Here is a 448887-nt window from a genome sequence, read left to right as displayed (position 1 = left end):
TCCAGTCGAGGATGGCCCACAGCTCGGCGAGGTTGTTCTCGACCGGCGTGCCGGTCAGGGCCAGTCTCGCCTCCGCGGGGATGGTGCGGATGGCCTGCGCCGTGCGGGCGTGTGGGTTCTTGATGTTCTGTGCCTCGTCGGCGACGACCAGGCCCCAACCGGGCTGGTGCTCGGACAGCTCGATCGCGTCGGAGCGCATCGTGGCGTACGTCGTCACGAGGAATCCGTCGTCGACACCGTCGAGCCGGCGCTTGGGCCCGTGGTAGCGGCGGACGTTGACGCCCGGGGCGAACCGCTTGATCTCGCGCTCCCAGTTGCCGAGCACCGAGGCCGGGCACACCACGAGCGTCGGCGCCGTCGAGGTGGCGGTGCGCTGCAGGTGCAGGGCGATCAGCATGACGGTCTTGCCGAGGCCCATGTCGTCGGCGAGGATGCCGCCGAGGCTCAGGTCGACGAGCTGCGTCATCCACCGCAGGCCCTGCAGCTGGTAGTCGCGCAGCGTGCCCTCGAGCCCGTCGGGCTGCACCGCCGGGGCGATGTCGCGGTCCTGCACCGCGAGCCGCCTGCGGACGTCCTCGAGCCAGCCGACCGTGTCGACCTCGGTCATCCGGCCGTCGACCTCGAGCTCGCCGGTGACCGCGGCGCGCAGCGCCTCCAGTGGCGAGATCTCGCGCGTACGCTGCTCGAGCACGCGCTGCAGGCGGCTCTTGTCGACGAACACCCAGCGGTCTCGCAGCCGCAGCAGGCCGGTCTGCGACTGCGCGAGCTGGTCGAGCTCGGCCGCCGACAGCACGTCGTCGCCGAGCGCGACCTGCCAGTCGAACGAGAACAGCTGACCCTGCGTGAACGCCGACGGCCGGTCGGAACGAGGCGTGTCGTCGCGGCGCACGACGGCGGACGTCGAGAGCTCGCGGATCAGCTCGGGTGGCCAGCGGACCTCGATGCGGTTGGCCATCAGGGTCGGCGCGAGCGAGCGGTCGCCGAGGCGCGCCAGCTCGTCGGGGCTGACGGTCGCGGCACCGCGGGCGTGGGCGTCGCGCAGACGGCCGGCGGGGGACCACCACGCCTCGAGCCGCCGCAGCATCGCCGCCGTCGGCTCCTTGGCGTCCTGGCCGAGCGGGTGCGACGTGGTGCCGCCGAACATGTCGCCGGCGTCGAACGCCGCCCACGACCCCGAGCGCGGCTGCACCCTCAGGCGTACGACGGCGGCCTGCTCGGGGGTCGGCTGCTCGAGGAACGAGATCATCAGGGTCCACGAGAACGTGGTCTCGCGCTGGCGCGGCTGCGCGGCCTGCGGCGAGACGTACGGCTGGCGCTGCGGCGTCGAGGCGGCAGCCGGGGCGTCGACCGCGAGGGCCTTGAGGAACGCGTTGATCGTCGCCTGGCCACGGCCGGCGTTGCTGTCGATCGCGCTCGCCGCGTTCTGCAGCTGGTTGAGCTCCGTGGAGTCCGGGGAGCCCAGTGCACCCCGCGCCATGATGCGGAGCGCGAGGATCGCCGGCGTCGCCCACGCGCGGACGGACGGGTCGGCCGACATGACCCGGATGCCCTGGCTCAGCGCGCCGATCGACTCGTTGGCGGTGGCGGCGTGATCGCCGTCGGGGGCGTGGAACACGAAGCGCGAATCAGCCGGATCCTCGCCTGCGACGAACTCCACGGGGAAGCGCAGAAGTCGGCGCAGATCCGTGGACGTGGGCATCCCTCCATTGTCGCTCACCGCTCCAACTCACGGTCATCGGGTCCGGGACGCCGGGCGGTTGAACCGCGGCCGAACGGGGCAGACAAGGAGCCACCGAACCACGTGATGAGGCAGCCGTGATCCTCCGCAACAAGATCGCCGCCCAGGCCGGCCTGCTCCTCGACGACGAGGTCGCGCCGGGCTCGATCGCCGAGCGCCGGGACCGCCTCACCGAGCCGCACGTCCGCGACCTCGAGGACTGGGTGCAGGACCTCACGTCCCGGACCGGCGAGGCGATCCCGTCGTTCGACCCACGGTCGGGCGGTGTCCGGTCGAGCGTGCTGGTGCTGCGGGAGGAGCCGCGCTGCCTGGCCGGCGAGAAGTCCGGCTTCGTCAGCATCGACAACAACGACCTGGCGGCGCAGCACACCTCGATCGCCCACGGCAGCGGCGGCCTCGACTACGGCCAGACGGTGCACTGGAACGTCGTCCCGTGGTGGGTCCAGAACCCCGAGACGACACCGGTGGGTGGCCGGCGCACGCTGCTGGCCCAGGCCCGCCGCGCCCGCCAGGACCTGCTCGACGTGCTGGATCTGCTGCCCGGCATCCGCGTCGTGGTGCTGCTGGGCAAGCAGACCGAGCGGGCGTGGAGCGTCGTGGACCCGGGGGGCTACGACGTGGTGACCGCGCCGCATCCCAGCCCGCTCGCATGGCACCAGATGTCGGTGTCGGGGGTCCGCAACAGCGCCCTGACGATCAACGCGTTCTCACGCGCCGCCGCCACGATCGCCGACTGAGGCTCAGCGCCGCAAGATGCTCGCGTCGAGCAGCTTGAAGTTGGTGTTGACCCGAGGCTCGCCATCGTCGCCCGGCTCGACCGGCGTGTTGTCGCCGTCCTGCACCACGAGCAGGCCGTGCGGGTAGCCCGGCAGGGGCGTGCTGACGGTGTCGGCGCCGTCGCAGTCCTGCGAGCCGTCGGCGGTGGCGCCGTCGACGACAGCGAAGTGCCTCAGTGGCCGGTTGGTCTGCCGGTCGTACGTGTAGAACGTGTCGTCGCCCTGGCTCGACACGAGCAGCGTGCCGCTGCGCCGACCGGTCTCGTAGATCGTGAGGCCCTCGGTGTCGGCCGCGATGCGCCCGCCGAAGCCGGGATCGGCGCCCGACGGCACGCACTCCTCGGTCTGCTCGTCGTACGTCGCGGGGACGCCGAACTCCTTCGTGCGCTCGACCGCGCGCGGCCCGCCGTGGAACGCTCCGCGCTTGACCTTCACCCGCCACAGCCCGATGTCCTCCTGAGCGGCGTACAGCGTGCCGGCGGCCTCGTCCACCACCACGCCCTCGAGCTGCGGCCCCTCACCGGGCTCCTCGCACGGTGACCATGTCGTCCCGTTGGGCAGCGTGAACGACGAGGGGAGCTCGAGCGTGTCGACCTTCGTGTAGGTGACCCGTCCATCGACGGCGCGCAGCTTGAACAGCCCGACGTCGGTGCGGTGCCGTCGGGTGCCCACGACGTATGTCGTGCCGCGCTCCTGGAACGTCGTCAGGCCGTAGATCGTCTCCTGGTCGTTGACCTGCGCCTGGTCCTTCGAGAACGCCAGGGGTGCCTGCTCCGACGTCACGTCGCTGAGCCGTCCGGTGCGGCGGTCGATGACGTACGAGCGGATGGTGTCGCGCCCGCGGTCACTGGTGACGGCGAGGTCGACGGTGCGCCCGCCGACCCTGAAGCCGTGCACGATGTCGACGTTGTTGAAGCGGCCCGCCTCGTCGTCGGGTCTCGGCGCGTCCGGCGCGGCGATGCTCTGGAGGAGCGCGCCCTTGAGGCTGTAGACGTTGAGGCCGGCGTTCTTGGCGGTCCCGATGATGACGCTGCGCGCCTTGTCGGTGCGGTTGACCCAGATCGCGGGATCGTCGGCGTCGCCGTTGTTGCCGGCGTCGTCGTCGTACACGCCGGGCGTCTCGGCCTTGGCGGTCACGGTGACGAGCTGGTCCGCGGGTCGAGGGTGCGCCGACGCCTCCGAGACGACCAGCGACGGGACGGCGAACAGGGCGATGGCCGCGAGGGCGGGCTTGGGTGAGGTCACGGCCGTGACGCTAGGCAGCGGTTCTGGACACCGGGTGGCGTCGAGGTGTGCGGCAGGCGAACTCGGGGCGTCTGACATCGTGGGTGGCATGAGGTTCACGGCGTCGCTCGCGGTCGCGTCGGTGCTCGTGCTCGCTGCCTGCACGGGTGAGCTGCCCGAGGGAGAACCGAACCCGGCGATCCGCACCGCCACGTTGCCGACACTGACGCCGCCGCCGACCACCTTCCCGGGCGAGACGTGGCAGCGCGAGCGGCAGGGCGACTGGACCGAGCTCGACGCCACCCTCGAACGTACGGGCTCGACGTGCGTCGCCGTGGTCAAGGACGGCGAGCTCGTCCACGACGCCTACTGGAACGGCGGGAGCGAGCGGGGTCGGCACCGGGTCTACTCGATCACCAAGTCGCTGACCTCTCTGCTCGTCGGCATGGCTGCCGACGCCGGCGCCCTGGCGCTCGACGACCCGGCGTCCGAGTGGGTCGACGAGTGGCAGACCGGCCCCGCGGCCGAGATCACCGTCGCAGACCTGCTCTCGATGACCTCCGGGCGCCGCTGGGACGAGGTCTCCGACCGTCGCATGATCCGTGCCGCGACGGACAAGACCGCGCACGCGGTCGGCATGGCGCAGGACAGCGCCCCCGGCAAGCGATGGGTCTACGACAACTCGGCCGTGCAGACGCTGGAGTCCGTGCTCGACGACGTCACCAGCAACGACGACGTCGCGGACATCGCCCGCGCCCGCCTGCTCGAGCCGCTCGGCATGCGCGACACCGCGTGGGCGCGCGACGCGTCCGGCAACGCGCTCACGTTCTCGGGCGTCGAGTCGACCTGCCTCGACCTGGCCCGCGTCGGTCACCTCATGCTCAACCGCGGCGCCTGGGACGGCGAGCAGCTCGTGTCGCCGGGGTTCGTCGAGCAGGCCACCCGGCCCTCCAGCGAGCTCAACGCGGCGTACGGCCTGCTGTGGTGGGTCAACGGCAAGGGCCGGGTCGTCGAGGTCCTGCGGCAGGCCGGCTACGACACCGACAAGCCGCCGCACGAGGGCCGGCTCGCGCCCGGCGTGCCCGACGACGCGTTCTGGGCGTACGGCTACGGGGACCAGTACGTCGCGGTCGTGCCCTCCGAGGGGGTCGTCGCCGTGCGCCTGGGCGCCAGGCCCGCGACCCCGGACGCGCTGACGTTCGACGGGTTCACGCGCGGGGTCCTGCAGGGACTGGGGGCCGGGTGACCGAGCACGCGTACGACAGGGCGGACCGCGAGGCGGTCTATCGCGTCATCGCCGAGCGGCGCGACATGCGGCACTTCGCCGGCGGCACGGTCGACGAGGAGGTGCTGGCCCGCCTGCTGTCCGCGGCACACCAGGCACCGAGCGTCGGGCTCATGCAGCCGTGGCGAGTCGTGCGGGTCACCGACCCCGCGCTGCGCCGAGCGCTCCACGACCACGTCGAGGTCGAGCGGCGGCACACGGCCGAGGCGATGGGCGAGCGGGCCGACGAGTTCATGCGGCTCAAGGTGCAGGGCATCCTCGACTGCGCCGAGGTGCTGGTCGTGGCGCTGGGCGACGGCCGGGAGCGGCACGTGTTCGGCCGGCGCACGATGCCGCACATGGACCTGGCGTCGGTGTCGTGCGCGATCCAGAACCTCTGGCTGGCCGCGCGTGCCGAGGGTCTCGGCATGGGGTGGGTGTCGCTGTTCGTGCCCGAGGAGGTCGCCGACCTGATCGGCGCGCCCGAGGGAGCTGAGCCCGTCGCCATCGTGTGCCTCGGGCCTGTCGACGCGTTCTATCCCCGCCCCATGCTCGAGCAGGAGAGCTGGGCGACCGTACGCCCGCTCGACGAGCTGTTGGCCGACAACGTCTGGCCCGGCTGACTCGGCGCGCGCCGGTTGGGCCGATCGGCGAGGATCGAGGCATGGCCGACGACCTCGAGCAGCGCATCCTGGCGATGCTGCACGCCCGGGCCGCGACCTCGACGATCTGCCCCTCCGACGTGGCCCGGGAGGCGTCACCCGAGGACTGGAGACCGTTGATGGACCCGGTCCGCGACGCTGCGCGCCGGCTCGTGGCCGCGGGTCGGGTGGAGATCACCCAGCACGGCGAGGTCGTCGACCTCGACCAGGCGAAGGGACCGATCCGCATCCGGTTGCCGCGGCGGACCTGAGTGTCCGACCCCGGTGCTTGGGTCGAGACATGGACCCAGACGAACCCGGATGGCAGCTGATCGACGACTTCTTCGCGGCCGAGGCGTCGGGCCGGGCCGAGCCGACCGTACGCCGCTACGGCCGGGTCCGCGACCGCCTCACGCACTACCTCGACACGGCCGAGATGAGCCCGTGGCTCGGCACCGCGCCGGCGACCTTGCTCTCGGCAGAGCGGGAGTTCCACGACCGGGGCGCCTTCTGGCACCTCTTGGGTCCTGACGAGCTCGTGTGCGTGCTGCCCGGCTTCCTGCTCGAGCCGTGGCTGCCTGAGACGCTCGGCGAGGCGCGCACCCAGATCAGCCTGGTGTCGCGACTGCTCAGTCATGTGAGTCGTCAGCGGCTGCTCGACCTGGCTGCCGTGCAGTGTGCCCTTTGGGACGCCGAGGCAGCGGTCAGGCAGGCACGGTCCGATCTCGAGGCGCGTTCGGCGGCCCGCGAGCCCGATGACTGGTCCCAGGAGATGCCGCAACGGTTCCGGCAGGAACCAGGACCTCAGTGGTGATGATATAGTTGAAGCATCAACTACAGGAGGCTTGCAGGATGGCGACCTACTCGATCTCGGACCTGGACAACCGGCTCCGGCCGAGCCCGCTGATGCCGGTGCTCTTCGTCGGCCACGGCAACCCCATGCATGCGATCTCCGACAATGCCTACACACAGACGTGGGCCTCGGTCGGCCAGGGGCTGCCAGAGGCGCAGGCGATCGTCGTCGTGAGCGCGCACTGGCTGACGCCCGGGCAGACGCACATCACCGATGCCCCCAAGAACAAGATCATCTACGACTTCGGCGGCTTCCCCGAGGAGCTCTCCCGCGTCCAGTACGACAGCGTCGGTGACCAGGACGTCGCCCGGCTGCTCGCCCGGCAGCTCGTCGAGTACGAAGCCGAGCTCGACAAGCAGTGGGGTCTCGACCACGGCACGTGGAGCGTGCTCAGGCACCTCGCCCCGGCCCCCGACGTACCGGTCCTGCAGATCAGCATCGACTACGCGATGCCGCTGCCCGAGCTCTACCGGCTCTACGGCCGCCTGCGCGCGATGCGCCGACGCGGCGTCGTCTTCATCGGCAGCGGCAACATCGTGCACGCCCTCGGCCGGGTCAAGTGGGACGGCGGGGCGGCCTGGGACTGGGCCGAGCAGTTCGACGCCGACACCGCTGACGCGCTCCGCAACCGCGAGATCGGCAAGCTCGTCGACCCCTACGCCACGTGGGCCGAGGCACGCATCGCCGTCCCGACCGACGACCACTACCGTCCGATGGTCGCCGCGCTGAGCCTGCTCGAGGACGGCGAGGACATCGAGTTCTTCAACGACACGATCGACATGGGCTCGATCGGCATGAGGTCGTTCATCTCCGTCTGACGGACCGCGGCCGTATGCTGCTGGCACTCAAGGAGCGCCATGACTGCAGTCACCATCACCCACATCGGCGGCCCGACCGCGTTGATCGAGGTCGGCGGATGGCGGATCCTCACCGATCCGACGTTCGACCCGCCCGGCCGGCGGTACTTCTTCGGCTGGGGCACGATGTCGAGCAAGCTCGCCGGCCCATCGGTCGCACCCGACGACCTCGGACCGATCGACGCCGTGCTGATCAGCCACCATCACCACGCCGACAACCTCGATCCCACCGGTGTCTCGATGCTGCCGGGCCTGGGCACGGTGCTGACCACCCGGAAGGCCGCCGCAAAGCTCGGAGGCGGCGCGGTCGGCCTCGCGCCTTGGGACACCTGGACGTTGGAGGCGGAGGGCAAGGAGACGATCACCGTGACCGCGACGCCGTGCCAGCACGGACCCGTCGCCCTCAACCCGATCACCGGGCCGGTCACCGGCTTCGCTTTGGAGTGGGCCGGCCAGCAGCACGGCGCGCTCTGGATGACAGGTGACACGGTCCTCTACCGCGGGCTGCGCGACGTCGCGGCCAGGCTCGACATCGGCACGATTCTCATGCATCTCGGCTCGGTGAGGTTCCGCTATCTCACCGGCTGGTTCCGCTACACGATGGACGCCCGGCAGGGCGCCGAGCTCCTCGACATCGTCAAGCCGTCAGCGGTGGTCCCCGTGCACTACGAGGGCTGGTCCCACTTCCAGCAGGGGCGCGGCGAGGCCGAGCGGGTGCTGGCGGCCTCGCCCTACGCCGACCGCGTCACGTGGGTCGATCCGGGCGCCTCGACCACGATCGAGGCGTGACACCGGCTCAGGCCTGACGGGCCTCGGGCTCGTCCGCCTCCTGTGCGGCGACCTGGCGACGCACGTCGTCCATGTCGAGGTCCTTGACCGCGGTGATGATCTGCTCGAGACCGGCGGCCGGCAGGGCACCGGGCTGCGAGAAGACCAGGATGCCGTCACGGAACGCCATCAGGGTCGGGATCGAGGTGATCTGGGCGGCGGCAGCGAGCTCGCGCTGGTCCTCGGTGTCGATCTTGCCGAAGACGACGTCGGAGTGCTGCTCGCTCGCGGCCTCGAAGACCGGGCCGAACTGCTTGCACGGTCCGCACCACTCTGCCCACCAGTCGACGAGGGTGATGCCCTCAGCGCCGATGACGTCGTCGATCGTGTCCTTGGTCAGGGTGACGGTGCTCATGACTGCCTCTCATAGGAAAACTCCGTACGCACGGTTCAACGGTACGAGGGTGGTGGGCATTCCCGGCCTGACGTGATCGGCCGTCAGGGCACTTCCTCGGCGGGCGGCGTCGTGGGTGCCGTGGTCGTCGGGGCTGGGTCCGGCTCCTCGTCCTGGTCGGCATCCCCCTCGTCGCTGCCGGTGCCGGAGTCCTGGTTGCCCTTCGTGTCCTTGTCGCCCTTGTCCTTCTTCTTGCCCTCGCCCTTCTCGCCGTCCGTCTCGGGCACGGGGATCCCGTTGGCGACGGTCAGCGTCACGGTGGAGCCGTTCTTGGCGGTACGGCTCGGGTCGACCTCGATGACGGTCCCGGCGAGCTCGTTCGACGGGGCGTAGACGGCAGTGGCGTCGAGCCCGAGCTTCTTCAGCACGGCCTCCGCCTCGTCGTACGTCGAGCCGACCAGCTTGTCGACCGGCAGGGCGACGCGCCCGGTGGCGACCGACAGCGTGACGACGCTGCCCTCGTCGGCCTCGGTGCCCGCCGCAGGCGTCTGTCGCACGACCTCCCCGGCCTTGGCCTTGACGACGTTGACCTTGCGGACCTCCACCTCGAGGCCTGCCTTCTCGAGCTGGGCCGTCGCGGCGCTCTGCGACTTCCCGTCGACGTCCGGCACGGCGACGGCCTTGGCGCCACCGCCGAGCATCATCCAGGCGAGGCCGGCTGCGACGAGGGCCACGAAGGCCGAGCTGAGCAGCACCATGCGCCGCGGGGACCGACGCTCGGAGTGCTCGGCGGCGACCGCGCTGCCGGCCGCGGCGGAGTCCACGTGGGTCAGCTGGGTCGCCTGGGTCGCCTGGGTGGCTGGGACTGCCTGGGTGGGCTGGGTGTCAGGGTCTGTCGGCACGCTCGCGCCCACCGTGACCGGCCGCTCGACGATGCCGGGAAGCGTGTCGCCCGGCACGGCACCGGCCGTCGGCATGGTCGGCTCGCCAGACATCACCGGCGCATGCCCTGGGGGCGCGGGCACCGACGTCGCGAGCTCCGCCGCCTGCTGCGCCACGACGGTGCCCGAGGCGGGCCGGTCGACCGGCTCCTTGGCCAGCATCCCGGTGACCAGTGCTGCCGCAGCGGCCGGCACGGTCTCCGGCAGGGGCGCGGCCTGGTCCTGCAGGTGGGCGAGGGCGGTGGCGATGTCGCTGTCGCGATGGAACGGCAGGTTGCCGGTCAGGCAGGTGTAGGCGACGATGCCGAGCGAGTAGAGGTCAGAGGCAGCCGTCGCCCCTCGGCCGGCCGCCTGCTCCGGGCTGAGGTAGTCCGCGGTGCCGATCAGGGCTCCGGTCTGGGTGAGGGGTTCCCCGCCCGCCGCGTGGGCGATGCCGAAGTCGACGAGCATCACCCGGTTGTCCGGCGTCACCAGGATGTTGCCCGGCTTGAGGTCTCGGTGGACGATGCCGGCCTCGTGGGCGACCTGCAGCGCCGCGGCGATCTCGGCGACGATCGCCATCGTCTCGCCGGCCGACAGTGAGCCGCGCTCGGCCAGTAAAGCGGACAGCGGCGCGCCCTCGATCAGCGGCATCACCAGGTAGGGGACGGGCTTGCCGTCCTCCTCGTCCTCGCCGTAGTCGAAGACGTCGACGATGCCGGGGTGGTGCAGCTTGCCGGCGAGCTGCGCCTCGATCCTGAGCCGGGCCCGGACGTTCTCGTCGTCGGCCAGGTGCGGCCGGATGATCTTGAGCGCGACGGAGCGGTCGAGGACCTCGTCATGGGCCTGCCACACCTCGCCCATGCCGCCACCACCGATGAGCTTGTCGAGGCGGTATCGACCGCCGAGCAGGGGAGGGGGCACCTGTACAGATTAGGCGTCAACGCCGCAGTTCTCACCTCGAGGGCGGCTGACTGACTGTCGCTCTCAGGCACCGACCGGCATGATCGATCCATGGAGCGTCGAACTCTGCTGACCGGGATCGCTGCGATCGGCGCCGCCACCCTGGTCGGGTGCGGCGGCGACGACGAGAAGCCGTCGCCCACGCGCACGCCGTCGACCACCCCCACGAGCCCGCCGACGTCGGGCGTGCCCGCCCGGGTGGACCCGCGCATCGCGTCGACCGTTGCCACCGGCCTCAACGTGCCGTGGGACATCGTCTTCCTCGAGAACGGCGATGCGCTGGTGTCGCAGCGCGACGAGGGATCCATCGTGCGCATCACCACGGCCGGCAAGGTCAGCAAGGTCGGGGACGTCGACGGGGCCTCCGGCGTCGCCGGGGGAGAGGGCGGTCTCCTCGGGCTGGCCCTGGCCCCTGACGACGAGTCGACGCTGTTCGCGTTCGTCACGACGGGCTCGGACGACCGGGTCGTCCGCCTGACCCTCGACGGCTCCACGATCCGCGACCAGGAGCCCATCCTCACCGACATCGCGATCGGCTCCCGCCACCACGGCGGCCGACTGCTGTTCGACCGCGAGGGCAACCTGTTCGTCTCCACCGGTGACGCCGGGGACGGTGACCTCGCCCAGGACCGCGACTCGCTCAACGGCAAGGTCCTGCGCATCACCCGGGACGGCAAGGCGGCCCCGGGCAATCCCTTCGGCAACCGAACCTGGTCCTACGGCCACCGCAACATCGAGGGGCTGGCGTACGACGCCGACGGCCGGCTGTGGGCCACGGAGTTCGGCCAGGACTCGGCCGACGAGCTCAACCTGATCGAGCGCGGCGGCAATTACGGCTGGCCTGGCGTCGAGGGTCGGTCGGACGACCGCGATCTCGTCAACCCGAAGGTCACCTGGGGCACGGACGAGTGCTCGCCCGCCGGCGTGGCCATCGCGCGGTCGACGGCGTTCGTCGCGGCGCTGCAGGGCGAGTGCCTGTTCGCCGTGCGGCTCGACGGCGAGAAGGTGGGCAAGCCCAAGGCCTACTTCGGCGGCGACCACGGTCGGATCCGCACCGTGGTGGCTGCTCCCGACGGCGCGCTGTGGGTCGCGACGAGCAACACCGACGGCCGGGGTGACCTCCGCGACGGCGACGACCGGATCTTCCGCGTGACCCTCTGAAACTACCGAGGGGTAAGGGTTCCGCCACGGCCAAACATGAGGATAACCTCATGTCAACGGCAGTGAACAGAGGAGCACCCATGGACGAGTCCGCATTCGACATCGACACGAAGCAGGTCGCCGAGACCTCGGCACGGTTCCCTGCGCACCGGCTGGCCCCGCGCCATGCGAAGCCCTACACCGACGTCACCTACCTCGAGGACTCCCCGAGCGCCGAGTTCGGCCGGCACGCGTGGGACGAGGCCGGACACCTCTGATCGACGCATGACATGAGAAAGCCCCCGGAGCGATGCTCCGGGGGCTTTCTTCGACTTACAAGGGGCGGATGTTCGCGGCCTGCAGGCCCTTCTGGCCCTGCTCCACGTCGAACTCGACCTTTTGGTTCTCGTTCAGCGAGCGGTAGCCGCTCGACTGGATCGCGCTGAAGTGCGCGAAGACGTCTTCGCTGCCGTCGTCAGGGGCGATGAAGCCGAAGCCCTTGTCAGCGTTGAACCACTTGACGGTTCCTGTTGCCATGTCCTACTCCTCTTGGCGAGCTCACCCACGACCTTCGCGAGTGACTGTCGCGACGTACATCCAACCTTCGAGAAGAACTAGACACCCCGAGAGGAACTCATTCATTCTTACGGCCCAACGTCGTGCAACTGGCGACAAGCCTAGGGCACAGCCGACCCCCAAGGGAAAGACTTCCGGGTGGTGAATCGCAAAAAACTCACCACCCGGAAGCCCGATCACAGCTTGCCGAACACCTGCGCGACCCACCAGACACCGTTCTTGTCCTGGACGGCACCAACGCCGATCAGGCGCTTGTTGGAGCTGAGCAGGTTGGCCCGGTGTCCCGAGGACTTCATCCACGCACCGACGACCCTCCAGCCGCTGGAGTAGCCGTACGCGATGTTCTCCGACACGCTCGAGAGATTGCACGCGTCGAGCACCGTCCTCAGGTTCTGGTGCTTGAGCGTGCGCTGGCTGGCCATCCACGCGGCCTGCCGCTCGGCGTACTTGTCGACGCACCACTGCGCCCTGACGGCCGTCTTGTCGTAGTCGGCTCGCTTGATGTTGGTCCACCTGATGACGTCAGCCTCGTACGTCGTCGACGTCATCGCCGCCGAGGACGGGGTGAACGTCAGGACCAGCATCACCATCAATGCTCCCGCAAAAGCGCGCGGGTTCAGTATTTTTTTCATGGGTTCTCCCTCCCACGACCACCATAAAACACACGGGGACCAACGTGGGAGAACTCTTTTCCCCGTAGCTCGAAGGGACTAGTCCCTATAGTCACGACGAGCCAATGTCAAGACTGCCGTTCTTCCTGAAAAAAACCTAAGTTGACTCCGTTGTGCCGCGCACGCCTCACGAGGGCGTGCGCACAGCAGGCCGGGCAAACCGCCCGGCTGCTCATCGAAATGGGAAATCAGGGGGAACAGTGAAGCGTGTGACATCAGGCCTCGTCGGCCTCGCGCTCGCGGCAACCTTCGGAGCGACCTACACCGCTCCGAGCTCCGCATCAGCAGTACCACCCGTCGCCGACAGCGACCGGGCCACCAGCCAGCAGGACGAGCTGCCGAGCCCCTTGGAGGACAAGCGACGCGCCCTGCGCGAGTCGGGCCTCACCGGGGTCCTCAACGGCGACCTCGACGCTGTCCAGAAGAACGGCAGCACCGTCGTCAAGGTCGGCAAGGGCACGAGCCCGGCCGAGGCCGCGCGCAGGGGCAACAAGAAGTTCCGCAAGGACTCCAAGGCGCGGGCTGCGAAGCAGCAGGACCAGTACGTCGAGCTGTCCCAGGAACGCGCCGACAAGATCTTCGTGATCCTTGCGGAGTTCGGCAACGAGCGTCACCCCGACTACCCGGACGTCGACACGGATCCCGACACCCCCGGTCCGACGACGTTCGAGGGACCCCTGCACAACAAGATCCCCGAGCCCGACCGCACCAAGGACAACTCGACGGTCTGGCAGGCGGACTACAACCGCCAGCACTACCAGGACCTCTACTTCAAGAAGACCGCCGACTCGGTCAAGACCTACTACGAGAAGCAGTCGTCGGGCCGCTACACGGTCGACGGCACCGTCTCGGACTGGGTCAAGGTGCCCTTCAACGAGGCCCGCTACGGTCGCGAGGACTCCGGCACCTGGTACCTCATCCAGGATGCGGTCACGGCGTGGATCGCTGAGCAGAAGGCCGCCGGTCAGACCGACGCGCAGATCAAGACCGCGCTGCAGGCGTACGACCAGTACGACCGCTACGACTACGACGGCGACGGCAACTTCAACGAGTCCGACGGCTACATCGACCACTTCCAGATCGTGCACGCCGGCGGCGACGAGGCCGACGGTGACCCGCAGCAGGGTGAGGACGCCATCTGGTCGCACCGCTGGAACGCGTTCTTGACCGATGCCGGCATCACCGGCCCGTCGTACAACCGCCTCGGCGGCACCGAGGTCGGCAACACCGGCATCTGGATCTCGGACTACACGATCCAGCCCGAGAACGGCGGACTGTCGGTGTTCGTCCACGAGTACGGCCACGACCTCGGTCTGCCGGACGCGTACGCGACCGAGGGTGGCGGCGACAACTCCAACGAGTACTGGACGCTGATGGCTCAGAGCCGGCTGAACGCCAAGGGCGAGCCCCTCGGCACCCGGCCGGGTGACCTCGGCGCCTGGGAGAAGCTGCAGCTGGGTTGGCTCGACTACGAGGCGCTGAGCACGCACCAGAAGAAGACGCTCGAGCTCGGTCCGCAGGAGTACAACACTAAGAAGGCGCAGGGCGCCGTCGTGGTGCTGCCCAAGAAGACCGTCATCACCGACAACGGGGCTCCGGCCTCCGGCTCGAAGCAGTTCTTCTCGGGGTCCGGTGACGACCTGGCCAACACCATGACGACCGACGTCGACCTGACCGGCAAGTCTGGCGGGGTATTGACGGCCAAGGTTCGCTACTCGATCGAGAAGGGCTACGACTACGCGTACGTCCAGGCCTCGACCGACGGCGGAGCCAACTGGAAGGCCCTCGACGGCACCGTCGCTGGCAAGCCGATCGCCGATGACACCTCGGGCAACCCGGGCATCGACGGCGAGCAGGCGACATGGGCCGACCTCAACGTGCCGCTCGGCGCGTACGACGGCCAGAAGATCAAGCTGCGCATCCTCTACAAGACCGATGGTGGTCTGGCGAAGAAGGGCCTGTTCGTCGACGACGTGGCCGTCAAGGCCGGTGCCGAGACGCTGCTGACCGACGGTGCAGAAGACGGCGGGACCGCGTGGACGTTCGACGGGTTCTCGATCGTGGGAGCCACCACGTCGAGCCTCGCCGACAACTACTACGTCCTGGGCCACCGCTCCTACGTCAGCTTCGACAAGTACCTGCTGACCGGTCCGTACAACTTCGGCTTCACGAACACGAGGCCGGACTGGGTCGAGCACTACAAGTACGGTCACGGCCTGTTGATCTCGTACTGGGACACGTCGATGAAGGACAACAACACGACGCTGCACCCCGGCTCGGGTCGCAACCTGCCGATCGACGCCAACCCGGAGCCGATCATCAACATCGCGACGGGTGCACCGTGGCGGCCGCGCATCCAGGTCTACGACGCGCCGTTCTCGCTGCACAAGGCCGACTCGATGACGCTGCACACCAACGGGGTGCCCAGCTACATCCGCGGCCAGTCGGCGAAGCCGTTGTTCGACGACACCAAGAAGTACTGGTACGCCGAGCTGCCGAGCCATGGCGTCAAGCTGCCGGCTGCCGGTGTGAAGGTGCGAGTACTCGAGGAGCGGGGGACCTCGATGAAGGTCAGGTTCAACTGACCTAGGACCCGAGCCCCGGGTGTGCGGCGCCTCGTGCGCTGCACACCCGGGTTTCGGCTTTCAGGACCCGGGTGTCGGTCGCTAGGCGGCGTGCAGCTCCGTCACGGTGTAGAGCGCGGGGAGCGCTGCCTCGAGGGCAGCCAGGTCGTCGGTCGACAGGCCGGCAAGGCGGTCCCGGATGACGGCGTCCTGCACGGCGCGCCGCCGCTCCAGAGCCTCGCGGCCAGCCGGGGTGATGTCGATCAGGACCACCCGGCCGTCGCGCGCGTCGGACCTGCGGACGACCAGGCCGGAGGCCTCGAGCCGCTGCACCAGCCCGGTCATGGCCGGCTGCGTGACCGCCTCGCGCTCGGCAAGGGTCGTGATGCGCATGGCGCCCTCGCCGGCCAACCACGAGAGCGTCGAGGCAGCCGGACGGCTCAGGGAGTCCGTGCGGGTCGCCCGCTGGAGCGCTGCTGCGAGCTCGCGAAGGGTGCCGGCCAGGTGGTCGAGGTCAGGTTGCGCCATGCAACCAAGAATATGACGCAGTTATGCAACATTCAACTTCTGGTCGTGGTGTACGCCACGGCGCCCGCCAGCACGACAGCCGCGCCGGCGGCGACCGAGCCGAGCGGCAGGCTTGCCGCGAGGACGGCGCACCCGGCGAGTCCGACCGCGGACACGAGGCGCCACGACAGGACAGAGCTCAGCGTCCAGGCCGAGGCGTTGGCGATGGCGTAGTAGACGAGCACGCAGAACGACGAGAAGGCGACACTCGTGACCAGGTCGCCGAAGCCGACCAGCGTGCCGACCACGACCCCGACGGCCAGCTCGGCGACGTGCGGGACCCGGGTGCGCTCGTGGACCGCGCTCAGGTGACGGGGCAGGTGCCCGTCGCGCGCCATGGCGAGCACCGTGCGCGACACCCCGAGCATCAGCGACAGCAGCGCCCCTCCCGCGGCGAGCGCGGCGGCGACCAGCACCAGCGGGACGAGACCCTGGGCGCCCGCGTCCTCGAGGCCGGTGACGAAGGGACGCGGTGAGGACGAGAGGGCCGCGGCTCCGAGCACGTGCAGGAGGGCGAGAGCAGCAGCCACGTAGAGGCCGAGCACCAGGACGAACGTCACGGCGATCGCGCGGGGGATCGTCCGAGCAGGGTCACGCACCTCCTCGCCCAGCGTGGCCAGCCGGGCATAGCCGGCGAACGCGAAGAACAGCAGCCCTGCGGCCTCGAGCACGCCGCCGGGCGTCGTCCGAGGGGCCGGGCCGGACGTGCCGGGGGCGGAGGACATGACGGCGGCCGCCACGATCACGATCGCCACGACCGCGACGACGAGCGGCAGGCTCACCGCCGCTGACCGCTCGACGCCGGCCAGGTTGACCGCGGTGACGACCGCGACCGCGGCGAGTGCGCCTGTCCGGGCGTGATCGGGCCAGAGGTAGGTGCCCAGCGCGAACGCCATGGCGGCGCACGACGCCACCTTGCCTGCGATGAACGACCACCCGGCCAGGTGACCCCAGAACGGCCCGAGGCGCTCGCGCCCGTAGACGTACGTGCCGCCGGCGACGGGGTGCCGGCGTGCGAGGCGGGCCGACGAGACGGCATTGCATGCCGCCACGACCGCAGCCAGGGCGAGGGCCCCGAGCAGGCCGTTGCCGGCTGCCGAGACGGCGGGCGGGAAGACGACGAACAGACCGGCACCGACCATGGCGCTCATCCCGATCGCGACCGACCCGACCAGGCCCAGCCGTCGATCGAGGGTGCCGGTCATGTCAGAGGTCGTAGTCGATGACCAGGGGAGCGTGGTCGGACCAGCGCTCGGCCCAGCTCGGCGCCCGGTCGACGACGGCCTCACGTGCAGTGGCGGCGAGCTCGGGCGTGGCGATCTGGTAGTCGATGCGCCAGCCGGTGTCCTTGTCGAAGGCCTGGCCGCGCATGGACCACCATGTGTAGGGCCCGTCGACGTCGCCGGCGAGCGCACGGTGCACGTCGACCCAGCCCAGCTCGCCGAAGTAGCGGTCGAAGTAGGCACGCTCCTCCGGCAGGAAGCCGGCCTTCTTGACGTTGCCCTTCCAGTTGCGGATGTCGCGCTCGGTGTGGCCCACGTTGAGGTCGCCGGTGACGACGCCGTGGTTGCCTGACTCGCGGATCTCGGCGAGGCGTACGGCCATCTGCTCGAGGAAGCGGTACTTGTCGTCCTGGCGCGGTGTGCCGGCCTCGCCGGAGTGGACGTAGGCCGACACAGTCGTCAGGATCGACCCGTCCGGCAGCGGGACGTCGGCCTCGATCCAGCGGCCGGAGTCGTGGAAGTAGTCGTCGCCGTTGCCCACCCGGTGGTCCTTGGGCTCGGCCCGGCTGAGCACGGCCACGCCGGCGCGTCCCTTGGCGGCAGCCTCGGCATGGACGACGTGATAGCCCGAGTCGGCGACGATCTCGTGCACGATCGCGTCAGGGGCTCGAACCTCCTGCAGCGTCACGATGTCGGCGCCGCGCGCGGCGAGCCAGTCGCCGAAGCCGAGGGTCTGGCCCCGCGTCTTGTTGTGGGCGGCACGGATGCCGTTGACGTTGACCGTGGCGATACGAAGCACGCGGATCACCCTAGTCGGGGCGGCTGACGGAAGCCTGCGTGCGGTCAGCTGGCGGCGACCAGCCCGGCGACCACGGCGACCAGCGGGGCGACGCCCTGGATCGCGGCGGCGCGGGCGTACGGCTTTCCGCCGCTGGACACCAGCACCGCGGCCGCCGCGACCATGCTGCCGCAGGCGAACACGATCAGTGTCCAACCCATGGTGTCGCGGTCGCCGGTGAGCGCGACGAGCCCGATCCCGACGAACGTGCCGATCGCGAGGAAGAGGTTGTAGAACCCTTGGTTGAACGCCAGGGAGGCGGTCGTGTCGGCGTCGGCCTGCGAGGCGACACCGAAGGTCTTCCACGTCTTGGGCTTGCGCCAGTCGAGGGACTCCAGCTTGAAGAACAGCACGTGCAGCAAGGCGGCGATGCCGGCGAAGGTCAGGGCTAGGGCGGTCATGTCCTGGAGCGTAGCGGTGCCGGCGGGCCGAGCGGCCCCTAGAACTCCTCGTGGGTGCGGGGGTCGCCGCCGATGCGCCGGCCCGTGTCGAGGGCGGCGATCCGGTCGAGGTCGTCCTGGTCGAGCTCGAAGTCGAAGATGTCGAGGTTGCTGCGGAACCGCTCGGGCGTCGCCGACTTGGGGATCGGGGCCGCGCCGATCTGCGTGTGCCACCGCAGCACGACCTGAGCGGGCGACTTGCCGTGCCGCGCGCCGATCTCGGAGAGGTCGGGGTGGTCGAGCAGGTCGCTGCCGCGCCCGATCGGCGTCCAGCTCTGCGTGACGATGTCGTAGCCCTCGTCGGCGGCGCGCTGATCGGCCTGCGGGAAGTAGGGATGCAGCTCGACCTGGTTGACGGCGGGCGTCACGCCGGTCTCGGCGATGAGCCTGCTGAGGTGCTCGGGCAGGAAGTTGGAGACGCCGATCGACCGGGTCAGGCCTTCGTCGCGGAGCTCGATCATCGCCTGCCACGTCTCGACGTACTGGTCGATGCGCGGCAACGGCCAGTGGATCAGGTAGAGGTCCACGTGGTCGAGCCCGAGCCGCTCGAGCGAGGCGGTCAGCTCGATGCGCGGTCCCTGCGAGCCGTGCGCGTGGCCGGGCAGCTTGGTCGTGACGAAGAGCTCGTCGCGCGAGACCGGAGAGTCCGCGATCCCGCGGCCCACCTCGGTCTCGTTCTCGTAGCGGGTCGCGGTGTCGAGAAGTCGGTAACCCGTGTCGATCGCCTCGACAAAGATCTGCGGATCCTTGATCGAGTAGGTCCCGAAGCCGAGGACCGGCATCTGGCGACCGTCGTTGAGCTCGAGCAGCGGTGCGGTGTCCATGCTCCCAACCTACGCCGGGGGTCAGGCGGTCTGCTGGGCGGCGGCGCGTCCCGCTGCCCGGCCGCTGAAGATGCATCCGCCGAGGAACGTGCCTTCGAGCGAGTTGTAGCCATGCACACCGCCGCCGCCGAATCCGGCGACCTCTCCGGCGGCGTACAGACCCTCGAGCGGTGCGCCGTCGGCGCCGATGACCTGCGAGTCGAGGTCGGTCTCGAGCCCGCCGAGCGACTTGCGGGTCAGCACGTGCAGGCGTACGGCGATCAGTGGGCCCTTGGCCGGGTCGAGGATCTTGTGCGGCGCCGCGACACGGATGAGCCTGTCGCCGCGATAGCTGCGCGCCTGCTTGAGCGCGGCGATCTGCAAATCCTTGGTGAACGCGTTGTCGAGCTCGCGGTCACGGTCGGCGACCTGACGACGTACGTGCTCGACATCGACGGGGGCGTCGGGGGTCAACGCGTTCATGCCGGCGACGAGCTCCTCGAGCGTGTCCGCCACGACGAAGTCCTCACCCTGGGACTTGAACGCCTCGACCGGTCCGGTGGCACCCTTGGCGAGCCGCTGCTTGAGCAGCTCCCGGACGCTCTTGCCGGTGAGGTCGGGATTCTGCTCCTGGCCGGAGAGGGCGAACTCCTTCTCGATGATCGCCTGGGTCAGCACGAACCACGAGTGGTCGTGGCCGCTCTGGCGGAGCAGCTTGAGCGTGCCGAGGGTGTCGAAGCCGGGCAGGCCCGGGATCGGCAGGCGCTGCCCGGAGCCGTCGAGCCAGATCGACGACGGCCCGGGCAGGATGCGGATGCCGTGCTGGGGCCAGATCGGGTCCCAGTTCTTGATGCCCTCGACGTAGTGCCACATGCGGTCGCGGTTGATGTGGCTCGCGCCGGCCTTCTCCGCGATGCCGAGCATCCGGCCGTCGACGTGCGCCGGCACGCCGGAGATCATGTGCTGCGGGGGAGTGCCGAGCCGATCAGGCCAGTTGGCCCGCACCAGGTCGTGGTTGCCGCCGATGCCACCGGACGTGACGATGACGGCCTGCGCGGTCAGCTCGAAGTCGCCGACGGGCGTACGCGAGGTGGGGGCCGCACGCTCGGCGTCGGTCGGCTCCAGGATCTGCCCGCGTACGCCGGTGACCGCTCCGCCGGTGACGATCAGCTCGTCGACCTGGTGGCGGAACGCGAACCGGACGAGCCCCCGGTCGTGGCCGGCTCGCACGAGCTTCTCGAACGGCTCGATGATCCCGGGCCCGGTGCCCCAGGTGATGTGGAAGCGAGGGACGGAGTTGCCGTGCCCGCTGGCCAGGCCGCCACCGCGCTCGGCCCATCCGACGACCGGGAAGACGCTGTGGCCCCGCTCCTTGAGCCAGGCCTGCTTCTCACCGGCTGCGAAGTTGACGTACGCCTCGGCCCACTGCCGCGGCCAGTGGTCCTCGTCGCGGTCGAACTGGGCGCTGCCGGCCCAGTCCTGCAGGGCGAGCTCGACCGAGTCCTTGATGCCCATGCGGCGCTGCTGGGGCGAGTCGACGAAGAACAGGCCGCCGAACGACCAGAAGGCCTGTCCACCGATGCCCTGCTCGCCCTCCTGGTCCACCAGGACGACCGTGCGACCGGCTTCGACGAGCTCTGCGGTGGCGACGAGGCCCGCGAGGCCCGCACCGACGACGATGACATCAGCATCCATGACGCAGATTGTGTCCTACGGACGATGGCGCCCTGCGCCGTGCTCGCGGGGACGCCGCGTCTCAACACCGTGAATGTCTGTCGCGCACGGGCGATTTGGGTCTAGATTCATCCCTGACAAACTCATCGTTGGGAGAAATAACCTCATGGCCGTTGACTTCAAGTCTCTGGGCAAGTTCGAGCAAGGGGCACTGATCGCTGGTCTCATCGCCATCATCGTGTCGTTCATCAGCAAGTACGTCGTGGTGTCCATCGACGGGGGCAAGGACATCCCCGGGGTGAGCTTCTCGAACGGGATCAGCGCGTGGCACAGCTACGCGACCCTCGGGATGCTCCTGATCGTGGCCGCCACGGTCATCGTCGGTGTGAAGGCGTTCGCGAAGGAGAACCTTCCGGACGGTGTCCCCTGGAACCTCGTGGCACTCGTGGCCGCGGGCCTCGGCACGTTGCTGGTCATCCTGCGCGCCTTCTTCAACGGCGTCGAGACCGGCGGAATCTCCGGAGTCGACGTCGGCCCCGGCTGGTCGGGATACCTGCTGTTCGTCGCGGGGATCGCGCTGACGGTCTTCACGTTCCTCTCCTTCAAGGAGTCGGGCGAGAAGCTGCCGGAAGTGAACAAGAACAACAACACGCCGCCGGCTCCGCCTGCTGCGTGACGCACTGAGTCAGCCGTACGAACGAAGGGCCCGGCCTCGGCCGGGCCTTTCGCATGTCACGGGACGACGCGTCCGTGCGTGAGGGCCCGGTAGGCGTAGACCTGGGCCAGCAGCCCGATCGGGACCGAGGCGACGAGGCCGACGAGGCAGGCCATCGAGCCGACGCTCGTGATGACCACGACGACCAGCGCCGTCAGCAGAGAGATCCCGAGGTGGGCGCGCACCAAGGAGAAGCTCGCCTTGATAGCCGCCCAGGTCTTGAGGTCCTGGTCGAGCAGGAACGGCAGCGTGAAGAACGCGAATGCACTGAACGCCAAGCCCGGGAGGTAGCACAGGACCATCCCGACCAGGGTGCACAGCAGCAGTACGAACGAGGTGAGCATGATCCGCCCCGCCCGCCGGGTGGACACCAGCATCCGCATGGTCGGGGTCTCCCCGTCGGCGATCATGAGCGCGGCGCGGACCAGGTTGGCGTGCACCACCGACAACGGGATCTTCAGGAGCAGGAGCCCCGCGTAAAGCAGGCCGATGCGCTGGAACAGGTCCAGCATCGCGGCGTTACTCGTGGTCTCTCCCTCGACGCCGTTGAGCCAGACCGGGAGGAACAGCGCGAGATATCCGGCGTAGAACCCGATGCCGACCAGCACGGCTGGCAGCATCCCCACCACCAGGACCTGCCAGTGCTGGCCGAACTTCTGAAAGGCCCAGTTCAGGGCCCCACCGACCTGGAACGGAGCTGACGGTGGGGGTGGCGACCAGCGAGGCGGGCCCTGGGGTGGTTCGGTCATGCGGAGACCGTAGCGGTCGGGCTGTCACCTTCGCAGCGATCTGCTCAGGGACCCGCCGACGGGATCAGGACGTGAACGGGGGGCGGTCGTCGAGGCGTACGGACTGGCGTCCGGCCCAGCGCCACAGTCGGGCGGTGAAGTCTCGGTCCTCGTCGGTGACGAAGTTGCCCATGACCCGCAGCGCGAACGTCATGAGGCGGTGCGACCGCATGCCCACGGGGCCGGCGGTCGGCAGCAGGCGCGGGACGGTGATGAGGCCGGCGAGGCGACGGGCGATCGAGAACGCCTCACCGTAGTGCGTGGTCAGCAGGGCTGGCCAGGCGTCCTGCAGGTCGGTGTGCGTCCGCATGAGCTCGGCGCCCACCCGGCCGGTCTCGAGGCCGTAGTCGATGCCCTCGCCGTTGAGCGGGTTGACGCATCCGGCGGCGTCGCCGACCAGGATCCAGTTGGGCCCGGCGACACCCGACACCGCGCCGCCCATCGGCAGCAGCGCGCTCGTCGGCAGGCGCAGCTCGCCGCTGAGGTCCCACTCCTCGCGTCGCAGGGTCGCGTAGTACTCCATCAGCGGGCGGATCTGCAGCTCCGCGGGGCGCTTGGCCGTCGCCAGCGCGCCGACGCCCAGGTTCACCTCTCCGTCACTGAGCGGGAAGATCCAGCCGTAGCCCGGGAGCAGCTCGTCGTCCTCGCCGCGCAGCTCGAGGTGCGAGGAGATCCACGGGTCGTCGCTGCGACCGGACTTCACGTACGACCGACCGGCCACACCGTAGGCAGTGTCGCGGTGCCACTCGCGACCGAGCACGCGGCCCAGCGGCGACCGTACGCCGTCGGCGACGACGAGACGGTTGCAGTGAATCGTGTGCGGGGTGCGCTCCTTGCCGATCTGGAACGTCACCGAGGTGACCCGGCCGGACGCATCGCGCTCGGCGTCGACCGCGCGGGCACCCTCGAGCGGTGTTGCACCGGCCTCGAGCGCGACACGGAAGATCTTGTCGTCGAGCTCGGTGCGGGGGACCGCTGAGCCCCAGTCCGGCAGTGATCCGCCCGGCCACGGCAGCAGCAGCTCCTGGCCGAAGCCGGCGGCGCGAAGACCGCGGTTGGTGCCGTGTCCGCGTACCCACTCCTCGAGGCCGAGCCGCTGCAGCTCGGCGATCGCCCGTGGCGTGAGCCCGTCGCCGCAGGTCTTGTCACGTGGGAAGGTGGCGGCGTCGGCCAGCACGGTGTCCATGCCGAAGCGCGACGTCCAGGCGGCGGCGGCCGAGCCGGCCGGCCCGGCGCCGACGACGAGCACGTCGGTTCGGGTCGGCAGCTCGGCGGTCATGACGCAATTCTCCCAGAGCCGGCCACATGATTGGATGTCACCCATGCCTTCGCAGGAAACCGCTGCTCAGCCCGACCGCGAGATCCATTACGCGTCCCGCGGCTCGTCGCACTACGACGTCATCCTCGCGGTGTTCTGCGTCGTGCTCGTGGTGTCCAACCTCGCGGCAACCAAGGCCACGGAGTTCGGGTCCGGCGACCTGTCGCTCGGGCCGGTCCAGATCTGGCCCGTCATCTCCGACGGAGGAGCCGTGCTGTTCCCGCTGGCGTACATCCTGGGTGACGTCATGTCGGAGGTCTACGGCTTCAAGGCGGCGCGACGGGCGATCCTCGTGGGCTTCGGCACGGCGATCATGACCTTCGCGACGTTCCTGGTCGTGATGGCGCTGCCGGGCGCGAGCTTCTACGAGAACCAGGAGGCGTTCGAGAGCGTCGTCTGGTCGGGCCTGCAGATCGTGGCGGCGTCGATGATCGCCTACCTGACCGGCCAGTTCCTCAACTCCTGGGTGCTGGTACGCATGAAGGCCCGCAGCGCCGAGCCCGGCCTGTTCCGCCGGCTGGCCGGGTCGACTGGTGTCGGCGAGGCCGCGGACACGCTGATCTTCTGCGCGATCGCCGCATCGGCGATCGGGATCACGACGGGCGGCCAGTTCGTCAACTACGTCGTCGTCGGCTTCGTCTTCAAGTGCGCCGTCGAGCTCCTGGTCATGCCGGTGACGATGCTCGCCATCCGGGCGCTCAAGAACCGCGAGCCGTCGTACTGGGCCTGACGGGGTGAACCTTCACGCGTAGAAGCGAGCCAGGAAGTCGGCCTTGAACTCGGCGAACGTACCGGCCTCGATGTGCGTGCGCATGTCGTCGACGAGCCGGACGGTGAACCGCTCGTTGTGAATCGTCGCGAGCGTCCCCGCGTTGTACTCCTTGGTCTTGAACAGGTGGTGCAGGTACGCCTTGGAGTAGTGCGCGCACGTGTAGCAGTCGCACTCCGGGTCGATCGGATCGAAGTCGCGCCGTGAGGCTGCGACGTTGAGGTTGTAGCGGCCGGTCATCGCGTAGACCCGCGACGACCGGGCGACCCGCGACGGCGAGACGCAGTCGAACGTGTCGCAGCCGTTCTCGACCGCGGTGAACAGGTCGTCGGGCTCGCTGATGCCCAGCAGGTGCCGCGGCTTGTCGTCGGGCAGCTCCTCGTTGACCCAGCGGACGATTGTGCCGAGGTTCTCCTTCTCGATGGCCCCGCCGACACCGAACCCGTCGAAGCCCGCACCGTCGTGCTCCAGCTCGACGAGCCCACGGGCCGCCGTACGGCGCAGGTCCTCGTGCTGAGCGCCCTGCACGACGCCGAACAGCGCCTGCCGCGGCTTGTCCGCTCGCTCGGCCGAGAGCCGCCGGTGCTCCACGAGGCACCGCTGCGCCCACGCCTGCGTACGGACGATCGACTCCTCCTGGTAGCCCCGGGAGTTCATCAGCGTCGTCAGCTCGTCGAAGGCGAACATGATGTCGGCGCCGAGCTGGTGCTGGATCTGCATCGACACCTCGGGGGTGAACCGGTGCATCGAGCCGTCGAGGTGGCTCTTGAACGTCACGCCGTCGTCGTCGACGGTCGCCAGGCGGTCCTTGCCCTCGGCGATGACGTCGTCGGCCTCGACCCCCTTGGCGTCCATCGACAGGGTCTTCTGGAAGCCGGCGCCCAGCGAGAGCACCTGGAATCCACCGGAGTCGGTGAACGTCGGTCCGGACCAGTTCATGAACCGGCCGAGGCCGCCAGCCTCGTCGATGATGTCGGCGCCCGGCTGGAGGTAGAGGTGGTACGCGTTGGCGAGCAGGGCCTGTGCGCCCAGGTCGGCCATCGTCTCCGGCAGCACCGCCTTGACGGTGGCGCGGGTGCCGACCGGGATGAAGGCGGGGGTGCGGATCTCGCCGTGCGGGGTCGCGATCGTCCCCGTGCGCCCGAGGGCGCCTTGCAGCTGCTTGCCGACGGTGAACACACCGTCAGTCAATCAGGTCAGCAGCCCGGTCATCCGCACTGCACCGGCCAGCGCCGCGAGCGTGAGCAGCAGGAAGGCGGCGTTCCAGACCGGAGCGGGCAGGAACGTCAGGCGGGCCAGGACGTCCGCGTCGGTCGTCCGCGTGCGCACCCTGCGGCGGTGCGCCCACAGGTCGACCGTCGTCCGTGGAGCAGCGACGAGCAGGAACCACGCGAACGTCAGGGCCGCGAAGTTCTGCACGCGCTCGGGGGCCTGCCAGATGAGCAGCCCGACGGCGGCGCCGCTGATCCCCACGACGACCAGGCCGAACCAGTTGCGGATGTACAGCAGCATGACCGCCAGCGTGGCCAGCCCCGCGTAGAGCGCCCACGCGGTGTGGCCGGCGTCGACGAGCAGCACCGAGCCGAGCCCGAGAGCAGCCGGCGCGAGGTAGCCGGCGGCGGCCGTGGCGATCATGCCGGCACCCCGGGGCTTCCCGCTGGAGACGGTCAGCCCCGAGGTGTCGCTGTGCAGGCGGATGCCGTTGAGCCGGCGTCCCGTGAGCACCGCGACGACGGCGTGCCCAGCCTCGTGCACCAGCGTCACGACGTGCCGGGTCGTCGACCACACGAACGGTATGACGACGAGCGCGGCGGCCGTCGCGACGGCGGCCTGCTGGGTGTCCAGGACGCTCAGCCGGTCTGCCGGTCGACGAGCTCGACGCGGGTGGCGTCGCGCTCCGATGCGCCCATCGCGGCAGCCACGCGGTGGTGCACGGCGCCCTCGCGGTGGCGGCTCTGACGGTCGAGCGTCAGGCCGAGTGCCGTCTGGGCCCACATGCTCGTGGGCTCGAGCTCGACGAGGCGTCGGAACGCCTCCTCGGCCGGCACCAGCTGCGCCGCCGCGAAGTGGGCACGGCCCAGCAGCTCCCATCCGGCGGAGCACTCGGGCTCGGCCTCGACGACCTTGCGGAGCACCCTGGCGGCATCCCGCGGCAAGCGCGAGTCGAGCAGCTCCTCGCCGTAGCGGTAGGCGTCGAACAGCTCGAGCGACGCGATCTTCTCGTCGCTGATGTTGGGGGTCATGTAGATGGTCATGAGGCCTCCTTCCAGGGCGTCGGCCGGGTCAACGCCGCCACGGCGGGGTTCATTCCGCCGGCTCGGTCGACTGGGTCGGGGTCGGGGTGGGGACCGTCGCGGACGGGCTCGGCGTCGGCGTGGCGCTCGTCGGGGCGGGTGTCGGCGGGACCGACGGCGTCGGGGTGGACGTGGGCTCCGAGGTCGGGTCCGCCGGCTCCGGCGCGTCGTCTCCGCTGCCTCCGCCGCTGAAGGTGTCGCCGATCGTCGTGCCCTGCGCGCCGCCCAGCGTGCGGTCCGCCAGCAGCTCGTACGTCGTGATGGCCGCCAGCGCGAGACCGAGGACGACCGCGGTCGTCACGATGATGGTCTTCCAGTGCAGCCGCGACGGTGACTCGTCGGGGACCAGCTCCGCACGTTCCACCGGAGCGTCCTCGGCGGCTTGGTCGAGCGTCTCGGCGATCTCGCCGTCCTCGTTCACGCGGCGCTGGATGACCGTGCCGGTGGCGGTGGTGACCAGCAGGGTGCGCCCCTTGTCGAGCGTACGGGCGTAGAACGCCGACGTGATCGTGACGACCGCGCTGCCGACGGCGGCGCCGACGAGCGTGCCTGCGACCCCCAGCGACGAGGCGATCCAGGCAGCCGTGACGGCGGCGAGCACGCTCCCGGCGAGCTGGAGCCAGGAGACCTCACCGAGGAATCCGCGACGTCGAGACATACCGGCCAGACTAAAGGGCCGATCCGAATGTCTCCGCTGCCAGCAACTCGACCTCGTCGAGCCAGGCCCGTCGCTGCTCGTCGCTCGAGTCGACCACCGGCCGCAGCACCCTGCGGGTGACGCGCGGGCCACCCAGGTAGGGCGCGACACAGCGTCCCCAGATCGACGCGAGCGGGTCCCTGTAGAGGTCGCGCTCGCGCTCGTCGGTCGTGTCCGACGTGTTGACGACGAACAGCTCGGCCACGGGCGCGAGGGGCTCGGGATGGCCGGTGGCCTCCTGCAGCCGATAGGCAACGCCGGGCACCACGACGCGGTCGATCCACCCGGTGAGGATCGCGGGCGGCATGCCCCACCAGTTGGGGTGCACGACCACGAGGCCCTCGGCGAGGCGCAGCTCCTCGCGGTGCAGGGCGACGACGGGGTCGTTCTCACGGGCGAGGATCGACTCGATCGTCTCGCCAGTCGTGCGCGACTCCTCGGCGGTGAGGACGGGGTCGAACAGCTCGGCGTACAGGTCGTGCGACCGGACCTCGTGGCCGAGCTCGAGCAGCCGTTCACCGATGCGCTCGGCCAGGGCGTGGCAGTAGCTCGCGCCACGCGGGTGGGCCAGCAGGAGCATCACGGTCGCCATGGTTGACGATTCTGGCAGCCCCGGGGGTCGTCGGTGGCCGAACAGGCGTGTCGTCGGCCTGCCTGCACGAATGTGTCGGTCCCGGTTGCGAGACTGACCACATGGATCTCGTCATCGTGCTTCTCCTCGGACTCGCCCTCGGCCTCGTCGGCGGCTGGCTGTTCGGCCGTGCCGGTGCCGGCGCTGCCGCCACGGCAACGACCGTCGATCCCGAGGTGCTCGAGGCCAGGCACGCTGCCGTGGTCTCCCAGGTCAGGCACGACGAGGCCGTCGTGCGCGCCGAGATCGAGCAACAGCTCGCGGCGGCCCAGGCGTCGGTCGAGGGCCTGCGGGAGCAGCTCGTGCAGGCGCAGGACCAGCACCGCCAGACGATCGAGGCACATCGCCAGGAGACCCGCCAGCGCGAGGCCGCCACGCAGACCGAGAGCAAGGTGCTCCAGAAGCTCGCACCGGTCGCCGCCCAGCTCAAGGACATGCAGCAGAAGGTGCTCGACCTCGAGAAGCAGCGCAGCGAGCAGCACGGCGACCTTGCGGCGCAGATCCGCGCCACGCGGCAGAGTGCCGAGCAGTCCAAGATGGCCGCCGAGACGCTGTCGGCCGCCCTGCGCAACAACTCGGTGCGCGGCGCCTACGGCGAGCTCCAGCTCAAGACACTGGTCGAGTCGGCCGGTCTGCTCAACCGCATCGACTACTCCGTGCAGGAGTCGATCTCGGCCGACTCCGGAGCCCGTCGTCCCGACATGGTCATCAAGCTGCCCGGCCGCAAGCAGGTGGCGATCGACTCCAAGGTCCCCTTCAGCGCCTTCATCGACTCGTTCCGCGAGGACATCAGCGAGTCCGAGCGCAAGACGCTCCAGGCGCAGCACGCCAAGCAGGTGCGTGGACACGTCGACGCCCTGGCCGGCAAGGAGTACTGGACGGGTCTGCCGGTCAGCCCCGAGTACACGATCGCCTTCATCCCGAGCGAGGCTATCCTCAACACCGCCCTCGACGCCGATCCGACCCTGCTGGAGTACGCGTTCAGCCGCGGCATCGTCCTGGCGACCCCGGTCAACCTCTGGGCGACACTCAAGACCGTCGCGCTGACGTGGAAGCAGGAGGACCTCGCCGAGAACGCCCAGGAGCTGGTCGACCTCGGCCGCGAGCTCTACAAGCGCCTCGGCAAGCTGTCCGAGCACGTCTCCAAGCTCGGCCGGTCGATCGAGACGACGGTCCGGTCCTACAACGACTTCGCCGGCTCGCTCGAAGGTCGCGTGCTGGTGACGGCCCGCCGGTTGGACGGCATCGACGAGGCCAGGCTCCTGGGCGAGGTCAAGCAGATCGAGGGTGACACGCGCCGCCTCACCGCCAGCGAGTTCACCGTGCTGGACGAGACCGGCATCGCACGACCGGAGATCGACTTCGAGCAGGTCGGCCTGCCCGGTGTCGACGAGGACGAGCACCGCACCGCCTGATCACGGTTCAGCCCTCGCGTGTCTCGGGAGAGTGGACGGCCCGGAAGCTGGCCACCGCAATAACGCCGACCCACACGTAGCCGGGCCACAGGGCGAGGCGCTCGGTCGCGCCGAGCCCGCCCGAGCCGTCACCGGCGAGCAGCGCCGCGAAGCCGAGGACACCTGCGGCTGACAGCACACCGACGGCGAGGGTGCCACGAGCGAGGGCGGGCCGCGTCGCTCGCAGGCTCAGCCCTGTGAGCACGAGCGCCACGGGCTGGGCGAGGAAGACCGGCAGGGCGACGAGCCCGTGGAGTCCGCCCTGCTCGTTGACGGGCACGAGTCCGACACCGACGGACCCGAGGCCCGAGACGCACCAGGCCACGACGGCCGCGCGTCCCACGGGCCCGCGAAGGAGCCGCGAGCCCAGCAGCAGTGCCCCGACGGCGAGCGTCAGGCCGAACCACACAAAGCCGGTGTTCATCGTGGCGTGCCACGGTGAGCACAGCAGGTCGCCGCGGATCGTCCGGCACGACGTGTTGCCGAGATCGCTGATGGTGGAGTCGGCGAACGTGTAGTCCCGCGAGGCCCGCAGGCCGACGACGACCTCGAGGACGACGTAGAGCGGTTGCAGCGTCCAGGCCGCCCGGCCCAGGGCCGTCCGCCTTGCCGGTGATCCTAGGATCGCAGCGCCTGCTCGAGGTCCCCGATGAGGTCGCCGATGTCCTCGATGCCCACGGACAGGCGTACGAGGTCGTCCGGCACCTCGAGCAGCGAGCCGACGGTCGAGGCGTGGGTCATGGCGCCGGGGTGCTCGATCAGGGACTCGATGCCGCCGAGGCTCTCGGCCAGGGTGAAGAGCTCGGTGCGAGCACAGAAGTCGAGCGCCGCCTGCTTGCCACCGGCGATGCGCACCGAGATCATGCCGCCGAACCGTCGCATCTGCCGTGCTGCGACCTCGTGGCCCGGGTGCTCCGGGAGGCCGGGATAGAGGATCGATGCGATGGCGGGATGACCCTGGAGGAACTCGACGATCGCCTCGGCGTTGTCGCAGTGCTTGTCCATGCGCACCGCCAGCGTCTTGGCGCCGCGCATCGTCAGGTAGGCGTCGAACGGCCCCGGCACGCCCCCGGCACCGTTCTGCAGGAACGCGAAGGCGGCGTCGAGCTCGTCGTCGTTGGTCACGAGGGCTCCGCCGACGACGTCGGAGTGCCCGCCGAGATATTTCGTGGTCGAATGAAGGACCACGTCGGCGCCGAGCTGCAGCGGCTGCTGCAGGTAGGGCGAGGCGAAGGTGTTGTCGACGACGAGCTTGGCGCCCGCCGCGTGGGCGATCTCGCTGATCGCGGCGATGTCGCCGACGTTCAGCAGGGGATTGGTGGGGGTCTCGATCCACACGGCCTTGGTCTCGGACCTGATCGCCGCGCGGATGGCGTCGAGATCGTTGACCGCGCCGACCGTGTAGGTGATGCCCCACTGGCTGAAGACCTTGTCGATCAGCCGGAACGTGCCGCCATAGGCGTCGTCGGGGATCACCAGGTGATCGCCGGGCCTCAGCAGCGAGCGGATCGCACAGTCGGTCGCCGCCATGCCGGAGCTGAACGCCCGGCCGTGGGCCCCGCCCTCCAGCGCGGCGAGGTTGGCCTCGAGTGCCGTGCGTGTGGGGTTGCCGGTGCGCGCGTACTCATAACCGCTGCGCATGCCACCGACGCCGTCCTGGGCGAACGTCGAGGAGGCGTAGATCGGCACGTTGACGGCGCCGTTCTCGGCATTGGGCTCATAGCCGGCGTGGATCGCGCGGGTCGCGAAACCCTGCCACGCCCCTTCGTCCTGGCTGCTCTTCTTTTCGCTCATACGTGCACCCCGAGCAGGTCGTGGCGGGTCAGGACGCCGAGCGGCTTGCCGTCCTCGACAACCATCACGGCGTCGCTGTTGCTGAGCGCCTTGAGGACGGTGTCGAGGTCCTCCTGGCCGCCGATGAGCGGGAAGGCGGGCTCCATGTGCTCCGACACGGCGTCGGTGAGGTGCGCGCGGCCCTCGAAGACGGCACTGAGCAGCGCGCGTTCACTGACGCTGCCGGCCACCTCGCCGATCACGACCGGGGGCTCGGCCCCGACGACGGGCATCTGCGAGACGTTGTACTCGCGCAGGATCTCGATCGCGTCGCGGATGGTCTCCGACGGGTGCGTGTGCACCAGGTCAGGCATGCCGCCGGACTTGTTGCGCAGCAGCTCGCCGACCTTGACGTGATGCTTGTGCCCGTCGAGCGGCTCGCTGAGGAAGCCGTAGGACGACATCCACTCGTCGTTGAAGATCTTGGCGAGGTAGCCGCGTCCGCCGTCGGGCAGCAGCACGACGACGAGGGCGTCCGATCCGGCCTGCTCTGCGACGCGTAGGGCCGCGACCGTGGCCATGCCGCAGGAACCACCCACGAGCAGGCCCTCCTCGCGGGCGAGGCGGCGGGTCATCTCGAACGAGTCGGCGTCCGACACGGCGATGATCTCATCGGGGACCGCCGGGTCGTACGCGCTGGGCCAGAAGTCCTCGCCGACGCCCTCGACGAGGTAGGGGCGGCCGGTTCCACCGGAGTAGACCGAGCCCTCGGGGTCGGCGCCGATGACCTTGACCGTGCCGCCGGACACCTCCTTGAGGTAGCGCCCGACGCCGGTGATCGTTCCGCCGGTGCCGACGCCGGCGACGAAGTGCGTCACCTTGCCGTCGGTGTCGGCCCAGATCTCCGGGCCGGTGGTCTCGTAGTGGCTCTCGGGGCCGGCGGGGTTGGAGTACTGGTCGGGCTTCCAGGCGCCTTCGGTCTCGCGGACCAGTCGGTCGGAGACGTTGTAATAGCTGTCTGGGTGCTCGGGCGGGACGGCGGTCGGGCAGACCACGACCTCGGCGCCGTAGGCGCGCATCGCGTTGCGCTTCTCCTCGCCGACCTTGTCAGGGCACACGAAGATGCACTTGTAGCCGCGCTGCTGGGCGACCAGGGCGAGTCCGATTCCGGTGTTGCCGGACGTCGGCTCGACGATGGTGCCGCCGGGCTTGAGCGCCCCGGAGGCCTCGGCCGCGTCGACCATCTTGACCGCGATGCGGTCCTTGGCGCTGCCGCCGGGGTTGAGGTACTCGATCTTGGCGGCCACGGTCGCGGATCCCGCGGAGGTGACCGAGTTGAGACGGACCAGCGGGGTGTTGCCGATCAGCTCAACGATGTGGTTTGCAATGGGCATGTCGCCATTCTTGCACTCGCGCGTTCGCCGGGACCGGCACGCCGTCAGGGCCTCGTGAGGACCGGTGCGGCCTCGCGGACATCGAGCTCTGCGGAAGGTCCGGACGCCTGCAGGGTCTGGCCGATGGTCTGCCACGCGCCGCCGTCGACGCGGTAGCGAACGCGGTACGTCACGTCCACGCGCGGGTTCACGTCGTCCGCCGGTTTCCGGTAGCGATGGGTCACGTCCATCGCGGGGTAGGGCCGCCCGGGCTTGCTGCTCGTCGACACGGTCCCATCGTCGTGGACCCACGTGTAGCGGACAGGGGAGGCGACGACGTCGACATCGAAGCCGAGCAGCGTGATGCTGCGCTCGAACGGCTGCGGGTTGGTGTAGAAGATCGTCTCGATGTTGACGAGGGTCTCCTCGCCCGGCTGGATCTGGACCGTCAGGCTCGGCAGCCCCAGCTCCCGCACGGCCCTGACGACATCCCCCTCAGTGAGCTCCGCCTCGTCCTCGTCCGCTGGTTGCTCGAACGTTTCCGGATAGCACTGCACCTCGTTGCCAGCGTCGAGCTGGCAATAAGCATCGGCTGGCTTCGGGTCAGTTGTCTTGATGTTGCCGCCCTGAGTCGGAGGCGACTGCTTTCCGGGTGAGTGGCGGCCCGCTTCGAGTACCAGCCTCGCGTCCTTCGGTTTTGGCTCGACCTTCGCATCCGCGTGGGCCGGGGCGCCGAGGCCTACGGCGAGGGCGACGGCGACCAGGAATCCGAACGCGCGCATCACGAGTCCGCCTGGAGCTCTAGCGTGGCGAGCCGCCAACCAGTTGAAGTCCGGTTCGCAATGAACGTCAGATCCGAGTCCTCCGCATTTCCGGGCTCCGGCGTTTCCGCAGACGTCCGTCGGTACGTACCCGGCGGAGAAGTGACGGTTCCGAAGAGCGTGCTTGAGTCGCCAGCGCGCCTGAGTTGCAGATCGCTCAGCCGCCAGTCGGAATCTCGGAAGTAGCCGCCGGCCGCGTAGGTGTCGCGGTAGAGCTTGATGTACCGCTGGCAGCCTTTGCAGTTTGGTGACGACAAGCTCGACAGCTCTTCGACGTCTCCGGTGCTTGCGGCGTAGTTGAAGACGTCGATGTAGTGCTTGACGAAGGCTGCGGCACCTTCGGGGGTGTCCTCCTCGGCCTGCGCCGGCATGGTCGGCGGAGCGGACGTGGGTGCGGCTGAGGTGGCGGTGCGCTTCGGTTCCCTGGGCTCAGGGTCAGAGGAGCACGCGCCCAGGGTCAGCAGGGCCGCCAGGACAGTTCCCCCGAATCGCATAGCCGTGAAACTACCGAAACACCCGCCGTTCTGTCAGCCCCCCGAACGCCCGCTGTGGACAACGGGATGTGGGTCGTGAGAACGGTAATCCAGGGCCCTCAGAAGTGATGACGCCAGGCACCGCACAGCAGGGAGCTCAGGGGCGGAGCGGGCGGCCCTGCGAGTCGTTGGGGTCGCCCGTCAGCATGAGGATCCCGTCGATGAACGACCACAGGCTGCCGATGCCACAGGTGAGGATCGTGACGAGCAGCTGCGCCACCCCGGTGCCGGTGTCACCGATGTAGAACCGGCCGATGCCGAAGGGCAGCAGGATGTTGAGCAGTCCGGCGATGAGCTTCTGCTTGTCCGAGTACGGCACGCCCGTCACCGGATGCACGCCCCACGGAGCACCCGCGTGCGCACCGTAGGCGGCGCCGGGCGGCGGCGAATAGCCACCCGGAGGCGGCTGATAGCCGGGCGGCGGGCCGTAGCCGGGCGGCGGCGGAGGCAGGTGCCCCGGAGGAGGCGGAGGGGGCTGTGCGGCCCGACCGTAGTCGGGCTGGCCACCCTCGAGCGGAACGGTCGGCTCGTTGTGGTCCGGCTGCTCCGGCGGTGTCGACGTCATGCGTCCACCCTAGGGCGCCCTCCCGGCCGGCTAGACCACCGCGCCCGACGCCGACCGGCCGTCGTCGATCTTCGCGTACGGGTCGATGACCTTCTTCTGCGGCGCCGACGGATCGTACGGCCACCGCTCCTCCAGCACGATCGCCAGCGCCGAGGCGGTGAAGATCGTCGAGAGGATGCCGACCGACAGCCCGAGCAGCAGGGCGATCGCGAAGTCGGTCAGCGAGTCGCCACCCAGCACCGCGAGCGCGGCGAGGATGAACATCGCGCCGAGGCCCGTGTTGATGGTGCGGGGGATCGTCTGCAGGATCGCCTCGTTGACGACCTCCCGCAGTGGTCGCTTGCGGTTTTCCCGGGTGTGCTCGCGGATGCGGTCGAACACGACGATCGTGTCGTTGACGGCAAGACCGATGATCGACAGCACCGCGGCGAGGAACACGCCGTCGATCGGCTTGCCCCACCAGGCGAACACGCCGACGACGGTCAGCACGACCGACATCATCGACAGCACGGCTGCCGCAGCGTACGTCCAACGGAACCGCCAGGCCAGGTAGATCATCTGGGCGGCGATCGCGATCGCGAAGGCGATGAGGGCCTTGTCGCGCAGCTCCTTGCCGAGGCTCGGGCCGATGAGCTCGTCGCGCTCCTTCTCGGTCGTCCCGGCCACGGAGGCGATCGCGTCCTGGATCTCGACGGCCTCGTCGTTGGACACCTCCTCGACCCGGACCGTGATGTTCTCGCCGCCGCCGTCACCCGACGACGACTGCACGACGGCCTTGGGGAAGCCGACGTCGCTGACGGCCTCGCGGGCGTCCTCGACGTCGACCTGCTTCGCGGTCGAGAACTCCAGCAGGCGGCCGCCGGTGAACTCGACGCCCAGGTTGAGCCCGCGCAGCGCGATGCCGCCGATCGACAGGACCGCGACCACGAGCGTGATGACGATCCACGTGCCGCTGCGCTTCATGAGGTCCGGGCCGCTCTCGGTCAGCCACGTGCGGATGCGCCCGGTCCCGCCGACACCGCTCAACCCGGGGCGCTTGCGGACGAACGAGCGACGCATCGCCCACTCGGTGAGCACGCGGGCGATGACCAGCGCCGAGACCATCGAGGCGATGACGCCGATCGACAGGGTCACGCCGAAGCCCTTGACGGGTCCCGACGCGAAGAAGAACAGCAGGGCCGCCGCGAGGAGGGTCGTGACGTTGGAGTCGACGATCGCCGACCAGGCCTTATTGAAGCCCGTGTTGAGCGCGGGGGAGAGGCCGGCGCTCGTACGTTCGGCGTACTCCTCGCGCGCGCGTTCGAACACGAGGACGTTGGCATCGATCGCGAGTCCGATCGCCAGCACGAAGCCGGCCAGACCCGGCAGTGTCAAGGTCGCACCGAGCCACACCAGCAGGCCGTAGGAGATGAGCGCGTACGTGCCGAGGGCGATCGTCGCGAGGAGGCCCACGAGCCGGTAGATGAACACGATGAACAGGCCGGTGAGCGCGATGCCGATGATCGCCGCCTCGACCGAGGCCTTGATGGCGACGTCGCCGAGCGTCGCGCCGACGGTGCGCTGCTCGATGGTCTCGACCTCGACCGGCAGGGCGCCGCCCTTGATCAGCACGCCGAGATCCTTGGCCTCGGCCTGGCTGAAGTCGCCGGTGATGCTGGTGCGGGACCCGCCGCCGGAGGAGCAGAGCTCGGGCACGACGCCGGGTGAGGAGATGACCTTCTTGTCGAGCACGATCGCGACGCGGTTGCCGGCCGCGGGGTTGGCGCACGCGTCGGACACGAGCTGCTTCCAGCCGCCGCTGCCCTTGCCGTTGAACTGGACGTCGACGGTCCACTGGCCGAGGCCCTGCTGGTCGGACTGGGCCGCTGCGTCCTTGACGCCGTCGCCGGTCAGCAGCGCCTTGCCGACGATCAGCGGGGCACCGCTCTCGTCCTGCAGCAGCTGCTCGCCCTTGGCCGCCTTCTCGTCGGGGGTGGTGGGCACCCGCAGCACCTCGTGGAACGACAGCTGGGCGGTCTGACCGATGACCTCGGCGGCCTCGCGCGGGTCCTGCACGCCGGGCAGCTCGATGATGATGCGCTTCTCGCCGGAGCGGGCGAGGGTGGGCTCGGCGACGCCGAGGGCGTCGACGCGACCGCGCAGGACGCTCAGGGCCCGGTCGGTGGACTCGGCATCGGCCTTGACCCGGCCGGTGTCCTGGGTCTCGAGGACGATCTGGGTGCCGCCCTTGAGATCGAGGCCGAGCTTGGCCGAGCTGGTGAGCGCGAGGGCGAGGGAGCCGGCGATGACGGCGAAGGCGGCAGCAGCACGCCAGAGAGGTGCACGGGAGGACATGGATCAGCTTTCGAGAACACACCGAGAAGGGCGTGGGTCGGACGGGCGGGCGGCGTGACTCAGAGAGCTGGTGGCGCGCGTCCGGTGGGAGTGACTCGGTCGCGCCCGGTGCGGACGACGACGGTCTCGGAAGTCGTGACGGCGACCGAAGGGTGTACGTCCGGCGCCTCGCTCGGCGGCGTCGAGACGAGCTCGAGCTGCAGCGGGTCCTGGAGGTGGTGGGCTGGAAGAGCCGCCTGCGGGACTCGCGTCGCCTTGGCGGCGGCTCCGGCATGGCTCGCGCCGGAAATGGTGAGCCGCTGGGTCTGAGTGCGGGTCGACCCGCCGACGGTGACGAGGAGGACGGCGACCAGTGCCGCCGTCAGGGCAGCGGCGGTCCTGCGCGCTGCCGTCCTCGAGAACATCTGGCGAGTGTACGTGAGACGAGACGGTGGCCGAGCGCGTCCACCCGCTGCCTAGGCTGGATGCATGACGACCTCTCACCGTTCACTCGGATCCAGCGACATCACCGTCTCGGCCGTGGGCATCGGCTGCAACGCGTTCGGCACCCGCATCGACGCCGACCGGACCCGGGCCGTCGTCGACGCCGCGTTCGAGCACGGCATCACGTTCTTCGACACCGCCGACACGTATGGCACCGGGCAGAGCGAGCAGCTCCTCGGCGAGGCGCTCAAGGGGCGCCGCGACGAGGTCGTCATCGCCACGAAGTTCGGCATGGACATGCAGGGCGTCAACGGTGACGACGGTGGCCGGCGCGGCACCGCGGCGTACGTCCGCACGGCCGCGGAGGCGAGCCTGAAGCGGCTCGACTCCGACCACATCGACCTCTACCAGCTGCACACCCCGGATCCGTCGACGCCGATCGAGGAGACCCTCGGTGCGATGACCGAGCTGCTCCAGGAGGGCAAGGTGCGTGCCATCGGCAGCTCCAACCTCCAGGCCTGGCAGGTCGTCGACGCCGACTGGGTCTCGAGGACCACGGGGCTGGAGGCGTTCGTGACGGCCCAGAACGAGTACTCGCTCTACAACCGCACCGCCGAGACCGAGCTCGTGCCGGCCTGCCTCGAGCTGGGAGTCGGCGTGCTGCCGTACTTCCCGCTGGCGTATGGGTTGCTGACCGGCAAGTACCGCCGCGGTGAGGACGCCCCGGCCGGCACGCGCCTGTCGGTCCAGACCCATCGTCTTGCGAACGCCGACTGGGACCGCATCGAGGCGCTGGAGTCGTTCGCGTCGGCGCGCGGCATCTCGATCCTCGACCTGGCCATCGGCGGCCTGGCCGCTCAGCCGGCGGTGTCCAGCGTCATCGCCGGTGCCACCGGGCCGGAGCAGGTCGCCGCGAACGCTGCAGCGGGGGCATGGACGCCGGCAGCGGAGGACCTCGACGAGCTGGCGGCCATCGGCCGGGCCACGCAGTCGTACACGACGTTTGCGCCGCAGCGCTGATCGGCAAGAGGGTCGCGCCGGGCTGGGAAGCGCCTCACGGCGCGTGGCCGCTCGAAGCGGCTAATTTTGGGACCCGGGGCTACCACAGCCCGACGCGACAACCAGCCTAACCGAGCACGGGCGCAACTCAAGGACTGCACGCGGCCGGTGTGACGAAGTTCAATGCAGGCGTGACGAGCGCTCGAGCTCTGCTGCGTGGCGCAGGTGCACGGCGGTGTCGACGAGCTTCGCGGCGCTCTGCGGATCGCCGCTCTCGAGCTGCGCTCGACCGACCCCGACGATGTGCGCGAAGGCAGCCGCGCGGTCCAAGGTGACGTCGAAGTCGTCCCCCACGATGCCGCGGACCACGGTGTCCACGAGTGCGATGACCTCCTCGGGACCAGGCGGGTCGACGACGCCGGCGAGCACCTCGTGCACCGGTGCGTACGCCTTGCCGGCGGCGAACTCGCGTGCGGCCTGCTCGGGCTGCCGGTAGACCCAGGTGCGCAGCAGGTAGAGCCGCCAGAGCGATCCCGCGAGGCTGTCGGCCGCGGCGTGCGACCAGAGGTCCGCGATGACGCCGAGCCCCTCTTCGTCGGCGAGGTGCAGCACCCGGTCGACGAGGCCTTGGTCGGTGTCGGTGCGCGGGCCGCGGACCAGCAGGTTGGCGATGCGGTGGCCGGCGGCGGCCATCTCGGCAGGGTCGGCTCCGTCCGCCTGGGCCTCGAACAGTGCGGACCCGGGCAGCGACGGTCGCTTGAACTCGTTCATGCCGCGTTTCTCACTCGCTGACGCTCGTTCATGCCAGCCGGGCCCCTGCAGTCATGCGACAACGGTAACCGCGGGAGCCCAAGATCAGGCGCTGTGGACGATCTTGTCGTCGACCCGGGCGGGAGTCTTGGGCTTGCGGGCGTAGAGCGGCAGGATCACCAGGAGGTAGGCCGCCCAGCAGATCGCCTGCAGCCACGACGGGTCGGGCTGGAAGTTGACGGTGCCCTTGAGCAGCGTGCCGTACCAGCTGTCCGACGGGATGGTCGACGCGATGTTGAAGACCTGGTTGCCGAGGTTCGCGATGCTGCCGACGTCCCCGGTCAGGCGTGGCAGGAACCCGGCCTCCTGCAGGTCGTACACGCCGTACGCCAGCACGCCCGCGGCGACGATGATCAGCAGGAAGCCCGTGACCGTGAAGAACTTGCCGAGGTTGACCCGGATGGCTCCGCGGTAGATGCCGATGCCCAGGACGACCGCGATGAGGATGCCCAGCGTCGCCCCGATGAAGGGCCGTGGGGTGCTGGCGGTCTCGATCGTGCTCCACATGATGGCGGCGGTCTCGAGACCCTCGCGGCCGACCGTGAGGAACGCGACGAGGGCGATGGCGCCGCTCCCCAGTGCGACGGCGGAGGCCATCTCGCCCTCCAGCTCCCTCTTGAGGCCCCGCGCGGTGCGCCGCATCCAGAAGATCATCCAGGTCACGAGGGCAGCGGCGAGGATCGACATCGTGCCGCCCACGGCCTCCTGGGTCTTGAACGACAGCTGCTCGAACACGATCGTGATGAACGTGAACACCGCGATCACGACGGCGAGCGCGGTCGCCACGCCCGCCCAGACGTAGCGGATCTCGTGGCGCCGATCGGTCTTGACCAGGTAGGCGACGAGGATGCTGACGATGAGGCTGGCTTCGAGCCCCTCGCGGAGACCGATCAGGAGCATGGCGAACACACCGCTGATCGTAACTTAGGTCGTGCTTACCTCACGCACGCGAATCCTAAGAACCCGGTCACACGCCCTCAGGTCGGAGCGCTGCCGTCAGGGGTTCGACGATGAGCCCGATCTGCCAGGCACGCGCACCATCGGCGGTCAGTGCCTCGGTGACGGTGTCGACCGTGATCGGGTTGGGCGGCTCCCAGGCGAGGTTGCGCACGAGCTGCGGGCTGATGAGGTTCTCGGTCGGCAGGTCGTGCTTCTCGGCGAGCTCGACGACGACCTCACGGCTGCGGGCGAGGCGGTCGGCGGCGTCGGGGTTCTTGTCGGCCCACGCCCGTGGGGGCGGCGGGCCGTCCGTACGCTGACCGGTCGTCGGCAGCTCGGACTCGTCGAGAGACAGACCGCGCTCGACCGCGTCGTGCCACGCGCTGAGGAAGCGGCGCGGACCCCGGTTGCGCATGATGCGCATCGACTTGAGGGCGTTCTCGTCCTGGGGTGGGTTGACGGCGATCTCGAGGATCGACGTGTCGGGCAGGATGCGACCCGGCGTCGTGTCGCGAGCCTCGGCGATCGCGTCGCGAGTCTCCCAGATCTCGCGCACCAGCCCGAGCGCCCGGCGGCCCCGCGCCTTGTGGATGCCGGAGGTCCTCCGCCAGGGCTCCTTGCGCTCGGGCGGGCCTTGGAACGACAGCAGGGCCTCGAACTCCTCGGCGGCCCACTCGCGCTTGCCGGTCTTCTGCAGGTCGGCGTCGATCAGGTTGCGGAGCTCGATCAGCACCTCGACGTCGAGGGCGGCGTAGACGAGCCACGGCTCGGGCAGGGGACGGGTCGACCAGTCCGCCGCGGAGAACTCCTTGGCGAGGCTGAGGCCGAGGTAGTGCTCGACCAGCGCGGCCAGACCGACCCGGGGCAGGTTGAGCAGCCGGCCGGCGAGCTCGGTGTCGAACAGCGACTCGGGATAGAGACCGACCTCAGCGAGGCACATCAGGTCCTGGGTCGCCGCGTGCAGGATCCACTCGTTGCCGTCGAACGCGGTGTCGAGCGGCACCAGGCTGTCGAACGCGATGGGGTCGATCAGGTGCGTCCCCGAGCCCTCGCGGCGTACCTGCACGAGATAGGCGCGCTGGGAGTAGCGGTAGCCCGAGGCGCGCTCGGCGTCGAGCGCGATGGGGCCGGTGCCGGCCGCGATGCGCTCGCAGGTGTCGCGGAGCAGCTCGGGGGTGTCGACGACGGGCGGCAACGGGTCGCGGAGCTCGAGGCGCGGCGCCTGCGGGATGACCGGTTCCGGCGTCTCGTCGTCGATGGCGTCGGTCGGGGTCTCGGGGGCGGGGTGGTCGGGAGAGGTCAACGGACACCACGCCTGCGGGGGAGGGGGATCACGCCGGGCGCGAGCGGGGGCAGCCCGGCGATCGCGCACAGGAGGTTGGACCACGCAGCAGCGTGGGAGTCCATGCCGGGGGTCGGGGCCTCGACGAGGGGCGTCCAGGAGGCACGAACCTCGATCTGGGCGTCCGAGCCGTCGGCCTCCATCTCGCCGAAGCCCTCCGAGCGCACGACCGTGACGCTGCCGCTGCCGGCGGTGTAGCCGCTGCCGTACGCCTCGAGGGCCTCGGTCAGCCAGCTCCAGCCGACGCTGGGCAGGACGGGATCGGCGGCCATGTCGGCCTCGATGTCTGCGCGCGCGAAGGTCACACAACGGAAGGTACCGCCCCAAGCGTCGTTGCCGGCCGGGTCGTGCAGCAGGATGAAGCGCCCGGTCGCCAGCTCGTCGTCGCCGACCAGGACGTCACCGCTGATGGCGAAGGCGTGCGGGGCGATGCGTTGCGGCGCGGGCATCTCGTCGACCACGACCTCAGGTCGTAGGACGGCTTGCCGGATCAGCTCCACCGCAGCGGTGAACTGCGCGGGGGTGCGGTCGATGTCGCTTCGGGCTCCCACACTGTGATCGTAGGCGCGTACGGCTCAGGGTGGGCCTCGACACTCCGCACGGCCCCGGTCGGTGCCCACCTGAGACAATGGCGGGGTGCCCACGACGATGACCGACAGCGCGTTCCTCCAGGCCTGCCGAGGCGAGCAGCCGTCCCACACGCCGGTGTGGTTCATGCGCCAGGCCGGTCGTTCGCTCCCCGAGTACCTTGCCCTGCGTGAGGGCACGACGATGCTCGACTCGTGCTTCCGCACCGACATGGTCGTCGAGATCACGATGCAGCCCGTCCGCCGCTACGGCGTCGACGCGGCGATCTTCTTCTCCGACATCGTCGTGCCGCTCAAGGCCATCGGTGTCGACCTGGACATCGTCCCCGGCACCGGCCCCGTGATCGCCGACCCGCTCCGGACCGCGTCCCAGCTCTCCCAGTTCCGCGACCTCGAGCCCGACGACGTCACCCCGATCACCGACGCGGTCACCGCGTTGGTCGGCGAGCTCGGCTCCACGCCGCTGATCGGGTTCGCGGGAGCACCGTTCACGCTCGCGTCCTACCTCGTCGAGGGTGGCCCGTCGCGCGACCATCGGCTGACCAAGCAGCTGATGTACTCCGAGCCCGACCTGTGGCGCGGGCTGCTCGACCGGGTCGCAGCGATCGCCGGCCAGTTCCTGCGCCTGCAGGTCGAGGCCGGGGCCTCCGCGATCCAGCTGTTCGACTCGTGGGCCGGCGCGCTGTCGCTCGCGGACTACGAGACGTACGTCAAGCCGCACTCGGCCGCCGTGCTGGCGTCCGTCGCCGACCTCGGCGTGCCGCGCATCCACTTCGGCGTCGGCACCGGCGAGCTGCTGCACTCCATGGGGGATGCCGGCGCGGACGTCGTGGGTGTCGACTGGCGGGTCCCGCTCGACGAGGCCGTGCGTCGCGTCGGTCCGGGGAAGGCGGTCCAGGGCAACCTCGACCCCACCGCTGTGTTCGCACCGACCGAGTTCGTGCACGCCCGGGCCGCGGAGATCATCGACGCCGGCCAGGCGGCCGAGGGCCACGTGTTCAACCTGGGCCACGGCGTCCTGCCGGCCACCGACCCGGACGCCCTGGCACGGCTCGTCGACTTCGTCCACGGCTACCAGCCGACCCAGCACTGACATGCGGGTCGCGGTCGTCGGGGGCGGCATGTCCGGCCTCGCCGCAGCGTACGAGCTGGCGTCCGGCGGTGCCGCCGTCGTCGTCCTCGAGGGCTCGGACCGCATCGGTGGCAAGCTCAAGCTCGGCTCGGTCGGTGACCTCACCCTCGACCTCGGTGCGGAGTCGATCCTGGCCCGCAGACCCGAGGGTCTCGACCTGGTGCACGCCGTCGGCCTCGACGACCGCGTGGTCCACCCGAGGACGATCTCGGCGTCGATCTGGACCCACGGTGCGCTGCGGCCGATGCCGCCGACGGTCATGGGCGTGCCCGCCGACGTCGACGCGCTGAGGGCCTCGGGGATCGCGGAGGTCGACCCGCGCGTCGTGCCGGTGCCTGACGACGACGTCTCGGTCGCCGAGTTCGTGACCGACCGCCTCGGCCGCGACGTGCTCGACCGGCTCGTCGAGCCGCTGCTCGGCGGGGTCTATGCCGGCCACACCGATGCGCTCTCACTGCACGCCACGACGCCGCAGGTCGCCGCGCTGGGACCGGACCTGCTCGCCGGTGCGGCGAGCGCGCGGTCCGCCGCCGAATCGACCGGACCGGTCTTCGCGGGCCTGGTGGGGGGAGTGGGCCAGCTTCCGGCGGCGGTCGCGGCGACTCCGGGGATCGACGTACGCCTGGAGTCGACGGTCCGTGCCGTCACGCGCACGGCGGACGGATGGCGGTTGTCGGTCGGACCGACCACGGACGTGGAGCACCTGGACGTCGACGCCGTCGTCGTCGCCGCGCCGGCTCCGGCCGCCGCGCGGCTCATCGCCGAGGATGCGCCCGAGGCGGCCTTCGCCCTCGCCGCGATCGACTACGCCAGCATGGCCATCGTCACCTACGTCCTCGACGAGCCGCCTGCGTTCGAGGGCTCCGGATTCCTGGTCCCGCCGGTCGACGGCACGTTCATCAAGGCCGCCACAGTCTCGTCCAGCAAGTGGGGGTGGGTCGCGGACAGCGGCCGTACGGTCGTCCGTGCCTCCGTCGGACGCGCCGGCGAGGCCACGCTGCTGCAGCACGACGACGGTGACATCGCCGCTCGCGCGCTCGCCGACCTGCGTACGGCGTTCGGCGGCCTCCCCGAGCCGCTCGACTGGGCCGTGCAGCGCTGGGGCGGGGGGCTGCCGCAGTACGACGTCGGGCACCTCGACCGGGTCGAGATCGTCGAGCGCTCCGTCGCGGCGGTGCCGGACCTGGAGGTGTGCGGCGCGGCCTATCGCGGCGTCGGCATCCCCGCGGTCATCGCCTCGGGTCGGGCGGCTGCCCGGCGCATCCTCGACGCTGGGACAATCGAGTCATGAGCGAGCGGATAGAGACTGAGCACCCTAGAAGCAAGGGCAAGCTGGCCAAGGAGATCAACGACACGATCCGCTACACGATGTGGTCGGTGTTCCGTCTCGACCGCCCCCTCGGCGACGCACCCCGCACGGCCTTCGCCGCCGAGGTCGAGCAGCTGATCGACACGCTTGCCGCCGACGACGTCGTGGTGCGGGGGACGTACGACGTCAGCGGGCTGCGCGCGGATGCCGACCTGATGATCTGGTGGCACGCGCCGACGAGCGATGCCCTCCAGGCCGCCTACAACGCGTTCCGCCGGACCGAGCTGGGCTCGCACATGACCCCGGTGTGGTCGCAGATGGCGCTGCACCGTCCCGCGGAGTTCAACCGTTCGCACATCCCGGCCTTCATGGCCGACGAGGAGACGCACCCCTACGTCTGCGTCTATCCGTTCGTCCGCTCCTACGAGTGGTACCTCCTGCCCGAGGAGGAGCGTCGCGACATGCTGCGAGAGCACGGCATGCAGGCTCGGGACTACCCGGACGTGCGCGCCAACACGGTCGCGTCGTTCGCGCTGGGCGACTACGAGTGGATCCTGGCGTTCGAGGCCGATGAGCTGCACCGCATCGTCGACCTCATGCGCGAGCTCCGCGCCAGCCGCGCCCGCCGCCACGTGCGCGAGGAGATCCCGTTCTACACGGGCCGCGCCCACACCGTCACCGAGCTCACCGAGCGCTGGCCCTAGGGCGACTCCGGCGCCTCGTACACGCAGAACTGGTTGCCGTCGGGGTCGGACAGCACGTTCCAGCGGTGGCCCTGCAGCTCCTGCCGCTCGACCAGCGTGGCCCCGGCCGCCACGAGCCGCTCGGTCTCCGCCTCGCGGTCAGGCGCCGAGAGGTCGAGGTGCAGCCGGTTCTTGCCCGGCGTCGGGTCCGTGACCTTCTGGAAGGCCAGCTTGGGGGTCGGGCCGGGCATGCCGACGATGACGTACCAGCCGTCGTGCTCCTGCTCGATCGTCCCGCCGACCTGGTCGGCCCACCAGCGTGCGAGCCGCAGGGCGTCGGTCGTGTCCGCCGTGATCATGCCGAGCGTGAGAGTCATGGCTTCACGCTATCGAGGCGTCAGGCGTCGGGTTGCAGCTGCAGGGCCACGCCGTTGATGCAGAAGCGCTGGTCGGTCGGGGTCGGGAAGCCCTCGCCCTCGAACACATGGCCCAGGTGCGACCCGCAACGCGAGCAGCGGACCTCGATGCGTACGCCGCCGAAGAGCGAACGGTCCTCGATGTACTGCACCCGGTCCTCGGCCAGCGGGGCGTAGAAGGCCGGCCAGCCGCAGTGTGCGTCGAACTTGGTCTCGCTGCGGAACAGCTCGGCACCGCACGCGCGGCAGGCGTAGACCCCGACGGTCGGATCCGTCTCGTAGGACGAGCTGAAGGGACGCTCGGTGCCCTGCTTGCGCAGCACCTGGTACTCCTCGGGGCTGAGCTCGGCCTTCCACTCTTCCTCGGTCTTCTCCACGTCGTACGTCATGGGACCCAGCCTACGACGGGGGTCCCGATCAGCGTTGGGCGTCGAACGGGACGTGCTCGAGCAGGTGGACGCTGGGGACGTCGAGCTTGCGCTGCGCGCGTGCGGTCCAGTCGATGCGCAGGAACTCCTGCACGACGTGCGGCTCGGTCAGGATGATCGCCTCGGACGAACCGGTGTCCTTGACGAGCTGGACGAGGGCGTCGATCGGGTCGTCCTCGGTGAGGACCGCGGTGACCTGCTGGCCTCGGGCGCGGATCAGGTCGGCGCTGGCGTCCAGCTCCGACTGCCCGGCCCTGACCATCTCCTCCTGCGCGTCCTCGATGGCGTCGGGCTCCGAGATCGGCACGATCTGGCCCGAGCCCAGCGCGCTCATCGAGGAGGTCAGGACCTGGTTCGAGCTCTCGACCGGCAGCAGGAGGTGGTAGCGGACGGTGTCCTCGAGCCCCTCGTGCAACGCGATGATCTGCGCCGCGTCGAGGTCGTTGAGCTGGCGTTCGATGAGGAGTGCGACGTCATACATGGGAATCATCCTACGGCCGGGGCCGCGACCGGCACGTCACCCGTCGCCGGCCAGGCCGTGCTCGTGGGCGAACACCACGATCTGCACGCGGTCGCGCAGGTCGAGCTTGCGCAGGATGGCCCCCACATGGGTCTTGACGGTCGACTCGCTGGCGAAGACCTCCTGCCCGACCTCGGCGTTGCTCAGGCCGCGGGCGACCGCGCCGAGGACCTCGCGCTCCTTGGTCGTGAGCCCGGCGTATCCCGGTGGGACCGGCTTGCGGCTGCGGAACGTTCCTTCGAGGAGCGACGTGAGGTCGTCAGGGGCGAGGACGGCGTTGCCAGCGTGAACCGTGCGGATCGCGTCACGCAGCATGACCGGCGTGGCGTCCTTGAGCAGGAAGCCGCTCGCTCCGTGCCGGATCGCGGTCGCCGCACGGTCGTCGAGGTTGAACGTCGTCAGCACGACGACCCGCACCGGCGACGTACGACGGGCGACGCGGTCCGGCGAGAAGATCAGGCGGGTCGCCTCGACCCCGTCGAGCTCGGGCATCCGGATGTCCATCAGCACGACGTCGGGCTGCAGCTCGTCGACGAGCCGCACGCCCTCCCGGCCGTCCGCCGCGTCGCCGACGACCTCCATGTCGGGCTGCGCCCCGACGATGACGGAGACCCCGGCGCGGAACAGCTCCTGGTCGTCCACGAGCAGGACGCGGATGGGATCGGTCACGCTCTGCTCGCCGTCGTGCGGAAGGGCACCCATGCGGTGGTCGTGAACGTCATGCCGTGCTGGTCGTCGTGCCTCCGGCGTACGTCGAGGTGGCCGCCGACCGACTCGACCCGGCGCCGCATGCCGGCGATGCCGCTCCCGGGCGCCGTGGGTTCGGGCGCAGCGGGGTCGACCGGCCAGTCCGGGTCGGACGAGTCGTCGACCAGGTTACGGACCTCGATCCGCAGCTCGCCCTCCCAGTGGCGCTCGATCCAGACCGGTTCCCCGCGCCGCCCGTGCTTGAGCGCGTTGGTCAGCATCTCCTGGAGGACGCGATAGGCGACGACGTCCAGCTCGGGCGGCAGCGGCCTCGGCTCGCCGACGACCGAGGAGCGCAGGTCGTTGCCGGCGATCCAAAGGCTGTCGACGAGGCCGTCGAGCCCGGCGGTCGTCGTCCCGAGCTCGTCGCCGCCGGACAGCACCGTGCGTACGTCCTGGAGGGACTGTCGCGCCGAGACGGCGACGTTCTGCAGCGTCTGCCGGATCCGGTCGGTGTCGTCCTCGGGCAGGAACTGCGCCGACTCGGCTTGCGCCAGGATGACCGCCAAGGAGTGGCCGACCACGTCGTGCACGTCGTGCGCCAGCCGAGCCTGCTCCGCACGGAGGTCGGCAATCTCCTGGGCCTGCGCCCGTCCGGCCTCGGCCTCCTCGCGGAGCATCTCGGCGACATCGCGATCGGCACGGGACACCTCGGTCTGCGCCCGACTGCGCACCAGCAGGCCGAGGAGCCAAGGCACGGCCAGCACCGCGAGACCGAACATCGCCATGGTGGCCGGACCGACCGAGCCATCGGTGTAGATCGTCCGGACAGGGTTGTACAGGCGGGCGAGGAAACCGGACCCGACCTCGCGCACGACGATGAGAGCCGCGACGGTGCCGATCGGGATGGACAGCCCGCTGAGCCAGACCACCAGAGGGCTGCCATAGCGCGCGGTGCCGAAGGCGACGAACGCGACGGCCAGCTCGATGATCATCAAGCGGGACCCGGTCAGCACCTGCAGGATGCAGGTCGCCCACACGACGGCCAGCGCGGCGCCAGGCACCCGTCGGGACAGGCCGGCCGCCAGGCTGAAGCCAAGGATCACGACCCAGGCGTCGAGCGTGACCTCACCGAGGAACTGGAAGCCCGAGGTCTGCTCGGCGAAGCCGACGAACGCCACGGCGCCGCCGAGGGTGGCGTCGGGCCACCACTCACGCCGCGCCTCCGGGGTCCCGAAGACCGATGACGAGGCCGTCATCGTGGTCCGGTGCGATGCCGTGGGATGGGAGTGCCTCCGTGCGGGTGGTGCGGCCAGTGCTGGTCCCATGAAATCACGGTGCGTCCTCCAGCAGTCGTGGTCGTGGGCGCAGGGTCATCGGGCCCGTGCCGTGCCCAGTGCGGCCGCGACGAGCTCGGCGAGCAGGTCGGCGTACGGCAGGCCGATCGCCGCGAACATCCTCGGCACCTGCGACTCGGCCGTCATGCCCGGCATCGTGTTGACCTCGTTGAGCACCGGGCCGTCCGGGGTGAGGAAGAAGTCGAACCGGGCCACGCCGGCGCACCCCAGCGCGTCGAACAGCGCCAGGGCCGCGTCCGAGAGCGCCTTGAGGTCGGGCTCCTCGAGCTGCGCCGGCAGGCGGAAGTCCGCGCTGCCGTCGTACTTCGTGTCCGCGTCGAACAGGGCATCCCGGGGCACCACGATCTCCAACGCAGGCCCGACGAGACGGGAGCCGTCGGGGCGCTCGAGGACGGCGATGTCCACCTCGCGTCCCGTCACCAGCTCCTCGACGAGCGCTCTGTCGTCGAGCGCGAGCGCGGTCTCGATGGCCGCGTCCAGGTCGGCTGCGGTGCGCACGAGCGTCACCCCGTGGCTCGAGCCCGCGGCGACCGGCTTGACGACGACAGGGTCCTCGAACGACAGCCGCCGCGCGTCGGTCGCCGTCACGAGGTCGCCATGGGCCGTACGGATGCCGAGCTCCTGCGCGACCAGCTTGGTCGCCCACTTGTCCATCGCCAGGGCTCCTCCCCGCACGCCACTGCCGACGTACGGGACGCCGGCCAAGTCGCACAGCGCGGCCAGCGTGCCGTCCTCGCCCTTCGGCCCGTGCACGACCGGCAGCGCGACGTCACAGGTCGCGATCTGTTCCACGGCCGCCGCGAGGCTCCGGGCCGACGAGGTGCCCAGGGGACCGGTCGCGTCCTGCCAGGTCCCGTCCCGCCCGATCGTCAGCGTCACGACGTCGTGCTCGCTCGGATCGAGCGCGGCGGCGACCGATGCCGCCGACGCCAGGGACACCGCGTGCTCGGAGCTCTGCCCGCCGCCGATCACCGCGACGCGCACGCGGCTCACGTGAGGCTCCGCAGGTGGGACGTCGTGGCGGGGTGGATGGTCCGTGCGAGCCGGGCGCCGAAGCCCGTCACGATCTCGTGCGGGAGCGTCCCGGACCACGTGGCCCAGTCGGCCGTCGTGGGCTCGCCGCGAGCACCAGGACCCAGGACGATCACCGGGTCGTCGGGCCGCACCTGCAGCCCGGTCACGTCGACGACGAGCTGGTCCATCGAGATCCGGCCGACGACGGGCCGGCGCCGGCAGGCGACCAGCACCTCGGCTCGTCCGGAGGCGGCGCGCGGCATGCCGTCCGCGTACCCGACCGGCACGAGCGCGAGAGCGGACGGCCGGCTCGTCACGAACGTGCGCCCGTAGCCCACTGGCGTCCCGGCCGGGACCTGCCGGACGCTGACGACCGGAGCGGTCACGGTCATCGCTCCGCTCAACGGCGTCGTGCCGGTCGGGTCGATGCCGACGAGGCCGGCACCGACCCGGCAGAGATCGTGGTGGCTCCGGGGGGCGGTCAGCGTGGCGGCAGTCGCCGCGAGATGACGAGTGACGGGTCGCAGGCCGCAGGCGCGCGCGATGCGGTTGAACCGACCGAACGCGCGCCGTCCTGCGACGTTCGCCGGGTCGGCCGGATCGTCCGCCGAGCCGAGGTGTCCCATGAGCCCGACGACCCGCACGCGACCACGGGTCTGTGCCTCGCGGGCGAGCACGCACAACCGCAGCCAGTCCTCCGGAGCCGCGCCGTCGCGAGCCATCCCGGTGTCGGCGTGCAGGTGGATGTCGGCGACCGCCCCCGAGAGGCGTGCCGCGGCCGCGACGGCCGCGAGGTGCTCCGGGCCGGGGACGGCGACCTGGACGTCACGCCGGATCGCCGTCGTGTAGTCGGCGTCGGGGGTGTTGAGCCAGCTCAGTACCGGCGCCACCAAACCGGCGTCCCGCAGCTCGAGCGCCTCGTCGAGCGACGTGACGCCCAGCGAGGTCGCGCCGTTGGCCAACGCCGTACGGGCGACCGGGACGGCCCCGTGGCCGAACCCGTCGGCCTTCACCACGGCCATGAGCGCGCCGTTCGCGCGCCCCGCGAGCAGGCGGGTGTTGGCGGCGACCGCCTCCAGGTCGATCTTCAGCAGGGGAGTGCGGGGACGCCGGCGATGCGCGTGAGCGAGCTGGGCGCTCATGCCGCCGCCTCCTGGGTGAGCGGTCCGTAGCGAGCATGTGACGCGTGGGTGAGGTATGCCCAGTAGCGGTCGCCGAAGCTCCAGTGCCACCACTCCGTGGGGTAGTTGACCAGCCCGACGCTCTCGAGCGTCGAGACGAGGAGCGCACGATGTGCCTGCGCCAGAGCGTCGAGACCCGGGGCTGCGGTGAAGCACGCGCCGTCGCTGTCCTCCGGGGTTGCGTCCAGGGCCGTGCCCATCCAGAGCTCCTCGCCGGCGGTGTCGACGAGCGTCAGGTCGGCTGCGGCGCCGGCGACGTGGGGCGCGTTCGCAATGGGCGCGACGTACCGGCTGACCAGGCGGGCAAGCTCTTCGGCCCGCAACCGGGGTTGTTCGACACGCAGCCGGCGTGAGTAGTCGTCGATGATGGATTGCTGCGCGGCCACCGTGCGGCAGCCTTCGACCACACGGAGCCGGATGCCCCGCGGCAGCAGGTCGTCGGCCGCGCGCAGGCGCATGGCCAGACCCCGACGAGCCAGCCGTGCGGCGCCGACGGCGGTCGGCGCCAGGTCGGCGAGGTCGACCAGAGGGTCACCGAGGTCATGGACCGGGATCGCGGCGACGCGAGGGTCGTCGATGAGGATCGTCACGCTTCGACGCTATGGATCGGCGGCGGCCCCGACCTCCACCTGAGGTACCGAGCCGCGGTCCTCGGGTACCAGGTGTCCCGACTCGGGACCGAGCCGCGTCGCAGATAACGGGGCATACTGCGGGACATGGCACACCTCCTCGGTCCGGCGCTGACCGTCTCGTCCCCGGTCGACCTCTCGGCGTACGACTCACGCGCCACGACCGGCTTCGACGGCAAGAAGGCCGACGCCAAGGCGCAGCTGTTCGCGATGGGCGAGGAGCTCAGCACCCTGCAGGAGATGCTCTTCGCGGGAGGTCGCTCGGAGACCACCGCAACCCGCGTGCTGGTCGTGCTGCAGGGCATGGACACCTCCGGCAAGGGCGGCATCATCCGCCACGTCGCCGGCTTGGTCGACCCGCAGGGTCTGTCCATCACCTCGTTCAAGAAGCCCACGCCGGAGGAGCTCGAGCACGACTTCCTGTGGCGGGTGGAGAGCCGGCTGCCCGAGCCCGGCATGATCGGGGTCTTCGACCGCTCGCACTACGAGGACGTGCTGATCGGTCGCGTGCGCCAGCTGGCGCCGGCCGAGGAGATCGAGCGGCGCTACGCCGCGATCAACGACTTCGAGCGCAGCTTCACCGAGTCCGGCGGCGTCCTCATCAAGTGCTTCCTCCACATCACCGCCGACGACCAGGAGGAGCGGCTGCTGGCGCGGCTGGACGATCCAACGAAGCACTGGAAGTACAACCCGGGCGACCTCGACGAGCGGATGCTCTGGGACGACTACCAACGCGCGTACGCGCTGGTGCTCGACCGCTGCTCCACCGAGCACGCACCGTGGCACCTCGTGCCCAGCGGGCGCAAGTGGTACCGCAACTGGGCGGTGGCGGCCCTGCTGCTCGAACAGCTCCGGGCGCTCGAGCTGGAGTGGCCGCCGGCCGACTTCGACGCCGACACCGAGAAGGCCCGACTAGCGGGAATGTGAACCCGTTCCTCGAGCGTGCCGAGAAGGATCTCTGCGACACGCCCGAGGATCAGGCAGTGACTCAGGCGAACAGCGCCTCGAACGGCACGAGGTCGACGGCACCGACGGCGTAGCGGGCCAGGATGACCCGGGCCACCTCGATGTCGACACCCAGCGGCTCTGCCACGGCGACCGCGCCGGCCTCGATGGCCAGCTCGGCCACGCGGTCGGGCAGGACGCCCGGCGCGAGGAACAGCTGGCCGACCGCGATGTGACGCCGGCCGTCGGCACGGTGCGTGCGCACGGCCTCGCCGGCCGCAGGCGGGACGCTCGAGGCGAACGCCGCAATCGTGGGGAGCTTGTGGTGCGCCCCCCACGCGCGGGCTGCGCGCGAGATCGCCGCGTTGGCGATCGGGTCGGACGAGCCGGCACCGGCCAGCACGAGCGCGTCGAGCTCACGGACCCGGTTCTTGGACAGCGCCTCGCGCAGCCGCTTGTCGAGCACGTGGAAGAACGCGTTCTCGATGCCGAGGACCTTGGTGGCCTCGATCTTGATGCCCGGGTGACGACCCAGGGCGGCCTTGATGACCTGCGGCACGTCGACGTTCGCGTGGAACGCCTCGGTCAGCAGCAAGGGCACGACGACGATCTCCTGGAAGCCCTCGGCGACGAGCTGGTCGACGACCCGGTCGAAGTCGGGTTCGGCGAGGTCGAGGAACGCCGGCTCCACCCGGAGGTCGGGACGCATGCACGCCACCAACTCCGTAAGGGCTGTGATGGTCTGGGCAGAACGCGGGTCGCGGCTGCCGTGCGCAAGAGCAATGAGTGCTGGTGCGGTCATGATGCATCCTCCTTCCGAGGTGGTGCTGTGTGGGCTGGTGCGGGTGGCTGGTGGTTGGTCAGGTGGCTGGGGGAGAGCTGGCCGATGAAGCCGAGGCGGAACGCCCGGAGACACGATCGGCACTCCCACTCGCCGTGGGTGTCACCGTGCGGGCGCAGGTCCTCGTCGGCGCAGTAGGGGCAGTGGAAAGGAACAGCGCGGGCGGTCAACGGAGCACCTCCTCGTCGGCGCGGGCCACCCAGCGTGCGAACGACTCGGCGTCTCCGCGCTGCTCGAGGTAGGTCCGGGAGAGCTTCTCGATGTAGTCGGGGAGGTGGTCGCCGGCCACCTTGTGGGCGCGCAGCTTGCGGCCGAAGCCGGCCTCCAGCCCCAGCGCACCACCGAGGTGCACCTGGAAGCCCTCGACCTGGTTGCCGTCCTCGTCGAGCACGAGCATGCCCTTGAGGCCGATGTCGGCGGTCTGGATGCGGGCGCACGAGTTGGGGCACCCGTTGACGTTGACGGTGATCGGGGTGTCGAGCTCGGGCACGCGCTGCTCGAGCTCGCCGATCAGGTCGGCGGCGCGATCCTTGGTGTTGACGATCGCGAGCTTGCAGTACTCGATGCCGGTGCAGGCCATCGTGTTGCGGCGCCACTGCGACGGGCGAGCAACCAGGCCGATCTCGGCCAGTGCGGCGACGAGCGACTCGACCTTGTCCTCGTCGACGTCGAGCACCAGCAGCTTTTGCATCGGGGTCGTCCGCACGCGGTCGCTGCCGTGCGCCTCGACGATGTCGGCGAGCTGGTGCAGCAGCGTCCCGGAGATGCGGCCGACCGTCGGGGCAGCGCCCACGAAGTACTTGCCGTCCTTCTGCCGGAAGATGCCCACGTGGTCGGCGGGGGTCTCAGGGGCCTCAGGCGCCTCGAGGTCGATCAGCGTACGTCCGAGGTACTCGGTCTCGAGCACCTCACGGAACTTCTCGACGCCCCAGTCGGCGATCAGGAACTTGAGCCGGGCGCGGGTGCGCAGGCGGCGGTAGCCGTAGTCGCGGAAGACGCTCGTGACGGCCTTCCACACCTCGGGGACCTCGTCGAGCGGCACCCACGCGCCGACCCGCTGAGCGAGCATCGGGTTGGTCGACAGTCCACCGCCGACCCAGAGGTCGAAGCCGGGTCCGTGCTCGGGATGCACCGCACCCGCGAACGCGATGTCGTTGATCTGGGGCACGACGTCGTGTCCCGGGTGGCCGCTGATCGCGGTCTTGTACTTGCGGGGGAGGTTCGAGAACTCCTTGTCACCGATGAACTGGCTCTCGATCGCATCGACCGCAGGGGTCCCGTCGATGATCTCGTCCTCGGACACGCCGGCGACGGGACTGCCGAGAATGACGCGCGGGCAGTCGCCGCAGGCTTCCTGCGTCGACAGCCCGACAGCCTCGAGGCGGTCCCAGATCGTCGGGACGTCGCGGATGTCGATCCAGTGGTACTGCACGTTCTGGCGGTCCGTGAGGTCAGCGGTGTCGCGACCGTACTGGACCGAGAGGTCGGCGATCGTGCGCAGCTGCTCGAGGTTGAGCTGGCCGCCATCGATGCGTACGCGGAGCATGAAGTACTCGTCGTCGAGCTCTTCGGGCTCGAGCGTCGCGGTCTTGCCGCCGTCGATCCCGGGCTTGCGCTGCGTGTAGAGGCCCCACCAGCGGAACCGTCCGCGCATGTCGCCGGGGTCGATCGAGTCGAAGCCTCGCACGGAGTAGATGTTCTGGATGCGGGCCCGCACGTTGAGTGGGTTGTCGTCCTTCTTGGACTGCTCGTTGGCGTTCAGCGGCTCGCGGTAGCCCAGAGCCCACTGGCCCTCGCCGCGCTTGGGGCGCGGCCGACGGCCTGAGGTGTCGGTGCCGGGTGCTGAAGCCATGAACGTTCCTTGGAGGCAGGGCACACGGCGATCAGGACAGTTGCGTCACGATGGTGGTCGCCGCACGCCTGGATTGATCGAAATCAGTGCAGAGGTCGCGCGTGGATCAGCGACACATCATGTTGCGCGCGCGACCGAGGTCGACGTGAAGTCGTCCCACGAGCCAGAGGGTCTGCGCAGCAAGCATGGAAACAGTGTGGTGGCGCGCATCTGCCCGCGACAAGCACGCGTCTCGTCATGTGGGACGGCTATCCATATTGCGAGACGGCGCGCAGAGATCACGCGGGAAAGCGCCAGCCGGTGTGGGCTGGGTCACTCGTGTGGGACGAGGAGCGCGACGGCGTACGCCCCGGCGATCGATGCCACCAGGGCCGATCCGGCCGCCACCAACGCGACGTCCCACGGGACGAGCTCGGCCGTCGCCAGGCCGATCATCGCTGCCGGCTGGAACGCTGCGAGGAGGCCAAGTGGCAGCACGGCACCGGCCACTACGGCCGGCACAGCGGCCAACGCCTCGGGTCCGCTGCCGTCGATGGCGAGGGTCGTCCACGCGCCGATGACTCCGACGAGCGCCGCGCCGACAGCGGCGACGAGAAGGCCCGGTTGGGTGAAGACCACGGTGTCGCCGAGCCGGTCGTCGAGGCTGAGAGCGGCGAGCCCGCCCAGAACCGCTCCCACGGTGTGGGCCGCCAGGGCGGGCAGGATCGTCGCCCACGGCCGCCGTCCGACGACCGCGAGCACCAGGACCGAGGCCGGGTTGGCGAGGCCGAGGGTGCCGCGCTCGTCGGTGGCGTGCAGCTGGGCGTACCAGGTGACCAGCACGGCGACAGCGGCCACGGCGGCCACGGCGAGGGTCGCGTCGGCGGCACGCAGGGCCATCGCCGAGACGAGCGTGAGCAGGGCAGACAGCAGCGCGCCCATCGACAGAAGGCGCATTCAGCTCTCCAGGTAGGGGGTGGTGCGGGCGACGATGCCCGCCAGGTCGATGCCGCGGGGCAGGGTGCCGAACGTGCCACCCCAGTCGCCCGCGAGGCGCGAGGCGCAGAACGCATCGGCGACGTCGGGGTCGCCATGCTTGATCAGGACCGTGGCCTGCAGGGCCACGGCCATCCGCCCGGCGATCCGGCGGGCCCGGACCTCGACGTCGCTCAGGTCGGCCAGCTCGGTCAGCACCTCGTCCACGACGGTGTCGAGCCGGGCGTCCTCACCGCGGACGGAGCCGACCTCGGTGATCCACGCGTCGAGGCTCTCGGGCTCGCGGCCGAGCGCGCGGAGGACGTCGAGCGCGTTGACGTTGCCGCTGCCCTCCCAGATCGAGTTGAGCGGCGACTCGCGGAAGAGCAACGGCATGCCGGACTCCTCGACGTAGCCGTTGCCGCCGAGGCACTCCAAGGCCTCGGCGATCATGAAGGGGGTGCGCTTGCAGACCCAGAACTTCTCGAGGGCCAGACCGATGCGGCGCAGCGCCTGCTCGTGCGGGTCGTTGAGGTGATCGACGGCGCTGGCCAGCCGCAGGGCGACCAAGGTGGCCGCCTCGCTCTCGACCGCCAGGTCCGCCAGGACGTTGGTCATGGCGGGCTGGTCGGCCAGCGTCGCGCCGAACGCGGCCCGGTGGGACGTGTGCCAGGCGGCCTCGGCGAGTGCCTTGCGCATGATGCCCGCCGAGCCGAGGATGCAGTCCATCCGTGTCGCCGAGACCATCTCGATGATGGTGCGGATGCCGCGTCCCTCGTCACCGAGCCGCACCGCGTACGTGTCGTTGAACTCGAGCTCGCTCGAGGCGTTCGACCGGTTGCCGAGCTTGTCCTTGAGTCGCACGATCGACAGCGAGTTGCGGCTGCCGTCGGGGCGGACGCGCGGGACGACGAAGCAGGTCATGCCCTCGGGTGCCTGCGCCAGCACGAGGAACACGTCGTTCATCGGTGCTGACGTGAACCACTTGTGCCCGGTGACGAGGTACTCACCGTGGGTCTCGGTGGGCCTCGCGATCGTGGTGTTGGTGCGCAGGTCGGATCCGCCCTGCTTCTCGGTCATGCCCATCCCGGCCAGCAGGCCGGCCTTGTCCTCCGGCGGACGGAGCCCGAAGTCGTACGTCCGGGAGGCGAGCCCGGTGATCCACTGCTTGGCGAGGGCGTCGTCGGCGCGCAGGGCCGGCACGACGGCGTACGTCATGGTGATCGGGCACATGTGGCCCTGCTCGGCCTGTCCCCAGGTGAAGAATCCGGCGGCACGCTTGAGGTGTGCCACAGGGCTCTGCGAGACCCACGGCTCGGCGGTCAGGCCGAAGCCGACCCCTTGGGTCATCAGCCAGTGCCAGGACGGGTGGAACTCGATCTCGTCGACTCGGTTGCCGTAGCGGTCGGCGGTGCGGAGCACGGGCTCATGCTCGTTGGCGAGGTGCCAGTGCTCCCGAGCCTCGGCGGACCCGGCCAGCCGGCCCAGCGGCACGAGCGCATCGACGATCTCGTCCTTGCTGTCGCCGCCGAACGCCGCGACCCCGTCCATCAGGGCCGCGTCGGCGGTCGCGACGTTGTACCCGACCAACGGCGTCGCCTGGTTCGAAGGTGCACGCTGCAGCGGATCCATGTCGCTACGGTAGAGCCATGGCGGTGGAACCGGTAGACCGACCGGGCATCCCCGAAGCGGCCAGGACGCTCGTCGCGCGCACCGTCGGCAGCTGCTTCCGCTATCGCGTCACGGGGCTTGCCGCCGAGGCTGCGTTCTTCGCGATCCTGTCGCTGCCGCCATTGGTGTTCGGCCTGGCCGGCACGATCGGGTTCATCGCGGAGCGCTTCGAGGTCGCCAAGGTCGAGGTGCTCAAGGACCGCGTCATCGACCTGGCCTCGCAGGCCCTGACGCCTGGCACCGTCGAGGAGGTCATCACCCCGACGCTCGACGACGTGCTGGGCGGTGGCCGCATCGACGTGATCTCGATCGGCTTCGTGCTGGCCCTCTGGTCGGGCTCACGGGCTCTCAACGTCTTCATCGACACGATCTCGATCATCTACGGCCTCGGGGGGCACCGGGGGATCGTCAAGACCCGCGCTCTGTCGTTCGCGCTCTACGTCGTCGCCCTGCTCGTCGGCATCATCCTCGTGCCGCTCGTGCTGGCCGGTCCCCAGGTGGCCGCGGACGCGCTGTCGGACCGCTGGTCCTTCCTGCGGTACGTCTACTGGCCGGCCGTCCTGGTCCTGTCGGTCGGGTTCCTGACGACGCTCTACCACCTCGCCGTGCCGGTCCGGAAGCGCTGGCGGCACGGCCTGCCCGGCGCCGTGTTCACCCTGCTGCTGTGGATCTTCGGCAGCTACTTCGTCCGCTGGGCTCTCGGGTTCTCGACCGGTGGCACCTCGATCTACGGGCCGCTGGCCGCGCCCATCGCGGTGCTGCTGTGGCTCTACGTGCTGTCGATCGCGGTGCTCATCGGCGCGGCGATCAACGCTGCCGTCGAGGAAGGGCTCGAGGAGATGGGCTGGTGGGGCCACCGCCGTCCCGTCACCGCCGACCCGACCCGCGCGCCCGATGTGTGACGGTGTGTACGTCGAACCGCGGGTGACCGGGGCATTCCATCACAGATCGCGGGGGAGGTGGCCGTCAGAGCTTGCCGAGCGGGTTGATCGCAGCCCAGGCGATGATCGCCGGGACGATGACCCAGACCAGCACCAGCATGATCGTGGCGATCGTCGCGAACAGCTTGGCATGGTCGCGCGGCGGGTTGCCCGCGTCGCCGATGACCTCCCAGAGGGCCTGGAACGACGCGTCGAGGGCGATGCGCGTCCGGCTCCGAGCGATGCCCGCAGCCCTGAGGACGCACCAGAACATGCCGAGGCCGATCACGAAGAACACGCCGGCGAACGTGTACTGCGCCCACGCATCCCCGGTGAGGCTGTTCTTGACGATCGAGAGCAGCCCGGACAGAGCCGCGCCGCCCACGAGGAACGCCGGGAGCGGCAACGAGGACTTGTCGAGGTCGGCGCGGATCGCGTCAACCTGGATGCGGGCGGTCGCGAGCAGCTGGTAGTCGTCGGAACCGACGGCGCTGTTGGCCTCGCGCAAGGCGTACAGCTGGCGCAGGTCCCTCACCAGGCGCTTCTGATGGCTGCGGACGATGGCCGTGATGAGCAGCTGGACGACCTTGTCGGCCAGCGGCTTGACGAACCGAGGAACGCGGAGCGCGGACGGTCGCCGGGCGCCGTTGCGGTCGAAGACCTCGAGAGCACGCATGGCGCGCCGGTGGGCCTCGTCGAAGCGGGCCGGGTGCTTGAGCGGGTGGCGGCTGCTGAGCTCCTTGAGCATCTGGTCCTCGATGACGCCGGAGCTGCCGAACGCCTCGAGGCCTGCTTTGGCCTCGGCCTCGTCGTGCTCACGGAACAGGCGCAACGAGTCAAGCCGTGAGCTCAGCTGGTCCAGCAGCAGGCTGTCCTGCTCCCGCACCGGCTCGTCGATCGCCATAGGCGAACACTAGGTCCCCCGTGGCCCCGCTGTCCTCGATATGCCTCGCGTTCCGGTCGTGAGGCCGAGCCCTCTCAGCGTTGCGGCGGGTCGTTGCGCTTGCTCTCGGCGGCTGCCTTGAAGATCGTGAGCACCCTCGACAGGGCAGCGGCGATGATGGCGATCGGAAGGACTGCGTAGGCCCAGCCCTTCGACAAGGTCCCCTGGTCGACGAGCACCAGGACGACGATGACCGCTGCCACCGTCACGAAGATCGTCAGCATCGCGATCCACCACGAGCCGCGGGTGGTGCCCAGGTCCTGCGAGGAATCGTTCACGGCGTCGACGTACCCCCGTCGGCGGGACTCACACGCATACGGGTCAGACGTCGTCCGGCTCGTCTGCGCCGGACGACGGCGGCTCGCCGCTCCATCCCATCTGCTGCAGCCGCTTCTCGAGCTTTCCGCCTGCGCTGGCGGTCATCCGCTTGGAGAGGGCCTTGTCACCGGCCGGCGTCTCCTGCTCGACGAACTTTCCATTCCCGGGCATGTGCTCAACCTCCTCATCTCCGTCAGGGCACAGAGGTTTCGGAGCCGAGGCTAGAGCGGCTTGGTGTGTCTTGGCAAGACGTTCGGTGGGCGCGATCAGTGCAGGTCACGGAGGGTTCGCGTGCTCGTGGGTGGGTACGTCCCGGTTCCGACGATCAGGAGGCATCTGCCATGACCGAAGCCCCAACCCCCGCCGACCCGAACTCCACGCCGGAGGATCCCGACGCAGCTCCCGCACCCAACCCGGGTGAGGACCCGGGCGGCGCGGTCAACCCGGCTCCCGGCCCCGACTCGGGCCAGGGCGACCCCGTCGACCCGGTGCAGAACGGCGCACCGGCCACCGGCCCGGAGGCCCCGCAGCCGCCGACCAGTTGAGCCGCACGTCCCCACACCATCGCCCCCGTTCTGCTGCAGAGCGGGGGCGATGGCGTGCGGTAGCGTGCGAGGACCCATCGGAGGGAGCCTGTCGTGGACGTCCTGCACACCGCCATCGCGATCGCCCTGGTCATCGCACTGATCATCTGGTTGAAGGTCGATCCGGTGCTCTCGCTGGTCACCGCCTCGCTCTACCTCGGCCTGGCTTCGGGGGTCGGCTTCGACGACACCATCAAGGCCATCACGGTGGGCTTCGGCGAGATCATGACCGAGGTGGGTCTGCTCATCGGTTTCGGGGTGCTGATCGGGGCGTTGCTGCACGGCACTGGTGCGTTCCGCAAGCTCGTACGCCTGCTGGTGCACCGCGTCGGAGGCGGGCGCCTGCCGTACGCCATGACCGTGCTGCTCTCAACGGTGATGCCGTCGATCTACGTCGACGTCCAGGTCGTGCTGGCGTCGCCCGTGGCCCGATCCTCGGCACCGTTCATCGGCGGCCGGGGCCTTCCCCTGATGGCCTCTGCGCTGGGCGCCGGGATCTTCTGCGGCTATGTCTTCGTGATCCCGGGCCTCGCCGCGATCTCCATCGCCGGCCTTCTCGACGTCAAGCTGGGCACCTGGTTGCTCTATGGCTTGGTGATCGGGCCCGTCACCGCGGTCCTCAGCACGCTCGCGATGCGTCAGGTGCTGCGCTCCTCGTACTGGAAGCCCGAGAGCGATGAGGAGGTCGACGAGGCGCTGATCGCCGAGGAGTCCGACGGCGGGGAGGCGCAGGAGCACGACAGCTCTCTCCCGCTGGTGGTGCTGATGCTGCCGATCCTGGTGCCGCTGGTCATGATCGCGTTCGGCGCCTTCGCCGACGTCCTCGAGTTCAGCACGCCGTTCATCGCCTTCATCGGCAACGCGAACGTCGCGCTGTTCGTCGGGCTGGTCGGTGCCTACCTCCTGTCGCGTCGGTCGGCAGGCGTCGAGCGCACCGACAAGGCCATGGCGGCGGGGTTCCACACGACCGGCGAGATCCTGCTGATCACGGGCGTGGGTGGCTCGCTCGGCGCGGTCATCAAGGCCACCGGGCTGGACGGCACCCTCGCCGACCTGTTCTCCGCCGACGCCGGCGCACCGGTGATCCTCAGCATTCTGCTGGCCTGGTTCGTGGCAGCCGTGCTGCACCTGGCCATCGGCTCGGTGTCGGTCGCGGCGATCACCGCCGCGGGCATCATCGCCCCGATCCTCGACTCGATCGCGGTGGCCCCGGTCGCCATCGGCCTCGCGATCGCTTCAGGTGCGATGTTCGCGCTCCAGGTCAACAGCAACTTCTTCTGGATGTTCAAGGGCCTGCTCGGGTTGTCGACGCAGGGATCGCTCAAGACCCTCACCGTGGTGACCTCGATCGCCTCGCTGGTGTCGCTGCCGATCGTGGCCGCCGTCGCCCTGGTCGTACCGGCCTGACCTGGCCGCTTCTCGGCTCGGGTCAGCTGCGGGCTGCTTGCACCACGGCGGCGATCGTGACGACGGCCCAGACGGCAGCGATCGCGAAGGCCCAGCTCGCGCCGTCGCTGATCCTCAGCCCGGCGAGCACCACGACGCCCGCGACGACAGACGCCTGGACCGACCGGTTCGTGACGATCTTCATCTGATTCCTTCCGTGAGGACATGTGCCGCGTTCCGCGATTCAATCAGAACAGCCCGGAAGTGAACCGGACCTGGAACGAAGAAACCCCCGGCGGGCCGGGGGTTCTCTTGGTGTGGGCGATACAGGACTTGAACCTGTGACCTCTTCCGTGTCAGGGAAGCGCGCTACCAGACTGCGCCAATCGCCCGTGCGTATTCAGTTGTCGGATTGAGGTGGGTACGGGATTTGAACCCGTGTAAACGGATTTGCAGTCCGTTGCCTCGCCTCTCGGCCAACCCACCGCTGGATGGGTATGGTGACCCTTCTCCGAGCGGACAACGAGATTCGAACTCGCGACCCTCACCTTGGCAAGGTGATGCTCTACCACTGAGCTATGTCCGCACTGCCTCAAATTGAGGCGACACGAGACTTTAGCCGATCGGCGGGCGTGATCCCAAACCGGGGTCGGCGTAGCGTTGCGGCATGAGGACATGGCTGAACGGGCAGGTGCTGCAATCGCCGGACGAACCCTCGATCAGTGCCCTTGACCACGGGATCGTCGTGGGCGACGGGGTGTTCGAGACCATCAAGATCGAGGGCGGGAAGCCGTTCGCGCTGACCCGTCATCTCGATCGTCTGGTGCGCTCAGCGGAGGGCCTGGGCATCGGCAAGCCGGACGTCGGCGCCATTCGTGAGGGGGTCGCCGCGACGATGGACGGGCAGGACCTCCCGTTCGGCCGCATCCGTGTGACGGTGACGTCCGGGCCGGGCCCGCTGGGCTCTCCGCGGGGGAACGCAGGGCTGACCCAGGTGGTCATCACGGAGCCGTGCGAGCGACCGCCGTCGATCAGCGCCATCGCCACGGTGCCGTGGCCCAGGAACGAGCGCGGTGCCCTCGCGGGCCTCAAGACGACGTCGTACGCCGAGAACGCGCTGATGGTCGAGCACGCCCTCGCGCGGAGCGCCTCGGAGGCCGTCATGCCCAACACGGCGGGCCTGCTGTGCGAGGGCACGGGCTCCAACGTCTTCTACGTGATCGGCGAGCAGCTGATCACCCCGACGCTGGAGGCCGGACCCCTTGCGGGCGTCACGCGTGCTTTGGTGCTCGAGTGGTGCGCCGGCGAGATCGACGTCATCGAGCGCGACGCTCCGATCGAGGTGCTCCAGACGGCGGACGAGGTGATCCTCGTCGGCACGACGCGCGACGTGCAGGCCATCTCACGCGTGGACGACCGTGAGGTCCTGGCACCGGGTCCGGTCACGCGCCGGGCACAGGAGATCTGGGCCCGCGAGGCGGCCAAGGACATCGACCCGTGACCAGCCTCGTTCGATCGTGGCGTGGTCGATGGGTTAAGGTTTCTGACGCACGCGGGCGATTGGCGCAGTGGTAGCGCGCTTCGTTCACACCGAAGAGGTCACTGGTTCGAACCCAGTATCGCCCACCCGTGAGAAACACCCTCTGATCAGCAGTAATGCGGTCGGAGGGTGTTCTCACGTTGTCGGTTGCGCGCCGCACAAGCACCAGCGAACCCCCAGCAGCGGGCAGGTTTCGTCATATCAGAGGGATTTTGGGTCTACATTCCTTGGTGGGTGGGAGCCCGATCTGAGGGGCCCGCCGTGCGAAAGACCTTGAGCAGTTCCCGCCCGTCCTGGAGGGCTCCGGTTGCCTTGGTGGGAGCCTTGGCTGCGGCGGCAGCGTCGTCGGTCGGTGTGTCGCCGGCCGCCGCCGCTCTTGGTTCGGAGTGCAGCCAGAACGGGGTGAACTTCACGTGCACGTACACCTCGAACGGGACCTTCGTGGTTCCTGCCGGAGCGTCGACGTTGCGGGTCGTGGCAGTTGGGGGCAACGGTTCTGACGGGTACCCCGACGGCTCCGCCGGCGGCAAGGGAGCAAAGCTGACCAGCGAGCTGACTGTCGGGACCAACGGTGTGGTGTCGGCGGGGCAGACCCTGCCGATCGTCATAGGAGAGCACGCTGTCGGCCGCAATGGTGGGCTGAACGGGGGTGGCGACGGTGGCCGTGGGGACGGGCTCGGGGCATCGGCTTTCGGCGGCGGCGGTGGCGGCGCTACAGAGGTGCGGACGATCTCGGGATCCGACGCTCGACTCGTTGTCGCTGGCGGCGGTGGCGGTGGCGGGAACACTGCCGCGTACTTCGGGATCCCTGGTGGTCCTGGTGGCTCGGCTCATGTGTCGGGCGACGGGTTCCACGGTGGCGATGGCAGCCCGGTCGGTGTGCAGGGCGGGCAAGGTGGAACCGGGTCGGTAGGCGGTCCGGGTGGCCTCGGTCTTGACCTCTTCCCCGTTGGAGGTAACGGAGGCAACGGAGGCGTCACTGGTCTCGGTGGCGACGGTGCCGACGGCGAGCCAGCGGAAGGTGACGTCTTCGTCGGCGGTGGCGGTGGTGGAGGTGGAGCTGGCTATGTGGGCGGCGGTGGCGTAGGCGCCGGCGCCTACGGCGTCACCCCTGGCGCCGGGGGTGGTGGAGCGGCAGGTGGGAGCTTCACTGCCGGCAGCTTCGTGTCCGCGGAGGCATCTGATGGAACTCCTCGGGTGGTCATCTCCTACGTCGACCCCTCCGCGCAGTTCACCATCTTCGTCAAGACACTCACAGGCAAGACCATCACGTTGACGGTGACGTCCACTGACACCGTGGCGAGCGTGAAGCAGCAGATCCAGGATCGCGAGGGAATCCCGGTCGAGAGCCAGAAGCTGACCTTCGCGGGCAATGAACTTTCAGACGACGATGCCGCGCTGTCCGACCACAACATTCAAAAGGACTCAACGCTGAACCTGGCGCTGGCGACTAGTGACTTCGCCGTGGCGCCGAAGGTCACGCTGAGCACCACTGCGCCGAAGGTCGGGACGATCGTGAAGGCCACCGTGTCCGGTACGGAGCCGGCGGCGGACTCGTACACCTACCGCTGGTACAAGATCGATGGTGGAGTGAAGACCGCGATCGCGGGAGCGACCGGTCCTACGTACACCGTGAGCTTCAATGCGCTGAACCACAAGCTGCAGGTCAAGGTCACCGCGATCAAGACGAACTTCGTGCCCAAGGCGGTGTTGTCGTCGCAGACCGCGCGGGTCAACTACATCGCCCTCGACAAGGCGTCGCTGGCCCGGGGGCAGTTGCTGAGGGTGACGGCCAAGCGGTTGCGAGCCGGCCAGACGTATCGCATCTTTGTCGACGGTGAGCGTGCGTACACCGGCAAGGCGTCCCGCACAGGCAACGCGGCCCGGACCATCACGATCCCGAAGACCGCTGCGCGCGGCACTGCTCAGGTCTGGGTCAGCGGGTACACCAAGGCCGGCGTGCGGGATTTCCTCGTCAGAACCACCGTCGTCATCAAGTAGGAGGAAAGCACGGCCAGGGCCAGCAGCGGCACCAATGATGGCAACCTGTCGCCGTTCAACGCTCCCCGGGTCCCTCGCTTAGTGGACCATCCGTTCAGCACGATGAGCCGTCTTTTTGCATAATTGAGTCATGGTGAAGGACCTGTCGGGAGACCAGTTTGCGGCCATCGCCCGCTCTTTGAGCTCAGAGCTCGGTGCAGACGCGACGTTCGAGCGGGCCACGGCGACGGCGCTGCAGATCGTCGAGGGGTGCGACTATGCCGGGATCGCTCTCGTCGAGAAGCGCGGAGACGTCAGCACGTTGACGGCGACGGACGACAAGGTCGTCAGGCGCCTGCACGAGCTGCAGGTCGAGACTGGCCAGGGCCCCGACGTCGACAGCATCGCGGACCAGGACTCGGTGTACGCGTCCGATCTGCGCACCGACGAGCGATGGCCGGAGTGGACCGCCTTGGTGCTCACCGAGACGGACGTGCGCAGCGTGTTGTCGCTGCGGCTGTTCGCGGGGCCGGGACGCCAGCTGGGGACCATGAACCTCTACTCACGATCGACCGATGCGTTTCCGATCGACGAGCGCGTGTCCGCCCACGCGCTCGCGGCGCACGTGGCCGTGGCGATGAATGCCGCAGAGGGGCGTCAGTCGATGGAGTCGGCCTTGCTCAATCGGACCGTCATCGGTCAGGCCGAGGGCATGCTGATGCAGAAGTTCAACCTCAGCCCGGACGCGGCATTCTTCTCACTGGTCCGGCTGTCGCAGAGGAGCCAGACCAAGCTGCACCTGGTCGCGGCCGACATCGTGCACCACGGCATCAAGCCCGGCCTGCTCGACTGAGCCCTCGGGCGCTCGCTCAAGCGCCCTCGGCGCCGGTCGATGCGTGGGGTTCGCCGACCGGCTTGCTCTCAGCACTGCCACGTTGCCTCAGATAGATCGCCAGCACGGCCATGGAGCCGACGGCGAGGAACTCTGACTGCCAGTTCTGCAGCGTACGAGCCCAGAAATCGGGGTTCAACAGGTATGACCCCCAGGAGATGGGATCGAGCCGGTCCTGGAGCCGGGTCTCGTTGAACGCCGCCCAGCCGGCGATCGACTGGGCCAGCCACGACACGAGGAAGATCGTGCCCATCACGAGCGTCAGGGACCAGGAGAAGATCGACGTGCGGACGCCGCCGGCTCTGGCCCACGTAGGGGAGTCGTCCTGGGTGTGCCGGCCGAGCTTCTGCTCCTTGTCGCTGCCGAGACCGCCGTGCGCCGGCGACTCGGGCGAACCTTGCTGGACGAAGAACACCGTCGCGACGATGTAGAGCAGGAACTGCAGGTACTCGCTCTGCCAGTTCTCGGTGACGTCGACGGCGAAGTCGGCTGACGTGAGGTAGCGGCCGAGGCCGATCTCCTGCATGCCCGAGGCCGCCTGTAGGTCGTTGAACTGCGCCCAGCCGGCGAACGCCTGCCCCACCAGGGCGGCCAGGAAGATTCCGAAGAAGAACAGGCTGAGTGAGTTGCTGCGGACGAACGTGCGCATCAGGCCCTCCTAGGCGTGGATCAGTCCGGTCGCGAGGAAGTACGCCAGCCCGATCCCGATCACCAGCAGGTACAGCACGAACATGGCGCGCATCTAGCCTCCTTGGACGTCGCAGTCGTAGGGAGCGCCGACCGCCTCGGTGCAGCCGGCGGCGGTGACCCTCCAGCCGTCCTCGAACTCGCCCAGGAACACCACGTCCTCGGCGTACCTGACCTGCGCGGCTGTTCCGTAGACGCTGACGTCCCGGACCCGGCCGGTGTCAGGGATCCCGGCGGCGATGACGGCCTCGGCGCATGAGGTCTGCTTCGACTCGGCGAGCTCCTGCTGCGCCTCGTCGCTCAGCAGCTGACACGCAGCGGCGCCGTCTCCGGCGCGGAGACTCGCATGGAGCCGCTCGACGGTTCGGGTGGCGGCGTCGTCGTTGCCGGAGGAGCATCCGGCAAGCAGGACGGCAGCGACCACGAGGGTGGCGGCAGCTGGTGCTCTCACGACCTCGGGCATACCCAGGACAGGCTGTGTCGAACCGCTTCGCCGAACGACACGGGGGTATGAGCAGGGCCTACGGAAGGAGCACGCCATGACGACACTGCCCGACGAGCCGCTCTCGACGCCCAGCCAGGACCCCGAGAGCGAGCCCCAGGAGGCGCCGCAGGTGTCCGAGCCCGACGTCGAGGGTGACCCCGACCTGGTCGCGCCGGACCCGGTCGAGAACGCCTGAGCACGAGCGAACGCCCGGCGACTTGTCGGGCGTTCGTTTTGCGTTCAGTCCGGCTCAGCGGGCTGGTCGCCCTCAGGTGGGCTCTCCTCGACCTCGTGCTGCGGGTCGGGCGCGAGTCCGGGATCGAGGTCGGGGTCCTGACGACGGACCGGGTCGCTGGGATCGATCGTCATCAGTCCGTGCCGTCGGCGTCGGGGTTGGTCGAGCTCGGACTCGGTTCGACCGGGATGACGGTGGACTCGCCGTCAGGACTCGAGGACGGGCTCAGCTCCGGATCGTCCGTCGGCCTGGCCTCCGGATCTGCGCCGGGCTCGATGGGTGACTCGCTCATGGTGGACCTCCCAAGGGTTGTCCGGCTTGAACGAGATCGGCGGGCTGGAGAGTCTGCGTAAGCCTCCAGCCCGCCCGATATCCCGACTGCCGGTCGAGGACCGCGATATACCCAAATGGTCTGGCGGCAAACACCACGTCTGTACCTTTTACCAACTTTCCTGACGGGACAGGGCAAAGGCCGACGGCGCGCTCGGGCCGCAGCCCAGCTGACAGCTACTCGCCGGTGCAGGCGGTGTAGGCCAGGCCGAACGCCTCGGTGTCCTGCAAGGGCGCGACGTCCGGCTTGCTGATGGGCTCACCGGTGACGGCGAAGAGCGTGTCGGAGAAGACGACGAGCCTGGATCCGTCCTGGCACTCGGTGACGTCCTGGAGTCCGTAGGCGCCGTCTTCGACGCACTTCGTGTAGTCCTTGGGCAGCGTCAGCCCGGCCTTCCAGATGTCGGCGCAGTCAGGGCCTGTGGGCGCCGGCGTGGACGTGGTCGCGGACGGCTTCGCGGTCCCATCGCTGCTGCCGCCACCCTTGTCGTCCGACGACGTGCAGCCGCCGAGCATCACGAGAGCGGTCAGGGTCACGATCGCGAGCCGAGGCATGGCTCGACCCTAACCGGCGTCGGCGTCAGCCTGCGCGTCGACCGAACAGCAGGTGGAAGGGTCGGCAGGCGATGGTCAACAGCGGCTTGCGGCCGTTGAGGAAGCCCAACGGGCCGTCGGCCGCAAGTGTCCAGCGGGCCGTGGCAAGACCCAGCCGGATCCGTCCGGTGACGGGCGAGACGAGCAGCGTACCGGCGCGGTCCTGGGCGATCCGGAAGCCGAGCGGCAGGCGCCACGGCAACCGGCGGACGCGCCGGACCGCGAGCGATCCGATGCCCTGCGCCGCGTAGGACGAATGGCGCCCGACCTCGAAGTCGGCGAGGTCCTTGGGGATCGCCCAGAGCCTGCGGCCACCGTCTCGGGAGGGGACGCTGTTGACCCAGATGTGGGTGATCGACACACGGGGTCGCCACCCTTCGCGCACCAGCACGGTGGCCATGATCTCGTCGTACGTCAGCGGGCTCGGCTGCTCGTAGACGAAGAACGCGGCGCACACGACGGTGCGGCCGAAGAGCGTGACTGCCTTGGTCGACGGGGCGGCCGGCAACGGTGCCGTCCCGCGCGGCAGGAGCCACACGCCGACGTACGCGTGACCGTGCAGGTCCCAGGGCTCCGCCGGATAGTCGTTCATGACCACCGGAACGCGGTCGGCTCGAGCACCTTGGTCGCCTTGGCGAACGGCCACGTCGCGCCCGGCCAGTTCGACGTGATCCGGCCCGAGCGGTGGCGGTACCAGTTGTCGCAGTGCGCCCAGGCGGAGTGCTCGAGCTTCTCCATCAGGTCGCGGTCGTACGCCTCTTCGGCCTCCTCGGTCACCTCGACGCTTGCGTAGTCGCCGGCTGTCAGCCGGTCCAGGGCCTGCCGCATGTGACGGGCCTGCGCCTCGAGCATGAAGATGATCGAGCCGCCGCCCAGGTTGGTGTTGGGCCCGTAGGTGACGAAGAGGTTGGGGAAGTTGGGGACGTACATGCCGAGGTAGGCGTGCGCGCCGTCGGCCCACTGAGTCGCCAGCTTCTGCCCACGGACGCCGGTGATGTCGATCGACTGCAGGAAGTCCTGGGTGTCGAAGCCAGTGGCGTAGACGATCGCGTCGACGTCGTGCTGCGTGCCCTCGGTGTCCACGACTCCGGTCGGCGTGACCCGGGTGACGGCATGGGTGACGACCTCGACGTTGTCGCGGGCGAGCGCTGGATAGAAGTTGTTGGAGAACAGGATGCGCTTGCACCCGATCGGGTAGTCGGGGGTCAGCTTGGCCCGCAGGTCCGGGTCCTTGACCTGTCGGTGCAGGTGCCATCGCGCGATGGCCTTGTTGATGCGGGCGACCCTGGAGCCGTCGTCCAGACCGCGCGAGAACTGCTCGGTGAAGGCCCACACGCCGCTCCGCTCGATCCTCTGGGTGAACGGAACCGCCTCGAATACCCGCTTGTGGAATGCCTTGTAGGTCGTGTCGGGCTTGGGCAGGACATAGTTGGCGGAGCGCTGGAACACCACGACTCGGGCCGCGTCGCGGGCGAGGTGCGGGATGAACTGCACGGCACTCGCCCCTGACCCGACCACCGCGATGGTCTTGCCGGTGGCATCGAAGGAGTGGTCCCACTCCGCCGAGTGGAACGACGTCCCGACGAAGGACTCGACACCGGCGATGCCGGGCAGCGTCGGGCGCGAGAGCTGACCCACGGCGCTCACCAGGATGTCGACGGTGTCCTCCGAGGTCCCTGTACCGGTCGACGGGCCCTCGAACGCGACGGTCCAGGTCGACGACTCCTCGTCCCACCGCGCCGCGACGACCTCGTGCCCGAACTTCACGAGCGGCGTGATGCCGTACTTGTCGGCGACCGATCGCATGTAGGCGTGGATCTCGCCCTGCAGGGAGTAGCGGTGGGTCCAGCCCGGGTTGGGCTCGTAGGAGAAGGAGTAGAGCGGGGACGGCACGTCGCAGCCGGCTCCGGGATAGGTGTTGTCGCGCCACACCCCGCCGAGGTCCTCGGACCGCTCCCACAGCCGCAGGTCGGTGTAGCCCGCCCGCCTGAGCTCGATCGCGACGGCAAGGGCACCGAATCCCGATCCGATGATCCCGACTGAGGTCATGCCACTCCTTCACCCGTACGGCGCCGTCCGGCCGATGCTGACACACATACTGTCACGGTCCGTGGAGCGGCGGCACCCGTCTCGGACTGTTGGCGGGAGGGTGAGGTTCAGGCCAGGGGAGCGGTGACGACGAACGTGCCGCCAGGCGAGTCGTCCGTTGCCGGCTCGTAGTACGCATCGCCCCCAGAGGCCTTGGCCAGCTCTCGGACGATGAACAGGCCCAGGCCTGAGCCGCGCACGTTGTCGGCGGTCGCGAAGCGCTCGAACAGGCGCGGCAGGATGGCGGCATCGACCCCGTCACCGGAGTCGTGGACGCGGATCTGGACCGTGCGACCGTCGACCACCGCGTGCAGGGTGACCGGCGGCGCGCCGTGGACGACGGCGTTGCCGATGAGGTTGTCGAGCACCTGGCCGTAGCGACTCGGGTCGACCATGACGTCGACGTCGGCGACATCGCCCGCCTGGATGTCAACGCCCTTCTTGGCCAGTCGCGCATTGTCGACAGCCGTGCTGATCAGGGCCGTCACCGAGGTTCGTACGGGTCGCAGGTTCAGTGCGTTGGCGTCCAGCTTGGACGCGGTGAGCAGGTCGTTGAGGAGGCGGCCGAGACGGTCGGCACTCGACGTCATGCCCTCGAGCAAGCCCGTCCGCTCCTGGTCACCCAGCTCCGCCCAGTGCCGGGAGAGCGTGTCGGCGGACCCGCGGAGCACGGCACCGGGTGTGCGCAGCTCGTGGGCCGTGACGGCGAGGAACTGCGACTGGTCGGCGGCGGCCTGCTGCAGGCGCTCGTTGAGCTCGTTCAGCGCGATGTTGGTCTGCTCGCGCTCCTGCTCGATGAGCCGCTGCTCGGTCCGGTCGCGGGTGACCTTGGCGAACCCGATGTGATGGCCGACGTCGTTGTGGACCGCGGTGATGACGACGTGGGCCCAGTAGTGCGAACCGTCCTCTCGGACCCGCCAGCCCTCCTCCTCGTAGCGCCCGTCGCGCAGGCTGACCCGGAGCTCGTGCTCAGGATGATGGGCGGCCTGGCTCTCGGGCGGGTAGAAGATGCGGAAGTGCTGGCCGATGATCTCGCGGCTGGTGTAGCCGGTGTTGCGCTGCGCTCCGGAGTTCCAGCTCACGACGTGGCCGTCGGGATCGAGCATGAAGATCGCGTAGTCACCGACGGCCTCGACGAGGAGGCGGAAGCGCTCCTCGCTCTGTCGCAGGGCCTCGGTCGCCTCGCGGGTGGAGGTGATGTCGCGCGTCACCTTGGTGAATCCCACGTGCTGACCGGCCTCGTCGAACACCGCCGTGATGAGCACGTGCGCCCAGAAGGACGTCCCGTCCTTGCGGATGCGCCACCCCTCCTCGGAGTAGTGGCCGTCGGCGATCGCGCGCTCGAGCTCGTACTCGGGATGCCGGGCTTCCTGCTGCTCGATCGGGTAGAACGTGCGGAAGTGCCGGCCGATGATCTCGTCGGCGCGGTAACCCTTGGTCCGCTGCGCGCCGGCGTTCCAGCTGACGATGATGCCCTCGGGAGAGAGCATGAAGATCGCGTACTCCTCGACCGCGTCGACGAGCAGGCGGAACCGCTCCTCGCTGATCCGAAGGCGCTGCTCGGCGGCGCGCTGCGCCGTGATGTCCTGCACCTGCAGGAACAGGTAGAGCGGCTGGCGTGCCGTGTCGCGCACCGCGGCGATCGACGCCCGGACGTGACGGGTCTCCGGTGCGCCGTACACCTCGTGCTCGAGGTGCACCAGGTCGGCGACGCCCATCTGGATCTCGTCGAGGGCCGTGGCCAGGCTGTCGCCCTGGCCGGCCGTCAGGGCGGCGTAGTCGAGGCCGACGAGGTCCTGGTGCTTGCGCAGCAGGATGTCGCCGAGGGCGCGGTTGGCGCGGACGATCGTGCCGGTCAGCGTCATCGTGGCCATGCCGATGGCGGCCTCCTCGAAGACCTCCCGGAACTGCTCGAGGTGCTCGTCCAGGACGCTCTGGTCGTCATCGCGCTCGTCCGCCTCGGGCCCTGGATCCGGACGATCCGGCACGGCCTGCAGCGTCGGCGGACCGGTGGGCGCGGGCGACCCCTCGAAGATCTCCGTCAGACGCGTCGCCAGCTGCTCGATTGGCACCGACTTCTCGAGGAAGGCCGTCGCTCCCAGCTCGAGGGCGCGCTCGGCAAGCCCGTGGCTCTCGAATCCGGTGTAGATCACGACGCGGGTGTGGGGCGACACCGTGAGGATCCCGTGCAGGGCGTCGAGGCCGTCCATGGACGGCATGGACAGGTCGAGCAGCAGCAGGTCCGGAGTGTGGCGATGGGCAAGACCGATGGCTTCGACGCCGTCCGAGCCGTCCGCGACGACCGTCAACAGGCCGGACAACCTGAACTGGGTCTTGAGGAGCTCGCGCACTTCGGCCGAGTCGTCGATGAGAACGACTGTCGCAGTGTTGTTCCCCATGGTGGCAATCATGGCCCGGGGAGCCACATCGCGCGACTCAACGGGCACCTCGAAGCCTCCGGTGCGGCTCATCTAGGGTGGTGGCAAGCAGCACGCGCCATCCGTAGGGCACGTCATACCGAACAGAGGTCACCCATGTCCGACATCCAGATCGTCCTCGCGGCACCCGATTCCGGGCAGGAGGCACGAGCTGTCGAGAAGGGCACGAAGGCCTGGCAGCTGTTCGCCGACTCGCCAGACGTCATCGCGGCCCGTGTCGGCGGTGAGCTGAAGGACCTCGCGTACGAGCTCGTTGACGGCGACGAGGTCGAGGCCGTCGCGATCGATTCCGCGGACGGCCGCGACATCCTGCGGCACTCGACCGCGCACGTCATGGCTCAGGCCGTGCAGGAGCTCTTCCCGGAGGCCAAGCTCGGCATCGGCCCGCCGATCACCGACGGCTTCTACTACGACTTCGACGTCCCCGAGCCCTTCGTGCCCGAGGATCTCGACAAGATCGAGTCGCGCATGCGCAAGATCGTCAAGGAGGGGCAGAAGTTCGACCGGCGCGAGATCTCCGACGACGACGCCCGCGTCGAGCTGGCCGACGAGCCCTACAAGCTCGAGCTGATCGGGCTCAAGTCCTCCGCCGACGACGCGGCCGAGGGCGCGAGCGTCGAGGTCGGCGCCGGCGGCCTCACGATCTACGACAACCTCAAGCGCGACGGGTCGCTGGCGTGGAAGGACCTGTGCCGCGGCCCGCACCTGCCGACCACCAAGCGGATCCCAGCGTTCAAGCTCATGCGCAGCGCAGCTGCCTACTGGCGCGGCGACGAGAACAACAAGCAGCTCCAGCGCATCTACGGCACCGCCTGGGAGACCAAGGAGGCGCTCGACGAGCACCTGCACCGCATCGAGGAGGCGCAGCGCCGCGACCACCGGCGGCTCGGCACCGAGCTCGACCTCTACAGCTTCCCCGACGAGATCGGCTCCGGCCTGCCGGTCTTCCACCCCAAGGGTGGTGTCATCAAGCGGGAGATGGAGGACTACGTCCGCCGGCGCCACATCGAGGAGGGGTTCGAGTACGTCGGGACCCCGCACATCGCCAAGGAGGGCCTGTTCTACACCTCGGGCCACCTGCCCTACTACGGCGAGGGCATGTTCCCTGCGCTCGAGCTCGACGGTGGGGACTACCGCATCAAGGCGATGAACTGCCCGATGCACAACCTCATCTTCCGCTCGCGGCAGCGGTCCTACCGCGAGCTGCCGCTCCGGCTGTTCGAGTTCGGGCACGTCTACCGCAACGAGAAGTCCGGCGTCATCCACGGACTCACCCGCGTGCGGGGCTTCGCCCAGGACGACTCCCACTCGTACGTGACCCCGGAGCAGGCGCCCGGTGAGATCAAGCACCTGCTGGACTTCTGCCTGAGCCTGTTCCGCGACTTCGGCCTCGACGACTTCTACCTCGAGCTGTCGACCCGTGACGACTCCAAGCCCGACAAGTTCATCGGGACCGACGAGGAGTGGGCCGTCGCCACCAAGGTCCTCGAGGACGTCTGCATCGAGAGCGGCCTCGAGCTCGTGCCCGATCCCGGCGGTGCGGCCTACTACGGCCCCAAGGTCTCGGTGCAGGCGCGCGACGCCATCGGGCGTACGTGGCAGATGTCGACCATCCAGTACGACTTCAACATGCCGTCCGAGGCGCGCTTCAACCTCGAGTACGTCGCAGCCGACGGGTCCCGCCAGCAGCCGGTGATGATCCACTCGGCGAAGTTCGGCTCGATCGAGCGGTTCATCGGCGTGCTGGTCGAGCACTACGCGGGCGCGTTCCCTCCGTGGTTGGCCCCGGTGCAGGTCGTCGGCATCCCGGTCGCCGAGCGGCACGTGGACTACCTCTACGAGCTCGCCCGCCGGCTCAAGGTCGAGGGCATCCGCGTCGAGGTCGACGACTCTGACGAGCGGATGCAGAAGAAGATCCGCAACGCCCAGACCCAGAAGGTCCCGTTCATGGTCATCGCGGGCGACAACGACGTCGAGGCGGGCGCCGTGTCGTTCCGTTACCGTAGCGGTGAGCAGGAGAACGGCATCGCGCTCGACGACGCCGTCGCCCGTATCCTCGAGGCGGTCCGGACGCGGGTCCAGGTATGACCGACAGCGACGCCGGCAACCAGGACGGCGTGGGGGAGCCCGACGCCTTCGAGAGGCTCTGGACGCCACATCGCATCGTCTACATCAAGGGCGAGGGCAAGCCGGCGACCGGTGACGAGGCGGACTGCCCGTTCTGCCGCATCCCGCAGATGGACGACGCCGAAGGGCTCGTCGTGCACCGCGGCGAGCACGCGTACGCCGTGCTCAACCTCTATCCCTACAACGCCGGCCATCTGCTGGTGTGCCCCTACCGCCACGTCGCCGACTACACCGACCTGACCGATGACGAGACGCTCGAGGTCGCGGAGCTCACCAAGACCGCGATGCGAACCATGCGCGAGATCACGAGCCCGCAGGGGTTCAACCTCGGCATGAACCAGGGCAACATCGCCGGTGCCGGCATCGCCGCGCACCTGCACCAGCACATCGTGCCCCGATGGGGCGGCGACGCGAACTTCCTGCCCGTGATCGGCCAGACCAAGACCATGCCGCAACTGCTCGGCGACACCCGCGAGATGCTCGCGGCCGCCTGGCCCAAGGAGTAGACCCATGCTCGAACGCTTCCGCCAGTTCTGGACCAACGTCTGGGCGCCGCTCGCCGACCTGCTGCTGAGGTTGGGGGTCAAGCCCGACTGGGTGACCTGGGTGGGCACGATCGGCGTCTGCGCCGGCGCGCTCGTCTTCTTCCCGCGCGGGGAGTTCCTCATCGGCGTCCTGGTCGTGACCGCATTCGTCTTCAGCGACATCATGGACGGCTACATGGCCCGCAAGTCTGGTCAGTCGTCCAAGTGGGGCGCGTTCCTCGACTCGACCCTCGACCGTTTCGGCGACGCCGCGGTGTTCGGCGGGCTGCTGCTCTACTACACGACGTCCGACGCCGAGGCCGACCTCGGCGACCCGCGGATCTACCTCTACCTGAGCCTGGCCTGCCTGGTCCTGGGGGCGATCACCTCCTATGAGCGCGCCCGGGCGGAGAGCCTCGGCATGACCGCCAAGGTCGGCATCGCCGAGCGCTCGGACCGGCTCGTCGCGATCCTCGTCATGACGGGCTTCTCGGGCATGTTCGATGCGCCGTTCCTGCGGGAGATCACCCTCTGGGCCCTGGCGGTCGCGAGTGCGATCACCGTCGTGCAGCGGATGCTGACGGTGCACCGCCAGGCCATGGCGGACCCCGGCCTTGAGAGCTGATGCGGCGAAAGTTGTAAGAACCCGCGACCCCGCGACTCCTACTGGTGAAGCCACCACCAGGAGAAGAGGGATGTCAGATGTCGCGGGTTGCCGTCACGGTGCACGTTTCCTTCATAGGATGCGACCGTGACCGACCAGACCGGACCCTCGGACGCCGACCTCGTCGCGGGGGTGCTGGCGGCCGATCGCGACACGTTCGCGGCGATGTACGACCGCTATGGCACCAAGCTCTACGACTTCGCCTACTCGATGCTGCGGCACCGGGAAGACGCGGCGGACGCCGTCGCGGACTCGTTCGTCCTGGTCGCCGAGCGGCTCAGCCAGCTGCGGGATCCCGACCGGCTGAGGCCGTGGCTGTACGCCATCGTGCGCAGCGAGTGCCTGCGCAAGCTGCGGGCGCGCAAGCGGGTCTCGTTCGGCGGCGAGGAGCAGCTGATCGAGATGGCTGACGACGCGCTGACCCCCGACCAGGAGGCGGAGCGCGCCGCGATGCAGAAGATCGTGTGGGACGCCTCGGCCGGCCTCGCCGACCGCGACCGTGCCCTGCTCGACCTGCACCTGCGGCAAGGCCTCGAGGGTGCAGAGCTCGGCGAGGCCATGGGCGTCTCGGCCGCCAACGCGTACGTCATGCTCAACCGCCTGCGCGCCCAGGTCGACCGGTCCCTCGGCGCCCTGCTGATCGCCCGGCTCGGGCGTGACGACTGCGACGACCTCGACGACCTGCTCGCCGATTGGGACGGCACGTTCTCCCCCCTCATCCGCAAGCGGGTCTCGCGTCACGTCGACGACTGCGAGATCTGCTCCAAGCGCCGCAAGAAGATCCTCAGCCCGTGGCTGCTGCTGGCGTCCGTCCCGATCTTCGCCGCGCCGTTGACGCTGCGCGACCGGGTCGTCGCCGACACCCAGCTCGTCGCCTACACGACGCCGACGGGGGAGCCGTTGACGGTGACCCCGGCGCTCGCTCCGCGACGCCGCCCCAAGGCGGCCGTCACCGCAGTCGCGGCCGCGGTCGTGATCATCCTGACGGGTGTCGCGGCGCTGCTGTGGGCCGGCGACGGCGACGACACGACCCCCAAGGGCGACGTCGTCGCGACCACGACAGCACCCCCGACCGCCGGGCCGACCGCCGCAGCCGAGACGACACCCACGCCGAAGCCGAAGCCGTCGAAGTCCGCGACGCCCAAGGCGCCGGGCGTCCTGACGGTCTCGACGACGTCGATCGCGCTCGGCCGCAGCGGCAGCACCTCGAGCATCACGCTGGCCAACACCGGTGGGCTCCCGGTCGACTACCGCCTCACCTCGAGCGCGGCGTGGCTGTCGGCTTCGCCGGTGACCGGTCGCGTCGCCCCCGGCACGTCGACCAGGGTCACGGTGCGCGCCGATCGCGGCGACGTCTCCGAGGGCACGTCCACCGGCAACCTCGCGGTCTCGTGGGCAGCCGGAAGCGCCAACGTCAAGGTCTCCGTCGTCGAGGAGGACCGGCCCGACGTCGGCCGGCCCAGCGCCGGCAGCAACTCCGTGTGCGATCCCATCCCGGTCACCGCGCGGGTGACGGACGAGAGCGGTCTCTCATCCGTCGTCCTGCGGTGGTCCGGCGACGGTGGCTCCGGCAGCAGGTCGATGTCTCGCGCCGGTTCCGTCTGGCGAGCCGAGATGGGTCCTCTCTCTGCGGGTGGTCCCGTGACGATGCGGGTCACCGCGACGGACACACGGGGCAACACGGCGACCTCGTCGAGGACGGTCAGCCCCGATCCCTGCCCGGGGTAGCTCGAGAGCGGCCTCGTCGAAGCAGGTCGGCGCAGCGAATAACCCGCGAAAGTTGTAAGGACCGGCACGTGCCGGTGCTCCCACTCGTGTAGGCACACGAGAGCCGGAGGCACCTGGCATGAATCGCATCGTCCGCACGATCCTCATCACCGCGACGGCATGGGCCGTCCTGTCCGGCCTGACCGGCAGCACGACCGAGCCTGAGCGCAGGGTCGCCGTGGCGCCCGTCGCGGTCCCGGCCCCCCAGCCGGCCCCGACGCCCGTCGTCGTGCCCCACGAGGCCGGACCGGTCGGGAAGCCGACCCGGCTGGCGATCCCGACCATCGGCGTGGACGAACGACTTCACGGTGTCGGGCTCAAGCCTGACGGCGCGATGCAGACGCCCGACTTCGGCGACGCAGGCTGGTACGACGTCGGGCCCCGTCCCGGCGCCGCGGGACCCGCGGTCCTGGTGGCGCACGTCCACGGTCCGGCCGGTGACGACGTCTTCGCGCGGCTGCACGAGCTCGAGCCGGGGGACCGCGTCACGGTCGAGCGGACGGACGGCAGGGCGGTCTTCGTCGTCGAGTCCGTGGAGCAGGCCGCCAAGGACGCGTTGCCGCACGAGCGCATCTGGAACGACACCGAGGTGCCCGTCCTGCGCCTGATCACGTGCGGCGGCAAGCCCGATCCGGTCACGCGGATGTATCCCGACAACACGATCGTCTACGCCCGCCTGGCCTTCTGACCTGCGGCGATGCGTCCCGCACGCGCTCCTCGAAAAAAGAATCCAAAAAAGTTGCAAGAACGCCGAGGGCACCGTGCTCCTACCTCTGAGCAAGCAACACCACCGACATCACCACGCCAATGCAGCACCGACCAAGGAGAACCGACATGAACAGCACGATCCGCAACCTGATCATCGCCGCCCCGCTGGCGACCGTCGCCGCGACGATGGTCCCGGCCGCAGCCATGGCAACCGAGCCCGGCCCGGTCATCATCGTCCAGCCGAAGGCCGATCCGACGCCCGACCTCGACATCGCGCCGGCCCCGAAGCCGACCCAGCCCAAGGGTCCCGGCGACCTGGCCCCGGCGCCGAAGCCCACCCAGCCCAAGGGTCCGGGCGACCTCTCGGACGCCCCGAAGCCTGACGGACCCAAGGGTCCGGGCGACCTCTCGGACGCCCCGAAGCCTGACGGACCCAAGGGCCCCGGCGACCTCTTGGACGCGCCGAAGCCGAAGGACCCGGAAGCTCCCGGCGACAAGGGTGGCGACACGCCGAAGGGTGGCAACGCTGGTGGCAACGAGACGGTTCCCGCCGCCGACACCTTCACGGTCCCGAACCGCGTCGACGCGGGTCTCGCGGCCGAGCAGCAGCAGGACGGCGGGCTCGACCTCGCCTGGCTGTTCGCCGGCGGCCTGGCCGTCACCGCCTCGGGAGTCGCGTTCGCGGCTCGCAGGCGTACGGGCAGCAACGCCTGACCCAGCACAGCAGCAGGGCCTCGCACCGTCCCGGGGGGTGCGAGGCCCTGCTGCTTCGCGACACGCCCGGTATGCGACACGCCCTATGTAACATCGTCGTTGACACATACCTTCGGTATGGCGCATCCTGACAGCACCACCGCACACGAGGAGCGCTTGATGTCCCAAACCCTTGACCACCCCGAAGCAGAGCTGCCCGACATCCCGGTCGACGTGACGCCGGAGCAGTATGCGGACATCCTCGAGGGACTGTCACAGGCATCGGTCGACCGGCACTTCGACGCCTTCATCGACGTGCCGTGGGACGATCCGGACTTCCAGGTCGAGCCGGACGATCCGCGCTGGGTGCTGCCGACGGACGTCGATCCGCTCGGCGCGCACCCGTGGTACCAGGCGCAGCCCCTGGCGCGGCAGATCGAGATCGGGCAGTGGCGCCAGGCGAACATCCTCAAGGTGGGCCTGCAGTTCGAGAACATCCTGATCCGCGGCATCATGCAGTACGTCTTCACGCTGCCGAACGGCTCGCCGGAGTACCGCTACCTCACGCACGAGGCGACCGAGGAGTGCCATCACACGCAGATGTTCCAGGAGACGGTCAACCGGATCGGCGCCGACGTACCGGGCATGCCGTGGCTCATGCGCCGTGTTGCGTGGCTGCTGCCCCTGGCCGGATCCACCGTCCCGTACGGCTTCTTCATCGGCGTGCTGGCGGGCGAGGAGCCCATCGACCACACTCAGAAGGGCATCCTGCGCAGTGGCAAGGACCTGCCTCCCGTCCTCTCGCGGATCATGGAGATCCACGTCGCCGAGGAGGCGCGGCACATCTCGTTCGCGCACCACTACATCCGGCGCAACGCTCCGCGCCTCGGACGGGCCGAGAAGCTCCTGATCTCGCTGCTGTTCCCGGTCATCATGCGTGTCCTGTGCGACGTCATCATGGTGCCGCCGAAGGCGTTCCGCAAGAAGTTCGGCATCCCGCGCAAGGTCATGAAGGAGCTGTACTGGAAGTCGCCGGCGTCCCGCGAACGCCTCCAGGAGCTGTTCGGCGACGTGCGCATGCTGGCCGACCAGGCAGGCCTGCGAGAGAACCGCCTGGCCCGTTGGATGTGGAAGCTGTGCCGCATCGACGGCCGGCCCTCGCGCTACCGCAGCGAGCCGCCCGTCGCGTTCTCCCAGGTGTAGACGTGGCTCATGTCGTCACGCAGGCATGTTGCGGCGACGCCTCGTGCGTCTTCGCCTGCCCGGTCAACGCGATCCACCCGACGCCGGACGAGGCCGACTTCGGCCTGGCCGAGATGCTTTACATCGATCCGGTCTCGTGCGTCGACTGCGGTGCGTGCGTCGGTGCCTGTCCCGTGGGTGCCATCGTCCCGGACACCAAGCTGCAGGAGTCGCAGCTGCCCTTCGTCGAGGTCAATGCTCTGTTCCACGAGTCAGGGCGCAGCCATCCTGCTCAGGCACCGGTCATGCCGGTCCTGGCGAAGAACCCGCAGCGTGGTGACCTGAGGGTGGCGATCGTCGGGTCGGGGCCGGCCGCGCTCTACGCCGCCGACGAGCTGCTCAAGCGGCCGGGCGTGACGGTCTCGGTGATCGACCGCCTGCCCACTCCGCACGGCCTCGTGCGCGCGGGCGTCGCTCCCGACCACCAGCACACGAAGTCGATCGGCGGCCTGCTGCGCCAGATCGAGGACCAGCACGGCTTCGACTACCACCTCAACGTCGAGGTCGGCACCCACGTGAGCCACGACGAGCTCCTCGAGCACCATCACGCGGTCGTCTATGCCACCGGTGCCTCGCAGGACCGCGCGCTCGGGATCCCGGGGGAGCAGCTGCCCGGCAGCGCCACCGCGACCGACTTCGTCGCTTGGTACAACGGCCATCCCGAGCACGCTGACGACGTCTACGACCTGAGCGGCGAGCGCGCCGTCATTGTCGGCAACGGCAACGTCGCCCTCGACGTCGCCCGGATCCTGACCATGGACCCGGCCGAGCTCGCGACCACCGACATTGCCGACCACGCCCTCGAGGCGTTGCGCGCCAGCGCCGTACGTGAGGTCGTGCTGCTGGGGCGCCGTGGTGCCGCAGAGGCCGCGTTCACCCTGCCCGAGCTGATCGGGCTGCTCGGCCGCGACGACGTCGACATAGAGGTCGAGGGCGCAGACCTGGCCCAGCGCGTCGACAACGTCACGGTGGGCCAGAAGCTGTCTGCGTTGCGGGCGGCCGCTGCGCGACCACGGCGTCCCGGCAACAGGCGCATCGTGTTCCGTTTCACGACCTCGCCGGTCGCCGTGTCGGGGGACGAGCGCGTCTCCGGCCTGGTGGTCCGACGCAACGAGCTGGTGATCGAGGCCGGCGTCGCGCGTGGCGTGCCGACCGAGGACACCGCGACCATCGCGACCGGACTCGTGCTGCGAGCGATCGGCTACCGCGGCGTGGCAGTGGCTGGAATCCCCTTCGACGCGGTGGCGGGAGTGGTCCCGAATTCCGGTGGCCGGGTCGATGGCACTCCAGGCACGTACGTCGCGGGGTGGATCAAACGCGGCCCCACCGGCTTCATCGGCACCAACAAGACGTGCGCGCAGGAGACCGTCGAGCACCTGATCGCCGACTTCAACGCCGGCCTGCTGGCCGAGCCGGCCCGGCCGAGCGGCGCGTTCGCGACGTTGGTGCGGTCGCGCGCACCGGGTGTCGTCGACCTCCGCGGGTGGCGGGCGATCGACCGGGCCGAACAATTCGAGGGCGCGCGCCAGGGACGACCACGCCGCAAGCTCACGCGCATCGAGGACATGCTCTCCGCCGCGGTCCCCGAACTGGAGCCGCGTCACAAGAAGCGCGCGCTGGCGCGTTCCCGGGGCGCGCGTCCATGATCCGTCCGGCGCGTTGGGCAGGCCTTGCCACGAGTAGGATGGGACTGATCACCTGAGCACATCAAAGGACACTGCAGTGAGCAACGAAGCAACCACGGTCGGCACGTCGCGGGTCAAGCGCGGCATGGCAGAGATGCTCAAGGGCGGCGTCATCATGGACGTCGTCAACGCCGAGCAGGCCAAGATCGCCGAGGACGCCGGAGCGGTCGCCGTCATGGCGCTCGAGCGCGTGCCCGCCGACATCCGCTCGCAGGGCGGTGTCGCCCGCATGTCGGACCCCGACCTGATCGACGGCATCATCGAGGCCGTCTCGATCCCGGTGATGGCCAAGGCTCGCATCGGGCACTTCGTTGAGGCCCAGGTGCTGCAGTCCCTCGGCGTCGACTACATCGACGAGTCCGAGGTCCTCACGCCCGCCGACTACGCCAACCACATCGACAAGTGGCAGTTCACCGTGCCGTTCGTCTGCGGTGCGACCAACCTCGGCGAGGCGCTGCGCCGGCTCACCGAGGGCGCGGCCATGATCCGCTCCAAGGGCGAGGCCGGCACGGGCGACGTCTCCAACGCGACGACCCACATGCGCCAGATCCGTGCGCAGATCCGCCGTCTCGGCTCGCTGTCCGAGGACGAGCTCTTCGTCGCCGCCAAGGACCTGCAGGCGCCCTACGAGCTGGTCAAGGAAGTGGCCGAGAACGGCAAGCTCCCGGTCGTGCTGTTCACTGCCGGTGGGATCGCCACCCCGGCCGACGCGGCGATGATGATGCAGCTCGGCGCCGAGGGCGTGTTCGTCGGCTCGGGCATCTTCAAGTCCGGCAACCCGGCCCAGCGCGCCGAGGCCATCGTCAAGGCCACGACGTTCTTCGACGACCCCGACGTGATCGCCAAGGTCTCGCGCGGCCTCGGCGAGGCCATGGTCGGCATCAACGTCGACGACATCCCCGAGCCCCACCGTCTGGCTGAGCGCGGCTGGTAGGCGGTGCGCGGCTCCGCCGCACCTGCGACTTCGTCGCAGCCCGGGCTTCGCCCGGCCGCTCCTCCTCGCTGCGCGCGTCACCATGGCTGAGCAGCTGGACGGGTGCTGGGTGTCCTGGGGCGTGCGCGTCGGCGGATAGAGTCTTCGCCGGGCGGGAGACCCGAAGGGACGCGCATGCCGCAGGCGGGACGACGCAGGGCCAGGTCCGGTCCGCGCACCAGCGGCTTCTGGCGTACGGCCTCGATCAACGTCGGCGCCGCACTTGGCGGCGTCTGTCTGCTGGCGGCGGGATTTGCTGCTGCCTTCGGCGTGACCCCCATCGCGTTCGGGTCGGACTCGATGTCACCCGCCATCGGCTCAGGCGACCTCGCCCTCGCGCGCACCGTCTCGGCGGGCGAGATCGACGAGGGCGACGTGGTGAGCGTCTCCGACCGCAGCGGCGCACGGATCACGCATCGCGTCGTCGAGGTCGAGCCCTTCGGCAGCAGCATCCGGCTGACGTTGCAGGCCGACGACCGTCCCGTTCCCGACGCCGAGACGTACGACGTGACGCGGGTCGAGCGGGTCTTCGCCTCGATCCCAGTTCTGGGCTACGTGTTCGGCCCACTGGACGGTCTCCTCGCGATCGGCATCGGCGGCGTGTTCGTCACCTGCCTAGTGTTTGTCGTGTTCGTGCCTCGACGCAGGCTGGGCGGGACCCGACGCGCCTGACGTCACGGTCGCGAGTGGGGATTTGTTCTCGCACCGCGTATGATTTGGTCATCGTCGTGCTCGAGGTATGGGAGTGCCTCACACGGGTGCGGCGGTGAACAGAGGGAGCACAACCTGACCGACGCTCTGCGTCGTCGGCGTGCTGACCTCCGTCGACCCACTCGGGAGGGAATCCGAGAGGGAGCGGCGGCGGCGGTGGCGTATCCCCTGGAGATTCGTCTCTCACGCTGCCGCCGTCGTCCGACGGGGCGCCATCCCACCGGGAGCGACCACTAGTTCTTTCGGATGATTTTTCGGGTGTCGCAGTGTCCTCGGGACCTCCGTCTCGTTTGTGGGGGCATGAAGCGCGCGACTGAAGGGTTGCGCCGACCCGGATGGGACTCCCACATGAAGAAATCCACCAAGGGTGCTGTGGCGGCTGCCGCGGCCGGCATCCTGCTCCTCGGCGGCGCAGGCACGCTCGCCTTCTGGAGCGCCGACATCGACCTCCCCGGCGGAACGTTCACGGCCGGCGAGCTCAAGCTCGTCGACACCGAGTGCTCCGACTGGACCCTCGACGACGACGAGGACGACGCCGGCGTGGTCGTCGATGACGACACGCTGTTCGTGCCGGGCGACTCGATCACCCAGACGTGCACGGCCAACATCATCGCGACCGGCGAGCACCTGCGCGCCACGGTCGGCGTGACGGGCGCCGAGCTCAACGACGAGGCCGAGCCGTACGTCACGGTTGAGTCGGACGCCACGATCGGCGGGACCTCGGGGATCACCGAGATCACCGAGGCCAACGACGGCGACGCCGTCACGTTGACCGTCACGGTGACGTTCAACGAGACCTCGGGCAACGAGACGCAGGGACAGTCGGCCACGCTGTCCGACTACGCCGTGGCGCTCACCCAGGTCCACGACTGAGCTGAGTCATCCCTTCCGGGCTTGGGGTGCCGGCAGCCGCCGGCACCCCAACGCGCGGGAACCCACAGCACGACCACGCGACACGAGGAACTCATGAAGAGCACCGCAGGATGGATCGGCCAGGTCGTCTCCTGGTTCGTCATCTTCGCGATGCTCGCTGTCCTCGCCGTGTGCGTCCTGATTCCCAGGCTCGGCGGCGGAACGCCGTACACGATCCTCACCGGCTCCATGAAGTCGACGCTGCCCCAGGGCACGCTCGTCGTCGTGAAGCCGACCCCCATGGACCAGATCGAGATCGGCGACGTGATCACCTTCCAGATCAAGCCCGGCGAACCGGCCGTGGCGACCCACCGGGTCACCGCGCGTACGGTCGCCGATGACGGCACGCCCCGGTTCTTCACCAAGGGCGACGACAACAACGCACCCGACCGTGAGCAGGTCCGCGCCGAGCAGATCCGCGGCAAGCTCTGGTACTCGGTGCCGGTCATCGGTCGCGCCAACACCCTGCTCGACAAGAGCCAGCACCAGGCCGCGGTGGTCACGGCCGGCTCAGGTCTGCTGCTGTACGCCGCGTTCATGCTGGTGTCGGCGGCCACCGACTCGCGGTCGCCGCGGGCGTCCCGGCGCAAGACGGAGGTCGCAGCATGAGGAAGCTCGCGCTGTCCTTCGTTCTCGCCATCGGTCTCGTGCTCGTCGTCGCCCCACCGGCATCCGCCGCAGACGAGATCGGCCTCAGCCGCGACGGCGTCACATTCGCGCCCTCGCTCGGCGGCCCGTTGTTCGACCCGGCCTTCCTGTGGGTTCCCAGCGACGTCGAGAGCGAGACGTTCTACGTCCGCAACCAGGGCGGGACGACCGCCCGCCTCACGGTCGACATCCTCGGCGAAGAGGTCAGCGCCCTGATGGACTCGGGCGATCTGGACGTCACCGCCACCAGCGGTGGGACCTCGACCACCGTGTCCGACAAGGACGAGCACCGGCTGCTGACGATCCCCGGCGTCGAGGCGAACGAGATCGTTCCGGTGACCATCACGGTCGCATTCGACGCGGCGTCGACGAACGAGACGCAGCTGCTCTCGAGCGACCTGAACTTCCGCATCAACCTCCGACAGACCTCAGCGGTCGTCGGCGACGGCGAAGACGACAACGACGACAACGGCCTGCTGCCCGACACCGGGGCCCAGGCGCCCTTGTGGCTCGCAGCCCTGGCCGCCATCGGCATCGGCAGCGGTGCCGCACTCATCTCACGACGACGCACTCAACCAGAGGGAGCCTCCCATGGCTAAGCACTCCACATCTCGACTCCGCCGCGCGGGGAGGGGCCTTCGGTCGACTCCCGTTCGTGCCGTGCTCAGTCTCGGCGTCGTGCTCGGCTTCGGCGCAGTCGGCACACTGGCGTACTGGACCGACAGTGCGACCCTCGCAGGTGGCACGTTCACGGCCGGCAACCTCGACATCAAGCTGGGCTCGCCGGCGCCGGGCGTCGACAACGATCCTGCCGCATTCACCACGGACTTCGCGATGACCAACATGCAGCCCGGTGACTCCAAGGCAGCGGTCGTCGCCGTGCGCAACGCGGGCTCGCTCGACTTCACCTACACGGCGACCGGGACGGCACCCGGGGCGCTGAACTCCACGTTGGTCTTCCGCGTGGTTCCCGGCGGCACGGTCTCCGGCGGCACCTGCACGGGCGGCACGCAGACCTTCAACGGCTCGCTGGGTGCCGGCAACACCGCCGTCATCGCCACCAACCGACCGCTCGCGTCCAGTGCGAGCGAGAACTTCTGCGTCAGCGCGTCGATCCCGGCGGCCGCCACCACGGGCCAGGGCCAGTCGACGACGGCATCCTTCACCTTCAACGCGAAGCAGGTCGGAGCCCCGTAATGAGAGAGCCCAAGATGCGGCTCGTCTCCGTGCAGAACTCCGAGACCAGGGCCGAGCGGAGGAAGGGCCGTCGTCGTGCGGTGTTCTCCCTGCGCGCCCTCAAGGAGGTCGCGCTCACGGTCGGCGCCGTCCTCGGCGTGCTGTGCCTCGCGAGCACCGCTGCGGCGTTGGTCTACGACGTCAGGCCCGTGGTCTTCGAGTCCGGCTCGATGGCCCCGGCCGTCGACACCGGTGCGCTCGGCATCGCCCGCACGGTGCCCGCCTCGGACCTCGCGGTCGGTGACGTCGTGACGGTCCGCACCGGGGAGGGTGTGCGCGTCACGCACCGCATCCAGGACATCAGCTTCTCCGGCGAGAAGGCGACGCTGGTGCTCAAGGGCGACGCCAACAAGGTCGCCGACGAGAAGGTGTACGTCGTGGAGTCGGCGCCTCGACTCCTGTTCGACGTCCCCAAGGCCGGCTACGTCGTGTCGTTCGTGTCGGGTCCGATCGGGATCTTCGCGGGCGGTCTGCTGGTCGGCGTGGTCCTGCTGACGGTCTTCCGCCCCGGCAACCCGCGGTCGAGGCGGAAGGGCGGAGGCACCCGCAAGGCACTCTCGGCGGTCGCCGTGACGGTCGTCGGCACGTGCGTGACCGGCGTGTTCAGTGGCGCACAGACCCAGGCGTACTACACCGACAGCGCATCGATGACGTCCGGCACCTTCAGCCGGCCGGCCGCACCGCCGACGCCGCCGACCATCACGGTGTGCCAGCCCGGGAGCGGCAACTCCGAGACTTTCCTGACCTGGACCTATCCCGCCAACCTGGGCAACCCCGACATCTTCCGGGTCAAGTTCGCAGGTGCCGGAGCGCCCCCCACGGTCACGTTCGACGGGACCGTTCGCGGACCCGTCGACCTTGCTGCTGCGGTCAACAACAAGACGGGCACCCTGTGGATCGTCTCTGTCGTCAACGGCGTCGAGTCGGCGCCGTCGAACGTCTACAAGTACCAGGGCAACGGCGGCAACCGCACCTGCACGCCGAACTGACCGGTGGTGCCGGACGCGTCCTCCGGGACCGTCCGGCGCGCCGGTAGGCTCGTACGGTGGCTTCCCCGTCGATCGGTGTCTTCGCCCTGCAGGGCGACGTCCGCGAGCACGTCCGTGTCCTCGCGGACCTGGGCGTGCCCGCCTTCACGGTGCGGCGGCCCGAGGAGCTCGAGCGCTGTGACGCTCTGGTGCTGCCGGGCGGCGAGTCGACGACGATGTACAAGCTCGCCCGATCGTTCGAGCTGTTCGAGCCGCTCGTCGAGCGCATTCGCGGCGGCATGCCGACCTTCGGCACCTGTGCGGGCATGATCATGCTGGCCGACCGCATCGAGGACGGCATCGCCGGTCAGGAGACGCTCGGCGGCCTGGACATCACGGTCCGGCGCAACGCCTTCGGGCGCCAGGTCGACTCCTTCGAGGGCGACATCGCGTTCGGGGGGTTCGGCGAGCCCGTGCACGCCGTGTTCATCCGTGCACCGTGGGTCGAGTCGCTCGGCCCGCAGGTCGATGCCCTCGCGACGGTCCCGACCGGCGAGGCCGCCGGTAGAATCGTGGCCGTTCGCCAGGACAACCTCATGGCGACGTCGTTCCACCCCGAGGTCGGCAACGACGATCGCATCCACCGTTACTTCGTCGACCTCGTCAAGCAGTCGTAGACCAAGCAGTCGTAAAGAAGGGGCATCCCATGTCAGGCCACTCCAAGTGGGCGACGACGAAGCACAAGAAGGCCATCGTCGACGCCAAGCGCGGCAAGATGTTCGCCAAGATGGTCAAGAACATCGAGGTCGCGGCCCGCATCGGCGGTCCCGATCCCGAGGGCAACCCGACGCTCTACGACGCGATCCAGAAGGCCAAGAAGTCGTCGGTCCCCAAGGACCACATCGACCGTGCGGTCAAGCGCGGCGGCGGTGTCGGTGACGACGCGGTCGACTACATCACGATCATGTACGAGGGCTACGCTCCCGGCGGCGTCGCGCTGCTCGTGGAGTGCCTCACCGACAACCGCAACCGGGCGGCGATGGAGGTCCGGACCGCGATGACCCGCAACGGCGGCACGATGGCCGACCCGGGTTCGGTGTCGTACATGTTCCATCGCAAGGGCGTCATCATGGTGCCGGCCGAGCAGGAGGGCGGCGAGACCAACGAGGACGACGTCCTGATGGCGGTCCTCGACGCCGGCGCCGAGGAGGTCAACGATCTCGACGGCTCGTTCGAGGTCATCTGCGAGGCGACGGACCTGGTCGCCGTGCGCACGGCCCTCCAGGAGGCCGGGCTCGACTACGACTCGGCCGATGCGTCGTTCGTGCCGACCGTGACCGTCGAGGTCGACGTCGACGCGGCGACCAAGGTCATGCGCCTGATCGACGCGCTCGAGGACAGCGACGACGTGCAGAGCGTGTTCGCCAACTTCGACGCCTCCGACGAGGTCATGGCCCAGGTCCAGTAGCCCGTCGTCCGCCCCGGCGAGTCGCCTTCGCGCGGGCCGGGGGGCCGTCTAGGCTGTCGAACATGCGTTCGGTATGCACGGAGGTCGGCACGTGAGGGTTCTGGGGATCGACCCGGGCCTCACCCGTTGCGGCGTCGGGGTCGTGGACGGCACGGTCGGCCGCGCCCTGACGATGGTGCACGTCGGCGTCTGTCGCACCCCGCCCGACCTCGACATCGCCCGCAGGCTGCACCAGCTCGAGCAGCAGATCGAGGTGAGCGTCCTCGAGCACCGGCCCGACGTGGTGGCCGTCGAGCGCGTCTTCAGCCAGCACAACGTCCGTACGGTCATGGGCACGGCGCAGGCCAGCGGTGTCGCGATGGTCGTGGCTGCGCGCCACGGCATCCCGGTCCACCTGCACACGCCCAGCGAGGTCAAGGCCGCCGTGACCGGCAGCGGCCGCGCCGACAAGGCCCAGGTGACCCAGATGGTCACCCGGCTGCTCCGGCTGACGTCGGCCCCGACACCCGCCGATGCCGCCGACGCCCTGGCGCTCGCGATCTGCCACATCTGGCGCGGGGGAGCCCAGACCCGGCTGCAGGCCGCGGTCGAGGCCCAGTCGGCACGCACCACCGGCACGGTGGCCCGATGATCGCCCACGTACGCGGTCCGGTCGCTGCTGTCACCCTCACGTCCGCCGTCATCGACGTCGGGGGAGTCGGCATGCAGGTCATGTGCACGCCCGGCACCATCGCCTCGTTGCGCATCGGCCACGAGGTCCAGCTCTCGACGTCGATGGTCGTCCGCGAGGACTCCCTGACGATCTTCGGCTTCGCCAGCACCGACGAGCGCGACATGTTCGAGCTCGTGCAGACCGCCAGTGGCGTCGGGCCCAGGGTCGCCCAGGCGATGCTCGCGGTGCTCGATCCCGATCGGCTCCGCCAGGCGATCGGCCAGGGCGACCTCGCGACGCTGACCTCGGTGCCCGGCATCGGCCGCAAGGGGGCCGAACGCATCGTCGTCGAGCTCAAGGACCGCGTCGGGGTCGCCACGATCGCCGCCACCGGAGCGCCGGCGTGGCGCGACCAGGTGCACGAGGCCCTGCTCGGCCTCGGCTGGTCGGCGCGCGACGCCGACTCCGCCCTCGAGCGTGTGGCCGCCGAGCTCGAGCCCGGCTCGACCCCGGACGTCTCGACCGCCCTGCGTGACGCACTCCGCACGCTGTCCAAGGCCCGCTGATGGACGAGCGAGAAGAGTTCGAGGCGATCGTCGCCGAGGCCGGTCCTGAGGACCGGGCGTTCGAGGCGGCGCTGCGCCCGCGCACCCTCGCGGAGCTGATCGGCCAGGAGCGGGTGCGCGAGCAGCTCTCGCTGATGCTCGAGGCGGCCGTGGCGCGCGGACGTACGCCCGACCACGTGCTGCTGTCGGGACCTCCGGGCCTCGGCAAGACCACGATCGCGATGATCATCGCCCACCAGCTCGCCGCTCCGCTGCGCATCACGAGTGGTCCGGCGATCCAGCACGCAGGAGACCTCGCGGCGATCCTGTCGGGGGTCAACGAGGGCGACGTGCTGTTCATCGACGAGATCCACCGCATGTCGCGGCCGGCCGAAGAGCTGCTCTACATGGCGATGGAGGACTTCCGCGTCGACGTCATCGTCGGCAAGGGGCCGGGCGCCACGGCGATCCCGCTCGAGATCCCGCCCTTCACCGTGGTGGGCGCGACGACCCGCGCCGGACTGCTGCCGAGCCCGTTGCGCGACCGGTTCGGGTTCACGGCACAGCTCGACTACTACGCGGCTCCCGAGCTGCACCGCATCGTCGACCGCTCGGCGGGACTGCTCGGGCTCGAGGTGACCGAGGACGGCGGCCGGGAGATCGCCTCACGGTCCCGCGGGACGCCACGGATCGCCAACCGGCTGCTGCGTCGCGTGCGTGACTTCGCCGAGGTGCGGGCCGGGGGAGTCGTCGACCACACGGTGGCTCGCGATGCCTTGGCGCTCTACGAGGTCGACGACCTCGGGCTCGACCGGCTCGACCGGGCGGTGCTCGACGCGTTGTGCCGCAGCTTCGGTGGTGGCCCGGTCGGCATCTCCACGCTGGCCGTTGCTGTCGGCGAGGAGCGCGAGACCGTCGAGGAGCTCGCCGAGCCCTTCCTCGTACGCCTCGGGTTCCTCGCGCGCACCCCGCGTGGTCGGGTCGCCACACCAGGTGCATGGCGACACCTGGGGCTCGCCGTCCCGGCTACCCTCGACCAGCTGCCGCTCGACGACGACCCGCGCTGAACCGTCAGGGATGGTCAAGACGTGAGCCACGGCACGATGCTGGCTGCGGGGGGCTAAACTTCCCGATGGCCTTCGGCCAAGGCCGCCCGCAGGCGGCGACCTCATCCTCATCCTGGAGCATCACCCGTGGAAAACTTCAGCGTCCTCCTGCCGCTACTCCTCATCATCCTCGCGTTCTTCTTCCTGGTGCTCCGGCCCGCACGAGCCCGCCAGCAGGAGTTCTTGAAGGTGCAGGGCGAGCTGGCCCCCGGTGCGCGCGTCATGATCGCGAGCGGCATCTTCGGTGACATCGTGTCGGTCGGGGACGAGACCATCGAGCTCCGCGTCGCCGCCAACACCGTCGTGACGGTCAAGCGCCAGGCCGTGGCGCAGGTCATCCAGCCCGAGGTCGCTCCCGAGACGGGTGTCGAGGACTGATGGCGACCAACCCCAGGAACCGCGGCGTCAAGGCGGCGGGCAACCTGCCCCGTCCGCGGCGCACGCTGGTGATCTTCCTCGCGGCGATCATCGCGCTCTACGGCCTCGTGGCCCTGATCGACCTCAACAACAAGAAGAGCGACGACAGCGCCTGGCAGCCCCGGCTCGGCCTGGACCTCGAGGGCGGCACCCGCATCACGCTGGAGGCCAAGTCGACCGACGGCAAGGTCACCCAGGCCAAGCTCGACCAGGCTCGCGACATCATCGACCAGCGCGTCAACGCGACCGGCGTGAGCGAGGCCGAGGTCACGACACAGGGCAGCAACCAGGTCATCATCGAGATCCCGGGTGAGCGGCGCGCCGGGATCGTCGACGAGGTCGGCCGAACCGCCCAGCTCCGCTTCCGACTCGTGTGGGTCGGCGGGCTCGCCAGCGCCCCCAAGGCGGCGACCGACACCGCCAAGCAGCAGGCCGTCGTCGACAAGGTCGACTGGTCCAAGCTGACGCTCGACCAGATGATCAAGGCCGAGACGACGGGTCTCGACACCCTGCCCAAGGAGTACCAGGCCGGCATCGCCGCCCTGCAGGCGCAGGCCAAGGGCTTCCAGTGCACCAAGGACGTCGCGGTCGACGACGTCTCCAGCAAGCCCCTCGTGACGTGTGACTCGTCGACCGGCGAGGTGCAGATCCTCAGCCCGACGATCATCGAGGGCACCGACGTCAAGAGCGCCAACGCCGAGCTCCCGCAGCAGCAGGTCAACTGGGTCGTCGCGATCACGATGAAAGGCGAGGGCAAGAAGACCTTCGACACCGTGACCAACGCGCTCTTCCAGCAGCAGCAGGCCGGCAACGAGCAGGGGAGCAAGTTCGCGATCGTGCTCGACGGCGAGATCCTCAGCTCGCCCACGACCAACGGTCACTTCCGCAACGGCAAGTCCCAGATCCAGGGCGACTTCACCGCCACGACCTCCAAGGCGCTCGCCAACCAGCTCAAGTACGGCGCCCTCCCGCTGACGTTCGGCGTCAACGGCAGCGAGGAGATCGGTCCGTCGCTCGCCGGCACGCAGCTCGACGCGGGCCTCCTGGCCGGCGTCATCGGCCTGGTCCTGGTGGTGCTCTACTGCCTGTTCTACTACCGCGGCCTGGGCCTCGTGATCATCGGCTCGCTGCTCGTGGCGACCGCGCTGACGTACGTCATGGTGCTGCTGCTCGGCAAGGGGATGGGCTTCACCCTGACCCTCCCCGGCATCGCCGGACTCATCGTGGCGATCGGCATCACGGCGGACTCGTTCATCGTGTTCTTCGAGCGCATCCGCGACGAGGTGCGCGACGGCAAGTCGCTGCGCCTTGCTGTCGAGGCAGGCTGGGTGCGGGCCCGGAACACGATCCTGGCCGCCGATGCCGTGTCGATCCTCGCGGCCCTGACGCTGTTCATCTTCGCGATCGGCGTGGTCCGCGGCTTCGCGTTCGCGCTCGGCCTGACGACGCTGATCGACGTGTTCGTCGTGTTCTTCTTCACCAAGCCGCTGGTGTCGATCCTGGCCCGCACGAAGTTCTTCGGTCAGGGTCACAAGCTCTCCGGGCTCGACGCGGGGCACCTGGGCATCTCGGGCCGCAAGGTCTCCGAGATCGCCCGCACCGAAGCCGGAACCGTGGGAAGGAGCAACTGATGGGCCGCATCAGCACGTTCGGGCAGAGCCTCTACGAGGGCCGCGTCTCGTTCAACTTCGTGGGTCGGCGCAAGCTGTTCTACGCGGTCTCGGCGGTCATCCTCGTCGTCGCGGCACTCGCATTCGTGTTCCGGGGGTTCAACTACGGCGTCGAGTTCAAGGGTGGCGTCGAGTTCACGGCGAAGGTCCAGACAGCCGACTCGGCCACGTCCGACGCCCTCGTCGAGGCCGTCGAGAACGCCGACGTGCCTGAGGCCGGCGACCCGACGGTGCAGACCTCGGGTGACGATCTGATCCGCCTCCAGACCCGTGCGCTCACGCAGGACGAGGCCACCAAGGTCACCGAGTCGCTCCAAGAGGCCGGCGCCACCGAGGTGAGCCAGAACCTCATCGGACCGACGTACGGCAAGCAGGTGGCCACCAAGGCGCTGACCGGGCTCCTCGTGTTCCTGGTGATCGTCGTGCTGTTCATCTGGGCGTACTTCCGCGAGTGGCGGATGGCCTTGGGTGCGATCGTCGCCCTGGCCCACGACCTGGTGATCACCGGCGGCGTCTACGCGCTCTCCGGGTTCGAGGTCACGCCGGCGACGGTGACCGGCCTCCTCACGATCCTGGGATTCTCGCTCTACGACACCGTGGTGGTGTTCGACAAGGTGCGGGAGAACACCAAGGGGATCCTCAAGTCGTCCTCCAAGACGTACGCCGAGCAGGCCAACCTGGCGCTCAACCAGACGCTCGTCCGGTCGATCAACACCTCGATCACCGCGCTGCTGCCGGTCGGTGCGCTGCTCGTCGCGGGTGCCGCCGTGCTCGGCACGGGTCCGCTCAAGGACCTGGCTCTGGCCCTGTTCGTCGGCATGCTCGCGGGCACCTACTCCTCGATCTTCATCGCGACGCCCTTCGTGTCACAGCTCAAGGAGCGAGAGCCCGCCATCAAGGCACAGGCGGCTCGGGTGATGGCCAAGCGCGCGAAGCAGGAGGCCGAGCCGGTCGCCGTCGCCACCGCGCCGGCCCACCGTCCCGTGGCGGCCTCAGGCGCCTCGAAGCGCACCCAGCCGTCCCGGAAGCCGCGCTCCAAACGGGGCAAGGGCCACCCGTAGTCCGACCCGCGTCCGCGTGACATGCTGTACGCACTGACCAGCGGCCTGGGACCGACCCAGCTACGTCGCACTTGTTGAGGAGAACCGATGAGAATTCCCATGGCCTTGGCCGGCGCCGTCCTGCTCGCCAGCACCCTCGGCGCCTGTGGCGGCGGCGACAGCGGCAGCGGTGGCGAGGACAGCAGCTACTGCAAGGACCTCAAGAAGGCGGAGAAGACGTTCAACGACTTCTCCTCCGGCAGCGACCTGGGCCAGCTCGACGCTGCGTTCAAGACGTTCCACAAGCTGGCCGACGAGGCCCCCAGCGACATCGAGAAGGACTGGAAGAAGCTCGACGGCGCCATCGACACGGTCGAGAAGGCCCTCAAGGACGCCGGGCTCACGTTCGCCGATCTCGAGAAGATCCAGGCCGGTCAGGTGCCCGAGGGCGTCGACCCGTCGAAGCTCTCGGGCCTCGCGAGCGAGATGACCAAGCTCAGCAGCGCCGACTTCACCGAGGCGTCGAAGTCGATCGAGAAGCACGCGAAGAAGACCTGCAAGGTCGACCTCAGCTCGTAGCAGTCAACCGGTGAGCAGGTCCCGCGGGCACGAGCCCGCGGGACCTGCTGCCATTCAGCAGTCGAGAGGGCACATGAACGACCTGGACGAGACCATCGACGAGCTGGTGCGCCCGATCGCGGACTGGCCGCAGCCGGGAGTGACGTTCCGCGACATCACGCCCCTGCTGGCCGATCCGGTGGCGCTCGCAGCAGTCATCGACGGCATGGTCGACCTCGCGGCCCAGGTGGGCCCGATCGACGCCGTGCTGGGCATCGAGGCCCGCGGCTTCCTGTTCGGGCCCAGCATCGCGCTGCGGCTCGGCGCCGGATTCGTCCCGGTGCGCAAGGCCGGCAAGCTGCCGTCGGCCTCGCTGTCCACGTCGTACGAGCTGGAGTACGGCTCGGCGGTGCTCGAGATGCACGTCGACGCCATCGCGCCCGGTGCCCGGGTGCTGGTGGTCGACGACGTCCTCGCCACGGGCGGCACGATGCTCGCGGCAGCCGATCTCGTCGCCCAGGCCGGCGGCACCGTCGCCGGCAACCTCGTGATGATCGAGCTCGCCGCGCTCGGTGGCCAGGATCGCCTGGCGCCCCTCGGCTGTGCGAGTCTGCGTACGTACTGAACCCCCGTCCTCCGGAAGGCAGACCCATGAATCCCCGTCAGGTCCGCATCGTCGCCCTCGTCCTGGTCGCCGTGCTGGTGCTCGCCACGGCGGCCACCTTGATCGACGGGGTGCTGACCTGACCCTGGGCGTGACCCGCTGGCCTACCATTGAGGGACACAGGGAGGAGCACGATGGCTGAACGCACCGAGGCGCCACCGGTCGAGTCCAAGAACGTCGACTCGGCCCCCGCTTCCGCGCGCGTTCGCAACCGGCTGGCCCGCATCGGTGGCAAGTCCGGTTCCTCGGATGCCGTGCTCGACCCCCTCATCAAGGTCTACCGCACGACCCACCCCAAGGGTGACGTGTCCGCGATCCAGAAGGCGTACGAGATCGCCGAGCGGATGCACGACGGGCAGACCCGCAAGAGCGGCGACCCCTACATCACCCACCCGCTCGCGGTCGCCACGATCCTGGCCGAGCTCGGCATGACCGCTCCGACGCTGTGCGCCGCGCTGCTGCACGACACGGTCGAGGACACCGAGTACACGCTCGAGGCGCTGAGCGCCGACTTCGGCGACGAGGTCAGGCAGCTCGTGGACGGCGTGACCAAGCTCGACAAGGTCAAGTACGGCGACTCCGCCCAGTCCGAGACCATCCGCAAGATGGTCGTCGCGATGAGCCGGGACATCCGCGTGCTGGTCATCAAGCTCGCCGACCGCCTGCACAACATGCGGACCCTGCGCTACCTGCGGCAGGACAAGCAGGAGCGCATCGCCCGCGAGACCATCGAGATCTTCGCGCCGCTCGCGCACCGGCTGGGCATGAACACGATCAAGTGGGAGCTCGAGGACCTCGCGTTCGCGACCCTGCACCCCAAGGTCTACGACGAGATCGTGCGGCTCGTGGCCGACCGGGCCCCTTCCCGCGAGCAGTTCCTCGAGCGCGTCGTGAGCGACGTCGAGTCCGACCTGCGCCACGTCAAGCTCAAGGCCAAGGTGTCGAGCCGGCCCAAGCACTACTACTCGATCTACCAGAAGATGCTGGTCGGGGGCCGTGAGTTCTCCGACATCTTCGACCTCGTCGGCGTCCGCATCCTCGTCGACTCCGTCGCCGACTGCTACGGCGTCCTGGGCGTGCTGCACGCCCGGTGGAACCCGATCCCGGGTCGGTTCAAGGACTACATCTCGGTCCCGAAGTTCAACATGTACCAGTCGCTGCACACGACCGTGATCGGCCCGCAGGGCAAGCCGGTCGAGCTCCAGATCCGAACGTACGCGATGCACCGCCGTGCTGAGTACGGTGTCGCCGCGCACTGGAAGTACAAGGAGGACGCCACCGCCGGCAAGTCCGGCAAGGGTCCCGACAAGGACGACATGCTGTGGCTGCGCGAGCTGCTCGACTGGCAGTCCGAGACCTCGGACTCCGTCGACTTCCTCGACTCCCTGCGGTTCGAGATCAACAACGCGGGTGTCTACGCCTACACGCCGCGCGGCGACCTCATCCAGCTGCCGGCCAAGGCCACGCCGGTCGACTTCGCGTACGCCGTCCACACCGAGGTCGGGCACGCCTGCATCGGCGCGCGGGTCAACGGTCGGCTGGTGTCGTTGGAGTCCGAGCTCGAGAGCGGCGACGTCGTCGAGATCTTCACCTCGAAGTCGCCCGATGCCGGGCCCAGCCGGGACTGGCTCGAGTTCGTCGCCAGTCCGAGGGCGCGCAACAAGATCCGCCAGTGGTTCACCAAGGAGCGTCGTGACGAGGCGATCGAGCGCGGCAAGGACCTGATCGCCAAGCAGATGCGCAAGGAGGGCCTGCCGCTGCACCGGCTGTTCCGGCACGAGACCCTCGACACCGTCGCCAAGGAGCTCCATCTGGCCGACGTGTCGACGCTCTACGCCTCGGTCGGCGAGGGCAACGTCGGCCCGCAGAACGTCGTCGAGCGGGTCATCGACCTCGCCGGTGGCCGCGAGGGCGCCGAGGAGGACCTTGCCGAGGCCACCACGCTGCCCGGCGTCGGCAGTCGCCAGCCCCGCACAGAGAACCGTGACGCCGGGGTCGTGGTCGAGGGACTCGACGGCGACATCATGATCAAGCTGGCGCGCTGCTGCACCCCGGTGCCGGGCGACACGATCGAGGGGTTCGTCACCCGGACGGCCGGCGTCTCGGTGCACCGCACCGACTGCGTCAACCTGCTGGCGCTGCGCAGCCAGTCCGAGCGGCTGGTCTCGGTGCACTGGGCGCCGACCGGCAAGAGCACGTTCCTCGTGGCGGTCCAGGTCGAGGGCCTCGACCGTCCGCGGCTGCTGAGCGACATCACGAGGGTCATCTCCGACCAGCACGTCAACATCTTGTCGGCGTCGCTGTCGACCGGCCGCGACCGCGTGGCCAAGTCGAAGTTCACGTTCGAGATGGCCGATCCCAAGCACCTGGGCCACGTGCTCTCCGCCGTGCGTACGGTCGAAGGCGTCTTCGACGTCTACCGCCTCACCCAGTAACGCCGACAGGCAGCAGCACGCCGAGGTTGGAGCCGGGGTGTGGTCAGGAGAAGTCGGCCTGGGCCTTCTTGGCCATGTCGAGGAACGCCTGCTTCGAGTCCAGGTCGGCCTGCAGGTCCTTGACCCGCTTCTTGTCGCCCTTGGCCTCGGCAGCGGCGATCTTCTCGCCGACCTCGTCGATCGCCCGCTGCAGCTTGCCGATCATGTCGTCGGCGCGTGCGGACTTCTCGGGGTCGGTCTTCTTCCACTTGCTCTCGGTCGCCTCGCGCACGGCCTGCTCGACCTTGCGGATCCGGCCCTCGAACTCGCTGATCCTGGCCCGGGGGACCTTGCCGGCCTCTTCCCAGCGGTCCGCGATGTCGAGCCACGCCTTGCGGGCGGCGTCGACGTCCTTGATCGGCAGGAGCTTCTCGGCCTCGGCGAGGATCTCGAGCTTCTTCTCGGCGTTGACCTCGTACTCGGCGTCGAGCTTGGCGTTCGCCTCGTCGCGGGCGGTGAAGAACGCATCCTGCGCAGCCCTGAACCGCTTCCAGAGCTTGTCCTCGACGTTGCGGGGTGCGGAGCCGGCCTTCTTCCACTCCGCCATCAGGTCGCGGTACTTGCCGGCGGTCTGGCCCCAGTCGGTCGAGGTCGACAAGGCCTCGGCCTCGACGATGAGCTTCTCCTTGACCGTCTTGGCGTGCTCGCGGAGCGTGGACTGCTCGCCGAAGTGGGTCTTGCGACGGCGCGTGTACGCCGTGCGGGCCGTGCTGAAGCGGTGCCAGAGCTCGTCGTCGGCGGACTTGCTGAGCCGGGGGAGTGCCTTCCACTCGTCGAGCAGCGCGCGGAGGCGGTCGGCGCCGGCCTTCCAGTCGTTGCCGGCGGCGATCTTCTCGGCCTCTTCGGCGATGCGGGTCTTCTCGGTCTGCGCCTCGGCGACCTTCGCCGCACGCTCGACCTTGCGCTGCTCACGCTGCTTGTCGATCGCGGGCTGGAGGGCGTCGAGACGCTTCAGGAGCGAGTCGAGGTCGCCCAGGGCCTGCGCGTCGACGATCTGCGCGCGCACCTTGGTGACGGCCTTCGCGGCGTCGTCGGGGGAGAGTGCACCACCCTCGAGCCGCTTCTCGAGCAGGTCGACCTCGACCTCGAGACCCTCGTAGCGTCGCACGTACAACGACATCGCCTCGGCGGGGTCACCACCGGGCCACTGGCCGATCAGTCGTTCACCGTCAGTGGTCTTGACGTAGACGTTGCCTTCGTCGTCGACACGACCCCAAGGGTTCGTGGGCGCAGAACTCATGGGCGACAGTCTAGGGTGCCTGCCGGGCGCGGGGACGCCAGTGCGCCTCGCGTACCCTGTCGCACGTGCTTCTCACGTCATTTCCCGCCGGTCCGCTGCAGGCGAACTGCTATCTCGTCTCCCGTGGCCCCGGCACCGGCTGCGCGATCGTCGACCCCGGCATGGATGCGATGGACGGCGTCCACGCGGTCGTCGCCGAGCACAACCTCACCCCGTCGGCGGTGCTCGTCACCCATGGTCACTTCGACCACATGTGGTGCGCGCAGGACGTCGCAGCGGAGTACGCCTGCCCGGTCTGGATCCACCCCGCCGACCGGCACCTGCTCTCGGACCCGATGGCGGCGATCTCCAACGAGTCCGCCGCGATGCTGCGGGCCCAGCTCGGCATGACCGACATCCCGGACTTCACCGAGCCTGCGGACGTACGTGACGCGGTCGACGGAGCCCGCATCGAGGTGGACGGGCTCACGTTCCTCGTCGACCACGTGCCCGGGCACACCCCGGGCACGGTGTTCTACCGCGTCGACTACGACGGGCCCGAGGACGTCTCGCAGATCATGTTCTCCGGCGACTTCCTGTTCGCCGGGTCGATCGGCCGCACGGACCTCAACGGCGGTTCGCACCCGCAGATGCAGGACAGCCTGCGCGACCGCGTCCTGCCGCTCGACGACGACGTCGTCGTGCTGCCGGGCCACGGCGGCCAGACGTCGATCGGCCGCGAGCGGGCGACCAACCCGTTCCTCGCGGAGGTCATGTGATGGCCAAGGCGCTGTCCGGCTTCCCCGAGTTCCTTCCGCGTGAGCGGGCCGTCGAGCAGCAGGTGCTCGACCACCTCCGTCAGACGTTCGAGCTGCACGGGTTCGCCAACGTCGAGACCCGTGCGGTGGAGCCGCTCGACGTGCTGCTGCGCAAGGGCGAGATCGACAAGGAGGTCTACGCCGTCAAGCGCCTCGCTGCAGCGGACTCCGAGCCTGCCGAGCTGGCGCTGCACTACGACCTGACCGTGCCGTTCGCGAGGTACGTCCTCGAGAACGCCGGCAAGCTGGAGTTCCCGTTCCGGCGGTGGCAGATCCAGAAGGTGTGGCGTGGCGAGCGCCCGCAGCAGGGCAGGTTCCGCGAGTTCACCCAGGCCGACATCGACATCGTCGCCCGCGACGTGCTGCCGTTCCACTTCGACGTCGAGGTCGCTCGCGTCATGGCGGAGGCCCTGGCCGGCCTGCCGATACCCACGGCGACGCTCCAGATCAGCAACCGCAAGATCCTCGAGGGCTTCTACCTCGGCCTCGGCGTCACCGACCCCGTCGCCGTGATGCAGGTCGTCGACAAGCTCGACAAGGTGCCGGCCGACAAGATCCGCGACCTGCTGCTCGAGCAGGGGCTCGACGGGATGCAGGCCGACCAGGTGCTGGCGCTCGCGCAGGTCGTCACGACGGACACGTCGTTCGTCGAGCGCGTCGAGTCGCTCGGCGTGACCCACCCGGTGCTCGCCGAGGGCCTGGCAGAGCTCGCCCAGGTCATCGAGGGCGCCGCCGGCGTCGACGGGGTCGTCGTCACGGCCGACCTGCGCATCGCGCGAGGGCTCGACTACTACACCGGCACGGTGTTCGAGACGCGCCTGGCGGGTTGGGAGCACCTCGGGTCGATCTGCTCCGGCGGACGCTACGACCAGCTCGCGCAGGACAAGCGGTCGACGTACCCGGGGGTCGGCATCTCCTTGGGGGTCTCGCGGCTGCTCGTGCCGCTCGGCCTCACCGCCTCGCGCTCCGTCCCGTCGGTGGTCCTGGTCGCGGTCGACTCCGAGGACTCCCGTCACGCCAGCAACGAGGTCGCCCGGCAGCTGCGAGCCCGCGGCATCGCCACGGAGGTCGCTCCCAAGGCCGACAAGTTCGGCAAGCAGATCCAGCACGCCGAGCGACGCGGCATCCCGTACGTCTGGTTCACCCCGTCGTCCATCCGGGACATACGCTCGGGGGAGCAGGTCGACGCCGACCCCGGCACCTGGTCCCCGCCCATAGAAGACCTCAAGCCGCACATCCTCGAAACACCGAGCAAGGAGCAGAACACGTGATCCGCACCCACGACGCCGGAAGCCTGCGCGCCGAACACATCGGCCAGCAGGTCACCCTCGCCGGATGGGTGGCCCGTCGTCGAGATCACGGCGGCGTCGCGTTCATCGACCTCCGGGAGGCCTCGGGCGTCGTTCAGGTCGTCGTCCGCGAGGAGGTCGCGCACCAGCTGCGTGCGGAGTACTGCCTCAAGGTCGTCGGCACGGTGCAGCAGCGCCCCGAGGGCAACGAGAACGCCGGCATCCCGACGGGTGACATCGAGGTCATCGCCGAGGACGTCGAGATCCTCAGCTCGGCGGCGCCGTTGCCGTTCCCGATCGACGACCACGTCGACGTCGGCGAGGAGGCCCGTCTCAAGTACCGCTACCTCGACCTCCGCCGCTCCGGCCCGGCCGCGGCGATCCGGCTGCGCAGCAAGGTCAACGCCGCCGCCCGCGAGGTGCTGGCCGCCAAGGACTTCGTCGAGATCGAGACGCCGACACTGACTCGCTCGACGCCCGAGGGCGCGCGCGACTTCTTGGTGCCCGCACGCCTCAAGCCCGGCAGCTGGTACGCCCTCCCGCAGAGCCCGCAGCTGTTCAAGCAGCTGCTGATGGTCGGTGGCATGGAGCGCTACTACCAGATCGCCCGTTGCTACCGCGACGAGGACTTCCGCGCCGACCGCCAGCCGGAGTTCACGCAGCTCGACATCGAGATGAGCTTCGTCGAGCAGGCCGACGTGCTGGAGCTCATGGAGCAGATCCTCGTCAAGATGTGGTCGCTCATCGGCTACGAGATCCCGACGCCGATCCCGCACATGACGTACGCCGAGGCGATGCGCAGGTTCGGCTCAGACAAGCCCGACCTGCGGATGGGCCAGGAGCTCGTGGAGTGCACCGAGTTCTTCAAGGACACCCCGTTCCGGGTGTTCCAGGCCGAGTACGTCGGTGCGGTCGTGATGCCCGGCGGCGCCTCGCAGCCGCGACGCCAGTTCGACGCGTGGCAGGAGTGGGCCAAGCAGCGCGGCGCGCGTGGCCTGGCGTACGTCACGATCTCCGACGAGGGCGAGCTCGGCGGACCCGTGGCCAAGAACCTCAGCGACGCCGAGCGGGCCGGCCTCGCCGACCACGTGGGCGCCAAGCCCGGCGACTGCGTCTTCTTCGGTGCCGGGGCGACCAAGTCGACCCGCGGCCTGCTGGGTGCCGCACGTCTCGAGATCGGCGAGCGCTGCGGGCTCATCGATGAGTCCGCCTGGGAGTTCGTCTGGGTCGTCGACGCCCCGCTGTTCGAGCCCTCGAGCGACGCTGTCGCGTCCGGCGACGTCGCCGTCGGAGCGGGCGCCTGGACCGCCGTGCACCATGCCTTCACCTCGCCGCAGGATCTCGACACGTTCGACACCGACCCCGGCAACGCGATCGCGTGGGCGTACGACATCGTCTGCAACGGCAACGAGCTCGGCGGTGGATCCATCCGAATCCATCGCGAGGACATCCAGAAGCGCGTCTTCGCGATGATGGGCATCGGCGAGGAGGAGGCGCAGGAGAAGTTCGGCTTCCTGCTCGACGCGTTCAGCTTCGGCGCCCCGCCCCACGGCGGCATCGCCGTCGGCATGGACCGCATCTGTGCCCTGCTCGCCGGGGCGGACTCGATCCGCGAGGTCATCGCGTTCCCGAAGTCCGGCGGCGGCTTCGACCCGCTGACCGCGGCGCCGGCGCCGATCACGCCCGAGCAACGCAAGGACGCCGGCGTCGACTGGAAGCCCGAGCCAAAGAAGGCCGAGACCTCCCCCTGACCGGCTGCGGCGTGGTAAACCGTCGCGGGGGAGAACTAGGCTCGCAGCATGACTGACGACGGGTTGTTCGACCTTCCTGAGGCGCCCCCGTCCACCGGCACGGGCGGCGGATCGCTGTCGGGCAACACGCATGCGTCGGCGCCGTTGGCCGTACGCATGCGGCCTCGGTCGCTCGACGAGCTGGTCGGCCAGCAGCACCTGCTCGCACCGGGCTCGCCTCTGCGGCAGATGATCGAGGGCAACCAGCCCCTGACGATCCTGCTCTGGGGGCCGCCCGGGACCGGCAAGACCACGATCGCGAGCCTGCTCAGCGCCCATACCCAGCGCCGCTTCGTCGAGGTCTCAGCGGTCTCGGCCGGCGTCAAGGAGGTCCGCGAGACGATCGCCGGCGCCCGTCGTGCTTTGGCCCAGAGCGGCGTCGAGACGGTGTTGTTCGTCGACGAGGTCCATCGCTTCAGCAAGTCCCAGCAGGACGCACTCCTGCCCGGTGTCGAGAACCGCTGGGTGTCGCTCGTCGCCGCCACGACCGAGAACCCGCACTTCAGCGTCATCTCCCCGCTGCTCAGCAGGTCGCTCCTGCTGACGCTGGAGTCGCTGACCGACGACGACATCGGAGTGCTGGTCGACCGGGCGCTGACCGACGAGCGTGGCCTCGCGGGCAAGGTCACCTTGACCGACGAGGCCAGGAGCCACCTCGTACGCCTCGCCGGCGGCGACGGCCGCCGCGTGCTGACCTATCTCGAGGCCGCCGCCGGTGCCGCGACGAGCCAGGGCAAGGACGAGATCGACGTCGAGGACGCCGCGCTCGCGGTCGACAAGGCGGCGGTGCGCTACGACCGCCAGGGCGACCAGCACTACGACGTCATCAGCGCGTTCATCAAGTCGATCCGGGGATCCGACGTCGACGCGGCCCTGCACTACCTCGCCCGCATGATCGAGGCAGGCGAGGACCCGCGCTTCATCGCCCGGCGCTTGATGATCCACGCGAGCGAGGACATCGGCATGGCCGACCCGACCGCGCTGCCGCTGGCGACCGCCACGGCGCAGGCCGTCGCGATGATCGGCTTCCCGGAGGCCCGCATCCCGCTGGCCCAGGCCGTGATCCACCTGGCGTCGGCGCCCAAGTCCAACGCCGTCGTCGAGGCGATCAACCGCGCCCAGGCCGACGTGCACGCCGGCAAGGTGGGCGCCGTCCCGCCGGCCCTCCGCGACGCGCACTACTCCGGGGCCAAGAAGCTCGGTCACGGCCACGACTACCGCTATCCGCACAACGACGTGCGGGGTGTCGTCGGGCAGCAGTACGCGCCGGACGACGTCGACGGAGCGACCTACTACGAGCCCAGCGAGCACGGGTTCGAGGCGCGGCTCGGTGAGCGTCTCGCCGTGATCCGGGCCATCCTGCGCGACCGCTGACGAGATAGGCTCGTGGGCATGTCGGCGGAGCTCTGGATCCTCGTCGCGACCGCGGTTCTGGCGGTCGTGGCGATCGGTGCTGCGCTCGTCGCCGTCCGCGCCGCCCGGCGCAGCACGCCGGCCTCGCCGGCGTCAGCAGCGCCGCAGCGGTCCTCCGCTCCGCATCGGGCCGAGGTCGTCCGCTTCGAGGGCCGGCCCGACGACCTCGTCGACGTCAGCCCCGACGTGTCGGCCGAGCTCGCTCCGCGGGTTGTCGAGGGGCACCTGGTGGTGCCGCCGACCCAGCAGCAGGTGGTCAACGCCGCCCTCGGGCGCCCCGGCGTCCGTCTGTCGATCCTGGCCCACGGAGTGGCCCACGCGCTTCGGCCCGAGAGCCGCGACCGCATCGCCGCGCTGATGCGCCGTGAGTACCGTCGCCGGCGTCGCGAGCGGCTTCAAGCCGGGCGCCGTGCCATCCGGGCAGGCCGCCCCACTCCGCCCTCCGAGGAATGGCTGGGCCGGCCATGAGATCGCGGGTGATCTGGTTCGCGGCCGGTTCGGCGGCCGGGCTCTACGCCTCCGTCAAGGCGCGCCGAGCCGCCTACCGGCTCTCCACGCCAGGTCTCGTCGACCAGGCCGCAGCCCTCGGGCTCGGCTGGCGAGCGTTCAGCTCGGAGCTGCGAGACGGCATGGAGACTCGTCAGCGCGACATCGCGCGCGAGCTGTCCGGCACCCCCCACGACCACACCGACCTGCTCCGCCTCGAGGCCGAGCACACCCAGAGAGACCAGACCTGATGCTGACCGCGGAGATCCGCCGCCGATTCCTCGCCCACTTCGAGAACGCCGGCCACACCGTCGTGCCCTCGGCGCCCCTGCTGTTCGACGATCCCAACCTGCTGTTCGTCAACGCCGGCATGGTGCCGTTCAAGCCCTACTTCCTGGGCCAGGAGACCCCGCCGTGGGACACCGCCACGAGCGTCCAGAAGTGCGTACGCACCCAAGACATCGAGGAAGTAGGCAAGACCACCCGTCACGGGACCTTCTTCCAGATGAACGGCAACTTCTCGTTCGGCGACTACTTCAAGGCCGGCGCGATCACGCACGCGTGGAGCCTCATCACCGGCTCGGTCGAGGACGGCGGCCTGGGCTTCGACCCCGACACGATCTGGGTCACCGTGCTGCACTCCGACGACGAGGCGCGCGGCCTCTGGAAGGAGATCGCCGGCCTGCCCGACGAGCGCATCCAGAGCCGTGGGCTGCTCGACAACTACTGGCACATGGGCGTCGCCGGGCCCGGTGGCCCGGCCAGCGAGATCTACGTCGACCGCGGTCCCGAGTTCGGCCCCGACGGCGGCCCGGTCGTCGACGAGGACCGGTTCCTCGAGATCTGGAACCTCGTGTTCATGCAGGAGGAGATCACCAACGTCCGGGCCAAGGACCAGTTCGACGTCCTCGGTGACCTGCCCAACAAGAACATCGACACCGGCATGGGTCTCGAGCGAGTCGCCTACCTGCTGCAGGGCAAGGGCAATCTCTACGAGATCGACGAGGTCTACCCGGTCATCGAGAAGGCCTCGGAGATCTCTGGCCGCACCTACGGCAAGGACCACACCGACGACGTACGTTTCCGTGTCGTCGCCGACCACGTCCGCAGCGGCCTGATGCTGATGGGCGACGGTGTCACCCCGGGCAACGAGGCGCGGGGCTACGTCCTGCGTCGTCTGCTCCGGCGGGCGGTGCGATCCATGCGGCTGCTCGGCTTCGACGACCCGGCGCTGCCGGAGCTGCTGCCCGTGAGCCTGGACCGCATGAAGGCGTCCTACCCCGAGCTCGAGGCCGACTTCCCGCGCATCTCCCAGATCGCGTACGCCGAGGAGGACGCGTTCCGCCAGACGCTCGGCAAGGGCACGCAGATCTTCGAGAGCGCCGCGATCGCGGTCAAGGACAAGGGCGGCTCCACGCTGCCGGGCGAGCAGGCGTTCGCGCTCCACGACACCTACGGCTTCCCGATCGACCTGACGCTCGAGATGGCGTCCGAGCAGGGGCTCGCCGTCGACGAGGAGGGTTTCCGTTCCCTCATGGCCGAGCAGCGGTCGCGCGCCAAGGCCGACGCGAAGTCCAAGAAGGGCGCGCACGCCGACACCACGGTCTACCGCGCCGCCTTGGATGCGAACGGCCCGACCGACTGGCTGGCCTACACGGACCTGACGACGGAGTCGCGGGTCATCGCGTTGATCGCCGGAGGCGACAGCGTCCCGGCGATCACCGCCGGATCGATCGGCGAGGTCGTCCTCGACCGCACGCCGTTCTACGCCGAGTCCGGCGGCCAGAATGCCGACGCGGGCGTGCTGACCTGGGACGGCGGCCGTGCCGAGGTGCTCGATGTCCAGCGCCCCGTCCGCGGCCTGGTGGTGCACCAGGTGCGGGTGCTCGACGGCGAGCTGATCCTCGACCGTCAGCTCGAGGCGGCTGTCGACCCCGAGTGGCGCCTCGGCGCGCGCCAGGCGCACTCCGGCACGCACGTCGTGCACGCCGCCCTGCGCGAGGTGCTCGGCCCCACCGCGCTGCAGTCCGGCTCCTACAACCGTCCCGGCTACCTGCGGCTCGACTTCGGCTGGAACGGTGCGCTGTCGCCCGACCAGCTGCACCAGGTCGAGGAGGCGTCCAACCGGGCCCTGCGGGCCGACCTGCCGGTCCGCGCCCAGATCATGACGCTGCCCGAGGCACGCGACTTCGGCGCGCTGGCGCTGTTCGGCGAGACGTACGGCGAGGACGTGCGCGTCGTCGAGATCGGCGGCCCCTGGTCGCGCGAGCTCTGCGGTGGCACCCACGTGGAGCGGTCCTCGCAGATCGGCACCCTCGTCATCACCTCGGACGGGTCGGTCGGAGCGGGCAACCGGCGCATCGAGGCACTGACCGGCATCGAGGGCTTCGAGTACCTCGCGCGCGAGCGCGACGTGGTGCGTCAGCTCACCGACATCCTCAAGACCCAGCCCGGTGAGGTCCCCGGACGCGTCAAGGACCTGCTCGAACGGCTCAAGAACGCCGAGAAGGCCGCCGAGCGCCTGAAGGCGGCCCAGCTCCTGGGTGCGGCCGGCGACATCGCGGCGGCGGCCAAGGACATCGACGGTGTCGCGTACGTCGGCCACCACGCTGCCGGCGCCGGCGGGGGAGACGTACGCACGCTGGCGCTCGACATCCGCGGACGCCTGCGCGACCGGCCCGCTGTCGTCGTCGTGATCGGCGATGCGGGTGACAAGCCGGCTGTGGTCGTCGCGCTCAACGACGCCGCCCAGGACCGGGGTCTGTCGGCCAACCAGCTGATCGGGGTCGTCGGTGAGCAGATCGGCGGCCGCGGCGGCGGCAAGGCCGACGTCGCGCAGGGCGGCGGCACGGACGTGTCGGCGATCCCGGCGGCGCTCGCTGCGGTCGAGGCGGCACTGTCAGCGTGACGATGCGTCGCGGCCGCAGGATCGGCGTGGACGTCGGAGACGTCCGCATCGGGGTCGCCATGAGCGATCCCGACGGCATCCTCGCGACACCCGTCGAGACGGTCGCGGCGGGCCCTGGTGCGATCGCCAGACTCGCCGAGCTCGTCGTCGAGCACGCCGCGATCGAGTGCGTCGTCGGCCTGCCGGTCGGCCTGTCGGGCCGTGAAGGGCCGGCGGCCGTCAAGGTGCGCGCGTTCTGCGCCGAGCTGCAGCCCGCGATCGATCCGGTGCCGATCAGGCTGTTCGACGAGCGCATGTCGACCATGACCGCTGCGGGTCAGCTGCGACACAGCGGCCGGTCAGGGGCCTCCCGAAGGACCGTGATCGACCAAGCTGCCGCTACCGTGATCCTGCAGACGGCTTTGGACACCGAACGGACCCGCGGGTCCGCACCCGGCGAGACCTTGTGAGGGATTGATGAGCGACAGCGGACTGGACCTGATGACAGGTGGCTCCTCAGGCCCCGGGCGCAGGCGCGCCGACTCGCCTTCCGGCGGCTCCGGGGGCCGCCGCATCGTGACGCTGCTCGTCATCGTGGCGCTGGTCGCCGGCGGCTGGTTCGTGTGGGGCAAGGTGTCGAGCTTCATCGGCGGCCCCGAGGACTACTCCGGCAGCGGCACGGGCAGTGTCGTGGTCGAGATCCCGCCGAACTCCAACGGTCAGCAGATGGCCAAGATCCTGGCCGACAAGGACGTCGTCAAGAGCGCCGACGCGTTCTACCAGCTCGCGCTCAAGGACACCCGCTTCCAGGCGATCCAGGCCGGCTTCTACAAGGTCAAGAAGCAGATGTCGGCCGAGGCGGCCATGAAGGCGCTGTCCGACAAGGGCAACATCGTGGGGGCGCCGGGCGAGACGCGGGTGACCATCCCCGAGGGTTCGCGCGTCAAGAACATCACCAAGATCATCGCCGCCAAGACCAAGATCTCGGCCGCCGACGTCAAGGAGGCGCTCAAGGACCCCGAGGGGATCGGCCTGCCGGACGTGGCCAAGGGCAACCCCGAGGGCTATCTCTACCCGGCGACCTACTCGGTCGGCGCCAAGACGACCGCCAAGCAGCTGCTCAAGGAGATGGTGAGCAAGACGCTCTCGGTCGCCAAGGATCTCGACATCGGCACGCGGGCGCGGGCCCTCGGGCTCGACGGCGAAGAGGTCCTCACCGTCGCCAGCATCCTGGAGTTCGAGGCCAAGAAGGACGCGGACTACCCCAAGGTCGCCCGGGTCCTCTACAACCGGCTCCGCGACGGCATGCTGCTGCAGCTCGACTCGACGGTCTCGTACGCCAGCGGGCGCGAGGGTGACGTCTTCACGACCGAGGACGAGCGCAACTCCGACTCGCCCTACAACACCTACAAGGCCGCCGGCCTGCCTCCGGGCCCGATCGGCTCGCCGGGAGCCAAGACCATCGAGGCGGCGCTCAACCCCGCCGACGGTGACTGGCTCTACTTCGTCGCGGTCAACCTCGAGACCGGCGAGACGGTGTTCTCCGACACCAAGAACGAGCACGACCGCGCCGTCGTCCAGCTCCAGGAGTACTGCCGGTCGGCCGACGACAAGATCTGCTGATGCGCTGCGCCGTCCTGGGCTCGCCGATCGCGCACTCGCTGTCCCCGGCGATGCACCGTGCGGCGTACGCCGAGCTCGGCCTCGACTGGTCCTACGAGGCCGTCGAGCTGGACGAGGACGGTCTCGAGCCGTTCCTGTCGGCGCTCGGGGACGACGTGCGCGGGTTCTCGGTCACCGCACCGCTCAAGCGCCGCACGGCGGCCCTCGTCGGCGAAGCGAGCGAGGTCGTCGGCAGGCTCGGCGTGGCCAACACGGTCCTGGTCGAGGACTCGGGCCTGCGGTCGGACAACACCGACGTGCCGGGAGCCGTGGCGGCGTTGATCGAGCGCGGAGTCGAGCGGGTCACGTCGGCCCGCATCCTCGGTGGCGGCGCGACCGCTGCCTCGATGGCGTACGCCGTGTCGACCATGGGTGCCGAGCGGGTCGAGCTCGTGGTGCGGGAGCCGTCGCGAGCCGTCGAGGCGGCTCAGGTGGCCAGGGGCGCCGGGCTCGAGGTGACGGTCCACACGATCGACGAGCCCTTGATCGACAAGCTCGACCTGCTGATCTCCACGGTGCCCGGTGAGGCCGTCGGGTCACGATCCCACGAGCTCGTCGACTCGTCGCGTGCCGTCTTCGACGTGGTCTACGACCCGTGGCCGACGCAGCTCGCCGAGGCCGCCGAACAGGCCGACGTGCGCATCGTGTCGGGCCTGGACCTGCTGGCGCACCAGGCTGCGCTGCAGGTCGAGCTCATGACGGGCAGCCGGGTTTCTCCACAGCTGTTGCGTCGAGCGGCGCTGGCTGAGCTCGCGACCCGCTAGGTTCGCTGGCGTGACGATCGCCATCGCCGCTCTCGCAGCGGCCATCCTCGGTGCCGCGGGACCCTTCGTGATGCGCCGCATCCCGGAGCCCGCGGAGCCGGATGCCGACAAGATCACCTACGCGAACCTCTCGAGGGCGCGAGGCCTGACGGCCGGGCTCGCCCTCGGAGCTGCCGTGATGGCCGGTGTCGTGGCCTGGCGGATCGACGACGTCGAGCTGCTGCCGGTCTGGGTCCTCGTCGCAGGCGTCGGCTCGTGGCTCGCCTACATCGACTGGCGCACCCGGCTGCTGCCCTACGCCGTGGTGGCGCCGACCTACCTGGTGACGTGGCTCCTGATCGGGCTCGGGACGATCCTGCTGCGCGACGTCGACGTCCTCGTCGACGCGCTGGTGGCCAACATCGTCGTCTACGTCCTGTTCCGGATCCTGCACGGCGTGACCAGGGGCGGCTTCGGGTTCGGTGACGTGCGGCTGTCGGGCGTCCTCGCCGCGGCGTTGGGGGCCCTCGGCGTCAGCGAGGTCATGGTCGGGATCTACGCCGGGTTCATCCTCGGCGGCGTCCTGGGGCTCGTGCTGGTGCTGCTCAAGGTCGTGCCCAGGTCGTACGCCTTCGGGCCCTACATGGTCGTCGGCGCCGTGATCGGTGCGGCCTGGGGCCCGGCGATCTACAGCGTCTGACCTGCGTGGGCTTGACCTTGACCCTGTGGGCAAGGTCTAGCGTGATCGGCATGAGGATCGGCGAGGTCGCCCGGCAGGCCGGGGTCACCATCAAGGCAGTGCGCTACTACGAGTCACTCGGGCTCGTCACGGCGCAGCGACTCGGCAACGGCTACCGCGACTACGACGAGCGCGCCGTGCGCCTCGTCCGCGAGGTGCACGCACTGGGGGCGCTGGGGATCCAGGCAGACCGGACCAGGCCCCTTCCTCGACTGCCTCGTCTCGGGCAACGAGGAGGGCGACGACTACCCTGCGTCCCTCGAGACGTACCGGGCCGCGATCGTTGACATGAGTGCGCGGATCGCCGACCTGACCCAGCGTCGCGACGCACTGATCGCCCTGCTCGCCCGTGCATCGGATCGTGCCGAGCCCTTGTGCGAGCTGACCCCGACGACCCACGACCTCCAGGAGATCCGATGAGCACGCTGCCTTCTGTCACCGACGCGACCTTCGCCGCCGAGGTCCTGGCCTCCGAGACGCCGGTGCTGGTCGAGTACTGGGCCGAGTGGTGCGGCCCGTGCCGCCAGGTCTCGCCCGTGCTCGAGGAGCTCGCCGACGAGTACGGGGTCCGGCTCCGCATGGTCAAGATGAACTCGGACGAGAACGTCGTCACGGCTGCTGCGCAGCGGGTCATGGCGGTCCCGACCCTGCAGGTGTTCCAGCGCGGTGAGCTCGTCGCGTCGATCGTCGGCGCCAAGCCCAAGCGCGCGCTCGCTGCCGAGCTGGACCGGTTGCTCGGCTAGGACGGGCGCCGTCCCGAACGGGCCTCGGGCCATGGGAGAATTGCTCCCATGCTTCGTTGGTTGACCGCAGGTGAGTCGCACGGCCCCGCCCTTGTCGCCGTCCTCGAGGGCTTGCCCGCCGGGGTGCAGGTGACCAGCAAGGACATCCAGGCCGCCCTGGCGCGGCGGCGCCTCGGCTACGGACGCGGTGCCCGGATGGCGTTCGAGCAGGACGAGCTGGAGATCGTCGGCGGCCTGCGGCACGGCGCGTCGATGGGCAGCCCGATCGCGCTGCGCATCGGCAACAGCGAGTGGCCCAAGTGGGAGCAGGTCATGGCGGCCGATCCGGTCGACGCCGACGTCCTCGACGGACTCAAGCGCAACGCGCCCCTGACCCGCCCCCGGCCCGGCCACGCAGACCTAGCCGGCATGCAGAAGTACGGCTTCGACGAGGCCCGGCCGATCCTGGAGCGGGCCAGCGCTCGCGAGACCGCCGCCCGCGTGGCGCTCGGCGAGATCGCCGCCCAGTTCATCCAGCAGACCACCGGCGCGACGATCGTCTCCCACGTCGTCGAGGTGGGCACGGTGCGTGCACCGGCAGGGGTCATCCCCGGACATGGCGACGTCGAGGCGCTCGACGCTGATCCCGTGCGCTGCTTCGATCCCGCGACCAGCGCCGCGATGGTGGCCGAGATCGACCAGGCCCACAAGGACGGCGACACCCTGGGCGGTGTCGTCGAGGTCGTCGTCGAGGGCCTGCCGCCGGGCCTCGGCTCGCACACGCACTGGGACAAGCGCCTTGACGGACGGCTCGCTGCGGCCCTGATGGGCATCCAGGCGATCAAGGGAGTCGAGCTGGGCGACGGCTTCGAGCTGGCCCGCACCCGTGGCTCGCTCGCGCACGACGAGATCGTCCCGACGGCTGACGGCATCCGTCGTGTCTCCGGACGCTCGGGTGGCACCGAGGGCGGCATGACGACCGGGGAGCTCCTCCGCGTCCGCGCGGCGATGAAGCCCATCGCCACCGTCCCGCGCGCGTTGCGCACGGTCGACGTCGAGACCGGTGAGGAGGCCCGTGCCCACCACCAGCGCTCCGACGTGTGCGCCGTGCCCGCTGCCGGTATCGTCGCCGAGGCCATGGTCGCGCTCGTCGTCGCCGACGCGATCCTCGAGAAGTTCGCCGGCGACGCGGTCGTGGAGACCCGCCGCAACGTCGAGGGCTACCTCGCGAACCTGAGGCACCGTTGAGCCCCGTCGTCGTCCTCGTCGGTCCGCCCGGCGCGGGCAAGACGACCGTGGCCCAGGCCTTGGCCGATCGGTTGGGCCTGGCGTTCCGCGACACCGACCAGGACGTCGAGGCCCGTGAGGGCATGTCGGTGCAGGACATCTTCGTCGACCACGGCGAGGCGCACTTCCGCGCACTGGAGGAGAAGGCCGTCGCCGCGGCGCTCAGCGACCACGACGGCGTGCTGGCCCTCGGGGGAGGTGCCGTGCTCAGCCCGGCGACCCGCGAGCAGCTGGCGCAGCACCGCGTGATCTTCCTCGACGTGAGCCTGCCGGCGGCCGTGGCCCGGGTCGGCATGAACGCCAACCGACCGCTGCTGCTCGGCAACGTGCGCGCGCAGATGAAGAACCTGATGGACCAGCGTCGCCCCCTCTACGGCGAGGTCGCACGCTTCACGATCGTCACCGACGATCTCGACGCCGCCCAGGTCACCGACCGGGCCCTGCAGCTGATCGACGAGGACTCCGCATGACGACCCGCCTGACCGTGCCGACCGACCGCCCGTACGACGTGGTGATCGGCAACGGCGTGCACGAGCAGCTGCGCGGACTCGTCGGGTTCGGCCTCGGCGTGCTGCGCGTCGCGATCATCCACTCACCGACGATGGCCAAGCAGGCCGAGGTCCTGCGTGAGCCGCTCGTCTCCGACGCGCTCGAGGTGCACCTCATCGAGGTGCCCGACGGCGAGCAGGCCAAGAACTCCGACGTGCTGGCGTTCTGCTGGAAGGTGCTCGGCGAGAACGGGTTCACCCGGAGCGACGTCATCGTCGGGCTCGGCGGGGGAGCGACGACCGACCTCGCCGGGTTCGTGGCGGCCAGCTGGCTGCGCGGCGTGCGGTTCGTCAACGTCCCGACGACCGTCCTCGGCATGGTCGACGCCGCGGTCGGCGGCAAGACCGGGATCAACACAGCCGAGGGCAAGAACCTCGTCGGCGCGTTCCACGAGCCGGTCGGCGTGCTGTGCGACCTCGACGTACTGCAGAGCCTGCCGGCCGCGGAGCTGCGCAGCGGGCTCGCCGAGGTCGCCAAGTGCGGCTTCATTGCCGATCCCACCATCCTCGACCTGATCGAGGCCGCGCCCGAGGCCGCGACCGATGCCACCTCGCCGATCGTCGCCGAGCTCATCGCGAAGGGCATCACCGTCAAGGCCCGCGCGGTCGCCGGCGATCTGCGTGAGACGGGCGAGGACGGCCAGATCGGCCGTGAGGCGCTCAACTACGGGCACACCTTCGGGCACGCGATCGAGCGCTTCGAGCACTATCGCATCCGCCATGGCGAGGCGGTCGCCATCGGGATGGTCTACGTCGCGGAGGTGGCGCACCGGGCGGGCCGCATCGATCAGGCCCTCCTCGACCGTCACCGCTCGATCCTGGGCACGCTCGGTCTCCCCATGACGTACCGTCCGGGCATCTGGGAAGCCCTTTCGTCGACCATGCGGCTGGACAAGAAGACCCGAGGCGACCAGCTGCGATTCGTGGTCCTCGACGGGCTGGCCAGGCCGACGATCCTCGCCGGTCCCGACGAGGAGCTCCTGCTCGACGCCTACCGGGCCGTCTCGTCGTGACGGCGGCGGACCGCCGCTCCCGCCTCGTGGCGGAGCTGGTCGATCGCGGCCTCGACGGGGTGATGGTCACGACGCTCGTCAACGTCCGCTACCTGACCGGGTTCACCGGGTCCAACGCCGCGCTGGTCGTGCCCCGCGACGGCGCGCCCGTCTTCCTGACGGATGGGCGCTACCGGGACCAAGCGGCCCAAGAGCTGCCGGACGTCGAGCACCGCATCGGTCGTGACCTGCTGGGCATGGCCGTCGAGGTGATGACCGGCGCCACCTGGGCGGCCGAGACGCACACGATGAGCGTCGACGCGCACGTCCGTCTCGGGGAACTGGCCCCCGAGACGTCCTTCGTGCCGGCCGAACGCCTCGTCGAGTCCCTGCGCGTGGTCAAGGACGACTCGGAGATCGCCGCGCTCCGCCGGGCCTGTGACATCTCGACCCGCGCCCTGGAGGCCCTGATCGAAGGGCCGCTGGTCGGACGTACCGAACGGGCCGTCGCGCGCGATCTCGAGAACCGGATGCTGGACCTCGGCGCCGAGGCGATCGCCTTCGAGACGATCCTGGCAGCCGGCGAGAACTCCGCCATCCCGCACCACAGCCCCACGGACCGGGTCCTGGCGACCAGCGACTTCGTCAAGGTCGACTTCGGCGCTCGGGTCGACGGCTACCACGCCGACTGCACCCGCACGTTCGTGCTGGGCAGGGCCGACGACTGGCAGCGCGAGGTCCACGCCGCCGTGCGGGCGTCCCAGGCCGCCGGCCTCGAGGCCCTGACCGAGGGGACCGCGATCGCCGATTCGTACGCTGCGGCGACGTCGTCGCTCGAGGCATCAGGCTGGCTGCACGCGTTCACGACGGGCCTCGGGCACGGGGTCGGCGTCGAGATCCACGAGGACCCGTTCATCGGGCCCGCGCAGACAGGTAAACTGGCTAGTCGCACTGTCCTCACGATGGAGCCGGGCATCTACGTCCCGGGTCGTGGGGGAGTGCGTATCGAAGACACCGTCCTCGTGACCACGGGCAGCCCCGAGGTGCTCACCACGATGACCAAAGACCTCCTGGAGATCGGCTGATGGCCACCACGAACGACATCAAGAACGGCATGGTCCTCGACCTGGACGGACAGCTCTGGTCCGTCGTGTGGTTCCAGCACCACAAGCCCGGCAAGGGCGGCGCGATGGTCAAGACGACCCTCAAGAACGTCATGAGCGGCAAGACCGTCGACAAGACCTTCAACGCCGGCACCAAGATCGACACGGCCAACGTCGACAAGCGTGACTTCCAGTACCTCTACCACGACGGCGACTCGTACGTCTTCATGGACAAGACGACGTACGACCAGGTCAACATCTCCGACGCCGTCGTCGGTGATGCCAAGGACTACATGCTCGACAACCAGGACGCGATGGTCGCGATGCACGAGGGCGTGCCCCTCTACATCGAGCTGCCGGCGTCGGTCGAGCTGCTCGTCGAGTACACCGAGCCGGGCCTGCAGGGCGATCGCTCGAGCGGCGGCACCAAGCCCGCGCGCCTCGAGACCGGCAAGGAGATCCAGGTCCCGCTCTTCATCGTCAACGGCGAGAAGGTCAAGGTCGACACCCGCGACGGCAGCTACCTCGGTCGCGTGTCGTCCTGATGTCAGCCCGCACCAAGTCCCGCAAGCGCGCGCTCGACATCCTCTTCGAGTCCGAGGCGCAGAGCCTGCCGACCGGCGGCACCCTCGCCGACCGGCGGGGTGACGCCGAGTATCCCGTCAACGACTACGCCGTCCAGCTCATCGAGGGCGTCGTGACGCACCGTGACCGCCTCGACGAGATCATCGCCGAGAACGCCAAGGACTGGACGCTCGACCGCATGCCGGCCGTCGACCGCAACCTGTTGCGCATCGGGGCGTACGAGATCCTCTACGTCGACGACGTGCCCGATGCGGTCGCGGTCAGCGAGGCCGTGAGCCTCGCGAGCGACCTGTCGACTGACGAGTCGCCGTCGTTCGTCAACGGTCTGCTGAGCAGGATCGTCGAGCTGAAGCCCACGCTCACCGCCTGATTCCTGTGTCGCTGGACACATGGGCGACAAATACGTTGGCCGGTACGTCATAACCGCTGCGGTTCCCACTCTCCATCCCTGAGGCCTACAGGTCTCATCGGGGAATCGAGGCCCACAGGCCTCAGTGGAGACAGGGGAATCCGTGATCACTGACGAGCTCATCGATCGCATGGCCGAGAAGTGCATCCTGAACAATGACGACTTCGACGCCGCCGTGCTGGACCTGCGTCCCAAGCGCATCCAGACCGTCAACCTGCACCACCTGGCGCTCGCGGCCAAGTCCAAGGACTTCGCCAAGACGATCGACGAGGCCGACTTCATCACGGCCGACGGCTGGCCCATCGTCTCGCTGATGCGTTCCCGTGGCATCGACCCGGCCCGGGTGACCGGCTCGGAGTTCATCGAGCGGATGCTCGCGGGGCGCCAGTTCCACGGCAAGAACGCGGCAATCCTGGGCGCCGACCGTCACGTCGGCTACGACTTCCGCGGCCAGCTCCACGACTCCGGCCTGCACGTGGTCTTCCGCGAGCACGGCCAGCGCGGCGACTGGAAGCCCAAGCGCCTGGCCAAGAAGCTGCAGAAGTACGGCGTCGACCTCCTGATCGTCGCCGTGACGCCACCGTTCGGCGACATGATCGGCGAGGAGGTCCGGCGCGCCGGGTTCGGCGGCGTCGTGCTCAACGTCGGCGGCGCCGTCAACATGGTGACCGGCAACGCGACCATGGCGCCCCACTGGGTGCGCACGCTCAAGATCGAGTGGTTCTACCGCCTGGCCCAGGAGCCGCGGCGGTTGTTCCGGCGCTACTTCATCGAGTGCCTGCCGGTGTTCCTCAAGGTCATCCTGCCGAGCTACCTGCGTCGCAACCGGGTCTGACCGACCCCTAAGAACCGTGGCGTTGGGGGCTTTCTCCCTCCCGTTGCACCGCCCCCAACGTCACGCCTTGCTCCTGCCCGCTGCCAACGGATTCGGCACCTCCTTCGAGGGCTCGGGCGTCGTGCACTCGACCGGGGGATCGACGCCGACCTGGGCCTCGGGGTGCCCCTACCGTCGCGCAGCAATCGGGCCAGGACGCCGTGAGCCGCGTCCCGATCGCGTAGGGAGCGCTGCTAGGCTGAGCCGCAACATCGACATCCTTTAACGGCCGTCCCGAGAGGCGGAGAAGGAGGTCAGACATGGTCGCGTCCGATGGCGCCCCCCGTGCTGACGCAGCGCACGATCCCCGAGTGGTGGACGCACCCGCTCGAACCGTCCTGGACGACAAGGACATCTCCCGCGCGTTGACCCGCATCACGCACGAGATCCTCGAGCGCAACCGCGATGCCTCCGACATCGTGCTGCTCGGCATCCCGACGCGCGGGGTCCACCTGGCCAGGCGCATCGCGACGCGGATGTCCGAGGTCGAGGGCCGCACCATCACGGCCGGGGCACTCGACATCACGATGTACCGCGACGACCTGCGCCTCAAGCCGGCCCGGGCGCTCGAGCACACCGAGATCCCCGACGACATCGACGGCAAGATCGTCGTGCTCGTCGACGACGTGCTGTTCTCCGGCCGGACGATCCGGGCTGCGCTCGACGCGCTCAACGAGCTCGGCCGGCCCAAGGCCGTCCAGCTCGCCGTCCTGATCGATCGCGGCCACCGCGAGCTGCCGATCCGGGCCGACTTCGTGGGCAAGAACCTGCCGACGTCGCTGGTCGAGAAGGTCAAGGTCGCGCTCACCGAGTCCGACGACCGTGATGCGGTCGACATCAGGGGAGGAGCGGCATGAGCGAGCGCCAGCGAGTGAACAACGGGGCGGTCATGCCGCTCCTTCCTCATCCTGGCTTCTCCGAGGGAGGAGCGGCATGACGTTCACGCACCTGCTCAGCGCGGGCGACCTCGACCGCACGGACGCGATCCGCATCCTCGACACCGCCGAGGAGCTCCTCGGCGTGGCGAGCCGGCCGATCAAGAAGCTGCCGACGCTGCGTGGCCGCACGGTCGTCAACCTGTTCTTCGAGGACTCGACCCGCACCCGCATCTCGTTCGAGGCCGCCGCCAAGCGACTCAGCGCCGACGTCATCAACTTCTCGGCCAAGGGCTCGAGCGTCTCCAAGGGTGAGAGCCTCAAGGACACCGCGCTGACCCTGCAGGCCATGGGTGCCGACGCCGTCGTCATCCGGCACCAGCACTCCGGCGCCCCGCACCGCCTGGCGAATGCCCGGTGGACCAACGGCGCCGTCATCAACGCCGGCGACGGCACGCACGAGCACCCCACGCAGGCCCTGCTCGACGCGTTCACGATGCGCCGGCACCTGGGTGACCTCGAGGGCAAGAACATCACGATCGTGGGAGACGTCCTGCACAGCCGGGTGGCCCGGTCCAACGCGCTGCTGCTCGACACCCTGGGCGCCAACGTCACGCTGGTCGCCCCGCCGACGCTCCTGCCGGTCGGCGTCGGCACGTGGCCGGTCGAGACGTCGTACGACCTCGACTCGTCGCTCGAGAAGGCCGACGCCGTCATGATGCTGCGGGTGCAGCAGGAGCGCATGAACGCCGCGTTCTTCCCCAGCGCCCGTGAGTACAGCCGTCGCTACGGACTCGACACGACGCGGCTCGGCCGACTGCCGGACCACGCGATCGTCATGCACCCCGGCCCGATGAACCGCGGCATGGAGATCACCGCCGACGTCGCCGACCACGTGCGCTCGGTCATCGTCGAGCAGGTCACCAACGGCGTCGCCGTGCGCATGGCCGTCCTCTACCTCCTCCTCGGCGGCGCGGCCGGGGAACCCGAAGCAAGCGAAGACTCCACGAACGAAGGACGTGCATGAGCATCCTGATCCAGAACGTCAGTCGCCTGGGTGAGGAGGTCGTCGACATCGCGATCGAGGACGGCGTCATCACCGGGATCGGCACCGGGCTCTCAGGTGACGAGACGATCGATGCGACCGGTCTGGTCGCGCTGCCGGGCCTGGTCGACCTGCACACGCACGTGCGCGAGCCGGGCCGCGAGGACGCCGAGACCGTCCTGACCGGCTCCAAGGCCGCCGCGCGCGGTGGCTTCACCTGCGTCCACGCGATGGCCAACACCGACCCCGTCGCGGACACCGCCGGCGTCGTCGAGCAGGTGTGGCGCCTCGGTCGCGAGGGTGGCTACTGCGACGTGCAGCCGGTCGGCGCGGTCACGATCGGCCTCGGCGGGTCCCGCCTGGCCGAGCTCGGCGCCATGGCGGACTCCGCCGCCGGCGTCCGGGTGTTCTCCGACGACGGCAAGTGCGTCTCGGACGCCGTGATCATGCGCAGGGCGCTGGAGTACGTCAAGGCGTTCGACGGCGTCATCGCGCAGCACGCGCAGGAGCCCCGCCTCACCGAGGGCGCGCAGATGAACGAGGGCCCGCTGTCGGGTGAGCTCGGTCTGACCGGGTGGCCCGCCGTCGCAGAGGAGGCGATCATCGCCCGCGACGTCCTGCTCGCCGAGCACGTGGGGTCACGCCTGCACGTGTGCCACCTGTCAACCCGCGGCTCCGTCGAGATCATCCGCTGGGCCAAGGGGCGCGGCATCGACGTGACCGCAGAGGTCACGCCGCACCACCTCCTGCTGAGCGACGACCTCGTGCGCAGCTACGACCCGATCTACAAGGTCAACCCGCCGTTGCGGTCCAACGACGACGTCGCCGCCGTGCGCGAGGGGCTGGCCGACGGCACGATTGACATCGTGGCCACGGATCACGCGCCCCACCCGATGGAGGACAAGGAGTGCGAGTGGTCGGCCGCGGCCTTCGGCATGCTCGGCCTCGAGACGGCGCTGTCGGTCGTGCAGCAGACCATGGTCGACACCGGGCTGCTGACCTGGGCCCAGGTGGCCGAGAGGATGTCGGCCAGACCCGCCTCGATCGGCCGCGTGGGCAACCAGGGTCGTCCGCTCGAGGTGGGGGAGCCGGCCAACATCGTGCTGGTCGATCCCACCGCGTCCCGCGTCATCGACGCCCGCGACAGCGCTTCGCTGTCCCGCAACAACCCGTACGCCGGACTGACGCTGCCGGGCGAGGTCGTCGCGACGTTCCTGCGCGGCAGACCCACGGTCCGCGACCGCGCCCTCGTGGAAGGTGTGATGGCATGAGCGTCACCGAAGCGATCCTCGTGCTCGAGGACGGGCGGGTGTTCCGCGGTGAGTCGTTCGGCGCCGTCGGCGAGACGATCGGCGAGATCGTGTTCTCGACCGGGATGACCGGCTACCAGGAGACCCTGACCGACCCGTCCTACAAAGGTCAGATCGTGGCCATGACGGCACCGCACATCGGCAACACCGGGGTCAACGACGAGGACTTCGAGTCCCGCCGCATCTGGGTCGACGGCTACATCGTCCGTGATCCGGCCCGTGTGCGCAGCAGCTGGCGCTCGAACCGCTCGCTCGACGACGAGCTGGCCGCACAGGGCGTCGTCGGGATCTCCGGCGTCGACACGCGGGCGCTCACCCGGCACCTGCGAGAGCGCGGCGCGATGCGAGGCGGCATCAGCTCGGCCTCCACCGAGGTCGACGCGCTGCTCGCCAAGGTCACGGCCGCTCCCGGCATGGCGGGCGCGAGCTTCCTCGCCGACGTCACGACCAGCGAGACGTACGTCGTGCCGGCCGTCGGCGAGACCCGGCTCAAGGTCGCGGCGATCGACCTCGGCATCAAGCGCATGACCCCGCGGCGCATGGCGGAGCGAGGCATCGAGGTGCACGTCATGCCGGCCACCACGACGTACGAGCAGATCGCTGCGCTCGAGCCCGACGGTGTCTTCATGTCCAACGGACCCGGCGACCCGGCGACCACCGACCACGTCACTGCGGTGCTCAAGCAGGTCCTCGAGGCGCGCATCCCCTACTTCGGCATCTGTCTGGGCAACCAGGTGTTCGGCCGGGCGCTCGACCGCGGCACCTACAAGCTGGTCTACGGCCACCGTGGCATCAACCAGCCGGTGCAGGACCTCACGACGGGCAAGGTCGAGATCACGGCCCACAACCACGGGTTCGCGGTCGACGCACCGCTCGAGGGAACCTTCGAGACTCCGTACGGCCCGGGGCGCGTCACGCACGTGTGCCTCAACGACAACGTGGTCGAGGGGCTCGCGCTGCTCGACCAGCCGGCCTTCAGCGTCCAGTACCACCCGGAGGCCGCGGCTGGCCCGCACGATGCGGCCTACCTCTTCGACAGATTCGTGGATCTCATGAGCAACGCGAAGGCAGGTGTCTGATGCCGAAGAGATCGGACATCAAGAGCGTCCTGGTCATCGGATCGGGACCCATCGTGATCGGGCAGGCGGCCGAGTTCGACTACTCCGGCACCCAGGCCTGCCGCGTGCTGCGTGAGGAGGGCCTGCGGGTCATCCTCATCAACTCCAACCCGGCGACGATCATGACCGACCCGGAGTTCGCCGACGCGACCTACGTCGAGCCGATCACCCCGGAGTTCGTCGAGAAGGTCATCGCGCAGGAGCGGCCCGACGCTCTGCTCGCGACGCTCGGCGGCCAGACCGCGCTCAACGCCGCGATCCAGATGCACGAGGCGGGCGTGCTCGAGAAGTACGGCGTCGAGCTCATCGGCGCGTCGATCGCCGCGATCGAGAAGGGCGAGAACCGCGAGTCCTTCAAGGCCGTCGTCGAGACGCTCCCCAAGGAGTGGGGGGCCGAGTCGGCCCAGTCCATCATCTGCCACACGATGCAGGAGTGCCTGGACGGCGTCGAGGGCCTCGGCGGCTATCCCGTGGTCGTCCGGCCGTCGTTCACGATGGGCGGCAGCGGCTCCGGACTGGCGTACGACGAGGAGGACCTGCACCGCATCGCGGGCTCCGGCCTGGCGCTCAGCCCGACCACCGAGGTGCTCCTCGAGGAGTCGATCCTCGGCTGGAAGGAGTACGAGCTCGAGGTCATGCGCGACACGGCCGACAACGTCGTGATCGTCTGCTCGATCGAGAACCTCGACCCGATGGGCGTGCACACGGGCGACTCGATCACGGTCGCGCCGGCCATGACGCTGACGGACGTCGAGTACCAACGCCTCCGTGACATCTCGATCGGCATCATCCGCGAGGTGGGCGTCGACACCGGCGGCTGTAACATCCAGTTCGCGGTCAACCCCGAAGACGGCCGCATCGTCGTCATCGAGATGAACCCGCGCGTCTCCCGCTCGTCGGCGCTGGCGTCCAAGGCCACGGGCTTCCCGATCGCCAAGATCGCCGCCAAGGTCGCGATCGGCTACACCCTCGACGAGATCCCCAACGACATCACGCAGGAGACGCCGGCCTCGTTCGAGCCGACGCTCGACTACGTCGTGGTCAAGGTGCCCCGGTTCGCGTTCGAGAAGTTCCCGGCCGCCGACGCCACGCTGACGACGCACATGAAGTCGGTCGGCGAGGCGATGGCGATCGGCCGCAACTTCACCGAGGCCCTCCAAAAGGCTCTGCGATCGCTGGAGAAGCCGCAGGCGGTCTTCGACTGGCACAAGGAGTGGGTCGACCTCGACAAGGAGGCCCTGCTCCAGGAGATCGCGGTCCCGCACGACGGCCGGCTCAAGAAGGTCATGGACGCGATCCGGGCCGGCGCGACGCCCCAGGAGATCTTCGACTCGACCAAGATCGATCCGTGGTTCGTCGACCAGCTGGCGCTGATCAACGAGATCGCCGTAGAGCTGACGAGCGCCAACGAGCTCTCGCCGGCCCTGCTGCGCCGGGCCAAGCGCCACGGGTTCTCCGACGCACAGATCGGCAAGATCCGGGGCCTGAGCGAGGACGTCGTCAGGGGAGTGCGCCATGCCCTCGGCGTACGCCCGGTCTACAAGACCGTCGACACGTGCGCCGCCGAGTTCTCCGCCAAGACGCCCTACCACTACTCGTCGTACGACGAGGAGACCGAGGTCGAGCCACGCACCAAGCCGGCCGTGCTGATCCTCGGCAGCGGCCCCAACCGCATCGGGCAGGGCATCGAGTTCGACTACTCGTGCGTGCACGCCGCGTTGGCCCTGTCCGAGGTCGGCTACGAGACGATCATGGTCAACTGCAACCCCGAGACCGTCTCGACCGACTACGACACCTCTGACCGGCTCTACTTCGAGCCGTTGACCCTCGAGGACGTCCTGGAGATCGTCCACGCGGAGCAGCAGGCCGGTCCCGTCGTCGGCGTCATCGTGCAGCTTGGCGGTCAGACACCGCTCGGGCTGGCGGCCGGGCTCGAGGCGGCGGACGTCCCCATCGTCGGCACGCAGCCGGCGGCGATCGACCTGGCGGAGGAGCGCGGTGCGTTCAGCCGGGTGCTCGACGCCGCGGGCCTGCCGGCGCCCAAGAACGGCATGGCCACCTCGTTCGACAACGCCCGGGAGATCGCCGAGGAGATCGGCTACCCGGTGCTGGTGCGTCCGTCGTACGTCCTGGGTGGCCGGGGCATGGAGATCGTCTACGACGAGGGCACGCTCAAGGACTACATCGGGCGGGCGACCGAGATCTCGTCGGAGCGGCCGGTGCTGGTCGACCGGTTCCTCGACGACGCGATCGAGATCGACGTCGACGCGCTGTACGACGGCACCGAGCTGTTCCTCGGCGGCGTCATGGAGCACATCGAGGAGGCCGGTGTGCACTCCGGCGACTCGGCGTGCGCCCTCCCGCCGATCACGCTGGGCGACACCGAGGTGCAGCGCATCCGCGAGTCGACCGAGGCGATCGCCAAGGGCGTCGGCGTGCGCGGGCTGATCAACATCCAGTTCGCGCTGTCGTCGGACATCCTCTACGTCATCGAGGCCAACCCCCGCGCGTCGCGCACGGTCCCGTTCGTCTCCAAGGCGACGGCCACTCCGCTCGCCAAGGCGGCCGCCCGCCTGATGCTGGGGGAGTCGATCGCCGAGCTGCGCGCGGCCGGCATCCTGCCGACCTCCGGCGACGGCGGCAAGCTGCCCGACAACGCGCCGATCGCGGTCAAGGAGGCGGTCATGCCGTTCAACCGCTTCCGGACGTACGAGGGCCGCTACGTCGACACGCTGCTGAGCCCCGAGATGCGCTCCACGGGCGAGGTCATGGGCTTCGACGCGGGCTTCGGCACGGCGTTCGCCAAGTCGCAGGCCGGCGCGCAGAACGGCCTGCCGACCTCGGGCAAGGTCTTCGTGTCGGTCGCCAACCGCGACAAGCGACACATGATCTTCCCGGTCAAGCGGCTCGCGGACCTCGGCTTCGAGATCCTCGCGACGAGCGGCACGGCTGTGGTGCTCGCGCGCAACGGCGTGACGGCGACCGTCATCCGCAAGCTCAACGAGGAGCCCCTCCCGGGCCAGGTGCGCAGCACGATCGTCGACAAGATCCACGAGCAGGACGTGCAGCTCATCATCAACACCCCGCACGGCGTGACGACCGGTGGCAGCCCTCGCATCGACGGCTACGAGATCCGCACCGCGGCGGTCGCCGAGGGCATCCCGTGCATCACGACGGTGCAGGGCCTCGCGGCGGCCGTCCAGGGCATCGAGGCGCTCATCGAGGGCCGGATCGGCGTCCGGTCGCTGCAGGACTGGGGCCGCATCGTCACCGAGGGACGTACGGCATGAGCTTCGGGTCACGGGCCCGCGCGGCCATGGCGGCGTACGGTCCGGCATGCGTCGGCATCGACCCCCACGCCTCGCTGCTCGCGGACTGGGGTCTGCCGGACGACGTCGAGGGCCTCGACCGCTTTGCCACGATCTGCGTCGAGGCGTTCGCCGGCCACGTCGCGTTCGTCAAGCCGCAGTCGGCGTTCTTCGAGCGATTCGGGGCCCGCGGCCTGGTGGTGCTGGAACGGACGATCCAGGACCTGCGCCACACGGGATCGCTCGTGATCCTCGACGTCAAGCGCGGTGACATCGGATCGACCGCCGCCGCCTACGCCGACGCCTACCTCGACGAGGACGCCCCGATGGCGGCCGACGCCATCACCGTGAGCCCGTTCCTCGGCTTCGGGTCGCTGCAGCCGTTCTTCGACGTGGCCGCCAAGAACGACGCGGGCGTCTTCGTCCTCGCGCTGACCTCCAACGCGGAGGGGCCCGAGGTGCAGCACGCGCTCAACGGCAGCACCACGGTCGCCGGCGGGATCCTGGCCAACCTGGCCGAGCTCAACGCCGGTCAGCACCAGATGGGACCGTTCGGGGCGGTCGTGGGTGCCACGATCGGAGCCGCGACCGAGGACCTGGCGATCAACGGCCCGCTGCTGGTGCCGGGGCTCGGTGCGCAGGGCGGGACGGCGGACGACATCCGGCGCCTGTTCGGTCCGGTCATCGACAACGTCATCCCGTCGACGTCGCGAGGCGTGCTCGCCGCCGGCCCGGACGTCCAGGCACTCCGCGATTCGGCGGCCCGCGTCAATGCCGAACTTGTAGGGTCATAGCGTTCAGGGTCCACCGCCTCCCGAGGAGTCCATGCATGAAGAGAACTGCCACCGTTCTGGTCACGACGATCGTCGGGATCACGACGTTGTCGGCCTGCGGCGGTGGCGGGGACCCCTACTGCGACGCGGTCGACAAGAACAAGTCGACGCTCAACTCGTTCGGGGAGCAGCGCACCGATGCGGCGTACGCCAACTACGCCAAGGTGCTCTCCAGCATCGGCAAGGACGCGCCGGCGTCGATCAAGAAGGACTGGACGAAGCTGTCGAGCGTCACGACCGGCGTCCTCGACGCGCAGAAGAAGACCGGCCTCAAGCTCGAGGAGATGGCCGACACCGCCAAGGTCAAGAAGCTCAGCGACGCGCAGCTCAAGGAGCTCAACGCGGCCTACAAGACCTTCAACGAGACGGCCGACGAGCGCAACGCCGTGGTCAAGAACGTCAAGCAGGAATGCAAGATCAATCTCAAGTAGAACCGTCATTCCAACAGATGAGGTGAGGCAAGTGGCACTCCCGACATTGACGCCGGAGCAGCGCAAGGCTGCTCTCGCGAAGGCTGCCGCCGCGCGGCAGCTGCGTGCTGAGGTCAAGAACCGCCTCAAGAGCTCGCGTGCGAGCCTGACCGAGGTCATCCAGGAGTCGCGGGCCAACGACGTCATCGCCAAGCTCAAGGTCATCGACCTCCTGCAGTCGATGCCCGGCGTCGGCAAGGTGCGCGCGCAGGAGATCATGCAGCGCATCGGCATCGCCGACAGCCGCCGGCTCCGCGGGCTCGGCGCCAACCAGGTGAAGGCACTGATCGCCGAGTTCGCCGATAGAACAGGCCGCTCTGGCCGTGCCTGACGGGGCGTCGCAACCCGTCACCCGCCCCTCGCGCCTCGTCGTCCTGGCCGGCCCTACAGCGGTCGGCAAGGGCACCGTCGCGGCCTGCGTACGCCGGGAGCACCCGGACATCTGGATCTCGGTCTCCGTCACGACCCGACCGGCTCGGCCCGGCGAGGTCGACGGCGTGCACTACCACTTCATCACGGACGAGGAGTTCGACCGGCTCATCGCCGAGGACGGGCTGCTCGAGTGGGCCGTCGTCCACCGCGCTGCGCGCTACGGCACGCCCCGCGCGGAGGTCGAGAAGCGTCTCGCCGCCGGGACGCCCGCCCTGCTCGAGATCGACCTGCAGGGCGCGCGCCAGGTCCGTGAGCGCATGCCGGACGCGCTGATGTGCTTCCTGGCGCCGCCCAGCTGGGCCGAGCTCGAGCGCCGTCTCGTCGGGCGGGGGACCGAGGGACCGGAGGAGCGGGAGCGCCGGCTGGCGACGGCCCGCACGGAGCTCGCGGCCGAGGCCGAGTTCGACGTGACGATCGTCAACACCGATGTCGAGACCGCTTGCCAGGAATTGGTAGACTTGTTCAGATCCGGCACGAGCCGGATGCATTCCTAACTCTTTCTGTGAGGCTCTCTGTGTCCACGACACGCTCGACTGCCATCGGCATCACCAACCCGCCGCTGGACGATCTTCTGGAGAAGGCGGACAGCAAGTACAAGCTCGTCCTCTACTCCGCCAAGCGTGCCCGGCAGATCAACGCCTACTACTCGCAGCTCGGCGAGGGCCTCCTCGAGTACGTCGGACCGCTCCTCGAGACCGGTGTCCAGGAGAAGCCGCTGTCGATCGCGCTGCGCGAGATCAACGCCGACCTCCTGACCGTCGAGGACATCGACCCCGAGGCCGAAGCCGCAGCCACCAAGGCCTGATCCACGCTTTCCGAAGTGAGGCGGTTGGTATGACCGAGCGTCAGCTCTCGAGGGCCGCGGCATGACCGAGGTCGTGCTCGGGGTGTCCGGCGGCATCGCGTCCTACAAGGCGGCCGAGCTGCTGCGCCTGTTCACCGAGTCGGGTCACAGCGTGCGGGTCGTGCCGACCGCGTCCTCGCTCAACTTCGTCGGCGCCGCCACGTGGGAGGCCCTCAGCGGCAAGCCCGTGCAGTCCGGCGTGTTCGAGCACGTCGACGAGGTCGCCCACGTCCGCATCGGCAAGGGTGCCGACCTCGTGGTGGTCGCACCGGCGACGGCCAACATCCTGGCCAAGGCGGCCCATGGTCTCGCTGACGACCTGCTGACCAACACGTTGCTCACGGCCAGGTGCCCGGTCGTGTTCGCGCCCGCGATGCACACCGAGATGTGGGAGCAGGCCGCCACGAGGGCCAATGTCGAGACCCTGCGCTCGCGTGGCTACGTCGTCCTCGAGCCCGCCGTGGGACGCCTGACGGGCGTCGACACGGGCAAGGGCCGCCTGCCGGACCCGGCGCAAATCTACGCTGCTGCCCTGCAGGTGCTCGAGGGCCGGCCGCAGGACCTCGCCGGTCGTCACGTCGTGGTCTCGGCCGGTGGCACCCGCGAGTACCTCGATCCCGTCCGGTTCCTGGGCAACCGCTCGTCCGGCCGCCAGGGCTACGCCCTTGCCGAGGCGGCTGTCGCGCGTGGGGCACGGGTCACGATCGTGGCCGCCAACGTGGCGCTGCCCGATCCAGCCGGGGCGGAGATCGTCCGCGTGGTCAGCACCGAGGAGCTGCGCCAGCAGGTGCACGCCGCTGCGACCGACGCCGACGCCGTCGTGATGGCCGCCGCCCCCGCCGACTTCCGTCCTGCTGAGTTCGTCGACGCCAAGATCAAGAAGACCGGCGACGGCGTGGCACCCGACATCCGCCTCGTCGAGAACCCCGACATCCTGCTCGAGCTGGTCACCGCCCGCACGAGCAAGCGGCCGGTCATCGTCGGGTTCGCCGCCGAGACCGGCGATGCCCGCGCCAGTGTCATCGAGCACGCCCGAGCCAAGCTCGCCCGCAAGGGATGCGACCTGCTGGTCGTCAACGACGTCAGCGCCGGCAAGGTGTTCGGCCAGGACGACAGCGAGGCGGTCATCCTCGGCGCCGACGAGACCGTCGAGGAGATCCCGCACGGTCCCAAGATCCGCTTGGCGCACGCGATCTGGGATGCTGTCGTCCAGCGCTTGGACTAGCGAAACAACCAGTCATCTCGCTCGTTAGAATTCCGTACTGAACTTCAACCCAGGAGAAACTGTGAGCCGATTGTTCACGTCCGAGTCCGTCACCGAGGGCCACCCGGACAAGATCGCCGACCAGATCAGCGACAGCATCCTCGACGCGCTGCTGGCCGAGGATCCCAAGAGCCGCGTCGCGGCCGAGACCTTCGTGACGACCGGCATGGTGCTGGTCGGCGGCGAGGTCACGACCCAGGCGTACGTCGACATCGCGCGCATCGCCCGCGACCGGGTGCTGGAGATCGGCTACGACTCGTCCACCAAGGGCTTCGACGGCGAGTCCTGCGCCGTGCAGGTCACGCTCGACGCGCAGTCTCCCGACATCGCGCAGGGCGTGGACAAGGCCGAGGAGGCTCGTGTGGGCTCGTCGGTCGACCCGCTCGACGCCCAGGGTGCCGGTGACCAAGGCCTGATGTTCGGCTTCGCGTGCGACGAGACGCCCGAGCTCATGCCGCTCCCGATCACGATCGCTCACCGTCTGGCCGAGCAGCTGACCGCCGTACGCAAGGACGGCACGCTGCCCTACCTGCGCCCGGACGGCAAGACGCAGGTCACCATCGAGTACGACGACGACGACAAGCCGGTTCGCGTCGAGGCCATCGTGATCTCCACGCAGCACGAGGACGGCATCGACCTGGAGAACCAGCTTGCCGCCGACATCAAGAAGCACGTCATCGACACGGTGCTGGCCCAGTACGACATCGACTCGTCGGACTACCGTCTGCACATCAACCCGACCGGCAAGTTCGTCATCGGCGGCCCCATGGGCGACGCCGGCCTGACGGGCCGCAAGATCATCGTCGACACCTATGGCGGCTACGCCCGTCACGGCGGCGGCGCGTTCTCCGGCAAGGACCCGAGCAAGGTCGACCGCTCGGCTGCCTACGCGATGCGATGGGTCGCCAAGAACATCGTCGCCTCGGGGCTGGCCACCAAGGCAGAGGTCCAGGTCGCCTACGCGATCGGCGTCTCGCACCCGGTCGGCTTCTACGTCGACACCTACGGCACCGAGACCGTCCCGGTCGACAAGATCCGCGACGCGGTGCTGGAGGTCTTCGACCTGCGCCCCGGCGCGATCGTCCGCGATCTCGACCTGCTGCGTCCGATCTACGCCCAGACCGCGGCCTACGGTCACTTCGGTCGTCCCGGTCTGCCGTGGGAGGACACCAACCGCGCCGAGGCGCTCAAGGCTGCCGCCGGCGCCTGAGCCCCGGCGTCAAGCCACAGTGACGGCCCCCGCCTCGTGGCGGGGGCCGTTCTGCGTCCATGGGCGGCCATGTGGGTGGCGGCTGGTAGAACAGCACCGTGACGACGCGTGATGGACCTGAGCAGCTGGCTCTGGTTCCCCCTGCGCCGGTGGCCCGTCCGCGGAAGCAGCCGACCAAGCCGGTGCCCGAGGCTGCCGCGGTCCGACCGGTCGCGCGGGTCGTCGTCGACAGCGGCCTGGCCCACCTCGATCGGCCGTTCGACTATCTCGTGCCGACGACCCTGGACGCCCAGACCGTGGCCGGCTGCCGGGTCAAGGTGCGGTTCGCCGGCCGGCTCGTAGACGGGTTCGTGGTCGAGCGGGTCCAGGCGACCGAGCATGGCGGCCGCCTGGCCTTCCTGGCCAAGGTCGTGTCGTCCGAGCCGGTGCTGCACCCCGAGGTGCTGGCGCTCGCGCGGGCAGTGGCCGATCGCTACGCCGGCACGCTGGGCGACGTGCTGCGCCTGGCCATCCCGCCTCGGCACGCCCGCGCCGAGGCGTCCCGTCCCACGCCGGCCGACGGACCGCTACCCGTGGGCAGCGCGGCGGGCTGGCAGACGTACGCCCACGGACTCGGCTTCGTCGCGGCGCTGCGGGCGGGGGAGCAGCCCAGGGCGTGGTGGACCGCGGTTCCCGGCCAGGACCCGGCCGAGCTGGTCGCCGAGGCCGTCCTGGCGACGCTCGGCTCGGGCCGTGGCGCTGTCGTGTGCGTGCCCGACAACCGTGACGTGGCGCGCTGGGACGCCGTGTTCAGCACGGTGCTGGGGGCCGGCCGTCACGTCGCCCTCACGGCCGCGCAGGACCCCGCTGACCGCTACCAGTCGTTCCTGGCGGCGTCCCGCGGTGACGTGCAGGTCGTGCTGGGCACCCGAGCGGCAGCGTTCGCGCCCGTCCGAGACCTCGGGCTCGTCGTGATGTGGGACGACGGCGACGACCTCTTCGCCGAGCCTCGCTCGCCCTACCCGCACGCGCGCGAGGTGCTCCTGCTGCGCGCCGCGGCCCAGGAGTCGGCCCTGCTCATCGGCGGCCACGCTCGTACGGCTGAGGGGCAGTCGCTGATCGACAGCGGCTGGTGCGTCGAGCTCGCCGCCGCGCAGCGCGAGCGGCGCCGCGCCTGGCCGCGGCTGGCCGTCACCGACGGCTCGACCGCGGGCTCGGCGCCGGTGCGGCTGCCGCAGGAGGCGTTCCGTGCGATCCGCGGCGCCACGGGCGCCGTCCTGGTGCAGGTCCCGCGTCGCGGCTACCGCGAGTCGTTGTCGTGCCAGACCTGCCGGCAGCCGGCTCGCTGCACGGAGTGCCAGGGCCCGCTCGGCCAGCCGTCGGCATCGGCGCCGATCGCGTGCCGGTGGTGCGGCCGGGGCGCCTCGCCGTGGACCTGCCCGCACTGCCAGGGCACTGAGCTGCGATCACCGGTCGTGGGCGCGCTGCGCACGGCCGAGGAGTTCGCGAGGGCCTTTCCCGACCTCGAGGTCCTCACCTCCGGCGGCCAGACGATCCTCGACGCGGTCGAGCCCGGCCGCCGACTCGTCCTGGCCACGCCAGGAGCGGAGCCCCACGTCGCGGGCGGCTACGCCGTCGTGATCCTGCTGGACACCTGGCTCATGCTGGCTCGCGAGGACGTACGCGTCGAGGAGGAGTCGCACCGGCGCTGGTTCAACGCCCTGGCGCTGGCCGGTCCCGGCGCGACGGCAGTCGCGGTCGGTGACCCCGTCACCCTTCAAGCACTCGTGCGGGCGGATCCAGCAGGCTTCGCTGCTCGCGAGCTCGCAAGCCGCGCCGAGACGCACCTGCCGCCCACCGCACGGCTCGCCACCGTCGGCGGACCCGACGCGGTGCTGGCGGAGCTGGCCGCCCGGACGTGGACCCCACACACCGAGGTCCTCGGGCCGGTGCCGGTCGACCTGCGTTCCGCTGAGGCAGGGGAGCGGCTGATCCTGCGAGCACCACGTCGTGAAGGTGCCGAGCTCGCGGCAGCGCTCGCCGCGGTGGCGGCCGAGCGCAGTGCGGCCAAGCTGCCGGGCCTGCGCATCCAGGTCGACCCGTTGTCACTCTGACCGCGGCCGGGCCACGGCTGGGTGAGCCGCCTAGACTCGACGCCGTGAGAGTCGTCTTCGCTGGTACGCCTGAGACCGCACTCCCATCCCTCGAGGCGCTGGTCGCGAGCCGGCACGAGGTCGCCGCCGTCATCACTCGTCCTGACGCCCCGGCCGGTCGCGGACGCACCCTCAGGCCGTCGCCCGTCGCGGAGGCCGCAGCGGCACACGGCATCGACGTGCTCAAGCCGGCGAAGCCGTCGGACCCCGACTTCGTCCAGCAGCTCCGCGAGATCGCGCCCGACTGCGTGCCGATCGTGGCCTACGGCGCGCTGATCCGCCGCGAAGCCTTGGACATCCCGCAGTTCGGCTGGATCAACCTGCACTTCTCGGTGCTGCCGTCCTGGCGCGGTGCGGCGCCGGTGCAGCGCGCGATCATGGCCGGGGACGAGGTCACCGGCGCCACGGTGTTCAGCCTGGTCGAGGAGCTCGACGCCGGCCCGGTGCTGGGCTCGATCACCGAGCGCATTCGCGAGGAGGACACGTCAGCCGAGCTGCTCGCCCGCCTCGCCGACTGGGGCAGCAAGCTGCTCGTCGACGTCGTCGACCACATCGAGGACGGTGACATCGCGGCGGTGCCGCAGCCGGAGGACAACGTCTCCTACGCCCCCAAGCTCACGACCGACGAGGCGCAGATCGACTGGCACCGGCCGGCGTTCGCAATCGACCGGCACATCCGTGGCTGCACGCCGGCGCCCGGGGCGTGGACGCTGCTCGACGGTGAGCGCGTCAAGATCGGACCGGCGACGATCGCCGATGACCGCACGCTGGTCCCCGGGCAGCTGTGGATCGGCAAGCAGGAGGTCCGGGTCGGCACCACGACGACGGATCTCGTGCTGGGCGAGGTCCAGGCCTTCGGCAAGAAGCGCATGCGGGCCGCCGACTGGGCGCGCGGCACGTCGTTCGCCGACAGCCCGGTATTCGCATGACCGACCCGATCCGGTCCGTCGCGTTCCACGTCCTGCGGGCGGTCGCCGAGCGCGACGCCTACGTCAACCTCGTCCTCCCGACGATGCTCGCGGAGCACCACATCGAGGGCCGCGACGCGGCATTCGCCACCGAGCTCGTGCACGGCACGGTGCGCCGACAGGGCACCTACGACGCGATCATCGGCCACGTCGCCAGCAAGGGCCTCGGCTCGATCGACGCGCCGGTGCTGGATGCGCTCCGGCTCGGGACGCACCAGCTGCTCAGCATGCGGGTGCCGCCGCACGCCGCGGTGTCCACCACCGTCGACGTGGTTCGGCGTGAGATCGGCCACAAGCCGGTCCACTTCGCCAACGCCCTGCTGCGCAAGATCGGCCAGAAGGACCTCCCCGGCTGGCTCGAGGTCGTCACGGCCGGGCTGGAGGGCGACGCTGCTCGCTCGGTCCGTACGTCGCACCCCTTGTGGATCGTGACCGCCCTGCGCGAGGCCCTCGGCGGTCATGCGGCGCAGATCGACAAGCTGCTCGCCGCCGACAACGCGCCGCCGCGGGTGACCCTCGTCGCGCGTCCCGGCCTCGCCGACCCGGACACGTTGCCGGGCACTCCCGGCAAGCTATCGCCCTATGCCCGCGTCCTGGACGAGGGCGGAGATCCTGGCGCGATCCCGCAGGTCAGGGACGGTCGCGCCGGTGTGCAGGACGAGGGGTCCCAGCTCGTGGCGATCACGCTCGCCGACGCGCAGCTCGACGGGACGGACGCCCGATGGCTCGACCTCTGTGCCGGGCCCGGCGGGAAGGCTGCGCTCCTCGGCGCATTGGCGAAGCAGCGCGGTGCGGGTCTCGTCGCCAACGAGGTGCTGGCGCACCGCGCGGAGCTGGTGAGGCAGGGCGTACGCCTGCTGGACAACGTCGAGGTCACGACGGCGGACGGCCGTCAGGGCCCTTGGGCACCGGCGACGTTCGACCGGGTCCTGGTCGATGCGCCGTGCACGGGCCTGGGAGCCCTGCGTCGCAGGCCCGAGTCGCGCTGGCGACGCTCGGAGTCCGACCTGGCCGACCTGGCCCCGTTGCAGGAGGCGCTCCTGACCCGTGCACTCGAGCTCGTACGTCCGGGCGGCGTCGTGGCCTACGCGACCTGCTCGCCCCACGTCCGCGAGACCACGGGCGTGGTCGAGGCCGTCACGGCTGGGCGCAGCGACGTCGACGTGGAGACCACCCACCAGTGGTGGCCCCACATCGACGGCACTGACGCGATGTTCTGCGCGCTACTCCGCCGCAGCTGACACGAGCTCCGGCTGGGGTGCGGGCCGCCGGCCGGACACGGTCGCGGCGACGGCCACCACCAGGGCGACCAGTGCCAGGAGCGTGCCGGTGTCCATCGCCTCGCGCAGGCCGGGGTGAACTCGCCGGGCACGGCGTGCGACGCGTACACCGTCACGATCACGGCGAGTCCCAGCGCACCGCCGATCTGCTGCGTGGTCTGCAGCAGACCCGACGCCGTCCCCGCGTGCCGCGGCTCGACGCCGGCCAGCACGACCACGGTCAGGGGCATGAACAGCAGTCCCACACCGAGGCCGTTGACGAGCAGGGGGCCGGCGAGGTCGGCCCAGTACGTGCTGGCGTCGGTCAGCTCGCGCAACCAGACCAGGCTGACGAGTGCCAGCGCGGCGCCGGCCGTGATCAACGGCCAGGTGCCGAACCGGGCGACGAGCCGCGGGGTGACGCGGGAGACCGCGAAGATCGCCAGGCTGAGGGGCAGGAAGGCCACCCCGGACTCGAACGCCCCGAAGCCGAGCGTGCGCTGCATGAACTGGACCAGCAGGAAGAACAGCGCGAACTGGGCGCCGATCACGAGCGTCATCGTCGTGAGGGCCGCGACCCGCGGTCCCGAGCGCAGCATCGACGGCTCGAGCAGCGGTTGCCGGGCCCGCCGCTCGATCCCGGCGAACGCGCCGAGCAGGACCGCCGCGGCGACGAACGCGGCGATCGTGCCGACGGACGACCAGCTGTGGTCAGCGGCGTTGATGAAGCCGTAGACGAGCGCGACCGAACCGGCTGTCGCGGTGACCGCGCCCATGACGTCGAAGTGTCCGCGCTCGCGCGTCGTCTCGGGCACGAAGCGCCGGACGAGCACGACCGCCAGGATGCCGATCGGCACGTTGATGATCAGGGCCCAGCGCCACGAGGCGAAGCCCGTGAGGGCACCGCCCAGGATCAGCCCGATCGACGCGCCCGCCGAGGAGACGGCGCTGAACAGGGCCAGACCTCGGTTGCGGCTCGACTCGTCCGGCGCCCCGGCGGTGATCAGCGCGAGGACGCTCGGGGCGGCGATCGCGGCACCCACGCCTTGCAGGGCGCGGGACGCGATGAGCATCGCCGGGTCCTGGGCCAGGCCGCCCAGCAGGGAGGCGAAGGTGAAGAGCCCGACGCCGATCTCGAAAGCGCGGAGGCGGCCGATGACGTCGCCGAGCCGGCCGCCGAACAGCAGCAACCCGCCGAACGCGAGGGAGTAGGCATTCAGGACCCACGACAGGTTGGCCGGGCTGAAGCCCAGGTCGACCCGCATGAGGGGGAGCGCGACGTTGACCACCGTCGCGTCGAGGATGAGCATGAGCTGCGCGGTCAGCACGATGGCGAGGCCGTACGCAGCGCGACGCTGTGCCGGGGGAGCGCCGGTGAGGGAGGTCATGGCGAGGTTTCCTGTTCCACGGAGTGAGGTGACGTACACTGGAACGGAGAAGGACTCCGGTTTCCTTCGTCGACTATACGGAGACAGTCTCCGGTTAGCAAGGGAGGTGTGGCAGTGGTGCCTGTCACGTCCGCCACCGAGGCGCACGACGCGCCGGCGAAGCCGCTGCGAGCCGACGCCCAGCGCAACTACGACAAGCTCGTGGCTGCTGCGCGGGAGGTGTTCGCCGAGCGCGGTGCCGAAGGGTCGCTCGACGAGATCGCCAAGCGCGCGGGGGTCGGCCCGGGCACGCTCTACCGGCACTTTCCGACCCGTGACGACCTGATCGACGCACTGATGCGCGACTGGTCGGCTCGCGTCGTCGCCGACAGCGAGGCCGCCGTCATCGACGAGCTGCCCGCCCGCGAGACGCTCGAGAAGTGGTTCGACGTGTTCATCGGCCACATCACGCTCCACCGCGGCGCTGCGGCCAAGATCACCGCGGCGATGGACGATCCCAGCTCGCCGATCCACGGCAAGTGCCAGGTCCTGTCGAGCGCGAACGACCGGGTGCTCGACTACGTCAGGCAGACCGGACAGCTGCGGCCCGGGGTCGAGACCCGCGACGTCATGCGGCTCGTGAGCGGCGTGGCCAACGTCGCCGACGCGGCAGGCATGCCCGCCGACGACGTGGCGCCGATGCTCGGCATCGTGATCGACGGCATCCTGCAGGACTCCGCCACCTCCTGAGCGGTCCGGCGACCACCACTACGCTGACGGCATGGGCATCCAGATCACCCCGAGCATGCTGGCGTCGGACTTCGCGAACCTCGAGACCGAGGCGGCACGGATCTCCGGCGCCGACTGGTTGCACATGGACGTCATGGACAACCACTTCGTGCCCAACCTGACGCTGGGCGCTCCGGTGATCGAGGCGCTCGCCAAGGTCGCCGCCCAACCGATCGACGCACACCTGATGATCGAGGACCCCGACCGTTGGGCACCCTCGTACGTCGAGGCCGGTGCCCAGAGCGTGACCTTCCACGTCGAGGCGGCCAAGGCGCCGGTCCGGCTGGCTCGCGAGATTCGCGCCAAGGGCGCCCGTGCCTCGATGGCGCTCAAGCCTGCGACACCCATCGAGCCCTATGAGGACCTGCTCCCCGAGCTCGACATGGTGCTCGTCATGACGGTCGAGCCCGGCTTTGGCGGCCAGAAGTTCCTCGACATCTGCCTCCCCAAGATCCAGCGCGCCCGCACGCTCATAGACAAGCACGGTGGTGACATCTGGCTCCAGGTCGACGGGGGAGTGTCGCTCGACACGATCGAGCGGTGTGCCGAGGCCGGGGCCGACGTGTTCGTGGCCGGCTCCGCGGTGTTCAGCGCCGACGACCCCGACGCCATGGTGGCCGAGCTCCGGACACATGCCGGACGTCACACGCACTGAGCGGGACCGCCGGGCTAGACTTGATCTCAACGAGCAGCATCTTTGCTCGCGTGCTCCGGGGTCGGTGCAATTCCGAGCCGGCGGTGACAGTCCGCGACCCGCGGCCCCACCCTCGTGGTGAGGCAACGGTTGAGCCGGTGGAATTCCGGCGCCGACGGTGAAAGTCCGGATGGTAGGAGCACAGTGTCGTGGCGCTGCGCGCCGCGACCGCTGGTGACCTTGGGTCACTGGGAGACCCCGGATGGCGTGAGCAGATCACGACCCGGAGGTATGGATGGCGACGGACACCGAGACCAGCGCGATGCAGCGCGCGCTCGACGCGGCCCGCACGGTCAGGCGTACGCTGCCCAACCCGCGGGTCGGCTGCGTGCTGCTCGCGCCCGACGGCCGCGAGATCGCGGTCGGGGTGCATCAGGGAGCCGGCACCCCGCACGCCGAGATCGACGCCCTGACGCAGGCCGGTGAGGCAGCCCGGGGCGCGACCGCAGTCGTCACGCTCGAGCCCTGCAACCACACCGGTCGCACGGGTCCCTGCGCGCAGGCCTTGATCGACGCCGGCGTCGCGCGCGTCGTGTTCGGGCAGATCGACCCCGACCGCTCCGCTGCGGGAGGAGCCAAGACGCTCCGCTCGGCCGGCATCGAGGTCGAGCCCGGCGTCATGGCGGAGGAGGCCACCGACCTCAACGTCGAGTGGACGTTCGCGGTGACGTCGGGACGCCCCTTCGTGACCTGGAAGTACGCCGCCACCCTCGACGGACTGAGCGCGGCACCCGACGGCACGAGCAAGTGGATCACGAGCGACGAGGCGCGGCGCGACGTGCAGAAGTTCCGCGCCGAGTCCGACGCCATCGTGGCGGGCACGGGCGCGGTGCTCGCGGACGACCCGCGGCTGTCGGTGCGCGACGAGAAGGACATCCCGCTGCCGTACGAGCAGCAGCCGTTGCGCGTCGTGGTCGGTGAGACCAAGATCCCCAACTACTACCGCGTGTTCGACCGGGTAGCGCCGACGTTGCTCGTGCAGTCGCGCGACCCCGAGGTCGTGCTGCAGAAGCTCATCGACAGCCAGATCCGGCACATCTGGCTCGAGGGCGGACCACGTCTGGCCGGTGCCTTCTGGAATGCCGGCGTGATCGACCGCGTGATCGGCTACATCGCCCCGGCGATGCTCGGTTCCGGGCGCGCTGCGCTCGAGGGCGAGGCCACGACGCTGGCCGACCTGCGGCCCATCGACCTGCACGACCTGACGATGATCGGCCCCGACATCCGCATCATCGGCACGCCCGGACGCATGCAACGAGAGGACTTCGACTGATGTTCACCGGACTCATCGAGGAAAAGGGCACGATCACCGCCGTCGAGGAGCTGGGCGACTCCGTACGCCTGACGATCCGCGGCCCGCTCGTGGTCTCCGACGCGCAGCACGGCGACTCGATCGCGGTCAGCGGGGTGTGCCTCACGGTCATGGCGCAGGACGCCGAGACCTTCGCCGCCGACGTCATGAAGGAGTCGCTCGACAAGACGTCCCTCGGCGACCTGCAGGTCGGCGACGAGGTCAACCTGGAGCGGGCGACGCAGGCCGGTGCACGCCTGGGCGGGCACATCGTGCAGGGACACGTCGACGGCACCGGACGGATCCTCGACCGCACACCCAGCGAGCACTGGGAGGTCGTCCGCGTCGCCCTGCCACCGGAGCTGGCGAGATATCTCGTCGCCAAGGGGTCGGTCACGGTCGACGGCACGTCGTTGACGGTCGTCGACGTGGTGGACGGCGACGAGCCGTGGTTCTCGGTGTCGCTGATCCCCACGACCCTCGCCGAGACGACCCTCGGCACCAAGGGCCCGGGGGACAGGGTCAACCTCGAGGTGGACATCCTCGCCAAGTACGTCGAGCGCCTGCTGGGCGCTCGTGAAGAAGGGCAGCCAGCATGAGCGTGCGTCTCGACAGCATCGAACGGGCGATCGCGGACTTCCGTGACGGCAAGGCCATCGTGGTCGTCGACGACGAGGACCGTGAGAACGAGGGCGACATCATCTTCGCGGCCAGCAAGGCGACGCCCGAGCTGATGGCGTTCCTGGTCCGCTACTCCAGCGGCCTGATCTGCGCCCCGATCACGGGCGACATCCTCGACCGTCTCGCGATCCCGCTGATGACACCGCACAACCGCGAGAAGATGCGCACGGCGTACACCGTGTCCATCGACGCCCGGGACGGCATCACCACGGGGATCTCCGCAGCCGACCGGGCGCGCACGTGCCGCGTGCTCGCCGACTCGGCGACCGAGCCGTTCGAGCTCAACCAGCCCGGCCACATCATCCCGCTGCGCGCGAAGCCCGGCGGGGTGCTCGAGCGCGCCGGCCACACCGAGGCCGCGGTCGACTTCGCCCGTCTCGCCGGCCTGACGCCCGCCGGCGTCATCGGCGAGGTGCTCAACGATGACGGCACGCTGATGCGTGCCCCCGAGCTGCGCGAGTTCGCCGACGAGCACGGCATCGCCCTGGTGTCGATCGAGGACCTGCAGGTCTACCGCAGGCTCCACGAGTCACAGGTCGACCGCCTCGCCACGACGCGCCTGCCCACCGAGTTCGGCGTCTTCACGGCCCACGGCTACCGCGATCGCATCGAGGGCTCAGAGCACATCGCCCTCGTCTACGGCGACCCCGGCACCGAGGACGTCCTGACCCGCATCCACTCCGAGTGCCTGACCGGCGACGTCTTCGGCTCCCGGCGCTGCGACTGTGGTCCGCAGCTGGAGCTGTCGATGACCGAGATCACGGCAGCGGGCGCGGGCATCGTCGTCTACCTGCGTGGTCACGAGGGACGCGGCATCGGGCTGCTGCACAAGCTGCAGGCGTACGCCCTGCAGGACGCGGGGACGGACACAGTCGACGCCAACCTGCAGCTCGGGTTCGGTGAGGACGAGCGCGACTATGCCGCCGGGGCGCAGATCCTGCGCGACCTCGGCGTCACCTCGGCCCGGCTGCTGACCAACAACCCCGACAAGACCATCGCCCTCGAGGCGTACGGGGTCAAGATCAGCGAGCGGTTGCCGCTGCGCATCGCGCCCAACGAGGACAGCCTGCGCTACCTGCAGACCAAGGCCGAACGGATGGGCCACGACCTTCCCAACCTCGAGGAGCTGGCATGAGCGGTCAAGGAGCACCCACGATCTTCGTCGACGGGGCAGGTGCACGCGTCGCGATCGTCGCCTCGCGATGGCACACCGAGATCATGGACGGACTCATCGGCGGGGCCGAGCGCGCGCTGGCCGACGCGAAGGTCGAGGACGTCACGCTGGTCCGAGCACCGGGCTCGTTCGAGCTGCCGATCCTCTGCCAGGCGTACGCCCGGGACGGCTACGACGCGGTCATCGCCCTCGGGGTGATCATCCGCGGCGGCACGCCGCACTTCGAGTACGTGTCGGCGGCGGCGACAGACGGCCTCAACCGGGTCGCTCTCGACACCGGCGTGCCGATCGGCTTCGGCCTGCTGACGTGCGACGACGAGCAGCAGGCGCTCGACCGCGCCGGTCTGCCCGACAGCCGAGAGGACAAGGGCCGGGAGGCCGTCGAGGCCGCGCTGTCCACCTGGAACGTCCTGCGCACACTGGCCTGACCGACGCCGATAGACTGCTCCGCGATGAAGACCTTCGATGAACTCTTCGCCGAGCTGTCCGACAAGGCAGCCAGCCGACCTGAGGGCTCGCGCACCGTCGCCGAGCTCGATGCCGGCGTGCACGCGATCGGCAAGAAGCTCGTCGAGGAGGCGGCCGAGTCGTGGATGGCGGCCGAGCACGAAGGCGCCGAGCGTGCGGCCGAGGAGATCAGCCAGCTGCTCTACCACGCCCAGGTCATGATGATCGCTCGCGGGATCACGCTCGACGACGTCTACGCGCATCTGTGACGGATCGGCCCTTCGGCGCCCGTCCGTGCCTTCGACCACCGTCACAGAACTCCTGAGAAGAGAACCCCATGCTCAAGATCGCCGTTCCCAACAAGGGCGCGCTCGCCGAGTCGGCTGCCCAGATGCTGACCGAGGCGGGCTACCACCAGCGACGCAACCCCAAGGACCTCGTCACGCTCGACCCCGAGAACGACGTCGAGTTCTTCTACCTGCGGCCGCGTGACATCGCGATCTACGTGGGGGAGGGCACGCTCGACGTCGGGATCACCGGCCGTGACCTGCTGCTCGACTCTGGCGCGAGTGCGGCGGAGAACATCTCGCTGGGGTTCGGCGCATCCACGTTCCGGTTCGCCGCACCGATCGGCGCCATGTCCAAGGTCGACGACCTCGCCGGCTCACGGATCGCGACGTCCTATCCCGGCATCGTCCAGAGCTACCTCGCCGAGCGGGGCATCGCCGCCGACGTCGTACGTCTCGACGGTGCCGTGGAGTCGTCCGTACGTCTGGGCGTCGCGGACGCGATCGCCGACGTCGTCGAGACCGGCAGCACGTTGAAGCAGGCCGACCTCGAGGTCTTCGGCGAGCCGATCCTGTCCTCCGAGGCCGTGCTCATCACCCGCCGGGGAGCGGCGGAGCCCGAGGGGTTCGGCGTCTTCAAGCGCCGCATCGACAGCGTCCTGGTCGCGCGGACGTACATCATGATGGACTACGACATCAGGGTCGACCAGGTCGAGCAGGCGGTCGAGCTGACCCCCGGCATCGAGTCGCCGACGGTCTCCCCGCTTCATCGTGAGGGGTGGGTCGCCGTGCGTTCGATGGTGCCGCGCGACGCCGCCCAGAAGGTCATGGACTCGCTCTACGAGATCGGTGCCCGCGGCATCCTCGTCACGGACATCCTGGCGTGTCGGATCTGAGGACGTTCCGCCCCGGAGGGGCCCGCATCGTCGCGTACGGCGTCGCCGTCCTGATGGTGCTGCTGACCGTCGTGATCGGCCTGGCGCTGCCTGACGAGATCTCCTTCACGCCCGCCGAGGACGTGACGCTGTGGGCCATCATCGCGGTGGTGCTGACGCTGCTGCACGGTGTCGGCCGCAGTCTCGTCCGCGCGGACGACGACGGTGTGGAGGTGCTCAACGGCTACCGCCGGCGGCACGTCCCGTGGTCGGAGATCCAGGGCTTCGCGATGAACACCGGAGCGCCCTGGCCGACGCTCGTCACGAAGGACGACGACCGCATCAACCTGTTCGCGATCCAGGGCTCCGACGGAGCGTATGCCCGTCAGGCGGTCGCGTACCTGAGGGGCAGGCTGGAGCCGTGAACCACGACCGTACGCTCGCCAGTCCGCAGTTCCCGGGCGATGACGGATCAGCCGATCCGGCGCTCGCAGCGGCGTTCGGCGACGACCTGGCGGTATTGGTCGCGCTCGCCGACGCCCGCGTCTTCGTGCCGATCATCGCCCTGCTCGGCGAGGTGCCGGCCGAGGGCGACAAGAACGCCGACATGGCCGCAGTGCTGATGACCGGCGCCGACGGCCGTCAGGCCCTGCTCGCGTTCAGCAGCGTCGCCTCGATGGCGGCCTGGGACCCCAAGGCCCGCCCGGTGCCGATCCTGGGCCGCGACGCCGCCCGCGCGACGCTCGACGAGGGCGCGGCGGCGATCCTCCTCGACCTGGCGAACCCGACGTTCACGGTGGTCGAGACCGGCGACGTCGAGCACCTCGCCGCCGGTCACCGCCTGGTGCAGAGCGAGGCCGGACCCGCCTGGCTCGCCTGACCACGGTGGGGTCAGCTGGCGGCGATCGTGCGTACGGCCGACAGCGGCACCGTGATGTGGACGTTGCCGTCGTGGCGCTCCACCCGGGCGACGAAGCCGGCGTTGCCGACGGTCCGCAGCAGCTTGTCGTTCGAGCCCTCCGTGATGAAGGTCAGGCGGGCGGCGCCCTGGGCCTTGGCGCGACCGGCTGCCTGCTTGACCAGCATCGTGCCGAGGCCGTGACCCTGCCAGGCGTCCTCGATGAGCAGCTGGAACGTCCACACCGAGTCGACGGCCTCGAGCAGGCCGTGGCCGACGACGTCGAGCCCGACCTGGGCCACGAGCGCGACGCCGGACTCCGGAGCCACCAGGCGGCGGGCCATGCGCGTCGTCATCGGCATCCGCAACGGCACCTGGTATCGGTCGTAGAGCGTCTCCACGCTGCAGCGCTCGTGCAGCGCTGACACGGCCTCGATGTCGGCGAGCGTCGCCTCGCGCACGATCGGCACGTGGTGTCGGGGCGACGGTGAGATCAGTGGGGTCTCGTAGCCGGCGTCGCTGACCAGCGACAGCAGCGCCTGCGCTCGTGCCCGCTCGACGGCGGTGAACGGGATGGCCCGGCTGATGCGCAGGACCGAGCCGTTGCGACGGGTCAGGTCGAGGACGTCGTGGCCGCGGTAGTCGGCCACGTCCGGAGGTTCGGTCTCGAGCAGCTCGCGCAGCACCTCCTCGGCGTCGCGACCCTCCTCGATGACCTGGTGCACGCCGTGGAGGTAGCGCGTGGGCGCGTCGGTCAGCGAGTCGTCACTGACCCTGGTGACCGAGACCTGCGCTCCGCCGGCATCCTCGAAGAGCTCGGCGAGCTGGAGGTCGCCCCAGCCCTCCGGCGCACTGACGACGAACTCGTCCGTCACCCGTGGGCTCGTCGGGAAGACCTGCATGCCGAGGATGTTGACGTCGGATCGACCGCAGGCCAGCGCGATCTCGGCAAGGATTCCCGGCCGGTCGACAAGTGTCGTACGGATGCGCCACATCATGCTGTCAGCGTGGCGCCTGGAGTTTGCGGCGCTGCGTCGCCCGTGTTTCGGCCAGGCAAATCCTTGGTGCGGCCACCGGCAGCCGTACGCCGCGGTGACAGCGGATTTCACAACCGCACGTCGGCGCTGATATCCTTGAGGACGAAGTGGAGGTCCACCTCCCACCTGCTTGGTCCACGACCTTGGGGTTACGCCGGTTCACCAGCACGATCCGAACCGGCCGACGGCGTTATTCCTGCGGGAATACGCCACTGGTGGCTTCCGTTTTGTACGGGGGCCATTTTTTCTTGGCCTCCCACACGATCTCAGGAGGATCCATCACCACAGAGCTGCGCGTCAACGACCGAATCCGCGTTCCCGAAGTACGCCTCGTCGGTCCTGGCGGTGAACAGGTGGGCATCGTCCGTATCGAAGATGCCCTTCGACTGGCAGCGGAAGCTGATCTCGATCTTGTCGAGGTGGCTCCGACGGCTCGGCCGCCTGTCTGCCGTCTCATGGACTACGGCAAGTTCAAGTACGAGACCGCACAGAAGGCACGCGAGTCCCGCCGCAACCAGACCAACACCATCATCAAAGAGATGAAGTTGCGTCCGAAGATCGATCAGCACGATTACGACACCAAGAAGGGTCACGTCGTCCGATTCCTCAAGGCCGGCGACAAGGTCAAGATCACCATCATGTTCCGCGGTCGTGAGCAGCACCGCCCCGAGCTGGGCTACCGGCTGCTGCAGCGGCTCGCCGCTGACGTCGAGGACCTCGGTTTCATCGAGTCCAACGCCCGTCAGGACGGACGCAACATGACGATGGTGCTCGGCCCGCACAAGAAGAAGTCCGAGGCCCAGGCCGAGGTCAAGGCCGAGAAGGTCAAGACCACGGCAGCCAAGGCCGCCGAGAAGGACGCCGAGGCCGCTGAGGTCAAGGCGCACCGCGAGGCCGCCCAGAAGACCGCAACACCCAAGAAGCCACGTCGGCGTTCTGAGAACCTCGACCCAGACATGGAGGCATAAATGCCGAAGTTCAAGCCCCACTCGGGGATGAAGAAGCGCGTCAAGGTCACCGGCAGCGGCAAGCTGCGCCGGGAGCAGACCAACCGTCGCCACCTGCTCGAGGTCAAGTCCTCGTCGCGCAAGCGCCGTCTCGAAGGTTCGACCGACGTGGCCAAGGCCGACGTCAAGCGCGTGAAGAAGATGCTCGGTCTCTGACCGCGCCCCCCGACATACCGAAACTCTGAAGGAGAACTGAGATGGCACGCGTCAAGCGCTCTGTCAATGCACAGAAGAAGCGCCGCCAGACACTGGAGCGCGCTGCGGGCTACCGCGGCCAGCGTTCGCGGCTCTACCGCAAGGCCAAGGAGCAGGTCACCCACTCGCTGGTCTACAGCTACCGTGACCGCAAGGCCAAGAAGGGCGACTTCCGTCGTCTCTGGATCCAGCGCATCAACGCTGCCGTCCGCGCCGAGGGCATGACCTACAACCGCTTCATCCAGGGCCTCAAGGCTGCTGGTGTCGAGGTCGACCGCAAGATCCTCGCCGAGCTCGCCGTTCACGAGCCGGCCGCGTTCTCCGCGCTCGTCCAGACCGCGAAGGACAACCTTCCGGCCGACGTCAACGCACCCAAGGACGGCGCCGCGGCCTGACCGCGGCAACGTACCCCTGTGGCGAGTTCGCCCGGTGAGCTCACCGTCCGCTCAGGACGCGTGAAGCACACCCGGCGGCTCGCCACTCGTGCGTTCCGGGCCGAGACCGGGGAGTTCCTCGCAGAGGGCCCGCAGGCCGTACGTGAGGCGTTGACGGTCTCCGGCGCCGTGGTCGAGGTGTTCGCCACCGAGACCGGCACGGCCCAGCACGGCGACCTCGCCGAGGCGGCCCGAGAGGCAGCGGTGCCGTGGCACGTGGTCGCCGACGACGTCGTGGACTCGATCGCCGACACCGTCCAGCCGCAGGGCCTCGTGGCCCGCTGCCGCATCCCTGAGTCGTCGTTGGCGGCGCTGCTCGCCACGACCCCCGGGTTCATCGTGGTGTGCGCCGACATCCGCGACCCCGGCAACGCCGGCGCGGTGATCCGCTGCGCCGACGCGGCCGGCGCCGACGGCGTGGTGCTCGTCGGCGACAGCGTCGATCCCTACAACCCGAAGTCCGTACGCGCGACCGTCGGCAGCATCTTCCACCTTCCCGTCGTCGTCGAGCGCGACATCGCCGGCGCCCTGACGAGCCTGCGCGACCTGGGCCTGCAGGTCCTGGCCGCCGACGGCGGTGGCCAGCTGGGCCTGTTCGACGATGCGCTCGACCTGACCCGGCCGACGGCGTGGCTCATGGGCAACGAGGCGTGGGGACTCCCGGCCCGGACCCGTGACCTGGCCGATCACGTCGTGTCCGTCCCGATCTACGGCCGGGCCGAGAGCCTCAACCTCGCGACGGCGGCGGCGGTGTGTCTCTACGCGTCGGCGCGGGCCCGAGCCGACGCCTGAACCGGTCGGCCTGAGTCGTCGCCGCCCCCGGTTGGTACTACATTCAGGAGCCATGGACCTCGACGACTTCCCGGACGGCATCATCATCGCCGGGCCTGACGCCAAGGTCCTCTACGTCAACGAGCGCATCCGCGTCATGGCGCGAGCCGATGGCGACGAGATGATCGGCATGCACCTCAGCGATGCCGTGCCGTTCGACGACCTCAGCGGCAACTCCTGGTACGACTCCACGCGGCCGTACGACGGCATCGCCACGCGCAAGCGCATCTCCGAGCAGGCGTGGTGGTCGCCCAAGGGCAGCGAGTACCTCATCACGGCCTCCCTCGTCCGCGAGCGCCCGGCCGGTCCGGTCCGGCGCGTCGTGGTGAGCGTCCGCAACGCGCGCATCCGCAACCAGCGAGACCGCGAGCGCTCCGACCTCGTCGCGACCGTGGCGCACGAGCTCCGGTCGCCCCTGACCGGCATCAAGGGGTTCACCTCAACGCTGTTGACCAAGTGGGACAAGTTCTCCGAGGAGCAGCGTCAATTCATGCTCGAGACCGTCGACGCCGACGCGGACCGGCTGAGCCGGCTCATCACCGAGCTGCTCGACGCGGCACGCATCGATGCCGGCCGGCTGACCCTCAAGCGCGGCCCGGTGAAGCTCGACGAGATTGTCCGGCACGTCATGACGAACGTGTCCGGCGGCGCCGCAGAACCGTTCGAGATCAGCATCGGGGACGACCTCGACCTGATCTGGGGCGACAGCGATCGCATCACCCAGGTCGTGACGAACCTCGTCGAGAACGCGATGCGCCATGGCTTCGGTCTCCGCGAGCTCGTGGTGCAGAACGAGCAACGAGCCGAGGGCGGAGTCGTCCTCGAGGTGCACGACAACGGGCCCGGGATCCCCGAGGAGATGCGCCAGCGGGTGTTCAGCCGGTTCTGGCGAGCCGGACCCGGAGCGGGCAGCGGTCTCGGCATGTACATCGTGCGCGGCATCGTCGAGGAGCACGGGGGAGTCATCGACATCCTCGACGCCGAGGGTGGTGGCGCCTTGATCAGGTCGTGGTTCCCGATCAACGAGCCCGACACGATGACCGACTGATCACACCCCTCACTAGACTGACCGTCGTGGTCCCGACGTGTGTCCGGGAACCGAGCCATCGAAAGTCAGGTCTGCTGTGTCCGCGCCCAATTCCTCGTACGACCCCGTTGAGGTCACCCCGCTGCGTGCCGATGAGGTCGAGCGCATGCGCGACGAGGCACTGGCCGCCATCGCGGCCGCCGACACCCTCGACGCACTGAAGCAGGCTCGCATCGACCATGCCGGGGACCGTTCGCCGCTGGCGCTGGCCAATCGCGAGATCGGCGCCCTCCCGCCGCAGGCGCGCAAGGAGGCCGGGCAGCGGGTCGGCCAAGCCCGCGGTGCGATCAACCAGGCCCTCGCCGCCAAGACCGAGGAGGTCGAGGCGGCCGAGGAGGAGCGCGCGCTCGTCACCGAGGCGGTCGACGTGACGCTCCCGTGGGACGTCGAGCCCGTCGGCGCCCGCCACCCCGTCACCACCTTGTCCGAGCACATCGCCGACATCTTCGTCGCGATGGGCTGGGAGATCGCCGAGGGGCCCGAGGTCGAGGCCGAGTGGCTCAACTTCGACGCGCTCAACCTCGGACCTGACCACCCCGCACGCACGATGCAGGACACGTTCTGGGTCACCCCGGAGCGCGCCGCGATGGTGTTGCGCACCCACACCTCGCCCGTGCAGGCGCGCACGATGCTGACGCGCAAGCCGCCGATCTACATCGCCTGCCCCGGCCGGGTCTTCCGCACCGACGAGCTCGACGCCACCCATTCGCCGGTGTTCCACCAGGTCGAGGGCCTGGCGATCGACGAGGGCCTCTCGATGGGGCACCTCAAGGGGACGCTCGACCACTTCGCCCAGGCGATCTACGGCGACGGCATGACGACCCGGTTCCGGCCGTCCTACTTCCCGTTCACCGAGCCGAGCGCCGAGATGGACCTGCTCTGCTACGTCTGCCACAACGAGCCCGACGCCGTCGCCGACTGCCGTACGTGCAAGGGCGAGGGCTGGGTCGAGTGGGGCGGCTGCGGAGTCGTCAACCCGCGCGTCCTGATCGCCTGCGGCGTCGACCCCGAGCGCTACTCGGGCTTCGCGTTCGGCATCGGCATCGATCGCACGATCACGTCCCGCTACGACATCGCGGACCTCCGCGACCTGTTCGACGGCGACATCCGTTTCACCCAGCCGTTCGGAGTAGAGCTGTGAAAGTACCGGTCACCTGGCTGCGCGAGCTGGTCAAGGTCCCCGAGTCGGTCACGACCGAGCAGCTCGCTGCCCGGCTGACCGAGTTCGACCTCAAGCTCGAGGAGATCATCTCGTCGGGCATCAGCGGTCCCTTGGTCGTCGGCCGCGTGCTGTCGCTCGTCAAGGAGCCGCAGAAGAACGGCAAGACGATCAACTGGTGCCGCGTCGACGTCGGTCCGGAGCACAACGACGCCGAAGGTGCCCGCGGCATCGTCTGCGGAGCGCACAACTTCGGCGAGGGCGACCTCGTCGTGGTGTCCCTGCCCGGAACCGTCCTGCCCGCCCTCGCCGAGTTCATCCCGGGCGGCAAGATCAGCGCGCGCAAGACCTACGGCCACGTGTCGGACGGCATGATCTGTTCCGCGGCCGAGCTGGGTCAGTCGGGTGACTCCAGCGGCATCATCGTGCTCGAGGCGGAGTCGGCAGCCCCCGGCGACGATGCGATCGCCCTGCTCGGCCTCGGAGACGAGGTGCTGGACCTCGAGGTCAACCCCGACCGTGGCTACGCGCTGTCGATGCGGGGCGTCGGCCGCGACACCGCTCTGGCCTACGGCCTCGAGTTCGCCGACCCGGCCGACCTGGAGGTGCCGAGCACGGGGGAGGGCTATCCCGTACACGTGGAGGACCCCGACGCCTGCCCGGTCTTCGCCGCCCGGGCGGTCACCGGCTTCGACCCGTCCCGGCCGACGCCGCCGTGGATGGCGCAGCGCATCGAGCAGGCCGGCATGCGATCGATCTCGCTGGCAGTCGACATCACCAACTACGTCATGCTCGAGCTCGGCCACCCCATCCACGGCTTCGACCTGTCCAGCCTGCGGGGCCCGATCGTCGTACGGCGCGCCACGGAGGGCGAGAAGATCACGACGCTCGACGGTGTGGTGCGGACCCTGTCGACCGACGACACCGTCGTGACGGACGATCGTGGCCCGATCAGCCTCGCCGGCGTCATGGGCGGCGAGGAGACGGAGCTCTCCGCGACGACGACGGACATCCTCATCGAGGCAGCGCACTGGAAGGCGCCGATGATCGCTCGCACGGCACGCCTGCACAAGCTGCCGTCCGAGGCGTCCAAGCGGTACGAACGCGGTGTCGATCCCGAGCTGCCGGCCCGCGCGACCCAGCGGGTCGCCGAGCTGCTCGCCGAGCTCGGCGGCGCGACGATCGCCGACGAGCTCACGGTCGTCGGCTCCCCGAGCCCGCGGCCCGCCGTCGAGATGTCGATCGGCCTGCCGACCCGGGTGTCCGGTGTCGACATCGATGCCGCGGCCGTGGTCACGGCGCTCGAGGGCAACGGCTGTGACGTCGCGCTGGACCACGAGACGCTGGCGGCGACGCCGCCCAGCTGGCGCTTCGACCTCAACGACCCCAACGACCTCGTCGAGGAGGTGCTGCGCGTTGTCGGCTACGACCAGGTGCCGTCGATCGTCCCGACCGCTCCGGCCGGGCGTGGCCTGACCGTGGCGCAGAAGCTGCGTCGGCGGGCCGGCACGGTGCTCGCCGGCGACGGCCTGGTCGAGGTCAAGACCTTCCCGTTCGCGGGCACCGCCGACTTCGACCGGCTCGGTCTCCCCGCCGACGACGTCCGACGCAGGCAGGTCGTCCTGGAGAACCCGCTGTCCGCCGAGGAGCCGGGTCTCACGACGACGCTGCTCACCGGGCTGCTCAAGAGCCTGGCGCTCAACATCGGCCGCGGGCACTCCGACGTGCACATCACCGAGACCGGGCGCGTCTTCCTGCCGAAGTCGGCCGAGGCCGAGGCGCCGATCTACGGCGTCGACCGTCGCCCCACCGACGACGAGATCGCCGCGTTCGGCGCCGCCCTGCCCGACCAGCCGCACCACGTCGGGCTCGTCATGAGCGGCGAGCGCATCCGCTCGGGCTGGGCCGGTCCCGGCCGGCAGGTCGCGTGGGCCGACGCCCTCGCCGTCGTGCAGCACCTCGCCGAGGAGCTGCACGTCGCGATCGAGGTGCAGCAGGCCCAGGTCATGCCGTGGCATCCCGGCCGGTGCGCCGCGATCGTGCTCGACGGCGTGCCGATCGGGCACGCCGGCGAGCTGCACCCCCGGGTCCTCAAGGCGTACGGCCTGCCGGCGCGCGTCGTCGCGGCTGAGATCGACCTCGATGCCCTGATCGATGCCTCTCCGGAGATCGGGCCTCGCCCGGACTTCTCGTCGTTCCCCGTCGCCAAGGAGGACCTCGCGCTGATCGTCGGTGACGACGTGCCCGCGGCGGCGGTGCACGCTGCGCTGGCCGGCGCGAGTCCACTGATCGAGTCGGTTCGGCTGTTCGACGTCTACTCCGGCGACCAGGTGCCTGACGGCAGCAAGTCGCTGGCCTTCGCCCTGCGCCTCCGGGCGCCGGATCGCACGCTGACCGACGAGGACATCAAGGGCGCCCGCGACGCGGCCGTCGCTGCAGCCGGGTCGCTGGGCGCCGCCCTGCGCACCTAGAAGGTGACGGTGGGCGGCACCTCCTGGCCTTCGGGAGCGTTGTAGAACTCGCGAGCGTGCACGCCGGCGATGCCGGTGAAGAGCAGCCACGGGATCGTCCGGACCAGGCCGTTGAGCTTGGCGACGGCGTCGTTGTAGTACTGCCGGGCGAAAGAGATCTTGTTCTCCGTGTCGGCGAGCTCGGCCTGCAGCGACTGGAAGTTGGCCGACGCCTTGAGATCGGGATAGGCCTCGGCGACGGCGAGCACGTCGATGATGGCCTTGTCGAGCTTGGCCTCGGCGGCTGCCTTCTCCTGCACGGTGCCGTTCTTGGCTGCCGCAGCTGCGCCGGCGCGCGCCTCGGTGACGGCCTCGAAGACCCCCTTCTCGTGCTGTGCGTAGCCCTTGACCGTGTTGACGAGGTTGGGGATGAGGTCAGCGCGCCGGGTCAGCTGGACATCGATCCCGCCGAGCGCCTCCTGGGCGCCGATGTCGACCCGACGCAGCTTGTTGAACGCATAGACGGTGAACAGCGCCAGCACGACGACGACCGCCAGGACGATCCACAGCATGAGTGCTCCTCGTTGAGTGAGATGAGTGGTGCAGGACTACCAGGAACCGCCACCGCCGCCGCCACCGCCGCCGCCACCACCGCCGCCGCCACCACCGCCGCCGCCACCGGAGGAGGACGAGGACTGCGTGGCCGAGTAGGCGCTGATCGACGAGGCCAGTGAGGACTCGAATCCGGAGAAGGCATCGTTGCTGCCGAAGAACGAGTGACCCGTGCTCGTCGACGTCCCGCCGCCGTACCAGGTGGGCACGGGCGGCTCGGTCCCGGTCGCGAGCTGGTACTTGCGGGCCCAGCGGTCGGCGCAGTCGAACGCGACGGCGTACGGGATGAACGCCGTGTAGAGGTCCTGCCGGCCGCTGAAGTCGAAGCGGTCCTGCGCCGAGTCGGTGGAGAGCAGGCGCTTGAAGCCCGCGGCACGGGACCAGAGGTCGCGTCCGAGCGTCGTACGACGACGGCCGACGCCGACGGTCATCAGCCCGATGCCGCCGACGACGAACCCGGCGAGGGGCAGGAGGTACATCGACACAGGCGGGTTGAAGAAGATGCCCATCACGAGCAGCAGGGCCGCTGCAGCGATGACGGCCAGCTGTGAGGCCTGCTCCGAACCGGCCCGCCGCTGCGCGCCCACGCCGTCGGCCCAGGCGCTCGCCTGGGCGGGCAGTGCGCCACGCACCGACTGCAGCTTCTTGCCGGCGCTCACCGACTTCGGGCTGGACTTGAAGTGGGACCCGGGCTGGGTGACGCCCAGGGACTTCCCGACGAAGCGAGTGACGTCGTCGGTCCTGGCCCAGGCATCCGCATCGCCGACGCCGGTGACGGTCCACGACTTGCCGCCGTTGTCGGTCAGGGTCGTGAGGCCCTGCTCGGCCTGGTAGAGCAGCGTCGCCACCAGTCCGCGCGACGGCACCGTCTCGGTGATCACGTAGGCGGTCTGCACCGGACCGAGCCCGGGCGGTGGCTCGTACATCACCGGGGTTCCCGGCTCCTTCTCCCGCGAGCGTCGGTCGAGGACGTAGCCGAGCGCGAGCGTGCCGAGGGTGATCGCCGCGATCACGCCGAAGGCGCTCGTGCTGGTGCCGAGCGCGCGATCGGCGGCGACGGGCCATGGCACCGTGACCCGGTCGGGCGTCTCGATCGGCAGGCCGATGCGGACGGTCACGGGAGTGCGTGGCGACAAGGGGCCGGTGCTGACCGTGACCCGGTCGGTGCCCGCGCCCTTGATGTCGCACGTGCCGGTGCCGTCGAAGCTCGACGTGCACTGCACCTTGCCGGACTTGACGGGCAGGGTCATGTTGACGGTGGACTTGTCGATGTTCATCTGCCAGCCCTGCGCGACGACGTTCCAGTAGAACACCGACTGGGCCTGCTGCTCGTCGGTCCAGCTCGAGGACGCGAACGTCCCCGGGCCGGCCGTCGCAGGCGCGAGGGCGCCGTCGATCCGGTAGGTGATCGTGTAGACGTGCGTGCCGGGCGAGACGTACGAGTCGGGGTCGCCGATCTTGGCGACGCGGAAGTGCCGGCCCTTCTGCCACTGCATCTCGTACGGGACCTTGCCGCCGTCGAGGGTGACCTTGATGTCCTTGGGAATCAACCGGATGTTCTTGTCGGAGGGGTCGGTGAGGTCCCAGAACCGGAAGATCCCGTGCCGCCCGGTGGGGAACTCCGTCGTGAGCTGCTCCTTGGCGACGAGGTCGCCGTCGGCCGTCACGACGTAGTCAGCCGTGTAGTCGGAGATGCGGACGGGGTCTGGGCCGCTCGTGGTCTCGGAGGTCGGCGCCAACGCGAACGCGGCGGGGAGGAACACGACTCCTGCGGCGACAAGGAGCGCCAGCGCTCGCAGGAGGATCCGCATGGCATGCATCCTAGGGGTCAAGCACGTCGCTCCCGCGCGGAATCCGGCAGCCGACCCCGAATGCAAGAAATTGCAGAGGTGTGCAAGAATGTGAGTCATGTCCAAAGTCCTCACGACCCTGCCCGCGGGTGAACGCGTCGGTATCGCGTTCTCCGGCGGCCTCGACACCTCCGTAGCCGTCGCATGGATGCGCGACAAGGGCGCGATCCCGTGCACCTACACCGCCGACATCGGCCAGTACGACGAGCCGGACATCGCGGGGATCCCGGGGCGGGCGATGCAGTACGGCGCCGAGCTGGCCCGATCGATCGACTGCAAGCGCCCGCTGGTCGACGAGGGCCTGGCGGCGCTGGCGTGCGGGGCGTTCCACATCAGGTCCGCCGGGCGTACGTACTTCAACACCACGCCGCTCGGGCGCGCCGTGACCGGCACGCTGCTCGTACGGGCGATGCACGAGGACGGCGTCGACATCTGGGGCGACGGCTCGACCTTCAAGGGCAACGACATCGAGCGGTTCTACCGCTACGGGCTCCTGGCCAACCCCGAGCTGCGGATCTACAAGCCGTGGCTCGACGCGGACTTCGTGCACGAGCTGGGCGGTCGCACCGAGATGAGCGCATGGCTGCTCGCCCACGACCTGCCCTACCGGGACAGCCAGGAGAAGGCCTACTCGACCGACGCCAACATCTGGGGCGCGACGCACGAGGCCAAGACCCTGGAGCACCTCGACACCTCGCTGGAGTCCGTCGAGCCGATCATGGGCGTCAAGTTCTGGGACCCCAAGGTCGAGATCGAGACGGAGGACGTCACGGTCTCGTTCGAGGCGGGACGCCCCGTGGCGATCAACGGGTCGACGTTCGGCGGCGATCCTGTCGCGCTGGTCCACGAGGCCAACGCGATCGGTGGCCGGCACGGTCTCGGCATGTCTGACCAGATCGAGAACCGCATCATCGAGGCCAAGAGCCGGGGCATCTACGAGGCGCCGGGCATGGCGCTGCTGCACATCGCGTACGAGCGCCTCGTCAACGCGATCCACAACGAGGACACGATCGCCAACTTCCACCAGCACGGCCGTCGTCTCGGTCGGCTGATGTACGAGGGCCGGTGGCTCGACCCGCAGGCGATGATGCTGCGGGAGTCCGTCCAGCGCTGGATCGCCTCCGTCGTCTCGGGCGAGGTCACGATCCGGCTGCGTCGCGGCGAGGACTACTCGATCATCGACACGCAGGGCTCGACGTTCTCGTACCACCCCGAGAAGCTCTCGATGGAGCGCACCGAGAACGCGGTCTTCGGCCCGACGGACCGCATCGGCCAGCTGACGATGCGCAACCTCGACATCGCGGACTCGCGGGCGATGCTGGAGCTCTACGCCGCCCAGCCGCTCGACCAGGGGCAGGTGCTGGTCGAGAACGGCACGTTGTTCGGCGAGCTGCCGGCCGGTGGCGCGACGCGCATCGAGGCCAACCCGGCCGTGGCCGGGGACGAGGAGCAGGCGCTCGACGCCGCGGCCATGGAGTTCGGCACCGACTGAGCACCTGACCACCCCGACCACGAACTCTGCAAAGGTGGAGAGATGACCACGATCACCGCAGCCGTCGCCGGCGCCAGCGGATACGTCGGCGGCGAGGTCCTTCGTACGCTGCTCGCGCACCCCGACGTCGAGATCGGCGCCGTGACCGCCGCGTCCAGCGCGGGCAGCACGCTGGGGCAGCACCAGCCGCACCTCGTGCCGCTCGCCGACCGCGTTCTCGAGCCCACGACGGCCGAGGTCCTGGCCGGTCACGACGTCGTCTTCCTGGGGCTGCCCCACGGCACCTCGGCCGCGATCGCCGGCCAGCTCGGGGACGACACGCTCGTCATCGACTGCGGCGCCGACTTCCGCCTGCAGAGCGCGGACGACTGGGAGACCTTCTACGGCGGAGACCACGCCGGCACCTGGCCCTACGGACTTCCCGAGCTGCCCGGGCAGCGCGACGTGCTGGCCGGCGCCAAGCGCATCGCAGTGCCGGGATGCTTCCCGACCGCTTCGACGCTCACGATCATGCCGGCGCTGGCGGCCGGCCTCATCGCACCTGACATCACGGTCGTCGCCCCGACGGGGGCCTCCGGAGCCGGCAAGTCGCTGAAGCCGCACCTGCTGGGCTCGGAGATGATGGGTCAAGCCAGCGCCTACGGCGTCGGAGGCGTGCACCGCCACACGCCCGAGATCGAGCAAAATCTCGAGCTCGTCGACGGCACCCGTCCCACGGTGTCGTTCACGCCGATCCTGGCCCCGATGTCGCGCGGCATCCTTGCCACGGTCTCCGCCCCGGCCCTCGACGGGGTGACGGCCGACGACGTGCGCGCGGCATACCTCAAGGCGTACGCCGACGAGCCGTTCGTGCACGTGCTGCCGGAGGGACAGTGGCCGCAGACCAAGGCCGTGCTCGGCGCCAACATGCTGCACGTGCAGGTCACGCTCGACGCGCGGGCGGGCAAGGTCGTCGCGATCGGCGCGATGGACAACCTCGCCAAGGGCACGGCCGGCGGAGCCATCCAGTCGATGAACATCGCCCTGGGCCTGCCGGAGACCGCGGGCCTCACCCAGATCGGAGTCGCACCGTGAGCCTTTCCCACGAGTGCGTGACCGCCCTGCTCGGCGTTCACGACACCTTGTCCAGCTGCGCTTCCGCGGGGACCCCGGCATGAGCGTCACCGCCGCCAAGGGCTTCGTCGCCGCAGGCGTCCCGGCCGGACTCAAGTCGACCGGGGCCCCCGACGTCGCGGTCGTGGTCAACACCGGCCCGTCCAAGGCCGCCGCCGCGGTCTACACGAGCAACCGTTGCAAGGCCAATCCGGTCCTGTGGAGCGAGGAGGCCATCAAGGGCGGCACGGCCATCGCCGTGGCGATCAACTCCGGCGGGGCCAACTGCTACACCGGCCCCGAGGGCTTCATCACGACGCACCAGACCGCGGAGACGGTCGCCGACGAGCTCGGTGTGGGCGCGGTCGACGTCCAGGTGTGCTCGACCGGCCTGATCGGCCTGCTCAACGATCGCGAGCAGCTGCTGTCCGGTGTACGAGCAGCAGTCGACGGCCTCAGCGCCGACGGCGGGCATGCCGCCGCCACGGCGATCATGACGACCGACACCGTGGCGAAGGAAGCCGTGGTCCACGGCGACGGCTGGACCGTCGGCGGCATGGCCAAGGGTGCCGGGATGCTGGCTCCCGCCCTGGCGACGATGCTCGTGGTCCTCACCACCGACGCCGACGTCGACGCAGGGACGGCGGATGCCGCCCTGCGCGCCGCCTCGGCCCAGTCGTTCGACCGCCTAGACTCCGACGGCTGCCAGTCGACCAACGACACCGTGCTGCTGATGGCCAGCGGGGCATCGGGCGTGGCCCCTGACCCCGAGGCGTTCACCGAGGCCGTCACGACGGTCTGCAAGGACCTCGCGCTGCAGCTGCTCGCCGACGCCGAGGGCGCCGACCACGAGATCGCGATCGAGGTGGTCAACGCCGCGTCCGTCGACGACGCCCTCGAGGTCGGCCGCTCGGTCGCCCGCAGCAACCTGTTCAAGTGCGCGATCTACGGCAAGGACCCCAACTGGGGCCGCATCCTCGCCTCGGTCGGCACGACCCAGGCCGCGTTCGATCCGGCCGACCTCGACGTGGCGCTCAACGGCGTCTGGGTGTGCCGCAGGAGCGGGCCGGGGGAGTCGCCCGACGCGATCGACCTGTCCGAACGCGCGGTGTCGGTGACGATCGACCTCAAGTCGGGCGCCGAGACGGGCACCATCTGGACCAACGACCTCACGCAGGCGTACGTCCACGAGAACTCGGCGTACTCCTCATGACCGGTTCCATGAGGTTGGCCGCCTCCGCCACGTTCACGTCCGCGGTCTTGACGCGGTCGACGACTGAAACCCACCACCCCGATTCCTTGCAGAAGGTGCACCATGACACCTGAGTCAGACGCCGAGCTCGCCACGCCCGACGAGTGGCAGCCCGAGGACTGGAAGAAGGCCACCGACAAGGCCGCCACCCTCGCGCAGGCCCTGCCGTGGCTGAAGAAGTACCACGGCAAGGTCGTCGTGGTGAAGTACGGCGGCAACGCCATGACCGACGAGACGCTCAAGCGCGCCTTCGCCGAGGACATCGTGTTCCTGCGGCTCGCCGGCTTCAAGCCGGTCGTCGTGCACGGCGGCGGACCGCAGATCAGCGCGATGCTCGACAAGCTCGGCATCGAGTCGGAGTTCCGTGGCGGGCTGCGCGTCACGACACCCGAGACGATGGACGTCGTGCGCATGGTGCTGACCGGGCAGGTCGGCCGTGAGCTCGTGGGACTGCTCAACCAGCACGGCGACCTGGCCGTGGGGCTGTCCGGCGAGGACGGGGGCCTGTTCACGGCCGAGAAGACCACGCCGGTCATCGACGGGGTCGAGACCGACATCGGTCTGGTGGGTGAGGTCGTGGGCGTGCGTCCCGAGGCCGTGCTGGACCTGATCGAGGCCGGCCGCATCCCGGTCGTCTCCACGGTCGCGCCCGACGCCGACGGTCAGGTCCACAACGTCAACGCGGACACCGCCGCCGCGGCGCTGGCGGTGGCCCTCGACGCCGAGAAGCTCCTGGTGCTCACCGACGTCGAGGGGCTCTACGCCGACTGGCCCAACAGCTCCGACGTGATCGGCGAGATCAGCCCCGAGGCACTGGCGGAGATCATCCCGGGCCTGTCGACGGGCATGATCCCCAAGATGACGGCGTGCCTCAAGGCCGTGCAGGAGGGAGTCCGCCTCGCCACCGTGATCGACGGCCGTGAGCCGCACGCGGTGCTCCTCGAGATCTTCACCGACGAGGGCGTGGGCACGCAGGTCGTCCCCGGCGCGGAGACCCGCATCCGTACGGCCTTGTACTCGACGAGCGTCACCAAGCAGGCGAAGGGATCGACGCCATGACCGTGGACGACTGGATGGAGCGCTACCAAGGCGCCGTCATGAACACCTTCGGGCCCCCGCAGGGTGTCCTGGTCCGGGGCGAGGGTGCCTATGTCTGGGACGCCGACGGCACCCGCTATCTGGACCTGCTGGGCGGCATCGCGGTCAACGCCTTGGGCCACGGGCATCCAGCGATCCTCGACGCCGTGACGCGCCAGCTCGGCACCCTGGGCCACATCTCCAACTTCTTCACCTCGCAGCCGCAGGTCGAGCTGGCCGAGAAGCTGCTCGACCTGGTCGGGCACGAGGGCCGGGTGTTCTTCACCAACTCGGGCACCGAGGCCAACGAGGCAGGCTTCAAGGCGACCCGGCGCACCGGCCGCACGCGGGTCGTCGTCGCCGAGGGATCGTTCCACGGCCGGACGATGGGCGCCCTAGCGCTGACCTCCAAGGAGGCCTACCGCGCCCCGTTCGAGCCCTTGCCGGGTGACGTGACCTGGGTGCCCTACGGCGACGTGGTCGCGCTGGAGGCGGCCGTCGACGACACCGTGGCGGCGGTCCTACTGGAGCCCATCCAGGGCGAGGCCGGCGTCGTCGTGCCGCCCGACGGCTACCTGCGCGCCGCACGCGACATCACCACGCAGCACGGCGCACTGCTCTGGCTCGACGAGGTGCAGACCGGGATCGGCCGCACGGGTGCGTGGTTCGCCCACGCCGAGTCCGGCATCGTCCCCGATCTCGTGACGGTCGCCAAGGGGCTCGGCGGCGGCATCCCGATCGGCGCGTGCATCGCGCTCGGCGACGCCGGAAGTCTCCTGCAGCCCGGCAACCACGGCACGACGTTCGGCGGCAACCCCGTCGCCACGGCCGCCGCACTGGCCGTGATCGCGACGATCGAGTCCGAGGGCCTGCTCGACAACGCACTCCGGATCGGCGACGCCTTCCGCGACGGGCTGGCCGACCATCCGCTCGTCACGCAGACGACCGGCCGAGGGTTGCTCGTGGGCATCGTCCTTGCCGCGCCGGTCGCAGCCGACGTGCAGCAGGCCGCGCTCGCCGCCGGCATCATCCTCAACAACGCCACGCCCGACCGCCTGCGTCTGGCACCTCCGCTGATCCTCACGACGGAGCAGGCCGAGCACGCCGTGGCGGTGCTCAGGCAGATGCTCGACGAGGTGACGGCATGAGACATTTTCTGCGCGACGACGACCTCAGTCCGGCCGAGCAGGCCGAGGTGCTGGCGCTCGCCGCCGAGCTCAAGGCCGATCCCTACGGGCGCAAGCCGCTGGCCGGGCCGCAGACGGTCGCTGTGATGTTCGACAAGGCCTCGACCCGCACCCGGGTGTCGTTCGCCGTCGGCGTGGCGGACCTCGGCGGCAACCCGCTGATCATCGACAAGGCCACGACGCAGGGGGCCCGTGGTGAGTCGATCGCCGACACCGCGCGGGTGCTCGGCCGCATGACCAGCGCGATCGTCTGGCGTACGTACGCCCAGGCGGGGCTCGACGAGATGGCCGCGAACGCCGGCGTGCCGGTCGTGAACGCGCTCAGCGACGACTTCCACCCCTGCCAGATCCTGGCCGACTGGCAGACCGTCGTCGAGCACAAGGGCCGGCTCGCCGGCTTGACCGTCGCGTACCTGGGCGACGGCGCCAACAACATGGGCCACTCCTACCTGCTGGGTGGCGCGACCGCCGGGATGCACGTGCGGGTCGGCGCACCGGCGGGCTACCAGCCCGATCCGGTGATCGTCGGCGACGCCGAGAAGATCGCGGGGGAGACGGGCGGGTCCGTGTCGGTCACCGGCGATCCTCGTGCAGCGATCTCGGGGGCCGACGTCGTCATCACGGACACCTGGATCTCGATGGGCCAGGAGGCCGAGAAGGAGGCTCGGCTCGCACTGTTCGGTGACTTCGCGATCACCGCCGAGTCGCTCGCGCTCGCCGCACCGGACGCTATCGTGCTGCACTGCCTCCCGGCCTATCGCGGGCTGGAGATCTCGTCCGAGGTCCTCGACGGCCCGCAGAGCGTCGTCTGGGACGAGGCCGAGAACCGCCTCCACGCCCAGAAGGCCCTGCTCGTGTGGCTGCTCGAGAAGGCCGAAGCATGACCGAGCGAAGCGAGGGAATCTTCAGGCACTCAGGCCGACGCCGTCATATCATTGGGTTCTTCTTGGCGGTGGCGGCATGACGATCCCGCCGACCAAGGCCGCCCGTCAGCAGCTGATCGTGGAGCTGCTGGGCCACCAGCTCGTCCGGTCGCAAGGCGATCTCGCCGAGCTGCTCGACTCGCATGGTGTCAACGCGACCCCGTCGACGATCTCGCGCGACCTCGTCGAGCTCGACGCCGTCCGCGTACGACATCCCGACGGCGGCCTCGTCTATGCGGTGCCGGCCGAGGGCGGCGACCGTACGCCCCGGCCCGCGACCGGAAGCGCGTCAGGGCACGCCCGGCTCGCGAAGATCCTGCGCGAGCTCATGGTGACGGCCGAGGGATCGGCCAACCTCGTGGTGCTGCGCACCCCGCCCGGGGCGGCGCAGTACCTCGCCTCCGCGATCGACCACGCCTCGCAGCACGACCTGCTCGGCACGATCGCAGGTGACGACACCGTCATGCTGATCTGCCGCGAGCCCGACGGCGGGCAGGCCGTCGCCGAACGATTCGCGGCGATCGCCGCCTCCACACCGAAGGAACCGACGTGACCGACACCCCTGACACCTCGCAGACCGGCGAGGGGACCAGCCTGTGGGGCGGACGCTTCGCCTCCGGACCGTCGCCGGAGCTCGTCGAGCTCTCTCGGTCCACGCACTTCGACTGGCGACTCGCACCGTACGACCTCGCCGGCTCCCGCGCCCATGCGATGGTGCTGCAGGCGGCGGGGTTGCTGAGCCGTGACGACCTGACGGCGCTCATCGCCGGCATCGACGCACTGGCCGCCGACGTCGAGTCGGGCGCCTTCGTGGCCCTGCCGGAGGACGAGGACGTGCACACCGCGCTCGAGCGCGGACTGCTGGAACGGCTCGGTCCGGAGCTGGGCGGTCGCCTGCGTGCGGGACGCTCGCGCAACGACCAGGTGGCGACCCTGTTCAAGATGTATCTGCGTGACCACGGCAAGGTCATCAGCCGGCTGGTGCGCGAGCTCGCCGAGGCGCTGGCGACCCAGGCCGAGCAGCACCTCGACGTCGCGATGCCGGGCCGGACGCACCTGCAGCATGCCCAGCCCGTGCTGCTCTCGCACCACCTGCTGGCGCACGCCTGGCCGCTCGTGCGCGACCTCGAACGCCTCACCGACTGGGACGCCCGGGTCGGCGCGGACTCTCCCTACGGATCCGGTGCCCTGGCCGGGTCGTCGCTGGGGCTCGACCCCGAGAAGGTCGCCGCGGACCTCGGGTTCAGCGGGTCCACGGCCAACTCGATCGACGGCACGGCGTCCCGCGACTTCGTCGCCGAGTTCGCCTTCGTCACGGCACAGATCGGCATCGACGTGTCCCGCCTGGCCGAGGAGATCATCCTCTGGAACACCAAGGAGTTCGGCTTCGTCACGCTGCACGACGGCTACTCGACGGGCTCGAGCATCATGCCGCAGAAGAAGAACCCCGACATCGCCGAGCTCGCCCGCGGCAAGTCCGGGCGGCTGATCGGCAACCTGGCCGGCCTGCTCGCGACGCTCAAGGCCCTGCCCCTGGCCTACAACCGCGACCTGCAGGAGGACAAGGAGCCCGTGTTCGACTCGATCGACACGCTCGAGGTCCTGCTGCCGGCCTTCACCGGCATGATCGCGACCCTGACCTTCGACACCGAGCGCATGGAGTCGTTGGCGCCGCAGGGGTTCGCCCTCGCGACGGACATCGCCGAGTGGCTCGTGCGCCAGGGTGTGCCGTTCCGCGACGCCCACGAGATCTCGGGTGCCTGCGTCCAGGCGTGCGAGCAGCGGGGCATCGAGCTCTGGGACCTCACCGACGACGACTTCGCCGCGATCTCGCCCGCGCTGACCCCGGAGGTGCGCGAGGTCCTGACGGTCGAGGGATCGTTGGCGTCGCGTGACTCCCGCGGCGGCACGGCTCCCGTACGCGTGACGGAGCAGCTCGCCGAGCTGCGCGCGAAGGTCGCCCGGCACGGCTGACCGGGCGACCTCCGACGCGGCTGCCGCTAGCTCGTCCCGGAGACCACGAGCATCTCGCACGGCCCTTCGAAGCCGTCCGGCCCCTCGAACTGCGTCAGCTGCTCGGTGATCTCGGACCACACGTCCTCACGGTCTGCCGCGTCGACGCCCGACAGCATCTGGTGCAGCGCGCCGAACGACTCGCGCTCGAACTGAACGCACTCGGCAGCACTCCGCACCCGTACGGGCGACGGCACCGTGGTCACCGTGACGTCGGTCAGCCCCGCGCGGGCGAAGACATCCTCGGCGACGCCGGGGGAGCCGAGGCTGAACGGCCCGGGCTGGCCCGGCGCGGGCGGCGGCAGCTCGGCGCGCCGACGGATGATGCCCACCGGGATCGAGAAGAACGCGTTGCGGTCCGCGGTCGAGTAGACGACTGCGGAGACCCGCCCGCCGGGCCGCAGGGCGCGGCACATCTCGGCGAGGGCGGCCAGCTGGTCCGGGAAGTAGATGAGGCCGACCCGGGAGACGGCGGCATCGTAGACGCCTTCCTCGACGGCCGAGAGATCCTCGCCGTCGGCGACCAAGGTCGTGATGTTCGACAGGCCGGCCTCCTCCGCGACGTGACGGGCCCACTCGAGGATCGCCGGCGAGATGTCGGTGGCCAGCACCTCCCCGGTGGGGCCGGCCCGGCGCGCCGCGACGAGGGTCTGGCCGCCGGCTCCGGCAGCGACGTCGAGCACGCGGCTGCCCGCTGTGACGCCGGCGTCGTCCAGCATGACCTCGGTGGCCGCGCCGAGCCAGGACTCGATCGTGGGGTTCCAGCGGTGCCACGCCTCGGCGGCGTTCTCCCACTGGGCTCGGGTGGTGCTCTTGAACTGGACGGGATCGAACGTGATGGACATGAGGAGCTCCTGACGGGTGGCGACTGGTTCGCCTCCGAGTCCAGCCGTTCGGGGCGCCACCGCCCAGTGCAGGATCTGCACCTAACCGGTATCGATTCTGTACCGACCGCGCAGCGCCGGGTCTACCATGGGCTCATGCGTGACTACGGGCAGTACTGCCCGGTTGCCCTCGCGAGCAGCGTCCTGGCGGACAGGTGGACCCCCCTGATCGTCCGCGAGCTCGTGCTCGGGAGCCGCCGCTTCAACGACATCGACCGCGGCCTGCCGGGCATCTCCCGGACGCTGCTGATGCAGCGGCTGCGGCACCTCGAGCACAAGGGGGTCCTCGATCGGGTCCCGATTGCCGGCGGACGCGGGCACGAGTACCAGCTCACTGCAGCCGGGCGCGATCTCGAGGGCGTCGTGATGGCGTTCGGTGAGTGGGCGGTCAAGTGGATGTTCGCAGAGCCCGAGCCGCGCGAGGTCGATCCGGTGACCCTGACGTGGTGGATGTCCCGGCGCCTCGACCTCGAGCGCGTTCCCGAGCAGCGCGTCGTGATCGAGTTCGACTACCGCGGCGACCAGCCCCTCCGGTTGTGGCTGATCCTCGACCGGCACGAGTCCTCGGTGTGCACCGACCATCCAGGCTTCGACTCCGACGTCACGGTCCGCACCGAGCCCGTCGCGCTGATGCGGGTCTTCTCGGGGCTGACGACGTTGCGCCAGGCGCGTGCGTCAGGATCAGTAGCGCTCGAAGGAGTCCCGCGGCTGACCCGCGACTTCCCGACCTGGTTCCTCTGGAGCCCCTTCGCGCCGGCGGTCCGGTCCCGGGCCACGCACCCCGTCTGAGCCCTGACTACTGTGGTGCCACACCGCAGACATGGGGGAGACCGTGGCACTTCGTTCCAGGGCCGGCAGCACGTTGCGCAAGGTCATCGGCCCGCGCCGGACCCAGGCCGTACGCCGATGGGAGCGCACGGCGCGCCGCAAGGCAGCCCTCCGGCTCGATCCCCGTGCACCCCGTGCCGTCGAGGCGACCAAGCGCGACTACGTGCCGTCGGACCCGTTCGCGCAGTTCCCGGAGCCGACGCGATCGCGGCACCAGCTGCTGATCGGCCTGCACCAGCACCTGCGGCCGCGTACGTACCTCGAGGTCGGCGTCCACACCGGATCGAGCCTCGCCCTGTCGCGCACGAGGTCGATCGGCATCGATCCGGCGTACACGATCACCAAGGAGATCGCGTGCGAGGTGCAGCTGCACCGCACGACGAGCGACGAGTTCTTCTCCCGCCCCGACCCGGTGGCGTTCTTCGACGGGGTGCCGATCGACCTCGCGTTCATCGACGGCATGCACCTGTCCGAGTTCGCCCTGCGTGACTTCATGAACGTCGAGAAGCTCATGTCGCCCGCAGGGGTCGTCCTGATCGACGACATGCTGCCGCGGAACTCGCTCGAGGCTGCTCGCGAGCGCCGGACGGCGGCCTGGGCCGGCGACGTCTTCAAGGTCGCCGACATCCTTCGCACGTACCGGCCGGACCTGACGATCATCCCCGTCAACACGTCGCCGACCGGCACCGTGATCGTGCTCGGGCTAGACCCGACGTCGCGCGTGCTCGACGACGCCTACGACGCCGCACTCCTCGCGTGCCAGGCACCGGACCCGCAGGTGGTTCCCGAGGAGACGCTCCGTCGTACGCACGCCGTCGATCCCGTGGCTTTGCTGGCGTCCCCGGCCTGGCCGAAGCTCGCCGGCATGCGCAAGAAGACCGTCAACCGCGCGGCCCTGAACAAGGTGCTCGCGACCCTCACGGCGTGACCGAGAGCCTCGTCGTCACGCACGCACGCGGGCTGCTCGGCCGCGTGCTGCACGGGCATGGCGTCGCCGTGCGCATCACGGAGGTCGAGGCCTACGGCGGGGTCAACGACCCGGCGTCGCACGCCTACACCCGCACGCCGCGGTCGGAGATCATGTACGGCGAGCCGTGGCGGCTCTATGTCTACCGGTCGTACGGCATGCACTTCTGCGCCAACGTCGTGACGGGCCCGACCGAGGAGGCCTCCGCCGTGCTGATCCGGGCCGGGGAGGTCGTCGACGGCATCGAGCTCGCTCGGCAGCGCCGGCCGGCCGTCAAGGACGTCGCGCTGGCGCGCGGCCCCGGCAACCTCACGCGCGCCATGGGACTGACCCTCGAGGACCTCGGCACGGATCTGCGCGCTGATGGGGGTGTACGCCTCGGGCCACCGCCGGCGACGTCGCCGGACATCAGTGCCGGCCCGCGCGTGGGCGTCTCCAAGGCGGCGGACGTGCCCTGGCGGTTCTGGGTCACGGACGATCCGACGGTGTCGGCCTATCGACGCAGCCCTCGCGCCTGAGCCGCGGAAGATCTCCAAGGCTTTCTTCTCCGGATGTGTCGTATCCGCGTCCTACCGTTCGTGGTGTTGGTGGAAGCACCCACCACATCGAGGAGACCACCCCATGCCTGACGTGAAGAGCCGCTGGCTCGCTCTCTACATCCTCTGCCTCGGCGACCTGATGATCGTGCTCGACTCGAGCATCGTCAACGTCGCCTTGCCGTCGATCCAGACCGACCTCGGCTTCTCGCAGGCCGCGCTCGCGTGGGTCGTCAACGCCTACCTGTTGACCTTCGGCGGGTTCCTGCTGCTGTCGGGGCGCCTCGGCGACCTGCTCGGCAACAAGCGGGTCTTCCTCGGCGGGGTCGTGTCGTTCACGATCGCCTCCGTGGGCTGCGGTCTTGCGCCGTCGGCCGAGATGCTCGTCATCGGCCGCGCGATCCAGGGGCTGGGGGGCGCGGCGGTCTCCGCAGTCGCCCTGGCGCTCATCATGGGCCTGTTCACGGAGCCCGGAGAGCGCGCCAAGGCGATGGGCGTGTTCGGGTTCGTGATGTCCGGCGGCGGCGCGGTCGGCGTGCTCCTCGGCGGGGTCCTGACCGGGCTGTTCTCGTGGAGCTGGATCTTCCTGGTCAACGTCCCCATCGGCATCGCCGTGTGGATCGCCGCCAAGCGCATCCTGCCGGCGGACGACGTCGTGCCCTCGCAGGCGCGGCTCGACATCGCCGGAGCGGTCATGGTGACCGCCGCGCTGATGCTGAGCGTCTACGCGATCGTCGGGGGCAACGAGGCGGGTTGGACGTCGACGCGGACGGTGGTCCTGCTGAGCGCCGGACTGGCCCTGCTGGTTGCGTTCGTCGTCCGCGAGGCGCGGGTCGCCAACCCTCTCGTGCCGCTGCGACTGTTCGCGCACCGCAACGTCTCGGTGTCGCAGGTCGTGGGCGTCCTTTGGGCAGCCGCGATGTTCGCGTGGTTCTTCCTCGCCGCGATCTACCTCCAGAAGGTGCTGCACTACGACGCCCTGGACGTCGGCCTGGCCTTCATCCCGACCAGCGTCGTGATGGCCTACTGCTCCCTGCGGGTCTCCGACAAGCTCGTGATGCGCTTCGGCATCCGGCCGCCGCTCACGGTGGGGCTGCTCATGGCCGCCGTCAGCCTCGGGCTGTTCTCGCAGGCGCCGGTCGACGGCAGCTTCGTCGTCCACGTGCTTCCGTCGATGATCCTGCTGGGCTTCGGTGCTGGCATCGCATTCAACCCGGTGCTGCTCGCGGCCATGGGCGACGTGGAGCCGCACGAGGCAGGTCTGGCCTCCGGGGTCGTCAACACCTCGTTCATGATGGGCGGCGCCCTCGGCCTGGCCGTCCTGGTCAGCATCTCGACCGCGCGCACCGAGAGCCTGCTGGCGGACGGGGCGTCCTCGGTGCAGGCCCTCAACGGCGGCCTGCAGATGGCGTTCGCAGCCGGTGCTGTCGCGGCCCTGCTCGCCGCCATCGTGGGTGGGCTGTTCCTCCGACCCAAGCCGATGGCCGACATGTCCGACCCGGACGCGGTGGAGCCGGCCACGGCCTAGGTCGTCCGAGCGCCGCTATCTCTGGTCGGTCCGACAGCGGTAGCGGCGCTCGGGCCGGCCCTGGTTGCCGTAGTTGAGGCGAACGACCGCACGACCGTCGTCCACGAAGTACTCCAGGTAGCGACGGGCGCTGACGCGGGAGATGCCCACCCGTTCGCCGCACTCGGTCGCCGAGAGCTCTCCGGCCTCCCTGAGGGCAGAGCCGACCAGGCCGGCCGTCTCGAGACTGAGGCCCTTGGGCAGCGGCTGGTCCGCCGCCTGCGCCGTGCCGAAGGCCCGATCGATGGACTCCTGGTCGGCGGCGCCCCGTTCGAGGAGCGCGAGCGTGTCCCGGACGCGCATGAGCCGGGCCGCCAGGTCGGGATATTCGAACGGCTTGACGAGGTACTGCATCGCCCCGCCGTGCAACGCCGCCCGGACGACGTCGGCGTCACGGTCGGCCGTGACCATCACGACGCCTGCCACGTTGCCCGACGCGCGCAGCTGCTGCAGGACGTCGAGACCGCTCATGTCGGGCAGGTGGACGTCGAGCAGGATGAGGTCGGGCGCCAGCTCCGTGACGAGGCGCAACGCCTCCTCGCCGTTGCGGGCGGCCCCGACGACGGTGAAGCCGTCGGTCTTCTCGACGAACCGGGCGTGGATGCCCGCGACCATGAAGTCGTCGTCGACGACCAGCACGCTGATCATGAGGCCCCGCCACTCAGCGGCAGCTCGACCCGGAACGTGGTGCCTTCGCGGTGCTCGAGCGTGACGCTGCCACCGCGCTGGGTGCAGATCAGCTGCACGAGCGGCAACCCGATGCCCCGGCCGCCCAGCACGTCGGGCTTGGTCGAGAAGCCACGGACGAAGATCGCCTCGCGGGCCGCCTCCGGGACGCCGGGACCGTTGTCGTGCACCTCGAGGACGACCCGGCCGGACTGGTCGCGGACGTCGACCCGCACCTGCGGGGACGGCCCGGAGCGGCACGCGTCGATCGCGTTGTCGACGAGGTTGCCCACGATCGTCGTGAGGTCGGCGGACTCACCCGACGTGAGGGCCGCGAGGCGGGACTCCGTGGTCAGCGTCAGCGAGACGCCGGCCTCGGCAGCGACGCTCGACTTGGCGATCAGCAGCGCAGCGACGGCCGGGTCCGCGACGCGGCTCGTGACCTCGTCGGTGATCTCCGCCCGGCGCCTCGTCAGGGTGCCGACCAGGGTCGTGACCTCGTCGTACTCCTCCAGCTGCACGAGGCCGGAGATCGTGTGCAGCTGGTTGGCGAACTCGTGGGTCTGCGCGCGCAGCGTGTCGGTGATCGAGAGGTTGGAGCTGAGCTGGCTCTGCATCGAGACGAGCTCGGTCCGGTCACGCATGGTCGTGACGGTACCGATGCCCTCACCGTGGCTCGAGGCGGAGCGCTGGTTGAACACCAGCACCCGCGTCCCCACGAGCACGACCGCGTCCTGGCTGCCGCTCCCGGTGGTGAGCAGGTGCGTGACCTGGGGGTCGAGCTCGAGGTCCGCGACAGGTCGGCCGACGACGTCGGGCCCGACGTCGAGGAGGTCTCGCGCGCTGTCGTTGATCATCGTGACCCGGCCGTCGGTGCCCACCGCGATGACGCCTTCGCGGATGCTGTGCAGCAACGCCTCGCGGTGATCGGCGAGCGTGGCGATCTCGTGGGGCTCGAGCCCTCGGGTCCGACGCTTGATGAGCCGGGCCAGGAGCAGCGAGCCGGCGACGCCGAGCAGCGCTCCGACACCGAGGAACAGGGTAAGATCAGGGGCCGCGTTCGTGAATCGCTCCCAGCTCGACGGATAGCGCTGCTGAGCGATCGAGAGGCCGACGAGCTCCCCGTCGTCGTCGAGGATCGGCGCGTGCCCGGCCACGGCCTCGTGACCGTCGTCGTCGACGTCGCCGACCCAGCCGCGCCCCTCACGTACGCGGCTGTCGCCCAGCTCGACCTTCGCCCCGACGAGTCGCGGGTCGGACGAGGAGAGCACGACGCCCCGCGGGTCGGCGATCGTCACCTCGGTCGCTCCGGACAGGCTGAGGGCGCGGCTGATGGACGGCGCCAGCGCACTCGAGGGTGTGGGGCTGTCGATCTCCGAGCGGACCACCGAGATGTTAGCGAGGTACTCCGCGACCGACCGCATCTGCGAGCCGCGCTCGCTGGCGAACGTCACGGTCGACTGGCGTACGGAGATCGCCGCCACGATCGCGAGGACCAGGGCGACCACGACCAGCTGCAGGACGAGGAACTGCCCGGCGAGTGTCAGCCGATGGCGGCGCGGTGACCACAAAGAACACAACCTCCTTTGGTTCCGCAATAGTGACTCACGCCACACGTGGGGGCCATGCTCGGGGTCGACCACAGGAGGTTGCATGACAAGACGACGCGCCCACACCCGGGTCGCCACGGTCATCCTCGCAGTCGTCACCGCGATGGTGCCGGCGAGCTGCGGGGTCACCCGCGACTCCGGCGACGAGGCACACCGACGACTGCAGATGTGGATCCCGAACAGTCCAGGCGGTGGCTACGACCTCACGGGCCGTGCCGCGGCGCACGTGCTCGAGGACAGCGAGCTCTCGGGCCGGTTCGAGATCACGAACGTCCTGGGCGCCAGCGGCACCGTCGCGATGCAGCGCCTGCTCAACGCCGAGGGGGCCAACGACGTCGTCATGACGATGGGGCTCGGGGTCGTCGGCGCGGTCTACACCAACGACTCGGACGCCCGGGTCTCCAAGGCGACCCCGATCGCGCGGCTGATCGAGGACCAGGAGGCACTCATCGTGCCGAAGGACTCGAAGTTCAAGACCGTGGACGATCTCGTCACCGCGTGGAAGAAGGACCCCCAAAGCGTCACGATCGGTGGCGGATCGTCACCCGGCGGTCCCGACCACCTCTTCCCGATGCAGCTCGCCAAGGCGATCGACATCGAGCCCAAGGACGTGAAGTACATCCCGTACGACGGCGGTGGCCCGCTCACCTCGGCCCTGCTGGGCAACAAGATCGACGTCGGCACCTCCGGGCCGAGCGAGTTCGAGGGTCAGATCAAGGACGGCTCGCTGCGCGTGCTCGCGGTGTCCGGCGCCGAGCGCCTCGACAACGTCGAGGCGCCGACGCTCAAGGAGTCCGGGGTCGACCTGGTCTTCACCAACTGGCGCGGCATCCTCGCGCCCCCGGGCATCTCGGACGAGACCCGCGACGACTTGATCGCCCTCTTCGCCGACATGCACCAGACCAAGGGCTGGCAGGCCGAGCTCAAGCGGAACGGCTGGATCGACGCCTTCATCACGGGTGACGAGTTCGGCGACTTCCTCAAGGAGCAGGACCAACGCGTCGCCACGACACTGAAGGAGCTGGGACTCGCATGACCACGACACAGCACCCACCCGCCGAGCCGAGCGAGGTCCGCGTCGTCGACAAGGCGCAGTACGCCCTCGCCGCCGCCATCGGCGTCGCCGGCGCCTACGTCATCTACGACGCCACGACCCTGCGCAAGGGGTTCGCCGACCAGCCGGTCCAGCCCTACGCCGTCCCGTACGTCGTCGGCGTCGCGCTCGTGCTTCTCGCCGTGCTCCTGGCGGTCGCGACCGCCCGCGGCGACGTCGCGGAGTCCGAGGAGGGCGAGGACGTCGACCTGACGCAGGGCAGTGACTGGGTCACGGTCGGCAAGCTCATCGCTGTCTTCGTCCTCAACCTGGCCCTGATCAGCTGGCTCGGCTGGGCGATCACCGGCGCGCTGCTGTTCGCCGGCACGGCCCACGTCCTCGGCGCACGGTCGATCGTGCGCTCCCTCGCGATCGGCGTCGTGCTGTCGGTCGGCACCTGGTACGGCTTCTACTCCGGCCTGGGCCTCGCGATCCCGGCCGGCATCCTGGACGGGGTGCTCTGATGGGATCGTTCGACCTCCTGATGCAGGGCTTCGAGGCCGCCCTGACCCCCACCAACCTCCTGTACGCCTGCATCGGCGTGCTGCTCGGGACCGCGGTGGGCGTCCTGCCGGGCATCGGTCCGGCGATGACGCTGGCGCTGCTGCTGCCGATCACCTACAGCGTGGAGCCCGCGAGCGCGCTGATCATGTTCGCCGGCATCTACTACGGCGGCATGTACGGCGGCTCGACCACGTCGATCCTGCTCAACACGCCGGGGGAGTCGTCCTCGGTCGTGACAGCCATCGAGGGCAACAAGATGGCCAAGTCCGGCCGGGCGGCCCAGGCCCTCGCGACCGCGGCGATCGGCTCGTTCGTCGCGGGCACGATCGGCACGCTGCTCCTGGTGCTGTTCGCCCCGTCGGTCGCCGAGCAGGTCGTCAAGCTCGGCAACCCGTCCAACTTCGCCCTCATGGTGCTGGCGCTCTTCGCGGTGACAGCGGTCCTGGGCAACTCCCGGCTCCGCGGCTTCATCGCGCTGTTCATCGGGCTCGCGATCGGCCTGGTCGGCACCGAGACGGGCCAGCCCCGTCTGACCTTCGGCAGCCCGTTGCTGGCCGACGGCATCGACATCGTCGTGGTGGCCGTCGCGATCTTCGCGATCGGCGAGGCCCTCTGGGTCGCGTCGCACCTGCGTCGCCGGCCCCTCGACATCATCCCGGTGGGACAGCCGTGGATGAACCGCGACGACTGGGGCCGCTCCTGGAAGCCGTGGTTGCGCGGCACGGCGCTCGGTTTCCCGTTCGGCGCGCTGCCCGCAGGTGGTGCCGAGCTGCCGACGTTCCTGTCGTACATCACCGAGCGCAGGCTGTCGAAGAAGCCGGAGGAGTTCGGCCGTGGCGCGATCGAGGGCGTGGCCGGGCCCGAGGCCGCCAACAACGCGTCGGCAGCCGGCACCCTCGTGCCGCTGCTCGCGATCGGCCTGCCCACCACGGCGACCGCCGCCGTCATGCTGCTCGCCTTCCAGAGCTACGGCATCCAGACCGGGCCGGAGCTGTTCGACACCCAGCCGGGGCTGGTGTGGGCGCTCCTCGCGAGCCTGTTCATCGGCAACGCGTTGCTGCTCGTGCTCAACCTGCCGCTGGCACCGCTCTGGGCGAAGCTCCTGCAGATCCCACGGCCCTACCTCTACGCGGGCATCCTGTTCTTCGCCTCGTTGGGCGCCTACAGCGTCAACTTCCAGTGGTTCGACCTGCTGATCCTGCTGATCCTCGGCCTCCTGGGCCTGGCGATGCGGCGCTTCGGCATCCCGGTCCTGCCGCTCATCATCGGGGTGATCCTCGGCCCGCGGATGGAGGACCAGCTCACCAAGTCGCTGGCGATCTCGTCGGGCGATGTCAGCACCCTCTGGGGCGAACCCGTCGCGGTCATCGTCTACGTCGTCATCGGCGCAGCGCTGGCCTTCATCGTCGGCAACGGCATCCGGACCCTGTCCCGCAACAACAACCAGAAGAAGGTCAGCGCATGACCGTGGTCGTGGCGTACAGCGCCGATGTCTATGGCAAGGCCGCCCTGGAGTTCGGGGCCACCGAGGCGTCGCGACGGGGGGAGAGGCTCGTCGTCGTCAACGACACCAAGGGCGACGCGTACGTCGACAAGCGACTGGCGGCCGAGCAGGAGATCGATGCCCTGCGCGCCGAGCTGAGCCGCCTCGACGTCGAGACCGAGGTGCGGCAGGACATGGTTCCCGACGTCGCCGAGGCGGTCCTCGCGGTCGCTGCGGAGTCCTCGGCCACGCTGATCGTCGTGGGCGTACGTCCACGGTCCCCGGTCGGCAAGCTGCTGCTGGGCAGCGTGGCGCAGCGCATCATCCTCGACGCGAGGTGCCCCGTGCTGGCGGTCAAGCCGGACGACGCGGGCTAGTCCTCCGCGTCGGAGGCGTCTGCCTCCGGCAGCTCGCAGACGCCGTCCTCGCACACGGGGGCGGCGTCTGCGCCGACCATCTCGAGCGGGTCCGTCATGAGTCGGAGGCCGCCTTCTGCAGCACGTCGACGAACACCGACGGGTCCTGCGCGCCCGAGACGCCGTACTTGCCGTTGATCACGAAGAACGGCACGCCAGAGATCCCGTAGGCGATCGCCTGGTCCTTGTCGGCCTGCACGTCCGCGCGGAACTGCTCCGACTTCAGCGCCTCGACCACCTCGGCACGGTCCAGGCCGATCTCTTCGGCGAGGTCGGCGAGATCGTCGATGCGACCCACGTGCCGCCCCTGCTCGAAGTACGCCGACAGCAGGCGCTCCTTCATGTCCAGCTGGCGCCCTTGCGACTTGGCGTAGTGCAACAGCTCGTGCGCCTTGACCGTGTTGGTGTGCTGCAACGCGTCGAAGTCGTACGACAGGCCCTCCGTGCTGGCGAGCTGGGTCATCTGGCCCAGCATCGACTCGACCTGGGCTGCCGGCATGCGCTTGTGACCGACGAGGAAGTCGACCTCCGTGCCCTCGAAGTCGACCGGCGTGTCGGGAGCCAGCTCGAAGGAGTGGTACTCGACCTCGAGCGACCCACCGCCCTCGGCGAACTGCGCAGCCGCGGTCTCGAACCGGCGTTTGCCGACGAAGCACCACGGGCACGCGATGTCTGACCAGATGTCCACCCTGACTGAGTTGCTCACGACGTGTGCAACGTCATTGCCGGCAGGGCCTATTCCGCTCGTCATCGGTGGTGTCCCGCCGGTATCCTTATGTCATGACAATCGCCGTCGCGTACCGCCCTGACGAGTTCGGTCGAGCCGCCCTGGACTGGGCCGCCGCCGAGGCACGGAGCAAGGGCGAGTCCCTGCTCATCATCAACGTCCACCGCGTCGAGCCACGCCTGGACACCGGCCACGCGAAGGGCCGGCACATGCAGGACGTCACCGAGGCGCTCCAGCAGGACCAGGTCCCCTACGAGCTGCGGCAGGTCGAGGGCGAGAGCGTCGCCAGCACGGTGCTGTTCGAGGCGGAGCAGTCCGGTGCCTCGCTCATCGTGATCGGCGTACGTCCGCGCAGTCCGGTCGGCAAGATCCTCATGGGCAGCGTCGCCCAGCAGATCCTGCTCGATGCGGCGGTCCCGGTCGTCGCGGTCAAGCCGTAGCGCTCGGGTCGAGGCAGGGGAGCGCCGCGCTAAAGTCGCGGTGAAATCCCTGACCCACGAAGGACGGCCCTGTGACCCACGTACTCGACGACCTCGACGCGCGAGGGCTCATCGCGCACTCGACGGACCGCGACGCCCTGCGCGCGGAGCTGTCAGAGGGGCCGATCACTTATTACGTGGGATTCGACCCGACGGCGCCGAGCCTGCACATCGGCAACCTGCTGCAGATCCTCACGGCCCGCCGGCTCCAGCTGGCCGGGCACAAGCCGTTGATGCTGGTCGGCGGTTCCACCGGCCTCATCGGTGATCCGAAGGAGGCCGGCGAGCGGGTCATGAACCCCAAGGAGACGGTCGGCGAGTGGGTCGACAACATCCGTGAGCAGGTCTCCCGCTTCGTCGAGCTGGGCGGCGACAACGGCGCCACCATCGTCAACAACCTCGACTGGACCGCAGGCCTCAGCACGATCGACTTCCTGCGGGACATCGGCAAGCACTTCCCGGTCAACCGGATGCTGGCGCGAGACGTCGTCAGCAGCCGGCTCGAGTCCGGCATCAGCTACACCGAGTTCAGCTACGTCCTGCTGCAGTCCCTCGACTACCTCGAGCTGCACCGCCGCCACGGCTGCGTCCTCCAGACCGGCGGCAGCGACCAGTGGGGCAACATCACCGCCGGCGTCGAGCTGGTCCGCCGGGCAGACGGCCACAAGGTGCACGCGCTGGCGACTCCTCTGATCACCAAGGCCGACGGCACGAAGTTCGGCAAGACCGAGGCCGGCACGGTGTGGCTCGACCCCGGTCTCACCAGTCCGTACGCCTTCTACCAGTCGTGGATCCAGGCGGAGGACTCCAAGGTCATCGAGTACCTGCGCCAGTTCACGTTCCTCGCGCTCGACGAGATCGCGGCCATCGAGGCGGAGCATGTCGAGAAGCCCGGCCTCCGAGCCGCGCAGCGCCGGCTCGCCGCCGAGGTGACGACGCTCGTGCACGGCCAGGACGAGACCACAGCCGCCGAGCTCGCCTCGCGCGCCTTGTTCGGCCGGGCCGAGCTGGCCGAGCTGTCGGAGTCGACGCTGGCCGCGGCGCTCCGCGAGGCGGGCGCCGTGGACCTCTCGGCTGCCGACCGGCCGACCGTCGTCGACGCGTTCGTCGCGGCGGGCCTGGCCGACAGCAAGTCGGCCGCTCGGCGGGCGGTGGCGGACGGGGGAGCGTACGTCAACAACGAGCGCGTCTCCGATCCCGATCTCGAGCTCGCGGACGGCCTCCTGCACGGCAAGTGGGCCGTCCTTCGCAAGGGAAAGCGGTCGATCTCGGGCGTGTCGGTGTCCTGAACCCCGTCATTTCAGGGGTCGGAAACCATGTGACGTGGACCATACGGAGCCGATTTGACGAAGCTTGAATCGCCCCCGTAATGTTCTTCTTGTTGGACAGCACGGCGGAGCGAAAGGCCGAAAGGCCGGTCACTCGGAGCTTCCAACCAGCTCAACCGAAACGGTCGACGGCACGGCGCCTCAGGCGCCCGGAGACGGACCGCGGACAACGAAGCTGAACATGGTGACCGACCCGGTTTGACCGGTGAAAACGAGCCGTGTAAGTTAGACGAGTTGCCCCAAGGCGGAGACCGAGAGGTCGAGGTCGAGGTGAGCGTCTGATCCTTGAGAACTCAACAGTGTGCCAAAAGTCGACGAGATTAATTAGTAGTACCCCGTCGAGACCTTCCACGAGAGCTTCGGCTCGCGTGGAACCTTGATGGAAATCAATTCCGACAATTTATTTGTCAGCAAATAGTTTGTCAGAGTCGAACTGAAGTTTGGCAGCGCTTTAGCTGCTTCAACGGAGAGTTTGATCCTGGCTCAGGACGAACGCTGGCGGCGTGCTTAACACATGCAAGTCGAGCGGTAAGGCTCCTTCGGGAGTACACGAGCGGCGAACGGGTGAGTAACACGTGAGCAATCTGCCCTTCTCATCGGAATAACCATTGGAAACGATGGCTAATGCCGAATATGACCTCGGATCACATGTTCTGAGGTGGAAAGCTCCGGCGGAGAAGGATGAGCTCGCGGCCTATCAGCTTGTTGGTGAGGTAATGGCTCACCAAGGCATTGACGGGTAGCCGGCCTGAGAGGGTGACCGGCCACACTGGGACTGAGACACGGCCCAGACTCCTACGGGAGGCAGCAGTGGGGAATATTGGACAATGGGCGAAAGCCTGATCCAGCAACGCCGCGTGAGGGATGACGGCCTTCGGGTTGTAAACCTCTTTCAGCAGGGACGAAGCGAAAGTGACGGTACCTGCAGAAGAAGGACCGGCCAACTACGTGCCAGCAGCCGCGGTAATACGTAGGGTCCGAGCGTTGTCCGGAATTATTGGGCGTAAAGGGCTCGTAGGCGGTTTGTCGCGTCGGGAGTGAAAACTCAGGGCTCAACCCTGAGCGTGCTTCCGATACGGGCAGACTAGAGGTATGCAGGGGAGAACGGAATTCCTGGTGTAGCGGTGGAATGCGCAGATATCAGGAGGAACACCGGTGGCGAAGGCGGTTCTCTGGGCATTACCTGACGCTGAGGAGCGAAAGCATGGGGAGCGAACAGGATTAGATACCCTGGTAGTCCATGCCGTAAACGTTGGGCGCTAGGTGTGGGGACCTTCCACGGTCTCCGTGCCGCAGCTAACGCATTAAGCGCCCCGCCTGGGGAGTACGGCCGCAAGGCTAAAACTCAAAGGAATTGACGGGGGCCCGCACAAGCGGCGGAGCATGCTGATTAATTCGATGCAACGCGAAGAACCTTACCTGGGTTTGACATATACCGGAAAGCTGCAGAGATGTAGCCCCCTTTTGGTCGGTATACAGGTGGTGCATGGCTGTCGTCAGCTCGTGTCGTGAGATGTTGGGTTAAGTCCCGCAACGAGCGCAACCCTCGTCCTATGTTGCCAGCACGTAATGGTGGGGACTCATAGGAGACTGCCGGGGTCAACTCGGAGGAAGGTGGGGATGACGTCAAGTCTTCATGCCCCTTATGTCCAGGGCTTCAAGCATGCTACAATGGCCGGTACAAAGGGCTGCGAAACCGCAAGGTGGAGCGAATCCCAAAAAGCCGGTCTCAGTTCGGATTGGGGTCTGCAACTCGACCCCATGAAGTCGGAGTCGCTAGTAATCGCAGATCAGCAACGCTGCGGTGAATACGTTCCCGGGCCTTGTACACACCGCCCGTCACGTCATGAAAGTCGGCAACACCCGAAGCCAGTGGCCCAACCGTTTACGGAGGGAGCTGTCGAAGGTGGGGCTGGCGATTGGGACGAAGTCGTAACAAGGTAGCCGTACCGGAAGGTGCGGCTGGATCACCTCCTTTCTAAGGAGCACTTGGCAGCCGGCGCAAGCCTGGTTGTCCATCGAGCTGTTTGTACGGCGAATGTCTGTACGCAGCTCAGCTCACTAGTGGATCGTCGATTATTTGGCTTGATGAATGCCACGAGCGTCAGTACTTCTCTTCGGAGAGTGGAACCTCGCTTTGAAGAATTCATCAACTCAGGCACACTGTTGGGTCCTGAGGGATCAGCTCGGAGAGTTGAGACCTCGGACCACATATCCTCACGAACCGCCAGGTTCATCCCGTCAGGGACATCTGGTAGGCGCGGGACTTTTATGTGGGACCGAACGTATTTTGAGAACTTCACAGTGGACGCGAGCATCTTTGTAGTAACAACAAGCTACTAAGTGCACATGGTGGATGCCTTGGCATCGAGAGCCGATGAAGGACGTTGGAGTCTGCGAAAAGCCCCGGGAAGGTGACAACCGACCTGTGATCCGGGGATGTCCGAATGGGGAAACCCACCTGGAGTAAAGTCCAGGTACCTCTGTCTGAACACATAGGGCAGTAGGAGGGAACGTGGGGAAGTGAAACATCTCAGTACCCACAGGAAGAGAAAACAAAAGTGATTCCGGTAGTAGTGGCGAGCGAAACCGGATCAGGCTAAACCTCAGTGATGTGATAGCCGGCAGGCGTTGTCACTGGGGTGTTGTGGGACCACATGGTCTGTTCTGCCGAGCAGGCAAAGAGTCATAAACCATGAGTGAAGTGAAAGCCAACTGGAAAGTTGCGCCATAGAGGGTGATAGCCCCGTACACGTAAGCTCATGGCTCTTTTGTGTCATCCCAAGTAACACCGAACCCCTGAAATTCGGTGTGAATCTAGCGGGACCACCCGTTAAGCCTAAATACTCCTCGATGACCGATAGCGGACTAGTACCGTGAGGGAAAGGTGAAAAGTACCCCGGGAGGGGAGTGAAATAGTACCTGAAACCATGTGCATACAATCCGTTGGAGCTCTTCCTTGTGAAGGGTGACAGCGTGCCTTTTGAAGAATGAGCCTGCGAGTTAGCGTTCTGTAGCGAGGTTAAGGCGTCGAGCCGTAGCCGTAGCGAAAGCGAGTCCGAATAGGGCGACCATAGTTGCAGGATCTAGACCCGAAGCGGAGTGATCTATCCATGGCCAGGTTGAAGCGCGGGTAAGACCGCGTGGAGGACCGAACCCACCTAGGTTAAAAACTGGGGGGATGAGCTGTGGATAGGGGTGAAAGGCCAATCAAACTCCGTGATAGCTGGTTCTCCCCGAAATGCATTTAGGTGCAGCGTTGCGTGTTTCTTGCCGGAGGTAGAGCACTGGATGGGCTAGGGGGCCTACAAGCTTACTGAACTCAGCCAAACTCCGAATGCCGGTAAGTGAGAGCGCAGCAGTGAGACAGTGGGGGATAAGCTCCATTGTCGAGAGGGAAACAGCCCAGACCATCAGCTAAGGTCCCAAAGCGATAACTAAGTGGAAAAGGATGTGGAGTCGCAGAGACAACCAGGAGGTTGGCTTAGAAGCAGCCACCCTTGAAAGAGTGCGTAATAGCTCACTGGTCAAGTAATTCCGCGCCGACAATTTAGCGGGGCTCAAGTTATCCACCGAAGCTATGGGATTCATGCAATAGCCAGGCCTTCGTGGTCCAGGCGCATGGATCGGTAGGGGAGCGTCGTGTGGCCAGCGAAGCGGCGGAGTGATCCAGCCGTGGAGGCTACACGAGTGAGAATGCAGGCATGAGTAGCGAATGAGGAGTGAGAAACTCCTCCACCGAATGACCAAGGGTTCCAGGGTCAAGCTAATCTTCCCTGGGTAAGTCGGGACCTAAGGCGAGGCCGACAGGCGTAGTCGATGGACAACGGGCTGATATTCCCGTACCGGCATTAGATCGCCCATGCCGAACCCAGAAATGCTAAGTGCCCAAAACTGGCGGGACTCTTCGGAGCGATGCCGGCGCTGCGCACGACCCGATCTGGTAGTAGGCAAGCAATGGTGTGACGCAGGAAGGTAGCTCATCCCGGGCGATGGTTGTCCCGGGCTAAGGATGTAGGGCGAATGGTAGGCAAATCCGCCATTCACGTGCCTGAGATCTGATGGGGAGACGTTTTAGTCGAAGTGAGTGATCCTATGCTGCCGAGAAAAGCATCTAGCGAGATCTAGAGCCGCCCGTACCCCAAACCGACTCAGGTGGTCAGGTAGAGAATACTAAGGTGATCGAGTGAACCATGGTTAAGGAACTCGGCAAAATGCCCCCGTAACTTCGGGAGAAGGGGGGCCGGATTCGTTATCGGACTTGCTCCGAGAAGCGTTGAAGGCCGCAGAGACCAGGCCCAAGCGACTGTTTACTAAAAACACAGGTCCGTGCTAAGTCGAAAGACGCCGTATACGGACTGACTCCTGCCCGGTGCTGGAAGGTTAAGGGGACGTGTCAGCGCAAGCGAAGCACAGAACTTAAGCCCCAGTAAACGGCGGTGGTAACTATAACCATCCTAAGGTAGCGAAATTCCTTGTCGGGTAAGTTCCGACCTGCACGAATGGAGTAACGACTTGGGCGCTGTCTCAACCATGGACTCGGCGAAATTGCACTACGAGTAAAGATGCTCGTTACGCGCGGCAGGACGGAAAGACCCCGGGACCTTTACTATAGTTTGGTATTGGTGTTTGGTTCAGTTTGTGTAGGATAGGTGGGAGACTGTGAAGCTTGGACGCCAGTTCAGGTGGAGTCATCGTTGAAATACCACTCTGGCTGTACTAGATATCTAACCTAGGTCCATTATCTGGATCAGGGACAGTGCCTGATGGGTAGTTTAACTGGGGCGGTTGCCTCCTAAAATGTAACGGAGGCGCTCAAAGGTTCCCTCAGCCTGGTTGGCAATCAGGTTTCGAGTGTAAGTGCACAAGGGAGCTTGACTGTGAGAGTGACAGCTCGAGCAGGGACGAAAGTCGGAACTAGTGATCCGGCGCTGGCAAGTGGAAGCGGCGTCGCTCAACGGATAAAAGGTACCCCGGGGATAACAGGCTGATCTTCCCCAAGAGTCCATATCGACGGGATGGTTTGGCACCTCGATGTCGGCTCGTCGCATCCTGGGGCCGTAGCAGGTCCCAAGGGTTGGGCTGTTCGCCCATTAAAGCGGCACGCGAGCTGGGTTTAGAACGTCGTGAGACAGTTCGGTCCCTATCCGCCGCGCGCGTAGGAAACTTGAGAAAATCTGTCCCTAGTACGAGAGGACCGGGATGGACGAACCTCTGGTGTGTCAGTTGTTCCGCCAGGAGCACCGCTGATTAGCTACGTTCGGAAGCGATAACCGCTGAAAGCATCTAAGCGGGAAGCGTGTTTCAAGATGAGGTTTCCCACTGGTTTACCAGGTAAGGCCCCCAGCAGACCACTGGGTTGATAGGCCGGAGGTGGAAGTGCAGCAATGCATGGAGCCGACCGGTACTAATAGGCCGAGGGCTTGTTTCTTACAAAGATCTACCGCGTCCACTGTGAGGTTCCCGAGATATGATCGGGAACCCTGATCGCCTGACGGCTCCACGTGAGCTGATCAGGCCCAGGAATTGATATCTCAATAGAGTTTCGGCGACCATGGCGAAAGGGAAACACCCGGTTACATTCCGAACCCGGAAGTTAAGCCTTTCAGCGCCGATGGTACTGCACGGGAGACTGTGTGGGAGAGTAGGACGTCGCCGGACAATCTTTAGCGCGAGGCCGCTCCTTCGGGAGCGGCCTTGCTGCATTTGCGCAACATTCGATGGAAGGAACGACTCATGGCAGAGTCGAGAAATCCCCGCCGTGACGGTGGGAAGCCTGCTGGCCGTGGTGCCGGCGGTGGAGGTGCCCGTGGCGGCAAGCCGGCGGGCGGTCAGGGACGAGATCGACGCGGGAGCGGTGATCCGCGCGGCCGTGACGGGAAGCCGTCCGACCGACGTGACGGGAAGCCCTCTGGGCCCCGGCGTGACGGCAAGCCGGCGCACCCGCGCCGCGACGGCAAGCCGTACGAGGCGCGCCGCGATCGCCGCCAGGAGGAGGGCGATCGCACCGCAGCCCAGAACATCTACGACGGTCCGCCGATCCCGGACGACGTCAGTGCCAAGGACCTCGACAAGCACGCCCGCCAGGCGCTGCAGAGCCTTCCGGAGAAGCTCGCGGACAAGGTCGCCCGTCACCTGGTGATGGCCGGCCTGCTCATGGCCGAGGACCCGGAGACGGCGCACCTGCACGCCCTGGCAGCCAAGGCGAGGGCGACCCGGTCGGGCCTCGTTCGTGAGGCCTGCGGCGAGACGGCGTACGCGGCCGGCAAGTTCGCCGAGGCGCTGTCGGAGTTCCGCGCGGCCCGCCGCATGACGGGCGGCTACCTGTACGCCCCGATGATGGCTGACTGCGAGCGAGCGCTGAAGCGCCCGGACAAGGCGATCGCCTACGACACCCCGGAGATCCGGAGCCAGCTCGACGACGCCGGCCAGATCGAGCTCTCGATCGTCGTCGCTGGCGCGCGCCGCGACCAGAAGCAGTACGACGCCGCCGTGCGGTTGCTCGAGACCGAGCCGCTGCACACCAAGGGACGTTCCGAGTGGGTCCCGCGGCTCCGTTATGCGTACGCGGACGCCCTGCTGGACGCTGGCCGGCGGGACGAGGCGATCGAGTGGTTCCACCGCACCGTGGCGGTCGACGGCAACAAGCAGACCGACGCCGAGGAACGACTGGCCGAGCTGGAGCCCCGTCCACAGGGCTGAGCTCCTCCCCAGCTGTCCACAGCCGACGCGCTGACCGATGCCCCCTGCCGCTGGCAGGGGGCATCGTCATGTCATGACTGATGACAACAACCAGGTGCATCTTGTGGGGCGGGTCTCGGCAGATCCGGAGACCCGCGTCCTCCCGAGTGGCGATGAGGTCGTCTCGTTCCGCCTGATCGTCCGGCGCAGCGCTGCGGCCCGGAGACGGTCCAAGCAGCTCGTGGACACGATCGAGTGCTCGGCGTGGAGCGCGTCCATGCGTCGGACCGTGAGTCGGCTCGAGGCCGGCTCGGAGGTCGAGGTGACCGGTGAGCTGCGCCGGCGATTCACGCGCGGGGCGATCAGCTTCGTGTCCGTCGACGTGGACTCGTGCCGGAAGGTCTCCACCTCGGCGGTAGCCTCGGGAGCATGACACTGAGCGCAGCCGGTCTGGGCTCCACGACGCAGCCGCTCAGCACGGTCTACGACCTGGCGATGCTCGATCTCGACGGCGTGGTCTACGTCGGTCGGGACGCGGTGCCAGGTGCGGTCAAGGCGCTGACCGAGGCACGCACCAACGGGATGCGCCTGTCCTACGTGACCAACAACGCCGCCCGCACCCCGCACGAGGTCGCCGAGCACCTCCGTGAACTGGCGATGCCCGAGGTCGACGACGGCGACGTGGTGACCTCGGCCCAGGCGGTGGCTCACCTGGTCGCCGATGCCGTGCCGACCGGGTCGCCGGTGCTGCTGGTCGGCGGCGACGGGTTGCGCGGGCCCCTCGAGGAGCGCGGCCTGCGGTGCGTCACGAGCCTGGCCGACGAGCCGGTCGCGGTGGTGCAGGGGTTCCATCCCGACGTCGGCTGGCGCCAGCTGTCGGAGGCATCGTTCGCGATCCAGGCCGGGCTTCCGTGGTTCGCGAGCAACACCGACCTCACGATCCCGACGGCGCGCGGTATCGCCCCGGGCAACGGCTCCTTGGTGCAGACGATCCGCAATGCGACCGGCGCCTCGCCCGTCGTCGCCGGAAAGCCTCAGAAGGCCCTGTTCGACGAGACGATGGAGCGCGTCGGGGGCCGGCATCCGCTGGTCGTCGGCGATCGGCTCGACACCGACATCGACGGCGCGATCAACGCCGGCACGGACAGCCTCGCGGTCCTGACCGGCGTCAGCACCCTGCAGGAGATCATCGAGAGGGCGCCGGGCCAGCGGCCGACCTTCGTCTCGGCTGACCTCGCGGGCCTCAACGAGTCCCACCTCGAGGTCGAGCTCGACGGCGACCGGGCGCGGTGCGGTGCGGCCACAGCCGTCGTACGGGAAACCGTCGTGAGCCTCGAGACCGGCGAACCGGCCGGCACGGAGGCGCTTCGGGCGGTGGTCGGACTCGCCTGGTCGGTCCGCGATCGCTCCGACGCATCGTTGACGGTGGATGGGACACTGGGAGCATGAGCGAGCCTTCGACCAGTCCGGCGACCGACGCCTCCGACCACCTCGACGACGACGCGGTGGCGGCGACGACGCTGGAGTCGACGGGCCACGCCGACATCGACGCTGCCCTGGAGCGGCTCGACCGCCTGGACGACCTGGAGATCACGTCGCACCCCGAGGAGTTCGACGGGATCCACCGCGTGCTGCGCGAGTCCCTCGCCAACGCCGGTCGCGACGGGGACGCCCCCGAGAGCGCGTGAGCCGATGACACGACGGCTCCGGCTCGACGCCGAGCTCGTACGCCGTGGACTGGCTCGCTCCCGCGAGCACGCCGGCACCCTGATCGACGACGGCCACGTCAAGGTCGCGGGCACGGTCGCCACCAAGGCGGCCACGAACGTCACGACCGATCAGGCCATCGTGGTCAGGGCGAGCAACGAGCCGACCTATGCCTCGCGCGGCGCTCACAAGCTCTTGGGTGCTCTGGCCGTGTTCGAGCCGATGGGTCTGTCGGTCGAGGGCAGGCGCTGCCTCGACGCCGGCGCGTCCACAGGGGGCTTCACCGACGTGCTGCTGCGCCGGGGCGCACGACAGGTGTGCGCCGTCGACGTGGGCTACGGCCAGCTCGTGTGGGCCCTGCAGTCCGACGAACGCGTCGTGGTGTTCGACCGCACCAACGTGCGCAACCTCGAGCCTGGCGACATCGGTGGGCCGGTACAGCTGATCGTCTCGGATCTGTCGTTCATCTCGCTTACGGTGGTCATGCCTGCCCTGACGAGGGTGTGCGAACCCAGCAGTCCTGAAGGCGGAGGCGACATCGTGCTGATGATCAAGCCGCAGTTCGAGGTCGGCAAGAGCAATCTCGGCAAGAACGGCGTGGTCCGCGATCCCGCTCTGCACGCCGATGCCGTGCACCGGGTGTGCGACTCGGCGTACGCGCTCGGGTGGGGCACGCGAGCCCTGGCGCCCAGCCCGCTGCCGGGACCGGCCGGCAACGTGGAGTACTTCTGCTGGTTGCGCAGCGACGCCCCGGCGCCCGAGCTTGACGCAGCCCACGCCGTGGTCGCCGCGGGTCCGCTCGACACCGCCCCAGGGGAGGACACATGACCAGGCGAGTCCTGCTGATCGTCCACGTCGCGCGCGAAGAGGCGAGCAAGGTCGCTATCGCGTTCGCCGCCGACCTGAGAGCCGAGGGCGTCGACGTCTGCGTGCTCGACGCCGAGGTCGACATGCTGCGCGCCGCAGGTCTCGACGAGCCCGGGGTGGTCGAGACCGGCCCCGGAGCGGCTGACGGCTGCGAGCTCGCGGTCGTGTTCGGCGGCGACGGGACGATCCTGAGAGCCGCCGAGATGTGCCGCGGCACCAACACCCCGGTCCTCGGCGTCAACCTCGGGCACGTGGGGTTCCTTGCCGAGGCCGACGTCGAGGACCTCCACGACGTCGTCCGCGGTGTCGTCGACGGCTCCTACACGGTCGAGGAGCGGCTGACGGTCGACGTCTCGGTGACAGTTGGGGGCGAGGTCGTCGCGACCAACTGGGCCCTCAACGAGGCGTCCGTCGAGAAGGCGGCGCGCGAGCGCATGCTCGAGATCGTGGTCGAGATCGACGACCGGCCGGTCTCTCGCTGGGGCTGCGACGGGGTTGTCTGCGCGACGCCGACGGGGTCGACGGCCTACAACTTCAGCGCCGGGGGACCGATCGTCTGGCCCGAGGTCGCCGCCCTCCTGATGGTGCCCATCAGTGCGCACGCCCTGTTCGCCCGGCCCCTGGTGGTCTCGCCCGACTCGACGCTCGCGATCGAGGTCGTCGGCGAGCAGAGCACCGGGGTCCTGTGGTGCGACGGCCGGCGTGCCGCCGACCTGCCCGTCGGTGCCCGCGTCGAGGTCGTCCGGGGCCGGACGCCCGTCCGTCTCGCGCGGCTGCAGAAGGCCTCGTTCGCCGACCGGCTGGTCCGCAAGTTCGACCTCCCGGTGGCCGGCTGGCGCGGATCCGCCGAGCAACGGCAGCGGGGTGAGGTCTGATGGCCGCGCCGCGCTCGATCTGGGAGCGGCTCAGCCTGCGCGACCTCGGCGTCATCGACTCTGCCGAGCTCGAGCTGTCCGAGGGGTTCACCGTCATCACGGGCGAGACCGGAGCTGGCAAGACCATGGTCGTGACCGCCCTTGGCCTCCTGCGCGGTGACCGGGCGGACCTCGGGCTCGTACGCCGCGGAGCCGACCAGGCTCGCGTCGAGGCAAGCATCGGTGTCCCTGCCGGTGCCGCAGCCACCGCAGCCGTCGAGGACGCGGGCGGGCGAATCGACGACGACGTCGTGATCCTCGCCCGGGTGCTGTCCGCCCAAGGCCGGTCGCGCGCCATCGCCGGAGGTGCCACGGTGCCGGCGGCGCTGCTGGCCGACGTCACCGACGAGCTCGTCGCGGTCCATGGCCAGTCCGACCAGCACCGTCTGCTGCGTGCCGCGGAGCAGCGCGCAGCCCTCGACCGGTTCGCCGGCACGCCGTTCACCAAGGCTGCCGAGGCCTATGCGCCTGCCTATGCGCGGTGGCGCACGGTCGAACGTACGTTGGTCGAGCTGCGCACTCACGCCCAGGAGCGCGCCCGTGAGCTCGACGTCCTGCAGTTCGGCCTCGACGAGATCAACGAGGTCGAGCCACAGGCAGGTGAGGACGAGCAGCTCAAGGTCGAGGAGGGCCGGCTGGCCCACTCCGAAGCCCTGGCCCGTGCGGCCGACCAGGCCCACCGGTCGCTGGTCGGCGACGCCGACCTCGACGCGGCCCGCACGCAGGTGGCCGAGGCATCGGCTGCTCTGCGCGAGGCTGCGGGACACGATCCGTCACTCGACGCGCTGGCCGACCGGGTGCTCGAGCTCGGCATCCTGCTCGACGACGTCGGTGCCGAGCTGGGCGCCTACTCCGCCGGTGTCGAGCTCGATCCCGAACGCCTCGCCGCGCTGCAGGACCGCCGAGCCGCCCTGGCCGGGCTCCAGCGCAAGTACGGTCCGACGCTCGACGACGTCCTGTCGTGGGCCGAGAAGAGTGCAGCCCGGCTCGACGAGCTGGGCAACGACGACGAGTCGGTGGCTGCGCTCGAGGCCGAGCAGGCCGAGCTCGTCCCCGAGGTCACCCGGCTGGCTCGCGAGATGTCGGCGATCCGCACCGAGGCCGCCGCCCGCCTGTCCACCCTGGTCGACGAGGAGATCGCGCAGCTGTCGATGCCCTCGGCGCGCCTCGAGGTCCAGGTCACGGCTGATCCGGACGCCGTGCCCGGGCCACATGGCATCGACGACGTCGAGCTGCTGTTCGCCGCCAACAGCGGCACCGGTCTGCGGCCGCTGCACAAGGGGGCCAGTGGTGGAGAGCTCTCCCGGTTGATGCTCGCGCTCGAGGTCGTCCTCGCCGACCGCACGACCGTGCCGACCCTGGTGTTCGACGAGGTCGACGCCGGCATCGGTGGCAAGGCCGCGGTCGAGGTGGGGCGGCGGCTGGCGCGGCTGGCCGAGCACGCCCAGGTCATCGCCGTCACCCACCTGCCCCAGGTCGCCGCGTTCGCTGATCACCACTTCGTCGTGTCCAAGGACGACGACGGCACCGTCACGAGCAGCACGGTCCTCGAGCTCGACGAGCACAGCCGGGTCGACGAGCTCGCCCGCATGCTGGCCGGTCAGGAGGACTCGGCGACGGCGCAGGCGCACGCCCGGGAGCTGCTGGAGCTCGCCCGCGGCTGAGTGAGGTGCGGCTGAGAAGTTGTCTTTTGAGCGACACGCCGCTGCAGCGCGCAAATCGATCCGTCTCAGCGGGAAACATGGGCGGCGATGGCCACCAGGAAGCACAAGAGACCCAGCTCACCCGACGTGACCGGGGTTGTCGGCACCGTACGTCTCGCGAAGCGCGACAGCGATCTCGCATCGCTCCGTGAGGGCGACATCGCGGTCGTGGACCACCCCGAGCTCGACGCGCGACAGGCCCAGGAGCTCATCGATCGCCGCGTGCGCGCGGTGCTCAACGCCGCCCCGTCCAGCAGCGGACGGGTGCCGAACGTGGGACCCCAGATGCTGTCGCGAGCCGGCATCCTGCTGGTCGACATCGACAGCGATGCCGTGTGGTCCACGCTCAAGAACGGCGAGCAGGTGCGCATCGAGGACGGCAAGGTGCTGCGCGACGAGGTCCTCGTCATCGGCGGGACCGAGCTCGACGAGGAGCGGACGGCCGCGAGGCTCCGCGAGGCCGAGTCCGGGCTCGCGACGCGCCTGGACTCGCTGGCCGCGAACGCCACCGACCACATCCAGCGTGAGCAGACGATGCTGCTCGACGGCGCCCGGGTGCCGCGGCTCCGCACCAAGCTGCGCGGTCGGCCCGTCGTCGTGGTCTCCAGGGCGTACGACGACGAGGCGGACCTGCGTGGCCTGCGCCGCTACATCCGCGACGACGACCCGGTGCTGATCGGCGCCGGCGCGGGCGCTGACGTCCTGCTCAAGGCCGGCTACGTCCCGGCCCTGGTCATCGGCTCGATCGACAACCTCTCGGACGCCGCGATCCGCGCGGCCGGCGAGGTCGTCGTGACGACGTCGTCCGGCACCGTGGACACGCCTGAACGGCTCGAGCGGCACGGCAAGGAGATCGTGACGTTCGTGTCGACCGGCGCCGACGACGACCTGGCGATCGTGCTGGCCGACACCAACGAGGCGGCGGTGATCGTCCACGTCGGCGCGCCGGCCACGTTGTCCAAGTTCCTCGAGCGCCCGCCGGCCGAGGTCGCCCGGATGTTCGTCGCACGACTGCGCGCGGGCTCCAAGATCGTGGACGCCAAGGCCGTCAACCACTTCACCTCCCAGCGCTTCGCCCTGTGGCCCGTGCTGCTCCTGCTCGCCGCGGGTCTCGCGGCCGTCGTGGTGTCGGTCGCCGTCACCCCGGTCGGGAACGACTGGTTCGACTCTCTCGGGGATCGGCTCGCCGATCTCGGCACCTGGATCAAAGGACTCTTCTCGTGATCAACTTCCGCTTCCACCTCGTCTCGCTCGCCGCGACGCTGATCGCGCTGGCCGCCGGCGTGGCCCTGGGCTCCGGCCCGCTGGACGACACGGGCGACTCCCTGCGGGGCGACGACACCACGAGCCAGCGGGCCATCGATCCGGGACTGGCCGCGTTCGAGTCCGGCTACGCCGGGCGTACGTCGGCCGGCCTGCTCGACGACAAGCTCAAGGGGCAGACGATCGTCGTGCTGACGGTCCCGGGCACGAGTGCCGCGGAGGTCAAGGGCATCACGTCGAACCTCGAGGCAGCGGGCGGAGAGGTCACCGGCGAGGTCAACCTGACGAGCAGGCTGCTGGACGCGTCGGGCCGCCAGTTCGCCGAGGGCGTGGCCCAGCAGGCCGCCGAGGACGTGCCCGGCGTGGGCGCGGCGGGCGACAGCTACGGTCGCATCGGCTCGGCACTCGGCCGGGCGCTGCTGGCCGACAAGGCCGCTGCACCCGACCAGACGGCCGGGACGATCCGGTCGGCGTTCGCCGAGGGCAAGCTCATCACCCTGACCAAGGCGCCCGCGAAGCTCGCGACGCTCGCCGTGCTCGTGACCGGGCCCGAGCGTGCCGGCGGCTCGGACCAGAGCACCGTCATCGCGGCGCTCTCCGGCGCGCTCAACGGCACCGCCAAGGGTGTCGTCGTCGCGGGTCCGTCGTCCTCGAGCACCGACGGGGGAGCGGTCAAGGCCGTGCGCGACAGCGATTTCGCCACCGAGGTCTCGACGACGGACGTCACCGACACCGCGTCGGGCCGCGTCGTCACGGCGCTGGTCGCGGCCGCCCAGGCCGGCGGACAGCCCGGTGCGTGGGGCACCTCCCGCAGCGGCAGCGGAGCCGTGCCGGCGAGCTGATCAACCGCGTGTGGGCGAGCCGACACGTGTGTCGTTGGGACCAACGCCGGATCTGTTGGTAGGCTGGAATCCCGTGGAGGCCTGATGCAGGTTTTGCATCACGAGCGCTCGACATTCGGTTTCGACCACGGGAGTCACCTTGGCAGGTAGCGCGGTTACCAAGCACGTTTTCGTCACCGGCGGGGTTGCCTCCTCGCTCGGCAAGGGTCTGACCGCCTCGTCTCTCGGGCGTCTGCTCAAGTCCCGCGGCCTGCGCGTCACGATGCAGAAGCTCGACCCCTACCTCAACGTCGACCCCGGCACGATGAACCCGTTCCAGCACGGCGAGGTCTTCGTGACCGACGACGGTGCCGAGACGGACCTCGACGTCGGCCACTACGAGCGGTTCCTCGACGTCGACCTGTCCGGCAAGGCCAACGTCACGACGGGTCAGGTCTACTCCGAGGTCATCGCCAAGGAGCGCCGCGGCGACTACCTCGGTGACACCGTCCAGGTCATCCCGCACATCACGAACGAGATCAAGGCCCGCATCCGTGCGATGGCCGGCCCCGACGTCGATGTCGTCATCACCGAGATCGGCGGCACGGTCGGCGACATCGAGTCCCTCCCGTTCCTCGAGGCTGCGCGCCAGGTGCGTCACGACGTCGGCCGCGGCAACGTGTTCTTCCTGCACGTCTCGCTGGTGCCTTACATCGGCCCGTCGGCGGAGCTCAAGACCAAGCCGACCCAGCACTCGGTCGCAGCGCTGCGGTCGATCGGCATCCAGCCCGATGCCATCGTCTGTCGTGCGGACCGGGACATCCCGACGAGCATGAAGCGCAAGATCTCACTGATGTGCGACGTCGACGAGGAAGCCGTCATCACGGCCAGCGACGCCCCGTCGATCTACGACATCCCCAAGGTCCTGCACGGCCAAGGCCTCGACGCGTACGTCGTGCGGCGACTCGACCTGCCGTTCCGCGACGTCGACTGGACGCAGTGGGACGAGCTGCTCCGTCGGGTGCACCACCCGGCCGAGGAGATCACGATCGCCCTGGTCGGCAAGTACGTCGACCTGCCTGACGCCTATCTCTCGGTCGGCGAGGCGCTGAGGGCCGGTGGGTTCGCGCACGACGCCAAGATCCACCTGCGGTGGGTCCCGTCGGACGACTGCGAGACGCCGTCGGGCGCGGCTCAGAACCTGCACGACGTCGACGGCATCTGCGTCCCGGGTGGGTTCGGCATCCGTGGCATCGAGGGCAAGCTCGGCGCCCTGACGTACGCCCGCGAGCGCGGCATCCCCGTGCTGGGCCTGTGCCTTGGCCTGCAGTGCATGGTCATCGAGTACGCCCGCAACGTCGCCGGCATCGAGGGCGCGAGCTCGTCGGAGTTCGACCCGCAGACGCCCAACCCGGTCATCGCCACGATGGCCGAGCAGCTGGCGATCGTCGACGGCGCCGGTGACCTTGGCGGCACGATGCGCCTGGGCCTCTACCCGGCCACCTTGCAGGCCGGCAGCATCATCGCCGAGCTCTACGGTGCCGACAAGATCGAGGAGCGCCACCGGCACCGCTACGAGGTCAACAACACGTACCGGACGACGCTCGAGGAGGCCGGTCTGGTGTTCAGCGGCACGTCCCCGGACGCCAACCTCGTCGAGTTCGTCGAGCTGCCCCGCGAGGTGCACCCCTACTACGTCGCCACGCAGGCCCACCCCGAGCTGCGGTCGCGCCCGACCCGGCCGCACCCGCTGTTCTCGGGCCTGATCGGTGCCGCGCTGGCCCGTCAGCTCGAGATGCGACTGCCGGTCGACGAGCAGGCGAAGGCGGATGCATGACGGAGCACCCGCGACTGCCGGGTGAGCTCGCCGATGGCCAGCGACTGACCGACTCCGACCAGTCGTGGCCTGTGGCCTCGAGCGAGAGCAAGTACGAAAGCCCGTACGTCAGCCTGCGCATCGACACGATCGTGGATCCGGCCGGTGGCGAGCACGCGCGCGCCATCGTGCAGCCCAACGGGGCGATCGGGGTGCTGGCGATCGACGAGGACGACCGTGTCCTCCTGGTCGAGCAGTACCGCCATCCCGTCGGGCGACGGCTGCTCGAGCTGCCGGCCGGCACCCTCGACGTACCGGGGGAGTCGGGGCTGGATGCCGCCGCGCGCGAGCTGGCCGAGGAGGCCGACGTCGTCGCGCAGAAGTGGGAGTCGATCCTGCACCTCCTGGCCACGCCGGGCTACTCGACCGAGGCGTGGGAGGTCTTCCAGGCGACCGACCTCAGCCCGGTTCCCTATGCGGACCGCACCGAGCGCGAGGCCGAGGAGGCCGACATGGCGCAGTGGTGGGTGCCGTTCGACGAGGCGGTCGACGCTGTGCTCGCCGGTCGCATCACGGACTCGCTGACGGTCGCCGGCATCCTCGCAGCGCAGGTGCTGCGCACCAGATGACCACCGACGTGGAGCGGGCGGTCCAGGACTACCTGAGCCACCTCACCGTCGAGCGCGGCCTCGCCGACAACACGCTCCACTCCTACCGTCGCGACCTGCGCCGCTACCTCGAGTTCCTGCACTCCCGTGACCTGACCGACCCATCGGCCATCACCGAGAACGACATCGCCGGGTTCCTCGGGTCTTTACGCACGGGCGACCCGGATCACGCGTCGCTCGGCACCGCGAGCGCCGCGCGCACGATCGTCGCGGTCCGTGGCCTGCACCGGTTCCTCCTGCGCGAGCAGATCGTCGCCGCTGACGTCACCGCCGCAGTGAAGCCGCCCCGACCGGCCTCGAGGCTGCCCAAGGCGCTGCCGCTGTCCGACGTCGAGGCGATCCTCGACGCCGCAGGGGCACCGGGCACCACGTTGTCGTCCCGCGACCGCGCCCTGCTCGAGGTGCTCTACGGCACGGGGGCCCGGATCTCCGAGGCCGTCGGCCTGGACGTCGATGACCTCGACCTGGAGGAGTCCACCGTCCTGCTGCGCGGCAAGGGTGGCAAGCAGCGCATCGTGCCGCTCGGCTCGTACGCCCGGCAGTCGCTGGTCGACTACCTCACCGCCTCCCGCCCGGCGCTCGTGTCCGTGAAGACCAGCACCCCTGCGGTGTTCCTCAACGCCCGCGGCGGCCGGCTCTCGCGACAGAGCGCGTGGACCGTCCTCACCCGGGCCGCGCAACGCGCCGGTGTCGCTGCCGACGTGTCGCCGCACACCCTGCGGCACTCCTTCGCCACACACCTGCTCGACGGCGGTGCCGACGTCCGCGTGGTGCAAGAGCTGCTGGGCCACGCTTCGGTCACGACCACCCAGATCTACACCCTCGTGACGGTCGAGAAGCTCCGCGAGATCTACGCAACGGCCCATCCGCGGGCGTCCCGATAGGTTCTGCGCTGCGATCTCGGCGACCCTGCCGTGTCCCGGTCCAAGGGCGGTCGTCAAGTCGACTTTTCGCGGTAGAGTGACGCTCGTCCGCCGGTCGAGTTCGAGTGCAGGGGTAGCTGATGAGCAAGGAACTGGGACCGACCGGAAGGCCTCTGCCGAAGTTCCCGGAGCCCCAGCCCCGCAAGCCCGGCCAGCCCGCGACAATCATCGCGATGTGCAACCAGAAGGGTGGCGTCGGCAAGACGACCACGACGATCAACCTGGGTGCCGCCCTCGTCGAGACCGGTCGCAAAGTGCTGCTCGTCGACTTCGACCCGCAGGGCTCGATGACTGTCGGGCTCGGCGTCAGTGCTCACGAGCTCGAGCAGAGCATCTATCACGTGCTGATGGACCGTGAGATCTCCGTCAAGGACCTGATCATGCCGACCGGCGTCGAGGGGCTCGACCTCGTGCCGTCCAACATCGACCTGTCCGCCGCCGAGATGCGGCTGGTGACCGAGGTGGGCCGCGAGCAGGTGCTGGCCCGCGTGCTCAAGCCGATCCGCCTGGACTACGACGTCATCCTGATCGACTGCCAGCCGTCGCTCGGCCTGCTCACCGTCAACGCGCTGACCGCCGCCGACGGCGTGCTGGTGCCGCTGGAGTGCGAGTACTTCGCCCTGCGCGGCGTGGCGCTGCTGAAGGACACGATCGAGAAGGTGCGCGACCGCACCAACGACGAGCTGCAGATCATCGGGCTGCTCGGCACGATGTACGACAGCCGTACCCTCCACGGCAAGGAGGTCCTCGCGACCCTCGTCGAGGGCTGGGGCGACCTCGTGTTCCACACCGTCATCCGGCGCACCGTGAAGTTCTCCGACTCGACCGTGGCCGGAGAGCCCATCACCGAGTACGCCACGACGTCCCCGGGCGCCGACTCCTACCGCCAGCTCGCGAGGGAGGTTCTCGTTCGATGCCCCGACGCGTGACCACGCCGTCGGCCGGCCCCGGCAAGCGTCCAACCATGCCCGGCGCCGACGAGCTCTTCAGGGCGACCGCACCCGCGCAGGCGCCCGAGGAGGGTGCCGCCGAGCCCGCCGTCGCCGCCAGCGGCCGGGTCAAGCACGACGAGAAGATGACCGTCTACGTGACGGCGGCCGAGCTGCTCGCCGTCGAGCAGGCCAGGCTCCGGCTCCGCAGCGACCTGGGTCGCGGCGTGGATCGCGGGCGATTCGTGCGAGCCGCGCTGGCCGTGGCGCTGGCCGATCTCGAGGCGCGCGGCACCGACAGCGACGTCGCCCGGCGATTGAGCGACTCGTGACGATCGCGGACGTCGACGAGTCCGCGCCCTCAGGATTCTCCGTCGGCCTGACCAACTTCGAGGGCCCGTTCGACCTGCTGCTGCAGCTGATCTCCAAGCATCAGCTCGACATCACCGAGGTCGCTCTGTCCAAGGTGACCAGCGACTTCATCGCGTACATCAAGGAGCTCGGCGACGACCTCGAGCAGACCACGAGCTTCCTGCTGGTCGCCTCGACGCTGCTCGACCTCAAGACCGCCCGCCTGCTGCCGCAGGCCGAGGTCGAGGACGAGGAGGACCTCGCGCTGCTCGAGGCCCGCGACCTGTTGTTCGCCCGCCTGATGCAGTACCGCGCGTTCAAGCAGGTCGCCGGCGTGATCGCCGCCCGCCTGGCGGAGGAGGAGAAGCGCTTCCCGCGGGTCGTGTCGCTCGAGCCGCGCTTCGCCGACCTGCTGCCGGAGGTGCTGATCTCGGTCGGTCCCGACGAGCTGGCGCAGCTCGCGGCCAGGGCGTTCGAGGCCAAGCCGGTCCCGATCCTGTCGCTGGCCCACCTGCACGCTCCCCAGGTCAGCGTCCGCGAGCAGGCCCATCTCGTGGTCGACCAGCTGCGTCGCAAGGGCGAGATGACCTTCCGCGCGCTGACGTCCGACGCTCCTGACCTGATGACCAAGGTGGCGCGGTTCCTGGCCGTGCTCGAGCTGTTCCGCGAGGGCGTCATCGCGTTCGAGCAGGCAACCCCGCTGGGTGACCTGCACGTACGCTGGACCGGCACTGACGACGGCGACATCGACGTTGGTGACGAGTTCGACGAGCCCATGGGGGTCTCCGACGACCTGCCCGTGATCCCGGACGACGAGCTCGCCGTGCCCGACGACGCAGACGAACCGACCCCTGACCCATCTGAGAGCGCCGATGACTGACCAGCACGTACCCACCGGCCCGCACGAGCTCGAGCTGGAGATGCTCGACCTGAGGCCGGCCCTCGAGGCCGTGCTGATGGTCGCGGACCAGCCGCTCGACCACCTGACGCTCGCGCAGGCCGTCGGGCACCCGCCGGTCGACGTGGAGCAGGCGCTCGGCGAGCTCGCCGAGGAGTACACCGCGCAGGGCCGCGGCTTCGAGCTGCGCAACATCGCGGGTGGCTGGCGATTCTTCACCCGTGAGGAGTTCGCCGGCGCGGTCGAGCGCTTCATCCTCGACGGCCAGCAGGCCCGCCTGACCCAGGCGGCCCTCGAGACGATGGCGGTCGTCGCGTACCGGCAGCCCATCAGCCGCTCGCGCATCTCGGCGATTCGTGGCGTCAACGTCGACGGTGTCGTCCGTACGCTCGTCACCCGCGGCCTCATCGAGGAGGACGGCGTCGACGGCGAGAGCGGCGCGATCCTGTACCGCACGACCAGCTACTTCCTGGAGCGCATGGGCCTCGGCAGCCTCGACGAGCTGCCCGACATCGCCGGACACCTCCCGGAGCTCGAGGACATGGAGGACGAGGCCCTGCCCGGTGCGCCGGACCTGCCCGCCCCGGACGACGGGTCCTTGGGACTGTCGGAGGAGCAGGACGAGGTTGACGCGGTGGCCGATGACGCGACGCCGACCGACGACGTCGGCCTGCCCGACGAAGACGACGCACGTGGCTGAGATCCGACTGCAGAAGGTCCTGGCGCAGGCGGGCCTCGGGAGCCGGCGGCGCTGCGACGACATGATCGCCAGCGGTCGCGTCGAGGTCAACGGCGAGATCATCGACGTCATGGGCGCCCGGGTCGATCCGCTGACCGACGTCATCAGGGTCGACGGCAACCGCATACCGCCGCCCAACGACCACGCGTACGTCCTGCTCAACAAGCCGCGAGGCGTCGTCACGTCGATGGCCGACGAGCGCGGCCGTCCGGACCTCTCATCGATCGTCGCCGGCCGTGACGACCGCTTGTTCCACGTCGGCCGGCTCGACACCGACACGTCCGGGTTGCTGATCCTGACCAACGACGGGGACCTGGCCCACAAGCTGGCGCACCCGTCGTTCGAGATCACCAAGACGTACGTCGCACTGGTCGACGGCACCGTGCCCGACAGCCTCGGCCCGAAGCTCAAGGCCGGTATCGAGCTCGACGACGGGCAGGCCCAGGTCGACCGCTTCCTCGTCAAGGACACCTCTCGCGGGCGATCGCTCGTCGAGCTCGACATCCACATGGGTCGCAACCGCATCGTGCGGCGGCTGCTCGACGCGGCCGGCCACCCCGTGCGTGAACTGACCCGTACGGCGCTCGGTCCGCTGCACCTCGGCGGACTCTCCTCCGGCGCCATGCGCGACCTGACGCGCGACGAGCTGGGCGCCCTCTTCGATAGCGTGGAGCCGTGACCGCGACCTCCGACTTCCCATCGGGACCGGTGCTCGTGATCGGTTCGGGGCTCATCGGCACCTCGGTCGGCATGGCCTTGCGCGAGCACGAGGTCGACGTCATGCTCGTCGACGCCGATCCCGACAACGTCGAGCTGGCCGTCTCGCGCGGCGCGGGCCGGGCGTTCCTCGACGACACTCTGCCGTCCCTCGTGGTCGTCGCCGTGCCGCCGGTCGTCGCCGGTGACGTGGTCGCCGACGCGCTGGTCAGGTGGCCCGAAGCGATCGTGACCGACGTGACCAGCGTGAAGTCCCTGCTCCAACGGTCCGTCGAGTCCGCTCCCGGCGCCGAGCGCTATGTCGGTGGCCACCCGATGGCCGGCAGCGAGCGCTCCGGGCCCATGGCGGCCTCGGCGCAGCTGTTCGAGGGCCGGCCGTGGGCCGTGACGCCCACCGGGACGACCCAGCCGGCTGCCCTGGATGCCGTCGTGGACCTCGCGCTGCACGTCGGCGCCGTGCCGATCATCATGGACGCGGCGACGCACGACCGTGCCGTGGCCCTGGTCTCGCACGTCCCTCAGGTCATGTCGACCCTGACGGCGGCTCGTCTCACCGAGGCCGAGGGCAATCACCTCGCGCTGGCCGGCCCGGGCCTGCGTGACACGACCCGCATCGCCGGCAGCGACAGCGCGCTGTGGCTCGACATCCTCGGCACCAACGCCCCCGACGTACGCGCCGTGCTCCAGCTCGTACGCGCCGACCTCGACCGGGTCATCGACGCGCTGGGTCACGACGACACCGTCCTCGGCGACGTCCTCGAAGCCGGTCGCCGGGGGACCGCGCTGATTCCCGGCAAGCACGGCGAGCAGCCCGACCGCCTCGACGTCGTGCACGTCCAGGTGGCCGACCAGCCCGGCGAGCTGTCCAGGCTCATGGGCGACACCGGCGCGGCCGGCGTCAACATCGAGGACCTCCGGCTCGACCACGACCTCGGGCGACCCGTCGGGCTGGCCGAGATCGCCGTCGCCAGGGGAGTCGGCGATACCCTCGTCGAGGCACTGACCGCACGCGGCTGGTCCGCATACCGCTGAAAGCACCCAAGGAGTGGCACACGTGAGCAAGCCTCTGGTCGTGGCGATCGACGGACCCTCGGGCTCGGGCAAGTCCAGCACGTCGCGCGGCGTCGCCGACCGACTGTCGTTGGCCTACCTCGACACCGGAGCCATGTATCGCGCCATGACGTGGGCCCTGCTCGAGCGCGGCGTCGACCTGGAGGACCCCCGGGCGATCGCCGCAGCGGCCGGCGACGTACGCCTGACGTCGGGCACCGACCCGCTCGACCCGACGATCCACGTCGACGGCACCGACGTCGCCGAGCCCATCCGCAGCAGCGAGGTGACCAGCGCGGTCAGCCTCGTCGCCGCCGTGCCTGAGGTCCGGGACATGCTGGTCGACCTGCAGCGCGAGACGATCGCGCAGAGCGCCGGGATCGTGGTCGAGGGCCGTGACATCGGCTCGACCGTCGCCCCGGACGCCCCGGTCAAGATCTACCTCGTGGCCGACGCTGCTGCCCGTGCGGCTCGGCGTGCCGCCGAGACCGGTGAGGCCGACACCGCCGCGACCGAGCTGGCGCTGGCCCGCCGCGACGAGATCGACTCGACGCGAGCGGCCTCCCCGCTGGCAAAGGCCGAGGGCGCCGTCGTGGTCGACGGGACCCACCTGACGCTCGAAGAAGTGATCGACACGATCGTCGGGATCGTCGACGCGCGATGAGCACCGCCGAGGGACTGCCGGAGGGCGGCTTGCGCCTGATGCGCCGCCTGGTCCGCGGCTACTTCACCCGGCGCTGGGACATCCACCAGCACGGGCTCGAGCACGTCCCGGCGACAGGGCCGGTGATCCTCGCGAGCAACCACATCGGCTGGCTCGACGGTCCTCTGCTGTTCACGACCGCACCGCGCCCGGCACATGCGCTCGTCAAGGAGGAGGAGTTCGAAGGACGTACGGGACGCTTGCTGCGCTTCGTGGGCCAGATCAAGGTCAGCCGGACGCGCAACGACACCGGTGCCGTACGTCGTGCGGTGCAGGCGTTGGGCGCGGGACAGGTGGTGCTGATCTATCCGGAGTCGACCCGCGGGGCGGGGGAGTTCGAGCGCTTCAAGAACGGCGTCACCTACCTCGCACTCGTCTCCGGGGCCCCGGTCGTGCCGATCGCGATCTTCGGGACGCGGCAGGCGGGGGAGCCCGCTGACGCCCGCCCACCCAAGGGCACCCGTCTGGACGTCGTCTACGGGGAGCCGATCCAGCTGCCGATGCGGGTTTGGCCGCGAGATCGTGGGACAATGGCAGACGCAGGTGATCAGATTCGCGATCACCTGCGTGCTCATGTCTCCCGGGCCAAGTCCGTGCTGCAGCGCGACCTCCCCGGCCCCCTCCCGACAGGATCCACCGATGGCTGACGTCGTACCCGTTCTCGCTGTGATCGGGCGCCCCAACGTCGGCAAGTCGACCCTGGTCAACCGCATCATCGGCCGCCGTGAGGCGGTCGTCGAGGACGTGCCGGGCGTGACCCGGGACCGGGTGTCCTACGACGCCAACTGGAACGGCCGCGCGTTCACGGTCGTCGACACCGGAGGCTGGGATCCCGACGCCCGCGGGCTGGCCGAGCGCATCGCCGCCCAGGCCGAGATCGCGATCCAGGTCGCCGACGCCGTGCTGTTCGTCGTGGATGCGACGGTCGGCATCACCGACGTCGACGAGAAGGTCGTCCGCATCCTCCGCGCCGCCAAGAAGCCCGTCGTGCTGGCGGCCAACAAGGTCGACGACCAGCGCACCGAGGCCGAGGCCGCTGGCCTGTGGAACCTCGGACTGGGGGAGCCCTACCCGGTCTCCGCCCTGCACGGCCGGGGGAGCGGCGACATGCTCGACGCCGTGCTCGAGGCGCTGCCCGACCCGCCGCCCGAGGACTTCGACGCCCCGCAGGGTCCCCGTCGCGTCGCGATCGTCGGCAAGCCCAATGTCGGCAAGTCCAGCCTGCTCAACCGGCTCGCCGGTGAGGAGCGGGTCGTCGTCGACGACGCCTCGGGCACCACGGTCGACCCGGTCGACGAGATCGTCACGCTGGGCGGGCGCACGTGGAACTTCATCGACACCGCCGGCATCCGCCGTCGTGTGCGGGACGCGTCGGGACACGAGTACTACGCCAGCCTGCGTACGAGCTCGGCCATCGACCGTGCCGAGGTCGCCGTCGTGATCATCGACGGCAGCCAGCCGCTCACCGAGCAGGACACCCGCATCATCAGCTCCGTCGCCGAGGCCGGTCGCGCGCTGATCATCGCCTTCAACAAGTGGGATCTGGTCGACGAGGAGCGTCGCTACTACCTCGAGCGTGAGATCGAGCGCGAGCTCGTGCAGGTGCCGTGGGCGCCGACGATCAACATCACGGCACGCACGGGCTGGCACGTCGACCGTCTCGTACGCGCGCTCGACGCTGCTCTCGAGGGCTGGGAGACCCGGGTGACCACGGGAGCGCTCAACGCGTTCCTCGGCCGGTTGGTGGCCGAGCACCCGCACCCGGTGCGCGGCGGCAAGCAGTCCAAGATCATGTTCGGCACGCAGGCATCGACCTCGCCGCCGACGTTCGTGCTGTTCACCTCGGGCAAGCTCGAGGCGTCCTACATGCGGTTCATCGAGCGCCGGCTCCGCGAGGAGTTCGGCTTCGTGGGGTCGCCGATCCACCTGCAGCAGCGCCCGCGCAAGAAGCGCGAGCGCCGCTGACCGGCCGCTGCAGGAACGCGCCGCACGCTGCGGTAAAGTTCCTCTTCGGTACGACGGGCTGTAGCGCAGCTTGGTAGCGCACCTGACTGGGGGTCAGGGGGTCGCAGGTTCAAATCCTGTCAGCCCGACCGAAGAAACCGCGTTCGACCTGCATCGGCAGGTCGGGCGCGGTTTCTGTGTCTTCGTCCGCGGTCGTGCAGGCGCGCCATCTCGTACGGTGGGTGGATGAAGTGGGTCGTCAGGGTCGCCGCAGGGTTGGCCATCGCCTACATCCTCCTGGCGGTGTTCGCTTGGGACATCTATGTCCATCGTTTCCTCACGCTGATCCTCTTCATCCTCATCGGCGTCGGCCTGTACGAGGGCATCGACATGAGTCGGTTCTTCCGCCACGACGATGATGACGACGACAGCGGGGGCGGACCGTTGCGACCGGCATAGACGAAGCCACAGATCCGCGCCTCTTGACATCGCACTTGCATTTTGCAAGTGTGGCGGGCATGAGCCTTTTCATCACCTGCCCAGTCGAGAGCGTCGAGCGCTCGACCGCCTTCTACACCGCCCTTGGTTGGACCCTCAACCCCGAGATGTCCGACCACAACGTGTCGTGCTTCGCGATCACGCCCGAGCAGTACGTCATGCTCGGCAGCCGCGAGATGTATGCGGCCGTCGGAGGCACCGAGGACTTGACCGGTGGTCCAGACACGCCCTCCAAGGTCACGGTCTCGTTCGACCTCGGCAGCCGTGACGAGGTCGACCAGCTCGTGGAGCGGGCCGGCGCTGCCGGCGGGCGGATCGGCGACATCGACGACTACCCCTTCATGTATCAGCGGCAGTTCGACGACCCTGACGGCTATCACTACTCACCGTTCTGGATGAAGCCGGACGCCGATGCGGGCGCGTGAGTGACCTTGCCGCAGCGCTCAAGGTCGTAGGAGCGCGGTGGGCCCTGCTCATCGTGGAGCAGCTGCTCGAAGGTCCCAAGCGCTACGGCGACCTGCAGCGTGAGCTTGGCGTTCCGACGAACATGCTCGCCACCAGGCTGCGCGAGCTCGAGGAAGCCGGCGTGCTGGTACGTCTGCCCCTGCGGCACAACACCCGGGCCTACGAGCTGACCGACCGCGGGCGCGCCTTGCGCGAAGCCATCGTTGCGCTCGGCCGATGGGGCGCCGACGAGAGGTGAATGTCTCGAGCTGACCGGCAAGACCGGGCTGCTGAGCGCCTCCCGTGAGCACCCGCGGGTGGGGTCTCGCCGTCTACGATCGGTCCGTGACCTCATCGACCGGTGTTCTCCATCGGGTCGAGCATGTCCATCGGGTCACTGCTGTCGAACCAGAGCGGGAGCTCGATCCTGTCTCACCAAAGCACCGGATCTGTCCTGTCCGACGTGAGCTCCTGCTCGGTGCTGTCGTCGCGGTCGTCCAGATCAGTGCTTCGTCGAGGGTCATCGGGCGATCTTCCGACGTGGGGTGCCCTCATCTCGCCCGTGGTGGCGCTCGTCGCGGTTGCCGTGATCCGACGAATGCGGCCCAGCCCGTTGCTGAGGTCAGACCACTAGGCTTCTCGACGCTAGTCAACGGGTCGCAGGGATCGGCGTACGGAGGATGAATGATGACGACGGTGGAGCGTGCAAGGCGTCTGGCCAGTGAACGCCCGGACCGTCCGGTGCCGTGTCCGGAGTGCGCTGCCCAGGTGAAGGGCGCAAACCTCGAGCGTCACCTCGCCAAGACCCACGACGGTGCGGTCGGCGCACACGAGGCGCGGTGGGGTGGACCGGAGCGGGTCGGTTCACGCTGGCTGCTCGTACTCGTGCTGGCCGCTGCAACGGGCGCCGCGGTCTACACCGCGACCTCTGGGGATCCGGACGATCGGATCATCCTGGGGGCCGCAGCGGTCGCCTCGCTGGCGATCGTCGTGTGGGGCGCAGTTGCCTGGGGCGTGCCGCTGTTTCCCGGACGGCTCAGGGTGGACGAGAGCGGCGCCGTGCTCCGTCACTCTTTCGGTCTGGCTCGCCGGCGGCTCAGCTCGATCGACAAGGTGGTGATCGGCACAGCCATGGAGAGTCGACCTTCAGGCAACTCCGGCAACGACGACAGCTACGCGAGCGTCGATGTTCGTGTCGGCGGCTACCTGCAGATGCGCGGCGGCCGGCGCCAGATCACCGTCCACTGTCCGAGCGCTGGCGGCGTGCGATCGACCTGGGCCGGGTGGGAGCAAGGCAAGAAGCGCAAGCGCCTGGACATCACACTCGACCCGAGAGAGTTCGTCGCCCTGCAGCTGGCGCTCTGGGAGCGCGGCACCCTCTCTCCACGTTGACGGTGTGCCGGGACGTCAGATGGCCCTGCAGGACCAGGATCAGCCGGCGAGGGCACGCTCGATCTCGCCGATGGTACCGGTCTCCTTCTCGGACGTGTCGTCGGCGGCGGCCGCTACGTCTTTCGCGGACTGAAGCACCACCTGCTTGTACTCCTCCACGAGCTCCGGGGTCTTCTCTGTCAGGATGCCGACGGACTGCTTGAGGAGGTCGAGGGTGCGCGCGCGGACCTCATCCTTGCCGCCGGAAGGCATCTCCGGGAGTCCGCCGGCGACGAGCTTCTGCACGGCAGGCGACGCGGCCTTGACCGCTCGGCTCGCAGCGAAGGACTCCTTGAAGGTGTCGAAGAATCCGGGTTCCGCCTGGGCGACGAGGGCGCCGGCGCGCAGCGCGGCAGACCTCACGGTCTTCTGCTCGTCCTCGGTGAGTGCGGTGGCGGGCTGTCCCGGCGTCTCGGTCATGCGCTGCTCCTCTTGATCGATGAACACCTGATGGGTTCACCCTTCCTGCTTACCCCAGCGAGCCCCACCGCACCCGTACGAGAGTCGACCCGTCTGCAGGCGAACGAACGACTCGCGGCGACGGTCGCTGTGGCGGTCTCGCCCCGAGCGCCGAGCTCCGCACAGAGATAAAGTCTGGACATGGACGTGGTCGTGCTTCTGCTGGTCCTCGCGGCGCTGGGAGCCGTCGTGCTCGTCGCGAGCCGCCGCAAGAAGGAACGCGAGCTGAGCCGGCGCGAAGCCGAGGTCGCACCAGTGAGGGAGCTGGCCTTCGAGGACATCACCGCGTTCGGCGAGGACTTGCAGAGGCTCGACCTGGACATGACCGGTCGTGAGCTCGACGCAGGTGCGAACGCGGACTACCTCCGAGCGCTCGACGCCTACGAAGCGGCGAAGGTCGCCAGCGACTCCATCACCAAGCCCGATGACATCCGGCACATCACCGAGATCGTCGAGGACGGCCGGTATGCCATCGCATGCGTGCGCGCCCGAGTCGCTGGGGAGTCGCTGCCGACCAGGCGGCCACCGTGCTTCTTCGACCCGCGCCATGGGCTCTCGGTTGCCGATGTTCCCTACGTGCCGCCGGACGGGGTCGAGCGCGACGTGCCTGCCTGTGCCCTGGATGCCGAGCGTGTGCGCGCTGGCGCAGACCCTGACGTCCGCAAGGTCATGGTCGGGGCGCAGCGAGTGCCCTACTGGCAGGGCGGGAGGGCATACGAGCCCTACGCCGCGGGCTACTTCGGCGCCTTCGGTCCGATGACGTGGATGTTCATGGGCGGCATGATGTTCGGGGGCTTCGGCGGATTCGGCGACAGCGGTGGCGGTGGCGACAGCGGTGACAGCGGTGGCGACGGTGGCGATGGCGGCGGATTCGACGGTGGTGGCGATGGCGGCGGATTCGATGGTGGTTTCGACGGTGGTTTCGACATGGGTTTCTGAGCCTCGCCCAGCAGCCCAGGCGGCCACTGAGCTCGGTTGAGGGCCGCCGACCCGACGCATCTCGGAGAGGCTGATCAGGCAAGGCTGAGTGATCAGCCGAGCGGTTCGTACTCCTCGAGGAGTACGTCGAGGTGCCTACCGTGGCCAGACGCGGCAACCCTCCCGGGCTGAGAGCGTGAATGGCATGACCACTGAATTGAGAGCACCAGACCGCAATGGTGCTGAGGCACGACCGAAGAAGACCCGAACGAAGACCCTGTTGCCCTGGCTGATGGTGGCCGTGTGGGTCGGGCTGGTGGTGGGCGGCTACTCGCTCGCCGGCAAGCTCGAATCCGTGACCCGCGACGGGCAGGCCGACTACCTGCCGGCCAGCGCCCAGTCGACCAAGGTGCTCCAAGCCGAGGCTGACCTGCCCGGTGGTGAGAACGGCCTGCTCGTGATCGTGCACGAACGACCGAGCGGCCTCCAGCCCGGCGACCGGGATGCGGCCGTACGAGGCCAGGCCGAGCTGACGGAGCAATTCGGCACCGACGCCGGCACCCCGTCCGAGATCGTCGAGTCCAAGGACGGCACGACTCTGATGTACGGGCTTTCGCTGAAGGGTGATGCGGTGGCCGAGGAGGCCAATGCCACCGCTGATGCGCGCCAGCTCCTGGAAGACCAGCCGGACGGTCTGGATGTCTACGTCACCGGTCCGACCGCGCTGGGGGCCGACATGGACGAGGTCTTCGACGCCGTGGACTCGAGGCTGCTGCTCGCCACGGCCGTCGTGGTGGCGCTCCTTCTGATCGCGACGTACCGCAGTCCACTCTTGTGGCTGGTCCCGCTCGCCTCGGTCGGGGTCGCGGCTGTCACATCGATGGGTGTCGTCTACGCACTGACCCAGATCTTCGACTTCACGATCACGAGCATGAGCTCTGCGCTGCTGATCGTCCTGGTCTTCGGCGCGGGCACCGACTATGCCTTGCTGCTCGTGTCTCGCTATCGCGAGGAGCTGCACCGCCACGAACGTCCGATCGACGCCATGCTGGCGGCACTGCATGCGGCCGGTCCGGCCATCCTCGCCTCGGCGGCGACGGTGGTCGCCGGACTGCTGTGCCTCCTGGCTGCGGATCTCAACAGCATCAGCAGTCTCGGTCCGGTCGGTGCGGCGGGCATCGGGGCTGCCTTGCTGGTCATGCTGACGCTCTTCCCAGCCCTGTTGGTGCTGCTCGGCCGCGGCGTCTTCTGGCCGTACGTGCCCCGGCTCGGGGCGGAGGTCCGCGCATCCGGCTCACGGTGGGCGCGGCTCGGCGAGCTGGTCGCGCGTCGCCGCGTCGTCGGGTGGGTGGTGCCGATGGTGGTCCTGGGCGGCCTCGCGCTGGGCACCGTCGGAGTCAACAGCGCCCTTCCGCAGCTCGACCAGTTCGCCCGCTCGACGCCGGACTCGGTGACCGGGGCGAAGCTGGCCGAAGCACGCTATCCCGACCAGGGCGGTCAGCCGCTGACCGTGATGAGTCGACCGGGAGACAGCCGTGAGGTCCTGGCTGCTGTCCAGGGAACGTCGGGGGTCGCCAGTGCTGAGCTCGGGCGGTCCAGCGACGACTGGGTCGAGATCTCAGTGATCCCGAACGACTCGCCAGAGAGCCCAGGTGAGACGGCAACGATCAAGCGCCTCCGGGAGAACGTGGGGGAGGTCGCAGGGAAGTCCGCGCTGGTCGGCGGACCCAGCGCCGAGAAGCTCGATGAGGCCGAGACCAACAAGAGCGACCGCAACCTGGTGATGCCGCTGATCCTGCTGGTGGTGCTCGCCATCCTCGGGCTGCTGCTCCGGGCCATCGTCGCTCCGTTGGTGCTGGTCGCGACCGTCGTCGTGTCGTACTTCGGAGCCTTGGGACTGTGCAACCTGCTGTTCGACCATGTGCTCGGGTTTGCCGGGATGGAGTCGTCGGTGCCGCTGATCGGGTTCCTCTTCCTGGTCGCCTTGGGCGTCGACTACAACATCTTCTTGATGACCCGGGTGCGGGAGGAAGCCGTTCGGCACGGCACGGTCGACGGTACGAAGCGCGGCCTCGCGGCGACCGGTGGCGTGATCACCTCGGCAGGCGTGGTGCTGGCGGCGACCTTCGCGGTGCTTGCCTCGCTGCCGCTCGTCATGCTCGTCGAGATCGGGCTGCTGGTGGCCGTCGGCGTGCTCATCGACACCTTGCTGGTGCGGTCCATCGTGGTTCCGGCGCTCACGATGTCGCTGGGTTCGCGGATATGGTGGCCGAGCAAGCTCTGGCGCGCGGGATGAGGACTGTGTCGATGACCCTGTGTGGACGATGATGGCGCTCCGTCCGCCAGCAGCCGATGGGTTGCTGGCGGCGGGGTCGTTCGTGCTCGGCGTCGTCGTCGCGGTGACGCTCGAGTCGATCGACTTCGACGGCGAGCGAAGCGTGGACCTGTGGGCGGTCGTCCTCCTGGGTGCGATGTCGGTGCCGTTGCTGACCCGTCGGCGCTGGCCGATGCCCGTCATGGTCGCGGTCCTGGCCGTGTCGACGCCGTACCACGTCCTCGACTATCCCCATGAGGCCACGATGCCGGCCTCGTTGGTGGCGGCGTACACGGTGGCGCGCTACAGCGAGCCACAGCGGCGAGCCGTGGCCGCCCTGGTGGCGGTCGCCGCGGTGACCGTACCGGTCGTCGCCGACGAGGCGTCGGGTGCGCCTGGCGATGCCTTCCTCGGCGTCGGTTGGCTGTTCGTGGCGTTCTTCGCCGGGCTGGCAGTCCGCTTCTACCAGAACTGGACCGCTGCGGTCACCGCCCGGCTCGAGCTGGAACGCGCCGACGAGGTCGAGCGACGAGTTGCCGAGGAGCGGGTCGTGATCGCCCGCGAGCTGCACGACGTCCTGGCGCATGGGCTCGCGGTCGCGAACGTCCAGGCGTCGGTGGCGGCGCACCTGATCGACCAGCTGCCGGAGCGGGAACCTGATGCGTCGCTGGGTGAGCTGTCCAAGACGCTCCACGACCTGTCGGACACCAGCCGGACCACGCTCCACGAGCTGCGTACCGTGCTGAACGTGCTGCACCGTGGCGACGCCGAACCGATCGAGCCGGCGCCCCACCTCGGCGAGCTGCACCGCTTGGTGGAGACGGCCGAGGCGGCGGACGTCCGGGTCGACGTGGAGACGCACGGCCTGTCGGACGAGCTGCCCGCAACGGTCTCCGTCGTGGCCTACCGGATCATCCAGGAGTCGCTCACCAACGTCGTACGACACTCGGAGGCCAAGCACGCGAGCGTCCGCCTCGACCAGGATGACCAGCGGTTGCGGATCACGGTCATTGATCAGGGACCCGCGCGAGGGAGCTCATCCGAGACACCGCCCGGCTTCGGGATCGTCGGGATGACAGGGCGAGCCCAGGCCGTTGGCGGCGAGCTGTCTGCCGGGCCGGGGGAGTCCGGAGGATTCGAGGTGTGGGCGAGCCTGCCCATGCCGGAAGCCTGGCGGGTGTCGTCATGATCCGCGTCCTGCTCGCCGACGACCAGGCGCTGGTGCGCGGCGCGTTCGCATTGCTGGTCAACTCCGACGATGGGATGGAGGTCGTCGGTGAGGCCGGTACGGGCGACGAGGCGGTGGCGCTGGCCCGGGACCTGCATCCGGACGTCGTCCTGATGGACATCAGGATGCCGAACATGGACGGCATCGAGGCGACCCGGCAGATCGTCGCTGACGATGGATCCAGCGCCAGCAAGGTGCTGATCCTGACCACGTTCGAGACCGACGCCAACGTCATGCGAGGGCTTCGTGCGGGGGCGTGCGGATTCCTGCCCAAGGACACCCGTCCGGAGGCGCTGCTGGACGCCATCCGTACGGTCGCAGCCGGGGCATCGCTGTTGTCACCCGCCGCGACCAGGGCGGTCATCACCCGGGCGTTGAGCCGTCCGGAAGCGACGGAGCCCGAGCGACTGGCCAGCCTGACGGCACGCGAACGAGAGGTGCTTCAGCTGATCGCCCTGGGCCGGAGCAACAGCGAGATCGCAGACGAGCTGGTCGTCAGCCCACTGACCGCCAAGACTCACGTCGGCCGCATCCTCGCGAAGCTGGGAGCTCGTGATCGGGTTCATCTCGTGATCGCCGCGTATGAGGCCGGCCTGCACTGATCGAGCTGCGGTGGCAACCACACCAGTGGCTCCGGAACGCCTCAGGTTCGAGCTGGCCCGGCCACGTGCCGGCGCGTCTCACATGGTTCGGCGGACAGCCGGGATGACGATCCCGATGACTCCGCGCAACGTCGCCTTGAACATGTCGTAGAAGTCGAAGTAGTCGCGCCACAAGCTGATGCGTCCGTCGGCAACCTCGAACACACCGCACACCCAGAACTGAAGCCGCAGCGGGCCGAGCACGATCGCGTCTGTCCGTTCGTTGAGGACCGTGGATCCCTCGACGACGTTCCGGTGAAACTTCACCTCGAAGCGCGCCTTGCCTTCCATTCCCCGCATGAGCTTCGTGACTCGGAGGCCGCCGCGAATGGTGGGGAGGCCTACGTTCTGGTAGATGACGTCGTCAGAGAGCAGAGCCGCAAAGGTCTCGAAGTCCTGAGCCTGGAGCGCCTCAAGGAAAGACCGCACGATGTCGGCGTTGTCGACGGAGGTGTTCGTGCTGGGAGTCTGCTCTGTCATTCAGCCAGCGTAGTCATGTGCGGCCTGCGAAGGCGCCACGATCGCAACGTTGGCGCTCGGCCGCTAGACCAACGCCGGGACCGGCGCCCTCACGCGGGGAAGGACACACTGCATCGCGTCAGGGCCGTACATGTGGGGCCGGGAGGTGCGATGGCCTCGACGCAATGAAGCCTCGAGGCCATCGCACTCCTCTCCCGCCTCGACCCCAGGTCAGATCCCTCAGATGGTGGGGACGGTCCCGCCGTCGATGACGTACTCTGCTCCGACGATCGAGGACGCTCGGTCAGAGACCAGGAAACCGACGAGGTCCGCAATCTCCGCAGTGGACGAGAACCGTCCGAGAGGAACCCCTCCGAGGGAGTCGAGGATCGACTGCTTTGCTTCTTCTCGCGTCAGGTCGTTGCCCTGGGCAAGCCGGTCGACGAAGCCGTCGTAGGCCTCGGTCTCGATGCCACCGGGGCTGACGGCGTTGACGCGAATGCCATGTCGAGCCAGCTCGTTGGAGAGCCCCTTGCTGTACGTGCGCAGCGCGCCCTTGGCCGAGGCGTACGGCAAGGTGGCGTCGTGCAGCGGCATCTGACGCTGGATGGAGGTGACGTGCACGACCACTCCCGATCTTGCCTCGACCATGGCCGGCAACAAGACTCGATCCAGCCTGACCGCGCCCAGGAAGTTCAGGTTCAGCTCGGCCATCCATTGCTCCTCACTAGCCGCCGCGAATCCGCCCGGAGGGGTCGAGGAGCCGCCGACGACGTGCACCAGGATGTCGAGCGGACCTTGCCCGGAGATCCTGGCCGCGACGGCCTCCACTCCGTCCAGGGTCGAGGTGTCGGCCTCGATGAAGCGGTCCGGGTGCTCGAAGCCGACCGGCATCGTTCGCGCCGTGGTCCACACGTCTGCACCGAGCTCGCGCAGTCTCTCCACCACCGCCTTCCCCGACCCCCTGGACCCGCCTGTGACGAGCGCGCGCCGACCGTCGAGACGGTCGCGATCTGGCATGGACATGACGTTCTCCTTTGGTTGTGATGGGTCGCCCTGACGTCGGACGTCAGACCGTGATCTCCAGCTTCTGGATCACGCCGGAGGCCAGGGTGAAGAACATGCGGAGGTCGACCTCGCCGCCCGGGAAGTTGCCCGAGAGGTGCGTGTCGACCTGCCACACGTCGTCCGCCGGCCGAGAGGTGGAGTTCAGCGTCGTCTCCACCTCGTAGTCGTTCGCCGACTTGTCGAAGACCTTGAACGTCTCGTCGCGGCCCTCGAGCACCTCGCCGTTGTCGATGACGATGACGTCCTCGGGCAGGTACGTCATCGCCTCGGCGAAGTCCTGGACGACGTGGGCGCGGAGGTAGTTGGCCACGACCTCGGGGAGGTCGTCCCACGCGAATGCCTTCTTGTCGTTCATGATGTTGTTTCCTTTCGCTGATGTGGTCATGGCTCCACGGTGGGGCGTTCCGCAGCGGCAGGGTCAAGGACGGGACTCTCTCCCAGGGGGAGGGTGCAGACTGTTGTCATGCTGGCCATCGGTGAGTTCTCGCGCCTGACGCACTTGAGCGTGAGGACGTTGCGTCGCTATCACGAGGCAGGTCTGCTCGTTCCCGCTGCAGTCGACGGGTCGACGGGTTACCGCTCGTACAGCGGCGACCAGATCGCGACCGCGCAGGTGATCCACCGCCTCCGAGAGCTCGATCTTCCACTCGCGGACGTCCAACGCATCATCGAGTCGACCGACCCCGGCAACCGTGCTGCGCTGGTGTCCGAGCACCTGGCGCGATTGGAAGTCGAGCTGGACCGGACCAGGGCAGCAGTCGTGTCGCTGCGGCGCCTCCTCGCTCCCGACCCGGTACCCCTCACGGTCGAGCTGAGGGCTGTGCCGGAGGCCACGGTGGCTGCGATCGAGGACGACGTCGACAGCGACGCCATGAGCGCGTGGTACGCAGGAGCGCTGGCCGAGCTCAACGCTGCGGTCGGCAGCCAGACTGGGCCGGTGGGAGGGGTCTACGACAACGCCCTCTTCGAGGAGGGCCAGGGCCACGTGATGCTGCACGTGTCATCGACGGACCCTCCACATCGCGGGAGGGTGCGCCCGGTCACCCTGCCGGCGGTGGAGCTGGCCGTCGCGACCCACGTCGGTCCGCACGACCAGGCCGACGTCACATACGGGCAGCTCGGGACGTGGGTCGTCGCCAACGCGCTCGCGGTAGCAGGCCCAGTTCGGGAGACCTACCTCATCGGGCCTGCTGATGACCCAGATCCGAACGCTTGGCGCACAGAGATTGGATGGCCCATCTTTCGGATGTCCTGAGCCTGCGGGCGGCCATCGCCCCAGGCGGGCTGCGGTTCTCGGAAGACTAGATCGCCGATGCGCGGGCGCGCGGAGCTGAGTCCGGATAACCCAGAGGCGGTGGGAGGACGCTGGTTCTCATGCTGTGCGTTGCATCGAGATCCGAAAGCCCTGCATGTCCGAAGTCCTCGGATCCCCGAATCGCTAGGGTCGCATCATGCCTACGAGCAAAGCGCACTCGCGACCCACGTTGCTGTGGGTCGCGCTAGCGCAGTTCGCTCTGGAACATCAGACCGCCGATCAACCGAGTCCGAACCCAGTGCCGATCATTACCGCTTTGCGGGTGGACCATGGAGCCAGCATGTCACTTCGTCCGTGTGGCTGGGCGCAATCGCGACAATCGGCACCACCGCGCTCATCATCCATGCGACTCTAGATCGTCCCGACGGTTCGAGGCGGCGCCACCCGCCTATCCGCGGCGGAATGACGCAGAGCGAGCCGAGGCAATCGTGGACGCCTGCGCTGTCGTTGAGCGCGGCCGTCGTCAGATGTGTAGAGCTTCCCGCACCAGGTCGGCGACAAGCTCCGGCTGTTCGAGACCAGGCAGATGGGCCACATTCGGGAGGATGCGGGCGGGCCCCTGGCCGAGCCGCCGCGCGGTCTCCTCGTAGAACGGCAGGTCGGCCGGGATGTCCAAATCCCCCCACGTGACGAGGGCCGGGATGGAGATGTCCCCGAGCCTGGTCCAGGTGTCCACACCTGCTTCACCGGCATCGTCCGGCGCTCCAATGTCGAAGATGCGACGGTTCATCGCGTTGAACAGATCCCGTGGCGAGCCGCCGACCCGTCCCTCGACGGCAGCAGGTCCATCGAGCCAGAGGTGCGCGAGGGCCGCGATCCGATCCTCGACCTCCAAGGTGGCGTCGTCAACGCGCTGGAGGAGTGGCGCTGACGCAGGGTCGAGCCGCCAGTCGAACGGAGTGTTGAGGTCGGTCATACCGGAGACACCTGCGCCGATGAGGACCAGTCCGGAAACTCGAGAGGGGTGCAGCAACGCAGCGTCGAGGGCGAGCGCGCCGCCCATGGAATTGCCCACCAATAGCGCCTGGTCGATGCGCGGCCCCCGAACCGTGAGCACGTCCCGCCAGAGGCGGTGGCCACGCGGGAAGTCGCGGCGGAACGACGCAGGACGAGTTCGGCGGCTTTGGATCTCTCTGGATGCTGACCGAATGCGAACATGCCGGTGTGACACCTGTGGACGTCATTAGCAGCCGTCACGTAGGCGAGAAGGATGCATACACCACGCCCTCCCGCCCGTCAGCGACGATTCGGGGAGGCTCGCAGTTCGTGCGCCGGACGGCTGCATCCGTCCAGCCAACGCTCCTGCTAGGTCGGCATCTTGTCGGCGAGGATGTCGATCTTTTCGATCTGCGGCTCGGTGAAGAGCACTCCGGTGTTGGGTCCGAGAGCTTGGCCGACGCCGCCGGCGAGGTGGGCGTCCCGGGCCTCGTCGTCGGGGAACACGTCGTACACGCCGAACGTCGTCGGGCTGAACTGAATGGCGAACCAGGCCACTGTGCCCGGCTCCTCCATCACGATCGATCGCGCCTGGGTCAGGAAATCTGCGAGTTCGGACTCCTTGCCGGGCAGTGCTTCGAGACGCACGAGGAGAGCTTTGGTCACCATGGGTCGAGCTCCTTGCTTGATGGGACACGTCGCCGCCAGTCGGCTGCGAGTGGGTACCGATATACCCGTTACCGCCATGCTGTCCGGCGGGCCGGGTCTCCCGCATCCCGTGAACGGGTACACATGACGAGACGGATCACCTGGGCTCAAGCCCACGGACACGACGTTGCATCGCCAGCACGGTCAGCTCGACGCGGGAGTGGATGCCGAGCTTGGTGTAGATGTGCTTCAGGTGTGCATCGACGGTGTGCGGCGACACGGACAGCTGCTGGGCAATGCGCTTGTTGACCAGACCTTCGGCGACGAGTCCGGCGACCCGCAGCTCGGCGGGGCTGAGCGACGACCGTGCGCCAGTGACGCGCGCCGCGGATGCGGCCTCGTCCAGGGAGCGCCTATCCGGGTCGGCCACCTCGGCTACGTACTCCACCCGGGTCCTGAAATGCGGGTTGTCGAGAACGGTCTGGTCCAGCAGCACCACGGGGTGGGTCTTGAGCACGGCAACCAGCATCTCCAGACCAAAGCGCTGCAGGTCGTACAAACACACGAAGACCGCTGGTTTCTGGTCCACGACGTCGTTGAGGGCCGATTCGTACACGAAAAAGGCGTCGGCCCCATGAGGCTGGAGCAGCACCCCGGGCCACGGCATCTCCCCGGTGGTTCGCAGCAATCCCGAGCCACCGGCGACGACCGCGTCGAGGGACTCGGAGAGCACCGAGGTCATGTGCTCGACCGAGAAGCTCCCGGTGTCTAGGTAGACCTCCGATGCCGGGCGTACGTCGAACCGGTCCATCGGCGGGTCGACAACGTTGGCCTCGCTGATCGCCCGGGCTCGCACGGCTTCTGGCTCGAGGCCATCCACGAAACACATGCAGGTGTCGCCGTGACGAAGGCCCTCTCGGAGGAAGGGAAACAAGATGGCGTCCCGCTCGGCCGACCCGGAGTACAGAGCGCAGAGATGAGTCCCTGGCGGCAACGGGCGCACACCCGGGATACCAATGTCGACGAAGCCCATGTTGATCCCTTGCTCAGAAGGAGCGTACGCCCGCTGCTCCCCTCAAGCACTACTTCCAGGGATACCGACACAACCATCGCCGTCGCGGGCGCACACGTACCAGCGACTGCTGAAACATCTGAGAGAAGGCGAGAAGACCCATGTCCGCTCTGCTGGATGATCCTGTTAATCCTGTCGGTCGCGCGCGAGCCGTTTGCGGCGTTCCTCCTCTCGCTTGGAGTACGCGGCAGCACGAATCGCATCATCTGTCTCCAACCCGGAGCCGAGGCCACCGCCGACCGTCGCCGCTGATGCGACGAACCAAGCCAGCACGAGCAGATCGCGGTGACCTACCGACCGGTTGAGAGAGCCGCCCACGAGGTTCGGGTCGAGGATGAACAACGCCCACGCCAAGTTCACCATGTATAGGACGGCATAGCAGATGAGCACGCCGACCGTCAGCGTCAACAGGGTAGAGGTGTTGTAGAGGCGCGACCTCTCCCGCGCTTGAGGAGACTGGTCACGCGGCCTGTCCCACAGTTCCCCGTCGATCATCAGCCAGCCAACGACCAGGGCGACAGAGGCGACCGTCGCCACCACGAGGCGCCACCACGACAGCGAGTCGGCCAGCAGCCAGACAGTCGAGTTGATGGTGGCCACGGCACCGGTCGCCAGCGCCGCCACGAGCGCCGACTTCAGACCCGGCACCAGCATCCACGGGCGGTTGGCGATCACCATCCCGAGGAGCAAGCGCCATCGTCCCCAGCGATCGGGAAGGACGACGCGCTGCGCGCCGTCCGCCGTCGGGGGTGCTGACATGTCGCTCAGCAGGGCGCGCACCGCTCGACGTGATCGAGAGCGCATACGGACACCGCCCAGCGCGGGCAGTGAAAGCACCGCAGTCCGACGCTCCGGGTCGCTCTCGGCCACCAGGTGTCTCCCCTCGCGGTCGTGGAGTGGGAGCTCGGTCAGGCCGAGCACGAGATCCCAGTTGTGGTGCCGGGCTTGGTCCTGCAGTCGGTCGACCGCTGTGCCGACTTCCTCGGACCCGGTTGTGAACGGCTCACTCACGACGGTGATGTCCCACGACTCGTCCTCTTGGGACGGGCTCAGATCGGACAGCGTCCTTGCGATCGCGGTTGGCGCGGCTGGGTCTGCCACGAGACCCACACGAATGATTTTCACAGGGCACGACACCAAGCTCGGAGACGGTCGCTGTCCCAAGCGAGGGCCAGGTCGAACGCTTCGACCCACCCCGAGCCGTTGTCGACAGCGCCAGTCACATGAATTCGCCTCCGACGCGTTGGTCTTCACCGAGTGAGCAGTCGAGAGATGGGGCCTCCCAGCGGCCGCTGCCGCGGACTCTACCGCGCAAAATCCATCTTCGATAGACCGACAGAGGTCGATCGTCTCTCGCGGCCCGGGCCGTAAGAGCGTCGATGACAGCTTGCTGCCCTACTGCCGGCGAGGTGGTCGGTTAGCGGAAACGACGCAGCCGCCAATCTTGAACGGAGCGATCCCACGACCGCGGTGAAGTGACGTCACCGTGACGGGCTCGGTCTCTCACTCCTCCGACGAAGAACTCAGGACGTCTGCGTGAGGCTGACGAGCTCGTGCTGAGGGATGGGGCTGTCCCGGGATGACCGGCACGTGAGCTGGACGGGGTCGGTGCCTTTGCTCGTACGCACTTGCACCGCCCACTCGGCCCCATCGACGGCGAAGGTCGCATCAGTCAGTCCATCGGACACCCGGCGCGACACCAGGCGTACGGCGTCGTTGCGTGGCTCATCGAGGTGGCGGCGCAACGCGAGCTCGGCGAACTGCACCGGCATGGCGTACGACGAACGGCCGCGCAGGTGGTCGAGGTCGAGCTCCCCGACGGCGTGCCTGTCGGCAAGCGCGACGGCCGAATCGGCATCGACGCGGCCGTAGTAGAAGCCGTGGGGGAGCACCAGGAGGTTGCCGGCGAACCGGTCGCCGCCGATGTGCGAGACCTCCCACGTCTCCTCCGGGCGCGCCTCGGCTAGCGCCGCAGCGACAGGTCGACCACGCTCCGCGCAGCAGGCATCGTGACGCCCGTGGGTGCACACGCAGAAGAGCGTCCTGTCGGACGGATCCAGCCCCATCGACCGGCCCGCGCCCAGGACCGAGAGGTCAAGATCGAGCAGCTCATGAGGGTCACCAAGGAGGGCCGTCTCGACCCACGGTCGCGACGGGTGCGCGAACGCGGCGAAGACACGCGTAGTCGTGTCGTCGCTGCGACGATCGGGCCGGCGTATGAGCAACGGCCGGACGCGAGCCGCCGAGGCTGCACGAGCCAGGGACGCGCCGAGCCCGTCGGGCAGGCGAGCGTCTCGCAGGGCCTCCACACCCCAGGGACCCGAGTGCTCGACGAGCAGGAACGCCCGTACGTTCGACGCCGTGCCGGTCAACGGCTCGTCACGCTCGCCGCTGGCGATGGCGCAGCGGAACGCGGGGTCGCGTGACGTCACCGAGAGACCTCGAGGAGTCCTTCCCGGACCAGGCGGCGGCACAGCACGAGCCGGCTCTGAGGATCGAGGTGGTCGGCGAGATCTTGCGGGGTGAGCTCGCGTCGCGCCCGCAGCTCGTCGAGAGCGGGCCGCAGCCACGCCGGTACGTCGATCGAGCGGTCGCCGAGCAGGATGTCGATGCGGTCGCCACGCTCGATCAGCACGCAAGGGTGCCCGGGCCGCCGCCGCAGCATGGTCACGTCGTCGATGGCGTCGAGCGCGAGGACGTCATGGAGGCCGCCGGAGAGGCGGGGGTTGCGGCTGGTGAGGAACCGGCGCACCTCGGACTCGACGGCAGCGGTCGCGTCGACACCACGGATCTCGGTGGCCAGCGCCTCCAGGCGATCTGCGAGCTCGTCGGCGAGTGCTGCCGGATCCTCGAGATAGCCGGCGGGCAGGTGCGCGTCAGAGACTCCGCCGACGACGTCGGCCAGGCTCCGCTCCACCAGCCCGCGCCAGGTGAGCTGGTTGATGCCGACCGTGACGTGCAGCGAGACGGTGTCCTGGGCGCGCGCGGCGTGGGGGGTTCCGGTGGGCAGGTACATCGACAGGCCGGGCTCGAGCAGCACGTCCTCCGCACCGTCCGGGCCGTGGACCTCCCACTGCTTGGAGCCGGCGGTCTGGAACACGAAGACGTCGTGGCTGTCGCTGTGCACCGCGAAGCCCTGTGAGCCGGGCGGTGTGAGATAGGCGTTCGCCTGGCACGGGTGCCCCAGCTCGAGCTCGAGCTCGGCGATGAGGTTGGTGATCGGCTGCCAGTAGCGGTGCAGGCCCTGGAACACGATGGTCGCGCCATCGGCGAAGAGGGCGAGGGCCTTGCGTGAGTCGACCAGGCCGGTCAGCTGCTTGCCGGCGAGCGTGGCACCGCGGGTGTAGGCCGACTCGGGCAGGACGGCGCCGTCCTTGGCGAGCCGGACCGACGGTGTACGGATCGCTGACGACGTGAGCAGCGTGTCCACGTCGTCCAGCGACAGCAGGCCGATCAGGTCGTTCGGTTCGGCGCGATGGAGGTGCACCTGCGACGCCCAGACCTTCGAGAGGAAGGTCTGGGCGTCACCACTGAGCAGGTCGAGCGCTGATCCGGACACGGTCAGGACGCGTCGCCGTCCGTGCTGTCCGTGGCGTCGCCGTCGGTGGCGTCGGAGTCAGAGCCGTCCGAGTCGGTGCCGTCGGAGTCCGTGGTGTCCCCGTCGGTCGTGTCGGTGGCGTCACCGTCGGTGCCGTCAGCGTCGCCGCCATCGGTGCCGTCGGCGTCCCCGCCGCCGGCGGTCGGTCCGGCGCCCGGGCTGGTGACGAGCTCGTCGTCGGTGAGCGGCTCTTCGGGAGTGTTCGTCATGTGTCCTCCTGTGGCGAAGCGGATGACCGTCCAACGAGACGGCCTTTTCCCAGTCTGCTGCCACCTCGTCGGCGGGACAACCCGAGGAACCCGGTTGGGGATGCGGGTGCCCGTCACGCGAGGATGGAACCATGACTCTCAGCGCCGTCGCCGTCTTCTGCGGATCCAGCTTCGGCAACGAGCCGGCGTACGCCGAGGCGGCCCGGCACACCGGCCGTACGCTCGCCGAGCGTGGGATCACCGTGGTCTACGGAGGCGGGCACGTCGGTCTGATGGGCGCCGTCGCGGATGCTGCGCTGGAGGCCGGCGGCCAGGTCATCGGGGTCATCCCACGTCAGCTCGACGACCGCGAGCTGGCGCACCACGGCCTGACCGATCTGCACGTCGTGGAGTCGATGCACGAGCGCAAGGCATTGATGGCCGAGCTGTCGGACGCGTTCATCGCGCTGCCGGGCGGGGCCGGGACGCTGGAGGAGATCGCCGAGCAGTGGACCTGGGCTCAGCTCACGATCCACGCCAAGCCGTGCGGGTTCCTCGACGTGGCCGGGTTCTGGGCGCCGATGCGCGACCTGCTGGACGGGATGGTCTCGTCGGGGTTCGTGCGGCAGGAGCAATCCGGCATCGTGTCGTTCGCCGACGACCTCGACGCCCTGCTGACGATGCTCGAGGCGCCCCCGTCGTGGACCGACAAGTGGGGCCAGGCCACCGACGAGGTGCCCCAGCCGTGACGGCGCCCGTCATCCACGTGGCCGCAGCGCTCACCGTCGACGCCGACGGCCGCGCCCTCATGGTGCGCAAGCACGACACCACGGTGTTCATGCAGCCCGGCGGCAAGATCGAGCCCGACGAGAGCCCACTGGCGTGCCTGCGCCGCGAGCTGGTCGAGGAGCTGGGCCTCGACCTGCCAGCCGAGGCGTTCACGTGGGTCGGCACGTTCGAGGAGGACGCCGCCAACGAGCCCGGCCACCGGGTCCTGGCCGAGGTCTTCAGCCTGACGATCGATGCCGCGGCACCGGTCGTGGCGGCCGAGATCGCCGAGTGCATCTGGGTCGACCCGGCAGCGCCGGGGAGCATCGACCTGGCCCCGCTGAGCAGCCGAGCGCTGCTGCCGCTCCTGCTCGCCTAGCGCCGACGCAGGCGGTCGAGCGCTCGACGGTCCCGCTTGGTGGGTCGACCCGCGCCGCGGTCGCGCCGGGGCATGATCGCGACCTCCTCCTTCGGCGGTGGCGGCGTGTGGTCGTCGTAGCACTCGACCGCGATCGCCGCGCCGACGCGCTTGACGATGATCTTGGTGACGACAACGATGCGCAGGCCGCCCTCGGTCAGCGCCTCGATCCGGTCGCCGACCTTGACGGGTTGCGCGGGCTTGGCCTTGACGCCGTTGATGCGCACATGTCCGGCCTTGCACTCGTTGGATGCGATCGAGCGGGTCTTGTAAAGGCGTACGGACGAGATCCACACATCGGCACGTGCTGTCGCCGGTCCGGTCATGCCGTGCCCAGGGTGATGACGATCTCGTCGCCCTGGACAGCAGCTCGAGTCGACGTGAAGTCGGTGATGCGGGGGAGACCCTCGGCCTCCGTGCCGTCGTACGGGCCGACGACCACGACCTGCGCACCGGCGGAACGTCCCGACTCGATGCCGGCCGGCGCGTCCTCGAACACGACGGTTTCGTGCGGGTCGACCCCGAGCAGCTCGGCGGCCCGCAGATATCCCTCGGGGTCGGGCTTGCTGCGGGCGACGTCCTCGGCCGGTACGACCACCGGCGGCATCGGCACGCCCGCCTCGGTCATCCGGGTCTTGGCCAGCAGCAGGGGTGCGGACGTGACGAGCGCCGTGCGATCAGAAGGGACCGACTCGACGAACGCCGCCGCGCCGGAGATCTCGACGATGCCGCCCGGCGTCTCGATCTCGGTGCTGGCGAGCTCAGCAGCCAGGGCCTCGTGATCGAGGTCCGCTGGCGCGAACCGGTTGACGGTGCTGATGGTCTGCCGCCCGTGGGAGAACGCGAGCACGTCGGCGGTGACCAGGCCGAATCGCTCGGCGAACCGGGTCCAGATGGCCTCGACGACGGCGTTCGAGTCGACCAGGGTGCCGTCCATGTCGAAGATCACGGCACGGGCGCGGACCGTCTGCTCCATGCCGTCGATCCTCGCACGCGGCTGCACGCCCGGCGTGGCAGGCTGGGCGCATGGACCCCGACATCGAAGTCGTCCCGATCACCGGCGACATGATCCGCCTCGGGCAGTTCCTCAAGTTCGCCAACTTCGCGGAGTCCGGCGCGGCCGCCGGTGAGCTCATCCAGGGCGGCGACGTCAAGGTCGACGGCGACGTGGAGACGCGCCGGGGCCGGCAGCTCGCCAAGGGCATGCTGGTCGAGGTGCTGCTGCCCGGCTCGGTCCTGCGCGCCAAGGTCGGCTGACCCGGGAACAGCGCCGACGTACGCGGTGTTGAACGGGCGTACCTCTACCGGGAGAAGAAGACATGGCGCAGCTCGAGCTCGGACTCGACACCTTCGGTGACGTGACCTTCGGCGACGACGGCAACCCCCTGCCGTACGACGAGGTCATCCGCAACATCGTCGACCAGGCGGTCCTGGCCGACGAGCTGGGTCTCGCGTTCTTCGGGGTGGGGGAGCACCACCGTGAGGACTTCGCCGTCACCGCGCCGGAGGTCGTGCTCGCCGCGATCGCCGCGCGCACCAAGGACATCCACCTCGGCACCGCCGTGACGGTGCTCAGCTCGGACGACCCGATCCGCGTCTACGAGCGCTTCGCGACGCTCGACGCGTTGTCCAACGGTCGCGCCGAGGTCATCCTCGGGCGCGGCTCGTTCACCGAGTCGTTCCCGTTGTTCGGCTTCGACCTCAGCCAGTACGAGGAGCTGTTCAGCGAGAAGCTCGATCTCTTCGCGCGCCTGCGCGAGGAGGGACCGGTCACGTGGTCCGGCAACCTCCGACCGCCGCTGGAAGGTCAGGAGGTCTTCCCCAAGACCGCGGCCGGCAGCCTCGCCACCTGGATCGGCGTCGGCGGCAGCCCCGAGTCGGTCATCCGGGCGGCGCGCTATGGCATCCCGCTGATGCTGGCGATCATCGGCGGCCCGCCCGCGCAGTTCAAGCCGTACGCGGATCTCTACCGCCAGGCGCTCGAGCAGCTCGGCAAGCCGCAGCTGCCCATCGGCGTCCACTCGCCGGGGCACGTCGCCGACACCGACGAGCAGGCGCTCGACGAGCTGTGGCCCCACTACGAGGTGCAGCGCACCCGCATCGGTCGGGAGCGCGGCTGGCCGCCGGCGAGCCGTCAGGAGTTCGAGGCGTCCGCCGGGCCCGAGGGCGCGCTCTACGTCGGCTCACCGCGAACCGTGGCGGACAAGATCATCCGCAACACCAAGATCCTCGGCATGGACCGTTTCGACCTCAAGTTCAGCAACGGCACGCTGCCGCACGACAAGCTCATGCGCAGCATCGAGCTGTACGGCCGCGAGGTCGTGCCGCTGGTGCACGAGGGTCTCGCCTAGAGTCCTCGGCATGGACCTCGCCGCCTTCCCGAGCCCGCGTACGCCGGACCCGATGGAGGCGCCGCCCCTGCGGTGGGGCGTCATGGGTCCCGGATGGATCGCGGCGCAGTTCACGGAGTCCCTGCAGACGTACACCCGTCAGGAGGTCGTGGCGGTGGGCTCGCGTGCGTTGCCCCGCGCACAGGAGTTCGCTGACACGTACGGCGTACGCACCGCCGTCGGCAGCTACGAGGAGCTGGCGGCGCTCGACGACGTCGACATCGTCTACGTCGCGACGCCGCACCCCGCGCATCTCGAGCACGCGATCCTGAGCCTGGAGTCCGGCAAGCACGTCGTCGTCGAGAAGCCGATCGGCCTCAGCGCGAGCCAGGCCCGCGAGATCGCGGCTGTGGCGGAGCGGACCGGCCTCTACTGCGCCGAGGCGCTGTGGACCATGTTCCTACCCAAGTGGGACGTCGTGCGCCAGGTCGTCGAGGACGGTGCCCTGGGCACGATCACGTCGGTCCACTCCGAGTACGGCGAGGCGTTCCCCGAAGGGCACCGGGTGTTCGACCCGGCTCTCGCCGGTGGGCCTCTGCTCGACCTGGGGATCTACCCGCTCGCGTTCATCACCTCGATCCTGGGACCGCACGAATCGGTCGCCGCCCTCGGCCAGCAGGATCCCCACGGTGTCAACGGTCAGCTGGGCGCCACGATGACGCACGCCGGCGGCACGCTGTCGGTGCTCTCGACGACGTTGCACGGGCTGCTGGCCAACCAGGTCACGATCGTCGGCACCGAGGGCGTCCTGACCGTCGAGCCCCAGCACCACAGCCCCGGTCCGCTGACCCTGCGCCGACCCGACCGCACCCTGACGTACGACGAGCCGCGAGGCAACCAGGCATCCGGGCTGCACTTCCAGGCCGCCGAAGCGGCGCGCCGGATCGCGGCGGGGGAGACCCGGACTCCGCTCTGGACCCTCGATCACTCGATCGTCGCGCTCGAGGCGTCCGACGAGATCCGCCGGCAGATCGGTGACGACCTGACGGCAGCGGGCCTGCACGAGTGACGCCCGACGGCGCCGGTGATCGGACGATCGAGATCGTCCAGGACCGCGACCGGCCGTCGGGCCACACGCTGCGGATCGACGGCACGGACCAGTCGCACGTCGACCTGGACGACCCCACCCGGCTCGAGTTCGACTACATGCAGCGCATCGCCGACGTCATCGACGCGCTCGGCAGCCCGGGCAAGCCCTTGCGCGTCGTGCACATCGGCGGAGCGGCGATGACGATCCCGCGGTACGTCGCGGTGACCCGGCCGACATCGGCGCAGATCGTCCTGGAGCCGGACGAGCGGGTCACGGCGCTGGTCCGCGAGCGGCTGCCGCTGCCGCGCAACAGCGGCGTCAAGGTCCGCCCGGTCGACGGCCGCTCCGGTGTCGCGGCGCTGCGACCGGACTTCGCCGACGTCGTGATCCTCGACGCGTACGACGGGGCCCAGGTGCCGGCGGAGCTGTCGACCGCCGAGTTCTTCGCCGATCTCGCGCGGGTCGTGGTCGACGACGGCGTGGTGCTGCTCAACCTCGCGGACCGGGCCCCGTTCCCGTACGTCCGCCGGGTCGTGCGCGGCGTCCGGGACAGCTTCGACCAGGTCATGATCAGCGCCGAGCCGGCGACGCTCAAGGGTCGCCGCTTCGGCAACGTGCTCGTCTCCGCCTCGCAGCGACCCCTGCCGTGGGAGGCGTTGACCCGGCGGGCGGCGAGCTCGGCGTTCCCGTACCGCGTGCTGCCCTACCGCGACGTCGTCGAGAGGTTCGCCGGCAAGACACCGTTCACCGATGTCGACAGCGAGCGGTCGCCCGCGCCGCCCGGCGGGGCGACGTTCTTCAGCTAGGAGGCCTCGTCCTCGGCGCAGACCGCCGTCATCTCGGTGACGTAGTCGGCGAGGGGCTCGAGGCCGGCCTTCTTGCGCCGCTCCTCGACCCCGTCCTCGTCCTTGATCGGGGTGGCCGGCTCGGGACCGTCCGGACCGCAGCCCATCTGGGTGCCGTAGAGCTGGGGCTTGCCGCTGCCGACCGCGACCCGGTCCTCCAGGTAGGCGAGGTTGCCCGGCGAGGCCTGCTTGTCTGCCACCGCCTTGCGGAGCAGCTTGAGTGCCTTGGCCTGGAACGGCTTGTCGAGGTCGGAGTGCTGCGCGATCGTCCACGCCGCGTCCTCGCCGTCCTTGCCGACGAGCGCGATCGTCGGCCAGCCGTGCTCGTCGATGATCTCCTCCAGCCGGTCCGTCCGGTCCTGGTCGCTCTCGTTGGACGGCTTGCCGCCCAGTCGATCCAGCTGGTCGCGCTCGAACATCGCGATCAGCTCGTCGTGCAGCGCCTGGTCGAACTTCTGCACCGGCTTGTCACGGGTCTCCGAGCCCCCGCATGCGGTGAGCGCCAGGAGCAGTCCGGCCAGCAGGATCGTCAGCTTGTGCATGGTGAGGCCTCCGTGCAGCACAACGTACGCGCTGATCGCGCCCGTTGCCCGGGGTTCCGGAGCCGGCACGGTGGGCTCAGGCGTGCAGGGCCTCGGTCAGTGCGTCGACGGCGCCGTCGATCTCCTCGCGGGTGATGACCAGCGGGGGAGCGATGCGGAGCGTGCGCTCGTGCGTCTCCTTGCACAGGACGCCGCGGTCACGCAGCGCCATCGACACCTCGCGTCCGGTCTTTGCCAACGGGTCGATGTCGATGCCTGCCCAGAGGCCGCGACCGCGTACGGCGACGAGGCCCTTGCCGACGAGCTCCTCGAGCCGGCCGTGCAGGTGCTCGCCCAGCTCGCGCGAACGCTCCTGGAAGTCGCCGGTCTCCAGCAGACCGACCACGGCGCGGCCGACGGCGCAGGCGACGGGATAGCCGCCGAACGTCGAGCCGTGCTGGCCGGGCTTGAGCACGCCGAGCACGTCGGCCCGGCCGACGACCGCCGAGACCGGGATGATGCCGCCGCCGAGAGCCTTGCCCAGGGTGTAGAGGTCGGCGCGCACCCCGTCGTGGTCGAGCGCGAACAGCTTGCCGGTGCGGGCCAGCCCCGACTGGATCTCGTCGGCGATGAGCAGGACGTCGTTCTCGTCGCACAGCTCGCGCATCCCCGCGAAGAAACCCGCGGGCGGCACGATCACCCCGGCCTCGCCCTGGATCGGCTCCATCAGGATCGCGGCGGTGTTGGGGGTGATCGCGGCGCGCACCGCGTCGAGGTCGCCGTAGGGGACGGTGACGAACCCGGGGGTGAAGGGCCCGTAGTTGTCATGGGCCGCCGGGTCGTCCGAGAAGGACACGATCGTCGTGGTGCGGCCGTGGAAGTTGCCGGCCGCGACGATGATCTCGGCGCGGTCGAACGCGACGCCCTTGACCTCGTACGCCCACTTGCGGGCGACCTTGATGGCGGACTCGACCGCCTCGGCGCCGGTGTTCATCGTCAGCACCGTCTCGGTGCCGGTCAGCGCGGCGAGGTCGCGGCAGAACGCGCCGAACTGGTCGTTGTGGAACGCGCGCGACGTCAGCGTCAGGCGGTCGAGCTGCTCGCGGGCGGCGTCGATGAGCGCCGGGTGCCGGTGCCCGAAGTTGAGCGCCGAGTAGCCCGAGAGGAAGTCGAGGTAGCGGTTGCCGTCGACGTCCGTGACCCAGGCGCCTTCAGCCTCGGCGATGACGACCGGGAGGGGGTGATAGTTGTGCGCTCCCCACTGCTCGTCGAGGGTGATGAAGGACGCGGTGTCGTTGGTGGTGGTCGCCATGTGACCCACGGTACAAGCCCGCGAGGATCAGCCCGGACGGCGTCGTTTCCCAGCCGTGCCGGTGCCAGGCCGGCGAAAGCGGGTCGATAGCCTGAGGTGGTGTCCGGGCCTGCTTTCGACGTCGCGCTGCGACCGGCCGCAGGCCTGACCCGGGTCGTACGTTCGACCGCGGCCGCGCTGGCCTGTGTCGCCACCGCTGCCGTCGGTCACACGAGCGCAGGCGGCACGATCGGCTCCAGCGCCGTCATCGCCGCGTTCGGCGGAGCTGCGGCCGTTGCGTGGCTGCTCTCGGCAAGCCGGGTGACCCCCGGTCAGCTGGTCGGGCTGCTGCTGCTCTGCCAGGTCGTCGTGCACCTGGGCTGCTCCACGGGCGACATGCAGATGACTGCGGGCATGCTGATGGCCCACGTGCTGGCGACTGCAGTCAGCGCCGTGATCCTGGCTCGTGGAGAAGCCTTCGTGTGGCAGCTCGCCGAGCGGCTCGGGCTGCGGGCCATGGCACTCGAGGCCGGCGTCGTCACGATCCCGTCCTGGCGGCCTCTGCCGCTGGCCGTCGCGCCGCTCGCACTCCACGACGTACGCCTCGCGCACACGCGTGTCGAGAGGGGTCCGCCGAACGGGAGCTGATCCCGTTCCGCACACCCTTCACAGAAAGACACTTCATGACTCGCACCATCGCGCGGCTTTCTGCTGCGCTCATCACGGTCGCCCTCGTCGGGATCGCCGGCCCCGCCCTCGCCCACGTCACGGTCAGCACGACCGACGCGAAGCCGGGCGAGTTCGGCAAGGCGGTGTTCCGCGTGCCGACCGAGTCCGAGACGGCGTCCACGACCAAGCTCGTGGTCACGCTGCCGGAGGACACTCCGTTCGCCTTCGTCACCGCCCAGTCCAAGCCGGGCTGGAAGGTGACGATCAAGGAGGCCACGCTCGACGAGCCCACCAAGGTGGGGGAGTTCGAGCTGTCCAAGGCCGTACGCACGATCACCTGGGAGGCGACCGGCAACGGCATCGCGCCGTCGCAGTTCGACGAGTTCGCGCTGTCCGGCGGGCCGTTCCCCGAGACGGGCGAGATCGCCTTCACCGCCGAGCAGACCTACAGCGACGGCGAGGTCGTGGCCTGGGACGAGGTGCAGAAGGGCGACACCGAGCCCGAGCACCCGGCCCCGACGCTCACGTTGGCCGAGCCGGCGGAGGACGACGGCAAGGCCCAGGCGCACACGCATGACGAGGGCAGTGACAGCGACATGACCGGGCGTTGGCTCGGTGGCGGCGCCCTCGTTGTGGCGGCCGTCGCCCTGGTTGTGGCACTGCGGGAGAATCGACGTCGTGCATAACGTCGTCCTCCGCGTGGCTCTCCTGGGCATCGCCCTGCTCCTGGTGGGGTCGGGCCCGGCGTCGGCGCATGCGTCGCTCGTCGGGTCCGACCCCGAGGACGGGGCCAGCCTGCCCACGAGTCCGTCGACGTTCGCGTTCACGTTCAACGAGAACGTCGGCAACCCCGCCTACGTCTCGGTCACCGCGCCGAACGGCAGCAAGGTCGACGTCAGCGCCGTTCGCGCGGTCGACAACCGGGTCACGGCGACGGTCGCCGACGCCGGACAGAAGGGTCGCTACACGGTGGCCTACCGAGTCGTCTCGGCCGACGGCCACCCGGTGGAGGGCACGATCCGCTACTCGACCACGACCGGGCGCACCGTCAAGCAGGTCGACCCGCCCGAGGAGGAGACGTTCATCCACCGGCACAGCGCTCATCTGTTCTGGGGCATCCTGGCCGCTGCGGCGGCGATCGCCTTGCTGCTCGCGCCCCTGAGGAGGCGAGATGACACGCGCAACACGTGACGTGGTCCTGGCGTTCCTGATCGCCGTCATCTCACTGGTGCTGTTCCTCGAGGTGGGCGGTGGAGCGCCGCAGAAGGCCCTGGCCGACATCCCCAGCCCGGGATCGTTCGTCGGCTGGGCCGTCCCGTCCACCAAGCTCCTGACGGACGCCTCGGCACTCCTCGTGATCGGCCTCCTCGCGGCCGCCGTCTTCCTGCTGCCGTCGTCGGGTCCCGAGGCCGAGGGCCTGGCGGTCCGCGCCGTCAGGATCGCCTCGCGCTGGGCGATGGTGTGGAGCCTCGCGAGCATCTTCTACTTCTTCGTCAAGGTCGGCGAGACCTTCGCCGCCTCGTTGACCGAGCTCACCTGGGCGTACGTCTCGGGATATGCGCAGGCGTCCGAGGGTCGTGCCGTCCTGCTCCAGGCTGCTTTCGCGGGAGTCGTCGCCATCGGTACGCGGTGGACGCTGAGCACACGCGCCCTCGGTGGGCTGCTCGGTCTCGCGCTGGCCGGCATGGCGCCCATCGCGCTCACGGGTCACGCGGCGTCGTCCGGCTCGCACGACCTGGCGACGACCAGCCTGCTGCTGCACCTGCTCGGGGCGACACTGTGGGTCGGCGGGCTGGCCGCGCTCGGCTGGGTCGCCTCCCACGGCAGCAAGCGCCTCGAGCCGGCGATCGCCCGCTTCTCGACGCTCGCCCTGTGGTCGTTCGTCATCATCGGCGCGTCGGGCGTCGTCAACGCGTCGGTCCGCCTCGAGTCGCTCGGTGACGTCTTCGGATCCTCCTACGGTCGCCTCGTGCTGCTCAAGGTCGCGGCGCTGGTGGCGCTCGGCTGGCTCGGCTGGCGGCAGCGTCGCAGGATCATCAGCCAAGGCGGCGGGTTCCTGCGGCTCGCGTTCACCGAGCTGCTGATCATGGCGACCACGATCGGCCTGGCAGTGGCCCTCTCCCGCACCCCGACCCCGGTCGGCGAGAACGTCTTCAACACCCCGATCGAGGAGCTCCTCGGCGGTCCGATGCCGGCGGCGCCGACCGTCCTGCGGCTGCTGTGGGGCTGGTCCGGCAACGGCGTCGGGCTCGCCATCGTGTGCCTCGGCACGGCGCTCTACCTTCGCGGGGTCTGGGCGATGCGCCGTCGCGGCGACGCCTGGCCGGTCGGACGCACGATCTCGTGGCTGGCCGGCATGGGCGTCATCGCGTGGGCGACGTTCGGCGGCCTCGGTGTCTACTCGCACGTGTTGTTCAGCGCCCACATGGCCTCGCACATGCTGCTGTCGATGGTCGCCCCGATCTTCCTGGTGCTCGGCGCTCCGATGACGCTGGCGCTGCGGACCCTGCCGGGCCCCCGCCAGCCGGGCGAGGTGTCGCCGCGCACGATGCTGCTCTCGTTCCTGCACTCCCGGTTCTCGCAGCTCCTCACCCACCCGGTCGTCGGTCCGGTGCTGTTCGTGGGCAGCCTGTACGGGTTGTACTTCAGCAGCGCGTTCGAGACCTTGATGGGCAACCACTGGGGTCACCCGGTCATGGAGCTGCACTTCCTGGCGGTCGGCACCTTGTTCTACTACGTCCTGATCGGCATCGACCCGGCGCCGCGTGCCGTCGCGCCGCTCGTGCGGTTCGGGATGCTGCTCGTCACCGTCCCGTTCCACGCGTTCTTCGCTGTCGCCGTGATGTCGTCCAACACGGTCTTCGCCGCGGACTACTGGCGGTCGCTCGACCGGCCCTACCGGACCGACCTGCTGGCCGACCAGTACCTCGGCGGCGGCATGGCGTGGGCCATGGGCGAGATCCCGTTGATCCTCGTGATGGTCGCGATCCTCGTGCAGTGGTTCCGCTCGGACGCCCGTGAGGCCAAGCGGTTCGACCGCTCCGAGAGCCGTACGGGCGACGAGCAGCTCGAGGCCTACAACGCGCGCCTGCGCGACCTGGCCGAGCACGGAAAACGGCGGGACCCCTAGTCGCCCAGGGATCCCGCCGTCAGCCGGTGGCCGGTCAGAAGATGATCTGGCCGCCGGAGGTTGCTGCGGTGAAGCGCGCCTGGGCGTCGGCCCAGTTGGCGATGTTCCACCACGCCTTGACGTAGTCGCCCTTGACGTTGAGGTAGTCGAGGTAGAACGCGTGCTCCCACATGTCCAGCTGGATGATCGGGATCAGCGTCGCCGGGATGTTGTTCTGCTGGTCGAACAGCTGCACGTTGATGAGCCGCTGACCCAGCGTGTCCCACGCCAGGATCGCCCAGCCGGAGCCCTGCAGGCCCAGCGCCGACGCCTCGAACTGCGCGCGGAACGCGTCGAACGAGCCGAAGTTGTCGTCGATCGCGGCGCCCAGCTCACCATCGGGCTTGTCGCCGCCCTCGGGGGAGAGGTTCTTCCAGAAGATCGAGTGGTTGATGTGACCGCCGAGGTTGAACGCGAGGTTCTTCTCCAGCAGGTTGATCGTGTCGTGAGCCTCGTTGCTGCGCGCCTCTTCGAGCTTCTCGAGGGCGGTGTTCAGGCCGTTGACGTAGTTCTGATGGTGCTTCGAGTGGTGAAGCTCCATGATCTTGCCCGAAATGTGCGGATCCAGTGCGCCGTAGTCGTACGGCAGATCCGGAAGTGTGTAGTCAGCCACGATCCTCCTCGGGACGTGGGCACCTCGTGTGCCCGGTGTGTAGTTGTATGCGTTTCAACCGCCAGTCTGTCAGTCCTGTTCCCGTGCGCAACGGCGGTGCCCAACCCGTGGGCAGCGCACTCGTGTCCGCGGGCAGGCGGCAGGTCGCCATGTCCTAGTCTGTCTGTGGACATTCCGGGGGGAACCTGACGAGACGCGAGGAGGATCGAGATGGAGGAGCGCATCCTCACGATCCCCAACGCGTTGAGCTTCGTACGCCTGCTGTTGGTCCCGGTGTTCCTCTGGCTCGTGCTCGGTCCGCAGTACGACGAGCTGGCGCTGGCCGTCCTGATGGTGTCGGGATTCACCGACTACCTCGACGGCAAGCTGGCCCGCCGGCTCAACCAGACGTCCAAGATCGGGGCGATCCTCGACCCTGTCGCCGACCGCTTCTTCATCCTCGCCGTCGTCATCGGCCTCGGCTACCGCGACATCATCCCGTGGTGGCTCGCGGTGATCCTGCCCCTGCGGGACGTGTTCCTGTTCAGCCTCGTGCCGTTCCTGCGCACGCGCGGCTACAGCTCGCTGCCGGTCCACTTCCTCGGCAAAGCTGCCACGGCGAGCCTCCTCTACGCCTTCCCGCTGTTGCTGCTGGGCGACGCGACGGGCACCGTCGCCGACCTGGCCAACGTGTTCGGCTGGGCGTTCACGATCTGGGGCGTGGCGCTCTACTGGTGGGGCGGCGTCCTGTACGCGTTCCAGGTGCGTCGACTCATGACGTCGACGGCCCCCGTCGTCCGGAGCTGAGATGGCCGAGCAGGATGCGGCGGCGCAGGCGGAGGGCCTGCTCGAGCAGATTGCCGACACCGCGCTGGACGATGACTACTACGTCGTCCGCGCCGGCGACTACGCCCAGTCGCGCGAGTTCAACACCCCGCTCACGGCACTGGTCCTCGCGGTCTTCGCGCTGCTGGTGATGATGGCCGCTGTGCAGACGCGCAACGACCGGCCGGCCACCGAGCGTGCGCGCAGCACGTTGATCAGCGACGTGGCGGCGCGCAAGGAGCTCCAGACCGAGCGCGAGGCCACTGCCGAGCGGCTCCGCGAGGAGGTCGACGAGCTGTCGGCCTCAGCCAACCGCTTCGACCCGAGCTACCAGAACCTCCGGATCGAGGCGGGTGACCTGGCGGCCGAGGGGCCCGGGATCACCGTCGTGGTCAGCCCGAGCCTGCAGCGCAACGTCGACGGCGGCATCACCGACGACGACCTGCAGATCCTCGTCAACGGGCTCTGGTACGCCGGCGCGGAGGCGGTGGCGATCAACGGCGAGCGCATCGGCAGCCTGACGGGCATCCATTTCGCGAACGGCGCCATCAACGTCAACTTCCGTGACATCGCGCCGCCCTACACCGTCGTCGCGATCGGGCAGAGCGACACCCTCATGCAACGATTCGAGGACAATCCGGCGGGGCGCTACTGGGCATCGCGGCAAAAGGACGCAGCCGTGCAGTTCGGCGTGACACCATCGTCTGATCTCGACGTCCCAGCTGCACCGAAGAAGCGCATGACGATCCGCCATGCGAAAGCCATCAAGGGGGAAGAATGATCCCGGTCATCGGCCTGGCCATCGGCATCGTGGCCGGGCTGCTCCTCGAGCCGACCGTGCCGAGGGACCTGCAGCCGTACCTTCCCATCGCGATCGTCGCGGCCCTCGACGCCGTCATCGGCGCGCTCCGCGCCCTCGGCGAGCGCCGCTTCAACGATCGCGTCTTCGTGGTGTCGTTCATCTCGAACGTCCTGATCGCCTCGTTCATGGTCTACCTCGGCGACCAGCTCGGCGTCGGCTCGCAGCTGTCGACCGGCGTCGTCGTGGTGCTCGGCATCCGGATCTTCGCCAACGCCGCAGCAATCCGGAGGAGGATCTTCCATGCCTGAGTCCAGGTGGCGCTCGCTGTTCCGGCCGACCGTCGCGCAGGTCGTCGTCGCAGCCCTGATCGGTGGCCTGGCGTTCGCGATCGTGGTGCAGGTCAGGCACGAGGACAAGGACGACTACTCCGGCGTGCGCGGTGACGACCTGGTCGAGCTGCTCAAGTCCCTCGATGCCGCGAACGAGCGGCTGAGCACGCAGATCGACGACCTGACCGCCACCCGGGACGGGCTGCTCAACAGCACGCAGCGGTCCGCAAGTGCCGAGCGGCAGGCCAAGGAGCGGGCCGAGGAGCTCGCGATCCTCGCCGGCACGAAGGGCGCCACGGGGCCCGGTGTCGAGGTCGTGATCAACGACCCCGACAAGGACATCGACGCGTCAGCCCTGCTGGACGCGGTGGAGAAGCTCCGCGACGGCGGGGCCGAGGCCATCGCGATCAACGGTGTCGCCCGCGTGGTCGCGCAGACGTACTTCCTCGACGACGACGACGAGATCCGCGTCGGTGGACGCGAGATCAAGCGGCCCTACCTGATCGAGGCGATCGGTGACTCGTCAACGCTCGCCGGGGCGGTACGCTTTCCCGGCGGACTCATCGACGGGATCTCGACGCGAGGCGGCACCGCGACCGTGACGGAGCAGGACAAGGTCACGATCACGGCGCTGGCGGACATCAAGGCTCCTGAGTACGCTCGACCTTCTTCTTGACCCTGGCTAGGAGCACGCGGTGATCCCTGAGGACCTGTTTTACAGCGAAGAGCACGAGTGGGTGCGTCTCGACGAGGACATCGCCACGATCGGCATCACCGACTTCGCCCAGGACCAGCTCGGAGACATCGTCTACGTCGAGCTGCCGGCCGTGGGGGAGCGGGTCGAGGCAGGTGCCGTCATCGGCGAGCTCGAGTCGACCAAGTCGGTCTCCGACATCTTCTCGCCGCTGACCGGCGAGATCGTCTCCCGCAACGACGCGCTCGAGGGTGGGCCCGAGGTCATCAACTCCGATCCGTACGGCGAGGGGTGGCTCATCAAGGTGCGCACGGCCGACGAGGACCCGACCGCGTCGCTGCTCGAGGCCGAGGCCTACTCCGCGCTCGTCTCGGACTGAACGACCACCCGTTCACGGCGCCTCGGGACCACCCGGGGTGCTAAGTTGGAGACGAAGTCTCAACCCCCACTGAAGACCCCGACCTCCAGGAGTGAATCCGATGTCAACGCCGGACCACGAGCCCGACGGAACCGCCGGACCAGTGCCTCCGAGTGATGACACGACGCACATCCCGATCCTCGATGCCGACACCGAGGAGATGTCCGCGTCCGACGTCTCGGCGGTGGAGAACCTGCCGGCCGGCAGCGCGATGCTGCTGGTGCAGCGCGGCCCCGATGCCGGTGCGCGATTCCTCCTCGACAGCGACGTCGTGACCGTGGGGCGTCATCCCGAGAGCGACATCTTCCTCGACGACATCAGCGTCTCGCGCCGCCACGCGACCTTCACCCGCAGCGGTGCCGGCTACGCGATCGCGGACCTTGGCAGCCTCAACGGCAGCTACGTCAACCGTGACCGCATCGACAACGAGGTGACGTTGGCTGGCGGCGATGAGGTCCAGATCGGCAAGTACCGCCTGATCTACTTCGCCGGAGCCCTGAAAGGGCAGGCGTGACGGAGCCGCTGCCGGAGCTCTCGCGCCTCGGCATCGGCAAGGTGCTCGACGAGCTCCTGCCGGAGTTCCCGGACCTCACGATCACCAAGATCCGCTACCTCGAGTCCGAAGGCCTGCTGGAGCCGGAGCGCACATCCTCGGGCTACCGCAAGTTCTCGTTCGGGGACGTCGAACGGCTGCGCTTCATCCTGCGCCAGCAGCGTGACAAGTTCTGGCCGCTGGGACACATCCGCCAGGTGCTCGACGACATGGACCGCGGTGTCGTCCCTGACACCGAGGTCGGCAGCACGACCCGGGTCCCGCGGCTCAGCCTCGCAGCGGACGGGTTGCCGACCCCCGAGACCTTCGCCGAGCCCCGCAGCAGTGTCCGCCTGTCGCGCGAGGAGCTGCTCGAGTCGGCCGGCATCGACTCGGCCACCCTCGAGGCGATCGAGGAGTTCGGGCTGATCGTGCGGCGCCCCAGCCAGACCTACTACGACGGCGAGGCGCTGCAGGTCGCCGCGCTGGTGGGGGAGTTCGTCCAGCTCGGCATCGAGCCGCGTCACCTCCGCATCTTCAGCACGGCGGCCGACCGCGAGGTGGCGCTGTTCGAGCAGGTGGTGACGCCGCGGGCTCGCCAGCTCGACAAGGAGGCGAGCGAGCAGACGGTCTCCGCCCTCGCCGCCCTGTCCGTGCGCTTGCAGAGCGTCCTCGTCAGAAGTCGATTGCGCGGATAGTCCGATGCGTGAGGTCGAGGTGGTCGGGGTGCGGGTGGAGATGCCGACGAACCAGCCGCTGGTGCTGCTGCGGGAGCTCGATGGCGGTCGCTACCTGCCGATCTGGATCGGTGCGGTCGAGGCGTCCGCGATCGCGTACGCCCAGCAGGGCACCGAGACGGCTCGCCCGCTGACGCACGAGCTCATGCAGCACGTCGTCGAGGCGCTCGGCGACGAGCTCGACGAGGTGCAGATCATCGACGTGCGGGACGGTGTCTTCTACGCCACCCTCACCTTCGCGTCCGGCGCCGAGGTCGAGGCTCGGCCCTCCGACTCGATCGCCCTGGCCCTGCGATCGGGAGCGCGGATCCTCTGTGCGGAGGACGTCCTCGACGAGGCCGGGATCATGGCGACGACCGACGAGGACGAGGAGATCGAGAAGTTCCGGGAGTTCCTCGACGAGATCAGCCCGGAGGACTTCGAGAAGCCTCCACCGGGGACCTGAGCTCAACCCTCACGTGAGAGTTGAGGGTTGCGACACGCCGAGCCGTACGCTCGGTCGTTGCTTTGGGAAAGTCTCACCCTTACCTTGAGAGAACTACTGAAGGTACACGGATGTAGTTCCGTGGAGGTAGTCTTCCCCAATACACAGCATTGGAAGGCATTTCGGATGATCGAGTCACGCGACGACGACGTCACGGCCACCACGGAAGCAGCCGCAGAGGCCAGCGACCAAGGCCTGCTGTTCACCGATGATGTCTCACCGCTGCCCGAGGACGCCGGCTTCCGCGGCCCCACGGCGTGCAGCGCCGCAGGGATCACCTATCGCCAGCTCGACTACTGGGCCCGCACCGGGCTCGTCGAGCCGACCGTGCGCTCGGCCACCGGCTCGGGCACGCAGCGGCTGTACTCGTTCAAGGACATCCTGCTGCTCAAGATCATCAAGCGACTGCTGGATGCCGGCGTCTCGCTGCAGCAGATCCGCATCGCGATCGACCACCTGCGCGTCCGCGGCACCGACGACCTGACGCAGGTCACGCTCATGAGCGACGGCGCCAGCGTCTACGAGTGCCGCTCGGCCGATGAGGTCATCGACCTCCTGCAAGGCGGCCAGGGCGTGTTCGGCATCGCGATCGGCGGTGTGTGGAAGGAGATCGAGGGCTCGCTCCACGAGCTCCCGAGCGAGCGCGCGGTCGAGATCAGCCTGGCCGACGACGAGCTCGCCGCCCGGCGCCGCGCGCGCCTGTCGTCCTGAGGATCCACGCCTGAGGCACGCCGGAGCTCCACCATGTGGGGCTCCCGACGGTTCGCCTTGTAGACTGGTTGTGCTGTCGATCGCGCGTGGGAGAGTTCGCCCAGGCGACGCCGAAGGGGCAATTCCTCCCCGGAACCTCTCAGGCACCAAGGACCACGCGACCGAGGCAATTCTGGAGCACTCTGCCCGCACGGGAGCGTGACAGAAGGGGAGGGGCAGTCCGACGCCTCTACCCCTGGAGCTCTCCCGTGTCCCACGACTTCGCCGACCGTCACATCGGCCCCAGCAGCTCGGACCAGGACGCCATGGTGCGTCGGGTCGGTTACGACTCCCTCGATGCCTTGATGGCTGCAGCGGTCCCGTCCGGCATCCGCAGCGCGTCGGCCCTCAACCTCCCGCCGGCGCAGACCGAGCCAGAGGCGCTGGCGACCCTGCGCGCCCTGGCCGAGCGCAACAATCCCGGCGTCGCGATGATCGGCCTCGGCTACCACCCGACGGTCACGCCGGCCGTCATCCGCCGCAACGTGCTCGAGGACCCGTCCTGGTACACCGCCTACACGCCGTACCAGCCGGAGATCTCCCAGGGCCGGCTCGAGGCCCTCATCAACTTCCAGACCGTCATCGCGGACCTGACCGGGCTGACGACGGCCAACTCGTCGCTGCTCGACGAGGGCACCGCCGTGGCCGAGTCGATGACGCTGATCCGCCGCGCGACCAAGGGCAAGGACGCGCTGCCGATCATCATCGACTCCGGGCTGCTTCCGCAGACGCTCGCGGTGACGCACACCCGCGCCGAGGCGTTGGGCATCGAGCTCGTCGAGGCCGACCTGTCCGCCGGCGTGCCCGATGTCGAGGCAGCCGGCACGATCATCGCCTACCCCCGCACCGACGGCCAGGTCGTGGACCCGCGCCCCGCGATCGACGCCGCGCACGCCTCGGGTGGTCTGGCCGTGGTCGTCGCCGACCCGCTCGCACTCGTCCTGCTCGCCTCGCCCGGCTCGATGGGCGCCGACGTCGTGGTCGGCTCCAGCCAGCGCTTCGGTGTGCCGATGTTCTACGGCGGACCCCACGCCGGGTTCATGGCGGTGCGCCAAGGCCTTGAGCGGCACCTCCCCGGCCGCCTGGTCGGTGTCTCGGTCGACAGCGCGGGCCGTCCGGCGTACCGGCTGGCTCTCCAGACGCGAGAGCAGCACATCCGCCGCGAGAAGGCCACGTCCAACATCTGCACGGCCCAGGTGCTCCTGGCCGTCGCCGCGTCGATGTACGCGGTCTACCACGGGCCCGACGGCCTGCGGCGGATCGCGGCGAACGTCAACGAGTCCGCGCGGCTCCTCGCTGCCGGCCTGCGCCAGGGCGGGGTCGCGGTCGCCGATGACGGATTCTTCGACACCGTCGTCGCCGAGGTCCCCGGCTCTGCTGCCGGCATCGTGGCCAAGGCGCGCGAGGCCGGCATCCACCTGCGCCTCGTGGACGCCGACCACGTCGGCGTGACGACCAGCGAGACCACGACCCGAGCCGATCTCGAGGCGGTCTGGAACGCGTTCGGCGTGTCCGGGGCCGACGAGGCGCCGGAGTCGCTGCCGGATTCGCTGCTGCGCACGGACGAGATCCTGACCCACCCGGTGTTCCATGAACACCGCAGCGAGACGCAGATGCTGCGCTACCTGCGCAAGCTCAGCGACCGCGACTACGCCCTCGACCGGGGCATGATCCCGCTGGGGTCGTGCACCATGAAGCTCAATGCCACCGCGGAGATGGAGCCCATCAGCTGGCCGGGCTTCGCCGACCTGCACCCGTTCGTGCCGGCCGAGGACGCCGCCGGGATGATCGAGCTCGTCGAGACGCTGGAGTCGTGGCTCGCCGAGGTCACCGGCTATGCCGCCGTGTCGATCCAGCCCAACGCCGGCTCACAGGGCGAGCTCGCCGGCCTGCTGGCCATCCGGGCCTACCACCTGAGCCGAGGCGACAAGCACCGCGACGTCTGCCTGATCCCTGCCTCGGCCCACGGCACCAACGCCGCCTCGGCGGTCATGGCCGGCATGCGCGTCGTCATCGTGAAGTCGACGGAGCAGGGTGAGGTCGACCTGGCCGACCTGCGGGCTCAGTGCGACGCGCACTCCGACGACCTCGCGGCCATCATGGTGACCTACCCGTCGACCCACGGGGTCTACGAGCACGGCATCACCGAGCTGTGCGAGATCGTGCACGGTCACGGCGGGCAGGTCTACGTCGACGGCGCCAACCTCAACGCCCTGCTCGGCCACGCGGCACCCGGCCAGTTCGGCGGCGACGTGTCGCACCTCAACCTGCACAAGACGTTCTGCATCCCGCACGGCGGCGGCGGACCCGGTGTCGGGCCCGTGGCCGTCGCGGAGCACCTCGTCCCGTTCCTGCCGACCCACCCGCTGCACCCCGTGGAGTCGAAGCGCTCCGGCATCGGCGCGATCAGCGCGGCCCCGTACGGGTCCGCGGGCATCCTGCCGATCCCGTACGCGTACATCGCCATGATGGGTGCCGAGGGTCTCACCAACGCCACCTCGGTCGCCGTGCTGTCGGCCAACTACGTCGCCAAGCGCCTCGAGGGGGCGTTCCCGGTGCTCTACACGGGCGACCACGATCTCGTGGCTCACGAGTGCATCCTCGACCTGCGACCGCTCACGAGGGCCTCAGGCCTCACGATCGACGACGTGGCGAAGCGGCTCATCGACTACGGCTTCCACGCCCCGACGATGAGCTTCCCGGTGCCGGGCACGTTGATGGTCGAGCCGACGGAGTCCGAGGACCTCGCCGAGCTCGACCGGTTCTGCGACGCCATGCTCGCGATCCGGTCCGAGATCGACGCCGTGGCGGCGGGGGAGTACCCCGACGGCGACAACCCGCTGACTCACGCTCCGCACACCATGCGCGACCTGGTCGACTGGCAGCACGCGTACGACATCAGCACGGGGGCGTTCCCGGCCGGCACGACGGACGACAAGTACTGGCCGCCGGTGGGCCGGATCGACCAGGCGTACGGCGACCGCAACCTGGCGTGCTCGTGCCCGCCGATCGAGGCCTTCGCCGAGTAGCTCGTTCAGCGGACGGTGGCGAACCAGCTGACGATCCGGTCCACGACCGGTCCCGGCGTCTTGACCCAGAGGACGTGATGGGTCGTGCCGCCCTCGGGCACGGCGTCCTTGGCGTAGACCCATCGTGTCGTGGTCGCCGGGTCGAGGAGGGTGTCGACGAACACCTCGGTGGCCTTCGGCACGGCGTACGTGTCGCCCTCGAGCTGCACCACGAGTGACGGCGTCGTGACGCGGTGCGGCACGGCGTACGGCGGACGGCCGGTGCGCACGAAGCGGGCCCACTCGCGCATCAGCGTACGTGCGCCGGGCGCGCCGAAGAACGGCTTGGGCAGGTAGCCCATGACGCGGGTGACGATCGGCACGCTGGTCCCGAGGAAGAGCACGTGCAGCCCGGCTCCTGGGTACGACCGGAAGTGCGGGACGGAGGCGCCGATGGCCACGAAGCCGTCGCTCGGCGGGTGGTGCAGCTCGTGCCCGACGCTGATCTGCGCACCGAGGCTGTGCCCCATCACGATGACCGGGCGATCGGGCTGGTCGGCTCGGGCCTTGGCGACCTCGTCGGCGATCGCCGTCATCTCGTCCGCGTAGCTCCAGTCGTGGGACCGCGACGCGACCGGCTCACCACGCTCGAAGCCACGAGTCGGGAGCGCCTTGGCCTCCCAGCCGCGGCCCTGGAACTCCGCCACGAGGGGCCGGTAGAAGCCGGAGGGCACGGCCATGGCAGCGGAGATCAGGACCAGGGGTGCAGGCATGCGGCACATTATGACATCGGCGCTGTCACGGTCAGGGCTGTCGCGGCCGTGACGTGAGCCACCTCGCCTGATTCCGCTGTGCGGGGCTTGCACCGGCATGCCAGCATCGATGGCATGCCAGGGCCACGACTCGACAGCTATCACGCGCCCGGTGCACCCAAGGCCCTCGTGCTGCTGCTGCACGGCGGGCAGGAGCGCAACCTGGAGCCGGTGGAGAACAAGCACGCGAGCTGGTGGCGCATGGCGTTGCTGGCGCGGTCGCTCCACACGTTCGCCGACCAGCACGACCTGTCGCTGTCGCTCCTGCAGTACGCCCAGCGCGGCTGGAACTCACCGAGCGACCCCGCGCCCGTACGCGACGCGCGGTGGGCTCTCGACCGGCTCACGGCAGAGCATCCCGGTGTGCCTGTCGTCCTCGTCGGCCACTCGATGGGCGGCCGCACGGCCTGCCGGGCCGCCGACGACCCGGCCGTCGTGGGCGTCGTGGGGCTCGCGCCGTGGTTGCCGCCGGGGGAGCCAAACCGCGGCATCGAGGGCCGACACCTGCGGGTGCTGCACGGCACCGCCGACCGATGGACCTCCGCGGCCGCCAGCAAGGCGTACGTCGAGCGCAGTCGCGGGTTCACTGCGAGCGCCTCGTGGACGCCGCTGCCCGGCGCCGGACACTTCATGGTCCGCCGCGTGTCGACCTGGCGGCGCTTCGTGGAAGACTCGGTCACGGAGATCCTGACCGCCACCTCGCACGAGGAGGCCCCGAACAAAGGCACTGCGTGACCGACCTCGTGGCGTACGTCGTCGCCCTGGCTGCTGCGCTGGTCGCGGCGTTTGCCGGCTGGCACACGTACCGGCGGCTGCCGTTCAGCAACCCGCTGTTCTACGCCGTCGCGGCGCTCGAGGTCCTGCTGATCGGGATGCTGGTCGGCGGGTCGATCGCCGTCGGCTCGACCGACCGTGACGTCGACGGCGTGCTGTTCGTGTCCTACCTCGTCACGATCGTCGTCATCCCGCCGGCCGCGGTGCTGTGGGGGATCGCCGAGAAGTCGCGGTGGGGCACGGGGGTCGTCGTCGTGGCGATGGTGACGGTCGCCGTCCTGTGCGTCCGCCTGCTCGGCATCTGGAAGAACGCGTATGTCTGACACGTCGCACGGCTTCGGTCGCGTGCTCGTCGCGGTCTACGCCGTGTTCGCCCTCGCCGCCTCGTCGCGATCGATCTTCCAGCTGGCGACCAAGGCGGACGAGGCCCCGTTCGCCTATTCGTTGTCGGCGGTCGCCGGCCTGGTCTACGTGGTCGCCACCATCGCCCTCGCCCGCAGCAGGCGCGGTCTCGCCCTCGCGACGATCGGCATCGAGCTCCTCGGTGTGCTCGTCACGGGGGTGCTGTCACTCGTCGACGACTCGCTGTTCCCGGACCAGACGGTGTGGTCGGACTTCGGGGCGGGCTACGGCTTCGTGCCGCTCGTGCTACCCCTCGTCGGGCTCTGGTGGCTCCGGCGGACGTCCTCGTCAGGGCAGAGTTAAGGCCCTACGCACTCATACCGCGTAGGGCCAGTTCCATTGAATCCCGGCACCCCGTCGAGGGTCGGTAGCGACACGGAGAACACCGCATGAATTCGGACTACGTGCTCGTGTCGCGCTGGCAGGTCGAGCGCAGCCGAGATGCGCTGTGGGACGTCCTGGAGGCGCTGCTGGCCACGCCTGACCCGCTTCCGTGGTGGCCGTCGGTGCAGGTCACGGCGTACGACGGTGACGATCTCGACCTCCGTGCCGCGAGCGTGTTCGGCTATGCGGTGCGGTTCCGGCTCGGCGACCTGGTCGTCGAGCGCCCGCATCGCCTGAGCTTCACGTCGGAGGGCGACCTTCGGGGTCGCGGCGAGGTCACCTTCGTCGAGCTGACGCCGAAGAGCTCGGCCATGGACATCGACTGGCGGGTCGCGACGGACCGCCGGTGGATGCGGTGGACGGCGTGGATCCTGCGCCCGGTGTTCGTCGCCGGGCACCACGTCGTCATGCGCCAGGGCGAGAAGCACCTCAACCGTTGGCTGCGCGAGCATCCCGCACCCCGCGATGTGTGACGAAAAGCGCGTCAAAAGGACTGGTTGACGCTCCTATCGTCACAAAACTCGGGGGACTGGAGGCCAGGCGGGGGAGAGCGTCACGACGTCGCCGATGATCGTGATGGCCGGGGGCTGGGCGTCGACGGCCTCGGCGCGCTCGGCGATGGTCTCCAGAGTCCCGACCGTCACCCGCTGCTCGTTGCGGTAGCCGCTCTCGACGAGCGCTGTCGGTGTCTCGGGGTCGTGTCCGGCGGCGATCAGCTCGGTCGCGGTCTCCGCCAGCCGCTTGACCCCCATCAGCATCACGAGGGTGTGCGCGCGATGACGGGGCAGGTCGGCCAGTGACTCGTGCCCCGTGACGACGGTGAAGCCGCGCGAGACCCCGCGGTGCGTGACGGGGATGCCGGCGGCGGCCGCGACCGAGATCGCGCTCGTGACTCCGGGCACGACCTCGACGGGGATGCCGGCGTCGCGGCAGGCGATGAGCTCCTCGCCACCGCGGCCGAAGACGTACGGGTCGCCGCCCTTGAGGCGGACGACGATCTTGCCCTGCTTGGCGCGGTCGACGAGGATCGCGTTGATCTCGTCCTGGGGGATGGGGTGGTGATCGGGCTTCTTGCCGACGTCGATGACCTCGACGTCGGGCGGCAGCTCGGCCAGCACGCCGTGAGGAGCCAGGCGATCGACGACGACGACGTCGGCCTCGGCGAGCAGGCGCCGGCCACGCGTCGTCAGCAGTCCGGGGTCACCGGGTCCGCCGCCGACGAGGGCGACGAAGCCGTCGGGGTGGTGCGTGCGATGGCGCAGCGGCAGCTCGCCGGACTGCAGAGCCGCTGCCACGCCGTCCCGCAGGGCTGCCGCCCGGCCGGCGTCGCCGCCGCCGCTGATCGCGACGGTCACGTCGTCAACGCGCGCCACGGCCGGTGACCAAGCGGTGGCGTGGTCGGGGTCGCCGCCCTTGAGGCACCAGACCTGCTGCGCCTCGGCGTCGTCGGCGACCTGGCCGTCGACGACAGGGTCCGCCGTCGCGGTCTGCACGAGCCAGGCGCCCTCGAGGTCTCCGGACCGGTACGTCCGCTGGACCCACTCGACCTCGCCACGGTCGATCGACGAGGCGAGGGAGTCCGAGACCAACGGCGCGATCACGACGACCCGGGCACCTGCGTCGAGGAGCGAGAGCGTGCGCCGGGTCGCGACGTGCCCGCCGCCGACCACGACGACCTTGCGCCCGGCCACCCGGAGGGTCAGGGGGAAGCTGCCGCCTGCTCCCGAGCTCATACGAGAACTGTAGTCTCGCCGATCGCGTCGACCTCGGCCTTGGTGTCGAGCAGTGCATCGCCGACCATGCCGGCGGCCAGCGTGCCGCCATCCTGAGCGTCGATCAGCAGGAACGCGCCGGTGCCGCGGGCGTGGATGTACTCCTCCGCGGGGATCGGTGTTGCCAGCCGGAGCGTCACGTGGCCGATGTCGTTGAGCCCCAAGGAGTCGGCGGGCAGCAGCCTGGCGTTGTCGAGGTCGAGCTTGCCGCCGATGACCTTGACCATGGCCTGCACCGTGCGGGTGCCGTGCTTGAGCAGCACCTTGGTGCCCGGCACGAGCGAGCCCTCCGCGAGCCACGCGATCGTCCCGTCGATGTCCTGCGTGACCGGCGGGACGCTGCGGGAGGTGACCAGCAGGTCGCCGCGCGAGATGTCGATGTCGTCGGCCAGCCGCAGGGTCACCGACTGGGGCGCGTACGCCTCGGTGAGCTCCTTGCCGGCGAAGTCGATACCGGTGACGGTGCTCGTACGGCCGCTGGGCTGCACCGTGACGGCGTCGCCGACACGGACCAGGCCGGAGGCGATCTGCCCGGCATAGCCGCGGTAGTCGCGGAACTCGTCGCCGGCGGCGGACTGCGGGCGGATCACGAGCTGCACGGGGAACCGGAGCGGCTCGGACTGCGGGGATCCGACGGGGGAGAGCTGCTCGAGGTACGTGAGCAGGCTGGGGCCGTCGTACCACGGCGTACGGGTGGAGCGATCGACGACATTGTCGCCGTCGAGGGCGGACACCGGGATCGTCGCGACGTCGTACAGGCCGAGGCTGCGGGCCGACGCCAGGACCTCGTCGGAGACGCGCTCGTAGGTCTGCTCGTCGAAGTCGACGAGGTCGATCTTGTTGACCACGACGATCACGTGGGGGACCCGCAGCAGTGACGCGACGGCGAGGTGTCGCCGGGTCTGCTCCTGGATGCCGTGACGGACGTCGACCAGCAGCACGACGACGTCGGCCGTGCTGGCCCCGGTCACGGTGTTGCGCGTGTACTGCACGTGTCCGGGGCAGTCGGCCAGGATGAACGAGCGCTCGGCGGTCGCGAAGTAGCGATAGGCCACGTCGATCGTGATGCCCTGCTCACGCTCCGAGCGCAGCCCGTCGGTCAGCAGCGCGAGGTCGGCGGAGGCGAGCCCGCGGTCGCGGCTGACCCGTTCGACCGCGTCGAACTGGTCGGCGAGGACGGACTTCGAGTCGTACAGCAGGCGCCCGACGAGGGTCGACTTGCCGTCGTCGACCGACCCCGCGGTCGCGAGGCGGAGGAGCGTCCTCATCAGAAGTAGCCTTCCTTCTTGCGGTCCTCCATGGCGGCCTCGGAGGCACGGTCGTCCGCGCGCGTGGCGCCACGCTCGGTGAGCCGCGTCGCGGCCACCTCGACGATGACGTCGTCGACCGTCACGGCGTCGCTCTCGACGGCGCCGGTGCACGACATGTCGCCGACCGTGCGGTAGCGGACCTGCCGCTTCTCGACGACCTCGCCGTCACGGGGCTGCGACACCTCGCTGACGCTGATCAGCATGCCGTCGCGCTCGAAGACCTCGCGCTGGTGCGCGTAGTAGAGCTCGGGCAGCTGGATGTCCTCGGCGCCGATGTACTGCCAGACGTCGAGCTCGGTCCAGTTGCTGAGCGGGAAGACGCGTACGTGCTCGCCCGGCCGGTGCTTGCCGTTGTAGAGGTTCCACAGCTCCGGGCGCTGGTTGCGCGGGTCCCACTGCCCGAACTCGTCGCGCAGGCTGAACACGCGCTCCTTGGCACGGGCCTTCTCCTCGTCGCGACGCCCGCCACCGAAGACCGCGTCGAACTTGTTGCTCGTGATGCCGTCGAGCAGGGGCTGCGTCTGCAGCTGGTTGCGCGTGCCGTCGCTGCGCTCGCGGAGGCGTCCGTCGTCGATGTAGTCCTGCACGCTGGCGACCTCGAGGCGCAGGCCGAGGCGCTCGACGGTGGCGTCGCGGAACGCGAGCACCTCGGGGAAGTTGTGCCCGGTGTCGACGTGCATCACCGGGAACGGCACCGGCGCGGGCCAGAAGGCCTTGACGGCGAGGTGGAGCATGACGACCGAGTCCTTGCCGCCTGAGAACAGGAGCACGGGACGCTCGAACTCCGCAGCGACCTCCCGGATGATGTGGATCGCCTCGGACTCCAGCCACTCGAGCTGGGTGAGCCGTCGTTCGTCTGTCAGGGTCATCGGTGCCTTGTCGTGGTGCGGGTCTGGTGCGGGGTCAGGCGTGCAGGCCGCACTCGGTCTTGTCGAGCCCCGCCCAACGGCCCGCGCGCGGGTCCTCGCCGGGTGCGACGCGGCGGGTGCACGTGGCGCAGCCGATCGACGGGTAGCCGTCATTGACCAGCGGGTTGACGATGACGTCGTTGTCATCGGCGTACGCCAGCAGGTCGTCGAACGACCAAGCAGCCAGGGGGTTCACCTTGACGAGCCCGTTCTTGTCGTCCCACGTCACGAAAGGCGTGTTGGCACGGGTCGGCGCCTCGTCACGGCGCACACCGGTGATCCAGACCTCGTAGCCCTGGAGCGTGTCGTGCAGCGGCTCGACCTTGCGCATCTGGCAGCACAGTGCCGGGTCGCGCTCGTAGAGCCTCTCGCCGAACTCCGCGTCCTGCTCGGCGACGCTGCGCCGCGGCTTGACGTCGACGATCGAGAGCTGCATCGACGACTCCACGGCATCGCGGGTGCCGATCGTCTCGGCGAAGTGGTATCCGGTCTCGAGGAAGAGCGTGTCGACCCATGGGAGGTGTCGCGCGACCACGTGAGGCAGGACGGCGTCAGCCATCGAGCACGCGACCGCGGTGCGGTAACCGAACTCCTCGGCGACCCACGCGAGGACCTCAGCGGTGTCGCCGTCGGCGAAGCGCAGCTCGGCCGCCTCGGCGATCGCCTTGAGCTGGGCGTTGCTGCGCCGGGGTGCGAGGAGGGACTCACGCGAGGCGAGGTGAGCCGTGCGCTCCTCGTCGTGCGCGATCTGCTGCTGACGCCGCTCGGCAAGGGTGAGGGCCGTGGCCATGCTGCTCACCTCTTCCGGTGCGTCGAACGGTTGACCTGCGCGTTCCAGAATAGGTCGGCCCCGCGTGGCGTCCCAGCACGTGGAGAACTGTCCGCATGACGGAACGCCTGACGGTGACCCACGTCACATGGCGCGATTGAGGACGGCTGCATCGGGGTAGTCCTTTGAGCGGTGGCCACCGCCACCACTGAAGAGAGGGAGAAACAATGGGTCTCATCCTGTTGATCATCGCGGCCATCATCGCGATCTACGGAGTCCTGCGTCTTGTCCGGGGCGACATCTTGATCGGCATCGTCCTGCTGGTCGTTGCATGCCTCGTCGGCCCTGGCGGCTACAGCATCTTCCAATAGTCCTGGCGAGGGGCCGCGCACACGCTGCGCGGCCCCTCGGCATGTCCGGGGCCGGGCATTTCGTCGTACGCTCGACTGCATGCCCCGGTTCATCGAGATCCATCCCGACAACCCTCAGCAGCGCTCCGTCGACCAGGCGGCGGCCGTCATCCGGGACGGTGGGCTCATCGCCTATCCGACCGACTCAGGGTTCGCACTGGGCGCCCAGCTCGGCAACAAGGACGCGCTCGACCGCATCCGGACCATCCGGCAGCTCGACGACAAGCACCACTTCACGCTCGTGTGCAAGGACTTCGCCCAGCTGGGCCAGTTCGTCCACGTCGACAACGCCATCTTCCGTGCGGTCAAGGCCGCGACCCCCGGGCCCTACACCTTCATCCTGCCGGCGACGCGCGAGGTGCCCCGGCGCCTGCTCCACGAGAAGAAGAAGACCGTGGGCGTACGCATCCCGGACAGCCGGATCGTCACCGCGCTGCTGTCCGCACTCGGTGAGCCGATGCTGTCGACGACGCTGATCCTGCCGGGCAGCTCCGAGCCGATGACGACCGCCTGGGAGATCGCGGAGGCGCTCGACGGTCAGGTGGACGCGGTCGTCGAGTCCGGCGCCGACGTCATCGCCGAGCCGACCACCGTCGTCGACTTCTCCGACGGGTCCGCGGAGGTCGTCCGCGTGGGCGCGGGAGATCCTTCTCCGTTCGAGTAGGCCTAGCCGTCGGTCGCGGCCGGGAGCAGGACCCTCACGACGAGCCCGCCGCCCTCGCGGGGTTCAGCGGTCACCTCGCCCTGATGGGCCACGGCCACCGATCGCACGATCGACAACCCGAGACCCGCTCCGGTGGCGGTCGCGAGCCGTTCGCTGTCGAGCCGGCGAAACGGCTCGAACAGCATCGGGATGTCGTACGGCGGCACGTCGGGTCCGGTGTTGGAGACCTCGAGCTCGACCTGCTCGTCGCCGAGCACGCGGGTGCTCACACGAACCCATCCGTCGGGCGCCACGTTGTGGCGGATGCCGTTCTCGACCAGGTTCTGGACGAGCCGCTCGAGCAGCAGGGCGTCACCACCGACCACGGTCTCGGCAACGTCCTCGTGCACGACGACACCGGTTGACGCCGCTTCCATCGCGGTGTCGGCGATGACGTGCTCGACGACGTCCGCGAGGTCGACCGGCGCGTGGTCGATGATCTCGTTCTCGGTGCTCGCGAGCAGGAGCAGCCCGGTGATCAGCCGTTCGTGCCGGCCGTTGATCTCCAGCAGGTCGTCGCCGAGCTGGACGAGGTCGTCCGAGGCGTTCTTGCGATGCATCGCGATCTCCACCATGGCGCGGCTGAGCGTGAGCGGCGTGCGCAGCTCGTGCGAGGCGTTCGCCACGAAGCGGCGCTGGCCGGCGAACGAGCGGTCGAGCCGCTCCACCATCAGGTCGAACGTGTCGGCCAGGTCCTTGACCTCGTCATCGGGTCCGCGCAGCGCGATGCGCTCGTGCAGGCCGCGCTCGGCGACGGGAGCGGCGGCGATGCGCCGAGCGGTCTCGGTGACCTGCCGCAACGGCGCCAGCGTACGCCCGGCGATGAGCCAGCCGAAGGCGACGGCGACGCCGCCCACCATGGCCAGCGCGATGCCGCCCTGCGTGATGAGGGAGGTCGTGGCGGCGTTCTCGATGCGGCTCCGTTCGCTCAGGAGGAACTTCTGGGCACCCGGTCCCGTGAGCTGCTCGCCGTCGCGGCTCACCACGATGTCGTTCGCCAGCTCGTCGGGCGTGGTGGCCTCGCCCAGCGGCGAGGTCACCCGGACGTTGCCACCATGGGTGATCTCCTGGTGGAACAACGCGTACGTCGACCCGAGCAGCACAATGCCCGCCCCGAAGAACAGGCCGCCGTAGATCAGCGTCAGCCGCGCCCGCAAGGTGATCCGCTGGGGGAGCACCCGGCGGAGCTTCATGATCGTCATGGGATCCGGTACCCGACGCCGGTGACGGTGTCGACGAGCGACGGCTCGCCGAGCTTGCGCCGCAGCTTGTGGATCGTGAGTCGAACGGCGCCGGTGAACGGATCGGCGTTCTCGTCCCACGCCTTCTCGAGCAGCTGCTCGGCCGAGACCGTGGCACCGTCCGCGCGGAGCAGCTCGGTCAGCACGGCGAACTCCTTCTTGGACAGCGGGACGTAGCGGTCGCCCCGGAACACCTCGCGTCGAGCGGGGTCCAGCGTGACCTCGCCGCGGCAGAGGACGGGCGGCACGGCGGGACGGGACCGGCGCCCCAGTGCCAGCACCCGGGCGGCCAGCTCCTGGAACGCGAAGGGCTTCGTCAGGTAGTCATCGGCTCCGATCGCGAGGCCCATGACCCGATCGGTGACCTCGGCCGCAGCCGTCAGCATCAGCACCCGCGTCGACGCGGGGGAGTCGACGATGTGCCGGCACACCTCGTCGCCGTGGATGATCGGGATGTCCCGGTCGAGCACGGCGATGTCGTAGTCGTTGACCGTCAGCCGCTCGAGCGCGGCAGAGCCGTCGTGGGCCACGTCCACCGCGTGGGACTCGTCGCGCAACCACTCCGCGATCGCGTCCGCGAGCCTGGGCTCGTCCTCCACCACCAGTACGCGCATGCACCTGCTCCTTCGTCGGCTCCGCCCATCGTGCTGGAGCCCGCGTTTCCTCGACGTTAGCGACGACGAGCCGGCTGACAGGAAGGTTCGAGCGGAAACACAGGGGAAACTCAGACCCGCGTTCGATGGGGTCATCGGTCGGACTCGCCGGCCGGACGGCACGGAGGAGAACACCCATGAAGCGAACGCACATGCTGCTGGCCGCGCTGTTGCTCGGCGTCACCCTGCTCACCGGTGGATGCGGGTCCGACGGCGGCTCTGACGACGACGTGGCCACCGCGACCGGCAAGGGCTCGGGAGACGGCAAGGAACCTGACGCAGATCAGGACGACGCGCAGGCGCAGGGCCTGAAGTTCGCGAAGTGCATGCGGGAGCACGGCGTCGAGATGGCGGACCCCAAGGGCGGCCGGATCGAGATCCAGGGTCGGCCGGGCCAGAACAAGACGATGGAGAGGGCGCAGGAGGCCTGCCAGAAGTTCCTGCCGCAGATCTCAGGAGCCGACCGCAAGGCTGCCAGCGAGGACGCGTTGAAGTTCTCGCAGTGCATGCGCGAGAAGGGCGTCGAGGAGTTCCCCGACCCCAAGGGCGGCATGATGCGCATGACCGAGGACATCGCCAAGGATCCAGACTTCGAGACCGCGCAGGAGGCCTGCCAGAAGTTCATGGGCGGTCCCAAGGACGTGCGGGGTGAGGCATCGTGAGGCTCCGGCGGAGCGCAGCCGGAGGCAGTCGTGACGGACGAGCCCGAGGGCGCAGCCGGGCACGAACGGCGGCCGTCGTCGCGGCGGTTGCGGTCGTGCTCGGCGGGATCGCCGCGGCGGTCCTGGGACCCGGCATCGGGGACGGCAACCGGGCGAGCGCCGACACCCCGTTGCCGCCGAGCACCACGAAGGTGACGCGGGAGACACTGCTCGACACCAGCACGACGTCCGCGGTGCTGGGCCACGGTCCGGCCACGACCACCAGCAGCAGGCAGGCCGGCACCGTGACGAGGCTCCCGGCTGTGGGGACGAAAGTCTCGCGCGGCGAGGCGCTCTACGAGGTCGACGACGTACCCGTGACCGTGATGTACGGCGGTCTCCCGGCGTACCGCGATCTCCGAGAGGGTGTCGAGGGCTCTGACGTAAAGCAGCTCGAGGCGAACCTCGCAGCCCTGGGCTACACGGGGTTCGACGTCGACGAGGAGTTCACGGCCTACACCGCAGCGGCGGTCGAGCGGTGGCAGGAGGACCGAGGTCTTGAGGAGACCGGTGTCATTGCCCTCGGCAGCGTGGTCTTCGCGCCCGGCGCGGTGCGCGTCGACAGCCTGGCTGCCGAGGAGGGCTCCGCCACCGCGCCCGGGCAGGAGGTGCTCTCGTTCACCGGCACGTCCAGGGCGGTGACCGTCGAGATCGACACCGAGGACCAGCGACTGGCCAGGAAGCGCAGGACGGTGGTGGTCGAGCTGCCCGACGGAGAGCGGGTCAAGGGAGTCATCTCTGACGTGACGACCGTCGTCGAGCCGGGGGAGGCCGGCCAGGAGGACGAGACCAAGGTCGAGGTGACGGTGGACCTGCTCGGCAGGAAGGCGCAGAAGGCGGCGGCACCGTTCGCCATGGCGTCGGTCGACGTGACGTTCACGGTCGACCGTCGCAAGGACGTGCTGACGGTGCCGGTCGCGGCACTGCTGGCCCTGCAGGAGGGCGGCTTCGGCCTCGAGGTCGTCAAGAGTGGCCGGTCGACGTACGTGCCGGTCACCACCGGGCTGTTCGCAAACGGCAAGGTCGAGGTCTCCGGCACGGGCATCTCGCGCGGCACGGTCGTCGGGATGCCCGCGTGATCGCCCTCGACGGCGTCACCAAGATCTACCCGGGCGGCGTGGCGGCGCTGGCCGGCGTGTCCCTGCGCGTACGACCGGGTGAGCTCGCAGCGATCGTCGGACCGTCCGGGTCCGGCAAGTCCACGATGCTGCACGTGATCGGTACGCTCGACCGTCCGACGGCCGGGACGGTCCGCATCGACGGGCACGACGTGGCCGATCTCGGCGACGCCAACCTGTCGGCACTGCGGGCCGACCGGATCGGGTTCGTGTTCCAGCAGTTCCACCTCGCGGGCGGGACCTCGGCCCTCGACAACGTCGCCGACGGGCTGCTCTACACCGGTCTGCGGCAGTCACATCGAAGGCGGCGAGCCGCCGAGGCGCTGGAACGCGTCGGGCTCGGGTCGCGCCTGACGCACGAGCCGCACGAGCTCTCCGGAGGCGAGAAGCAACGGGTCGCGATCGCTCGGGCCGTTGCGGGCCAGCCCGCCTTGCTGCTGGCGGACGAGCCGACCGGCGCCCTGGACTCGGTCGCGGGCGCCGGCGTCATGAATCTCCTTCGCGAGCTCAACAGCGAGGGCACGACCGTCGTGATCATCACGCATGACCGCTCGATCGCCGATTCCCTGCCACGCCAGGTGCGGATGCTGGACGGTCACGTGGTCGAGGACTCGGCTCGTCGACGGACGGAGGCGTCGGCATGAGCGCGGCGCTGCCGACCCCGGCGCGGATGTGGCCCCGGGATGTCTTGAAGGTCGGAGCGGTGGGGCTGCGGACCAGGCCGATGCGCGCGTTCCTCTCGTCGCTGGGCATCGCCATCGGCATCGCGGCGATGGTGTCCGTGGTCGGCATCTCGTCGTCGTCGCAGGCCGAGCTCGACCGCCAGCTCGACGCCCTGGGCACGAATCTCCTCACGGTCACACCGGGACAGACCTTCGGTGGTGACGAGGCGACCCTGCCGGACGCTGCCGAGTCGATGGTGGCTCGCATCGGCCCGGTCGACTCCGTGTCGGCGGTCGGCGAGGTCAAGGGTGCCAACGTCTACCGCACCGACAGGATCCCCGAGGCCGAGACCAGCGGGATCACGGTGCTGGCAGCGCGTACCGGCCTGCGCTCGGCCATCGGGATCGAGCTGAGCAGCGGCACCTGGCTCAACGCGGCGACGAGTCGCTATCCCGCTGTCGTGCTGGGCGCGAAGACTGCCGACCGGCTGGGCATCAGCCGCGCGGGTGCGGACACCGCCGTGCTGGTCGGCGGCGAGTGGTTCACCGTCGTGGGCATCCTCGAGCGTGCCCCGTTGGCTCCGGAGCTCGACACGGCGGCGCTGATCGGCTGGCCCGTGGCCGAGGCGCTGCTGGACTTCGACGGTCACCCGACGACGGTCTACACCCGGTCGGACCCGGCGAAGGTCGAGCAGGTGCAGTCCGTGCTGGGCGCCACCGCCAATCCGGAGCAGCCCAACGAGGTCGAGGTCTCACGACCTTCGGATGCCTTGGCGGCGCAGAAGGCCGCCGGTCAGGCGTTCACGGGGCTCTTGCTCGGCCTCGGCGCAGTCGCCCTGCTGGTCGGCGGGGTCGGGGTCGCCAACACGATGGTGATCTCGGTGCTCGAGCGACGCGCGGAGATCGGCTTGCGGCGGTCTCTCGGTGCCACCCGGCGGCAGGTACGCCTGCAGTTCCTCGCGGAGTCGCTGCTGCTGTCGACCCTCGGCGGCGTCGGGGGAGCGGTGCTGGGTGCACTCGTGACGGCGGGCTACGCGACGTACCAGGACTGGCCCACGATCATCCCGGGCTGGGCCGTCGGCGGCGGCGTGCTGGCCACGTTGGGCATCGGGAGCCTGGCCGGGCTCTATCCGGCGATCCGGGCGTCCCGGCTGTCGCCGACCGAGGCACTGGCGGCGCCGTAGCGACAACCGCGCCCTCAGGCGACCGGAGCGGTGCGGCGTTGCGAAAACATGACGAGCGGGACGGTCAGGGTGATCATCCCGATGCCCAGCAGCATGAGCTGCTCGGGCGAGATCGCGTTGAGTGCGAGCGTGCTCAGCAGCGGCGCGGCGAACCCGACGTAGGTGAGGCTGTAGAACACCGCATTGAGGGTGCCGAGATCGGCCGGGTGGGCCAGGGCCTCCACGGTCGTGAGCCCGCCGACCAGGCTCAGCCCGTAGGCGGTGCCGAGCAGCATGGCCGCCGGGACGACGAGCCAGGTGGCGTGGGTCGTCGCGAGGAGCAGGCCGACCAGCAGGCCCGCCGCCGCGGCGCCCAGCCCGGCGCTGATCACGAGTCGTGGGTCGCGGAGTCGCCTGCCCAGCGGCTGGACCGCGACGCCGGTCCACAACGTCAGACCGGTCAGGGCTCCGGTCACCGCAATCGGCGCGAGCTCGATGTCGACGAAGGTCGGGATGGTCGCGAAGCTCGTCGCGGCCGCGCCGAAGACCCATGGCGCCGTCAGCGTGACCCCGAGGACGAAGGGCCGCGAACGCATGGCCCGCCACGCCTCGGACCGGCGGCGCGACTCGTCCTGGGTCCTGGCGACGGACGGTTCCGGGGCGTGCCATGCCAGCACGGTGACACCGAGCATCAGCACGAGGTGCGGCACGTACGGCAGGACGGTCGGCGCGGGGAGCCACTGGCCGAGGAAGCCCGCGATGAGCGGGCCGGAGCCGAAGCCGGCCGACAGGGCCAGGGTCGCGCGACGAGCGCCGGTGCCGGGCGGACCGTCCGACGACAGCTCCTTGACCCAGGCGGTGCCCGGCGCGAACGCTGCGCCGGACGCGATGCCGGCCACCAGGCGGCCCAGCAGCAGCACGACGAGGTGGTCACCGCCGACCAGGAGGATGACGGTCGCGATGAACGAGAGCACCAGCACGGGCCGCATGACCCGGCGCCGGCCGATGCGGTCGGAGATCGGCGCCACGACGAGCAGCGCAGGGATCAGTCCCAGGGCGTAGGCGCCGAACAACGCCGTGACCGCTTCGCTGGATGCGCCATCCTCGTCGCGGTAGACCAGGAGCATCGCGGCGAACTGGTTGGCACCCCATCCCACGGCGAATAGTGCCGCCGCCACCCGCAGCCATGCAGGAACGCGGGACGTCAGTGGCACGACGTCACTGTAGGGCGAGGTCCGGACGGTCACGCGGTGCGTGCGGCGAGGTCCAGACCGTAGAGCGCCTTGTGACCGTCGATCTCGGGCACGAGCACCTGCCAGCCGCGGCCGCGGTAGAGGCGCGCGGCGGCTCCGTCGTCGGGGGTCGTGGCCAGCAGCGCCTTCTGCTGCGGCAGTCCGTCGACGAGACGATCGTGCAGGAGCCCGGCCACACCTTGGCCCCGGTGTACCGGGTCGACGACGATGTCGACGAGCTCGAAGTGGTCGCCGACCCAGGTCTCGACGATGTCGCTCGGCGCCGCGCCGGCAAGCCAGTCGCTCCAGAACTGTCCGTGCTTGCCGGTGAACCCGTACGCGTACCCGGAGAACTGACCCTCCGTCATGGCCATGACGAGCCGGAAGCCGGCGCGCCGTGAGTGCCGCCGGATCGTCGACGTGACGAAGTTGTCGGCGTCCAACTGGCTCTCGGGAAGCGTGGGATCGCCGTAGGCCGCCAGGTAGATGGCGGCGAGGGCGTGACGGATGTCGGCGTCGATCTGCTTCCGCCCCAGGGCCTGCACGGTCGTCGTCATGCCACCTTGCAACCGGTTGCGGAGCGCATTCATTCCGGTGGGGTCAGATGTGCCGGTGATCGACCCGTGGCATGCGGGGACCGCGACGTTCGGGCCTGGCGAGCGGACTCAGCTGCACCAGACGTACGACCCTGAAGCGGTGAGGCCGCCAAGGCTGCAGGATCTCGGCGAGCTCCTGGTCGTCGACCGCGCGGCCGATCAGGGCCCGGCCGGTGTCCTTGGCCACGTGGTAGTCGCCGAAGGGGACCGCGTCGGCGTCGCCGAGGGCCCGGCTGCCCACCTCGGCGGCGGTCCACACGCCGACACCAGGGATGCTCCGCAGTCCGCGATAGACGGCGGCGTGGTCGTCCGGGTGGGTCGTGGCGAGACGGTCGACCTGCTGACCGAGCCGTGCGCACGCCTGGGCCGTCCTGGCGCGCTGCGGGTCGACGCCCGCTCGATGCCACTCCCACGACGGGATGGCCGCCCACTGCTCGGCCGTCGGGAAGACGCGCATGCCGGATGGTGCGGGTCCGGGGGCGGGCTCCCCGAAGCGCAGGTTGAGGCGCCGCCAGGCGGCGAAGGCGTCGAGCCCGACGACCTTCTGCTCGATGACGGCGGGGATGAGCGCCTCGAGCACGCGTCCGGTGCGCGGGACCCGCAGCCCGGGGAAGCGTCGGAACGCGTCAGCCACGATGGGGTGGTGCGGCACGAACCCGGTCGGATCGTCGTCGGCGCCGGAGAGACCGGGCAGGCCCTCGAGGAGCTCGGACGCTCCCGGGCCCCACGCCTGGGCCTCGACAACGCGGGGATCGGGCTGGCTCAGGACGTACGTGACCGGACCACTGGGCATGCGGCTGGTGCGCCACAGGCGGGTGCCGTCGCGACGGGTGGTCGGGTCCCCGACGCCCCGACGCAGCATGCTGAGCGTCAGCGGGACGTTGACCGGGGTCAGCAGCCGCAGCTGACGCGTCTGCGAGATCTCGGCCGTGCCCATGCCGTCAAGTCTGCCTGCCGGCACCGACGATGGTCAGATCAGGCGGCGAAACCTCGGACGGAGCCGCTCCAGCAGGCGTCGCCACCAGGACGATGATGCGGCGGCTGCCTCCTCGCGCCGGAGCTGCTCGAGGACCGCGCGCTGGCGGGCCACCCGGTCGGCGCGACGCTGCGCCCAATCGGCGATCTCTTCCTCGACGTCGCGCAGGGGAGTGATGACGGGAGGGCCACCCTGGAGCTGACGGCGGGCCTCGATGATGCGGGCGTTGAAGTCCTCGACCACGCGGCGTACGCCGTCGGGAGTCGTCTCGCGGTCGAGCGTGTCGTCCATCGCGGCGTCCTCGGTGCGCAGCGCCAGGGCCGGCGGGAGAACGCCGGTGATCTGCTCGCGCTCGATGAGCCGCTTCAGCCACCAGTCGGGGTCGTAGGGCGCATCGAGGTCGGGGATGGGCTTGCCGGCGCCGGGGAGGTTGTCGAACTCGCCCCTGCGCATCGCCTGCTGCACCTGGAGCTCGACCCACTGGGCCCGGTTGGCGATGTGCCGCTCGCGCGCCTCGCCCTCGTCCTGCTCGTCCTCGTCAGCCGCCGCTGCCTCCGCCTCGAGGCGCAAGCGATACTCGTGTCGCTTGCGGTCGCGCGCGCTCATCGGGATCACTCCTCCAGCTCGTGCTCCAAGCCTAGCCGCGGTGCCTCAACAGCACGACGCCGTCGACCAGGTCGCGCAGCTCGCCGTGGTGCACGGCCCTGCGCTCCCGGACCTGGGACGTCACGACGTCCCATCCCTCGGGGAACAGGGCGACGATCTCGTCATTCGCGAAGAGTCGCTCGGGGTGGTCCTTGCCGATGTGCTCGGACGGGTAGTGCCCCACCACGAGCAGGTGTCCGCCGGCTCGGACCGCAGCGCCCAGTCCTCGGTACGTCTGCGCGCGGGGCGGGTCGGGCAGGTGGAAGAACTGCGCCGACACCAGGTCGTACGAGCCGGCCGGGGGAGTCGTGACCAGGTCGGCCTGCTGGAACGTGATGTCGACGCCCGTGGCGCGTGCCTGCTCGCCAGCGCGGCCGAGCGCGACCTGTGAGATGTCGACAGCGGTCACGTCCCAGCCCTGCTGCGACAGCCAGATGGCGTCGGCACCCTCGCCGCAGCCGACGTCGAGCGCGGTGCCGGGTGTCAAAGACGTGACCTCAGCGACCAGCTGGGCGTTCGGCTCGCCGCTCCAGACCGAGTGCCGCTCGGCGTAGATCGCGTCCCACTCGGCGGCGTCGCTCATGGCGCTCGCGAACCGTCAGGTTGCACGACGTACCAGTTGCCGCCGTTAAGGAAGACGTCGTGGCACTCCACCTCGCCGGGACCCTCGTGCGCGTAGTAGTAGAGCGGGTGGCCGCCGTACGTCACCTGCATCGTGCCCTCGGCGCGGCGAAAGGTGCCGAGGAGCGACGCATCCACGCCGTCGCCGGCCAGCGGCTCGCCCTCGGTCAGCACGGGTGGCCATGCCTTGGCGCACTCGCCGTAGCACTTCGGTGCCTCGGTCTCCTCGAGGTCGAACAGATAGATCGCCTGCTCCCGGGAGTCGAAGAGCATGGGGCCGAACTCGCTGTCCGCCACGACTATCTCGGTGCCTGTCGATGGCTTCGGAGCCGGCTCGCTGCCGGGCGTCGTGGTGCGGCTGGCGCTGGGCGTCGTGGTGCTCTCGGCCTTGTCGCCGTTGCCTTCGCTGCATGCCGTGAGCAGAAGACACGCGATGAGGAGCGCCGAGCGTCGTACGAGCATGCATCGAGTATGGCCTGCGCAATGCAACCCATGGTTGCGCTTTGCGGACTGGGCGACTACTGTGATGCGCAACCACTAGTTGCACATACGGAGGAATCATGGAGTACGCCAGCATCGATCGCGAGATCCACATCGACGCCTCGCCCGAAGTCGTGTTCGAGACGATCAGCACGCCCGAGCACATCCGCGACTGGTGGTACGCCGAGACGGACGTACGGCCCGAGCCGGCCTCGGCGGGGGAGCTGGTCTGGGCGAACGGCGACGATCCGCGGGCTCACGTCGAGCAGATGACCGTGATCGTGGCGGACCCGCCGCGACTCTTCAGCTTCCGGTGGACGAGCCCGGCGGGGGAGACGGCGGCCGAGGGCAACTCCAACTTGGTGACCTTCGAGCTCGTGCCGAGCGGGACCGGCACGCTGCTCCGGTTCAGCGAGACCGGGTTCCGCGAGCGTGGCTGGGAGGCAGCAGTGCTCGAGGAGCGCTACCGCGAGCACGGCGAGGGCTGGGACACCTTTGTGCCGCGCATCAAGGCGCACGCCGAAGCGCTGGTCGCAGCCTCATGACCGTCGCCGTTGACGACGCGCTGTGGTCGGCGATCGGAGACCCGACCAGGCGGCAGCTGCTCGACCTGATGCTGCTCAGAAGTGCAGCGACGGCAACCTCCCTCAGCGAGGAGCTGCCGGTCACCCGCCAGGCGGTCGCCAAGCACCTCGCGGTGCTCGACCGGGTCGGGCTCGTGCACGGCACGCAGTCCGGACGCGAGAAGCGGTACGCGATCGACGCCGCGCAGCTGGCGCGGGCCGTCGCCCAGCTCACCGCCGTCGGCGACACGTGGGACGCCAGGCTCCGCCGCATCAAGCACATCGCCGAGACCGTCGAGAAGAACCGAGCCAACCGAGCTCAGGAGGACTGACATGGACATCGTGCATCGCGTGGGAATGACGACCCCGCAGGAGGCCGTGTACGCGGCGCTGACCACGACCGAGGGGCTGGCCGGGTGGTGGACCAAGGACGTACGCGGGGACGGCGACGCCGGTGGGGTGCTCGCTTTCCGGTTCGCCGGTGCGCCGGATCCCGGGGGCTTCGACATGAGCGTGCTGGCGGCCAACCCGGCGCAGCACGTGCTGTGGGAGGTCGTCGACGGACCCGAGGAGTGGATCGGCACGCGAGTCAGGTGGGACCTGCGGACCGAGGGCGACTACACGATCGTCCTGTTCGCCCATGAGGGGTGGCGCGAACGCGTCGAGTTCATGCACCACTGCAGCACGAAGTGGGCGACGTTCCTGATGAGTCTCAAGGCGTACGTCGAGACGGGCCGGGGCGAGCCGGCTCCCGGCGACGTGAGGATCAGTGACTGGCACTGACCTGTCGAGGTCAGCGGGGGGTCAGGACGCAGAACTCATTGCCATCGGGGTCGGCCATGACCACCCAGTCCACGTCGCCCTGTCCGATGTCGACGCGCTTCGCCCCCAGGGCCACGAGGCGCTCAACCTCGGCTTGCTGGTCCGTGCCACGCGGGGGAGCGATGTCGAGATGGAGGCGGTTCTTGCCCGTCTTGGGCGCCACGGGCGGGCCGCCCCACGACATCTTCGAACCTCCCTCGGGTGCCTGGATGGCGGTCTCCTCGTCCTGGTCCCACACCAATGGCCAACCGAGGGCCTGGCTCCAGAAGTAGCCCACCGCCTGCGTCCCGTCACAGTTGATCGCCCCGATGAAGGCGGTGTCCGCGAGGAAGTTGTTGCCCGGCGGGATGACGCAGAACTCGTTCCCCTCCGGATCGGCGAGGACGGTGTGACCCTCTTCGGGAGTCTGCCCGATGTCGATGTGCCGGGCGCCGAGCTCCAGTGCCAGCGCGATGGTCCGCGCCTCGTGCTCTCGGGACTCGCTCGTCAGGTCGAAGTGGATCTGGTTGGGTCCGGTCCTGGGCTCGCCACCGGGGTCGAAACCGAGGTGGTAGCCGGTCCCGTCGCGGGGAACGAGCTCGAACCGGTCCTCCTCGGCGGTGATGTCCCAGCCCAGGAGACCGGCCCAAAAGCTCGCCAAGGTCCGCGGGTCGCGGGCGTCGAAGATCACTGAGCACAGGTTGGACGTCATCTCGGGTCCCATCATCGGCTGCGAGCCTTCGACTCGGAGGTTGGCAACGCTAGGGTCCTGCCGCGTCGAGCGTCAATGGTGCGGCGCGGAGGAGAAGTTCACGGCGACTGCCAGTCTCGCGTCAAGTGTGCAAGGTTGTCACACATCCGATCATGCCGGACACTGGCGCTATGAGGGATCGCCGATGAACTCGGGAGCGCTGCGGCTGAGGGTGCTCCTGGCAGGCGCGTCAGTCGTGTGCGTAGCCACCGCCGCTCTCGTCGCCTCGCCGGCGCCGTCGGGGGAGTCATCCGCCGGCGAGGTCCGTCGGATCTCGAGCGGCTCGTCGAGCACGGGGGAGACGGCGGTGGCACAGCCGCTCTGGGCGCCGGCAGCCGCGTCCGTACGTGCGGCAGGACCCCTGGTTGTCTCTGACGTCGTGATGGTGGCCAACGAGGACGGCTCAGCGACGCTCTCAGCAGCGTTCGAGGGCGGTGAGAAGGCCGTGTCGCTGACGTCGGTGCACATCACGGCGGGTGCCGAGGCGTTCGACGTCGCGAGCACGCAGATGTGGCTGCCGATCCGTCCTGGCGAGGTGAGCCGTGCCGGTGACCCTTCCGATGCGGGTGGTTTCGTGGTGCCGAAGGGGCTGACGCCTGGCCAGGTCGTCACCGTGCAGCTCCAGTTCGACGACGGCACGTGTGTCTCTGTCGACGCCGAGACCGTTCGGCGAGGTCCAGAGCACGCTCAGGTGTTCCCGACTGACGGGGACACGCTCGGTCCCGGGAGGCCGACCGTTGCGCAGGCCTGCGCCTCAGGGGAGTCCATCTGAGCGCGACTTCTCCATCTTAGTTGACATAATGTGCATTATCGGACAAGTAAGTATTCGCCTGAGCCCTTTCTGAGGGTCGAAGGTGACCTGGCGTCCAAGATCGCCGCTGACGTGGACGCGACGTCACCGCTCGTGCGAGCCGACGTACGCCGCAAGGTGCTCGCCGGTGAGCGTCGACCGTGAACGTACGAGGTCAGCGGGCGTGCCCTCGAAGACGATCGTGCCGCCGTCATGGCCTGCACCCGGTCCCAGGTCGATGATCCAGTCGGCGTGCGCCATGACGGCCTGGTGGTGCTCGATGACGATGACCGACTTGCCGGAGTCGACCAGGCGGTCGAGCATGCCGAGCAGGTTCTCGACATCGGCCAGGTGCAGGCCCGTGGTCGGCTCGTCCAGCACGTAGACAGCGGCGTTCTTGTCGCCCATCTGCGTCGCGAGCTTGAGCCGCTGCCTCTCACCGCCGGACAGCGTCGTCAGCGGCTGACCGAGGCTCAGGTAGCCCAGGCCGACATCAGCGAGCCGGTCGAGGATCGTGGTCGCCGCGGGCGTCGCCGCCTCGCCGTCGCGGAAGAACTCGACGGCTTCGGACACCGGCATCGCGAGCACCTCGGCGATGTTGCGGCCGCCGAGCGTGTACTCCAGCACGGCCGTCTGGAACCGTTTGCCCTCGCACTCCTCGCAGGTCGACTGCACCGTCGCCATGACGCCGAGCTCGGTGAAGATCACCCCGGCGCCGTTGCAGGTCGGGCAGGCGCCCTCGGAGTTGGAGCTGAACAGTGCCGGCTTGACCCCGTTGGCCTTGGCGAACGCCTTGCGGATCGGCTCGAGCAGCCCCGTGTAGGTCGCCGGATTGCTGCGCCGTGAACCCCGGATCGCTCCTTGGTCGACCACCACGACACCGTCGCGCCCGGCAACGGACCCGTGGATCAACGAGCTCTTGCCCGATCCCGCCACGCCCGTGACGACGCACAGCACGCCGAGCGGGATGTCGGCGTCGACGTCGCGCAGGTTGTGTGTCGAAGCGCCGCGAACCTCCAGGACACCGGTCGACGGGCGTACGGACTCCTTGAGCGCCGAGCGGTCGTCGAGGTGTCGGCCGGTGACCGTGTCACTGCTCCGCAGGCCCTCGACGCTGCCCTCGAAGACCACTTCCCCACCGCTCGTGCCGGCGCCGGGACCGAGATCGACGACGTGGTCGGCGATCGCGATGGCCTCGGGCTTGTGCTCGACGACCAGCACCGTGTTGCCCTTGTCGCGCAGCTGCAGCAGCAGCGCGTTCATCCGCTCGATGTCGTGCGGGTGCAGGCCGATCGTCGGCTCGTCGAAGACGTACGTGATGTCGGTGAGTGACGAGCCGAGGTGGCGGATCATCTTGGTGCGCTGCGCCTCTCCCCCGGACAACGTGCCCGACGGCCGTTCCAGCGAGAGGTAGCCGAGCCCGATGGCGGTGAACGAGTCGAGCAGGTGCTGCAGGCCGGTCAGCAGCGGGGCGACGCTCGGCTCGTCGAGCTCACGCATCCAGGCGGCGAGGTCGCTGATCTGCATGGCGCACAGCTCGGCGATGTTCTTGCCGTTGACCTTCGAGGCCAGGACCTCCTTGGTCAGGCGCGTGCCCTCGCACTCGGGACAGGTCTGGAACGTGATCGCGCGCTCGACGAAGGCACGGATGTGAGGCTGCATCGCGTCGACGTCCTTGGACAGCATTGACTTCTGGATCTTGGGGATGATGCCCTCGAAGGTCAGGTTGATGCCCTCGACCTTGATCTTGGTCGGCTCGCTGTGGAGCAGCTTGTCGAGGTCCTTCTTGCTGAACGCGCTGATGGGCTTGTCCATGTCGAGGCCGGCGCCGGCGAAGATGCGGCCGTACCAGCCGTCCATGCTGTAGCCCGGCACCGTGAGCGCGCCCTCGCTGAGGGACTTGCTGTCGTCGTAGAGGGCGGTGAGGTCGAAGTCGCTGACCGCGCCCATGCCTTCGCAGCGCGGGCACATGCCGCCGAGGTAGACCGCCTTGCTGACGACGCTCTTCTCGGTACGTCCGCCCTTGTCGGTGCTCATCACGCCGCTGGCGGTGCGGGTCGGGACGTTGAACGAGTACGCGGTCGGCGGGCCGATGTGCGGCTCACCGAGCCGGCTGTAGAGGATGCGCAGCATCGCGTGCGCGTCGGTCACGGTGCCGACCGTCGACCGTGGGTTGGACCCCATGCGCTCCTGGTCGACGATGATCGCCGTGGTCAGGCCGTCCATGTAGTCGACCTCGGGACGGGCCAGCGACGGCATGAACCCCTGGACGAACGCGCTGTAGGTCTCGTTGATCATGCGCTGCGACTCCGCAGCGATCGTGCTGAAGACCAGCGAGCTCTTGCCCGAGCCCGAGACACCGGTGAAGACCGTGAGCCTGCGCTTGGGGATCTCGACGCTGACGTCCTTGAGGTTGTTCTCACGGGCGCCCTGCACCCGGATGAGGTCGTGGCTGTCGGCGGCGTGCGGTCCGCCATCTGTCGTGGCCGTGCTCATCTGTTCTCCATCCGTCAGGCGGCTCGCGCGCGCGTTCGCCGCCGAGACCTACTGCTCGATCCAACCAGATCGGCGGCGTTGGTCAGGCCAGCTGCTGGATGCGGATCATGTTGCCCGCGGGGTCACGAAAGGCGCAGTCACGGACGCCGTACGGCTGGTCGGTCGGCTCCTGCACCACGTCGGCGTCGGTGGCCTGCACACGGTCGAAGACGCTCTCGAGGTCTCGCGTCGCCAGCAGGATCCAGCCGTACGTACCTTTGGCCATCATCTCCGAGATCATGCGGCGCTCGTCGTCGGTGATGCCGGGATCGGCGGCCGGGGGCGCCAGCAGGATCGACGTGCCGGGCTGCCCGGGCGGACCGACGGTGATCCAGCGCATCTGGCCCTTGCCGACGTCCTGGCGGACCTCGAAGCCGAGCGCGTCGCGGAAGAAGGCCACCGAGGCGTCCGGGTCGGTGTGCGGGAGAAGCGTGGTGTGAATCGTGATGTCCATGTCGACCACGCTAGCGCCGGGCGCGGACGCTGCGCTTCTCGATTCCTGACATGAACGACGGGTGTCCTCGAGGTGGCCGCGCCGGGCGCGATTGGCGAATGGCACTGGGGAGACGCTCTATCCTGTGCACATGACCGACACGCAGCTGGCGACCCGTCACGTCGCCCCACCTGTGGTGCGCAGCATGGACCTGACGGCCAAGGCCGGGCTCGTGTTCCTCCTCGCGGTCGCTCTGATGTTCCCCGACCTCGGTCACATGCGCGGCAAGGCGGCCGGGCTCCGGGCGGTCACCTATCCCCTGCTGGCCTTCTCGGTCCCGGTGCTCTGGTTCGTCTTCTGGCGCGACCGGGCGTCGTTCCCCTGGGTGGCCGACCTGCTCGTCACGATCACGTGCTTCACCGACACCCTCGGCAACCGGATGAACATGTACGACACGATCTCCTGGTTCGACGACTGGATGCACTTCATGAACACCGGGTTCCTGACGGCCGGCGTCATCCTGCTGACGATGCACCGCACCTCGTCGCTCAAGGCGACCCTGGAGCGTGCGCTTGCCTTCGGAGCCACCTCCGCCATCGCGTGGGAGATCGCGGAGTACTACGCCTTTCTCAGCTCGCTGTCGTCGGAGCGGCGCGGGGCCTACACCGACACCCTCAGCGATCTCGCGCTCAACGTGACCGGCGCGTTGGTCGCCGCCGTCGTGGTGCACACGATGTGGCGCGCCGGCCGGCTCGCGCTGGCCGCACCCCAGCTCGAGCCCGTCCCGGCCTGACTCCCGGGCGAGACAGCGCGACGGTGCTTGTCACACATCACCGGGGAGCGTCGTCTGGAGGGCATGACGAGAACTCTGCAACGCACGCTCCTCCTGGTCCTGGCCGCGACCGGCGCCTACGCCGGACCGTGGGCGACGATCGCGCCCCGCTCCTTCTACGACTCGTTCCCGGGGTTCGGCCGGGTGTGGGTCGGGGTCGACGGTGCCTACAACGAGCACTTGATCCGCGACGTCGGTGCCACCTACACAGCGCTGCTGGTGCTCAGCCTCCTCGCCGCGCTCAGCCTTCAGCCGACCGTCGTGATGGTGGCCGGCGCGACCTGGTTGACGTTCGGGACGCTGCACGCGTCGTACCACCTGCCTCACCTCGGTGAGTACGGCGCTCTCGACCAGGTGCTCAACGCGATCGCGCTCGGTGGATCCGTCGTGATGGCCGCGTTGCTGGTCCTCCCGCGTCGTGATCGGGCCGGGGCATGAGGATCGCGGTCGCCGGTGGCACCGGCACCCTCGGGTCGTACGTCGTCGAGGTGCTGAGGACCGGAGGACACGACCCCGTCGTGCTGTCGCGAGGGCGTGGTGTCGACCTCGTGACGGGTGCCGGGCTGGACCAGGCGCTCGACGGAGCCCAGGCGGTCATCGATGTCAGCAACCGCATCACGACGAGCCGCAGCAAGGCGGTCGGCTTCTTCGAGGCAGCCACGACGAACCTGCTCGCAGCCGGCCACCGTACCGGCATCCGCCACCACGTCGCGGTGTCGATCGTCGGCATCGATCGCGTGGGGCTCGGCTACTACGCCGGCAAGCTGCGGCAGGAGGAGCTCGTCCTCGCGTCCTCCCGGCCGGTGAGCGTGCTCCGGGCGACGCAGTTCCACGAGTTCGCCGGCCAGGTGCTGCAGCAGGTGCCCGGTCCGGTCGCGATCGTCCCCCGGGCACGGGTGCAACCCATCGCCGCTCGAGAGGTGGCCGCCGCTCTCGCCGAGCTGGCGATCGGCACTCCGGTCGGCATGGCGCCTGAGCTGGCCGGTCCCCGGGAGGAGTCGCTCGCCGACATGGGGCGCCGGCTCCTGCGGGCTCGCGGGTCGCGGCGGCCGGTGCTGCAGGCCCGACTGCCCGTTGCGGGCGCCTCGGCGATGGCATCCGGAGGGCTGCTGCCGACCGGACCCGGTCCGCGAGGCGTGCAGACGTACGAGGACTGGTTGGCGGAACGGGCCAGGTGAGGCCCGAATGCGATTACGATCCCCCGCATGACTGCAGCGTTCCTGATCACCTCGCTCATCGTGGTGGCCTCCCCCGGCACCGGCGTGCTTTACACGATGGCCGCCGGGCTGACGCGCGGCACGCGAGCCAGTCTCGTGGCCGCGTTCGGGTGCACGCTGGGCACGCTCCCCCACATCGTCGCTGCGGTCACGGGCCTTGCCGCGCTGCTGCACACCAGTGCGGTGGCGTTCCAGACCCTCAAGTACGCCGGCGTCGCCTATCTGCTGTACATGGCGTGGAACACCCTGCGCGACACGGGCGCCCTCAGCGTCGAGGCCCAGGGTGAGCCGAGGTCGGCGCGGCAGGTCATCGTGTCCGGGGTCCTGGTCAACATCCTGAACCCGAAGCTCTCGATCTTCTTCGTCGCGTTCCTGCCCCAGTTCGTCAGCGCAGGAGAACCCCAGTACGTCCTGAGGATGCTCGAGCTCAGTGCCGTGTTCATGCTGATCACGTTCGCGGTCTTCGTCGCGTACGGCGTCTTCGCAGCCGCGATCCGCGACCGGGTGATCTCACGACCGGCGGTGCTCACCTGGATGCGCCGCACCTTCGCCGGCGCGTTCGTCGTGCTCGGCGCCAAGCTGGCCGTCGCCGAACGTTGAGCCGCGGGCGCCTGTCGTGGCGTGACGGCCGGTCGTAGACTCGCGCCATGACGACTGATCGAGGCATCCACGAGCACATCTCCGCGCTGGTCGCCGAGGAGAAGGCGCTGCGCGAGCAGCTGGGCAAGCACGAGATCACGCCGGGCGAGGAGCATGCCCGACTGCAGAAGCTCGAGGTCGAGCTCGACCAGGCGTGGGACCTGCTGCGACAGCGCAACGCCAAGCGTGAGTACGGCCAGTTGCCGGAGGACGCCGCCGAGCGCTCGCCCGACGTCGTCGAGAAGTACCTCGGCTGACCCGGTGGAGATCACTCGTTTCGGGCACGCCGCCCTGCTCGTCGAGGCGGCCGGAGCCCGCATCCTGATCGATCCCGGCGTGTTCAGCCGCGACGAGACCTTCGAGCTCGAAGATCTCGACGCGATCGTCGTGACCCACCAGCACCCCGACCACCTTGACGTGTCGCGCGGGGCCGCCCTGCTCGAGCGCAACCCGCAGGCCCTGCTGCTGTGCGATCCCGAGACCGCCTCGACCACCGAGATCGGCGACTGGCGTGAGCACGCCGACGGCACCGTGACGGAGGTCCAGGGCCTCACGATCCGCGGAGTCGGCGCTCAGCACGCGGTCATCGTGCCCGAGCTCCCCCGCGTCGCCAACATCGGTGTGCTGGTGACCGCCGAGGGCGAACCCACGCTGTTCCACCCGGGCGACACCTATGAGCACGCACCTGACGGGGTCGACGTCCTGGCCCTGCCGCTCGCTGCCCCATGGGGCAAGGTCAGCGAGACCGTCGACTTCGTCCGGAGGGTCTCCCCCACGACGCTGTTCCCGATCCACGACCTGACGATCGCCGAGCCGGCGTACGGGATCTACTGGGGGCACGTGGTCAACTTCGGCGGTGTCGAGGACGCTCGCCAGCTCGGCCAGAGCGACATCGCGACGGTGTGATCGACGCGGCACGCCGTGTCTCGTTCATCGAATTGAGTTATCTCATATCTGAGATATGGTGAAAGGCATGACCGTCCGCGACGATTACCTTTCCCGAATCGGGGCACTCATCCGTGACGCCCGCCAGCACACGGGCCTGACGCAGGCCGAGCTCGCCACCGAGCTCAGGACCAGCCAGAGTGCCGTGAACCGCATCGAGAAGGGGCAGCAGAACTTGACGCTCGACATGCTGGCCCGCATCGGCAGCGCGCTCGACTCCGAGCTCGTCTCCGTCGGCACCTCCGGGCCCAGCCACCTCCGGGTGGCCGGCGGCACGACCCTGTCGGGCTCGATCGACGTCAAGTCCAGCAAGAACGCGGGCGTCGCACTGCTTTGCGCCTCCCTGCTCAACGCCGGCACGACGGTCCTGCGCAAGGTCGCCCGCATCGAGGAGGTCAACCGCCTCCTCGAGGTGCTGACCTCGATCGGGGTCAAGGCGACCTGGCTCAACGACCAGAACGACCTCGAGCTCATCGTCCCGGCGACGCTCGATCTCGCCGCGATGGACGCCGACGCCGCCCGGCGTACGCGCAGCATCATCATGTTCCTCGGTCCGCTGATGCACCGCTACGACGACTTCGAGCTGCCCTACGCCGGCGGTTGCGACCTCGGCTCCCGCACGGTGGAGCCGCACATGACGGCGCTGCGGCCGTTCGGTCTCAAGGTCGTTGCGACCGAGGGTAGCTATCACGCGACCGCCGCCGCCGGCGTCGGTCCGGAGCGGCCCATCGTGCTGACCGAGCGCGGCGACACGGTCACCGAGAACGCGCTGCTCGCGGCCGCCCGCTACGACGGCGTCACCGTGATCCGCAACGCCAGCCCCAACTACATGGTCCAGGACCTGTGCTTCTTCCTGGTCAAGCTGGGTGTCGGCATCGAGGGCATCGGCACCACGACGCTGCGCGTGACCGGCAAGCCCGTCATCAACTGCGACGTCGAGTACGCCCCCAGCGAGGACCCGATCGAGGCCATGAGCCTCATCGCCGCGGCGATCGTCACCAAGTCGAGCATCACGGTCCGCCGCGTGCCGATCGAGTTCATGGAGATCGAGCTCGCCCTGCTCGAGGAGATGGGCTTCCAGTACGACCGCGGCGACGAGTACGCCGCCGAGAACGGTGAGACCCGTCTCGTCGACATCACGACCCACCCGTCGCCGATGCACGCGCCGATCGACAAGATCCACCCGATGCCGTTCCCGGGCCTCAACATCGACAACCTCCCGTTCTTCGCGGTCATCGCCGCGACGGCCGAAGGTCAGACGATGCTGCACGACTGGGTCTACGAGAACCGCGCGATCTACCTCACCGAGCTCAACAAGCTCGGCGCCTCGGTCAAGCTGCTCGACCCGCACCGTGTGCTCATCGAGGGCCCGACGCACTGGAGCGGCACCGAGCTCGTCTGCCCGCCGGCGCTGCGTCCGGCCGTCGTGATCCTGCTCGCCATGCTGGCGGCCAAGGGCACCTCGGTGCTGCGGAGCGTCTACGTCATCAACCGCGGCTACGAGGACCTCGCCGAGCGGCTCAACGCCCTGGGCGCCCAGATCGAGACGTTCCGGGACATCTGAGCCCCAAACGCGAGCCGAAAGGCTCGCGTGAGTCGGTGGCGAAGGAACTGAGCCCCAAACGCGAGCCGAAAGGCTCGCGTGAGCCGGTGGCGAAGGAACTGAGCCCCAAACGCGAGCCGAAAGGCTCGCGTGAGCCGGTGGCGAAGGAACTGAGCCCCTGAGGCTCAGCCCCACGCCCCGGCGACCTGGTGGGTGGTGACGTTGACGCGGTTCCACACGTTGATCGCCGCGATCGTCAGGATGAGGCCGCCCAGCTGCTGCTCGTCGAACTGAGCGGCCGCCTCGGCATACACGTCGTCGGGCACCGGATCCGACCGGTCGCTCAGGCGGGTCACGGCCTCGGTCAGCGCCAGGGCCGCGCGCTCCGCCGCGTCGAAGTAGGGCGCGTCGCGCCAGCCGGCGACGGTGTCGATCTTCTCGTCGCTCTCTCCCGCCTTGCGCAGCGCTTGCGCGTGCATCTGCAGGCAGACGCCGCAGCCGTTGATCTGGCTCGCTCGCAGGTGGACGAGCTCGCTGGTCGTGTCGGGCAGTCCCGTCCGGTGGATCGCCTTGCTGAGCGACTGCAGTGCCTCGAGCGCTCCGGGGACGGCAACGGCGGGGTTGTCCATACGTGCCTGCATGATGATTCTCCTCATGGTCGTGTCACATCGTCGGTGTGTGATTCGTCAGGGCTATGACGAATCTCGAGAGGCGGATGTGACCGATGGCCGATGACGACTTCCTGGCAAGGAGCTTTGAGGACAATCGTGCACACCTGCGCGCCATGGCGTTCCGCATGCTGGGCTCGCTCAGCGAGGCCGAGGACGCCGTGCAGGAGTCCTGGCTGCGCCTGACCCGCACGGACGCCGACACGATCGACAACCTCAGCGGATGGCTCACGACGGTCGTGGGTCGGGTCTGCCTCGACATGCTGCGCTCGCGCAAGGCCCGCGACGAGCAGCCCCTCGACGTACGCCCGCACGACCCGAGCACTCCTGATGGCTTGGATCCGGAGCAGGAGGCCGTGCTCGCCGACTCGGTCGGTCTCGCGATGCTGGTGGTGCTGGACAAGCTGACCCCGGCCGAGCGGCTGGCGTTCGTGCTGCACGACATGTTCGCCGTGCCCTTCGACGAGATCGCACCGATGGTCGGACGTACGCCCGAGGCCGCCCGCCAGCTCGCCAGCCGGGCGCGCCGCCGCGTGCAGGGCTCGGACCCGGAGTCCGCTCCCCCGCTCGCGCAGCAGCGCGCCATCATCGACGCGTTCATCGCGGCTGCCCGTGGGGGTGACTTCGAGGCGCTCGTTCGCGTGCTGGACCCCGACGTCGTGCTGCGGGCGGACACCGGCACCGGCGTGCCGACGATCCTTCGGGGGGCACGCCGGGTGGCGACCGGCGCCGCGGCCTTCCGCCGCACCGGTGCCGAGAGCCGTCCGGTGCTCATCAACGGCTCCGTGGCGATCGCAGCGCTCCTCGAGGGGCGGGTCAGCTCTGTCCTGGAGGCCACGTTCGTCGGCGACCGGATCGCCTCGATCGAGGTCACCGCCGACCCCGCGCGGGTCAAGGACATCGAGCTGACCTACCTCGACTGAGTCCAACCGGTCGGCGACGCGCTGGGGCTCGGCACCGCGTTGGACCCCGGAGGGCTTAGTTTGAGCGCGTGAGCGAATTCCTCGACACGCCTCCCCTGGCGTTCGCGCACCGTGGCGGGTCCGGCACGGGCGGCAACGTCGGCATCGAGAACTCGCTCGCGGCCTTCGCGCACGCGTACGAGCTGGGGTTCCGCTACCTCGAGACCGATGTGCGGTCGTCGTCCGACGGCGTCGTCTACGCGATCCACGACGAAGGGCTCGACCGGCTGTCGGGCGCCTCGGATCACGTCTCGTCGCTCACCGCGGAGGACCTCGACCTGCAGCGCCTCGACCAGCGCGAGCCCTTCGCCCGCCTCGAGGCGCTCTACGAGGAGTTTCCCGACGCGCGGCTCAACATCGACGTGAAGTCCGATGACGTCGTCGAGCACACCTGCGCGGTGGTCGAGCAGCACGATGCCGTTGGACGTACGTGCATCGCGTCGTTCTCGCACCGACGCCTCAAGGCGGTTCGGCGCCGGCTTCCCGAGGTGGCGACCTCGGCCTCGTCGGTCGAGGTGGCTCTCGTCAAGCTGTTGCCCCGGCTGCTCCTGCGTCAGGTGGTCCGGCCGGCGTTCGTGTGCCTGCAGGTGCCACCGAGGCGCGGCCGCCTCCGGGTCGTGACCCCGTGGTTCCTCCGCAAGGCGCACGCGCTCGGACTGCAGGTCCATGTGTGGACGATCGACGACCCCGACGAGATGCACCAGCTCCTGGACCTCGGGGTCGACGGCATCATCACCGACCGCACGGACGTCCTGAAGGACGTCCTCATCGCCCGAGGCACGTGGAAGAACCCCGCATGACCAAGGCCACCAAGGTCAGGGCGAATCCAGAGCAGCGGGCGTGGTTCTTCTACGACTGGGCCAACTCGGCGTACATCACGACGATCGGCACGGTGCTCTACGCGCCCTACCTCACCAGTGTCGCTGAGCGCGCCGCGTGCGGGTTCGCGGGCGACGACGACCGCAAGTGCGTCGAGAACCTCTCGGTGCTCGGCCTGTCGGTCTCGGCCGGCTCCCTCGTCTTCTACGTCGTGACGCTCGCGACCGTGATCTCGGCGTTCGTGCTGCCGATCGTCGGGGCGATCGCCGACCGCGTCGAGTCCAAGAAGACCTTGATGGCTCGCCTGGCCTGGTCGGGCGCAGCCGTGGCGGCGCTGATGTTCTTCGTCACCGGCACCAACTGGCAGCTGGGCGCGGGCCTGCTGGTCGTCGCCAACCTCTTCTACGCCTCGTCGATCGTCGTCTACGACGCGATCCTGGTCGAGGTGGCCGAGCCGGACGAGCGTGATCGCATCTCGTCGCGCGGGTGGGCCCTGGGCTATCTCGGCGGTGGCCTGCTGCTCGCCGTCAACCTCGCGCTCGTCACGGTCAAGCCCTTCGGCCTGTCGACCGAGATGGCGGTGCGTGTCAGCCTGCTGTCCGCGGCGATCTGGTGGGCGTACTTCACGCTGATCCCCTACCGCGGCATCAAGGACCGCGAACCCCGGGGCGTCGTGCCGGCCGAGGGTGCGACGTTGATGCAGCGCAGCTTCGGCCAGCTGTTCCGGACGCTGCGCGAGCTGCGCAACTATCCGCAGACGCTGCTGTTCCTCGTCGCCTACCTGTTCTACAACGACGGCATCCAGACCGTGATCTACTCCGCGTCGGTCTATGGCGAGAAGCAGCTGGGGTTCGAGACGAGCATCCTCATCGCGACGATCCTCATCGTGCAGTTCGTCGGGGTCGTCGGCGCCTTGGTCTTCGGCCGGGTCGCGGCGCGCATCGGCAGCCATCGGACGATCCTCTACGGCCTCGGGGTCTGGATCCTCGTGGTCTGCTTCGGCTACTTCCTGCCGTCGGAGCAGATCGCTCCGTTCCTCGTCCTCGCCGTCGCGATCGGGCTCGTGCTCGGCGGTACGCAGGCCCTGTCGCGTGCGTTCTTCTCCCAGCTCATCCCCCGTGGCCGTGAGGCGGAGTACTTCAGCCTCTACCAGGCTTGCGAGCGGGGCACGAGCTGGCTCGGGACGCTCGTGTTCGGCGTCGTCCACCAGCTCACCGACTCCTACCGGCCCGCCATATTGGCGCTCATCATCTTCTTCGTCGTCGGTGGCGGACTGCTGTGGAAGCTGGACGCGCGCAAGGGCATCATCGAGGCGGGAAACCGGGCTCCGGAAATCGTGTGACCTCGCTCGCGTGTACTCGTGCGCGTTTAGGGGAATCTCATATGCGTCATTTACGTTGTAAGTGGTAAGCAACGAGAGGGGACGCACATGGCTGAACGTGCATTGCGAGGTGCTCGGCTCGGGACGCAGAGCTTCGAGGACGAGCGCGGCGTGGAAATGGCTCCCCGTCAGCAGGTCGAGTACGTATGCCCCGATGGGCACACGTTCACGGTGACGATGGCGGACGAGGCGGAGATCCCGTTCGAGTGGGAAGACCCCAAGACCGGGCAGATCGGTCAGCTGGCCGACGGTGTGAAGCCCGAGGGCAAGGCTGAGAAGCCGATCCGGACCCACTGGGACATGCTCCTCGAGCGCCGTTCTGAGGCAGAGCTCGAAGAGATCCTCACCGAGCGGCTGGAGCTGCTCCGCGGTGGGGAGATCGGACCGCCGCACCTCCACCGGCCCGCCAAGAAGAGCGCGGCGAAGAAGAGCACGACCAAGAAGAGCGCCTGACTCCAGGTCTCGTACGACGAAGAACCCCGGCTCCGGCCGGGGTTCTCTTGGTTTCCGGCGACTCTGTCGCGCCGCGAGCACTGCGTCATTCCGCCCAGAATGCTCCAGTCCGGAGGAGGTCGAAGAGACTTCGTGCATGCTCTAATGCAGAGCACTGTTCATCGTCTCTAGGTCTTCACCCAGCTCGCAAACGGAAATTGCTCATCAAGAGAGGGGGTGCCGTTAGGGTCACAAGATGCCTACTCGCAGTCGCAGCCACGTGCTGGAGCGGTTGTCCCGGGACGAGCTCAGCAGACTGCTGGTCGGTCCGCTCGGTTGGGTCGTCCGACCCATCGACCAGGATTACGGCATTGATGTCGAAGTCGAAATCTTCGATGACGACGGCACGGCAACCGGCTTGACGTTCAAGGCTCAGCTCAAAGGCATGGAACACCCCGACCACATCGGGCCTTTTCGGGATATCAAGGTCGATCACCTGCAGTACTGGCGAAGACTGGATGTGCCAGTTCTCCTTGTCGCGTACGACGACAGCACACAACTGACATACGGCCGGTGGATTCACGCCCTAGACCCCGTCCTGAAAGCTGGGCAGGAAACGACTCGCATTCGTTTCGACGACCAGCATCGAATCCCCGCCGGAGACTCTGACCTGCGAAAGATGGTCGAGCTGTTTAGATCGGTCAGAAGCGGAGCGTACGGACGACCGTTCCAAATGCGCATCCGTGAAGACTCGCAGCACACCTTGGTCGCCGAGTTCTTCAGTGCTGTGGAGCGGGCCGGGCTCTCTGCCTACTTCCGCTCCAGCCAAGCTGACGCGTTTGAGGTCCAGCTATCTACCGAGGCGACGCGTGTGGCACTTCCCGCAGGCGTGGGTTCAAGCACACTGCATTACGACGAGCCGGTTGACATAGCTAATAGTGCTGCCGATGCGCTGGTCGTCTTTGCTGCGCTGCTATCGCGCATGAACCGATTTGGTGAGGCCTTGACCATAGTCACTCGAGCTGGCGAATTCTCTGATGCGGAGGCTGAGACGACCGTAGCGCTCGATATTGCCGCCGCAGTTTTCGAGTTGCACGACGAGCGGGCGGCGTTGGCGCTGCTCCTCCGCGCCCTCAGGCGTGGTCACGTGGGCACAGCCGAGATCTACCTATTAGTGCTGAGTCAGGTTGCGACGCGCGAGAAAACAGGCGTCGAAATGCGCGACCTCGAATGTCATATCGAGCGCTTGGTCGCGGCCGCTGAGGCAGACGACCAACCGCAACTGGCGGCGCGATGGTCATACAACTTTGCTCAATTCCAATACGCAATGCACGATCGAGTTTCAGCGGCCTTGTGGGTTCAACGGGCCATTGCGCTAAGCCCTGAGGGTTACGGATCACGACCTGAGCCTCAGCAGCTACTGGGGGGCGCGGCTTGGTTCAACGAGGACTTCGAAAATTCCGCGATCCACTACGAGAGGGCGGTCGAGCTTGCCGGTTTATCGAAGGCTGGTTCCCAGTGGGCGGACGCGCTCATGTATGCGGGCGAATACAGGCAAGCGCTGGACGTAATTCGCAGCGTCCTCAATGAGGGAACGTCCAACTGGAGAGACCTATTTGTAGAGGCGATTCTTACCGAAGCCGTGGAGCACCTTCGTGTCTCGAGCCAAGCGCGTCGCCAGTCCCCGCCGGAGGGGACCAACCTGTCGGCCCTAAGCACGAAGAAGTTAACTCGTCACCTCAGAGATGGCGACGTCTTGCAGGGGTTCGTGTGGCTGGCTCTGACCAACAAGCGGGGCTATAGACAGCGCCCGACGCAGCTGTCAGCCGCCGCGTTCTTGTCCGGCGAGCCCGACTTGTTCGCCATTGCCGTGATGTCCTACCTTCACGACCCAGATGAGGGGCTCATAGATTTGCTCGCGCAGATGCTTCATGACGAACCAAACGTCCGGGATCTCCTCTTGGCCACGAGGCAATCGGTACCACCGGCGCATGCGGCTGGACTCGACGCAGTGATCTCTCGAAGCTTCGAGATCGTGGGAAGTCCACCCGGTTTCCAGTTCGTAACAGAGTTCAATATCGTCATTGAAGACCCCGAATCGGCCGACGAGGGCGGCGGTCAGACGTAGAGTTTCCGTTCTTGCTAACTATCGACGTGGCCCGCGCACTTTGTAATCTCTCAGCTCAGGTATGGCCACAAAACCGGGTGTTCCGCCTAAATCACGAGAACTCAGATGACAGCGGGCTAAGGTCATTTTGTGGTGGGTTCTGATGACGTCGCGCCCTTGGCGAGTGGACAGACATGTGGGTGGGGCGGCCCGCGCGGTCAAGCTGATGCGGACGGCGAACCAATCCACGAGACCTGCTCTCTTAGCGCGGACCACGTCCACCTCATCCGCTACATCTTCCGGCTGCCCGGATACCTTGCATTGCCGGATGCGACTACGGTCCCTGCGCACTACCCGTCGCATGATCAAGATGGCGCGGCGGATTCGCCTATAGTCTTATCGACTATTCGTCAGATCGAGTTGGAGGCAGATGACGATCTGACCTTGTCAGTCCGCGCGACGGCGCTGCTGATGAACAAACTCGGTTTCGATCTCGACATCGACTCCGAAGAGTCGCCTTTCCTCAAGCTTCAGCGATGGCATTCAATCGCAGACATCATCACTGAAGACTCAAGTCCCGACGTGCCACCTGAGGACTGGGACGGTCGCCCACAACATTTGGGACCAAGGTCGGATCAGTTCATGCGGGCCCTGGACGCAGTGCGAGAAGTTGCGCGGTCGATCACTCTGACCGGGCGACGAGCCCCCGTACTTCCTTCCTACGAGCGCACTCCCATGATGATCAATTTTCTGACTGCCGTCGCCTTCGGGGCGGACCGCAAGTATCCCATCCCGCCGGATAGGAGTTGGGAGGTTGCCGGTCTCATTCACCTCGCGCACCTCAACTTTCCAGGAGACGGACCCGACGACGAAACGGACTCAGTCGTAGACCAGACAATCGTCCACTGGCGACGATGCCTAGAGGCGAGGATGCCTGGCGCCCTTGCGCGCGAAAAGATCGTCGAGGCCGGAAGACTGCTGAACCGGGAAGGCGAGTACGGTTCGGCAATCGTGTCGGCATGTACTGGAGTGGAGATCCTGTGCGATGCCCTGCTCTCCGCGACTCTTTGGGAAACTCACTTTCGCGACCCATCAGCAGACGGGCCTGACACTGCTGCGCGCCATTTTGGCGAGGAGACCCCACTTAGTCGCGCCGCAAGGCAGCTTCGACCCATTCTCGGGGGCGACTGGAACTCCTCCCGATCGGCGTGGCAACACTTTCGTGGCGAAGCGAGCGCCCTGCGAAATCGATTCGTTCACGCGGGCTACTCGCCCAGCCGTGCCGAAGTTCAACGCGGCATTGACCACGTAGATGCTGTGCAGGACTTTCTAATTGGGCGTCTGGTGGCGAAAGCAAACGTCTATCCACGGACGACCTTTCTGTTCGCCGGAGTCGACGGCCTGACTGCCAGGGACCGGTACCGCGGTCAGATCAAGAAGTTCATCGAACAGATAGCGCCGAGGGAGGCGGGCTACATCGAGTCCTTTGGAGCATGGCACCAGTCGCTCATGCGCGCTGCAAACACGACTCGGTGACCACGGAATGAGAGCGTCCTCAAGGTTCGCTCCGATCCATATTCAGATGGCGGGTATCTAGCGCGGAGCGGCGACGCCCCCGACGCTGTGATCAGTGCTATGAGAGCACTGATCACCCATCCTCCCACTGGCCGTGCATGTGCGACCACGTGAGTTCCTTCGAAGCCTGACCAGAAGCCACCACCTTGAATGGTTCTCCGTGGTCGTCGATAACGAGTTCGTGCCGCTTGCCATCAACTATCACAGCGAGGCGTTCGACGGCGTGACCGATCAGGCGCCGTGCGAGGTCGCGTACGACTCCTCGGGCGGTTCGTCGATCACCCGAACCTCCTGATCGCACCGGCAGGCCTCAGCGAACCTGGCCGCCCACTGGTGTGCCTCGTCTCGCGTGTCCACCTCGACCACCACGAATCCGCCGATGAACTCCTTGGTTTCCGGGAACGGCCCGTCGGTCACGAGACCCTGTGGCGATACCGTGCTCGCGACCTGGGGCATGAGCCCACCACCGAACACCCATACGCCCGCGTCCATGGCCTCTTGAGAGGCATCCTCGGCGGCCTTGGCGATGGCCGGAAGGTCCGGGTGGGACAGGGGCACCATCGCGCCCTCGGTGAAGGTGATCAGGTACTTCGTCATCGTGTGACTCCTCCTCGTACGGTCCGCCGGTGTGGCCGACCTCCATCTATCCCACGAACGGCGCACCGTCGATACGACAGACGATCTCGCGAATCGTCGCCGTCGAGCCGCAACGCCACCACGTGCGATTCTCGCTGTTGTCCCACTGAATCTGAGGGAATTGCGGTTTGATGGAGTCGTGACTCCCCCGGACACGAAGTACATCGATCGTGAGGGTGCTGGTCTGGCGTTCCAAGTCTTCGGGACCGGACCCGGGGAGTTCGTCTACTACGGCAGCGAGATCATGCATCTCGACCTGCTGTGGGCCGACCCGCACACCGAAGCGAATCTCGGCGCAGTGGCGCGCAACGGCCGCGTCGCGATCTTCCAGCGGCGCGGCTTCGGCCTGTCCGACCGCATCGACTACGTGCCGACGCTCGAGCAGCAGGCCGACGACATCATCGCGGTCATGGACGCGGCAGGAATGCAGCGAGCCGTCATCGGCGCACCGGGAAGTGCGTGCGGTCCGGCCGCTCTGGCTGCGGCGCGATACCCCGAGCGCGTCGCCGGGCTGTGCCTGTGGATGCCGTTTCCGCAGGCAATCGACGGGTCCTGCGACGAACCGTGGGCAAGCGAGGCCGAGATCGCGTCCATGGCAGACGTGGTCAACAACATCGCCGCCACCTGGGGCAGCGGCCGGACCATGGACATGTGGAACGCCGAGATGCGGTCCGCCAACAACCGCCGACTGATGGCGATGCTTGAGCGCAGCTCGATGTCGCCGGCCGAGGCTCGCGCTCACTGGGAATGGTCGGCGGGGCTCGACTTCACCCACCTCTTGCCGGTCATCCAGGCGCCGACCCGGGTGCTGATCCAGGACGGTGGCGTCAGCCCGTTGTCCTGGACCGAGCGGATGGTCGCGCAGATGCCGAACGCCACTCTCCACGTGATGCCGGCACCGGCGCCAGGCTCCTCGATCGGAGAGGCGTACTACCCCGTCGTGATGCATCTGCTCGAGCTCGGTCTGGGACCCAAGAGGGTGGCCGGGGACAACCGCTTCTTCGGTACGGTCCTCTTCACTGACATGGTGGCATCGACCAAGCTGCTGGCCGACATCGGCGACGCGGAGTACCAACGGCTGAAGAGCGTCCACGAGCACACGGTGCGGTCGGCGGTGGCTGACGCCGATGGCCAGGTGATCGACTTCAGCGGCGACGGATCCTTCAGCCTGCTTGACATGCCCGGCGTCGCCGTCCGCTGCGCCGAGCGCATCGCGCGAGAGGCCGGTGCTGCGGGCATCCCGGTCCGCTGCGGCGTGCACGCAGGAGAGCTGCAGCGAGGACTCGCCGGCGTCACCGGCCTCAACGTCCATGTCGGCGCGCGCGTGATGGCTGCCGCCGGCGGGGATGAGGTGTACGTCTCGCGGACGGTTCGCGACCTGGTGATCGGTTCGGGACTCGAGTTCGAACGAGTCGGTGAGAAGCGGCTCAAGGGCGTACCCGGCGTGTGGGAGCTCTATCGATTCGACCACGCCCGAAGCCCTCGCAACATCCCCCTCACCGAGTCCTCACAGACCTCGATGGACAAGGTCGCGGTGCAAGCCGCTCGCCGCGTGCCCCGACTGATGCGCGCGATGGCCAAGTTCGCGAACGCGACCGATCGCGGTGCCCGCGTCTGATGGCGTCGCGGGCCACTTGCCTCAAGCACCACGTCGAGGTGACCAGCAGCGGACGACGGACGCTTCACATCGGGTCTGGTGATCCGCTGGTGTTGCTGCACATGGGCGCAAACCCTTGGAGCAAGTGGGAGTCCGTCATCCCCTATCTCTCGGACAGGTTCGAGATCATCGCGCCGACCTTGGCCGGTTGGGACGGCGGAAACTCCCTGTCCGGCCCGATCACGTTGGACGACCTGACCCGCGGCGTCGCCGAGGAGATGGACCGAGCGGGCTTTCGGTCCGCTCACATCGTTGGTTGCTCTCTCGGTGGCCTCGCTGCGCTCGGCGTCGCGAGGGATGGACGGGCGCGCAGCGTGCTCGCCATGTGCCCCGCCGGAGGATCGAACCAGGAGCAGACCCGACGACTCGTGAAGCACTTCGAGATGCTGAACAGCCTCTCGTGGGCGCAGCGCCTGATGGTGCCGGTCGTTCTCTCGTCCCCGCGCATGAGGCGGGTCGCGCTGCGAGCTCTGGTCGAGGACGGCGGCAGGATCTCGGCTCGACAGGCGCTCGCGATCCGTAGGAACAGCGCGAAGGGTGACTGGGACAACCTGCTCCCGGGATTCGCTGCCTACCAGCTCGACTCAGAACCTGAGGTGACTGTGCCGTTCATGCTGGCCTGGGGCGAGAAGGACCGGTTCACGCCCATGATTCACGAGCAGCCGCTGTGGCAGAAGGCAGTCCCCCACGCTGAGTCTCACGTCCTGTCAGGAGTCGGTCACCTCCCGATGTTCGACGACCCAGGCCAGACAGGACGGCTGATGCGGGACTGGCTCGAGCGCCACGCCGCGGCGTCGGCGGCCTAGCCCGGCGAGGAGCCGCCTGGACCCCTATTCCTCCGTCACAAAAACGTACTGGTCAGCTTCACAGGAATCCGGGATGTCGCTCTCGTACGTCTCCCCCGAAGCCGATCCCTCAGACGCACCAGACTCGATCTCATCTCCCTCGCGGTAGGTACGCCCGCCGAACTGCACCGTCAGGGGGTCGGTCGACACCAGCGATGTGCCGTGTTGCCAGATGATCGACGCGAAGACTCCGGTCGGTGAGATCGTGCCGACGCAGCCCTCGGACGACATCGCCAGGTTGCCGGTGAAGCCCATTCCCGCAACAGACACTGACTCGAACAAGCGCGCCCGGTTGTCCTCGATCAAAGTGACTCCGTCGCGGGTCGTCACCGATCCCTTGCTCAGCTGCCAGTCGACCAGTAGCGCCGGCCCGATCAGACCCGCAAGCGCCGCAAGAACGAGCACCGCGCGCTTTGACATCCGCCGATCATGGCACGGCGCGAGACGTGACGGGATCGATCAGCGGCGCGGCCCCGCACGAGGTCGCACTTGCAGCTAGCAGACCTCTACATCAAAATTCCCGGATGGGGACTGAACGGCCACGCATTGGATCGTTGATCTTGTGCCTCATGTGGATCGGCCTGTACGGCCCCTTCATCGACGTCGCAACAACACGAGGCAAGTTTGAGCTCATCCTCGTTGTCGGGCTGGCGATCGGTGTAGCCGCATGGATGTGGCAGTACGTGAAATGGCGGAGGGATCCCGCGCCCGAGTTACTTGATCCCGACGAGAAGCCACCACCAGCGCCGCCTCGAGTCTGACGCGGCCCGCCTCGCGGTAGTCAAGTCTTCGCACACAGTTGCGTTGCCACTAGCGTGTCGACGTGCCGCCAAACTTCGACTTATATGTCTTCGTTCGAACTGCAGACAAGCCGGCAGTCCTGGAACGCTTCATCGATGAATACGTCGACGAGGATGATCCGGGCGATCCGCGGTTCGCCCCCTTTGTCCGGACGTTCGTCCACGAACGACCCGATCCGAAAGACAGGGAGGAACTCTCAGAACTCTGTCGAGACGAGGCCGCTCGATCGGCGTTCTCCCTGTATCTCCGGGCAAAGGCGCACGACTGGGCCATCATCACTCTCACCGAGGAGGCGGACCTCGTCCTCGGCCTGAGCTTGGACGACTCGTTGCAGACTCCCGAGACCGAGCAGGAGGCACGTGCGCTGCTCGCAGTTCTCACCGAGGGCTTTGGAGCCCTCGCCGGGATCGCTGGTGTCGAGCTAGCACCGCCACAGTCGGAAGATGAGTGGAACGAGGATGCGCTGGTGCTGATGCGCACGGGTCAGATCTAGGCGCCACATTTGCCATCTTGCAGGACTGCCTGAGGCCCCGCGCTGGCATCTGAACGACCGCAGATTGAGTCGCGTCGTCGTCTTCGCACCGCTGCGGTCTGCCTGGGGTGCAATTCGAGCACTATGGGTAGGGTGCCTCGCATGCCCATCAAGCTCGAGAATGTCGGCATCGCCGTCAGCGACCTCGAAGAGGCGATCGCCTTCTTCACCGACCTCGGACTCACGGTCCTCGGTCGCGACACCGTCAGCGGAGACTGGACCGACACGGCGGTCGGCCTCGACGGCAACCACGCCAACATCGCCATGCTCCAGACCCCCGACGGCAATGGCACGCTCGAGCTCTTCGAGTACATCCATCCCGAGGCGATCGAGACTGAGCCGACCCAACCCAACGAGATCGGCATGCACCGGGTTGCCTTCTCGGTCGATGACATCGACGAAGCACTCGCCGTCGCTTCCCGGCACGGTTGCCACCCGCTGCGGGGTGTGGCGACATACCAGGACATCTACAAGCTCACGTACGTCCGCGGCCCGAGCGGCATCATCGTGATGCTCGCTGAAGAGCTCAACAAGAACTAGGCGCTCATGCCGTCGGTGAGCCCACTCGGATGAGGTTCCCACTCAGGTCCACCACGGGGAACTCCCACATCCCGTAGTCCGTCTCGACCGGGGCGACGATCCGGCTACCCGAGGCCGGTTCGGCCTTGACCTTGCCGCTCCAGGTCTCGTACAGCTGCCGAGCATCCTCGACGTAGATGTAGCAGCTCGCCGCGGTGCGGAGGGGGTCGACGTCCGGGTCGGCGTAGAAGTGCAGGACTGCATTGCCTCTGCCCAGGATCAAATAGTCCCAGTCCTCAGGTGGCGCACCACGGTTCTCGAAGCCGAGAGCCTCGTAGAACGCCAAGGTCTCGCGCAGGTCCTTGCTGGGCAGGATCGGGACTGCGAGGTCGTCCATGACGTGATCCTAGAGCTCGTGCCAGGCTGCATGATCCCGCTGGTACGTCTGCGAGTGCTGCCTCAAGAGGAACGGCGGAGGCGTCGAGGCTTGGAGATCAGGCGCTGGAGGCCCCACATCGTGACCATCCAAAGCGCCTCGCGAACGATGCCGCCGCTCATCTTGGACTCGCCACGCTCTCGCTCGACGAACGTGATCGGCACCTCGACGATCGTCATGCCTGCCGCCAGCACGCGTCGTGCCATGTCGATCTGGAAGCAGTAGCCCTGCGAGGCGACCTCGCCGAGCGGCAGCCGCTCGAGCGTCTCCCGGCGGAACGCCCGGAATCCTCCGGTGGCGTCCTTGATCGGGATGCCGAGCATCAGGCGCGCGTAGAAGGTTCCGCCGCGGGAGATGAAGCGCCGGTGCCACGGCCAGTTGACCACGCCGCCGCCGTCGACCCACCGGGAGCCGAGCACGAGATCGGCACCGGTGGCACTCGCGTCGAGGAGCCGACCGAGATCCTCGGGCCGGTGGGAGCCGTCGGCGTCCATCTCGACGAGGACGTCGTAGCCCTGCTCGATCCCCCACGCGAAGCCGGCACGGTAGGCCGAACCGAGCCCCTGCTTGCCACTGCGGTGCAGAACGTGCACCCGCGGATCCGACGCGGCCATCCGGTCGGCGATGTCGCCGGTGCCGTCCGGCGACCCGTCGTCCGCGATCAGCACGTCGACGTCGGGCTGGGCGAGATGCAGCTGCTCGACGATCCAGGCGATGTTGTCGGCCTCGTTGTAGGTCGGCATGACGACCAACGTGCTCATCGTGCCTCCTTGCGCCGAGCTCCGAGGAACCATGCTCCCAGACCCAGGGCCACCAGGAGCCACTCCAGGGGCGCCCCGATGACGAGGGCCGGGGTCTTGCCGGACGCGAGCGTGACCGTGGCGCTGAGCGTGGCGGGCTCGTGCATGGGGGCACGCTCGACGCTGCGACCGTGGGGGTCGACCACGCCGGTGATGCCGTTCGTCGACGGGACGGCGACCCACCTGCCGGTCTCGATCGCCCGCAGGCGCGAGATGTCCCACTGCTGCTCGGGCTGCGAGGTGTTGGTGAACGCGGCGTTGCTGGTCTGCACGACGATCATCTGCGCGCCGGCGTCGACCGCACGGTTGGTCACACTGTCGTAGGCGATGTCGTAGCAGATCGTGTCACCGACCACGGTGGCTCCGATCTTCAGCACGCCCGGCTCGTCACCGGCGAGCATGTCGCGCGGGATGTCACGGGCGAGGCGGTCGACGAAGAACCCCGCCTGCTCGCGCCACGGGACGTACTCCCCGAACGGCACGGGCTTGAGCTTGACGTAGCGCCCCCCCGGCCCGTCCGGCGACCAGACCACGCCGGCGTTGTACGCCGTCGAGGACGTCGGTCCGTCGAAGATGCCGCCGACCAGGATCGGCGCGCCGATGCGGGCCGAGAGCTCCTCGATGCGCTCCTTGACCGGAGCGTCGAAGTACGGATCGGTGTCCGTCGCGTTCTCGGGCCACAGCACCATGTCCGGCCTCGGCACCTCGCCCGACTCGATCCTGGCGGCGAGCCGGTCGGTCTCGGCGGCGTGCAGCTTGAAGATCTCGCCGATCGGCCAGGTCAGGAAGACGCCCGGCACGTCGCCCTGCACGAGCGCGACCTTGCGGGTGCCGTCGGCGCCGGCGATACCGGTCGGCAGGACGGCTCCGAGCCCGGCAACCGCAAGTACCGTGCCGATCGCGATGCCGCGCGTTCGCCACGTGCTCGAGGTCGCGAGCACGACGAGCAGGCTCGCGACGAGGAACAGCACGGCACTCGTGCCCGGCATCGCCACGAGTCGGGCGTACGCCTCGAACGGCGTGTCGAGTGCCGTGTGCGCCAGCCGGCCCCAGGGGAACCCGGTGAACGGGAAGCGCCCTCGGGCCCACTCGCCGAGCACCCAGACGCCGGCTCCCCACAACGGCCACCAGCGCAGTCGCGCCGAGGCGCGCAGCGCCAGCATGATCGGGATGAAGAACAGCGTCTCGGCGATCACCAGGCCGACGTACGCGCCGTCGCTGACCGCCCGCATCCACCAGATGAGCGGACCCATGAACGACAACCCGTACAAGGCGCCCGTCAGCATCACCGTACGCTTGCGGGCGTCCCGCAGGGCGTGGGCGAGCCAGATGAGGCCGGCGACGCCCACTACCATGGCGAACGGCAGGCCGACGGGGTCGAAGTTGAGCGACGACAGGACCCCCAGCACGATGGCCGCGGGCCAGGCGACCCGACCGCCGACGGCAGGCGTCACAGGACGACGAGCTCGCGCGGCGTGTTGTTGAGCACCTCGAGACCGTCGGCGGTGCAGACCGCGATGTCCTCGATGCGCGCGCCGAACCGGCCGTCGAAGTAGATCCCGGGCTCGATCGAGAAGGCCATGCCCTCCTCGAGGACGAGGTCGTTGCCCTCGACGATGTAGGGCTCCTCGTGGGTCTCCTGTCCGATGCCGTGGCCGGTGCGGTGGATGAACAGGTCGCCGAATCCGGCATCGGCGATCACGGCGCGGCCCACGGCGTCGATGGACTCAGCCGTCACGCCGGGGCCCGCGTGCTCCCGTTGGGCCTGCTGCGCGGCCTGCAGCACGGCGTACGCCTCGGCGTACGTCGCGGGAACGGTGCCGCCGGCGAGGTAGTTGCGGGTCGAGTCCGAGCAGTAGCCGGCCTCGTTGGTGCCGCCGATGTCGACGACGACCGGGTCACCCTGCTCGATGACCCGGTCGGAGAGCTCGTGGTGCGGCGAGGCGCCGTTGGGGCCGGAGCCCACGATGACGAAGTCGACCGTCTCGTGCCCCTCGTCGAGGATCGCCCGGGCGATGTCCGCACCGACCTCACGCTCGGTGCGGCCCGGGCGGAGCCACTCGCCCATGCGGGAGTGGACCCGGTCGATCGCCTGGCCGGCGTCGCGCAGCGCGGCGATCTCGTCGGCGTCCTTGCGGATGCGCAGCTCCTGCACGATCCCCCCGCCGAGCACCTGGCGCGCCTCGGGGAACACGTCGCGGAACGCGAAGACCCGGGATGCCCACATGTGGTCGTCGACCCCGATCGTCCCGGCGTCGCCCACGAGCGAGGCGACCAAGGCGTACGGGTCGTCGGTCTCGTCCCAGGACTCGAGCTGCACATCGACGCCGGACGCGATCGCGGCGGACTTCTCGAGCGTCGGCACGACGAGGGTCGGATCCCCGTCGGCAGGCAGCACCAGGCAGGTCAGCCGCTCGAGCGGCAGTGCCACGTAGCCGGTCAGGTAGCGCAGGTCGGCGCCCGGCGTGATGAGCAGGGCGTCGATGCCCCGCGATGCGGCCAGCTGCTGTGCCTTGCGCCATCTGTTCACGGGTAGACGATACCCGTGCCGCTCCAGTCCCGGCCGTGGCGCATCGTCCAGCAGATGACAGGTGGCCGGACCGGACCTAGGGTGTGACCACCAACACATTCTCGATCGGGGGATCACATGCGCAGAACCCTGCCAGCGATCGCTGCCGTCACCTTGACGGCCAGCCTTCTCGTCGCCGGACCGGCAACGGCCAAGAGCCAGCCGAAGCCGGTGGACACCAGCAAGCTCACCAAGGCCGTCACGGTCAACGGACAGCTCCAGACCTTGCGACAGCTCCAGGTCATCGCCAACAAGAACGGCGGCAACCGGGCGTCCGGCCTGCCGGGCTACGACGCGTCAGCCGACTACGTCGCGGCCGAGCTCAAGAAGGCGGGCTACAAGGTGACCCGCCAGACCTTCACCTTCCCGTTCAGCCGCGATCTCGAGCCTGGGACGTTGACGCAGCTGACCCCGACCCAGCGGACGATCGAGACCCACTCGTTCGACTACTCCGGCAGCGGCGACGTGACTGGGGCCCTGACCAACATCGCTCTCGTGATCCCGCCGGACGAGGAGCCCAGCAGCACGACGTCCGGCTGCGAGCCGGAGGACTTCCCCGCAGCCGGGGCCGAGCCTGCGGTCGCCCTCATCCAGCGCGGCGCCTGCGACTTCGGCGTCAAGGCGGCAAACGCCCAGGCGGCCGGCTATGACGCGGCCATCATCTTCAACGAGGGCCAGGAGGGCCGTACGGAGGTGCTGACCGGAACGCTCGGCAACCCCGTCGACATCCCGGTCGTCGGAGCCTCGTACGCCGACGGCGTCGAGCTGAGCAAGGGCGGCACGGTCCGCATCACCACCAAGACGGAGGTCGACCTCGAGCGCGAGACCAGCAACATCATCGCTGACCTGCCGGGCAAGACGAAGAACTCCGACCAGGTCGTCGTCGTGGGGGCACACCTCGACAGCGTCGCCGAGGGGCCGGGCATCAACGACAACGGCACCGGCACCGCCGGCATCCTGGAGATCGCGAAGCAGTACACCAAGACGAACACCGACAACAAGGCCCAGCGCCCGGTCCGGTTCGCCTTCTGGGGTGCTGAGGAGAAGGGCCTGCTCGGCTCCTACCACTACGTCGAGAGCCTGACGGATGCCCAGCGCGCCAAGATCTACGCGAATCTCAACTTCGACATGATCGGCTCGCCCAACTTCGTCCGCTTCGTCTATGACGGAGACGGGTCGAACGGTGACGCCGGCCCTGCCGGGTCGGCGCAGATCGAGCAGGTGTTCCTCGACTACTTCGCCAAGAAGGGGCTCGCCTCCGAGCCGACCGACTTCGACGGCCGGTCCGACTACGGACCGTTCATCGAGGTCGGCATCCCGGCCGGTGGCCTGTTCAGCGGAGCAGAAGGCGTCAAGACGCCGGAGCAGGCAGCGATCTACGGCGGCACGGCCGGCGAGTGGTACGACCCGTGCTACCACCAGGCGTGTGACGACATCACCAACCTGAGCACGACGGCGATCGACCAGCTCGGGGACGCGGCGGCTCACTCCGTCGCAGCCCTCACGCTGTCGAAGACCGGGCTGTACGGCGACGCGAAGCGCAAGAAGGTCGCGGCCAAGAAGTCCGGCTCGCTCAAGGGCAAGGTGCACGCACCGGCTCGCTGAGTCGTTTCTGACGGTCGGCGCCATCACCCTCGCGGTGGTGGCGCCGATCTGTGCGTTCTGCCGCGGACCGCCAGTCGTGACTGCCATGATGTGGCGACCGATGGACGTGGGAGGAAGTCGACGTGCTGCTGCTCGACGGAGTGCTGGGGCTGATCGTGCTGGGCCTGTGGATCTTCTGCCTGCTCGACGTCATCTCGACCGACGAGCACGCGTGCCGCAACTTGAGCAAGATCGTCTGGGTCCTGCTCGTGCTGTTCTTCCCGCTCATCGGCTCGATCGCCTGGCTCGTTGCCGGCCGGCCGCAGGCCGACGCCGCCGCCTCGATGCCCTACAAGGGCAACCACGGCCACCCGTCGTCGTTCCCCGAGCACGAACGGCCCGGGCGTGCGGCTGCCGGCAACCCCGAGGATGACGAGGCGTTTCTGCGACGCCTGCGTGAGCGGGCCGAGGAGCAGCGCCGGGCATACCGGGAGGCACAGCAGCGTGAGCTCGGTGAACGGCAGCGCCGCGAGCTCGAAGAGGGCGACAGCTCCGCGACCTGACAGCGCGCAGCACTAGGCTCGGCCCATGGCACATGGTCGACTGCTGCTCCTCGACAGCGCGAGTCTCTACTTCCGGGCGTTCTTCGGCGTGCCCGACTCGTTGAAGGCGCCCGACGGGACGGTCGTCAACGCGTTGCGCGGCATCCTCGACTTCACGTCGACGCTGACGACGCAGTACCGGCCCGAGTCGATCGTGGCCTGCTGGGACGACGACTGGCGGCCCCAGTGGCGGGTCGACCTGATCCCGTCCTACAAGACCCAGCGGCTCGACACCGAGGGCGGCGAGGCCGACACGACGGGCGGCCTGCTGGGCCCCCAGGTGCCCCTGATCGCGGAGGCCTTCGCTCTGCTCGGCATTCCCGTCGTCGGTGCGCCGGACGCCGAGGCTGACGACATCATCGGCACCTTCGCCTCGACGTGGGAGGGCCCGGTCGACATCGTCACGGGCGACCGCGACCTGTTCCAGCTCGTCGACGACGAGCGCGACGTCCGGGTCCTCTACGTCGCCCGCGGTGTGTCCAAGCACGACGTCGTCGACAACGCCTGGATCCGCGCCAAGTACGGCATCGACGCCGCCCAGTACGTCGACTTCGCCGTCATGCGCGGCGACGCATCAGACGGGTTGCCCGGAGTCGCCGGCATCGGCGACAAGACGGCGGCGGTGCTGCTCAAGGAGTTCGGTGACATCGACGGCATCCTCACCGCGGCACAGGACCGCTGGTCGTCGATCAAGCCGCGGGTCCGCCAGTCGCTGCTCGACTCGGTCGACTACATCACGGCAGCGCGCACAGTCGTGGCGGTCAACCGCGAGGCGTGCGACTTCGAGGTGCTGACCGCGCCGGTGCAGGAGGAGGCGTTCCGGGTGTTCGGCGAGACCTGGGGCCTCGGCGGGGCCACCGACCGCATCCTGACGGCCCTCGCCAACTGATCGGCTCAGCTCGTGATGCTGGTGTAGGCGACGACACCTCGGCGCAGCAGGTCGAGCGCCTCGCGGGCGGTGTCCCGCAGGGGGCCCGGACCTGCGGCGTCGGCGATCTGCGCCACCACGTCGATCAGCTGCTTCATGGCCCGGACGAAATCACCCGCCGCGAGATCCATCTGGCCCAGCACGTCATCGAGCGTCGCGCCCATGCTCCACTGCCAGACGGCGTTCGCGAAGCCGAAGTCGGGCTCGTGCAGGAACCTCACGCGGTGCTCGCGCTCGAGCCGCTGCAGGTCGGTGCACAGGTGCGTCATGGTGTCGGCGACCTCGCGCACCCGTTCGGTCGGGAAGCGCGGAGCCGGGGCGTCGTCGGCGTTGCGTGACTCGTACGTCAGTCCGCTCACCACCGCGGCCAGCTCGGCGGCCTCCAGGCCGTCCCACACTCCCCCGCGCAGGCACTCGCTGACCAGGAGGTCGAGCTCGCTGTAGAGCCGCTGGAGGCGCTTGCCGTCGTCGGTCACGAGGTCGCCGTCGAGGTAACCCAGGACGTCCAGCACCTCGCAGACGCGGTCGAACTGCCGGGCGACGGTGTTGGTGCGTGACTCGATGCGGCCGCGCTGGTTGGCGGTGTCGCGCTCGAGCTTGGAATAGCGCTCGGCCCAGCGGGCGTGCTTCTCCCGGTCGGGGCAGCTGTGGCACGGGTGGATGCGCAGCTTGTCGCGGATCGCCGCGATCCGCGGGTCCTCACGGGTCGCGCTCTCCCGGTAGGGCTTGTCCTGCCGCCAGGCCACGCCCTCGGCACGGTTGCGCAGCTGCGAGGCCAGGTCGCGGCGCGACTGCGGGTTGCGGGCGTTGAACGACTTGGGGATGCGCATCGTCGTGATGGGCGCCACCGGCGTGCTGAAGTCGACCATCGCGAGTCGCCGGGCGTGCCGGTTGGCGGTCAGCACCATGGGCCGGGGTCCGTCGTTGTCGGTCGTACGTCCCGGATCGAGCACGACGGCGATGCCGGCCCAGCGACCCGCGGGCACGTTGATGACGTCACCGGGCTTGAGCTTGACGAGGGACTCGACGACCTCCTGGCGGTCGGCCGCGCGGCGGGCCTTGGACCCGGATGCCTCGATGTCGCTGAGCTCACGGCGCAGCGCGGCGTACTCCATGAAGTCGCCCTTGTCGCACTCCGCGGCCTCGCGATAGCCCTCGAGCGCCTCGTCGGCCTTGCGGATCTGCTTGGCCAGCCCGACGACAGCACGGTCGGCCTGGAACTGCGCAAACGACTGCTCGAGCAGCTCTCGCGCGATCGTGCGGCCGACCTGGCCCACCAGGTTGACGGCCATGTTGTAGGACGGCTGGAACGACGAGTTCAGGGGGTAGGTGCGGGTGCTGGCCAGGCCTGCGACCTGCTTGGGGTCAAGGCCCGGCTGCCACAGCACGACACCGTGCCCCTCGACGTCGATCCCGCGACGGCCGGCTCGGCCCGTGAGCTGGGTGTACTCCCCCGGGGTGATGTTCGCGTGGGTCTCGCCGTTCCACTTCGACAGCTTCTCGATGACGACCGACCGAGCCGGCATGTTGATGCCGAGCGCCAAGGTCTCCGTGGCGAAGATGATCTTGACGAGGCCCTCGCTGAACAGCACCTCGACGCACTCCTTGAACGTCGGCAGCATGCCGGCGTGGTGCGAGGCGATGCCGCGCACGAGGGCGTCGCGGAACTCGTAGAAGCCCAGCACGTGGAGATCGTCCTCGGGCAGGTGCGAGCACGTCGCATCCACGACCGCGCCGATCTCCGCCTGCTCCTCCGGGGTCGTGAGGGTCAGTCGGGCGTCGAGGCACTGCTTGACCGCGGCGGCGCAGCCCACCCGGCTGAACACGAAGCAGATCGCCGGCAGCAGGCCCTCGGCGTCGAGCCGCTCGACGACCTCGACCCGGCTGGCCGTGCGATGGCGGCTGCGGGGTCGCTTGCCGCCCTTGCCGGGCCGGCTCTTCTGCATCCGGGTGTACTGCCAGTCGTCGCGGGCGATGCGGGTGAGCGCCTGGTTGACCTCGACGCCCTGGTCATCGGCGCTCGACTCGAACAGGGGGAACATCTTGCGGCCGACGAGCACGTGCTGGTGCAGCGGGACGGGTCGGCGCTCCTCGACGATCGTGACGGTGTCGCCGCGCACCTCGGTCAGCCAGTCCCCGAACTCCTCGGCGTTGGACACCGTTGCCGACAGCGAGATCACGGACACAGACTCGGGCAGGTGGATGATGACCTCCTCCCACACCGCGCCGCGCATGCGGTCGGCGAGGTAGTGCACCTCGTCCATCACGACGTAGCCGAGGGTGTCGAGCGTGCGAGACCCTGCGTAAAGCATGTTGCGCAGGACCTCGGTCGTCATCACGACCACTGGCGCCTCGCCGTTGATCGTGTTGTCACCCGTCAGGAGTCCCACGTTCTCGGCGCCGTGGCGGGCGACCAGGTCGGCGTACTTCTGGTTGGAGAGGGCCTTGATGGGCGTCGTGTAGAAGCACTTGCGGCCGGTCTCGAGGGCCAGGTGCACCGCGAACTCGCCGACGAGCGTCTTGCCCGAGCCGGTGGGTGCCGCGACGAGCACGCCATGGCCGTCCTCGACGACCTTGCACGCCTCGACCTGGAAGCTGTCGAGCTCGAACGAGTAGTGCCCGCGGAACGCGGCCAGGTGCGGATGGGCCCGGGCGGCGCGGGAGCTGGCGTACTTCTCGGCCGGGCTGGTCATACGTCCAGCCTACGCGTGGGCGGGTGATCTGCCGTTCACGGCGCGGGTGGTGCGAAGACCCGCAACGCGCCCGGCTGCACCGTCGTGGTCATGGGCAGCGGGCCGAGTCGTTCACCGTCCCCGTACGCCACGATGCCGGGCGACGAGAGCGTCACCTCGTGCACCAGGTGACGCTCGAACTCCGGCAGGGTGACGTGGGTGCCGCGGTAGAGCTGGGGGAAGACGCGGATGAGCTTGCCCTTGCTGACGGGATTGATTACGACGACGTCGAGCAGACCGTCGTCCATCGATGCGCCCTCGCAGATGCGGATGCCGCCACCGAACGACGGACCGTTGCCGACCGCGACGAGCATCGCCTCACGCTCGATGGTCCGGCCGTCGAGGGTCAACGTGAACGCGAGCGGCTCGAACTCACGCAGCTCGGCCAGGATCGCGATGTTGTAGCGCATGTTGCCGCGGGGCCACGTCATCGCGTTGGCGCGCTCGTTGACCTTGGAGTCGAAGCCCGAGGCGATCACGGTCGCGACGTACGCCTCCCCCGTGCGGGCCAGGTCGACGGTCCGGACGTGGCCGGCGGCGATCAGGTCGACGGCAGCGTCGACGTCCTTGACCGGGATGCCGAGGGAACGGGCCGTGTCGTTGCCGGTGCCGGCGGGGATCAGCCCGAACGCCAGATCGGAGTCGGCGACGTGGTCGAGCACACCGTGGAGCGCGCCGTCGCCGCCGACCACGATGACGCCGTCGAGACCGGCGTCGATCGCCTGCTTCAGCTGGTCACGGGCCGCCGACGCGTTCTCGCCCTGGATCCGTGTGGTGACGTGACCCGCGTGACCCAGCCGGACGGCGGCCTGCGCGGCGATCGCCTCCCCACGGCGTCTGCCGGACGTGGGGTTGACGACGAGTGCGTAGTGCATGGGAGCAGCGTAGGGCTAGTCGTCGAGGGGCGAGAGCTCATCGTCGGCAAGCTCGGCCGGCGCCGCCTTGGACTTCCGGCGGTCGGTGAGCCTGGCGATGACCTCGGCGATCAGGTAGAGCACCGTCATCGGCACGGCCAGGAACAGCATCGACAGCGGGTCCGTGCTCGGCGTCGCGATGGCGGCGAAGACGAAGACCCCAATGACCGTCCACGGTCGGGAGGACGCGAGCTGCCGTCCGCTCACGACGCCGAGGCGGTTGAGCAGGATCACCACGAGCGGGATCTCGGCCGCCACGCCGAACACCAGCATCATCCGCACGATGAAGTCGAAGTACTCGGCGCCGGTGATCAGGTTGTCGACGCCGTCGGGCACGAAGCCGATCAGGACGTCGATCGCCTTGGGCAGCACGACGTACGCCAAGGCCGCTCCCCCGACGAACAGCGGTGCCCCGGTGGCGGTGAGCAGCGCGGCCCAGCGCTTCTCGTTGCGGTGCATGGCGGGAAGGATGAAGGCCCACGCCTGCCAGAGCCACACCGGGCTCGACAGCAGGATGCCGGCGACGAGAGAGATCTTGAGCTGGAACGTGAAGGCGCCGCCGATGCCCGTGATGACGATCTCGGAGTCGATGCCGCGCTCCTTGAGCAGCGGCTTGATCTCGTTGTAGGGATGCGTCAGGAACTCGAGGATCTGGTCGTAGAACGCCCATGCGATGACCGTGGCGACGAAGATCGCGAGGATCGCCCGGACGAGCCGGTTGCGCAGCTCGCGCAGATGATCCATGAGCGGCATCGTGCCGCCCGGTGCCGGGGGCTTGCCGCGCCGAAGCGCCAAGCGTCAGCCCTGTTCGGTCTTCTTGTCGGTCTCGGTGGCCTTGACCGACTCGAGGGATGCGGGCTTGACCTCGTCGTCATCGTCGTCGTGCAGAGCCTTGACCTCGGTCTTGAAGATGCGCAGCGCCTTGCCTGACCCACGTGCGAGCTCGGGGAGCTTCTTGGCGCCGAACAGCAGGATCACGACGGCGAGCACGAGAAGGATCTCAGTGGTACCAAGGTTCGGCATGACAACTCCTAGGAAGGCGGTTCACTGTTCATCGTACGCGGCCAAGGCTGCCCTGGCGTCGTCAACCACCTGTGAACGCAATAAGTCTGGTTCGACAACGGCGACCGAACCCGCATTGCGGAGCACGAGGCGGCGGAGCCAGGCCCAGTCGGCGCCGTAGAGCTTGGCGCGCCAGATGCCGTCGTCGTTCTGCTCGAGCAGGTCGACCTGGTAGTACTCGGTCAGCCAGTGCGCTCGCGGGTGCAGGTCGACCAGGGCATAGGGCGTCTGCTCGCCGACCGTGAAGATCCCGTCAGACAGGTCGCGCTCCTGGACGTCGTGGTCCTCGGCGTCGATCTCGGTGACCTCGGCTTCGATGACCCGGTCGAGCCGGAAGAACCGCAGGTCCTGGGCCCTGAGGCACCAGGCCTCGAGGTAGAGCTTGCCCTGCTCGGTGAACAGGCGACGCGGATCGACGGCGCGTACGGTCTGCTCGTCCCGCGCGACCGTCGCGTAGGACAGCTGCAGCCTCTTGCCGTTGGCCAGAGCGTGGACCACCGAGGTGTGGATAGTGGGGTCGACCTCGTCGACCAGCACGTCGACGGGCGGCGAGGCCGTGTCGCCGACCGCGCTCTCGAGCTTGGCGAGGGCGCTGTCGATGACGGTGAGCTCCGAGCCGCTGGCCGAGGCGCGGAGCGTGCGGAGCGCGACGATCAGGGCGACGCCCTCGCGCGCACTGATGCGCAGCGGCCGGGTCATGAACTCGGCGTCGCGGATGTGCACGACACCGTCCTCCTCGAGCGCCGTGAGGTCGAAGTCGATGAGCTCGCCGGCGTACTCCCCCGTGCCGGTGTACATCAGCAGGCGGAGGTCGTCGCGGATGACCTTGGGAGTGACGCCGAACTCCGCCGCGACCTCGTTGACGGGAATGCCGTCGTTGCCCTGCAGGTAGGGCACGAGCGCCAACATCCGGACCACCTGCTGCCGGGACCGGCTCATGCGTTGACTCCCAGGCTGCCGTGGGCGGCCGCCTTGAGGCGTTCGATGACGGTCTCGCGCACGTCGGGCGGCGACACCACGACGACATCGGGACCGTACGAGGCGACCTCGGAGGCGAGCTCCCAGCGCGACGAGTAGCGGACCTCGACCTCATCGAGGTCGTCGGTCAGCGGTGTCACCTTCTCGGCGAGACGCCGCAAGGACTGGCCGCGACCCTTGCGGATCTGCAGCACGGCCGCGACGTCGGACTGCGGCGGGAAGAGGTCACGCGCGATGTGCTTGATGTCGACGCCCTCGGGCACCTCGTACGAACCGGGGGCGCCGTCGGTCTCGACCTCGCCGATGACGCGGGAGAGCCGGAAGACGCGGGCCTCGCCGCGATCCAGGTCGAATCCCCCGACGTACCAGCGGTCGTGCCACGAGATGATGCCCCACGGCTCGAGGTGCCGCAGCATGGGCTCCTGGCCGGGGCGCGCATAGGCGAACGTCACGGGGATCCGCCGCGTGACGGCCTCCCACATGGCGTCGAACGACGGCTCGTCGGTCGACAGCCTCGGCTCGGCCATGCGCAGGACGCTGGTGTCGACGTCAACGCCGATCGCCTTGAGCTTGACCAGCGCTGTCGTCGACTCGCTCGCGAGGCCGGCGTGCTCCCACACCTGGGTCGCGAGTCCGATGACCGCGGCCTCCTCGCGGGTCAGCTCGAGGTCGGGCAGCTCGGCCTCGTCACGACGGATGCGATATCCCGGCTCGTCGTTGAAGTACTTGTCGTTCTGGCCCATCTCGACGGTGATGCCGAGCTCGCGCAGCTCCTCCTTGTCGCGCTCGAACTTGCGGTCGAACGCCTGCGGCGTCGAGTCGCGGTAGTCGGCGATCGACTCGCGGATCTGGTCCTTCGTGAGGTACTGGCGACTGACCAGCAACGCGAAGATGAGGTTCATCAACCTCTCGGTCTTGCGTTCGGCCATGTCAGGAGGATGTCAGGAAGCGTCGAGCAAGTCGATGGCGAAGATCAGCGTGTCGCCCTTCTTGATGTCCTCGCCCTGTCCCTTGTCGCCGTAGGCGACGTCGGCGGGGCACTCCAGCACGACGCGGCTGCCGACCCGCTGGCCGGGCAGCAGGTCGGTCCAGCACTTGATGAGCTGTCCCTCGCTGAGCGGGAAGGTCGTCGGCGCGCCACGCGACCAGGAGGAGTCGAAGACCTTGCCGGCCGGGTAGATCTGGCCGAGGTAGTGCACGTTGAGGGTCTGGTCCATCTTGATCTCGGGGCCCTTGCCCTCGATGAGGACGTGGGCGCTCGCCTTGGTGATCTTGCCGGGCGTCTTCTTGGTCTTGACGAAGGTCGAGGGCTTCTTGTCGGCGTCGAGCTTCAGCGTCGGCACGTCCGCGGGCAGCTTCTTGGCGGTGCCGGAGGCCTCGGTGGCGGCCTTGGAGACCACGTCGAAGAGGAACACCATGGTGTCGCCCTTCTTGAGGTCGAGCTGTGCGTTGGCCTCGCCGAAGCCGTCCTTGGGCGGAATCGCGACGAGGACCCGGCTGCCGATGTTCTTGCCGGACAGACCCTTGACGAAGCCCGGCAGCACCGCGGTCTTGTCGAGGGTCAGCGTGAGCGGCTTGCCGGTCGTGAACGAGCTGTCGAACTGCTTGCCCGTGCGGCCGTTGACCGCGACGTAGTTGACCTTGACGGCATCGCCGTCGGCCAGAGCCTCGCCGCCGCCCTTCTTCAGGACCTTGGTCGTGGTCTTGCTGACCTTGAATCCCTTGTCGACCGTCACCTTGGGGCTCTTGGCCGAGCTGACCTTGACGTCACCGAGGGCCGCGCCGCCGGAGTCGCTTCCGCCGCATCCAGCGAGAACGAGGCTGGTGGCAGCGACAGTTGCCAGGAGAATTCGACGCACGGGAACGACCTTCGGGATGGGGAAAACAGATCGTCGATCATCCTAACGACAGCCGACAAGGCGACCGTCGTCACATCCCGTCGATCAGCCTCTGCACCCGCTCGTCGTGCGACCGGAACGGATCCTTGCACAGGACCGTGCGCTGCGCCTGGTCGTTGAGCTTCAGGTGCACCCAGTCGACGGTGAAGTCGCGGCGGCGTTCCTGCGCTCGTTTGATGAAGTCTCCGCGCAGGCGCGCTCGCGTGGTCTGCGGCGGTATGGACTTCGCGGCGAAGACGTCGCGATCGTTGGTCACGCGGGCGACGGCGCCCTTCTTCTCCAGCAGGTAGAAGATGCCGCGGTCGCGGCGGATGTCGTGATAGGCGAGATCGAGCTGCGCGATGCGTGGGTCGCCCCAGCTGAGCCCGTTGACGTTGCGGTAGCGGTCGAGCAGCTTGTACTTGATGACCCAGTCGACCTCGCGCTCCACGAGCGACAGGTCCTCGGACTCCACGGCCTTGAGCGTGCGCTCCCACAGGTCGAGGGCGCGGGTGATCGTGGGCGTGTGCAGCCCGTGCTTGTCGACGAACTCGGCGGCCTTGCCGAAGTACTCGGCCTGGATCTCGAGGGCGGACAGCTCGCGCCCGTTGGCGAGCTGCACCTTGCGGCGACCGGTCATGTCGTGCGCGATCTCGCGGATCGCGCGGATGGGGTTGTCGAGGGTCATGTCGCGCATCGACACCCCGCCCTCGATCATCCGCAGCACCAGGTCGGTCGTCGCGACCTTGAGCAGCGTCGTCGTCTCGCTCATGTTGGAGTCGCCGACGATGACGTGCAGGCGGCGGAACCGCTCGGCGTCGGCGTGCGGCTCGTCGCGGGTGTTGATGATGGGGCGTGAACGGGTCGTCGCGCTGGAGACGCCCTCCCAGATGTGCTCGGCACGCTGGCTGACCGAGAAGATCGTGCCGCGCGGGGTCTGCTGGATCTTGCCGGCACCGCAGATGATCTGTCGCGACACCAGGAACGGGATCAGGACGTCGGCGAGCCGGCTGAACTCGCCCTGCCTGCTGACGAGGTAGTTCTCGTGGCAGCCGTAGGAGTTGCCGGCCGAGTCGGTGTTGTTCTTGAACAGGTAGATGTCGCCCTCGACGCCGTCGTCGGCAAGGCGCTTCTGGGCGTCGATCATGAGGCCCTCGAGGATGCGCTCCCCTGCTCGGTCGTGCGTCACGAGGTCGACGAGATCGTCGCACTCCGGTGTGGCGTACTCCGGATGGCTCCCGACGTCGAGGTAGAGGCGGGCTCCGTTGCGCAGGAAGACGTTGCTGCTGCGACCCCAGGACACGACGCGGCGGAAGAGGTAGCGGGCGACCTCGTCGGGCGACAGGCGGCGCTGGCCCTTGAACGAGCAGGTGACGCCGTACTCGTTCTCGATGCCGAAGATCCGCCGGTCCATGCATTCAGCCTAGTCCGGGACACCAGTCCCTGCGGGGCGGCGCGCGAACGTCACTGACTTGTAGCGACCCGGTTCAGGCCACACAGGTCGGCTGCGGCATCCGGTCGTCGAGGTCGTTGACGTCCTTGACGCGAGCCGGCACGATCCGCCGCTGGTGCCTGCGCACGGTCCGCAGCGCGATCCCGCCGAGCAGGAAGGCCATCACCGTCGCGACGACGACGGGGGTGTTGTCGAGCACGCCGCTCGCGGCCAGCCCGGCGCCGGCACCCACCCAGACGGCCGACCACGCCACGGCGCCCAGCACCGACGCAAGCAGGAAGCGCGGGTAGCGCAGGTGTGCAGCTCCCGCCACGGCCGGCATGACGGTGCGGACGAACGGGAGCAGCCGGCTGACGAGGATCGCCCAGAAGCCATGCGCCTGCATCAGCTCGGTGGCCCTGTCCCAACGGTCGCGCCCGAGGCGAGCGACGAGCCGGGATCCGCGCAGCCGTGACCCTCCGGACCGGCCGATCGCGTAGCCGAGGTGGTCGCCGGCGCTCGCCCCCGAGGCGACCGCGGTGCCTAGGGCCAGCAGAGAGAGCGTGCCGTCGGCGTTGGCCGCGAGGCTCGAGATGGCGACCTCTCCGGGCAGCACGGCCCCCAGGCCGAGACCCGACTCCGCGAACGCGAACATGAATCCGAGCAGTGACGTCACCATGAGGTCGTCGGCTCTGTCGGCCGTGCCGACGAGCGGGAGGCCAGCCGGGACGCGGCCATGATGCCCATCATGACGACCACGGCACCCATGATCGCGTCGAGCACCCAGTGGTTGCCGGTCGCGACGACGACGAGGGTCGTGCCCGCGACGTAGAGCACGGACAGCAGTCGGCCGGTGCGTCCGACGTACTGCCACATGGCCCACGCGACCCAGACGGTCCAGCCGACGTGCAGGGACGGCATCGCGGCCAGCTCGTTCGTGAGCCCACCGAGGCCCGCCGGGGCCGAGGCGTGACCGGACCACCAGCCGTACGAGGCGGACTGCGCCAGCGTGTCGATGTAGCCGGCGCCCATCAGGCGAGGCGGGGCGGTCGGGATCAGCACGTACGCGACGAGGCCGATCGCGGAACCGACGACGAGCGCGTTGCGTGCCCGGCGGTAGTCGCTGCGATGCCTCCAGAAGATGAAGACCAGGACGGCCGGGGTGACCAGGTAGTGCAGCGAGGCGTACCAGAACGACATCGGTACGGCGATCGATGGCACGCCGGAGAGTGCTGAGTTGAGCCACGCCTCGACGTCGAGGTGCACGTAGCGCTCGATGCCGAGGACGTCGGTGGCTCGCTCGCGGGCGATGCCGAGGTCGTCGTCGGCGAACATGCGGCTGGCGCTGTAGGCGATCCAGAGCGCCGCCAGGACCATGACCTCCCGGAGACCGGGGTGCAGGCCGATTCGGCTGAGGACCGCGGGCACCCGCGGCTTGGCGGTGCGCGTCGACCGTGCGGGCGCCGAGCGTGCGTTGCGCGGGATCGTCAGCTCGGAGGTCATCTCGGCTCTCCTTCGGTGAGGCACCAATCGGTCGACCGGCCATGCTCACCAGCACACCGGATCCGGCGACCTCGAGCCATCGAGCTGAGCGCAGACCCAGGGGTGCCCAGCCGCCCGCGTGGCGGGGTGGCACCCCCCTCGTGGCGGGCGGAGACCCGAACGCGACCGTCGCGGCCGGCGCTGCGCGACAACGACCGGGCCCCGTGAAGGACGGGAGGCGTCGCGGCGGTCATGGTGGGCTCCGGCGGATATGCGGACAGTGTCTCCACTTATCGTAGAGTCAACCGGAACCAACTTTCCACTTCCGCCGCAGTGACCTGGGTCACGGCCAGCGACTCCCCTCGATCAGCTGCCGAGCGCTGCGACGACGTCCTCGTCGCGGAGTCGGCGAAACTTGCGCGGCTGCGTGCGGGAACGGGTCAGCACCGCGACCTCGAGGGCGGATGCCTCGACCGACCGGGGTGGCGTGGCGTCCTGGCCGAGTGCGGTGACCGCAATCTTGATCGCCTCGCTCAACGCCAGTCCCTCGCGGTAGTGCTCACCGAGATAGGTCTCGACGAGCTCGCTCTGTCCGCCCATCACGCCGAAGCCCTGGATGTCCGCGACCGAGCCGTCGTACATCAGCCGGTAGACCTGGTCCTGGGCCGGCTCGTCCCCGAGCTCGCCCACGAAGATCTCCACCTCGTAGGGCTTCTCGCCGCCGGAGGAGAAGATCGTGCCGAGGGTCTGGGCGTACGCGTTGGCGAGGCCACGCGCTGTGACGTCACGGCGGTCGTAGGAGTAGCCGCGCAGGTCGGCCAGGCGCACGCCGGCGATCCGGAGGTTCTCGAACTCGTTGTAGCGGCCCACCGCGGCGAAGCCGATGCGGTCGTAGATCTCGCTGATCTTGTGCAGGGCCTGGGAGGGGTTCTCCGCAACGAAGAGGATGCCGTCGGCGTACTGGACGACAGCCACGCTGCGCCCGCGGGAGATGCCCTTGCGGGCGAAGTCCGCCCGATCCTTCATCAGCTGCTCGGGCGAGACGTAGAACGGTTGCGTCATCGGGTCGGTCCTCTCACGTCAGGGGGGCCGAGGGGCCGTCGGGGCGACCCATCCGGGCGGCGATGACCTGGTCGGCGATCGCCGCGGTCTCGTCCTCGGAGTAGGCGCGGTAGCCATTGGCGCTGATGGCGCCGACCATCGGGAAGATCCGACGAGCCAGGTCGGGCCCGCCCGTCGCGGTGTCGTCGTCCGCTGCGTCGTAGAGCGCCTGGATCGCGGCGGTCACGGCGTCGGACTCGCTCATGCCCTCGCGGTAGAGCTTCTTGAGCGAGCCACGTGCGAACGTCGAGCCCGAGCCGACCGAGTGGAAGGCGCGCTCCTCGTTGCGGTTGCCGGTGACGTCGAAGGCGAAGATGCGCCCGACGCCGGCGTCAAGGTCGTAGGCGGCGAACAGCGGGACCACGGCGAGTCCTTGCATGGCCATGCCGAGGTTGTTGCGGATCAAGGCGGCGAGCCGGTTGGCCTTGCCGTCGGTCGACAGGACCGTGCCCTCGATCTTCTCGTAGTGCTCGAGCTCGACCTGGAACAGTCGTGTCATCTCGACGGCGAGGCCTGCGGTCCCGGCGATGCCGACGCACGAGTACTCATCGGTCGGGAAGACCTTCTGGATGTCGCGCTGGGCGATGACGTTGCCCATCGTGGCGCGCCGGTCGCCCGCCATGACGACACCGCCGTCGAACGTGGCCGCGACGATCGTGGTGCCGTGCGTGACGCCTGCGAGGCTCCCTCCGTCGGTCGTGCGGGCCGAGGGCAGCAGCTCAGGTGCCCTGACGGAGAGGTAGTCGGCGAAGGACGAGGTCTCGGACAGTCGCGTGCCGTCAGGCAGCATCACTGCCCACCCTTCTGCACGAAGCTGCGCACGAACTCCTCGGCGTTCTCCTCGAGCACGTCGTCGATCTCGTCGAGGATCGAGTCGACGTCGTCGTCGAGCTTTTCCTTGCGCTCGGAGTCGACCTCGGTGGTGTCGACCTCGGCCTCGGGCTCGCTGGCCTTGCGGGTGCTCTTGTGCTGCTGCTCTGACATGCCTCAACCCTATCCCGGTGGAGCCAGACGCGTGCTGGTGTCGACACGCTTGAGGCCGAACGGGTGGATAGGCAGCGCCGCGAGAGGGTACGGGGCGCGTGGACGTCTCGTTGAGCCAACAGCGGATGTCCAGCGGGCGGGGGCCGAGCACCATTCCAGGAGACGGGCCCCGCCCGCGCCACGCCCGGCTAGCTGTCGACGAAGGAGTTGGTCCGCGCGACGACGTTGCGGACGTACTCCTCGGAGTGGTTGTAGGAGAAGACCGCCTGCGTCCAGCCCTCGCCGGTCCGCAGGTCGCGCCCCGAGGCGCAGAGATATCGGGCAGCCGCGTACGCCGCGTCGACGATGTTGTTGGGGTCGGCCGTCCCGTCGTCGTTGCCGTCGGACTCCCACCGGCGCCAGGTCGAGGGGATGAACTGCATCGGCCCCATGGCGCGGTCCCACTCCGTGTCGCCGTGCCACTTCTCGGACTCCTCGTCCGACGGGATGCGGGCGGTGCCGGAGGTGCCGTCGAGCGGCGGCCCGACGATCGGCCGGGTCGTGTCGCCGTCCGCCTCCACACGGCTGCCTCCGAAGGTGCCGTGGCCGGACTCGATCGAGCCGATGCCGGCCAGCGTCGACCAGCCCACATGGCATCCGGGCTGCTCCCGCGCGAGGCGTACGGATGCCAAGGCGTAGGCCTCGAGAGCGACGGTGCCGATCCCGGTCCTGCGTGACAGGTCGGAGAGCCAGGCGGCTGAGATGCGCTCACCCGAGGGCGTCGGCGCCGGGGCCACGGCCTCGGAGACCGGTTTGACCGGCTTCATCGTGGTCGTCGGTGTCGGCGCGGCACGCGGCCCGGACGGTGGGGACTTCACGAGCAGGCCGGCCGCCACCACGAGAGCCGCGACCCCGAGCAGGGCCGTGACGGCGATGGCGCCGGTGATGCGCCGCTCCCTGCGTGCTGCGTCGTCGGACATCGGGCTATCGCCCGGTGATCGCGGCGAACAGCTCGCTGGCGGTGCCGCTGGCCTCGAACAGCCCGCCGACGTGCTCGGCGGTCCCGCGAAGCGGCTCCATCGTCGGTATGCGCTGCAGCGAGTCCTGCCCCGGCAGGTCGAAGATGACCGAGTCCCACGACGCAGCGGCGATGTCCTTAGAGAACCTCGCCAGGCACATGCCGCGGAAGTACGCCCGGGTGTCGCGCGGCGGGTCGGTGACGGCCGCGGCGATCTGGTCCTCGGTGAGCAGCCGGTCGATCCGGCCCGTGCGGACGAGCTGGTGGTAGAGCCCCTTGTGCAGCCTGATGTCGTGGTACTGCACGTCCACGAGGTGCAGCTTCGCGTGGTCCCACTCGAGGCCGTCGCGCTCGCGGTAGCGCTCGAGGAGGGCGAGCTTGGCGACCCAGTCGAGCTCTCGCACGCACTCCATGGGGTCGCGAGCCAGTCGGTCGAGGACGCTCTCCCACCGTCGCAGGACGTCGTCGGTCTGCTCGTCGGAGCCCTCGCGCGCGACGAACTCCTTGGCCAGGCGGAGATACTCTCCCTGCAGCTCCAGCGCGGTGACGGTGCGTCCGTCCTCGAGCTCGACCTTCTGCGTCAGCGTGGGGTCGTACGAGATGTCGTGCAGGGCCGTGACGGGTGCCGACAGGGCCAGGCTGCGGGTCAGGAACCCCGCCTCGATCATCGCGAGGACGAGTGACGTCGTGCCGTGCTTGAGGTAGATCGCGGTCTCTGAGCAGTTCGCGTCGCCGATGATGACGTGCAGCCGGCGGTACTTCTTGGGGTCGGCGTGCGGCTCGTCGCGAGTGTTGATGATCGGTCGCTTGAGCGTCGTCTCGAGCCCGACGCCGACCTCGAAGTAGTCGGCCCGCTGGCTGATCTGGAACGCGTGGACGCTGCCGTCCTGCTTCTGGCCGACCCGACCGGCGCCGGTGAACACCTGCCGCGACACGAAGAACGGCGTGAGGTGCTCGACGATCTGGTCGAACGGCACGTCCCGTCGCATGAGGTAGTTCTCGTGGGAGCCGTAGGACGCGCCCTTGTTGTCGATGTTGTTCTTGTAGAGCACGATCGGCGCGGTGCCGGGAATGTTTGCGGCGAGCTCGGCCCCGAGCCGCATGACGTTCTCCCCCGCCTTCTCCCACAGGACCACGTCGAGGGGGTTGGTCACCTCGGGGCTGGAGTACTCCGGGTGCGCATGATCGACATAGAGCCGCGCGCCGTTGGTCAGGATGATGTTGGCCAGGCCCATGTCCTCGTCGGTCAGCTGCGACGGGTCCGCGACCTCGCGGCTGAGGTCGAAGCCGCGCGCGTCGCGCAGCGGGTTCTCCTCCTCGAAGTCCCAGCGCGCCCGACGGGTCAGTCCGTGCGCTGCGGCGTAGGAGTTGACGACGTGCGTGGACGCCACCATGGGGTTGGCGTGCGGCTGTCCTTGCACGGCGATGCCGTACTCGACCTCACTCCCCTGCACGCGCCTGACTGTCATGCGCCCAGCCTACGGTCCCGCCCGAGGCGTCACGCGCGGCGACACCGTCGTCGACGAGACGGCCGACCAGCGAGCGGGCGTCCGACAGGGCATCCGGCTGGGCACCGGCGGTCAGCTGGACGATCGCGCCCTCGTGCACCAGCGCCACCTCTCGGCCACGACGCTCGGCCTCCGGCACGCCGGCCTCCCGCAGGAGACGGATATAGAAGTCGCGCGTCCACTCCTTCTCCTCCGCGATGATGGGCAATCCCTGGTGATCCGTGCCGGCGAGCTCGGCGTAGGCGTTGACGAACCCGCAGCCACGTGAGTTGACCGCCATCCAGCTGGCCAGCGCATCGAGGACGCCCAGGACGCGATACGGGGTCGGGCCAGGGAATCGCTCCTCGACGTACGACGTCACGTACGCGTGCCACCGGTCGCACCTCTGACGCAGGTAAGCCGTGATCAGCCCGTCCTTGGAGCCGAACCGGTCGTAGATCGTCTTCTTGGTGGTGTCGGCCTCCTCGGCGATGCGCTCGACGCCGACCGCGCGCAGCCCGTTCTCGTAGAACAACACGGCGGCGGTGTCGAGAATGCGGTGTGCGGTGGGGGTCATCCGCGGTGGCGTGATGGTCGTCATGCAGGCTCCTTCGCGATCTACACTGAAAGTATACCGACCGGTATGGTTATGTGAAGGACATGCACGCGAACCTGCGCACTGTCGTCCCTCCCGTGGCCCTGGTCGTCCTGTGGAGCTCCGGGTTCATCGGTGCCGAGCTCGGCACCCGCGAGGCACCCGCCTCGACCTTGCTGGCGTGGCGCTACCTGGTGGCGTCCGCGATCCTCGTGGCGATCTGCTGCTGGCGACGCGAACGAGTCGACCGCACCGGAATCCGCCGTCAAGTGGCCCTCGGTGTGCTGTGCCAAGCGGCCTACCTCGGTCTCACCGTGACCGGTGTGGGGCTGGGTGCACCAGCCGGCACGACAGCCCTGATCGCCTCGCTGCAGCCGCTGGTGGTGATCGCCCTGGCCGCGATGATCCTGGCCGAGCGGGTTCACGCTGCACAGCTGCTCGGGCTCGGCCTGGGCCTCGGCGGGGTCGTGCTGGTGGTGTCCGGGGACCTGTCGGCCGGCGACGCGCCGTGGTGGGCCTATCTGCTGCCGGTCGGCGGCATGCTGGCGCTCTCGGTCGGCACGGTCCTCCAGCAGCGCTGGCAGCCCCGTGAGTCGGTGCTGATGGCCCTCACGATCCAGACCGTCACCGGAGCCGTGGCCTTCTGGCTGTTGGCGCTGGTGGAGGGCACGGTCGACGAGCCGACACCGGCCGGCTTCTGGGTCGCGGTCGCTTGGGTGGTCGTGCTGTCGAGCTTCGGCGGCTACGGCGCCTACCTCTACGTCTCGCGGAAGCAGGGTGCGACGCGGGCGAGCACGTGGCTCTACCTCACCCCGCCGACCACGATGCTGTGGGCCGCCGTGATGTTCGGTGACCGGGTGCACGCAGCGGGTCTGGCCGGCCTCGCCCTGTCCGCTGTCGGCGTCGTGATCGCCTTGCGGAGCGGAGCGAGGTCGCGCGAGGAATCGCGCGAGACGGTGGACGCGCTCAGGTGAGCACCTTGGCCAGGTGGACGCTGTCCGGCTCGTCGGCGTAGTAGCCGAACGCCGGGATCTCCTCGTAGCCCATCGACCGATAGAGGGCGATAGCCTCGGGCTGCCCCAGCCCGGTCTCCAGGATCAACCGCGTGACACCGGCCTCCGCTGCGGACCGCTCGAGCTCGTCGAGAAGCCGTCGGGCCAGGCCACGCCGCTGGAAGGCCGGCCGTACGTACATCCTCTTGATCTCCGCGTCGTCCCACTCGGCCAGTGGCGCGTGGCGTCGCCAGCCGCCCATCGCCGCTGGGACGTCGCCGACGTAGATCATGAAGAAGCGGCCGTTGGGCCCGTCGAACTCGGACGTGTCGACCGGGGCGGTGTCGCCCTCACCGCCGTAGCGCCGGACGTACTCCTGCTGCACCTCGGCGGTCAGCAGCGCCGCGTCGGCGCTGTCGTACGCCGCAGGGCGGAGGTCGTGGGTCATGTCGGCGGGCATCGGGTTCCTCGGGCGTACGGATGTCAACGGGACCGGCTGAGCGCACCACGGAGGGACTGCCTGCCGCCGGTGTTGAGGACGGAGCTCTCGTAGATGCGCGCGGCGAACACGGCCGTGACAGCGGTGGCCACGAGCATGATGATGACGGTGCCCACGACCTGGAGCGGGTCGGTCACGCCGGCCGCGATCCGCAAGGGCATCAACGTCGCCGAGAACGGCGGGATCCACGAGAGGGTCTCGATCCACCCCGAGTCCGGCGTGCTGAGCGAGGCCTGGGCCGCGAAGAAGATCGCGAACGCGAGGATGCTGAGCGGCATCGTGGCGTTGTTGACGTCCTCCTGCCGCGACACCAGCGAGCCGAGCGCGGCGTAGAGGACCGCGAAGAAGGCGAATCCCAGGACGTACCAGAGGATCGAGGCGGCGAACACGGCGATCGCGGTGCTGCCGATCGTCACCACGTCGGTTGCGAGGCCGGTCGCGAGCGCCGCTCCCCCGAAGACCACGACCTGCATCAAGCCGACTGCGCCGATGCCGATCACCTTGCCCACCAACAGCTCCAGCGGCTTGATCGTGGAGAGCAGCAGCTCGACAACCCTGCTGGACTTCTCCTCGACGACACCCATCGCGACGTAGAGCCCGTAGAGGTAGACCGTGAAGAACAGCAGCAGGACCGCGATGTAGGCCAGGGCGACGCGCTGCCCCTTGTCAGGGTCGTCGGGGTCGAGCACGTCGACGTCGATCGACGCGCGTTCCACGTCTGCGGCGAGCCGGTCCGCGTCGACGTCCTGGGCCACCAGGGCCTTTTCCAGTGCGACCTGCTTGCCCGCCGCCTGGAGGATCGACTCGAGCTCGCTGTCGAGCTCGTCCTGGCTCACGGCGTCCACCGATCCGTCTTCGTGACCGATCACGGCGACGTCCAGCTCGCCGTCCTTCACCCGGTCGCGTGCCTTCGACTCGCTGCCTTGGGCGCGGATCTCCACGTCGTGTCCCAGAGCCTTGGCGGACTGCTTGATGGCAACGACCAGCGCCCGGTCGTCCCCGGTCGTCCCGATTGCTGTGGGGTCCTCGTCGCCGGACGCCATGGCGTAGACGATCTGCCCGCCGACCAGGATGGCGACCATGACCGCCGTGCTGATGGCGTAGGCCTTGGTCATGACGCGCGAGGTGAACTCGCGCTGGGCGACGAGCGAGGCGAGGTGCCAGGACACCTTCGACGTACGAGCGCCGGTCACGCCGACACCGCTTCACGGTAGAGCTCTGACAGCTTGGGCTGCACCCGCCCGAACCGGCTCACCGGCCCGTGACGCAGCGCGGCCGCCAGCACGTCCTGGTCACCGGACGGGTCCTCGACCTCGAGGAGGAACCGGTCGCCACTCGCGGAGATCGTCGTCACGCCGTGCAGCTCGTCGGCCCATCCGGCTGGCGCCTCGGTGACGACCTCGAGCCGGACGGGCTGGCCCGACCGCAGCTCGTCGACCGTGCCGACCGCGACCAGCGAGCCGTCAGCGATGATCCCCACGCGGTCGCACAGCTGCTCGACGAGCTCCAGCTGATGGCTGGAGAACAGCACGGGGACCCCCGACGAGCTCTTCTCGCTCAGCACCTCGCTCATGACGTCGACCGCCACGGGGTCGAGCCCGGAGAACGGCTCGTCCAGGACGAGGACGGCCGGGTCGTGGACCAGGGCGGCCGCGAGCTGGACGCGTTGCTGGTTGCCGGTGCTCAACGTGTCGACGTGGTCGTCCACGCGGTCGCTGACACCCAGGCGCTCGATCCAGTGCCGCATCGACTCAGTGGCCTCGGCCGCGGTCATCCCGTGCAGACGGGCGAAGTAGACGAGCTGCTCACCGACCTTCATCTTCGGGTAGAGCCCGCGCTCGGCCGGCATGTAGCCGAACCGGCGCCGTGCTGGGGCATCGAGGGGGACGCCGTCCAGGAGGACTCGCCCGGAGTCCGCCGACAGCACGCCCAGCAGGATCCGCATCGTCGTGGTCTTGCCGGCGCCGTTGCTGCCGACGAACCCGAAGAGCTCGCCGCGGCCCACGGTGAAGCTCAGGTCGTCGAGAGCCTTCAGGTCCCCGTACGTCTTGCAGACGTGCTCGAGCGTCAATCCCGTCGTCATCTTCTCCCCGGAGACTGTGGGTGGAGCTTGCCGTGCGGCGCGGAGCTAGAGGTACTGGCCGGTGTTGGCAACCGTGTCGATCGAGCGGCCTGGCTCGTTGCCGCTCTTGCCGGAGATGAGGGTGCGGATGAACACGATGCGCTCGCCCTTCTTGCCCGAGATCCGCGCCCAGTCGTCGGGGTTGGTCGTGTTGGGCAGGTCCTCGTTCTCCTTGAACTCGTCGAGGCAGGCCTGCAGCAGGTGCTGCACCCGCAGCCCGCGCTGTCCGTGCTCGAGCAGGTCCTTGATCGCCATCTTCTTGGCCCGGTCGACGATGTTCTGGATCATGGCACCGGAGTTGAAGTCCTTGAAGTAGAGGACCTCCTTGTCACCGTTGGCGTAGGTGACCTCGAGGAACTGGTTGTCCTCGGACTCGGTGTACATGCGCTCGACCGTGCGCTGGATCATGCCGGACACGCAGGCCTGGCGATCGCCGTTCCACTCCGCCAGGTCGTCCGCGTGCAGCGGCAGGCCGGCCGTGAGGTACTTGCTGAAGATGTCGGTCGCGGACTCCGCGTCGGGGCGCTCGATCTTGATCTTGACGTCGAGGCGCCCGGGACGCAGGATCGCCGGGTCGATCATGTCCTCGCGGTTGGAGGCGCCGATCACCAGGACGTTCTCGAGCCCCTCGACCCCGTCGATCTCGCTCAGCAGCTGCGGGACGATCGTGTTCTCGACGTCGGAGGAGACGCCGGAGCCGCGGGTGCGGAACAGCGAGTCCATCTCGTCGAAGAACACGATGACCGGGGTGCCCTCGCTCGCCTTCTCGCGGGCCCGCTGGAACACCAGGCGGATGTGCCGCTCGGTCTCGCCGACGTACTTGTTGAGCAGCTCGGGACCCTTGATGTTGAGGAAGTACGAACGGCCTTCCTCGCCGGTGCGCTCGGAGACCTTCTTGGCCAGCGAGGCGGCGACGGCCTTGGCGATCATGGTCTTGCCGCAGCCGGGAGGGCCGTAGAGCAGGACGCCCTTGGGTGGCTTGAGCTCGTGCTCGATGAAGATCTCGGGGTGCAGGTAGGGCAGCTCGACCGCGTCACGGATGGACTCGATCTGGTTGCGCAGGCCGCCGATGCTCTCGTAGTCGATGTCGGGGACCTCCTCGAGCACCAGGTCCTCGACCTCGCTCTTGGGGATGCGCTCGTAGACGTAGCCCGACCGGGAGTCGAGGAGCAGCGAGTCACCCGGACGGAGCTTGGTGCCCTCGAGCGACTCCGCGAGGCGCACGATGCGCTCCTCGTCGGCGTTGCCCATCACGAGGGCGCGCTCGTTGTCGGCCAGGATCTCCTTGAGCGACACGACCTCGCCGACGAGCTCGAAGTCGAGCGCCGTGACGACGTTCATGGCCTCGTTGAGGATGACCTCCTGACCCTTCTGGAGGGCGTCCTTGTCGACCGAGGGGCTGACGTTGACGCGGAGCTTGCGGCCACCCGTGAAGACGTCGACGGACTCGTCGTCGTTGCGCTGGAGGAACGTGCCGAAGCCCGTCGGGGGCTGCGCCAGTCGGTCGACCTCTTCCTTGAGGGACACGATCTGGTCGCGGGCCTCGCGCAGCGTCGAGCTCAGTCGCTCGTTCTGCGAGCTGGTCGCGCTGAGCCTGGCCTCGAGCTCGGAGAGCCGGGAGTCCGTGGACCCCTCTGTGCCGAGACGCCGCCTGAGGTGCTCGACCTCCGCGCGCAAGTACGCGAGCTCCTGGTCGGAGCCGCTCGTCTGGATGGGCTCGTTGTCGGTCATGGCCACCTCCTGCTCGTACGAACGACCCTACCCGTCTGCACCAGAACTTCGTCTGTCATCTCGACCACAGGGAAAGTGTCTTTTGGGTGACGGCGTGCACGCGTGGCTACTCGGGGACGAATCCGGCCGGCCGCGGGCCGGTGTAGTCGGGCCCGTACGCCCCGGGCGCCGGGCGCCGGGACTTCTCCAGCGCCGTCTGGCCGGGGGCCATCCGGCGGGCCGTCACGAGGAATGCGGTGTGGCCGTTCATCCTGTGGTCGGGGCGGACGGCGAGGCCCTCGAGGTGCCAGTCGCGCTCGAGGGTCTCCCACGCGCGGGGCTCGGTGAAGCCGCCCTGCTCCCGCACGGTCTCGACGAACCGCGACAGCTGGGTCGTCGTCGCGACGTACGCGCAGATGATGCCGCCCGGCACCAGCCGCTCGGCGGCGAGCGGGATGCAGGTCCACGGGTCGACCATGTCGAGGATCAGCCGGTCGATCTCGGTCTCGCTGATGACCTCGCGCACGTCGCCCACCGTCAGCGTCCAGCCCGGAGGGTTGGGACCCGCGACCTGGTGGACGTTGCGGACGACGTTCTCCGCGAAGTCCTCGCGGATCTCGTACGAGCCGAGCGTCCCCTCGGGACCGATCGCCCGCAGGAGGTAGGCCGTGAGGCTGCCGGAGCCGGCGCCGGCCTCGACGACACGAGCGCCCGGGTAGATGTCGGCCTGGGCCACGATCTGGGCCGCGTCCTTGGGATAGATGATCGCGGCGCCGCGCGGCATCGACACGACGTACTCGAACAGCAGGGGGCGGAACACCTGGTAGGGCGCGCCCATGGAGGACTCGATGACGATGCCCTCGGGCTGACCGATCATGGCGTCGTGCTTGAGCTGGCCCTTCTTGGTCGAGTACTCAGCACCGACGGCCAGCTGCACGTTGTGCTTGCGGCCCTTGGGGTCCGTCAGGCGTACCCACTCGCCGGGCTCGAGCGGCCCGCTGCGCATGAACGACGTCATCGCCGCCCCGCCCGGTAGGCCTCGTCGACGGCGCGCGCGGTGAGTACCCCGTAGACCGTGCCGTCCTGCTCCATCAACGCGTACGCCTCTGCGGGTCGTGCTGCCATGGCCTTCAACAGGTGTGCTCCGTGCAGGTCGGCCGAGAGCTGCTCGGCGTTGGGTGGTGGGGTGGCGCCGGGGAATCCGATCTCACGTGCGACCAGGGCGTTGATGCGGGCCGAGCGGCCGGCGTTGGCGAGCGCGTCGCCGGCGCCCTGCCACAGGAAGAACCCGACCAGCACCGCGATCGCGACGTCGATCTCGAAGCTCGGCTCGCCCGCGCGGGTCAGCGCGTAGGCGACGATCGCGACAGCCGTGACGCGGCCGAACCAGGCGGCGATCCGGATGCCGGTCTCCTCGCGGCCGGTGACCTGCCAGATCACCGCGCGGAAGACGCGGCCACCGTCGAGCGGGAGCCCCGGCAGCATGTTGAAGATCGCCACGAGGATGTTGACCTGGGCGACGGCGTACATCACGTCTGCGGGGGTGCCGTTGAGCGACGGCTCCACGGCGAAGCACACCAGGCCGATCGCGAACGAGGACAACGGCCCGGCGATCGAGACGGCCAGCTCCTGCCACGGGGTGCGGCTCTCGCCCTCGATGAGGGTCTCGCCACCCAGGAGGTGCAGCGTGACGGAGTGCACGCGCATGCGGAAGCCTCGCGCCACGGCCACGTGCGCGAGCTCGTGGATCAGCACCGACACGTACAGCGCCAGCACGAAGGCCAACGCGAGGACGTACGGATTGGCGTCGGTGCGGTCGTCGAACCGCGGGGCGAACAGCAGGATGAGCGCAGCGCCCATGACCAGCAACGACGGCTTGATCAGCACGTCGACGCCGACGAGGCGTCCGAGGCGCCAGGCGCCCGGGTGCTGGGTTGAGCTCACCGGGTCAACCTATCGGGTTCCACCGGCCCGGGCCGCCTCGCCGGGAGCGGACAGGGCCGATGCAGGGCAGACTGGAGGGCATGAGCGAAGTACCCCCAGAAGACCCCCGGATCGCCGAGGACCCTGACGACGACCCCAAGCACAAGGCCACCGACCCCAATCTCGACAGCGAACCGGACGACCCAGATGCACCGGCGCCGTTCTCGGGCCCGTACTCCTGACCCTCCGCCACGTGCTGCCGGGATTCGTCGGTGGCCGCAACTAGTCTGTTGGCATGGACGACGTCGACACGCTGCTGACCGTACGCCGGTCGTTGTCGCCGAGCCGCGCCGGCGACTTCCAGAACTGCCCCCTGCTCTACCGCTTCCGCACGATCGACCGGCTCCCCGAGCCCGCCGACCCGGTCATGGTCAGGGGCACGCTGGTGCACGCCGTCCTCGAGGACCTGTTCGGCGAGGAGGCTCCGGGCCGTACGCTCGACCGCGCCGTCGAGCTGCTGCCCGGTGAGTGGGACAAGCTCCGGTCCGAGGAGCCCCGGCTCGCCGATCTGTTCACCGTCGAGCAGGCTGCCGACGAGACCGCTTGGCTCGCCTCGTGCGTCGACCTGCTGCGCACCTACTTCGCCATGGAGGACCCCCGCTGGCTCGAGCCGGCTTCGCGTGAGGAGCGGGTGTCCTACGAGCTCGAGTCCGGCGTGACGTTCGCCGGCATCGTCGACCGCATCGACATCGCCCCCGACGGCCGCGTCAGGGTGGTCGACTACAAGACTGGCCGGTCCCCCAACCCGCGGTTCGAGGACAAGGCGATGTTCCAGATGCGGTTCTACGCGCTGGTCATCTGGCGCACCCGCGGTGTCCTGCCGACGTTGCTCCAGCTGATGTATCTCGGCGACGGATCGTTCCTGACGTACGAGCCCGACGAGCAGGAGCTGCTCGCGACCGAGCGAAAGCTGGTGGCGCTGTGGGCCGCGATCGAGCGAGCCATCGAGCTGCGCGACTTCCCGCCGCGCAAGAGCGGCCTGTGCGGGTGGTGCGCCCACAAGGCGCTGTGCCCCGAGTTCGGCGGTACTCCCCCGGAGATGCCGTTGTTCGAGATCGTCAACGTCCCGCAGGCGTCCTGACCCGTACGGTGTGGGCATGACGACTCCCCTCGCCGACGTGCTGGCAGCCGTACCGTCCCTCAACCAGCCCGGCGAGCCATTCGCCTTCGCAGCCGAGGGCGATACGATCGTCGGCTCCTGGGACATCGTCAAGGCGACCTCGCTCTACCCGACCGAGCTCACGTCGATCGATCGTGACTACCGCATCACGGTCACCTTCGACATCGCCAAGGACACCTACGACTTCAATGAGGTCCACACAGCGACCACGACCTCGGTCGACGCCGACAGCGCCGGCTTCCAGAAGAGCTTCTTCTCCGGCAAGACCAGCAGCAAGGAGTTCAGCTTCGAGCTCGGCGGCATCAACAAGACCGACGACGGGGTCTCGATCAAGCCGGTCGCCTACTCGTTCTCGACCAAGCGCATCAAGGAGCCGTTGTTCACGTTCCTCGAGCAGCACGGCTGGCGACGGAGGAAGGGCCTGCTCGGCGGCTTGTTCAACCGCTGATCGCTCTAGGCGAAGAGCGCGTCCAGAGCGTCGGGCGCGAGCCCCTCCAACGTCGGGATCTGCACCCGTCGATCCGCTTCGGGCACGTTCACGAAGTGCGGCACGACCAGCACGTCGCAGCCGGCCGCACTCGCCGAGGCGGCACCGGTGCCGGAGTCCTCGATCGCCAGGCAGTCCTTGGCGTTCACGCCCAGCAGCTCGGCCGCCAGCAGGTAGGGATCGGCGTGCGGCTTCGGCCGCGACACGATGTCCCCGGTCACGACCGCCTTGAACGGCAGCGCGGCCACGACAGGCTCGGCGATCGCCGCGTAGGACATCGTGACAAGTGCCTGCGGCACACCTTCGGCCTCGAGGGCCTGGATCAGGTCGCGCGCCCCCGGACGCCAGTCGATGTGCTCGGTCAGCGACGTCGCGAGCTTGGTCACGAGGTAGTCGACCACGTCCTCGGCCGACATCTCGAGCTCGAGCTTCTCACGGATGTAGTGCCCCGAGGCGATCAGCGAGTTGCCGACGAGGGCGAGCCCGTCCTCCTCGGTCCAGATCTTCCCGTGCTCGGCGGCCAAGGCGTGCTCGGCGGCCATCCACAAGGGTTCGGTGTCGACGATGGTGCCGTCGAGGTCCCACAGGACGGCGGCGTATGCGGTCACCCGTCCACCGTAGATCAGCCGGCCGGCGCCGCGATGCGCGCGTCGGTGGTCATGCCCGACAGGGTGTCCACGCGGGCGGAAGGTCCCCGCATCAGCTTGCCGGTCGTGAGATACTGGTGGGACGAAGTTCGGGAGCTCCCGAGGCCCAGGCGAGCCCGCCGCCGGCTGGAGCTCCCCAGCACTCCTGCCGATCAACACCTCGAAGGATTGCTCGATGTCCCACACCCCTCAGCTCCGCCCTGACGCCACGTCCGCCCTGACCGAGCTCCTGCAGAGCCGCATCATGGTGCTGGACGGCGCGATGGGCACGGCGATCCAGCGCGACCGCCCCGACGAGGCGGGCTACCGTGGCGAGCGGTTCGCCGACTGGCCGTCCGACGTGCAGGGCAACAACGACCTCCTGACACTGACGCAGCCCGAGATCATCGCCGGCATTCATCGCGAGTACCTCGAGGGCGGCGCCGACCTCATCGAGACCAACACGTTCAACGCGAACGCGATCTCGTTGGGCGACTACGGCATGGAGGAGCTCGACTACGAGCTCAACTTCGAGTCGGCCCGGCTGGCACGTCGCGAGTGCGACGCGATGACCGAGCGCACGCCCGACAAGCCACGCTACGTGGCCGGTGCCCTGGGCCCCACGACCCGCACCGCGTCGATCTCGCCCGACGTCAACGACCCGGGGGCGCGCAACGTGACGTGGGACCAGCTCGTCGACGCCTACAAGACGGCCGGTCGCGGACTGCTCGACGGCGGCTCGGACGTCCTGTTCATCGAGACGATCTTCGACACGCTCAACGCCAAGGCGGCGATCTTCGCGGTCGAGACGCTGTTCGAGGAGTACGACCGGCGCTGGCCTGTCATCATCTCCGGCACGATCACCGACGCCTCCGGACGCACGTTGTCGGGGCAGGTCACCGAGGCGTTCTGGCACTCGGTCCGGCACGTCAACCCGTTGCTCGTCGGCCTCAACTGTGCTCTGGGCGCCAAGGAGATGAGGCCCTACATCGCCGAGATGGCGCGCATCGCCGACACGTTCGTGTCCTGCTACCCCAACGCCGGCCTCCCGAATGCGTTCGGAGAGTACGACGAGGAGCCCGAGCAGACGGCCGCGATCATCGCGGAGTTCGCCGACAGCGGGTTCGTCAACCTTGTGGGTGGCTGCTGCGGCACGACGCCGGCGCACATCGCCGCGATCGCCAAGGCCGTCGAGGGCAAGACTCCGCGTGTACCCGCCGAGGCGACGCCGGCACTGCGCCTGTCGGGTCTCGAGCCCGTCACGGTCGTCGACGAGTCGCTGTTCGTCAACGTCGGTGAGCGGACCAACATCACCGGATCCGCCCGCTTCCGCAACCTCATCAAGGCCGGCGACTACACCGCCGCGCTTGCCGTCGCGCGCCAGCAGGTCGAGGCCGGGGCCCAGGTCATCGACATCAACATGGACGAGGGCATGATCGACGGCGTCGCGGCGATGGACCGCTTCACCAAGCTCGTCGCGACCGAGCCCGACATCTGTCGCGTGCCGACCATGATCGACTCCTCGAAGTGGGAGGTCATCGAGGCCGGTCTCAAGTGCGTCCAGGGCAAGTCGATCGTCAACTCGATCTCCATGAAGGAGGGCGAGGAGAAGTTCGTCCGCGAGGCCCGGCTGTGCCGCAAGTACGGTGCCGCGGTCGTCGTGATGGCCTTCGACGAGGAGGGTCAGGCGGACAACCTCGAGCGACGCAAGCAGATCTGCCAGCGCGCGTACGACATCCTGGTCAACGAGGTGGGCTTCCCGCCCGAGGACATCATCTTCGACCCCAACGTGTTCGCCGTGGCGACGGGCATCGAGGAGCACGCCAACTACGGCGTCGACTTCATCGAGGCGACGCGGTGGATCAAGCAGAACCTGCCGGGGGCGCTGGTCTCCGGCGGTGTCTCCAACGTGTCGTTCTCGTTCCGCGGCAACAACCCGGTGCGCGAGGCCATCCACGCGGTGTTCCTCTACCACTCGATCGCGGCCGGCATGGACATGGGCATCGTCAACGCCGGTGCCCTCGAGGTCTACGACGAGGTGCCGGAGCTGCTGCGCGACCGCATCGAGGACGTCGTCCTCAACCGGCGGCCGGACTCCACCGAGCGCCTGCTCGAGATCGCCGCTGACTTCGCCGGTGACGGCTCGGTCAAGGAGGTGGCGTCCGAGGAATGGCGCTCGCTGCCTGTGGGCGAGCGGATCACGCACGCTCTGGTCAAGGGCATCGACGAGTTCGCCGAGTCCGACACCGAGGAGCTCCGCACGCTGATCTCCGAGCGTGGCGGTCGACCCATCGAGGTCATCGAGGGCCCGCTGATGGACGGCATGAACGTCGTCGGCGACCTGTTCGGCGAGGGCAAGATGTTCCTTCCTCAGGTCGTGAAGTCGGCTCGCGTGATGAAGAAGGCCGTCGCCTACCTCATCCCGTTCATCGAGGCCGAGAAGCAGCCCGGCGACGTCGAGCGCAGCAACGGCAAGGTCGTCATGGCCACGGTCAAGGGCGATGTGCACGACATCGGCAAGAACATCGTCGGTGTCGTCCTGCAGTGCAACAACTACGACGTCGTCGACCTCGGCGTCATGGTGCCGGCGCAGAAGATCCTCGACGCGGCCAAGGAGGAGGGTGCCGATGTCATCGGGCTCTCGGGCCTCATCACGCCGTCGCTCGACGAGATGGTCAACTTCGCCACGGAGATGGAGCGCCAGGGCTTCGACATCCCGCTCATGATCGGCGGTGCCACGACCTCGCGCGCACACACCGCGGTCAAGGTCGCGCAGAAGTATCACGGCCCGGTGATCTGGGTGAAGGATGCGTCGCGCTCGGTCCCGGTCGTCGCCGCTCTGCTGTCGGACGAGCAACGGCCCAAGCTGCTCGCCGACACCGCGGCCGACTACGAGGCGCTGCGTGAGCGCCACGCGGCCCGGCAGGACACCCGTACGCTGCTGCCGATCGACGTGGCCCGCCAGAAGGCGACACCCATCGACTGGAGCGACTACACCCCGCCGCGTCCGCGCATGCTGCTGCAGCAGGCCCGCGACCTGTGCTCCGGCCCGGACTGCGACCACCGTCACGGCGACGCGACCCAGTTCGTCAAGACGCTGACGGACTACTCGCTCGAGGAGCTGCGCCCGTACATCGACTGGCAGCCGTTCTTCAGCGCGTGGGAGATGAAGGGCCGCTTCCCCGACATCCTCAACAACCCGTCGACGGGCGAGGCCGCTCGCAAGCTGTACGACGACGCGCAGGAGATGCTCGACCGGATCATCGCCGAGAAATGGATCCGTGCCAACGGTGTCTTCGGCCTGTTCCCGGCCAACCAGGTCGCCAACGACGACATCGAGGTCTACACCGACGAGTCGCGCTCCGAGGTCAGGACGGTGCTGCACCAGCTGCGCCAGCAGACCGAGGGTCGTGAAGGATCGTCGCGCAAGTCCCTGGCCGACTTCGTGGCTCCCCAGGACACGGGCCTGCGCGACTACGTGGGCGCGTTCGCGGTCACCGCGGGCCTCGGCATCACGGACAAGATCATGGAGTTCAAGAAGGAGCTCGACGACTACAGCGCGATCCTGCTCGAGTCGCTTGCCGACCGGCTCGCCGAGGCGTTCGCCGAGCGGCTCCACGAGCGGGTGCGCAAGGAGTTCTGGGCGCACGCGCCCAACGAGGCGCTCAGCAACGAGGAGCTCATCAAGGAGTCCTACGCCGGGATCCGTCCCGCGCCGGGCTACCCGGCCTGCCCCGAGCACACCGAGAAGCAGACCATCTGGGAGCTGCTCGACGTCGAGGCCAACGCCGGGATCGAGCTGACCGAGAGCATGGCGATGTGGCCCGGTGCTGCGGTCAGCGGTCTCTACTTCTCGCACCCCGAGTCGCAGTACTTCGTCGTCGGACGCATCGGCCGTGACCAGGTCGAGGACTACGCCACCCGCAAGGGCTGGAGCGTCGACGAGGCCGAGAAATGGCTGTCGCCCAACCTCGGGTACCGCACCGAGAACGAATGAGTCCGCATGCCGCGGGCTAGGCTGATGGAGTGACCTTGGAACCGAGCATCCCGCAGCTGCGGGACCCCTGGATGGTGGCTGCCTTCGAGGGGTGGAACGACGCTGCCGACGCGGCATCGGGCACGGTCGACCACCTGATCGAGGAGTGGGACGCCGAGCTGCTGATCGAGCTCGACCCCGAGGACTACTACGACTTCCAGGTCCATCGTCCCCAGGTGCACAACGGCGACGATGGCGACCGGCTGATCACCTGGCCGGCGCCCATGATCTATCACGCCCGGCCGAAGCGGGGCGACCGCGACGTGCTGCTGCTGCGGGCCCCGGAGCCCAACTTCCGCTGGAAGGCGTTCTGCTCGACGGTGCTCGGCGTGGCCAAGCTCGCCGGTGTGAGCGAGCTGATCACCCTCGGGGCCCTGCTGGCGGACTCGCCCCACACGCGGCCGGTGCCGGTCAGCGGATCGACGACCGACGCGGTCCTCATGGAGCGCATGTCGCTGCTGCCGTCGACGTACTCGGGGCCTGTCGGGATCACGTCCGTGCTCAACGAGATGGCGTCGCGGGAGGGCATCGCCTCTGCCTCGTTGTGGGCCGCGGTGCCGCACTACCTCGCCGAGCCGCCGTGCCCCAAGGCGACGTTGGCCCTGCTCGGTGCGGTCGAGGACGCGATGGGCCTGCCGCTCCCCCAGGGTGTGCTGGTCGAGATGACCGATGCGTGGCAGCGCGGCGCCGAGGATCTGACGTCACGCGACGAGGAGATCGCCGAGTACGTCGAGGCGCTCGAGAACGAGCGTGACACCAGTGATCTTCCGGAGGCGTCGGGCGACGCGATCGCGCGCGAGTTCGAGCGTTACCTGCGCCGCCGCAACGACGACCCGGAATAGGTCGCCGCTCTCCTTACCCCAGAACGACTCTCGGTAAAACGGCCAGAAATCCCTGAATTTCGAGGGAACTGCGGGGTACCTCCATGGCTCAGACAAGCCAGGAGGACACATGACGTCATCACACGACTGGGACTCCGGATCAACCGGGCCGTCCCAGGGCCAGCCGTCGGCGACAGGCACGGGATCGTTCGACAGTCCAGGGTCGAGCGCATCTGGCGGCGACGCCAAGGAGCGTGCGCAGCAGGCCGCCGGCACCGCCAAGGAGCAGGGCGCCCACGTCGCCGACACCGCCAAGAGCGAGGCGCAGCAAGTAGTCGGCGAGGCCAAGGAGAAGGCTGCTGATCTGTTGGGCGATGCCCGCTCACAGATCGATCAGCAGTCCAAGTCACAGCTGCAGGCCCTCGCGAGCAAGCTCGAGGAGCTGAGCAGCGAGGTCGACAGCATGGTCGAGGGCAGCAGCGTCCAGGGCACGGTCACGGAGCTGGCACGCCAGCTCTCGGACAAGACCCGGACGCTCAGCAACCGGCTCAGCGATCGTGAGCCCAAGGATGTCCTCGAGGACGTTCGAGGGTTCGCACGGCAGAAGCCCGGCACGTTCCTGCTCGGCGCTCTCGCCGCAGGTGTCGTGGCGGGTCGGCTGACCCGTGGTGCCAAGGAGGCGCACAGCTCGGGCAGCAGCACCGGTTCGGCGTCAGCGTCGGCTCCGACGAGTCCTGGTGGCGCAGCTGGTGCCGCTGGTGTCAGCGCACCGCCGACACCGGCGCCGACCGCAGGCGACTTGTCGAGCGGTTCGGCCGTGGGCGGTCTGGGTGGGGATCCGGCGGTTCCTGCCGGCCAGAACGCCGGGGGCCGGCCGTGACGGTCCCGGGCGAGCCCAACCCCCAGGAGGACACGAGATCGCTCGGCGAGATCGTGGGTGACATCGCCACGGATCTGAGCACGATGGTCCGTTCTGAGCTGGAGCTCGCCAAGACCGAGGCCAAGCAGGAGGTCACCCGAGCGGGCAAGGGTGCGGGCCTGTTCGGCGGCGCCGCAGTCAGCGGCTACTTCGCCTTGCTGTTCCTGTCCCTGTTCGCGATGTATCTCCTGGGCAAGGGCATGGAGCTGCAGTGGGCTGCGCTGATCATGTTCGCGATCTGGGCGGCCATCGCGGCGGTCGCGGCGCAGATGGGCCGCAAGCAGATGAAGCAGGTCAACCCCAAGCTCGAAACCACGCAGAAGACTCTGAAAGAGGACATCCAATGGGCAAAGAACCAGAAGTGATCGAGAAGGACATCGCCGAGACCAGGGAGGACCTGTCCCGGGACTTCGACGCACTGGCCGACAAGGTCAGCCCGAGCCGGGTCGTCGGCCGGCAGGTCGAGTCCGTCAAGGGCACGTTCACCGGTGTCAAGGACAAGGTCATGGGCTCAGCGCAGGGCACGGGCGGCGCGGTCGCCGCGGCTCCGGGCCAGGCGGCCAGCTCGGTCACGAACGCAGCCCAGGGCAACCCCTTGGCTGCGGGCGTGATCGCGTTCGGTCTGGGCTGGCTGGTCTCCTCGCTGGCTCCGGCCACCCAGAAGGAGGCGCAGCTCGCTGGTCAGGCGGTCGACGCCGCCAAGGAGCACGCCCAGCCGCTGGTCGATCATGCCAAGTCAGTCGGCCAGGAGATGGGCGCTGACCTGAAGGACAAGGCGACCGAAGCCGCGACCGAGCTGAAGGACTCCGCCCAGGAGTCCGCCCAGCACGTCAAGGACGAGGGCCAGTCAGCAGCTGACTCCGTCAAGGAAGACGCCAAGGGCAGCTGACCTCGGCACACCAGGTGGTCCCGTGCGCCTCGGCGCACGGGACCGTCGTCATTCCTGCTTCGCGGGATGTTCTCGCGTGGCTGGCTCGTCCGGGCCGTAGTGCTTCCGGCGCAGCAGCAGTGGCAGCAGCAGCACCGCCAGACCGGCGTAGAAGACCGGCTCGAAGCCGGTGAGGATGTAGGTCACGGCCAAGATGCCGGCCACGACCCACCGGAGGACGTCGAGCCGGCGTGTCGAGGGCTTCTGCATCACAGCGCCACGCCGAGCAGCGCGTCGACCGCGGTGCGCACCGTGCGGCCGGCCTGCGGGTCAGCGGCTGAGTCGTCCGCTGCCCATGCATCGACAGCGGCCAGAGCGGAGGGGGCGTCGAGGTCGTTCGCCAGCGCGGCGCGCAGGGCGTCGAGCACCTCGGTGCCGCTCGGCGCCAGCGGCCGGCTGACGGCGTCGCGCCACGCGGCGAGCCGGGCCTCCGCCGTGGTGAGCTCGTGGTCGAACCACTCCCAGTCGCTGCGGTAGTGATGGGCCAGCAGGGCCAGCCGGATCGCCATCGGGTCGCGGCCGTCAGCGCGGAGCTGGGACACCAGGACGAGGTTGCCCTTGGACTTGGACATCTTCTCGCCCTCGAACCCGACCATGCCGGCGTGGACGTACGCCTGGGCGAAGGCCTCGTGCGTCACGACCGTCGCCTCGGACGCCGACATCTCGTGGTGCGGGAACACCAGGTCCGACCCCCCGCCCTGGACGTCGAAGGAGACGCCGAGGTGCTGGAGGGCGATCGCGGCGCACTCGACGTGCCAGCCGGGCCGACCCTTGCCGAGCGAGGTCTCCCACGAGGGCTCGTCGGGCCGCTCGGCCTGCCACAGCAGGCAGTCCAAGGGGTGCTTCTTGCCCGGCCGGTCGGGGTCTCCCCCACGTTCGGGGAAGATGCGCAGCATCTCGGCCTCGTCGAGGCCGGACACGCCGCCGAACGCCGGGTCCGCGTGGACGTCGAAGTAGAGGTCGTCGTCGACGCGGTAGACCGAGCCGGCCTCGTCGAGGCGGCCGATGAGATCCACGACGAGATCGATGGTCTCGACGGCGCCGACGTAGTTGGCCGGCGGGATGATCCGCAGTGCGGTCATGTCCTCGCGGAACAGGTCGATCTCGCGCGCAGCCAGGTCGGCCCAGTCGACGCCGGTGGCGATCGCGCGCTCGATCAGCGGGTCGTCGACGTCGGTGACGTTCTGGGTGTAGTCCACGTCCAGTCCGCGGTCGCGCCACGCGCGCTGCAGCAGGTCGAACGCGAGATAGGTCGCGGCGTGACCCATGTGCGTCGCGTCGTACGGCGTGATGCCGCAGACGTAGAGACGGGCGGCGGCGCCGGCTGGGTCACTGGGTCGCACCTCGCCCGTCGCCGTGTCGTGGATGCGTACGACCGGTCCTTCACCGAGTCCGAGGTCGCCGAGTGACGGGACATCAGGACGAGACCAACTACGCATGAGGCGAGCGTATCGGCTGGCTGGCTGCGGCCTGTCGACGGCGTCGCCGTGGTCGGCGAGGGCAGAATGTCGTCGTGATCATCGACAGCGCGGTCTACCGCGACGGGATTCGGGAATCGACCAAGGACGACAAGGAGTCGCTCGACGCGGCCCTGGCGGGACTCGGCGAGGACGACTTCCTGTGGATCGGCATCGGCAACCCGACAGCGGACGAGATGCACCGGGTCGCTGCGTCGCTGCAGCTGCACCCGTTAGCCGTCGAGGACGCTCTCGAGGCGCACCAACGACCCAAGGTCGAGCGCTACGAGGACCACCTGTTCATGTCGATCCGCACAGTGACCTACAGCGACGACGACATCACGACGCACGAGGTCAACATCTTCCTCGGCAAGAACTTCCTGCTGACGGTGCGTCACGGCGGCCCGACCCTCAAGGAGGCCAGGCGCGCGGCGGAGCAGATGATCGAGCCGCTGTCGCACGGCCCGACGGCGGCCTTGTACGCGGTCGTCGACAAGATCGTCGACCACTACGAGGAGGTCGCCGCTGAGCTGGAGATCGACGTGCAGGAGGTCGAGACGTCGGTGTTCTCGACCGAGCGGTCCAACGACTCCACCCGGATCTACCGCCTCAAGCGCGAGACGCTGGAGTTCCGGCGCGCGGTGACACCGCTCAAGGAGCCGATCATGCGGTTCGCGCAGGGCACGATGCCGGAGGACTCGCGGCCGTACTTCCGGGACATCGGTGACCACCTCGCTCGCGCGGCAGAGGCGATCGACGCGATCGACCACCTGCTCGACAACGCCTTGCAGGCCCACCTGGCGCAGCTGAGCGTCCAGCAGAACGAGGACATGCGCAAGCTGACCGCGGGCGCCACGATCTTCGCCGTGCCGACCGCCATCGCCGGGATCTACGGCATGAACTTCGAGCACATGCCGGAGCTCACCTGGACGTACGGCTATCCGCTCTGCCTCGCCCTCATCGGCGGGCTGTGCACCTACATCTACCGCCGCTTCAAGCGTTCCGGCTGGCTCTAGCCGACGGTGGTGCCGGCCGTGATGACGCCGGCACCGACGAGGATCAGCACGAGCGATCCCAGCCCGATGCGATAGAACACGAACGGCGTGTACGAGCGCGTGCTGACGTAGCGCAGCAGCCAGTGGATCACCGCGAGGCCGACGATGAACGACACGATCGTGCCCACGATCGTGGGCCCGACGCCATAGTCGTTCTCGCCGCCGATGTCCTTGAGCTTGTAGACCCCGGCGCCGACGACCGCAGGGATCGCGAGTAGGAACGCGTAGCGGGTCGCGGCCGCGCGCTCGTAGCCGAGGAACAGCCCCATGCTGATCGTGGCGCCGGAGCGCGAGACGCCGGGGACGAGGGCGCCGGCCTGTGCGACGCCCAGCAGGATGGCGTGACGCATCGTGAGGTTCTCGATCGGGCTGGACTTGCGGCCGACCCGCTCGGCGATGCCCAGGACGACGCCGAGGACGATCAGGGTCGTGCCGATGACCCAGAGGTTGCGGAACTCCTTGTCGATGAGGTCCTGCAGCAGCAGGCCGAGGACGACGATCGGCAGCGATCCGATGATCACGAACCAACCCATCCGCCACTCGGGCGCCTCGCGCGCCTCACGGGAGAAGACGCCGCGGACCCACCCGGAGCCGATCGTCCAGATGTCACGCCAGAAGTAGAGGACGACCGCGAGCTCGGTGCCGATCTGGATGACCGCCGTGTAGGCCGCGCCTGGATCGTCCCACCCGAAGAACTTGGGGAAGATCGCGAGATGCGCACTGCTGGAGATGGGCAGGAACTCTGTCAGGCCCTGGATGAGACCCAGGACCACGGCACGAAGGAAATCCACCGTGCGAGCCTACCGGCCACGCTTCACCTGCCGGACTAGCCTTGCGGCATGCAGTATCGCCGCGTTGGTGCATCGGGGCTGGAGGTGTCACGGCTCGCCCTCGGCACCATGACGTGGGGCACCGCGGTCGATGCGTACGACGCCGAGGAGCAGCTGTCGACCTTCGTCGAGGCCGGCGGCACGCTCGTCGACACCGCCCCGATCTACGGGGACGGGGCCTGCGAGGAGCTGCTGGGCACCCTCGTCAACAAGGCCGACCTGCGCGACCGCATCGTGCTCGCGGGCAAGGCCGGGCTGATCAAGCGCGGCGACCGCATCGATCGCGACAGCTCACGGCGTACGCTGCTCGACCAGCTCGACCTCTCGTTGCGGCAGCTCGGCACCGACCACCTCGACCTCTGGCAGATCCACGCGTGGGACTCCGAGACGCCGATCGAGGAGACGCTGGCTGCCCTCGAGCACGCGGTCCGCACCGGTCGTACGCGCTACATCGGCATATCCAACTACACCGGCTGGCAGACCGCGCTCGCGCACACCTGGCTCGCCGAGCGGGCCGACGCCGTCCCGCTGATCAGCACCCAGGTCGAGTACTCCCTCGTGCGCCGCGAGGCCGAGGACGAGGTCGTCCCTGCCGCTGCTCACCTCGGCATGGGCGTGCTGGCCTGGTCGCCGTTGGGCCGTGGCGTGCTCACCGGCAAGTACCGCGGGGGTGTCCCGGCAGACTCGCGCGCCGCGGACCCGGCGTGGGAGGCCTTCGTGTCGAAGTACCTCACGCCGCAGAAGTCGGCCGTCGTCGAGGCGTTGGCTCGCGCCTCCGAGGGCCTCGACGTCACCATCGCGCACGTCGCACTGGCCTGGCTCCTGGCCCGCCCGACGATTGCCTCGGCCGTCGTCGGGGCACGTACGACGTCCCAGCTCCAGGAGAACCTGGCCTCGGAGGATCTCGAGCTCCCGCCCGAGATCATCCAGGCGCTCGACGACGTGTCGGACAGTGCGCGCTAGCCACGATGGTTGGAAGGTGAATCGATGATCGAGTACGAGTTCTGGAACCTCACGATCGACCGCACCAAGTCGCGTTCGGCGGTGTGTCGCATGCTGACCGACGCCGCGGAGTACCAGGGCTGGGAGCTCGACCGATTGCGCAAGGACGGCACCGGGCAGCGGACCGTCGTGCTGCGCCGCAAGATCATCCGCATGCGCAGCACGCTGTAGCGCTAGACGAGGTTGAGGAACTCGTCGAACACCCGCGAGCCGAACTCCAGCGCCTCGACCGGGACACGCTCGTCGACGCCGTGGAACAGGGCCGTGAAGTCGAGATCGGCAGGCAGTCGCAGCGGCGTGAATCCGTACGACGTCATGCCCAGCTTGTGCCAGGCCTTGGCGTCGGTGCCGCCAGACATGAGGAACGGCGCGATGTGCGCCTCGGGGTCCTGGCTGTGCAGCGCGACCGTCATCGCGTCGACGAGGTCGCCCTCGAAGGCGTACTCGAGCGCCGCGTCGCTGATGTAGGGCTCGACCGTGACGTGGTCACCGACCACGCCCTGCACCGCCGGCAGGAACGAGTCGGCGTGGCCGGGCAGGTAGCGGCCGTCGACGTAGGCGATCGCCTCCCCGGGCACGACGTTGTGCTTGTAGCCGGCCTCCAGCATCGTGGCGTTCGTCGTGTTGCGGATGCCCGCGCCGATCATGCGCACGGCGGGCCCGAAGTGCTCGAGCAGCTCGTCGGCAGAGCCCTCCTTGCCGGTCAGCTCGCGCACCTTGGTCAGCAGCAGCTCCATCGACGGACCGGGCTCGGCAGGCCAGCGGTGCTCACCCAGGGCCAGGAGCGCGGTCGACAGGTGGGTGATCGCGTTGTCGTCGTTGCGCATCGATCCGTGCCCGGCCGTGCCACGCGCGCGCAGGCGCATCCAGGCGATGCCCTTCTCGCCGGACTCGATGAGGTAGAGCCGCTTGCCGCCGACCTCCGTGGAGAATCCGCCGACCTCGCCGACCGCCTCGGTGCATCCCTCGAACAGGTGCGGGTGGTGCTCGACGAGCCAGTGTGCGCCGAGCGAGCCTCCGGCCTCCTCGTCGGCAGTGAACACGAGGGTGATGGGTCGGTCCGGGATGGCGCCCGCACGCTGACGGGCGCGGACGACCGACAGCAGCATGCCGTCGAAGTCCTTCATGTCGACCGCGCCGCGGCCGAACAGGTAGCCGTCGACGACCTCAGCCGCGAACGGGTCGACGCGCCAGTCGCTCGCCTGCGCCGGCACCACGTCGAGGTGGCCGTGGATCACGAGGCCGGGCTTGGGAGAGTCCTGGTTGCCCCACCGGGCCACGAGGCTGGCGCGGCCGGGCTCGGACTCGAAGATCTCCGACTCGATGCCGACCTCGGCGAGCGACGCAGCGACGTACTCAGCCGCCTTGCGCTCCCCCGGACCTGAGTCGTCACCGTAGTTGGAGGTGTCGATCCTGATCAGGTCGCGGCAGATGTCGAGCGCTTCGGATTCCGGCGTGTACCCCATACCGTGATCCTACGCACGAGGCCCATCACCAGCGGCTGCGGACGAGCTCGCTCGTCAGGTCAGGCCAGCAGGCGGTCGATGACCCGCGAGAACATGCGGGTGCCGGCTGCTCGCGTCAGGCCGTCACCCCACCGCGGCACCCCGCGCACGTGCAGGTCCTCGCGCCACGTCACCCGGCTGCCGCCCACGGTCGGCTCGACACCGACCTCGGCCCACCCGGTCACGACGCGGCCGCGCTTCTCCAGACGACAGAACCGAGGCGGACTCCACTCGACGATCTCCATCGGGTCGTCGAACCCGAGCCTCCCGACGCCGGTGCGTGCCGTGAAGCCGCGATCCGTCCGGATGATACGGGTCAGCGGCACGTGCTGCCCGTGCTGCTCCCAGTCGGTGAGGCGTCGCCAGGACTCCTCAGGCGGCAGGGCCACCTCGCGGACGATCTCGAACAGGGCCACGGCATCATCGTAGGCATGCGCACCATGCCGTTCACCTCGATCGACGACGTCAAGGCCAAGCTCGCCGGCGCGGGCTACCTCGCCTCCGATGCCGTCGCCACCACCGTGTTCCTCGCCAGCGAGCTGGGCAAGCCGTTGCTCGTCGAGGGTCCCGCCGGTGTCGGCAAGACGGCACTGTCGAGCGCTGTCGCCGAGGCGTGCGGCGCTGACCTCGTGCGCCTGCAGTGCTACGAGGGCGTCGACGAGGCCCGCGCGATCTACGAGTGGAACCACGCCAAGCAGCTGCTGCGCATCACCGCGGGCAAGGACGAGACGTGGGACGAGGCACGCAACGACATCTTCAGCGAGGAGTTCCTGCTGGCCCGCCCGCTGCTCACCGCGATCCGCAACGACGGACCCACGGTCCTGCTGATCGACGAGACCGACAAGGCCGACGTCGAGATCGAGGGCCTGCTGCTCGAGGTGCTCGGCGACTTCCAGATCACGGTGCCCGAGCTCGGCACGATCACCGCGACGAGCCGGCCGTTCGTCGTGCTGACCTCGAACGCGACCCGCGAGCTGTCGGAGGCGCTCCGACGTCGCTGCCTGTTCCTGCACATCGACTTCCCGGACGCCGGCCTGGAGCACGAGATCGTACGCCTGAAGGTCCCCGATCTGGATGCCACGCTGGCCGACTCGCTCGTTCGGGTGATCAACGCCCTGCGGGCGATGCCGCTGCGCAAGGCGCCGTCGGTCTCGGAGACGATCGACTGGGCCCGGACCCTCGTGGCGCTCGGTGCCGACATCCTCGACGACCAGGTCGTGCGCGAGAGTCTCGGCGTGATCCTGAAGCACCAGGACGACCTCGCCAAGGCCACCGAACGACTCGACCTCGACGAGGTGCTGGGCACACCATGAGCGACGCGCGGGTCGATGAGCCGGTGACGCAGGACGTCGCCGGCCGGCTCGTCGAGCTCGTCACCGCGCTGCGGAGCAAGGGCATACCGGCCGGCACCAGCGAGACGGTGGATGCCGCCGCCGTCGTCGCGGTGCTGGGGATGAGCGACCGCTCGCAGCTGCGGGAGGGTCTCGCTGCGGCCCTGGTCCGGCGTGGTGGTCAGCGCGACGTCTTCGACATGGCCTTCGACATCTACTTCCCGGCGGGGGTCGGTGCGCCACAGGCTGCCCGCGACACCGATGAGGACCTCGACCTCGACGACCTGCGTGACCTGCTGGCGATGGCTCTGGCCGAGAACGACCTGCGCGCCCTCGAGCAGGTGGCCGAGATCGCGGTCGACGCGCTCGGTGCCGTGGGTGCCGAAGGCACGCCGTCGGGCGGCTGGTCGGCGTACCAGACCCTCGAGCGTCTGCGGCCGCAGACGCTGCTCGTGCAGGCGCTCGGCCTGCGCGGCGAGGGCGGCGGGGGCCACGGTCAAGGCGGTGGGCAGGGCCAGTCCGGCCGTTTCACCGAGCGCCTCGAGCGAGACGAGGTGCGCCAGAACATCGACCGCTTCCGCGCGATGGTGGCCAGCGAGGCGCGCCGGCGCACTGCCGAGCTGCGGGGCCGGGACGTCGTCACGCGGCACGCCGTCCGGACCGGCAGCGACCGGATCGACTTCCTGAGCGCCAACCAGCAGCAGCTCGAGGAGCTGGGACGCATCGTCAGGCCGCTGTCCCGCAAGCTCGCCACCCGCCTGGCGGCGCGCCGTCGCAAGGCCAGCCGTGGCCGGATCGACATCCGTCGCACGTTGCGCCGCTCGATGTCGACCGGCGGCGTGCCGATCCGCCCGGTGTATGCCAAGCCGCACCCCTCCCGTCCTGAGCTCGTCCTGCTGTGCGACGTCTCGGGCTCGGTGTCGGGGTTCTCCAGCTTCACGATGCACCTCGTGCAGGCGCTCAGCGGCCAGTTCAGCAAGGTGCGGGTCTTCGCGTTCGTCAACGCCATGGCGGAGGTGACCGACCTCGTCAAGGACGGCGGTGACGACCTCGCGGCCAGGATCGCCCGTGAGGCACGCATCACGAAGTGGCACACCAGCAGCGACTACGGCGAGGCGTTCGCCGACTTCCACGCCGAGCACATGCGCGCGATCGGCCCGCGGACCGCGGTGCTGATCCTCGGCGACGCCCGCAACAACAACCAGGACCCCAACCTGGGAGCGCTGCACGAGATCAACCAGCGCGCCCGTCGGACGTTCTGGCTCAATCCCGAGCACTCCATGCGCTGGGGACTCGGTGACTCGATCGCGCCGACCTACGCCGAGCTGGTCGAGATGCACGAGTGCTGCAACGTCGACCAGCTGACCAGGTTCATCACCCGGCTCCTGCCGGTCTGACGTTCGTACGTCCGGGCCCATGCATCGCCCACACGACGCCCGCCCAGCCGGCCGCGATCGCCAGCATCGACAACCCGCCGCCGGGCCAGTAGACGTGCTCCTGCATGAAGCCGAAGTCGCCCGCCAGGACGAGCGCCGTCCCCGGGCCGGCAGCCCACCCGGCGACGCGCAGCGCGCAGCCACAAGCGAGGGCCGACGCACTGATCAGCGCGATCGACCCGACGTGTCCCAGGTCGGAGGCGAGCCCGAAGACCACCCCGAAGCCCCCGCGGTCCTGCGCCAGCTTGAGCCCGCCGGCGCCGATGCCGGCAAGCACGTCGAGCGCCGTGTAGAAGCACGCGAAGACGTATCCCAGAACCAAAGCCAACACGCCGTAGGTCCGGTCGACGCTGCGCGCCACGAACCACGGCGCCAGCCCGAGCAGGGGGAACAGCGGGAGCAGGACGACATGCAGGTCGCGCCAGCGCTGTGCGTCGTCGAACGTCAGGCGGGCCGGATGGGCCAGGCCGAGCGCCGCGATCAGCAATGGGACACCGATCGCGATGCCGACGTTCCACCGGGTGAGCTGTGGCATGCCCCGACCGTACGCGCGACAGCCGGGGCACGCCGGGCGAAACCCGCCCCGATCGAACGCCGGGTCAGCGCGGCGCCATGCGGATCGCGCCGTCGAGCCTGATCGTCTCGCCGTTGAGCATCGGGTTGGCCACGATGTGAGCCGCCAGCGCGCCGTACTCGGCAGGATCACCGAGGCGGCTGGGGTGCGGGACCTGCTTGCCCAGTGAGGCGCGGGCGTCCTCGGGCAGCGACGCCAGCAACGGGGTGTCGAAGAGTCCGGGCGCGATCGTCATGACGCGGATGCCCAGCGAGGCGAGGTCGCGAGCGATCGGCAGGGTCATCCCGACGACGCCGCCCTTCGACGCGGCGTAGGCGGCCTGGCCGATCTGGCCGTCGAACGCCGCGATCGACGCGGTGTTGACGATGACCCCGCGCTCCTCGCCCAGCGGCTCCAACGCGGCCACGCGCGCAGCAGCCAGGCGCAGCACGTTGAACGTGCCGATCAGGTTGATCTCGATGATCCGCTGGAACTTCTCGAGCGGGTAGGGGCCCTGCTTGCCGACGGTCTTGATCGCGTCGCCCGTCCCGGCGCAGTTCACGACCACCCGCAGGTCGCCCAGCTCCGTCGCCACGTCGAGAGCCTCGTTGACGGCGGCCTCGTCGCGGACGTCGGCAGGGGCGAACCGCACGGCATCGCCGAGCCGCGCAGCGACGTCAGGACCGGGTGACCCGGGCAGGTCGAGGATGGTGACCTTCGCCCCCGCCTCGAGCAGTGCCTCGACGGTGGCCAGGCCGAGACCGGACGCGCCGCCGGTGACGAGCGCTACGGAGTTGTTGACGTCCATGGATGGTCCTCTTCTTCGATGTTCACGTGAGCAGGGTCTGAAGTCCGCCCCTACGATCGCACAAGCATCCGTAGGATCGTCTCGTGATCCACGCGACAAGGCGTCAGCTCCCATGAGCTGGGCGACGTGGGACGAGGCCGCCATCGCGTCGGTGGCGAGTCTCATCGTGTGGTTCGTGCTCAGGGCAGCTCCGCCGACGCGGGTCGGACGTGCGGTGCTCCCGGCCTTCCGCGAGTTCTCGCTGGTCGCGGCGCTGTACGCCGTGTGGCGGCTGGCTCGTCAGCTCCCGTTCACGCACCCAGACGGTGCGGTCGACCGGGCGCGGTCGATCGACGACGCGCAGCAGCTCCTCCACCTGCCGACCGAGATCTCGATGCAGCACTTCGTGGTCGACCACGGCTGGCTCGCGGCACTCGTCAACGACTACTACGCCATGCTGCACGTGCCGGCGCTCCTGATCTTCCTGGTGTGGCTGTTCGTCCGGCACCGTGAGCAGTACCCGCACTGGCGCAACGGCCTGGCCGGCCTCACCGCGTTCTGCCTGGTCATCCGGTTCATCCGGGTGGCGCCACCGCGGTTCGTGCAGGAGCTGGGCTTCGTCGACCTCTCGGACCAGCACGGGTTCGACGTGTACGGCGACGTCGGGACGGGCATCTCTGACCAGTTCGCAGCGATGCCGTCGATCCATGTCGGCTGGGCGGCGGTCGTCGCCCTGGGCGTCTTCTCGGTGTCGACGAGCCGGTGGCGTTGGCTGGTCGTGATGCACCTGCCGGTCACGGTCTTCGTCGTCGCGGCGACCGGGCACCACTGGTGGCTCGACGGCGTCGTCGCGGTCGTGCTGCTGTGGGTCTCGCTCGCGGTCGACACGTACGTCCGTGGACAGCTGGCGAGTCGTCGCGGCCTGGCGGCCGTGCCGGCTGCCTGACCTCGGTCAGGCCGGCAGGCCCGCCTCGGCCGGCACGTCGTCCTTCTTGGCATTCATCAAGAACACCGCCACCGTGAGCGACACCAACAACATCATCGCGCCCCAGAAGAACGCCACGTGATAGCCGTGCACGAACGCGTTGCCGGTCGCGGTCCGGGGCGACTCGTCGAGATGGTCGCTGAGGTAGGCGGTGACCGCGCCGGCGTAGAGCGTGTTGAGCAGCGCGGTGCCGAGCGAGCCGCCGACCTGCTGCGACGTGTTGAGCAGGGCACTCGCGACACCGGCGTCATGGCTGCCGATGCCGACCAGGGCAGTGCTGGAGGCCGTGATGAACACGCCGGCCATGCCGATGCTCATGAGCAGCAGAGAGGGCAGGACGAATCCCCAGTAGGACGTGTCGGCGGTGATCTGGGTCAGCATCAGCATGCCGGCGATCGCCAGGGCCAGGCCGGGGATCATGATCGGCATGGGCCCGATCCGTGGCAGCAGGTTGGACACGAACCCCGCGGCCCCGATGACGCCCAGGCTGAAGGGCATGAAGGCAAACCCGGACTCCAGTGGTGTGTAGCCCATCGTGATCTGGAAGTAGAACGTCATGAACAAGAACATCGCGAACAACCCAGCACCGACGAACAGGAACACCAGGTAGGAGCCGCCGCGGTTGCGGTCGAGCGCCACCCAGAGCGGCAGCAATGGCGTGCTGGTGCGCTTCTCCCACACGACAAAGGCAACCAGCAGGACGACGGCCACGGACAGGAACGTCAGCGTGGACGGGTCGGTCCAGCCGAGAACCTCCGTGCTCTTGCTGTCGGGATCCTTGAGCTTCGCGGCTTCGGTGAAGCCGTAGACGAGCGACACCAACCCCAACGTCACCAGGACGGCACCCGGGATGTCGTACTTGGTGTTGCCCTCGGCCTTGCTCTCGTTGACGACCCGGACCGCGGCGAGCGCCGTGACCAGGGCGATCGGCACGTTGACGCCCAGGCACCAGCGCCACGAGGCGTACTCGGTCAGCACGCCGCCGAGGATCAGTCCGATCGCTGCGCCGCCGCCCGAGATGGCGCCGAAGACGCCGAACGCCGTGGCGCGCTCCTTGGGCAGGGTGAACGTGACCGAGATCAGTGAGAGAGCCGCCGGTGCGAGCAGTGCCGCGAAGGCGCCCTGCAGGCCGCGGGCCGCGTAGAGCAACCCGGCCGACGAGGCGACGCCGCCGAGGGCCGAGGCCGCGGCGAACCCGATCAGGCCGATGACGAAGGTCCGCTTGCGGCCGGTGTAGTCCGCGATGCGCCCACCGAGCAGGAGCAGGCCGCCGAACGCCAAGGTGTACGCCGTCACGACCCACTGCCGGTCGGCGTCGCTGATGTCGAGGTCCTTCTGGGCCGACGGCAGGGCGATGTTGACGATCGACGCGTCCAGCACGATCATCAGCTGCGCCACGGCGATCACGCCGAGGGCGAGCCACCGACGGGGATCAGGCTGCTCGGACGACGCGTCCGGTCCGGGCGTGGGTGTGCTCTCGGTCATGGATCCTCCTGCAGACGGATGCCGCGGTTGGGGGCAACCGGCGGGACGTCATCGAGCGTAGACCCGGATCCGGACACATTTCGATGGTTCTTCGGAGTCATGCCTGACTCGTGCCGGGGCGTGTCCTACCGTGGCCCCATGAGCGACTTCTGGATCTGTCAGACCTGTGCGGTGGAGCATGCCGAGCGCGTCGAGGTGTGCGCCATCTGTGCCGACGAGCGGCAGTGGGTGCCGGCCGAGGGGCAGCTGTGGACGAGCCTCGACGAGCTCAGCGCCGACGGCCACCGCGCCGAGATCGCCGACCTCGAGCCCGACCTCTACGCGATCACGACGTCCCCGAGCACGGGGATCGGCCAGCAGTCGAAGCTCCTCCGCACCACGGGCGGCAACCTGCTGTGGGACCCCGTCGGCTACGTGGACGAGGACATCGCCTCGCGGGTGCTCGACCTCGGAGACGTTCGCGCGATCGTGGCAAGCCACCCGCACATGTACGGCGTCCAGGTCGAGTGGAGCCGCCGCCTCGGCGGCGCCCCGGTGCTGGTCGCCGAGGCCGACCGGGAGTGGGTCGCCCGGCCGGATCCGGTCATCGAGACGTGGTCAGACGACCTCGAGGTGCTGCCGGGCGTCACGCTGAGCCAGCCGGGTGGTCACTTCCCCGGCAGCGCGGTGGCCCACTGGCAGGCAGGCGCGGAGGGGCGTGGCGTCCTGCTGACCGGGGACACGATCTTCGCCAACCCCGACCGGACGTCGGTCAGCTTCATGCGCAGCTATCCCAACCGGCTCCCGCTGTCGGGGGCGGTGGTGAAGCGCGTCGCCGACCACGTCGACCGATTCGCGTACGACCGGCTCTACGGCAACTTCGACAACGCGATCGACGCCGATGCCAAGGCGATCGTCCGGCGGTCGGCCGAACGGCACGCCGCCTGGGTCAACGGCGACTTCGACCACCTCACCTAGACCATCGCGATGGTCGCTGCGACCTCGTCGACGAGCTCGCGGGCGAGGTAACCGGTCCGGCCCATGCGCGGCACGAGCCGCTGCCCTGCCATGGCGTGGACGTACGTCCCCCAGCACGCGGCCTGAGCAGGCGACGAGCCTCGCGCCAGAAGCCCGGCCATGATGCCGGCGAGCACGTCGCCGCTGCCGGACGTGCCGAGCCCGACGTCGGCGTTCTCGTCGCGCCACGCTCCCCCACCGGGCTCGGCGACGTGGCCGTAGAGCGAGACGACCGCGCCATATCGCTCGGCGACCGTCACCGCCTCGGCGTCGAGGTCGTCCCCCGGCTCGCGGCCGAGCAGTCGACCTGCCTCGCCCACGTTGGGAGTCAGAACGGTCCGGGCGGCATGGTCGCCCAGCAGGTCGGGGTCCTCGCCCAAGGCACCGAGCGCAAACGCGTCGACCACGAGGTGCGCGTCCTCGGCCATCGCGTCGACCACCCGCCGGAGCAGCTTGAGCGTCTCGTCCGGGTCGTCGAGCCCTGGACCGATCGCGACCACGTCGGCCCGGCTCACGAGCTCCACGAGATGGTCGGGCACGTCGCCGTCGACCGACCCGTCCGGCGTCGAGGGCAGTCCGACGACCTTGGCCTCGGGCACGGCGATGCTGAGCGCCTGCGCGTTGTCGTCCGTCGTCGCGAGCTGCAGGCGACCCGCGCCGGCGCGGAGGGCGGCGGTGCCGGCCAGCAGGACGGCGCCAGGAGTGAACCGGGAGCCGCCAACCACCAGGACGGTGCCACGATCGGTCTTGTCCCCCTCCGGCTCCGGCAGCGGCCAGTCCCGCAGCAGCTGGGCCGAGATGACCTGCGGCTCAGACGGGCGGGGCATCGACACCCTCCTCCGCGGTGGGACGGGCGTCGTCGTCCTGCCGCAGGTGCTCGACGTCGTTGTAGCGCTCGCGCTCCCACCCTTCGTCGCCCCACTGCCAGCTGCTGATCGAGCAGTTGGCGATCGGCGACTGCTTGGCGGTCGTCATGAGCTCCTCCTCGTCGAGTCCTTCGAGGACGTACCGGAACAACGAGACGACCGCGTCGTGGGCGAAGAACAGCACCCGCTCCTCCGGGTGGTCCTCTGCGACGTCGCGCAGGAGGCTGCGGATGCGCAGGAGCACGTCGGCCCACGACTCGCCCCCGGGCGGGCGGTAGTAGAACTTCCCGAGCCGTGCGCGCCGCTCGGACTCCTCGGGGAACTTCGACTTGATGCCGTGCACCGTGTGGAGGTCGAGGATCCCGAGCTCTCGATCGCGGAGCCGCTCGTCCCGCACCGTGGGCACGTCGATGCTCTTGAGCGCGATCTCTGCGGTCTGGCGCGTCCGCAGGTACGGCGACACGACGACGACGTCAGGACGCTGGTCGTCCGGAAGGTCGCCGAGCCAGTCCGCGACCGCCTCGGCCTGCTTCTGGCCGGTGTCGGACAGCGGTACGTCGGCGTCGCGCTCGGTGATGTCGATCAGCTCCGAGCCCTGCTCATCCGCCGCTGTGGCAGCGACGTTGCCGACGCTCTCGCCGTGTCGAATGATCCCGATCCACTCCAGCTGGTGCATGCTTCGGCCCTACCCGTCGCCGCCCCGCGCAATCGGCCCGGTCACAGGCGCAGGTCGTCCGCGGAAACGGTCGTCGACACGTCCGGGCCGGTGCTGTAGACGACCGGGTCGTCGTCGATGGGCGCCGGCTCCTCGTCGAGGACGGCTGCCGGCTTCTTGGGCCCGGTCTTCTTCGGCGCCGTCTTCTTGGCGGCGGCGCGCTTCGCGCTGGCCTTCTTGGCCGGCATGGTGTTGGTCCTGGCCTTCTTGGTCGTCGTCGTGGGGGACGGCGGCTGCGTGACGGGCTCCGTGCTGACCTCGGGTGCCGTGTCCTTCGTCGGTGTGGGTGCTGCCTTCGCCGGCGGTGCTTGGTGGTCGTCCGGCAGGAACTTCTTCACGACGGTCACGGCTCCGTGCAGACCGCCTCGTGCGACGCCGCCGACGACGTGCTGCGCGATGGACACGGGCTTGTGCAGGATCTTGGTGATCACGGGTGGTGCTCCGTTCGATCGGTGGGAGTGTCTCCCGGTCCCTTACCCTGCGCGCCACGGATCACACGTGTGCCGAGGTCGAGTGTCGTGTGGCGCCGACCTCGGCACCGGGCCGACCCGTGCCGCTCGTACGTCGGCGTGGGCCCTTGCTGAGCTCGTCGGCCTCGACGACGACGCTCATCGCGCGCCGTCCGCGGTCCTGCTGCGCCCGGTGACGCGAAGGCCCACGAGGATGCCCGCACCGACCAGGACGAAGAGTCCGCCGATGACGATCAGACCGGCGGTGGCCTCCCCCAGGACCGGCACGGTGGCACCGACGTCGGTGTCGACGTCGACCCCGGCGGTGCCGTCAGCGTTCATGACGACGATGGTCCACCGCTCGGGCCGGTCGTCGAGCGACCAGTCGATGCTCTGGGTGCCGGTCCCGGAGGCCTGCTCGAGCCAGATGTCGCTGTCGCCGGGGACGACGGCGGGAGCGCCACCGGCATGACGCTCGTACGTCGTCGCCGGGTCGTCGATCTCGGTGACCGTGGCGTGGTCGACCCCGGCGAGGTACGCCTCGGCGTCGGACGTACGCGCCACTCCCACGAAGACCGGCGCCGTGCCGAGGCCCGTGACGCGGACCCGGACGCGGCCGAGGACCCAGTCCTCGTCCATGCCCCCGATCTCCATGCTCTCGGACGCAACGGCACGGCTGTCGGTCTTGAGCGGGGTGGTGTCGCTGGTCAGGTAGCCGTCATCACGCCACGAGCGGTCAGCTGCGATCAGCGCGCCGCCGCCGGCGAGCGCGGTCGCGCCAACCAGCAGGGAGGCTATGGCCACCACGAGCAGGGCGATGCGTGCTGCGGACCTCGCGGTCGGCGAGGCGGGTGGCTTGGGGGCGTCGGTGATGGTCGACATCGGTTCTCCTGGTGTTGGTCCGCGGTCGGTCGACCGGCGTACCTCCAGCAGACCCGATCTGCCCTGCGATGCCCATCGGGCTGGGCGCAGACCTGCACGACGCTGGCCGCGCAGTCGATGCGGTGAGCCCGCGTGCTGACCGCCCGGTCCGGGTGGACACCTCCGGCACCTCGCCGCGACGGACCACCGGGTCGCGCCTAGGATCGTGCGCGTGATGATCCGCCAGCGCCTCGCCCGCTTCGTCGTCCGTCGTGCCGGCTACCGGATGGTCGGCGAGGTGCCGGAGTCCGGCATCCTCGTCGGCGCGCCGCACACGTCCAACTGGGACTTCATCACGATGCTGCTGGTCATGTGGCACGACGGCGCCCACCCGCGCGTCCTGGTCAAGAAGCAGCTGTTCCGCGGCCCGCTGGGCTGGGTCCTGCGCCGCCTCGGCGGCGTGCCGCTGGACCGCGACAATGCCGGCGGGGTCGTCGACGAGCTCGTTCGGGAGGCCGGCAGCGGTGAGCCTTTCCGGCTGATCATCGCGGCGGAGGGAACCCGCACCAAGGGTGACTACTGGAAGTCCGGCTTCCTCAGGATCTCGCGCGACACCGGGTTGCCCATCACGCTGGCGTTCTTCGACCCGCCGACGAAGACGATGGGTTTCGGGCCGACGTTCCACCCGTCCGACGACGTGAAGTCGGACATGGACCTCGTCCGCGCGTTCTTCGCCGACAAGCGCGGGATCAAGCCCGAGAACGCGACGGAGCCCCGGCTCCGCGACGAGCCGGGGTCCGTTGCCTGACGGTCAGGAGCCGAGGTCGGCTGCCAGCGCCTCCGGGACGTACCCGTGGCGGATGCGTTGCGGGTGGTCACCGACCGGGAGGTAGGCGATCTCCTTCTTGGTCTCCGTGTCCAGCACGGCGACCGCGTCGGCCTCGCTCAACGAGATCCAGCAGGTGTCTCCGCGTCCCTCGGTCGTCCAGTACGGCTTGCCGTACGAGTGCCCCGTCGTCGCGGTGTCGAAGAAGACCGGTTTGCCGGTGGCCCGGTCGACGAGCGCGGCATAGTCGTCCATCGTCCCGGCGGCACACAGGGTCGTCCCGTCGGCGTTGATGGACAACCCGTGGTGCGCCGAGTCGTTGACGTACGCCTCCCGCGGCATCGTCGGCACGGTCTTGGGCAGCGGGATGACCCGCTTGACGGCACCGAGCCGCGGCTCGGCGATCCCGCCTGCGGTGTAGCCCACCTTGCCGTCGATGTCGGGCGCCTGCGTGTCGAACTCGACGAGCCCGTGGAAGAACGAGACCTGGAAGTAGACGTACCGCTCGCCGGGCGCGACGGCCATCGGCCGGACGGCCGAGCTCATGCCCCGGTGACCCGCCTCGGCCAGCTCCTTGCCCATGTCCCACCGTTGCTTGACGGCGAAGCTCCCGTTGTCGACCGTCTGGAACCAGCGGTCGCCCTTGACCGCGTCGTGCACGGGGCCGAGGTCGAGCGAGCCGAGGCTGGTGGCGTCCGGCGGCAGGTAGACCCGCCCGATGGACGCGTGGAAGATCGTGGAGCCGTCCTTGCTGTAGTTGTTCTCGTGCGGCGTCTCACCTGACACGAACGTCCGCATGCGCTGGCCCATCTTGATGGCCTTGCCGCCGACGGTCTCGTCGACCATCGAGTACTCGATCACCTGTCGGCTGGTCGAGTCCGAGACGACCAGGCGCCGCCCGTCGGGCGAGAGCCCCATGTGATCGGTGCGATACCCGTCCATCTGCTCCTCGTGGACGATGCTGTTCGGGTCTCCTGCCACGGCCTTGGCGATGTCGATCCAGACGACGTCGGCGAAGCTCGGACGCGAGACCGCAAGGTACTTGCCGTCGTTGGTCGTGAACATGTCGTCGACGTACTGGTCGTGCCCCTCACCGGGCCCCACCTGGACCACGAGGTAGAACACGAGCTTGAGCGGGTTGAGCTGGATGTCCTGGAGCTCCTGCGCCTTGTCGGGGATCAGGTTGATGCCGGATTTCAGGATCGTCTGGGTGTCGGCGTCGATGATCGACGCGGTCCCCTGCCAGTTGTTGCCGACGAACATGACGTCGCGCAGCCCCGGCACCGAAGGCTCGGCGGTGGCCACCGATCGCGGACTCGCCGCCGTGGAGGGCGCCGCGCCCAGCAGGGTGGCGGCGACCATCGTGACGGCTGCACCGATCGACAGGACTCGCTTCATGGACGCTCCTCGGACTGGCCTGTGTGGCTTGCAGGAGGTTCAACGACTCCGGGTGACAGGCGTCACGTGGCCGATTGCTGCTCCAGAGCGTCGGTGAGCAGGCCGACGAGCGCCTCGAGCTGCATGTCAGCCGACGCGGCGACCTCGTCGTCCGATCCGTCCAGCGCACGGGCAGCGAGGCCGGCCTTGCTGTCGAGCAGCTCGACGATGCGCGTGTCGATGGTCTGCGACGCGATGATCCGCCACGCCGTGACGGGCTCCTCCTGGCCGATCCGGTGGACGCGGTCGATCGCCTGCGTCTGCTCCGCGTCGGTCCACGACAGCTCGGCCAGCACCATGTTGGAGGCGACCTGGAGGTTGATGCCGACGCCGGCCGCCGACAGCGAGCACACCACGACCGCGACCTCCGGGTCGTCGACGAAGGCGTCGATGTTGCGCTGGCGCACCGTGGGTGTCTGATTGCCGCGGATCGACGAGTAGCGGATGCCGCGGCGCTCGAAGGTCTCCTCGGCCAGGTCCATGACGTCGACGTGCTTGGCGAAGAAGACGACCTTGCCGACGTTGCGGGCCAGCTGCGCGGTGTAGTCGGCGGCGAGACCTGCCTTGGCCTGCCCGATGCGGCGCATCATCGTGAAGACGTTCTCGTCGGTCTTGGACGCGCTCTCGTCGCGCTCCCAGCCGGCCACCCGCCGGACGAGCTCGTGGTCGATGCCCTCGACCGTGATGCCGGACGTGCGGTTGACCAGGGCGCTCTCGTAGCGAGCGACCAGCCGGCGAGCCAGGTTGCGCTCGGCCTCGCGGATCGATCGGCCGGCCTCGTCGTCGAGCTCGACCGGAAGGTCGGCGATGCGACGAGCGGGGATGTCGGCGGCCACGTCGACCTTGCGGCGGCGCACGATGCCCATGTCGATGACGCGCGAGCGCGCCGCGGCGTAGAACCCGGGGTCGATCGGCGTCAGCCCGGTCTCCTCGAGCGCGTGCATCAGCTCGGCGCGCGGCTTCTTGTCGTCGATCCAGCCGAGGAACTGCCAGATCGCGCGGAAGTCGTCGATGTCGTTGATCAAGGGGGTGCCGGTCAGCGCCATCATCAAGGGACGCACGGTGCGGGCCCTGATGCGCTCGGAGAGCTGCAGGACGTGCTGCGAACGCTGCGACGCCTTGTTCTTGATGAAGTGCGCCTCGTCGAGGACCATGCCGCGGAAGCCGAGGTCGCCCAGCCAGCCCACGTGGCGGTCGAGCACCTCGTAGTTGACGATCACGATGTCAGCGAAGCCGTCGATCGTGTGGCCGTCGCCGTGGATGACCGTCGATGGACGGTTGGGGGTCCAGAGCTCGGCCTCGCGGGCCCAGTTGGTCTTGACGACGTTGGGCACCACGACGAGCAGCGGGTAGGCATTGGCTGCCTGCGCGGCCAGCAACGCCTGGGCCGTCTTGCCGAGCCCGGGCTCGTCCGCCAGCAGAAAGGTCCGATGCCCCTGCTCGGCGGCGGCGATGACCTCGCCCTGGTGGTGCATGAGCTCGAGGCCGACGGGGACCTTGGTGTCCGACGGCTCGGGGAGGTCCATGCAGGCCTTGGACCCGCCGGCAGCTCGCTCGAACGACGAGAACAGCGGTCCGAGGAGCTCCCAGGTCGAGAGGCGCTGAGTCTGCGGCTTGGCGGCCTGCGCCGACTGGAAGTCGGGCGTGAGGAAAGGGTTCGCGAGCTGCCGTGCGACGACGGACTGCGGTACGACCCGGCGCTCGACCGGCGCCAGGACGGGCTCGTCATCGGAGACCTCGACCGCCTCAGCGGCCTCCTCCATGCCCGCGGCGCGCAGCATATCGTGCTTGAGCACGACCGCCGCGTCCGACACGTCGGCGTCCTCGGCGAGCAGCGAGAGGAGGGACGTGTCGCGTGCGGCGGTCTGGGCGAGGATCGTGCCGATCCCGTCGAGCCGCTTGAGCTTCTCGGCCCGTTGGGGGTCGGTCAGTGTCGCGTCCGACTTGGCGCGCGTACGCTCCTCGCGGGCCAGCAGGGCCACGACCTGGAACTTCGTGCGGGTCGACGGCGACACGCGGCCCCGTTGGGCGCCGGCCTCGACCTCGCGCACGGCACGGGCGAGGACAGACATGATGCCGTCGTTGCCGCCGCGGGCTCGCCGCTGGGGTGCGGATCGGGTCGTGCCCGGCTGCCGCTGGCCTCGTCTGGCCAAGGTTCCTCCTCCGAAAGCCCCGGCACGCTGGCCGTGGCGATGCTGCAACGCCGTGTCCGGGAACGACCCGTGCGGCGCCGAGGAGCCCAGTCGGGTCGAGGCCGATGGCCGCGTCACGACGGAACTCGCTACAACCGATCGACAGGAGCGATCGGGATGGTGCAACGCCCGCCACGTGGAGTGATCCGGCCTCGAGCCGGTGCCACGGAACCGATCGTCGAACGACGTACTCGTGCGACGAGCAGCGGTGCGGGGTTTGTTACGCGCTCCACTTTACTCGCAATGCCGCGCGATGCGCAGGCGACTCACCATTCGAGCCGGGCTCCTGTCGACCACCACGGGCAGATCCGGCAGGGTTGGGCCATGGGCTGGGTGTTGCACGTCGACATGGACCAGTTCATCGCGGCCGTCGAGATCCTGCGTCGACCCGAGCTCGCGGGTCTCCCGGTGGTGGTGGGCGGTCGCGGTGACCCGACCGAGCGCGGAGTCGTCTCGACCGCGTCGTACGAGGCCAGGGTGGTCGGGGTCGGCTCCGGCATGCCGCTGCGGATCGCCAAGCGGAAGTGTCCCGGCGCGGTGTTCCTGCCGGTCGACGCGCCGGCGTACGAGGCGGCCTCGGCGACCGTCATGGAGACGCTCCGGTCGTTGCACTGGGGTGGCGTCCCCGTGCTCGTGCAGGTGCTGGGCTGGGACGAGGCCTTCGTCGGCCCGGGGCCGGGGCACGGCGACCTCGGCGATCCCCGGGACATGGCTGGCACCGTGATGGCCGCTGTCCTCGAGGCGACCGGCCTGCACTGCTCCGTCGGCATCGGCGACAACACGCTGCGGGCCAAGAACGCGACGGACTTCGGCAAGCCGCGCGGTACGTACGTGCTGACGGCCGCCAACTGGCTCGAGGAGATGGGCGAGCGCCCGACCCGGGCGCTGTGGGGCATCGGGAGCAAGACCGCCGCCAAGCTGGCGGCCCTCGGGCTCGAGACCGTTGCCCAGCTGGCGGCCAGCGATCCCACTGTCCTGGCCGATGCGCTCGGCCCGACGATGGGCCCGTACTACCGCGGGCTGGCCACGGGCGCGTCGGCGCGGCCGATCGACCCCGAGCCGTACATACCGAGGGCACACGGACGCGAAATGACGTTCCAGCACGACCTGGAGGACTGGGACGCGGTTGCCGACGAGGTGCGGATCCTGACCGCTCGCGTGCTGGCCGACATCGATGCAGAGGGCCGGCCAGCCGTGCGGGTCGGCCTGAAGATCCGCCTGGCGCCGTTCATCACCGTCACCCGGAGCCTGACGCTGCCCGGCCCCACGAACGACCTGTCGGAGCTGAGCGACGCCGCGGTCTCGTTGCTCGAGAGGCTGGACCCGGGTCAGCGGTCCCGGCCGGTGCGGCTGCTCGGCGTTCGCCTGGAGATGACTCCTCCGGATGCATGACGAAGGGCCGGAACCTTGACGGTCCCGGCCCTTCGATCGTGCGTGTCCGAGGGGGGACTTGAACCCCCACGCCCCTTACAGGGCACTAGCACCTCAAGCTAGCGCGTCTACCATTCCGCCACCCGGACATCGCTCCGGTGAGGAGCGGTGATGCAGCACTGAACTCTAGCAAAGAGCAGTCGGCGTTCCGAATCGGGTGCGGCCGCGAACGCGCTCGTCCCCGGGCCCTGTTGGCCTCGCAAGGAATTTGTTGGCACAATTAGTCGAGGCCCCGGAAAGTATGAGTTTCCGGGGCCTCTGTGTGATTGAGCGTGATGATCTCTCTCATCCAGAATCCTTCGTCTCCCCCGCCTGCCACATCACTGGCTTGCTGCCGTTGACTTGCGTCGCCGGCCATGGGTTCGACTCTGGATTCTTTCCCGCTTTCCCGAAGGATTGCGTAGGTCATTTGTATGCCCCGGGCGACCGGGCGCGCAAGGGATCTGCCGATCTTTCTGGGGTATTTCTGAAGAATGTGTCACTTACCCACAGAGTGACCTGGGTCACCCACAAGCGGCGCCCTGTTATGCACATCTTTTCCACACTCTGTGGGCTGGCAAGCCCCGAACGAGGCGTCACAGCAACGCCGACACCGCATGGATCGTGACGCCGGCGAGCCCGCCGACGACCGTGCCGTTGATGCGGATGAATTGCAGGTCCCGGCCGACGTGCAGCTCGATGCGCTCCGCGGTCTCCTTGCCGTCCCACCGCTTGACGGTCGCCGAAATGATCGTGGCCACCTCGCTGCCGTAGTTGTTGACGGCGTACGCCGCGACGTCCGAGATCCTCGCGTCGATGCGTCGTGAGAGGTCCGGGTCGTCGATCAGGCGGCGGCCGAGTGCCTCGATCTCCTCGAGGGCGCGGCGGCGCAGCAACCCGTTCTCGTCCGCGAGCGAGCCGACCAGGGCGCGGCGCAACGCGTCCCACAGGCGTACGGACGTCACTCCGACGCGGGGCTGTGACAGCACCCGTTCCTTGAGCCGCTCGAACCGCGTACGCGTGTCGGCGTCGTGCTGCAGGCCCTGGGCCAGGTCGGCGAACCAGCGGTCCAGCGCGAGGCGCGCGTTGTGGTCCGGCGTTCGGCCGATCTCGGCGACCCACTCGACGACCTGCTCGTGGACCCATCCCGCCACGCGCTTGTCGAGCCACTGGGGCGTCCACGACGGTGCACGGTTCTCGATGAGCGCGGCGACCTCGTCCTCGTTGATCGCCAGCCAGCGGCCCAGCTCGTCGACCGCGAGGTCGACGAGGCCGCGGTGGGCGTCGTCCCGCAGGATCTCCTCGAGCAGCTGGCCGACGACGGGGCTGAGCTCCTCCTCCTTCAGCCGCGGGATCAGCGCCTCCTGGATCACGGCGGCGACGTCGGTCTCCTTGACGTGGCGCAGCGCATCCGACAGCACGCGTGATCCCTCGGCCACGAGGCGCTCGCTGTGACCGTCGCTGACGAGCCACTCCCCCACCCGCCGGCTGACTCCGGCCGACTGGATCCGTTCGCGGACGACGTCCTCGCGCAGGAAGTTGTCGGTGACGAACTCCTGCAGGCTCTCGCCCAGGGACTCCTTGCGGTTGGGGATGATCGCGGTGTGCGGGATCGGCAGGCCGAGAGGGTGGCGAAACAGCGCCGTGACGGCGAACCAGTCGGCGATGGCACCGACCATCGCAGCCTCGGCGCCGGCGTTGACGTAGCCGAGCCAGCCGTCCTGCTCGCGGGTCAAGACGTAGACGATGGCGGCGAGGACCAGCAGCGACAGGGCGAGCGCGCGCATCCTTCGCAAGCCCTTGAGGCGCGCCGTGTCCCCGGCCGACAGGCCCTCCGGCATCTGGAAGCTGGCAGTGGTGTCTGTCGAGGTCACACCACGACACTAACGGCGAGCGCTTGCCTCTGCCCTGCGTAGACTCCTTGGTTATGACGTTCAACGAGGGCGCCGATCTGGACATCAGCCAGGTGACCGGCGGTGGCGGCGGAGTACGCGGTGGCGCGGTCATCGGCGGTGGCGCCGGTGGCATCATCCTGCTGATCCTGAGCCTCATCTTCGGCCAGAACCTCACGGGCGCCGGCACCAACAGCGCCAACCCGTTCGACACCGGGCAGATCCAGCCCGGCGGCGACACCTCGACCACGGACTTCTCGCAGTGCAAGACCGGCGCGGACGCCAACCGGGACGTCACCTGCCGGATCATCGGCACGGTCAACAGCGTCCAGGACTACTGGACCGACGCCTTGCCGGCCGACGTGCAGCGTCAGTACCAAGCCGCCAAGACCGTGATCTACTCCGGCTCGACGCAGTCGGCGTGCGGTGTCGCGTCCAACGCGACCGGCCCGTTCTACTGCCCCTCCGACCAGCGGATCTACATCGACGCGAGCTTCTTCGACGAGCTGACGAGCCGGTTCGGGGCCGACGACGGTGCCCTGGCACAGGAGTACGTCATCGCGCACGAGTACGGGCACCACGTCGAGAACCTGCTCGGCTTCCTGGCCAAGGGGCAGGACGGGCGGACCGGTCCGCTCAGCGGCGGGGTGCGCATCGAGCTGATGGCCGACTGCATGGCAGGGGTGTGGGCGCACCACGCCTCCTCGACCAAGGACGCCGACGGCGACACGTTGCTCGAGCCGCTGACCGAATCCGACATCCAGTCGGCACTGTCAGCGGCCTCCGCGGTCGGTGACGACCGCATCCAGCAGTCGCAGACCGGACGGGTCAACCAGGAGTCCTGGACGCACGGGTCGAGCGAGTCGCGCCAGCGGTGGTTCCTCGCGGGCTACGAGGGCGGCACGGTCAACCAGTGCGACACGTTCAGCACCGACGACCTCTGACGGTGACCGATCGAACAGGGTCTGACCGTCGGCTCGCCGTCGAGGTCTGGATCGTCCTCGGCCTGTCCCTGGGTGCCTCCGGCGTCTACGCGCTCGTCAGCCTGATTCGCAAGGCGACCGAGCCGGGCGGGCTGCGCGACCAGACCGCGACCCTCAACAGCTCGCAGGACACCCGAGAGGTCTTCGACTTCGTCTACCAGGTGCTGGGCATCGGGTTCGCGCTCGTCCCGGTCGCCCTCGCGATCTACCTGCTGTCGCAGGACCGGGTCAAGGAAGGCGTCGGCAAGCGTCTCGGCCTCGACACGAGGCGTCCCGGCTTCGACCTCGGCTGGGGCGCCGCGTTGTTCCTCGCGATCGGCGTGCCGGGCCTCGCGTTCTACGGCCTCGGGCGCCTGCTGGGCATCACGGCCGAGATCATCCCGGCGCCCGACATCGCGTACTGGTGGACCGTGCCCGTGCTGATCCTGGCGGCGATGCAGAACGCGATCCTCGAGGAGGTCGTGGTCGTCGGCTACCTGATGACCCGGCTCAAGGGCTTCGGCTGGTCGACCTGGACCGTCATCGGGGCCGCCGCGGCGCTGCGCGGCAGCTACCACCTCTACCAGGGCGTCGGGCCGGGGCTCGGCAACTTCGTCATGGGGCTCGTCTTCGGGTACTGGTTCCACCGGACCCGACGGGTCCTGCCACTCGTCATCGCCCACACGCTGCTCGACGTGGTGGCCTTCGTGGGATACCTGCTCTTCGGGGATGCGCTGGCGCTGTCGTGAAGATCTCGTACGACGAAGCGCTCCCGATCACGGCACGCCACGACGACATCGCCGAGGCGATCCGCGACCACCAAGTCGTGGTCGTCGCGGGTGAGACCGGGTCGGGCAAGACGACGCAGCTGCCCAAGATCGCCTTCGAGCTCGGGCGCCGGACCATCGCGCACACACAGCCGCGGCGCATCGCCGCGCGCTCCGTCGCCAAGCGCATCGCGGACGAGTGCGAGGTCGAGCTCGGCGCCGAGGTCGGCTACGCCGTCCGGTTCGACGACCAGACGAGCGACGCCACGGCCATCCGCCTCGTCACCGATGGTCTCCTGCTCGCCGAGCTGCAGCGGGACCGCAGGCTGTCGCGCTACGACACGATCATCATCGACGAGGCCCACGAGAGGTCGCTGTCGATCGACTTCCTGCTGGGCTACCTCAAGCAGCTGCTCCCCCGTCGGCCCGACCTCAAGGTCGTCATCACGTCGGCGACGATCGACGTCGAGCGGTTCGCGGAGATGTTCGACGCACCCGTGATCGAGGTCAGCGGTCGGACGTACCCGGTCGAGGTCCGCTACCGACCGCTCGCGGAGTCGGACGCCGGAGACATGCTCGAGGGCATCGCCGAGGCGGTCTCGGAGCTCCCCAGCGACGGCGACATCCTCGTGTTCATGTCCGGCGAGCGGGAGATCCGCGACGCAGCGGACTTCCTGGCCGGGCGGAAGTACCCGCACACCGAGATCCTCCCGCTGTACGGCCGCCTCGCCGCTGCCGACCAGCAGAAGATCTTCAGCAGCCACGGCGGACGGCGCATCGTGCTGGCGACCAACGTCGCCGAGACCTCGTTGACGGTCCCGGGCATCCGGTACGTCATCGACCCCGGATTCGCGCGCATCTCGCGGTTCAGCCAGCGGCTCAAGGTCCAGCGCCTGCCGATCGAGCCGATCTCGCGGGCGAGCGCGTCACAGCGAGCTGGCCGGTGCGGCCGTGTCGCCGACGGCATCTGCATCCGGCTGTACTCCGAGGAGGACCACGACGGCCGACCGGAGTTCACCGATCCCGAGATCCAGCGCACCAATCTCGCCTCGGTGCTGCTGCAGATGGCCTCGCTCGACCTCGGCTCGATCAAGGACTTCCCGTTCCTCGATCCGCCGGACTCGCGGGCGGTCAGCGACGGCCTGAACCTGCTCTACGAGCTCGGCGCGATGCAGGGCGACCGGCTCACCAAGATCGGTCGACGGATGTCGACGCTGCCCACCGATCCTCGCCTGGCTCGCATGCTGCTCGCGGCCGACCGGCTGGGGTGCCTGGCCGACGTGCTGGTCATCGTCTCGGCGATGTCGATCCAGGACCCCCGTGAGCGTCCCCTCGAGCACCAGCAGGCCGCCGACGAGAAGCACCAGCGGTTCCGTGAGCCCGACTCGGACTTCCTGTCGTACCTGACCCTCTGGAGGTACATCCGCAAGCAACGTGACGAGCTGTCGAGCTCGGCGTTCCGGCGGCTGTGCCGTGACGAGTACCTCCACTACCTGCGCATCCGCGAGTGGCACGACGTCCACTCGCAGCTGCGGCGCACGGCCAAGGAGCTCGGGCTGCAGCCCGGCTCGGCCGGCAGCGACCCCGACCGCGTGCACCAGGCCCTGCTGTCCGGGCTCCTGTCGCACGTCGGGCTCCGCGATCCCGACGGCCGCGAGTTCCTCGGTGCGCGGCAGGCGAAGTTCATGATCTTCCCGGGCTCGGGACTGGCCAAGAAGCCACCACGGATGGTCATGGTCGGCGAGCTGGTCGAGACCAGCCGTCTCTGGGGACGGACGGCCGCCAAGATCCAGCCCGAGTGGGTCGAGGAGGCGGGCGAGCACCTGGTCAACCGGTCCTACAGCGAACCGCACTGGTCGAGTCGACGCGGAGCGGTGATGGCCCGCGAGAAGGTCCTCCTGTTCGGCATCCCGTTGATCGCCGACCGGCTGGTCCAGTTCGGCCGGATCGACCCCGTGGTCTCCCGCGACCTGTTCATCAGGCACGCCCTGGTCCAAGGTGAGTGGCGCACGCACCATGCGTTCTACGCCGCCAACAAGCGGATGATCGAGGGTGTCGAGGAGCTCGAGGAGCGGTTGCGCCGCCGTGACCTGCGGGTCGACGACGAGACCTTGTTCGCGTTCTACGACCAGAGGATCCCGGACCACGTGGTCTCCACGCGGCACTTCGACTCCTGGTGGAAGCAGGCCAAGCGGGAGCAGCCCGATCTCCTGACGTTCGACCCGGCGATGCTGAGCCACGCCTCGATCGACGCCGAGGACGAGTTCCCCCGGGAGTGGCACTCCGACGGCGAGTCGTTTCCCCTGACGTACGCGTTCGAGCCCGGCATGAGCGACGACGGCGTCACGGTCGACCTCCCTCTCGAGCGCCTCATGACCGTCGACGACCGTGCCTTCGACTGGCACGTGCCGGGGCACCGGGTCGAGCTGGTGACCGAGCTGATCCGATCGCTCCCGAAGCGGTTGCGACGCGAGTTCGTGCCTGCGGGACAGTTCGCTCCACGCCTGGTCGAGTCGATGGACCTGTCGGCCACTGACCTGAGCGAGGAGCTCGCGCGACAGATGCGCCTGCTCAACGGTACGGTCGTGTCGCCCGAGGACTTCGACTTCGACGCCCTGCCGCCGCACCTGCGGGTCACGTTCAGGGTCACGGACGGCGGTGCGGAGCTGGCGCGCGGCAAGGACCTGGCCGACCTTCGCCGCGAGCTCGCGAGCCACGTACGCGCCGACCTCACGAAGGTGGCGCGCCAGGAGGAGCGGTCAGGCCTGCGCACGTGGGACGTCGGCACGATCGAGCAGGCGATCTCCGCCGGTCAGGCGACCGGCTACCCCGCACTCGTCGACGAGGGCGCGTCGGTGGCGCTGCGGGTGCTCGACACGGCAGCGGAGCAGGCCGTCGCGATGGTCAAGGGCCAGGCGCGGCTGTTGTCGTTCTCGCTGCCGACCCCGGTCCCCCAGATCGGCCGCTCTCTCGACCTGCACGCCAAGCTCCTGCTGTCGACGGGACCGCACCCCGACGCGGCGGCCGTCATCGAGGAGTGCTGGCTCGCCGCGATCGAGACCCTCGTCGTGCGGCACGGAGGCCCCGTGTGGGACGAGGTCATGTTCGGGCTGCTGCACGAGACCGTACGGGCCGAGGCGTACGACGAGACGGAGCAGGCCGTCCGCACCGTGATCGACGTGCTGCGGGCCCTGGGCGAGGTGACCCCGACCCCGGCGACCGAGGCGGGCGAGGACGTACGCGTGCAGCTGTCCTGGCTGGTCTATCCCGGCTTCGTCCGCGACGCCGGGACCACCCAGCTGCGCCGCCTCCCGCTCTACCTGCAGGCCGCCCGGCGCCGCCTCGATGCTCCGTTGACCGACGACCTGCTCGCGACACAAGAGCTCGAGGCGCGGTTCCACGAACGTACGGCCACGCTGTCCACGTGGGCACGGCTCTCCCCCGACGTGCAGCACGTGCGGTGGGCGCTCGAGGAGCTGCGGCTGAGCCTCTTGGCGCAGAACCTGAGGACGGCGTTCCCGGTGTCGGTCAAGCGGGTCACCGCCCTGGTCGACGCGCTCTAGCCGGTGATGCCCAGCCCGCCTGCCGCGTTCGTCGCGATCACGAAGCCGATGATGCCCAGGATGCAGGCGAGGTTCGTCCGGCTGTTGCGCACCATCCACCCGTTGATCCGCTTCAGGACGGGTTCCACCCGGTGGGCTGCGGCAACGCGTGCGGCGAGCAGCAGCAGGGCCGGCAGGATCATGACCATGCAGTAGCCGGCCAGCGTCAGCAGGATGACCGGCCAGGACAGGTCCGCCGTGCCGATGAGACCGATCGCGCCGAGGTAGGGAACCATCGACCCGGCCTCGATCAGGGCCGCGGTGACGGCCAGCAGCATCAGGCCGGTGGCAGTGCCCTCGTCGCCCACCGCGCGCCGGCGCCAACGATCGAGCCGGCCCGGCTCCTCCGTGCGTGGCGAGGTGTGCATCCTGATCGCGAGCAGCACCATGGCGATCCCGACGACCAGGAGCACGACCTGGACCGCCGTGACCTCGAGCAGGTCGGTCAGATGGTCGGCGTACGCCGCCACGCCGGCTGTCAAGGCCACCCCTAGCGCGAGGTAGAACAGCGCAACCGTCGCCAGGAACAGCACGACCCGGCCGGCGCGGAGCCGACCGGGTGCGAGCATGAGCCAGATCGGGATCAACAGGGTCCCGAAGCTCGTGCTGTCGATCAGGGCCAGGACGGCGAGCGTGCCGAGCAGTGCCAGCGTCATGACCCGAGCCCATCAGGTGCCGGATGTCCGGCGCATCGGCCGCGGGTCGAAGGACCGTTGGCCGAAGGTAGGGGGTGTCCGGCGCTCAGACCCCGAGCAGGTCGATGACGAAGACGAGCGTCTTGCCGGACAGCCGGTGCCCTCCACCGGCCGGCCCGTACGCCAGCTCGGGCGGGCAGACCAGCTGACGTCGACCGCCGACCTTCATGCCCGGGATGCCCTGCTGCCACGCGGCGATGAGCTGCGGGAGCGGGAACTTCGCCGACTGGCCACGGTCCCAGGACGAGTCGAACTGCTCGCCGGTGTCGAACTCGACGCCGACGTAGTGCACGTCGACGAGTCCACCAGGAACGGCCTCGGGGCCGTCGCCGACGACGAGGTCCTTGATCTGGAGCTCGGTGGGCGCGGGTCCCTCGATGAAGTCAACTTCAGGCTTTTCAGTCATGGGTCCGATCCTGTCACATGGGCTCGCTGCCACAATGGCCCCATGCGCGCCACCGTTCTCCACGCCCCTCGTGACATCCGGCTCGACGACGTACCTGACCCGCAGCTCCGCGACGACGGCGACGCGATCGTGCGCGTCGTGGCGTCTTGCGTGTGCGGGTCCGACCTCTGGCCCTACCGCGGCATCAACGAGGTCCCCGGTCCGATGCGGATCGGGCACGAGTTCGTCGGGATCATCGAGGAGGTCGGCGCGGAGGTGTCCTCGCTGCGGGCCGGCGACTTCGTCATCGCCCCGTTCGTCTACTCCGACAACACGTGCAAGCTGTGCGAGCGCGGCATCCACACCTCCTGTGTCAACGGTGGGTTCTGGGGCGTCGACGACCGCGCCGGCAGGACGGTCGACGGCGGTCAGGGCGAGCTCGTCCGGGTGCCGCTGGCCGACGGCACGCTGGTGGCCCTGGCTGAGCAGCCCAGCCAGGAGCTCGTGGCCCATCTGCTGACCCTGTCCGACGTGTTCCCGACAGGACACCATGCCGCGCTGCTCGCCGGCGTACGGCCGGGCAGCACGGTCGCGGTGGTCGGTGACGGCGCCGTCGGCCTGTCCGCCGTCCTGGCGGCGAAGCGGCTCGGGGCCGGCCGGATCGTGGCGATGTCCCGGCACGAGGACCGCCAGCGACTCGCCACCGGCTTCGGCGCCGACGAGGTCGTGGCCACCCGCGGCAAGGAGGGGGCCGCCGAGGTCCGCGAGATGTTCGACGGGATCGGCGCCGACCACGTGCTGGAGTGCGTCGGCACCAAGGAGAGCATGGCCCAGGCCATGCAGTGTGCGCGGCCGGGCGGACGCGTGGGATTCGTCGGCGTGCCGCACGGCGTCGAGATCGACGTCCGCAGCATGTTCTACCGCAACCTGGGCGTTGCAGGCGGCGTGGCGCCGGCCCGGGCCTACATCGACGAGCTGCTGCCAGACGTGCTGAGCGGCACCGTCACGCCCGGCGACGTCTTCGACCTCACGGTGCCGCTCGACCAGGTCGCGGACGGCTATCGCGCGATGGACGAGCGTACGGCCGTCAAGGCGATGCTGACGGTCTGAACGGCTCGGTCGCCACCACGGCGTCGGTGTTGAGCGGTCCGTAGACGTGCGGGAACGGCATCGGCTCGCCCTCGACGGGGTCGAGCTGCCAGGGAGCCGTCAGGAGCTCGGTGTCGATCGTCAGCAGCAGCAACGGGCTCGTCACGTGCCGGTAGAACCGGTCGGCCACGCCGGCGACCTGCTCGGCCTGCGAGCAGTGGATGAATCCGACGTCGCCCAGCTCGAGCCCGAGCGTCGACACGGTGTAGGCACCGGCGGCCGAGGCTGCGGTCCAGGCCTCCTCGGTGGCGAGGTGGAAGATCCTCACGGGATCTGCTCGGCGGCGTCGTTGAGCCGGGCGAGGCTGCGGGCGAACGCGCTGATGTCGTCGGGTGTCCACTCCGAGAGGATCGTCGCCATCCGGGCGTGAGCACCCTTGCGGTAGGCCTCGACCTTGTCGCGAGCCTCCGGCTCGGCGACCAGGAGCTGCGCCCGGCCGTCGTCGGGGTCGGGGACGCGGCTGACCAGGCCGAGCTTCTCGAGGGACGACACCGCCCGACTGGCGGTCGACTTGTGTACCCCCAGGCCCTCAGCGAGGTCCGTGCCGCGGATGCCGTCGGGTGCGTCGCAGATCGCGATCAGGAACAGGAACATCCCGTAGTCGAGCGACGGGTGGATCTCCGGCAGCTGACGCAGCGAGCGGGCCCGGACCCGGCGGATGAACCGGGTCAGCTCGTACTCGACGTCGACGTCGGCCGGCAGGTCACCGGTCATCGCGTGGTCATCCGCTCACAGCGCTCGCTCATACGAGAACCCTATAGAAGGCCCCGCGGGCGCGTCGGTGCCTTTGGCGTTCGCCGGGCTCAGCGCAGCTCTGAGGACGTCAGGTTGAGGAGGCGCCTCGCCACGATGAGCTGCTGGATCTGCTGCGTGCCCTCGAAGATGTCGAGGATCTTGGAGTCCCTCGACCACTTCTCCACCAGCTCGGTCTCGCTGTAGCCCAACGTGCCGACGAGCTCGACGCAGCGCAGGGTGATCTGGTTACCCACGCGCCCGGCCTTCGCCTTGGCCATCGAGGCCTCCATCGAGTTGGGCTTGCGGTTGTCGGCGAGCCACGCGGCCTCGAGGGTCAGCAGCAAGGCTGCCTCCCAGTCGGCCTCCATCGCGATGAACGTCGCCGCCGCGTACGACTGGGACTGCGCGGGGCGGTCGTAGTCGATCACGACGCCGGCGTCCTCGAGCAGGCGGCGGGTGTCCTCGAGCGCGGCGCGAGCGCAGCCCACCGCCATGCCCGCGACGAGCGGCCGCGTGTTGTCGAACGTCGCCATGGCTCCGGCGAAGCCCTGCTTCGTGTCGATCTCCGGGTTGCCCAGCAAGTTCTCCGCCGGCACCCGGCAGTTGTCGAGCACGATGACGGCCGTGTCCGACGAGCGGATGCCGAGCTTGTGCTCGAGTCGCTCGACCCGGATGCCGGGCAGGCTCTTGGGCACGAGGAACGACTTGATGGCTGCCCGGCCAAGGCTCTTGTCGAGCGTCGCCCACACCACGACCGAGTCAGCCCGGTCGCCGGCGGTCACGAAGATCTTCTCGCCGTTTAGCACGTACGCGTCGCCGTCCTTGACGGCCGTGGTCGTGACCGCGGCGGAGTCGGAGCCGAAGCTCGGCTCGGTGATCGCCATCGCCGCCCACGTGCCCTTGAACCGCTCGAGCTGCTCGTCGTTGGCGACCGAGGCGATCGCGGAGTTGCCGAGGCCCTGGCGGGGCATCGACAGCAGCAGGCCCACGTCGGCCCAGCACATCTCGATGATCGAGAGCACCGAGGACATGTTGGTGCCGTTCTTGACCTTGCTGCCCTTGGCGTCATCGGCCTCGTCACGGCGTACGCCGGCTGCACCGGCACCCTGGCCCTGCCCGGAGTCGCCCATGCCGTCGACCAGCGAGGCGAGGAGGTCGAGCTCCTTGGGGTAGGCGTGCTCGGAGAGGTCGTACTTGCGGGAGTTGGCGCGCAGGAACTCCTCGGCGACCTGGTGGGCCTGCTTGATGAAGGGGCGGAACTTGCGGGGAGTCTCGAGATTGATCATGAGTGGTTCCGTCCTCAGACGAGGACTGCTCCTTCCATCAGGCCGATGGCCCGCAGGTCGCGGTACCACCGTTCGACCGGGTGCTCCTTGACGAAGCCGTGACCGCCGAGCAGCTGGACGCCGTCGGTGCCGATCTTCATGCCGTACTCGGCCGTGAGACGGCGGGCGAGGGCGACCTCACGGGCGAAGTCGAGGCCCTGCTCGGCGCGGGAGGCGGCTCGCAGCGTCGTCAGGCGCATGCCCTCGAGCTCGATCGCGATGTCGGCGACCATGAACGCCACCGCCTGGCGGTGCGCGATCGGCTCGCCGAATGCCGTGCGGGTCTTGACGTACTCGGAGACGTAGTCGAGCACCGCGCGGGCGGCGCCCAGGGCCAGACCGGCCCAGGCGAGCCGCGACAGGCGTACGCACTCGCGGTAGTCCTCGGCGGTGCCGTCGCCCAGGATCGCGTCCTCGCCGACCTCCACGTCGGTCAGGACGAGCCGGCTGAGACCGGCAGCGCGCAGGCCCATGCTCGGGTCGGCCTCGATCGTGACGCCCTGGACGCTGGACTCCAGCAGCACCAGTGCCGGCCCACGGCCCTCGACGTCGACAGCGACGACGAACAGCTCGGCCTCGGCGCCGCGCACGACGGCGGACTTCACGCCGTTCAGCCGGTATCCGGTGTCGGTCCTGACCGCGGTCGTCTGGAGCTCGAACGGGTCGAACAGGGGGCGCGGCTCCGCGACGGCCAGGGCCGCTGCCGGGATGTCGTCACCGGCGAACGCCGGGAGGTAGGTCTGCTGCTGCGCGTCCGAGCCCCAAAGCGAGATCGCCGTGGCGACCGCGGCCGGCGCAAGGCAGGCGACGGCCTGTCCCATGTCGCCCTCGGCGAGCGCCTCGGCGACCAGCACGCCGGTCACGGCGGAGCGGTCCTCCGACAGCCCGCCCAGGCTCTCCGGGATGTTGAGCAGGGTGAGGCCGAACTCGCTGGTCTGGGCGAGGACCTCCTTGGGTGTGTCGTTGGCCGACTCAGCAGTTTCGGCGCCCGGCCGGAGCACCTCCTCGGCGAACTCCTTGATGACGCCGACGATCATCTGCTGGTCCTCGGTCGGCTCGAGGTCGAAGATGCCGCTGTCGGACGTACGGGCGAGGCGCTTCGGGGCGCCCGTGCCCTTGACCCGCTTGAAGGTGCGACCGGTGGCGCCGGCGACGCGGAAGCCGCTCTTGGCCCCTTGGTAGACGGCCTTCTCGGTCGTCTTGCGCAGCTTGAGCTTGTCGATGGTCGGCGAGCTGGCGATGCGGTTGAGCACCGCCAGGCCGATGCCCATGGGATCTCGGCGACTGGCCACAGGAACTCCTCGATGGTGTATCCACTGAAGGACCGGGTTGGACTGAGTTGCCCACCACTGGTGCCAACTGTAACTCTGAGTTGCAGTTTGACATACCAATGGTATCCGACCTCACATCGCAGGACCAGCAGTTGCCGCGTGTCGACGCCTCGGTAGCCTTGACCAGTCCTGAGCGAAGGAGCCCAGACCCGTGCCTGTTTCCCAGTCCAGACCGCTGCCCGAAGGCGGATCCGTGCGTCCCATCACCCGGTGGGGCACGCCTGTCATGCACCGAGAGCTCAAGGACGTCACGGTCTTCGACGACGAGCTCGAGACGCTGGTCAAGGACATGGTGGCCACGATGTACGCCGCCAAGGGGGTCGGGCTCGCCGCGAACCAGGTCGGCGTCGACCTCAAGGTGTTCGTCTTCGACTGCCCGGACGACGACAACAACCAGATCACCGGGGTCGTCTGCAACCCGGTGCTGCACCTGCCCGAGGGCAAGGAGCGCAACCTCGAGGACGAGGACGAGGGCTGCCTGTCGCTGCCCGGCGCCTTCACCGGCTGCGCCCGCCCCGACCGCGCGCACGTCACCGGGGTCGACCACAAGGGTGAGCCCGTCGAGTTCGTCGGCGACGGCCTGCTGGCCCGCTGCCTGCAGCACGAGACGGATCACCTGTTCGGCACGGTCTTCGGCGACCGGCTGCCGGAGCGCGCCCGCAAGAAGCTCCACAAGCAGCACCAGGAGCTCGCGGAGCACTACCCCGACGACTGGCCCGTCACGATCCTGGTCGACGACCCGGTCATCGAGCGCTGACCCACCCCGAGCGGTGGATCCACCACCTTTCCCGCGTCGGCGGTGGATCCTGCACCTTCTCCCGCGTCAGCGGTGGATCCGCAACCTTTTCCCGCGTCAGCGGTGGATCCGCAACCGAACAGCCGCCCATACGGTTGCCGATCCACCGCTCGACCGGCTGTTCATGGACTGGGCGGCGGCCGCCAGACCTCAGCGCTGACGCAGCTCCCAGCAGGCGACGGCGACTGACGAGGCGACGTTCAGGGAGTCGATCCCGGCGGCCATGGGGATCGTCACCCGGTGATCGGCCGACTTCTCCCAGTGCGGGCTGAGTCCGTGGCCCTCCGAGCCCACGATCAGGGCGAGTCGCTCGACATCGTGTGCCACCTCGTCGAGGGCCACCGAGTCGTCGGCCAGCGTCATGGCGTACGTCGTGAAGCCCGCCTCCCGGAGCAGGTCCGGCGCGCCGTACCAGTCGTCCACCCGGGCGTACGGCAGCCAGAACACCGAGCCCATCGACACCTTGATCGCGCGACGGTAGAGCGGGTCGGCGCAGCGCGGCGAGAGCAGCACGGCGTCGAACCCGAGCGCGGCGGCGGCCCTGAAGGCTCCGCCGACGTTGGTGTGATCGGCCAGGTCCTCCATCACGACGACACGCCGGGCGTTCGCCAGCACCTCGGCGGGCGGCTTCAGCTCGGGACGCTCGAGCGCGGCGAGCGCCCCACGGTGGACGTGGAAGCCCGTGAGCGTCTCGATCGCCTTGTCGTCCAGCACGAAGCACGGCACGTCCGTGGCGTCGAGCAGGTCGGAGAGGCCCTCGAGCCATCGCGGCGACATCAGGAACGACCGAGCCCGGTGTCCGGACTCGATGGCCCGGCGCACGACCTTCTCGCCCTCGGCGAGGAACAGCCCGCGATCGGCCTCGAGCCGCAGCCTCAGCTGGACGTCACGCAGGTCGACGTAATCGCGGAGTCGGGGATCCTCGAGGTCGTCCAGTCGTACGATCTCGGCCACCGGGCTAGCCTAACGAGCATGAGCCTTGACCGTCCCGTGACACCCGATCCCTACCCACTCCTCCCGGCCACCGCCACGTTCTCCGTGACGAGCGCCGACGTGACCGATGGCCAGCCGCTCAAGGACGACCAGGTCAACGAGCACGGCGACACCTCGCCGCAGCTGTCGTGGTCCGGCGCCCCCGAGGGCACCAAGTCGTACGTCGTGACGTGCTTCGACCCGGACGCGCCGATCGTCTCCGGGTTCTGGCACTGGGTCGCGGTCGACATCCCGGCCGACGTGACCGAGCTTGCCACCGGCGCCGGGGCGTCCGACGACTCCCTGCCGGGCAGCGCCTTCCACGTACGCAACGACGGTGGCGGACTCAGCTTCATGGGCGCCGCTCCCCCGGCCGGCGACCAGGTGCACCGCTACTACTTCGTGGTCCACGCCGTCGGCGAGGACAGCCTCGGCGTCGACTCCTCGGCGTCGCCGGCCGTCGTGGGGTTCAACCTCGCTTTCAAGACGCTGGGCCGCGCGATCATCCACGGCACCTACCAGCACTGAGCCGACGCACGACAGCAGAACGCCCCCGGACCGTCGGTCCGGGGCGTTCTCGCGGGTCAGGCCTTGGGTGGCTCGGGCGCAGGCGGCGCGGGCGGCGGAGGCGTACCGGTCTCGGGCTGGGCCGGAGCCTGGCCGGCGCTCGGCGAGGCCGGGCTCTCGGCTGCCTTGGCGGCGTCCAGAGCCTCCTGGACGGCGTCCGCGGTGTCCTGCTCCTCGGGTGAGTCGTCCTGGATCGGCGCGTCGAAGTCGACGCGGGTCTTGTTGCCACCGCCGTCGACCGGGATCTTGCCGACCGTTCCGCCGAGGGTGCCCAGCGCCTTGGTGAGCTCGGCCGGGATGATCCACGTCGTGGCGTTGTCGCCCTCGGCGATCTTCGGCAGCATCTGGAGGTACTGGTAGGACAGCAGCTTCTGGTCGGGGTTGCCGTCGTGGATCGCCTGGAAGACGGTCTGGATGGCCTGCGCCTCACCCTGCGACCGCAGGATCTGCGCCTGGCGATCCGCCTGGGCGGTCAGGATCTGCGCCTGGCGCTGGCCCTCGGCCGTCAGGATGGCCGACTGCTTCTCGCCCTCGGCGGTCAGGATCGCGGACTGCCGCTCGCCCTCGGCCGTGAGGATCGCCGCGCGCTTGTTGCGCTCGGCGCGCATCTGCTGCTCCATCGCATCGATGATGGTCGGCGGCGGGTCGATGCCCTTGAGCTCGACGCGGTTGACACGGATCCCCCACTTGCCGGTCGCGCTGTCGAGCTCCCCGCGCAGCCCGGCGTTGATCTGGTCGCGGCTGGTCAGCGCGTGCTCGAGCGTCATGCCACCGGTGATGTTGCGCAGCGTGGTCATGGTGAGCTGCTCGATCGCCTGGATGTAGTTGGCGATCTCGTACGTCGCGGCGACCGGGTCGGTGACCTGGAAGTAGATGACGGTGTCGATCGACACGACGAGGTTGTCCTCGGTGATGACCGGCTGCGGCGGGAACGACACAACCTGCTCACGCAGGTCGATGACGTAGCGCACCTTGTCGATGAACGGCATCACGATGTTGAGGCCGGCCGACAGGGTCGTGCGGTACTTGCCGAAACGCTCGACGATGCCGGCCCGCGCCTGGGGGACGATCTTGACCGTCATCGACACGACGACGATCGCCAGGACGGCGAGCAGGATGAGCACGATCAGTGCTGGGGACATCAGGACTCCTTGATGGTGACGACGGCGGTGGCGCCGTCGATCCGGGTGACGAGGACTTCGGTGCCGGTCTCGAACAGGTGGTGCTCCTCGGCCGAACGTGCCGACCACACCTCACCGGCCAGCTGGATCCGGCCGTTGCGCTTGTCGACCGGCTCGAGCACGACGCCCGATCGGCCGACGAGGGCCTCGTGACCCGTCGTCAGGGTCGGGCCGGCGTGCAGCCGGGCGACGACCGGAGGGCGTACGAAGTAGAGGAAGCCGACCGACACCACGGCGAACACGGCGATGGCGAGCCACAGGGGCGCGCCGAACCCGCTTGCGACGGCCGCCGCGACGGCGCCGAGGGCGAACATCAGCAGCACGAGGTCGAGGCTGAAGATCTCGACCACCGCCAGCACCACGGCGACGCCCAACCAGCTGGCAGCCGGATGGTCCTGAATCCAATCGATCATGCGGTCTCCCCTGTGTCGTCTCTGCGTTCTGCGCGATGGCCGTATGCCGCCCGGCGCGCGGAGAAGCGGCCAGCCTCGTGCTGGAGCTGGATGCGCGACCCGAAGGTCGCACTGAGTGTCTCGGCGGTCAGCGTCGACTCGATCGGCCCCTGGGCCACCACCTTGCCATCTCGGAGCATGAGCACGTGGGTGAATCCGACCGGAATCTCCTCGACGTGGTGCGACACCATGACCAGCACCGGTGCGTCGTCGGCGTGCGACAGCACCTCGAGGCTCGCCATCAGGTCCTCACGGGCGCCGAGGTCGAGACCTGCGGCCGGCTCGTCGAGCAGCAGCAGCTCGGGATCGGTCATCAACGCACGGGCGATCAGGACGCGCTTGCGCTCTCCCTCCGAGAGCGTCCCGAACGTCCGGTTGGCCAGCGCGGCGATGCCCATCTCACCCATCATCTGGGTCGCGCGACGGTAGTCCTCCTCGTCGTACGTCTCCTGCCACCGGCCCATCACGGCGTGCGCCGCCGACACGATCGTGTTGCCCACCGACTCGGTCGGCGGGATGAGGTCGGCAACGGCCGTGCTGGTGTGACCGATGCGCGTGCGCAGCTCGAAGACGTCGACCTTGCCGAGCTTGCTGCCGAGGATCCGCACCTTGCCCCTGGTGGGGTGCATCGCCGCGCTGATGATCTGCAGCAGGGTCGTCTTGCCGGCGCCGTTGGGTCCGAGGACGACCCAGCGCTCCCCCTCCTCGGCAGTCCAGCTGATGTCCTCCAGCAGGATCTTGCCGGGCCGCACGACACTCACCTTCGAGAGCTCAAAAGCCGCAGGCATGCACCCTCCTGGTCGTTGTTGGTGGCGGTGGAGTCAACCTATCGCGGGCGGGCCGAGCGTCAGCGATAGCCTCGGGTGCGATGACTGATCCCGTGCCCACCCTGCACTTCAACGATCCGACCGTCCTGGTCACCCTCACGGGGCCCGACCAGAGCGGCGTGACGACGCGCCTGTTCAGCGACCTCGAGCCGTTCGGCGTCGAGGTCATCGACGTGGAGCAGCTGGTCGTGCGCGGCCGGCTCATCCTGAGCGCGCTGCTCACCGTCCCCGAGGATCGTCTCCGTCTCGAGCAGACCGTCCACGACGTCGGAGCCGCGTTCGGCCTCGAGGTCGCGGTCGCGTACGGCACGGGTGACAACCGCGCCCGGCGCGTCGGACGGGCGCAGGTCGTGATCCTGGGCGCTCCCCTGCGTCCTGCGGCGATGGCGGCACTGGCGCAGCGCATCAAGGACGACGGTGGCAACATCGACCGCATCGTCCGCATGGCCCGCTACCCCGTCACCGCGATCCGCATGGAAGTGTCGGGCGCCGATCCCGACCAGCTCCAGGCCGATCTCGCCGCTGTCGCGTTCGAGCAGGGCGTCGACGTCGCGGTGCAGGAGAACGGCATCCTGCGGCACGCGCAGCGACTCGTGGTGATGGACGTCGACTCGACCCTCATCCAGGGCGAGGTCATCGAGATGATCGCCGCCCACGCGGGCTGCGAGGACGAGGTCGCGGCCGTCACCGAGGCGGCGATGCGTGGCGAGCTGGACTTCTCCGAGTCGCTCGTGTCCCGCGTCGCGCTGCTGGAGGGCGTCGACGAGTCGGCACTGGACGAGGTCTACGCATCGCTGACGTACGCCCCCGGCGCTCGCACCATGATCCGTACGCTCAAGCGCCTCGGCTACCGCTTTGCGCTCGTCAGCGGCGGGTTCACCCGCATCATCGAGAAGATCGCCGCCGAGCTCGACATCGACTACTACGCCGCCAACGAGCTCGAGGTCGTCGACGGCAAGCTCACCGGAAGGATTCTCGGCGACATCGTCGACCGCGCGGGCAAGGCCGAGGCGCTGAGGCGCTTCGCCGACCAGGCCCGCATCTCGGTCAAGAACACCGTGGCGATCGGTGACGGGGCCAACGACCTCGACATGCTGGCCGCGTCGGGCCTCGGGATCGCGTTCAACGCCAAGCCGCTCGTGCGCGACCAGGCGAGGACGTCGGTCAACGTGCCCTACCTCGACGCGATCGTCTACCTCCTCGGCATCACCCGTGAAGAGGTCGAGGCGGCCGACGCGGCCGACTAGCAGCCGAGGGCTATTCGTCGTCCTCGAGGCGGAAGCCGAGCTTCATCGTGACCTGGTAGTGCGACACCGAGGTGTCGGTGACCTGTCCACGGATGTCGGTGACCTCGAACCAGTCGAGGTGGCGCAGGGTCTTGCCGGCCCGCTTGATGCCGTTGTCGACGGCCTCGGTGATGCCGTCGGGTGAGGTGCCGACGATCTCGGTGACGCGATAGGTGCGATCAGTCATGCCCTGAGCGTACGACCTCGGTCTTCGCCCGGCAGACGTGCCTGCGCGACGTAGAGTGGAGGTGTGCCCCCAGAGCCCCGGAAGCAGCAGGTCTTCTCGATCACGTCTGCGGCAGAGTCGCAGAGCGCTGACCGTGGTCGACGCGAGCGTCGCTACGCGATCTCGATGGGCATCCGGACGCTCTGCTTCGTCGGTGGCGTCATCGTGCTGACCACCGTGCCGTCTCCGTGGTCCGCCATCGGCTGGGTGCTGTTCGTGGGTGCGGTGTTCCTGCCCTACACGTCCGTCGTGCTGGCCAACGCCGGCGTGCGCAAGAAGGGCGACGGCCCGTCGCCGTTTGGCCCGGAGTCCAGAGGGCAGATCGAGTCCGCGACCAAGCCCCCGCTCGACCGTGAGTGACGTCCTGACCTGCTCGGCCAAGGGCTGCACCCACGAGGCGACGCACCAGCTGCTGTGGAACAACCCCAAGATCCACACGCCTGACCGGCGCAAGACCTGGCTCGCGTGCGACGAGCACGAGGAGTCGCTGCGGTCGTTCCTGTCGGCGCGCGGTTTCTGGAAGGAGACCGCGCCGGTCTGACGGCGTCAGCCGCCGATGGACGACATCGGGCGCGAGGACTGCAGGAAGCTCGGGTCGTCGATGCCGTGGCCCGGCAGCTTGGTCGTCATCGCGGCGACCCACCGGTGCGCGATGTCCTCGTCGGAGGCGCCCGATCGCAGCGCGGTCCGCAGGTCGGACTCGTCGCGAGCGAAGAGGCAGTTGAGGATCTGGCCGTCGGCGGTCAGGCGTACGCGGTTGCAGTCGCCGCAGAACGGCCGGGTGACCGACCCGATGATGCCGACGGTGTGCGGGCCGTCGTCGACCAGGAACTTCTCTGCCGGCGCCGACCCGCGACCGTCGAGACCTGTCAGCCGGAAGCTCTGGCCGAGCAGCTCGAGCGTCTCGTCGGCCGTGACCATGGCCTCGCGGTTCCACCCGTGCTGGGCATCGAGCGGCATCTGCTCGATGAAGCGCAGCTCGTAGCCGTGGTCCATGCACCAGCGCAGCAGGTCTGGCGCCTCGGCGTCGTTGATGCCTCGCAGCAGGACGGCGTTGACCTTGACGGGCGCCAGGCCTGCCTCGTGTGCCGCGGCCAGGCCGTCGATGACGTCGTGGAGGCGGTTGCGGCGGGTGATCTGCTCGAACGTCGCCGGATCGGTCGTGTCGAGGCTGATGTTGACCCGGTCGAGACCGGCGGCGGCAAGGGCCTTGGCGGTGTGCTTGAGCCCGAGACCATTCGACGTCATTGCGGTGCGGGGCCCCGACGGCAGGGCCTTGGTGGCCGCGACGAGCTCGGGCAGGCTGCGCCGCAGCAGCGGCTCTCCCCCGGTGAACCGGACGTCACGAACCCCGAGCATCTCGACGCCAATCCCGATCAACCGCATCAGCTCGGCATCGGTGAGCGTCTCCTCGCTCGGCATCCAGTCGAGTCCCTCGGCCGGCATGCAGTACTGGCAGCGCAGGTTGCATCGATCGGTCAACGACACCCGGAGGTCGGTCGCGACCCGTCCGTGCGTGTCGATGAGCTGCATGGACACCATCCTAGGTGCGCGCGACCAACCCGGCCGACCCAGAGTTGGCCTACACAACTACCGTCGTCCTGTGTACCGCTTCCTGCTCAGCGTGCGGTGGATCGGATTCGCGGTCTTCGTCCTCGTGCTCGCCGCCGTCTGCACCCGCCTCGGGTTCTGGCAGTTCCATCGGCTCGAGCACCGGCTCGACCAGAACACGATCGTCAGGGCGCACCTCGAGCAGGATCCCGTCGAGCTGAGCCAGGCGCTCCGGCCCGGTGACTCCGTCGACGACGACAGCGAGTTCACCCAGGTCCAGGCGACCGGCACGTACGACGTCGAGCACGAGGTCACGGTCAAGTTCACGACTCGTGACGGGGCGCCGGGCGTCGACGTGGTCACCCCGTTCGTGCTCTCGTCCGGCGAGGCCGTCCTGGTCGACCGCGGGTGGCAGGAGTCACGGAACACCGTCGCCCGGCCGGACGTGCCCGCCCCTCCGGCAGGCGAGGTCACGATCACCGGCTGGCTGCGCAAGGACAGCGGCGCTCAGGGCGAGGCGGTCCGGCCGATCGACGGGCAGATCCGGGCGATCTCGAGCAAGGGCTTCGCGAGGTCCGTGCCGTACGACCTGCTGGAGGGCTATCTCAACCTCCGCTCCGAGGATCCGGCACCGGCCGAGAAGCTCGCCGCCGAGCCGAGGCCCGATCTCGGCCAGGGTCCACACTTCTTCTACGCCCTGCAGTGGTGGTTCTTCGCCCTGCTGGCCGTCGTCGGCTACTTCTGGTTCGCCCGGTCCGAGGCCAAGGAGCGCCGCAACCCGAATCGCGTCGACAACTTTGCGAAGGCCGAGTGAGCTCTCGCCGAGTCAGGCCAGCGTGACGAGGTCGGCGTAGTCCTCGGACCAGTGGTCCTCGTCGCCGTCGGGCAGCAGCAGCACACGGTCGGGCTCGAGGGCCAGGACCGCGCCCTCGTCGTGCGAGACGAGCACGATGGCCCCCTCGTACGTATGGATGGCGCGCAGCACCTCTTCGCGTGATGCCGGGTCCAGGTTGTTCGTCGGCTCGTCGAGCAGCAGGACGTTGGCGCTCGAGACGATCAGGCTCGCGAGGGCCAGACGGGTCTTCTCACCGCCGGACAGCACACCGGCGGGCTTGGACGTGTCGTCACCGCTGAACAGGAACGAGCCCAGCACGCTGCGCGCCTCGGTGTCGGTGAGCTGGGGGGCCTGAGCCTGCATGTTCTCCAGCACCGTGCGCGAGGTGTCGAGCGTCTCGTGCTCCTGGGCGAAGTAGCCGATCTTGAGGCCGTGCCCGGGCTGGATCTCGCCGGTGTCGGGTTCCAGCGTGCCGGCGAGCATGCGCAGCAGGGTGGTCTTGCCGGCACCGTTGAGGCCCAGCACGACGACACGGCTGCCCTTGTCGATCGCCAGGTCGACGTCGGTGAAGATCTCGAGGGACCCGTACGACTTGGAGAGCCCCTCGGCCATCAGGGGGGTCTTGCCGCAGGGCGCCGGCTTGGGGAACTTGATGTTGGCGACCTTGTCGACGACACGCTCGCCCTCGAGCCCGGCGACGAGCTGCTCCGCGCGACGGAGCATCTGCTGTGCCGTCGCGGCCTTGGACGCCTTGGCCCGGAACTTGTTGGCCTGGGTCGTGAGCTGGTCGGCCTTCTTGACCGCGATCGCCCGCTCCCGCTTGCGCCGGTGCTCGTCGGCCTCGCGCTGCTTGACGTACTGCTTCCAGCCCATGTTGTAGATGTCGATCGTCGCGCGGTTGGCGTCGAGGTAGAGCACCTTGTTGACGGTCTCCTCGATCAGCTCCACGTCGTGGCTGATGATGACCAGTCCGCCGCTGAACGCCTTGAGGAACCCGCGCAGCCAGACCACCGAGTCGGCGTCGAGGTGGTTGGTCGGCTCGTCCAGCAGCAGCGTGTCGGCGTCGGAGAACAGGATGCGGGCCAGCTCGATGCGGCGACGCTGGCCACCGGACAGGGTGGACAGCGGCTGCTCGAGCACGCGGTCCGGGAGGCCGAGGGCCTTGGCGATCGTCGCGGCCTCGGACTCTGCCGCGTACCCGCCGCCGGCGCCGAAGATCGTGTCCGCTCGGGTGTAGGCCTTCATGGCCTGCTCCGCGATCGCCGGGTCGGGTGAGCCCATGTCGATCTCGGCCTTGCGCATCGCCGTCAGTGCCTCGTCGAGGCCGCGTGCGCCCAGGATGCGGTCGCGGGCGGTCGTGGCGAGGTCGCCGGACTTGGGGTCCTGAGGGAGGTAGCCGATCTTGCCGGTGGACGTGATCGACCCCTCGGCGGGCTGCCCGTCGCCGGAAAGCATGCGGGTGAGGGTCGTCTTGCCGGCGCCGTTGCGGCCGACGAGGCCGATCTTGTCGCCCTTGTCGATCCGGAACGAGACGTCGGACATCAGGACGCGCGCGCCGAAGCGCAGCTCCACATTGGAGACGGTGAGCATGGGGTGACTTTCAGTTCAGGGTGTGCGAATGAGCGGCGTCGGTACGCCGGTCGTCATTCCCGCTGATGAAAGGTCACCGGCCCAGTCTACGGGTTCAGTCGCGACTGAAGACACTTCTCACGTGTGCCCCTGGACACGGTCGTCAGAGGAACAGGTCGTGTCCCGCGCACGACTCCGGGAGATCGGGTCGGAACGCCTCGAGGTCGATCTCCTTGGTCAGCCCACCGACCGAGGCGACCACGTCCGCCCGCTCGAGGGTGCCGTACACAGCCGCCGCGCTCGCAAGGACTGTGAGCAAGACGAGTGCCGCGACCCTGACCGGGCGGGCGCGCCACCGACCCACCAGCAGAGCTGCAACAGCACCGATGGCTGCTCCGATCGCCGTGTTCGCGGTCGGGAAGACGAAGAGGAACGCCGTCGCTCCCCCGAGGAGGGTCAAGCCGCTGGAGACCAGGGCCGTTCGCCAACCGAACGCCAATCCTTGGAGCAGGCCGGACACCGCCCCGAGACCCATGGGCAGCGCCCAGTCACTCGTCGTAGGAGTGTCGTCGAAGAACCCCAGTGAGCCGTACGGCGACTCCACGACAGCGAAGACGATCGCTGCGTTCGCCAGCAGGCACAGCGGGATCCAGAAGAAGGTGCGATGGTCCCCGCGCAACGGTCTGCTGTCCGTCATCCGGCGACGATCTCACGCCGGCCGGCGCAGCGCCGGTGTTCAGCCGATGTTGAAGCCGAGGGCGCGCAGCATCTCGCGGCCGTCGTCGGTGATCTTGTCGGGGCCCCACGGCGGCATCCAGACCCATTCGATCCGGAAGTCGTTGACGATGCCGTCGAGGGCAGCGCGGGTCTGGTCCTCGATGACGTCGGTCAGCGGGCAGGCCGCCGACGTCAGGGTCATCGAGAGCACCGTGTTGCTGTGCTCGTCGACGTCCGCTCCGTAGACGAGGCCGAGGTCGACGACGTTGATGCCGAGCTCGGGGTCGACGACGTCCTTCATGGCCTCGAGGACGTCTTCCTTGGTGGTGCCGCCCTGCGGGGTCAGGTCGACGTCGGGCAGGTCGCTGTGGTCAGTGGTCATGTCGTCTCTCCCGTGGGGGTTGAGTCTGAAGATGTGGTGACGAGCGCTTGCGAGACGGCGTCCTTCCAGGCCATCCAGCCCAGCAGCGCGCACTTGATGCGGCCGGGGAACTGGGCGACGCCGGCGAAGGCGATGCCGTCCTCGAGGATCTCCTCGTCCGGTTCGATCTTGCCCTTGCCGTGCATGAGGGTGTTGAACTCGTCGAGCACGGCCATGCCGTCATCGACACTCTTGCCGACGATGAGGTCGTTGAGCACCGAGGTCGACGCCTGGCTGATCGAGCAACCCTGTGCGGCGTAGGAGACGTCGGAGACGGTACTGCCGTCGAGGTGCACCCGCAGGGTGATCTCGTCACCGCAGCTGGGGTTCACGTGGTGCACCTCGGCCTCGTACGGCTCGCGCAGTCCTGCGCCGTGGGGTCGCTTGTAGTGGTCCAGGATGATCTCCTGGTAGAGCGAGTCCACGTTCATCGCGTCAGTCATGGGTCAGCCTCCGAAGTACTTCTTCGTGTGGTGCAACGCCTCGACGAGCGAATCGATTTCATCGGTCGTCGTGTAGAGATAGAACGACGCACGCGTCGTCGACTGCACCCCGAAGCGCTGGTGGGCCGGCTTGGCGCAGTGGTGCCCCGGACGGACGGCGACGCCGCGCGAGTCGAGCAGCTGCGAGACGTCGTGCGGGTGGATGTCGCCGAGCGTGAAGCTGATCGCTCCCCCACGGTCGACGGCTTCCTTGGGTCCGACGACCGTGAGGCCGTCGATCTGCTGCATGGCCTCGAGTGCGTACGCCGTGATGGCCTGCTCGTGCGCCGCGACGTTGGCCATGCCGATCGCCGAGAGGTAGTCGACCGCTGCGCCGAGCCCGACGGACTGGGCGATCGGCGGCGTGCCGGCCTCGAACCGTGCGGGCGGCGGAGCGTACGTCGAGGTCGCCATCGTGACGGTCTCGATCATCTCGCCACCACCCAGGAACGGCGGGAGCTCGGCCAGGAGGTCGTAACGCCCCCACAGCACGCCGATGCCGGTCGGGCCGACCATCTTGTGCCCGGTGAAGGCGACGAAGTCGGCGCCGAGCGCGGCCACGTCGACCGGCAGCTGCGGCACGGCCTGCGACGCGTCGACGACCACGAGCGCGCCGACCGCGTGCGCCTTGGCGATGATCAGCTCGAGGGGGTTGATCGTGCCGAGCATGTTGGACACCCAGGTGACCGACACGACGGCAGTGCGCTCCGTGATGAGCTGGTCGATGTCGTCGAGGTCGAGGCGGCCCTCGTCCGTGACACCGAACCAGCGCAGCCCGGCGCCGGAGCGCTGGCTCAGCTGCTGCCACGGCACGATGTTGGAGTGGTGCTCCATCTCGGTGATCACGATCTCGTGGTCCGGCCCGACACGACCGGCGTCACCCAGCACCCGCGCCACGAGGTTGAGCGCCTCGGACGCGTTCTTGGTGAACACGACCTCGTCACGGTTGGGTGCCCCGATGAACGCAGCGACCTTGTCGCGGCCCAGCTCGAACGCGGCGCTGGCCTCGGCGCCGATCTGGTGCATGGCCCGTGCCACGTTGGCGTTGTGCAGCCGGTAGTGCTCGTCGATCGCGTCGATGACCTGCACCGGCTTCTGCGAGCTGTTGGCACTGTCGAGGTAGACCAGCGGGAAGTCGCCGGCCAGGCGACGCCCCAGGATCGGGAAGTCCTCCCTGATCCTGGCGACGTCGTACGTCTGGGTCCCCTCGACAACGGTCATGCCTGAGCCGCGGCCTTGACGTACTTGTCGTAGCCCTCGGCCTCGAGCTGGTCGGCCAGCTCGCGGCCACCGCTCTCGGCAAGGCGACCGGCGACGAACACGTGCACGTGGTCGGGCTTGATGTACTGCAGGATGCGCGTGTAGTGGGTGATGAGCAGGACGCCGCGGTCGCCCTGGCCGCTGTAGCGGTTGACGCCGTCGGAGACGACCCGCAGGGCGTCGATGTCGAGGCCCGAGTCGGTCTCGTCGAGCACCGCGAACTTCGGGTTGAGCAGCTCGAGCTGGGCGATCTCGTGACGCTTCTTCTCGCCGCCGGAGAAGCCCTCGTTGACGCTGCGCTGGGCGAACTCCTTGTCGAGCGTCACGCGCTCGAGCGCCTGGTTGACGTCCTTGACCCACGTGCGGAGCTTGGGTGCCTCGCCGTCGATGGCTGTCTTGGCGGTGCGCAGGAAGTTGGCGACGGACACACCGGGAACCTCGACGGGGTACTGCATCGCGAGGAACAGCCCGGCGCGGGCCCGCTCGTCGACGCTCATCGAGAGGATGTCGACGCCGTCGAGCGTCGCGGTGCCGCTCGTGACGTCGTACTTGGGGTGGCCGGCGATCGAGTAGGCCAGCGTCGACTTGCCGGAGCCGTTGGGGCCCATGATGGCGTGGACCTCGCCGGAGTTGACCGTGAGGTCGACGCCTTTGAGGATCTCCTTGTCGCCTTCCTCGGTCTTGACCGAGACGTGAAGGTCCTTGATCTCAAGGGTTGACATGTTGTTCAGCTCCTGTTGCCCGAGAGGTCGACCATGACGGTGTCGCCCTCGATCTGGGTGGGGTAGGTGGGTACGGCTTCGGTGGCGGGAAGGTTGACCGGCTTGCCGGTGCGGACGTCGAAGCGCGAGCCGTGCAGCCAGCACTCGATCTCGCAGCCCTCGACGTCGCCCTCGGACAGCGGGATCGACGCGTGCGAGCACTCGTCGCGCAGCGCGTAGACGTCGTCGCCGTCGCGCACCAGGGCGACCTCCTCACCGTCGACCTCGACGGTCAGCACGCCACCCTTGGGCACGTCCGCCAGCGCGGCGGCCGCCACGAAGGTCATGAGATGCGTCCTACGTGCTCGGCCAGCTCCTCCTCGATGGAGGCGACCAGGCGCTCCTGCAGGGACGGCACGCCGATGCGACGGATGATGTCGTTGAAGAAGCCGTGCACGACGAGTCGTCGGGCTTCCTCCTCCTCGATGCCGCGGCTCTGCAGGTAGAACAGGTGCTCGTCGTCGAAGCGGCCGGTCGTGGACGCGTGGCCCGCACCCTCGATGTCACCGGTCTCGATCTCGAGGTTGGGCACCGAGTCGGCCGTGGCGCCGTCGGTCAGCACGAGGTTGTCGTTGCTCTCGTACGTCAGGATGCCCTGGGCCTCCTTGCGGATCAGGACGTTGCCGATCCAGACCGTGTGGGCATCCTTGCCCTGCAGCGCGCCCTTGTACTCGACGTTGCTCTTGGTGCGAGGCGCCGTGTGGTCGGCGAACAACCGGTGCTCGATGTGCTGACCGGCGTCGGCGAAGTAGACGCCCAGCATCTCGACACTGCCGCCGGTGCCGAGGTAGTCCGCCGACGTGCTGGCCCGCACGACGTCGCCGCCGAGCGAGACCGCGACGTGCCGGAACTCCGCATCGCGGCCGACGCGAGCGTGCTGGGTGACGACGTGGACGCTGTCGTCGTTCCAGTCCTGGATCGTCACGAACGTCAGCTGCGCGCCGTCCTCGAGGACGACCTCGATGTTCTCGGCCCAGGTCGCGGAGCCGTCGTAGTCGACGACGACGACGGCCTTGGAGAACTGGCCGGCGCGGACGAGCAGGTGGCCGGCCGAGGCCTTGTCGAGGCTCTCACCGTGCAGGTGGATCGTGGTCGGCTCGTCGATCACCGCGTTGGCGGGGATCGTCACCTCGAACACCGACTGTGCGGCGGCCCAGGCGCGCGCCGACACGCGGTCGACTGGCACGTAGCCCGAGGCCCCACGGGCCGAGTCAGCCGCAGGCACCGAGACGGCGGTGACGCCCTCAGCCGCGTCGACCTCGACCTTGAAGTCGTCGCCGTCGAGCGGGGTGTCCTGGTGCAGGCCGCGGAGCCGCTTGAGCGGCGTGAAGCGCCAGATCTCCTCGAGGCCCGTCGGTACGGGGTGGTCCTCGAGGTCGAACGAGCCCTCAGGGTGCAGGTGCGACTCGACAGGCGAGAGCTCCAGGGCGTTCGACAGGTCCTGGATGCCTGTCTTGGACGTTTCAGGTGCGATGCTCAACCGACTGCCCCCTCCATCTGGAGCTCGATCAGGCGGTTGAGCTCGAGGGCGTACTCCATCGGCAGCTCGCGGGCGATGGGCTCGACGAAGCCGCGGACGATCATCGCCATGGCCTCGTCCTCCTCCATGCCACGCGACATGAAGTAGAAGAGCTGGTCGTCGCTGAGCTTGGACACCGTGGCCTCGTGGCCGAGCGTCACGTCGTCCTCGCGGACGTCGACGTACGGGTAGGTGTCGGACCGGCTGATCTGGTCGACCAGCAGCGCGTCGCACTTGACCGTGCTGGCCGAGCCCTCGGCGCCTTCGAGCACCTGCAGGAGGCCGCGGTAGGACGTACGGCCGCCGCCACGGGCCACCGACTTGCTCAGGATGGAGCTCGACGTGTTGGGCGCGGCGTGGACCATCTTGGCGCCGGCGTCCTGGTGCTGGCCCTCGCCGGCGAACGCGATCGACAGCGTCTCGCCACGAGCGTGCTCACCCATGAGGTAGACGGCCGGGTACTTCATCGTGACCTTGGAGCCGATGTTGCCGTCGACCCACTCCATCGTGGCGCCCTCTTCGCAGACGGCGCGCTTGGTGACGAGGTTGTAGACGTTGTTGGACCAGTTCTGGATCGTCGTGTAGCGGACGCGGGCGCCCTTCTTGACGACGATCTCGACGACGGCCGAGTGCAGTGAGTCGCTGGAGTAGATCGGCGCGGTGCAGCCCTCGACGTAGTGGACGTAGGAGCCCTCGTCGGCGATGATCAGCGTGCGCTCGAACTGGCCCATGTTCTCGGTGTTGATGCGGAAGTAGGCCTGCAGCGGGATGTCGACGTGGACACCCTTGGGCACGTAGATGAACGAGCCGCCCGACCACACGGCCGAGTTGAGCGCCGAGAACTTGTTGTCGCCGACCGGGATGATCGTCGCGAAGTACTCCTTGAACAGCTCGGGGTGCTCCTTGAGGGCCGTGTCGGTGTCGAGGAAGAGCACGCCCTGCTCCTCCAGGTCCTCACGGATCGAGTGGTAGACGACCTCGGACTCGTACTGCGCCGCGACGCCGGAGACCAGTCGCTGCTTCTCGGCCTCGGGGATGCCGAGACGGTCATACGTGTTCTTGATGTCCTCGGGCAGGTCGTCCCACGTGGCGGCCTGCTTCTCGGTGGACCGCACGAAGTACTTGATGTTGTCGAAGTCGATGCCGCTGAGGTCGGAGCCCCAGGTGGGCATGGGCTTGCGACCGAAGAGCTTGAGACCCTTCAGGCGGAGGTCGAGCATCCACTCGGGCTCGTTCTTGAGCGTCGAGATGTTGCGGACGACGTCCTCGCTCAGGCCACGCTGCGACGTCGCACCGTGGTCGGTCTTGTCGGACCAGCCGAACTCGTAGCGGCCGACATCCTTGAGTCCTGGGTTGGCCTCTTCGATGGCATTGGGTGCGTTGGTCTCTGACGTGGTCGTCATGAGGGCAACCTCTCTGCTTCTGTGGTCTTGGGCATGTGGGTCGTGCAGACACCGTCGCCATGGGCGATCGTGGCGAGTCGCTGCACGTGGGTGCCGAGGAGCCGCGCGAACATCTCGGTCTCGGCCTCGCACATCTGGGGGAACTCCTCGGCCACGTGGGCGACCGGGCAGTGGTGCTGGCACATCTGCGTGCCGGCGGGGGTGGAGCCGACGGACGCGGCGTAGCCGTCCGCGCTCAGCGCCTCGGCGAGCACCCGGGGGCGCTCGTCAGGGTCGGCCATGGCCAGGAGCGGCCGGTAGCGGTCCTCGATGTCCGTCAGCCGGTGGCGGGCGAATGCCATGACAGCGTCGTCCCCTCCGGTCTCGGCGAGGTAGCGCAGGGCGCCGGCGGCGAGCACGTCGTACGCGTGACCGAAGTGGTCGCGTCCCGCGTCGGTGATGACGAAGACCTTGGCCGGTCGTCCGCGTCCGCGCTGCCCGGTGATCCGCTGGTCGCGGGTCTCGAGCACGCCTTCGGCCAGGAGCTGGTCGAGGTGGCGGCGCACGGCGGCCGGGGTCAGGTGCAGCTGGACCGCGAGGTCTGCTGCGGTCGACGGGCCGTTCTGCAAGATCGTGGTGGCCACCCGCTCCCGGGTCGGAGCGTCGTCGACCACCGACGCGTCATCCGAACCGGTGTATTTCACAAGACAAGTGTGCCTTTATTCACCAAGCCGGTTCAACGAAGGTCAACCTAACCCGCGGAGTCGACCCGCACCGCCTTCTCCTCGGCCGTCTCGTCACCGTGCCCGGGCCACCAGGCAGCGTGCCCGATGAGCGCCGTGATGGCAGGCGTCAGGAACATCGCCATCACGAACGCCGCCACGAAGATGCCGAACGAGAGCGCGAATCCCATCGACGTGATGAGCGAGTTGCCGCCCAGCATCAGGGCCGCGAAGGTGCCGGCGAGGATGACGCCGGCAGCGGCGATCGTCGGGCCGGCGTGGCGTACCGCCTCGGCGGCCGCGTCACGGGGACTGCGTCCCTCGCGCGCCTCCTCGCGGAGCCGCGCGATCATGAGGATGTTGTAGTCCGTGCCCAGCGCCACCACGAACAGGTAGATGTAGATCGGCAGCATGAAGATCAGGCCGTCGAGGCCCTGGATGTGCTGGAACACGATGACCGTGGCGCCGAGCGTCGCGCCGAAGCCCAGACCGACCGAGGCCATGAGGAACCACGGCGCGACGAGGCTGCGCAGCAGCAGGGCCAGGATGATCATGATGACCGCGGCGGCGACCGGGAACACGACCGAGTAGTCGCGATTCATCGCCTTGTGCATGTCGACGAACACCGAGGTCGAGCCGCCGACGAACGCCTCCGTGCCGTCCGGTGCGGCCTCGTGCGCGGCGTCGCGGACGGGCCCCTTGACGTCGGCGATCGCCGCGTCGGAGGTCGGGTCGTGGTCGAGCAGCGCGTTGAAGACCGCCGTGCGGCCGTCGTCGGACAACACGCCGGGCGCCACCTGCGCGATCCCCTCGGCCTTGCCGAGCTCGGTGGCGAAGGTGTGGACTGCGGCTTGGTCGAGCTGACCATCCGCGTGCAGCAGGACGGTGGTCGGGTCGGTCACGCCGGCGGGGAGGCCCTTCTCGAGGGTCTTGATCGCCTTGGTGGACTCGACGTCCTTGGGCAGGCTCGAGTTGAAGTCGAACGATGGGTTGAACCCGATCGTGAACGACGCCAGCACGGCGAGCAGCAGGCCCGAGGCGCCGGCGAACCGTACGGGGTGCTTGCCGAGCGACCGGCCGATCGACGCGAACCGCGTGCCCGTCGGCTCGTTGCGCCACTGCTTGGACGGCCAGAAGAGCGCCCGCCCGAGCAGGGTCAGGAGCGCGGGCACCAGGGTCAGCGCAGCCAAGAGGGTCACCGCGACGGCGATCGCCAGGGCGGGGCCGATCGAGCGGAAGATGCTGAGGCTCGACAGGACGAGCGCCATGAACGACACGATGACCGCGCCACCTGCCGAGGCGATGGCCTCGCCGGCCCGCTCGAGGGCGGTGCCGATCGCGACCTTGGTGTCCTCACCCGTACGCAGGCGCTCGCGGTAGCGGTAGAGCAGGAACAGGATGTAGTCCGTGCCGATGCCGTAGAGCACCACGATGAGGATGACCTGGATCGAGCTGTCGGCCTTGAGGTCGAAGATGTCGTTGGCCCAGGCGATCAGGCCCGTGGCGATGAACGACACGAGGGTCACCACGACGATGGGCAGCAGGCAGATGATGACGCTGTGGAAGATCAGTGCCAGCAGCACGACGATCAGCACGATCGTGGCGAGTCCGACGATCTGCATGGTCTTGGCTGACGACTCCTCGGAGTCGACGCTCTGCGGCGCCGCGCCGGTCATGCGCAGCTGGAGGTCGGTGTCCTCGACCAGCGGCTTGGCGTCCTTGCGCAGCTCCTTGGCGGCGTCCAAGGACGGGGTGTCGAATCCCGTCGCACCGTCCGCGAGGGGGATCACCGCGATCTGCACGAGCTTGTTCTCGGACGGCGGCTGGACCACACCGGGCTCGAAGGCCTTCTCGAGGTCGCCGTTGAGCTCCTCGACGACGGACTCGACCTTGGCGCTGTCGTCGCCGGTGAGCTTGCCACCGTCCTTGCGGTCGAAGACGAGGATCGCCCCCGGCGCGCCCTGGCTCGGGAAGGCGTCCTCCTGCAGCGTGGCGGCCTTGATCGACTCGTAGTGCTTGGGCAGGAACTCCGCCTCGTCGGTGGTCGCCGTCAACGTGGGCGCTGTGGCGATGACGAGGCCCGCCAGGACGATCCAGGTGCCGAGCACGTACCAAGGACGACGGGTCACGAAGCGGCCGAGTGCTGAGAACATGTCTCAGAAAGTATCGGTCCAGCCGACCGCCGGGAATGCGGGGTCGATACGTTGCGTGACGTGAACGAACATCCCTCGATCGCCCGCTTCCGCGCCGAGCTGGCCGAGCGCGGCGGGACCGGCCGGATCGTCGTGCTGCCCGACTCCGTGCACACAGCCGCCCTGGCGGCTGAAGCTCTGGGCTGCGCCGTCGGCGCCATCGCGAACAGCCTGCTGTTCGCCGCGACCACCCGCGCGGGCACCACCGAACCGGTGCTGGTCCTCACCTCGGGCGCGCACCGCGTCGACACCGACAAGGTGGCAGCCGCGATCGACGTGATCGGCCTGAAGCGTGCGAAGCCGGAGTTCGTGCGCGAGCACACCGGCCAGGTCATCGGCGGCGTGTCCCCCATCGCCCATCCCGCGCCCCTTCGCACGTACATCGACCTCGCGCTGCGGGCGTACGACGAGATCTGGGCGGCGGCAGGACATCCGGCCGCGGTCTTCTCCACGACGTATGCCGAGCTGCTTGCGATGACCGGGGCCCGGGAGACCACCGTCAACTGAGATCAGGGTTCGGTGAGGGCCGACCGAGGGCGAATCCGGATGGTCCGGCCGCTCGCCTCGGACGAGGCTGGATCCATGAGCTTCCCCGTCAGGTCGGCCGCCCTCGTCGCGCCCCTGCTCCTGCTCACGTACGGGGTGCTTCGGCTCGCGACAGACGAGTCTCGCAGCCCGGTCCGGGACGTCGGGCAGGGCTTCATGCTGGCGGCCCTCACCTGCTTCGGAGTGTTGCTGGTCGGGCTCCGCCGTGCCGTCCGGGCCCCGTCGGTGCGACGAGCGACCGCCACGACGACCATGACGGTGCTGGGGCTCGTCGGTGTCGCGGTGCTGCTGCTGTTGGCTCTGGACGAGGCGTTCCCGTCGGCTGACGGGGCGTTCCCGCTGCCTGATCGGCCGAACGACGTCGGGCCGGTGCTGCTGCTCATGGGACTGTCCGGACTGCTGGTCGACGTCACGATCCACGAGCCGCACCGCATGCCGGCGTGGTCCCCCGTCGCGGTCGCAGCGGGCTTCGGGGCCATGGCCCTGAAGCCCGACCTGTCGACGCTCGCGGCGATGCTGCTGCTCGCCGGGCTGCTGCCACTCGTCCGGACGTCGGCCCTAGATCGGGTCCGTGCGCCCCTAGAGTGACTGCATGGCGAGTGATGCGGTCGAGATTGAGGCCGGCGGACGAACCGTCCGGGTCTCGAGTCCGACCCGGGTGATCTACGAGGCGACCGACTTCTCACCCGAGGTGACCAAGCTGATGGTCGCGGAGTACTACGTCGCCGTCGAGGACGGCCTCATGCGGGCCCTGCGTGACCGCCCGGTGGCGCTGGAGCGGTGGCCCAAGGGCGTGCGCGAGGGCATGGTCATGTCGACCCGGGCGGACAGCCATGGCGACGCGTTCTACCAGAAGCGCATGATGCGGGGCGCTCCCCCGTACGTCGAGAGCACGCGCATCCTCTTCCCGTCCGGTCGCGTCGCCGACGAGATCTGCATGACCGAGATCGCCACGGCGGCGTGGGCGGCGCACATGGGCGCCATCACGTTCCACCCGTGGCCGACGCGGCGCGACGACAACGACCGGCCGGACGAGCTGCGGATCGACCTCGACCCCTTCGGCGCCGCGACCTTCGGCGACGCCGTGCGGATCGCGGGGGTCGCGCGAGAGCTGTTCGACGAGCTCGGCATCCGCGCCTTCCCCAAGACCAGTGGCAAGCGCGGGATCCACGTCTACGTCCGGATCGAGCCGTCGTGGACCTTCACCGACGTGCGCCATGCCGCCATCGCGTTCGCCCGTGAGCTCGAGAAGCGTACGCACGGCGTCACCACGGCCTGGTGGAAGGAGGAGCGAGAGAACAACGTCTTCGTCGACTTCAACCAGAACTGCCGTGACCGCACGATCGCCTCGGCCTACAGCCTCCGTCCGGCGCCCGGTGCGCCCGTCTCCACACCGGTGACGTGGGACGAGCTCGCGACCCTCGACGACCCCCGCGCCTTCACGCTGCACACCGTGCCCGACCGGCTGGCCACCCAGGGCGACGCGTGGGGCGAGATCGACGACGTGCACCACTCGCTCCAGCCGCTGCTCGACCTCTGGGAGGCTGACCCGGTGGAGATGCCCTATCCGCCGGAGTACCCGAAGATGCCGGGCGAGCCCAAGCGCGTCCAGCCGAGCAAGGACACCAGGAACAAGAGCGGCTGACGTCTACGCGGGGTCGGCGACCTCGACCACCGGGCCCTCGGGGCCGACCTCCACGCGGGCGACGATCAGCCGGCCGGTGCTCGACTGGCGGAACGTGTGGGTGGTCGTGTCGTCCTCGACGGGCTCGAGGTCGTCCGGGTCGATCTCGAGCTGGGTGGCCACGGACTGCTTGATGTCGGTCATCGCGGCACCGGGGCGTGGGCGGCACGACCCGTCGCACGGCCGTGCGTCGTCGAGGTTCGCATGTCCAGACCGTACGCGGGCCGACGGACTCCCGCACTCCCACGCAACCGACATGTGCCTACAGTGGGCTGGTGGACCCGACGCCTGCCCGGATGGACCTCGGACGACTGATCGAGCGGGCCGACGGTGACTTCGCCTCGCAGGACGCTCAGCAGCTCCGCCAGGACTTCACGCGCTTCATGATGCGCTACAAGTTCGGCATGGAGGAGATCGTCACCAAGCTGACGATCCTCAAGGACGAGTTCGCGCACCTGCACGACACCAACCCCATCGAGCACGTGTCGTCGCGGCTCAAGAACCCCGAGTCGATCGTCGAGAAGATGGGCCGCAAGCAGTGCGAGCCGACGTTCGAGTCGATCGCCGAGCGCATCACCGACATCGCCGGAGTACGCGTGACGTGCAGCTTCGTGTCGGACGTCTACACGATCTTCGACCTGCTGACCGGGCAGTCCGACGTGCACGTCGTCGAGGTCCGGGACTACATCAAGACGCCCAAGCCCAACGGCTACCGCAGCCTGCACGCGCTGGTCGAGGTCCCGGTCTTCCTGAGCGACGGCGAGGTTCCCGTCCTGGTCGAGGTGCAGCTGCGGACCATCGCGATGGACTTCTGGGCGAGCCTGGAGCACAAGATCCACTACAAGTACCGCGAGGACGTGCCCCAGTCGCTGCTCGACGGGCTCCGGGACGCCGCCGAGACCGCTGGCGAGCTCGACGCGACGATGGAGCGCCTGCACACCGAGGTCAAGACTTCCGGCGAGCTCCCCCAGGCGCTGAAGGCCGAGCTCAGCAACGGCACGAACGCGGTGCCCGACGAGGCGCTGATCGAGCGCCTGCGCCGCCTCAGCAGCTGACGCGACCGCGATCCGACATCCCGGAGCCTCAGGTCAGGACCTGGGCGAGGTCGTACTTCGCGACTTCCTCGAGCTGTTGATAGGTGCATGACTGCGGCTCGCGGTCGGGCCGCCAGCGCTTGAACTGCGCGGTGTGACGGAAGCGTGCGCCGTCGCCGACGCCCTCCATGTGCTCGTAGCCGACCTCGGCGACCCGGGTCGGGGCGAGCGTGACGAACGACAGGTCCTTGGTGCCCGTCCAGCGGCTCTGGCCCCCGGGCAGCCGTGAGCCGGCCTGGGCGTCGGCGTCCTGCCACTGGCCCCACGGGTGCTCCGACGCCTCGACGACCAGTGGCTCGAGCTCGGCGATCAGCTCGGCACGACGCGACTCCGTGAACGAGGCGGCGACACCGACGTGCTGCAGCTGACCGTCGTCGGCGTAGAGGCCCAGCAGCATCGACCCCAGCAGGGGCCGGTCGGCCGTCGAGGTCTTGTGCAGCCGATAGCCGGCGACGACGACGTCTGCCGTGCGGGAGTGCTTGATCTTGAGCATCGTGCGCCCGTTGGGCGCGTAGGGCTTGCCCAACGCCTTGGCGACGACGCCGTCGAGGCCCGCCCCCTCGAAGATGCCGAACCACTCCTCGGCCTCTGCGGCGTCGGTCGTCGTGCGGGTGACGTGGATCGGGTCGGCCGCGGAGGCCAGCGCCTCCTCGAGACGGGATCGGCGCACGGAGAACGGCTCCGCCAGCAGCGACTCGTCGTCGAGCGCCAGCAGGTCGAAGGCGACGAACGAGGCCGGCGTGCGCTCGGCCAGGGTCGCAACCCGGGACGCCGCGGGATGGATGCGCTGGGAGAGGGCGTCGAAGTCGAGACGACCGTCGATCGCGATGAAGATCTCGCCGTCCAGGACGCACCGCTGCGGAGTCTCCGCCTTGACCGCCTCGACGACGTCAGGGAAGTAGCGGGTTAGGGGCTTGGTCGAACGGCTCGCCAGCTCGACCTCGTCGCCGTCACGGAACACGATGCAGCGGAACCCGTCCCACTTGGGCTCGTACGACAGGCCGCCATCGACCGAGTCCGCGGCCGGCACGCCCTTGACCGACTTGGCCAGCATGGGTTGGAGCGGCGGCATCACGGGAAGATCCATGATCGACAGCCTAGAGCCGGCGCCTGACAGCCGACACCTACACTGATGAGGTGACTGAGCCGGCCAAACACGTGCCCGCCGTCGAGGTCGTGGACCTCGTCATGCGGTACGGCTCGGTGACCGCCGTCGACGGTCTCAGCCTCACGGTCGAGCCGGGCACGGTGACGGCGATCCTCGGGCCCAACGGCGCCGGCAAGACCACCACGATCGAGACCTGCGAGGGATTCCGCACGCCCCAGCAGGGCACCGTACGCGTGCTGGGCCTCGATCCCATCACCGACGGGCGCAAGCTCAAGCCTCGCGTCGGCGTCATGCTGCAGTCCGGTGGCGCGTGGTCGGGCTCGCGGGCGTACGAGATGCTGCGCCACATCGCGTCCTTGCACGCGCACCCGCTCGACGTCGACGAGGTGATCGAGCGCCTGGGGATGCAGGGCTACGGCTCGACGCCGTTCCGCCGCCTGTCCGGCGGACAGCAGCAGCGGCTCAGCCTCGCGATGGCGATCATCGGCCGACCGGAGCTGTTGTTCCTCGACGAGCCCACCGCCGGGCTCGACCCGCAGGCGCGCCGGGCCACCTGGGACCTCGTCTGCGAGCTGCGCGACAGCGGCGTGACGACCGTGCTGACCACGCACTTCATGGACGAGGCCGAGACGCTGTCCGACCAGGTCCACATCGTCGACGAGGGCCGCGTCATCGCGTCCGGCTCACCGCAGGCACTGGCCGCCTCCGGCGCCAAGAACACCGTACGTTTCACGGCCCGCGCCGGCCTCGACGTCGAGGACCTCATGCTGGCACTGCCGCACGACACCAAGGTCGACGAGGTCACGCCCGGCGCGTACGTCCTGGCCGGCAACGTCGACCCCGCGCTGCTCGCGACGCTCTCCGCATGGTGCGCCGGGGCCGGGGTGCTGACCGAGTCGCTCCTGGTTGAGCGGCAGACCCTCGAGGACCGGTTCCTCGAGCTCACCGGGAAGGCCCTTCGATGAGCCTGGACCTCTCCCCCATGCCCGGCGCTGCGTCCACGCCCACGATGCTGCGCTCCCAGGTCGCGATGGAGCTGCGGCTGCTGTCGCGCAACGGCGAGCAGCTGCTGCTGACGCTCGTCATCCCGCTGATGCTGCTCGTCCTCGGCACCCGCTCCAACGACGTCGTCGACCTCGGTGCGGGCCGGTCGATCGACATCATCACGCCGGGCATCCTCGCCCTCGCCGTGCTGTCGACGTCGTTCACGTCGCTGGCCATCGCGACCGGGTTCGAGCGCCGCTACGGCGTCATCAAGCGACTCGGCGCCTCTCCCCTCCCGCGGTGGGGACTCATGCTCGGCAAGATCGGCGCGATCGCGGTCGTCGAGATCGCCCAGCTGACGCTGCTCTCGGTCGTCGGCCTCCTGCTCGGCTGGGACCCGCACGGCGGCCTGACGGCATTCGGCCAGATGGTGGTGCTCGCGGTCCTGGGCACGGCGGCGTTCGGCTCGCTCGGGCTCCTGATCGCCGGGACCCTGCGCGCCGAGGCGACGCTCGCGGTCGCCAACCTCGTCTATGTCCTCCTGCTCGTCGGCGGCGGGTTGCTCGTGCCGTTGAGCCGCTACCCGGAGGCCGCTCGGCACGTCCTGGAGCTGCTGCCGTCCGGCGCGCTGGGCCAGGGGCTGCGCGACACCTTCGCCGGCCAGGGTCCGGGCGCCTTCACCATCGTGGTGCTGATCGTGTGGGCCGTCTCGTGCGGCCTCGGAGTCTCGAGGACGTTCAAGTGGGAGTGACAGCAAGCCTGCGAGCGCCGGGGCAGCGCGACGTCGAGCGATGGGCCTGGGCCGCGGTCGTCGCCAACACCGTGATCGTGCTGACCGGCGGCCTCGTGCGCCTGACCGGATCCGGACTCGGCTGCCCGACCTGGCCGCAGTGCACCGACACCTCGTTCGTGCCGCACCGCGCCCTCGGTGTGCACGGGGTCATCGAGTTCGGCAACCGCATGCTGACCTACGTGCTGATCGCGGTCGTGATCGTCACGTTCGTCGCGGTGTGGCGTTGGGCCGGCTCGACCCGTGAGCTGCGGCGGCTGGCCCTCCTGATCGCGTTGGGCGTGCCGTTCCAGGGCGTCATCGGCGGCATCACGGTTCTGACCGACCTCAACCCGTGGGTCGTCTCGTTGCACCTGATCCTGTCGATGCTGCTCGTTGCCGCCTCGATGCTGCTGGTCCTCCGGGTGCGCGGCCTCGGCCGCGACGTCTGGCCGCCGTACGCCAAGCCGGTGGTCATCTCCGCGTACGTCGTCCTGTGGGTCGTCGTCTACCTCGGCACGATCGTCACGGGCGCCGGTCCCCATGCCGGGGACGCCGAGGCCCCGCGCAACGGGCTCGACCCCCACGTCATGAGCCACGTGCACGCGGCGAGCGTCTACGTCCTCGTCGTGCTCACGGTTGCCGCCTACGTCTTGCTACGTCGGACGCCGGCTGCCCGCGTCGCCATGGTGTTCCTGGCGATCGAGCTCGCACAGGGCACCATCGGCTTCGTGCAGTACTTCACCGACCTGCCGATCGCCCTCGTGACGATCCACCTGATCGGCGCCGCAGCCCTGATCGCCGGCGGCACGCGACTGCTCGTCACCGTCGTGTCCGTCGTCCCCACGACGCCCGACCTCGGGTCTTCCCCGCGACCGACAGACGCGTCGCCCTCGCGCTGAACGCGTGCGTGCCCCTACGGTGTGCAGGTGCCCACCGCCCTCACGACAGCCCGCCGCGGGCTCGGCCCGGTGGTCGCGGTCCATGCGGGCCTGCTCGCAGCGGGGGCCGTCGCGGTGTCCTTCGAACCACCGGCCCAGGGGTGGGCGGTCCTGCTCTGCGTCATCGGCTACGTCGCCGGCCTGCTGCTCGCGTGCCGGCCCTCGGACCATCGCGACCTCTTCGCGCTGGCCGGCTTCCTGACCTTCGTGTCAATCTTCCAGGTGCTGCCCGACTGGGTGCTGGCCGACCTCATCGGCACGCTGCGATTCCCCGACACCGGCGGCCCGCGGGTAGACGACGTCATCCCGCTCGCCATGGCCGCCATGTGGGTGGCGCCCTTGTTCGTCGCCCTGGCGCTGGCAGCCGGCAGACCCAGGCGTGCCGCTCTGCTGGCGGCAGTGATCTTCTTCGGCGCCGAGCTGCTGGCCCCGACCCTCGGGCTGTGGGAGCCGGTGGGCGACACGCACCGAGTGCTGGGCGTGGCGGCTTACGTCGTGCCGGCTGAGGCCGCCCTCGGGTGGGCCGCCGCCACGGCGTTCGCTCAGGTCCGGCACACGTCCCTGGTGACGAAGCTCGCGGCCGCGCTGGCCGTCTCGACGTTCTACCTGGGGGCACTCGTGCTCTCACACTTCCTCATCGACGTCGCTGGCTGGCGCCTCACCTGAAGCTCAGCCCTGGTCCACGGTCACGGGGTGCCCTCTTGCTCGGTGCGCCAGCGATCGGCGTTCATGGCGAACACCCAGCGGCGTCCGGGCCACTCGGTGAGCGACCACAGCCACCGGCGCTGCGGCAGCCAGGTGACATCCTCCGGACCGGTCGGCAGCACGCCGCGGTGGCGCGTGTAGCTGCCGGGCCTGCCGACCCACAGGTCACCGGGATTGCCCTCGCCGTTGCTCGACGTGATCGCCCAGGTGCCCTCGAAGACCACCGCGCCCTGCATCCGTGCGACCTGGCGGTCGTGCAGCTCGCTCGCCACAGCCCTGCCACGATCGTCGCTGCGCAGCAGCTGGGTGTCGCGGTCGATCGGATACCGGATGAGGCGATGGCTGCCGCCCTTGCGGCCGTACTCCCCCGCCACGAGGTGGTCCTCGGCGCCGGCTCGGTCGAGGGACATGAACGAGTACGTCATGCGGCTGCCGTCCTCGTCGTGCTCGGCCGCGTAGGACGAGTACTGCGGCAGCACGTAGCGATAACCCTTGGAGCGCAGGCGGTTGCGGACCCGCACGATGTCGTCCAGCCGGAACACGCGGATGCCGGACGAGCTGCCTGCGACGAACAGGTGGTCGCCGTACCAAACGATCCCGCCTGCGTGCACCCTGACGGGGCGCAGGCGGTGGAAGAAGCCCCACCGTCGGGGTGCCGTCAGCAGGACGTGGCGGTAGCGCGGCGGAGCATCGTCGGTCCAGTCGATCACCGAGATCCGCGAGCCCAGCTGCAGCCAGCCGCGCCACCCGTGGGCGTACCAGCTCGTGATGACGACGTCGTGCCCCTCGAACATCCCGCCGCTCGGCTCGGCACCATAGGCGTCCGCAGACGTGGTGATGCCCTGGGGATACCACCGCTGCGTGTCCCGGTCGTCGTCCTGCCAGGTCATGCCGGCGACGGCCGCCTCACCGGGTACGTCAGCATGCGCTCCGACGCGGTTCAGGTCGGCGAGGACCCCGCGCAGCCCGACCCGGCGGAACCGGGTGAAGAACCGCTCCGAGAGGTTGAGCTCGCGTGCCGCTGCGACCAGACGATATCCCGGTGAGCTCACGCGGCCAGCGTACGCAGGGAGGGCGCGCGCAGCATCTTGCGCCAGCGGCGGCTAGCGCAGGAAGGGATCGACCGCCGCCGCCACGAACAGCAGCGCCAGGTAGGCGTTGGAGTAGTGGAACAGGCGCATGGGCTTGAGGACGGCCAGGTCCTCGGTGTCGGCCGCCCGCGACTTGAGGTCGTAGGCCTCGACGAGGAACACGATGCCGAGCGTGATCGCGACGGCGGGATAGAACCAACCCGTCGGCGTGATGGGCCACAGCAGCAGCGACGTGCCGACCATGACCCAGGAGTAGGCCACGATCTGCCGGGCCACCTCAGCCGACGACGCGACCGACGGCAGCATCGGGACGCTGGCCGCGGCATAGTCCTCGCGGTAGCGCATCGCGAGCGACCAGAAGTGTGGAGGCGTCCAGAAGAAGACGACCATGAACATCACGACCGGCGACCAGGCCAGCTCGTTGGTGACCGCGGTCCAGCCGATCAGCGCAGGGAAGCACCCGGCCGCGCCGCCCCAGACGATGTTCTGGGTCGTGCGGCGCTTGAGGATCATGGTGTAGCCGACGACGTAGAACACGTTGGCGGCCAGGGCCAGCATCGACGACAGCGGGTTGACGAGGGTCCACAGCCAGACCGTGGAGATCACGCCGAGCGCCAGCCCGAACCAGAGCGCACCGCGAGTGCCGACCTGGTGGCGCGGAAGCGGCCGCCGGGACGTGCGGCGCATGAGCTGGTCGATGTCGGCGTCGACGACGCAGTTGAGCGCGTTGGCGCTGCCGGCTGAGAGCGTTCCGCCCACGACCGTCGCGACGACGAGCCACGCCGACGGCACGCCCTGCTCGGCCAGGAACATGATCGGGACCGTCGTGAGGAGCAACAGCTCGATGATGCGCGGCTTGGTCAGCGCGACGTAGGACTTCACGACGTCGGTGAAACGCGGTGAAGGGGGTACGTCGGCGCCGAGCGCTGATCTCACGCCAACGGTGCTCACGTTCAGAGTCTAAAGGACGCGAGTACGCTCGTCGTGACGGCCCATGAAGCTGATCAGACAAGACCCTCGTTCGAACAACAGGAGCCAGAGCTGTGACGTCCGGAACCCCCTCCCTGGAGTGGACAGACCTCGACAAGAAGGCCGTGGACACCGTCCGTCTCCTGGCCGCTGACGCCGTTCAGAAGGTCGGCAACGGCCACCCCGGAACCGCGATGAGCCTGGCCCCGGTGGCCTACCTGCTCTACCAGAAGATCATGCGTCACGATCCGTCCGATCCGCACTGGGCCGGGCGCGACCGCTTCGTGCTGTCCTGCGGTCACTCCAGCCTGACGCAGTACATCCAGCTCTACCTCGCGGGCTACCCGATGACGCTCGACGACCTCAAGAGCCTGCGGACCTGGGGCAGCCAGACGCCGGGCCACCCCGAGTACAACCACACCCCGGGCGTCGAGGTGACGACCGGCCCGCTCGGCCAGGGTGTCGCCAACGCCGTCGGCTTCGCGATGGCCGCCCGCCGTGAACGCGGCCTGCTCGATCCCGACGCCGCGCCCGGCGAGAGCCCGTTCGACCACCACGTCTACGTCGTCGCGTCCGACGGCGACCTCCAGGAAGGCGTCTCGGCCGAGGCCTCGTCCCTCGCGGGCACGCAGCAGCTCGGCAACATCACGCTGCTGTGGGACGACAACCGCATCTCGATCGAGGACGACACCAACATCGCCTTCACCGAGGACGTCGCGGCCCGCTATGAGGCGTACGGGTGGCACGTCCAGACCGTCGACTGGACCAACGGTGGAACCGAGTACGTCGAGGACGTCCAGGCCCTGTGGGACGCCTATCAAGCTGCGGAGGCCGTGACGGACCGGCCGAGCTTCATCCGCCTCAGGACGATCATCGCGTGGCCGGCACCTTCCGCCCAGGGCACCGGCGGATCACACGGCTCCGCGCTCGGCGAGGACGAGATCCGCGCGACGAAGGAGCTGCTGGGCTTCGACCCCGACCAGACGTTCATCGTCGACGACGAGGTCATCGCCCACACCCAGTCCGTCCGTGACCGCGCCAAGACCGAGCGCGAGGCCTGGCAGCCGTCCTTCGACTCCTGGGCCGACGCCAACCCCGAGGGTGCCGAGCTGCTCGAGCGCCTCAAGAACCGCGAGCTCCCCAAGGGCTGGGACGCTGACCTGCCGGTCTACGAGGCCGACCCCAAGGGCGTGGCGACCCGTGTCGCGTCGGGTGAGTTCCTCTCGGCCGCCGTTGCCAGGCTGCCCGAGCTGTGGGGTGGCTCGGCCGACCTGGCCGGCTCCAACAACACGACGCCCAAGGGCGAGCCGTCCTTCCTGCCCCCTGAGCGATCGTCCGCCAAGTTCCAGGGTGACTGGTACGGCCGGGTGCTCCACTTCGGCATCCGCGAGCACGCCATGGGCGCGATCATGAACGGCATCGTCCAGCACGGCCTCACCCGCCCCTATGGCGGCACGTTCCTGGTGTTCAGCGACTACATGCGCCCGTCGGTGCGGCTCGCGGCGCTGCAGGAGCTGCCCGTGACCTACGTCTGGACGCACGACTCGATCGGCCTTGGCGAGGACGGACCGACCCACCAGCCGGTCGAGCACCTCGCGGCGCTTCGCGCGATCCCGGGTCTCGACGTCATCCGCCCGGCCGATGCCAACGAGACCGTGGCCGCTTGGCACACGCTGCTCGGCATCACCAACCGTCCCGCGGCGCTTGCCCTCAGCCGACAGAATCTGCCGACATTCCCTCGTGGCACCGACGGCTACGCCGAGGCCTCCGCGGTCGCCCGCGGCGCCTACACGCTGATCGATTCCGACGGCGAGCCCGACGTGATCCTGGTGTCGACCGGCTCCGAGGTGCAGCTGGCGGTCAAGGCGCGCGAGCTCCTCGCCGCCGAGGGCATCTCCGCGCGCGTGGTCTCGATGCCGTGCCGTGAGTGGTTCGAGCAGCAGGACAGCTCCTACCGCGACCGCATCATCCCGCCGCACCTGCGCGCGCGGGTCTCGGTCGAGGCGGGCGTCGCGTTCGGATGGCGCGACGTCGTCGGTGACGCCGGCCGCATCGTGAGCCTCGAGCACTACGGCGCATCGGCCGACTACGCAACGCTCTACGACAAGTTCGGCATCACCGCTGAGGCCGTCGTGGCCGCCGCCAAGGACTCGATCGCGGCCGCCGCAGGCGAGCCCACGGCGCCGTTCCACGCCCGGCCCGCCGGCGCGGTCGGCCCCGGCGACAACGCCGACGCCGCGCAGACTCACTGACCCGCACAACTGAATCCGAAGGAGACATCATGAACGACCGTCTGCAGTCCCTGGCCGACGCCGGGGTATCGATCTGGCTCGACGACCTCTCGCGTGAACGCATCGAGACCGGCAACCTCGCGTCGCTGGTCGCTGACTCCGGCGTCGTCGGCGTCACCACCAACCCCACGATCTTCGCCGCGGCCATCGCCAAGGGCGAGCGGTACGCCGAGCAGGTCAAGACGTTGAAGGCATCGGGCGCGGATCTCAAGACCACGGTCTTCGAGCTCACGACGACCGACGTCCAGAACGGCTGCGACATCATGCGCCCGGTCTTCGACGCCACCGGTGGCCTCGACGGTCGCGTCTCCATCGAGGTCGACCCCGACCTCGCCAAAGACACCGACGGCACGGTCGACCTCGCCAAGCGTCTGTGGGACCGCATCGACCGTCCCAACACGCTGATCAAGATCCCCGCCACGGTCGAGGGCCTGCCCGCCATCGCCGCGACGACGGCCGAGGGCATCAGCGTCAACGTCACCTTGATCTTCTCGCTCGAGCGCTACCGCGGTGTCATGGACGCCTACCTCTACGGTCTCGAGCAGGCCGACGCCAACGGCAAGGACCTCTCGACGATCCACTCGGTCGCGTCGTTCTTCGTCAGCCGGGTCGACTCCGAGATCGACAAGCGACTCGCCGACGACAGCCCGCTGCGCGGCAAGGCGGCCATCGCCAACGCACGACTGGCCTACGAGGCGTACGAGGAGGTCTTCGGGTCCGACCGCTTCAAGGCGCTCGCCGCCAAGGGCGCCAACGTGCAGCGTCCCTTGTGGGCCTCGACCGGCGTCAAGGACCCGGCCTACTCCGACACGATGTACGTGACCGAGCTCGTCGTCGACGGCACCGTCAACACGATGCCGGAGAAGACGCTCGAGGCGTTCGCCGATCACGGCGAGGTCACGGGTGACACCGTGCGCGGGACGTACGACGAGGCGCGTCAGGTCATCGCCGACCTCGAGGCCCAGGGCATCTCCTACGACGAAGTCGTCGAGCAGCTCGAGGTCGAGGGCCTCGACAAGTTCGAGAAGTCGTGGGACGAGCTGCTCGAGACCGTCCAGACCGAGCTCGACAAGGCCTGAGCCGTGGTGCAGATCGCCCTCACGGTCCCGGTCCAGAACGAGTTCGAGTCGGCGCTGCGCGAAGCCGTCCAGCATCGCGTGGCGTCACGCCTCGCGGCCCAGGACGCCAGCTTGTGGGGTCCCGACGCCGAGTCAGAAGCGAGCATCAGGCTCAGCTGGACGAAGCTGCCCGAGGCTTCCCGACCGCTCGTCCCCGAGATCGTCGAGCTGCGCGAGCAGCTGGGCGCCAAGGGGCTCGACCGGGTCGTTCTCTGCGGCATGGGCGGGTCGTCGCTCGCTCCCGAGGTCATCTGCCACCAGGCGGGCGTCCCGCTGACGGTCCTGGACTCGTCACAGCCCGACATGGTCCGCGCAGCCATCGCGGAGGGTCTCGAACGCACCATCGTGGTCGTCTCGAGCAAGTCCGGTGGCACCGTCGAGACCGACAGCCAGCGCCGCGCGTACGAGCAGGCGTTCAAGGACGCGGGGCTCGATCCCGTGGACCACATCGTCGTCGTCACCGATCCCGGCTCACCGCTGGATGACGAGGCCACCCAGGCGGGTTATCGCGTCTTCCGTGCCGATCCCCACGTCGGCGGCCGCTACTCGGCGCTCACGGCGTTCGGGCTCGTGCCCAGCGGCCTCGCCGGCGCCGACATCGCAGCGTTGCTCGACCAGGCGGCGGGTGCCGAAGCGGCACTGTTCGCCGACGACGGCGACAACCCGGCGCTGAGGCTCGGCGTGCTGATGGGTGTCGCCAATCGGCACCGCGTCGACAAGCTCGTGCTCGCCGACCAGACCCGGCATGGTGTCGGCGACTGGATCGAGCAGCTCGTGGCCGAGTCGACCGGCAAGCTCGGCAAGGGCATCCTGCCTGTCGTGGTGCCGTTCGAGAACGCGGTCAACTTCAACCCCAGCACGGCCGACTCGATCCTGGTCTCGATCGGCAGCACGGACGTTCCCGAGGCCCAGTCCGGCTGGGCCGCGGCGATCGACGCCGAGCTCGGCGCGCAGATGTTGCTGTGGGAGGTCGCCGTCGTGATCTCCGGACACATCATCGGCATCAACCCGTTCGACCAGCCCGACGTCGAGAGCGCCAAGCAGGCGGCCCGCGAGCTGCTGTCCGGTGGCGGCGACGTGCCGACCCCGGACGCCGACGACGCCGGCATCGACATCTACGGCTCCGGCTCGACCGTCGACCAGGCGGTCGCAGCCCTGCTCGAGCAGCTCGACCTCCAGCACGGCTACCTCGCGGTGCAGGTCTACCTCGACCGCATCGCCTACGCCGACTTCACGGGCGTCCGCGAGGTGCTCGCGCAGCGCGTCGGCCGCCCGGTGACGTTCGGCTGGGGCCCGCGGTTCCTGCACTCGACGGGCCAGTACCACAAGGGCGGCACGCCCAACGGGGTCTTCCTGCAGATCACGGGCGCGCCGTCCGAGGACCTCGCTGTGCCGGGTCGGGACTTCACGTTCGGCTCGTTCATCGACTCGCAGGCCGCCGGCGACGCGGCCGTGCTGCGCGACCACGGTCGCCCCGTCCTGCGCCTGCACCTCAACGACGTCGCGTCGGGCCTGCAGCGCCTGCGCGAGGCGCTGGCATGAGCCTCGTCGACAACCCGCTGCGGGACCCCAAGGATCGGCGGCTGCCGCGCATCGCGGGGCCCTGCAGCCTGATCCTGTTCGGTGTCACCGGCGACCTCGCCAAGAAGAAGCTGGTCCCGGCGATCTACGACCTGGCCAACCGCGGCCTGCTCCCCCCTGGATTCGCGCTCGTCGGCTTCGCTCGGCACGACTTCGGCACCGCAAAGTTCGCCAGCATGATCAAGCAGGCCGCCAAGGACGGCGCGCGCACGCCGTGGAGCGAGACGGTGTGGAAGCAGCTCGCGGCCGGCATCCGGTTCGTCCCCGGCGAGTTCGACGACGACGAGGCCTGGGAGCGGCTCGCCAAGACGATGGCCGAGCTCGACGAGCAGCAGGGCACCGGTGGCAACCACGCGTTCTATCTCTCGATCCCGCCCGGGCTGTTCCCCGTCGTGGTGTCGCAGATCAAGAAGCACGGGCTCGCCGAGTCGTCCGAGGGCTGGCGTCGCGTCGTCATCGAGAAGCCGTTCGGGCACGACCTGACGTCGGCCGAGGAGCTCAACCGGATCGTCGGCGAGGTGTTCCCGCGGCGGTCGGTGTTCCGCATCGACCACTACCTCGGCAAGGAGACGGTCCAGAACATCCTGGCGTTCCGCTTCGCAAACGGCATGTTCGAGCCGATCTGGAACAACCACTACGTCGACCACGTCCAGATCACGATGGCCGAGGACATCGGCATCGGCTCGCGTGCCGGCTACTACGACGGCATCGGCGCTGCCCGAGACGTCATCCAGAACCATCTCCTGCAGCTCATGGCGCTCATCGCCATGGAGGAGCCGGTGTCGTTCAACGCCTCGTCGTTGCGCATCGAGAAGCAGAAGATCCTTGCGAACGCCCGCCCGCCGGCCCGCATGGACCTGCACACGGCCCGCGCCCAGTACGTCGGCGGCTGGGCCGGAGGCGAGCAGGTGCTCGGCTACAAGGAGGAGGAGGGCATACCCCAGTCCTCCATGACCGAGACCTACGCGGCGATGCGCATCGACGTGCTGACCCGCCGCTGGGCCGGCACCCCGTTCTACCTGAGGGCCGGCAAGCGCCTCGGTCGTCGCGTCACCGAGGTGGCGGTCGTGTTCAAGCGGGCGCCGCACCAGCCGTTCAGCAAGAACGACGTCGAGGAGCTCGGCCAGAACGCGCTCGTGATGCGCATCCAGCCCGACGAGGGCGTGACCTTGCGGTTCGGCGCCAAGGTGCCCGGCACCACGATGGAGATCCGCGACGTCAACATGGACTTCGCTTACGGAGGCGCGTTCGTCGAGAGCAGCCCTGAGGCGTACGAGCGCCTGATCCTCGACGTCCTGCTGGGCGATCCGCCGCTGTTCCCCCAGCACGAGGAGGTCGAGCTCTCGTGGAAGATCCTCGACCCGGTGATCGCGCACTGGGATCGCCAGAAGACCATCGACACCTACCCGTCCGGCACCTGGGGCCCTGAGTCGGCCGACAAGATGCTGGCTCGCGACGGCCGCACCTGGAGGCGTCCCTGATGGAGATCGCACTCGAGAAGACCAACTCCTCCAGCATCGCCCGGGCCATGGTCAAGGCGCGCGTCGCAGCCGGCAGCCCGGCGATGGACATGGTGCTGACGCTGCTCGTCGTCACCGACGACGAGAACGTCAGCGAGGCGCTGAAGACCGCGACGACCCTCTCGCGCGAGCACCCGTCGCGCGTCATCGGCGTCATCCTCGGTGACGGCCGCGGAGCGGCCGAGCTCAACGCCAAGGTCCGCGTAGGTGAGAACTCGTCCGGCGAGTCGATCCTGCTGCGCATCTCGGGCGAGCTCACCAAGCACGCGGAGTCCGTCGTGCTGCCCCTGCTGCTGCCCGACTCCCCCGTCGTCGTGTGGTGGCCCGGCAAGCCCCCGACGGACCCGTCGCAGGACGCGATCGGCCGGCTTGCCCGGCGCCGTCTGACCGACGCCGAGGCCACCGACTCCCCCGTCAGGTCGCTCAAGAACGTGGCGCGTCACTACGTGCCCGGCGACACCGACCTGTCGTGGACCAGGCTGACCCCGTGGCGCGCGCTCCTGGCAGCAGCCCTCGACCAGTCCGACGGCAAGGTGACCGGCGGGACGGTCGTCGCGGGCAGCGGCAACCCCGCGGCGACCCTGCTGGTGGCATGGCTGGAGAGCCGGCTCAAGGTCGACATCAAGACCCGCAAGAGCGACGAGGGAGACCAGATCATGTCGGTCGTCCTCAACACGCCCAACGGCGACGTCCAGATCGAGCGCATCACGGACCACTCGTGCCACTTCAGCGTGCCCGGCTCCTCGCCGCGCGAGGTGCCGCTGGGGCCGCGTGCGCTGGCCGAGCTGCTCGCCGAGGACCTGCGCCGCCTGGACGCCGACGACGTCTACGAGGCGACCATCAAGCACATGCTGGCGGACGCATGAGCACGGGGGTGACGGCATGACGACCACGACCGAGGTCTATCCGGACGCGCCGGCGCTGGCTGCGGCGATCGCCGAGCGCCTGACCGGTCGCATCGCGCTGATCCAGGCCGAGGGGCGTCGCCCCAGCGTCGTGCTGACCGGCGGGACGATCGCGATCGATGCCTACGAGCTGATCGGCAGCGAGCTGGTCGACTGGACCCAGGTCGACTTCTACTGGGGCGACGAGCGCTTCGTCCCTGAGGGTCACGCCGACCGCAACGACCAGCAGGCGCGCGACGCGTTCCTCGACCGCCTGGGTGTCCCGGCGGCCAACATCCACTCGATGCCGGCCCACGGCTGCGACGTCAGCACAGCAGAGGCCGCCGACCAGTACGCCGCGGCGCTGCCGACCGAGCCGTTCGACATCACCCTGCTGGGCGTCGGTCCCGACGGCCACGTCGCGTCGCTGTTCCCGGGCTTCGCCCAGGTGCACGAGAGCGAGCGACGCGCGGTCGAGGTGTTCGACTCCCCGAAGCCACCACCCGTACGCATCTCGCTGACGTTCCCGGCGCTCAACAACTCCGAGGCCGTGTGGTTCATCGTGGCCGGCGAGGGCAAGTCCGACGCCGTCGCCCGGGCCCTGGGCGACGGCACGCTCGACGACACACCCGCGCGTGGGGCCCAAGGACGTAGCGAAACGGCCTGGCTCCTCGACACCGCGGCCGCTTCCAAGCTCTGACGGGCGTCCCCAACGCCATCGAGCGGTGCCCTGACGTCCAGCATCCCGTACGGGGTGGACGCCCGGGCACCGCTCGACGGGGCTGGCGCTGAGGTCTAGAAGATGACTTCGCCGGTCTTGCGCTTGGTGCGCAGCAGGTCGATGGCTTCCTTGAGGATCTCGTCGGCCTCGGTCTCGGAGCGACGCTCCTTCACGTAGGCCAAATGCGTCTTGTAGGGCTCGATCTTCTTGGCGGTCGGCCGGTTGTCGGAGTCGACGCTCGACGGCATGCCGCACCGCGGGCAGTCCCACGACTCCGGCACCTCGGCCTCGATCGCGAACTGCAGCTCGGTCGTGTGGTTGTTGATGCAGAAGAACGTCACGAACTGACGCGGGGCGGCCTCGCCGCGCTCAGCCTCGCCCATGGGGCCCGAGCCGATGCGGCTGCCCCGGATAGCACCTGCTGCCACTAGTTGCTCACCTTCAGTAGCAGGCCGAGCGCGAAGATGCACACGACCCAGACGACTGCGATACCGACCGTGATGCGGTCGAGGTTGCGCTCGGCGACGGACGAGCCGCCGAGCGAGCTGGAGACGCCACCACCGAACATGTCGGAGAGGCCGCCCCCGCGTCCCTTGTGCATGAGAACCAGGACGATCATCAGCAGGCTGCTGATCGCCAGGATTACGGAGAACGTCAGAATCACGAGTTGGGGCCTTCGTTGTCAGGCGCCGGACAGGTCCGGCATGGCATAGAACCGAGCGATCCCGGCGAACTCCTCCGCTTGGAGGCTTGCTCCGCCGACCAAGGCACCGTCGACATCCGACTTTGCCATGATGGCGGCGATGTTCGCCGCTTTCACTGATCCGCCGTAAAGGATACGCAATGATGCTGCGACTTCGGGCGACCAGGTCTCCTCGACACGCGAACGGATCGCCGCGCACACCTCTTGGGCGTCTTCCGGGGTCGCCACCTCACCGGTGCCGATGGCCCACACGGGCTCGTACGCGATGACGACCGAGGCCATCTGCTCGGCGGTGAAACCGTTGAGCGAGCCGTCGACCTGTGCCAGCGTGAAGGCGACGTGCTCGCCGGCCTGGCGCACCTCGAGGCCCTCGCCGACGCACACGATCGGGCTCATGCCCGCAGCGAGCGCCTTGCCGGCCTTGATGTTGACGAGCTGGTCGCTCTCGGCGTGGAACTCGCGACGCTCGGAGTGACCGACGACGACGTAGGAGCAGCCCAGCTTGGCGAGCATCGCCGCGGAGATCTCGCCGGTGTAGGCACCGCCGTCGTGCTCGGAGACGTCCTGCGCGCCGTAGCTGATCGCCAGGTGGTCACCGTCGACGAGCGTCTGCACGCTGCGGATGTCGGTGAACGGCGGGATCACGACGACCTCGGACTTGTCGAAGTCGTGCTTCTTGTCCTGCAGCGTCCAGGCGAGCTTCTGCACCAGGACGACAGCCTCCTGGTGGTTGAGGTTGGACTTCCAGTTGCCCGCCATCAGCGGTTTGCGGTCGGTCATGCAGACTCCCCTTCGAGGATGTCGAGGCCGGGGAGCGTCTTGCCCTCGAGGTACTCGAGGCTCGCGCCACCGCCGGTGGAGATGTGTCCGAAGTCGCTGTCGGCGAAACCGAGCTGCCGCACGGCCGCAGCGGAGTCGCCGCCTCCGACGACCGACAGGCCGTCGACCTCGGTGAGCGACTGCGCGACGGCCTTGGTGCCCGCCGCGAACGCCGCCATCTCGAACACTCCCATGGGACCGTTCCAGAACACGGTCTTGGACCCGCGGATGATCTCGGCGAATGCCGCCGCGGAGTCAGGGCCGATGTCGAGTCCCAGCTGGTCGGACGGGATCGCGTCGGCTGCGACGACCGTGGCCGGCGCGTCAGCGGCGAACTCCGGAGCCACGACGATGTCGGTCGGGAGCACCAAGCGTACGCCCTGCTCGGCGGCCTGCTCGATGTAGCCACGCGCGATCTCGAGCTGATCGTCCTCGAGGAGGGACTTGCCGACTTCATGGCCTTGGGCCTTGAGGAACGTGAACACCATCCCGCCACCGATCAGCAGGTTGTCGGCCTTGTCGAGCAGGTTGTCGATGACGCCCAGCTTGTCGGAGACCTTCGAACCGCCCAGCACGACGGTGTAGGGCCGCTCGGGGCTCTCGGTCAGGCGCTTGAGCACGTCGACCTCGGCCTCGACCAGTCCGCCGACCGCCGCCGGCAGCTCGCGGGCGATGTCGTAGACGCTGGCCTGCTTGCGGTGCACGACGCCGAAACCGTCCGAGACGAAGACGTCGGCGAGGTCGGCGAGCTGGCCTGCCAGCTCTCGGCGCTCGGCCTCGTCCTTGCTCGTCTCCGCGGCGTTGAACCGGACGTTCTCCAGCACAGCGACCTGGCCGTCCTGCAGCGCCGATGCGATGCGGTGGGCCTCGGGGCCGACCGTGTCGTTGGCGAACAGCACGGGGGTGCCGAGCAGCTCTGCGAGCCGCTCGGCCACCGGGGCCAAGGAGTACGCCGGGTTGGCAACGCCATCGGGACGGCCCAGGTGGGCTGTCACGAGGACACGGGCACCCCCGTCGGCAAGCCGCTTGATCGTCGGCACGCTTGCACGTACGCGACCGTCGTCGGTGATCGTCGTCCCGTCGAGCGGCACGTTGAGGTCACTGCGGACGAGAACGCGCTTGCCGCGCAGGTCTCCCAGGTCCGAAACCGTCTTCACAGCTCAGATCGACGATCCGACGTGGACGACGAGGTCGGCGAGGCGGTTGGAGTAGCCCCACTCGTTGTCGTACCAGCCGACGACCTTGACCTGGTCGCCGATGACCTTGGTCAGGCCGGAGTCGAAGATGCACGAGGACGGGTCGGTGACGATGTCCGCCGAGACGATCTCGTCCTCGGTGTAGGTCAGGAAGCCCTTGAGCGAGCTCTCCGACGCGTCCTTGATGATCTGGTTGACCTCTTCAACGGTGGTCTCGCGCGAGGCCGTGAACGTCAGGTCGGTCGCCGAGCCGGTCGGCACGGGGACCCGGAGCGCGTAGCCGTCGAGCTTGCCCTTGAGCTCGGGCAGCACGAGGCTGACGGCTTTGGCGGCGCCGGTCGACGTCGGGATGATGCTGAGGTTGGCGGCACGCGCACGGCGCAGGTCGCTGTGCGGGGCGTCCTGCAGGTTCTGGTCCTGCGTGTAGGCGTGGATCGTGGTCATGAGGCCACGCTCGATGCCGAGTCCGTCGTTGAGTGCCTTGGCCATCGGGGCGAGGCAGTTGGTCGTGCACGACGCGTTGGAGATGATCGTGTGCGCGGCGGGGTCGTAGCTGTCGTGGTTGACGCCCATGACGACCGTGACGTCCTCGTTCTTGGCCGGCGCGGAGATGATGACCTTCTTGGCGCCGCCGTCGATGTGGGCCTTGGCCTTGGTCGCGTCGGTGAAGAAGCCGGTCGACTCGATGACGATGTCGACGCCGACCGAGGCCCAGTCGAGCTTGGCCGGGTCGCGCTCGGCGAACGCGGCGATCTTCTGGTCACCGACGGTGATCGACGACTCGTCGTAGCTGACGTCGGCGTCGAGGCGGCCGAGGATCGAGTCGTACTTGAGGAGGTGGGCGAGCGTCTTGTTGTCCGTCAGGTCGTTGACGGCGACGATCTCGATGTCTGCACCGGCGGCACGAGCCGCGCGGAAGAAGTTACGGCCGATACGGCCAAATCCATTGATGCCTACGCGTACGGTCACGGGGAACGTGTCTCCTGCGGGTCGATGTGGGTGACAGGGGCAACCCTACCGAGTTGCGTCCGCTACCGGCGAGTCACCTCGGCGCGGTGAGACGTGCTCCGCCGGGGTCTGCCGGCGGCACCGAGGCGGGATCAGCCCTCGGCCAGCTGCTCGTCACCCAAGGTCGACTCGGTGTCGGGGATGCCGAGCTCCTCGGCCCGCTTGTCGGCCATCGCGAGCAACCGGCGGATGCGTCCGGCGATGGCGTCCTTGGTCAAGGCCGGCTCGTGCAGCTGACCGAGCTCCTCGAGGCTGGCCTGCCGGTGCTCGACGCGCAGGGTGCCGGCCATCTTGAGGTGGTCGGGGACCTCGTCGCCGAGGATCTCGAGCGCCCGCTGGGCGCGCGCGCCGGCGGCGACAGCAGCCCGGGCGGACCGCCGCAGGTTGGCGTCGTCGAAGTTGGCAAGGCGGTTGGCGGTCGCGCGCACCTCGCGGCGCATGCGGCGCTCCTCCCAGGCGAGCAGCGACTCGTGGGCGCCGAGTCGCGTGAGCAGCGCCCCGATGGCCTCGCCGTCACGGATGACCACGCGGTCGACCCCGCGCACCTCGCGGGCCTTGGCGCTGATGCCGAGGCGGCGGGCGGCGCCGACCAGGGCGAGAGCGGCCTCGGGTCCGGGGCAGCTGACCTCGAGGGCCGACGAGCGGCCGGGCTCGGTGAGCGAGCCGTGGGCCAGGAACGAGCCGCGCCACGCCGCCACGGCGTCGCACGACGAGCCCGAGACGACCTGCGGCGGCAGGCCACGGATGGGCCGGCCACTGCCGTCGATGAGCCCGGTCTGGCGCGCCAGGGCCTCACCGTCCTTGGAGACCCGGACGACGTAGTGGGTGTCCTTGCGGATGCCGGCGTTCTGCATCACGAGCACCTCGCTGTCGTGCCCGTAGATCTCGGCGACGTCCTTGCGCAGGCGGCGGGCTGCTGCGCCGGTGTCGAGCTCGGCCTCGACGACGATGCGTCCCGAGACGATGTGGAGACCGCCGGCGAACCGCAGGATCGACGAGACCTCGGCCTTGCGGCAGCACGACTTGGTGATCGTGGTGTTGGCCAGCTCTGCCTTCACCTGAGCCGTCATTGCCATGCGGCCGAGCCCCTGTCTGTCGATGGTGTGGTGTCCGGGAGAAGTGTCACTCTATGCCGTCCTCATGACCTTGCCGAATGCGGCCGCGAGCCGTCCCGGGTCGTGCTGATCGGATCCTGGACTCGCCGCGACGTCCGCGACGTACAAGCGCGCGCCGAGGGCCCGAGCCGTCGACTCCAGCGTGCCACGCGTGTCAACGAGGCTGGTGTCGGCGATGACGGCGTCGAGCCCCAGCTCGGGCGCGTGGGCGGCCAGGACCTCGAGATGATCCGTCGGCGTCAGGCCTTCGGTCTCCCCCGCCTGCTCGTGCAGGTTGAGCACGAGGATGCGCTTGGCCGTGGTCTTGGTGAGCGCATCACGGAGCCCGGGCACGAGCAGCGTCGGCATGACGCTCGTGAACCAGGAGCCGGGACCGACCACGACCCAGTCGGCGGCATCGACCGCTGCCACGGCCTCCGGGCAGGCCGGCGGATCGGCGGGGTCGAGCCGGACGCTGACGACCTGGCCATCGGTGGACGACACCTCGACCTGACCGCGTACGAGGGTCAGGCGGTCGGGTGCCGAGCGCAGGTGCACGTCGGCCTCGATGTCGAGGGGCACCGCGGCCATGGGCAGCACGCGGCCTTGGGCACCCAGCAGCTCGCCGACGAGGTCGAGCCCGGCGACGTGGTCGCCGACCTGGTCCCAGATCGCCGCGATCAGCAGGTTGCCGACGGCGTGGTCCTTGAGCTCACCGGTGCCGGAGAACCGGTGCTGCAGGACGGCGGCCCACGTGCGGCCCCAGTCGTCGTCGCCGCACAGCGCTGCGAGCGCCATGCGGAGGTCACCCGGAGGCAACCCGCCGAGCTCGGCGCGGATGCGACCGGAGGAGCCGCCGTTGTCGGCCACCGTCACCACTCCCGTGAGGTCGGTCGTGAGGCGCCGCAACGCCGACAGGCTTGCCGCGAGGCCGTGACCGCCACCGAGGGAGACGACCTTGAGGTCGCCCTCGACCCGCCCCGCCACGTGCGCGGGCCGCGTCGTCACTCGCGCCCCAGGTCACGGTGGACGACGAGCGTGCGGACGCCATGCGCGCGCAGTCGCTCGGCGAATGCCTCGGACATCGCGACGCTGCGGTGCCGTCCGCCGGTGCAGCCGATCGCGATCGTCAGGAAGTGCTTGTCCTCACGCAGGTAGCCGTCGGTCAGCAGCGCCACGAGGCCCTCGTATTGCTCCAGGAACTCGGCGGACCGGGGCTGGCGGAGGACGTAGTCACGGACCGGCTCGTCGAGACCGCTCATCGGGCGCAGCTCGTCGACCCAGAAGGGGTTGGGCAGGAACCGCAGGTCGGCCACCATGTCGGCGTCGATGGGCAGGCCGTACTTGAAGCCGAACGACATGACGGACGCCCGCAGGCCGCCGGAGTCGGGATCCTCGAACGCGGCACGGATGCGCTGGCCCAGCTGGTGGACGTTGAGGTTGGACGTGTCGACGACGATGTCGGCCCGGCCGCGGATGCGCCTCAGGAGCTCTCGCTCGCGGTCGAGACCGTCCACGAGCCGGCCCTCGAGGCTCAGGGGGTGCGGGCGGCGTGCGGCTTCCTGACGGCGTACGAGCACCTCGTCGGCGGCTTCGAGATAGACGATCTTGGTGTGGATGCCGTCGTCGCGCAGGTCCTCGAGAGCCTCGACGAGGCCGCCGAAGAACTGCCGCGACCGGGCGTCGACGACCACGGCGAGCCGATCGATGTCCTTGGACTCCTGCACCGTCGCCACGACGTTGGCGAGCAGGTTGGGCGGCAGGTTGTCGATGACGTAGTAGCCGAGCTTCTCGAGCACCTTGGCGGTCGAGCCTCGCCCTGCTCCGGTCATGCCGGTGACGAGCACGAACTGCGTCAAGGTCGTCAACTGTCCTCCAGGATCTCGCCGGTCGCGGTGTTGATCGCCGGGACCTGCTCGCCGGTCGCGAGCGCCTCCACGATGGATTGTGCCGTAGCGGCCCCGATCCCGGGAACCGTGGCGATCTCCTCGGCCGTCGCGGCGCGGAGCTTCTTGACCGAGCCGAAGGTCTTCAGCAGTGCCTTGCGCCTGGTGGGGCCGAGGCCGGCCACGGGGTCGAGCACGCTCTCGATCATCGACTTGCTGCGTCGGCCACGGTGGTGCGTGATCGCGAAGCGGTGCGCCTCGTCGCGCAGACGCTGGAGGAGGTAGAGGCCCTCGCTCGTGCGCGGCAGGATCACGGGGTCCTCGTCATCGGGCAGCCAGACCTCCTCGAGGCGCTTGGCGAGGCCGACGAGCGCGATGTCCTTGATGCCCAGCTCCTGCATCGCCGCGTGCGCGGCGGCGACCTGGGGCGGTCCGCCGTCGACCACGACGAGCGCCGGGGTGTAGGCGAATCGACGCGGCTTGCCGGTCTCCGGGTCGATGCCCGGCCCCTCCTCGTCGTTGCCCTCGCGGGCCTTGAGGAGCTGCGTGAACCGTCGCGTGATGACCTCGTGCATCGCGGCGACGTCGCTCTGCCCCTCGTTGCGGATCGTGAACCGGCGGTACTCGGACTTGCGGGGCAGTCCGTCCTCGAACACGACCATCGAGGCGACGGTCTCGGTGGCGCCGAGGTTGGAGATGTCGTAGCACTCGATGCGCAGCGGAGCGGTGTCGAGGTCGAGCGCCGCCTGGATCTCCTCGAGCGCGAGGCTGCGGGCCGTGAGGTCGGACGACCGCTTCATCTTGTGGCGCATCAACGACTGCTTGGCGTTCTGCTCCACCGTGGCCATCAGGGCGCGCTTGTCGCCTCGCTGGGGCACCCGGATCCTGACCGGGCCCTCACGGCGCTCGCTGAGCAGCTCGGTCACGGTGTCGGCGTCAGCCGGAAGCGTGGGCACGAGCACCTCGCGTGGGATGGCCGACGGGGCCGAGTCCTCGTAGAGCGTCATGAGGGCGCCCTGGACGAGCTCTGGGAAGGTGGCTTCGTCGGCCTTCTCGGCGACCCAGCCACGCTGTCCGCGGATGCGGCCGCCGCGGACCGAGAAGATCTGGACCGCCACCTCCAGAGGATCGTCGACGAAGCCGAGGACGTCGGCATCGGTGCCGTCGCCGAACACGACCGTCTGCTTCTCCAGCACGCGGCGGAGCGCCCCGAGGTCGTCGCGCAGCTTGGCGGCGAGCTCGTACTCCTCGTTGGCGGACGCCTCCTGCATGCGCTCCTCGATGCGCTTCGTGAAGCCCGCGGTCTGCCCACCCATGAAGGCCAGGAAGTCGTTGACGATCGCCCGGTGCTCGTCGGCGTCGACCCGGCCGACGCACGGCGCGGCGCACTTGCCGATGTCACCCAGCAGGCAGGGGCGGCCGATCGCCTTGGATCGCCGGAAGACGCCCGCAGAGCACGACCGCATGGGGAACACGCGGAGCAGCGTGTCGACGGTGTCGCGGATCGCCCACGCGTGACCGTACGGGCCGAAGTAGCGCACGCCCTTGCGCTGGGTCCCACGCATCACCGTGACGCGGGGGAACTCCTCCCCGACCGTGACCGCGAGCCACGGGTAGGACTTGTCGTCGCGGTACTTGACGTTGAAGCGGGGGTCGAACTCCTTGATCCAGGAGTACTCGAGCGCCAGCGCCTCGACCTCGGTGCTGACGACCGTCCACTCGACCGACGCCGCCGTGAGCACCATCTGCTGCGTGCGCTGGTGCAGGTTGGAGATGTCCTGGAAGTAGGAGCTCAGGCGTGGCCGGAGCGACTTGGCCTTGCCGACGTAGATGACCCGGCGCTCGGCGTCGCGGAACCGGTAGACGCCCGGCTCGACCGGGATCTCGCCGGGGGCCGGCCGATAGCTTGCGGGATCTGCCACCGACCCAGCCTACGAGGTGACGAGCAGCGGCTTGAGGAACGTGCCGGTGTGGCTGGCGGGGCTGTTGGCGATGTCCTCGGGCGTGCCCTCGGCGATCAGCAGTCCGCCACCGCTGCCACCCTCGGGTCCCATGTCGATGACCCAGTCGGCGGTCTTGATCACGTCGAGGTTGTGCTCGATGACGATGACCGAGTTGCCGGTGTCGACGATGCGCTGCAGCACCCCGAGGAGCTTGCGGATGTCCTCGAAGTGCAGGCCCGTCGTGGGCTCGTCGAGCACGTAGACCGTGCGGCCGGTCGACCGCTTCTGCAGCTCGGCCGAGAGCTTGACGCGCTGCGCCTCGCCACCGGACAGCGTCGGTGCCGACTGTCCCAGGCGAACGTAGCCGAGGCCCACGTCGACGAGGGTGCGCAGGTGTCGGGCGATCGCGGGGATGGCCTCGAAGAACTCGACGGCCTCCTCGATCGGCATCTCGAGCACCTCGGCGATCGTCTTGCCCTTGTAGTGCACCTCGAGCGTCTCGCGGTTGTAGCGGGCACCGTGGCAGACCTCGCACGCCACGTAGACGTCGGGCAGGAAGTTCATCTCGATCTTGATGGTGCCGTCGCCGGAGCACGCCTCGCAGCGGCCGCCCTTGACGTTGAACGAGAACCGGCCCTGCTGGTAGCCGCGCATCTTGGCCTCGGGCGTCTGCGCGAACAGCTTGCGAACATGGTCGAACACCCCGGTGTAGGTCGCCGGGTTGGACCGCGGGGTGCGACCGATCGGCGACTGGTCGACGTGGATGACCTTGTCGACCTCCTCGAGGCCGGTGAGCGTGCGGTGACGGCCGGGGATGGCGCGGGCGCCGTAGACCGTGCGGGCGAGCTGGGTGTAGAGGATGTCGTTGACGAGCGTCGACTTGCCGGAGCCGGACACCCCGGTGACGGCGACGAACATGCCCAGCGGGAACGTCACGTCGATGTCGCGGAGGTTGTGCTCCTTGGCGCCGTGCACCGTGAGCTCGCGGCCGGGAACGCGCGGGCGGCGGGACTCGGGCAACGGGATCGACTTGCGGCCCGAGAGGTACTGCCCGGTCAGGGAGTCGTCGCTGGCGTAGAGCTCGTCGACGGGGCCGGAGACGATGACCTGTCCCCCGTGCTCGCCCGCGCCGGGGCCGATGTCGACGGCCCAGTCTGCGGCGCGGATCGTGTCCTCGTCGTGCTCGACGACGATCAGGGTGTTGCCGAGGTCGCGCAGGCGCAGCAGCGTCTCGATGAGGCGGTGGTTGTCGCGCTGGTGCAGGCCGATCGACGGCTCGTCGAGCACGTAGAGCACGCCGACGAGGCCGGCGCCGATCTGGGTCGCGAGCCTGATGCGCTGGGCCTCGCCGCCGGACAGCGAGCCGGCGGCACGGTCGAGGGCGAGGTAGTCGAGGCCGACATCGAGCAGGAAGCGCAGCCGCTCGTTGATCTCCTTGAGCACCCGCTCGCCGATCTGGCGCTCCCGGTCGCTCATCTCGAGGGTCTGGAGGTACTCGGACGCCTCGGCGATCGACAGCGCACAGACCTCGGCGATGTTCTTGGCACCGAACTTCTCGGACTCCAGCGTCACGGCCAGGATCACCGGCTTGAGGCGGGTGCCGTTGCAGACCCGGCACGGAACCTCGCGCATGAAGCCCTCGAGCCGTTCGCGGTTGGTCTCGGAGTCGGTCTCCTCGTGGCGACGCTCGAGGTAGGTGATCGCGCCCTCGAACTCGGTGTAGTAGGACCTGACCCGGCCGTAGCGGTTCTTGTAGCGCACGTGCACCTTGGTCGGGTGCCCGTGCAGGATCGCCTCGCGCACGCTCTCCGGGAGGTCGCCCCACGGGGTGTCGGCGCTGAAGCCCATCTCGTCGGCGAGCGCGCCGATGAGGCGGGAGAAGTAGTCGGCCACGTGCGCGGACGACCACGGCGCCACGGCGCCGTCGTTGAGCGACTTGGCGTCGTCGGGCACGACGAGCTCGGGGTCGACCTCCATGCGGGTGCCCAAGCCGTGGCACTCGGGGCAGGCGCCGAAGGGCGCGTTGAACGAGAACGAGCGCGGCTCGAGCTCGTCGACCTCGAGCGGGTGGTCGTTGGGGCACGCGAGCTTCTCGGAGAACCGGCGGGTGCGGTGCTCGTCGTCCGCGGGCAGGTCGACGTAGTCGATGATGACGAGGCCGTCGGCGAGCCCGAGCGCGGTCTCGACCGACTCGGTCAGGCGCTGCTTCTGGTTGCCCTTGACCTGGAGACGGTCGACCACGACGTCGATCGTGTGCTTCTTCTGCTTGGCGAGCGCCGGGGGCTCGTCGGCCAGCATGTGGGTCTCACCGTCGACGATCGTGCGGCTGAACCCCTGGGACTGCAGCTGCCGGAACAGCTCGGAGTACTCACCCTTGCGGCCGCGGATGATCGGTGCGAGGACCTGGAACCTGGTGCCCTCGTCGCCGGCCATGATGCGGTCGACGATCTGCTGCGGCGTCTGACGCGCGATCGCCTCGCCACAGACGGGACAGTGCGGGCGGCCGGCACGGGCGTAGAGCAGGCGGAGGTAGTCATAGACCTCGGTGATCGTGCCGACGGTCGAGCGCGGGTTGCGGCTCGTGGACTTCTGGTCGATCGAGACGGCCGGCGACAGGCCCTCGATGAAGTCGACGTCGGGCTTGTCCATCTGGCCGAGGAACTGCCGGGCGTACGCCGACAGGGACTCGACGTAGCGCCGCTGGCCCTCGGCGAAGATCGTGTCGAACGCCAAGGACGACTTGCCGGAGCCCGAGAGACCCGTGAACACGATCAGCGAGTCTCGCGGCAGGTCGAGCGAGACGTCCTTGAGATTGTGCTCTCGTGCGCCGCGGATGACGAGGCGGTCGGTCACTGGCTCCCCTGAGATGATCGGTGGTTGCGGGCAAGATCTTGGCCCACTCCATTGTATGGAGGTGCTCCGACAGAAACCCGCCGAGCGACCGTACGTTCGCTCACAGCGTCCCGGCTTGGCGCCGAGCGGTGACCTGGCGTCCACGCTTGAGCCCAGGATGGACGCGTACTCACCGCCCCCGCGGGTCTGGCAGGCTGGCCCCATGACGTACACGGGAGAAGTCGAGGTCGGCGGGCCCGCCGACGTCCAGGTGGCCGGTGACCTGATGATCACGAAGGTCGCGGTCGGCGAGATGAACAACAACGCCTACCTGCTGCGCTGCGTCCTCACGGGAGAGCAGGCCCTGATCGACGCGGCGAACGAGCACGACACGCTGCTCGACCTGATCGGCCGCGACGGCCTCGCCCGCGTCATCACGACGCATCGGCACGGGGACCACTGGCAGGCACTCGCGGCGATCGTGGAACGTACGGGCGCCGAGACCGTGGCGGGCGAGGACGATGCCGACGAGCTTCCGGTGCCAGTCACGACCCGCGTACGTACGGGCGCCCGCGTGCGGGTCGGCTCCTGCGAGCTCGAGGTCATCGAGATCGTCGGCCACACGCCGGGCTCGATCGTGCTGGCGTACGACGATCCGGACGGCATCGTGCACCTGTTCACCGGTGACTCGCTCTTCCCGGGCGGTGTCGGGAACACGTTCGGCGACGCGGACGCCTTCGCGACGCTGATCGACGATGTCGAGACCAAGATCTTCGGGCGCTTCGACGACGACACGCACGTCTATCCCGGGCACGGCAACGACACGACCCTGGGTGCCGAGCGGCCGCACCTGGCGGAGTGGCGCGCCAGAGGTTGGTAGGCGGGTTCCACGCCACGTGTTCAGCATCGGCAGGCGGTGCGCCAGACTTGCTGGATGCGCCTGATCAAACGCCTCATGCTCGTGGCTGCCGCGCTCGCAGTCGCGGGATTCGTGCTCGTGGCAGTCGGCGAGAGCCGAGAGTCCACCCCGTCGGGCTGGTACGCGAATTCACCGAGCGAGACCGAGACTTCGGGCGACGAAGTGGACGGGTCCTATTCCTCGACCTTGACCGTGACGTACGACGATGACTCCGGCGGCAGCACTGTGACGCTGCTCGGGTTCGGGCTCGTGGGTCTCTCGTTCCTCCTGACGATCGGGCTCATGGGCTACTGGGCGGTCAGGCGACCCGGGCCCACGACCTAGGCCGCGCGTCCGCGCTGGCGCCATTTCATCCTGCGGACCGGTGGCCCAGGACCTAGGGTCCGAGACATGAGAAGTGCGACCGCGCTCATCCTTCTGCTGGTGCTTTCCGCCTGCGGCGACGCGGGCTCACCCGATCGCGGCCTCACCGTGCCTCAGGCCCAGGCCAACACCTGCCGCGAGGTCAACGAGGGCATCGCGGAGTTCAACCGAGGCGACTACGCCGGCACGGTCGAGCACTTCGAGAAGGCCAAGATCCCGGCCACGGTGCTGTCCCGCATCAGTGACGAGCCGGAGGCCGACGCGCTGCTCGACGCGGTCCAGTACTACGCCAACCTCGACCCGGCTGACTACCCGGAGGCTGCACGCTCCTCGGAGCACTTCGCGCGCAACAAGGCGATCACCCTCGGCCAGTGCGCCCCTCTGGACGGTGGAGAGCCCGCCTCACCTGTCTGAGCCTCAGCCACGAAGCCGCTAGGGTCCCCGCATGGCTGAAGACCTGCGCACCGACCCGCCCACGACCGGTGACGAGCGGACGATCCTCACGACGATGCTGGACTGGCACCGGGCGACGCTTCACCACAAGTGCGCCGGACTCACCGACGACGAGCTGCGTCGGCAGGCGGTGCCGTCGTCGGACGTCACCCTGCTCGGCCTCCTGCGCCACCTCGCCGGCGTCGAGCGCTGGTGGTTCCAGGTCGTCATCGCCGGCGAGGATGCGCCCGCCCCGTACGACACGGACGGCTTCAGCAAGCTGGACGAGTCGACGGGTGACCAGGCCCGGACCGTCCTCGACGAGCACGTCGCCCGGTCCCGCGACATCACAGCAGCCCGGTCGCTTGAGGCGGGCGGTCGGCACCCGCGGACCGGCGAGCCGTTCACCCTGCGCTGGGTGCTGGTGCACATGATCGAGGAGTACTCGCGCCACAACGGCCACGCCGACCTGATCCGAGAGGCCATCGACGGCGAGACCGGCGAGTGACGACCACGCCTCAGTCGTCGTCCTGGGCCTCGTACGCCGCCTGGGCGAACGACAGCAGCAGCCCGCCGACCGCTGCAAGGATCGCGACGGCGACGGCGAGGTAGCCCCACGGCTCGCGCGCGACCTCTCCCTCGCGGGCGAAGCCGATGACGAACGCCGCTCCTGCGGCGATGAACACGACGACTGCCACGTAGACGCCCCAGCGTCGGTGGTGCTCGCGGAGCGTGGTCTTCCTGCGCGCCATGCCCTCATCGTGCGCCCGTCGCGGGTGGGGTGCAACCGGCAGCTCCTCGTCGGACCGGTCAGCGCCGAACCGTGACGTCGTGCGTGAGCGACCAGTCCGATGTCGCGTGGGCAGAGCCCACGTACCGCAGGCGCAGCCGGTGCTTGCCCTCGCGCAGCTTCGGCAGGAGCACCGCTCGGCGACCGCCGAACGAGGCCAGCATCGTGAACTCGCGCAGCACACGGCTCCCGTCCATGATGCGCACCTTGCCCGTCGGGGTGACGCCGGTGGCACGGACGGTCACGCTGGCCGTGCGACGCGTGCCCGCGCGCATGTGCGACGGGACTGACAGCGCTGCGGTCGAGACGGCTCGTCCGACTGTCATGGTGCGGGTCTGCGACTCCGACCGCCACGCCGTCGGGCTGCCCATGAACGTCACCCGTAGCGCATGGCTGCCAGGCTTCAGCGCGGTGGCACCGATCTCCAAGGTCGCCTTGCCGTCGGCATCCGTCGTGCCGGCGGCGATGGGCCGCCCGTCTGAGCCCGTGATCCGCACGGTCCCAGGTCCGGGGGGCGGGGACCCGTGCGCCGTGGAGACCGTGATCGGGACGACGGAAGGCTTGCCGTACGTGATGGTCGCGGGCCAGGCCGCAGTCGTCACCGAATCCGGCACGGTGGCGCGGATCACCGCCGAGTGCGAGAAGCCTCCTGCCATGGCGACGTTCCGCATCTCGCCGTCCGGCGCGGGCGCTGCGAGCTGGCCGTCTGCGTCGACACCGCTGCCGACGACGCTGCCGTCCGACCGGAGGAAGAGAGTGTGGTTGAACCCTGCAGACGCATCGATGTACGTCAGGCCGTCCGGCAGCGGCGGCACCTCGGCCTGGCCCGAGTCGTTCTGGCCGAAGGCCAGGGCCTCGCCGTCGGACCGGATGACGACGCTGTGCGAGAGGCCCGCGGCAACACCGGTGTAGGTCGTGCCCTCGGGCAGGTCCGGCACGTCCGTCTTGCCCTGTGAGGTCGCTCCCCACGCGACGACGCGCCCGTCGGACCGAAGAGCGAGCGCGTGGGTCATCGTGACCGCAAAGGTCGTGTAGGTCACGCCGTCGGGCAGCGCCGGGATGGCGTGCAGCCCGAAGTTGTCCTCTCCCCACGCGACGATGTGACCGTCAGACCTCAGTGCGAGCACGTCGCGTGAACCGACCTGGAGATCGGTGTACTGCACGTCGGCCGGAAGCGGCGGCACCATGCTCGTTCCGTACGGGTTGGTCGTGGCGAAGGGCACGACCACTCCGTCGGACCGCAGAGCCAAGGTGACCGTCCCGTTCGTGGAGACGTCGGTGTAGGTGGTTCCGCTGGGCAGATCCGGTGGGGTGAGGCTGCTGTACTGCTCGACCTCGTGGCCCCAGCCGACGATGTGACCATCCGACCGCAGGGCGACGGTGGCGTTGTAGCCGCCGTCGACCTCGACGTAAGACATGCCGGACGGGAGCGGCGGTACGTCGAGCTTGCCGTCGGTGGCAGAGCCGAAGGCGACGACGTCCCCACCTGGGTGCGGAGGGGCGGGCGTCGCCTGGGTCGAGGTCGGGGCGAGCAGGACGGTCGCCGTGAGCGCCGCTGCAGCGGTGAGACGAGTCAGCATGGGTTCTTCCGATCGGTGTGGAGTAGTCAGTTGAGGGTTCGGCTGCAGGCGTCGACACGAGCCCGGGCCACCGCGAGGGCGATGCCGTCCTCGATCATCAGGCGGCGTGCCGCCTTGTCGAGGGCACCGTCGCGCACCATCTGGGCGACCTCCTCGGGGAGGACCGCCTGGGGGACCTCTGCCTCGGAGGGCCGGGTGAGCCCGAGCTGGGCGTGCAGCGAGTCGACATCGTGCTCGACCGCGCCCAGACGAGCGAGGAGCTCGAGCACCAGTGCGTCCGCGACGTCAGTCACGAAGGCCACCGTCGGCATCCGCGCCTTGGTCGTACGCAGCCAACAGGTCGCGCACGGCGACAGCGAAAGCACGTTCGCGCACGGGATCGGGGCACGTGTGGTCGGCCAGCACGGCAGAAGCCACCGGGCTGACGGACGCCGCCGCGGCTGCCACGGCGTGCAGCTCCACGACGTGCGGTCGGAGCCCGTCCTCGGACACCCGCTCGCCCAGGAGGACGAGCGCTCGGGCGCGGCAGGTGCCGTTCGGGCTGGTCTCCAGGCGTGGAGAGGATGCCTGGGTCATGGACATGGTCATGGTCGCTCCGATCTCGATGAGTACCTGACCCATGCTGGTCGGGCTGAGCGGCCGAACTGTCCGATCCTGACCCCAGTACTCAGGACTGGGGTGCCTGCGCGATGAGCTCCCGGCGTGACCGGACGCCGAGCTTGGCGTACGACTTCGACAGATGCCACTCGACACCCTTGACCGTGATGAACAGGTGCTCGGCGATCTGCCGGTTCGACATCCCCTGCATCGCGAGCTCGCACACACGCAGCTCACCGGGCGACAGCCGGTCGAGGCGCGTAGCCGGCGCGACCTCTGGGGTGACCTCGAGACCTTCGAGGAGAGCGGAGACCTCCCGCACGACCCGGCGGGCCCCGATCCGTTCGGCCGCTGCGATCGCGCGGGTACCCCACGTGACGGCTTCGGACCGCCGGCTCTCGTCACTGTGCCCCGCTTGGAGCAGGAGCGAGGCGAGGTCTGCGCAGGCTTCGGCGTGCTCGAGGTGGCCGTCATGGGCGGCCAGCAGCCCGATGGCTCGTCGAAGTGTCGCAACAGCCTGCTCGAACGGCTCAGCGGTTGCCGCCGCACGAAGGGCGGTTCCGAGGCCGCGCGGTGCACCGAAGGACTCCGCCGTCACGACGATGTCTTCCGCAACCGACTGGGCGAGCTCGCCACGCTGCAGCACGACGGCCGCGCGGATCGCGTCCCGTCGCCACCAGCTGAAGACGGGACCACGGAAGGCCTCGGTGAGATCCATCGCCTCGATGCACCGGTCCAGCGCGGTTTCGTGGGCTCCCTCGGCGAGTGCGACGGCCGCGTGAGCATGCAACGCAGCTGCCCGCATGAGCGGTTGCCGACTCCGGTCGAGAGGCACGAGCTCGAGCAGCTCCTTGGCGGCGTCATGGTCGTCGCGGGCCAGGTGAACCTGGACCAGCATCTGGACGGCCGACTCGAGGAAGGCGCTCCAGCCGTACTCGCGGGCCGCAACAGCGCTCTCCAAGTCAGCCTGTGCCAGCCGAAGTCGGCCGCGCCGAGCGTGCAGGGCACCGCGCAGGTAGGAGATGGAGGCATGGCCCAGCACGGATCCGCGGGCTCGTGCCCGCGCCAACGCTTCGTCTGCGACCGCGAGCGCCTCGGTGTCACGCTCGGCATTGCACAGCGACGCCAGGGCCGCGTTCAGGATCGTCCCCTCCGGCCCGTCCTCCTGCAGCAACAGGCCGTCGCGTACGGCACGGGCCGCCAGGTCACCGGCGCGCTCGGCTGACTCGCCGGTGAGCGCCGACCGCAACGCCTCGTACGACAACAGCGCACGCTCGGCCGGCCCGTCCTCTGCAGGGGATCGGGAGAGGATCGTCTCGACAGCCTGGTGACGCAGCTGGCCGGCACTCGCGTCGAAGAATCCGGTGAGGGACAGACGTGCCCAGACGCGGTGCTGGACGTCCTCAGGCACGGCAAGCTGGTCGGCCGTCGCCAGGATGTCGACCGCGGCCGCATATGCCGCCGAGCCCTCGTCCGGGCATCCGCGGATGAGCTCCGCGTCGCCGATGTCGAGCAGGCGTTCTGCTCGTTCACCGAACGAGAGCTCACGCCAGTCCGAACGCCACCGCGCGACCGCCACGTCGATGCGGCCCGCACGTAGATGCGCGCGGCCTGCGGCCGTCGTGATCCGCGTCCGCACCCGAGTCGGAACGTTCGTCTGCCTCCGCGCTCGATCGAGGAGCTGGCTCGCCGCCGTGGCCGAGCCGGAGGCGAGCGCCTCCAGACCGGCCTGCACCAGCAGGTCCGTGGTCACCGGGTCATCACCCGGGGCCGTGTGCAAGAGGTGCGTCGCGACCACGGCCGTGCCGTGGCCGTCCGCGGAGAGTGACGTCGCGATGCGTGCGTGGACCTCGGCGGCGACAGGAGGATCGGCGACGGAGAGCGTCGCCTCGCCGACCAGCGGGTGGGTGACCCGCAGCGGCGTCCCTGCGGCGAGCAGGCGGAGTCGGCGCAGAGCGTCGTACGAGTGGGCCAGCGCATGCCGGTCATGACCGGTGACCGCGGTCACGAGCTCGTCGACTGCCAGGTCTCCCAGTCGGACGATCACGTCAAGGACCTCACGCTGGGTCGTGGTCAGCGTCGACAGCCGGCGACGTAGGAGCTCGGTGGCGTCGCTCTCGGTCTCGGCGCCACCCGCCAGCAGCTCTCCGACCAGGTACGGAAGACCCGCGCTGGCGGCATGCAGCCGGGTGACGGTTTCTGTGGACGCGGCTCCGGTTGCGTGCTTGACCCACTGCGCCACGTCGCGACGCCGCAACGGCTCGAGCGCGACGTGCGTCGTCGCCGATTCTTCAAGAAGTCCCTGAGTCGCCGCGGAAGCCGTCTCCGGATCGCGTACGCCGACGACCAAGGCCACCCGGTCGTCGCGCACGAGGTGCGGCAGAGCGGCCACCACCTTCAGCGAGAGCTCGTCGCTCCACTGCAGGTCGTCCACCACGACGAGCACGACCTCATCCTCGGTGAGGGTGCGCAGCACCCAGGCTGCCGCGAACGTCAGAGCAGTCTCGTCGACATCCCGTCGGTCGCCGAGGAGGAAGGTGTGCAGGTGCTGGCCCGGTCCGTCGAATGGCGGCTCTCCCGCTCGTGCGCGTGCCGCCAACGATCCGAAGAGCTGCCACAGCACATGTCCCGGAAGCTGCTGCGTCGCCTGGGCGCCCGCCCCGGCGACGCTCGCCCACGATCGACGACGTGCGTCGCCTCGGATCCACTCGATGAGAGCGGTCTTGCCCACGCCGGCTGAACCGGTGAACGCCAGACCACCGGATCGGCCGGCGCCGACCTGCTCCGCGAGTGCACGCCAGGTGGCCAGTGCAGGCTCCCGGCCAAAGATGGGCGGGCCGTCGTGCTCGGCACCGGCCGGCGGCGTGGTCGTCATGGCCTCACTCATGCGTCGCAGAACACGTCGCCATGAGACTAAGTGGGCCGCGGGGCCGGCACAACCAGAACCGGACCATCGACGTCGCTCATCGTTCGACGGTCTCGTCGCGCGGCAGCGACACGTACACGGCGTTGACCGCTACGGCCTGCTCGAGCTCGGTCGAGAGACCCGCGAAGAACTGCGACCGGTACGTCTGGTCGTTGACCGCATAGACCGTGAAGTAGAGCCCCGCGAACGAGGAGAGGAACACGGCGACCTGGAACAGCTCGTTGGTGATCGGCAGGCTCTTGCCCAGCGAGGGCAGGTCGTGGACCGACGACTGCTGCGTCCAGGCGATGATCGTGTCGTCCGGGATGGTCAGGCGCCCGAACACCACGAAGAACGCGAACAGGCCGAGGCTCAGCAGCAGCACCTGGATCGCCTGACTGAACAGCAGCACGAGCACCAGGTTGGCTCGCGCGAACCGCGGCAGGTCAGCAGGCTCGGCCGTGATCTCACGAGCCGCCTCGGCTGCCGGGGTGCCGGCGCAGCAGTCGGCCAGGCGCTCGCCGGCGACCTCGCGCTCGACCTTGCGCACCTCCTCGGGCAGGCGTACGAGCAGGAATGCCGTCGCGATGACCGCGAAGAACGCCACCGACGCCCACAGCACGTTGCGCGACATCAACGACGCGACCTGCCAGACCTCGGCGTTGATGAACAGGAACGTCACGGCGAGCAGCAGCAGCGGCAGCGCGCGGGTCAGCAGGGGAAGCATCAGCCCGAGCGAGCCGAACGTACGCCGCACGGCCCAGCGCAGCATCGTGCCCATGCGCAGCAGCCGCCCGGCGAACGAGCCGAGCAGGCCGAGGAACAGGGCGACGCCGGTGAAGACGCCCCAGGCGCGGCCATCATCGACCAGCTGCGCCACCCCGACTCCACCTGCGACGGACACGGCGACGATCAGGACGAGGACAGCGGTGATGCGCTTGCGCGACAACCACCGCTCCACGCGGTCGGCGTGATCGCCGGCGAAGTACGGCAGCCCGTGGTCGTCGAACCAGTCCTCGATCTCCGCGACCGTACGCGCGTGGAAGGCCGGCACGTCAGAAGGTGACCGGAAGCTCGTCGACACCGTAGACGAAGGACAGCTGGCGGAAGCTCAGCTCCTCCTGCGGCTTGGCGAGGGCGAGGTTCGGGAACCGCTGGAACAGCCGCGGCAGCGCGATGCGCAGCTCCATGCGCGCCAGCTCGGCGCCGATGCACCGGTGGATGCCGTGGCCGAACGCCAGGTGACCGCTGGCCGGTACGCGATAGGGGTCGAACTCGTCGGGCCGCTCCCCTGCGGATGCTGGATCGCGGTTGGCCCCGCTCAGCGAGGCCAGCACGACGTCGCCGGCCTTGAGCTGCTGGCCGAACAGCATCATGTCCTGCTTCGCGAACCGCGGGAACGCGACCTGCACGACGGCCAGGTAGCGCAGGAGCTCCTCGACGATCCGGTCGATGTCCTCGGGATCACCCTTGCGCACCAGGGCGGCGTACTCCGGGTCGCGCAGCAGGACGATCGTGCCGAGAGCGATCATGCCGGCGGTGGTCTCGAACCCGCCGGTGAACACGCCGTCCGCGAGCCCGGCCAGGTCGACGTCCGAGATCAGGTCACCCTCGTCGCGCAGGATCTGCCCGATGAGGCCGTCGCCCGGTTCCTTGCGCTGTCTCGCCACGGCCTCGAACAGGAACTCGCGCTGCTCAGAGACGGCACCGAAGGCCGCTGCCCCACCGTTCGTGGCGTCGAATCGCGCGCTGCCGAGCTTCTCGAACGCGTCACGGTCCTCGTAGTCGAGACCCAGGAGCGCGCAGATCGTCTGGAACGGCACCGGGAAGGCGACGTGCTTGGCCATGTCGGCGCCGGAGCCCTCAGCCGCGAGCTTGTCGAGCTGTTGGTCGACGATGTCGCTGATCATCGGCTCGAGACGCGCCAACCGCCGCATCGTGAACTCGGGCGTGACGATCTTGCGCAGCCGCGTGTGCAGTGGCGGGTCGGTGAACCCCAGTCCCCCGATGTCGTCCGAGGTGGCGGGTCCGTCGCCGTGGAACATGTGCCGGATGTCGTTGGAGTACGAGTCCCGGTCCGTGAGAATGCGTCGCGACTCCTCGTAGCCGGTCACGAGATAGGCGCGGAAGTTGAACGGCAGGTCGAGCCTGTGCATCGGCTCGGTCGCCCGGATCTCGGCGATCCGCGGCACCGGATCCATGCCGTTGCGTTGCAGCGGGACCTTCGTCTTCTCGGGGATGAACGAGATTCGGGAGAGGTCGATCCCCTTCTTCTGGATGCGTCGCACCACCAGCTTGCCGACCCAACCAGAGACCTTCGCCCTCACGTCAACCACGGGTCGAAACTACACTGCCCGGTTGCGCTGCTGGGCCAGTCGGTGGAAGGTGAGTCCCACGAAGCGCCCGACCGGCGCGGACCAAAGGGGACCCATGACGACGAATACCACCCACAACGAGTCCGGCACCGAGCTCAAGAGGGTCCTCGGACCCAAGCTCCTGCTCCTGTTCATCGTGGGCGACATCCTCGGCGCCGGCGTCTACGCCGTCACCGGAGAGATGGCCGCTGGTGTGGGCGGCATCGTCTGGCTGCCCTTCCTGGTGGCGTTCGTCGTGGCCACGATCACGGCACTCTCCTACCTCGAGCTCGTGACGAAGTATCCGCAGGCCGCGGGCGCCGCGCTCTACGCGCACAAGGCGTTCGGCGTGCACTTCATCACGTTCATCGTGGCCTTCGCCGTGGTGTGCTCCGGCATCACCAGCGCCTCCACCGCCTCGGCAACCCTGGCCGGATTCTTCACCGACGGCCTGGTCATCAACGGTTGGATCGACAGCGCCCCCGGCGACGCGACCATCACCGCGATCGCCATGGGATTCATGGTGCTGCTGGCCGCGATCAACCTGCGCGGCGTCGGCGAGAGCGTCAAGTTCAACGTCGTGCTGACGCTGGTCGAGGTCGCGGCCCTCGCGATCGTCATCGGTGTCGGCTTCTACGCGATCGTCAACGGCAAGGGCGACCTCGACCGCGTGACGGTGTTCGAGGACGCCAACGACAAGGGCCTGTTCCTGGCGGTCACGGCTGCGACGTCGATTGCGTTCTTCGCGATGGTCGGGTTCGAGGACGCGGTCAACATGGTCGAGGAGGTGGAGGAGCCGCAGAAGATCTTCCCCCGGACGATGCTGACCGGCCTGGGCATCGCCGTCATCTTGTACATGCTGGTCGCCGTCTCCGTGGTCGCCGTGCTGACGTCGGACCAGATCGCGAAGATCAACGAGGAGGAGGGCCGGGCGCTGCTGTCGGTCGTCTCCGTCGGCGCCCCGGACTTCCCGATCGACAAGCTCTTCCCGTTCCTCGCGGTGTTCGCCGTCGCCAACACTGCGCTGATCAACATGCTCATGGCCAGCCGCCTCATCTACGGCATGGCCCGCCAGAACGTCCTGCCCCGCGGACTCGGGGCCGTGCTGCCGGGCCGCCGGACCCCGTGGGCCGCCATCGTGTTCACCACCATCATGGCGATGGGCCTGATCTTCTACGTGCGACAGGAACCCGACAGCGACATCGTGGTCAACCTGGCCAACGTGACCTCCCTGCTCCTGCTCTGCGTTTTCGCGGTCGTCAACGTCGCGTGCGTCGTGCTGCGGGGCAAGCGCCACGACCACGTCAAGAAGTTCTTCACGTCTCCCGGCCCCCTGCCCTATGTCGGCGCGGTGCTGTGCCTGTTCCTCGCCGGACCGTGGGTCGACCGCGACGCGCTCATCTACAAGATCGCCGGCGTGCTGATGCTGATCGGCGTGGCGCTGTGGCTGGTCACGATCGTCACCAACCGGATGACCGGCACCGGCGGGGGCGACTTCGAAGGGGTGGCCGAAGAGAAGGTCTGAACGACAACGACGACGGCCGGCTCCCTTCGGGGCCGGCCGTCGTCGTGGTTCGTGCTAGCCCTGCTCGTGGCCGGCCTTCTCGCGGCGGGACGACACGACCAGGCTGGCGATGGCCGTGACGCCGAGGACCAGGACGATGACGCCGAGGCTCATCAGCGTCGGGATCTCGGGGACCTTGACGTGCTCGCCGCCGTTGATGAACGGCAGCTCGTTCTCGTGCAGGGCGTGCAGGACCAGCTTGACGCCGATGAACGCCAGCAGCACCGCGAGGCCCTGGGAGAGGTAGATCAGGCGCTGGAGGAGGTCACCCAGCAGGAAGTACAGCTGTCGCAGGCCCATCAGCGCGAACACGTTGGCCGTGAAGACCAGGTACGGCTCCTGGGTCAGGCCGTAGATCGCCGGGATCGAGTCGAGCGCGAACAGCAGGTCGGTCGTGCCGAGCGACAGGATCACCAGGAACATCGGGGTGATGAAGGTCTTGCCGTTCTCCTTCATGAACAGCTTGAGGCCGTGCCACTCCTCCTTGGTGTTGAAGAACCGACGGGCGAAGCGGACGACCGCGTTCTCGCCGTCGTCGTCGTGCTCGGTGTCCTTGGCCAGCGTCCACGCGGTCCACAGGAGGAAGGCCCCGAAGATGTAGAAGATCCACGAGAAGTTGTTGATCGCCACGGCTCCGAGCGCGATGAAGATGCCGCGGAACACCAGCGCGATGATGATGCCGACGAGCAGCGCCTCCTGCTGCAGCTTCCTGGGCACCTTGAAGCTCGCCATGATGATGAGGAAGATGAACAGGTTGTCGATCGAGAGGCTGTACTCGGTCAACCAGCCGGCGAAGAACTGCAGGCCGAAGTCGCCGCCCTTCTCGTCGACGTCGTGATAGGCCGTGACCCAGATGCCGAACGCGATCGCCAGCCCGACGTAGCCGGACAGGTAGATCGCGCACTCCTTCATGGTGGGCTCGTGCGGCTTGCGGGCCACCACGATGATGTCGAACAGCAGCACGGCGATCGTGACGGCGATCGTCACGATCCACTCGGTCTGCGAGACCGACATGCTGACGTTGTCAGCAGTGCTCTCGGCAAGGGGCAGGATCACGGTGATTTCCTCCGGTCGTTGGGACGCCGGAGGTCTCTTCCGCCGCGCGAGGCGGCCCGCAACACCGGGTGACTGCTGGGAGTCTCCGTGATGACGACGTTGCGATCGGGGAATACTCCCCTCCGTTGCACATTCTTGCAGGCGCGCCCATCAACCATCGAATCGACCGCTGGCTGATGTCCTTTCCATGCCGCCCGAGGCGGCCGGGCCGAAGGGTCAGACGCCGGCCTGCAGCATGCTGCGGAGCTCCTTCTTGAGGTCGCCGATCTCGTCGCGCAGACGGGCCGCCACCTCGAACTGCAGCTCGGCGGCCGCCGCGCGCATCTGCTCGCTGAGCTGCTCGATCAGGTCGGCGAGCTCACCCGACGGCAGGTTGGCCAGCTCGGCGGTGTGACCCAGCGGCACCGGCGCACCCTTGCGTCGCTTGTCGCCCGTCGCCGCGAGCAGGTTGGCGGTGTCGGCGTCCTCGCGCGCGAGCATGTCGGTGATGTCGCCGATCTTCTTGCGCAGCGGGGTGGGATCGATGCCGTTGGCCGTGTTGTAGGCGACCTGCTTCTCACGGCGCCGGTTGGTCTCCTCGATCGCCCAGCCCATCGAGTCGGTGATCGTGTCGGCGTACATGATGACCTGCCCTGACACGTTGCGCGCCGCGCGGCCGATCGTCTGGATGAGGGAGCGCCCCGACCGCAGGAAGCCCTCCTTGTCGGCGTCGAGGATGGCCACGAGGCTGACCTCGGGCAGGTCGAGGCCCTCGCGCAACAGGTTGATGCCGACGAGGACGTCGTACTCCCCCATGCGCAGCTCGCGCAGCAGCTCGACGCGTCGCAACGTGTCGACCTCGCTGTGCAGGTAGCGCGTGCGGATCCCGGCCTCGAGGAGGTAGTCGGTGAGGTCCTCGGACATCTTCTTGGTCAGTGTCGTGACCAGGACCCGCTCCTCGCGGTCCGTGCGCAGCCGGATCTGGGTGATCAGGTCGTCGATCTGGCCCTTGGTCGGCTTGACGATGACCTCGGGATCGATCAGCCCGGTCGGCCGGATGATCTGCTCGACGACCTCGCCCTGGACCTTCTCCATCTCGTAGTTGCCCGGCGTCGCCGAGAGGTAGACCGTCTGGCCGATGCGCTCGAGGAACTCGGCCCACTTGAGCGGTCGGTTGTCCATCGCGCTGGGCAGGCGGAACCCGTGCTCGACCAGCGAGCGCTTGCGGGACATGTCGCCCTCGTACATCGCGCCGATCTGCGGGATCGTCACGTGGGACTCGTCGACCACCAGGACGAAGTCGTCGGGGAAGTAGTCGAGCAGGCAGTGGCCCGGCGTGCCCGGACCACGGCCGTCCATGTGGCGCGAGTAGTTCTCGATGCCGGCGCAGGTGCCGACCTGCTGCATCATCTCGAGGTCGTAGGTCGTGCGCATGCGCAGCCGCTGGGCCTCGAGCAGCTTGCCCTCGCCCTCGAGCTCGGCGAGACGCTCCTCGAGCTCGATCTCGATCGTCCGCATCGCGCGGTTCATGGTGTCCTGGCCGGCGGCGTAGTGGGTCGCAGCGCCGACGTAGAGCTCCTGGTCGTCGCTCAGCACCTCACCGGTCAGCGGGTGCAACGTCATGAGCCGTTCGATCTCGTCGCCGAAGAACTCCACCCGCACGGCGTGCTCCTGGTAGACCGGGAAGATCTCGACGGTGTCGCCCTTGACCCGGAAGGTGCCACGGGTCGACGCGACGTCGTTGCGGACGTACTGCGCCTGCACCAGCGTGCGGAGCAGCTGGTCACGCGGCAGCTCCTCGCCGACCTTGAAGCCGATCATGCGCTCCATGTACTCCTGGGCCGAGCCGAGGCCGTAGATGCACGAGACCGTGGCGACCACGATGACGTCGCGGCGGGTCAGCAGGGACCAGGTGGCCGAGTGCCGCAGGCGCTCGACCTCCTCGTTGATCGACGAGTCCTTCTCGATGTAGGTGTCGCTCTGCGCGATGTAGGCCTCGGGCTGGTAGTAGTCGTAGTAGGAGACGAAGTACTCGACCGCGTTGTTGGGCAACAGCTCACGCAGCTCGTTGGCGAACTGGGCTGCCAACAGCTTGTTGGGCATCATCACCAGCATCGGACGCTGCAGGCGCTCGGCCAGCCACGCCGTCGTCGCGGTCTTGCCGGTGCCCGTCGCGCCCAGCAGGACGCTGTCCTTGGCGCCGGCCTTGATGCGGCGCTCGAGCTCGGCGATCGCCGCCGGCTGGTCACCGGCAGGCTGGTAGTCGGAGACGACCTCGATGGGCGCGACCTGACGCTTGAGCTCGGACACTGAACGCATACGTCGAGCCTACGTCCCGCCTCCGACAAAGGGCCTTAAAGTGGCTCCATGCCCGTCTCGGAACGCCGTGCAGAACGCAAGCAGGAGATCCTCGACGCTACGCGGACGCTGTTCGACGAGCGGGGGGTGCGTGATGCGCAGATCGAGGACATCGCCAGGGCCGTCGGCATCAACCGCGCGATCATCTACCGGCACTTCTCCGGCAAGGAGGAGCTGTTCGCCGAGACCCTCGTCGGCTACCTCGACGAGCTCGACAAGACGCTCGCCACGGCAGACGACGCGGCCCTGGGGCCGGTCGACCGGCTCGAGGCCATCGCCGGCGCCTTCCTCAACTTCGGCGCTGCGCTGCCGGCGTTCGTCGACTGCGCCCAGGCCTTGCTGCGGCGCCGCGGCGCGGAGCTCATGGAAGAGGTCAGCGAGCGCGTGATGTTCGACCTCGGCCGTGCCATGGCCTCATGTCTGTCGCACGTCGTCGAGATCCTCGAGGCCGGCACCGCCAGCGGCGACTTCCACGTCAAGGATCCCTATCTCCTGGCCAACGTCTTCTACACGCAGGCGCTGGGCGTGCTCAACCTGGCGACGCTGCAGCTGTCGGTCCGCGAGCAGAACCCCGGTCTGCCTGCCGTCGACAACGTCCCGTTCGACCAGGTCAAGTCGCTCGTGCTCGTCGCCGCCGTCGCGATGGCCCGCGGCGAGACGTCCTGATCCTCACACCCCCGCTGCGGCCCGCACGGCATCGACCGACAGGCGTACGTCCCGCTCGTCCGTCGACCAGTTGCTGACCGAGATGCGCAGGACGTCGCGGTCACGCCAGCGCGAGCCCGACATCCAGGTCGTGCCGTCGGCGATCAGGCGAGCAGTGACCTCCCGCGTACGTTCGTCGCTGCCGAACGACACGCAGACCTGTGTGTAGAGCACCTCGTTGAGAACCTCGACGCCTTCGACCTCCGACAACCCGGCCGCGATGGCGTGCGCGTTGGCCGCGAGGCCGTCGACCAGCTCGACGACGCCCTGACGGCCCAACGACCGGAGCGCCGCCCACACGGGGATGCCGCGGGCACGACGGGACAGCTCGGGGACCTTCTCGAACGGGTCACCGGGACCCGTCGTGTCTGCCACGAGATAGCTGGCGTGGACACCCATTGCCGCACGCATCGCCGCCGAGTCCGCGACGATGGCGAGCCCGCAGTCATACGGGACGTTGAGGGTCTTGTGCGCGTCCGTGGTCCAGGAGTCCGCTCCCGACATCCCCTCGACGAGATGGCTCAGCCCGGGCGACGCGGCTGCCCACAGCCCGAACGCGCCGTCCACGTGGACCCAGGCGCCGCGCTCGTGGGCCAACGCAACGGCGGCCGCGAACGGGTCGAACGCTCCGGAGTGGACGTTGCCCGCCTGCAGGCACAGCACGATCGGCTCGCCATTCGGGATAGCCGCCAAGGACTCGGCCAACGCCTCGACGCGGATGCGTCCTTCGGCGTCGGCAGCCACCTCGGTGGGCCGCCCGAGCCCGAGGTAGCGCAACGCGAGGTCGATCGTGTCGTGCCGCTCCGCGCCGACCAGTACGTGGACCTTGGGGGCACCGCTCAGGCCTTCGTCCTCGACGTCCCACCCGGCTCCGGCCAGCACGGCGTGGCGCGCCGCGGCAAGACACGTGAAGTTGGACATCGTGGCGCCGGTGACGAACCCGACGTCCGCCGTCCGAGGAAGGTGCAGCAGCTCGAGCAGCCAGCCGCCGGCCACTTCCTCCAAGGCTGCGGTCGCCGGGGTCGAGTAGCGCATGCCGGCGTTCTGGTCCCAGCCGCTGACCAGCCAGTCGGCGCCCAGGGCAGCCGGGAGCGTCCCGCCCATCACCCAGCCGAAGAAACGGCCGGATCCGATGGCCATCAACCCGGCGTCCGCCCTGGCGGCGAGCTCGTCGACGACGGCGGCGGCAGCGGTTCCCTGCTCGGGCAGCGGTCCCCCGACCTCGTCGAGCAGCTCGGTCGCGGTGACGCGCGGCCCCACCGGCCGGTCGTCGAGCGAGGACAACCAGCGGCGTACGTGCTCGTGCGCCTTCGCGAGCGACTCGTCGTACGCCTCGCTGCGTGCCGTCATGGGGGCTCCTCGGGTCTGGCCCCATCGTCCTCAGGAGCCCGGCACGGGTCAAGGGACGGCCCGGAACGACGGATCTCCCTGCGTTCGCGTCGTGGAGACGACGCGAGCGCAGGGAGATCGGTCCTACGGGTGGAGCGGTGTCACGCCTCGAGGATCGCGACGACTCCCTGGCCGCCGGCGGCACAGATGGAGATCAGGCCGCGGCCCGAGCCCTTCTCGTGGAGCAGCTTCGCCAGGTTGGCGACGATGCGCCCACCGGTCGCGGCGAACGGGTGCGCCGTGGCGAGCGACGAGCCCTTGACGTTGAGCTTGCTGCGGTCGATCGAGCCCAGGGGCGCGTCGAGGCCGAGCTTCTCCTTGCAGAAGATCGGGTCCTCCCAGGCCGCGAGCGTCGTCAGCACCTGGCTGGCGAACGCCTCGTGGATCTCGTAGAAGTCGAAGTCCTGCAGGGCCAGGCCCTGACGAGCCAGCATGCGCGGCACGGCGTAGACCGGCGCCATCAGCAGGCCCTCGGCGCCCGACACGTAGTCGACGGCCGCGGTCTCGTAGTCGACGAAGTACGCCTGCGGGGTCCAGCCGTGCTTGGCGGCCTCGTCCTCCGAGGCCAGGAGCACGGCCGACGCACCGTCGGACAGGGGCGTCGAGTTGGCCGCCGTCATGGTGGCTCCCTCGCCCTTGCCGAACACCGGCTTGAGCTTGGCGAGCTTCTCCAGCGAGGAGTCGGGGCGCAGGTTGTTGTCCTTGGTGACGCCGAGGAACGGGGTCATCAGGTCGTCCTGCCAGCCTTCGTCGTACGACTTCGCGAGGTTGTGGTGCGACGCGACGGCGAGCTCGTCCTGGGCCTCGCGGGTGATGCCCCACTCCTTGGTCGTGATGGCCTGGCTGTCACCCATCGACAGCCCGGTGCGGGGCTCGGAGTTGCGCGGCTGGTCGGGCGCGAGGTAGGCCGGGCGGATCTTGGCGAGCGCGGCGAGGCGCCCCTTGTTGTCCTTGGCCCGGTTGGCCTCGAGCAGGATCTTGCGGAGCTTGTCGCCGACGGCCAGCGGGGCGTCGGACGTGGTGTCGGCGCCGCCGGCGATGCCGGACTCGATCTTGCCGAGCGCGATCTTGTTGGCGACGAGCACGGCCGCCTGGATGCCGGTGTCGCAGGCCTGCTGCACGTCGTACGCCGGGGTGTCGGGCGACAGCTTGGAGCCCAGCACCGTCTCGCGGGCGAGGTTGAAGTCGCGACTGTGCTTGAGGACGGCGCCGGCGGCGAACTCACCGACGCGCTCCCCGGCCAGACCGTAGCGATCGACGAGCCCGTCGACGGCTGCCGTGAGCATGTCCTGGTTGGAGGCGTTGGTGTAGACGGTGTTGGAGCGTGCGAACGGGATGCGGTTGCCGCCGATCACGGCGACACGGCGGACCGTCTGGGCGCCGGCCGCAGCCGACGCGACGCTGGACGCGGTCTCGGCGGCCTTCGTGGCGGCGGACTTCGCGGCGGGAGCCTTCTGGGCCGGGGCCTTGGCGGGGGTGGTCTTCTTGGCCGGAGCCTTCTTCGCGGGGGCCTTCTTGGCCGGGGTCGTGTCCGCCATGGCGGTCTCCTCGATCTTCGTGAACGATGGTGGTCCTGAACGTGATGAGCACCGCATCCACACCGGTGGACTGGCGCTGAATCATGAGGCTACAGTTTCAGGAGCATTCCAGATACCAATGGTATCCGAGAGATAGGACACACCCAAGTCATGGCAGACCGCTATCAGTCCCTCGCTCACAACCCCATCGGCAAGTTCATCATCAAGAACCTGGGTCTGCCCAACCCTCCGGTCCTCGAGCGCTGGTCCGAAGGCGACCCGCTCGTCAAGGGCACCGTCCTGATCGGCGCCGCCGGCGGCAGCCGTCTGGGCAAGAAGCTGGCCGCGACGCTCAAGTCGAGCGGCATCAGCTCCGTGGGCGTGCGCGCCGACAGCAAGACGTACAAGGGCCTGGTGTTCGACGCCACCGGCATCAGCGACACCGCCGGCCTCGCCGAGATGCAGCAGTTCTTCACCCCGGCCCTGCGCAGCCTCGCCCGCTCCGGCAGGTTCGTCGTGATCGGCACGCTGCCGGAGCAGGCCGGGTCCGAGACCGCGGCGATCGCGCAGCGCGCCCTCGAGGGCTTCGTACGCTCGGCCGGCAAGGAGATCGGTGGCAACGGCAGCACGGCCAACCTCGTGTACGTCGGTGCCGGCGCGGAGGACGCGCTCGGTTCGACGCTCGAGTTCCTGCTGTCCCCCAAGTCGGCGTTCGTCGACGGCCAGGTCATCCGCCTCGGTCTCACCGAGCTCGTCGAGCCCGATCCCGTCGCCGACCCGGCCAAGCCGCTCGCCGGCAAGGTCGCCTTCATCACCGGCGCATCGCGAGGTCTCGGCGAGGCCATGGCCCGCACGCTCCACCGCGACGGCGCCGACATCGTGGGTCTCGACGTCCCGCAGCTGTCGAGCGAGCTGGAGGCCGTGATGGCCGAGCTCGGCGGCACCGCGATCGCCGAGGACATCACGTCGCCGGACGCGCCCAAGGTCATCGCGTCCGCCCTCAAGAAGGCGCACGGCGGGGTCGACATCGTGGTGCACAACGCCGGCATCACCCGCGACAAGCGGCTCAAGAACATGAAGACCGAGAACTGGAACCTCGTGATCGACATCAGCGTCGGCGCCCCGCAGCGCATCACCGCGGAGCTGCTGAAGCAGAAGCTGCTCCGCCCCGGTGGTCGCGTCATCGGGATCTCGTCGATCGCCGGCATCGCGGGCAACAACGGCCAGACGAGCTACGGCACCGCCAAGGCCGGGGTCATCGGCTTCGTCGACGACCTGTCGCAGCGCGTCGCCAAGGACGGCATCACGGTCAACGCGATCGCCCCGGGCTTCATCGAGACCGACATGGTCAAGACCATGCCGCTCGGCATCCGCGAGGCCGGTCGCCGGCTCAGCTCGCTGTCGCAGGGCGGTCAGCCGATCGACGTCGCCGAGGCCATCGCCTGGTACGCCAACCCCGGCTCGTCCGCGATCTCCGGCAACGTCGTGCGCGTGTGCGGCCAGGCCCTGATCGGAGCCTGACGTGGTCACCCGTACGTTCGACAAGGCGCCCTCGACCGCGCCGTTGATGCTCAAGGCCGTCCTGCCGGCTCTCCCCGTCATCGGTGGGCTGCCGGGCATCAAGCACGCCAAGGGCTCGGTGCCCGACATCGTGCTCGAGCGCACGGGTGTCGCGACCGACCGCGCGCACCTCGAGACCTACAGCGAGGTCTGCGGGTTCCCCCGGGGCGACCACCTGCCGGCGCCCTATCCGCACATGGCGGCCTTCGGGCTGCACATGGCGCTCATGACCGACACGGCGTTCCCGTTCGCCCCGATGGGCCTGGTGCACCTGCGCAACACCATCACGCAGCACCGCCCGATCGGGGTGGCGGAGACGTTCGACGTCGCCGTGCGCGCCGCCGACCTGCGACCGCACCCCAAGGGCTCCCTCGTCGACATCATCACCGAGGTCACGATCGACGGCGAGCTGGTGTGGGACGAGGTCACGACGCTGTTCTCCCGCCACAAGGGCGGCTCCGCCGAGTCCTCGCCCGCCCCGCTCACCGGCATCGAGGCACCCTCGGGCGTCGTGCACTGGAAGCTGTCCGGCGACCTCGGCCGTCGCTACGGCTCGGTCTCAGGCGACCGCAACCCGATCCACCTCTATCCGCTGACGGCCAAGGCATTCGGCTTCCCCACCAACATCGCGCACGGCATGTGGACCCTGGCCCGCAGCCTGTCGGCGGTCCAGAACAAGCTGCCCGACGCGTTCACGGTGGACGTCGAGTTCCGCAAGCCGATCCTGCTGCCGGGCACCGTCGTGTTCGGGTCGCAGGCGTACGAGACGGAGATCCTGTTCGGCGTCAAGGGTGCCAAGAAGCCTGTGACGCACCTCGTCGGCAGGGTCACGACAAAGTCGTAACTCTGAGTTACGCTGTCGAGCACTCACTGACCCCGGAGGGCCCTCGTGCGTACTCGCCACGCCATCACGTCACTGCTCGCAACGATCGGGCTCACGCTCGCCCTGGTCGGCAGCTCGCTCTCCCTGACCACGGCCTCGGCAGCGACGTCGACGTGGAAGCCGCGTGGTGAGCAGTACGCCAAGACGGTGACCGAGAAGGACGTCGCGATCCCGATGTCCGACGGCACGATCCTGCGCGGCGACGTCGTCCGTCCGGCCGATGCCGACGGCAAGGCGATCGACAAGCGGTTCCCGGTCCTCGTGACCATCACGGCGTACAACAAGACCGTCACCGCCTCCTCCGGCGGGCTGCTCGGCGGCGACCCGTCCTACCTCGTGAAGCGCGGCTACGTGCAGCTCACGGTCGACGCCCGCGGCACCGGCAGCTCCGAAGGCATCTGGAGGGCCTTCGACGCGCGGGAGAACAAGGACGGCGGCGAGATCATGACCTGGGCGCACTCGTCGGCGCGACCCTGGAGCAACGGGGTCACCGGCATGACGGGTCCCTCCTACATGGGCATCAGCCAGCTGTGGGCGGCCGCCGCGCAACCGCCCGGGCTCAAGGCGATCTTCCCGCAGGTGCCGGGCGCCGACGTCTACCGTGACGTCGTCGCCTCCGGCGGCCAGCTCGACGTCGGCTTCATCCCCCTGTGGCTCGGGCTCGTCACCACGACCGGCCTGATCCCGCCGGCCGTGCTGGCCACGAACCCGCAGTCGGGGCTCAAGCAGCTGCTCGACCACCTGACCGGTGCCGGGACGTTCACGGCACCGCTGCTGCTCAGCGCGGTCCTGGGCGGCGAGCCCGCGTACGACGGAGCGTTCTACAAGGAGCGCTCGGTCATCAACGTGATCGACAAGGTCAAGGTGCCGGCCTTCTTCGTCTCCGGCGAGTACGACCTGTTCCAGCGCGGCACTCCCCTGCTGTTCGAGAACCTCAACAAGCGTGGCGTGCCGACCAAGATGATCGTGGGGCCGTGGGACCACCTGCAGGCGTCGAGTGGCGCGGAGGTCGGCAAAGCCGGCTACGGATCGCTCCAGCAGCTGCAGCTGCGCTGGTTCGACCGCTACCTCAAGGGCATCAGCGACCCTACCCTGCACACCGACATCGCCAACCTGACCTACTACGAGCAGGGCACCGGCTCGTGGGCCAAGAGCACGAAGTGGATCGGTCCCGAGCTGACCGGGGCCAAGCTCAAGCTCTCCGGCACGTCGGCACCGCTGGGCGCCCCCGGCGGGCTGACCTCCGGCACCGCGACAGCGGGCACGTCAGACCTCTACCCGATCCCGGTCGCGGGTCTCTGCACGCGCTCGGCCAACCAGTGGACCGCGGGCCTGCCCAACGTGATCCTCGCCGACCTGCCGTGCTTCAACGACAACGCGCTCAACGACAAGACCGGCGCGGTCTTCTCAACCAAGCCGTTGACCAAGGCCGTCACGATCCAGGGGCCGATCAACGCGCACCTGTACGCCTCCAGCCTCGGCGGCGACGGCATGCTGTCGGTCGCGCTCGAGGACGAGGCCCCCGACGGCACGGTCAAGCGGCTGACGGGCGGCTGGCAGGTCATCTCGCACCGGGCGCTGGACACCACGAAGTCGCGCTACCTCGACGGGGTGCTGGTCCAGCCGTTCCATCCCTTCACCCAGACGGCGCAGAAGAAGCTGGCGAGCGGTGAGGTCGCACCCATCGACGTCGAGATCTTCCCGACCCGCGCGAAGATCCTGCCGGGTCACAAGCTCCGCATCGCGGTGCAGACGTTCGACGTCCCGCACCTGCTGCCGACGCTGCCCGACCTGCTCGGCACGCTGACGGTCGTCAAGCTGCACAACTCGCCGGCGTACCCGTCGACCATCAACTTCCCGAGCGTCGGCGCCCTCCCCACGGTGCCGTAGCGACCTGCGCCGGCGGGGGTCAGGAGCGCGGGGTGACCCGTCGGATCAGGCCCTCCTGGGCGACCGTGGCGACGAGCGTGCCGTCCTCGGTGAACACGCGAGCCGTGCTGAGGCCACGGGCGCCGGACGCCGACGGTGACGTCTGGTCGTACAGGAGCCACTGGTCGGCGACGATCGGCCGGTGGAACCAGATGACGTGGTCCAGCGATGCCGCCTGGACGTCGGGCGCACCGATGAAGGTGCCGTGCGGCACCAGGCTCGCACCGAGCAGGCTGAGGTCGCTGATGTAGGCGAAGGCCGCGTTGTGGACGATCTGCGACTTCGGCAGCGTGCCGTCGGCGCGGAACCACAGCCGCTGCACGACGGGCACGAGCTGGCGCTGCGGGTCGTCCTCGTCCCGGTTGTCGCCGATGTAGCGCATGTCGAACGACGACCACTCGCGGTTCCAGAAGTCAGCGGCCTCCGAGCCGTGTCCGCCCATCACGTCACTCAGCGGGATGGCCTCGTCCGGCGTGGGCACGTCGGGCATCGCGTCGTGGTGGTCCCAGCCGTCCTCGACGACCTGGAACGAGGCGGTCATGTAGAAGATGATCTCGCCATGCTGGCGGGCGGCCACGCGCCGCGTCGTGAACGAGCCGCCGTCGCGCACGTTCTCGACGTCGTACACGATCGGGATGCTCGGGTCGCCGCCGAGGATGAAGTAGAGGTGCAGCGAGTGCACATGGCGCTCGTCGGGCACGGTCAGCTGCGCCGCCATCAGCGCCTGCGCCGCGACCTGGCCACCGAACACGCGGGGCAGTTCCGACTCGGCGGGCTGGGAACCCCGGTAGAGACCCACCTCCAGCTGCTCGAGATCGAGGAGGCCGACGACGTCGTCAAGGGATGCAGGCACCCCCCGATCCTAGCGACGAGCCGACAGCGCGTACGACTGCGGGCACGCGCTTCGCGAGGCCGAGGAGATGTCGGTGGCTAGCCCTGGTCGTTCTTGCGCTGCCGCGCCAGGAACTGCTCGAACTGGTCGGCCAGCTCGTCTCCGCTGGGGAGGTCCTCGTCGCTGGCGAGCAGCGACTGGGCCGCTCCGCGGGTGAACGCGTCGTACTGCTCCTCGAGGCCGCCGAGCAGGCTCTGCCCGCCCTGCTCCTCGATCTGCTGCTCGATCTCGGCGAGCGCCGCCTCCTGGCGGGCCTTGAGCGAGTCGACGTCGATGCTGAGGCCGGTGCGGTCGACCAGCGCGTCGATCAGTGCGAGCGAGGCGGTCGGGTAGTCGATCTGCGCGAGGTAGTGCGGCACGTGCACGACGTAGCCGGCGGCGTCGTGGCCCCACTGCCCGAGGCGGTATTCCAGCAGCGACTGCGCCGACGACGGCACCATGACCTGCGCCGACCAGAGGTTCTGGCGGTCGACCAGGTCAGGACGGGTCCCGTGAGCGGTGATCATCGGCGGACGCGTGTGCGGGACGCCCATCGGCACGGCACCGATGCCGAGCGTCAGGGGGATGTCGTGCTCCTGGATGACGTCGTGGACCTCGCTGATGAACCGCTCCCAGTGGAAGTCCGGCTCGGGGCCGGCCATCAGGAAGTAGGGCATGCCGTTGTCGTCGTGCTCGAGGAGGATCTGGAGCTTGGGGTCGTCGTACTCCGCGTAGTGGTCCTCACGGAACGCGATCATCGGGCGCCGGGCGCGGTAGTCGAACATCGCGTCGACGTCGAACTCGTGGATCAGCTCACCGCGCCCCGAGCGGAGCTGGTCGGCGGCCAGGCGCGCCGCGGAGCCCGCGCCGAGGAACCCGTCCAGGGCGTGGATCAGGATCGGACCTCTGCCCTCGCGAGGGGCGTCGTCATCGGTGCGTCGCGGTAGCCATTTCATCGCCATGGTCAACCACTCATCCCTGCGCGCTATTCCTCGTCACCGTGGCGAGGATGTCGTCGGCGACGGCTTGCGGAGTGAGGCCGAGCCGCTCGAGGATCACGTCGCGCTTGGCGTGGTCGAGGAACTCCTGCTCGACGCCTCGCACGCGGATCGGCACGTCGGAGCCGGCATCGCGCACGGCTTGGGTGAAGGCAGCGCCGATGCCGCCGTGGCGGCCGTTGTCCTCGAGCGTGACGACCAGGTCGTAGCCTGCGGCCAGCTCGACCAGCGCCGGGTCGATCGGCTTGACCCAGCGAGGATCCACGACGGTCACGCCGTGACCGGCAGCGCGGACGATCTCGGCGGCGTCGGCACCCAGGTGGCCGAACGCTCCGATCGCGACGACCAGGACGTCCTTGGCCTCGTCGCGCGAGAGCACGTCAGTCGTCGCGATCCGCTCGATCGCCGGGAGGTCCTCGCACACACCGCCCTTGGCGAACCGGATGACGGTGGGCGCGTCGTCGACCTCCACGGCCTCACGCAGCAGCTCGCGCAGCTGGGAGCCGTCTCGGGGTGCGGCGAGGCGCAATCCGGGCACGATCTGCAGCAGCGACATGTCCCACATGCCGTTGTGGCTCGCCCCGTCGTCGCCGGTGACGCCGGCCCGATCGAGGACGAACGTGACGCCGCACTGGTGCAGGGCCACGTCGAGCAGCACCTGGTCGAACGCCCGGTTGATGAACGTCGCGTAGACCGCGACCACGGGGTGCAGGCCGCCCATCGCGAGGCCCGCGGCACTCGTCACGGCGTGCTGCTCGGCGATGCCGACGTCGAACACGCGGTCGGGGAACTTGTCGGCGAACGCGTCGAGGCCCACGGGGTAGAGCATCGCCGCGGTGATCGCCACGATGTCGGACCGCTCGTCGGCGATGCGGACGATCTCGTCGCGGAACACCGACGTCCAGCCGGCCGGCGCGACGTTGACCGCCTCGCCGGTGGCCCGGTCGAACGGGTTGGCCTGGTGCATCTGGTCGTTCTCGTTGGCCACCGCGATGTCGTAGCCCTGGCCCTTGGTCGTCAGCACGTGGACCAGCACGGGCCCACCGAACTTCTTGGCCTGCGTCAGGGCGCGCTCGACGGCGGGCCGGTCATGGCCGTCCACGGGGCCGATGTACTTGAGCCCGAGGTCCTCGAACATCCCCTGCGGCGCCAAGGCGTCCTTGACGCCCTTCTTGATCGCATGCAGGGCCTCGTACGCCGCGGGGCCCACGACGCGCGCGCGGTTGAGCCGCTCCTTGATCGCACCCAACGCGGGTTCGTACCTCGGGTTGGTGCGGATCTCGGTGAGCCGGTTGGCGAGTCCGCCGACGGTCGGCGTGTAGGAGCGGCCGTTGTCGTTGACGATCACGACGAGCCGACGGTCGTTGTCGGCCGCGATGTTGTTGAGCGCCTCCCAGGCCATCCCGCCGGTGAGCGCGCCGTCACCGATGACCGCGACGACGTGGTCGTCCTTGCCCAGCAGCAGGTTGGCCTTGGCCATGCCGTCGGCGTAGGACAGGCTCGTCGACGCGTGCGAGTTCTCGACCCAGTCGTGCTCGGACTCCGCCCGGCTGGGATAGCCCGACAGCCCGCCCTCCTTGCGCAGGGTCGCGAACTGCCCGGCGCGGCCGGTCAGCATCTTGTGTACGTACGCCTGGTGGCCGGTGTCCCACACGACCCGGTCTCGCGGGGAGTCGAACACCCGATGGATCGCCATGCCGAGCTCGACGACGCCGAGGTTGGGGCCGAGGTGGCCGCCGTTGGAGGCGACCGACGTGATCAGGAGCTCCCTGATCTCCAACGCGAGCTCGGCCAGCTCGTCGTCGCTCATGCCGCGCAGGTCGGACGGCCCGGTCAGGTTCGCGAGAACGCTCATCGGTGTCTCCTCCCCGTCGTCAGCCATAGGGGTCAGTCTATCGGCGCGAGCCAGACACGCCGAGCCGTGGGCGGGTCAGTCGCCGTGGCCGAGGTCACGGTAGCGACCGCGCAGGTGCACCAGCGCGTCCACGTCACCCACAGTGACCGACTCGACGATGCCCTCGACGAGCAGCCCCCAGCCGACCTGCCGCGGTTCGAACCGGTCGAGCCGTACCCCGATCCAGCCTGCCGTGCCGGCCAGCACCGGGCCCCACCGGCTGTCGGTCCAGTCGCCGAGGGTGAACGGGCCGCCCGGCGCCGGGGCCGCGCCGGCGAAGGCGTCGGCGAGGAACCGGTGCTCCGCGCCCAGCACGTTGACGGTCCAGGTCGCCGGCTCGGACTCCCAGAAGTCGGAGTCCGGGTCGATCAGTCCCAGCACCCGGTCCGGCTCCCCCGCGGCCAGCAGCAGCGACGACACCGTGAGTCCGGTCCGTGCCGCGCCCTGGCCTGCGGTCCACACCGTCACGGGTGCCGGCATCCGACCGCGCACGCGTCGCAGCTGGTCGCGCTCGCCCTCTGGCGGCACGAAGGGATGGTCCGAGTGGATCGTCACGCGTCCAGCGTACGGGCGTGGGGTGGACCGGACGGCCCACCGGCCTGGGTCCACACGTCGACTACGCCCGGCCATCGCCGAGGCCGAGCCGAGCGGTGCTTGACTTAATTCAAGTCTCGTATTAAACCTGTGTCATGGCATCGGACCTCGTACTGGGCGTCGACTCGTCCACCCAGTCGACCAAGGCGCTCCTCGTGGACGCCTCGACCGGCGAGGTCGTCGCGCAGCAATCCGCCCGCCACCCTGACGGGACGGCGGTCGATCCCCGGGCCTGGCTGGACGCCTTCGACCAGGCCACCGACGGACTGGTCGACCGGGCCAGCGCCGTTGCCGTGGGCGGGCAGCAGCACGGGATGGTCGCCCTCGACGACTCCGACGAGCCTGTGCACGACGCCATCCTCTGGAACGACACCCGCTCCAGCGCCGAGGCGCGTGACCTGATCGACGAGATGGGTGGGCCCGACGCCTGTGCGGAGACGATCGGCAGCGTCCTCGTCGCCTCGTTCACGTCGACCAAGCTCCGCTGGCTCCGCGACCACGAGCCGGACGCCGCCGGGCGCACGCGTCGGGTGCTCCTCCCCCATGACTACGTCTCGCGGCACGTCGCCGGTGGCGAGCCGTTCACGGATCGCGGCGACGCCTCCGGCACGGGCTACTTCTCCACGGGCGAGGACGACTGGCTGCCGGACCTCGCCGAGGCCGCCATCGGTCACTCGGTCGAGCTCCCCCGCATCGTGGCCTCGTCCGAGGCCGCAGCCCGGACCGCGAGCGGCCTCGTCGTCGGCGCCGGCACCGGCGACAACATGGCGGCCGCCCTGGCCCTCGACCTCGGGCCCGGCGACGTCGTCGTGTCGATCGGTACGTCCGGCGTTGCCTCCGCGATCAGCGAGTCCCGCATCGCCGACGGCACCGGGTCGGTCACCGGCTTCGCCGACGCGACCGGCCGCTTCCTGCCGATGGCCACGACGATGAACGCCGCCCGCATCCTCGACCTTCAGGCCAGGCTGCTCGGCGTCGACCACGGCGAGCTGGGCCGACTGGCCCTCGCCGCTCCCCCGGGTGCCCACGGCCTGACGATCGTCCCGTACTACGACGGCGAACGTACGCCCAACCTGCCCGAGGCCAACGGCACGTGGAGCGGCCTCACCTCGTCGACCACCCGCGAGGACCTCGCCCGGGCCGCCTTCGAGGCACTGCTCTGCTCTCTGTCCGACGGCGTCGACCATCTCGCGGCCAAGACGGGCGTCACGCCACGCCGCATCCTGATGGTCGGCGGAGCAGCCGCCAACCCGGCCGTGCACGCCATCGCTCCGGCGATCTTCGGGATGCCGGTCACCGTGCCGGCTCCGGGTGAGTACGTCGCCCTCGGCGCCGCCCGTCAGGCGGCCTGGGCACTTGGCGGCACCTCAGGACCTCCGACCTGGGACTCGGCCCGCTCCGAGACCTACGAAGCAGCACCGACCCCTCTCGTGCGTGAGGCCTACGCACGCCTGCGCGACCGCACCATCCCGTGGTCCACCTCCACCACCCCGTCACAGAAATAGGGCTTACATGAGCATTCCGACCCCGTCACCGTCCGACAAGTTCTCCTTCGGCCTGTGGACCGTCGCCTACCCCGGTCGCGACCCGTTCGGCGAGCCGACCCGCCCCGAGATGGACCCCGTCTACGCGCTCGAGAAGCTCGCGAACCTCGGCGCGTACGGCGTCAACTTCCACGACGACGACCTGATCCCGTTCGGCTCCGACGACGCGAAGCGCAGCCAGATCATCGAGCGCTGGAAGAAGGGCCTCGCCGACACCGGCCTGGTCGTCACGACAGCCACGACCAACCTGTTCACCCACCCCGTGTTCAAGGACGGCGGCTTCACCTCCAACGACCGCGAGGTCCGACGCTTCGCGATCCGCAAGGTCATGCGCAACATCGACCTGGCGGCCGAGCTCGGCGCCAAGGTGTACGTCGCCTGGGGCGGCCGCGAGGGTGCGGAGTCCGGCGCTGCCAAGGATGTGCAGGCGGCGCTCGACCGCTACCGCGAGGCGTTCAACGTGCTCGGTGAGTTCGTGCACGACAAGGGCTACGACATCAAGTTCGCGATCGAGCCCAAGCCCAACGAGCCCCGCGGTGACATCCTGCTGCCGACGATCGGTCACGCACTGGCGTTCATCGAGACGCTCGATCGCTCCGAGAACGTCGGCGTCAACCCCGAGATCGGGCACGAGGAGATGGCCGGCCTCAATGCCGCGCACGGCTATGCGCAGGCGATGTGGCAGGGCAAGCTGTTCCACATCGATCTCAACGGCCAGACCGGTCCCCGTTACGACCAGGACTTCCGCTTCGGTGCCGGCAACGTACGCGGTGCGTTCTGGGTCGTCGACACGCTCCTGGCCGGCGGCTACGACGGACCGGTGCACTTCGACTTCAAGACGCCTCGCACCGAGGACGACGAAGGGGTCTGGGCCTCGGCGAAGGGTTGCATGACCAACTACCTGGTCCTGCGGGAGAAGGCCCTTGCGTTCCGCGCCGACCCGGAGGTGCAGGCCGCCCTGGAGGCTGCCAAGCTGCCGGAGCTCGCCCAACCGACGCTGTCCGAGGGCGAGGGATGGGCCGACCTGGAGGCCGCCCAGCTCGCCGATCCCGACGAGCTCGCTGCCCGCGGCGCCGGGTTCGAGCACCTCGACCAGCTCGCGCTGGAGTACCTGTACGGGGTGCGCGGCGGGTGACCCTGCATGGGGTCCCGACAGGGACGGAGTTCGTACGCCGGCAGAACACCGGCCTCGTGCTCCGTTCCCTGCGATCCCGCGGACCAGCCACACGTACGGAGCTGGCCCGACGCACCGGACTGGCGAAGGCGACGGTCGGGACGATCGTGTCCGAGCTCGAGGCTGCCCGCGCCGTGACCGAGGACGACTCCGTCCCGTCCGGCCGCGGGCGGCCCGGTCGGCCGGTCAAGCTGACCGGTGAGTCCATCATCGGGCTCGGGCTCGAGGTCAACGTCGACTACGTCGCCGCGGTCGCGCTCGACCTCGCAGGCAAGGTACGGGTGCTCGAGACGCGTCCGGTGCTCACGCCCGGCACGCCGTTGAGCACGCAGGAGCTCATCGCCATGGCGACCGAGGTCCGCGCCACGCTCATGCGCGACGGGCACACCGTCGTCGGCGCGACCGTCGCCGTACCGGGCCTCGTCGCCCACGACAACCGCACCGTCTCATGGGCGCCCAACCTGGAGTGGGACCGCAGGCAGCTCGCGGCCGAGCTCGAAGCGGCGTTCGGCGACGACTGCCCCACGACGATCGACAACGACGCCAACTGCGCTGCTCTGGCCGAGTCCGCGCACGGCGTGACGACCGACGTCTCGCACTCGCTCTACATCACCGGCACGATCGGCATCGGCGCCGGCATCGTGCAGGACGGCCAGCTCCTGCGCGGCGGCGCGGGATTCGCCGGCGAGGTCGGCCACATGCCGATCGGCGACCCGCAGCGCGTGTGCGGCTGTGGCCGGCTGGGCTGCTGGGAGGCCTCCGTCGGGCTGCGCGCGATGCTGCACGCCGTCGGGGTCGACGAGGAGAGCACTCCTCTTCAGACGGCGGTCGCCGTCGCCGACCGGGCGACCCGCGACCCCATCACCCGAGCCGCCCTCGCCGCCCTCGGTCGCGACGTCGGCAAGGGGCTCGCGACCCTCGCTGCCGTCCTCGATCCTGCGGCGATCGTGCTCGGTGGCTACTTCGTCCCCCTCGGGGCCTACATCGTCCCGGCCGCCGGCCAGGTCCTCGCCGAGCGGCTGCCCTCCGCCTCGATCCACCTTCCACAGATCCGCCTCAGCTCACTGGGCATCCACGCCGCCGCGCTGGGTGCCGCGGAGGATGCGCTGGCCGACGTCTACTCCGGCGCCTTGGCGCTGTAGTCAGGGCTTCCGCCGGTGTGCGGACGTGTGCGCGCGAAGCCACCTCGCAGACCGGCTGGTTCGTCGGATCACCGTCACTCCTCCAGGCGGGCCAGCACGGCCAGAACTCGGCGGTTAATGGTTGCGTCTGCAGGGAGCTGCAGCTTGGTGAAGATCGAGCTGACGACCGGCTCGACGGTCTTGATGCTGAGGTGCAGGTGCTCGGATATCGCCTTGTTCGACATGCCCTGCGCGATGAGGTCGAGGACGTCGTTCTCGCGAGGAGACAGACCAGCAAGTCCTCCGGCAGCGCGGGTCGTCTCGACGACGCGGCTCAGACTGAGCCGGATCATGATCCAGCCGGCCGTCACCGGGACGAACGGTGTCGTGAGAAGCCCGAGACGGGGCGACTGCCACACGGCCAGGCCGACCAGAAGGGCGATGGTCGTGATCGCGACCGCAGCCCCGAGCAGAGCGAGCTGGTCACGCAGGATCCCGTTCGCCTTGCGCCACCGGGCTGCCACACCGACGACCCACACGACCTGGAACGCCGCGTACGCCGCATGTGCCATGAGGTCCCAGACCTTCGTTGCGGCGTCGATCCCGTCGATCGCGAAGGGATGCGGCAGCTCGATTCCGGCGGCTGCGTACTCCACCGGCCACAAGGCCGACAGGATCGAGCAGAGGAGCCCGATGGCCACGATCGCGATGCCCAGCCGTCGCCAGCCCTGGGTCAGGAAGCGTCCTTCTGGGAAGCAGAGAACGGCACACGTGATGACGGACAGGATCAGCCCCAACGGCCAGACCCCGATCCATCCCCACCACGTGTTCTCCGCCCCGTCGGTCTGGTGGGCGATCTGGCGCCCCAGGTAGAGGACTCCCTCCAGCACCCCGACGACGCCGAACAGCAGCGCCTCGTGGTGGTTCGGCCGAAGCAGCAGTGTCCAGGCGGCCACGCCACCGAACGCGATCGACAGCAGCCCGTTGTGCATGTTGGCCAACCAGAAGCCTTGAGCCAGACCGGCAGAGACCATCGACGCGACAGCTCCGAGGAACAGCAACGGCACCAGCAGATCCCCGGCCCGCGGCTCGTCGCTCATCACGAGTCCATCGTGGCGCAAGTCTCGGTTCTGCTGCACAGGGATAACCCTGAACTCTGCGATGCGAGAAGCTGGAGGGATTTCCCCGGAGCGCGAACCGGCGGCGAGGTCGGACGCTGGCCTTCCAGCACCGACATCTGAAAGGCAGACCAATGACCAACCTGACTCGCTCCGACTCACTGGCAGCACTCAGCCCTGCGCCGACCGAGAAGCTGCTCAACGCCTCCCTCCTGCTCGCACCGCTCGCCTACATCGCGGTGGACTCCAGCTATGCCGTCAGAGGGTGGGACGACGGGCCGACGGCCGCGATGCACGTCGTGGCCGCCGCACTGTACGGCCTCGCCGCCATTAAGCTGGTGCTCGTCACCAGTGGGCGCACCCAAGCAGTCCTCTTGACGGTCGCCCTCCTGGGGATCGTCGGCAACGCCGGCGTCGGCCAGAACAGTCTGCACATCGCCCTTGGCGGAACCGATCTCTTCGACGCAGATGGACCGGCCAACGTCTTCAAGACCCTCGGGTTCTTCTTCCCGTTGACGTTCGCGATCGCAGCGTTCGCGCTTCGTCGTCGTACGCCGGCGTGGTGGGCACCTCTCCTGGTCGTGGGAGCGGTGCTGTTTCCCATCGCCCACGTCGCCAACATCTCCTGGCTCGCCGTCGCCGATGCCGTGATCATGCTGCTCGCACTCGGAACATTCACCCAGGTCGTTCGGGACTGAGGACGAGCGGTCGGGAGGCGCGCCATGGATCGACGCCGACCGTCGTGGTGACGGCCCGACGACGTCTCATGGAGCATCCTCCGCGGTGCTCACCGCTCGGCAGGCGGCCCGAGAACCTCGTGGCCTGCCCGTTGCAGCGCTTCCTCAGCATCACGGACACGCGCCACCGGGACCAGCACCAGGTCGGCTGACCGCGTGGAGGCGACGAAGACCGGGCACCCGATCTGCGCCAGCGGCACCAGCAGCGCGGCGAGCATTCCGGGCGCATCGAGCTCGTGGGACGTCTGGTCGCCGTACAGCGCACGCCACGTCTCTCGATCGGTCTCGGCTGCCGTGGCGACGACCGTCCTCCCGTCGGGTGCCTCGACCGTCCAGAGCACCTCGCCGGATGCCGCGCCGTCGGAGACGGTGTAGTCGTCATCGAGCCACCGCAAGACCTGTCGCGTGGTCGCGGCGTTCTGGTCGGAGCGCTCGGTCATGGGGACATCCTCTCCCATGCCCTCGACAGCCAGCTGCGGCGATCCGGGCCGGTGCCCGTCCGGCGTCCACGAAGCTGAGGGCGTGAGTCGACCCGCAGAACCCGGGTGCACACGTCAGAGACAACAGGGCGCAGGAACGGGCAAGAAGAAGGGGCGATCAGTCCGCCATCTTGACCTGATCGCCCCCGCGCAACGGCGCTCGTCAGTGAAGCGCCATGCATGCCTGGTGATCAGAGACGTCTTGTATCAAGCCTGACACACATCCCGAGGATTCGTAGGAGTTCGACCCATCGGGATCACTCCTTGCGTCGAGCCAGGTACGCACCGAGGGCTTCGAGCAGGCCAGCGCTCCCCTGCTCCCGGTTCGACCCGTCGGCCCAGAACTGGTCGAAGAAGACGCCGTGCTCGGTGTGCGTGAACCGGGTGCCCCCGTCGACAGCGTCGAACTCGAGCGAGGCGATGGAGGTCGACATGTGAACCCCGTCGAGCCACATGTCGTACGTCGTGACGATGCGCGAGTGCTCGACGATGTCGGTGTACGTCGCCTCGTACCGCGTGACCGGGCCATCGTGGAACCTGCCCTCGTCGATGTCGCGGCCTCCTACCCGGAAGTCGAACATCCAGTCGCGGTGCTCCACGGCGTCACCGCCACCCCACCAGCTCTGCTTCTGCTGCTCGTCGGCGAACGCGTCCCAGACGCGATCGATCGGAGCCGGATAGTGACGGCTCAGTGTGAAGTCCGCTCGCGCGATACGGCGCTCGATGGTCATGACGTTCGTCCTATCGATTCAGGCTGACGTGGATCTCGCCACTCTCGGCCACTTCGGCCGTCACTGCGTGGGTGAGCTCGAAGCCGGTCAGCTCGTCCCAGACCCGGTGCCCGCGACCCAGGAAGATCGGCGCGACCATGAGGTGCAGGTCATCGACCAGCCCAGCACGCAGGAAGTCGCGCGCCGTTCGGTACCCGCCGCCCACCCGTACGTCCAACCCGTCGGCGGCCTCGGTCGCCTCGGCCAGCACGTCCTCGATCGGTGCGCTGCGAAAGTGGAACGTCGTGCCACCGTTCATCGCGATCGGCGGACGCGGCGCAGAGTGGGTGAGGACGTAGACCGGCGTGCCGTGGGGCGGCGTGTCGCCCCACCAGCCTTTCCACTCCGGATCGTCCGGAAAGCTGTGCAGGCCGAACATCGCGGCTCCCATGATCTCGGCGCCGACTCCCTGCGAGAAGGCTGCGGCGTGTCGCTCGTCGACACCAGTCGTGCCTTCACCACTGGTGTCGCCGAAGACGTTCCGGCGGAACGTTCGCGTGGCCGCGTACGCGGCGGTGAGACGCCCCCAGTCGGCACCCATCGGCTCGTCGGGCGAGGAATCGGCCGGCGTGTACCCGTCCAGGGAGAGAAACAGGTCCATGCGAACGCGCGTCATGTAATGCCTTTCGGTGAGCTGCGGGTGAGATGGATGCCGAGCCGATCAGCCTGATGCTCTGCGGGCGTGCGTTGCTCTGCGAGCCACAGGTGCAGCACGTCGAGAGCTCCCGGCAGCAAGCTGACGGTGCGAACTCGTCCGTGCTTCTGCGAGCTGACCACCTCGGCGTCCTCCAGCACCCGAAGGTGCTGCATGAGCGACGGCAGCGCCATGGAGAACGGCGCAGCAAGCTCGGAGACGACCGCTGGGGACTGGGCCAGCCGCTCCACGATGGCCCGACGGGTCGGATCCGCGAGCGCGCGAAGCACGACATCGAGCCGATCGCGATAGTTAGGCACGCGCCTAACTATTAGGCATGATCGTCGCCTGGTCAACTGCACCTGTCCACAGGTTGATGCAGAACACACTTTTAGCCTGCGATTGCGTGGGTAGCATGAAGATGTGCAGGGTTGAGCAAACAGCCGGCACGAGGAAACCCGCCCCAAACAAGGAGGCGGGTTTCCGTTTCGATTGTGCAGGGCTCAGGGTGTGCGCACAAGCAGCGAGCGGTGCACCCGGACGAGACCGTCCGCCTGGGACGCGCCCCCTGATGCGCCGACCCGATTCGGTGCACCAGGACAGCGCAGCCGCCCCCGAAGGCATGATCGAGGAGGTCAGGCGCGGGTGGCCGTGACGATGCGGTACTCCCACTCCAGCAGCACGGACTCCGTGGACCGACCGCTGGCGGACGCAGCGCCCAGCTTGATGAGGTCCGCACGCAGCGCGTCCTTGCCCTCGTCGTCCAACCGGTTGGCCGCGCTGTGGGTCGGTCCGTAGTACGTCAAGAAGTGGTCGGCGAAGGCGGCGGCGTTGCGGAACCGCACCGGCACGACGCCGGTGGTCGAGCTGACGTCGGTGACGCCGTCCCCGAGCAGACCCGCGACGATCGCCTCGTCGCCCCAACGCACCGGCGACTGCGCACCAGCCGGCGTGGAGACGTGGCGGGTCACGGTGCCGAGGATCCCTCCGACGAAGCCCTCCGCCGTCCAGCTCGCGATGGCGACCCGGCCGCCGGGGCGCGTCACGCGGACGATCTCGTCGGCCGCACGCTGCTGGTCGGCCGCGAACATCACGCCGATCGCCGAGACGACGACGTCGAACGCTCCGTCGGCGAACGGCAGGTCCTCGGCCGGGCAGTCGACGAACTCCGCGTCGACCCGCTCGGCCGCCGCCCGGTCCCGGGCGATCTCGAGAAGCGCCGGGACGTAGTCGATGCCGGTGACCCGGCCCCCCGCACGAGCAGCGGCGAGGGCGCTGTGCCCGGTCCCGGTGGCGATGTCGAGGACGGTCTCCCCTGGGACGATGCCGGCCGCGGTCACGACGGCTTCGTTGACCGGCACGGTCAACGCGGCGATCTTGTTGTAGTCGCCGCTGCTCCAGACCTGCTGCTGCTTGGCCCGCAGCTCGGCGAACGCGTCGGTGGTGGTGAGGCTCATGGTGGTGCCCTTCGATGGGAGGCCACGCCGTTCGCGACCTCGGTGAGAGCAGCCTGACGAGACGCTGTGCAAGATGTGTGGACCTTTTGTGCACGAAACGTCCTCTGTTCCCGGCCCCTGCAGCGGTAGCATCGGCCTGTGGGACCTGCCTTCAGCATGCTGGGCCCGCTCGAGGTCCGCTCCACGTCCGGTGAGCTGGTGCACCTGGGCGGGCAGAAGCCGCGCGGGCTCCTGGCGATGCTCCTGGTCCATCGCGGCCGCCCGGTCCAGGCCGATCGGCTCGTGCACGCCCTTTGGGGAGAGTCGCCGTCGGCCGGCGCCGCAGCCACGCTGCGCAGCCATGTCGTCCGCGTCCGTCGGCTGCTCGACGAGGCAGGGACCCGTGCCCGTCTCGAGAGCCGGTCCGGGGCGTACGTCCTGCTGGTCGACCCGGAGGACGTCGACGCCGACCGGTTCGAACGACTGCTCACCGAGGGACGAGCCGCTTCGGCCCGCGGCCACCTGGTGGAGGCCGAAGCCCTGCTCGAGGAGGCCCTCGGGCTCTGGCGCGGGGAGGTCCTGTCCGACCTCGGCGCGCCCGACTATGCCGTCGCGCCGGCGGCCGACCTCGCCGAGAAGCGCCTGCTCGCCCATGAGGCCTGCCTCGACGTGCAGCTCGCACTGGGTCGCCACGTCGACGCGGTTCCCGCCCTCCAGGCACTCGTCGAGGAGCATCCGTTCCGCGAGCGGTTCGCCGCCCAGCTGGTGCTCGCCCTCTACCGCAGCGGCCGACAGGCGGACGCCCTGGCCGTCGCCGCCGCGACGCGCGCCCGCCTCGCCGACGAGCTGGGGCTCGACCCCGGCAGTGAGCTGCAGGAGCTCGAGGCCGCCGTGCTGCGGCAGAGCCCGGCGCTCGACCTCGTCGACCTCCCACCTGCGCGCGACGTCGCGGCCGGCCCCTCGTGGCCACCTCTGGTGGAGCGTCACGCCGAGCGCAACGTGCTGGTGAGTGCCGTGGCCGCCGCTGCAACCGGCCAAGGGCGGTGCGTGGCGGTCGCCGGCGACGCGGGCGCCGGAAAGACCGCGCTCGTCAAGGCCGCGTGCATCGACGGCCCACCGCTGCGGGTGCTGCGCGGGCAGTGCGATCCCCTGACGACCCCACGGCCGTACGGACCGTTGCGCGACATCGCGGCGGCCGCCGGAGTGACGGTCTGGGACCGCGACGCGGAGCTCGTCCTCGCCGAGATCTGCGACGAGGTGGTCTCCGGACTCGTCACGGAGCCCACGGTGCTCGTGATCGAGGACCTCCACTGGGTCGATGCGGCGACCGTCGAGGTGCTGAGGTTCATCGCCCGTCGGTGCGCCGCGCTGCAGCTGTCGTTGATCGTCACCTACCGCGACCACGAGGTCGGGCCTCAGCACCCGGCCCGTCCCTTCCTGGGCGACCTCGCCAGGCACGAGCACGGCACCGCGATCCACCTCGGCCCCCTGTCGGTCGAGGGCGTCGCCACGCTCCTCGGCCCCGACGTCACGATGGACGCGGCGCGGGTCCACCAGCTGACGGGCGGCAACCCCTTCTTCGTCGTCGAGGTGTGCAGCGATCCCGATCGGCCGCTCCCGTCGTCGATCCGCGACGCCCTGCTCGATCGCACGACAGGCCTCTCCCCCGACGACCTGCGGTTTCTCCAGCTGGCGGCCCTGTCGCCCGACCGGCTCGACGAGGCGCTGCTGCGCGAGCTCGGCGTCGACCTGCAGGCCCTGAGCCGCCTCGAGGCGACCGGCCTGCTGGTCGCCGATGGTTCCGGCTTGTCCTACCGGCACGAGCTGGCCCGGCAGGCGGTCGCCAGCACGATCCCCACAGCCGGGGAGCCGCACCTGCACGCCCTGATGCTCGATGCGCTGGAGCGCAGTGGGCACGGTGAGCCGGCGCTGCTGACCCATCACGCGGTGGGCGCCATCGACAAGGAGCGCACCTTCATCCACGCGTGCGCGGCCGCCGAGGACGCTGGGCGCTCGGGTGCCCACAGCGAAGCCGTGGCCTTCTTCGAGATCGCGCTGAGGCACCAGGACCGCGATGACCCGGCCGGCCGGGCCGAGCTGCTCCACAGACTCGCCCTCGAGCAGTACCTCACAAGTCACCTGACCGAGGCCATGGAGACCATGGGGTCCACGTTCGAGCTGTGGCAGCGGGCGCGCGACGAACGCGGCCTCGCGTCGGCGTACGACCGGTTTTCCGTGTTCCGCTACTACGCCGGCGACCGCCGTGAGGCCGAGACCTACGCCGACCGCGCCGTCGACCTCGCGGCGCAAGAGGGCCTCGCCGTCACCCTCGGTGCGGCGCGGGCCACCCGCGGGTTCCTCGGCTACCTGCGCGGGGAGCTCGACCTGGCGCGCTCCTGTGCCCTCGAGGCGGCTTCCGTCGCCGGTGACTCCGACGAGCGGATGCTGGGGTCCGGGCCAGCCTGATCGCCGCCTTGGCCGAGCTCGCGGCCGATGACGAAGCCGCCCGCGTCCGGCTGCTCGACGTCATCGAAGAGGCCCGTGCGGGAGGGTGGGACGAGCTGGCGTCGACCGGATGGTCGCAGCTGTCGTTCCTCGACGTGGAGCACGGACGGATGGGACTCGCGGCGCAGGTCCTCGACGAGTCGATCCCCTTCGCGATCCGCCGCGACATCCCGATCTGCCGCCACTGGCAGACGTCCGTACGTTCGCGGATCCACCTTGCGCAGGGCGAGTGGGACAGCGCCCTCCACGACGCGGACGACGTGATCCACAGCGACGGCATGGAGGTCGCTCGTCTGTGGCCCTATCTCATCTCCGTGCTGGTCCCGGCGCGCCGCGGCGACGCGGTCGACGTCGACCCCCTGCTCGATCGCGCGTGGCGCCTCGCCGTGTCGATCGATGAGCCGATCCGCAGGTTGTCGGCCCTGGCCGTGCTGGCGGAGGTCATGTGGATTCGCGGAGTCCCGGACGCCCGCGTCATCGATCATGGCGCGGTCGACCTGGCCCGCATGGGCGACGCTCCCGGCGCCCACTGGGCAGCCGGCGAGCTCGCGGTCTGGCTGGGCCGCCTCGGCCTCCTGCAGGAGGTTCCGGATCACCTGGCGGTGCCGCACGAAGCCTCTCTGACCGGACGGCATCGTGAGGCTGCCGGTTGGTGGCAGGACCACGACCACTCGTTCCAGGCCGCGCTCTGCCTGACGGACTCCGACGACCCTGACGACCTGGCCGAAGGTCAGGCCCAGCTCGAGGCACTCGGAGCGGCCGGATCCCTGGCGCGGCTCACCGCGTTGTCGCAGACCGCGCAGATCGCGGTCTCGGAGGGCTGAGCGCGGCCTGCACACGACGTGCACGCGATCTGCACAGGTCGCCCGGAAGGTGATGCTCAGCATCCCCATCCGAAAGAGGACCACCATGTACGACCACCACGCCCACGTCATGTGGCAGCAGCAGGACCGCCGTCTGGCGATCGCGGCCGAGAGGCGGCGCGTCAACCTCGAAGCGGTCGAGCGAGCACGAGCCGAGGCTGAGGCGCTTCGCGCGCTCGAGGAGATCGAGGCCATCGCCGCGTCGCCCCAGGCGCCCGAAGAGGGCGACCGCCTGGTCGGCGGCCGCCCCCTTGCGCGAGGGCTCAGCGATGAGACCTCAGCCAGCGACCGACGTCCCGAAGCACCTGCTGGTCAGGATCTCCGAGCTCCGGCACGAACCTCGGCGTGATGTTCATCGTGTGCGCCATGCCCGGGTAGATGATGACCTCGTGGTCGTCGTTGCCGGCCGCGCCGACCGCGGCGTCGGCGGTGAGGGCGACCCGGGCCGGTGTCTGCAGGTCGTTCTCGCCGTTGAGCAGCAGCGTCGGCTCGTCGAACCGAGGCAACGCCTCGGTCACCGTCGGGAAGCGGGCGATGTCCGCGACGTACTCCTGCAGGTCCTCCAGTCCCGGCACCTCCGGGTAGTCGTCGATCTTGGTGGACTCGCGCAGCACGGCCCCCGCCTCGGCGTCGATCGCGATCCGGCCGTCCCCATCGACGTCCGTGCTCACCCGGACCTTGTCGCCGTCGAGCAGCACGGGCCGGATCTGGTCCGCCAGCTCCTTGGGCTGGCCGATCAAGCCGTCGACAGCCTCCACGGCGGTCAGCTGACCGTCTCCGTCGACGTCGAACTCGTCGTGCATCTGCAGCAGGAGCCGGCCGTAGAGCTGAAGCGTGAGCAGCTCTCGGATGTCCTGCCCGACGACTCCCATGGCGATGACCCCGGCGGGCTTCGGGATGCCGTACGTCTTGGGGTCGGCCGCAAGGTTGGCGGCGACGTTGGTCCCCTCGCTGTGTCCGAGCAGGAAGATCCTCGACGCGTCGACCCTCGACGACGTTGCCCCGAACCGGATCGCCGACGCGGCATCCTCCTGGATCTGCTCGTAGGGCCGGTCCGGGTTCAGCTGGTCCTCGTCCTTGGTCTCGACCGGCCCGATGTCGGTGACCCCACGCTTGTTGAACCGGAGCGTGGCGAACCCCTGCCTGCTGGCTGCCTGGGCCAGGGGCACGAAGGTGGCGCCCTTGCCCTCGGGCAGCGTCTGGTTCATGTCGTTGTGTCCGCTGCCGTGCAGCATCACGACGAGTGGGAGGCGCCCTCTGGACCCGGTCGGGTAGGTGAGCTCGGCCTTGGTGACCCAGCCCTTGCCGAAATCGATGCTGACCTGCTTGCGGGTGATGCCATGCCAGCCGGGCGACTTCGCGGAGACGGACGACTCGTCCTGAGGCGCTCGATCGGTCATGCCCGCATGGGCAGCCCCGAGGCTGCCGATGAGCATGGCCCCGGTCGTGAGAGCGGTGGCGAGTCTGCGGTGATTCTTCGAGATGGTCATGACGGAAACGCTATGGAGACGGGGCGTCGAGCTCGATCCCGTCAGCTACCCAGTCGAGGTACAGCAGGCTGTACCTTCCCGAACCACTGGTTCTCACGATGCGCGCGCAGAAAGTTGAAAGATCTCGACTGGTTGGCGACTCCTGTCATCACACCGACCAAGGAGCCAGACATGTTCAAGAAGAAGACCCCCGTGCCCACGACCGCCGAGTACCAGGCCGCCTGGAGCGCCGCATGCGCGCCTCACGTGCCCGAGCAGGTCATCACCGTGGCCCTTCTGAACCCCGCCGGCGCCGTTGCCGGCAAGGCGGCGAGTGTTGCCGGCGGAACCGTCGGTGGGCTCACCGGCCGCGCCATCGCGTCGACCGTCGCCAACCATCAGATCAGGAGCGCCAACGATCGGCCGATCCCGCCGGTGCTCGCAGCCGTGCTCACCGCCAGCGCCGTGCACCTGCTCGAGGTGGAGCTCGTCAGCCCGGACGCCGACCAGCTCCGGGTCGTCGCGCCGTTCGAGACGTGGGCCCGTGACGGCCTCGGTCTCACCGTGTCCCGCAAGCTCATGAGCGAGCGGCTCAGCTTCGACCTTCCCGGCGGGCGACGCGTCGAGCTCGACGGCATGTTCGCGCCGCGCTGCAAGGAGCGCCTCTACCAGCCACTGATCGACCAGCTCCGCGCCTGAGGCAGGAGGCTTCAGCCGGCGAGTGCGGCCTCGACGTCGAGGCACGCCGATGCCAGCCGGCCGACGGGATCGGCGAGCAGCGGCTCGAACGCGAGCTCGGCCGCCCCGTGGAGCACGGAGTCGCCGCCGAGCCCCGGCAGCGTCACCAGGACCTGCTCGCGCGGGGCCGTGAGGGCCTGCACAGCGAGCTCGCGCTCGACGTCGTCACGCACGAGGGGGAACAACGACCGGAGGTAGCCACCGAGGACGATGACCCGCGGGTTGAGCATGTTGACCGCGCCGGCCAGGCCGCGGCCGAGGTGCTGGCCGACGAGACGCAGGTCGGGGCTCGCCTCGTCCACCCCTTCGAGGAACTCCCCCAGCGAGCCGAGCCGCTCGGCCGGGCAGCCGACGGCCAGGGCGATGGCGGGGGCTCCGATCTCGGTCTCCCAGCAGCCGCGTGCGCCGCAGTGGCACAGCTTGCCGTCGGGCAGGAACGGCAGGTGACCGATCTCGCCGGCATAGCCTCCGGCGCCCTCGAGCTTGCGGCCGCCGACGATGACGCCGGCACCCACGCCGACCTCGCCGGAGAGGTAGATGAGGTCGTCGACCCCGACTCCCGCCCCGCGGAGGTGCTCCGACAGCGCGCCGAGGTCGGCATCGTTGCCCAGCACCGGCATGCCGATGGGACCGAGGCGCTCCGACAACAGCTTGCTGAACGGGACGTCGTGCCAGCCGAGGTTGGGGGCCAGGCGCACGAGTCCGTCGTCACCGCGGATGATGCCCGGCACGCCGAGCCCGACGCCGACCAGGGCTGCCCCGGGCTCGACGTCGCGCACGACCAGGCGCATCAGGTCGACGACTGAGGCCGCGATCGCGTACGGGTCGTGGTCGGCCGGCACGGGGCCGGTCGCCCGCGACCGCACCACGCCACCCAGGCCGACGCGCGCGACGGTCAGGCCGTCGACCCGCAGGTCGACCGCCAGGACGTACGCTCCCGCGCGCGCCTTGACGTCGACCGACGGGCGCCCGGCGCCGATCCGGGTCCCTGAGGGCTTGGCCTGATCGGCCAGCCCCAAGGACTCCAGCTCGGCCACCAGACCCGCGATGGTGCTGCGGTTGAGACCCATCCGAGCCGTCAGCTCAGCACGAGAGATGCGACCCGCACGATGCACGTGCCCGAGAGCAGTCCCGAGGTTGTGGCGGCGGACGTCCTCCTGATTCGTGCCGACCCCCGAGCGTCCGGCTGTAGCCATGGCTTATCCCAAGCCTGTCGCCGACCGACGCCGGCGCGTGATCGCGTCGACGCTCGCGGCGAGCAGCAGGACGCCACCGGTGACGAGGAAGTTGATGTACGAGGCCTGGTCGAGCAGCCCCAGCCCGTTGGCGATCGTCGCGATGACGAGACCACCGATGACGGCATCGAGCGCCTTGCCCTTGCCGCCGAACAGGCTCGTGCCGCCGATGACGGCCGCTCCCACGGCGTAGAGCAGCGTGTTGCTGCCGCCCGAGGACGTGGACACCTTGCCCAGGTTGGAGGCCGCGATGATCCCGCTGAGGGCGGCCAGGGACGATCCGAGCACGAACACCGAGATGCGGATGCGGTCGACATTGATGCCGGCGCGACGTGCCGCCTCGGGGTTGCCGCCCACGGCGTAGATGTGCCGGCCGTACGACGTACGGCTCAGGACGAACGTCAACAGGATCAGCAGGGCGATGACGAGCGGCAGGACGTACGGGATGCCCTCGATGACGAATCCGGGGTTGGGCGCCCGGTTGAGGTTGAGCACGTACGTCACGGCGAGCAGGATCACCGCGAGCACGGCGATCCGCGCGATCACGACGGCCAGGGGCTGGTGCTGCAGGCCCTTGGCGACCTTGATGCGGTGGCTGCGCAGCGAGAGTGCGGCGAAGACGGCGATGATCACCACGGCGAAGATCCAGCCCCACATGACGGGCACGTTGTTCTTGGTGATCCCCCGGATGACCTCCTGGTCGACGCGGACCGAGCCGCCGTCGCCGATCAGCTTGAGCAGGATGCCCTGCAGGCCGAGGAAGAACGCGAGCGTCACGACGAAGGACGGGATGCCCAGCTTGGACACGAGCAGGCCGATCAGCAGGCCGATGAAGGCGCCTGCCACGACTCCCGCGAGGACTGCGACACCCCAGGGGTAGCCCTTGTCAGCGATCGCGAGGCCCATGATCGCGGCCGAGGTGCCACCGGTGAAGCCGGCGGAGAGGTCGATCTCGCCGAGCAGGAGGACCAGGACGAGCCCCATGGCCAGGACGATGATCGCGCCGGCCTGGGTGATGAGGTTGGCCATGTTGAGCGCGGACAGGAACCGGTCGTTGGCCAGCCCGAACACGATGAACAGGACGATGAGCCCGAGGATCGCGGGCAGTGCCCCCATGTCGCCGCCGCGGACGCGGTTGACGTACGCCTGGAAGGCTTCGCCGAGCGTGTGCGACTGGGTGCGGTCGGAGGCGAATCCGGCCTCTTCGGAGTCGGTGATGATGTCAGTCATGTCAGTTCCCGTCAGACTTTCGCGGTCGCGGCAGGGCCGTCGACGTCGCTGGAACGGCCCGTCGTGATGAGCTCGACGACCTGACGGGACGTGACGTCCTTCGTCGCGACGTCGGCTGCCACGCGGCCGAGGTAGAGAGCAGTGATGCGGTCGGCGACCTCGAACACGTCCGTGAGGTTGTGCGAGATCAGCAGGACGCCGACGCCGGAGTCGGCCAGGCGGCGGACGAGGTCGAGGACCTGGCGGGTCTGGGCGACGCCGAGGGCAGCGGTCGGCTCGTCGAGCAGGACGACCTTGGAGTTCCACAGCGCCGACTTCGCGATGGCGACGGTCTGGCGCTGTCCGCCGGAGAGGCTCGCGACGCTCTGGCGCACGGACTTGACGGTGCGGACCGACAGCGAGGCCAGGACCTCGCGGGCCTTGGACTCCATCGTGGTCTCGTCCAGCAGCGGGCCGTTCTTCATCTCGCGGCCGAGGAACATGTTCTCGACGATGTCGAGGTTCTCGCAGAGGGCGAGGTCCTGGTAGACGACCTCGATGCCGAGTCCTGAGGCGTCCTTGGGACCGTGCACGTTGACCGGCTGGCCGTCGAAGCGG

The 448887-nt window shown here is 69.1% G+C and carries 467 protein-coding genes, 6 tRNA genes, 3 rRNA genes, 1 pseudogene and 2 riboswitches (2 of these 479 cut by a window edge); of the genes and pseudogenes, 270 read left to right on the top strand and 207 right to left on the bottom strand.

Annotated features, from left to right (window positions below):
- Positions 1-1699, bottom strand: partial view of a DEAD/DEAH box helicase gene (locus AB0N22_RS06070; RefSeq protein ID WP_364637167.1) — the 5' portion only. 893 nt of this gene lie to the left of the window's left edge; only the first 1699 of its 2592 coding nucleotides appear in the window; it begins with the start codon at positions 1697-1699; its stop codon lies off the left edge, out of view.
- Between the two features lie 116 nt (positions 1700-1815).
- Here AB0N22_RS06070 and AB0N22_RS06065 point away from each other — a divergent pair, with 116 nt between their 5' ends.
- Entirely contained in the window at positions 1816-2475 is a 660-nt protein-coding gene (locus AB0N22_RS06065) for a hypothetical protein (RefSeq protein ID WP_364637165.1), read from the top strand.
- A gap of 3 nt (positions 2476-2478) precedes the next feature.
- On the opposite strand, the gene AB0N22_RS06060 is transcribed toward AB0N22_RS06065, so the two are convergent.
- Positions 2479-3759 (bottom strand): phytase, encoded by a 1281-nt coding sequence (locus AB0N22_RS06060; protein ID WP_364637163.1) that lies wholly within the window; start codon positions 3757-3759, stop codon positions 2479-2481.
- Between the two features lie 88 nt (positions 3760-3847).
- Between AB0N22_RS06060 and AB0N22_RS06055 the strand changes: the two genes are divergently transcribed.
- From AB0N22_RS06055 to AB0N22_RS06030, 6 genes are read left to right on the top strand one after another with little or no spacing between them, the layout of a single operon-like run.
- Complete coding sequence (locus tag AB0N22_RS06055; protein WP_364637161.1) at positions 3848-4984, top strand: serine hydrolase; 1137 nt, start codon at positions 3848-3850, stop codon at positions 4982-4984.
- The gene (gene bluB / locus AB0N22_RS06050; protein WP_364637159.1) at positions 4981-5625 is read left to right on the top strand and encodes a 5,6-dimethylbenzimidazole synthase; all 645 of its coding nucleotides are present in this window, start codon (positions 4981-4983) and stop codon (positions 5623-5625) included. The genes AB0N22_RS06055 and bluB overlap by 4 nt, the downstream gene beginning before the upstream one ends.
- Before the next feature lie 41 nt (positions 5626-5666).
- Positions 5667-5915, top strand: a complete 249-nt coding sequence (locus AB0N22_RS06045) for a DUF3253 domain-containing protein (protein ID WP_364637157.1) — start codon at positions 5667-5669, stop codon at positions 5913-5915.
- A gap of 29 nt (positions 5916-5944) precedes the next feature.
- The gene (locus AB0N22_RS06040; protein ID WP_364637155.1) at positions 5945-6457 is read left to right on the top strand and encodes a hypothetical protein; all 513 of its coding nucleotides are present in this window, start codon (positions 5945-5947) and stop codon (positions 6455-6457) included.
- Between the two features lie 38 nt (positions 6458-6495).
- On the top strand, positions 6496-7314 hold the full coding sequence (locus AB0N22_RS06035) for a class III extradiol ring-cleavage dioxygenase (RefSeq protein ID WP_364637153.1): 819 nt from the start codon (positions 6496-6498) through the stop codon (positions 7312-7314).
- 39 nt (positions 7315-7353) lie between these two features.
- Positions 7354-8142, top strand: coding sequence for an MBL fold metallo-hydrolase (locus AB0N22_RS06030; protein ID WP_364637151.1), 789 nt, complete (start codon positions 7354-7356; stop codon positions 8140-8142).
- Between the two features lie 7 nt (positions 8143-8149).
- Here the strand turns inward: AB0N22_RS06030 and AB0N22_RS06025 are convergent, their stop codons facing one another.
- Positions 8150-8536: a thioredoxin domain-containing protein gene (locus AB0N22_RS06025; protein ID WP_364637149.1), complete on the bottom strand. Its 387-nt coding sequence runs from the start codon at positions 8534-8536 to the stop codon at positions 8150-8152.
- Positions 8537-8619: 83 nt separating this feature from the next.
- Entirely contained in the window at positions 8620-10359 is a 1740-nt protein-coding gene (locus tag AB0N22_RS06020) for a protein kinase (protein ID WP_364637147.1), read from the bottom strand.
- 90 nt (positions 10360-10449) lie between these two features.
- On the opposite strand from AB0N22_RS06020, the gene AB0N22_RS06015 reads away from it, so the two are divergent.
- The gene (locus AB0N22_RS06015) at positions 10450-11559 is read left to right on the top strand and encodes a PQQ-dependent sugar dehydrogenase (protein WP_364637145.1); all 1110 of its coding nucleotides are present in this window, start codon (positions 10450-10452) and stop codon (positions 11557-11559) included.
- Between the two features lie 80 nt (positions 11560-11639).
- Positions 11640-11816 carry a hypothetical protein gene (locus tag AB0N22_RS06010; RefSeq protein WP_364637143.1) on the top strand — a complete coding sequence of 59 codons (177 nt, stop codon included), beginning with the start codon at positions 11640-11642 and terminating at the stop codon, positions 11814-11816.
- 55 nt (positions 11817-11871) lie between these two features.
- Here the strand turns inward: AB0N22_RS06010 and AB0N22_RS06005 are convergent, their stop codons facing one another.
- Both AB0N22_RS06005 and AB0N22_RS06000 read right to left on the bottom strand, forming a co-directional pair.
- The gene (locus AB0N22_RS06005; RefSeq protein WP_056214575.1) at positions 11872-12075 is read right to left on the bottom strand and encodes a cold-shock protein; all 204 of its coding nucleotides are present in this window, start codon (positions 12073-12075) and stop codon (positions 11872-11874) included.
- 215 nt (positions 12076-12290) lie between these two features.
- On the bottom strand, positions 12291-12704 hold the full coding sequence (locus AB0N22_RS06000) for a CAP domain-containing protein (RefSeq protein ID WP_364637141.1): 414 nt from the start codon (positions 12702-12704) through the stop codon (positions 12291-12293).
- A 290-nt stretch (positions 12705-12994) separates the two neighbouring features.
- Here AB0N22_RS06000 and AB0N22_RS05995 point away from each other — a divergent pair, with 290 nt between their 5' ends.
- The gene (locus tag AB0N22_RS05995; protein WP_364637139.1) at positions 12995-15370 is read left to right on the top strand and encodes an immune inhibitor A domain-containing protein; all 2376 of its coding nucleotides are present in this window, start codon (positions 12995-12997) and stop codon (positions 15368-15370) included.
- An 81-nt stretch (positions 15371-15451) separates the two neighbouring features.
- Here AB0N22_RS05995 and AB0N22_RS05990 read toward each other — a convergent pair whose 3' ends face one another.
- The 6 genes from AB0N22_RS05990 to AB0N22_RS05965 are packed head-to-tail and all read right to left on the bottom strand — an operon-like array spanning position 15452 to position 20915.
- Positions 15452-15877: a MarR family transcriptional regulator gene (locus AB0N22_RS05990; RefSeq protein ID WP_364637137.1), complete on the bottom strand. Its 426-nt coding sequence runs from the start codon at positions 15875-15877 to the stop codon at positions 15452-15454.
- A 32-nt stretch (positions 15878-15909) separates the two neighbouring features.
- Positions 15910-17121: an APC family permease gene (locus AB0N22_RS05985; RefSeq protein ID WP_364637135.1), complete on the bottom strand. Its 1212-nt coding sequence runs from the start codon at positions 17119-17121 to the stop codon at positions 15910-15912.
- Between the two features lies 1 nt (position 17122).
- A complete protein-coding gene (locus AB0N22_RS05980) occupies positions 17123-17938 on the bottom strand; it encodes an exodeoxyribonuclease III (protein WP_364637134.1) in 816 nt (271 codons plus the stop codon).
- Between the two features lie 44 nt (positions 17939-17982).
- Positions 17983-18378, bottom strand: coding sequence for a DUF1304 domain-containing protein (locus tag AB0N22_RS05975; RefSeq protein ID WP_364637132.1), 396 nt, complete (start codon positions 18376-18378; stop codon positions 17983-17985).
- 38 nt (positions 18379-18416) lie between these two features.
- On the bottom strand, positions 18417-19241 hold the full coding sequence (locus tag AB0N22_RS05970; RefSeq protein WP_364637130.1) for an aldo/keto reductase: 825 nt from the start codon (positions 19239-19241) through the stop codon (positions 18417-18419).
- Positions 19242-19262: 21 nt separating this feature from the next.
- Positions 19263-20915: an FAD-binding dehydrogenase gene (locus AB0N22_RS05965; RefSeq protein WP_364637128.1), complete on the bottom strand. Its 1653-nt coding sequence runs from the start codon at positions 20913-20915 to the stop codon at positions 19263-19265.
- Positions 20916-21060: 145 nt separating this feature from the next.
- Between AB0N22_RS05965 and AB0N22_RS05960 the strand changes: the two genes are divergently transcribed.
- A complete protein-coding gene (locus AB0N22_RS05960; RefSeq protein WP_364637126.1) occupies positions 21061-21570 on the top strand; it encodes a hypothetical protein in 510 nt (169 codons plus the stop codon).
- A gap of 56 nt (positions 21571-21626) precedes the next feature.
- Here the strand turns inward: AB0N22_RS05960 and AB0N22_RS05955 are convergent, their stop codons facing one another.
- Both AB0N22_RS05955 and AB0N22_RS05950 read right to left on the bottom strand, forming a co-directional pair.
- Positions 21627-22358 carry a hypothetical protein gene (locus tag AB0N22_RS05955; protein WP_364637124.1) on the bottom strand — a complete coding sequence of 244 codons (732 nt, stop codon included), beginning with the start codon at positions 22356-22358 and terminating at the stop codon, positions 21627-21629.
- 64 nt (positions 22359-22422) lie between these two features.
- Positions 22423-23676: a geranylgeranyl reductase family protein gene (locus AB0N22_RS05950; RefSeq protein ID WP_364637122.1), complete on the bottom strand. Its 1254-nt coding sequence runs from the start codon at positions 23674-23676 to the stop codon at positions 22423-22425.
- 43 nt (positions 23677-23719) lie between these two features.
- On the opposite strand from AB0N22_RS05950, the gene AB0N22_RS05945 reads away from it, so the two are divergent.
- The gene (locus AB0N22_RS05945; protein ID WP_364637120.1) at positions 23720-24445 is read left to right on the top strand and encodes a queuosine precursor transporter; all 726 of its coding nucleotides are present in this window, start codon (positions 23720-23722) and stop codon (positions 24443-24445) included.
- Positions 24446-24457: 12 nt separating this feature from the next.
- Here AB0N22_RS05945 and tgt read toward each other — a convergent pair whose 3' ends face one another.
- The 5 genes from tgt to AB0N22_RS05920 are packed head-to-tail and all read right to left on the bottom strand — an operon-like array spanning position 24458 to position 28067.
- The gene (gene tgt / locus AB0N22_RS05940; protein WP_364637118.1) at positions 24458-25675 is read right to left on the bottom strand and encodes a tRNA guanosine(34) transglycosylase Tgt; all 1218 of its coding nucleotides are present in this window, start codon (positions 25673-25675) and stop codon (positions 24458-24460) included.
- Positions 25676-26329: a M50 family metallopeptidase gene (locus tag AB0N22_RS05935; protein WP_364639242.1), complete on the bottom strand. Its 654-nt coding sequence runs from the start codon at positions 26327-26329 to the stop codon at positions 25676-25678. It lies immediately after the preceding gene.
- Positions 26330-26334: 5 nt separating this feature from the next.
- The gene (locus AB0N22_RS05930; RefSeq protein ID WP_364637116.1) at positions 26335-26739 is read right to left on the bottom strand and encodes a tetratricopeptide repeat protein; all 405 of its coding nucleotides are present in this window, start codon (positions 26737-26739) and stop codon (positions 26335-26337) included.
- A 49-nt stretch (positions 26740-26788) separates the two neighbouring features.
- Positions 26789-27436, bottom strand: a complete 648-nt coding sequence (locus AB0N22_RS05925) for a hypothetical protein (protein WP_364637114.1) — start codon at positions 27434-27436, stop codon at positions 26789-26791.
- 10 nt (positions 27437-27446) lie between these two features.
- On the bottom strand, positions 27447-28067 hold the full coding sequence (locus AB0N22_RS05920) for an NAD(P)H-dependent oxidoreductase (protein ID WP_364637112.1): 621 nt from the start codon (positions 28065-28067) through the stop codon (positions 27447-27449).
- 101 nt (positions 28068-28168) lie between these two features.
- Here AB0N22_RS05920 and rmuC point away from each other — a divergent pair, with 101 nt between their 5' ends.
- Positions 28169-29521, top strand: a complete 1353-nt coding sequence (gene rmuC / locus AB0N22_RS05915) for a DNA recombination protein RmuC (protein ID WP_364637110.1) — start codon at positions 28169-28171, stop codon at positions 29519-29521.
- 7 nt (positions 29522-29528) lie between these two features.
- Here the strand turns inward: rmuC and AB0N22_RS05910 are convergent, their stop codons facing one another.
- From AB0N22_RS05910 to AB0N22_RS05875, 8 genes are all read right to left on the bottom strand, one after another.
- A complete protein-coding gene (locus AB0N22_RS05910) occupies positions 29529-30134 on the bottom strand; it encodes a DUF998 domain-containing protein (RefSeq protein WP_364639239.1) in 606 nt (201 codons plus the stop codon).
- A gap of 44 nt (positions 30135-30178) precedes the next feature.
- Positions 30179-31354 carry a cystathionine gamma-synthase gene (locus tag AB0N22_RS05905; protein ID WP_364637109.1) on the bottom strand — a complete coding sequence of 392 codons (1176 nt, stop codon included), beginning with the start codon at positions 31352-31354 and terminating at the stop codon, positions 30179-30181.
- Complete coding sequence (locus tag AB0N22_RS05900; protein WP_364637107.1) at positions 31351-32727, bottom strand: cystathionine beta-synthase; 1377 nt, start codon at positions 32725-32727, stop codon at positions 31351-31353. Before AB0N22_RS05900 ends, AB0N22_RS05905 begins: the two co-directional genes overlap by 4 nt.
- A 44-nt stretch (positions 32728-32771) precedes the next feature.
- Positions 32772-33491, bottom strand: coding sequence for a hypothetical protein (locus AB0N22_RS05895; RefSeq protein WP_364637105.1), 720 nt, complete (start codon positions 33489-33491; stop codon positions 32772-32774).
- Complete coding sequence (locus AB0N22_RS05890) at positions 33488-34021, bottom strand: DUF6318 family protein (protein WP_364637103.1); 534 nt, start codon at positions 34019-34021, stop codon at positions 33488-33490. The genes AB0N22_RS05895 and AB0N22_RS05890 overlap by 4 nt, the downstream gene beginning before the upstream one ends.
- A 136-nt stretch (positions 34022-34157) precedes the next feature.
- Positions 34158-34625, bottom strand: coding sequence for a TM2 domain-containing protein (locus AB0N22_RS05885; RefSeq protein WP_364637101.1), 468 nt, complete (start codon positions 34623-34625; stop codon positions 34158-34160).
- 30 nt (positions 34626-34655) lie between these two features.
- A complete protein-coding gene (gene secD / locus AB0N22_RS05880; RefSeq protein ID WP_364637099.1) occupies positions 34656-36959 on the bottom strand; it encodes a protein translocase subunit SecD in 2304 nt (767 codons plus the stop codon).
- Between the two features lie 59 nt (positions 36960-37018).
- Complete coding sequence (locus AB0N22_RS05875; RefSeq protein ID WP_364637097.1) at positions 37019-37363, bottom strand: hypothetical protein; 345 nt, start codon at positions 37361-37363, stop codon at positions 37019-37021.
- 64 nt (positions 37364-37427) lie between these two features.
- On the opposite strand from AB0N22_RS05875, the gene AB0N22_RS05870 reads away from it, so the two are divergent.
- Positions 37428-38402: an aldo/keto reductase gene (locus tag AB0N22_RS05870; RefSeq protein ID WP_364637095.1), complete on the top strand. Its 975-nt coding sequence runs from the start codon at positions 37428-37430 to the stop codon at positions 38400-38402.
- A gap of 159 nt (positions 38403-38561) precedes the next feature.
- Here the strand turns inward: AB0N22_RS05870 and AB0N22_RS05865 are convergent, their stop codons facing one another.
- From AB0N22_RS05865 to AB0N22_RS05850, 4 genes are all read right to left on the bottom strand, one after another.
- A complete protein-coding gene (locus AB0N22_RS05865; protein WP_364637093.1) occupies positions 38562-39152 on the bottom strand; it encodes a hypothetical protein in 591 nt (196 codons plus the stop codon).
- An 84-nt stretch (positions 39153-39236) separates the two neighbouring features.
- Complete coding sequence (gene efeU / locus AB0N22_RS05860) at positions 39237-40091, bottom strand: iron uptake transporter permease EfeU (RefSeq protein WP_364639236.1); 855 nt, start codon at positions 40089-40091, stop codon at positions 39237-39239.
- 67 nt (positions 40092-40158) lie between these two features.
- Entirely contained in the window at positions 40159-41433 is a 1275-nt protein-coding gene (locus AB0N22_RS05855) for an HRDC domain-containing protein (protein ID WP_364637091.1), read from the bottom strand.
- Positions 41430-42023, bottom strand: a complete 594-nt coding sequence (locus AB0N22_RS05850) for a DUF3000 domain-containing protein (protein ID WP_364637089.1) — start codon at positions 42021-42023, stop codon at positions 41430-41432. Before AB0N22_RS05850 ends, AB0N22_RS05855 begins: the two co-directional genes overlap by 4 nt.
- A gap of 97 nt (positions 42024-42120) precedes the next feature.
- On the opposite strand from AB0N22_RS05850, the gene hemE reads away from it, so the two are divergent.
- The 3 genes from hemE to hemQ are packed head-to-tail and all read left to right on the top strand — an operon-like array spanning position 42121 to position 45204.
- Positions 42121-43152, top strand: coding sequence for a uroporphyrinogen decarboxylase (hemE, locus tag AB0N22_RS05845; protein ID WP_364639234.1), 1032 nt, complete (start codon positions 42121-42123; stop codon positions 43150-43152).
- A gap of 1 nt (position 43153) precedes the next feature.
- Entirely contained in the window at positions 43154-44482 is a 1329-nt protein-coding gene (gene hemG, locus AB0N22_RS05840; RefSeq protein WP_364637087.1) for a protoporphyrinogen oxidase, read from the top strand.
- Positions 44479-45204, top strand: coding sequence for a hydrogen peroxide-dependent heme synthase (gene hemQ / locus AB0N22_RS05835; RefSeq protein ID WP_364637085.1), 726 nt, complete (start codon positions 44479-44481; stop codon positions 45202-45204). Before hemG ends, hemQ begins: the two co-directional genes overlap by 4 nt.
- On the opposite strand, the gene AB0N22_RS05830 is transcribed toward hemQ, so the two are convergent.
- From AB0N22_RS05830 to AB0N22_RS05795, 8 genes are all read right to left on the bottom strand, one after another.
- Entirely contained in the window at positions 45201-45560 is a 360-nt protein-coding gene (locus tag AB0N22_RS05830; RefSeq protein WP_364637083.1) for a VOC family protein, read from the bottom strand. The two genes, hemQ and AB0N22_RS05830, sit on opposite strands and share 4 nt — an antisense overlap.
- 20 nt (positions 45561-45580) lie before the next feature.
- Complete coding sequence (gene msrB / locus AB0N22_RS05825; RefSeq protein WP_364637081.1) at positions 45581-45988, bottom strand: peptide-methionine (R)-S-oxide reductase MsrB; 408 nt, start codon at positions 45986-45988, stop codon at positions 45581-45583.
- Positions 45989-46016: 28 nt separating this feature from the next.
- On the bottom strand, positions 46017-46508 hold the full coding sequence (locus AB0N22_RS05820; RefSeq protein ID WP_364637079.1) for a hypothetical protein: 492 nt from the start codon (positions 46506-46508) through the stop codon (positions 46017-46019).
- A 36-nt stretch (positions 46509-46544) separates the two neighbouring features.
- On the bottom strand, positions 46545-47216 hold the full coding sequence (locus tag AB0N22_RS05815; protein ID WP_364637077.1) for a response regulator transcription factor: 672 nt from the start codon (positions 47214-47216) through the stop codon (positions 46545-46547).
- On the bottom strand, positions 47213-48493 hold the full coding sequence (locus AB0N22_RS05810; RefSeq protein ID WP_364637075.1) for a histidine kinase: 1281 nt from the start codon (positions 48491-48493) through the stop codon (positions 47213-47215). Before AB0N22_RS05810 ends, AB0N22_RS05815 begins: the two co-directional genes overlap by 4 nt.
- A 114-nt stretch (positions 48494-48607) precedes the next feature.
- On the bottom strand, positions 48608-49585 hold the full coding sequence (locus tag AB0N22_RS05805) for a D-alanine--D-alanine ligase (protein ID WP_364637073.1): 978 nt from the start codon (positions 49583-49585) through the stop codon (positions 48608-48610).
- Positions 49582-50748 (bottom strand): alanine racemase, encoded by a 1167-nt coding sequence (gene alr / locus AB0N22_RS05800; RefSeq protein WP_364637071.1) that lies wholly within the window; start codon positions 50746-50748, stop codon positions 49582-49584. The genes AB0N22_RS05805 and alr overlap by 4 nt, the downstream gene beginning before the upstream one ends.
- Complete coding sequence (locus tag AB0N22_RS05795) at positions 50745-51377, bottom strand: M15 family metallopeptidase (protein WP_364637069.1); 633 nt, start codon at positions 51375-51377, stop codon at positions 50745-50747. Before AB0N22_RS05795 ends, alr begins: the two co-directional genes overlap by 4 nt.
- A gap of 126 nt (positions 51378-51503) precedes the next feature.
- Between AB0N22_RS05795 and AB0N22_RS05790 the strand changes: the two genes are divergently transcribed.
- Positions 51504-52343, top strand: coding sequence for a PPK2 family polyphosphate kinase (locus AB0N22_RS05790; protein WP_364637067.1), 840 nt, complete (start codon positions 51504-51506; stop codon positions 52341-52343).
- A gap of 61 nt (positions 52344-52404) precedes the next feature.
- Here the strand turns inward: AB0N22_RS05790 and AB0N22_RS05785 are convergent, their stop codons facing one another.
- The 4 genes from AB0N22_RS05785 to AB0N22_RS05770 all read right to left on the bottom strand — a co-directional run bounded on the left by AB0N22_RS05785 (position 52405) and on the right by AB0N22_RS05770 (position 57640).
- Positions 52405-53163 (bottom strand): sirohydrochlorin chelatase, encoded by a 759-nt coding sequence (locus AB0N22_RS05785; RefSeq protein WP_364637065.1) that lies wholly within the window; start codon positions 53161-53163, stop codon positions 52405-52407.
- A gap of 205 nt (positions 53164-53368) precedes the next feature.
- On the bottom strand, positions 53369-55054 hold the full coding sequence (locus AB0N22_RS05780) for a nitrite/sulfite reductase (protein WP_364637063.1): 1686 nt from the start codon (positions 55052-55054) through the stop codon (positions 53369-53371).
- Positions 55055-55366: 312 nt separating this feature from the next.
- Entirely contained in the window at positions 55367-55990 is a 624-nt protein-coding gene (locus tag AB0N22_RS05775) for a hypothetical protein (protein WP_364637061.1), read from the bottom strand.
- Positions 55991-57640 (bottom strand): acyl-CoA dehydrogenase family protein, encoded by a 1650-nt coding sequence (locus AB0N22_RS05770; RefSeq protein WP_364637059.1) that lies wholly within the window; start codon positions 57638-57640, stop codon positions 55991-55993. It lies immediately after the preceding gene.
- A 17-nt stretch (positions 57641-57657) separates the two neighbouring features.
- On the opposite strand from AB0N22_RS05770, the gene AB0N22_RS05765 reads away from it, so the two are divergent.
- Positions 57658-58581, top strand: coding sequence for a YihY/virulence factor BrkB family protein (locus AB0N22_RS05765; protein ID WP_364637057.1), 924 nt, complete (start codon positions 57658-57660; stop codon positions 58579-58581).
- Between the two features lie 64 nt (positions 58582-58645).
- Here AB0N22_RS05765 and AB0N22_RS05760 read toward each other — a convergent pair whose 3' ends face one another.
- The 3 genes from AB0N22_RS05760 to AB0N22_RS05750 all read right to left on the bottom strand — a co-directional run bounded on the left by AB0N22_RS05760 (position 58646) and on the right by AB0N22_RS05750 (position 60031).
- Entirely contained in the window at positions 58646-59503 is an 858-nt protein-coding gene (locus tag AB0N22_RS05760) for a hypothetical protein (RefSeq protein ID WP_364637055.1), read from the bottom strand.
- A 74-nt stretch (positions 59504-59577) separates the two neighbouring features.
- Positions 59578-59820: a hypothetical protein gene (locus tag AB0N22_RS05755; protein WP_364637053.1), complete on the bottom strand. Its 243-nt coding sequence runs from the start codon at positions 59818-59820 to the stop codon at positions 59578-59580.
- 43 nt (positions 59821-59863) lie between these two features.
- The gene (locus tag AB0N22_RS05750) at positions 59864-60031 is read right to left on the bottom strand and encodes a hypothetical protein (protein WP_364637051.1); all 168 of its coding nucleotides are present in this window, start codon (positions 60029-60031) and stop codon (positions 59864-59866) included.
- Positions 60032-60201: 170 nt separating this feature from the next.
- On the opposite strand from AB0N22_RS05750, the gene AB0N22_RS05745 reads away from it, so the two are divergent.
- Both AB0N22_RS05745 and AB0N22_RS05740 read left to right on the top strand, forming a co-directional pair.
- Positions 60202-60405 (top strand): hypothetical protein, encoded by a 204-nt coding sequence (locus AB0N22_RS05745; RefSeq protein WP_364637049.1) that lies wholly within the window; start codon positions 60202-60204, stop codon positions 60403-60405.
- 93 nt (positions 60406-60498) lie between these two features.
- The gene (locus tag AB0N22_RS05740) at positions 60499-61851 is read left to right on the top strand and encodes an SLC13 family permease (protein ID WP_364637047.1); all 1353 of its coding nucleotides are present in this window, start codon (positions 60499-60501) and stop codon (positions 61849-61851) included.
- A gap of 22 nt (positions 61852-61873) precedes the next feature.
- Here AB0N22_RS05740 and AB0N22_RS05735 read toward each other — a convergent pair whose 3' ends face one another.
- From AB0N22_RS05735 to AB0N22_RS05720, 4 genes are all read right to left on the bottom strand, one after another.
- Positions 61874-62035 (bottom strand): hypothetical protein, encoded by a 162-nt coding sequence (locus tag AB0N22_RS05735; protein WP_364637045.1) that lies wholly within the window; start codon positions 62033-62035, stop codon positions 61874-61876.
- Between the two features lie 113 nt (positions 62036-62148).
- Positions 62149-62222: transfer RNA gene (locus tag AB0N22_RS05730), tRNA-Val, on the bottom strand.
- 23 nt (positions 62223-62245) lie between these two features.
- Positions 62246-62316, bottom strand: a tRNA-Cys gene (locus tag AB0N22_RS05725).
- 28 nt (positions 62317-62344) lie between these two features.
- A tRNA-Gly gene (locus AB0N22_RS05720) sits at positions 62345-62416 on the bottom strand.
- Between the two features lie 81 nt (positions 62417-62497).
- Between AB0N22_RS05720 and AB0N22_RS05715 the strand changes: the two genes are divergently transcribed.
- The 4 genes from AB0N22_RS05715 to AB0N22_RS05700 all read left to right on the top strand — a co-directional run bounded on the left by AB0N22_RS05715 (position 62498) and on the right by AB0N22_RS05700 (position 66203).
- Positions 62498-63331, top strand: a complete 834-nt coding sequence (locus tag AB0N22_RS05715; RefSeq protein WP_364637043.1) for an aminotransferase class IV — start codon at positions 62498-62500, stop codon at positions 63329-63331.
- Positions 63332-63384: 53 nt separating this feature from the next.
- Positions 63385-63456, top strand: a tRNA-Val gene (locus tag AB0N22_RS05710).
- 1111 nt (positions 63457-64567) lie between these two features.
- Entirely contained in the window at positions 64568-65371 is an 804-nt protein-coding gene (locus AB0N22_RS05705) for a ubiquitin-like protein (RefSeq protein WP_364637041.1), read from the top strand.
- Between the two features lie 130 nt (positions 65372-65501).
- Positions 65502-66203 (top strand): GAF and ANTAR domain-containing protein, encoded by a 702-nt coding sequence (locus AB0N22_RS05700; protein WP_364637039.1) that lies wholly within the window; start codon positions 65502-65504, stop codon positions 66201-66203.
- 16 nt (positions 66204-66219) lie between these two features.
- Here the strand turns inward: AB0N22_RS05700 and AB0N22_RS05695 are convergent, their stop codons facing one another.
- Positions 66220-66891 carry a DUF6766 family protein gene (locus AB0N22_RS05695; RefSeq protein WP_364637037.1) on the bottom strand — a complete coding sequence of 224 codons (672 nt, stop codon included), beginning with the start codon at positions 66889-66891 and terminating at the stop codon, positions 66220-66222.
- Between the two features lie 93 nt (positions 66892-66984).
- Entirely contained in the window at positions 66985-67380 is a 396-nt protein-coding gene (locus tag AB0N22_RS05690) for a hypothetical protein (protein ID WP_364637035.1), read from the bottom strand.
- 88 nt (positions 67381-67468) lie between these two features.
- On the opposite strand from AB0N22_RS05690, the gene AB0N22_RS05685 reads away from it, so the two are divergent.
- Positions 67469-67609 carry a hypothetical protein gene (locus AB0N22_RS05685; protein ID WP_364637033.1) on the top strand — a complete coding sequence of 47 codons (141 nt, stop codon included), beginning with the start codon at positions 67469-67471 and terminating at the stop codon, positions 67607-67609.
- Positions 67610-67653: 44 nt separating this feature from the next.
- Here AB0N22_RS05685 and AB0N22_RS05680 read toward each other — a convergent pair whose 3' ends face one another.
- From AB0N22_RS05680 to AB0N22_RS05655, 6 genes are all read right to left on the bottom strand, one after another.
- Positions 67654-67782: a hypothetical protein gene (locus AB0N22_RS05680; protein WP_364637031.1), complete on the bottom strand. Its 129-nt coding sequence runs from the start codon at positions 67780-67782 to the stop codon at positions 67654-67656.
- Positions 67782-67940 (bottom strand): hypothetical protein, encoded by a 159-nt coding sequence (locus AB0N22_RS05675; protein WP_364637029.1) that lies wholly within the window; start codon positions 67938-67940, stop codon positions 67782-67784. Before AB0N22_RS05675 ends, AB0N22_RS05680 begins: the two co-directional genes overlap by 1 nt.
- Before the next feature lie 215 nt (positions 67941-68155).
- Positions 68156-68533 (bottom strand): hypothetical protein, encoded by a 378-nt coding sequence (locus AB0N22_RS05670; protein ID WP_364637027.1) that lies wholly within the window; start codon positions 68531-68533, stop codon positions 68156-68158.
- 25 nt (positions 68534-68558) lie between these two features.
- Positions 68559-69164 (bottom strand): acetoacetate decarboxylase family protein, encoded by a 606-nt coding sequence (locus AB0N22_RS05665; protein ID WP_364637025.1) that lies wholly within the window; start codon positions 69162-69164, stop codon positions 68559-68561.
- Positions 69161-70621, bottom strand: a complete 1461-nt coding sequence (locus AB0N22_RS05660; protein ID WP_364637023.1) for an NAD(P)/FAD-dependent oxidoreductase — start codon at positions 70619-70621, stop codon at positions 69161-69163. Before AB0N22_RS05660 ends, AB0N22_RS05665 begins: the two co-directional genes overlap by 4 nt.
- Before the next feature lie 107 nt (positions 70622-70728).
- A complete protein-coding gene (locus AB0N22_RS05655) occupies positions 70729-73059 on the bottom strand; it encodes a PAS domain S-box protein (RefSeq protein WP_364637021.1) in 2331 nt (776 codons plus the stop codon).
- 135 nt (positions 73060-73194) lie between these two features.
- On the opposite strand from AB0N22_RS05655, the gene thrS reads away from it, so the two are divergent.
- The 26 genes from thrS (at position 73195) to AB0N22_RS05525 (ending at position 98511) form a co-directional block, all read left to right on the top strand.
- Complete coding sequence (thrS, locus tag AB0N22_RS05650) at positions 73195-75186, top strand: threonine--tRNA ligase (protein ID WP_364637019.1); 1992 nt, start codon at positions 73195-73197, stop codon at positions 75184-75186.
- Positions 75183-75731 (top strand): HIT domain-containing protein, encoded by a 549-nt coding sequence (locus tag AB0N22_RS05645; protein WP_364637017.1) that lies wholly within the window; start codon positions 75183-75185, stop codon positions 75729-75731. Before thrS ends, AB0N22_RS05645 begins: the two co-directional genes overlap by 4 nt.
- A gap of 4 nt (positions 75732-75735) precedes the next feature.
- Positions 75736-76374: a phosphatidylinositol phosphate synthase gene (gene pgsA, locus AB0N22_RS05640; protein ID WP_364637015.1), complete on the top strand. Its 639-nt coding sequence runs from the start codon at positions 75736-75738 to the stop codon at positions 76372-76374.
- 126 nt (positions 76375-76500) lie between these two features.
- On the top strand, positions 76501-78141 hold the full coding sequence (locus tag AB0N22_RS05635) for a sigma-70 family RNA polymerase sigma factor (protein ID WP_364637013.1): 1641 nt from the start codon (positions 76501-76503) through the stop codon (positions 78139-78141).
- A 118-nt stretch (positions 78142-78259) separates the two neighbouring features.
- Entirely contained in the window at positions 78260-78868 is a 609-nt protein-coding gene (locus AB0N22_RS05630) for a sortase (RefSeq protein WP_364637011.1), read from the top strand.
- Between the two features lie 146 nt (positions 78869-79014).
- Positions 79015-79602, top strand: coding sequence for a hypothetical protein (locus tag AB0N22_RS05625; RefSeq protein WP_364637009.1), 588 nt, complete (start codon positions 79015-79017; stop codon positions 79600-79602).
- Between the two features lie 159 nt (positions 79603-79761).
- On the top strand, positions 79762-80784 hold the full coding sequence (locus tag AB0N22_RS05620; protein WP_364637007.1) for a diiron oxygenase: 1023 nt from the start codon (positions 79762-79764) through the stop codon (positions 80782-80784).
- 2 nt (positions 80785-80786) lie between these two features.
- On the top strand, positions 80787-82469 hold the full coding sequence (locus AB0N22_RS05615) for an FAD-dependent oxidoreductase (RefSeq protein WP_364637005.1): 1683 nt from the start codon (positions 80787-80789) through the stop codon (positions 82467-82469).
- 124 nt (positions 82470-82593) lie between these two features.
- Positions 82594-83442: a pyridoxal 5'-phosphate synthase lyase subunit PdxS gene (gene pdxS, locus AB0N22_RS05610; protein WP_364639231.1), complete on the top strand. Its 849-nt coding sequence runs from the start codon at positions 82594-82596 to the stop codon at positions 83440-83442.
- A gap of 174 nt (positions 83443-83616) precedes the next feature.
- Positions 83617-84153, top strand: a complete 537-nt coding sequence (locus AB0N22_RS05605) for a hypothetical protein (RefSeq protein ID WP_364637003.1) — start codon at positions 83617-83619, stop codon at positions 84151-84153.
- 387 nt (positions 84154-84540) lie between these two features.
- The gene (locus AB0N22_RS05600; RefSeq protein WP_364637001.1) at positions 84541-85065 is read left to right on the top strand and encodes an alternate-type signal peptide domain-containing protein; all 525 of its coding nucleotides are present in this window, start codon (positions 84541-84543) and stop codon (positions 85063-85065) included.
- A 93-nt stretch (positions 85066-85158) separates the two neighbouring features.
- Positions 85159-85713, top strand: coding sequence for a signal peptidase I (locus AB0N22_RS05595; protein ID WP_364636999.1), 555 nt, complete (start codon positions 85159-85161; stop codon positions 85711-85713).
- A complete protein-coding gene (locus AB0N22_RS05590; RefSeq protein WP_364636997.1) occupies positions 85710-86351 on the top strand; it encodes an LPXTG cell wall anchor domain-containing protein in 642 nt (213 codons plus the stop codon). Before AB0N22_RS05595 ends, AB0N22_RS05590 begins: the two co-directional genes overlap by 4 nt.
- A 61-nt stretch (positions 86352-86412) precedes the next feature.
- Positions 86413-86949 carry a TasA family protein gene (locus AB0N22_RS05585; RefSeq protein WP_364636995.1) on the top strand — a complete coding sequence of 179 codons (537 nt, stop codon included), beginning with the start codon at positions 86413-86415 and terminating at the stop codon, positions 86947-86949.
- Positions 86949-87977 (top strand): signal peptidase I, encoded by a 1029-nt coding sequence (locus tag AB0N22_RS05580; protein WP_364636993.1) that lies wholly within the window; start codon positions 86949-86951, stop codon positions 87975-87977. The genes AB0N22_RS05585 and AB0N22_RS05580 overlap by 1 nt, the downstream gene beginning before the upstream one ends.
- A 56-nt stretch (positions 87978-88033) precedes the next feature.
- Positions 88034-88633 (top strand): pyridoxal 5'-phosphate synthase glutaminase subunit PdxT, encoded by a 600-nt coding sequence (pdxT, locus tag AB0N22_RS05575; RefSeq protein WP_364636991.1) that lies wholly within the window; start codon positions 88034-88036, stop codon positions 88631-88633.
- A gap of 29 nt (positions 88634-88662) precedes the next feature.
- Positions 88663-89424 (top strand): YebC/PmpR family DNA-binding transcriptional regulator, encoded by a 762-nt coding sequence (locus tag AB0N22_RS05570; RefSeq protein ID WP_364636989.1) that lies wholly within the window; start codon positions 88663-88665, stop codon positions 89422-89424.
- 91 nt (positions 89425-89515) lie between these two features.
- Positions 89516-90055 carry a crossover junction endodeoxyribonuclease RuvC gene (ruvC, locus tag AB0N22_RS05565; protein WP_364636987.1) on the top strand — a complete coding sequence of 180 codons (540 nt, stop codon included), beginning with the start codon at positions 89516-89518 and terminating at the stop codon, positions 90053-90055.
- Positions 90052-90642 carry a Holliday junction branch migration protein RuvA gene (gene ruvA / locus AB0N22_RS05560; protein WP_364636985.1) on the top strand — a complete coding sequence of 197 codons (591 nt, stop codon included), beginning with the start codon at positions 90052-90054 and terminating at the stop codon, positions 90640-90642. Before ruvC ends, ruvA begins: the two co-directional genes overlap by 4 nt.
- A complete protein-coding gene (gene ruvB / locus AB0N22_RS05555) occupies positions 90642-91688 on the top strand; it encodes a Holliday junction branch migration DNA helicase RuvB (RefSeq protein WP_364636983.1) in 1047 nt (348 codons plus the stop codon). The genes ruvA and ruvB overlap by 1 nt, the downstream gene beginning before the upstream one ends.
- 126 nt (positions 91689-91814) lie before the next feature.
- Positions 91815-92105 carry a preprotein translocase subunit YajC gene (gene yajC / locus AB0N22_RS05550; RefSeq protein ID WP_364636981.1) on the top strand — a complete coding sequence of 97 codons (291 nt, stop codon included), beginning with the start codon at positions 91815-91817 and terminating at the stop codon, positions 92103-92105.
- A complete protein-coding gene (secD, locus tag AB0N22_RS05545) occupies positions 92105-93775 on the top strand; it encodes a protein translocase subunit SecD (protein WP_364636979.1) in 1671 nt (556 codons plus the stop codon). Before yajC ends, secD (AB0N22_RS05545) begins: the two co-directional genes overlap by 1 nt.
- Positions 93775-94875 (top strand): protein translocase subunit SecF, encoded by a 1101-nt coding sequence (gene secF / locus AB0N22_RS05540; protein WP_364636977.1) that lies wholly within the window; start codon positions 93775-93777, stop codon positions 94873-94875. Before secD (AB0N22_RS05545) ends, secF begins: the two co-directional genes overlap by 1 nt.
- Before the next feature lie 87 nt (positions 94876-94962).
- Positions 94963-95433 (top strand): hypothetical protein, encoded by a 471-nt coding sequence (locus AB0N22_RS05535; protein WP_364636975.1) that lies wholly within the window; start codon positions 94963-94965, stop codon positions 95431-95433.
- 73 nt (positions 95434-95506) lie between these two features.
- The gene (locus AB0N22_RS05530) at positions 95507-96037 is read left to right on the top strand and encodes an adenine phosphoribosyltransferase (RefSeq protein ID WP_364636973.1); all 531 of its coding nucleotides are present in this window, start codon (positions 95507-95509) and stop codon (positions 96035-96037) included.
- A gap of 173 nt (positions 96038-96210) precedes the next feature.
- Entirely contained in the window at positions 96211-98511 is a 2301-nt protein-coding gene (locus AB0N22_RS05525; RefSeq protein ID WP_364636971.1) for a bifunctional (p)ppGpp synthetase/guanosine-3',5'-bis(diphosphate) 3'-pyrophosphohydrolase, read from the top strand.
- 43 nt (positions 98512-98554) lie between these two features.
- On the opposite strand, the gene AB0N22_RS05520 is transcribed toward AB0N22_RS05525, so the two are convergent.
- Positions 98555-99790 (bottom strand): DUF349 domain-containing protein, encoded by a 1236-nt coding sequence (locus AB0N22_RS05520; protein WP_364636969.1) that lies wholly within the window; start codon positions 99788-99790, stop codon positions 98555-98557.
- Between the two features lie 65 nt (positions 99791-99855).
- Here AB0N22_RS05520 and AB0N22_RS05515 point away from each other — a divergent pair, with 65 nt between their 5' ends.
- The 36 genes from AB0N22_RS05515 (at position 99856) to AB0N22_RS05340 (ending at position 135166) form a co-directional block, all read left to right on the top strand.
- Positions 99856-100548: an MBL fold metallo-hydrolase gene (locus AB0N22_RS05515; protein ID WP_364636967.1), complete on the top strand. Its 693-nt coding sequence runs from the start codon at positions 99856-99858 to the stop codon at positions 100546-100548.
- Positions 100548-101858 (top strand): histidine--tRNA ligase, encoded by a 1311-nt coding sequence (gene hisS, locus AB0N22_RS05510; RefSeq protein WP_364636965.1) that lies wholly within the window; start codon positions 100548-100550, stop codon positions 101856-101858. The genes AB0N22_RS05515 and hisS overlap by 1 nt, the downstream gene beginning before the upstream one ends.
- Entirely contained in the window at positions 101855-103627 is a 1773-nt protein-coding gene (gene aspS / locus AB0N22_RS05505) for an aspartate--tRNA ligase (protein WP_364636963.1), read from the top strand. The genes hisS and aspS overlap by 4 nt, the downstream gene beginning before the upstream one ends.
- A 48-nt stretch (positions 103628-103675) precedes the next feature.
- Complete coding sequence (locus tag AB0N22_RS05500; RefSeq protein ID WP_364636961.1) at positions 103676-105040, top strand: replication-associated recombination protein A; 1365 nt, start codon at positions 103676-103678, stop codon at positions 105038-105040.
- Between the two features lie 18 nt (positions 105041-105058).
- Positions 105059-105547 (top strand): hypothetical protein, encoded by a 489-nt coding sequence (locus AB0N22_RS05495; protein WP_364636959.1) that lies wholly within the window; start codon positions 105059-105061, stop codon positions 105545-105547.
- Positions 105544-105816, top strand: a complete 273-nt coding sequence (locus tag AB0N22_RS05490; RefSeq protein ID WP_364636957.1) for a DUF6167 family protein — start codon at positions 105544-105546, stop codon at positions 105814-105816. The genes AB0N22_RS05495 and AB0N22_RS05490 overlap by 4 nt, the downstream gene beginning before the upstream one ends.
- Positions 105816-108473, top strand: a complete 2658-nt coding sequence (alaS, locus tag AB0N22_RS05485) for an alanine--tRNA ligase (RefSeq protein WP_364636955.1) — start codon at positions 105816-105818, stop codon at positions 108471-108473. Before AB0N22_RS05490 ends, alaS begins: the two co-directional genes overlap by 1 nt.
- A gap of 26 nt (positions 108474-108499) precedes the next feature.
- The gene (ruvX, locus tag AB0N22_RS05480) at positions 108500-108922 is read left to right on the top strand and encodes a Holliday junction resolvase RuvX (RefSeq protein ID WP_364636953.1); all 423 of its coding nucleotides are present in this window, start codon (positions 108500-108502) and stop codon (positions 108920-108922) included.
- 7 nt (positions 108923-108929) lie between these two features.
- On the top strand, positions 108930-110075 hold the full coding sequence (gene mltG / locus AB0N22_RS05475) for an endolytic transglycosylase MltG (protein WP_364636951.1): 1146 nt from the start codon (positions 108930-108932) through the stop codon (positions 110073-110075).
- A complete protein-coding gene (locus tag AB0N22_RS05470) occupies positions 110075-110878 on the top strand; it encodes a shikimate dehydrogenase (RefSeq protein ID WP_364636949.1) in 804 nt (267 codons plus the stop codon). The genes mltG and AB0N22_RS05470 overlap by 1 nt, the downstream gene beginning before the upstream one ends.
- 10 nt (positions 110879-110888) lie before the next feature.
- The gene (locus tag AB0N22_RS05465) at positions 110889-111557 is read left to right on the top strand and encodes an A24 family peptidase (protein ID WP_364636947.1); all 669 of its coding nucleotides are present in this window, start codon (positions 110889-110891) and stop codon (positions 111555-111557) included.
- 50 nt (positions 111558-111607) lie between these two features.
- Positions 111608-111883: a MerR family DNA-binding transcriptional regulator gene (locus AB0N22_RS05460; RefSeq protein ID WP_364636945.1), complete on the top strand. Its 276-nt coding sequence runs from the start codon at positions 111608-111610 to the stop codon at positions 111881-111883.
- A 1-nt stretch (position 111884) separates the two neighbouring features.
- Positions 111885-112016 (top strand): hypothetical protein, encoded by a 132-nt coding sequence (locus AB0N22_RS05455; protein WP_364636943.1) that lies wholly within the window; start codon positions 111885-111887, stop codon positions 112014-112016.
- Positions 112013-112339: a thioredoxin gene (trxA, locus tag AB0N22_RS05450; RefSeq protein WP_364636941.1), complete on the top strand. Its 327-nt coding sequence runs from the start codon at positions 112013-112015 to the stop codon at positions 112337-112339. Before AB0N22_RS05455 ends, trxA begins: the two co-directional genes overlap by 4 nt.
- Positions 112340-112387: 48 nt before the next feature.
- A complete protein-coding gene (gene aroC / locus AB0N22_RS05445; protein ID WP_364636939.1) occupies positions 112388-113566 on the top strand; it encodes a chorismate synthase in 1179 nt (392 codons plus the stop codon).
- Entirely contained in the window at positions 113563-114075 is a 513-nt protein-coding gene (locus tag AB0N22_RS05440; RefSeq protein WP_364636937.1) for a shikimate kinase, read from the top strand. The genes aroC and AB0N22_RS05440 overlap by 4 nt, the downstream gene beginning before the upstream one ends.
- Entirely contained in the window at positions 114072-115166 is a 1095-nt protein-coding gene (gene aroB, locus AB0N22_RS05435) for a 3-dehydroquinate synthase (RefSeq protein WP_364636935.1), read from the top strand. Before AB0N22_RS05440 ends, aroB begins: the two co-directional genes overlap by 4 nt.
- Positions 115163-116230, top strand: coding sequence for a Xaa-Pro peptidase family protein (locus tag AB0N22_RS05430; RefSeq protein ID WP_364636933.1), 1068 nt, complete (start codon positions 115163-115165; stop codon positions 116228-116230). The genes aroB and AB0N22_RS05430 overlap by 4 nt, the downstream gene beginning before the upstream one ends.
- Positions 116227-116793, top strand: coding sequence for an elongation factor P (gene efp / locus AB0N22_RS05425; RefSeq protein ID WP_364639228.1), 567 nt, complete (start codon positions 116227-116229; stop codon positions 116791-116793). Before AB0N22_RS05430 ends, efp begins: the two co-directional genes overlap by 4 nt.
- Complete coding sequence (gene nusB / locus AB0N22_RS05420; protein WP_364636931.1) at positions 116793-117203, top strand: transcription antitermination factor NusB; 411 nt, start codon at positions 116793-116795, stop codon at positions 117201-117203. The genes efp and nusB overlap by 1 nt, the downstream gene beginning before the upstream one ends.
- Positions 117204-117345: 142 nt before the next feature.
- The gene (locus AB0N22_RS05415) at positions 117346-118077 is read left to right on the top strand and encodes a WecB/TagA/CpsF family glycosyltransferase (RefSeq protein WP_364636929.1); all 732 of its coding nucleotides are present in this window, start codon (positions 117346-117348) and stop codon (positions 118075-118077) included.
- 350 nt (positions 118078-118427) lie between these two features.
- Complete coding sequence (gene pyrR / locus AB0N22_RS05410) at positions 118428-118973, top strand: bifunctional pyr operon transcriptional regulator/uracil phosphoribosyltransferase PyrR (RefSeq protein ID WP_364636927.1); 546 nt, start codon at positions 118428-118430, stop codon at positions 118971-118973.
- Between the two features lie 76 nt (positions 118974-119049).
- On the top strand, positions 119050-120018 hold the full coding sequence (locus tag AB0N22_RS05405; RefSeq protein ID WP_364636925.1) for an aspartate carbamoyltransferase catalytic subunit: 969 nt from the start codon (positions 119050-119052) through the stop codon (positions 120016-120018).
- Positions 120015-121307, top strand: a complete 1293-nt coding sequence (locus tag AB0N22_RS05400; protein WP_364636923.1) for a dihydroorotase — start codon at positions 120015-120017, stop codon at positions 121305-121307. The genes AB0N22_RS05405 and AB0N22_RS05400 overlap by 4 nt, the downstream gene beginning before the upstream one ends.
- A complete protein-coding gene (carA, locus tag AB0N22_RS05395; RefSeq protein ID WP_364636921.1) occupies positions 121304-122425 on the top strand; it encodes a glutamine-hydrolyzing carbamoyl-phosphate synthase small subunit in 1122 nt (373 codons plus the stop codon). The genes AB0N22_RS05400 and carA overlap by 4 nt, the downstream gene beginning before the upstream one ends.
- Complete coding sequence (gene carB, locus AB0N22_RS05390; protein WP_364636919.1) at positions 122425-125754, top strand: carbamoyl-phosphate synthase large subunit; 3330 nt, start codon at positions 122425-122427, stop codon at positions 125752-125754. The genes carA and carB overlap by 1 nt, the downstream gene beginning before the upstream one ends.
- A complete protein-coding gene (gene pyrF / locus AB0N22_RS05385; RefSeq protein WP_364636917.1) occupies positions 125751-126566 on the top strand; it encodes an orotidine-5'-phosphate decarboxylase in 816 nt (271 codons plus the stop codon). The genes carB and pyrF overlap by 4 nt, the downstream gene beginning before the upstream one ends.
- Positions 126567-126601: 35 nt before the next feature.
- A complete protein-coding gene (locus AB0N22_RS05380) occupies positions 126602-127036 on the top strand; it encodes a hypothetical protein (protein ID WP_364636915.1) in 435 nt (144 codons plus the stop codon).
- 31 nt (positions 127037-127067) lie between these two features.
- Positions 127068-127406, top strand: coding sequence for an integration host factor, actinobacterial type (mihF, locus tag AB0N22_RS05375; protein WP_364636913.1), 339 nt, complete (start codon positions 127068-127070; stop codon positions 127404-127406).
- Entirely contained in the window at positions 127399-128001 is a 603-nt protein-coding gene (gene gmk / locus AB0N22_RS05370; protein ID WP_364636911.1) for a guanylate kinase, read from the top strand. The genes mihF and gmk overlap by 8 nt, the downstream gene beginning before the upstream one ends.
- A gap of 20 nt (positions 128002-128021) precedes the next feature.
- Positions 128022-128312 (top strand): DNA-directed RNA polymerase subunit omega, encoded by a 291-nt coding sequence (gene rpoZ / locus AB0N22_RS05365; protein ID WP_364636909.1) that lies wholly within the window; start codon positions 128022-128024, stop codon positions 128310-128312.
- Between the two features lie 61 nt (positions 128313-128373).
- A complete protein-coding gene (gene coaBC / locus AB0N22_RS05360; RefSeq protein WP_364636907.1) occupies positions 128374-129576 on the top strand; it encodes a bifunctional phosphopantothenoylcysteine decarboxylase/phosphopantothenate--cysteine ligase CoaBC in 1203 nt (400 codons plus the stop codon).
- 61 nt (positions 129577-129637) lie between these two features.
- Positions 129638-130825, top strand: a complete 1188-nt coding sequence (gene metK / locus AB0N22_RS05355; RefSeq protein ID WP_364636905.1) for a methionine adenosyltransferase — start codon at positions 129638-129640, stop codon at positions 130823-130825.
- Positions 130826-130923: 98 nt separating this feature from the next.
- The gene (locus tag AB0N22_RS05350; protein WP_364636903.1) at positions 130924-132918 is read left to right on the top strand and encodes a primosomal protein N'; all 1995 of its coding nucleotides are present in this window, start codon (positions 130924-130926) and stop codon (positions 132916-132918) included.
- A gap of 44 nt (positions 132919-132962) precedes the next feature.
- The gene (gene fmt, locus AB0N22_RS05345) at positions 132963-133886 is read left to right on the top strand and encodes a methionyl-tRNA formyltransferase (protein ID WP_364636901.1); all 924 of its coding nucleotides are present in this window, start codon (positions 132963-132965) and stop codon (positions 133884-133886) included.
- A complete protein-coding gene (locus tag AB0N22_RS05340; protein ID WP_364636899.1) occupies positions 133883-135166 on the top strand; it encodes a transcription antitermination factor NusB in 1284 nt (427 codons plus the stop codon). Before fmt ends, AB0N22_RS05340 begins: the two co-directional genes overlap by 4 nt.
- Before the next feature lie 179 nt (positions 135167-135345).
- Here AB0N22_RS05340 and AB0N22_RS05335 read toward each other — a convergent pair.
- Positions 135346-136572, bottom strand: a pseudogene (locus AB0N22_RS05335) (MFS transporter); the annotation flags it as partial.
- Positions 136573-136689: 117 nt separating this feature from the next.
- Between AB0N22_RS05335 and AB0N22_RS05330 the strand changes: the two are divergent.
- From AB0N22_RS05330 to AB0N22_RS05285, 10 genes are all read left to right on the top strand, one after another.
- Entirely contained in the window at positions 136690-137301 is a 612-nt protein-coding gene (locus AB0N22_RS05330; protein WP_364636897.1) for a helix-turn-helix domain-containing protein, read from the top strand.
- Between the two features lie 31 nt (positions 137302-137332).
- Positions 137333-137995 carry a ribulose-phosphate 3-epimerase gene (gene rpe / locus AB0N22_RS05325; protein ID WP_364636895.1) on the top strand — a complete coding sequence of 221 codons (663 nt, stop codon included), beginning with the start codon at positions 137333-137335 and terminating at the stop codon, positions 137993-137995.
- A 47-nt stretch (positions 137996-138042) separates the two neighbouring features.
- Positions 138043-138180: riboswitch (FMN riboswitch) on the top strand.
- 89 nt (positions 138181-138269) lie between these two features.
- The gene (gene ribD / locus AB0N22_RS05320; RefSeq protein WP_364636893.1) at positions 138270-139307 is read left to right on the top strand and encodes a bifunctional diaminohydroxyphosphoribosylaminopyrimidine deaminase/5-amino-6-(5-phosphoribosylamino)uracil reductase RibD; all 1038 of its coding nucleotides are present in this window, start codon (positions 138270-138272) and stop codon (positions 139305-139307) included.
- The gene (locus AB0N22_RS05315; RefSeq protein ID WP_364636891.1) at positions 139307-139924 is read left to right on the top strand and encodes a riboflavin synthase; all 618 of its coding nucleotides are present in this window, start codon (positions 139307-139309) and stop codon (positions 139922-139924) included. Before ribD ends, AB0N22_RS05315 begins: the two co-directional genes overlap by 1 nt.
- Positions 139921-141141 carry a bifunctional 3,4-dihydroxy-2-butanone-4-phosphate synthase/GTP cyclohydrolase II gene (locus tag AB0N22_RS05310; RefSeq protein WP_364636889.1) on the top strand — a complete coding sequence of 407 codons (1221 nt, stop codon included), beginning with the start codon at positions 139921-139923 and terminating at the stop codon, positions 141139-141141. The genes AB0N22_RS05315 and AB0N22_RS05310 overlap by 4 nt, the downstream gene beginning before the upstream one ends.
- Entirely contained in the window at positions 141138-141608 is a 471-nt protein-coding gene (ribH, locus tag AB0N22_RS05305) for a 6,7-dimethyl-8-ribityllumazine synthase (protein WP_364636887.1), read from the top strand. The genes AB0N22_RS05310 and ribH overlap by 4 nt, the downstream gene beginning before the upstream one ends.
- Before the next feature lie 24 nt (positions 141609-141632).
- Positions 141633-141896, top strand: coding sequence for a phosphoribosyl-ATP diphosphatase (locus AB0N22_RS05300; protein WP_364636885.1), 264 nt, complete (start codon positions 141633-141635; stop codon positions 141894-141896).
- Positions 141897-141964: 68 nt separating this feature from the next.
- The gene (gene hisG, locus AB0N22_RS05295; RefSeq protein WP_364636883.1) at positions 141965-142810 is read left to right on the top strand and encodes an ATP phosphoribosyltransferase; all 846 of its coding nucleotides are present in this window, start codon (positions 141965-141967) and stop codon (positions 142808-142810) included.
- Positions 142798-143214 carry a PH domain-containing protein gene (locus AB0N22_RS05290; RefSeq protein WP_364636881.1) on the top strand — a complete coding sequence of 139 codons (417 nt, stop codon included), beginning with the start codon at positions 142798-142800 and terminating at the stop codon, positions 143212-143214. Before hisG ends, AB0N22_RS05290 begins: the two co-directional genes overlap by 13 nt.
- On the top strand, positions 143211-143669 hold the full coding sequence (locus tag AB0N22_RS05285; protein WP_364636879.1) for an SseB family protein: 459 nt from the start codon (positions 143211-143213) through the stop codon (positions 143667-143669). Before AB0N22_RS05290 ends, AB0N22_RS05285 begins: the two co-directional genes overlap by 4 nt.
- An 11-nt stretch (positions 143670-143680) precedes the next feature.
- On the opposite strand, the gene AB0N22_RS05280 is transcribed toward AB0N22_RS05285, so the two are convergent.
- A complete protein-coding gene (locus AB0N22_RS05280; RefSeq protein WP_364636877.1) occupies positions 143681-144685 on the bottom strand; it encodes a GNAT family N-acetyltransferase in 1005 nt (334 codons plus the stop codon).
- 146 nt (positions 144686-144831) lie between these two features.
- On the opposite strand from AB0N22_RS05280, the gene infC reads away from it, so the two are divergent.
- The 7 genes from infC to pheT all read left to right on the top strand — a co-directional run bounded on the left by infC (position 144832) and on the right by pheT (position 151908).
- Entirely contained in the window at positions 144832-145692 is an 861-nt protein-coding gene (gene infC, locus AB0N22_RS05275; RefSeq protein ID WP_364636875.1) for a translation initiation factor IF-3, read from the top strand.
- Entirely contained in the window at positions 145693-145887 is a 195-nt protein-coding gene (gene rpmI / locus AB0N22_RS05270) for a 50S ribosomal protein L35 (RefSeq protein ID WP_056214226.1), read from the top strand.
- Between the two features lie 41 nt (positions 145888-145928).
- Positions 145929-146321, top strand: coding sequence for a 50S ribosomal protein L20 (gene rplT, locus AB0N22_RS05265; RefSeq protein WP_056214223.1), 393 nt, complete (start codon positions 145929-145931; stop codon positions 146319-146321).
- 60 nt (positions 146322-146381) lie between these two features.
- The gene (locus AB0N22_RS05260; RefSeq protein ID WP_364636872.1) at positions 146382-147152 is read left to right on the top strand and encodes an RNA methyltransferase; all 771 of its coding nucleotides are present in this window, start codon (positions 146382-146384) and stop codon (positions 147150-147152) included.
- A 52-nt stretch (positions 147153-147204) separates the two neighbouring features.
- Positions 147205-148239 (top strand): ATP-binding protein, encoded by a 1035-nt coding sequence (locus tag AB0N22_RS05255; protein ID WP_364636870.1) that lies wholly within the window; start codon positions 147205-147207, stop codon positions 148237-148239.
- Positions 148240-148315: 76 nt separating this feature from the next.
- A complete protein-coding gene (pheS, locus tag AB0N22_RS05250) occupies positions 148316-149419 on the top strand; it encodes a phenylalanine--tRNA ligase subunit alpha (RefSeq protein ID WP_364636868.1) in 1104 nt (367 codons plus the stop codon).
- Positions 149416-151908, top strand: a complete 2493-nt coding sequence (gene pheT, locus AB0N22_RS05245; protein ID WP_364636866.1) for a phenylalanine--tRNA ligase subunit beta — start codon at positions 149416-149418, stop codon at positions 151906-151908. Before pheS ends, pheT begins: the two co-directional genes overlap by 4 nt.
- Here pheT and AB0N22_RS05240 read toward each other — a convergent pair.
- Entirely contained in the window at positions 151905-152459 is a 555-nt protein-coding gene (locus tag AB0N22_RS05240; RefSeq protein WP_364636864.1) for a LemA family protein, read from the bottom strand. The genes pheT and AB0N22_RS05240 overlap by 4 nt on opposite strands.
- 36 nt (positions 152460-152495) lie before the next feature.
- Positions 152496-154310: a DUF2207 domain-containing protein gene (locus AB0N22_RS05235; RefSeq protein WP_364636862.1), complete on the bottom strand. Its 1815-nt coding sequence runs from the start codon at positions 154308-154310 to the stop codon at positions 152496-152498.
- A 97-nt stretch (positions 154311-154407) separates the two neighbouring features.
- Here AB0N22_RS05235 and argG point away from each other — a divergent pair, with 97 nt between their 5' ends.
- The 8 genes from argG (at position 154408) to argH (ending at position 163346) form a co-directional block, all read left to right on the top strand.
- The gene (gene argG, locus AB0N22_RS05230) at positions 154408-155841 is read left to right on the top strand and encodes an argininosuccinate synthase (protein ID WP_364636860.1); all 1434 of its coding nucleotides are present in this window, start codon (positions 154408-154410) and stop codon (positions 155839-155841) included.
- Positions 155842-155883: 42 nt separating this feature from the next.
- A complete protein-coding gene (gene argC, locus AB0N22_RS05225; protein WP_364636858.1) occupies positions 155884-156915 on the top strand; it encodes an N-acetyl-gamma-glutamyl-phosphate reductase in 1032 nt (343 codons plus the stop codon).
- 79 nt (positions 156916-156994) lie between these two features.
- Positions 156995-158146, top strand: a complete 1152-nt coding sequence (gene argJ, locus AB0N22_RS05220; RefSeq protein WP_364636856.1) for a bifunctional glutamate N-acetyltransferase/amino-acid acetyltransferase ArgJ — start codon at positions 156995-156997, stop codon at positions 158144-158146.
- A 102-nt stretch (positions 158147-158248) separates the two neighbouring features.
- Positions 158249-159244 (top strand): acetylglutamate kinase, encoded by a 996-nt coding sequence (argB, locus tag AB0N22_RS05215; RefSeq protein WP_364636854.1) that lies wholly within the window; start codon positions 158249-158251, stop codon positions 159242-159244.
- A complete protein-coding gene (locus AB0N22_RS05210; protein ID WP_364636852.1) occupies positions 159241-160410 on the top strand; it encodes an acetylornithine transaminase in 1170 nt (389 codons plus the stop codon). The genes argB and AB0N22_RS05210 overlap by 4 nt, the downstream gene beginning before the upstream one ends.
- Positions 160407-161333, top strand: a complete 927-nt coding sequence (gene argF, locus AB0N22_RS05205) for an ornithine carbamoyltransferase (RefSeq protein WP_364636850.1) — start codon at positions 160407-160409, stop codon at positions 161331-161333. Before AB0N22_RS05210 ends, argF begins: the two co-directional genes overlap by 4 nt.
- Positions 161334-161409: 76 nt before the next feature.
- Positions 161410-161925, top strand: coding sequence for an arginine repressor (locus AB0N22_RS05200; RefSeq protein ID WP_364636848.1), 516 nt, complete (start codon positions 161410-161412; stop codon positions 161923-161925).
- Positions 161922-163346: an argininosuccinate lyase gene (gene argH, locus AB0N22_RS05195; protein ID WP_364636846.1), complete on the top strand. Its 1425-nt coding sequence runs from the start codon at positions 161922-161924 to the stop codon at positions 163344-163346. The genes AB0N22_RS05200 and argH overlap by 4 nt, the downstream gene beginning before the upstream one ends.
- A 26-nt stretch (positions 163347-163372) precedes the next feature.
- Here the strand turns inward: argH and AB0N22_RS05190 are convergent, their stop codons facing one another.
- Positions 163373-164230: a class I SAM-dependent methyltransferase gene (locus AB0N22_RS05190; protein WP_364636844.1), complete on the bottom strand. Its 858-nt coding sequence runs from the start codon at positions 164228-164230 to the stop codon at positions 163373-163375.
- A gap of 135 nt (positions 164231-164365) precedes the next feature.
- Between AB0N22_RS05190 and AB0N22_RS05185 the strand changes: the two genes are divergently transcribed.
- The 4 genes from AB0N22_RS05185 to AB0N22_RS05170 all read left to right on the top strand — a co-directional run bounded on the left by AB0N22_RS05185 (position 164366) and on the right by AB0N22_RS05170 (position 168128).
- A complete protein-coding gene (locus AB0N22_RS05185) occupies positions 164366-165058 on the top strand; it encodes a helix-turn-helix domain-containing protein (RefSeq protein ID WP_364636842.1) in 693 nt (230 codons plus the stop codon).
- A gap of 43 nt (positions 165059-165101) precedes the next feature.
- Positions 165102-166025 carry a class I SAM-dependent methyltransferase gene (locus tag AB0N22_RS05180; protein ID WP_364636840.1) on the top strand — a complete coding sequence of 308 codons (924 nt, stop codon included), beginning with the start codon at positions 165102-165104 and terminating at the stop codon, positions 166023-166025.
- Positions 166022-166582 (top strand): DNA-3-methyladenine glycosylase, encoded by a 561-nt coding sequence (locus AB0N22_RS05175; protein WP_364636838.1) that lies wholly within the window; start codon positions 166022-166024, stop codon positions 166580-166582. The genes AB0N22_RS05180 and AB0N22_RS05175 overlap by 4 nt, the downstream gene beginning before the upstream one ends.
- 103 nt (positions 166583-166685) lie before the next feature.
- The gene (locus AB0N22_RS05170; protein ID WP_364636836.1) at positions 166686-168128 is read left to right on the top strand and encodes a DHA2 family efflux MFS transporter permease subunit; all 1443 of its coding nucleotides are present in this window, start codon (positions 166686-166688) and stop codon (positions 168126-168128) included.
- Positions 168129-168143: 15 nt separating this feature from the next.
- Here the strand turns inward: AB0N22_RS05170 and AB0N22_RS05165 are convergent, their stop codons facing one another.
- Positions 168144-168815 carry a response regulator gene (locus tag AB0N22_RS05165; protein ID WP_364636834.1) on the bottom strand — a complete coding sequence of 224 codons (672 nt, stop codon included), beginning with the start codon at positions 168813-168815 and terminating at the stop codon, positions 168144-168146.
- Complete coding sequence (locus tag AB0N22_RS05160; RefSeq protein WP_364636832.1) at positions 168812-170404, bottom strand: sensor histidine kinase; 1593 nt, start codon at positions 170402-170404, stop codon at positions 168812-168814. Before AB0N22_RS05160 ends, AB0N22_RS05165 begins: the two co-directional genes overlap by 4 nt.
- Before the next feature lie 82 nt (positions 170405-170486).
- Here AB0N22_RS05160 and AB0N22_RS05155 point away from each other — a divergent pair, with 82 nt between their 5' ends.
- The 4 genes from AB0N22_RS05155 to AB0N22_RS05140 are packed head-to-tail and all read left to right on the top strand — an operon-like array spanning position 170487 to position 173900.
- Entirely contained in the window at positions 170487-171479 is a 993-nt protein-coding gene (locus AB0N22_RS05155; protein ID WP_364636830.1) for a tripartite tricarboxylate transporter substrate-binding protein, read from the top strand.
- Positions 171476-172000: a tripartite tricarboxylate transporter TctB family protein gene (locus tag AB0N22_RS05150; RefSeq protein WP_364636828.1), complete on the top strand. Its 525-nt coding sequence runs from the start codon at positions 171476-171478 to the stop codon at positions 171998-172000. Before AB0N22_RS05155 ends, AB0N22_RS05150 begins: the two co-directional genes overlap by 4 nt.
- Positions 172000-173505 carry a tripartite tricarboxylate transporter permease gene (locus AB0N22_RS05145; protein WP_364636826.1) on the top strand — a complete coding sequence of 502 codons (1506 nt, stop codon included), beginning with the start codon at positions 172000-172002 and terminating at the stop codon, positions 173503-173505. Before AB0N22_RS05150 ends, AB0N22_RS05145 begins: the two co-directional genes overlap by 1 nt.
- Complete coding sequence (locus AB0N22_RS05140) at positions 173502-173900, top strand: universal stress protein (RefSeq protein ID WP_364636824.1); 399 nt, start codon at positions 173502-173504, stop codon at positions 173898-173900. The genes AB0N22_RS05145 and AB0N22_RS05140 overlap by 4 nt, the downstream gene beginning before the upstream one ends.
- Positions 173901-173994: 94 nt before the next feature.
- On the opposite strand, the gene AB0N22_RS05135 is transcribed toward AB0N22_RS05140, so the two are convergent.
- On the bottom strand, positions 173995-174645 hold the full coding sequence (locus AB0N22_RS05135) for a DsbA family oxidoreductase (RefSeq protein WP_364636822.1): 651 nt from the start codon (positions 174643-174645) through the stop codon (positions 173995-173997).
- A 74-nt stretch (positions 174646-174719) separates the two neighbouring features.
- On the opposite strand from AB0N22_RS05135, the gene AB0N22_RS05130 reads away from it, so the two are divergent.
- The 31 genes from AB0N22_RS05130 (at position 174720) to AB0N22_RS04980 (ending at position 203501) form a co-directional block, all read left to right on the top strand.
- Positions 174720-175106: a universal stress protein gene (locus tag AB0N22_RS05130; RefSeq protein WP_364636820.1), complete on the top strand. Its 387-nt coding sequence runs from the start codon at positions 174720-174722 to the stop codon at positions 175104-175106.
- Between the two features lie 71 nt (positions 175107-175177).
- Positions 175178-176434, top strand: a complete 1257-nt coding sequence (tyrS, locus tag AB0N22_RS05125; protein ID WP_364636818.1) for a tyrosine--tRNA ligase — start codon at positions 175178-175180, stop codon at positions 176432-176434.
- Positions 176435-176933: 499 nt separating this feature from the next.
- Positions 176934-178451: ribosomal RNA gene (locus tag AB0N22_RS05120) — 16S ribosomal RNA — on the top strand.
- 351 nt (positions 178452-178802) lie between these two features.
- Positions 178803-181904: ribosomal RNA gene (locus tag AB0N22_RS05115) — 23S ribosomal RNA — on the top strand.
- 113 nt (positions 181905-182017) lie between these two features.
- Positions 182018-182134, top strand: a 5S ribosomal RNA gene (rrf, locus tag AB0N22_RS05110).
- The 16S, 23S and 5S rRNA genes sit together here, the layout of an rRNA operon.
- Positions 182135-182209: 75 nt before the next feature.
- On the top strand, positions 182210-183175 hold the full coding sequence (locus AB0N22_RS05105) for a tetratricopeptide repeat protein (RefSeq protein ID WP_364636816.1): 966 nt from the start codon (positions 182210-182212) through the stop codon (positions 183173-183175).
- Between the two features lie 73 nt (positions 183176-183248).
- The gene (locus AB0N22_RS05100; RefSeq protein ID WP_364636814.1) at positions 183249-183587 is read left to right on the top strand and encodes a single-stranded DNA-binding protein; all 339 of its coding nucleotides are present in this window, start codon (positions 183249-183251) and stop codon (positions 183585-183587) included.
- The gene (locus AB0N22_RS05095) at positions 183584-184603 is read left to right on the top strand and encodes an HAD-IIA family hydrolase (protein ID WP_364636812.1); all 1020 of its coding nucleotides are present in this window, start codon (positions 183584-183586) and stop codon (positions 184601-184603) included. The genes AB0N22_RS05100 and AB0N22_RS05095 overlap by 4 nt, the downstream gene beginning before the upstream one ends.
- Positions 184600-184842, top strand: coding sequence for a hypothetical protein (locus AB0N22_RS05090; protein ID WP_364636810.1), 243 nt, complete (start codon positions 184600-184602; stop codon positions 184840-184842). Before AB0N22_RS05095 ends, AB0N22_RS05090 begins: the two co-directional genes overlap by 4 nt.
- Positions 184843-184846: 4 nt before the next feature.
- Positions 184847-185689 (top strand): TlyA family RNA methyltransferase, encoded by an 843-nt coding sequence (locus AB0N22_RS05085; protein WP_364636808.1) that lies wholly within the window; start codon positions 184847-184849, stop codon positions 185687-185689.
- Complete coding sequence (locus AB0N22_RS05080) at positions 185686-186603, top strand: NAD kinase (protein ID WP_364636806.1); 918 nt, start codon at positions 185686-185688, stop codon at positions 186601-186603. Before AB0N22_RS05085 ends, AB0N22_RS05080 begins: the two co-directional genes overlap by 4 nt.
- Positions 186603-188306 carry a DNA repair protein RecN gene (gene recN / locus AB0N22_RS05075; RefSeq protein ID WP_364636804.1) on the top strand — a complete coding sequence of 568 codons (1704 nt, stop codon included), beginning with the start codon at positions 186603-186605 and terminating at the stop codon, positions 188304-188306. The genes AB0N22_RS05080 and recN overlap by 1 nt, the downstream gene beginning before the upstream one ends.
- A gap of 126 nt (positions 188307-188432) precedes the next feature.
- Positions 188433-189569 carry a putative cytokinetic ring protein SteA gene (steA, locus tag AB0N22_RS05070; RefSeq protein WP_364636802.1) on the top strand — a complete coding sequence of 379 codons (1137 nt, stop codon included), beginning with the start codon at positions 188433-188435 and terminating at the stop codon, positions 189567-189569.
- Positions 189566-190450 carry a copper transporter gene (locus AB0N22_RS05065; protein WP_364636800.1) on the top strand — a complete coding sequence of 295 codons (885 nt, stop codon included), beginning with the start codon at positions 189566-189568 and terminating at the stop codon, positions 190448-190450. The genes steA and AB0N22_RS05065 overlap by 4 nt, the downstream gene beginning before the upstream one ends.
- Positions 190451-190589: 139 nt before the next feature.
- The gene (locus AB0N22_RS05060; RefSeq protein ID WP_364636798.1) at positions 190590-192266 is read left to right on the top strand and encodes a CTP synthase; all 1677 of its coding nucleotides are present in this window, start codon (positions 190590-190592) and stop codon (positions 192264-192266) included.
- Positions 192263-192874, top strand: a complete 612-nt coding sequence (locus AB0N22_RS05055) for an NUDIX hydrolase (RefSeq protein ID WP_364636796.1) — start codon at positions 192263-192265, stop codon at positions 192872-192874. The genes AB0N22_RS05060 and AB0N22_RS05055 overlap by 4 nt, the downstream gene beginning before the upstream one ends.
- Positions 192871-193797, top strand: a complete 927-nt coding sequence (gene xerD / locus AB0N22_RS05050; protein ID WP_364636794.1) for a site-specific tyrosine recombinase XerD — start codon at positions 192871-192873, stop codon at positions 193795-193797. Before AB0N22_RS05055 ends, xerD begins: the two co-directional genes overlap by 4 nt.
- A gap of 119 nt (positions 193798-193916) precedes the next feature.
- Positions 193917-194765, top strand: coding sequence for an AAA family ATPase (locus AB0N22_RS05045; protein ID WP_364636792.1), 849 nt, complete (start codon positions 193917-193919; stop codon positions 194763-194765).
- Positions 194750-195097, top strand: a complete 348-nt coding sequence (locus tag AB0N22_RS05040; RefSeq protein WP_364636790.1) for a hypothetical protein — start codon at positions 194750-194752, stop codon at positions 195095-195097. The genes AB0N22_RS05045 and AB0N22_RS05040 overlap by 16 nt, the downstream gene beginning before the upstream one ends.
- Positions 195094-195996, top strand: a complete 903-nt coding sequence (locus AB0N22_RS05035; protein WP_364636788.1) for a segregation/condensation protein A — start codon at positions 195094-195096, stop codon at positions 195994-195996. The genes AB0N22_RS05040 and AB0N22_RS05035 overlap by 4 nt, the downstream gene beginning before the upstream one ends.
- Complete coding sequence (gene scpB / locus AB0N22_RS05030; RefSeq protein WP_364636786.1) at positions 195989-196714, top strand: SMC-Scp complex subunit ScpB; 726 nt, start codon at positions 195989-195991, stop codon at positions 196712-196714. The genes AB0N22_RS05035 and scpB overlap by 8 nt, the downstream gene beginning before the upstream one ends.
- On the top strand, positions 196707-197432 hold the full coding sequence (locus AB0N22_RS05025; protein WP_364636784.1) for a pseudouridine synthase: 726 nt from the start codon (positions 196707-196709) through the stop codon (positions 197430-197432). The genes scpB and AB0N22_RS05025 overlap by 8 nt, the downstream gene beginning before the upstream one ends.
- On the top strand, positions 197429-198502 hold the full coding sequence (locus AB0N22_RS05020; protein ID WP_364636782.1) for a prephenate dehydrogenase: 1074 nt from the start codon (positions 197429-197431) through the stop codon (positions 198500-198502). Before AB0N22_RS05025 ends, AB0N22_RS05020 begins: the two co-directional genes overlap by 4 nt.
- Positions 198503-198524: 22 nt before the next feature.
- On the top strand, positions 198525-199184 hold the full coding sequence (cmk, locus tag AB0N22_RS05015; protein WP_364636780.1) for a (d)CMP kinase: 660 nt from the start codon (positions 198525-198527) through the stop codon (positions 199182-199184).
- Positions 199181-199870: a lysophospholipid acyltransferase family protein gene (locus tag AB0N22_RS05010; RefSeq protein ID WP_364636778.1), complete on the top strand. Its 690-nt coding sequence runs from the start codon at positions 199181-199183 to the stop codon at positions 199868-199870. Before cmk ends, AB0N22_RS05010 begins: the two co-directional genes overlap by 4 nt.
- Entirely contained in the window at positions 199863-201188 is a 1326-nt protein-coding gene (gene der, locus AB0N22_RS05005) for a ribosome biogenesis GTPase Der (RefSeq protein WP_364636776.1), read from the top strand. Before AB0N22_RS05010 ends, der begins: the two co-directional genes overlap by 8 nt.
- A gap of 54 nt (positions 201189-201242) precedes the next feature.
- A tRNA-Pro gene (locus AB0N22_RS05000) sits at positions 201243-201316 on the top strand.
- Positions 201317-201413: 97 nt separating this feature from the next.
- Entirely contained in the window at positions 201414-201626 is a 213-nt protein-coding gene (locus AB0N22_RS04995) for a hypothetical protein (RefSeq protein ID WP_364636774.1), read from the top strand.
- Positions 201627-201685: 59 nt separating this feature from the next.
- Entirely contained in the window at positions 201686-202090 is a 405-nt protein-coding gene (locus AB0N22_RS04990; protein WP_364636772.1) for a VOC family protein, read from the top strand.
- A complete protein-coding gene (locus tag AB0N22_RS04985) occupies positions 202087-202368 on the top strand; it encodes a helix-turn-helix domain-containing protein (RefSeq protein ID WP_364636770.1) in 282 nt (93 codons plus the stop codon). Before AB0N22_RS04990 ends, AB0N22_RS04985 begins: the two co-directional genes overlap by 4 nt.
- Before the next feature lie 428 nt (positions 202369-202796).
- Positions 202797-203501, top strand: a complete 705-nt coding sequence (locus AB0N22_RS04980; RefSeq protein ID WP_364636768.1) for a hypothetical protein — start codon at positions 202797-202799, stop codon at positions 203499-203501.
- 39 nt (positions 203502-203540) lie between these two features.
- On the opposite strand, the gene AB0N22_RS04975 is transcribed toward AB0N22_RS04980, so the two are convergent.
- Positions 203541-203960, bottom strand: coding sequence for a hypothetical protein (locus AB0N22_RS04975; RefSeq protein WP_364636766.1), 420 nt, complete (start codon positions 203958-203960; stop codon positions 203541-203543).
- Between the two features lie 180 nt (positions 203961-204140).
- Here AB0N22_RS04975 and AB0N22_RS04970 point away from each other — a divergent pair, with 180 nt between their 5' ends.
- From AB0N22_RS04970 to AB0N22_RS04955, 4 genes are all read left to right on the top strand, one after another.
- Positions 204141-204938, top strand: coding sequence for a hypothetical protein (locus AB0N22_RS04970; RefSeq protein WP_364636764.1), 798 nt, complete (start codon positions 204141-204143; stop codon positions 204936-204938).
- A 259-nt stretch (positions 204939-205197) separates the two neighbouring features.
- Positions 205198-207213: an MMPL family transporter gene (locus tag AB0N22_RS04965; protein WP_364636762.1), complete on the top strand. Its 2016-nt coding sequence runs from the start codon at positions 205198-205200 to the stop codon at positions 207211-207213.
- Positions 207214-207241: 28 nt separating this feature from the next.
- Complete coding sequence (locus AB0N22_RS04960) at positions 207242-208420, top strand: histidine kinase (RefSeq protein WP_364639225.1); 1179 nt, start codon at positions 207242-207244, stop codon at positions 208418-208420.
- Entirely contained in the window at positions 208417-209061 is a 645-nt protein-coding gene (locus tag AB0N22_RS04955; protein WP_364639223.1) for a response regulator transcription factor, read from the top strand. Before AB0N22_RS04960 ends, AB0N22_RS04955 begins: the two co-directional genes overlap by 4 nt.
- A gap of 78 nt (positions 209062-209139) precedes the next feature.
- Here the strand turns inward: AB0N22_RS04955 and AB0N22_RS04950 are convergent, their stop codons facing one another.
- The 3 genes from AB0N22_RS04950 to AB0N22_RS04940 form a co-directional block, all read right to left on the bottom strand.
- Entirely contained in the window at positions 209140-209580 is a 441-nt protein-coding gene (locus tag AB0N22_RS04950) for a limonene-1,2-epoxide hydrolase family protein (RefSeq protein ID WP_364636760.1), read from the bottom strand.
- 219 nt (positions 209581-209799) lie between these two features.
- Positions 209800-210579, bottom strand: coding sequence for an SDR family oxidoreductase (locus tag AB0N22_RS04945; protein WP_364639220.1), 780 nt, complete (start codon positions 210577-210579; stop codon positions 209800-209802).
- A 49-nt stretch (positions 210580-210628) separates the two neighbouring features.
- Positions 210629-211012, bottom strand: coding sequence for a hypothetical protein (locus AB0N22_RS04940; protein ID WP_364636758.1), 384 nt, complete (start codon positions 211010-211012; stop codon positions 210629-210631).
- 78 nt (positions 211013-211090) lie between these two features.
- Here AB0N22_RS04940 and AB0N22_RS04935 point away from each other — a divergent pair, with 78 nt between their 5' ends.
- Positions 211091-211882, top strand: coding sequence for a MerR family transcriptional regulator (locus AB0N22_RS04935; protein ID WP_364636756.1), 792 nt, complete (start codon positions 211091-211093; stop codon positions 211880-211882).
- A gap of 523 nt (positions 211883-212405) precedes the next feature.
- On the opposite strand, the gene AB0N22_RS04930 is transcribed toward AB0N22_RS04935, so the two are convergent.
- From AB0N22_RS04930 to AB0N22_RS04900, 7 genes are all read right to left on the bottom strand, one after another.
- Positions 212406-213113, bottom strand: coding sequence for an alpha/beta hydrolase (locus AB0N22_RS04930; protein ID WP_364636754.1), 708 nt, complete (start codon positions 213111-213113; stop codon positions 212406-212408).
- Between the two features lie 134 nt (positions 213114-213247).
- Complete coding sequence (locus tag AB0N22_RS04925; protein ID WP_364636752.1) at positions 213248-213547, bottom strand: antibiotic biosynthesis monooxygenase; 300 nt, start codon at positions 213545-213547, stop codon at positions 213248-213250.
- Between the two features lie 136 nt (positions 213548-213683).
- Positions 213684-214559: an MEDS domain-containing protein gene (locus AB0N22_RS04920; protein ID WP_364636750.1), complete on the bottom strand. Its 876-nt coding sequence runs from the start codon at positions 214557-214559 to the stop codon at positions 213684-213686.
- 165 nt (positions 214560-214724) lie between these two features.
- A complete protein-coding gene (locus AB0N22_RS04915; protein WP_364636748.1) occupies positions 214725-215699 on the bottom strand; it encodes a hypothetical protein in 975 nt (324 codons plus the stop codon).
- A 422-nt stretch (positions 215700-216121) separates the two neighbouring features.
- Positions 216122-217030, bottom strand: a complete 909-nt coding sequence (locus AB0N22_RS04910) for a sucrase ferredoxin (protein WP_364636746.1) — start codon at positions 217028-217030, stop codon at positions 216122-216124.
- Positions 217027-218157: a cupin domain-containing protein gene (locus tag AB0N22_RS04905; RefSeq protein ID WP_364636744.1), complete on the bottom strand. Its 1131-nt coding sequence runs from the start codon at positions 218155-218157 to the stop codon at positions 217027-217029. Before AB0N22_RS04905 ends, AB0N22_RS04910 begins: the two co-directional genes overlap by 4 nt.
- A 2-nt stretch (positions 218158-218159) precedes the next feature.
- Complete coding sequence (locus AB0N22_RS04900; RefSeq protein ID WP_364636742.1) at positions 218160-218405, bottom strand: hypothetical protein; 246 nt, start codon at positions 218403-218405, stop codon at positions 218160-218162.
- A 131-nt stretch (positions 218406-218536) separates the two neighbouring features.
- Here AB0N22_RS04900 and AB0N22_RS04895 point away from each other — a divergent pair, with 131 nt between their 5' ends.
- Both AB0N22_RS04895 and AB0N22_RS04890 read left to right on the top strand, forming a co-directional pair.
- Positions 218537-219133 carry a TIGR00730 family Rossman fold protein gene (locus AB0N22_RS04895; RefSeq protein WP_364636740.1) on the top strand — a complete coding sequence of 199 codons (597 nt, stop codon included), beginning with the start codon at positions 218537-218539 and terminating at the stop codon, positions 219131-219133.
- Positions 219130-219531, top strand: a complete 402-nt coding sequence (locus AB0N22_RS04890) for an NUDIX domain-containing protein (protein ID WP_364636738.1) — start codon at positions 219130-219132, stop codon at positions 219529-219531. Before AB0N22_RS04895 ends, AB0N22_RS04890 begins: the two co-directional genes overlap by 4 nt.
- Here the strand turns inward: AB0N22_RS04890 and AB0N22_RS04885 are convergent.
- Positions 219528-219896, bottom strand: a complete 369-nt coding sequence (locus tag AB0N22_RS04885) for an RNA-binding S4 domain-containing protein (protein ID WP_364636736.1) — start codon at positions 219894-219896, stop codon at positions 219528-219530. The genes AB0N22_RS04890 and AB0N22_RS04885 overlap by 4 nt on opposite strands.
- On the bottom strand, positions 219893-220546 hold the full coding sequence (locus tag AB0N22_RS04880) for an HAD-IA family hydrolase (protein WP_364636734.1): 654 nt from the start codon (positions 220544-220546) through the stop codon (positions 219893-219895). Before AB0N22_RS04880 ends, AB0N22_RS04885 begins: the two co-directional genes overlap by 4 nt.
- Positions 220547-220596: 50 nt before the next feature.
- Here AB0N22_RS04880 and AB0N22_RS04875 point away from each other — a divergent pair, with 50 nt between their 5' ends.
- From AB0N22_RS04875 to AB0N22_RS04860, 4 genes are all read left to right on the top strand, one after another.
- Positions 220597-220827 (top strand): RNA-binding S4 domain-containing protein, encoded by a 231-nt coding sequence (locus tag AB0N22_RS04875; RefSeq protein WP_364636732.1) that lies wholly within the window; start codon positions 220597-220599, stop codon positions 220825-220827.
- Positions 220828-220889: 62 nt separating this feature from the next.
- Complete coding sequence (locus tag AB0N22_RS04870) at positions 220890-221921, top strand: LLM class flavin-dependent oxidoreductase (RefSeq protein WP_364636730.1); 1032 nt, start codon at positions 220890-220892, stop codon at positions 221919-221921.
- A gap of 10 nt (positions 221922-221931) precedes the next feature.
- Positions 221932-222969, top strand: a complete 1038-nt coding sequence (locus AB0N22_RS04865; protein ID WP_364636728.1) for a Gfo/Idh/MocA family oxidoreductase — start codon at positions 221932-221934, stop codon at positions 222967-222969.
- 26 nt (positions 222970-222995) lie between these two features.
- Complete coding sequence (locus AB0N22_RS04860; protein WP_364639217.1) at positions 222996-223796, top strand: fused MFS/spermidine synthase; 801 nt, start codon at positions 222996-222998, stop codon at positions 223794-223796.
- Here AB0N22_RS04860 and AB0N22_RS04855 read toward each other — a convergent pair.
- Both AB0N22_RS04855 and rocD read right to left on the bottom strand, forming a co-directional pair.
- Entirely contained in the window at positions 223793-224377 is a 585-nt protein-coding gene (locus tag AB0N22_RS04855) for a DUF6624 domain-containing protein (protein ID WP_364636726.1), read from the bottom strand. The genes AB0N22_RS04860 and AB0N22_RS04855 overlap by 4 nt on opposite strands.
- 76 nt (positions 224378-224453) lie before the next feature.
- Entirely contained in the window at positions 224454-225668 is a 1215-nt protein-coding gene (gene rocD, locus AB0N22_RS04850; protein ID WP_364636724.1) for an ornithine--oxo-acid transaminase, read from the bottom strand.
- Between the two features lie 99 nt (positions 225669-225767).
- On the opposite strand from rocD, the gene AB0N22_RS04845 reads away from it, so the two are divergent.
- The 4 genes from AB0N22_RS04845 to AB0N22_RS04830 are packed head-to-tail and all read left to right on the top strand — an operon-like array spanning position 225768 to position 229446.
- The gene (locus AB0N22_RS04845; RefSeq protein ID WP_364636722.1) at positions 225768-226295 is read left to right on the top strand and encodes a hypothetical protein; all 528 of its coding nucleotides are present in this window, start codon (positions 225768-225770) and stop codon (positions 226293-226295) included.
- 35 nt (positions 226296-226330) lie between these two features.
- On the top strand, positions 226331-227002 hold the full coding sequence (locus AB0N22_RS04840) for a YcnI family protein (RefSeq protein ID WP_364636720.1): 672 nt from the start codon (positions 226331-226333) through the stop codon (positions 227000-227002).
- Positions 226995-227507, top strand: a complete 513-nt coding sequence (locus tag AB0N22_RS04835; RefSeq protein ID WP_364636718.1) for a copper resistance CopC family protein — start codon at positions 226995-226997, stop codon at positions 227505-227507. The genes AB0N22_RS04840 and AB0N22_RS04835 overlap by 8 nt, the downstream gene beginning before the upstream one ends.
- Positions 227488-229446, top strand: a complete 1959-nt coding sequence (locus tag AB0N22_RS04830; protein ID WP_364636716.1) for a cytochrome c oxidase assembly protein — start codon at positions 227488-227490, stop codon at positions 229444-229446. Before AB0N22_RS04835 ends, AB0N22_RS04830 begins: the two co-directional genes overlap by 20 nt.
- Positions 229447-229480: 34 nt before the next feature.
- Here AB0N22_RS04830 and AB0N22_RS04825 read toward each other — a convergent pair whose 3' ends face one another.
- Positions 229481-230098 (bottom strand): superoxide dismutase, encoded by a 618-nt coding sequence (locus AB0N22_RS04825; RefSeq protein WP_364636714.1) that lies wholly within the window; start codon positions 230096-230098, stop codon positions 229481-229483.
- A gap of 210 nt (positions 230099-230308) precedes the next feature.
- On the opposite strand from AB0N22_RS04825, the gene AB0N22_RS04820 reads away from it, so the two are divergent.
- The 10 genes from AB0N22_RS04820 (at position 230309) to gcvP (ending at position 238677) form a co-directional block, all read left to right on the top strand.
- On the top strand, positions 230309-230884 hold the full coding sequence (locus AB0N22_RS04820) for a CDP-alcohol phosphatidyltransferase family protein (protein WP_364636712.1): 576 nt from the start codon (positions 230309-230311) through the stop codon (positions 230882-230884).
- Position 230885: 1 nt separating this feature from the next.
- On the top strand, positions 230886-231683 hold the full coding sequence (locus AB0N22_RS04815; protein ID WP_364636710.1) for a DUF881 domain-containing protein: 798 nt from the start codon (positions 230886-230888) through the stop codon (positions 231681-231683).
- Complete coding sequence (locus tag AB0N22_RS04810) at positions 231680-232012, top strand: small basic family protein (RefSeq protein WP_364636708.1); 333 nt, start codon at positions 231680-231682, stop codon at positions 232010-232012. The genes AB0N22_RS04815 and AB0N22_RS04810 overlap by 4 nt, the downstream gene beginning before the upstream one ends.
- On the top strand, positions 232005-232709 hold the full coding sequence (locus AB0N22_RS04805; RefSeq protein WP_364636706.1) for a DUF881 domain-containing protein: 705 nt from the start codon (positions 232005-232007) through the stop codon (positions 232707-232709). The genes AB0N22_RS04810 and AB0N22_RS04805 overlap by 8 nt, the downstream gene beginning before the upstream one ends.
- 19 nt (positions 232710-232728) lie before the next feature.
- Positions 232729-233106 carry a glycine cleavage system protein GcvH gene (gene gcvH / locus AB0N22_RS04800; RefSeq protein WP_364636704.1) on the top strand — a complete coding sequence of 126 codons (378 nt, stop codon included), beginning with the start codon at positions 232729-232731 and terminating at the stop codon, positions 233104-233106.
- A gap of 100 nt (positions 233107-233206) precedes the next feature.
- On the top strand, positions 233207-233659 hold the full coding sequence (locus tag AB0N22_RS04795; protein WP_364636702.1) for an FHA domain-containing protein: 453 nt from the start codon (positions 233207-233209) through the stop codon (positions 233657-233659).
- A complete protein-coding gene (locus AB0N22_RS04790) occupies positions 233656-234375 on the top strand; it encodes a MerR family transcriptional regulator (RefSeq protein ID WP_364636700.1) in 720 nt (239 codons plus the stop codon). The genes AB0N22_RS04795 and AB0N22_RS04790 overlap by 4 nt, the downstream gene beginning before the upstream one ends.
- Positions 234376-234379: 4 nt before the next feature.
- The gene (locus AB0N22_RS04785) at positions 234380-234859 is read left to right on the top strand and encodes a bifunctional nuclease family protein (RefSeq protein WP_364636698.1); all 480 of its coding nucleotides are present in this window, start codon (positions 234380-234382) and stop codon (positions 234857-234859) included.
- A gap of 165 nt (positions 234860-235024) precedes the next feature.
- Entirely contained in the window at positions 235025-235609 is a 585-nt protein-coding gene (locus tag AB0N22_RS04780; protein WP_364636696.1) for a MerR family transcriptional regulator, read from the top strand.
- A gap of 77 nt (positions 235610-235686) precedes the next feature.
- A riboswitch (glycine riboswitch) is annotated at positions 235687-235775 on the top strand.
- Positions 235776-235857: 82 nt separating this feature from the next.
- The gene (gene gcvP, locus AB0N22_RS04775) at positions 235858-238677 is read left to right on the top strand and encodes an aminomethyl-transferring glycine dehydrogenase (protein WP_364636694.1); all 2820 of its coding nucleotides are present in this window, start codon (positions 235858-235860) and stop codon (positions 238675-238677) included.
- Positions 238678-238682: 5 nt separating this feature from the next.
- On the opposite strand, the gene AB0N22_RS04770 is transcribed toward gcvP, so the two are convergent.
- Positions 238683-239429, bottom strand: coding sequence for an alpha/beta fold hydrolase (locus tag AB0N22_RS04770; RefSeq protein WP_364636692.1), 747 nt, complete (start codon positions 239427-239429; stop codon positions 238683-238685).
- A gap of 114 nt (positions 239430-239543) precedes the next feature.
- On the opposite strand from AB0N22_RS04770, the gene AB0N22_RS04765 reads away from it, so the two are divergent.
- The 4 genes from AB0N22_RS04765 (at position 239544) to AB0N22_RS04750 (ending at position 241501) form a co-directional block, all read left to right on the top strand.
- A complete protein-coding gene (locus AB0N22_RS04765) occupies positions 239544-240203 on the top strand; it encodes an alpha/beta fold hydrolase (RefSeq protein ID WP_364636690.1) in 660 nt (219 codons plus the stop codon).
- Positions 240200-240565 (top strand): hypothetical protein, encoded by a 366-nt coding sequence (locus AB0N22_RS04760; protein ID WP_364636688.1) that lies wholly within the window; start codon positions 240200-240202, stop codon positions 240563-240565. Before AB0N22_RS04765 ends, AB0N22_RS04760 begins: the two co-directional genes overlap by 4 nt.
- Positions 240558-240947 (top strand): hypothetical protein, encoded by a 390-nt coding sequence (locus tag AB0N22_RS04755; protein ID WP_364636686.1) that lies wholly within the window; start codon positions 240558-240560, stop codon positions 240945-240947. The genes AB0N22_RS04760 and AB0N22_RS04755 overlap by 8 nt, the downstream gene beginning before the upstream one ends.
- 86 nt (positions 240948-241033) lie before the next feature.
- Positions 241034-241501: a hypothetical protein gene (locus AB0N22_RS04750; RefSeq protein WP_364636684.1), complete on the top strand. Its 468-nt coding sequence runs from the start codon at positions 241034-241036 to the stop codon at positions 241499-241501.
- Between the two features lie 39 nt (positions 241502-241540).
- On the opposite strand, the gene cobA is transcribed toward AB0N22_RS04750, so the two are convergent.
- Genes cobA through AB0N22_RS04730 form a run of 4 tightly spaced genes read right to left on the bottom strand, consistent with a single transcriptional unit; the run spans position 241541 to position 245808 of the window.
- Positions 241541-242761 (bottom strand): uroporphyrinogen-III C-methyltransferase, encoded by a 1221-nt coding sequence (gene cobA, locus AB0N22_RS04745; protein ID WP_364636682.1) that lies wholly within the window; start codon positions 242759-242761, stop codon positions 241541-241543.
- Entirely contained in the window at positions 242758-244068 is a 1311-nt protein-coding gene (locus tag AB0N22_RS04740) for a GTP-binding protein (protein WP_364636680.1), read from the bottom strand. The genes cobA and AB0N22_RS04740 overlap by 4 nt, the downstream gene beginning before the upstream one ends.
- The gene (gene cysD / locus AB0N22_RS04735; protein ID WP_364636678.1) at positions 244068-244979 is read right to left on the bottom strand and encodes a sulfate adenylyltransferase subunit CysD; all 912 of its coding nucleotides are present in this window, start codon (positions 244977-244979) and stop codon (positions 244068-244070) included. The genes AB0N22_RS04740 and cysD overlap by 1 nt, the downstream gene beginning before the upstream one ends.
- A gap of 34 nt (positions 244980-245013) precedes the next feature.
- Complete coding sequence (locus AB0N22_RS04730) at positions 245014-245808, bottom strand: phosphoadenylyl-sulfate reductase (protein ID WP_364636676.1); 795 nt, start codon at positions 245806-245808, stop codon at positions 245014-245016.
- 206 nt (positions 245809-246014) lie between these two features.
- On the opposite strand from AB0N22_RS04730, the gene AB0N22_RS04725 reads away from it, so the two are divergent.
- The gene (locus tag AB0N22_RS04725) at positions 246015-246158 is read left to right on the top strand and encodes a GPGG-motif small membrane protein (RefSeq protein ID WP_364636674.1); all 144 of its coding nucleotides are present in this window, start codon (positions 246015-246017) and stop codon (positions 246156-246158) included.
- Positions 246159-246237: 79 nt separating this feature from the next.
- Entirely contained in the window at positions 246238-246861 is a 624-nt protein-coding gene (locus tag AB0N22_RS04720; protein ID WP_364636672.1) for an L-threonylcarbamoyladenylate synthase, read from the top strand.
- Between the two features lie 2 nt (positions 246862-246863).
- Here the strand turns inward: AB0N22_RS04720 and AB0N22_RS04715 are convergent, their stop codons facing one another.
- Positions 246864-248102 (bottom strand): HAMP domain-containing sensor histidine kinase, encoded by a 1239-nt coding sequence (locus AB0N22_RS04715; RefSeq protein WP_364636670.1) that lies wholly within the window; start codon positions 248100-248102, stop codon positions 246864-246866.
- Positions 248099-248755 carry a response regulator transcription factor gene (locus tag AB0N22_RS04710; protein WP_364636668.1) on the bottom strand — a complete coding sequence of 219 codons (657 nt, stop codon included), beginning with the start codon at positions 248753-248755 and terminating at the stop codon, positions 248099-248101. Before AB0N22_RS04710 ends, AB0N22_RS04715 begins: the two co-directional genes overlap by 4 nt.
- Positions 248756-248931: 176 nt before the next feature.
- On the opposite strand from AB0N22_RS04710, the gene AB0N22_RS04705 reads away from it, so the two are divergent.
- The 4 genes from AB0N22_RS04705 (at position 248932) to AB0N22_RS04690 (ending at position 252459) form a co-directional block, all read left to right on the top strand.
- A complete protein-coding gene (locus AB0N22_RS04705; protein WP_364636666.1) occupies positions 248932-249456 on the top strand; it encodes a hypothetical protein in 525 nt (174 codons plus the stop codon).
- Between the two features lie 95 nt (positions 249457-249551).
- Complete coding sequence (locus AB0N22_RS04700) at positions 249552-250574, top strand: peptidoglycan-binding domain-containing protein (protein WP_364636664.1); 1023 nt, start codon at positions 249552-249554, stop codon at positions 250572-250574.
- Positions 250571-251257 (top strand): ABC transporter ATP-binding protein, encoded by a 687-nt coding sequence (locus tag AB0N22_RS04695; RefSeq protein ID WP_364636662.1) that lies wholly within the window; start codon positions 250571-250573, stop codon positions 251255-251257. The genes AB0N22_RS04700 and AB0N22_RS04695 overlap by 4 nt, the downstream gene beginning before the upstream one ends.
- Positions 251254-252459 carry an ABC transporter permease gene (locus tag AB0N22_RS04690; protein WP_364636660.1) on the top strand — a complete coding sequence of 402 codons (1206 nt, stop codon included), beginning with the start codon at positions 251254-251256 and terminating at the stop codon, positions 252457-252459. Before AB0N22_RS04695 ends, AB0N22_RS04690 begins: the two co-directional genes overlap by 4 nt.
- 14 nt (positions 252460-252473) lie before the next feature.
- Here the strand turns inward: AB0N22_RS04690 and AB0N22_RS04685 are convergent, their stop codons facing one another.
- Genes AB0N22_RS04685 through AB0N22_RS04660 form a run of 6 tightly spaced genes read right to left on the bottom strand, consistent with a single transcriptional unit; the run spans position 252474 to position 256970 of the window.
- Positions 252474-253652, bottom strand: coding sequence for an MFS transporter (locus tag AB0N22_RS04685; RefSeq protein ID WP_364636658.1), 1179 nt, complete (start codon positions 253650-253652; stop codon positions 252474-252476).
- A 29-nt stretch (positions 253653-253681) separates the two neighbouring features.
- The gene (locus AB0N22_RS04680) at positions 253682-254227 is read right to left on the bottom strand and encodes a GNAT family N-acetyltransferase (protein ID WP_364636656.1); all 546 of its coding nucleotides are present in this window, start codon (positions 254225-254227) and stop codon (positions 253682-253684) included.
- Between the two features lie 43 nt (positions 254228-254270).
- On the bottom strand, positions 254271-255203 hold the full coding sequence (locus tag AB0N22_RS04675; RefSeq protein ID WP_364636654.1) for a DNA-3-methyladenine glycosylase 2 family protein: 933 nt from the start codon (positions 255201-255203) through the stop codon (positions 254271-254273).
- Positions 255204-255236: 33 nt separating this feature from the next.
- The gene (locus AB0N22_RS04670) at positions 255237-255848 is read right to left on the bottom strand and encodes a DUF1992 domain-containing protein (RefSeq protein WP_364636652.1); all 612 of its coding nucleotides are present in this window, start codon (positions 255846-255848) and stop codon (positions 255237-255239) included.
- Positions 255849-255879: 31 nt separating this feature from the next.
- A complete protein-coding gene (locus AB0N22_RS04665; RefSeq protein WP_364636650.1) occupies positions 255880-256470 on the bottom strand; it encodes a class I SAM-dependent methyltransferase in 591 nt (196 codons plus the stop codon).
- Entirely contained in the window at positions 256467-256970 is a 504-nt protein-coding gene (locus AB0N22_RS04660) for a hypothetical protein (RefSeq protein ID WP_364636648.1), read from the bottom strand. Before AB0N22_RS04660 ends, AB0N22_RS04665 begins: the two co-directional genes overlap by 4 nt.
- Positions 256971-257068: 98 nt before the next feature.
- Here AB0N22_RS04660 and AB0N22_RS04655 point away from each other — a divergent pair, with 98 nt between their 5' ends.
- Genes AB0N22_RS04655 through AB0N22_RS04645 form a run of 3 tightly spaced genes read left to right on the top strand, consistent with a single transcriptional unit; the run spans position 257069 to position 258334 of the window.
- Complete coding sequence (locus AB0N22_RS04655) at positions 257069-257533, top strand: SRPBCC domain-containing protein (RefSeq protein WP_364636646.1); 465 nt, start codon at positions 257069-257071, stop codon at positions 257531-257533.
- Positions 257530-257883 carry a metalloregulator ArsR/SmtB family transcription factor gene (locus AB0N22_RS04650; RefSeq protein ID WP_364636644.1) on the top strand — a complete coding sequence of 118 codons (354 nt, stop codon included), beginning with the start codon at positions 257530-257532 and terminating at the stop codon, positions 257881-257883. The genes AB0N22_RS04655 and AB0N22_RS04650 overlap by 4 nt, the downstream gene beginning before the upstream one ends.
- Position 257884: 1 nt before the next feature.
- On the top strand, positions 257885-258334 hold the full coding sequence (locus AB0N22_RS04645) for an SRPBCC domain-containing protein (protein ID WP_364636642.1): 450 nt from the start codon (positions 257885-257887) through the stop codon (positions 258332-258334).
- 10 nt (positions 258335-258344) lie between these two features.
- Here the strand turns inward: AB0N22_RS04645 and AB0N22_RS04640 are convergent, their stop codons facing one another.
- Positions 258345-259079: a VOC family protein gene (locus tag AB0N22_RS04640; protein WP_364636640.1), complete on the bottom strand. Its 735-nt coding sequence runs from the start codon at positions 259077-259079 to the stop codon at positions 258345-258347.
- 169 nt (positions 259080-259248) lie between these two features.
- Between AB0N22_RS04640 and AB0N22_RS04635 the strand changes: the two genes are divergently transcribed.
- Entirely contained in the window at positions 259249-259875 is a 627-nt protein-coding gene (locus tag AB0N22_RS04635; RefSeq protein WP_364636638.1) for a hypothetical protein, read from the top strand.
- A gap of 123 nt (positions 259876-259998) precedes the next feature.
- Here the strand turns inward: AB0N22_RS04635 and AB0N22_RS04630 are convergent, their stop codons facing one another.
- Positions 259999-262389 carry an excinuclease ABC subunit UvrA gene (locus tag AB0N22_RS04630; protein ID WP_364636636.1) on the bottom strand — a complete coding sequence of 797 codons (2391 nt, stop codon included), beginning with the start codon at positions 262387-262389 and terminating at the stop codon, positions 259999-260001.
- Between the two features lie 82 nt (positions 262390-262471).
- On the bottom strand, positions 262472-262882 hold the full coding sequence (locus AB0N22_RS04625; RefSeq protein WP_364636634.1) for a VOC family protein: 411 nt from the start codon (positions 262880-262882) through the stop codon (positions 262472-262474).
- A gap of 130 nt (positions 262883-263012) precedes the next feature.
- On the opposite strand from AB0N22_RS04625, the gene AB0N22_RS04620 reads away from it, so the two are divergent.
- The 8 genes from AB0N22_RS04620 to AB0N22_RS04585 all read left to right on the top strand — a co-directional run bounded on the left by AB0N22_RS04620 (position 263013) and on the right by AB0N22_RS04585 (position 268219).
- Entirely contained in the window at positions 263013-263654 is a 642-nt protein-coding gene (locus AB0N22_RS04620; protein WP_364636632.1) for a hypothetical protein, read from the top strand.
- Between the two features lie 63 nt (positions 263655-263717).
- Entirely contained in the window at positions 263718-264131 is a 414-nt protein-coding gene (locus AB0N22_RS04615; protein WP_364636630.1) for a hypothetical protein, read from the top strand.
- Positions 264128-264871 (top strand): NAD-dependent epimerase/dehydratase family protein, encoded by a 744-nt coding sequence (locus AB0N22_RS04610; RefSeq protein ID WP_364636628.1) that lies wholly within the window; start codon positions 264128-264130, stop codon positions 264869-264871. Before AB0N22_RS04615 ends, AB0N22_RS04610 begins: the two co-directional genes overlap by 4 nt.
- Positions 264872-264898: 27 nt before the next feature.
- Complete coding sequence (locus tag AB0N22_RS04605; protein ID WP_364636626.1) at positions 264899-265510, top strand: LysE family translocator; 612 nt, start codon at positions 264899-264901, stop codon at positions 265508-265510.
- A 47-nt stretch (positions 265511-265557) separates the two neighbouring features.
- Entirely contained in the window at positions 265558-265806 is a 249-nt protein-coding gene (locus AB0N22_RS04600) for a DUF2630 family protein (protein WP_364636624.1), read from the top strand.
- A gap of 4 nt (positions 265807-265810) precedes the next feature.
- Positions 265811-266455: an MBL fold metallo-hydrolase gene (locus AB0N22_RS04595; RefSeq protein WP_364636622.1), complete on the top strand. Its 645-nt coding sequence runs from the start codon at positions 265811-265813 to the stop codon at positions 266453-266455.
- Between the two features lie 67 nt (positions 266456-266522).
- The gene (locus AB0N22_RS04590) at positions 266523-268058 is read left to right on the top strand and encodes a UDP-N-acetylglucosamine 1-carboxyvinyltransferase (protein ID WP_364636620.1); all 1536 of its coding nucleotides are present in this window, start codon (positions 266523-266525) and stop codon (positions 268056-268058) included.
- Between the two features lie 35 nt (positions 268059-268093).
- Positions 268094-268219, top strand: coding sequence for a hypothetical protein (locus AB0N22_RS04585; protein WP_364636618.1), 126 nt, complete (start codon positions 268094-268096; stop codon positions 268217-268219).
- 3 nt (positions 268220-268222) lie between these two features.
- Here AB0N22_RS04585 and AB0N22_RS04580 read toward each other — a convergent pair whose 3' ends face one another.
- Entirely contained in the window at positions 268223-268678 is a 456-nt protein-coding gene (locus AB0N22_RS04580; RefSeq protein WP_364636616.1) for a carboxymuconolactone decarboxylase family protein, read from the bottom strand.
- 83 nt (positions 268679-268761) lie between these two features.
- Here AB0N22_RS04580 and AB0N22_RS04575 point away from each other — a divergent pair, with 83 nt between their 5' ends.
- The 6 genes from AB0N22_RS04575 to AB0N22_RS04550 all read left to right on the top strand — a co-directional run bounded on the left by AB0N22_RS04575 (position 268762) and on the right by AB0N22_RS04550 (position 275942).
- Complete coding sequence (locus AB0N22_RS04575; RefSeq protein WP_364636614.1) at positions 268762-269628, top strand: sigma-70 family RNA polymerase sigma factor; 867 nt, start codon at positions 268762-268764, stop codon at positions 269626-269628.
- Between the two features lie 68 nt (positions 269629-269696).
- Complete coding sequence (locus tag AB0N22_RS04570) at positions 269697-270467, top strand: glycerophosphodiester phosphodiesterase (protein WP_364636612.1); 771 nt, start codon at positions 269697-269699, stop codon at positions 270465-270467.
- Complete coding sequence (locus AB0N22_RS04565; protein WP_364636610.1) at positions 270464-271828, top strand: MFS transporter; 1365 nt, start codon at positions 270464-270466, stop codon at positions 271826-271828. Before AB0N22_RS04570 ends, AB0N22_RS04565 begins: the two co-directional genes overlap by 4 nt.
- A gap of 87 nt (positions 271829-271915) precedes the next feature.
- Positions 271916-272320: an RNA polymerase-binding protein RbpA gene (locus AB0N22_RS04560; protein WP_159540427.1), complete on the top strand. Its 405-nt coding sequence runs from the start codon at positions 271916-271918 to the stop codon at positions 272318-272320.
- 259 nt (positions 272321-272579) lie between these two features.
- On the top strand, positions 272580-274427 hold the full coding sequence (locus AB0N22_RS04555; protein WP_364636608.1) for a DUF4365 domain-containing protein: 1848 nt from the start codon (positions 272580-272582) through the stop codon (positions 274425-274427).
- Positions 274428-274559: 132 nt separating this feature from the next.
- Entirely contained in the window at positions 274560-275942 is a 1383-nt protein-coding gene (locus tag AB0N22_RS04550) for a hypothetical protein (protein ID WP_364636606.1), read from the top strand.
- A gap of 270 nt (positions 275943-276212) precedes the next feature.
- Here AB0N22_RS04550 and AB0N22_RS04545 read toward each other — a convergent pair whose 3' ends face one another.
- Positions 276213-276578, bottom strand: a complete 366-nt coding sequence (locus tag AB0N22_RS04545; protein WP_364636604.1) for a YciI family protein — start codon at positions 276576-276578, stop codon at positions 276213-276215.
- A gap of 31 nt (positions 276579-276609) precedes the next feature.
- On the opposite strand from AB0N22_RS04545, the gene AB0N22_RS04540 reads away from it, so the two are divergent.
- Entirely contained in the window at positions 276610-278235 is a 1626-nt protein-coding gene (locus AB0N22_RS04540; RefSeq protein WP_364636602.1) for an adenylate/guanylate cyclase domain-containing protein, read from the top strand.
- Positions 278235-279080, top strand: a complete 846-nt coding sequence (locus tag AB0N22_RS04535; protein ID WP_364636600.1) for an alpha/beta hydrolase — start codon at positions 278235-278237, stop codon at positions 279078-279080. Before AB0N22_RS04540 ends, AB0N22_RS04535 begins: the two co-directional genes overlap by 1 nt.
- Before the next feature lie 24 nt (positions 279081-279104).
- Here AB0N22_RS04535 and AB0N22_RS04530 read toward each other — a convergent pair whose 3' ends face one another.
- Positions 279105-279539, bottom strand: a complete 435-nt coding sequence (locus AB0N22_RS04530; RefSeq protein ID WP_364636598.1) for a hypothetical protein — start codon at positions 279537-279539, stop codon at positions 279105-279107.
- Between the two features lie 403 nt (positions 279540-279942).
- Between AB0N22_RS04530 and AB0N22_RS04525 the strand changes: the two genes are divergently transcribed.
- Positions 279943-280413 carry a hypothetical protein gene (locus tag AB0N22_RS04525; RefSeq protein ID WP_364636596.1) on the top strand — a complete coding sequence of 157 codons (471 nt, stop codon included), beginning with the start codon at positions 279943-279945 and terminating at the stop codon, positions 280411-280413.
- 141 nt (positions 280414-280554) lie between these two features.
- Entirely contained in the window at positions 280555-280992 is a 438-nt protein-coding gene (locus AB0N22_RS04520) for a VOC family protein (protein ID WP_364636594.1), read from the top strand.
- 4 nt (positions 280993-280996) lie between these two features.
- On the opposite strand, the gene AB0N22_RS04515 is transcribed toward AB0N22_RS04520, so the two are convergent.
- From AB0N22_RS04515 to AB0N22_RS04500, 4 genes are all read right to left on the bottom strand, one after another.
- Positions 280997-281368: a VOC family protein gene (locus AB0N22_RS04515; RefSeq protein WP_364636592.1), complete on the bottom strand. Its 372-nt coding sequence runs from the start codon at positions 281366-281368 to the stop codon at positions 280997-280999.
- A gap of 62 nt (positions 281369-281430) precedes the next feature.
- Positions 281431-282168, bottom strand: coding sequence for a polyprenol monophosphomannose synthase (locus AB0N22_RS04510; RefSeq protein WP_364636590.1), 738 nt, complete (start codon positions 282166-282168; stop codon positions 281431-281433).
- Positions 282165-283661 carry an apolipoprotein N-acyltransferase gene (gene lnt, locus AB0N22_RS04505; protein WP_364636588.1) on the bottom strand — a complete coding sequence of 499 codons (1497 nt, stop codon included), beginning with the start codon at positions 283659-283661 and terminating at the stop codon, positions 282165-282167. The genes AB0N22_RS04510 and lnt overlap by 4 nt, the downstream gene beginning before the upstream one ends.
- Positions 283658-284737 (bottom strand): Xaa-Pro peptidase family protein, encoded by a 1080-nt coding sequence (locus AB0N22_RS04500; RefSeq protein ID WP_364636586.1) that lies wholly within the window; start codon positions 284735-284737, stop codon positions 283658-283660. The genes lnt and AB0N22_RS04500 overlap by 4 nt, the downstream gene beginning before the upstream one ends.
- A 117-nt stretch (positions 284738-284854) precedes the next feature.
- Here AB0N22_RS04500 and AB0N22_RS04495 point away from each other — a divergent pair, with 117 nt between their 5' ends.
- From AB0N22_RS04495 to AB0N22_RS04485, 3 genes are all read left to right on the top strand, one after another.
- A complete protein-coding gene (locus AB0N22_RS04495; RefSeq protein ID WP_364636584.1) occupies positions 284855-286381 on the top strand; it encodes a M28 family metallopeptidase in 1527 nt (508 codons plus the stop codon).
- Between the two features lie 122 nt (positions 286382-286503).
- Positions 286504-286923 carry a PLDc N-terminal domain-containing protein gene (locus AB0N22_RS04490; RefSeq protein WP_364636582.1) on the top strand — a complete coding sequence of 140 codons (420 nt, stop codon included), beginning with the start codon at positions 286504-286506 and terminating at the stop codon, positions 286921-286923.
- A 25-nt stretch (positions 286924-286948) separates the two neighbouring features.
- On the top strand, positions 286949-287851 hold the full coding sequence (locus tag AB0N22_RS04485; RefSeq protein ID WP_364636581.1) for a 5'-3' exonuclease: 903 nt from the start codon (positions 286949-286951) through the stop codon (positions 287849-287851).
- A gap of 5 nt (positions 287852-287856) precedes the next feature.
- Here AB0N22_RS04485 and AB0N22_RS04480 read toward each other — a convergent pair whose 3' ends face one another.
- From AB0N22_RS04480 to AB0N22_RS04405, 16 genes are all read right to left on the bottom strand, one after another.
- On the bottom strand, positions 287857-290583 hold the full coding sequence (locus AB0N22_RS04480) for a DEAD/DEAH box helicase (RefSeq protein ID WP_364636579.1): 2727 nt from the start codon (positions 290581-290583) through the stop codon (positions 287857-287859).
- Positions 290584-290618: 35 nt separating this feature from the next.
- Positions 290619-291497, bottom strand: coding sequence for a YegS/Rv2252/BmrU family lipid kinase (locus tag AB0N22_RS04475; protein WP_364636577.1), 879 nt, complete (start codon positions 291495-291497; stop codon positions 290619-290621).
- A 15-nt stretch (positions 291498-291512) separates the two neighbouring features.
- Positions 291513-292280, bottom strand: coding sequence for a twin-arginine translocase subunit TatC (gene tatC / locus AB0N22_RS04470; RefSeq protein WP_364636575.1), 768 nt, complete (start codon positions 292278-292280; stop codon positions 291513-291515).
- Between the two features lie 54 nt (positions 292281-292334).
- On the bottom strand, positions 292335-292559 hold the full coding sequence (gene tatA / locus AB0N22_RS04465; protein ID WP_364636573.1) for a Sec-independent protein translocase subunit TatA: 225 nt from the start codon (positions 292557-292559) through the stop codon (positions 292335-292337).
- A 21-nt stretch (positions 292560-292580) separates the two neighbouring features.
- Positions 292581-293537 carry a WYL domain-containing protein gene (locus tag AB0N22_RS04460; protein WP_364636571.1) on the bottom strand — a complete coding sequence of 319 codons (957 nt, stop codon included), beginning with the start codon at positions 293535-293537 and terminating at the stop codon, positions 292581-292583.
- Positions 293534-294505 carry a WYL domain-containing protein gene (locus tag AB0N22_RS04455; RefSeq protein ID WP_364636569.1) on the bottom strand — a complete coding sequence of 324 codons (972 nt, stop codon included), beginning with the start codon at positions 294503-294505 and terminating at the stop codon, positions 293534-293536. The genes AB0N22_RS04460 and AB0N22_RS04455 overlap by 4 nt, the downstream gene beginning before the upstream one ends.
- A 12-nt stretch (positions 294506-294517) precedes the next feature.
- Positions 294518-295435, bottom strand: coding sequence for an FKBP-type peptidyl-prolyl cis-trans isomerase (locus tag AB0N22_RS04450; protein ID WP_364636567.1), 918 nt, complete (start codon positions 295433-295435; stop codon positions 294518-294520).
- A gap of 70 nt (positions 295436-295505) precedes the next feature.
- Entirely contained in the window at positions 295506-296867 is a 1362-nt protein-coding gene (gene pafA, locus AB0N22_RS04445) for a Pup--protein ligase (RefSeq protein ID WP_364636565.1), read from the bottom strand.
- A 73-nt stretch (positions 296868-296940) separates the two neighbouring features.
- The gene (locus tag AB0N22_RS04440; protein ID WP_364636563.1) at positions 296941-297561 is read right to left on the bottom strand and encodes a DedA family protein; all 621 of its coding nucleotides are present in this window, start codon (positions 297559-297561) and stop codon (positions 296941-296943) included.
- A complete protein-coding gene (locus AB0N22_RS04435; protein ID WP_364636561.1) occupies positions 297558-298388 on the bottom strand; it encodes a phosphatase PAP2 family protein in 831 nt (276 codons plus the stop codon). The genes AB0N22_RS04440 and AB0N22_RS04435 overlap by 4 nt, the downstream gene beginning before the upstream one ends.
- 345 nt (positions 298389-298733) lie before the next feature.
- Positions 298734-299429, bottom strand: a complete 696-nt coding sequence (gene prcA, locus AB0N22_RS04430; protein WP_364636559.1) for a proteasome subunit alpha — start codon at positions 299427-299429, stop codon at positions 298734-298736.
- 13 nt (positions 299430-299442) lie between these two features.
- On the bottom strand, positions 299443-300258 hold the full coding sequence (prcB, locus tag AB0N22_RS04425; RefSeq protein WP_364639214.1) for a proteasome subunit beta: 816 nt from the start codon (positions 300256-300258) through the stop codon (positions 299443-299445).
- Entirely contained in the window at positions 300258-300452 is a 195-nt protein-coding gene (locus AB0N22_RS04420) for a ubiquitin-like protein Pup (RefSeq protein ID WP_364636557.1), read from the bottom strand. The genes prcB and AB0N22_RS04420 overlap by 1 nt, the downstream gene beginning before the upstream one ends.
- A gap of 188 nt (positions 300453-300640) precedes the next feature.
- The gene (locus tag AB0N22_RS04415) at positions 300641-301411 is read right to left on the bottom strand and encodes a lytic murein transglycosylase (protein WP_364636555.1); all 771 of its coding nucleotides are present in this window, start codon (positions 301409-301411) and stop codon (positions 300641-300643) included.
- 4 nt (positions 301412-301415) lie between these two features.
- Positions 301416-302918 carry a depupylase/deamidase Dop gene (dop, locus tag AB0N22_RS04410; RefSeq protein WP_364636553.1) on the bottom strand — a complete coding sequence of 501 codons (1503 nt, stop codon included), beginning with the start codon at positions 302916-302918 and terminating at the stop codon, positions 301416-301418.
- Entirely contained in the window at positions 302890-303537 is a 648-nt protein-coding gene (locus tag AB0N22_RS04405; RefSeq protein WP_364636551.1) for a TetR/AcrR family transcriptional regulator, read from the bottom strand. The genes dop and AB0N22_RS04405 overlap by 29 nt, the downstream gene beginning before the upstream one ends.
- A 59-nt stretch (positions 303538-303596) precedes the next feature.
- Here AB0N22_RS04405 and AB0N22_RS04400 point away from each other — a divergent pair, with 59 nt between their 5' ends.
- Positions 303597-304505 (top strand): DMT family transporter, encoded by a 909-nt coding sequence (locus tag AB0N22_RS04400; RefSeq protein ID WP_364636549.1) that lies wholly within the window; start codon positions 303597-303599, stop codon positions 304503-304505.
- On the opposite strand, the gene AB0N22_RS04395 is transcribed toward AB0N22_RS04400, so the two are convergent.
- The 6 genes from AB0N22_RS04395 to AB0N22_RS04370 all read right to left on the bottom strand — a co-directional run bounded on the left by AB0N22_RS04395 (position 304498) and on the right by AB0N22_RS04370 (position 310798).
- On the bottom strand, positions 304498-304983 hold the full coding sequence (locus AB0N22_RS04395; RefSeq protein WP_364636547.1) for a GNAT family N-acetyltransferase: 486 nt from the start codon (positions 304981-304983) through the stop codon (positions 304498-304500). The two genes, AB0N22_RS04400 and AB0N22_RS04395, sit on opposite strands and share 8 nt — an antisense overlap.
- A 23-nt stretch (positions 304984-305006) precedes the next feature.
- Positions 305007-306215, bottom strand: a complete 1209-nt coding sequence (locus tag AB0N22_RS04390; protein ID WP_364636545.1) for an ABC transporter permease — start codon at positions 306213-306215, stop codon at positions 305007-305009.
- Entirely contained in the window at positions 306212-307105 is an 894-nt protein-coding gene (locus AB0N22_RS04385) for an ATP-binding cassette domain-containing protein (protein WP_364636543.1), read from the bottom strand. Before AB0N22_RS04385 ends, AB0N22_RS04390 begins: the two co-directional genes overlap by 4 nt.
- A gap of 45 nt (positions 307106-307150) precedes the next feature.
- Positions 307151-308875, bottom strand: coding sequence for a proteasome ATPase (gene arc, locus AB0N22_RS04380; protein WP_364636541.1), 1725 nt, complete (start codon positions 308873-308875; stop codon positions 307151-307153).
- 106 nt (positions 308876-308981) lie between these two features.
- Entirely contained in the window at positions 308982-309872 is an 891-nt protein-coding gene (locus tag AB0N22_RS04375) for a tRNA (adenine-N1)-methyltransferase (protein WP_364636539.1), read from the bottom strand.
- Positions 309869-310798, bottom strand: a complete 930-nt coding sequence (locus AB0N22_RS04370; RefSeq protein ID WP_364636537.1) for a site-2 protease family protein — start codon at positions 310796-310798, stop codon at positions 309869-309871. The genes AB0N22_RS04375 and AB0N22_RS04370 overlap by 4 nt, the downstream gene beginning before the upstream one ends.
- 80 nt (positions 310799-310878) lie before the next feature.
- Here AB0N22_RS04370 and AB0N22_RS04365 point away from each other — a divergent pair, with 80 nt between their 5' ends.
- From AB0N22_RS04365 to AB0N22_RS04355, 3 genes are read left to right on the top strand one after another with little or no spacing between them, the layout of a single operon-like run.
- Positions 310879-311019 carry a hypothetical protein gene (locus AB0N22_RS04365; RefSeq protein WP_364636535.1) on the top strand — a complete coding sequence of 47 codons (141 nt, stop codon included), beginning with the start codon at positions 310879-310881 and terminating at the stop codon, positions 311017-311019.
- 53 nt (positions 311020-311072) lie between these two features.
- Positions 311073-311918, top strand: coding sequence for a PD-(D/E)XK nuclease family protein (locus AB0N22_RS04360; protein WP_364636533.1), 846 nt, complete (start codon positions 311073-311075; stop codon positions 311916-311918).
- Positions 311919-311934: 16 nt separating this feature from the next.
- Positions 311935-312405 carry a hypothetical protein gene (locus tag AB0N22_RS04355; RefSeq protein ID WP_364636531.1) on the top strand — a complete coding sequence of 157 codons (471 nt, stop codon included), beginning with the start codon at positions 311935-311937 and terminating at the stop codon, positions 312403-312405.
- A gap of 5 nt (positions 312406-312410) precedes the next feature.
- Here the strand turns inward: AB0N22_RS04355 and AB0N22_RS04350 are convergent, their stop codons facing one another.
- Positions 312411-313052: an HAD family phosphatase gene (locus AB0N22_RS04350; protein WP_364636529.1), complete on the bottom strand. Its 642-nt coding sequence runs from the start codon at positions 313050-313052 to the stop codon at positions 312411-312413.
- Between the two features lie 214 nt (positions 313053-313266).
- On the opposite strand from AB0N22_RS04350, the gene metH reads away from it, so the two are divergent.
- From metH to AB0N22_RS04325, 5 genes are all read left to right on the top strand, one after another.
- Positions 313267-317067, top strand: a complete 3801-nt coding sequence (gene metH, locus AB0N22_RS04345; protein WP_364636527.1) for a methionine synthase — start codon at positions 313267-313269, stop codon at positions 317065-317067.
- 29 nt (positions 317068-317096) lie between these two features.
- Entirely contained in the window at positions 317097-317948 is an 852-nt protein-coding gene (locus AB0N22_RS04340) for a PAC2 family protein (RefSeq protein WP_364636525.1), read from the top strand.
- Between the two features lie 109 nt (positions 317949-318057).
- Entirely contained in the window at positions 318058-318807 is a 750-nt protein-coding gene (locus AB0N22_RS04335; RefSeq protein ID WP_364636523.1) for a hypothetical protein, read from the top strand.
- A complete protein-coding gene (locus AB0N22_RS04330; protein ID WP_364636521.1) occupies positions 318804-319211 on the top strand; it encodes a phage holin family protein in 408 nt (135 codons plus the stop codon). The genes AB0N22_RS04335 and AB0N22_RS04330 overlap by 4 nt, the downstream gene beginning before the upstream one ends.
- Complete coding sequence (locus AB0N22_RS04325; RefSeq protein ID WP_364636519.1) at positions 319208-319735, top strand: DUF3618 domain-containing protein; 528 nt, start codon at positions 319208-319210, stop codon at positions 319733-319735. The genes AB0N22_RS04330 and AB0N22_RS04325 overlap by 4 nt, the downstream gene beginning before the upstream one ends.
- 48 nt (positions 319736-319783) lie before the next feature.
- Here AB0N22_RS04325 and AB0N22_RS04320 read toward each other — a convergent pair whose 3' ends face one another.
- Together AB0N22_RS04320 and mshC are read right to left on the bottom strand one after the other, a co-directional pair.
- The gene (locus AB0N22_RS04320; RefSeq protein WP_364636517.1) at positions 319784-319984 is read right to left on the bottom strand and encodes a hypothetical protein; all 201 of its coding nucleotides are present in this window, start codon (positions 319982-319984) and stop codon (positions 319784-319786) included.
- Positions 319984-321213, bottom strand: a complete 1230-nt coding sequence (gene mshC / locus AB0N22_RS04315) for a cysteine--1-D-myo-inosityl 2-amino-2-deoxy-alpha-D-glucopyranoside ligase (protein WP_364636515.1) — start codon at positions 321211-321213, stop codon at positions 319984-319986. Before mshC ends, AB0N22_RS04320 begins: the two co-directional genes overlap by 1 nt.
- 74 nt (positions 321214-321287) lie before the next feature.
- Between mshC and corA the strand changes: the two genes are divergently transcribed.
- Complete coding sequence (gene corA / locus AB0N22_RS04310) at positions 321288-322247, top strand: magnesium/cobalt transporter CorA (protein WP_364636513.1); 960 nt, start codon at positions 321288-321290, stop codon at positions 322245-322247.
- Here the strand turns inward: corA and AB0N22_RS04305 are convergent.
- Positions 322244-323077 carry an undecaprenyl-diphosphate phosphatase gene (locus AB0N22_RS04305; protein ID WP_364636511.1) on the bottom strand — a complete coding sequence of 278 codons (834 nt, stop codon included), beginning with the start codon at positions 323075-323077 and terminating at the stop codon, positions 322244-322246. The two genes, corA and AB0N22_RS04305, sit on opposite strands and share 4 nt — an antisense overlap.
- 48 nt (positions 323078-323125) lie before the next feature.
- Between AB0N22_RS04305 and AB0N22_RS04300 the strand changes: the two genes are divergently transcribed.
- The gene (locus tag AB0N22_RS04300) at positions 323126-324079 is read left to right on the top strand and encodes an aldo/keto reductase (protein ID WP_364636509.1); all 954 of its coding nucleotides are present in this window, start codon (positions 323126-323128) and stop codon (positions 324077-324079) included.
- Positions 324080-324103: 24 nt separating this feature from the next.
- Positions 324104-324289 carry a DUF5703 family protein gene (locus AB0N22_RS04295; RefSeq protein WP_364636507.1) on the top strand — a complete coding sequence of 62 codons (186 nt, stop codon included), beginning with the start codon at positions 324104-324106 and terminating at the stop codon, positions 324287-324289.
- A 2-nt stretch (positions 324290-324291) separates the two neighbouring features.
- Here AB0N22_RS04295 and AB0N22_RS04290 read toward each other — a convergent pair whose 3' ends face one another.
- Both AB0N22_RS04290 and AB0N22_RS04285 read right to left on the bottom strand, forming a co-directional pair.
- On the bottom strand, positions 324292-325584 hold the full coding sequence (locus AB0N22_RS04290) for a M20/M25/M40 family metallo-hydrolase (RefSeq protein ID WP_364636505.1): 1293 nt from the start codon (positions 325582-325584) through the stop codon (positions 324292-324294).
- A 59-nt stretch (positions 325585-325643) separates the two neighbouring features.
- Positions 325644-326039, bottom strand: coding sequence for an SRPBCC family protein (locus AB0N22_RS04285; RefSeq protein WP_364636503.1), 396 nt, complete (start codon positions 326037-326039; stop codon positions 325644-325646).
- A gap of 15 nt (positions 326040-326054) precedes the next feature.
- Here AB0N22_RS04285 and AB0N22_RS04280 point away from each other — a divergent pair, with 15 nt between their 5' ends.
- On the top strand, positions 326055-326936 hold the full coding sequence (locus tag AB0N22_RS04280) for a MoxR family ATPase (RefSeq protein ID WP_364636501.1): 882 nt from the start codon (positions 326055-326057) through the stop codon (positions 326934-326936).
- Positions 326933-328351, top strand: a complete 1419-nt coding sequence (locus tag AB0N22_RS04275; protein WP_364636499.1) for a VWA domain-containing protein — start codon at positions 326933-326935, stop codon at positions 328349-328351. Before AB0N22_RS04280 ends, AB0N22_RS04275 begins: the two co-directional genes overlap by 4 nt.
- Here the strand turns inward: AB0N22_RS04275 and AB0N22_RS04270 are convergent.
- On the bottom strand, positions 328329-328925 hold the full coding sequence (locus AB0N22_RS04270; RefSeq protein WP_364636497.1) for a hypothetical protein: 597 nt from the start codon (positions 328923-328925) through the stop codon (positions 328329-328331). The two genes, AB0N22_RS04275 and AB0N22_RS04270, sit on opposite strands and share 23 nt — an antisense overlap.
- A 64-nt stretch (positions 328926-328989) precedes the next feature.
- Positions 328990-329751, bottom strand: a complete 762-nt coding sequence (locus AB0N22_RS04265; RefSeq protein ID WP_364636495.1) for a 3-hydroxyacyl-CoA dehydrogenase — start codon at positions 329749-329751, stop codon at positions 328990-328992.
- 112 nt (positions 329752-329863) lie between these two features.
- Here AB0N22_RS04265 and AB0N22_RS04260 point away from each other — a divergent pair, with 112 nt between their 5' ends.
- The gene (locus tag AB0N22_RS04260) at positions 329864-330676 is read left to right on the top strand and encodes a phosphatase PAP2 family protein (protein ID WP_364636493.1); all 813 of its coding nucleotides are present in this window, start codon (positions 329864-329866) and stop codon (positions 330674-330676) included.
- A gap of 6 nt (positions 330677-330682) precedes the next feature.
- On the opposite strand, the gene AB0N22_RS04255 is transcribed toward AB0N22_RS04260, so the two are convergent.
- Entirely contained in the window at positions 330683-332200 is a 1518-nt protein-coding gene (locus AB0N22_RS04255; RefSeq protein ID WP_364636491.1) for an MFS transporter, read from the bottom strand.
- Positions 332201-332338: 138 nt separating this feature from the next.
- Here AB0N22_RS04255 and AB0N22_RS04250 point away from each other — a divergent pair, with 138 nt between their 5' ends.
- The gene (locus AB0N22_RS04250; RefSeq protein ID WP_364636489.1) at positions 332339-333157 is read left to right on the top strand and encodes an MBL fold metallo-hydrolase; all 819 of its coding nucleotides are present in this window, start codon (positions 332339-332341) and stop codon (positions 333155-333157) included.
- On the opposite strand, the gene AB0N22_RS04245 is transcribed toward AB0N22_RS04250, so the two are convergent.
- From AB0N22_RS04245 to AB0N22_RS04230, 4 genes are all read right to left on the bottom strand, one after another.
- Positions 333154-334023, bottom strand: a complete 870-nt coding sequence (locus tag AB0N22_RS04245) for an NAD(P)H-hydrate dehydratase (protein ID WP_364636487.1) — start codon at positions 334021-334023, stop codon at positions 333154-333156. The two genes, AB0N22_RS04250 and AB0N22_RS04245, sit on opposite strands and share 4 nt — an antisense overlap.
- Complete coding sequence (locus AB0N22_RS04240; RefSeq protein WP_364636485.1) at positions 334007-334738, bottom strand: histidine phosphatase family protein; 732 nt, start codon at positions 334736-334738, stop codon at positions 334007-334009. The genes AB0N22_RS04245 and AB0N22_RS04240 overlap by 17 nt, the downstream gene beginning before the upstream one ends.
- A gap of 41 nt (positions 334739-334779) precedes the next feature.
- A complete protein-coding gene (locus tag AB0N22_RS04235; protein ID WP_364636483.1) occupies positions 334780-335208 on the bottom strand; it encodes a hypothetical protein in 429 nt (142 codons plus the stop codon).
- Positions 335209-335385: 177 nt separating this feature from the next.
- A complete protein-coding gene (locus AB0N22_RS04230) occupies positions 335386-336108 on the bottom strand; it encodes a hypothetical protein (RefSeq protein WP_364636481.1) in 723 nt (240 codons plus the stop codon).
- A gap of 214 nt (positions 336109-336322) precedes the next feature.
- Between AB0N22_RS04230 and AB0N22_RS04225 the strand changes: the two genes are divergently transcribed.
- Positions 336323-336895 carry a 1-acyl-sn-glycerol-3-phosphate acyltransferase gene (locus AB0N22_RS04225; RefSeq protein ID WP_364639211.1) on the top strand — a complete coding sequence of 191 codons (573 nt, stop codon included), beginning with the start codon at positions 336323-336325 and terminating at the stop codon, positions 336893-336895.
- A 3-nt stretch (positions 336896-336898) separates the two neighbouring features.
- Here AB0N22_RS04225 and AB0N22_RS04220 read toward each other — a convergent pair whose 3' ends face one another.
- Entirely contained in the window at positions 336899-338311 is a 1413-nt protein-coding gene (locus AB0N22_RS04220; protein ID WP_364636479.1) for a serine/threonine protein kinase, read from the bottom strand.
- Between the two features lie 62 nt (positions 338312-338373).
- Positions 338374-340422, bottom strand: coding sequence for a DEAD/DEAH box helicase (locus tag AB0N22_RS04215; RefSeq protein ID WP_364636477.1), 2049 nt, complete (start codon positions 340420-340422; stop codon positions 338374-338376).
- Between the two features lie 444 nt (positions 340423-340866).
- On the opposite strand from AB0N22_RS04215, the gene AB0N22_RS04210 reads away from it, so the two are divergent.
- Complete coding sequence (locus tag AB0N22_RS04210) at positions 340867-341934, top strand: DNA polymerase IV (RefSeq protein ID WP_364636475.1); 1068 nt, start codon at positions 340867-340869, stop codon at positions 341932-341934.
- 43 nt (positions 341935-341977) lie between these two features.
- Here the strand turns inward: AB0N22_RS04210 and AB0N22_RS04205 are convergent.
- A tRNA-Leu gene (locus AB0N22_RS04205) sits at positions 341978-342062 on the bottom strand.
- A gap of 486 nt (positions 342063-342548) precedes the next feature.
- Positions 342549-343826, bottom strand: a complete 1278-nt coding sequence (locus tag AB0N22_RS04200; RefSeq protein WP_364636473.1) for a DUF445 domain-containing protein — start codon at positions 343824-343826, stop codon at positions 342549-342551.
- Between the two features lie 53 nt (positions 343827-343879).
- Here AB0N22_RS04200 and AB0N22_RS04195 point away from each other — a divergent pair, with 53 nt between their 5' ends.
- The 3 genes from AB0N22_RS04195 to hrpA are packed head-to-tail and all read left to right on the top strand — an operon-like array spanning position 343880 to position 349136.
- Complete coding sequence (locus tag AB0N22_RS04195) at positions 343880-344788, top strand: neutral zinc metallopeptidase (RefSeq protein ID WP_364636471.1); 909 nt, start codon at positions 343880-343882, stop codon at positions 344786-344788.
- A 2-nt stretch (positions 344789-344790) separates the two neighbouring features.
- Positions 344791-345555 carry a CPBP family intramembrane glutamic endopeptidase gene (locus AB0N22_RS04190; RefSeq protein ID WP_364636469.1) on the top strand — a complete coding sequence of 255 codons (765 nt, stop codon included), beginning with the start codon at positions 344791-344793 and terminating at the stop codon, positions 345553-345555.
- A complete protein-coding gene (hrpA, locus tag AB0N22_RS04185; protein ID WP_364636467.1) occupies positions 345552-349136 on the top strand; it encodes an ATP-dependent RNA helicase HrpA in 3585 nt (1194 codons plus the stop codon). The genes AB0N22_RS04190 and hrpA overlap by 4 nt, the downstream gene beginning before the upstream one ends.
- Here the strand turns inward: hrpA and AB0N22_RS04180 are convergent.
- Together AB0N22_RS04180 and AB0N22_RS04175 are read right to left on the bottom strand one after the other, a co-directional pair.
- Positions 349133-349831 (bottom strand): GAP family protein, encoded by a 699-nt coding sequence (locus tag AB0N22_RS04180; RefSeq protein ID WP_364636465.1) that lies wholly within the window; start codon positions 349829-349831, stop codon positions 349133-349135. The two genes, hrpA and AB0N22_RS04180, sit on opposite strands and share 4 nt — an antisense overlap.
- An 85-nt stretch (positions 349832-349916) precedes the next feature.
- Positions 349917-350276, bottom strand: a complete 360-nt coding sequence (locus AB0N22_RS04175) for an FKBP-type peptidyl-prolyl cis-trans isomerase (RefSeq protein ID WP_364636463.1) — start codon at positions 350274-350276, stop codon at positions 349917-349919.
- Between the two features lie 42 nt (positions 350277-350318).
- Here AB0N22_RS04175 and AB0N22_RS04170 point away from each other — a divergent pair, with 42 nt between their 5' ends.
- Positions 350319-351365, top strand: coding sequence for a zinc-dependent alcohol dehydrogenase family protein (locus tag AB0N22_RS04170; RefSeq protein WP_364636461.1), 1047 nt, complete (start codon positions 350319-350321; stop codon positions 351363-351365).
- On the opposite strand, the gene AB0N22_RS04165 is transcribed toward AB0N22_RS04170, so the two are convergent.
- From AB0N22_RS04165 to AB0N22_RS04150, 4 genes are all read right to left on the bottom strand, one after another.
- Entirely contained in the window at positions 351343-351672 is a 330-nt protein-coding gene (locus AB0N22_RS04165; protein ID WP_364636459.1) for a DUF952 domain-containing protein, read from the bottom strand. The genes AB0N22_RS04170 and AB0N22_RS04165 overlap by 23 nt on opposite strands.
- On the bottom strand, positions 351669-352118 hold the full coding sequence (locus tag AB0N22_RS04160) for a MarR family winged helix-turn-helix transcriptional regulator (protein ID WP_364636457.1): 450 nt from the start codon (positions 352116-352118) through the stop codon (positions 351669-351671). Before AB0N22_RS04160 ends, AB0N22_RS04165 begins: the two co-directional genes overlap by 4 nt.
- Before the next feature lie 89 nt (positions 352119-352207).
- Positions 352208-353425 (bottom strand): acyl-CoA dehydrogenase family protein, encoded by a 1218-nt coding sequence (locus tag AB0N22_RS04155; RefSeq protein WP_364636455.1) that lies wholly within the window; start codon positions 353423-353425, stop codon positions 352208-352210.
- Positions 353426-353439: 14 nt separating this feature from the next.
- Positions 353440-354756, bottom strand: coding sequence for an acyl-CoA dehydrogenase family protein (locus AB0N22_RS04150; protein WP_364636453.1), 1317 nt, complete (start codon positions 354754-354756; stop codon positions 353440-353442).
- Positions 354757-354988: 232 nt separating this feature from the next.
- Between AB0N22_RS04150 and def the strand changes: the two genes are divergently transcribed.
- The gene (gene def, locus AB0N22_RS04145) at positions 354989-355552 is read left to right on the top strand and encodes a peptide deformylase (RefSeq protein WP_364636451.1); all 564 of its coding nucleotides are present in this window, start codon (positions 354989-354991) and stop codon (positions 355550-355552) included.
- Positions 355553-355741: 189 nt separating this feature from the next.
- On the opposite strand, the gene AB0N22_RS04140 is transcribed toward def, so the two are convergent.
- Complete coding sequence (locus AB0N22_RS04140; protein WP_364636449.1) at positions 355742-356545, bottom strand: RNA methyltransferase; 804 nt, start codon at positions 356543-356545, stop codon at positions 355742-355744.
- A gap of 18 nt (positions 356546-356563) precedes the next feature.
- Between AB0N22_RS04140 and AB0N22_RS04135 the strand changes: the two genes are divergently transcribed.
- Positions 356564-357091 (top strand): YbhB/YbcL family Raf kinase inhibitor-like protein, encoded by a 528-nt coding sequence (locus AB0N22_RS04135; RefSeq protein ID WP_364636447.1) that lies wholly within the window; start codon positions 356564-356566, stop codon positions 357089-357091.
- Positions 357092-357147: 56 nt separating this feature from the next.
- Here the strand turns inward: AB0N22_RS04135 and AB0N22_RS04130 are convergent, their stop codons facing one another.
- The 3 genes from AB0N22_RS04130 to AB0N22_RS04120 are packed head-to-tail and all read right to left on the bottom strand — an operon-like array spanning position 357148 to position 359551.
- Positions 357148-358272, bottom strand: coding sequence for an SPFH domain-containing protein (locus AB0N22_RS04130; protein ID WP_364636445.1), 1125 nt, complete (start codon positions 358270-358272; stop codon positions 357148-357150).
- On the bottom strand, positions 358272-358724 hold the full coding sequence (locus AB0N22_RS04125; protein WP_364636443.1) for an NfeD family protein: 453 nt from the start codon (positions 358722-358724) through the stop codon (positions 358272-358274). Before AB0N22_RS04125 ends, AB0N22_RS04130 begins: the two co-directional genes overlap by 1 nt.
- Positions 358721-359551, bottom strand: coding sequence for an ABC transporter ATP-binding protein (locus AB0N22_RS04120; RefSeq protein ID WP_364636441.1), 831 nt, complete (start codon positions 359549-359551; stop codon positions 358721-358723). The genes AB0N22_RS04125 and AB0N22_RS04120 overlap by 4 nt, the downstream gene beginning before the upstream one ends.
- An 80-nt stretch (positions 359552-359631) precedes the next feature.
- On the opposite strand from AB0N22_RS04120, the gene serB reads away from it, so the two are divergent.
- Positions 359632-360837 carry a phosphoserine phosphatase SerB gene (gene serB / locus AB0N22_RS04115; protein WP_364636439.1) on the top strand — a complete coding sequence of 402 codons (1206 nt, stop codon included), beginning with the start codon at positions 359632-359634 and terminating at the stop codon, positions 360835-360837.
- A gap of 10 nt (positions 360838-360847) precedes the next feature.
- Here serB and AB0N22_RS04110 read toward each other — a convergent pair whose 3' ends face one another.
- A complete protein-coding gene (locus AB0N22_RS04110; protein ID WP_364636437.1) occupies positions 360848-361063 on the bottom strand; it encodes a dodecin in 216 nt (71 codons plus the stop codon).
- Positions 361064-361126: 63 nt separating this feature from the next.
- Here AB0N22_RS04110 and AB0N22_RS04105 point away from each other — a divergent pair, with 63 nt between their 5' ends.
- A complete protein-coding gene (locus AB0N22_RS04105; RefSeq protein WP_364636435.1) occupies positions 361127-361462 on the top strand; it encodes a DUF3099 domain-containing protein in 336 nt (111 codons plus the stop codon).
- Entirely contained in the window at positions 361455-361643 is a 189-nt protein-coding gene (locus AB0N22_RS04100) for an acetone carboxylase (protein WP_364636433.1), read from the top strand. The genes AB0N22_RS04105 and AB0N22_RS04100 overlap by 8 nt, the downstream gene beginning before the upstream one ends.
- 5 nt (positions 361644-361648) lie before the next feature.
- On the opposite strand, the gene moaA is transcribed toward AB0N22_RS04100, so the two are convergent.
- The gene (moaA, locus tag AB0N22_RS04095; protein ID WP_364636431.1) at positions 361649-362635 is read right to left on the bottom strand and encodes a GTP 3',8-cyclase MoaA; all 987 of its coding nucleotides are present in this window, start codon (positions 362633-362635) and stop codon (positions 361649-361651) included.
- A 70-nt stretch (positions 362636-362705) separates the two neighbouring features.
- Here moaA and AB0N22_RS04090 point away from each other — a divergent pair, with 70 nt between their 5' ends.
- Entirely contained in the window at positions 362706-363467 is a 762-nt protein-coding gene (locus tag AB0N22_RS04090) for an SURF1 family protein (RefSeq protein WP_364636429.1), read from the top strand.
- A 12-nt stretch (positions 363468-363479) separates the two neighbouring features.
- On the opposite strand, the gene AB0N22_RS04085 is transcribed toward AB0N22_RS04090, so the two are convergent.
- The 11 genes from AB0N22_RS04085 to AB0N22_RS04035 form a co-directional block, all read right to left on the bottom strand.
- Positions 363480-365078: an ABC-F family ATP-binding cassette domain-containing protein gene (locus AB0N22_RS04085; protein WP_364636427.1), complete on the bottom strand. Its 1599-nt coding sequence runs from the start codon at positions 365076-365078 to the stop codon at positions 363480-363482.
- 142 nt (positions 365079-365220) lie between these two features.
- Positions 365221-365754: a hypothetical protein gene (locus AB0N22_RS04080; protein WP_364636425.1), complete on the bottom strand. Its 534-nt coding sequence runs from the start codon at positions 365752-365754 to the stop codon at positions 365221-365223.
- Positions 365755-365793: 39 nt separating this feature from the next.
- Entirely contained in the window at positions 365794-366156 is a 363-nt protein-coding gene (locus tag AB0N22_RS04075) for a metal-sulfur cluster assembly factor (protein WP_364636423.1), read from the bottom strand.
- Entirely contained in the window at positions 366153-366626 is a 474-nt protein-coding gene (gene sufU, locus AB0N22_RS04070; protein WP_364639208.1) for a Fe-S cluster assembly sulfur transfer protein SufU, read from the bottom strand. The genes AB0N22_RS04075 and sufU overlap by 4 nt, the downstream gene beginning before the upstream one ends.
- Positions 366627-366641: 15 nt before the next feature.
- Entirely contained in the window at positions 366642-367898 is a 1257-nt protein-coding gene (locus AB0N22_RS04065) for a cysteine desulfurase (protein WP_364636421.1), read from the bottom strand.
- A complete protein-coding gene (sufC, locus tag AB0N22_RS04060) occupies positions 367895-368659 on the bottom strand; it encodes a Fe-S cluster assembly ATPase SufC (RefSeq protein ID WP_364636419.1) in 765 nt (254 codons plus the stop codon). The genes AB0N22_RS04065 and sufC overlap by 4 nt, the downstream gene beginning before the upstream one ends.
- A 5-nt stretch (positions 368660-368664) precedes the next feature.
- Positions 368665-368985 carry a non-heme iron oxygenase ferredoxin subunit gene (locus AB0N22_RS04055; protein WP_364636417.1) on the bottom strand — a complete coding sequence of 107 codons (321 nt, stop codon included), beginning with the start codon at positions 368983-368985 and terminating at the stop codon, positions 368665-368667.
- A complete protein-coding gene (sufD, locus tag AB0N22_RS04050; protein WP_364636415.1) occupies positions 368982-370178 on the bottom strand; it encodes a Fe-S cluster assembly protein SufD in 1197 nt (398 codons plus the stop codon). Before sufD ends, AB0N22_RS04055 begins: the two co-directional genes overlap by 4 nt.
- Complete coding sequence (gene sufB / locus AB0N22_RS04045; protein WP_364636413.1) at positions 370175-371620, bottom strand: Fe-S cluster assembly protein SufB; 1446 nt, start codon at positions 371618-371620, stop codon at positions 370175-370177. The genes sufD and sufB overlap by 4 nt, the downstream gene beginning before the upstream one ends.
- Entirely contained in the window at positions 371617-372303 is a 687-nt protein-coding gene (locus AB0N22_RS04040) for a metalloregulator ArsR/SmtB family transcription factor (protein ID WP_364636411.1), read from the bottom strand. Before AB0N22_RS04040 ends, sufB begins: the two co-directional genes overlap by 4 nt.
- A 47-nt stretch (positions 372304-372350) precedes the next feature.
- Positions 372351-374474 (bottom strand): MMPL family transporter, encoded by a 2124-nt coding sequence (locus tag AB0N22_RS04035; protein WP_364636409.1) that lies wholly within the window; start codon positions 374472-374474, stop codon positions 372351-372353.
- 60 nt (positions 374475-374534) lie between these two features.
- Between AB0N22_RS04035 and AB0N22_RS04030 the strand changes: the two genes are divergently transcribed.
- From AB0N22_RS04030 to AB0N22_RS04020, 3 genes are all read left to right on the top strand, one after another.
- Positions 374535-375020: a YbaK/EbsC family protein gene (locus AB0N22_RS04030; RefSeq protein ID WP_364636407.1), complete on the top strand. Its 486-nt coding sequence runs from the start codon at positions 374535-374537 to the stop codon at positions 375018-375020.
- Positions 375021-375095: 75 nt separating this feature from the next.
- Positions 375096-375647: a hypothetical protein gene (locus AB0N22_RS04025; RefSeq protein ID WP_364636405.1), complete on the top strand. Its 552-nt coding sequence runs from the start codon at positions 375096-375098 to the stop codon at positions 375645-375647.
- 4 nt (positions 375648-375651) lie between these two features.
- Entirely contained in the window at positions 375652-376704 is a 1053-nt protein-coding gene (locus AB0N22_RS04020) for a DNA polymerase domain-containing protein (RefSeq protein ID WP_364636403.1), read from the top strand.
- A 3-nt stretch (positions 376705-376707) separates the two neighbouring features.
- On the opposite strand, the gene AB0N22_RS04015 is transcribed toward AB0N22_RS04020, so the two are convergent.
- Positions 376708-376887 (bottom strand): hypothetical protein, encoded by a 180-nt coding sequence (locus tag AB0N22_RS04015; protein WP_364636401.1) that lies wholly within the window; start codon positions 376885-376887, stop codon positions 376708-376710.
- 131 nt (positions 376888-377018) lie between these two features.
- Here AB0N22_RS04015 and AB0N22_RS04010 point away from each other — a divergent pair, with 131 nt between their 5' ends.
- Positions 377019-377798 carry a GTP pyrophosphokinase family protein gene (locus AB0N22_RS04010; RefSeq protein WP_364636399.1) on the top strand — a complete coding sequence of 260 codons (780 nt, stop codon included), beginning with the start codon at positions 377019-377021 and terminating at the stop codon, positions 377796-377798.
- Between the two features lie 28 nt (positions 377799-377826).
- On the opposite strand, the gene AB0N22_RS04005 is transcribed toward AB0N22_RS04010, so the two are convergent.
- The gene (locus AB0N22_RS04005; protein WP_364636397.1) at positions 377827-378924 is read right to left on the bottom strand and encodes an ATP-dependent DNA ligase; all 1098 of its coding nucleotides are present in this window, start codon (positions 378922-378924) and stop codon (positions 377827-377829) included.
- Positions 378925-378974: 50 nt separating this feature from the next.
- Between AB0N22_RS04005 and AB0N22_RS04000 the strand changes: the two genes are divergently transcribed.
- Genes AB0N22_RS04000 through AB0N22_RS03985 form a run of 4 tightly spaced genes read left to right on the top strand, consistent with a single transcriptional unit; the run spans position 378975 to position 382305 of the window.
- A complete protein-coding gene (locus tag AB0N22_RS04000) occupies positions 378975-379910 on the top strand; it encodes an ABC transporter ATP-binding protein (protein ID WP_364636395.1) in 936 nt (311 codons plus the stop codon).
- Positions 379907-380680: an ABC transporter permease gene (locus tag AB0N22_RS03995; RefSeq protein WP_364636393.1), complete on the top strand. Its 774-nt coding sequence runs from the start codon at positions 379907-379909 to the stop codon at positions 380678-380680. Before AB0N22_RS04000 ends, AB0N22_RS03995 begins: the two co-directional genes overlap by 4 nt.
- Positions 380671-381600: a COX15/CtaA family protein gene (locus tag AB0N22_RS03990; protein ID WP_364636391.1), complete on the top strand. Its 930-nt coding sequence runs from the start codon at positions 380671-380673 to the stop codon at positions 381598-381600. Before AB0N22_RS03995 ends, AB0N22_RS03990 begins: the two co-directional genes overlap by 10 nt.
- Before the next feature lie 27 nt (positions 381601-381627).
- The gene (locus AB0N22_RS03985; RefSeq protein WP_364636389.1) at positions 381628-382305 is read left to right on the top strand and encodes a hypothetical protein; all 678 of its coding nucleotides are present in this window, start codon (positions 381628-381630) and stop codon (positions 382303-382305) included.
- Positions 382306-382325: 20 nt separating this feature from the next.
- On the opposite strand, the gene AB0N22_RS03980 is transcribed toward AB0N22_RS03985, so the two are convergent.
- Complete coding sequence (locus AB0N22_RS03980; RefSeq protein ID WP_364636387.1) at positions 382326-383396, bottom strand: hypothetical protein; 1071 nt, start codon at positions 383394-383396, stop codon at positions 382326-382328.
- Between the two features lie 51 nt (positions 383397-383447).
- A complete protein-coding gene (locus AB0N22_RS03975; protein WP_364639205.1) occupies positions 383448-384371 on the bottom strand; it encodes a heme o synthase in 924 nt (307 codons plus the stop codon).
- A gap of 107 nt (positions 384372-384478) precedes the next feature.
- Between AB0N22_RS03975 and tkt the strand changes: the two genes are divergently transcribed.
- The 6 genes from tkt to pgl are packed head-to-tail and all read left to right on the top strand — an operon-like array spanning position 384479 to position 392498.
- Entirely contained in the window at positions 384479-386656 is a 2178-nt protein-coding gene (gene tkt / locus AB0N22_RS03970) for a transketolase (RefSeq protein WP_364636385.1), read from the top strand.
- 29 nt (positions 386657-386685) lie between these two features.
- Entirely contained in the window at positions 386686-387774 is a 1089-nt protein-coding gene (gene tal / locus AB0N22_RS03965) for a transaldolase (RefSeq protein ID WP_364636383.1), read from the top strand.
- A gap of 3 nt (positions 387775-387777) precedes the next feature.
- Positions 387778-389355 carry a glucose-6-phosphate isomerase gene (locus AB0N22_RS03960; protein WP_364636381.1) on the top strand — a complete coding sequence of 526 codons (1578 nt, stop codon included), beginning with the start codon at positions 387778-387780 and terminating at the stop codon, positions 389353-389355.
- A complete protein-coding gene (gene zwf, locus AB0N22_RS03955) occupies positions 389352-390875 on the top strand; it encodes a glucose-6-phosphate dehydrogenase (protein WP_364636379.1) in 1524 nt (507 codons plus the stop codon). The genes AB0N22_RS03960 and zwf overlap by 4 nt, the downstream gene beginning before the upstream one ends.
- Positions 390875-391780 (top strand): glucose-6-phosphate dehydrogenase assembly protein OpcA, encoded by a 906-nt coding sequence (locus tag AB0N22_RS03950; protein ID WP_364636377.1) that lies wholly within the window; start codon positions 390875-390877, stop codon positions 391778-391780. Before zwf ends, AB0N22_RS03950 begins: the two co-directional genes overlap by 1 nt.
- 16 nt (positions 391781-391796) lie before the next feature.
- The gene (gene pgl, locus AB0N22_RS03945; RefSeq protein ID WP_364636375.1) at positions 391797-392498 is read left to right on the top strand and encodes a 6-phosphogluconolactonase; all 702 of its coding nucleotides are present in this window, start codon (positions 391797-391799) and stop codon (positions 392496-392498) included.
- Positions 392499-392593: 95 nt separating this feature from the next.
- Here pgl and AB0N22_RS03940 read toward each other — a convergent pair whose 3' ends face one another.
- The 10 genes from AB0N22_RS03940 to uvrA form a co-directional block, all read right to left on the bottom strand.
- Complete coding sequence (locus tag AB0N22_RS03940; protein WP_364636373.1) at positions 392594-392947, bottom strand: RNA polymerase-binding protein RbpA; 354 nt, start codon at positions 392945-392947, stop codon at positions 392594-392596.
- Positions 392947-393183 (bottom strand): preprotein translocase subunit SecG, encoded by a 237-nt coding sequence (gene secG / locus AB0N22_RS03935; protein WP_340385544.1) that lies wholly within the window; start codon positions 393181-393183, stop codon positions 392947-392949. The genes AB0N22_RS03940 and secG overlap by 1 nt, the downstream gene beginning before the upstream one ends.
- A gap of 18 nt (positions 393184-393201) precedes the next feature.
- The gene (gene tpiA, locus AB0N22_RS03930; protein ID WP_364636370.1) at positions 393202-394002 is read right to left on the bottom strand and encodes a triose-phosphate isomerase; all 801 of its coding nucleotides are present in this window, start codon (positions 394000-394002) and stop codon (positions 393202-393204) included.
- Positions 393999-395198: a phosphoglycerate kinase gene (locus AB0N22_RS03925; protein ID WP_364636367.1), complete on the bottom strand. Its 1200-nt coding sequence runs from the start codon at positions 395196-395198 to the stop codon at positions 393999-394001. The genes tpiA and AB0N22_RS03925 overlap by 4 nt, the downstream gene beginning before the upstream one ends.
- Before the next feature lie 3 nt (positions 395199-395201).
- Positions 395202-396206, bottom strand: coding sequence for a type I glyceraldehyde-3-phosphate dehydrogenase (gap, locus tag AB0N22_RS03920; RefSeq protein WP_364636364.1), 1005 nt, complete (start codon positions 396204-396206; stop codon positions 395202-395204).
- Positions 396207-396337: 131 nt separating this feature from the next.
- Positions 396338-397321 carry a DNA-binding protein WhiA gene (gene whiA / locus AB0N22_RS03915; protein WP_364636361.1) on the bottom strand — a complete coding sequence of 328 codons (984 nt, stop codon included), beginning with the start codon at positions 397319-397321 and terminating at the stop codon, positions 396338-396340.
- A 51-nt stretch (positions 397322-397372) separates the two neighbouring features.
- Positions 397373-398347 carry a uridine diphosphate-N-acetylglucosamine-binding protein YvcK gene (yvcK, locus tag AB0N22_RS03910; RefSeq protein ID WP_364636358.1) on the bottom strand — a complete coding sequence of 325 codons (975 nt, stop codon included), beginning with the start codon at positions 398345-398347 and terminating at the stop codon, positions 397373-397375.
- Entirely contained in the window at positions 398344-399207 is an 864-nt protein-coding gene (gene rapZ / locus AB0N22_RS03905) for an RNase adapter RapZ (RefSeq protein ID WP_364636355.1), read from the bottom strand. The genes yvcK and rapZ overlap by 4 nt, the downstream gene beginning before the upstream one ends.
- Positions 399204-401147: an excinuclease ABC subunit UvrC gene (gene uvrC, locus AB0N22_RS03900; protein WP_364636352.1), complete on the bottom strand. Its 1944-nt coding sequence runs from the start codon at positions 401145-401147 to the stop codon at positions 399204-399206. The genes rapZ and uvrC overlap by 4 nt, the downstream gene beginning before the upstream one ends.
- A 9-nt stretch (positions 401148-401156) precedes the next feature.
- Positions 401157-404021 (bottom strand): excinuclease ABC subunit UvrA, encoded by a 2865-nt coding sequence (uvrA, locus tag AB0N22_RS03895; RefSeq protein WP_364636349.1) that lies wholly within the window; start codon positions 404019-404021, stop codon positions 401157-401159.
- Between the two features lie 202 nt (positions 404022-404223).
- Between uvrA and AB0N22_RS03890 the strand changes: the two genes are divergently transcribed.
- The 4 genes from AB0N22_RS03890 (at position 404224) to AB0N22_RS03875 (ending at position 406222) form a co-directional block, all read left to right on the top strand.
- Positions 404224-404880: an MBL fold metallo-hydrolase gene (locus AB0N22_RS03890; protein WP_364636346.1), complete on the top strand. Its 657-nt coding sequence runs from the start codon at positions 404224-404226 to the stop codon at positions 404878-404880.
- A 54-nt stretch (positions 404881-404934) separates the two neighbouring features.
- Positions 404935-405243: a hypothetical protein gene (locus AB0N22_RS03885; protein ID WP_364636343.1), complete on the top strand. Its 309-nt coding sequence runs from the start codon at positions 404935-404937 to the stop codon at positions 405241-405243.
- 66 nt (positions 405244-405309) lie between these two features.
- Positions 405310-405696 (top strand): hypothetical protein, encoded by a 387-nt coding sequence (locus AB0N22_RS03880; RefSeq protein ID WP_364636341.1) that lies wholly within the window; start codon positions 405310-405312, stop codon positions 405694-405696.
- Positions 405697-405727: 31 nt separating this feature from the next.
- On the top strand, positions 405728-406222 hold the full coding sequence (locus tag AB0N22_RS03875) for a DinB family protein (protein ID WP_364636338.1): 495 nt from the start codon (positions 405728-405730) through the stop codon (positions 406220-406222).
- 10 nt (positions 406223-406232) lie between these two features.
- On the opposite strand, the gene AB0N22_RS03870 is transcribed toward AB0N22_RS03875, so the two are convergent.
- From AB0N22_RS03870 to AB0N22_RS03840, 7 genes are all read right to left on the bottom strand, one after another.
- Positions 406233-406466 carry a hypothetical protein gene (locus tag AB0N22_RS03870; RefSeq protein WP_364636335.1) on the bottom strand — a complete coding sequence of 78 codons (234 nt, stop codon included), beginning with the start codon at positions 406464-406466 and terminating at the stop codon, positions 406233-406235.
- 58 nt (positions 406467-406524) lie between these two features.
- On the bottom strand, positions 406525-408084 hold the full coding sequence (locus tag AB0N22_RS03865) for an Ig-like domain repeat protein (protein ID WP_364636332.1): 1560 nt from the start codon (positions 408082-408084) through the stop codon (positions 406525-406527).
- Between the two features lie 26 nt (positions 408085-408110).
- A complete protein-coding gene (locus AB0N22_RS03860; RefSeq protein WP_364636329.1) occupies positions 408111-408377 on the bottom strand; it encodes a hypothetical protein in 267 nt (88 codons plus the stop codon).
- The gene (locus tag AB0N22_RS03855) at positions 408370-408672 is read right to left on the bottom strand and encodes a hypothetical protein (protein WP_364636327.1); all 303 of its coding nucleotides are present in this window, start codon (positions 408670-408672) and stop codon (positions 408370-408372) included. The genes AB0N22_RS03860 and AB0N22_RS03855 overlap by 8 nt, the downstream gene beginning before the upstream one ends.
- 79 nt (positions 408673-408751) lie before the next feature.
- Positions 408752-411556: an AAA family ATPase gene (locus AB0N22_RS03850; RefSeq protein ID WP_364636324.1), complete on the bottom strand. Its 2805-nt coding sequence runs from the start codon at positions 411554-411556 to the stop codon at positions 408752-408754.
- Between the two features lie 88 nt (positions 411557-411644).
- Positions 411645-412640: a hypothetical protein gene (locus AB0N22_RS03845; protein ID WP_364636321.1), complete on the bottom strand. Its 996-nt coding sequence runs from the start codon at positions 412638-412640 to the stop codon at positions 411645-411647.
- Between the two features lies 1 nt (position 412641).
- Complete coding sequence (locus AB0N22_RS03840) at positions 412642-413922, bottom strand: cytochrome P450 (protein ID WP_364636318.1); 1281 nt, start codon at positions 413920-413922, stop codon at positions 412642-412644.
- 94 nt (positions 413923-414016) lie between these two features.
- Between AB0N22_RS03840 and AB0N22_RS03835 the strand changes: the two genes are divergently transcribed.
- Positions 414017-415465, top strand: coding sequence for an APC family permease (locus tag AB0N22_RS03835; protein WP_364636316.1), 1449 nt, complete (start codon positions 414017-414019; stop codon positions 415463-415465).
- Positions 415466-415519: 54 nt separating this feature from the next.
- On the opposite strand, the gene AB0N22_RS03830 is transcribed toward AB0N22_RS03835, so the two are convergent.
- Entirely contained in the window at positions 415520-416518 is a 999-nt protein-coding gene (locus tag AB0N22_RS03830) for a TerC family protein (RefSeq protein WP_364639202.1), read from the bottom strand.
- A 258-nt stretch (positions 416519-416776) separates the two neighbouring features.
- Positions 416777-418858: an excinuclease ABC subunit UvrB gene (uvrB, locus tag AB0N22_RS03825; RefSeq protein WP_364636313.1), complete on the bottom strand. Its 2082-nt coding sequence runs from the start codon at positions 418856-418858 to the stop codon at positions 416777-416779.
- Positions 418859-418906: 48 nt separating this feature from the next.
- On the opposite strand from uvrB, the gene AB0N22_RS03820 reads away from it, so the two are divergent.
- Positions 418907-419563 (top strand): TetR/AcrR family transcriptional regulator, encoded by a 657-nt coding sequence (locus tag AB0N22_RS03820; RefSeq protein ID WP_364636310.1) that lies wholly within the window; start codon positions 418907-418909, stop codon positions 419561-419563.
- 3 nt (positions 419564-419566) lie between these two features.
- On the opposite strand, the gene AB0N22_RS03815 is transcribed toward AB0N22_RS03820, so the two are convergent.
- Positions 419567-420952 (bottom strand): pyridoxal-dependent decarboxylase, encoded by a 1386-nt coding sequence (locus AB0N22_RS03815; protein ID WP_364636307.1) that lies wholly within the window; start codon positions 420950-420952, stop codon positions 419567-419569.
- 140 nt (positions 420953-421092) lie between these two features.
- Positions 421093-422529 (bottom strand): acetyl-CoA C-acetyltransferase, encoded by a 1437-nt coding sequence (locus tag AB0N22_RS03810; RefSeq protein ID WP_364636304.1) that lies wholly within the window; start codon positions 422527-422529, stop codon positions 421093-421095.
- Positions 422530-422679: 150 nt separating this feature from the next.
- Here AB0N22_RS03810 and AB0N22_RS03805 point away from each other — a divergent pair, with 150 nt between their 5' ends.
- The 3 genes from AB0N22_RS03805 to AB0N22_RS03795 are packed head-to-tail and all read left to right on the top strand — an operon-like array spanning position 422680 to position 426841.
- Positions 422680-424029, top strand: coding sequence for a 3-oxoacyl-ACP reductase (locus AB0N22_RS03805; RefSeq protein ID WP_364636302.1), 1350 nt, complete (start codon positions 422680-422682; stop codon positions 424027-424029).
- 1 nt (position 424030) lies between these two features.
- Entirely contained in the window at positions 424031-424912 is an 882-nt protein-coding gene (locus AB0N22_RS03800) for a MaoC/PaaZ C-terminal domain-containing protein (protein ID WP_364636299.1), read from the top strand.
- A gap of 45 nt (positions 424913-424957) precedes the next feature.
- Positions 424958-426841 carry a CocE/NonD family hydrolase gene (locus AB0N22_RS03795; protein ID WP_364636296.1) on the top strand — a complete coding sequence of 628 codons (1884 nt, stop codon included), beginning with the start codon at positions 424958-424960 and terminating at the stop codon, positions 426839-426841.
- 19 nt (positions 426842-426860) lie between these two features.
- Here the strand turns inward: AB0N22_RS03795 and AB0N22_RS03790 are convergent, their stop codons facing one another.
- The 4 genes from AB0N22_RS03790 to AB0N22_RS03775 form a co-directional block, all read right to left on the bottom strand.
- On the bottom strand, positions 426861-427733 hold the full coding sequence (locus AB0N22_RS03790) for an acyl-CoA thioesterase II (RefSeq protein ID WP_364636293.1): 873 nt from the start codon (positions 427731-427733) through the stop codon (positions 426861-426863).
- A gap of 77 nt (positions 427734-427810) precedes the next feature.
- A complete protein-coding gene (locus tag AB0N22_RS03785; protein ID WP_364636290.1) occupies positions 427811-428707 on the bottom strand; it encodes a PAC2 family protein in 897 nt (298 codons plus the stop codon).
- 16 nt (positions 428708-428723) lie between these two features.
- Positions 428724-430604, bottom strand: a complete 1881-nt coding sequence (gene dxs, locus AB0N22_RS03780) for a 1-deoxy-D-xylulose-5-phosphate synthase (RefSeq protein WP_364636287.1) — start codon at positions 430602-430604, stop codon at positions 428724-428726.
- Positions 430605-430679: 75 nt separating this feature from the next.
- Entirely contained in the window at positions 430680-431198 is a 519-nt protein-coding gene (locus AB0N22_RS03775) for a flavin reductase (protein WP_364636284.1), read from the bottom strand.
- 134 nt (positions 431199-431332) lie between these two features.
- On the opposite strand from AB0N22_RS03775, the gene xylB reads away from it, so the two are divergent.
- From xylB to AB0N22_RS03760, 3 genes are read left to right on the top strand one after another with little or no spacing between them, the layout of a single operon-like run.
- Complete coding sequence (gene xylB, locus AB0N22_RS03770) at positions 431333-432742, top strand: xylulokinase (RefSeq protein ID WP_364636281.1); 1410 nt, start codon at positions 431333-431335, stop codon at positions 432740-432742.
- Between the two features lie 7 nt (positions 432743-432749).
- Positions 432750-433916, top strand: a complete 1167-nt coding sequence (gene xylA, locus AB0N22_RS03765) for a xylose isomerase (RefSeq protein ID WP_364636278.1) — start codon at positions 432750-432752, stop codon at positions 433914-433916.
- Positions 433913-435097 (top strand): ROK family transcriptional regulator, encoded by a 1185-nt coding sequence (locus tag AB0N22_RS03760; protein ID WP_364636275.1) that lies wholly within the window; start codon positions 433913-433915, stop codon positions 435095-435097. Before xylA ends, AB0N22_RS03760 begins: the two co-directional genes overlap by 4 nt.
- Positions 435098-435171: 74 nt before the next feature.
- Here the strand turns inward: AB0N22_RS03760 and AB0N22_RS03755 are convergent, their stop codons facing one another.
- Positions 435172-436176: a helix-turn-helix transcriptional regulator gene (locus AB0N22_RS03755; protein ID WP_364636272.1), complete on the bottom strand. Its 1005-nt coding sequence runs from the start codon at positions 436174-436176 to the stop codon at positions 435172-435174.
- 152 nt (positions 436177-436328) lie between these two features.
- Here AB0N22_RS03755 and AB0N22_RS03750 point away from each other — a divergent pair, with 152 nt between their 5' ends.
- Positions 436329-436892: a hypothetical protein gene (locus AB0N22_RS03750; RefSeq protein ID WP_364636269.1), complete on the top strand. Its 564-nt coding sequence runs from the start codon at positions 436329-436331 to the stop codon at positions 436890-436892.
- A gap of 89 nt (positions 436893-436981) precedes the next feature.
- Here the strand turns inward: AB0N22_RS03750 and AB0N22_RS03745 are convergent, their stop codons facing one another.
- The 5 genes from AB0N22_RS03745 to AB0N22_RS03725 form a co-directional block, all read right to left on the bottom strand.
- Positions 436982-437371, bottom strand: a complete 390-nt coding sequence (locus tag AB0N22_RS03745) for an ACT domain-containing protein (protein ID WP_364636266.1) — start codon at positions 437369-437371, stop codon at positions 436982-436984.
- A 296-nt stretch (positions 437372-437667) separates the two neighbouring features.
- Positions 437668-438141 (bottom strand): SRPBCC domain-containing protein, encoded by a 474-nt coding sequence (locus AB0N22_RS03740; protein WP_364636263.1) that lies wholly within the window; start codon positions 438139-438141, stop codon positions 437668-437670.
- 10 nt (positions 438142-438151) lie between these two features.
- Entirely contained in the window at positions 438152-438781 is a 630-nt protein-coding gene (locus AB0N22_RS03735) for a dihydrofolate reductase family protein (protein ID WP_364636260.1), read from the bottom strand.
- An 11-nt stretch (positions 438782-438792) separates the two neighbouring features.
- Positions 438793-439134 carry a metalloregulator ArsR/SmtB family transcription factor gene (locus AB0N22_RS03730; protein WP_364636257.1) on the bottom strand — a complete coding sequence of 114 codons (342 nt, stop codon included), beginning with the start codon at positions 439132-439134 and terminating at the stop codon, positions 438793-438795.
- Positions 439135-439449: 315 nt separating this feature from the next.
- Positions 439450-440271, bottom strand: coding sequence for a class I SAM-dependent methyltransferase (locus tag AB0N22_RS03725; protein WP_364636254.1), 822 nt, complete (start codon positions 440269-440271; stop codon positions 439450-439452).
- Positions 440272-440409: 138 nt separating this feature from the next.
- Here AB0N22_RS03725 and AB0N22_RS03720 point away from each other — a divergent pair, with 138 nt between their 5' ends.
- Together AB0N22_RS03720 and AB0N22_RS03715 are read left to right on the top strand one after the other, a co-directional pair.
- Positions 440410-442716, top strand: a complete 2307-nt coding sequence (locus tag AB0N22_RS03720; RefSeq protein WP_364636251.1) for a BTAD domain-containing putative transcriptional regulator — start codon at positions 440410-440412, stop codon at positions 442714-442716.
- Positions 442717-442724: 8 nt separating this feature from the next.
- A complete protein-coding gene (locus tag AB0N22_RS03715; RefSeq protein WP_364636248.1) occupies positions 442725-443579 on the top strand; it encodes a hypothetical protein in 855 nt (284 codons plus the stop codon).
- A 302-nt stretch (positions 443580-443881) separates the two neighbouring features.
- Here the strand turns inward: AB0N22_RS03715 and AB0N22_RS03710 are convergent, their stop codons facing one another.
- Positions 443882-445108 (bottom strand): alpha/beta fold hydrolase, encoded by a 1227-nt coding sequence (locus AB0N22_RS03710; RefSeq protein WP_364636245.1) that lies wholly within the window; start codon positions 445106-445108, stop codon positions 443882-443884.
- 171 nt (positions 445109-445279) lie between these two features.
- Between AB0N22_RS03710 and AB0N22_RS03705 the strand changes: the two genes are divergently transcribed.
- Positions 445280-445786 (top strand): hypothetical protein, encoded by a 507-nt coding sequence (locus tag AB0N22_RS03705; protein WP_364636242.1) that lies wholly within the window; start codon positions 445280-445282, stop codon positions 445784-445786.
- An 11-nt stretch (positions 445787-445797) separates the two neighbouring features.
- On the opposite strand, the gene AB0N22_RS03700 is transcribed toward AB0N22_RS03705, so the two are convergent.
- The 3 genes in view from AB0N22_RS03700 to AB0N22_RS03690 are tightly spaced (at most 11 nt apart) and all read right to left on the bottom strand, a layout consistent with a single transcriptional unit that may run on beyond the window.
- Positions 445798-447021 carry an ROK family transcriptional regulator gene (locus tag AB0N22_RS03700; RefSeq protein ID WP_364636240.1) on the bottom strand — a complete coding sequence of 408 codons (1224 nt, stop codon included), beginning with the start codon at positions 447019-447021 and terminating at the stop codon, positions 445798-445800.
- Between the two features lie 3 nt (positions 447022-447024).
- Positions 447025-448290, bottom strand: a complete 1266-nt coding sequence (locus AB0N22_RS03695) for an ABC transporter permease (RefSeq protein ID WP_364636237.1) — start codon at positions 448288-448290, stop codon at positions 447025-447027.
- A gap of 11 nt (positions 448291-448301) precedes the next feature.
- Positions 448302-448887, bottom strand: the 3' portion of a protein-coding gene (locus tag AB0N22_RS03690; RefSeq protein WP_364636235.1) for an ATP-binding cassette domain-containing protein. It continues 191 nt past the right edge of the window; only the last 586 of its 777 coding nucleotides appear in the window; the start codon falls outside the window, past its right edge; its stop codon occupies positions 448302-448304.

The sequence above is a fragment of the Aeromicrobium sp. NPDC092404 genome, from assembly GCF_040684095.1.
GTDB lineage: Bacteria > Actinomycetota > Actinomycetes > Propionibacteriales > Nocardioidaceae > Aeromicrobium.
The sequence above is the reverse complement of the archived record's forward strand: the minus strand, read 5'-3'. Positions and strand labels throughout refer to the sequence as shown.

Coding starts and splice junctions, on each gene's coding strand:
- AB0N22_RS06055 (WP_364637161.1), top strand. CDS start 3,848: ATGAGGTTCACGGCGTCGCTCGCGGTCGCGTCGGTGCTCGTGCTCGCT.
- AB0N22_RS06045 (WP_364637157.1), top strand. CDS start 5,667: ATGGCCGACGACCTCGAGCAGCGCATCCTGGCGATGCTGCACGCCCGG.
- AB0N22_RS06040 (WP_364637155.1), top strand. CDS start 5,945: ATGGACCCAGACGAACCCGGATGGCAGCTGATCGACGACTTCTTCGCG.
- AB0N22_RS06035 (WP_364637153.1), top strand. CDS start 6,496: ATGGCGACCTACTCGATCTCGGACCTGGACAACCGGCTCCGGCCGAGC.
- AB0N22_RS06030 (WP_364637151.1), top strand. CDS start 7,354: ATGACTGCAGTCACCATCACCCACATCGGCGGCCCGACCGCGTTGATC.
- AB0N22_RS06025 (WP_364637149.1), bottom strand. CDS start 8,536: ATGAGCACCGTCACCCTGACCAAGGACACGATCGACGACGTCATCGGC.
- AB0N22_RS06015 (WP_364637145.1), top strand. CDS start 10,450: ATGGAGCGTCGAACTCTGCTGACCGGGATCGCTGCGATCGGCGCCGCC.
- AB0N22_RS06010 (WP_364637143.1), top strand. CDS start 11,640: ATGGACGAGTCCGCATTCGACATCGACACGAAGCAGGTCGCCGAGACC.
- AB0N22_RS06005 (WP_056214575.1), bottom strand. CDS start 12,075: ATGGCAACAGGAACCGTCAAGTGGTTCAACGCTGACAAGGGCTTCGGC.
- AB0N22_RS06000 (WP_364637141.1), bottom strand. CDS start 12,704: ATGGTGATGCTGGTCCTGACGTTCACCCCGTCCTCGGCGGCGATGACG.
- AB0N22_RS05990 (WP_364637137.1), bottom strand. CDS start 15,877: ATGGCGCAACCTGACCTCGACCACCTGGCCGGCACCCTTCGCGAGCTC.
- AB0N22_RS05985 (WP_364637135.1), bottom strand. CDS start 17,121: ATGACCGGCACCCTCGATCGACGGCTGGGCCTGGTCGGGTCGGTCGCG.
- AB0N22_RS05975 (WP_364637132.1), bottom strand. CDS start 18,378: ATGACCGCCCTAGCCCTGACCTTCGCCGGCATCGCCGCCTTGCTGCAC.
- AB0N22_RS05970 (WP_364637130.1), bottom strand. CDS start 19,241: ATGGACACCGCACCGCTGCTCGAGCTCAACGACGGTCGCCAGATGCCG.
- AB0N22_RS05965 (WP_364637128.1), bottom strand. CDS start 20,915: ATGGATGCTGATGTCATCGTCGTCGGTGCGGGCCTCGCGGGCCTCGTC.
- AB0N22_RS05960 (WP_364637126.1), top strand. CDS start 21,061: ATGGCCGTTGACTTCAAGTCTCTGGGCAAGTTCGAGCAAGGGGCACTG.
- AB0N22_RS05955 (WP_364637124.1), bottom strand. CDS start 22,358: ATGACCGAACCACCCCAGGGCCCGCCTCGCTGGTCGCCACCCCCACCG.
- AB0N22_RS05950 (WP_364637122.1), bottom strand. CDS start 23,676: ATGACCGCCGAGCTGCCGACCCGAACCGACGTGCTCGTCGTCGGCGCC.
- AB0N22_RS05945 (WP_364637120.1), top strand. CDS start 23,720: ATGCCTTCGCAGGAAACCGCTGCTCAGCCCGACCGCGAGATCCATTAC.
- AB0N22_RS05930 (WP_364637116.1), bottom strand. CDS start 26,739: ATGACCATCTACATGACCCCCAACATCAGCGACGAGAAGATCGCGTCG.
- AB0N22_RS05925 (WP_364637114.1), bottom strand. CDS start 27,436: ATGTCTCGACGTCGCGGATTCCTCGGTGAGGTCTCCTGGCTCCAGCTC.
- AB0N22_RS05920 (WP_364637112.1), bottom strand. CDS start 28,067: ATGGCGACCGTGATGCTCCTGCTGGCCCACCCGCGTGGCGCGAGCTAC.
- rmuC (WP_364637110.1), top strand. CDS start 28,169: ATGGATCTCGTCATCGTGCTTCTCCTCGGACTCGCCCTCGGCCTCGTC.
- AB0N22_RS05905 (WP_364637109.1), bottom strand. CDS start 31,354: ATGAGCGAAAAGAAGAGCAGCCAGGACGAAGGGGCGTGGCAGGGTTTC.
- AB0N22_RS05900 (WP_364637107.1), bottom strand. CDS start 32,727: ATGCCCATTGCAAACCACATCGTTGAGCTGATCGGCAACACCCCGCTG.
- AB0N22_RS05890 (WP_364637103.1), bottom strand. CDS start 34,021: ATGCGATTCGGGGGAACTGTCCTGGCGGCCCTGCTGACCCTGGGCGCG.
- AB0N22_RS05885 (WP_364637101.1), bottom strand. CDS start 34,625: ATGACGTCGACACCGCCGGAGCAGCCGGACCACAACGAGCCGACCGTT.
- secD (WP_364637099.1), bottom strand. CDS start 36,959: ATGTCCTCCCGTGCACCTCTCTGGCGTGCTGCTGCCGCCTTCGCCGTC.
- AB0N22_RS05875 (WP_364637097.1), bottom strand. CDS start 37,363: ATGTTCTCGAGGACGGCAGCGCGCAGGACCGCCGCTGCCCTGACGGCG.
- AB0N22_RS05870 (WP_364637095.1), top strand. CDS start 37,428: ATGACGACCTCTCACCGTTCACTCGGATCCAGCGACATCACCGTCTCG.
- AB0N22_RS05865 (WP_364637093.1), bottom strand. CDS start 39,152: ATGAACGAGTTCAAGCGACCGTCGCTGCCCGGGTCCGCACTGTTCGAG.
- efeU (WP_364639236.1), bottom strand. CDS start 40,091: ATGCTCCTGATCGGTCTCCGCGAGGGGCTCGAAGCCAGCCTCATCGTC.
- hemE (WP_364639234.1), top strand. CDS start 42,121: ATGACCGACAGCGCGTTCCTCCAGGCCTGCCGAGGCGAGCAGCCGTCC.
- hemG (WP_364637087.1), top strand. CDS start 43,154: ATGCGGGTCGCGGTCGTCGGGGGCGGCATGTCCGGCCTCGCCGCAGCG.
- hemQ (WP_364637085.1), top strand. CDS start 44,479: ATGAGCGAGCGGATAGAGACTGAGCACCCTAGAAGCAAGGGCAAGCTG.
- AB0N22_RS05830 (WP_364637083.1), bottom strand. CDS start 45,560: ATGACTCTCACGCTCGGCATGATCACGGCGGACACGACCGACGCCCTG.
- msrB (WP_364637081.1), bottom strand. CDS start 45,988: ATGACGTACGACGTGGAGAAGACCGAGGAAGAGTGGAAGGCCGAGCTC.
- AB0N22_RS05820 (WP_364637079.1), bottom strand. CDS start 46,508: ATGTATGACGTCGCACTCCTCATCGAACGCCAGCTCAACGACCTCGAC.
- AB0N22_RS05810 (WP_364637075.1), bottom strand. CDS start 48,493: ATGACGGCCTCGTCATCGGTCTTCGGGACCCCGGAGGCGCGGCGTGAG.
- alr (WP_364637071.1), bottom strand. CDS start 50,748: ATGAGCGCCCAGCTCGCTCACGCGCATCGCCGGCGTCCCCGCACTCCC.
- AB0N22_RS05790 (WP_364637067.1), top strand. CDS start 51,504: ATGGCACACCTCCTCGGTCCGGCGCTGACCGTCTCGTCCCCGGTCGAC.
- AB0N22_RS05785 (WP_364637065.1), bottom strand. CDS start 53,163: ATGACCGCACCAGCACTCATTGCTCTTGCGCACGGCAGCCGCGACCCG.
- AB0N22_RS05780 (WP_364637063.1), bottom strand. CDS start 55,054: ATGGCTTCAGCACCCGGCACCGACACCTCAGGCCGTCGGCCGCGCCCC.
- AB0N22_RS05775 (WP_364637061.1), bottom strand. CDS start 55,990: ATGCGCCTTCTGTCGATGGGCGCGCTGCTGTCTGCCCTGCTCACGCTC.
- AB0N22_RS05770 (WP_364637059.1), bottom strand. CDS start 57,640: ATGGATCCGCTGCAGCGTGCACCTTCGAACCAGGCGACGCCGTTGGTC.
- AB0N22_RS05765 (WP_364637057.1), top strand. CDS start 57,658: ATGGCGGTGGAACCGGTAGACCGACCGGGCATCCCCGAAGCGGCCAGG.
- AB0N22_RS05760 (WP_364637055.1), bottom strand. CDS start 59,503: ATGGCGATCGACGAGCCGGTGCGGGAGCAGGACAGCCTGCTGCTGGAC.
- AB0N22_RS05750 (WP_364637051.1), bottom strand. CDS start 60,031: ATGCCCGGGAATGGAAAGTTCGTCGAGCAGGAGACGCCGGCCGGTGAC.
- AB0N22_RS05745 (WP_364637049.1), top strand. CDS start 60,202: ATGACCGAAGCCCCAACCCCCGCCGACCCGAACTCCACGCCGGAGGAT.
- AB0N22_RS05735 (WP_364637045.1), bottom strand. CDS start 62,035: ATGAAGATCGTCACGAACCGGTCGGTCCAGGCGTCTGTCGTCGCGGGC.
- AB0N22_RS05715 (WP_364637043.1), top strand. CDS start 62,498: ATGAGGACATGGCTGAACGGGCAGGTGCTGCAATCGCCGGACGAACCC.
- AB0N22_RS05700 (WP_364637039.1), top strand. CDS start 65,502: ATGGTGAAGGACCTGTCGGGAGACCAGTTTGCGGCCATCGCCCGCTCT.
- AB0N22_RS05695 (WP_364637037.1), bottom strand. CDS start 66,891: ATGCGCACGTTCGTCCGCAGCAACTCACTCAGCCTGTTCTTCTTCGGA.
- AB0N22_RS05685 (WP_364637033.1), top strand. CDS start 67,469: ATGACGACACTGCCCGACGAGCCGCTCTCGACGCCCAGCCAGGACCCC.
- AB0N22_RS05680 (WP_364637031.1), bottom strand. CDS start 67,782: ATGACGATCGATCCCAGCGACCCGGTCCGTCGTCAGGACCCCGACCTC.
- AB0N22_RS05675 (WP_364637029.1), bottom strand. CDS start 67,940: ATGAGCGAGTCACCCATCGAGCCCGGCGCAGATCCGGAGGCCAGGCCG.
- AB0N22_RS05670 (WP_364637027.1), bottom strand. CDS start 68,533: ATGCCTCGGCTCGCGATCGTGACCCTGACCGCTCTCGTGATGCTCGGC.
- AB0N22_RS05665 (WP_364637025.1), bottom strand. CDS start 69,164: ATGAACGACTATCCGGCGGAGCCCTGGGACCTGCACGGTCACGCGTAC.
- AB0N22_RS05660 (WP_364637023.1), bottom strand. CDS start 70,621: ATGACCTCAGTCGGGATCATCGGATCGGGATTCGGTGCCCTTGCCGTC.
- AB0N22_RS05655 (WP_364637021.1), bottom strand. CDS start 73,059: ATGGGGAACAACACTGCGACAGTCGTTCTCATCGACGACTCGGCCGAA.
- thrS (WP_364637019.1), top strand. CDS start 73,195: ATGTCCGACATCCAGATCGTCCTCGCGGCACCCGATTCCGGGCAGGAG.
- AB0N22_RS05645 (WP_364637017.1), top strand. CDS start 75,183: ATGACCGACAGCGACGCCGGCAACCAGGACGGCGTGGGGGAGCCCGAC.
- pgsA (WP_364637015.1), top strand. CDS start 75,736: ATGCTCGAACGCTTCCGCCAGTTCTGGACCAACGTCTGGGCGCCGCTC.
- AB0N22_RS05630 (WP_364637011.1), top strand. CDS start 78,260: ATGAATCGCATCGTCCGCACGATCCTCATCACCGCGACGGCATGGGCC.
- AB0N22_RS05625 (WP_364637009.1), top strand. CDS start 79,015: ATGAACAGCACGATCCGCAACCTGATCATCGCCGCCCCGCTGGCGACC.
- AB0N22_RS05620 (WP_364637007.1), top strand. CDS start 79,762: ATGTCCCAAACCCTTGACCACCCCGAAGCAGAGCTGCCCGACATCCCG.
- pdxS (WP_364639231.1), top strand. CDS start 82,594: ATGGCAGAGATGCTCAAGGGCGGCGTCATCATGGACGTCGTCAACGCC.
- AB0N22_RS05605 (WP_364637003.1), top strand. CDS start 83,617: ATGCCGCAGGCGGGACGACGCAGGGCCAGGTCCGGTCCGCGCACCAGC.
- AB0N22_RS05600 (WP_364637001.1), top strand. CDS start 84,541: ATGAAGAAATCCACCAAGGGTGCTGTGGCGGCTGCCGCGGCCGGCATC.
- AB0N22_RS05595 (WP_364636999.1), top strand. CDS start 85,159: ATGAAGAGCACCGCAGGATGGATCGGCCAGGTCGTCTCCTGGTTCGTC.
- AB0N22_RS05590 (WP_364636997.1), top strand. CDS start 85,710: ATGAGGAAGCTCGCGCTGTCCTTCGTTCTCGCCATCGGTCTCGTGCTC.
- AB0N22_RS05580 (WP_364636993.1), top strand. CDS start 86,949: ATGAGAGAGCCCAAGATGCGGCTCGTCTCCGTGCAGAACTCCGAGACC.
- AB0N22_RS05570 (WP_364636989.1), top strand. CDS start 88,663: ATGTCAGGCCACTCCAAGTGGGCGACGACGAAGCACAAGAAGGCCATC.
- ruvA (WP_364636985.1), top strand. CDS start 90,052: ATGATCGCCCACGTACGCGGTCCGGTCGCTGCTGTCACCCTCACGTCC.
- ruvB (WP_364636983.1), top strand. CDS start 90,642: ATGGACGAGCGAGAAGAGTTCGAGGCGATCGTCGCCGAGGCCGGTCCT.
- secD (WP_364636979.1), top strand. CDS start 92,105: ATGGCGACCAACCCCAGGAACCGCGGCGTCAAGGCGGCGGGCAACCTG.
- secF (WP_364636977.1), top strand. CDS start 93,775: ATGGGCCGCATCAGCACGTTCGGGCAGAGCCTCTACGAGGGCCGCGTC.
- AB0N22_RS05535 (WP_364636975.1), top strand. CDS start 94,963: ATGAGAATTCCCATGGCCTTGGCCGGCGCCGTCCTGCTCGCCAGCACC.
- AB0N22_RS05530 (WP_364636973.1), top strand. CDS start 95,507: ATGAACGACCTGGACGAGACCATCGACGAGCTGGTGCGCCCGATCGCG.
- AB0N22_RS05525 (WP_364636971.1), top strand. CDS start 96,211: ATGGCTGAACGCACCGAGGCGCCACCGGTCGAGTCCAAGAACGTCGAC.
- AB0N22_RS05520 (WP_364636969.1), bottom strand. CDS start 99,790: ATGAGTTCTGCGCCCACGAACCCTTGGGGTCGTGTCGACGACGAAGGC.
- hisS (WP_364636965.1), top strand. CDS start 100,548: ATGGCCAAGGCGCTGTCCGGCTTCCCCGAGTTCCTTCCGCGTGAGCGG.
- AB0N22_RS05500 (WP_364636961.1), top strand. CDS start 103,676: ATGACTGACGACGGGTTGTTCGACCTTCCTGAGGCGCCCCCGTCCACC.
- AB0N22_RS05495 (WP_364636959.1), top strand. CDS start 105,059: ATGTCGGCGGAGCTCTGGATCCTCGTCGCGACCGCGGTTCTGGCGGTC.
- AB0N22_RS05490 (WP_364636957.1), top strand. CDS start 105,544: ATGAGATCGCGGGTGATCTGGTTCGCGGCCGGTTCGGCGGCCGGGCTC.
- alaS (WP_364636955.1), top strand. CDS start 105,816: ATGCTGACCGCGGAGATCCGCCGCCGATTCCTCGCCCACTTCGAGAAC.
- mltG (WP_364636951.1), top strand. CDS start 108,930: ATGAGCGACAGCGGACTGGACCTGATGACAGGTGGCTCCTCAGGCCCC.
- AB0N22_RS05470 (WP_364636949.1), top strand. CDS start 110,075: ATGCGCTGCGCCGTCCTGGGCTCGCCGATCGCGCACTCGCTGTCCCCG.
- AB0N22_RS05460 (WP_364636945.1), top strand. CDS start 111,608: ATGAGGATCGGCGAGGTCGCCCGGCAGGCCGGGGTCACCATCAAGGCA.
- AB0N22_RS05455 (WP_364636943.1), top strand. CDS start 111,885: ATGAGTGCGCGGATCGCCGACCTGACCCAGCGTCGCGACGCACTGATC.
- trxA (WP_364636941.1), top strand. CDS start 112,013: ATGAGCACGCTGCCTTCTGTCACCGACGCGACCTTCGCCGCCGAGGTC.
- aroC (WP_364636939.1), top strand. CDS start 112,388: ATGCTTCGTTGGTTGACCGCAGGTGAGTCGCACGGCCCCGCCCTTGTC.
- aroB (WP_364636935.1), top strand. CDS start 114,072: ATGACGACCCGCCTGACCGTGCCGACCGACCGCCCGTACGACGTGGTG.
- nusB (WP_364636931.1), top strand. CDS start 116,793: ATGTCAGCCCGCACCAAGTCCCGCAAGCGCGCGCTCGACATCCTCTTC.
- AB0N22_RS05405 (WP_364636925.1), top strand. CDS start 119,050: ATGACGTTCACGCACCTGCTCAGCGCGGGCGACCTCGACCGCACGGAC.
- AB0N22_RS05400 (WP_364636923.1), top strand. CDS start 120,015: ATGAGCATCCTGATCCAGAACGTCAGTCGCCTGGGTGAGGAGGTCGTC.
- carA (WP_364636921.1), top strand. CDS start 121,304: ATGAGCGTCACCGAAGCGATCCTCGTGCTCGAGGACGGGCGGGTGTTC.
- carB (WP_364636919.1), top strand. CDS start 122,425: ATGCCGAAGAGATCGGACATCAAGAGCGTCCTGGTCATCGGATCGGGA.
- pyrF (WP_364636917.1), top strand. CDS start 125,751: ATGAGCTTCGGGTCACGGGCCCGCGCGGCCATGGCGGCGTACGGTCCG.
- AB0N22_RS05380 (WP_364636915.1), top strand. CDS start 126,602: ATGAAGAGAACTGCCACCGTTCTGGTCACGACGATCGTCGGGATCACG.
- coaBC (WP_364636907.1), top strand. CDS start 128,374: ATGACCGAGGTCGTGCTCGGGGTGTCCGGCGGCATCGCGTCCTACAAG.
- AB0N22_RS05340 (WP_364636899.1), top strand. CDS start 133,883: ATGACCGACCCGATCCGGTCCGTCGCGTTCCACGTCCTGCGGGCGGTC.
- rpe (WP_364636895.1), top strand. CDS start 137,333: ATGGGCATCCAGATCACCCCGAGCATGCTGGCGTCGGACTTCGCGAAC.
- ribD (WP_364636893.1), top strand. CDS start 138,270: ATGGCGACGGACACCGAGACCAGCGCGATGCAGCGCGCGCTCGACGCG.
- AB0N22_RS05315 (WP_364636891.1), top strand. CDS start 139,307: ATGTTCACCGGACTCATCGAGGAAAAGGGCACGATCACCGCCGTCGAG.
- AB0N22_RS05310 (WP_364636889.1), top strand. CDS start 139,921: ATGAGCGTGCGTCTCGACAGCATCGAACGGGCGATCGCGGACTTCCGT.
- ribH (WP_364636887.1), top strand. CDS start 141,138: ATGAGCGGTCAAGGAGCACCCACGATCTTCGTCGACGGGGCAGGTGCA.
- AB0N22_RS05300 (WP_364636885.1), top strand. CDS start 141,633: ATGAAGACCTTCGATGAACTCTTCGCCGAGCTGTCCGACAAGGCAGCC.
- hisG (WP_364636883.1), top strand. CDS start 141,965: ATGCTCAAGATCGCCGTTCCCAACAAGGGCGCGCTCGCCGAGTCGGCT.
- AB0N22_RS05280 (WP_364636877.1), bottom strand. CDS start 144,685: ATGATGTGGCGCATCCGTACGACACTTGTCGACCGGCCGGGAATCCTT.
- rpmI (WP_056214226.1), top strand. CDS start 145,693: ATGCCGAAGTTCAAGCCCCACTCGGGGATGAAGAAGCGCGTCAAGGTC.
- rplT (WP_056214223.1), top strand. CDS start 145,929: ATGGCACGCGTCAAGCGCTCTGTCAATGCACAGAAGAAGCGCCGCCAG.
- AB0N22_RS05255 (WP_364636870.1), top strand. CDS start 147,205: ATGGACCTCGACGACTTCCCGGACGGCATCATCATCGCCGGGCCTGAC.
- AB0N22_RS05240 (WP_364636864.1), bottom strand. CDS start 152,459: ATGCTGTGGATCGTCCTGGCGGTCGTCGTCGTGCTGGCGCTGTTCACC.
- AB0N22_RS05235 (WP_364636862.1), bottom strand. CDS start 154,310: ATGCGGATCCTCCTGCGAGCGCTGGCGCTCCTTGTCGCCGCAGGAGTC.
- argG (WP_364636860.1), top strand. CDS start 154,408: ATGTCCAAAGTCCTCACGACCCTGCCCGCGGGTGAACGCGTCGGTATC.
- argC (WP_364636858.1), top strand. CDS start 155,884: ATGACCACGATCACCGCAGCCGTCGCCGGCGCCAGCGGATACGTCGGC.
- argJ (WP_364636856.1), top strand. CDS start 156,995: ATGAGCGTCACCGCCGCCAAGGGCTTCGTCGCCGCAGGCGTCCCGGCC.
- argB (WP_364636854.1), top strand. CDS start 158,249: ATGACACCTGAGTCAGACGCCGAGCTCGCCACGCCCGACGAGTGGCAG.
- AB0N22_RS05210 (WP_364636852.1), top strand. CDS start 159,241: ATGACCGTGGACGACTGGATGGAGCGCTACCAAGGCGCCGTCATGAAC.
- argF (WP_364636850.1), top strand. CDS start 160,407: ATGAGACATTTTCTGCGCGACGACGACCTCAGTCCGGCCGAGCAGGCC.
- AB0N22_RS05200 (WP_364636848.1), top strand. CDS start 161,410: ATGACGATCCCGCCGACCAAGGCCGCCCGTCAGCAGCTGATCGTGGAG.
- AB0N22_RS05190 (WP_364636844.1), bottom strand. CDS start 164,230: ATGTCCATCACGTTCGATCCCGTCCAGTTCAAGAGCACCACCCGAGCC.
- AB0N22_RS05185 (WP_364636842.1), top strand. CDS start 164,366: ATGCGTGACTACGGGCAGTACTGCCCGGTTGCCCTCGCGAGCAGCGTC.
- AB0N22_RS05170 (WP_364636836.1), top strand. CDS start 166,686: ATGCCTGACGTGAAGAGCCGCTGGCTCGCTCTCTACATCCTCTGCCTC.
- AB0N22_RS05165 (WP_364636834.1), bottom strand. CDS start 168,815: ATGATCAGCGTGCTGGTCGTCGACGACGACTTCATGGTCGCGGGCATC.
- AB0N22_RS05155 (WP_364636830.1), top strand. CDS start 170,487: ATGACAAGACGACGCGCCCACACCCGGGTCGCCACGGTCATCCTCGCA.
- AB0N22_RS05150 (WP_364636828.1), top strand. CDS start 171,476: ATGACCACGACACAGCACCCACCCGCCGAGCCGAGCGAGGTCCGCGTC.
- AB0N22_RS05145 (WP_364636826.1), top strand. CDS start 172,000: ATGGGATCGTTCGACCTCCTGATGCAGGGCTTCGAGGCCGCCCTGACC.
- AB0N22_RS05140 (WP_364636824.1), top strand. CDS start 173,502: ATGACCGTGGTCGTGGCGTACAGCGCCGATGTCTATGGCAAGGCCGCC.
- AB0N22_RS05130 (WP_364636820.1), top strand. CDS start 174,720: ATGACAATCGCCGTCGCGTACCGCCCTGACGAGTTCGGTCGAGCCGCC.
- AB0N22_RS05105 (WP_364636816.1), top strand. CDS start 182,210: ATGGCAGAGTCGAGAAATCCCCGCCGTGACGGTGGGAAGCCTGCTGGC.
- AB0N22_RS05100 (WP_364636814.1), top strand. CDS start 183,249: ATGACTGATGACAACAACCAGGTGCATCTTGTGGGGCGGGTCTCGGCA.
- AB0N22_RS05095 (WP_364636812.1), top strand. CDS start 183,584: ATGACACTGAGCGCAGCCGGTCTGGGCTCCACGACGCAGCCGCTCAGC.
- AB0N22_RS05090 (WP_364636810.1), top strand. CDS start 184,600: ATGAGCGAGCCTTCGACCAGTCCGGCGACCGACGCCTCCGACCACCTC.
- AB0N22_RS05085 (WP_364636808.1), top strand. CDS start 184,847: ATGACACGACGGCTCCGGCTCGACGCCGAGCTCGTACGCCGTGGACTG.
- AB0N22_RS05080 (WP_364636806.1), top strand. CDS start 185,686: ATGACCAGGCGAGTCCTGCTGATCGTCCACGTCGCGCGCGAAGAGGCG.
- recN (WP_364636804.1), top strand. CDS start 186,603: ATGGCCGCGCCGCGCTCGATCTGGGAGCGGCTCAGCCTGCGCGACCTC.
- AB0N22_RS05055 (WP_364636796.1), top strand. CDS start 192,263: ATGACGGAGCACCCGCGACTGCCGGGTGAGCTCGCCGATGGCCAGCGA.
- xerD (WP_364636794.1), top strand. CDS start 192,871: ATGACCACCGACGTGGAGCGGGCGGTCCAGGACTACCTGAGCCACCTC.
- AB0N22_RS05045 (WP_364636792.1), top strand. CDS start 193,917: ATGAGCAAGGAACTGGGACCGACCGGAAGGCCTCTGCCGAAGTTCCCG.
- AB0N22_RS05040 (WP_364636790.1), top strand. CDS start 194,750: ATGCCCCGACGCGTGACCACGCCGTCGGCCGGCCCCGGCAAGCGTCCA.
- scpB (WP_364636786.1), top strand. CDS start 195,989: ATGACTGACCAGCACGTACCCACCGGCCCGCACGAGCTCGAGCTGGAG.
- AB0N22_RS05010 (WP_364636778.1), top strand. CDS start 199,181: ATGAGCACCGCCGAGGGACTGCCGGAGGGCGGCTTGCGCCTGATGCGC.
- der (WP_364636776.1), top strand. CDS start 199,863: ATGGCTGACGTCGTACCCGTTCTCGCTGTGATCGGGCGCCCCAACGTC.
- AB0N22_RS04995 (WP_364636774.1), top strand. CDS start 201,414: ATGAAGTGGGTCGTCAGGGTCGCCGCAGGGTTGGCCATCGCCTACATC.
- AB0N22_RS04990 (WP_364636772.1), top strand. CDS start 201,686: ATGAGCCTTTTCATCACCTGCCCAGTCGAGAGCGTCGAGCGCTCGACC.
- AB0N22_RS04980 (WP_364636768.1), top strand. CDS start 202,797: ATGACGACGGTGGAGCGTGCAAGGCGTCTGGCCAGTGAACGCCCGGAC.
- AB0N22_RS04975 (WP_364636766.1), bottom strand. CDS start 203,960: ATGACCGAGACGCCGGGACAGCCCGCCACCGCACTCACCGAGGACGAG.
- AB0N22_RS04970 (WP_364636764.1), top strand. CDS start 204,141: ATGGACGTGGTCGTGCTTCTGCTGGTCCTCGCGGCGCTGGGAGCCGTC.
- AB0N22_RS04960 (WP_364639225.1), top strand. CDS start 207,242: ATGATGGCGCTCCGTCCGCCAGCAGCCGATGGGTTGCTGGCGGCGGGG.
- AB0N22_RS04955 (WP_364639223.1), top strand. CDS start 208,417: ATGATCCGCGTCCTGCTCGCCGACGACCAGGCGCTGGTGCGCGGCGCG.
- AB0N22_RS04950 (WP_364636760.1), bottom strand. CDS start 209,580: ATGACAGAGCAGACTCCCAGCACGAACACCTCCGTCGACAACGCCGAC.
- AB0N22_RS04945 (WP_364639220.1), bottom strand. CDS start 210,579: ATGCCAGATCGCGACCGTCTCGACGGTCGGCGCGCGCTCGTCACAGGC.
- AB0N22_RS04940 (WP_364636758.1), bottom strand. CDS start 211,012: ATGACCACATCAGCGAAAGGAAACAACATCATGAACGACAAGAAGGCA.
- AB0N22_RS04935 (WP_364636756.1), top strand. CDS start 211,091: ATGCTGGCCATCGGTGAGTTCTCGCGCCTGACGCACTTGAGCGTGAGG.
- AB0N22_RS04925 (WP_364636752.1), bottom strand. CDS start 213,547: ATGGTGACCAAAGCTCTCCTCGTGCGTCTCGAAGCACTGCCCGGCAAG.
- AB0N22_RS04920 (WP_364636750.1), bottom strand. CDS start 214,559: ATGGGCTTCGTCGACATTGGTATCCCGGGTGTGCGCCCGTTGCCGCCA.
- AB0N22_RS04900 (WP_364636742.1), bottom strand. CDS start 218,405: ATGACGAACACTCCCGAAGAGCCGCTCACCGACGACGAGCTCGTCACC.
- AB0N22_RS04895 (WP_364636740.1), top strand. CDS start 218,537: ATGACTCTCAGCGCCGTCGCCGTCTTCTGCGGATCCAGCTTCGGCAAC.
- AB0N22_RS04885 (WP_364636736.1), bottom strand. CDS start 219,896: ATGACCGGACCGGCGACAGCACGTGCCGATGTGTGGATCTCGTCCGTA.
- AB0N22_RS04880 (WP_364636734.1), bottom strand. CDS start 220,546: ATGGAGCAGACGGTCCGCGCCCGTGCCGTGATCTTCGACATGGACGGC.
- AB0N22_RS04875 (WP_364636732.1), top strand. CDS start 220,597: ATGGACCCCGACATCGAAGTCGTCCCGATCACCGGCGACATGATCCGC.
- AB0N22_RS04870 (WP_364636730.1), top strand. CDS start 220,890: ATGGCGCAGCTCGAGCTCGGACTCGACACCTTCGGTGACGTGACCTTC.
- AB0N22_RS04865 (WP_364636728.1), top strand. CDS start 221,932: ATGGACCTCGCCGCCTTCCCGAGCCCGCGTACGCCGGACCCGATGGAG.
- AB0N22_RS04855 (WP_364636726.1), bottom strand. CDS start 224,377: ATGCACAAGCTGACGATCCTGCTGGCCGGACTGCTCCTGGCGCTCACC.
- rocD (WP_364636724.1), bottom strand. CDS start 225,668: ATGGCGACCACCACCAACGACACCGCGTCCTTCATCACCCTCGACGAG.
- AB0N22_RS04840 (WP_364636720.1), top strand. CDS start 226,331: ATGACTCGCACCATCGCGCGGCTTTCTGCTGCGCTCATCACGGTCGCC.
- AB0N22_RS04830 (WP_364636716.1), top strand. CDS start 227,488: ATGACACGCGCAACACGTGACGTGGTCCTGGCGTTCCTGATCGCCGTC.
- AB0N22_RS04820 (WP_364636712.1), top strand. CDS start 230,309: ATGGAGGAGCGCATCCTCACGATCCCCAACGCGTTGAGCTTCGTACGC.
- AB0N22_RS04815 (WP_364636710.1), top strand. CDS start 230,886: ATGGCCGAGCAGGATGCGGCGGCGCAGGCGGAGGGCCTGCTCGAGCAG.
- AB0N22_RS04810 (WP_364636708.1), top strand. CDS start 231,680: ATGATCCCGGTCATCGGCCTGGCCATCGGCATCGTGGCCGGGCTGCTC.
- AB0N22_RS04805 (WP_364636706.1), top strand. CDS start 232,005: ATGCCTGAGTCCAGGTGGCGCTCGCTGTTCCGGCCGACCGTCGCGCAG.
- AB0N22_RS04795 (WP_364636702.1), top strand. CDS start 233,207: ATGTCAACGCCGGACCACGAGCCCGACGGAACCGCCGGACCAGTGCCT.
- AB0N22_RS04785 (WP_364636698.1), top strand. CDS start 234,380: ATGCGTGAGGTCGAGGTGGTCGGGGTGCGGGTGGAGATGCCGACGAAC.
- AB0N22_RS04780 (WP_364636696.1), top strand. CDS start 235,025: ATGATCGAGTCACGCGACGACGACGTCACGGCCACCACGGAAGCAGCC.
- AB0N22_RS04770 (WP_364636692.1), bottom strand. CDS start 239,429: ATGCCTGCACCCCTGGTCCTGATCTCCGCTGCCATGGCCGTGCCCTCC.
- AB0N22_RS04765 (WP_364636690.1), top strand. CDS start 239,544: ATGCCAGGGCCACGACTCGACAGCTATCACGCGCCCGGTGCACCCAAG.
- AB0N22_RS04755 (WP_364636686.1), top strand. CDS start 240,558: ATGTCTGACACGTCGCACGGCTTCGGTCGCGTGCTCGTCGCGGTCTAC.
- AB0N22_RS04750 (WP_364636684.1), top strand. CDS start 241,034: ATGAATTCGGACTACGTGCTCGTGTCGCGCTGGCAGGTCGAGCGCAGC.
- cobA (WP_364636682.1), bottom strand. CDS start 242,761: ATGAGCTCGGGAGCAGGCGGCAGCTTCCCCCTGACCCTCCGGGTGGCC.
- AB0N22_RS04740 (WP_364636680.1), bottom strand. CDS start 244,068: ATGAGGACGCTCCTCCGCCTCGCGACCGCGGGGTCGGTCGACGACGGC.
- cysD (WP_364636678.1), bottom strand. CDS start 244,979: ATGACCCTGACAGACGAACGACGGCTCACCCAGCTCGAGTGGCTGGAG.
- AB0N22_RS04730 (WP_364636676.1), bottom strand. CDS start 245,808: ATGGCCACGGCCCTCACCCTTGCCGAGCGGCGTCAGCAGCAGATCGCG.
- AB0N22_RS04725 (WP_364636674.1), top strand. CDS start 246,015: ATGGGTCTCATCCTGTTGATCATCGCGGCCATCATCGCGATCTACGGA.
- AB0N22_RS04720 (WP_364636672.1), top strand. CDS start 246,238: ATGCCCCGGTTCATCGAGATCCATCCCGACAACCCTCAGCAGCGCTCC.
- AB0N22_RS04715 (WP_364636670.1), bottom strand. CDS start 248,102: ATGACGATCATGAAGCTCCGCCGGGTGCTCCCCCAGCGGATCACCTTG.
- AB0N22_RS04710 (WP_364636668.1), bottom strand. CDS start 248,755: ATGCGCGTACTGGTGGTGGAGGACGAGCCCAGGCTCGCGGACGCGATC.
- AB0N22_RS04705 (WP_364636666.1), top strand. CDS start 248,932: ATGAAGCGAACGCACATGCTGCTGGCCGCGCTGTTGCTCGGCGTCACC.
- AB0N22_RS04690 (WP_364636660.1), top strand. CDS start 251,254: ATGAGCGCGGCGCTGCCGACCCCGGCGCGGATGTGGCCCCGGGATGTC.
- AB0N22_RS04680 (WP_364636656.1), bottom strand. CDS start 254,227: ATGACGACGACCGTGCAGGCCCTGGGGCGGAAGCAGATCGACGCCGAC.
- AB0N22_RS04675 (WP_364636654.1), bottom strand. CDS start 255,203: ATGGGCACGGCCGAGATCTCGCAGACGCGTCAGCTGCGGCTGCTGACC.
- AB0N22_RS04670 (WP_364636652.1), bottom strand. CDS start 255,848: ATGAGCGCGCGCGACCGCAAGCGACACGAGTATCGCTTGCGCCTCGAG.
- AB0N22_RS04665 (WP_364636650.1), bottom strand. CDS start 256,470: ATGAGCGACGCCGCCGAGTGGGACGCGATCTACGCCGAGCGGCACTCG.
- AB0N22_RS04660 (WP_364636648.1), bottom strand. CDS start 256,970: ATGCTCGTACGACGCTCGGCGCTCCTCATCGCGTGTCTTCTGCTCACG.
- AB0N22_RS04655 (WP_364636646.1), top strand. CDS start 257,069: ATGGAGTACGCCAGCATCGATCGCGAGATCCACATCGACGCCTCGCCC.
- AB0N22_RS04650 (WP_364636644.1), top strand. CDS start 257,530: ATGACCGTCGCCGTTGACGACGCGCTGTGGTCGGCGATCGGAGACCCG.
- AB0N22_RS04645 (WP_364636642.1), top strand. CDS start 257,885: ATGGACATCGTGCATCGCGTGGGAATGACGACCCCGCAGGAGGCCGTG.
- AB0N22_RS04640 (WP_364636640.1), bottom strand. CDS start 259,079: ATGATGGGACCCGAGATGACGTCCAACCTGTGCTCAGTGATCTTCGAC.
- AB0N22_RS04635 (WP_364636638.1), top strand. CDS start 259,249: ATGAACTCGGGAGCGCTGCGGCTGAGGGTGCTCCTGGCAGGCGCGTCA.
- AB0N22_RS04630 (WP_364636636.1), bottom strand. CDS start 262,389: ATGAGCACGGCCACGACAGATGGCGGACCGCACGCCGCCGACAGCCAC.
- AB0N22_RS04625 (WP_364636634.1), bottom strand. CDS start 262,882: ATGGACATCACGATTCACACCACGCTTCTCCCGCACACCGACCCGGAC.
- AB0N22_RS04620 (WP_364636632.1), top strand. CDS start 263,013: ATGACCGACACGCAGCTGGCGACCCGTCACGTCGCCCCACCTGTGGTG.
- AB0N22_RS04615 (WP_364636630.1), top strand. CDS start 263,718: ATGACGAGAACTCTGCAACGCACGCTCCTCCTGGTCCTGGCCGCGACC.
- AB0N22_RS04610 (WP_364636628.1), top strand. CDS start 264,128: ATGAGGATCGCGGTCGCCGGTGGCACCGGCACCCTCGGGTCGTACGTC.
- AB0N22_RS04605 (WP_364636626.1), top strand. CDS start 264,899: ATGACTGCAGCGTTCCTGATCACCTCGCTCATCGTGGTGGCCTCCCCC.
- AB0N22_RS04600 (WP_364636624.1), top strand. CDS start 265,558: ATGACGACTGATCGAGGCATCCACGAGCACATCTCCGCGCTGGTCGCC.
- AB0N22_RS04590 (WP_364636620.1), top strand. CDS start 266,523: ATGACCGTCCGCGACGATTACCTTTCCCGAATCGGGGCACTCATCCGT.
- AB0N22_RS04580 (WP_364636616.1), bottom strand. CDS start 268,678: ATGCAGGCACGTATGGACAACCCCGCCGTTGCCGTCCCCGGAGCGCTC.
- AB0N22_RS04575 (WP_364636614.1), top strand. CDS start 268,762: ATGGCCGATGACGACTTCCTGGCAAGGAGCTTTGAGGACAATCGTGCA.
- AB0N22_RS04565 (WP_364636610.1), top strand. CDS start 270,464: ATGACCAAGGCCACCAAGGTCAGGGCGAATCCAGAGCAGCGGGCGTGG.
- AB0N22_RS04560 (WP_159540427.1), top strand. CDS start 271,916: ATGGCTGAACGTGCATTGCGAGGTGCTCGGCTCGGGACGCAGAGCTTC.
- AB0N22_RS04545 (WP_364636604.1), bottom strand. CDS start 276,578: ATGACGAAGTACCTGATCACCTTCACCGAGGGCGCGATGGTGCCCCTG.
- AB0N22_RS04535 (WP_364636600.1), top strand. CDS start 278,235: ATGGCGTCGCGGGCCACTTGCCTCAAGCACCACGTCGAGGTGACCAGC.
- AB0N22_RS04530 (WP_364636598.1), bottom strand. CDS start 279,539: ATGTCAAAGCGCGCGGTGCTCGTTCTTGCGGCGCTTGCGGGTCTGATC.
- AB0N22_RS04520 (WP_364636594.1), top strand. CDS start 280,555: ATGCCCATCAAGCTCGAGAATGTCGGCATCGCCGTCAGCGACCTCGAA.
- AB0N22_RS04515 (WP_364636592.1), bottom strand. CDS start 281,368: ATGGACGACCTCGCAGTCCCGATCCTGCCCAGCAAGGACCTGCGCGAG.
- AB0N22_RS04510 (WP_364636590.1), bottom strand. CDS start 282,168: ATGAGCACGTTGGTCGTCATGCCGACCTACAACGAGGCCGACAACATC.
- AB0N22_RS04495 (WP_364636584.1), top strand. CDS start 284,855: ATGCGCAGAACCCTGCCAGCGATCGCTGCCGTCACCTTGACGGCCAGC.
- AB0N22_RS04485 (WP_364636581.1), top strand. CDS start 286,949: ATGGCACATGGTCGACTGCTGCTCCTCGACAGCGCGAGTCTCTACTTC.
- AB0N22_RS04480 (WP_364636579.1), bottom strand. CDS start 290,583: ATGACCAGCCCGGCCGAGAAGTACGCCAGCTCCCGCGCCGCCCGGGCC.
- AB0N22_RS04475 (WP_364636577.1), bottom strand. CDS start 291,497: ATGCACTACGCACTCGTCGTCAACCCCACGTCCGGCAGACGCCGTGGG.
- tatC (WP_364636575.1), bottom strand. CDS start 292,280: ATGGATCATCTGCGCGAGCTGCGCAACCGGCTCGTCCGGGCGATCCTC.
- tatA (WP_364636573.1), bottom strand. CDS start 292,559: ATGCCGAACCTTGGTACCACTGAGATCCTTCTCGTGCTCGCCGTCGTG.
- AB0N22_RS04460 (WP_364636571.1), bottom strand. CDS start 293,537: ATGAGCCGGTCCCGGCAGCAGGTGGTCCGGATGTTGGCGCTCGTGCCC.
- AB0N22_RS04455 (WP_364636569.1), bottom strand. CDS start 294,505: ATGGCCGAACGCAAGACCGAGAGGTTGATGAACCTCATCTTCGCGTTG.
- pafA (WP_364636565.1), bottom strand. CDS start 296,867: ATGGACCGGCGGATCTTCGGCATCGAGAACGAGTACGGCGTCACCTGC.
- AB0N22_RS04435 (WP_364636561.1), bottom strand. CDS start 298,388: ATGACCTCCGAGCTGACGATCCCGCGCAACGCACGCTCGGCGCCCGCA.
- prcA (WP_364636559.1), bottom strand. CDS start 299,429: ATGACGCAACCGTTCTACGTCTCGCCCGAGCAGCTGATGAAGGATCGG.
- prcB (WP_364639214.1), bottom strand. CDS start 300,258: ATGCTGCCTGACGGCACGCGACTGTCCGAGACCTCGTCCTTCGCCGAC.
- AB0N22_RS04420 (WP_364636557.1), bottom strand. CDS start 300,452: ATGTCAGAGCAGCAGCACAAGAGCACCCGCAAGGCCAGCGAGCCCGAG.
- AB0N22_RS04415 (WP_364636555.1), bottom strand. CDS start 301,411: ATGTCCGACGACGCAGCACGCAGGGAGCGGCGCATCACCGGCGCCATC.
- dop (WP_364636553.1), bottom strand. CDS start 302,918: ATGACAGTCAGGCGCGTGCAGGGGAGTGAGGTCGAGTACGGCATCGCC.
- AB0N22_RS04405 (WP_364636551.1), bottom strand. CDS start 303,537: ATGACGACCATCACGCCACCGCGGATGACCCCCACCGCACACCGCATT.
- AB0N22_RS04400 (WP_364636549.1), top strand. CDS start 303,597: ATGCACGCGAACCTGCGCACTGTCGTCCCTCCCGTGGCCCTGGTCGTC.
- AB0N22_RS04395 (WP_364636547.1), bottom strand. CDS start 304,983: ATGCCCGCCGACATGACCCACGACCTCCGCCCTGCGGCGTACGACAGC.
- AB0N22_RS04385 (WP_364636543.1), bottom strand. CDS start 307,105: ATGACGACGGGATTGACGCTCGAGCACGTCTGCAAGACGTACGGGGAC.
- arc (WP_364636541.1), bottom strand. CDS start 308,875: ATGACCGACAACGAGCCCATCCAGACGAGCGGCTCCGACCAGGAGCTC.
- AB0N22_RS04375 (WP_364636539.1), bottom strand. CDS start 309,872: ATGACGTCGTTCATGCGCAGCGGGCCGCTCGAGCCCGGCGAGTGGGTA.
- AB0N22_RS04365 (WP_364636535.1), top strand. CDS start 310,879: ATGAGCGAAGTACCCCCAGAAGACCCCCGGATCGCCGAGGACCCTGAC.
- AB0N22_RS04360 (WP_364636533.1), top strand. CDS start 311,073: ATGGACGACGTCGACACGCTGCTGACCGTACGCCGGTCGTTGTCGCCG.
- AB0N22_RS04355 (WP_364636531.1), top strand. CDS start 311,935: ATGACGACTCCCCTCGCCGACGTGCTGGCAGCCGTACCGTCCCTCAAC.
- metH (WP_364636527.1), top strand. CDS start 313,267: ATGTCCCACACCCCTCAGCTCCGCCCTGACGCCACGTCCGCCCTGACC.
- AB0N22_RS04335 (WP_364636523.1), top strand. CDS start 318,058: ATGACGTCATCACACGACTGGGACTCCGGATCAACCGGGCCGTCCCAG.
- AB0N22_RS04320 (WP_364636517.1), bottom strand. CDS start 319,984: ATGCAGAAGCCCTCGACACGCCGGCTCGACGTCCTCCGGTGGGTCGTG.
- mshC (WP_364636515.1), bottom strand. CDS start 321,213: ATGCGTAGTTGGTCTCGTCCTGATGTCCCGTCACTCGGCGACCTCGGA.
- AB0N22_RS04300 (WP_364636509.1), top strand. CDS start 323,126: ATGCAGTATCGCCGCGTTGGTGCATCGGGGCTGGAGGTGTCACGGCTC.
- AB0N22_RS04295 (WP_364636507.1), top strand. CDS start 324,104: ATGATCGAGTACGAGTTCTGGAACCTCACGATCGACCGCACCAAGTCG.
- AB0N22_RS04290 (WP_364636505.1), bottom strand. CDS start 325,584: ATGGGGTACACGCCGGAATCCGAAGCGCTCGACATCTGCCGCGACCTG.
- AB0N22_RS04280 (WP_364636501.1), top strand. CDS start 326,055: ATGCGCACCATGCCGTTCACCTCGATCGACGACGTCAAGGCCAAGCTC.
- AB0N22_RS04275 (WP_364636499.1), top strand. CDS start 326,933: ATGAGCGACGCGCGGGTCGATGAGCCGGTGACGCAGGACGTCGCCGGC.
- AB0N22_RS04270 (WP_364636497.1), bottom strand. CDS start 328,925: ATGCCACAGCTCACCCGGTGGAACGTCGGCATCGCGATCGGTGTCCCA.
- AB0N22_RS04265 (WP_364636495.1), bottom strand. CDS start 329,751: ATGGACGTCAACAACTCCGTAGCGCTCGTCACCGGCGGCGCGTCCGGT.
- AB0N22_RS04260 (WP_364636493.1), top strand. CDS start 329,864: ATGAGCTGGGCGACGTGGGACGAGGCCGCCATCGCGTCGGTGGCGAGT.
- AB0N22_RS04255 (WP_364636491.1), bottom strand. CDS start 332,200: ATGACCGAGAGCACACCCACGCCCGGACCGGACGCGTCGTCCGAGCAG.
- AB0N22_RS04250 (WP_364636489.1), top strand. CDS start 332,339: ATGAGCGACTTCTGGATCTGTCAGACCTGTGCGGTGGAGCATGCCGAG.
- AB0N22_RS04245 (WP_364636487.1), bottom strand. CDS start 334,023: ATGCCCCGCCCGTCTGAGCCGCAGGTCATCTCGGCCCAGCTGCTGCGG.
- AB0N22_RS04240 (WP_364636485.1), bottom strand. CDS start 334,738: ATGCACCAGCTGGAGTGGATCGGGATCATTCGACACGGCGAGAGCGTC.
- AB0N22_RS04230 (WP_364636481.1), bottom strand. CDS start 336,108: ATGTCGACCATCACCGACGCCCCCAAGCCACCCGCCTCGCCGACCGCG.
- AB0N22_RS04225 (WP_364639211.1), top strand. CDS start 336,323: ATGATCCGCCAGCGCCTCGCCCGCTTCGTCGTCCGTCGTGCCGGCTAC.
- AB0N22_RS04220 (WP_364636479.1), bottom strand. CDS start 338,311: ATGAAGCGAGTCCTGTCGATCGGTGCAGCCGTCACGATGGTCGCCGCC.
- AB0N22_RS04215 (WP_364636477.1), bottom strand. CDS start 340,422: ATGTCTGTCCTCGCCCGTGCCGTGCGCGAGGTCGAGGCCGGCGCCCAA.
- AB0N22_RS04210 (WP_364636475.1), top strand. CDS start 340,867: ATGGGCTGGGTGTTGCACGTCGACATGGACCAGTTCATCGCGGCCGTC.
- AB0N22_RS04195 (WP_364636471.1), top strand. CDS start 343,880: ATGACGTTCAACGAGGGCGCCGATCTGGACATCAGCCAGGTGACCGGC.
- AB0N22_RS04180 (WP_364636465.1), bottom strand. CDS start 349,831: ATGACGCTGGCACTGCTCGGCACGCTCGCCGTCCTGGCCCTGATCGAC.
- AB0N22_RS04175 (WP_364636463.1), bottom strand. CDS start 350,276: ATGACTGAAAAGCCTGAAGTTGACTTCATCGAGGGACCCGCGCCCACC.
- AB0N22_RS04170 (WP_364636461.1), top strand. CDS start 350,319: ATGCGCGCCACCGTTCTCCACGCCCCTCGTGACATCCGGCTCGACGAC.
- AB0N22_RS04160 (WP_364636457.1), bottom strand. CDS start 352,118: ATGACCGGTGACCTGCCGGCCGACGTCGACGTCGAGTACGAGCTGACC.
- AB0N22_RS04155 (WP_364636455.1), bottom strand. CDS start 353,425: ATGATCAATCTCGAGACTCCCCGCAAGTTCCGCCCCTTCATCAAGCAG.
- AB0N22_RS04135 (WP_364636447.1), top strand. CDS start 356,564: ATGAGCCTTGACCGTCCCGTGACACCCGATCCCTACCCACTCCTCCCG.
- AB0N22_RS04130 (WP_364636445.1), bottom strand. CDS start 358,272: ATGTCCCCAGCACTGATCGTGCTCATCCTGCTCGCCGTCCTGGCGATC.
- AB0N22_RS04125 (WP_364636443.1), bottom strand. CDS start 358,724: ATGATCGATTGGATTCAGGACCATCCGGCTGCCAGCTGGTTGGGCGTC.
- AB0N22_RS04120 (WP_364636441.1), bottom strand. CDS start 359,551: ATGCCTGCGGCTTTTGAGCTCTCGAAGGTGAGTGTCGTGCGGCCCGGC.
- serB (WP_364636439.1), top strand. CDS start 359,632: ATGACTGATCCCGTGCCCACCCTGCACTTCAACGATCCGACCGTCCTG.
- AB0N22_RS04110 (WP_364636437.1), bottom strand. CDS start 361,063: ATGACTGATCGCACCTATCGCGTCACCGAGATCGTCGGCACCTCACCC.
- moaA (WP_364636431.1), bottom strand. CDS start 362,635: ATGCAGCTCATCGACACGCACGGACGGGTCGCGACCGACCTCCGGGTG.
- AB0N22_RS04085 (WP_364636427.1), bottom strand. CDS start 365,078: ATGCTCACCGTCTCCAATGTGGAGCTGCGCTTCGGCGCGCGCGTCCTG.
- AB0N22_RS04080 (WP_364636425.1), bottom strand. CDS start 365,754: ATGACGGACAGCAGACCGTTGCGCGGGGACCATCGCACCTTCTTCTGG.
- AB0N22_RS04075 (WP_364636423.1), bottom strand. CDS start 366,156: ATGACCACTGACCACAGCGACCTGCCCGACGTCGACCTGACCCCGCAG.
- sufU (WP_364639208.1), bottom strand. CDS start 366,626: ATGAACGTGGACTCGCTCTACCAGGAGATCATCCTGGACCACTACAAG.
- AB0N22_RS04065 (WP_364636421.1), bottom strand. CDS start 367,898: ATGACCGTTGTCGAGGGGACCCAGACGTACGACGTCGCCAGGATCAGG.
- sufC (WP_364636419.1), bottom strand. CDS start 368,659: ATGTCAACCCTTGAGATCAAGGACCTTCACGTCTCGGTCAAGACCGAG.
- AB0N22_RS04055 (WP_364636417.1), bottom strand. CDS start 368,985: ATGACCTTCGTGGCGGCCGCCGCGCTGGCGGACGTGCCCAAGGGTGGC.
- sufB (WP_364636413.1), bottom strand. CDS start 371,620: ATGACGACCACGTCAGAGACCAACGCACCCAATGCCATCGAAGAGGCC.
- AB0N22_RS04035 (WP_364636409.1), bottom strand. CDS start 374,474: ATGTTCTCAGCACTCGGCCGCTTCGTGACCCGTCGTCCTTGGTACGTG.
- AB0N22_RS04025 (WP_364636405.1), top strand. CDS start 375,096: ATGAGCTTCCCCGTCAGGTCGGCCGCCCTCGTCGCGCCCCTGCTCCTG.
- AB0N22_RS04020 (WP_364636403.1), top strand. CDS start 375,652: ATGGCGAGTGATGCGGTCGAGATTGAGGCCGGCGGACGAACCGTCCGG.
- AB0N22_RS04015 (WP_364636401.1), bottom strand. CDS start 376,887: ATGACCGACATCAAGCAGTCCGTGGCCACCCAGCTCGAGATCGACCCG.
- AB0N22_RS04005 (WP_364636397.1), bottom strand. CDS start 378,924: ATGGATCTTCCCGTGATGCCGCCGCTCCAACCCATGCTGGCCAAGTCG.
- AB0N22_RS03995 (WP_364636393.1), top strand. CDS start 379,907: ATGAGCCTGGACCTCTCCCCCATGCCCGGCGCTGCGTCCACGCCCACG.
- tal (WP_364636383.1), top strand. CDS start 386,686: ATGAACGACCGTCTGCAGTCCCTGGCCGACGCCGGGGTATCGATCTGG.
- zwf (WP_364636379.1), top strand. CDS start 389,352: ATGAGCCTCGTCGACAACCCGCTGCGGGACCCCAAGGATCGGCGGCTG.
- AB0N22_RS03950 (WP_364636377.1), top strand. CDS start 390,875: ATGGAGATCGCACTCGAGAAGACCAACTCCTCCAGCATCGCCCGGGCC.
- pgl (WP_364636375.1), top strand. CDS start 391,797: ATGACGACCACGACCGAGGTCTATCCGGACGCGCCGGCGCTGGCTGCG.
- tpiA (WP_364636370.1), bottom strand. CDS start 394,002: ATGACCGACCGCAAACCGCTGATGGCGGGCAACTGGAAGTCCAACCTC.
- whiA (WP_364636361.1), bottom strand. CDS start 397,321: ATGGCAATGACGGCTCAGGTGAAGGCAGAGCTGGCCAACACCACGATC.
- AB0N22_RS03890 (WP_364636346.1), top strand. CDS start 404,224: ATGACGTACACGGGAGAAGTCGAGGTCGGCGGGCCCGCCGACGTCCAG.
- AB0N22_RS03885 (WP_364636343.1), top strand. CDS start 404,935: ATGCGCCTGATCAAACGCCTCATGCTCGTGGCTGCCGCGCTCGCAGTC.
- AB0N22_RS03880 (WP_364636341.1), top strand. CDS start 405,310: ATGAGAAGTGCGACCGCGCTCATCCTTCTGCTGGTGCTTTCCGCCTGC.
- AB0N22_RS03875 (WP_364636338.1), top strand. CDS start 405,728: ATGGCTGAAGACCTGCGCACCGACCCGCCCACGACCGGTGACGAGCGG.
- AB0N22_RS03870 (WP_364636335.1), bottom strand. CDS start 406,466: ATGGCGCGCAGGAAGACCACGCTCCGCGAGCACCACCGACGCTGGGGC.
- AB0N22_RS03865 (WP_364636332.1), bottom strand. CDS start 408,084: ATGCTGACTCGTCTCACCGCTGCAGCGGCGCTCACGGCGACCGTCCTG.
- AB0N22_RS03855 (WP_364636327.1), bottom strand. CDS start 408,672: ATGACCATGTCCATGACCCAGGCATCCTCTCCACGCCTGGAGACCAGC.
- AB0N22_RS03850 (WP_364636324.1), bottom strand. CDS start 411,556: ATGACGACCACGCCGCCGGCCGGTGCCGAGCACGACGGCCCGCCCATC.
- AB0N22_RS03835 (WP_364636316.1), top strand. CDS start 414,017: ATGACGACGAATACCACCCACAACGAGTCCGGCACCGAGCTCAAGAGG.
- AB0N22_RS03830 (WP_364639202.1), bottom strand. CDS start 416,518: ATGTCGGTCTCGCAGACCGAGTGGATCGTGACGATCGCCGTCACGATC.
- uvrB (WP_364636313.1), bottom strand. CDS start 418,858: ATGCGTTCAGTGTCCGAGCTCAAGCGTCAGGTCGCGCCCATCGAGGTC.
- AB0N22_RS03820 (WP_364636310.1), top strand. CDS start 418,907: ATGCCCGTCTCGGAACGCCGTGCAGAACGCAAGCAGGAGATCCTCGAC.
- AB0N22_RS03815 (WP_364636307.1), bottom strand. CDS start 420,952: ATGACGGCACGCAGCGAGGCGTACGACGAGTCGCTCGCGAAGGCGCAC.
- AB0N22_RS03810 (WP_364636304.1), bottom strand. CDS start 422,529: ATGGCGGACACGACCCCGGCCAAGAAGGCCCCCGCGAAGAAGGCTCCG.
- AB0N22_RS03805 (WP_364636302.1), top strand. CDS start 422,680: ATGGCAGACCGCTATCAGTCCCTCGCTCACAACCCCATCGGCAAGTTC.
- AB0N22_RS03785 (WP_364636290.1), bottom strand. CDS start 428,707: ATGAAATGGCTACCGCGACGCACCGATGACGACGCCCCTCGCGAGGGC.
- dxs (WP_364636287.1), bottom strand. CDS start 430,604: ATGAGCGTTCTCGCGAACCTGACCGGGCCGTCCGACCTGCGCGGCATG.
- xylB (WP_364636281.1), top strand. CDS start 431,333: ATGGCATCGGACCTCGTACTGGGCGTCGACTCGTCCACCCAGTCGACC.
- xylA (WP_364636278.1), top strand. CDS start 432,750: ATGAGCATTCCGACCCCGTCACCGTCCGACAAGTTCTCCTTCGGCCTG.
- AB0N22_RS03755 (WP_364636272.1), bottom strand. CDS start 436,176: ATGAGCGACGAGCCGCGGGCCGGGGATCTGCTGGTGCCGTTGCTGTTC.
- AB0N22_RS03750 (WP_364636269.1), top strand. CDS start 436,329: ATGACCAACCTGACTCGCTCCGACTCACTGGCAGCACTCAGCCCTGCG.
- AB0N22_RS03745 (WP_364636266.1), bottom strand. CDS start 437,371: ATGACCGAGCGCTCCGACCAGAACGCCGCGACCACGCGACAGGTCTTG.
- AB0N22_RS03740 (WP_364636263.1), bottom strand. CDS start 438,141: ATGACCATCGAGCGCCGTATCGCGCGAGCGGACTTCACACTGAGCCGT.
- AB0N22_RS03735 (WP_364636260.1), bottom strand. CDS start 438,781: ATGGACCTGTTTCTCTCCCTGGACGGGTACACGCCGGCCGATTCCTCG.
- AB0N22_RS03725 (WP_364636254.1), bottom strand. CDS start 440,271: ATGAGCCTCACCACCACCGACGCGTTCGCCGAGCTGCGGGCCAAGCAG.
- AB0N22_RS03710 (WP_364636245.1), bottom strand. CDS start 445,108: ATGACCATCTCGAAGAATCACCGCAGACTCGCCACCGCTCTCACGACC.
- AB0N22_RS03705 (WP_364636242.1), top strand. CDS start 445,280: ATGTTCAAGAAGAAGACCCCCGTGCCCACGACCGCCGAGTACCAGGCC.
- AB0N22_RS03700 (WP_364636240.1), bottom strand. CDS start 447,021: ATGGCTACAGCCGGACGCTCGGGGGTCGGCACGAATCAGGAGGACGTC.
- AB0N22_RS03695 (WP_364636237.1), bottom strand. CDS start 448,290: ATGACTGACATCATCACCGACTCCGAAGAGGCCGGATTCGCCTCCGAC.